Genomic DNA, 461,373 nt, shown 5'->3' on the forward strand with positions numbered 1-461,373 from the left:
TTAGGTTTTGGCAAAAACCGACACAAGTTTACTTGTGAGATGGTATATATTTATATATAACAATGCGAATGTTAACTTAATTGATAACACCAGCGTCCCCATCGTCTAGAGGCCTAGGACACCGCCCTTTCACGGCGGTAACAGGGGTTCGAATCCCCTTGGGGACGCCAATTTTTTAAAAAATAAGTTGTACCGTTAGGTATATAAAAGTTCTTAGTGCCGGGTGTATATCACCAGACACAGAAAACCAAAACATTGTTTCGCAATCGTTTTCTGCGTCCCCATCGTCTAGAGGCCTAGGACACCGCCCTTTCACGGCGGTAACAGGGGTTCGAATCCCCTTGGGGACGCCAACTTATTTTAGATAACTTAAGTGATTAAGTTCTAGTGCCAGGAGTTTACTCCGGACACAGAAAAGAGTTTAAAGGATATGTTTTTAATATTTACTGCTAGCGCAGAATATAAAAATATATTTGGTAAGACTGTTCTGCGTCCCCATCGTCTAGAGGCCTAGGACACCGCCCTTTCACGGCGGTAACAGGGGTTCGAATCCCCTTGGGGACGCCACTTACTTTATCAACTTTTTAATCTTAGGTCTTAACCAGTTTACTGGTGAAGAACGCTATAAACTTTTAATTTTTATTTATAAAAATTAAAAACTTGAAACCAAGTTTCATAATCGTTTTCAGCGTCCCCATCGTCTAGAGGCCTAGGACACCGCCCTTTCACGGCGGTAACAGGGGTTCGAATCCCCTTGGGGACGCCACTTTCTAAGTGACAAAAAAGCCGACGCAAGTCGGCTTTTTTGTGTCTGAAATTTACCATTCCATATATCCGAAAGCCTGATTAAATCTTCAACATCTGTACAAATGTACTAAGCTCTATAAATATATTTCATCACAGAGTGATAATTAATGACTAAAGAAGTTGCTCAATGCCAGTGTGGTCAGCTACAAATCGTGTGTGCTAATAACTATTTAATGCACGGTCAATGTAGTTGCGAAGATTGTCAAAGAAGAACGGGTACACCAACAAGTTTTCATTTGTACTATAAAGCTAAAGACGTAGAGATTAAGGGCGAGTTTAAAACGTTTACTCGAAAAGCTGAAGAGGGCAGAGAAATAGAATTTATCTTTTGTCCTGAGTGTGGAGGTTCGCTAGCGTTTGATATTCCCTGGGCTGATGATGTTTATGGTGAAAAAATGACTGGCATACCTTTAGGTAATTTTACCAATCCTAAAATTGCAGCTCCTGATGTTTCTGTTTGGAATTGCTACCTGCCAACATGGTTTCCCAATGTGGTGACTGAAACTAGGCGAATGGCTGAACAGCCTAAAACTATTGATGATATCAAGCTCGTGCTTAGATCGTTAGGTAAGCTATGAGTTGTAATTGTTTGATGCGTATTTATGATGCCAGATTTACTTATTTCAAAGTGAGTAGGGCACACATTAGATGCGTAGCATAATTAAATTATGAGTTTAGCTATTTAGCTGTTTACTTTTTCAACAAGGGCCTGTATATTTGCCGAGTTATTTATTCTCCTCTCGTTTATTTAACCTATTATCGAAAAGATAATACGTGTTTGTCTTTCCCTTTCACAGTTAGTCATCACCACAGCGTAAGCTTATTTATTGTTGGTTTAAGCAAATTATTTGGATCTTAAGATCTATAATTTTGCTACCTTGTGTTGTTTTAATTTTAAAAAAATTGATATAAAAATCTAGTTCTAACGATAATAAAGCTTTTTCTTATATGTGCATTTATGCACGGTTTAAAGAGGTTTATTATGTCTTATACATATAAAGGAAAGGTGTATTCAATTACAGCACCTGTAGAGCGAATTTCTGTTAACAAACTCAACGTAGTTGTTAAAGATAAAAATGGTTCACAGTTGTTTGAATTTACTGATCTTAACGAATCTAAAAGTTTTCTTGAGTCTATTTATCAAGCTTAATCTTTTAGTGTAAAAATAGGTGGGTATTTGTATTGTTTTACAGGTACCCATCCAGTTTTAACTATTGGTTTCATCTCACAAAAAATTAATGTAATCACTCTTAGATATACTTAATTAATGAGTCTACTAACATTTTTTTATTAACTGGTTTTGCTAATAAATCTTTCATTCCCACATCAATACACTCTGATTTGTCAGCTGAACTTGCATTCGCTGTTAGGGCAATGATTGGCGTGTTTTTATAATTACCGAGTTTTTTGATTTGTTTAGTCGCTTCTATGCCATCCATAATTGGCATGCGCATATCCATAAAAATAAGATCAAACTGTTGCTGTTCGCATTGATGTAGGGCATCTAGTCCATCTTTAGCGTAAAAGTGCTCAACACCTAAAGCGTCTAAATGGAATTTTGGTACAGTGATATTCATTGGTAAATCATCAACTAATAAGACTTTTTTACCTATTAGTGCTGAAACATCGTCGGTATTTGCATTATTTGTTACTTGCGTAAGCCCTTTATTAAGCTTAACAACAAAGCTAAAAGTGCTACCTATGCCAGGTTCACTATTAACTTCAATAACACCATCCATAGCTTTGATTAGCTCTTTACTTATATTTAAACCTAGACCACAACCTTTAATTTGTTCATTTTGTTGATTCGGCTCTTGATAAAAAGAGGTGAAGATAGTGTCTAAATTTTCTTTGGCAATACCAATACCTGTATCTTTAACTTTACCACTTAAATATATGCAATCGTCTTGTACATGACACCTTATGATAACTTGAATACTGCCTTGGTTAGTGTATTTACAAGAGTTATTGATTAGGTTGATAAAGATTTGCATTAAGCGAGTTTCATCACCTATGACGTTTATGTTTTGCAAATTCTCACAAATAAATTCTAATTTAACTGGTTTATTTAACACAAAAGGCTTAGCTATCGATTTAACTTTCTCTACTGATTCTTGTAAGCAGAATGGCTTCTGTTCAAGTCGCATGGTTGAGGTTGTTAGCTTGGATATATCGAGAATGTCGTTAACAATATTAGATAAATGTTCAGATGCTTGCTGAATGTTGTTTAGATAATTACTTAATTCACTGGGAAGTTCGGCAGAGTCAAACTTTTGTTGAGTTATTTCAGATAAGCCTACAATTGAATTTAATGGGGTTCTGATCTCGTGGCTTACTTTGGCTAAGTATTCATTTTTTAATTTAGCTTGAAACTGTAATTCTTGTTCTAATAATTTTTGCTTAGTTATATCTGTTGCTAAACAAATGACGCCTATAATATTGTTATTTGTGTCAAACAGCGGCGTTTTCGTGGTTAGGTAATAAAACTGTTCACCAAAGTTAGAGGGAATTAATTCTTCATAACGTAAGCTAATACCCGTTTCCAAAACTTGCCTGTCTTTAGATACTATTTTTTCGATGGTATCATTATCGTTAAATATTTCTTTATCCGTTCTACCAATAACATCGGCAATTTTACATCCAACCGCTTGTTCATAGTAACTGTTAACAAAGATGTGACGACCTGCGGTGTCTTTAACTAAAATAACGGCATCGATTTCATTAACAATTTGATTTAATAAGCCATGTTGAACACCTTGAATATCATGTTCGTTAATGAAGTTTTGAATATATAAACTTATTTCGGATGGGACCACGGGAAATCTCAGCTAATAAAAGACAGCCAAATATAACAATTTTTTGTTTGTAACTCTATTTTTAAAAGCAATATATTTGGTTAAAAGTGCAATTATTTAACGAGCAATTATCCTCTTTATTTTATCAAAACATCGAGAGTCGACTTCATTTCACTAGCGATAATTGGCTGTGCATCTTTAGTTGGATGTATACCATCGCCTTGCATTAAATCTGGGTTAATGGCAACGCTGGCAATAAAAAAGGGCAATAAGGCAACATTCTTTTCCTTTGCCACACTGCTAAAAACATCACTGAACATTTTATTATATCTTGGACCATAATTTGGCGGGATCTGTATTTCAGCTAATAAAACTTGGATATTTTTAGTTTGTGCCAAGTCAATAATTTGTAACAAGTTATTTTTAATTAGCTTAGGAGAAAATCCTCTTAAGCCATCATTACCGCCAAGTTCGATAAGTAAATAATCAATTTTATTTTTATCTAAAATTCCCGGAAGTCTAGCTAAACCGCCACCTGTAGTCTCGCCGCTAATGCTAGCATTGATGATGTGATAGCCTGATTTATCTTGTTTAAGTTGGTTATTTAATAACATAACCCAGCCGTCTTTTTCTTGCATTCCATAGCTAGCACTTAAACTATCTCCTAAAAGGAGAATAGAGTTTTGAGCCAAACTCTGGTTTACTAACGTATTAGTAACTATAAGAATTAAACACAGAAGAAATCTTTTTATCATGAATACATCACCTGAAATAATTTTAGACTGCCAAAAGCTCACAAAAACTGTCGTCACGGGTAGTGGTAAGTCTGGAGCAAAACCTCTTACTATCCTTCAACCAATTGACTTACAAGTCAAGTCTGGCGAAAGTGTTGCGATAATCGGAGCGTCAGGATCAGGTAAAACTACCTTATTGTCAATTTTAGCCGGACTGGATTTACCAAGCTCTGGTGAAATATACCTTAAGCAAAAACCAATGCATACCTTTGATGAAGAACAACGCAGTAAAGTAAGGGCTGATCATGTTGGTTTTATCTTTCAGTCATTCTTATTAATAAGCAGTCTTACAGCACTTGAAAACGTTATGCTTCCTGCTGAACTGGCAAATGATGATAATGCCAAAGAGCAAGCGCTTGAAATGCTGGCTAAAGTTGGTTTAGGCGATAGGGTCGATCATTTCCCTAGCCAGCTTTCTGGTGGTGAGCAACAGCGAGTTGCTATTGCTCGAGCATTTGTGTCTAAACCAGATATTTTATTTGCCGATGAGCCTACGGGCAATCTAGATAGTAAAACAGGTGAGTATATCAGCAGTTTATTATTTGATTTAAACCAACAGCAGGGGACAACATTGGTACTGGTTACCCATGATCAAAAGCTAGCTCTGCGTTGTCAGCGCCAGTTAACTATGGATTCTGGTCGTTTTATTGAGCAGCAAATAATGGCTGAGGTAAGCTAACTATGCCTATGTGGATCAAACAATCATTACGATTATTCCGCCATGAGCTTAAACGTGGCGAACTCACTATTATTTGTTTTGCGATTATTTTAGCCGTGGCTACTGTTTTTTCGTTATCTGGTTTTTCCCAACAAATTAAGTCTGCATTAGTCAATGAAAGTAATAGTTTTATAGCTTCAGATAGAGTACTGCAGTCCTCTCGTCCCGCCAATGAAAGCATTTTAATTAAAGCCCAAGAGCAAAATTTACAAAGTGTGCAGATGCTATTGTTTTCTTCAATGGCGTTCGCCCAAGACGAAATGCAGTTAGTTAATGTTAAAGCTGTAGAGCAAGGTTACCCACTTCGTGGCGAGCTCTTAATTGAATCTGATAATGGCCCGGTAGCATTGAGCGCACCAAGCAAAGGCAGTATTTGGGTTGATAAATCTTTACTAACTAAACTTAGTGTTGAAATAGGCGATAGTGTTGAATTAGGCGCTGCAAATCTAAAAATAGCAGGTGTAATTAATAAAGAGCCGGATGCGTCGTTTAGCGTTTTTACGCAAGGGCCAAGAGTATTTTTAAATTTTGCTGATATTGAACAAACTAAAGTTGTCCAACCTGGTAGCAGGCTTACTTATCGTTACCTATTTGCCGGTGAAAAAGCTGATGTTGACAGTTTTGATGACTGGCTTACACCGCAAGTTGAAGAGAATCAGCGCTGGTATGATATTAAAAGCCAGCAGTCGCCACTTGCTAGTGCGCTTAAGCGCGCAGAAAGCTTTTTATCATTAGCTAGTATGTTGGGTATTCTTCTTGCTGCTGTTGCTGTATCTGTTGCAAGTAAACGCTATGGTCAGCGTCATCAGCCTATGGTTACTGTATTTAAAGCGATGGGCGCAAATAAAAATTACATCCGTAACCTGTATTTATTGCATTGGAGCAGTTTGTCTGCCTTTTCAATCATCATTGGTTTATGTGTAGGTTTTATTATGCAGTACTACGCTTTGCAATATATGGCTAGTTATTTGCCAACGTCTACACAAGCTTCGTATTGGTATCCACTTACCGTTGCCATAACAACAGGACTATTATGTGCATGTGCGTTTGCTTATGCACCATTAAAAGAGTTAGTTGCAACTCCGGTGTTATCTGTCATTAGGGGCTTTAATGGTTTTACTTCAATCGCCCGTTGGCAGTCAGTAGTACCTGCGATAAGTGCTGTATTTGTATTATTACTGTTGTTTTCGAAAAATATAATCTTATCGTTAGTTTTACTGTTAAGCACAGCTGTAATTGTGGCAGTACTGGTTCTATTTGGCCGTGTATTAATCTCTCTAGGTAGAAAGATAGGCTCAGGAGCAGGGCAGTCATTGCACTTAGCTATTGCCAATTTAAAACGCCGCGCAAAACAAAACAATGTGCAATTAGTCAGTTTTACTATCGCTATCATGCTCTTATTACTTATGCTTGTTGTGCGTACTGATTTAATTGACGAATGGCAGGCGCAACTACCCGAAAACACCCCAAATCAATTTTTAGTAAATATTAATCAATCACAAGTACCTAAGGTTGAAGAGTTCTTACAAGCCAATGAACTTAGCGCTAGTCAGCTGTTTCCTATTATTAGAGGAAGATTAACCGCAATTAATGATGAAAAATTATTAAAAAAAGCCAGTAAAGAGCAAGATGATAACAGCGATAACGGTAGGCAAGGGCTTGGCCGTGAGCTAAATATGACCTGGCAACAAGAGCTGCCAGCTGAAAATGTCGTTATTGAAGGTCAGTGGTTTAGTGAAACAGATAATACTCCTGCGGTTTCTATTGAATCAAAATTAGCCGAGCGATTAAATGTGGCTGTTGGTGATGAACTGTCATTTCAAATAGGAAGTGAAAAAATTCGTATTCCGGTAACAAGTATCAGAGAAGTTAACTGGAGAAGTATGCAGCCTAATTTCTATATGATTTTTAGTGCTGGCGTATTAGCCGACTTCCCTGTTACTTATATTGCATCGATGCATGTGCCAAGTGTTAACAAGCAAGATTTCCAACAATTTTTATCATCGTATCCAACCATTAGTGTTATTGATGTTGAAGCAATGATTTCACAATTACGTACCGTGATTGAACAAGTATCTATCGCGATAGAGTTTATTTTATTACTTGTGGTGATTGCAGGATCGCTTGTCCTTGTTGCACAAGTGCAAGCCAGTATGGAAGAGCGTGAGCGTGAGCTAGCTATTTTACGAACCTTGGGAGCTAAAGGTAGTCTTTTACGTAATTCAACTCTGTTAGAGTTTGTTGTACTTGGCGCTATATCAGGATTATTAGCCAGCGTGGCAATGGAAGTGGCAGTATTTTTCATTCAATTGAATGTTTTTGAGATGGCTACTTCATTCCACGGATTTTACTGGTTTGTTGGTATAAGTGTTGGCGCACTGTTTGTTGGTAGTGTTGGCTTTATGTCGTGCTGGCGTTTATTAAAGCTATCGAGCCTAACGTTAATTCGAAGAACGCTTTAATGTGTTGATTTAATTAGGATCTAATGTAATAACTGAAAAAAGCCTGAATATTCAGGCTTTTTTATTATCTAAAATTTTAACCTTAAAAGTATCTTTAAGTATTCAAACGTTTTGACTTTACCTGTTTAACAACTGGTTTAAAGCGGCATAACCAAAAGACAAAGCAAAGGCTTAATAGTGAAAAGTTGCCGCTGCCACCACCACTTGAATTATCTTCCTCACTATCAGGTTGTGTAGGAGTTTCAGACTCTTCAGGAGTTTCAGACTCTTCAGGAGTTTCAGACTCTTCAGGAGTTTCAGATTCTTCAGGAGTTTCAGGATCTTGGGGAGTTACCGGATTTTCGGGAGTCTCAGGGTCTGTTTTAACATAGTTATTATTGTCTAGGCGCAATGTCAGCTGAGCTTCAAATAAGGAAGATGGCTCTGCTAGCTCCCCATTTAATTCATTTGCCCCATAAGTACCTTCTGTCATCGTAATACTTTTGCCATGTAAGCCAATAAAGTAGGGCATAGCAAAAGTATTGCCATTGCGATCATTAATAGGCCAAAAATTGTAACTATTTGGACCTCCCTCTAATAAAAAATTCCAAAATACATAATATTTACCATGATGAGGATAGCTCTCATGGGGGCCTCCACTGCCATATAATTGTCCACGTGTAACACCATCCATTAATGTTGCGTAAGGGCTACCTGAATGGCTATCTATTCGTTGTTCAGGAAACATTTTATGGCGTAAATATACAGTTCCTGCTGCTGAATAACCCACACCCGGCCCATGGTGATGTCCGGCTGTATCTTCAGAGTCTTTAACTAACACACCATAAGAACGCCTAGTATGGATAGACATGTGACCCTTTTTTCCGGATAACAATATGTTTTCTAACGTTAATGCCGATGAGCCATCGATATAAATACCTTGATTCCAATCTTTAAATTCACAATTACGGATCCAGCCATTAGCAACATTATCTAAGCGAAGCGCGTTCCAGGCATAATCATGAATGTCATTTTTGTGGTGTTCAAATACTTCTGGATAGCTATCCCAATTACCTTTAAACAAGATATCTTCAATACCAACATTGGTTAACATGTTATAACTACGAACTTTTATTGGCTCACTGCCAAGAGTTAAATTTATATGTAAAGGTTCTCGTAAGGTAACTAGGTTACCATTTATAGCCGCAACAATATGAAGCTCTCTTAACCTAAATCCATCGGTAAATAATCTTGTCCATGCAGGATCTAACTGTTGAGGAGCATAATATGTTTGAGCAAATTCAGAACTGTCTGTTCGTATAATAATCCGTTGCCCCACAGTAAGGTTTGAAGCGTCAGCTACTTCGATTTCGTAGCTTTCACGGCTAGCGTCTTTGACTACGGTGGTTAAGGTAGTTTCACCTAAGTCACTAGGCTTTATTTCAAACATGTACCGGCCGTTATTCACTTTCATTTTATCGGCAAATATTTCCGTTTGGTCAACCCCGTTGCCTTTTAATAAAATATTACTACCTTGGATAGTTATAATTTCGCCGACAATTTCATTAGGACTTATCATAAAACGTCCAGAGGGGAAGAAAACTACACCACCACCAGCATCTTCGGCAGCATTTATTGCCAATTGTATCGGCACATCATCATACAAACCATCATTAGCTACGGCGCCATAATCTTCTACATTAAAGACCGTCCAGTCACTTGTGTCAGGGAGATCACTTTCAGAGTAATCATAACCAGCATAAGAAAAGTCAGGTAAAGTAGGCTCAGAATTATTAAGTTTAGCGTTTTTAAATTGTTGCCATAAAATAGACTCATCTGCCCAAACTCGAGGTGATGTAAGAGTCGTTATCATAAGAAAAAATGCAAAAAATAACTGCGTGGCTAAATTGCTTTTGAATCGAATGTATAAATTATTATTAAGCATAAAGCCCCTGACCGAGTGATATTTGAATAAGTTTTAACTAGTGAAATGTTATTAGCGCTAAAAACTTACATTTATTTAGCACTCAATATAAAGCATTAAACACTATTAAATCCACCCGTATTATCTTTAATGAAGAAATGTTAAATAAAATGTTTAACTTTTGAATTGGGATTATTTGTTAAGTAAATTTACTAAGGCGATATTCAGTTCCGGGTAAGTAAACTTAAAATCTTGTTCGAGTAAGTTTTTAGGTATAACTCTTTGGCCAAACAATAATAAATCAGACATCTCGCCAAGCAGTAAGCGCAAAGCAAAGGCTGGCATAGTTGCTATATTTGGTCGTCTTAGTGTACTTGCTAAAGTTTTACTGAATTCTCTATTCGTAACAGGTACTGGAGCCGTTAGGTTGTAGTGACCTTGGCAAGAGCTCTGGGTTAATAAAAACTCAATGGCTGCAACCATATCGTCAATATGGATCCATGACATGTACTGATTACCATGAGATAACCGACCACCTAATCCAAATTTATATGCTGGCAGCATTTTTTTTAATGCCCCTTGATCTTTATCTAATACGATACCCGTGCGCATAATACACACTCGTGTTTTTTCTTGAGCTAAACTTGCTTTTTCCTCCCAAACTTTACATATTTTATGACTGAATTCTGGGTAAAAGTCGTCGAAGGATTCATCTATTTTTTCGCTACCTTGTCGGCCGTAATAGCCTATAGCTGAACCGGAAATAAAGGCATTTGGCGGCGTGGATGAATCATTAATTAATTTACTTAAAGTAGAGGTTATTTTCCAACGGCTTTGACATATGGCTCGCTTTTGCTCTAGGTTCCAACGCTTATTGACAATAGGCTCACCTGCTAAATTAATGACCGCATCGTATTTATTAACATCCTTAAGCTGTTTTAGATCTGTTAACCAAGATAGGTTGCTCTTATCTTCAAAATAACAGCCTAAATCCACTGGTTGACGGCTTAATATGTCAAAGTGATATTTGTGTTGATACTTATTGATAAAAGCCGAGCCAATTAGCCCTGTGCCACCAGTGATGAGAATGTTCATAGCAAGTTATAAATTATGTTCTCGAGTAAAGTTATTAAAAGTAGATGCTGTATTAATAATAGTCTCTTGTCATTGTGCTGCAACTTTAAAATCAAACGGTCGTAACTCAGTCAGTAAATGAAATAAGTTATAAACTGTATATATTTTTGTTATGGTAGGTTATTAACTAATAAAAACCTTTATTAAGAGATATTTCATGGAGTTATCTAAACCTAATAGCCCAGTATCTAAGACTCTATTTACCTTAGCTGCCTTAGTTATTATTATGGCGGGCATAAAAACGGCTAGTAGTATTTTGATCCCTTTTTTACTGTCTATTTTTATTGCCATTATTTGTAACCCTTTAATTAATAAAGCAGAACAATACCGGGTTCCCAAAAGTATCGCTGTGGTTCTTGTTATTGCTATTTTTGTGGGCATTGGACTCACTATTGCAGGCTTACTCGGTAATTCGCTTAATGAACTTTCTGCATTAATGCCTGAATATAGAGAGCAATTAACGTTGAAGTTTGCAGGTGTGATTGACAAATTAGCCAGTGTAAATATCCATATATCGAAAGATATTTTAATGGAATACCTAGATCCTGCTGCTGCAATGGGTTTTGCTGCTGATATGCTTTCCGGGTTTGGCGGTATCATGGCTAATTTATTTTTTATCATTTTAACTGTGGTATTTATGCTGTTTGAAGCCTCAAGTTTACCAGCCAAGCTGCATATGGCGATGAAAGACCCGCAAATGAAAATGCGCAAAGTTGATAAGTTTTTAGCGTCAGTTAACCAGTACTTAGCAATAAAAACTATGGTGAGTATTGCCACCGGTTGTTTGGTTAGTTTGATGTTATGGATGATAGGACTAGACTTTTTTATCCTGTGGGGCGTATTAGCATTTTTATTAAATTATATTCCTAATATAGGTTCAATTATTGCTGCAGTACCGGCCGTTTTATTAGCATTAGTTCAGCTCGACCCAACAGCAGCTTTATTGATCGGCGCAGGTTATATGATAATAAATACCATCATGGGTAACGCTGTTGAGCCAAGATACCTAGGCCGAGGTTTAGGTTTATCAACCTTAGTGGTTTTTCTATCATTAATTTTTTGGGGCTGGTTGTTAGGCACCGCTGGTATGCTTTTGTCGGTGCCACTGACAATGATCATAAAGATTGCTTTTGAAACATCACAAGATGGTAAGTGGATCTCGATAATGTTGTCAGATGAAGCAGAGCAAGAAATTAAAGAAATTCAAACCGAGCTAAAATAAGTCAGTGATTATTAAAGGCCGTTTCTATCTAAGCTTATTGCTACCATGCTTTTTGCTGAGCCTTGCTGCTCAGTCCAAGGATGAAAGTAAATGGCCTAACTCTGCTAAAAAAGCAATTAGCTTATCTTACGATGATGCACTCAACTCGCAATTAGATAATGCAATTCCTGCATTAAATCGCTATGGCTTTAAAGCGTCATTTTATTTGGAGCTAAGTTCAGCAACAATATCTACTCGTTTAGACGAATGGCGCAGTGTTGCAGCCGCTGGCCATGAGCTTGGTAATCACAGTATTTTTCACAATTGTAGAGCCTCTAAACCTAATCGAAATTGGGTACAAAAACACCGAGATCTAGACCAGCGTAGCATTGCATCGATTGTTGAGGAAATTAACCTTGCCAATGCTTACTTATTTGCAATTGATGGTAAAGTGCAGCGTACGTATACGCCGCCTTGTTTTGATACGTTAATCAATGGCGAAAGTTATATTCCCCACATAGAAGGTTTATTTGTTGCTATTAAAGGCATATCTAACGGCGCAAAGCCGGCATTTAGTGACGTTATTAGCGGTAATGTTAAGACAGCAGATGAGTTAATTAAAAACATTGAAAATTTTCCAGAGCATTTAGACGTTATCAATGTGCTATTTCATGGTGTTGGTGGTGACCATCTTAGTATAAGTGTTGAGGAGCATAATAAATTTTTACAATATTTAAATGCTCACCAAGCTGATTATTGGGTAGACTCATACATTAATATTATGACTTGGAACAAAGCCAAGCAATAGCCGGAGCTGAAGATGCTGCCACTTTCAATTTTAATTTTGATCAATTTATTAAGTATGTTGCTTTGCTATTTTATTGCAAAACTTAAAGGTGCAAAGCTAATTAAGTGGGTTGTTTGGGGAGCGTTATTAGGGCCGTTAGCTATTCCATTTGCATTATTTGCCAAGAAGGAAGTAGGTACCCAATCATTAAAAAATAACTGAGTACCCATTATTTATTGTGGAAAAACTTTCTTATACGGCTTAACCGTAACTGATTTATAAACTCCAGCTGTAACATATGGGTCGGCATCCGCCCAAGTTTGAGCCTGTTCTAAGCTATCAAATTCAAGTATTAATAACGAGCCAGTAAAACCTGCACTGCCAGGGTCTTCGCTATCAATAGCAGGGCATGGACCGCCAACAATTAAACGACCTTGAGTCTGTAACTCCTTTAAGCGAGCAAGGTGTTGCTCACGTACAGATAGCCTTAACTCTAAAGAGTTATCAATATCTTCACTGTATATTACGTATAACATGCTGTAGCGCCTTATTTATCATTTTCTATAGTTTTAACGTTATCTTCTTCGTCTTTGGGAATGTATTTATAAATCGACATAATTGAGACTATGGTAAATAAGAAAGTTAAACCGGTTAAACCGAACACTTTAAAATTAACCCAAGTTTCTTGATCAAAATTAAAAGCAATATAAAGGTTTAATAGTGCACAGGTAAAGAAGAAAGCGACCCAAGCTAAATTAAATTTAGTCCAAACCTTTTCTGGTAGTGGTAGCTGCTCACCCATTAAGTTTTGTAGTAGGTTTTTATCAAAAACGTATTTACTTACCAGTAAGGCTATACCAAAAAGGCCGTTAATGATGGTTACTTTCCACTTTAAAAAAGCATCGTTATTAAAGAATATGGTTAATCCACCAAATACAGCAATTAAACCAAAGAAAATCCAGTGACGGTTCAGGATTGGTTTACCAGTCGCTTTCATTACAATCAAGTGTAATGCCGAAGTCGCGATTAATGCGCCTGTAGCAATAAAAACATCGAACATTTTATAAAATATGAAAAATACCACCAGAGGGATATATTCGAAAAAAGCGACCATTAATGGCTCCAAAATTGTAAGTAATTTAATTTGTTAGTGATATGCATCACTAGCGGGTTAATAATATTCTACCTAAAGGCTATGAGGCATACTAGTGTTGTAATGTAAGCAACTATTTATTTAGGGTAAATTGTTTTATCAATGCGACCATTTTTAGTCGATTGTACCTTTAACGAGTTAGTTATATCTTTCCATGCCCTAACTTTTCCGCCAATATTAATACGTTTAAATTCGCCTTCTACGTTTGCTGCTTGGACAAATTTGGCTAAACGTTGATAACTATCACTGTGGCTAACATCTATGGTTAACAGGTCATCTTCTCTGCCTTGAAAATAGTGCTCAATGTGCTGTTGATGCTTGTTATAACACTGCTCTAAAAAATCATCATTATTTATATTTTCTAAGGTAAATGGGGCGAAGGTTTCACTAAAACAACGCTTAATATGCGGATTAAAACCGCCATCACCGCGGGTAACGTTGGTGTGCATACGTTGTAATAATTGTTTAATTGATGGCACCCATAGCTCTAAATCACGTTGTAAATAAATAAATTTAGAGCCGGGGTAAAGCTTATCGAGTAATTGATAGTCATTGTATGCTGGTGTGTCAGCAATAACTTCTGCATCAGCTAAACACTCAACGGTATAGCAGGTATGAGCTACTTTATAGCCCATACCTAGCATAGCAACGCAAATGCTTGTTGTTGCCGTTCTAGGTAAGCCTATGATGAAAATTTTGGAGTTTGTCATAATATCTTGAGTTTTGATAAATTGCGCCCAGGGTCACTGGGCGTTAAAATGCGGCGCCATTAAATATGAGCAAGTTTGACTAAGCGTTATAACCAAATGGATCGGAGATACTATGTGCAGGCTCGGTAAACCATTTAGGACCATCTTTAGTCATATAAAAATGATCTTCATGGCGAATACCAAATTCACCCGGTATACAAATCATTGGCTCATTTGAAAAACACATACCAACAGCAAGTGGGGTTTTATCATTTAACACTAAATATGGCCACTCATGGATATCTAAACCTATACCATGACCAGTTCTGTGAGGTAGACCCGGTATAGAGTAGTTCTCGCCTAAACCAACTGTAGGCAAGTAATCTCGTACCGCTTGGTCGGCAACCGAACAAGGTTGGCCTAATTGAGCTGCTTCAAAGGCTAATCGTTGAGCTTGTTTTTCATAATTCCAAATTTGAGTCTGACGCTCACTAGCTTCGCCAAAAACATAAGTACGGGTTATATCTGAATTATATCCTTGTACCTTACAACCGGTATCAATAAGGACAATATCATTCATCGCTAAAGGATTAGGGTTAGCAACACCATGTGGGTAGGCAGAATCTTCACCAAATAAAACAATGCAAAAGTAAGAGCCGGCAGGCGCACCAACGGCTTTATGGGCATTGTTAATAAACTCTTCTACTTCTTTAGTGGTTATACCTTCATATAAAATACGTGCAGCAGCTTTATGAACTTGTAAAGTCATGTCTTTAGCACGTTGTAATAGGGCAATCTCATTATCTGACTTTTGCATGCGGCAACCGGCAGTAACAACTTTTGCATCAACCAAATCAAACTCAGGTGCCACTTGTTTAATACCATTAGCAATAAAAAATGCAGTAGATTCATCAATGGCAACTTTACCCGAAGTGATACCTTTTGCTGATAAAGCATCAACAAAAGTTTGATAAGGATTAACATGCTCATGCCAGCTATTAACCTTGCCATTAATAACCATGAATTGCTCAAGCGTACTTATTTCAAAATGAGGGGCAATGTATTCAACCTCGCCAACTGCAGGAATGATAGCGCCAACCATACGCTCGGATGCATACCAGCGAGTACCGGTAAAATAATAAAGGTTAGTACCGGCATTAACGTAAGTAGCGACGATATCATTAGCTTGCATTATTGCTTGAGCTTTCTCTATACGCTGCTTGTACTCAACTGCATCGATAGGTTTTATATCCAATGCCATATTACTTAATTTCGCTAGTTCAAGCTCTGCGCTTGAGCCACCAATACCATTGTTTGTCATAATTATACTTCGCTTTAAAAATTTGCATCGAGTGTACTAAGTTTCTGGTGATTTTTCAGTAGTTATTGAGTGCGAGTAAATAATTTATTTATCACACAAACACGTTATCAACAAAAATCATGGATAAAACCTACAAAGTTGTTATTTTATAAGTACAGGTAATATAAAAATAACAATTAATAACGGAGGGGTTATGGCATTACAGCCAATTTATGTATGGTCCAAAAAAATAAGAATATTCCATTGGTTAAATGTGATTTCGATTTTAACTTTGATAATTTTGGGTTTGTTTATTTTAAATGCAAAAACGTTTGGCGTAAGTACAGATGGTAAAGTTTTATTGAAAACAATACACACCATAGTTGGTTATGTGTTTTTTACTAACTTAGTTATCCGTATCGTGTTTGGCTTTATTGGCAAAGGCTATGAGCGTTGGGGAAAAACTTTAGCGTTTAATAAAGGCTTTATCGAGGATTTAAAAAGTCACAGTAACGAGCCATTTAAAGCGAGCAAAGGTCATAACCCATTTGGTAAGTTAATGATCACCGCCTTGTACTTGTTTATGCTGATACAAGGGGTAACTGGGCTAGTTATTGCCGGTACTGATATTTATTACCCGCCATTTGGTCAACATTTTGCCACGTCTATTGCCCAAGATAAAAGCAAAGTTGCGTTAATTAAACCTTATTCAAAAGAAAACGTGGATCAAAATGCGTATAAAGCGATGAGGGAATTGCGCACCCCATTTATTAAAACTCACGTATTTAGCTTTTACGTAATCACCGTATTATTAATTTTGCATATTCTGGCAGTAGTAATCATGGAACTAAAAACCAGAAACTCAATCATTTCAGCCATGTTTTCTGGCTACAAGCACCTACCAAAAGAATAACATCAAGGTGTCAGAGTTGCTCGCAAACAATCAAGGTGTCTGACACCTTGATTGTTTGTAAAGGTTAAGCTCTTTTGGCGGCTTCTATTTCGCGGCGAAGATCGCGGGCTAGGGGAGTAATATCGGCTTTTAATTGCTTTGCAAAACCTAAAGCAAAGTAAACTTCAGCCATTAAGAATAAAGGCCCAATTAAAAACTTACTTAAATCTTCAACAAACGCAGGTTTTGCTTTTTCAAAGTTATGACCAATAAATTGGATTATCCAGCCAACCACAAAAATCGCAATTGCAATTGAGCCAGAGTGCTCAAGTGGAGTAACTAAGCTTGCTAAATATAGATTTGGAATGATGTAAAGCACCATACCAAGCGCTAAACGCCAATGTAGAATGAAATAATATATAAGAGCGATGGAGTAGAATATCTCAGCTGCTGTTAGCACGAATATGCCGCTATCGAGATGAATATCAAACTGAAGTAAGTTAAGTAAAATAGTTAACGAAAAAACAATTAAAGGTATTCCGACAAAATGAGTTTGTATATTTTTTTTATTAAAATGCACGCTTTTATATTCAGATAGCTGTTCAACTATATTTTTCATGGCAGACCTTTATATTATTTTGTTATTTTTACGCTGAACTAAGGCTAGTAATAATGGCAAGGTTTGTAGGGCTTGTAAAGATAGCTGGCCACTGAGTTAATGGTAGCTATTAGATAAATAAAGCGGAGTATTAATAATCAGCTCCGCTTTATTTAAATACTAATGTTTAGCCAAAATGATTAAACACTATTTTATTGCCATCAAAGTCGCGGAAATATGCGCCGTAGAATACATCAGGAATGCGTTGACCGGGTGCGCCATCACAAGTTGCACCTAATTCGATAGCTTTATTATACATTGCTTCACATTGCTCCTTAGAGCCTGGTGCGAAAGCTAGCATATTACCATTGCCACAGTGTTGTTCGTCTTCGTTATACGGGATACAGATGGCAAGCATTGGCTCTTGCATGCTTTTACCAATAAAGATAATACGCTCCATTTTTATTAATGTTTTAGCCCCCATAGGCGCTAGTAATTCATTATAAAACGCTTCAGATTTTTCTAAGTCGGTTACACCAATAGTTGCGTAGCTAAGCATGTTAATTCCTGTTTTTATGATTAAAGTTTTTGATAGATAAAGCGTAGTCTATAAATTTAACAACCTGTAATGTAAATACAGGACTGTTAAGACCTCGCATGCGCTAGATTAAGTGAAATTTATTGTATTTAACATCATTAAAAAGACAAAAACTAAAATAGTCTATTTTTGTGCGCTTCCATAGTATAGACTCCCTGCAGAATTAGACATTCAAACACTGTCGCTTAACTCGCAACAGCCCTTATTCTTTGCATATGACATAATTAAATGAACAATAAAATAATCGCGACACACAATGGTAATTTTCATGCTGATGATGTTTTCAGTATTGCTGCTCTAAAACATATTTTTCCTTCAGTTACACTTGTTCGTACTCGTGATTTAGATGTTATTAGTAAGGCTGATATTGTGGTTGATGTCGGTGGTGAATATGACTGTGATACCGATCGATTCGATCATCATCAACGTGGCGGTGCTGGTGCGCGTGAAAATGGCATTCCTTATTCATCATTTGGTTTGATTTGGAAAAAGTATGGTTTACAAATCTGTGATGGCAATCAAGAAGTCGCTGATTCTGTTGATGCAAACTTGGTATCAACCATTGATGCTGTAGATTGCGGCTATGTTCAAGGCGTTGCCCAAGGTATTAGCCTTAGCCAAACTATTTCAATGTTTAACCCGACTTGGCAAGAAAGTAGTCATTTTGATACGTGCTTTGACGAAGCAGTTGAGTTTGCTGCTCGTATATTAAGTCGTTTTATTGCTTCAGCTGATGGTGGTATTAGCGCCAAAGATATTGTTGCTAAAGCAATTGATAATGCCGAGGACCCAAGAGTTATCGTGTTAGAAAAATATACACCATGGAAAACAACGGTTCATAAATTATCCGAAGAAGCTTTATTTGTACTTTATCCATCACCGTCAGGCCAATGGCGCATTCAAACGGTTCCGGTGGAGCTAGGCTCGTTTGAAGATAGAAAACCACTACCAAAACAATGGGCTGGTTTATCAGATAAAGCTTTACAAGAGGTAACCGGTATAGATGACGCGATGTTTTGTCACAATGGTTTATTTATTGCTGGCGCAGAGTCATTTGAGAGCACAATGAAAATGGCAGCAATGGCTTTACAAAGCTAAGATATTTTTATCAGTTAAACCAATTTAAAAGGCCTGAGGTTAGATAACTTCAGGCCTAGTTTAAACATGGTTCATTTATCGGCTAATTTTAAACGGCTAAAATGAATAACTCACTTGAGCAATAACCGCTTCAACTTCCTCATACAATTCTACATCTTGCAATACACCAGGAGCTTCAAAGCCGGCATTTTTTGGTGTTTGTTTGTATAGCTCTAAACGAAATGACAATTCAGAACCTCTTTTTAACGGCATGCCATATTTAATCCCTAAGGTAATTGCATCCATTTCGCCTATACGATAATCAGCACTTGCAAACTGTGGTAACGCTTCACCTTCGAGTAAAAAGGGACGATAAAACTCCGCCGCTTCCTGCATATAATAACGCACGTGCGGCTCGATATAATTATCACCTAGCGGAATAAAGTAGCGAATATCAAATGTATTGGAATTAATTTCCCAATCGTCCCACATATATCTATAGGAAAAATCAATAACGCTGCCGGCAAGGTTATATTTAGTCTGCCAATAAACGCTTTGCTTAGTACGCTCATCTGGTCGATTTTCATATAATTGATTAATGCTGTAACCATCTAATCCAACCACAGAAATCACCTTAAATGGGTCAGTCATATAGCCCTGTGCTTGCGAGATTGAATAGTTTAATTGCATGATCATTTTACGATTGATTACTTGCGTTAAACCAAATAACAGATCGGTAGTATCTTTGGAGTCATCATTGCTGATCTTATCTTTTTCACCTGTTGGTGGCACAATCATTTCGCTAAAAGGGGTATTAATACCTCCCTCTGGTTCAATAAGGTCATGGGAGTAAGAGAAGCCTGCAGATACAGTGGTATTTTTTCGATCGAAAAAACGTGAAATACTGCCATTAAAACCTAACGACAAGTAATCGTATTCTTTAGATAAATGTACACCTGCGCTACTTACATAATCAGTACTTAACGGTTGTGTCCATTGTGCGTTTAACTGCACGCGAGTATCTTTAAAGGTATCATCTAACGGCGTTTCATTAGGCGAAATACTATAACTGCCTTTACCTGAAGGACGTGAAAAGGTTTGCGCAACGGGTTGTGCTACAGCGCCTGTAGCTGAAGCACCTGTTAATGCATCAATAGTAAACTTTAGATTTAAAAAATGTTCATCTTTAAATTCTTTAGTGCCAGAGATAATGCCTTCTGTAGCCGTGACGCGGTCGTTTTCTGCGTAATACATTAATGCAGTATCAAACTTCCAATCATTATCTTCATCGGCCTTTGCTTGTGTGCCAAGTAAAGAGCAGGTAGCTGCTGTTAGGGCCGATTTTAGATTAACGTTTTTGTTTAATTGCATCCGCAGCCTCCACCAGCAAAACTGCGACCACCACTTGAGGCTTCTTTACTAAAATAGATATGATCATCTAATGAAGCATCAATAGGCGAAGAGGTTAATTTCATCTCTTTTTTAGCTAATAAGTCTCGCTCCCATGGCTCCACTCCTAGACTTGAGCAACCTGAGGCAATTATTACACTGGTGGCAATAATTGATAATTTGAAATTAGTTAGCATAGCTTTCCTCGTTTATTATTTTTATCCCAATTAAGAGGCATAAATTTATTCGCTTTAATGTTTTATCGCGATCACTTCATTATCTTGTAACCCTGATATGATTTGTATCATTTCGCCGTACACTTTACCTGTTCGAATATAGCGTCGCTGCAATTGCTCACCATCAACTACCCATACGGTATCTAATTGGCCGAAGCTTTGTATATAGTTCTTCGGTATAAGAATTTGCTTTTGTAATCCATTTTGTATATTAATACGTGCAAACATTCCAGGTAAAATTGATTCATTAAAATCTATATCCGCTTTAATCACAAAGCTACGGGCATTAGGGTCTGCTGCCGGTACTATTTCAGTTATCTTTGCATTTAATTCTAATTCAATAGAGTCGATGTTTATACGTACATCTTCGCTTAATTGTAACTTAACAGCCAAACTCTCACGAACATTTGCCTCAATACGAAGAGATGAAGGATTGTATAGTGATAACACAGGAGTACCTGGACTGCTTATATCACCTGGCTCTGCATTACGTTCAACGATTTTTCCTGAAATTGGCGCTCGAATATCAGTATAGGTAAGAGCAGTTTCAGCTTCTTTTAAATATTGTTTGGCCGCATTTAGCTCTGCGCTTAATTTGCTGTAGCTTGCTACGGCTTTATCTAATTCGCTAGTCGAAATTAATCCTTTAGTTTGCAGCTCTTTACTTCGATCTAAAGTTTTTTTAGCCTCTTCACGAGAAGCTGTCACTGAACTGATCTGTGCCTGAGCTTGTGCTTCTCTTGCTTTGAATTCGCTATTTTCAAGCGAAATTAACAAGTCACCGGTATTTACAGAGTCACCAGCTCGAACATAAATTTTTTCAATACGAGATAATATTCTACTTGAAATAAGTGTGGTTTCCCGAGCTTTCACCCCCGCAGGTAATGACTCAATAACATCGACAGATTTACTTTTAATGGTGAAAGGCTTGTTAATATTTTCATCTACCAACACACGAGTGATTGGCTGAATCTTCTGATCAAACATACCCGCCATATAAGCAATAGCAATTAGTAATATAGCGATAGCCGTTGAAGGCAAAATAAATTTTTTCATTGTAAATTTACTCTTAGTTAAAAGTTTAGTGTTGTGAGTACTAATTTTTAGTCTGCAACACTTTCAGTTCAGATATTTCACTACCTTGATTATTTACCGGCTTTTCATTGTTATCGGTAAATATTAAAAAGTAGACCATAGGTACAACAAATAAAGAAAATAGCGTTGATGATATAATTCCGAAGATTATGGCAAGGGCTAGGCCATTAAATACAGGGTCTAAGGTGATAATTAAGTTACCAAGTAAAGTAGTTCCAGCCGTTAATAAAACTGGTCTCATACGAACACTACCGGCGCTAAGTAGTGCCTCTTTGATAGTCGCACCTCGTTCTCTTGCTAAGGTTATGAACTCAACCAAAATTAAAGAATTACGTACTACAATGCCAGCTAGAGCTATCATGCCTATCATGGCTGTTGCAGTAAATAATACCGGCTCTGGCGCTCCTGCAATTTCGCGCTCACCAAATAAGTTCATTAGCCAAAATCCAGGCATTATGCCGATTATCGTCAAAGGAATAGATGACATGATTATTAGTGCTAAGGCTGTGCTAGTCGTTTGCCACTTAAGTACAATAAAAATACCTGTTAATGCAAAAGCAAAAGCAATACCCATATCACGAAATACATCAATTGTAATTTTCCACTCACCTTCACCAGAGAAGACCATATTGGTTCCTTCTGGTAAGGACCAACCAATACCTGAACCTGAACTCAAATAAGTTCTTTGGGTAAAGTGGCTCGCATTTCGATTTGGTTTATTTTGATCACTAGACATGTCAGCAATCACTTCTGCTGGTGTCCGCCCAGATAATTCAGCTGTCACATAAATGACCGGCGCTAAATCTTTATGAAGAATTGGCTGAGAAGTACTTCGTGTTTGCCATTTACCTAACTCAGCTAAACTAACTAAATTTTGTGGTGCTTGTTCTAAACCAACCCCTGAGTCTAATTGGGCTATGCCATTGCGCCCTTTAACTTGCATAGAGAGTAATGTGTTTAAATCGTTACGTTGCTCATAAGCAAGTCTGACTTCAATAGGAACAGGTTTTGCCTCATTTTGTTGTTGATAAATACCTACTGTTTTACCTGAAACAGCAACAGCTAATGCCGTATTTGCATCTAAAGTAGAGATACCTGATAGTGCCGCTTTTTGTTTATCGATAATAAATCGTTGTACCTCTTGTTTAGCCACTAAGCTACTATCTACTTCCACAACATGAGCTTCTTGTTTAAAGCGTTGCATAACTTGTTGAGCAGCCTGATTATGGGTTTCTTGACTAACAAAGGGGGTTGCATAAACTTCTGCAACTAAAGTACTCAAAACTGGCGGTCCAGGCGGTACTTCAACAACTTTAATGACGATATCATTTGTGCCTAAATGTAGAGGCTCTAATAATTTTCTTAATCTAAGCACAACCCCATGAGACTGGTGCTGGCGTAATGACTTATCAACTAATGTTAAGCGTAAGTCGGCTAAACGAGGACCTTTGCGTTGATAATAGCCTCTAACTAAACCATTAAAGTCAATAGGAGATGGCTCGCCTACATAACTCGCTATAGCGCTAATTTCAGGTAACTGTTTGCTGATTTGAATAACTTTTTTCGCCATAGCAGCTGTTTGTTGTAGGCTTGCTGACTCTGGCATATCAATCAATACTTGGATTTCATTTTTATTATCAAAAGGTAATAACTTCAATGGCACAATACGTAAAATAGGCAAGGCCGCAGAAGCTATAAACAAGGCCAAAACTATCCATAGGCCCTTTTTTGAACGAGCTTTGTTAGTGATTAAAGGTGATAACCATTTACTATAAAGGCTTGTTTTGTTATCTAGTTCAGTAGTAGCTGGTTCGTTAATTTTATTAGGCTTTAAAATTTTAGATGCAAGCCATGGTGTGACTAAGAAAGCAACTAGGGTTGAAGAGATAACACTTAACGGCACATTAAACGCCATTGGTGCCATATATGGGCCCATCATCCCTGTGATAAAAGCTAGAGGGATAAAAGCTAATACTATAGTTAACGTCGACATGAGAAGTGCAGGGCGTATTTCACTTATTGCATTCACTATTTTATCTTTAGTATTACCGCCTTTTTGCTTGATAAAACGCTCTATATTATCAATGCCTGTGATGGGGTCATCAACTAATAAACCAAGGGATAAAATTAAAGCAAATAAAGTCACTCGGTTAATTGTATAGCCAAAAACTAAATCTAAAAATAACGTTAAGCCATAACAAACCGGAATCGCTAAGCCAACGACTATGGCAGGGCGCCAACCCAAAAATACACCAATAAATACCACGACAGTAAAAACGGCAAAAGCAAGCGAAGAGGTTAAGTTATTAACTTTCTCATTAGCTGTCTGACCATAATCACGCAACACTTCATAGTGAATTTCTTTAGGTAAAAAACTTTGCTTTAACTCTGCCATTTTAGCTAAAACAGCATTTGAGACCGAAACAGCATTACTACCACGTTGCTTAGCAACACTGAGTGTAACAAGAGGGTATTGCTCTGCATTTAAATTATTACTTTTATTTGCAAACTCTAACCATTGGTAGTTATCTACTTCACTAGCGCCATCGTAAATATTTGCTACATCTTTTAAATAGATGGCTTTACCATTAACAATATTGACCACTAAATTTTTTAATTGTGCTATTGAAGTTAACACATCGCCAGATTCAATCAGTACCGAGCCTCGAGCAAGAGCAATACTCTGGTGTTGAATTAATTCGTTAGATAACGCAATGGCGTCAATGACATCTTTACTGTCAGTTTTTCGCGCAGCAAGCGCTTGTAAATCTAGCTCAATCGCGAGTGTTCGAGCTCGGCCACCAACAACTTTAACTTCACTAGTATTATCAATACTTTGTAATAGAGTAGAGATTTCTTGAGCAACTCTTCTTAGCTCATAATCGTTATAAAGCTTGCTGTCTGTGCTATACAAGCCAAGCATAACAATTGGCACATCGTCTACTTCAATCGGTTTTACCAACCAATTACTGACTACTGCAGGAATACTATTTTGATTCGAATAAAGCTTGTTATAGGTATTTAATATCGCTAATTCTCGGTCCTGTCCGACAAAAAATCGAAGCGTAACTTGCAGTTTTCCATCAAGAGAGGTGGAGTAGATATGTTCGACACCTGATATTTGTGTCAGTAGTTTTTCAAGAGGCACGGTTACTTGTCGTTCTACTTGTTTGGCGGTTAAGTTTGGTACCTCGACCATAACATCCACCATAGGGACTACAATTTGCGGCTCCTCTTCTCTAGGGGTGGCATTAAGTGCCAAGATACCTAGCATAATAGAGACAATAAAAATAAATAGTGGAATGCCACCCTTTAATGATCGTGCGACTATGGCATCAATAAAATTTAATTTCATCATTTGTTCTCAAATTTATTTTATTAAATGCTTTTAAAAGCATAGGTAAAGGTTATTTATTAAGCACTACAAAACATGCGATAAAGCTGTTGTAAAATAAGCTTTGCGTCATCATCGGCTAAAGAGTAATAAATTGTTTGCGCATCCCGTCGTGTAGCCACCATGTTTGCTTTTCGTAGTGCCGATAAATGTTGTGATAGGGCTGATTGAGCAAGCGGGATGGTTGAGTTTAATTCGCTTACTGAACACTCTCCTTCAACTAAATTACATAAAATCATTAGCCGATTTTTATTAGCAAGCAGTTTTAAATAAGCTTCCGCCTTTTCAGCATTGGCTAGAAGCTGATTCATGTCTAAGTTGGCAATAAGACTCATTGAAATTCTCTATGGTTAAATTTACATCAATGCAAGCAGTATAACTTATCATATTAGATTTTACTAATATTAGTTGTTGCTAATATAGTAAAATCTAATATATACTTCAGCTATTAACAATTTCCTTAATTATTCATTGCCTTTTTAGTGGTTAACTTGAATGAATAATTGAGTTCATCATAGAGTTATTTTTGGAGTAAATGAGTAATGTTAAAAGCTATCCCTGATTTAATTAAAGAAGCGTCTCAAAATGTTAGACGTATTCCAGCAAATCAAGCAAGAGAAGAAATCCTTGAGAATAACGGTTTGTTGATTGATGTGCGTGAGCCACAAGAATTTGCCACAAGCGCCGCCGATGGGGCAATTAATTTGCCTAGAGGAGTGTTAGAAATGCGTTTAGTTGAACTAGAAAAAGATGCAAAACGTCCAATCTACTTACATTGTGCTACCGCAGGGCGTGCTACCTTAGCAGCAGAGCAATTAGCTAGAGTAGGCTATGAAAATGTTACTTGTATTAGCTGTAAGTTTGAAGTGATCAGGGCTGAGTTTTAATTCAAAATCAACAGAGACTAAGCAAGTGTAAAGTGCATTATACCAAGTCCATTAATTAACCGCTCATTTTTAATGGTTAAAATGAATAACTACTGCGTTATAAAATTTATAAGTAGAATAACTACTTACTAAATTTTATGCCTTGTATTTATCCCTTTTTCCTCATGAAAAAGTAGATCTCTTAATTAATGGAATTGGTATTATTCCAACTTGCTTAGCATCAGTTTAAATCTTACTACAAGCGTTTTGATAACGTAAATGCGCCTCTAATATCGCCCTTGCTAAAACCTACGGCTTGATCATTTGGGTATTGTTGATTTATGTGTTGGAGCACGTTTTTATCTATATTTTTACCATGGCAGGCTAAGCATATTTCAGCCGTGCCAATAGCTTGCATAAAACGATAATCAGTTGTGGTTAATTGCTCCTGTGTTAGCTGCTTAAAAGACTCACCATTAGCCTTTCTGTCTGCCAATTTAACTAATGTTTCTTGTTCCCACTGGTCGGCAATATTATCTTCATTTCTAACTTTTAAGCTTGTTCTAGCTACTTGCCAACCATCGATAGATAGAGAATTAGCAATTAACGGGGCTTGTATTTTACAAACATCAATTGCAGAAGTTAATCCGCCTGCTTTAATTGCTTGTTGTAATTGGCCTTTGAGCTGACCTGCAAAAATTTTTATTTTATTTTGTGCCTCTTGCCTATATTCAGATATGGGCTCTAAGCTCGATTCATGTTGACTATTATTTTCGCCATAAGCGACGCTTGTAAACACAGATAGCACAACTAAGCCGATAGCAGCGTTATATTGCAATTGATTATTCATAACTAAACCTAATACCAGTGTATTTGTATAAATCAAATAAGGGTATTAATACTATAGATCAGCTAATGAAATTTTAAAGCGTTAATGGTGGCTAGAATTTACTCGCTGGTAATATCTATGTCTGTGGTAGGGATTGAGCAGCAAGGTAGGATCTCACCGTCTCTGATAAACGCTAGGGGTTCACCATTGATGTATTCTACTTCACCTTTATTTAAAGTTACTCGGCATGCACCACAAAAGCCATCGCGGCAATGATAGTGTAATTCGATGTCATTTGATTCTAAGAATTCTAAGGTGGTTTTAAAAATAAGGTTGTCGAAATCTTTTTCAACAACCTTACCATCTACAGTGATTTTTTTGCTCATTGAAGCGCTAATCAATTATTAAAGATCGAAATCTTCAAAGTCAGCACTATCAACAGAGCTATCAGTTTGTCCAACAAGATAAGATGAAATCTCAGTTTCTTGTGGTGCAACTTGTACGTTATCACTTGAAAGATATGAGTTAATCCAAGGTAGTGGGTTACTCTTAATATTGAATTGAGGCTCGTAACCAATCGCAGTTAAACGTTGGTTTGATAGATACTCAATGTATTGCTTTAAAATTTCAGCATTCAAACCAATCATTGAACCATCTTTGAATAAGTAATCAGCCCATTCTTTTTCTTGCTCGATTACATCTAAAAATAACTCTAAGCCTTCTTGATGTAACTCTTGTGAGATCTCTTGCATTTCAGGATCGTCTTTGCCGGTAGCCCACAAGTTTAAGATATGCTGAGTTGCCGTTAAGTGTACAGATTCGTCACGGGCAATTAGCTTGATAATTTTTGAATTACCTTCTAATAATTCACGCTCGGCAAATGCAAATGAACAAGCAAATGATACATAGAAACGGATAGCTTCAAGGGCATTAGTCGAACATACTGAGCGGTACAATGCTTTCTTGATTTCACGTGTTGTAACAACAACTTCTTCACCATCAATAGTGTAAGTACCTTCACCTTGCGATTGGAAAAGTTGGGTAAGTAAAATTACTCTATCGAAATATTTACTGATTGCACTGGCGCGTTTTAAGATGTTGTCGTTAATCACGATATCATCAAATACTTCACTCGGGTCGGTAAATAAATTACGTAAAATATGAGTATATGAACGCGAGTGAATCGTCTCGTAAAAGCCCCATGTTTCAATCCAAGTTTCAAGCTCAGGAATAGATACAAGCGGTAATAAACAAACGTTTACACTACGCGCGGCAATTGAATCAAGTAATGTTTGATACTTAAGGTTGGAAATGAAAATATGCTTTTCACTGTTAGTAAGTGACTGCCAGTCAGCTCTATCTTTAGAAATATCAACTTCTTCTGGACGCCAGAAAAATGATAATTGTTTCTCAATTAACTTTTCAAAAATAGGGTGTTTTTGCTGATCAAAACGCGATACGTTTACGGTTTGGCCCATAAACATAGGTTCTAATAGTGGATCATTTTTAGTTTGATTAAACGTTGAATACGACATGTTTACTCCCGAAAAATACCTGGCCTATGTCGTGCGCTATTGGTATTTCCATTTTATTATCATGCGAAAACCGCAGGGCGATAATCGCATCTGCGGTTTAATAGAGTTAGCTACTCTTAAATTTTACATGCACCGCCGGCGCAATCATCTTCCATACCTGCTTGGTCATCACCTGAACCATCACGAGTATTGTGGTAGTACATGGTTTTAACACCTAGCTTGTAGGCTAATAAAAGGTCTTTTAAAATTTGTTTGATTGGTACTTTACCATTAGCAAATTTAGAAGGATCATAATTGGTATTGGCGGAAATTGTTTGGTCAACAAACTTTTGCATAATACCAACAAGCTCTAAGTAACCTGTGTTATCAGGAATATTCCATAACAATTCATAGTTATGTTTTAGCTTTTCGTACTCAGGTACTACTTGTTTTAAAATACCATCTTTACTTGCTTTAATGCTGATTAAGCCACGTGGCGGCTCGATACCATTGGTTGCATTTGAAATTTGTGATGATGTTTCTGAAGGCATTAACGCTGAAACCGTAGAGTTACGAACGCCGTGCTCTTTAATACTAGCGCGTAAGCCTTCCCAGTCTAGGTGCAAGCTTTCAGAACAAATTTTATCGATTTCTTTTTTGTAAGTATCGATAGGTAAAATGCCTTGTGCTAAACGAGTTTCGTTAAACTTAGGACAAGCTCCTTGCTCTTTAGCTAAATTATTTGACGCTTTAAGTAGGTAATACTGAATTGCTTCAAATGTTCTGTGAGTAAGGTTGTTAGCACTACCATTTGAGTAGTACACGCCATTTTTAGCAAGGTAGTATGCGTAGTTAATAACACCTATACCTAAAGTACGACGTCCCATAGTAGCACTTAATGCCGCCGCTACAGGGTAGTCTTGATAATCAAGTAAGTTATCAAGGGCACGTACAGCTAAATCAGCTAAACCTTCAAGTTCATCAAGACTGTCAATTTTACCTAAGTTGAATGCTGATAATGTACAAAGAGCGATTTCGCCATTTTCGTCATTAATATCATTCATTGGTTTGGTTGGCAGGGCGATTTCTAAACATAAGTTAGATTGACGAACTGGTGCAACTTCAGGGTTGAATGGGCTGTGCGTATTACAGTGATCAACGTTTTGTAAATAAATACGACCAGTACTTGAACGCTCTTGGGCAAATAAAGTAAATAACTCAATTGCTTTAATGCGTTTTTTACGAATCGAATCATCATTTTCGTATTTAACGTATAACTCTTCAAATAACTCTTGGTTTTCAAAGAATGCGTCGTATAAACCTGGCACATCTGATGGGCTAAATAAGGTAATGTATTCGCCTTTGATTAAACGTTGATACATTACTTTGTTAAATTGTACGCCGTAATCTAAATGGCGAACACGGTTTTCTTCAACACCACGGTTATTTTTAAGTACCAGTAAGCTTTCTACTTCTAAATGCCAAAGTGGGTAGAATAGGGTAGCAGCACCGCCGCGAACACCACCTTGTGAACAGCTTTTTACCGCTGTTTGAAAGTGCTTATAAAAAGGAATACAACCAGTATGGAATGCTTCACCGTTACGAATTGAGCTACCTAAAGCACGAATTCGACCGGCATTAATACCAATACCAGCTCGTTGTGATACGTATTTTACGATAGCACTTGTTGTGGCATTGATAGAATCTAGAGAGTCACCCGCTTCAATTAACACACACGATGAGAATTGACGAGTTGGCGTACGTACACCGGCCATAATTGGTGTAGGTAATGAAATTTTAAAGGTCGAGATGGCATCATAAAAACCTTTAATATAATCTAAACGTGTTTCAACAGGGTATTTAGCAAATAAACAAGCGGCAACTAAAACATATAAAAATTGCGCACTTTCGTAAATTTCGCCTGTTACTCGGTTTTGTACCAAGTATTTACCTTCTAGCTGTTTAACAGCAGCATAGCTGAAGTCTTTGTCGCGATTATGGTCAATAAACGCGTCCATAGCAGCAAATTCTTCTGCTGTATAATCTTCAACTAAATGCTTATCGTATTTACCGGCAGCAACTAACTTAGTTACGTGATCGTAAAGTGCTGGTGGCTCATATTTACCGTAAGCTTTTTTACGTAAATGGAAAATCGCTAAACGAGCTGACAAGTATTGATAATCAGGAGTTTCTTCTGAAATTAAATCTGCCGCTGCTTTGATGATGGTTTCATGAATATCTTCAGTCTTTATACCGTCATAAAATTGGATATGAGATTTGATTTCTACTTGAGAAACAGAAACTGAATCTAAGCCTTCGGCAGCCCAGTCAATTACTTTATGGATTTTATCGAGATCGATAGGTTCTTTTTCGCCATCGCGCTTGGTGACAAAGAGATTGTTATTCATGAATGACCTGTTTTATGTATTTATTATTATGTTTTAGTTATTTTTTATACAAGGTGTAAGTAATACTGCCCGCATCCTTGCTGTTTATTGCTGGTAACTCGTCGACCTGATTGAGTTACTTTCCCGCTAAATAATGCCGTAGTGTTATTGTTCAAGTTATGCACTACATCTAGGGGTTTTGTTTGTTACTAATCACAAGATAATGAGGTTTAGCTTTTAATGCAACCCCTAAATCTTGATAAAATATAGCTGTTTTTTTACTTGCATAAACTAGGTTAGTAACAACTAACTTAGTAACGCTTTAAGCTCTTAATTTAAATCAGATGCAAGATCTTTTTTTTACTAAAAAAATATTTTTAGATATTGTTAAATTCTTTTAGACGATAAAATTCCATTTATATTCTTTATTGTCATAAGAGAGATAAAATCAAGTATAATCAAAGGTTTATGTTTGTGGTTTAATAAGTGTGCAGTTTGCTCGTTATTTATACCAATGAAAATTTTGGCTGACTAGAATTTTACTCGTTTATTCACTCAGCTAGCTGTAATAACTGCATTGGCTGGTCAATAATATGATCTGCTTGCCAACTGTTACCTTCATTTGGATATTTTAAATAGCCCCAATTGGCAACTACCGTTTTCATTTCACAAGCATTACCAGCGATGATATCTCGCTCGGCATCACCGAGATAGTAAATATCCTCACAGGCAACACCAAGTTCATTGCTAGCAAGTAACATAGGTGCAGGGTGAGGCTTTCTTTGCGGCAAAGTGTCACCACTTATATTTGACTTAGAAAGCTCAAGCTCGGCAAAACACTTTAATAAAGGTGTCGTTAAAAACTCAGGCTTATTAGTGACAATGCCCCAAGGAATGCTTTGCTCATCTAAATAGGCGAGTAACTCTTTAATGCCAGGGAATAGCTGTGTATGGGCGGCAATATTAGCTAAGTAATAATCTAGAAATTCTTGGCGTAGCACTTCTTTATCAAAATTTTGCAATTGCTCTTTAAAGCCTAAATCAAGTAAAGGATAAACCCCATCAGAAGCCACTAATCGGTATTCATCATAGCTCACTTTGGCAAAGCCATATTTATCCATAAGATAATTTAAACTTGCGCCAAGATCCTTAGCTGTATCGAGTAAAGTGCCATCTAGATCAAATAACACCCCCTTAATGTTAGGCATACTCAGTCTTAAGCTTCTTGGTTAAGTGGTTTACGACACGCAAGGATGTAGTTTACATCTAGGCCTGCTGCAAGCTTATGATTTTCAGTTATAGGATTATAGTGAATACCAGTGGCATCAAAACATTTTAAACCTGAATCTTCAGCCCAGCTTATTAACTGCGATGGCCTAATGAATTTGTCCCAATCATGGGTACCATCTGGCACTAGTTTAAGCACTTTTTCAGCCGCTAATATCGCAAATAAGTATGATTTAGTGGTTTTATTTAACGTTGAAAAGAATACGTAACCACCAGGTTTTACCATATCAGCGCAAGCTTTAATGATAGAAGCCGGATCAGGCACATGCTCGAGCATTTCCATACAAGTAACTACATCAAAAACTTGTTGATTTTGCTCTGCCTTAGACTCTGCAGTAATTTTTTCGTAAGTAACATCAACACCAGCTTCTAACGCATGCAACTTAGCTACGTTTAAAGGCTCTGTGCCCATATCAATGCCAGTAACATTAGCGCCTAAACGGGCTAAGCTTTCAGCAAGAATACCGCCACCACAGCCAACATCGATGATTTTTTTATCAAATAGGTCACCGACATGAGAAGAAATAAAATTACGGCGCAGAGGGTTAATTTGATGTAAAGGTTTAAAATCGCCATGTAAGTCCCACCATTGACTGGCTACTTTTTCAAACTTGGCAATTTCATCAGGATTAACGTTTAACTGTTCAGACATAAGGAGGGTCTTTAAAAATTTATATTATGAATTAGATTCTAATATAAAGCAGAGTATAAAAACAAAGATCAATTTATTGAATTTATACTTAATTTAAAAATAATACGTCTATTGATGTTTTTTTAAACGAATGAGTTGCAGCTAAAGCTTAAGCTTTCTTAGCAACATTTTGTTCGCTAACTCGATCACCAATTTTATTAAGAACGTTTATTTCACCATCGCATACAGCAATGATTGATTTATTCTTTTTAAACTCGTCACTAATGATCACACGGCCATTTTCTCTTTGCGGAAAATGCTCAACAGAATGATTTAATTCAAGCGAAGCGATATCGTAATATAAAATGGATACTTTTCTTAAAGTAACTTTAGTCATGTATACAGCCCATTGTTTAGTTTTTGCAGGTCAATGAGCTAAATATTTAGTCCATCAATCCTTACTACAAGAAAAGCATTTATACTGAAGAATCTTTGTGCTGTAAACATTTTATTAACATATGTGCTTAATTATTCAATTTTTATTCAGGAAATCAGCTACAACTCTACTATTTTTTGTGCTTGTCAAAAAAAAGTTAAAAACCCCTGTATTCGACACGTAAATTCCTTTATAAATAGTGATAACAAAAATTACTTTTGTGCTGTTACAAAAATAGAAATGTTTTTAATAGGCGCGGGGTAATAAAGCAGTGCAGTTTGTTAATTATCTATGTTAAGATTCTGCCTCGATAATAATAATTTTTGAGCATTTTTGCTGACATTTAGGGAAAGCATCGTTATATGACCGATATGGCTAAAGAAATCGTTCCTGTCAATATTGAAGACGAACTAAAGAATTCCTATCTTGATTACGCTATGAGCGTAATTGTTGGGCGTGCATTGCCTGACGTTCGAGATGGTTTGAAACCAGTGCATCGTCGAGTTCTGTATGCAATGCATGCACTTGGCAATGATTGGAATAAGGGCTACAAAAAATCAGCTCGTGTTGTTGGTGACGTAATTGGTAAGTATCACCCTCATGGTGACACAGCTGTATACGACACTATTGTTCGCATGGCTCAGCCATTCTCCTTACGCTACATGCTTGTTGACGGCCAAGGTAACTTTGGTTCTGTTGATGGCGACTCAGCTGCGGCAATGCGTTACACCGAAATTAGAATGCAAAAAATATCGCATTCAATATTAGCCGATCTTGAAAAAGAAACGGTTGATTTTGTTCCTAACTATGATGGTCAGGAATTTATGCCGGCAGTTATGCCTACACGTATCCCGAACTTATTAGTAAATGGTTCATCGGGTATTGCTGTTGGTATGGCAACTAATATCCCACCACATAACTTAACTGAAGTAATTAATGGCTGTATCGCGCTTATTGATAATAGCGACATTACTATTGAAGAGTTATTTGAGTTTATTCCTGCTCCAGATTTTCCAACCGCAGGTATCATCAGTGGTGTAGCTGGTATTCAAGAAGCTTACAGAACGGGTCGTGGTAAATTAATGATCCGTGCTCGCGCCGAGATTGAAGTGCATGAAACAACAGGTAAAGAAACTATTGTTGTGCATGAATTACCATATCAAGTAAACAAAGCACGCTTGATTGAAAAAATGGCCGAGCTCGTTAAAGAAAAACGTATTGAAGGTATTTCGGCCCTACGTGATGAGTCTGATAAAGACGGTATGCGTATGGTTATTGAGATCAAACGTGGCGAAGTAGGTGAAGTTGTTTTAAATAACTTATATAAACTTACGCAAATGCAAGTATCGTTTGGTATTAATATGGTTGCAATCGATGGCGGTCAACCGCGATTATTCAACCTAAAAGAAATGCTTGAAGCTTTTGTACTTCACCGCCGTGAAGTAGTTACTCGCCGTACTATCTTTGAATTACGCAAAGCTCGTGAACGTGCGCACATCCTAGAAGGTTTAGCTGTTGCATTATCTAATATCGATCCGATCATTGCTGCAATTAAAGCATCACCAACAGCTGCCGAAGCTAAAGAGAAGTTAACTTCTCAAGGTTGGGCTCTTGGTAATGTTGCAGACATGCTTGAAAGATCAGGTGTTGATGCCGCTCGTCCTGATTGGTTAGAAGACCAATACGGCTACCGCGATGGTTTATATTACTTAACAACACAGCAAGCGCAGGCGATTCTTGATTTACGCTTACAAAAACTTACTGGCTTAGAACATGAAAAAATTCTAAGTGAGTACAAAGAGTTATTAGAAATCATTGCTGAATTAATGCATATTCTTGCTAGCCCTGTACGTTTAATGGAAGTTATTCGTGAAGAGTTAGAAGTAATTCGTGATGAATTTGGTGATGAACGTCGCAGTGAAATTTCATTAGCGTCGCATGATTTATCAATGGAAGACTTAATTACCGAAGAAGACGTTGTTGTTACGCTTTCTCATGAAGGTTACGTTAAGTACCAACCATTATCAGAATACGATGCTCAGCGCCGTGGTGGTAAAGGTAAAGCTGCAACTAAGATGAAAGAAGAAGACTTCATCGAACGTTTATTAGTAGCTAATACTCACGATACTATTTTATGTTTCTCAGATCGTGGTCGTATGTACTGGCTGAAGGTATTCCAATTACCTCTAGCAACTCGTACTGCTCGTGGTCGCCCAATAGTAAACATTTTACCATTAGAAGCTGATGAGCGTATCACTGCTATTTTACCAGTACGTGAATACGAAGAAGATAAATTCATCCTGATGGCTACAGCATCTGGTACAGTTAAGAAAACGCCATTAACGGCTTATTCTCGTCCTCGTGCAAATGGTATTATCGCGCTTAACTTACGTGACGATGATACCTTGATCGGTGTTGATATTACCGACGGTACCAATGACATCATGTTATTCTCTGATGAAGGTAAAGTTGTTCGCTTTAACGAGAAAGCTCGTGATAGCGAAACTGGTGAAATTAAAATAGACCCAGAAACAGGTGAGCAAATTGAAGCACTTCGTGCAATCGGTCGTACCGGTACTGGTGTTCGCGGTATTAAGTTAGAGGGCGATCAAAAAGTTGTTTCTCTTATTGTGCCAAAAACTGACGGTCCAATCTTAACGGTAACTGAAAACGGTTACGGTAAGCGTACCGACTTAGGTGAGTACCCAGCGAAGAGCCGTGCAACTAAAGGTGTTGTATCAATTAAAGTAAGCGAACGTAACGGTAAAGTTGTGGGCGCGGTACAAGTTGAAGAAGCCGATGAGATTATGCTTATTACAGACAACGGTACATTAGTACGCACCCGAGTTAACGAAGTAAGTATCATAGGTCGTAATACCCAAGGTGTACGTATTATTCGTACCGCAGAAGATGAGTTGGTTGTTGGTTTACAACGTATCGATGAAATCGAAGAAGATGAAAGTGCTATTGAAGGTGAAGTAGAGCAAACTACTGATGCCCAAGCAACTAGCGACGAAGCTGATGCGTCAGAAGCTCCAGCGGCAGATGCCGAAGGTGAAACTGAAGCAGAATAATAGTCTTCATACCCGCTATTTAATAACGGGTATAGCTATCATCTAAAAAATGGGCGGTCTTTACCGCTCATTTTTATTTTAAGCAGTTAAGTTAATCCATTAACCTAGCTTAACTGCTTAAAATAAAATAATTAAAGCAGTGAATGGAATAGTCATGACAAACATTTATAATTTTTGCGCAGGTCCTGCGATGCTGCCAACTAAGGTGATGCATCAGGCTCAAAGTGAGTTTATCAACTGGAATAACACGGGTTGTTCAGTAATGGAGTTAAGCCATCGTGGTAGTGAGTTTATGCAACTTGCTAGTCAAGCTGAGGCAGATCTGAGAGATTTACTTAATATACCTGACAACTATAAGGTGTTGTTTTGTCATGGTGGTGGTCGTGGTCAGTTTTCAGCTGTGCCATTAAACCTTCTACCACAAGGTAAAAGTGCTGATTACATCGTAACAGGTTCATGGTCAAAAAGTGCCGTTGCAGAAGCTAAAAAATTCGGTGATATTCGTGTTATTGATGCGGTAATGGAAAAAGACGGCATAAAAACCACATTACCAAGTGAGCATTGGCGTATAAATAAAGATGCTGCTTACGTGCATTATTGCCCGAATGAAACGGTTGATGGTATTGAAATCTTTGATATCCCAAATACTGGTGATGTGCCATTAGTTGCGGATATGTCATCAACTATCCTGTCGCGTCCTATCGATGTATCTAAGTTCGGCCTTATTTATGCTGGTGCGCAGAAAAATATTGGCCCGTCAGGCTTAACCATAGTTATTGTTCGCGATGACTTAATTGGTAAGCAGCAAATCGGCACACCGGTTATTTTAGACTATAAAGTAACGGCAGATAATGACTCTATGTTTAACACTCCGCCAACGTATGCATGGTATTTAGCTAGCTTAGTTTTTAAATGGTTAAAAGAGCTTGGCGGTTTAGATGTGATGGCACAAGTCAATAACGATAAAGCGCAATATTTATATAACTATATCGATCAAAGTGATTTTTACGAGAATAGAATTGCGCCACAAAACCGCAGCTTAATGAACGTACCGTTTTATCTTGTTGATGATGCATTAAATACCGAGTTTTTAGAACAAGCAAAAGAGCAAGGTTTATTAGCGCTTAAAGGCCATCGTATGGTCGGCGGTATGCGAGCTAGCATATACAATGCGATGCCATATGAAGGCGTAGTAGCCTTGGTTGATTTTATGAAAGAATTTGAGAAGAGGGCAAGATAAGTGGAGCAGTTAACGTTAAATCCAATAGGTAAAATAAATGGTGAAGTTTTTTTACCTGGTTCAAAAAGCTTATCAAATCGCGCATTATTAATTGCCGCATTAGCTAATGGTGTTACCAAGATCACTAACCTTTTAGTAAGTGATGACATTAACCATATGCTTAATGCGTTAAAAACACTTGGTATTAAATATACCTTAAGTGAATGTGGCACTGAGTGTGTAGTTGTTGGTAATAATGGCTTTTTCTCTACTAAAGAGCCATTAGAGCTTTTCCTTGGTAATGCTGGTACCGCGATGCGCCCACTGTGCGCTGCACTTGCTGCAAGTGAAGGTGAGTTTGTGCTAACAGGTGAGCCGAGAATGAAAGAGCGACCTATTGGTCACTTAGGTGATGCACTAGTTCAACTTGGCGCAGATATTGAGTACCTTGAAAACAAAGACTATCCACCAATTAAGTTAAAAGGTAAGTCGTTAACGGGGAGTTCGGTAACAATTGATGGTTCAATTTCAAGTCAATTTTTAACGGCAATCTTAATGATTGCACCTTTATTAGCAACCGACACCAATATAAATATCGAAGGCGAATTAGTTTCTAAGCCTTATATCGATATTACCCTAGACATAATGCAAAGGTTTGGGGTGAGTGTACAAAACAATGATTATAAATCTTTCACAGTTAAAGGTGGTCAATCATATCAAGCACTAGATAAATATATGGTTGAAGGTGATGCTTCTTCTGCATCATATTTCTTAGCCGCTGGTGCGATTAAAGGTGGCAAAATTACCGTGCATGGTGTTGGCAAATTAAGCGTACAAGGTGATAAACACTTTGCTGATGTACTTGAAAACATGGGCGCGGAAGTCTCTTGGCAAGATGAGTCGATCACGGTTATAGGTAAACCATTAACCGCAGTTGATATGGATATGAACCATATTCCAGATGCAGCAATGACTATTGCTACTACAGCACTTTTCGCGACAGGCACAACCTCTATCAGAAATATTTATAATTGGCGCGTTAAAGAAACGGACCGATTAAATGCGATGGCGACAGAGCTTCGTAAAGTAGGTGCAGAGGTAATTGAAGGTAATGACTATATTACTATTACGCCTCCGGCAGTACTTAAACACGCTGAAATTGATACTTATGATGATCACCGAGTTGCTATGTGTTTTTCTCTGGTTGCTCTAAGTGATACCGCAGTTACGATTAATGACCCTAAATGTACTGCAAAAACATTCCCTGATTATTTTGATAAATTAGCACAAGTATCTGCTTAATATCTGCTTAGACCAGTTTGATTAATTCCTTTTTGTTTTAACAGTGAATTTAATCAAATTGGTACTAAAATATTATTTGCGCGATTTTATTAAATAAATGCCGTATAATCTCGCCGAATTTCTATTTAGGAGAAATATATATGCCGACAAGCATTCCTGTTATTACCATTGATGGGCCTAGCGGCGCAGGGAAAGGAACTGTTGCTAGGATAGTAGCAGAGCAACTAGGTTGGAACTTACTTGATAGTGGTGCTATTTACCGAGTTTTAGCGGTTGCAGTAGAACATCACGGTATTGATATCGAGTCTGAAGATGCGATTATTCCATTAGCATCTCATTTAGATGTTGAGTTTAAGTCTGTTAATAACACTTCAAGAGTTATGCTTGAAGGGGAAGATGTTACCGATGTTATCCGTACTGAAAACATTGGTATCATGGCATCAAAAGTAGCTGCATTTCCACGAGTTCGTGAAGCATTATTACGCCGTCAACGTGCGTTTAAAGAAACGCCTGGCTTGCTTGCCGATGGCCGTGATATGGGCACTGTTGTTTTTCCTGATGCACCCGTAAAAATATTTTTAACGGCAAGCGCTGAGGAAAGGGCGCAAAGGCGTATGAATCAGTTGCAACAGAAGGGTATTGATGTTAATATCGGGCGCCTTTTGGATGACATACGTCAAAGAGATGAGCGCGATCAAAACCGCGAGGTTGCTCCGCTTGTACCTGCCGAAGGGGCTTTAATCGTTGATTCTACCGAATTAACTGTTAACAAAGTGGTAGAAAAAATTCTATTGTTTGCTAACGAAAAACTTACTTAAGTTTTTGATTAATAAATAAAACCTAATTTAATTTTAGGGCTTACTGCACGGAAGCACGAAGCCAATTTAACTTACCCATGACACATGAAGTGGATTGGACTAATAACTGAGTTTATATACAAGTTATGATGGAAAATTTTGCACAGCTTTTTGAAGAAAGCTTAAAAGAAATCGAAACACGTCCTGGTTCTATTATCAAAGGTACTGTTGTTGCTGTTAACAAAGACAACGTAATCGTTGATGCTGGCCTTAAGTCAGAGTCTGTTATCTCAATTGACCAATTCAAAAACACTTCTGGTGAAGTTGAAGTTGCAGTTGGTGATGAAATTGACGTTGCTCTAGATGCAACTGATGATGGTTTCGGTGAAACTATTCTTTCTCGTGAAAAAGCGAAGCGTTTTGAAGCTTGGCAATTCCTTGAAAAAGCATACGAAGAAAAAGAAACTGTTATCGGTGTTATCAACGGTAAAGTTAAAGGCGGCTTCACAGTTGAAGTTAGCAACATTCGTGCTTTCTTACCAGGTTCATTAGTAGATGTTCGTCCAGTACGTGACACTGCTCACCTTGAAGGTAAAGATTTAGAATTCAAAGTTATTAAGCTTGATCAAAAGCGTAATAACGTAGTTGTATCTCGTCGTGCTGTTATCGAATCAGAAAGCAGTGTTGAACGTGATGAACTTCTTGAGTCTCTACAAGAAGGTCAAGAAGTTAAAGGTATCGTTAAGAACCTTACAGATTACGGTGCGTTCGTTGACCTTGGCGGTATCGATGGTTTATTACACATCACTGATATGGCTTGGAAACGTGTTAAGCACCCAAGTGAGATCGTTAACGTTGGTGATGAAATCCCAGTTAAAGTTCTTAAGTTCGACCGTGAGCGTACTCGTGTATCTCTAGGTATGAAGCAATTAGGCGAAGATCCATGGGCAGCTATTGCTAAGCGTTACCCTGAAGGTGCTAAACTTTCTGGTCGCGTAACTAACTTAACTGACTACGGTTGTTTCGTTGAAATCCAAGAAGGCGTTGAAGGTTTAGTTCACGTTTCTGAAATGGATTGGACTAACAAAAACATCCACCCATCTAAAGTTGTTAACTTAGGTGATGAAGTTGAAGTTATGGTTCTTGAAATTGACGAAGAACGTCGTCGTATTTCTCTAGGTCTTAAACAATGTATTCCTAACCCTTGGGAAGAGTTTGCTAAAAACTTCAACAAAGGCGACAAAGTATCAGGTAAGATCAAGTCAATCACTGACTTCGGTATCTTCATTGGTCTTGACGGCGGAATCGACGGTCTTGTTCACCTTTCTGATATTTCTTGGAATGGTGGCGAAGAGTCAGTACGTGAATACAAGAAAGGTGATGAAATTTCAGCTGTTGTATTACAAGTTGACCCAGAGCGCGAGCGTATTTCATTAGGCGTTAAGCAAACTGAAGACGATCCGTTCAACATGTACTTAAGCGACAACAAGAAAGGTGCCGTAGTTACTGGTACTGTTATCGAAGTTGATGCTAAAGGTGCTAAAGTTGAATTAGCAGAAAGCGTTGAAGGTTACCTACGTGTAGCTGACATCTCTACAGATCGTATTGAAGATGCTTCTACTGTTCTTAAAGCTGGTGATAGCGTTGAAGCTAAGTTTGTTGGTGTTGATCGTAAGAACCGCACTATCAGCTTATCAATCAAAGCGAAAGACCAAGCAGAAGAACGTTCAGCAATGGAAAACTTAAACCAAGTTGAAGATACTGGTTTAAGCGCTATGGCTGAAGCATTCAAAAACGCTAAAAACTAAGAAATTCTTAACTATTAAGTAGTTAAATTGTAATTTTTTACGTTTTATATTAAAAGCCGCTAACACTAGCGGCTTTTTTGTGCTTAAATTATAGTAATGTCCATAATCCTTGAAACAATGCCAATAGTATTAATGAGTTGCGCAGCTAAAACTCATTATCAAGTAGTTAATACTAGCGCGGCATTTTCAATAAAATAAGTTAATAGCGGAGTTCACATGACTAAATCAGAACTGATTGAAAAACTAATCGATAAACTCGACCATTTATCTGCCAAAGATGTAGAGTTGGCAATAAAAGAAATTTTAGAAATGATGTCTAGTACTTTAGAGCAAGGTGAGCGCATCGAAATCCGTGGTTTTGGTAGTTTCTCTCTGCATTACCGTGCTCCTCGAGTAGGACGTAACCCTAAAACAGGTGAGTCAGTTGAGTTAAACGGTAAATATGTACCTCATTTTAAGCCGGGTAAAGAGTTACGTGAAAGAGTTAATCTTTCTCTCGCTTAATCCGCTTGTAAATCAAGGTGTCAGAGTCGTTGAAATATCAAGTACTCTGACACCTTGATTGCAGTAATTTAATATAATCGAGTTTTAAATTTGAAATTATATTTATCTATCGTTGTTTTATTCATTTTTCTCGCCATCGCTTTCGTATTTGGTACTCAAAATGAGCAAATAATCGAATTAAACTATATCATTGCAAGAAGTGAACTACCGATCGCACAAGCGGTAAGTATTTTTACTTTTATTGGCTTTGTCATTGGTGTATTAACCATGACGTTAGTTATGCTCACTCGTAAAATTAAACGTAGTAAATCGAGTGATTCTGCAAAAAACACCACATCAATAAAGAACTAAGCAAAAATTATGTTTGAGTTGCTGTTTTTATTGCTCCCCGTCGCCGTTGGTTATGGATGGTTTATGGGGCGTAATAGCGTTAAACAAAAAAAACAACATGCTAAAGACTCTCTTTCGATAAAATACTCTACTGGCTTAAACTATCTATTGTCTAATCAACAAGATAAAGCAATGGATTATCTTTTAGAAGCGCTTGAAGTTGAAGATGACACTGTTGAAGCACACTTTGCTATGGCTAACCTTTTTCGTCGAAGAGGGGAGCTAGATAGAGCTTTAAAAGTACATGAGTACCTTGTGCGTCAACCAATGCTTTCTGATAAAGAAAAACAACAGGCGGTATTTGAGTTAGGACGTGACTTTTATACTGCGGGTTTGTATGACCGTGCTGAGAAAATGTTTGCCAAGCTGCTTAAATCAGCTATGTATGGTAATAAATCTTTGACTTATTTATTGCATATTTACCAGTCTACAAAAGATTGGGATCAAGGTGTTACGTTAGAGAAGTCGGTCATTAAAAGTAATGATAAAAAGCTACGTCATGTGCTTGCCAACTTCTACTGTGAACTTGCAAGTATTGCGATAGCCAAAGATGAATACATCAAAGAGTTAGAATTATTGCAAAAAGCATTAGAGCTTGACCCTAAATCAAGTAGGGCTAATTTGCTGATGGCACAAGTTTTTGAAAATAGTGAGCAATTTAATAACGCTTGTCGTTGTTATAAAGAAATATTTTTGCAAGATCAGGAGTTTTTTCCTGACGTTATTGATAAAATGCAAAGCTGTTATCAGCGTAGCGATCATAATGATGAGTTTTATCCATTTATTAAACAAGTTTATGATAAATCAGGAAGTACTTCAGCACTGATAAAATATTTAGATTTTGTTATTGAAACACAGTCTAAAAAGAAAGCAGAAGAGTATTTGTTGTCTGCATTAAATCGCCGACCAACGATCAAAGGCTTTAAGCACTTTATTAAAATGCAGCTTAATGAGCAGGATTCAGATGCCAGCTCGCAAAGTCTTGATGTTATTAAAGAGTTGGTCGCCGCTTATTTAAATATAAAACCGCGCTATAGTTGCCGCAACTGTGGCTTTAATAGTACGGTCCACTATTGGTCTTGTCCCTCTTGTCATGATTGGGAGCAGTTAAAGCCAGTACGTGGCCTTGAAGGAGAGTAAATTTATGGCTGATGCCAAAGTAGTAGTTGCCCTTGATTTTGCTAAGCAAGCCGATGCATTTTCATTTGTTGATAAAATCCAGCCTCAAGATTGTAAATTAAAAGTCGGCAAAGAAATGTTTACTCATTTTGGCCCTGAGTTTGTTACTAGCTTAGTTAACCGTGGTTTTGATGTATTCCTTGATCTTAAGTTTCATGATATTCCAAACACTGTAGCAAAAGCTGTTTCTGCCGCTGCCGATCTTGGTGTATGGATGGTTAATGTGCATGCAAGTGGCGGCTCTAAAATGATGAGCCAAGCCAAGCTTGCTCTAGATAGTTACGGTAAGGATGCACCTTTGCTAATTGCCGTAACAGTCTTAACAAGTATGAGCCAAGAAGACTTAATTGAATTAGGTATCAATGCTACACCAGAGCAGCAAGTAATGAACTTAGCAAAGCTTACTAAGCAATCGGGTTTAGATGGCGTTGTTTGTTCCGCGCAAGAAGCTGCAATGCTTAAATCAACGCTAGGGCAAGACTTTAAACTAGTTACTCCTGGTATTCGTCCTGTGGGTGCTGCGGTTGATGATCAAAAGCGTATCATGACACCGCCACAAGCAATTGATCTTGGTGTTGATTATTTAGTTATTGGACGCCCAATTACTAAATCAGATAATCCTCATCAAGTACTACAAGATATAAATCGTTCGATTATCGTTTAAGCGTTTAGTTATCTATTCTTTATTGCAGCCGTTTAATGAAAGTTAAACGGCTTTTTTGATTTTTGCCTAGTAGCTTTATCTTTTTGACAAATATAAATGCTGTTCTAATATTAGTGCTACCAAGCTTATTAAGTCTTCTTTTATTTTATTAAAACTAGACAATTCAATTAGTAGGTTTGGTATTACCACATGGGGTGGTAATACCAATTGATTAGATATTTATTTCACTTGGTATAACTTAAATTAAAAGGAATTAATTATGAAATCCATTCATAGATCACTATTACTATTGTCTTTATTATCTTCACCTTTACTAACCGCAACTACAGTGAACGCTAATGAAGATACAAGCGTAGTAGCAAATGTTAGCCAGAATAAAGTTAATGTTAATAAAGCCGGAGTAGAGCAACTTAGTAGCTTAAAAGGCTTAGGTGAAAAGAAAGCTCAAGCTATTGTGCAATATCGAGATACATATGGCCCATTTAAAAGCATTGAAGAATTAAAGAATGTTAAAGGTATAGGCGTTAAGTTTATTGAGAAAAACTCTGCTTACTTAGTGTTGTAATTAAAAATTTAACATTACGCATAAAAAAGCCAGTCATATGACTGGCTTTTGTTTTTAGCTTGTTTTACTGCAAATTACAGTTAAAACTTAAGCTCCTGGTTTAGTTGGACCAGCTGAACTCTTATTGCTTGCCGAAGCTGATGTTGCAGCTTTGTTTGAGCGTACTACTTGAGCTCTATCTGCATTAGATAGTGCAGCAGTTGGTAATGACTCATTAGAAGAGGTAAATGCTTTTGGCTTAGTCATAGGCGCATGGGCTTTACCTTTCATTGCAATGGCTTTTACTTTAGCTACTGCTTTTGGTTTAGCAACCTTTGCTTTTGGCTCAGCTTTAACTTCTTCAGTTTTCGCTTCTTCAACTTTAGCTGGCTCAGCTTTAACTTCTTCAGTTTTCGCTTCTTCAACTTTAGCTGGCTCAGCTTTAACTTCTTCAGTTTTCGCTTCTGCAACTTTAGTTGGCTCAGCAGTAACTTCTTCAGTTTTCACTTCTTCAACTTTAGCTGGCTGTGCAGCAACTTCTTCAGTTTTCGCTTCTTCATCTTTAGCTGGCTCAGCTTTAACTTCTTCAGTTTTCGCTTCTTCAACTTTAGCTGGCTCAGCTTTAACTTCTTCAGTTTTCGCTTCTTCAACTTTAGCTGGCTCAGCAACTTCTTCAGTTTTAGCTGGCTCAGTAACTTCTTCAGTATTCACTTCTGCAACTTTAGCTGGCTCAGTAACTTCTTCAGTATTCACTTCTGCAACTTTAGCTGGCTTAGCCGCTACTTCTTCAGCTTTTACTTCTGCCGTTGTCTCTGGCTCTGGTAAATCTAAAGTCGTTTGAACTTCAACAACTTCTTCTTTACTGCTTGGGTAACGAGTAACAACAGGATCATCAGTACTTACTACTTCATTAGTAGTCGTTTCGGTTTGATCTTTTCTACGACGTTGGCCATGTGAACGTAAGTGACGTGGTGAACGACGATTTCTTGGACGTTGCTCGCCGTTATCAGTCTTAGCTTCGTTTGTTGCAACTTCTACTTGAGGAGCTGCTTCAACAGACGTGTCCGTTGGAGTTTCAACTGCTTTAGCTGCTGAATTATTTTGCACTTTATTGTCATTACCTCTAACCTTTTTACGAGTATTTCGGCGCTGACGACGTTCTGCAACTTTTTCTTCTTTAGGCGTATCCGCATCGCTTGCTTTCGGCTGCTGCTTTTTAGGCTGCTGTTTTTTAGCTTGCGCTGGTTTATTTTCAGTTGCCTTATTCGACTTCTCATTCTTATTCGACTGATTGCGATTTTGGTTGCGATCATTCGGCTTGTCAGAATTACGGTCTTGGCCCTTACCACGACGCTGTTGATTACGTGGCTTACGGTTACGTTGATTACGTCTATCTTGATTCTTGCGGTTATTATTTGATTTTTTCTCAACAGGAGCTGGTTGCTCTTCTGTTGTGAATAAAGATTTAAAGAAGGCAATAACACCTGCAATGAAACCTTTAGATTCAGTTTTAGTCGCTGTCGATGCTTGAGCTTGCTTAGCTTGAGCTGGCACAGGTTTTGGAGCAGACATGCCTTGTAGTACTGGCTCATCGCGCTTAACGGCTTCTTTTTGGAACTTAGGCATTACAGCTTCTTCTTGTGCTGTGGTGGTTAATTCCATTTCGTAGCTAGCTGTTGCTGTAGATTCATCATCACGCACACGAATTACTTCGTATTGTGGAGTGTCCATATCACGGTTAGCTAAAATTAATACTTTAACGTTATGGCTCTTTTCAATATGACCAACAGCATTACGTTTTTCATTAAGTAAGTAAGTGGCAACAGGTACTGGTACTTGCGCGTGAACTTGATTAGTTTTATCTTTAATCGCTTCCTCTTCCATCAATCGTAAAATTGATAAAGCTAGAGATTCAACGCCACGAACATGGCCAGTACCACTACAACGTGGACACACACTTTGGCTGGTTTCACCAATAGAAGGGCGAAGACGTTGACGTGACATTTCTAGTAAACCAAAACGTGATATACGACCTAATTGGATACGGGCTCTATCAGGGCGAACTGCGTCACGCATACGGTTTTCAACTTCGCGTTGATGGCGAACAGGTGTCATATCGATAAAGTCGATAACAACTAAACCACCTAAATCGCGAAGACGTAATTGACGAGCAATCTCTTCTGCAGCTTCTAGGTTAGTATTAAACGCTGTCTCTTCAATATCACCACCTTTTGTCGCTCGGGCAGAGTTAATATCGATAGACGTTAATGCTTCAGTTGGATCGATTACGATTGAACCACCTGATGGTAAACGAACTTCACGTTGGAAAGCGGATTCAATTTGAGATTCAATTTGGTAATGGGTAAATAGAGGTACTTCACCTTTATATAATTTAACTTTATTAATAAAGTCAGGGCGTACTAATTGAATGTGTTGTTTTACGCTGTCAAAAATCTTCGGACGATCAATAACAATCTCACCAATGTCGCGACGTAAGTAATCACGAATAGCACGTAAAATTACGTTACTTTCTTGATGAATTAAAAACGGAGCAGGGCGTGACTCTGCTGCTTCAGAGATTGCAGCGTAGTGTTGTAATAGAACGTTTAAATCCCATTCTAACTCTTCATAAGCTTTACCAACACCAGCAGTGCGGACGATTAACCCCATGCCTTTTGGTAAGTTAAGTTTGCTTAAAGAATTCTTAAGGTCGGTACGCTCTTCACCTTCGATTCGGCGAGAAATACCACCAGCACGAGGGTTGTTTGGCATTAATACTAAGTAACTACCAGCAAGACTGATAAACGTTGTAAGTGCCGCACCTTTTTGGCCACGCTCTTCTTTATCAATTTGAACGATTACTTCTTGGCCTTCGCGCAATACTTCTTTAATGCTAGGACGACCTTGAAAGCTATAACCTTGTGGGAAATAACTACGAGCAACTTCTTTCATAGGTAAGAAACCGTGACGATCAGCACCGTAATCGACAAAAGCAGCTTCTAAAGATGGTTCTACGCGGGTAATAGTACCTTTGTAAATGTTTGATTTTTTTTGTTCATGGCCAGGGCTTTCGATATCTAAATCGTAAAGGTTTTGACCGTCAACAAGCGCTACGCGGAATTCTTCCGATTGTGTAGCATTGATTAACATGCGTTTCATATTGTCTGTGACTCATTGGTTAAGTCACAACACTTTTACTAAGTGCAAAAGCAATCTTTGCAATGCCTTGATTGGATGTATATTTGGATCCAAAAATCAACGCATACAGAGGGTTGGCAGCCTCACGGATGTCAACTCCCAAAATAAGGGGCCTGTTAAAGTATCTGATTGTTTTTAATTAAACCAATACGATTATTTAGATCTTGATAGTTGTTAACCATCGCCAAGAATATTTATATTTTCGTATTCGTTTTTTTAAACTTTTCACTCAGCAATTGTGCTGTGCTTTTCTTTCATTGTTTGTTCTTTTTCGCTGGATTATCTGTTTATGCTGTCAACACTAGTAAGTTACATACTCTAGTGTAAGCAATAGGCAATTCATTCAATGTATCGTGCTAGCTAGTAGCTGATAATTTGTACATTGAAGTTGCCGCAGTAAACCTCTTACGTCTCTACAAGAACATCGTTTATTTCGTTATTGGAAATTTTCATCAATAACGAGCTGCATTATCCCACTAATTAATAGGATAAGGCAATAAATATACTGAGGTTTATTGTACTTTTCTAGCTGATTTTAGTCTTATTTGCTTAATTCTTATGATAAACTTGCGCTTATGAAACCAGAAAATACAAAAGTCGCTAGCAATAGCGCTGAAAATACCGATAACAGCGAAGAGCGTCCTAAAGTTAGATTTATCACAATTGATGAAGAAACAGACGGCCAACGTATAGATAACTTTTTGATGAAAACCCTGAAAGGGGTACCAAAAAGTATGATTTATCGTTTACTGCGCAAAGGCGAAATTCGAGTGAATAAAAAGCGTATTAAACCCGAATTCAAACTCAGTAATGAAGATATTATTCGAGTTGCGCCAATTCGAGTTTCTGAAGAAGCCGCGCCGGTATCAACCAAATTAAATATTGTTGCTAACCTTGAACAGCATATTTTATTTGAAGATGAATGCATGATGGTGATTAATAAACCAACTGGCATGGCTGTTCATGGCGGTAGTGGTTTAAGCTTTGGCTTAATTGAAGCGTTACGTGCGCTGCGTCCACAAGCTAAAATGCTTGAGTTAGTACATCGTTTAGACCGAGACACTTCAGGCTGTTTAATGGTGGCTAAAAAGCGTTCCGCTCTGCGTAACTTGCATGAACAACTGCGCAATAAAACCGTACAAAAGTTTTATCATGCTTTAGTTAAAGGTCATTGGAACCCTAAGATGAAACGGGTAACTGAAGGCTTACGTAAAAACGATCTTAAATCGGGCGAGCGTGTTGTTGTTGTCGATAATGTAAACGGTAAAGAGTCGGAAACACGCTTTATTGTATTAAAACACTATGAAGGCTGTAGCTTAGTAAGAGCATTTCCTGTTACTGGGCGCACGCATCAAATTCGTGTTCATTGCCAGGTATCCGGCCATCCAATTGCATGTGATAGTAAGTATGGCTCTGAGGAGTTCACCGCAGCAATCAATAAACAAGGTTGCAAGCGTTTATTCTTACATGCAGCAAGTATTGAGTTTACTCACCCGCGCAGTGAACAAAGAGTGAAGTTTGAAGCGCCATACGATGCCGCGCTAACCAATATTTTGAAGAAACAAACGGTAAAAACCTACTAAAAATCAAGAGGGTCAGATCAACTTGATATTATTTTATTAATATCAAGGTGTCTGACACCTTGATATTTAATTTTTTTGGTTTGCTAATACATCAAAACCTTCATTTTTTAATAATTGATGCAAACGAATTAATGGCAAACCAATTAATGTATTTGGATCTTCACCTTTCAGGCTTTCAAATAAACAAATCCCTAAACCTTCACTTTTAAAGCTACCAGCGCAGTTAAATGGCTGCTCGGCGTTAACATACGCTTGAATTTCATCTAAAGTCAGTTCGCGGAAAGTTACGTAAAAAGGTTCAACAATCACTTGGCTGTTTTTGGTTTCGGCGTTTAATAAGCAAAGACCAGTTAAGAAAGTAACTGTTTTACCGCTAAAAGAGCTTAGTTGTTGCACTGCATTGTCAAAATTACCAGGTTTGCCAAGTACATTGCCGTCGCAAAGCGCAACTTGATCTGAACCAATAATAAGGCCAGAAGAAAACTCATCACTTACTTTTTCAGCTTTTTGTAAGGCTAATCGAGCAACAAGTTGCTCTGGTGTTTCATTTTCTAGTGCTGATTCATCAATATTAGGTTTTGCACAGGTAAATGGTATGTTGAATTTTTCTAATAATTCTTTGCGAAAAGGAGAGGTTGAACCCAAAATTAATTGTGTCATGTGATAAAGTACTCTTTAATTTGGCTAAATTGTTTGCTGCTTAAGTTTAACTAAATTTTTTTAGTGATAACAATAAATTCAATAATTTGCGTAAAATGAGCTGATAAATGTTCATAAATAAAGCAGTTGTGTTAAAATTTGTATCTAAATTAGGATTTACAATTAAATTGATGAATTTTCTTTTGACACAGGGCGCTACACCATTTAATATGCGCGCCATATGAAGAATCTTAAGCTTCCATTAACAATAGACCCAAGACGAAGTGCGCAACGTCGCCTTTTGTGTGAGGGCTATTTTGAATTAATTGGATTAGATAGATTGCTTGCTATTTCTGAAAAGGCTAGCGAGCATGTAAATGTAAAAATGAATTTTGATGTTGATGAACAAGGTTTGATTGTTATCAGCGGTAACGCATCAACCAAAGTATCATTAACATGTCAGCGTTGTAATGAACTGTACGAAGAAAAACTTGAAGTTGAGTTTTGTTTTAGTCCAGTGAAAAATGAAGAGGGTGCACAGCACTTACCTTCAGATTATGATGCTGTAGAATTAGATGAAAATGGTGAAGTAAATCTACGTGATTTAGTGGAAGACGAGTTAATCCTTGCTGTTCCATTGATACCAAAGCATAAACTTGAAGACTGTTCTGCTGATGCAGATACAACTTGGGGTAAACTGCCGGAAGTCGTAGAAAAACCGAATCCATTTGATATGTTAAAACAACTCAAGTAACTTGTGATTTTAGGAGTAGGGTAATGGCCGTACAAAAAAGTAAAAAGTCTCGTTCAAGACGCGGCATGCGTCGTTCGCACGATGCAATCACTACAGAAAACTTATCTGTAGATCCAGTTTCAGGCGAATCTCATCGTCGTCACCATGTAACAGCTGATGGCTTTTACAAAGGTGTCAAAGTTATCGCTAAATAAGCGACCTAACTTTGGATAGTCTAACGGTAGCGTTAGATGTTATGGGGGGCGATTCTGGCCCCCTTATAACAATTCCCTCTGCAATTTTGGCAATCGAAAATTTGCCAAAGCTTCGTCTCATCCTTTGTGGCGATGAAAGCGTTATTTCTGCGCAACTCAAATTACAAAACTTTCACCAACACCCTCGAATTACTATATTACATTGTAGTGAATCTGTGGCTATGGATGAAAAACCTAGTGTAGCCTTAAGAACTAAAAAAGATTCATCAATGAGGCGCTGCCTTGATTTAGTCAAATCTGGTGAAGCGCAAGCATGTGTGAGTGCGGGTAATACCGGTGCTTTATTTGCTACAGCCCATTACGTTTTAAAAATGATCCCCGGCATTGAGCGTCCAGCTCTGGTGTCACAATTACCTATCACTAATAGTAGCTCTCATGCATTTATGCTTGATTTGGGCGCTAATGTATTTTGTGACTCAAGTGTGTTATTTCAATTTGCTATTATGGGCTCGGTTATGGCTGAGCAAGTCGACGGCATCGATAATCCACGAGTGGCACTGCTTAATATGGGCGAAGAAGACATTAAAGGCAGTGACCACATAAAGCAAACCGCTAATTTATTAAAAGACTGTTCAGCGATTAATTATGTTGGCTTTGTTGAAGGTAATGATATTTTCTCTGGTAAAGCCGATGTTATTGTTTGCGATGGTTTTGTTGGTAACGTTGCTTTAAAAACTTGTGAAGGGGTGGCCAAGTTGGTGATGGCCAAAGTAATGAAAATTATAAATGAGAGTAAATTTACCCGAATTTTAGGTGTTTTGCTCAATCCTACCTTAAAAAAAATCGTAAAACGCCTGAACCCCGACCAGTATAATGGCGCAAGTCTGATAGGATTACGCGGTATTGTTGTGAAGAGTCATGGCAATGCCACTAGCTCAGCTTTTTATAACGCGATTCTAGAAGCCGTGAAAGAAGTTGAAAGACAAGTTCCGGATAAAATAAAAGACAAATTGGAACTGGGTTTAGTTAAAAGGTCTTAAGACAAAATATGAATTCAAAAATTATAGGCACGGGCAGTTATTTTCCTGAGCAAGTCAGAACAAATGCTGATCTTGAAAAAATGATGGATACCACTGATGAGTGGATAACTGAGCGTACCGGTATAAAAGAGCGTCGCATATCTGCAGAACATGAAAATGTAGCTTATATGGGTGCTAAAGCTGCTGAAAAAGCAATAGAAATGGCAGGTATTGATAAATCAACTATCGATATGATCGTTATGGGTACAACCAGCTCTCATGTCGATTTACCTAGTGCAGCTTGTCATTTACAAAAATATTTAAATATTCCTACTATTCCTGCTTTTGATATTGCAGCGGCTTGTTCTGGCTTTATTTTCAGTTTGAGTGTCGCTGATCAGTTTATTAAATCAGGTATGGCGAAGCGAATTTTAGTTATAGGCGCTGATACTCTTTCTCATATGTGTGATCCAAGCGATCGCGGTACGTTTATCTTATTTGGTGATGCTGCAGGTGCTGTTGTTTTAGAAGCCAGCTCCGAGCCAGGCATTATATCTACACATATTCACTCAGATGGTGAATATGGCGCATTACTTGGTGCTAATTCTCCAAAGCGTGGTGATTTACTAACTGAAGAAAAAGCCTACATATATATGAAAGGTAATGAAGTATTTAAGTTTGCGGTAACTCGTTTAAGTGAGATTGTGACCGAAACTCTTGAGCACAATAAAATGGACAAATCTGAAATCGATTGGTTAGTTCCTCATCAAGCAAACCTTCGCATTATTGCTGCAGCAGCGAAAAAGCTTTCATTACCTATGGATCAAGTCGTTGTAACCCTTGATAAACATGGTAATACATCAGCTGCTACTATTCCTACTGCACTTGATATTGCCGTTCGCGATGGACGCATTAAACGCGGTCAAACAATTCTTATGGAAGCCTTTGGTAGTGGTTTTACCTGGGGTAGTGCATTAGTTAAATTTTAACTAATTACGCAATCTAGCAAGTTAATAAATTAAAAATATATATTTAGGTAATAAACAATGAATAACAATTTAGCCTTTGTATTTCCTGGCCAAGGCTCACAAGCTGTTGGTATGTTAGCTGATTTAGCTGACAATGCGGTAGTAATCGAAACTTTTACTGAAGCTTCTTCAGCCTTAGGTTACGATCTTTGGGATTTAATCCAAAACGACGCAGATGGAAAATTAAACCAAACTAATTACACTCAACCTGCATTGCTTACAGCAAGTGTTGCAGTATGGCGTGCATGGCAAGAAAAGGGTGGTAACACGCCATCTGTACTTGCTGGTCACTCGCTTGGTGAATATTCGGCATTAGTATGTGCCGGAGTATTAAGTTTAAGTGACGGTGTAAAGCTTGTTGAGAAGCGCGGCGAATATATGCAACAAGCTGTACCTGCAGGTGTAGGTGCAATGTATGCGATTATTGGTTTAGCCGATGATGCTATCATTAATGCATGTAGTGAAGCAGCCCAAGGCGAAGTAGTTTCTGCCGTTAACTTTAACTCTCCAGGACAAGTAGTAATTGCTGGTAATAAAGCAGCAGTAGAACGCGCTGGCGCATTATGTAAAGAAGCGGGTGCTAAACGCGCATTACCTTTACCTGTAAGTGTACCGTCACACTGTGCATTAATGCAGCCTGCTGCCGATAAACTAGCACAAGATTTAAACTCTATTACGTTTAACGCTCCGTCTATCCCGGTAATCAACAATGTTGATGTTGCATTAGCAACGAGTGGCGAAGAAATCAAAGATGCATTAATTCGTCAACTTTATAGTCCTGTTCGTTGGACAGAAACAATTGAAAAAATGGCTGACATGTCTGTTGAAACATTAGTTGAAGCAGGGCCTGGTAAAGTACTTTCAGGTTTGGTCAAGCGCATTAATAAACAACTTAACTGTGTGTCGGTAAATACAGCCGATTCACTTAACTCAGCTTTAGAGCTATAAGAAAGGGAATCAAATGTCTCAATTATTTTCATTAGAAGGCAAAGTTGCTTTAGTTACTGGCGCAAGCCGTGGTATTGGTAAAGCGATTGCCGAGCAGTTAGTGAGTCAAGGTGCTACAGTTATCGGCACAGCTACTTCACAAAATGGCGCTGATAACATCAGTGCATACTTAGGCGAAAACGGTAAAGGTTTTGAATTAAACGTTACTAATAACGACTCTATTTCAGCTTTATTTGATGCGATCAAAACTGATTTTGGTGGCGTAGATATCTTAGTTAACAATGCTGGTATTACCCGTGATAACTTAATGATGCGTATGAAAGATGACGAATGGGATGATATTATTGATACCAACCTTACGTCTTTATTCAAGATCACTAAAGCGGTAATGCGTCCTATGATGAAAAAGCGCGATGGTCGCATCATCAATATAGGTTCAGTTGTTGGTTCTATGGGTAACGCAGGTCAAGTTAACTACGCAACGGCTAAAGCTGGCTTATTAGGTTTTACCAAATCATTAGCTAAAGAAGTTGCATCTCGTGGTATTACGGTTAATGCCATCGCACCAGGTTTCATTGATACCGATATGACCAAAGAGCTAACTGATGAGCAAAAAGAAGGTATTTTCTCACAAGTACCAGCGAATCGTTTAGGCCAACCAGAAGAAATTGCTAGCACAGTAGGCTTTTTAGCTTCAGCTGCTGCTGCCTACATTAACGGTGAGACAATTCACGTTAATGGCGGTATGTACATGGTTTAATTATTGATTGTTGCAAATATTAAATTACAATATAATCAAAGTTAAATCATAGATAATTAATTACTTGTCAGGTTTGACCAGTGCAAAAAATTATATAATTACTTGCATGGCGACAAGATGACGAATAAACTACACACAATTTTATAAATTGCTAAAAATTAGTAAAGGAAAAAAAATGAGTACTATCGAAGAACGCGTAAAAAAAATCATTGTTGAACAACTAGGTGTTAAAGAAGAAGAAGCTAAAAACGAAGCATCTTTTGTTGATGATTTAGGTGCCGATTCTCTAGACACAGTTGAATTAGTAATGGCTCTTGAAGAAGAGTTCGATACTGAAATCCCTGATGAAGAAGCTGAAAAAATCACTACTGTTCAATCAGCTATTGATTACGTTACAGCAAACGGCTAATTATTAGTTGTTCAAAATAGGCGGTCTTTACCGCCTATTTTTGTTTTTAGAGTTTAACAATTTCAATCTACCAGCATTAATACTTTTTACTGATTGGTATCCATACATGTATAAGCTGCAATCTTATACAATAAGCAGATATTAATTCTAGCAATCATATAAGTATCACTACTGGTTTTAAATGCGGAGACATTGATAGTCATGCGTAGAGTAGTAGTTACTGGCTTAGGCATGCTAAGCCCACTTGGAAATGACCCTCAAAGTACATGGAATGCCTTACTTGCAGGTAAAAGTGGTATAAGTCCAATCACTCACCTAGATACCACAAATTTTACTACAACGTTTGCTGGTACCATCAAAGATTTTGATCCTGAAAATTTTGGCATTGCCAAAAAAGAAACTCGTAAAATGGATTTGTTTATCCAATACGGTTTAGCTGCAGGTAATCAAGCCATTGCCGACTCTGGTCTTGAAGTAACAGAAGAAAATGCTGATCGAATTGGTGTGGCCATAGGCTCAGGAATTGGTGGTTTAACCTTGATTGAAGAAGGTCATAAAAAAACATTAGATACCAGTGTACGTAAATTATCACCATTCTTTTGTCCTTCTACCATCTTGAATATGATTTCAGGTCATTTATCAATTATGCATGGCTTAAAAGGACCTAATATTGCAATCGTTACAGCCTGTACTACAGGTGTACACAATATTGGCCAAGCTGCTCGTATGATAGCTTACGGTGACGCCGATGCTATGGTTGCAGGTGGTGCTGAAAAAGCATCTACCGTGTTAGGTATGGGCGGTTTTATGTCAGCTCGTGCTTTATCAACACGAAACGATGCGCCGCAGCAAGCTTCTCGTCCTTGGGATAAAGACCGTGATGGTTTTGTGCTAAGTGATGGTGCTGGTGTTGTTGTATTAGAAGAGTATGAACATGCTAAAGCTCGTGGTGCAAAAATTTATGCTGAATTAAGTGGTTTTGGTATGAGTGGCGATGCTCACCATATTACTTCACCACCAGCAAATGGCTCTGGCGGTGCAAAAGCAATGGCCAACGCCATAAAAGATGCCGGTATTAGAGAAGATAAAGTTGGTTATATCAATGCCCACGGTACATCTACCCCAGCGGGTGATATTGCGGAAACTAACGGTGCAAAATCTATCTTTGGTGATCATGCTTATAAACTAATGATGGGGTCAACTAAATCTATGACCGGACACATGTTAGGTGCAGCTGGCTCTGCAGAAGCTATTTTCACTATTTTAGCATTACAAAACCAAGAAGTGCCTCCGACAATCAACTTAGATAACCCTGGTGAAGGCTGTGACTTAGACTATGTTGCAGATCAAGCTCGTCAAGCACAATTAGAATACGCCCTATGTAATTCTTTTGGTTTTGGCGGAACAAATGGTTCTTTATTGTTCAAAAAGATTTAAACAGCAACAATTGTTTAAATAGCTCTTGCCTATAGTTTTAAAAGCCTTAATACTACAACAGTATTAAGGCTTTTTATTAGCTTTGTTTAAATAATAAAAAGTATTGGCTAGCATAAAACAACGAATAATAATTAATACTCATAATGCTTTATCACTCAGTTAATTTTACAACCACAGAGCAGCTTTCTATCCGTGATAGAGGCTTAGCCTTTGGCGATGGTATTTTTACCACAGCGCAAATCGTTGCGGGTCAAGTGCAGCATTTAGGGCAGCATATTAAGCGGTTACAACAGGGTTGTCTGCGTTTAGGTATCGAAGAGGTTAATTGGGCTAGTGTTGAAGCTGAATTAAATAAAGCGGCGAATTCTGTCGCTTTAAGCCTAAACAAAGCCACACTAAAAGTAATCATTACTGCCGGTAATAGCTCGCGTGGTTATTCTCGAGTGGGCATTAAACAAGCCAATATAATTGTTACCGTATCAGCGTTTCCAGAGCATTATATTGATTGGCAAAATAAAGGTATCAGCTTAGGAGTTAGTTCAGTTAAACTTGGCCATAACCCTGTGCTTGCAGGACTAAAGCACTTAAATCGCTTAGAGCAAGTTTTAGTGCGCAATGAACTCGACACTCTTGATGTCGATGAAGTCGTTGTTACGGATATCGCGGATAATATTATTGAATGTAATACAGCTAATATTTTTTGGCTCAAAGATGATATTTGGTACACACCATCATTATCGATGGCTGGGGTAAGTGGCATCATCCGTGAGCAAGTAATAAATGTGCTTGCCCAAGATGGTCATCAGGTCGCTGTTGTTGATGCGAAAGTGGACGTGTTAAAACAAAGTGACGCCATATTTATTTGTAACTCTTTACTTACTATTGCTCCGGTAAAAGAGTTTGTCGGTAAAGCGTTTTCTATGGAGCCAATAAAAGCAATTCAAAAACGAATGCAAAAGGAATTTGAATAATGGTACGTGCATTACTTGTTTTAATTTTTTTAGCTGGACTTGCCGCCGGTGGTGGTTGGGCACACATAAATAATAAAGTGGAGCAAACGCTACCTATTGCTCAGAGTTTCTATACGATTAAATCCGGTACCTCTTTTAGCCATCTTATTAATGATTTTAAGCGTAACGGTTGGATTGATAGCTCAGTTGAATATAAAATTTACGGTAAGTTAAACCCCGAGCAGACAAAGTTAAAAGCGGGCACATATCAGTTAACTGCAGATATGAATTTTATTGCTTTGTTAGCTTTATTTAATGCTGGGGTTGAGCATCAATTTAAAATTACATTTGTTGAAGGCAGCACCTTTAAAGAATGGTTAGTGCAACTTGCCGAAACGGATAACATCAAAAATACCCTAGCAGATAAATCAGCAAAGCAAATCTTAGCTCTATTAAACAGTGAATATACTCATCCAGAAGGGATATTTTTTCCTGATACCTATAAATTTACAGCAGGGACTAGCGACCTTGATATTTTGCGCCAGGCTCATAAACGCATGGTTAAAGAGTTAGAACAAGTTTGGCAGGAAAGAGATAAAGGCTTGCCGTATAAATCATCTTATGATGTGTTAATTATGGCCTCGCTTATTGAAAAAGAAACCGGGCAGGTGTTTGAACAGCCTATGATAGCGTCTGTTTTTATCAACCGTTTAGCAAAGAAAATGCGCTTGCAAACTGACCCTACTATTATTTACGGCTTAGGCGACAGATACACTGGCGATATAACTTACGCCAATATTCGAGAGAAAACCGCATACAATACCTATCAAATTAACGGCATGCCACCAACGCCAATTGCGATGCCTGGTTTATCAGCACTTAAAGCGAGCGTGCATCCAGATAAGACCTCGTTGTTATACTTTGTCAGTAAAGGTAATGGTGAACACCATTTCTCAAAGACCTTACGCGAGCATAACAATGCGGTAAACAAATACATCAGAGGAAAATAACAGATTATGTCAGCAGGTAAGTTTATTGTTATCGAAGGTATTGAAGGGGCAGGTAAGTCTTCAGCAATTGCAGTAATAGAACAATATCTACAACAGCAAAACATTTCTTTTGATAAAACTCGAGAGCCAGGAGGCACACCTCTAGCTGAAAAGTTACGAACTTTAGTTAAAGAGCCTTGTGATGAGCAAATCACTCCAGAATGTGAATTGTTTTTAATGTACGCTAGTCGCAGCCAGTTATTACATAATAAGATTTTACCAACCTTAGCTAGCGGCAAATGGGTTATTGGCGATCGCCATGATTTATCTTCTCGTGCTTATCAGGGCGGCGGCCGCGAATTTAATAATGACGTTATTGATAGCATTGCTAATATCACTTTAAATGGCTTTAAACCGCATCTCACATTATATCTAGATATTGAACCTGAGCTAGGTTTAGGCAGGGCGCAAGCTCGAGGTGAATTAGATCGTATTGAACAGGAAAAAATTGAATTTTTCCATAAAGTAAGAAATAAGTACCTTGAATTAGCTAACCAAGATGAAACTATTTTTATCATCGATGCAAGCCAGCCAATGGATAAAGTTCATCAAGACATACGTGCAGTATTAGGAGAGCAAATTGGCGCATCTGATCAGTAGTAAGTCATGGTTAGACAACAATAAAGTTGATTTAAACGCTAAGATCAATCAAAGTGTCTTGCCCCATGCTTTGCTTCTTAAAGGCTATGCTTTAGCTGGACAAGATGAATTAGCCGTTTGGTTAGCCAATAAGTTATTATGCACAGACAAAAGCGAATTTGATGCTTGTGGACGCTGTAAATCTTGTTTATTGCTAGCATCAAAATCACATCCAGATATTCAAATAATAGACAATGGTGATAAAACTATTGGCGTTGATTTAGTGCGTCAAGCTAGCCAGTTCTTTCAAAAAACAGCGCAACTTGGCCAGAATAAAGTGGTGATCATAAAGTCTAGCGAATACATGACCGAAGCTGCCGCTAATGCTTTACTTAAAACATTAGAAGAGCCAACCCAAAATAGCTTTTTATTACTAACTTGTAATGATGCCGACTTATTATTACCAACAATTATTAGCCGCTGCTCGCAAATACAAATTCAACCACCTGTAGGGCAGGAGCTCGCTGATTTAGTTGATGATAAATCAATCTTGCATGACTTTAGTAATATTAATCAGTTTGCTGAACTAACTGATGACTTTACTAAACAAGCTTATCTTGAATTTAATCAACAGTTAATTTTATGGCTGCAAAACTTTGCTGATTACTCGCAATTAATGACGCTATTCAATAACAACAATCAAAGCTTGCGTTGGTTGGTGGACTGTTTTCATCAGCTTATTAGAATGCAATCAGGTTGGGCAGATGCACTGTCGAGCCATCCGGCAAAATTATTGCAAGATAAATACACAACAGAGCAACTTTGGCAGTGTTTGCATTTAGCTATGCAAGCCAACAAGCAAATAAAATTGCTTACCCAAGCAAATAAAAACTTTACAATTGAAGCATTATTGGTTGATATTGAACAACAGTTACAAAAATAACAAAATCACCTCCATCTATATTTAGAGTGAAGTAAATAATAATAAAGGAATTACCGTGTTTAATAAGGTATTAGAGTTTAAAAATGATCGTGAGTTGTATATGGCCTATATGCCGTTTTTAAAACAAGGAGGCTTGTTTGTTAAAACTCAAGAGCAACATGAATTAGGCGATAAATTTAACTTAGAAGTATTTCTTCCTGGCAGTTTAGAAGCTGCAATTATTGAAGGCTCTGTGTGCTGGATCACTCCCCATGGTGCTCAAAATGGTACTGAAGCCGGTGTTGGTATTTCATTTAACAAAGATGAAACTAATTTACGTAGTCAAATTGAATCAGCACTAGGGCGTTTACTTAACTCTAAAGAGCCAACATACACTATGTAGTCATGCAAAAATTTAATAAACATTGAACAGGGTCGCTTTTGCGGCCCTTTTATTGAATCAATATTAATAGCACTGTTATAATCCTTGCCAATTCATTTTTTAACCCTATCGGGAGCTTTCCTTGTATATTGATTCACATTGCCATTTAGACCGTCTAGATTTAACCGAGTTTGATAACAACTTAGATAATGTTGTTGATGCGGCAACCGCAGCTGGCGTGCAACAAATGTTGTGTGTGTCAGTAACGCTTAAAGACTTTGCCTCTATGGCCGATAAAACGCTCAAGTATTCAAATGTGCAACTGTCTTGTGGTGTACACCCTCTCAATCAAGAAGATGAAGTGGATCAAAACCAATTATTGCAGTTAGCTGATAACCCAAGAGTCGTTGCCGTTGGTGAAACAGGCTTAGACTATTTTTATGCCCCTGAAACGCAAGAGGTGCAACGCGATGCTTTTCGTAAGCATATTCGCGTAGCAAAGCAATTAAATAAACCGATCATTATCCATACTCGCGATGCGCAAGAAGATACCTTAAACATAATGCGAGAGGAGGGTGCAGAGCAAGTCGGTGGCGTACTTCACTGCTTTACTGAATCTTGGGAAATGGCCGAGCAAGCAATTGCTATGGGCTTCTATATATCATTTTCAGGGATTGTTACGTTTAAAAATGCAGCCGCACTTCGTCATGTCGCTTTCCAAGTGCCAGAAGACAAGTTTCTTATTGAGACAGACTCACCTTATTTAGCCCCAGTGCCGCATAGAGGTAAACAAAACCAACCTGCGTTTGTTAGTGAAGTTGCTAAAGTATTAGCCGAAGTTCGTGGCCAAAGCGTTGAAGAAATCGCTCGTTTAAGTACCGAAAATTACCAAAGATTATTTAACTGATATCAAGGTGTCAGAGTTGTTGAAAATCAAGAGGGTCAGATCAACTTGAAACTTTCAAGTTGATCTGACCCTCTTGATTTTCATGCAAAAACGCAGTCATCCCGCAGCGCTTTTGTCCGGATCTCCTGCAGTGTACTGTGAGTTTAAAAATATAGAATATTAACCTAACCTACGTAAAAACGCCGTCATCCCGTAATGCTTTTAGACGGGACCTCCTGCAGCGTACTGTGAGTTTTCGGCATACCCCACATCAAGTTTTACAAATTTATCGCCATCCATGGCCAAATTTGCATACCTACATCCTGTAGGCAAAAAAAAGGCCCAAAACTATGTGCTTTGGGCTCAGGGGAATGGCTCAAATGGTATGAGCCTGCGCTAATAAATTTAAGGAGAAACTCAACAAAGTTTTTGCCTTGAATTAATAATTGTAGTGTATATCTGTACAAAATCTAGTCAATTGCAAAATTATTTTATTTGTGTTTTAAATCATTGATTTAGGTTGTTGATGTGTTTTTATGTGCATAGCTTCTATACAGTCGTTGCACATTTTATAAACAGGTTTGTGCACAGGTGTGAAACTCAGTATTTAATATTAACCCTTTGAAAACTTTGTGCTACTGTAGACTGATTAAAATAATAAATATAATTACCTGTTAACTATGCTTAATATCATCTGGCTTTCTTTCTTTGTTATTGCGTTTATTGCCGCCATGTTTCAATGGTTGTATTTAGGTAATTCCGCCATTTTTGAAGAAATTTTAAATAGCATCATTGCTATGTCAAAAGTAACGGTTGAAATAGCGATAGGCCTAATTGGTATTTTAAGCTTCTGGCTTGGCATGATGAAAATAGCGGAAAGAGGTGGTGTTGTTGCTTGGATCGCTAAAGCTATATCGCCATTATTTTCTCGTTTAATGCCACAAATTCCAGCCAACCATCCCGCTTTTGGTTCGATAACGATGAATTTGTCGGCGAACTTTTTAGGCTTAGATAATGCTGCAACACCGCTTGGCTTAAAAGCGATGAAAGATTTACAAGAAATAAACCCCAAAAAAGATACTGCCAGTAATGCGCAGATTTTATTTCTAGTTCTTAATACCTCTTCAGTAACTTTATTTCCTATTAGTGTTTTTGTTTATCGTGCTCAGCAAGGTGCTGCAGTACCAACAGATGTATTTATTCCTATTTTATTAGCTACCTTTGCCTCAACGTTAGCGGGCCTTATTAGTGTTGCATTTTTTCAAAAGATCAAAATATATAAAGGCATAATCTTATTATATCTAAGTGCAGCTATGGCTTTAGTTGCTGCACTTGTTGTGTACTTAACACAGTTAACGGCTGAACAACTATCGAGCCAATCTTCATTGATGGGTAACTTTTTAATTATATCGACGTTGATCTCGTTTTTACTTATTGCTCACTTTAAAAAACTAATGGTGTATGACTGTTTTATTGAAGGGGCAAAAGAGGGCTTTGAGGTAAGTGTCAAGCTTATTCCTTACCTTCTTGCCATGCTTTGTGCCATAGGCGTATTTAGAGCGAGTGGAGCACTAGATTTAATTGTCGACAGTATCCGTTCATTAGTTATAGTAATTGGTGGTGATACACGTTTTGTTGATGCTCTGCCTACTGCTTTTATGAAACCATTAAGCGGCTCAGGTTCGAGAGCTATGATGGTTGAAACCATGAACACCTTTGGCGCAGACTCATTTGCAGGGCGCTTGTCTTCAATAATTCAGGGCTCAACAGAAACAACTTTCTATGTGCTTGCTGTTTATTTCGGCAGCGTCGGTATCCGTTATTCTCGTCATGCCATAACTTGTGGTCTAATTGCTGATATCAGTGGTATTACCGCTGGTATTGCCGTTTGCTACTGGTTCTTTGCTTAACACATCTATTGCAACTCCATTGATTTTTTGCTTATCGATCAGCTAATTAATGGGGTGGTATAGCTTCATTTCTAACAATTTACTTACCATATTCACTGCTTTTTAAAATTCAAACGCTTGTATGTCGGACAATTTGAGTAATAAAGTGTAATTAAATTGCAACAAACGCTCATACTTTGGTCTAATTGTCGACAATCTTTGCTTTTAGTTGTTGACTTGAGTTCAAATCAGGGTATTATTTTTACCATGTTTAAGATTGTCGACAATTTATTGGCAGCATCTTAGCCATAAATAAAGTTTTTGATGCAATTAATTACAATGATAAATCGGAATTTATGAACTCACTTAATCCAGCAAGACAAGCACCAGTAACAACTGCTGATAAGATATTTGAAACCATGCAACATGAAATTGTTGAAGGCGAGATATTAGCCGGCAGCAAGATAAGTGAGCCAGAGCTTGCCAAAAAGTATCAAGTGAGTCGTTCAACTCTTCGAGAAGCATTAAATCGTTTAGAGAAATGCCACCTTATTGAACGCAAAGCTAATGTTGGCTCTCGTGTTGTCGAGTGTACAGTAACCGGTTTACTTGAAATTTATATTGTACGCGAAGCTTTAGAAGGCATGGCTTGTCGTTTAGCGGCAACGGCAATGGCTGATGATGAAATTGCCGAATTACAATCAATTCTTGCTGACCACGGTCAAGACAAAAAACTCCAAGACGGTGTTGCATATTACCAAGAAGAAGGTGACTTAGATTTTCATTATCGAGTTATCCAAGGTAGTAACAACCAACAACTTATAAATATTCTTTGTGGTGAACTTTATCACTTGGTGCGCATGTATCGATGCCAATTTGGCATGAACAGTCCACGCGCAACTCGTGCTTATGATGAACACAAAGCGATCTTACATGCGATTGCTGACCGCGATGGTGAATTAGCAGAAATGCTGATGCGCCGACATATAGCAGCATCTCGTAAAAATATAGAAAGAAAATTAGAACAGGAAAAACTATAAATGACTACTCAACTATCACCAGGTGCTAAATTTCGTTTAGCTCTTCAAAATAACAAGCCGCTACAGGTTGTTGGTACTATCAATGCTTATGCTGCAATGATGGCCGAGCAAATTGGTCATCAAGCTATCTACCTTTCAGGTGGTGGTGTGGCTAATGCTTCTTACGGTTTACCTGATTTAGGTATGACATCACTTAATGATGTTATCGCCGATGTACAACGTATTACAGCAGCAAGCAGTTTACCTTTATTAGTTGATATTGATACCGGTTGGGGTGGTGCATTTAACATTGCTAAAACGATTCGTGATATGGAAAAAGCTGGCGCAGCTGCTGTTCATATTGAAGACCAAGTAGCGCAAAAGCGTTGTGGTCACCGTCCGAATAAAGAAATCGTTTCAACAGAAGAAATGGTCGATCGTATTAAAGCCGCAGTAGATGCTCGTACTGATAAAGACTTCTTTATTATGGCTCGTACCGATGCATTTGCTCAAGAAGGTTTAGAAGCAGCGCTAGAACGTGCAAAAGCATATGTTGCCGCAGGTGCTGATGGTATTTTTGCTGAAGCGGTTAAAACAGAAGAACACTACCGTGCATTTACCGAAGCTCTTGACGTACCTGTTTTAGCAAACATCACTGAGTTTGGCCAAACTGAACTTTGGAATAAGAAAGAATTAGGTGAGTGGGGCTGCGCTATGGTGCTTTACCCATTATCAGCATTTCGCGCAATGAACAAAGCCGCTGAATCTGTATACCGCACATTACTTAACGATGGCGACCAAAAGGCTGAAATCGACAATATGCAAACTCGCATGGATCTTTACGATTACCTTGGTTACCACGAGTACGAGCAAAAGCTAGATGCGCTTTTCTCTGAAGGTAAAAATAAATAAAACTTTTTTAAATTACTAAATAAAAATTATATAGATTATTAGGAAGAAATTATGACTGAGAAAAAAATTGGCGGTGCAGGCTTACGTGGTCAAAGTGCAGGTGAAACAAAATTATGTACGGTTGGGCAATCAGGCTCTGGTTTAACGTATTGTGGTTACGATGTTGCAGACTTAGCAGCTAACTCAACGTTTGAAGAAGTTGCATACCTTTTATTTAATGGTGAATTACCAAACCAAGCTGAGCTTGATGCGTACAAAGCTGAAATTAAAGCGATGCGTGATTTACCACAAGCACTTAAAGAAGTGCTAGAGCGTATCCCTGCAGATGCTCACCCAATGGATGTTATGCGCACCGGTGCATCTTTCTTAGGTAACTTAGAGCCAGAGAATGATTTCTCTGAGCAACGTGTTGCGGCTAACCGTTTACTTGCAGCATTCCCTGCAATTATGACTTACTGGTACCGTTACAGCCATGAAGGCGTAAAAATTGATTGTGTAACCGACGAAGACTCACTAGGTGGTCATTTCCTTCGCTTATTAACGGGTAAGGAAGCATCAGAGCAACACAAACGTGTTATGGATGTATCACTTATTCTTTACGCAGAGCATGAGTTCAATGCATCTACCTTTACTGCTCGTGTTTGTGCATCAACTTTATCTGATATGTATTCTTGTATTACTGGTGCAATTGGTACTTTACGTGGTCCATTACATGGTGGTGCCAATGAAGCTGCTATGGATATGATTGAAAAATTCACTTCGCCAGAAGATGCAAAAGAAAAAATGGCTGGTATGTTAGAGCGTAAAGAAAAAATCATGGGCTTTGGTCATGCGGTATACCGTACCTCAGATCCTCGTAACGTGGTAATTAAAGCTTGGTCTGAAAAATTAGCACAAGAAAATGGTGACACGTCACTTTACGACATCTCTGTAGCTTGTGAAGAGTTTATGTGGGATACCAAGAAGTTATTCTGTAATGCTGATTTCTTCCATGCGTCTACTTATAACTACATGGGCATTCCTACTAAATTGTTTACGCCTATTTTTGTTTGTTCGCGTTTAACTGGTTGGGCTGCGCACGTTATGGAGCAACGCTCTAATAACCGTATTATTCGCCCAAGTGCCGACTACACAGGCGTAGAACCACGTACCGTCGGCCCAATATCAGAAAGATAGGTTAGTTGATATGGCTTGTTCTTTGGCTCTATTTCTGCGCTTAAAAATGATTACATATGCTTATATGCGCACATTTTTAATCTTGAAATAGAACCAAATTACGGCGCCTATTAGTACTGAATTAAATACACTATAAATGAATTGGTTAAAGACTAATTAGCTGATTCTTTTGAACATTATTCTTTGGATAACGTTATGAACTATGAATACCGCAAACCTTTGCCGGGACAAAATATAGATTTTTTTGATACGCGTGCTGCTATTGAAGATATCGAGCCTGGATCGTATGCAAAGCTGCCTTACACATCACGTGTACTTGCTGAGCAACTTGTACGAAAATGTGCACCAAGCGACTTAACTGATTCGTTAAAACAAATCATTCATTCGAAACAAGATTTGGATTTTCCTTGGTATCCTGCTCGTGTTGTTTGTCATGATATTTTAGGACAAACGGCATTAGTTGACCTTGCCGGTCTTCGCGATGCTATTGCTGATCAAGGTGGCGACCCTGCTAAAGTTAACCCGGTTGTACCAACGCAACTTATCGTTGATCACTCTCTTGCAGTAGAAGCGCCAGGTTTTGACTCACAAGCGTTCGAGAAAAACCGTGAGATTGAAGACCGTCGTAACGAGCACCGTTTTCACTTTATCGAATGGACCAAAACAGCATTTAAAAACGTTGATGTAATTCCTGCTGGTAACGGCATCATGCACCAAATTAACTTAGAGAAAATGTCTCCAGTTATTCAGGCGCGTGACGGTGTTGCGTACCCTGATACTTGTGTTGGTACCGACTCACACACGCCACACGTTGATGCTTTAGGTGTTATCGCTATCGGTGTTGGAGGCTTAGAAGCTGAAACGGTAATGTTAGGCCGTCCTTCTATGATGCGCTTGCCAGATATTATTGGTGTAAAACTTGTGGGCAAACGTAAGCCAGGTATAACAGCAACCGATATGGTTCTTGCTATTACTGAATTTTTACGTAATGAAAAAGTTGTATCAAGCTACTTAGAGTTCTTCGGTGAAGGCACCAAAGACTTAACTATTGGCGATCGCGCAACTATCTCAAATATGACACCAGAGTACGGTGCATCTGCAGGTATGTTCTATATTGATCAACAAACCATCGATTATTTAAAACTTACTGGTCGTGAACCAGAGCAAGTTGAGCTGGTTGAAACTTACGCAAAACACACTGGACTTTGGGCTGACGATTTAGAACAAGCTCAATACCCGCGTGTACTTGAGTTTGATTTATCAACGGTAACACGCAATTTAGCAGGTCCATCAAACCCTCATCGCCGCTTACCAACATCTGATTTAGCATCGAAACAAATTGCCAAAGATTTAGACGCATGTAAGGCGCAAGAAGCTAATGGTGAAATGCCTGATGGCGCGGTAATTATCGCAGCTATTACTTCATGTACAAATACCTCTAACCCTCGTAACGTTGTCGCTGCTGGCTTAATTGCTAAACGCGCGAATGAACTTGGCTTAGTACGTAAACCTTGGGTTAAGTCTTCATTTGCCCCAGGTTCAAAGGTGGCAAAACTTTATCTTGAAGAGTCTGGTTTATTACCTGAAATGGAAAAGCTAGGTTTTGGTATTGTTGGCTACGCATGTACAACATGTAACGGCATGTCGGGCGCATTAGACCCGAAAATTCAACAAGAAATTATTGACCGTGATTTATACTCTACCGCGGTTTTATCGGGTAACCGTAACTTTGATGGTCGTATTCATCCGCATGCTAAACAAGCATTCTTAGCGTCGCCACCATTAGTGGTAGCTTATGCACTTGCTGGTACTATCCGCTTTGATATTGAAAAAGATGTATTAGGACAAGACCAAAGCGGTAATGATATTACCTTAAAAGATATCTGGCCAAGTGATGCAGAGATCGATGCCATTGTTGAATCTAGCGTTAAGCCAGAGCAATTTAAGAAAATATACACACCAATGTTCGATTTAGGTGCGTTTGAGCCAGCAGAAAGCCCGCTTTATGCTTGGGATGAAACCAGTACTTATATTCGTCGACCTCCTTATTGGGAAGGTGCATTAGCAGGCGAGCGCACCATGAAAGGTATGCGCCCATTAGCGGTACTTGGTGATAACATCACCACTGATCATTTATCACCTTCAAATGCGATTCAATTAAACAGTGCTGCAGGTGCTTACCTTGATAAAATGGGGTTACCTGAAGCTGACTTTAACTCATACGCAACGCACCGCGGCGACCACTTAACGGCGCAACGTGCAACGTTTGCTAACCCTAAGTTATTTAACGAAATGTGTAGAGACGAAAACGGTGAAGTTAAACAAGGCTCACTTGCTCGTATTGAACCAGAAGGTGTTGAGTCGCGTATGTGGGAAGCGATTGAAACTTATATGGATCGCAAACAACCACTGATCATCATCGCAGGTGCTGATTACGGTCAAGGTTCATCACGTGACTGGGCCGCTAAAGGTGTTCGTTTAGCCGGTGTTGAAGTGATTGTATCTGAAGGTTTTGAGCGTATTCACCGTACAAACTTAGTTGGTATGGGTGTATTACCATTAGAGTTTGTTAATGGCGAAACTCGCCATACTTACAACATTGATGGCAGTGAAACTTACGATGTGGTTGGCACAACTGCTCCTGGCGCGGCAATGACGGTAGTGATGACTCGCAAAAATGGCGAAGTAGTGGAAATTCCAGTGAAGTGTCGCTTAGATACCGCTGAAGAAGTTTCTGTTTACGGCGCTGGTGGGGTACTACAAAAGTTTGCCCAAGACTTCTTGGAGTCTAATGCCTAAACGTTTATTTTTAATGATAGCTGCGTTGAACGTGCTCATGTGTAAGTACACATTGCGCACGACCGCCTTGCTCTCAATTAAAACTAATTCGTTTACTCATCAAACTCGAGTTTAATTATTAGCAGTAAATAGCGTCTATTTACTGCTTTTTAAATTCTGTTTTAATAAATAAAAATAGGAGAGAGCAATGGCTCACGTTCCTCAAGTAAAGATCCCTGCGACTTACATTCGTGGTGGTACATCTAAAGGTGTATTTTTTAACTTAACCGACTTACCAGAGCGTTGTCAGGTACCGGGTGAAGCACGTGACAATATGCTGTTGCGCGTTATTGGTTCACCCGATCCATACGGTAAGCAAACCGATGGTATGGGCGGGGCAACATCAAGTACCTCTAAAACGGTTATTTTAGCTAAATCAGAGCAAGCTGATCACGACGTTGATTACTTATTTGGTCAAGTTGCCATTGATAAAGCCTTTGTTGATTGGTCTGGTAACTGCGGTAATTTAACTGCGGCGGTTGGGTCATTCGCTATTATGTCAGGGTTAGTTGATCCTGCGCGAGTACCTGAAAATGGTGTTTGTACCGTGCGAATTTGGCAAAAGAATATTTCGAAAACCATCATTGCACAAGTGCCAATGACAAACGGTGAAGTGCAAGAAACAGGTAGCTTTGAACTTGACGGTGTTACTTTCCCTGCGGCAGAAGTACCGGTAGAATTTATTGCTCCGGTAGACCCAAGTGAGGCAATGTTTCCAACCGGAAATGTGGTTGATGAATTAGAAGTTCCTGGAATTGGTACGTTTAAGGCAAGTATGATCACAGCAGGTATTCCGACTATTTTCTTAAATGCGGAAGATATTGGTTACACCGGCACCGAATTACAAGAAGCCATTAATGGTGATGATGCAGCGCTCACTCGATTTGAAACCATTCGCGCTCATGGCGCAATAAAAATGGGTCTTATTAACGATGTCAGCGAAGCCGCAGCACGTCAACACACACCAAAAGTAGCTTTTGTTACGGGTGCTAAAGACTATACTACTTCAAGTGGTAAAGACGTTGCAGCTAACGATATAGACCTTCATGTTCGTGCATTATCTATGGGTAAACTGCATCATGCAATGATGGGCACCGCTGCTGTCGCTATCGGCACTGCCGCGGCTATTCCAGGTACCTTAGTTAATTTAGCCGCAGGCGGCGGAGAGCGTAATTCAGTTGTTTTTGGTCATCCATCTGGCACACTTAAAGTTGGCGCAGAAGCTGAAGAAGTTAACGGTAATTGGACGGTAAAAAAGGCAATTATGAGCCGCAGCGCCCGCGTTCTTATGGAAGGTTGGGTTCGTATCCCTGGTGATTGTTTCTAAGCAGTTACTTTTTCTACTTCTAAAGCCATGCTCAGCATGGCTTTTTTATTTTAATTTTATCTACACAAATTAATGCGTAACTATTTGATTGGGTTATACTAAAATTATAATTTTACATTGATGTTGTTTAGATGAAGATAATTTTACATTGATGTTGTTTAGATGAAGATAATTTTTACTTTGATTTTGGCATTACTGCCTGTAACTAGTTATGCTGCCAACCTATTAATACCTGCCGAATTTAGTGTGCTAAGAGTTAATGGTGAAGAATTTTCTTCTTCATTTATCCAAACCGATACCAAGCTTGAGCTTAACACTGGCCAAAATGTCGTTGTACTTAAATATGCTGAGATCTTTGAAGATGATTTTGATGATTCTCATCAAACCATTAAATCAGAGGCTTTTATCTTATTGTTTTCTGTTGCTAACCAACAAGATTTAAAATTTTCTTATACTAAACCCAAAGATAAAGAACAGGCGAAAGCATTTAGCAAAAAGCCTATTGTCAACATACACACGAAAAGTGGCAGTAAACTAGCCCTAATTAATCAGTCATTATCAACTTATAATGATCAGGTAATGCAAGAAACCATTTCACGCAGACAAGAAGTGGTGAAGCAAAGCTTAGAAGTGGATGATCAAACAACATTTACTAAAACCGGTCCAGATAATCTAGCTATGTTAAAGTATTGGTGGGCGCAGGCTTCAGATAGCGAGAAAAAAGAGTTTTTAAAGCAGCTGAAACTTTCCCAATAGTCGCAACAATTTTAAACGCTTTAAGCTCGCTTTTTGTGGCAAAATAGCAAGACTCGATCAGTTAATAATCAAATTAAGTTATTATTTAACTAATTTTAAGCAATTATTTTTTAAATATGTTGAGTAATGCTTTAATTAACCTGCGTTACAAGGTATGTTATGCGCTTTTTAATAGCATGATCAATTTAATGAATAAAAACGAATTTTATCAAAGCCTTTTAGGGCAAGTAAAAGCGATAATTAGTGATGAATCTGATGTTATTGCTAATATGGCAAATATCAGTGCTATCTTGTTTAATGCATATGATGATGTTAATTGGGCGGGATTTTATCGCATGCTTGATGGCGAACTTGTTTTAGGGCCGTTTCAAGGACAAGTTGCTTGTATTCGTATACCTGTTGGACGTGGTGTTTGTGGTACAGCTGTTAGTACCAGGCAAACGCAATTAGTTGCCGATGTGCATCAATTTACAGGTCATATTGCCTGTGATGCATTGAGTAACTCTGAAATTGTAATACCAGTATTTGCTGATAATGAAGTGATTGCGGTGCTTGATATTGATAGCGTTACCTATAATCGTTTCGATGATGAAGACAAGAAAGGCTTAGAAGCTATTGTTGAGGTTTTACAACAGCAAATAAACAACAAATAAGTAAGAGCATAAATAATGAAAGAGTTTGTTATAATACATGACTTTATAGTCTCTGAAGAAGTTGTTGGCGATTGGGAAGGCGCAGAAGAGACCGTCGCAGAAAATTTAAATGAATTTTATCATACCATCTATCAATTAGCTGAAGATGATATTGACTCAGAAGAGTTAACAATTTTGTTAAACTTAGTCTGGGACCACTGGATAGGTAATGACCACCTAGCCGAAATAGAACATGATGAGATATACGATTGGAGCCGACACCTGTTGGAAAACCGTGATCAATATCTTGAACAAGACAATTAATTAATTAAAGTAAATATTATGGAAACTGAAACTAAACGTATCACCAGTAAAGAAGTTATCGCTCACTTGGTCGAGAAATTCCCAGCCTGTTTTACCCTAGAAGGTGCTGTAAAACCTTTAAAAATAGGTATTTTTCAAGAGTTAGCTGAAGCTTTAGCTGAAGACGAAAAAGTGAGTAAAACTCAATTGCGTCAAGCGTTGCGTCACTATACGTCAAGCTGGAGATACTTAAAATCAATCAAAGCTGGTAGCCATCGCATTAACTTAGCTGGTGAAGATGCAGAATTGATTGACGAAGAGCAAGCGAACTTTGCAGCGAAAACGTTAAAAGAAAGCCAAGAAAAATTTGCTAACAAAAAAACGCAAGACAAAAAAGAAAATAAAGACTATAAAGGAACTAAAGCAGGTGAAAAGGGCTCTACTTTAACAAGTAAGCCAAAAGTTAAAGCCAAACCAGCTAAAGTTAAAAAAGCCCCAGCTAAAGTTAAATTAAACAAAGTAGAAGCTGGCAGCTTAACTGCAGGAATGCAGGTTATGGTACAAGTTGGTAATTCACCATTAGACGCTACTATCACGGAAGTAGCGGGTAAAGATGTTAGCGTTCAATTAGCTTCGGGTATGGTTGTTAAGACTCAAGCCGATAAAATCTTTACCAAATAAATAATTTGGAGTAGTTATATGCAGAAAATATGTCGATTAGCCCTAGCGGTTACTTTCACTTTATCGTCAATGTCAGCAACAGCTGAACAAACGAAAATTAGCGAACAAGATTTACCTAATTTAATGCAGCAAATGCAGCATAAAACGGCCAGTAAACGTATTTCTGCAACTTACTCTCGACAGCACTATAAGAAATTTTCATTAGATGACCAATTGTCATCGTCTATCTTTGACTTGTACTTGAAACAGCTTGATTACTCTCATCAAGTATTTTTAGCGCAAGACGTCGAAGAACTTGAAAAATACCGCTCAAGCTTTGATGAGATGATCATCACAGGTAAATTAGCACCGGCATTTGATATTTATAACTTAAATGTTAAACGCCGCTTTCAACGTTATCAGTATGCATTAAAGCTTCTAGAAAAAGAGTTCGATTTCGATAAGAAAGAAGAATATATCTTTGATAGAGAAGATGCTCCGTTTGCACAAACCGAAGCAGAGCTTGATGAATTATGGCGCAAAAAAGTTAAATATGACGCGCTTAATTTAAAACTTGCTGGTAAAGACTGGCCTGAAATCCAAAAACTTTTAACTAAGCGCTATAACTATGCGATTAAACGCTTAAGCCAAGGTGAAAGTGAAGATGTATTCCAAGTTGTTATGAATGCATTCTCACGTACTGTTGAACCTCATACTTCTTATTTATCACCTCGTAATGCTGAGCGTTTCCAAATGGAGATGAACTTATCACTTGAGGGCATTGGCGCCGTACTTCGTATCGATGATGACTTCACCGTAATTCAAAGTGTGGTTAAAGGTGGTCCTGCGGATAAATCTAAAAAGATCAAAGCCAAAGATAAAATTATTGGTGTAGCCCAAGACGATGAAGAGTTCGTTGATGTTGTTGGCTGGCGTTTAGATGACGTAGTTGATCTGATCAAAGGGCCAAAAGGCACGAAAGTACGTCTACAAGTTGAAAAGGGCGAAGATGATCCGACGATTGAAGTGGTAGAAATTGTACGCGATACCATTAAATTAGAAGACCGTCAGGCAAAATCGGAAGTATATAAAGAAAAGCTTAACGAAGGCGAAGATGAGTCTACTGCTAGAAACATTGGTGTTATTACCATACCAAGTTTTTACAACAAGTTATCTCGCGATGTTGCCAAAGAGATCGCTAGCTTAAAAGAGCAAAACGTTAAAGCGATTATTGTTGATTTACGTGGTAATGGCGGTGGTTCATTAGTGGAAGCAACGTTATTAACCGGTTTATTTATTGATAAAGGCCCGGTAGTACAGGTACGAGATGGTGCTAACCGAGTTGAGGTTAATAAAGATACCGACGGCTTAACCTATTACGATGGTCCACTCACGGTTATGGTTGATCGATACAGCGCTTCAGCATCTGAAATCTTTGCAGCCGCATTACAAGATTATGGTCGTGCGATTATTGTTGGTGAGAGTACCTTCGGTAAAGGTACTGTACAGCAACACCGTGGTTTAGCACGCGTTTACGACTTATACGAAGAGCCAATTGGTAGTATTCAATTTACTATCGCTAAGTTCTACCGTATTAATGGTGGTAGTACACAGCATAAAGGTGTTACGCCAGATATTTTATTCCCAAGCGCAATTGATCCGAAAGAGTGGGGCGAAAGCCAAGAAGAGAATGCTCTGCCGTGGGATAAGATTAATAAAGCGTCTTACACACCACTTCGTGATTTTACTGCTGACATCACTTACTTAGATTCAATGCATCAAGAGCGCATCAAGCATAATGATGAATTTGCTTACTTGGCTGAAGATATTGCTAAATATCAAGAAAATAAAGACAAGAAGTCGGTTTCATTAAATTATGTTGAACGTAAAACAGAACGAGAAAATAACAAAGCAAAACGTTTAGCTCGTGCTAATTTACGCTTACAAGCGCAAAATAAACCTGTGGTAAAATCTGTTGATGATATTCCAGAAGAGTTAGCTGAGCTTGATCCATTCTTAGATGAAACGGCTAATATCACCCTAGATTTGGTTGAATTAGACAAGTTAGCGAAAAAATAATCTTAATTATTTTTAAATAAAAAACCGCCAAATGGCGGTTTTTTAATTTTTATTAATTGCTTGTTAAGTCTAAGTTGCAAGCTGTTTTAAAGTGTTACAGCCTAGATTAACTATTCGTTATTTGTGCATAAATCAAGATATACTAAATTTGAAGTTAAATAGTGCAATACATTTGCATTAATAAATCATAGAATTGATAACAATTTATTTACAACGCAATCTAAATATTTCTTTGCCCTAGTTAACTAGCCGCAAATTAATATTTAAATACAATAGGTACAATAGAAGTTATGTCAAATAACAGTACAATTAAAAATCCAAGCTTTATCGATGCAATGATCCCATTGTTGGTAATGATCACCATGCTAACTGCAGCGGTGTTATATTTTGGTGATAACTCATCGTATGGACCAAACCAAATTGCTTTATTAATGGCAACCGGTGTTGCTCTTATTATTGGTTTTAAAAATGGCCATAATTGGATCAGCATGGAAAAAGCCATTGTTAATGGTATTTCTATTTCATTAGGCGCTATTCTTATACTGCTTGCCGTTGGTTCTTTAATTGGTACTTGGTTGCTTGCTGGTACAGTGCCAACCATGATTTATTTTGGTCTACAAATACTCGACCCACAGTGGTTTTATCCTGCCGCTTGTATTATTTGTGGTTTAGTTTCAATGTCAATTGGTAGCTCGTGGACCACTGCTGCAACTATTGGTGTTGCGTTAATTGCTGTTGCTACAGGCCTAGGTTTATCACCTGAAATTACTGCTGGTGCCGTTATCTCAGGTGCTTATTTTGGTGATAAAATTTCACCATTATCAGAAACAACCAACTTAGCACCGGCTGTTGCAGGCTCTGAATTGTTCGAGCATATCCGTTACATGCTATGGACTACAATTCCTTCAATTGCTACTGCGTTAGTTATTTTTGTATTTCTTGGTTTAACCGAAGATGTTTCAGACAGCAGTGCCAATGTACTTCGTATAAATGAGCTGTTAGAGCAACATTTTAGTATCAGTGTATTTAACCTTATTCCTTTGGTTGTTTTATTAACTTTAGCCATTAAGAAAGTACCTGCCTTTATCTCTATCGCAATCGGCGCTATTGGTGGCGCTGTTTGGGCGATTATATTTCAGCAAGATTTTATCATGAGCTTGGCAGGTGAAGGGGTAGATACTCTTACGGCAAATATAACTATTGTATGGACGGCCTTTTTTGATGGCGTATCACTTGATAGTGGTAACGAAAAACTTGATAGTTTAATTAGCCGTGGCGGCATGTCGAGTATGTTAAATACGGTTTGGCTTATTATCTGTGCCTTAACCTTTGGCGCTGTGCTAGAGCATTTAGGCATGTTACGTAAGATCATGGATGTTATCTTAAGTAAAGTACACTCAACAGGTGGTTTGATTGCAAGTACGGTATCAACTTGTATTGGTACTAACGCAGTTACTGCCGATCAATACATGGCAATCGTTATGCCTGGTCGCATGTATAAAGAAGAATTCGAACGTCGAGGTTTAGATCCGGTTGTGCTAAGTCGTACACTTGAAGACTCAGGTACACTTACATCACCACTTATGCCTTGGAATACTTGTGGTGCTTACATGTACTCAGTACTTGCAGTTAATCCACTAGATTATATTTTCTATTGTTTCTTTAATTTAATTAACCCTGTACTTGCCGTAGTGTATGGTTTTATTGGCTTTAAAATTAAAAAGCTTGTTAAAAGTAACTAATCAGCAAGTTGTGAACAATAAAATGAAAAAGCCAATCAATTGATTGGCTTTTTTGTTTGAAATCTAAAGTGATTCAATTTAATCTGCAGATATATATTTTTATTATGATGCAAGCTAAATGACTGACTTTACTCCCCGCTATTTAAAAGATTACCAAACACCTGACTACACCATAACTACTGTTGATTTAACTTTCGATTTAGATGAAACGGCAACCTTAGTGACCAATGTGATGAAGATTACTCGCCAAGGTAAACACAATAAGCCATTAAAGCTTGATGGTGAGCATTTAAAGCTTATTAGTATTGCCATTGACGGCAAAGAATTAAGTAAAGAGCAGTACCAAGTTAACGAGCAATCATTAGTTATCGATAATGTATATGCTGACTTTGAATTAACCTTAGTTACCGAGATCTCACCATCAACAAATACTGCACTTGAAGGTTTATATAAATCAGGTGATGCGTATTGTACCCAGTGTGAAGCAGAGGGATTTCGCCGTATAAGTTACTTTTTAGACCGACCAGATGTAATGGCTGTGTACACCACAACGGTTATAGCCGATAAACAGCAGTTCCCTTACTTATTGGCCAATGGTAATAATATTGCGCAAGCAGAGCTTGAGCATGGTAAGCATAGCGTAACTTGGCACGACCCATTTCCAAAACCTTGTTATTTGTTTGCCTTAGTTGCAGGCGACTTTGATGTGTTAGCTGACCATTACATTACCAAATCAGGACGTAAAGTTGGCCTCGAATTTTTTGTTGATAAAGGTAATTTGTACAAAACTACCCATGCAATGGAGTCATTGAAAAAATCAATGGCGTGGGATGAAGAGCAGTTTAACCTTGAATACGATTTAGATATTTACATGGTGGTTGCCGTTGATTTCTTTAATATGGGGGCGATGGAAAATAAAGGCTTAAACGTATTTAACTCTAAATTTGTATTAGCCGATGACTTAGATGCCACCGATGATGACTTTTTTAACGTTGAAGCGGTGATTGCCCATGAATACTTCCATAACTGGACTGGTAATCGTGTTACTTGTCGTGACTGGTTCCAGTTAAGTTTAAAAGAAGGCTTAACCGTTTTTCGTGATCAACAGTTTAGTGCCGACATGACATCGCAAGCGGTAACTCGCATTAAAAACGTACGTTTGCTTCGCTCACAACAATTTTCTGAAGATGCAGGGCCAATGGCGCATCCAATTCGACCAGAAAAAGTAATTGAGATGAATAATTTCTACACCATGACCGTGTACGAAAAGGGGGCAGAGGTTATTCGCATGCTCCATACTTTACTAGGTGAGCAAGGTTTTAAAGCAGGTATCGCACTATACTTTGAACGTTTTGACGGACAAGCGGTAACATGTGATGACTTTGTCCAAGCATTAAGTGACGCCACTGCAACCGATTTAAGCCAGTTTAAATTATGGTACAGCCAATCAGGTACGCCGCAGTTAATCGTTACAGATTCATTTGATGCAAGCAATGGAGAATACCACTTAACTATTAAGCAAACGCACCCAGAAACACATGATAAACAGGTTAAACAAAATTTACACATACCTGTGAACATTGAGCTAATCGATAAAGATACAGCACAATCTTGCCAACAAAGTTTATTACAATTAACCCAAGCTGAGCAAACATGGACCTTTAAAGGTTTAAATCAAAAGCCTGTACCTGCACTGTTAGGAAACTTTAGTGCGCCGGTTAAGTTAAGCTATGATTACAATGAGCAAGAATTGTTAAGCTTAATGATGGGCGCAAAAGATGAGTTTATTCGCTGGGATGCCGGCCAGACACTGTTTGCTCTTACCATTAAAGCATTAGTAAGTGATTTAAATACAGATATTAGCCCGCACATCCTTACTGCTATAAAATCAGTTTTAACAAGTGACTCTGATAATGCTTTTAAAGCGGAGCAGTTATCACTACCAAGCTTTGATCAAATGAGTGATGCTATTTTCGAGGTAGAGCCGGGCGTATTAGTTGCAGCGATTAGCAAGTTAAAAGTGTTTATTGCGCAAAACTTACATGCTCAACTAAGCACTAGCTATGATGCCTGCGTAAACGCATCTTTTGCTAAAGATGGTAAAGCAATTGGTGATAGGGCACTTAAAAACGTTTGTTTAGATTATTTAGCAAGTGTAAGCGAGGGTGACAAAGTTGAGCAGGTAAACTCTGCTAATGAACGGGTGCTTACTCAGTATAATTTAGCGAATAACATGACAGATCAAATTGCAGCGTTAAAATCAGCCGCTGTAAATGATTTAGCCTGTTTTGAAGACATCATGCAAAGGTTTGAGCAACAATGGCAAGATAATACCTTAGTGATGGATAAATGGTTCGCGGTAAATGCACTTCATAATAATTCGGCTGTAATTGATCGTGTTACAGCACTATTAAATCACGATAAATTTAGCCTTGAAAATCCAAATAGGGCACGCGCATTAATTGCGTCTTTTGCGTTTCATAATGCAAAATATTTCCATCAAAAAGATGGCCGAGGATATCAATTCTTAGCAGAGCAAATTGGTAAACTTAATAGTATTAATCCGCAAGTTGCTTCTCGAATTTTAACGCCTCTTATTCAATTCAAGGCATTTTCATCTGAGCATCAAGCAATGATGTTAACGCAATTAAATAAGCTAAATAGTCTCGATAATTTAGCTCGAGATCTGCAAGAGAAGCTTACGGCAGCACTGTCATAAATGTTTACCTAATGTAAAATAAGCTTTAATAAAATGCCAAAACCAAAGTTTTGGCATTTTTTTTTAATTTTTTTTCAAAATATTTTACCTTGGTTAGAGTTAATACTTTAAACGTGGTCGGACCATTGCTTTGGTTACATAAAAATACACCTTGAACACACACCGTACACAACATGCAGGCTAGTAGACTTGTTCAGGTTTTAAACGCTTGTTTCAAACGCAGTGTTATTATTTTGTTGAAAAAGCATGCAAGTCGTTAAATTCATACTGATTAATCGAAGTTGCAAGCTATTGCCTAGTAGCTAAAATGATGTAATTATTGTTTAAGTAATAAATTATTAAAAAATAATAAACACTAATAATTAGCACTGAATAAAACGATATAGTTTAAATTATTTCTGGGGAAAGAAAAATGAAGCCACGTTCAATGGTAAGTTTTTGTAAAAAGCCAATCGCTAAAAGTATAGCTGCTGGTTTGTTAACATTAGCAGCGTCACAAGCACATGCTGTTAACTTTGATTTAGGCGATTTTCAGGTAAGTTTTGATTCTACCTTTTCATACGGTGAAGCTTACCGTGTTGAAGATAGAAATTGGAATGACCTAGTAGGTAAATCAAATAACCTTAATAACAACATTGATTGGGTAAATAATCCTCTCAATGGGTTTGACGTTTGGAAAATGCCTGGTGGTTACTCAACCAATGGTGATTTAGGTAATTTAAATTACGACTCTGGCGAAGCCTTTTCAAAAATGTTTAAAGGTAACCACGAGCTTGATATTACCTACTCTAACGATTTAGGTGATTTTGGTGTATTTGTACGTGGTATGTACTTTTACGATTTTGAAATGATGGACAACGACCGCCCATACGTTAACCCGTTAACAGGCAAAACAACTGATCCATGTGATGATGAAGATGCTAAAGACGAGATCTGTCGCGATATTCGTTTATTAGATGCTTTTGCTTACGCCGATTTTTATGTTGGTGACACGCCAGTAAGTATCCGAGTTGGTGATCAAGTGATCAGTTGGGGTGAAAGTACCTTGATTGCTCACGGTATCAGTGAATTAAACCCGGTTGATATTGCCCGTTTACGTGCGCCTGGTTCAGAATTAAAAGAAGCGTTTATTCCATTTGGTGCTGTTTGGACATCGGTTGGTGTTACTGAAAACTTCAACATTGAAGCGTTTTATCAGTACCGCTGGGAAAAGTCAGTATTACCAGCACCTGGTAGTTACTTCTCAACTAATGATTTTGCCGGCTCAGGTGGTTATGCCAATAACATCCAGTTAGGGTTTGGTGGCGCTCCAGATTTAAATCTTGAGCAATTATTAGTACAATTAAATGCATTTAGAGATGGTTATATTGCTAATCCACCGACCGATTTACCTAGTTTTGGTGCTTACGCTGGGCAATACGCAGGTATTGCAGGGCAAGCAACTCTAACGGATAAAAATGAAGATGCTGAAATACATCCTGATGACGGTGGTCAATACGGTTTACGTTTTGCTTATTTCTTCCCTGAGTTTAATGATACAGAACTAAGCTTGTACTACATGAATTATCATTCTCGTCGTCCAGTTATTTCTGGTAAAACAGCCGACTTTGGTATTGAGAGCCTTACAGCGGACTTACAATTTATTGCTGAGTCTGGTGGCATGCATGAAAGTAACATTTTAAGCTTAGGCGCTTTCGCGCAAGCAGTATTTACTTACCCTGAAGATATTAATTTATACGGATTAAGTTTTAACACCACTGTTGGTTTAACTTCTGTTGCTGGTGAAATTAGTTACCGTCAAGATGAACCTCTACAAATTGATGACGTTGAGTTATTATTTGCCGCCGTTGCTGACCAATCAGGAAGCTTGCCATATACAATCTCTCAAATGGGTGAAATAGCATCTGGTGAAGTGGCGAAAGGTTTTATTGAATCTGATACAATCCAAGCACAAGTTACCTTAACTCATTTATTTGGTCCTACGTTTGGCGCTGGTCAAATGACTGGTTTAATTGAATTTGGTGGTATCGATATTCGCGATATGCCTGATGAAGACGTATTACGTTTAAACGGCCCAGGTGGCGCACGCTCTGGTTCAACCGATCCAATAATGGCATTAGTGCAGGGCGGTACAGAAACCAACCCATTCCCAACAGCGTTTGCTTGGGGTTACCGCGCATTAGTTAAATTAGATTACAACGATGTGTTTTGGGGCGTGAACATGGCTCCACGTGTTGTTTTCTCTCATGACGTTGATGGTATTACACCAGATCCGTTATTCATGTTTGTTGAAGAGAAGAAGTCTATTTCACTTGGTCTAGGATTTGATTATCAAAGTACTTGGTCAGCTGACTTTAGCTACAACTCATTCTTTGATGGTGTGGGTACTACAAACCGCACAGAAGATCGCGACTTCGTATCTTTCAATATTAAATACTCAATCTAAGGTTAAGATAAATGAAAAATATAACAGCTATTTCCTTAGCAATTACAATGGCGCTTTCTTCAGTTAGTGCTTCTGCTAAAGTGGCTCCTGAAGAAGCTGCTAAACTTGGTAAAGAATTAACGCCAATGGGCGCTGAAGCCGCAGCTAACGCTGATGGCTCAATTCCAGCATGGACTGGTGGTATTACAACACCACCAGCAGGCTATAAATCAGGTGACCATCATCCTGATCCATACCCAGAAGATAAAATTCAGTACACAGTTACTGCTGCAAATTACGAGCAATACAAAGATCTATTAAGCTTAGGTCAACAAAAATTGTTCCAGACGTATCCAGAAACCTTCAAAATGAATGTTTACCAAACACGTCGTAGTGCCTCTTACCCGCAGCATGTTTACGATGAGACTAAAGCGAATGCTACTCGCAGTGAGTTAATTCGTGAAGGTAATGGTATTAAAGCTGCGCAAGTAGGCGTGCCTTTTCCAATTCCACAAAATGGTTTAGAAGCTATTTGGAATCACAGTTTACGTTACCGTGGTGAAAGCATTGTTCGTCAAGGTGGACAAGCTGCTCCTACAGCATCAGGTAGTTTTACTTACATCGGCTTTGATGAAGGTTTAATTATTCCTTACGGTGTTAAAGGTGCTAAATCTGAAGATTTAGAAAAATCAAATATCCTATTTAAATTTAAGCAGCAAGTTTCTGAGCCTGCACGTTTAGCCGGTACTGCATTATTAGTACACGAAACGATGGATCAGGTTAAAACGCCACGCCAAGCTTGGACTTATAACACCGGTCAACGTCGTGTTCGGCGCGCGCCAAACGTTGCATATGATGCACCGGGTACAGCGTCTGATGGCTTACGTACAACAGATGATTTCGATATGTTTAACGGCGCTCCAGATCGTTACACTTGGGAATTAAAAGGCAAGCAAGAGCTACTAATACCTTACAACGATTACCGCCTGCACAGTGATAAAGTTAAATACGATGAGATCTTAAAAGCAGGGCACATTAACCCTGATCTTGTTCGCTACGAAAAACACCGTGTATGGGTTGTTGAAGCTAAACTTAAAGAAGGTACAAGCCATGTTTATAAAAAACGTACCTTCTACATTGATGAAGATAGCTGGCAAGTATCGATTGCTGATATGTACGACAATCGTGATGAATTATATCGTGTAGCTGTTGCTCATGGTCTTAACTATTACGAATTACCGGCACAATGGTCTACACTTGAAGTGTATCATGACTTCCAATCGCGTCGTTACATTGCAATTGGTTTAGATAATGAGCATAACATGTACGACTTTGCGCCGAAGCATAGAGACCGAGACTTTACTTCGTCAGCATTGCGTCGCTCAGGCCGCAGATAAGCCTAAACTTACGTTAATAACGGTTGGCTTTGCCAACCGTTTTTATTTTACATAGTTGAAATATAACAAAAATATAACAACAGCAATTTCAGTCTTTTTAGAATTGCTAATACCAATTTGATTAATTAAGCGTTCTATTCATTAATCAAATTGATATAAAACACACCTGAATTCAGGTTAACTAAATAACATAGAGTATTTTGGACGTTTATGAGTCAAATTTTCAAAACCCTTTTCTTACTGAGCATCTTACCATTTGCCAGTTATGCTGATATCCAGCCAAAACCCGCCGAAATTCAGCCCTTAGCTGCCAATACTTTAATGCTCGATATTGTCAAAGTAAGTCCTGATACCATTATTGCGGTAGGCGATCGCGGTCATATATTAAAATCTAATGATGGCGAAAATTGGCAACAACAAGCCGTGCCAAGCAATGCTACTTTAACAAAAGTGTTTTTTTATAACGAATCATTAGGTTGGGCTGTCGGCCATGATTCCGTTATTTTACATACTAAAGATGGCGGAGCTACTTGGACATTACAAAACTTTCAACCTGAAAAAGAACGCCCATTTTTTGATGTATTATTTATTACCGAAAACCACGGCATAGCAATTGGTGCGTATGGATTATTTTATCGAACTCGTGATGGCGGTATCACTTGGGCTGAGGAACATCATTTAGAACTACTTAATGAAGATGACCGTTTATATCTTGAAGATACCAAAGCCGAAGATGAAGAGCTTTATTTAGAAGAAATAGCTAGTATTTTACCGCACTTTAATCGTGTAGCTGTTGCTGGTGATAAGCTTTACCTTGCTGGTGAGCTTGGCACTATAGCAAGTAGTAATGATCAAGGCGTAACTTGGCAGTTACTTGATGAAATATATATGGGCTCTTTCTTCGATATTAATCAAATTTCAACTTCTCAATTATTAGTCGTTGGCCTGCGTGGCAATATGTTTATCAGTAATGATGATGGCAGTACCTGGCAAGAAATAAGCAATGACACCACGGCACTACTAAATGATATTGTTGTTGGTGATAGCGGCAAGGTGTTTGTGTTAGGTAATTCCGGCGTTATTTTAGCAAGTAGCGATGGCAAAACGTTCCAAATATCAACCCAAAGTGACGGTAAAGCATTACTTGCTGGCGTTTGGTTTAACAATAAACTTATTGTCGCCTCTGAAGTAGGCGTTAAAGCAGTGGATATTCAATAATGGCAATTCAAAAATTCTTCTCTCATATTGAACGTAATATATTCCGTTTCCGCTTTAGCGTATTAGGTGTATTTTTATTTATTACCGGTTATTTATTAGCACAAGCTATCAATATCAACCTTGATGCTTCCTTTGAAAAAAATATCCCTTTGCAACACAGCTATATGAAAACTTATTTGAAACATCAAAATGATTTTGGTGGCGCAAATAATATTCTTATTTCGGTGTGTAACCGCGATGGTGACATTTTTAATGAAACCTTTTTTAATTCATTAAAAGGGGTGCATGACCAGTTATTCTTTATTCCAGGCGTTAACCGTATATTAGTTAATTCATTGTTTTCGCCTTCAACTCGCTTTGTTGAAGTAGTTGAAGATGGTTTTGCCGGAGGCCCGGTTATTCCAGCTGATTTCAGACCAGATGCAAATGGGTTAGCAATCGTTAAAGCGAACATTGAAAAGGCCGGTATTGTTGGCAGTATCGTTTCCGATGATTATTCGTGTGCCATGGTGAAAAGCTCATTGATGGAGATTGACCCTGACACTGGTGAAAAGCTTGATACTTTAAAACTCGCTAAGCAATTAGAAGATGAAATTCGCGGAACGTTTGAGAACGATGAAATCAGTATTCATATTATCGGTTTCTCAAAAATGGTTGGCGATATTGCAAACGGTGCTAAAGGTGTAGTTACGTTCTTTGCTATTGCCATTGTGATCACTGCCATAATGGTTTACCTATTCTGTAACTCGATAACCTTAACCTTATTACCTATTTTATGTTCTCTTATTGCCGTTGTATGGCAAATGGGCTTGTTAACTCAACTTGGCTTTGGCCTTGACCCTATGTCGATATTGGTACCGTTTTTGGTGTTTGCTATTGGGGTGAGTCATGGCGTGCAGATGATCAATGCAATATCGAAAGAAGTAGCAAAAGGTAACAATCCTAAACAAGCGGCACAGCTTAGCTTTAGACGTTTATTAGTACCAGGTGGTATTGCATTATTATCTGACACTATCGGCTTTATGACGTTACTAGCGATTGATATAGGTATTATTCGCGAGTTAGCTATCACGGCTTCATTAGGTGTAGGTTTAATTATTTTTACTAACTTAATTTTATTACCTATTTTAGTGTCGTTTGTGCGCTTTGACCAAGCAGAGCAAAAGCAAATTGTTGAACATGCCGATCACAAGCTGTTTAACCGCTTATTGTGGCGTAAAGCTGCATTTGTTACCTCGCCAAAAGCTGCAGGTGTTATTTTAGCTTGTACCGCAGCATTATTTGCCTGGGGTATGGTGCAAAGTGAAAACCTTAAGATAGGTGAGCTTCATGCTGGTGCGCCATCATTGCATGAAGATTCACGTTATAACCAAGATACCTTCTTAATTACTGACAAATACGCAATCAGTGTAGATTATATGTCGGTGGTGGTTGAAACGTACCAAGACTCGTGTATTTACCATGAAGTACTCGATACTATCGATACGATGCAATGGCGCCTAGAAAACATTGAAGGGGTTCAGTCAGCGGTTTCTTTAGCGACTATTGCTAAGAAAGTTAACTCAGGGTTTAACGAAGGTAATAAGCGCTGGCAAATACTGTCTCGTAATCAACCAAGCTTAGTACAATCTATTTCACGAGTTCCAACGACAAGTGGTTTATTAAATGCTGACTGTAGCGCCATGCCAATCATTTTATTTATGGAAGATCATAAAGCTGAAACCATAGATAGAGTTGTCGCGGCAGTGAAGAAAAACGCGGCAGAGCTTGGTAATGATCAAGTTCAGTTTAAGCTAGCTTCTGGCCCGGTAGGGGTTATGGCGGCAACTAACGAAGCAGTTGCTGAAGCACAATTACCTATGATGGTTTATGTTTACGGCGCTGTAATTGCGTTATGTTTACTTAGTTTTCGTTCAATACGAGCAACAACCGTGGTAGTGGTGCCATTATTTGTGGTGTCGACACTAGCGCAAGCCTTGATGACATTTTTAGATATTGGCCTAACGGTTTCAACACTTCCTGTTATTGCCTTAGGTGTTGGTATTGGCGTTGATTACGGTATTTATATTTTATCGACCATGTCACAGTGCTTAAAGCAAGGGCAAACTATGTCGCAAGCTTATCTGTCTGCTCTTAAAGAGCGTGGTAGTGCGGTATTGATCACCGGTGTAACCTTAGCTATCGGTGTTTCAACTTGGTTCTTCTCTGATTTGAAATTCCAAGTTGATATGGGCATATTGTTAACCTTTATGTTCTTAGTGAACATGTTAGCTGCAATAATTATTTTACCAGCACTGTCGACATTTTTATGGCGAGAGAAAAAGTAGCGTTTAAATTTTTAACGGCAAGTCGCTATAAATTGCAATTGTTAATGTGGGGTGAAAAAAAATATTTTATCGCTCCATTCAAAAAATTGCATAAATAATCATTAAAATGGCCGAAAGGCCATTTTCTATTTACACCTATTGAATAAACACTTACAAAACGGTAACACTCCTGAAATAATTGGTATTTTTACTCTAATAAAGTACTCGCAATGTGCAAAAATTCTTAATAGAATCCGCTCCATAGACTATTCTAAAGCTATCATTTGCATAAAAATTTGAAATGTTAATTGAAAGTTTCGGAATTTGGTTACATTTCGCCTTAAACCAGAGGGTACACATATGGCGTCATTAGATAATAAATCTTCTGTACTACTTAAAAATGTTGTAAAGCTTATTCAAGAAAAAGTGCCAAGCGATACTGCACCTTTGTTAGAACAATTCACCAGCTTACTTTACAGTAATATATCCAACGACGACCTTGCCGGTCGTAATGATAGCGACGTTTATGGCGCTACCTTGAGTCTTTGGAAAGCATTAAATGCGCAAAAAGAAGACCAAGCATTTATCCGCGTATTAAACCCGGAAGTATCTAAACACGGTTGGAAATCTAGCCATACCGTTATAGAAGTAATTATCAAAGATATGCCATTCTTAGTTGATTCAACACGCATTGCGTTAAATCGTCTTGGCTTATCTCCACATTTAATTTTAAATTGCCCATTAAACATTGTCCGTGGTTACAATGGTTTAGTTGAAAACTTAGGGCCTGCACGTGAGCCGTTAAAAGACAGCTTATGTGAAACTATCTTCTTTATTGAAATTGACCGCTTAAGCAAGCAATCACAAATTGATGACTTAACCACAGAGCTGCATTCTGTGTTTAAAGATGTATCGCTTACGGTTTCTGACTGGAAACCAATGTGCGATCAGTTTCAGCAGTCGATTAAAAATTTAGAAAAAGCTAAAAAGCACGTTGAAGCAAATGACTTTACTGAAACCAAAGAATTTTTAACTTGGATTGCAGATAACAACTTTACCTTTATGGGCTACCGCTCATACACAGTAGAGCAATTAAAAGGCGATGTAGCATTAGCCGCTGATGTTGATACCAGCTTAGGTTTATTAAAAAACTCTACCGGTACGTCGCAGCGCTTAATGTCAACTTACTCACAATCTGCTCGCGATTTAGCTTTAGGTAATAATTTACTTATCTTAACTAAAACTAACTCTAAATCACGCGTACACCGCCCAGCACACCTTGATTACATTGGTATTAAGCGTTTTGATGCTAAAGGTAAAATTATTGGCGAAGACCGCTTTGTCGGTTTATACGGCAGTGCGTTTTACAATAACAGCGCGCTTAATGTGCCATTAATTAAAAACAAAGTGCAGCGTGTTTGCGATAACTCTGGATACGCTAATGGCTCACATGCTTATAAAACTCTGATTAATATTTTAGAAACGTTCCCACGTGATGAAATATTACAATCAACTGATGAAGAGTTAGTTGAAACGGTTAAGGGCGTTTTGCAAATGCAAGAACGCGATGTAACAGGGTTATTTGTTCGCCGCGACGCATTTAATCGTTTCTTCTCGTGCATGGTGTACGTGCCAAGAGACAGATACAACACGCAATTACGTATCGATACGCAAGAAGTATTACAACAAGCGTTTGGCAGCACTGAAGAGGTTGAATTTAATACCTTCTTCTCTGAGTCTGTACAAGCACGTACTCATTACATAGTTCGAGTTAACTCAACCAAAGCAGATATTGATGTGAAAGAAATTGAACATAACTTAAACCAAGCTGCGCGCAGCTGGGATGACAAATTCGCCGACGCCTTAAAAGTTAATAAAGGTGAAGTATTAGGTAAAGCGTTAAGTCAAAAATACGCAAGCTGGCCACAATCTTATAAAGATGAGGTATTACCTGGTACTGCAATTGTTGATGTTGAAAAACTTGAAAAAATCACTGCACAAAACCCATTAGAGATGTTATTTTATCAGCCGCTTGAAGAAAAATCTGACAGCCGTTTTGTAAAACTAAAACTTTTCCACAAAGGTGAGCCTCTACATTTATCTGATGTATTACCTATGTTAGAAAACTTTGGTTTACGTGTTATTGGCGAAAGTCCATACATGGTACGTGATGCCGATGGCCAGATGAACTGGATCTTAGACTTCTCAATGTTATTAACCAGCAACAAAGCATTTAACTTAGAGTTAGTTCAAAACTTATTCCAAGATGCTTTTGCACGAGTTTGGCATGGCGATTTAGAAGACGATGGCTTTAACCGTTTAATTATTGGCGCTGACCTTGGTGGTCGCGAAGTATCTATTCTTAGAGCATACGCTAAATACCAGCAACAGATCGGTAGTACCTTCTCACAAAGTTACATTGAATCAACGTTTACTAGTTACCCTAACTTTGCAGAGTTATTAATTGAGTTATTTGAGCTTAAATTTAAGCCTGGCTCAAAAAATAATGCCAAAGCAATTGCTAAAATCACCGATACTATCGAGCATTCTTTAGATAACGTATCTAGCCTTGATGACGACAGAATCATTCGTCGCTACGTTGAGCTGATCAATGCAACAGTTCGAACAAACTACTTCCAAAAGAACGAGCAAGGTAATGATAAGTCTTACATCTCATTTAAGATGCTACCTGAGCTTATTACTGAAATGCCGCAGCCGTTGCCTAAGTACGAAATTTTCGTTTACTCTCCGCAACTTGAAGGTGTGCATTTACGTGGTGGTAAAGTAGCTCGTGGTGGCTTGCGTTGGTCTGATCGCCGTGAAGATTTCCGTACCGAAGTACTTGGTTTAGTTAAAGCACAACAAGTTAAAAATACGGTAATTGTTCCGGTTGGCGCAAAAGGTGGTTTTTACTGTAAACAACTTCCTGTTGGCGGCTCTCGTAACGACATTTTTGAAGCAGGGCGTGAGTGTTACAAAACCTTTATTCGCGCGTTATTAGATATTACCGATAACATCGTTGGTGGAGAAGTTGTTCATCCTAAAGATGTAGTTCGTTTAGATGAAGACGATACTTACTTAGTTGTTGCGGCCGATAAAGGCACGGCAACATTCTCAGATACTGCTAACGGCATTGCCGATGATTACGGTTTCTGGTTAGGTGATGCCTTTGCTTCTGGTGGTAGTGTTGGTTACGACCACAAGAAAATGGGGATTACAGCGAAAGGTGGTTGGGAGTCAGTTAAACGTCACTTCCGCGAAATTGGCATTAACTGTCAAACTACCGACTTTACTTGTGTGGCAGTAGGGGACATGGCTGGTGATGTATTTGGTAACGGTATGTTGTTATCAAAACATATTTGTTTGCAAGTGGCATTCAACCATATGCATATCTTTATTGACCCAACGCCTAACTCTAAAACGAGTTACCCAGAGCGTGAACGATTATTTAACTTACCTGGTTCAAGTTGGGAAGATTACAACACCGATTTAATTTCTGAAGGTGGTGGTATTTTCTCTCGTGCAGCGAAATCAATTAAGTTAACGCCGCAAATTAAGAAAATGTTGAACACTAAAAAGGCATCTATGTCGCCAAATGAATTAATTCAAGCGGCACTTATGATGCAAGTTGATCTATTCTGGAACGGCGGTATTGGTACTTACATTAAAGGCTCAAATGAAAGTCATTTAGAAGTAGGTGACCGTGCAAACGATGTATTACGTGTTAATGGTAATCAAGTTCAAGCGAAAATTATTGGTGAAGGCGGTAACTTAGGCTGTACCCAACTTGGCCGTATCGAGTACACCGCTAATGGCGGTCGTATGAATACTGATTTCGTTGATAACGTTGGTGGCGTAGATTGTTCAGATAAAGAAGTAAACATCAAAATCTTACTTAACACCTTAGTTGCTGGTGGTGATTTAACCGTTAAGCAACGTAACCAGCTACTGTACGATATGACCGATGAAGTAGAAGAGATTGTACTTGATGACTGTTACCGTCAAACGCACTCAATTTCAATTTCAGAGTCACGCGGTGCGGGTAAATTAAAAGAGCAACTACGCTTTATTCACCGTTTAGAACGTGAAGGTAAGCTAAATCGTGAATTGGAATTTATTCCAAACGATGAAGAAATTGCCGAGCGTATGGCCAACAACAAAGGCTTAACTCGACCTGAAATCTCAGTACTTGTTGCTTATGGCAAAATGGTATTAAAAGAAGACTTAGTACTTGATGAAATTACTAACGATAGCTATTTAGGTAAGTTATTAAGCAAAGCGTTCCCTGTTAAATTGCAAGAATTGTACGCTGAGCAAATGGAGCAACATCCTCTTAAAGCAGAGATCATTGCTACCAGTTTAGCTAATAACCTGTGTAACTACATGGGCGCTAACTTTGTTTATCGCATGCAAGAAGAAACCGGCGCTTCAATTGCTGAAATCGTAAAAAGCTTCGCCATAAGTGCTGAAATATTCGAGTTAGAGTCAATCTGGACTAGCATTGAAAAGCTTGATAATAAAATTTCTGCACAAGTGCAAACCGGTATGTTGCACGAAATGCGTCGTACTATTCGCCGTGCAACTCGTTGGTTCTTACGTCATCGCAATAAGTCGTTATCTATTGAGCAATCAATTGATTTCTACCGCCCAGCGTTTAAGGTATTAACCACGAAACTTGATAGCTTTATTATTAAGCAAGAGTCACGTGCGCTAGAAGATGTAGAAGCTAAGTTACTTGCTGAAAAGGTACCTGCGAAAATTGCTAAACGTATTTCGCAATTATCAACCTTGTTCTCAACAATGGATATTGCTCAAGTTGCTTGTCAAGATAGCCGCTCAATTGAATTAGTTGCGCAGTTATACTTCTCTGTAGGCGCGAAACTTGATTTACACTGGTTCTTAGATCAAATCACTAAACAACCAGTGCAAAACCATTGGCAGGCACTGGCACGTGCTTCGTTTAGAGAAGAGCTTGATTGGCAGCAACGTTCACTTACGTCTGTAATTTTACGAGCTTACCCTGACAGTACTGATTTAGAGCAAATGTTTAATGATTGGAAAGAGCAATGCACTCAACCAATTGAACGTTGGCAGCAAATTTTAGCTGACTTTAGAACAACTAAAACTCATGAGTTTGCTAAGTTCTCAGTAGCCTTGCGTGAATTAATGATGTTGTCACATTTTAATGACTAAATTGTAAATCAAATTAGGTGATTTACGCCGGTTAAATCTACAGCAGTTATTTTTCAGGCAACGCTTATTTTTGTTTTATTTTAATGATAAACTCCCCGCCATTGGGGAGTTTTTTTTGCCCGTAACTTTTTAATTCCATTTAAGTAGCCAGGATCAATATGCTTTATTCAATTGCTCGTAACCTTTTATTCAAACTAAGTGCTGAACAAGCACATGATATTACAATCAACATGCTAAAACTTCCTGCATCTGTTGCAATAAAAGGCTTGTATGGTTCACAAGTTAAAGACAAGCCAGTTGAAGTAATGGGCATAACCTTTCCAAACCCAGTTGGTTTAGCTGCCGGTTTAGATAAAAATGGTGAATGTATCAATGGTTTTTCAGCAATGGGCTTTGGCTTTGTTGAAGTTGGCACGGTTACGCCTCGTCCGCAACCGGGCAACCCAAAACCACGAATCTTCCGTTTGCCACAAGCAGAAGCAATAATTAACCGTATGGGTTTTAATAACCACGGTGTTGATTATTTAGTAAACCAAGTTAAAAAAGCTAAATTCAAAGGCGTACTTGGTATTAACATTGGTAAGAACAAAGACACCTCTGAAGAAAATGCTAAAGATGATTACACTCACTGTATGCGTAAAGTTTATGAACACGCTTCTTACATTGCGGTAAACATTTCATCGCCAAACACTCCCGGTTTACGTGCGCTTCAATACGGTGACGCACTAAACGAGCTTTTAAGTGCATTAAAGGCAGAGCAAAAGGCATTAGCTGAAAAACACGGTAAATACGTACCATTAGCAGTTAAAATCGCTCCAGATTCAACTGAAGAAGAAATTAATGGTATCGCTCAATGTTTATTAGACAATGAAATTGATGCGGTAATCGCGACTAATACTACGTTAAGCCGCGAAGGCGTTGAAAGTTTAGATCACGGCGCTGAAATGGGCGGTTTAAGTGGCTTACCAGTACAAGATAAAAGCACCGCGGTGATTAAATTATTATCAGCAGCGCTACAAGGTAAAATGCCTATTATCGGTGTTGGGGGTATCAACAGTGCAGAATCAGCTAAAGAAAAGCTAGATGCAGGCGCTAGCTTAGTACAAGTTTACACCGGCTTTATTTACGAAGGCCCTAAACTAATTAAAAATATCGTCGATAGCATCTAATCCTATCAACACAAAATAATTATCAAGGTGTCAGACACCTTGATATTTATTTAATCAAAATGACTTATGTCAAACCTGTATGTTTTTTAACCCGTACGGGTGATTTTTCTCCAATAAGTGAGTTGTTAAATTATTGTTAACTTAATTTAGCGCCAAAGGACTGGATTGGAGGAAACAATGCGAAACATTATCAAAGTAATTATCATTCTTAGTATATCAACTACTAGTTTAGGTGTATCTGCTGCCAATATATTTGGACCTGACACTATTACCAACTTATAGAAATAAGAGGAGCAGTTAAATTTGAACGGCTCCTCTTATTTTCATATTCTGTAATCTTAGTTACAAAGCGGTAACACTTTCAAGCTAGATGCAATCTATACTGCTGCTAAAGTCGAATTTAATTAGCTAGCACATGTATTCAAAAAACTTATCAAACACCAATAAATCAACTCAGAACAAGCAAAGCTTCGTGTTGCAATCAATAGCTATACTATTAAAGATTAGTGTAATTGCTATTCCATTAGTCGTTAAATCTATACTTGATATCATCAGAACTAAAATTACTGGTAAATCTCAAATCCACCATAAAACCAATATTTATCGTAAACCAAAACATTAAGTATAAATCGACCTGTTCAAGAAAAATCAAGTTGATCTGACCCTCTTGATTTTTCTTGAATCAAGAGGGTCAGATCAACTTGAACCGCCCGTTATCTTGCGTTTATTTATTAAAAGACGGATCTGGTGTGCCCTTAAAACAACTTAATACATAAGGGTAAGTGTCGGTAATATAATACCCATACACACCGTTGACTGTCATACCATTACATTCATCAAGATCGCCTAAGCCTGCAATATATTCATTGTCATCCCTAAATGTGCCATCGTACTCGCCTCCTGGACTACCGTCGGTTGCAGGACGAGAGCCATCAATAATACGATAACTTGATACTGCTTTTCTTATTTCGCCACTGCCATCACTGCTAGCATCAAAGTAGGGGCCAAATATTGGGTAACCATCAGCAGCAAAACCAACTACAGGTGAGGCACTGCCGTTATTTTCTGCATGATAAAATGCGTTTGGCGTGCCATGATAATGATAAGTGCCATCTGGCTGTGAATGAGCATTATGACTGTCTACTCTAAAACCTGCAGACGGTGACATAGGATCAAAACGCCAAGGCTGATTTATATCGTTACAACCAACCTTACCATTACCAACTCCATAACACCCCGCGGCTAATATATCGACTTTAACGCCATTAAGTAGAATGGCGTTATCCGTTAGCAAACTAAGGGCCGTTATACTATTTGCATGAGTTGGATTGGTGGTTATTTCAAAGCGATCATTTTGCGCAGAAACATCATTTGGAAATGCCTCATCACCATCATTAAAATCATGATTTGGAATGGCATTGGTGGTGAAGATGCATTTATCTCCAGCAAGAGTAATAGTTAAATCGCCAGAAAATAGCGCTGAGTTATTAACATCCATTACATTCGAGCTGTAGCTTTCTACATAGGCACTGCAATTATTATTGCGATTGGTAAATATTTGGTTGGTGATATCAATTGCCGATCCTTGCTGCTCGCCACGAATGATGAGCGCTTGCTCGCTTAATTCAATCACTACTGCGGTATAATCAACCGTTGTTAATAATAAATTAGTCTCTTCGCTCACATCAGTACTTATGTCGTAGAGCTCACGTACACCCGATTCATATTCGAGTAATTTATAGGTATCATTTCTAATTGACCAACCGCTAATACCATCATAGTCAAACTCAGAATAATTATATGCACGGCCATCGGTATTATCATTGCTCAATAGTTGTTTAAAACTTGAACTGTCATAAAGTTTAGCCACTTGACTGCCGGCAAGTTGCGCTATGGTAGTGAATAAATCAGTACTATTAACTAATGTTTTTTCTCTCTCGCCACCACGCTCAACCCCTTTACCAGATATAACCAAAGGTACACGGATACCTCCTTCATAAAGAGTAAATTTACTGTGGCTTTGCGCATAAACAGAAGTGTCGATAACTCCTCTAGGAGTACCATTATCACCAATAAATATTATAATGGTGTTGTCATAAACTGTAGAGTGAAATGAATTTAATAAACGACCAATTTCACTATCCATCGCTTCAATAGCCGCTAAGTAGTATTCGCGCTTATTATTGTTTATATCATTATCTTCGCCGGTTAAATCTGCTCTAGAGTGAAGTTCTTCTGGAGGTAAGTGAAATGGAGCGTGGGGTGCTGAGTAGGCAACCCAAGCAAGCCAAGGCGAAGTTTGCTGGCTAGTCCAGTCAATTACTAAGTCGGTTATTTTGCTTGTGTGATATTGGTTAACTTCACTGGTTTCACCATTTTGTGTTAATTGCCATTGATAGTAATCGGCCACATTCGATAAATTGCCAGCGTAATGATCAATGCCACTATCGAAAGGGTGGTTAGGATCTGGGTTACCACCAGCTAAATGCCATTTGCCAAACACCGCCATTTGGTAATTACTGGTAAGTGGATCTGATTTTAAATATTTAGGTAAGGTTTGTAATGATGTATCAAGGGTTGCCGGAATAAAGCTTACGCCACTGTTAACGCCATGCATGCCTGTTAAAATACTTGCCCTTGTTGTGGTGCAACCTGGTGTCGCCCAGGCATTATCGAACACAATACCTTGCTCAGCTAAATAATTAAGGTTTGGTGTGTTAGGTTGGTCGGTTGAATAAGGATATTGAGCAGAGGCATCAAGACCTTGATCGTCAGAGATGATTAATAAAATATTTGGCTGTATTACTTCACCGTCATTGCCATCGTCAGCTGTTGTATCATCGCTAACATCGGGCTGAGCAGTAATATTTTCTATTTCAGCCGGTGAGTCGCTACTTGCTCCGCCGCAACTAATTAAAAACACTATCGATAATAAACAAACAACCACTTTCATAGATACCACCTTTTCCAACCTAATTAAGTTTGTCTATTTAGCTTACGCAAAAAAATAACAAATTAATCATTTTAGAAAGTAAATATTATGTAAAGCATTATAGGTGACTGATAAATAATCGGTTGTTAGTTAGATGTTGATATGTAAAGGGAAGGTTTATGGCTTACTTCCTTAATGTTGAGTGGTCTAACCAGAGTCACACCTAGGTTACAAATTGATGCATTATACGGCCTAGTTGTAACTGTTTGTTGTTGGAACTTTGCTAGGATCTGCGCAATTAGAACTTTTGTACAACTTACTTGCTAAAAGTAGACAAAAGTAAACCGTTTAATAATGAGAAACTATGCAAAACACTACAACAAAACCATTAAACAAATCTCTTCTAGTATTATCGTTAACCTTAACTTCTGGCCAAAGCATGGCGGCTGGTTTTCAACTAAACAGTCAATCGGCTACTGGATTGGGGCGTGCCTTTGCTGGTGATGCGGTTATCGCTGACAATGCTTCAATTATTGCTCGCAACGCTGCTGGCATGGCGTTATTTGACTCATCTGAATTTTCAATGGGACTAACAGCAATAGATACTGAAATAAACATTGAAGATATTTACTTTAATTTAGGTGATGATTCAGGCCGTGGTGCAGTTGACGATCAAACGAACTCTTCAACAAGTTTTGTACCGAATATCTATTACGTTAAACGTATCGACGATAAATGGGCGATTGGATTTGCTGAGTACACTAGTTTTGGTACTTACCATGAATTTGAAAATGACTTTGGTAGCGAAATTGCAGGTGCGAGTGTATTTGGCGGCCATACTGAAATTAAAAGTGTTAATTTATCTGCCAGCGTGTCGTATCGAGTGAATGAGCATTGGAGTGTTGGTGGTGGTATTGACCTAATTGTTGGTCAAGGTATTTTAGAGCGTGATTTAGTGGTTGATACCCAAGTTGGCAGAAGAGATAGACCGATTTCTGCTGATGTTTCAGTACTTGATGTAGATGCTACTGCTTATGGCTTTGGCTATAACTTAGGTGCTGTTTATGAGGTTAATGATGATCATCGTTTTGGTTTAGCTTATCGTTATAGTCCTGATCTTGATGCTGATGGCGATATGTCATATTTAGGTGCTAATTTAAACAGCGAAGAGCTAATTTTACCTTTACCAGACACCTTAATTTTCTCTGGTTTTCACCAACTAACGACTAAATTTGCAATGCATTACAGTGTGCAATGGACACAATGGAGTGAGTTCGACAAATTAGAAATTACAGGTGATTCATTTAGTAAAACCTACAACTGGGAAGATAGCATGCACTATGCACTAGGTGCTACTTACGATATTAACCAAACTTGGACTGTGCGAGGCGGGGTAATGCTTGATGAAGCGGCGCAGCAAACCACAACAACCATTTCAGTGCCAGATTCTGACCGAGAGTGGTATTCAGCTGGTTTTACTTACCGTACTTTGGAGCAATCAAGTATCGATTTTGGATTTACCTATGTTAAAGGTGAAGCGCTTGATGCAAGTGAATCATTAGTTACTGGTGCGCCACGTGCTATGACAGCAACTTCAGAAGCTAACGCGATGATTTATTCAATCCAGTACAGTCGTTCATTTTAATTAAACAAATGACTTAATTGATGTATATATGAAAGGTGCTTCGGCACCTTTTTTTATGGCTTAGAAAACATAAATCTGCACCTTTATTTACTGGTGTTACAAAGGCGATACACTCGGATACAAATAATTACGTATTATGCCTCTAGAAAGTAATGATCAAAGAGTTTTAAGAGGACGAAAGTATGTTCAGTTTATTAAATTTAGCCAAAACAATATTAGTTAACATCACAGTATTATCAATTGAGCTACTCATTATATTTTTCGAAGCAATTACCTACATATTTACACCGGTTGCAAGTTTAATGTGCCGCACATCTAAAAAAATTAAATATAAAGCTTAAAGCAACAAGTTGGCACATAACAAAGTCACTGTCTTTTCAATAAGCAAAAAAAACCTCCGCATGCGGAGGTTAAATAAAGAAATTAATAATAAACCGGGGAGAGAATTATCTTCTTAACTGTATGTTATGACGATGAAACTTTCTTTAAGTTCAAATTATTTTTTAATTTTTCTAAATAAAGTTAAAACAGCTAATTGCAGCAGTATAAATAGTGATGTTGAACCACCGCCAGAAGATTTTTCTTCTACCTCTGGTACTGGTGGAGTAGCTTGCTCTTGCTCTTGCTCTTGCTCTTTTTCTTCACTTTCATTTTTGTCTGCATCTAATGGATAAACATCTACGTCATCATTAATGCCATCACCATCGGTATCCTTATTTAAAGCATTTAAGCCCAGAGCAAATTCATCATCATTAATTAAGTTATCACCATCAGTATCAATACTGCCGTCAACAATTTCTACATCAAAAGTAACGTAATCGGTTGCGCCTTTGCTATCAACTACTCGTACATAAATTTCATCGGTTGTGCCAATACTCTCACTGGTCGCATTAAATTCAAGATGGCCTGCGCCGTTAATGCTTGCCCAACTTGGGTTAACCCCTGTTAATGAAAATGTCAGGGTGTCAGATGTGTTTTGATCATTAACATAACGATTCATATTAAATGAATGAGATAAACTATTACTTGCTGCTTCATCTATACGAGTTGCAGTGAATTTAGGGGTGTAGTTTATGCTGCCATCTTTTGGATCTAAGCTGCTATTGATATTTTCAATTGTCACTAACGCATACGCAGGTATATCTAAGGTTGCACCCATTGTTGATGAAGTATAAGTAACATCACTGTCATCGGTTATAAAAGTATAAAAGTTAGCCGCGTTAATAACGGTAACTATTGCACCTTGAGCGCCAAAGCTAGCGGCATTAATCGTTTGTACTTGTCCAGACAAGTTAGCAATAACTGCATTAGAGCTGTTGCTATCACTAAACATTAAACCAGATAGGGCAGAATAAGGAGCGATGTTTTCTGGGCTAATAACACTTGCTTGTGGGAATGATAAAGTCGACATAATCTCTTTATCTCTAGACATCGCACTAATTGCTTTTACAGCGTGTCCTTCAGCCGTTAATGCACCTACCGTAGTGGTTAAATCTTGGCCAACATCAATGGCAACATTTGCGTAAGTACTGGTACTGCCGTGGGCTAAATCAATAAACTGTTGCTCGGTAGCCATGGTGGCATTAGGCTGAGATAATAATTTTTTATATAAAGTAAAATCAGCTAACGCTTCAACCCAAGTACCTTTTACGGCATGCGGGTAATAACGCATACCAAACTCAGTAAACCATATGTCTTTATCCTCTGGATACCAAAGGTTAGGGTGCGCTAAATAACCGTCATAGGTTGCTTCTGCCAAGCCTAAAATATACTTAACAGCATCAGCATTATCGGTGAAGTGATCTCGTTGTGCTTGCTGCTCACTTGCCGTTAATGTTGCATAGTCAAACCCTGCATACATAAATTCCTTAGTTACGGCATCCTTAGGTGAAATATCGGCATACACATGAATTGTAAATGCATCATAATCTATTAACGCCGCATCGACATCGTCATTCCATTTAGATTTGCGAGTTGTTTCATCATTATTGGGAGAGCGAGTCATTGGCACGGCAAATACGGCATCGGGAAATTCAGCTTTTAATGCGGCAATCCAAGTGTTCATCTCTAGGCCGTAGTCAGTGCCTGTTGCGAACTCATCAGAGTAATCTAAGCCACCTGGAGTGCCAAAATAAAACTCATTGCCAAGTTCAATATACTTAACTTCAACGCCTTTATCGCGAGCTTTTTTTAGTGCAGCTAATGTGTCGGCTAAGGTTTCATTATAAACATTTAGCATCCAAACGGTTTTGCCGTCGGTAGCATCGGTAGCCACTTTAGTATGCTCTGGTAAATATTGTCTGGTGTCTACTAGATGTGCGTATTGTTTTTGCACCCCTAATGTCCAGTCAAACTTATTACCAAGGGAGCCACCAGGGTAGCGTAGTAAATTAAAGTTAGTATTGGTTAAAGTATTTATCGAAAGATCATCATACCAAGGTTGGTGGTGAGGTAAGTGTTGTCTTGTAACGGTATTAGCACCAATCATAGTTGGCGGTACTTGGCTGATAGTGCCAATATCAACCGAAATGTCGGCAGCGCTTGCTGATGTACTTATGGCATTTAAACTTGCAAATGCAATAGCAGTTGCAATACGACTTAATTTTGCCTGATCTAGGAACATCTATTTAACCTTTTATGATAGTTATGTGTATATAAATGACACTTTTGATATCGATGTCAATAATATAAACTAGTCGTGACAAAATAACTATTTTTTTATGAGTTCAGTGGTTTTTGAGCTAGGTATTTTGTCAGCTAAAGAGTAAATAAAAATGCCATCAATAAATGATGGCATAATTAAGGTTGGCGGGTTGTATTAAGCGAATCTAACGATCAAAATCTTCACTGCTATGGCGCTCGGGTAATTGCTCATCTTCATCACCCCAATTTCTATTGACCATACGGCCGCGGATCACAGCTTCGCGCTCGTTAATTTCATTGGTCCATCGACTTAGGTTTTTATACTCGTGTACTTGTAAAAACTCTGCTGCTTCATACATTTTGTTTAGCATTAATGCACCATACCAAGGCCAAATTGCAATATCGGCTATAGTGTATTGATCGCCGCACATATAACGGTTATTCGCTAAGTGTTTGTCGAGTACATCAAGCTGGCGCTTAACCTCCATGGCAAAGCGATTGATAGGGTATTCAAACTTTTCAGGAGCGTAGGCATAAAAATGACCAAAGCCACCACCTAAATAAGGGCCACTGCCCATTTGCCAAAATAGCCATGACAAACATTGCGCACGGCCTGCGCTATCTTTTGGGATGAAAGCATCAAACTTTTCAGCTAAGTGTAATAACATCGCGCCTGATTCAAATATGCATATACTTTTATCGCCAGAGTTATCAACTAAAGCCGGTATTTTTGAATTAGGATTAACGCCTACAAAACCACTGCTAAATTGATCGCCTTCTGAAATATCAATTAAAAATGCATCGTATTCGGCATCGACAATGCCTAGTGCTAAAAGCTCTTCAAATAATATGGTTACTTTTACGCCGTTTGGGGTTGCGAGTGAATACAGTTGAAAAGGGTGTTTACCTTTAGGTAGCTCTTTGTCGTGAGTCGCTCCAGAAATAGGGCGGTTAATATGGGCAAATTTACCACCATTGGCGCTATCCCATTGCCATACTTTAGGGGGAGTGTAAGTGCTATCGCTCATTTATAGATCCTATTTATATTTTAATTTTTTACAGTGATTAACATTAAGTATAGGTATTACTCTAGCTTATTTATTTTTTTTAAACCGTAAAATAAGCCGACAAAATTGCTATTTGTCTGTAACATAAGTAAAAACCTATTAAGTAGACCGAGCCCATGGATAAAAATTTGCAACAAGCGTATTTAAATAGCGATTACATCATTGATGATGAACTCGGCTTTTGGCAAATTAATATTGGCGATACCGATAGAACACTCAGCCGTTACTTACATACCTTTGATGTTCCTACTGCAGCATTTATCACGGCAGAAAATCCAAAAAGTAAACGCCTAAGTGATAAAGAAAACAAAAAGCGTGGGCAACAACTTCTTAGCCAAGTACAAAAGTTAAAACTAACTTGTCATCAAGGCTACAGTATTGGCGCTAAAGCAGATTGGCCAAAAGAAAATAGTTTATTAATAACCAATATCACTAAGCAACAAGCGAATAGTTTAGCTCAGCAATTTAATCAAAATGCCTATGTATGGTTAGATGAAACTGGCGCAGTTAAGTTAATTGAGCTTGCTTAATCTAACTTACTAACCTAAGCCATCGTTAACCACTTAACTTAAATCTTTGTTGCTGAAGGTAAACCGGTAAATACGCTGTTATTCATCCAAACAGAGACATTGCTGGTGAGTGCTTTATAACCGACAATTGATAAGGCTTGCTGTTTAATTGCCTGTTTATATGTAATTTCACCCATCCAGATCTCGACCATGGTTTTAACCTTTGTGGTAAAATAGACATCCACGTCTTTGCCAGGGTCTTTAACACATAAATCTACATCATTATTATTTACCACTATCCACCAATGTGAATATTGACTGACATCGGTAAAATTAAACTTAATTATGGTGCTACTGCCAGGAAGTTTGTTAGGCACAATTGAGCGTTTTAAATACAGCATTAATAGCTCAACATCGTAATCTTTATCGGTTAGATTATTGCGCGCCCAGATCATGCCCCAGTCGCCGAGTGATTTAATGATAGGCAATAGCTGTTGGCAAGCATCGGTAGGGTAATATTCATAACCACGCTGGCCCTGAATACGTTTTTTAATTAATAAGCCATGCAACTCCAAACTACGTAAACGTTTAGACAACAAAGTAGGGGAAAGGTGACTTAAGCCGCGTTGTAATTCATTAAAACGGCAACCGCCTATTAATAATTCACGAATAATAAGCAAGGTCCATTTTTCACCTAAGATTTCATTGGCTTTGGCTATGGGGCAAAATTGTCCGTATTCCATCATGGCACCTATAGAATCAGTTATAATCTCAATTATAGTAACTAACTACAGTTTTTGTAGTTAGTTACTACAGCTTTTACAGTCTCATTGCTAATGCTTAACCCCTATAGTGAAAAGGTAAACAAGCAATAACCATTAATAGCTAAAGTGAGGAAGTGATGAAATTATTAAACCCAGTAACGCAACAGCAGCTAAGTAAAGACAGTGCCGCAGTATTTACGCAAACTAAACAGGCATTAGGTTTTGTACCAAATTTATACCGATATATCGCCTTGTCCGATGACATCTTTAAGCAATTTAGCCAAATGAATAATGCCTTTGCTAATTCAAGTTTTAGTGCACTCGAGCGTGAGTTAATCCAATTAACTACATCAAAAGTGAACCAATGTAATTACTGTCTTGCCGGGCATGTGTACTTTTCTAAACAGCAAAATTTAAACCCAGATTTAATAAAAAGTATTTTGTCTACTGATAAATTAGAAGATAGAAAACTAGACGCATTAAATTGCCTGTGCAGAGCTTTAGTTAAGGAGCGTGGTAGCATAAGCGAAGAGTTAATCTCTAACTTTTTAGAGCAAGGATACAACCAAGCTCAGTTTATTGAATTGATCATGGGGATTTGTTTAAAAACCTTCACTAACTTACTTAGTAAAAGTGCAGAGATTGATATTGACCAAGAGTTTTTATACCAATTCCATTAATTAAGAGATCTACTTTTTCATGAGGAAAAAGGGATAAATACAAGGCATAAAATTTAGTAAGTAGTTATTCTACTTATAAATTTTATAACGCAGTAGTTATTCATTTTAACCATTAAAAATGAGCGGTTAATTAATGGACTTGGTATTAAGCCTTGATAAACAAGCCGTTGCTTAATTCCTATTGGATAAAAAAAACAGCGCCAAATGGCGCTGTTTTTAATTGCTAGCAAATATTATTACTAATTATTAACCGTAATATTTAGCGTTACTTGAACAGCAGGGTTAACACCATCAGAAACGGATACCACAAAGCTGTGATTGCCAATATCTTTTTTACGTGGGGTGCCTGTTAATTGCCCTGAACTACTTACCGTCAACCAACTAGAACCACTAACCTTAGTAAAGGTTAAAGTATCGCCGTCGGCATCAGTCACTAGTCCTGCCAGCGATTGGTTATAGCTTTGGTTTTTACTCGCATCAGCTGTGCTAATAGGATCGCTATTCCAAACCGGCGCGCTATTAACCGGCGCTAATACTTCAATGCTCATGTTAGCTTGTACCGCCGGGTTAATGCCGTCAGATACACTGATCACAAAGTTATTAACCCCAACATCGCTGATACTTGGCGTACCTTCAAACTTAGCTGTCGTTGTATTGGTAATACTTAACCATGCGGGTCCAGATATTAACGTATATGTTAAAGGATCGCCTTCAGCATCCGTTACTCGCCAGTTAACCCAAGTGGTATAAAGGGTATCTGGGGTAGCATCAGCCTGACTAAAGTCAGTATCGTTCCAAGTTGGCGCTGAGTTAGGTAGGGCATTAACATTTACATCAAGTACGGTTTCAACATTTAAGTTAATACCGTCATTAACTGCTACCACAAAGCTATTTAAACCAACATCTGCAGAGCTTGGCGTACCGGTAACTTGACCATTGTTTGCAACATTAAGCCAAGCAGGGCCAGATACTTTACTAAAACTTAAGGCGTCATTTTCGTTATCGGCAGCGAATGCGCTGATCGAACTAGAATAAAGCGATGAGTCAGTCGCATCAGCTGCAGTAATAGGATTTGCTGACCAAGTTGGCGCGTCATTATTAGCAACTAAAATAGCAACGTTATCAATATTAACGTAATCACCTGAGCCAGAGGCTAAGCTTTCAAAACGTATCTGCATATCATTAGTAAATACGATGTCTTGATTTGTTAAGTTTAAACGTTGATCTAAGTTCCACTCTAAGTCATTAAAGTCAGTATCAAGGTAGCTAGCAACTGTTTGCCAATTAGTACCACCATCATTACTCACTTTTACTGCAAAGCCTTCACCAGCTTCCATACTACCAGCCATATAACTGAATTTAATACGAAGTAATTGGTAGCTAGTTAAATCAAGAGAGTTAACTAACCAGCTTGATGATTCATCACCTAAGCCTGAGCGAATGCGTAAACTTTTTTCACCTAAAGCTAAAGTAGGGGTATTTAATACGTCTGCGCCGCCATCAACCCAGTTACCAAAGCCGTTATCAAAGTCATCAAATAACACTTCAGTGTAGCCAGGATCCTGATTGCTTGATAAAGCCGGATCTAAAGGATACTCGTCAATATCATCATTAACACCGTCACCATCGGTATCAACATTTAATGCATTTAAACCTTGGGCGAACTCATCATTGTTGGTTAAATTGTCACCATCGGTATCAAGGCTACCATCAACAATTTCTACATCAAAAGTAACGTAGTCGGTTGCGCCGTGGCCATCATCAACTCGTACAAATACTTCATGAGTAGTGCCAATAGTTTGACCGCTCGCATTAAACTCAAGTAAACCTGAGCCATTAATGCTTACCCAGCTTGGGTTAACACCCGTTAGGCTGAAACTTAAACTATCGTTGGTATTTTGATCAACCACATGACGACTAACATCAAAGGCATGCGATAAGCTGTCAGATGCAGCTTCTGCAATTCGAGCATCAGTAAATTTAGGCGTGTAATTTACGCTACCATCTTGTGGATCTAAGCTAGTGTTAATGTTTTCGATGGTAACAATAGAGTAAGGCGGTATATCTAAGGTCGCACCCATTGTTGATGAAGTATATGTTACGTCACTATTATCGGTGATGAAGGTGTAGTAATTTGCTGCACTAATTACCGTAACATCAGCACCTGCTGGGCCAAAGCTTGCTGTATCTATACTTTGAACTGTTCCTGATACGTTAGCAATAACTGCATTTGAGCTATTGCTATCACTAAACATTAAACCAGATAGTGCAGAATAGGGCGCTATGGTTGCAGGCGTAATAACACTTGCTTGCGGGAAGGTCAGTGTTGACATCAGCTCTTTGTCGCGAGCCATTGCACTTATTGCTTTAATCGCATGACCTTCTGCCGTTAATGCACCTACGGTTGTTGTTAAATCTTGGCCAACATCAATGGCAACGTTAGCGTAAGTACTTGTACTGCCATGAGCTAAATCAATAAACTGCTGCTCGGTAGCCATGGTAGCATTAGGTTGTGATAGTAATTTCTTATATAAAGTAAAATCGGCCAATGCTTCAACCCAAGTACCTTTTACCGCATGCGGGTAATAACGCATACCAAATTCAGTAAACCAAATATCTTTGCCACTTGGATACCAAAGGTTAGGGTGCGCTAGAAAACCATCATAAGTTGCTTCAGCTAAACCAAGAATATATTTGACGGCATCAGGATTGCCGGTGAAATGGTCACGTTGAGCTTGTTGCTCACTTGGTGTTAACGTTTCATAGTCAAATCCAGCATACATAGGTATCTTAGTTACTGAATCTTTAGGTGAAATGTCAGCATACACATGAATAGTAAAAGCATCGTAATCTGTTAACGCTGCATCAACATCGGCATTCCATTTAGACTTACGAGTTTCAGGATCGTTATTTGGCGCGCGAGTCATTGGTACGGCAAAAACTGTATCTGGGAATTCAGCTTTTAAAGCGCTAATCCAAGTATTCATTTCTTGGCCGTAATCTGTACCAGTTGGAAAGCGAGTTGTATATTCTAAGCCATCGATATTAAGAAAATAAAACTCATTACCTAACTCAATGTATTTAATTTCAGCGCCTTTATCGCGGGCTATTTTAAGTGCATCAATCGTGGCGGTTAAGGTTTCATCATAAACGTTTAACATCCAAAGAGTTTTACCATCGGTAGCATCGGTAGCTACTTTAGTATGCTCTGGTAAATATTGTCTGGTTTCTGCTAGGTGTGCATATTCTTTTTGCACCCCTAAAGTCCAATCAAACTTATTACCTAAAGAGCCACCAGGGTAGCGCAGTACGCTGAAATTTGTATCGGTAATGGTATTTATTGAAAGACTATCATACCAAGGTTGATGGTGAGGTAGGTGTTGACGAGTAACAGTATTAGCACCAATCATAGTTGGTGGAACCTGACTTATAGCACCAACATTAACCGTTTGTGCTGCAATTGCTGAGCTACTAATTGACCATCCATAGCATAAGGTGGCAAGCATTATTGCTTTACTACACTTATTCTTATCCCAATTCAAATAGTTCATAGGGTTACCTTATTGTAATTATTGTTTTTATATCGATACCCCCTCAATCTTATGTTGAGTTTTAAGATATCGATGTCATTACTATAGCTTTATTGGTGTAAATAGGAAGTAAATATTTCAAATTGGTTAATATTTACTCTGTAACTGGCTGTTTATAAAGCTTTAGTTTTAAATGATGAATCATGGCTGTATCGAAGATAACGTTGTCTAAGATGCATCCATTTTGGTAAATATTAAAAAGTGTTGCTAAGGTGTAACAGAGCAGGTTTTTATAGGGTGGTGAAGGTAAAATAGTAACTCTATAAAAAATCAACTTAGGTAATTAAAAATGAATGGTTTAGCAAAATTAATCAAAAAACCTTTCTATTTCGAAGTACAAGCAATCGATATAAATAACAATGTTGTTACGTCGTATTTTTGTCATGCGTTAACTAAATCAATAGCCTGTAATAAAGCGCTTACTGTTTTAACTTCAAAGTACGGCATGTTGACTCCTTTTAAATTTAAAGCCAAAAGAGCTTAATTTTATTCAATTAGAGCCAAATATTCGCTATCTTTAATTATCAGTAACTTAAAATGTATTTCTCACAGAGAAAAGCGTGACAGTAGATATACATAACAACCTTCTACACTAACTTAAAAGAAGAACATAATGCTTATATTTTTTATTTGTTTAACAATACTGTTTCTTGGTTTTAAATTTTATAGTCCATTCGTTGAAAAACAGGCAAAGCTAGACCCTAACATAAAAACCCCACAGCAACGTTTAGCCGAAGGTGTCGATTATGTGCCAATCCATCCTGTTAAAGCCTATCTAATTCAATTTTTAAATATTGCCGGTGTTGGTCCTATATTTGGTCCTATCTTAGGCGCTATTTATGGGCCTGTAGCTTTAGTGTGGATTGTACTTGGTAATGTGCTTGGCGGTGCAGTGCATGACTTCTTCTCAGGCGTAATGAGTATAAAAGAAGATGGTAAAAGCTTGCCAGAGATCGCTGGTAAGTACTTTAACTTGGTCTTTAAAGGTTTAATGCTGCTATTTACGGCAATGTTATTATTTTTTGTTGGTGTTGTATTTATTATGAGCCCAGCAGGCTTATTAAGTAACTTAAGCTTTTTTGAAGGCACCATCTTTGCGGGTAACACCTTTTGGGTATTAGTTATTTTAGGTTACTATTTCTTAGCGACATTATTACCAATCGATAAAATCATCACTAAATTTTATCCACTCTTTGGCCTATTAATGATCGTAATGACCGTGTCTATGGCTATTGCATTACTGTTTAATGCACCGCACTTACCTGAGTTAACTGACTTCTTTGGTTACTTTACACATAATCATTTTGAACATGAATTTCTGCAGCCAAACCCTGATGGCGCGCCAATTTGGCCATTATTATTCTTAACCATTACTTGTGGTGCTATAAGTGGTTTTCATTCAACCCAAGCGCCAATTATGGCTCGTTGTTTAACCAACGAAAAATACGTACGTCCTGTATATTACGGTGCAATGATCTCTGAAGGTATTGTAGGTTGTGTTTGGGCTTTAGCTGGTATTGCTGCATTTCCTGGTGGTTACCCTGAACTGCAAGCCGTACTCGCACAAGGCGGCCCAGGGCTTATTGTTAACCAAATAGCAACGAGCTACTTAGGCGTGTTTGGCGGCATTATGGCAATTATTGCTGTAGCAATATTTCCAATCACATCAGGTGATACTGCGTTTCGCTCTTTGCGATTAACCATAGTCGATGCGTTTAGCATTCCGCAATGTATGCGTAACCGAATTTTATTAGCATTGCCAATTTTAACGATTGCTTACTTTATGACAAAGGTAGATTTTAGCCTAATTTGGAGATACTTCGCTTTCTCTAATATGCTACTTTCAACCAGTGTATTGTGGCTAGCGACTAAGTACTTATTTGACCGTGGCACCTTCCACTGGATTGTAAGTATTCCAGCAGTAATCGCAACCGGGATAACGGTATCGTTTATCCTAACAGCAGCTATTGGCGCGAATTTACCATTAGATTACGCACCAATGATAGGTGCTATAACTGCAGCAATTGCGATGATATTTGTGGTTAGCGCACACAGTAAAAACAAAACAGCAATAGCTTAGTTAAAAGCTTATAGCTATACCCAACGAATAAAACAGCTTGTGAAAACCTAACAAAGGTTATCCAAGCTGTTTTTTTATATCCATCTATCAAGAAAGTAATGATGTTAGCCAGTATCTTTCCTTTGATATACAAACTCCTAGTCTCAACACCAAGCACATTGTATTAACACCAAAGGCATAGTTCCAACACCAAACTCATCGATTGGCGGCCTAACTCGTCGTTCCCGTGTAGACGGGAATCCATTCTTGTATTTCTTCATCACCAAGAACCGTACTGTCACTCCAACACCTAACTCGTCATCTTGAACTTGATTCAGGATCTAATCTTTAAAAAAAGAGCAAAAAAAAGCCCGACTAAGGAGTCGGGCAAAAAATATAGCATTTCAGGGAGGAAAACTATGAAAGTTAACTGTGTTTAATATTAAACCTTTTCAAAAATAATGCCGTTAACCAAATGTAAAACACTGCAATAGTTTGTTGTAATAAATAAGTTAATATCTTTTCTTATGCATGTTAGGCTTTAACCATAAACCCAAAGCACCAGATCTTATGCTCGAACATATCTTTCTATTTATCATCAGCTTAATTGCTAATACTTTATCTTCACTTGCTGGCGGCGGAGCAGGGCTATTACAACTTCCTGCGTTAATCTTCTTAGGCCTGCCTTTTGGTGTAGCTTTAGTTACTCATAAAATTGCTGCGGTTGCATTAGGAGTAGGGGCATCGATAAAGCATTTAAAAAACGGCAGTTTTAAATGGCAACTGGTAACCATTATGACAGCAGGTGCTTTACCTGGAGTTGTTTTAGGGGCAAATATAATACTTACATTGCCTGAAAATATCGCCATGCTCTGCCTTGGGGTTTTAACTATTGGTCTTGGCGTCTACTCAATTTTAAAACCAAACTTAGGCATGACCGATGGCTTAAAAAACCTAAACTTAAAAGGTTATATCATTGGTGGATTAGGATTGTTTTTATTAGGCATACTCAATGGCTCATTAACATCAGGTACAGGCTTGTTTGTTACTATCTGGCTTATCCATTGGTTTGGCATGAACTACGCGAGAGCCGTTTCATATACTTTAGTTATGGTGGGCATTTTATGGAATGGCAGTGGGGCGATAGCCCTAGCATTACAAGAAAGTATAAAATGGGATTGGTTACCAGCATTAATACTTGGCGCACTTATTGGCGGCTACATCGGTGCCCACTTAGCAATTGCTAAAGGCAATATACTGGTTAAAAGAACCTTTGAAATAATGACCATACTCACAGGTATAGCTCTTTTATACAAAGCATTCTAAAGTACAGCGAATACAACTATGTTGAATTATAGCTCGCCTTAGCGCCATATCTCGTCGTTCCAACACCTAATTCGTCGTTCCCGTGAAGAGGGGAATCCATAAGTTAAAGCTCTCACTTCGTCGTTCCCGTGTAGACGGGAATCCATCATGCTGCTTATTAGTTCCAATGAACCGTGCCGGGTGTTCGTCATCCTGAACTTGATTCAGGATCTCATCTTTAAAAAAGAGCAAAAAAAAGCCCGACTAAGGAGTCGGGCAAAAAATATAGCATTTCAGGGGGGAAAACTATGAAAGTTAACTGTGTTTAATATTAAACCTTTCTAGAAAATATACCGTTAACCAAATGTAAAACAGTGCAAAAGAGTGTCGTTAAAAACTTGTTAATTAAAGCTTGTTCACTAATAAATAAAACCTTGCCAAAGCCACAAGGGCATTGCAGCGAATATCTTCACATACCTACTTACACTTTCTTTAACCTCTATACTTGTTTAAATACGCTGTTATCGTATGATTAATTAAACAAAGCCTTAGTATTTACCAAGTTATAGGAAGATATCTTTGCATCGCGTTATAACCTTATTCATCATTTTAGTGCTATCAGGTTGTGCCAATTCAGACTGGCGTACAGCAAGCAGAGAGCCTGCAAGTATAGCAGCATTACCAAATGAAGACGACAGAGCCATTATTGAAGTTTACGCCGCCGATGCATTTAGCTGGCGTGGTTGGTTTGCGGTACATCCTTGGGTAGCAATCAAAGATCAAAATGCCAATAAATACACGGTTTATGAAGTAGTCGGATGGCAAGTAGATCGTGGCTATTCTGCTATACGAGAATACACAACTAAAACGCCAGACCGATACTGGTATGGATCAAAACCTGAATTATTATTGTCTATTAAAGGCGATAGGGCATATGAGTTAATACCTAAAATTAAACAAGCAGTACAAACCTATCCATGGGCAAATGAATACAGCGTATTTCCCGGCCCCAACAGCAACACCTTTGTCGCCTGGATTGCAAAACAAGTACCCGAGTTAGAATTAGACTTACCTTTTAGAGCAATAGGTAGTGGTTATGCCGACAACAGTGAATAAAGGCGAGATTCTATTATTTAATCCCTGCACTTCGTCTTTCCATAACTATTGTCGTTTACCTAATATTGTTGTTCCCAAACTTTCGCTTCCCTAGACTTTATTCGTCGTTCCCCAACGATTGTTGTTCCCCAACTTTCGCCGCCCCAGACTTTATTCGTCGTTCCCGTGTAGACGGGAATCCATCACTTTGTTTGTTTATACCCATGAACCGTGCTCGTCATCCTGAACTTGATTCAGGATCTCATCTCTTAAAAAAAGACAAAAAAAAGCCCGACTAAGAAGTCGGGCAAAAAATATAGCATTTCAGGGAGGAAAACTATGAAAGTTAACTGTGTTTAATATTAAACCTTTCTAAAAATAATACCGTTAACCAAATGTAAAACACTGCAAAGGTTTGTTGTTAACTCGGTGTTAAGGCTTAAGCTAATTATTAACATAACTGTGTATAGCAATACCTATACGGATCCCAACTAACATAGATACCATAGTCAAAATACTTGCTAAGGACATAGTAGGTAAAAATACTAATAACTGAGTATCATTGCCGCCAAGGGCTATAGCTGCTCCTAGCCTCATAAAAGTTCCTGCAGAAAGGTGTATTGCAATTCCCTTAATATCAACACTTTCATACTGAAAACGCTTAGTTCTCCAAGCTGCTATAAACATACCTGAAATAAGTGATAAAAATAAAATATACCGTTCAATAGAGGGGAAACTAGTTTGTTCATTTTTTATTAAAGCATCACTAATATGATGCAATAAACTACTTGGAGTCCAATGGCGCTCATACAGAAACAAAAAGCTGGCGATTAAACCAATAGCCAGCATTGAAAACCATAACTTTTTTCTTTCCTTATTGCCTGCTAAAGCCCAAATAACGATAACAACTGATAGTACAGCTAAAGCAATATTTATTATTTTGCTATCATAGCTACTTTTAATTAATTCTATATTTGGTGACCATAAAGCCAAAAGAAACCAACCAAATAACCAACCAGTCATTGTGGCAAACATTTTAACATCACCACGAGATAATTTACTTAATGTTGATACGCCACACCCTTGATTTAGCGCACTACCAATGCCAAAAATTACGCCACCTAAAGCAAACCATAAGTTGGCAGCAAAAGAGGGGGCTTGCATTGGAGACGATAAAAAATTAGCAAAATAAAATGCGACCCAAGAAAGGGAGCCACTTAGCAAGATTGCCATTAAAAATTCGTACTTACCCTCTATGCTTTCTTTTACACCACGTATTAAACACAATCCTGTTGTTTGTGCTAAATAGCCTAAAGTAAAAATACAAACCAATGCTAAAGCTAATACCATTTTAGAGCCTATTCAATAGTTAACATGTTCTAAAGTAAAGCAAATTTTTCTGCGTTTTGCTTTTTATCTTATTTATATAAAGAGGGAGCAACTAGGAAGTGAATAAATAGGGGGCAATAAAGTCTAGGAACATCTTAAATATCAACTTTGCGAAAATCTAATCGTTTCTGTATTAATGGAAATCCATCTTCAGTCTTACCTAAAGACCAAAAAAGGAGTAAAAAAAAGCCCGACTAAGGAGTCGGGCAAAAAAATATAGCATTTCAGGGAGGAAAACTATGAAAGTTAACTGTGTTTAATATTAAACCTTTCTAGAAAAAATACCGTTAACCAAATGTAAAACACTGCAATACTTTGTTGTAAGTAAAATGTTAACGGCGTTTGTATCAATTGCTTATCCCAGAATAACAGTTAAACCAACAGTTACAGTCTATTTTGTTAATAACAAATTAAAACAATGACAATTGAACTGTTTTGCTACTATTAGGTCATTAAATAAACGCCAGTAAACTATAGATAATTTATGTCACAACACGATGATTATGAACAATACGATGAAGAGTACCATGATCATTTTGATGAGTACGATTATCACGAACAGGGGGTAGAAGAAGAATCTTCAATACTACCTTGGTTAGCCTTTGGTTTATTACTCAGTAGCCGTTCAAATAACAATGACAAAGATCCGTTAACTACATTCTTGTTTTTTATGTTTCTGCCAATCACGTTTCCATTTTTAATCATGAAAGAAATGGCTGTTATGGCATTGAAGATAGTTGCCTTTTTGTTAAAAGGAATATTTAAATCGTTTGAATGGGTATTCCAATCGATGGTTGTTGATGATCTTAAAACCAATGTAAAAGCCAAACAAATTTCAAAGCTAAATAAAACAAATAGTGATGCTAACCATCTTGTTATTAAGGGGCATCAAGCAAATAACTATGTTGCTAAGAAATATACACAAGTAGATAAATCTACAAATTCCAAAATAGTCAAAAACAAAACTTTAAAGCAAAACAGCAAATATAATAAATCTATAGAAGAAGTTGAGAGTGAAATAAATAGGCTTGAACAATATAAAAAGCAGCTAAAGCAACAAGCGGTAAATCGAATTAAGTCTAGAGATCTAAATAAAGCTGACCGTGGCCATTATTATGAAAATAATGATCAGAATGCTAAACAAAATGCATCAAAATTAGCCGAACAAGCAACAATCAAATACATTTAATATACTTATTATTAAGTATAAATATAAGAAGCCCTATGACAGCCAATTACAAAGCATTAAAGCAACGCCAAAGAAACGAGCGCGAAAACTACTCAGACAACTTAGGTTTAAGAGTACATCGCGCATTAAGCTGGTTAGACAAAGCAGAGCAAGTAGATGACTTAGACTCTAAGTTTATCTTTCACTGGATAGCCTTTAATGCCGCCTATGCGTTTGAAATTGACGACCACCAACGTTTTACTGAGCAAGAAACCTTTCGCAACTTCATCAACCGCTTATGCACGTTAGATAATAACAAACAGCTTGATAACCTAGTATGGAATGAGTTTTCAACCAGCATTCGAGTATTGCTACAAAACCAATTTGTATTCCAACCGTTTTGGGATTATCAAAATCAAAAAATTGATGAAACAATCTGGAAAGAACAATTCCAATCAGCTAACTCTATTGCCACCAAAGCCATAGGCCACAAGAACACCGAAGTTACGCTAAGCGTGATATTCGCAAGATTATACACCCTAAGAAACCAAACTATGCACGGCGGCGCAACATGGAATAGTGGAGTTAATCGCGCCCAAATGCGCGACGCAGTTACCTTCCTTTCTAAGTTTGTACCTATCATGATAGAAATTATGATGGATAGCCCGAATGAGATCTGGGGTGAGGCGACTTATCCTGTAGTTCTCTAATGAAATAAAGTTTGTTACAGTAATGGAGCTAAAAATTTAAATCAGAAAATAATTCACTTAAATCAACATCATTTGATTCTTTTACTATTTCGTTAAAAATTAGTCGCTGGACTTTTGTCAAATGCGGTGTATGCATGGAGTTTTTAAACTCATTAAATAAGCGCTCTACTTTTTCAAGTCTCACATTAGACAATTTAAAAAAGCCACCTCTTAAAACCATTGAGTTAGGAAACTTTTGTAAAATATCCTTTAATAAGCATTCGGTAATAGGACTTTTTATCTGACTAATTTTTTCTAAAATAAACTGTTCAGTTTTAGGGCCTGTTACTAAGTAGCATTCAATTATTTCTATAATATCAATAAGCTCTTCTTGTGTTAATTGAGAGCCGATTATTCCATACACTCCTTTATCAAGTCGGTATATGTTTTGATTTTTTTTAATTGATTTATAGATAGTTTGCTCATGCATATCGTTGTTTAGTGAATCAACAATACTTGATAAAGCAATCCCGCCTTTATCTGACTTACGTATTAGTTCTTCAATTTTAACAGAGGCCGACTTATGATTCTTATTGCTTTCTAAGGCTCCGTGTTTAGGTTCTGTAAGGGTGATATTTAATTCACTTGCGATTTTTTCTAACGCCTTTTGCCTAACAAAAAATCCTTTGCTTTTGTAGAATGTGTAAGGATCTATTTTAGATAGCTCCTCTTTTGTAAAGCCCTCAATTACAGAACCAACTAAAACCTTTCCCTTTGCCGTTTTATGCTCGATAATATCTAAAGTACAATTTTTCAAATTTGAGAATTTTTTGAAGTCAATGGTTTCTGCACTTTCCAGTAAGTCAGCAATTGTTATATCAAAATTCTTAATGTACTTAGTTCTGATGAAAAATCCATCAGTTTTAGGGAAAGTATAAGGATCAACTTTAAGAGCTAACTCCTTAGTTTTAATAGGTAATATATATCCCTTAAGTACTTTTCCTTTTACTGTTGTATATTCTGTTTCGCTATAATTTTTTATTAAATCTTGTTCTTGTTTTAAATTATCAGTCATATCCATATTATCCATTGACAACTCACTACTAATATTTTGACACACTTTAATTGGTACGTTGAACGATTGTGCAATCAAATTATATATAGATTTTGAAAAATTGCTATCGGACTGAAGTTTTTGAAATACATCCTGAGTTAAACCAGCAGAAGGGTTCTGTTTATTAAAGTGCTGAATTGAAACATCACCGGATTTATTTTCTAGTTTTTTTAAATTGTCTGCGCTTTCTACTTCCCATATATAATCGTTTCGTAAACGCCAGAACGGATAATGGATATTAGTTAAACCTAAAGAAAATTTGCTATTGATTTCACTTATTAAGTTATTCCATTCATAAAAAGATTTTAATCTTCCTTGGCCTGCGCTGGCATCAGCAATTGCTTTCAATAATAAAATTGGTTTTAGCAAGATAAAACTGCCATTTATCTTTTTGCAGTTTATTTTTGAAAATAAAGTATAAATATCAGATAGTGAATTAGCCATAATAAAACTAGTCAAAAAGTTATGGTTTTAATTTTACAACGAAATTAAATATGGTTCTGAAAACAATTGTAAGTAATTTGTAATTGCTTGGTTGACTTTTTATAGGGGGTGTTAATACTGAATATCTTTTACTGGAGCATTATGTTTAATTTTAAATTTAGCTTCAAAAATGAAATACCAATGTATTGAATGTTTAAATAAACAACCTATAATTATTCTCAAATTACTTTATTTGTTAATGATATGAAACCAAAAGAGATTTTAGCTTCTGCTACGCGGGAAACTCAGCTGTTAGTGGGAGAAATTTTAAAAATAGAAAAAAGCTATAAGCATTATCAAAATACTATTGAATCCAAAGAAAAAGAAATTGCTGAAAAAATAAAGGCCGTTATTGAAGGAAAGGTTAAGTAATGAAACTTCGAAGTCTATCTTTATCTAATTTCAGGCAGTTTCATGGTTCAAATGTAATTAACTTTTCGCTCAGCGAAAGCCAAAAAATTACAGTTGTTCATGGTGAGAATGGTTCAGGAAAAACAACAATCCTTAATTCTTTTAAGTGGTGTTTTTATGGTCACGTTGATTTTGATACTGGTGCTGAAAATCTACTGAATGAAGAAGCTATTAGTAATGCTGTTGAAGGGGAAGAGATTGAATTAATGAGCAATGTGAAGTTTGTTCATGAAGGATTAGATTATTCCATAATAAGACGAAAAATATTTGAAAAACAAAAAGGAAATAAAGTTACTCCACTAGGAAGTGAGCTAGTGGAATTATCTTGGATAGAAAAAGAAACGGGAGTCATAAAGTTTTCATCAAACCCTAATACACACATAAATCAAATCTTGCCTGAATCACTACACAGTTATTTTTTCTTTAATGGAGAAAGAATTGAAAAACTCGCTAACAACACTGGCTCTAAAGATATTAGACACGCCATTAAGTCAATAATGGGGTTGGAAATAATTGAAAGGGCTTCGAATCATTTAAATAATTATGTGTGTAAAGATTTTAAGAAAAAGTTGAAAGGAACTTCTGGTAGAGCATTAGCAAAAGAATTAGAAAAAGAGAATCGACTTAATTTAAAGATTGTAGAATTAAACGAGAAACGAGAGAAGTTAATTAAAGAAAGAGAGTTTTACGATTCAAAAATAAAACAGTTAGAGGAAAATCTAGCTGAAGTTAAAGAAGCTGCACAACTACAAATAAAGAGGAATGAAATCACTGAAAGACTGGATAAAATGGTTGAAGAGTTTGACGAATTAAATGTTAGAAAATCTAGGTTGATTTCAGGAAAAGGTTTTTTTGCTTTTTTCAAACCAAGTGCAGATAAAGTGTCTGTTATTCTAAATGAAAAAAGGGAAAAAGGAGAGCTGCCTTATAAAATTAAAGGCCAGTTAATAGAGGATCTTCTTGATACTGGAAGGTGTATTTGTGGTAATTCAGTTTTACCAGGCACTTCTGGAGAGATGACGCTACAGCAGTACAAGAATAAATCGACGAGTAAGTCTTTAGAGGATGCTTTTATAAAAGTATCAGGAGCGTTAAATTTTATTGATGAAAGTGCTAGTGATCTTCAAGCTCAATTGACAGACTATATAAAAAGAGAGAAGTATCTAAAACAAACAAGAAAAGAGCTTCTAGGTGAATTAGATGCCATATCTAAAAACGTAGGTAATATTGAAACAGCGAAAAAACTAGAGTTGGAAAGAACTAAGTTATTAGATCAAAGGGAAGAAACCTCTGAAAATATTGGCGAGTTAAAATCAAAACTAAAAAATTACACCTCAGAATTAAAAGAAGTTGAGAAAGAGAGGAAGAAACTAACTGAAGACGAGCAAAAGCAAAGTGTGCAAGCTCGTAGGTTAAAAGTTGCCGAGGAATGCCAGCGAGTCTTTGATAAATTATTAGAGGTTCTTTCTGAAACTATTAGAAATAAGCTGTCAACAAAAATTGATGAAACATTTAGAGGGATTATCCGAAAACCATATTGGGCTGAAATTGATGAGGACTACGCGCTTCAAATCTATAAAGAAATTCCGAAAGTAGGTAAACAATTAGTTGTTGAAAAATCCACAGGTGAAAGCCAAATAACAAGTTTGAGTTTTATTGCCTGTATAGCTAACTTAGCTAAAGAAAATTTACAAAACGAAAGTGACTTAGTTCAAGGAGGAATATTTCCAATAGTCATGGATTCTCCTTTTGGTGCTTTAGATACTGAGTACCGCCAATTAATAGCCAAAAATATTCCAGCGTTAGCTGAGCAAGTTGTATTGTTTGTATCTTCATCACAGTGGAACGGGCCTGTGGAAAAAGAATCAAAAAACATTGTAGGTATTCATAATTATCTTAAATATTCTAAACCTATTAGTGAAAATGGAAAAGTTAAAGTTTTTGAGCGCACAGTTATTGAGGAAGTAAGTAATGATGGATAGAGTCAAAAGACCTGCAAACTTTGAACATGTATTTAAGTGCCTTAAGGATGAAGAAAATATTTTTTCTTCGTATAAAGATATATTGATATTTGCTGCATGTTTAGCTAAAAGCCGAAATAGCAAGCCATTACAATTCTCAAAATCCTCTGAACCTATTCCATTGCATGTATTCAACTCAGAATATGACCAGGTAGTAATTTATACAATTGCTATGGCACACTTTAAAACAGATCAAGGTATTAAGCTTTTATCTGATGATAATATAAATGAACGAATTAAAATTTTTGAAGAATATGCTGCAGCTGGGTTATCTATAATAGACCAAGAAATCTTGAAAAGTGGAAACAAAAATATTGACTGCTTGTCTGATTTTATACTATTAGAGAGAAATCCTGATATGCTGTTAGACCAGTTAGATAAAATATAAAAATAAGAAAGGAAGCTTAATGGCTAATCAAGAAAAGTTAGATGATTTTTTTAGAGAAATAAAAAGTTCTTTAAGAGATAGTGACGGTGTTAAGGTAGTTAACTATTACGACTTTATTCATCATATCCCTATGTATGAAGGCTCCAAGTTAACGAAAACCGATGTTCAAATTTTAAACCAATCTTTAAGTAACAACGATTTGGCAAGTTATCCAAAATTTAATAGCAATATTATAAATAAAGATATGGCCGGTAGTTGTTCTATTACAGATAAGCCAGTTAATTTGAATTCAGAATCGGAAAACTTCAAATTCGCCTCGTTAATTGCAAAAACATCAGTTTTAATGGCAAAAATAGATAGTGTTGTAGATGTTAATGAGTCAGACAAAATAAAAGAGTTAATAAAAGAAATTAATTTTATTTCAACTCAAGAAAAGAAATATATTACCGCACAATCAATGTACTTTCTTGAACATACCCCCAAACGAGAGGTTGTATTTTCAAAGTTTGAAACACTGTCAAAATCTGAACAAGAAAAAGTTGTAGAGGCTGCGCAATATGTAGCAATAGCCGATGGTGAGGTTGATATTAATGAAGTAACATTTTTACAAGATTTATACCGTGCATTTGATTGGAATGTTAGGACTGCTAAGGTTGATATGAAAAAATTAGCAAAAAAATATCATTTAGATTCAAACTTGCATACACCAAAATCTGACGTTTCGGATCCTATTGAAAATACTGAAGTTGACGAGGTTTTACTTGATGATTTATTTTTAGATTTTGAAGATTATTAAGAATGTCATTTAATAAAATAGATTTCCCGTATTGTATTTCTACTTCGGAAAGTAATCCTGTCGATAGCTTATTTGATCCATTGTTAAGCAGTGCTTCTACATATGATGTAGCAGTAGGGTACTTTACTTCTGGTTGGTTAAAAGACACTGCTGAAGGAATGGCTAAGTTTGCGTTAAATGGCGGAAAGAGTCGATGGGTTATTTCACCAGAGTTAAATGCTGAAGATGCTAAAGTAATTATCTCGGAGCCCATCCAATCTTATAATGTTATAGATCAAAATGAGCGAAGTGTTATGGAAATGATACTTTCACTTAAAGAAAACACTAGAGAAGAACTTTGTTCTCTTATTGCTGCTGGAATATTGAATTTTAAAATTGCCGTACCTAAAAAGGGGAATGGATTATTCCATGCAAAAATAGCCCTAGCTAAAGATAATGAAGGAAATGAAATAGCATATAGCGGCTCTTATAATCATACTAGTGCAGCCAAATCTAATTGGGAAAGAATTGATATTTTTTCATCTCCTAACGATACACCTAGAATTGAGAATATTAGAGACTCATTTAATCTTTTATGGTCCAATCAAGATCCTATTTTTGACGTATTTATACCTAGCAAAAACTTAATCAATGAAATAGAAAGGTATAAAGGTGAAAATTATAGCTCCTATCTTTCAGCTAGTTCTGATTCAGACATTTCTGAAATTAAATTAAGGCCATATCAAGAGGAAGCAATTCGAAAGTGGGGGGAGCACAACGGGAGAGGAACTTTCGTTATGGCTACAGGCTCAGGTAAAACAATTACAGCATTAGCAACAATTCAAAAATTACAAAAAAAGATAGTAATTGATAACAAAAAGCCTTTATTTACTTTAATCATATTGCCCTTAAAGCACTTATTAGATCAATGGCATACCGAAGCATTAGGTTTTGGGTTCAATGCAATCAAATGTTATGAAAATAGTTCTGAGTGGTCAAATAAGTTAGCTCAGAAAATAGGTATTCAAACAATTCAAAAATCCGGACATGTTATTGCTATGGTTACTAATAGTACCTTCGCTAAAGATAACTTCCAAAAAGAAATAACAAAAATAAAATCTAATTTTATGATTGTGGCTGATGAAGCGCATAACTTAGGATCAGATGTTTACATAAACTCACTTCCAAGCAATGCGCAATTTAGATTAGCTCTGTCAGCAACTCCGGATCGCCACAACGACTCAAAGGGGACTAGTAAGCTATTTGATTATTTTGGAAAACCAGTAATTGAGTTTTCGTTGGAAGATGCAATTAGTGCTGGTTATTTATGCCCCTACGAGTATCACCCTCATTTGTGTTTGTTATCAGAAGCAGAATATGCTGAATACCTATACTTAGTTGAGCTAATAAATATAGAGAAACCGAAAAGCAAAATTAAAGGTGAGAAAACAAAAGAACATAATCGACTTTTGGGTAAGCGAACTGATTTAATTGCTGGAGTAGAAAGTAAACTAGAGTTGCTTGAGGAGCTGTTAAGCGAACAAAAATCAAATGGTGAAGTCAAACACACTCTAGTTTATTGTGGTATGCGTCGAGGTGAAGATAACGAGAGGCACATTGAAAGGACAGTTAAATTGGTCGGTAAGCAAGGAATTAAAACTCGAAAATTTACTGCTGAAGAATCTTTAGATGAGCGTAAAGAGATTTTAGACTTGTTTTCAACCGGTGAATTGGAGGCTATTGCAGCAATTAAATGTTTAGATGAAGGAGTAGATGTACCTGCTACACGAGTAGCATACATTTTAGCAAGTACAACTAATCCTAGAGAATATATACAGAGAAGGGGGCGAGTGTTAAGAAAATCACAAGGTAAAGATAAAGCTATTATTCATGATTTTTTAGTTGCTCCGCCGTCAAGCCAATATAGAGAAGACGATATGATTGAGAAAGAATTAGAAAGGGCATTTGAATTTTCAAATCTAGCTATTAATAGAAATGAGTCTAATGAAAAATTAATTGAGTTAGCCAAAGATAACGGAGTTGATAAATGGCTTTAACACCTAAACAAATAATTTCTGAAAGCCTAAATGTATCAGAGCAAAGAATACTTAATGCAGTATTGAGTATCGAAAAACGAAAGTTACATGTAAAAGAAATTAAGGCGAACTCGCGAGATGAGCGAGAAATTTTAGATTCTATCATGAAAATTGTAGATAAGGAGTTGCCAAGTGATTCTTAGCTCAATAACTATCAGTAACTTCAGGCAGTTTTTTGGTGAAGTGGTTATAAATTTCTCACAAGAAAAGAATAAAAACGTGACGGTTATTCATGGCGCCAATGGAAGTGGCAAAACATCCTTGTTGAATGCTTTTAAATGGTGCTTTTATGACGAAACCGATTTTGATACTGGTAATGAAAAAATATTAAATGAAGCCGCGATACAAGAAAAAAGTGACGGTGAATTATTGGATATAAAAATAGCTATCCGATTTAAACATGAAGATCGATACTATGAAGCTGTGAGGAAACAAGAATATCAAAAAACGAGTGGCATTCTTGCTAAGAAAATAGGAAAGTCACAATTTCATCTAGACGTAAGAACAGTCGATGGTGAAACTATTCGTTCTAAAACTCCTTCGGTAGAAATTAGTAATATTTTACCCGAAAATTTGCAGCCTTATTTCTTTTTTAATGGCGAAAGAATTGAAAAGCTAGCTGGCGTAAAACAAGGTGTACAAATTAGAGAAGCGATAAGAAAGTTAATGGGGTTAGAACTTGTTGATCGAGCTATTGTTCATGTTGATAAAGTGAAAACTAAGTACCGCAACCTTAAGAAAGGGGAAGTATCTGAAGACCATAAGCTTCTTTTGGAGCAGATTCAGGGACTAGAAGAGGACAAAGAAAATTATCGTTTAGCTATGGATAATGCCAAAAAAGAAGTTGAGAGCTTTGGGGTGGAACGAAAAGCTGCTGAAAGAGAGTTGCAGCAGTTTGAAAAATCTAGGGAGCTTCAGGCTGAAAGAGAGGGGTTAGAAGAGTTAATTGAAGAGCGTCAGGTTGAAATTAAAGAAGCTATTAATAAACAAAAAAGGCTTATTGATGAATCAGCTTATATTTCAATGTCTGCAGATTTAGTTAAGAAAAGTAAGACGCTTATTGATGAGAAAAGAAAAATAGGAATATTACCCTATGGAATTAAGGAGCAGTTTATTGATGATCGAATTAACCTTAAATCTTGTATTTGTGGAACTGAAATTATAGAAGGTAGTGTCCAATATAAAAAACTTATGGAGGTTCGGGAAAATGCAGGCTCGGATGAAATAGAGTCGATATACACAAATGTTTCAGCTTTACTTAATAGCTACGAATCTACAAGCACACAATTTATTCGAGACTATGAAGACGAAACTGCACGCTTGTCTCGTTTAAATGAGCAAAAAGAAGGATATATAAATGAAATCGATGAAATTAATTCGAAGATAACTTCTTTAGACGATAATGAAATATTAAGACTTGAGAATATAAGAAAAGATAGAAAAGAGAAAGAGGATTTAGCCCAACAAGAACTTGGGGTTGCTAAAAGTAACTTTGATGAGACAGCTAAGCTCTTAAAAGAAAAGGGGGAGCTAGAAGAAAGACTCGGAGATGAAAAGCTTAAGCAAAATATCGCTAATGTAAGAATGAATAGCTCAGAGAAAATTTCAAATACGCTTGTTACTTTAAGGGATTTTTTAACGGATAAAGTTCGAAAGGATTTATCTAAAAGAGTAGATAATACTTTTCAATCGATAATACGGAAACCAGTAAAGGCAATTATTGATGAAGACTTTATGCTTCAAGTAAAAAAAACAACTGCTGAAGGTGAAGAGTACATTGTTAGTGAGCAATCTACAGGGGAACGCCAAGTAACTAGTTTAAGCTTTATATCAAGTATTATCTATTTAGCCCGAGATCAACATGAAAAAGAAAGCACTTTCTTCAAAGGTGGCTTATTTCCTTTAGTAATGGATTCACCCTTTGGTGCATTAGATGATGACTATAGAGAAAAGGTTGCTAGCAGTGTTTCAGAGTTAGCTGAGCAAGTAATTATTTTTGTTTCAAATTCACAATGGTCAGGCAAAGTAAAGCAAGCTTGTGAAAATAAAGTTGGTAAATCATATAAGTTAGTTTATCACGCACCACAAGACATGGAAGTTAAAGAAAGCTCTTATGTTCAAAGATCAAAAAATGGATTTGAGTTTTCTACATTGGAGGAAGTTTAAATGAAGCATTACAGAGTTAGACGACCAAAAGATTATTCTGAGATGATGATACTGTTAAAAGATGAAATGTTCTCAACTTTAAAATCGGTATTATTATTTTCGGCTGCGATTGGTTTTAAAAAGGGGGAACGATTATCTTTTGAAGATACTGCTGAACCAATTCAGCTAAACCTCTTTAATGATGTTAGTGAAATACCTTTTATATTTTCAATGGCTCTAGCTGAATATGATGATGTCAGTTATTTGAAATTAGAAAAGTTTAAAGAAATGATTAATGTCTTTGAAGAGTATGCCGCTGGCGGATTGAAATATTTAGATGAAACTATCGATAAAAATAATATAAAAGAATCAATTGAAGTTTTATTGCATGAGCCTATTGAAGGTGAAGATTTAATAGACGACATAACTGATGGTTTTTTTGATTAGAGAAAGTTCTTAAGTTTGAGTTATAAAAGAACTAACTAGGAGAGCTTGAATTGGATAAAGAAGAAGTAATAGCATACAAAAAGATGGTAGAAAAGGCTAAGAATGATGCTGAAGTTGTAACGTTACGTGAATGGTACGACTCCACTAAAAGTCATCATCAGGAAATTATAGATTATATGAATTCGTTTAAACAACTTGGCCGCCTTGGTAAAGAATTACATAATCGTGGTGTTAATAGAGTAACTGAAAGGGTTGGTGACAATATTCGCACGCATGTTGAAGCTACATATAGCAGAGGATTATTAGATATCGTCGCGCCGCTATGCGCTCTAGCATGTATGACTTATAAGAAAAATAAAACTTAACGAGAATGACGGAAATGAAAGTAGGCGTTTATTTAAAATTAAATTAAATAGACGCCTACTATTTCTAACGCTAAGTTAAATAGCGTCGGCAAACTCACTTAAAGAAGAGTAGTTTCTAATTCCTGCAATTCCATTTTCAACATGAGCTGCCCAAGCTTTTTCATAAGATTTTTCATCAAAGTCAGGGTAGGTAAATAATAATGTATTCTCGATAAGCGAGCCTAAATCACCACACCAAGTATGTTTGTCTAGTACTAAATTACCGTCTAAATTGTGGTTTATTTTATATCTAAAACCTGACTCAATAGATCTAAAGAATGCAATTCGAGATGCAACATTTGGAGTAATGCCGGTATTTGCTTTCAATCGTTTTAGGTTGTCTTCAGTTAGTTTATTTAACCTCATGCGAGCTGGTAACATTAGCTTGCCTCCTGTAATTCTGGATTCCAAAAATAACCTTCTTTAACTGAAGATGTTCTTGATTGTTGGTCAAAATTAATTTCAAAAGCGTGTGAGATATTAGGTAGTAAATCATTTAAGAATGCTTCATCTACTTCTGTGTCCGTTGAAAGGACTATTACTTGTTCACTTGCTTCTGGGAAGTAGTGGTTCACTAGGTTTTCTCTATGGTGCGAATCAAGTCGCCCAAGAGGAGTATCTACTACTACAGGTAGCATTTTCCCTGAAAGCTTGCCAAGTGCTTCCAAAATAGATATTGCAAATATTTGCTTCTCACCTGCAGACATAGATTTTCTTTTGATTTCATGTCCTTCATTATCAATTAAAGTAACATCGAATGTTTCAGGATCTATATTTGCGGTTAATTTAATATCACCTTTTCGGGCTAGCTTTCTATAAGATTCTTCAAATAATTCTTGAAGCTGCTTTAGCCTTAGATTGGTTAATTGCACGTTGAAATTCGTTAATACTTCTTTTGTAGCATCTATTCTTAATATGGCACTTTCCATAACTTTATTAATTTTTTGCGACGCGTATAATTTTTCTAATCGCTTAGCAACGTCCAAAGTCTCGGTTATATAATTTTTAACTACTTGAAGTAAATAAATATATTCTTTTCCTGCCGCAGAGCGTTCTTTATCCAACTGTCTAAGGTCTTGATAAAGCTCAGCCACTTCTTTTTCTTTGGGCGCTCTTTCTATACTTAAAGCTAAATTATCTCTTTTGTATTCTAAGTCTTTTAGTTCGCTTAGCAAGGAGCCAACATTTCTCGATGAGTTTACTGCTAAGTTATTAACCTGAGTATCGATCAAACTAGATTCTCTGTGTGCTAAATCTAACTTTATTTGCGATTTCTTCTCGTCTAAATTAGAAGGGATAGATTCGTTAAATATATCAATAATTGCGTCTCTAGAGCCTGGAGCTTTTAAGTCAAGTTTTTCTTCAAAAGAAGGTAAAAAGGCATTTAGTTGCTCGAAAAAGGCTAACTCATTTTTAATTTGTCTTTCCGCATTTATTTGCTTGAGTAATGTAGCCATGGATTTTTTCGCCAAAGAAACTGCAAAAGCACCATCAAATTCATTGAGTATTTGGCTTTCCTTTTGCTTAATATTTGCCTGGATCTGCGTAGCAGCTTCATTATCGGTTTCTTTATTTTTTTCGTATTGGTCATCTAAAGAAGCTATTTTTTGCTCAACTTGGCTAATTTTAAAGTCGATAGAATCAATTTTATTTTTACAAATATCGATTTTCTCTCGAGTTTCAAATGTACTCTTTTTAAGTAATGCTTTTGAGTCTTCTAAAGATTGAATCTTATCTCTTTCAACTTGACCCGCTTTATCAATTATTTCTTGACGCTTATAGATATCTAAATCTTCGGATAATCTAGCGACAAGATCTAGACCGAGTAACTTGCGTACAGCTTCTTTCAAATAACTACCAGTATTGTCTTCCGCCAGTTCTGCAATTTTTTCACCATCGAAAAAAAATAAATCCTCAACACCAGTTGGTACAAGGTCCCTTAGAAAGTTTTCCTTGTCATCTTCTTTTATATTACTTACTAACTCGCCATTTTCAGATAGAGTTAAAGTAGGTTTATTATGCTTAGACCATGAACGAGAAATTTTATAAAGGTTATGCTTTCCTTGGTGTGTATGCGTGAACTCTAAACTAACTTCAGCACAAGTGTCCTCATTTTCTCTTAAGACATTTCTATTGATTTCTTCGATCAAATAGTTATGATACTCAGTGTTGAATACAGCTTTACTTAAGGCTCTTTTACCAAGGAGTGATAAACGTATACCGGTTAAAATACTTGTTTTACCTGCACCATTTAAGCCTCCAAATAAAACGATAGGCTTCGATATCAGTCCATCTCGACGTAAGCCTAGATCAATATTATGCTCGCCTTCAAATGCTCTGAAATTATTTAGCGTTAAAGTTTTAAAGATCATCTTTGATTCTCCGCAGTTAAAAGTATTTCAATATCTTTTAACTCGTCTTCTAATTGGGAAACCTCGTCACTTTGTTTCATCTGGTTTTGTCGCATTTCTAGGTTCTCTTTGATGATTTCCTCAGCTGATTCCCAATCCTGGTTTAATATTCGCCCGATTCTTTTATATATCCCTGTACGACGTTTTAAGCCACTTGAGTCAACTTCAAGGTCTATTAGTTTTTTTACCATAGCGGCTGACACTGAAAACTCAGGAGCTAATTCGTTTAGTAGGTTAGATTCTTCCTGTGAAAACTGATTAGTATCATCGATTGTCCAATCTAAATCATACCCATATATGTCGCTGAATATTTTAGGTAAAGAATCGTTCCAATCTGGCTCGTTTGGATCATTTAACCATTCATGTCTTATCGCGTGCAGCTCCGGTATTGTGATAAGCTCAACATCCTTATGAGTCGAGTTTATTTTCTTCTGTATTCTAAGTAGCAATGCTAACGCTCGTTTACGATAACTTAAGAAATATGGACCAGTAGTATAGTCATCAGTTAATACTCTTTGTCCGTCCTCTTTCATTGTTTTGAATGCTAATCTACCGTCTCTTCTTAAATGGTTTCGGTAGTGCTTTTTCTTTTCAGGTATGGTCGTTCTTGCAAGCATATTCCGAAATTTCAGTAATGGCTTCATCCAATCTTCACCATTTCCAATCAAACTTTCCATTGCTCTATCTTTTGTGACAACGGTACAAGTCCAACATCCAAAACGGCTATTACCACACGAAGGAGTAGTTTCATCGATAACCATTGGGCATTCGCCTTGTCCTGAAGAATCTTTATATAGGTTCCACAAAACTAAATTTTTCCCGCCCCATGGAGCGTCCCATTCAAGGTCGTATTTATCGACCCATTTATTTTTCTTACCGTATGGTGTTTCTTCGGAAACTAAATGGCAGCCTCGAAGTATTCGCCAGACATCATCTACATGCCAGGTGTCTATTGGAGTGTAGATAAAAGCATTTGAAAGTGATGTATGCTTAGCTAAGTGGGAGCCTTCAATTTTATGTTTTTTGATTACTTGGGCTCGAGACGCGCTTTCATCAGATCTAGAGCCAAGGACAACAATAACTTCATCATGTTGGCTTACTTTATCTTTAATAAATGTACTTACAGGGTCAATTTTCATGCGCTCAGTACACCAACGGAAACTCCGTGTTGGGGCAGGGTATCCTTTACCTAGCAAGTTAGACCAAAATGTTTCTTTTGTTTTAGGTGTTACTTTATGAGCGGTAATTGGTAGCCCGTCTCTTTCTGCACCTGTTTGAATAGCTTTTAAAGAATTATTGACGTGGTCTACGACAACTGGAGTTTCTACTAATGTGTCGGATGCTACAACGTATATCGGCTTCGAGCGTTCTTCTTTATCTAGCCCTAAAAGAGCAATATAAACTAATACCATTACAGCTGAAGAGTCTTTGCCGCCACTATATCCAATAACCCAAGGTCTATTATCGGCTAAATATGCTCTTTGTGTTTCTGCAACAAAATCACTTAAGTGTGATCCTGCGAATGTTTCTTCATTGATGAAATCCAATAAATCTTCATCAATATCATTTGTTTTCGTTAAGGTCATTTGCTTAGTAACTCTTCTTCTTTAATTAATTCTTCTTCAGAGATGGATAAACCGATTTGTCTTTTAATTTCTACTGCTGTAAGAAATATATTCGAAACTGCTTTTGATAGCCGGCCATGTTGCATTGCTCGGTTAGACCAAGCCACGTTAGACTTTCTCCAATCTAAATGCGCTATTTTATCTAATAACAATTCTTGATAAGAACCTTCTAGTTTTAGGATTTCTTTTCCAACTTTCGCAATAGCTTGTAAGCCAATTCCGTGAGCGGTAATAAATTCTTTTCGAAATTCGGCAGCAGATAAATCTTTTGCTTGGACTAACTGCCACTCTGGCATATAGCTATAAAGCTTATTCCAAAAGCTTAATGCTCTTTGTTGTTCTTCTTCGTTAAAACCATCTTTTGTGCCTTTTCCGAACAATGCTCTAGATGCTTGTTTTATACCGCTTAAAGTAAATATTTTATTGCTTCTAATTGAAATGGTGGAACGTTCAAATTCAGTTAACCCAATAAATGGTTTTGCTTCCATAGCTAAAAATCTAGCTAATTCTGATGCTTGATCCCTATGATCATATAAAGTTCCTAGTGATGTGCTAGGACGAATGGCATATTTGTTAAGGTCTGCAAACATTTGTTGGCTTCTTTTTAAGCCTTCATCGACAAAAAATAGCACAGCGATATTATCTTGTGCTAATTCTGGATTTTCTTTTATCGCTTCTTCTATTGCTGCTCGTCTATGTTGACCATCATTAATTAATATTTCAGCATCCAGTGGAACTTTAAGGGTGCCTATACTAGTTGACCCATCGAATTCATTAAAAACAACGTCGCTACCAACAGAAGCGGTTAGAGCTGAGAACACGTAATTTTTTGGGTTTTCTAGTAAATAACGAGCCATTTCCGGAATACGACCTTTGTTAAGTGTTCGTTGAGCCCTTAACTCCACAGGTAATTCTTCTTCGTCATACATAAATATCTTAGGTATAATTCTTAAAGGGCAAGTCGCAATAAAAAACGGTTTACCGGCTTGTATCCCTCTAACAGCTGGAAATGAGTAATAGTAATCGTTATCCTGAATGCTCATATGTTGTATGTTAATTATTAAGTGGTGTACGTAATAATATCACGTAATTTTGATATTGAAAGGTCTTTATAAGTTTAATTTTAAAATTTAATGGAAGACATTGAAAAATTTATAGAATTAATTTTTTATAATTTTTATAACTTAAGGAGTGTAGTAACTGTAAAGGGAGCTTTAGCTGAAATAATTGCCCTGAGTAATCACAATTACTAGAGCCATTCTCTAATATTTTAAATTTCATTACTAGGTTTTTATGAAACTTTTTTTGTATTTTAAAATGGTTAAAAGAATCATCTATAAGCAGGTGTTTATCGAAAAAAACAGGCCTTTTAAATTCATCTATATAATCAAAATAATCTATATCTTGTTCAGCCATTTTTACTTTAATTCGTTCAACTAACAGAGGTAATGGCTTACCATCAAAGTCATCATAGCCCATGAATGAAACTTTGCCTGATGTTATGTGAATCTTGATTAGGTCTATGTCGTCTAGTTCGCCAAATATTTGTGTCGCAGCTCCTACATATATTCTTAAAATTGGCGGGAGCATTTCTGCAAATTTTTTATGAAGTATGAGTGAATGGCCATCATTTAATAAACTTGCTGGTAATGTTTTATTAGCTAATATGCATTCATCTTCTATTAATTGCGTATCAGATATACTAAAGAGCATTTCTTTGGCTTGGTTTTGAGCAACTTTGTAAGTATCAAAGAATGCTTTAATATCTCTTTTTAATGTGTCTGATAGGTGCGTATAAGCCTTGCGCTGTCCAAATAAGGATAGTGCGAAGTAAACAAGTAAATCTTCTTTTCTCATGGTTTCAGCTACAGTCATTTCTGAAGGTTCAAACCATTGTTCAACTAACCTAAATGCTTTCTTAGTTGAGCCTATAACTTCTTTTAATTCATTCGATCTTTCAAACTCTTCTGTAGCAGGTAATCTTCCATAGAATAAGCAGGCATTCCAAAACTCTGTAAATAATTCTTCATGTTGAGTAAATAGTATTCTGGCTTGTACTTCATCTGTTGGCTCAGGTGTTGTGAGTTGTTTCCATTTATAGGTTCTTTTATGTCTATTTTGCAGAAATATTTGTTCTTGTTCTTTATCTCTAAATATATAAAAAATTCCAGGTGAAATTGCTATAGCGTTTTCATCAAGTGTATTTTCTATATATGTTTTCAACTCAGCTTGTGTGAAGTATTTTTGAAATGTATTTCTAGAGGTAATTACCCCATCTTTATAAGGTGTAAACTGGCTAATGTATGATTCATTAGCCAACATGGCTGATACAACTAAGATTTTATTGGTTAATTCCCAAGCACCTAATAAAGCCTCAATGCGTTCATCTTTATCTTCTATTACATTAATAACAAAACCAATATTAACAATATCAGATTGTACTTTATCAACATCGGGTCTGTGGTTTGGATCCCAACCTAAAGCATCAATTCCATGGGCCTCTAATTCTCTTAAATCATCGCCACGTCCACAACCGTAATCAAATATAGAGTAATCGCCAGATAGAAAACCATGCTTAGCTATGCTCTTTATTGGCGCTGAAAGTTCATGCCGTACTAAAGCTGTTTTATGTCTATCAATTACCTTTTCATTTTTGTTAGTGGTAACAGCGGAAGATCTAAATAATCTACCATCTACAAGTTCATAACCGTGCTTTTCAATTAAACGCTCCCATGAATTTTTAAAACCGATCATTCTCGTATTTTCATATAACCCAATTGCTTCACCTTCTTGAGTGATTAATGAGAATTCCTCATGGTATTTATGAGAAGTAGGGATCATGGTTTCTTTACGATGTAATATGGGAGGGTTATCTTGTGTATCGTACTTTGCAATGCGATGAGAGAGTTTAACTAAATCAATGGTTACACTCTGATGAAGTGCGGGGTATGAGTTCTCAAAAAATGTAGGATAGTTAAGTAAAGATATGCGGAAATCATTTTTAAATAACTTTACTAGATTCCAATCATTGTCTTCAATTTTTAAGGCGTTAGCTACGACTTTAATAAACTTTATTAATAAAGGAGGAGCTTCATTAAAGTAGTCTTTATGAAAGTAGATAGCATCAGGTAAGACTTTGCCGATTGATGTTTGCTTAACTAACTTTTTATATTGTTCTGCATTCATTTATTATTGATTTCATTAGATTAATAGCATCGTTACCATAAGCTTTTTTACCAGGTATTCTTCGGCCATTTTTACTAGTACCTATAACTTGTAAATGTTTTGATGGCTCTACATTAAAACTTACATGAATAGGGCGATTATTTCCATAATAATAGAGCTTGTCAAAAGGAAGGTGATTGCAGATATAGAGTGCAATTTTGTCCATTTTATCTTTGTATTGCTCTATAAAAAAATCACATGCAGCTCCATCACGTTTAGTTATTCTATTATTTTTTAAATTTAAATCATGGCATGCGTGTTGATCTATTGATGGTGATGTACCCGCTGGAGAATTTTTTTGAATAAATCTAGTTAGCTCTGCGGATGTATATCCATAAGTTATGTTTACTTTTCCAAATTCAGATTCTAATGGTTTAATTATCTTATCAGTTAGTTGGATCAACTGGAGAATAGTTGACTCACTTTTAGGTGTGTTATCTATGCCCGAACCATGCTTCGCATGGTGCCAGTTTATTATTTGTGGATGGATTGATTTAATCATTCAGGGAGTTCTCTTCAACAAGGTAGTAATATGCGTTACCTATTTTTTTGAATTTTATTTTACCTGAGACTCTTAGATGCATTAATTGGCACGAAGTTATTTTCAGGGCCTTCATCACTTCTTTACTTGTTAACCAGTTATCTTTGAGCAAAATTTATACCTTGACGTTGCTTATAGTGACTATTTTTAATGGTTTGTTTTACAATCGCCTTACAATTATAAACTCTTTTTTACTTTTCTATAGCTGAGATATAAACAAGTAAAAATTATAATATTCATCATCTCTAATCTAGTTACATTTCATTTAATTGTTTAATGCTATAAGTAATTTTGAACTATAAGAAGCGGCTTACAAATTCTTTGATAATTACAGTTCTTACATTAGAAATTACACTTTAAGCTAGTACTTCAGAGTTTTAAAGTTCGTTTTAAACTTATTTTAAGTTAGTCAGTTAACGCAATAAAGGAACAAGAATGTTTTCAAAGTCATTTAATAAAACATCAAATTTTGTCAAAGAAACATCAGGTGAAGTTTTTGAAAAAATAAAAGTATTTGATGAAAAAACTGGTGCGTCTGATAAAGCAACTAAGATTCTCAATTCACTTTCTTCAAAAGTTAAAAAAAATAGCTTTGATGCAGGGGGGAATGCGAAGAAGGGCGAGCTGACGGACGATATAAATGAAACTGTTTTTATACCTGTAAATAATAAAGTTCAAAAATATGGGATAAGTGACATGTTATCAACTGCCAAAAATAACGTTGTTTATGGGTATGGGGTCGTTAGAGGATGCATAAAAAATTACAATGAACCTAAGGATGCAAAAGAATTATTAGTTAATACCCGAGAAGAGCTTATATATATAAATTCATGCATTTTACAAGTTAGCAAAAAAGACTCTGAGCAATTAGCTTCTAACTTTGGTAAAGCTATTTCAGCCAAAGTAGCTGGTATAGCAAGTGCTGGTGGATTATTTGCATTGGTAAGTTCATTTGGCAGTGCGAGCACAGGTACTGCTATTGCAGGATTATCGGGAGCTGCGGCTAACAGTGCAACTCTGGCATGGATTGGCTCTTTAGTTGGCGGTGGTATGGCTGCAGGCGCGGTTGTAACTAGTGGTGTCGGCTTGTTGGTAGGTGCTGTTGCGTATAGTGCTTTGAGTAGTGAACCGAGAGATATTGAAAAGCTCTCTGATGAAGAACGTAAAATTATAGAGAGTTCAGCTTTACTCATTGCCGCTATCGATGAAGTATTATTAAATAACCCTGTGCAGTTAAGTTTGACGGAAGCAAAAGTATTACTAAATGACGTCATTAATCCGTTAAATGAGCAACTTAAAAATCATAAAAACATGATTATGGAAGAATTGAATGAAACTAATAAGATTCGTTTTCAAGAGCATGCATTAACTGATTTTCAAGGTAATGTTGTAAATGGATTTAAATATTATATTAAAAATACTCCGTACAAAATGAGCCCAGTTTTTGCAATATCTGGTGTTGTTTTTGCTTTGTTGAGTAGTCAAGAAATAGAAGGTACGCCAGAAAATTTAATTGCAATTGAAGCACTTAAACGCATGAATAATGAGTGGAGTGATTACACTCATTCTGAGTTAGGTGCGGCCTTGTCGAGTTATTCATTAGAAAGCTTAAAAGGTGTCGCTAACAATGCTAAAGGCATATATCACGAGTTACTATATGTTGACGAATTTAACCGTCAGAATGTTGACCAACAAGCTCGATTATTTGAAAAAACAAATGAACCAGGTGCTGATATTCAAATATATTCTGTAGATACCGGCGAAATAATACAAGAAGCCCAGTTGAAAGCCTTGCAAGACAGCAGTGGTATTTATCAACATTTTGATAAATACCCAGATATTGAGGTGATTGCAACGAATGAAATTGCCAGCTTATTTGATAATGTTGAAGCATCTGGCTTAACAAATGAAGAATTAATTGCAGATATGAATTCGGTTATTTCTAAACTTTCATCCGATACTCCTTTAGATGCTGCAACTGATACCGCGGCGTTTTCTTTATTGTTCTCTGCAGGGAAGGAGGCTATAGAGGTATTAAGAGGTCAGAAGGAACTAGGTGATGCAGGAAAAGAAACTGCGCTAAATGTATCTGTAGCAGCAAGTAGTACTTTATTGGCAAGCTATCTGTTTTCGTGATTTTTATAAATTGAACATATGAAGTTATGTTTTATTATTAAGCTTATCAGCTTAAGCTGATAGTTCAGAGACAAGGTTCAACTTAGCGAACTATATAGCCAAATAAAAGGGTAACCGTATGTGCGAAATAAACAATACATTAACTTTGTGTACCTGTGATGATGAAGTTGATACGTCTCAACCCCATTGGATTTTGAGAAGGTGTGATCCTAATCAGCCTGAAAATAATGCGATTTCAATGGGAAAGCTTAAATTTCCTAAATTTGATAGCAACCTAGTAAATAGCTTGTGTCGGGAGCTAGCTAGCCGTAATTGTTTTGATTTTGACTACAAGCCTTTTGAAGGTGATACGCTAGCCTTCAATACTTTAGATACTAGAATAGTATTGAAATTTACATCAGGTGGTTGGGGTTATGATATGCCTTCATTTGAAAGACCTAAGCTCTATACTAAAGCTAGTGGTTATATTAATAATATTTAGAGAATATCTATAGGATCAGCTTTCACATTAATAATAGACTCTACATGCTTCTATTAAGAATATTAACAAAACATTCACAACAAAGTGTTGCAGTGTTTTACATTTGGTTAACGGCATTATTTCTAGAAAGGTTTAATATTAAACACAGTTAACTTTCATAGTTTTCCTCCCTGAAATGCTATATTTTTTGCCCGACTTCTTAGTCGGGCTTTTTTTTGTCTGAACTTCAGGTGGCACGATTGGTTACCATGGCATGACGTTATATATTCCAGAAGAAATGTACTAATTACAAAAAAGCCAGAATATAAATTCTGGCTTTGTGTTATCTGTGGCTTAGCTTGTTTAAGAATTATCTTCTAGCGTTTGTTTTGTTGCTTCTGCATCTGGTAGTAATACGCTAGCTTTAAGTCTGCTTTTTAAACGAATTAGTTTAAATGCAAAGTAGCTGAACAATAGGGTATTAAAAATTAAACCAAAGTAACCTAACCAAGATAAACCATTAATTTGAGTGTTAGTTTTTTCAATTGATAAAACGTTAGGGAAGATTGATAAAATATTTGAGCGGAAACCGTAGTATTTAACAACAGCTGTTGAATCTTGTACGTTTTGAGCTTCAGCTTGTGTGTCGGCGCTGTCAAACTTAAAGTAAACCCAGTTATCTTCGTTGCGTAGTACAAAAGATTTATCTATTTGTGTGGTGTAAATGTAATACGTGTCAACGTAGGCATGGGCGTTACTCTCATCTACTTGTGAGCGCTTAGCTTCGGTACCTGTTATTTCTACTGTTTTATATGATGGGGCGTAAATAAATATTACGGTGCTAGTAACAATAAATAGAACCAGTAGTAATGAGTATACAAATTTAAACTTGTCGGCAATAAAAAGAGTTAGGCTGTTTTTTAAATTAAATCGAGATTTTGAAGCTTGCATTTGCTTTGCCCTTATCGCTAGGTGTTTAGTAACTGTATTTGCGGTTTAATATTATTTAAACAACGTGTTATAAATTATACGGTTTTAAGTAACTTAAAAGTGTTTTAAATTGTACCTTGTAGATTGAAAGCTATGAGTTTAATAAGCATTTAAGCTAACTTAGCGAGCAAATATGAGAAGTTCATTGTTGCTATGGATTCAGTATTCTTCTTCATCTTCACACTCATCACCAAAAATTTCATTTAAAACAAAAATACCTGCCAGCATTGGGAATAGGGTAAAGACCTTCATCATGATGTAAAAGGGTAGCCAAATAGGAAACGTTAAAAACAAGAATAAATAAGCATGTATTTTAAGTATTGTTGAAAAGATAAGGTTCATCGTTTTTTTAGTTATCGTTAGGTTTGTGTAGTTGTTTATATTTTATGCTGTATTGATTGTGTATGTTGTTTCTATTTGTAAGTTAAGATCATCGTTAACAAAACATTCACAACAAACCTTTGCAGTGTTTTACATTTGGTTAACGGTATTTTTTCTAGAAAGGTTTAATATTAAACACAGTTAACTTTCATAGTTTTCCTCCCTGAAATGCTATATTTTTTGCCCGACTCCTTAGTCGGGCTTTTTTTTGTCTTTTTTTTAAAGATGGGATCCTGAATCAAGTTCAGGATGACATGCACTTTTTGGGTGACTAGAGCGGTGAAGGAGGGAGTTATGAATAAATGGCATGATGGATTCCCGCCTGCGCGGGAACGACGGTGTGATAAAGGAAATGTGAATTAGGGCTTTACAAATAACTACAGCATTTGATTCACTATTTATTTACAATGCTTCTGTTGGCGACACTTTAGGTCGCTGTTTTTTTGTGTAGTACATTAATTGTTTAGTGGTCGTTAATGATTCAAAAGTCTTTTGCTGTTTTCATGCTTGTTTTGTGCGTGCTGTTTTCTGTTGAAAGTAGTGCGGCTAATGTAGTTAAAAAATCTTCCTCGGGCATTTGTCATGATCAACAAAGCTCTTATTACTCGCGCACCAAAAACTTTACTCCTTATAATAGTGTTCAAGCTTGTTTAGATTCTGGTGGCCGTTTATCTAAAGGTGCTATTACGCCTAAGGTATCAGGTCCTAGTGGCTCTGTTGCTGGTTTGCCATATAAGCGCAGTTACTTTGGTCATGGTTGGGATGATGCTGACGGTGATTGTCAAAACTCTCGTATGGAAGCATTAATTTCTCAGTCTGTTGGCCCCGTTCATTTTAAAGACTCTCGTAAATGTCAGGTGCGCTCGGGTAAGTGGATTTCACCTTTTACAGGGGCTGTTATTTATGATGCCTCAAGTATTGATATAGACCACGTTGTACCGCTTAAGTGGGCTTGGTTACATGGCGCTAATACGTGGACTGATGCTAAGCGTTTAGCTTTTGCTAATGATGGCGCTAACTTATGGAGTGTCGAAGCAAGCTTAAATCGCTCTAAAGGGGCAAAAGGAATTATTGATTGGTTACCGCCAACTAATCAATGCCAATACATAGCTCGCTTTATACGAGTAATGAAAACTTATAAGTTAACGGTAAATGATGGTGAGCTTGAGGAAATGAATGCAATTAAGGCGAGTTACTGCTCTTAAGCTTTTATTTTTATATTCGCAGTTTTAGTTAAAACACTTCGCCATGGTTATTATTGGCACAAGCTTTACACAGTAAATTATCAAACATGTGATTGCTTAGGTTTAACTCGTTACATTCGCTGCACGTTAAAAAATACTCTTCGTTTTTAATGATATCTTCTATTGCTTGATTGATAGCTTGCTCGTTACTGTCTTTTGGTAGGGTAGTGATCAGCTTTATGCTTTCTTGTGGCGTGAAAGGCTCAGGCCACGAAATATCTTTTAAATATATATTGGTGTGGTGTTCATCAATTTCTATTTTGAAGTAACGATCGACAAAGGTATTTTTACTCATAGTTAGCTATTAATTAAATATACAGATTTAAGTTTAGTATAGTGCTTAGTGTCATATTTATAAGTTTTACTAAGATAAAATTGCGTATAGCTATTAGCTACACTATAATTTGTGTAGTTATTAGATATACGAGGTTTTTATGGCTAAGACATCACCAATAAATATGAGGGTGGAACCATTGCAGCATGAGTTACTCACGCAAGCCGCTGCCGCACTCAATATGGATAGAACAACCTTCATTCTTGATGTTTCTTGTAAAGAAGCTAGAAACGTTCTTCTTGAACAACGCTTATTTAGTTTAGATGATGATAAATTTGATGCTTTTGAACAGGCTTTAAATGAACCTGTTGCCAACTATAAACTTGAGAAATTAATGCAAAGTAAAGCGCCATGGGAAGAATAAGCGAACCTTTGTCGTTAAATTCTTCGTTTGATTTAACCGAGTTCGATTGTGGTGAAGAGTCCTTAAATTACTTTTTAAAAAAGAAAAGTATGAAAAACCAAATCTCGGGTGCAAGTAAAACCTATGTTTGTACTGTTGATGGCAAGGTTGTGGCTTATTATTCTTTAGCCTTCGGTTGCGTAGAAAGAAAGCTCCCGCCAGGTAATATAAAAAGAAATATGCCCGAAAATATTCCTGTCATTATATTGGGAAGGTTAGCTGTTGATAAACAATTTGCTCAATCAGGTTTAGGAAGTCAGTTACTGCGCAATGCGATATTACGCAGTTTGAATGTATCACGAACTATTGGCGTTAAAGCTATATTAGTTCACGCCTTATCACAGCAAGCAAAATCCTTTTATAGTCAGTATGGTTTTATTACCGCACCATTTAACGAAAACATGTTGCTTTATTCTTTAGATAATCTTAAAAAATCGCTTAAATAAGGTTTATTTAATAGTAATGTAAGGCCATAGGCATTAACCGTATTTACGCATAGCATCAATTGCTAAGCCCATACCAACACTGCCAAACTTATCGCCATTAATAATTTCGGTGTGCGGGAATAAAGATTCAATGCTTTGTTTAACCATTGGGATTGCAGTGGTACCGCCAGTCATAAATACTTTGGTTATATCGCTGCGCTTTAAGCCTGCTTCTTCAATGGTAGCAATGGCTTGCTGTTGAATTTTATCTACTTCGTTATCTACCGCGTCATGTAATTGATTGATGCTTAGGTCGATGCTTAAATCTTTTTCAAGATAGTCTAAATCAATCGCCGTTTTTTGCATGTTGGTTAAATCAATCTTGGCTTGCTCAACATCAATTGCTAATAAATGACCTTCGCGGCGATTAATCAGTTTTAATAAGCGGTCGATAAGATTTTTGTTTGCAACACGAAAGGCAAGATCGTTTAACGATCCTATGGTGTTCTTTTCATATAAATGATGGATTTTGTGCCAGGTTGCTAAGTCGTGATAATAGCTAGATGGCATAAACATTTCTGTTGATTCGGTATAAGTGTCGGTTGAAACCGATTTACGAATACTAAAGTTTTTTTCAAAGTTTGCGGTTTGCGCTCTTGGCTTAAACTTACTTTTGTAACCTAAGTGCGGCATAACCGTTTCAAGGCTTAGCTTGCGATCAAAGTCGGTACCGCCAATATGAATACCACCATTAGCTAAAATGTCGTCTTTGCGATCATAACGCTCACTACGCTCTGGTGAAATTCGTACCACTGAGAAATCTGATGTACCACCACCAATATCAACAATTAAGGCGATTTCTTCTTTATCGACACTTTGCTCGTAATCAAGGGCTGCGGCTATTGGCTCGTATTGAAATTGCACCTCAGCAAAGCCAGCGCGAATAGCGGCTGATTCAAGAGTGTCTTGCGCTAATAAGTCGGCTTCTTTGTCGCCATCAACAAAGTGTACTGGGCGGCCAAGTACAACTTGCTCAAACGCTTGGTTTGCACTGCGTTCGGCAGTTGCTTTTAAGTGGCTTAAAAAGCTGGTGAGTATATCGGCAAAGGGTACGAGTTGTGATTTGATTTGGGTTTTTTCATCCATAAGAGATGTACCCAATACGCTTTTTAACGAGCGCATAATACGGCCAAATTCACCATCGATGTATTCGTTTAATGCGGCGCGGCCTAAAAAGGTACGGTTTTCTTCAAAGTGAAAAAATATGGCGCTAGGTATAGTTACCTTGCCGTCTTCAAGCGGGATTAAAATAGCTTTATTGTTTTGGTCGATAGTGCCAAAGGTAGAGTTAGAGGTACCAAAATCAAGTCCGCAAAAAGTGTTCACAAAAGATCCTTATAAAAGCAAAAGCGCAGTAAGTTACGATGAGTGCTGTATTTTACACGCAAGTGGGCAAATTACTTAATTAAATTGTAGTTATTGACTTAGCTTTGTGAAAATATTTGTTATGATCTGGTTTTGATATCGGTGTGGTTGTAATAAAAGGATGCAATATGCGAGTTAAAGGGACATTAACTAAATGGCTAGATGATAAAGGCTTTGGTTTTATCACGCCACTTGCTGGCGGCAGGGAAGTCTTTGTCCACATTAATAGCTTTGTATCAAAAGGGCAAAGGCCTGAGCAAGGCTGTGTGTTAACTTATGAATTGGTTAAAGATAAACAAGGGCGTTTAAATGCCGGTAAGGTTACTCATCAAGGCGAGCGTTTAAATCAAAAGCCAAACCTTGCTGCTGGTAAATCAAAAAATTCCTCAGCCAACAAATATAAAGGCTCAAATTCATTCATCACTTTTACCTTACTGTTCAGCATTGTATTTATTATTGCCTTATTTGCGTTAGTGATATTTACGCCGTTGTCATTTCACTTTTTTACTGGTTATTTAATCCTAAGCCTACTCACCTTTATATTTTATGGTGTTGATAAACGTGCGGCGCAAAAGGGCAGTTGGCGCATATCTGAAAAGCAACTGCATTTGCTGGCGTTAATTGGTGGCTGGCCTGGGGCTGTATTTGCTCAGCAAACGCTGCGCCATAAATCGAAAAAGTTATCTTTCAGGATTGAGCTGTGGCTGGCGATATTAATTAATGTGGCGGTGTTTGTGTGGTTTTTTGTACCAGGGGCGCAAGCATTGATCAAGCAAGTGGTTGCAATGTTTGTATAAACTGGCTTAATCAAGCTCTGTAAGATAAAACATAAGCTCTTTAAAGCTTAAGTGAGTTAATTGCTAAAGCATAACGCTTTAGCACTTAGTTTTAAGGAGTTAGCGTATTTTTATAAAATACGCCGTTAATCGTCGTCTATTTCATCAGCTTCAATCTCAACCTCGACGACAATATATTGATCGTCTTCAATTCGTGCTTCTACCTCGATGAACATGCCTTGAGTTATTTTGTCGAAGAACTCTTGCTTAGTAACGTATACATCATATATTTCATATTCAGTATTATCATTTACGATAAAGTCTATACCAAATAGGGTAAAGCCATTATCGCTTATGTTACTTACTTGGCCTTCAAATTCACTCACTGCTTGCGAAGAGTCATCTTCATCATCTTTACTGATCTTACTGGCAACATAATCACCATCGGTATTGATATAGCCTTTTATCTCTACAAAATCACCAATACCTAATGAACTGTCATTAAAAGTGTGTGAGTCATTTTCGGAGTCATCATCAAAGCGGGTGAATTCATTGTACATAAATGTTACGCCTAGCACCGTGATAGTTCTAAGAGTGGTATTTATGTCTTCCACTAAACCTTGTGCTTTAACCTCCACTTGATTGACTATATAAATTTTGCTGGCAACAAGCTGGTTATTACTATTGTATTCCCCTTTAATTTTGACATTTAAATCATTGGCTAGGTTATCTAAACTGCCATATTCTACTCTAGTACTATCACTAATAATTACTTGCACATCACCTATCATAAAGCTGTAGTCGTTTTGTAAATTAGCTATAAGGCCATTGAGGTAGTGATATGTGTGGTTATGCTCGTCTTCAGGCTTAAAACTATAAAGTTTGACTGTATCTACATCAAAAACACCATCGACTAAATTGGCTAAGATGCCTTTAACTTTTACAAACTGCCCATTACTCAGCTCGTTTACGCTAAAATTGTCAAACTCAGCATCTTGATAGTCGATAATCAAATCACCTAAGGTGAATTGCATCTCGGTTAAATTAATATTACTAACTTTGCCTTTTATACTTATGTTATCAACGGCTGATTTTTGTTCTATGCGGGTGGCAAGTAAATTTCCATTTTCTAAAAAGTGGCCATTAACTTCAACGTAATCATCGGGCATAAGAGAACTTGCTAAAGTATCGTCAAAATGGGTTAAATCGTTAAAGACTATAACTTGGCCGTGGACAGTTAAGGTCATTAGGTTGAGATCGATTGATTCAATGAAGCCTTTAATTTCAGGGCTGTAATGGATAGTGTGGGCAGTACCCGAGATAGAGTCGCTATTTAGTTCACCATAGAGTTTAACCAACATACCTACCGATAAATCACTCTCAGATAATGTGTTATCGTCGTCATCAAAAATATTGCTATCGCTAGTATCATATTTAACCCCGTTAACATAAATACTACCAAAGCCAGTGATCTCACCTTCGGTTAATGTATTTAAGTCTTTGATTTGCTGTTCGGTTAAATTAACTTCAGGGGTACTACTACCAGATGACCCGCCACATGAAAGAACCAAGCAAGTTATTGATAGCGCGAGTGCGGATTTAAATATATTAGAGTTAAACATTGTAAACTCCTTCTAAAATTGGTGTTCGCTAGTAATTAAATAATAGCTGAAAAGCTTGATATATCTAGGTTAAAGAATAGATATGTTTTGCAGAAATAGAACTAAGGATTAAAAATTAAAGAATTGAAGGGCTTAGGTTTTTACTAGAAGGTTTAAGGTACAGTGGTTGTTTTTGACAACCACTGTATTGTTAAATTGTAATTAGTTATTGGCAATAAAATCTAGTACCACTTCGTGGTGGTCTTTAGTTTTAAACTTATTAAAAACGTGTTCAATATTGCCATCTAAACCAATTAAAAAGCTTAAACGGTGAATGCCATCGTATTCACGGCCCATAAATTTCTTTAATCCCCATACGCCAAAGTCATCAGCAACTTTATGGTCTACATCAGAAAGCAGAGTAAAGTTTAACTCGTCGCGAACACAAAACTTGTCTAAACGTTTTACTTCATCAGGGCTAATGCCAAATACTACTGTGTTTAGCTTTTCTAACTCCGCTTTGCTGTCGCGTAAGTTTTGCGCTTGTACGGTACAACCTGGGGTCATTGCTTTTGGGTAGAAATAAACTAATACACGTTTTTTGCCAATGTAATCGCTTAACGATACAGGGTTATTGGCTTGATCAGGTAAGGTAAAAGCAGGGGCTTTATCGCCAACTTGTAATGTGTTCATGGAAATCCTTTATTTTGATTCTTGTTGATGAGAGGTAAAGCTTAAGGTAACCGCTAATTTATCACATAACTTTTGTAGTTCATTATGTAACTGTTGTTTGTTTACTTGCTTAGTTAAGTTAATTAGTAACTCAGTTGCAACTGTGTTGGTTTTATCATCGGTAATTGATTTTAACGATGATAGGTCAATATTGCGTTTAGCGAAGAACTCGGTCACGGTTTTTAACATGCCAGGAGTGTCAGTGCCAGAAATATTAACGTGCACGTACTCGTCTACTATGTCAGTAATCGTACTGGTTGAACGTTTACTTATTGTTAAAAGCTCAAGAGAGTAGGCAAGTATAGGCAAACGTGTTTCAATTTGATTAATCGCCGATTTTTTACCGTTAAGCAACATGATTAAGGTGAACTCACTACCTAATATAGCCATGCGGCTGTCGACTATGTTACAACCAAAATCAGTGGCGAGTTTAGTTATTTCACTAACAATACCTGTACGATTTTTGCCAATTGCGGTAAATACTAAAGAATGCGTCATGTAGTTGAATTTAATTCATTAACTTTAAATTAACCAATATTGTAAAGGTAAACGCATTACAATTGTAGCCCTTGATAGATATTGCACTCTTTTAAAGGTAAAAACTTGTGTTTACAAAATCATACAAGTACCATAAACCGCAATATTGCACCGCAATTAAGAATACAAAAATATTACTCTCCTTCGGGAACTAAATCGGGTAATATTTATCAAAACAATTTGTTGTGTTGCAAGTACTGAATACAGTACCAAATTATAATAAATACTAATCAATAAACGAATTGGTATAAATCATCACTATGTTTACTGCTAACTGCAGAAACAGGCTTTTTCCTCAGGAGTTTTAATGGAACGCCGTACTTTTTATTTTTCTTTACTGACTTTATCCCTTGCGGCTTGTAGTAATGTAGAAACTCGTAAACAAGCAAATGGTAATTTTGATTACGTAAATGCCAAACCTGAGTCTAAATTTGTTGTTCCAGAAAACCTTCATCAGCCAGAAGATAAGCCAGATTATCTTATTCCTGAATTAGAAAATTCAGATGGCCCAGTTGGCATTAAGGTAGATGTGCGAGCGCCTGCGTTAGTACTTCCGCTTGCTGCTGGTAGTCGAGTAGATGAATTTGATAAAACCGCAGCAGTTTGGTTTGACAAAGTAGATGACGACAGAGATCTTCGTGAAACTGTTATTAAAGTAATTACCGATTATTTAGCTACTGAAGACGTTGGCTTTGTGAGTGCAGATGAAGCCAACAATACTTGGGAGTCAGAATGGTTCCACGTTGAAGAAGAAAGCGGTTACTTATTTTGGAAAAATATCGATTTAACTGAAAGCTGGCGCTTTAAGTATTCACTAGTAACTAAACCACACGGTCGCAGTGTTGGTTTAAATGTTGAGCTTGTTGAATACATGCACACATCAGATAAAGGCTCTAAAACCTTAATCGACCCAATTGAAAAACAGCGTGTTGAAATGGGTATGATCAATGCCATCACTGCGCAGTTAGATTACCAGTACCGTTTATATAACAAAGAAGATCGTTTAGCTCGAGCTACCATGGAAATAGTTACCCTTGGTCAATCAGCTAATAACAAACCTGCTTATATTATCGATTACCCTGTTGATGAGCTTTGGAATTACCTACCTGGTTTCTTTGATAGCTACAACTTTAAAATATCTGACTTAAACGAAGATAAGTTTATTTACGAAGTAGAGTATGAGCGCATCGACCCAAGCTTATGGGATATGATTTGGGGTGATGAATTACCTGTTGTTGAAATTGAAAGTGGCGTTTACGAATTCCATTTAACAGAGCTAGATGGCAAAACTGCGCTTGAGATTTACAACGATGAAGGTGAAATTTTATCGGATCAAGTGCTTATTCAAAACTTTGAAATATTAGAGCCGGCACTATCGTTCCGCTTCTAAACTAAATATCAAGGTGTCAGACACCTTGATAAGAACATAGAAAAGGGGCTGTTCAATTTGAACAGCCCCTTTTTAATTTGTGTTTAAGAGCTTCAAGGTGTCTGACACCTTGATGTGTTATTTGCTTTTGTTTTTTCTTTCTTGTTTAAGTTGTGCTTGTTTTTCACCGGCTCTTGGTAGTGTTTCTTGTAGATCGTTTAAACTTTTACGTCTAAGCGGTTGTGTGCTGCGTTGCAACATAGATAAGTTACCGACAATAGCGGCAATAACACAAACGATAATAACAACGATAACCCAAGTTTCCATTAGGCTGCTCCTACATTGGTAACGTATTGACAATAAATAGTATCTAGCATGGTTAAAACCTGCTCTTTGCCAACCATATCGCTATTTTGAATGCATTGCGCTAATACTTCTTGGCTGTATTGCTCGCTAAACATACTAGCTAGTGGTTGATAAGATAAATGCCAAGGCTCGGCTGCAACCCCCCCGCGGTATTTATCGTATGGGCGGTAAAAACCAAACTGCTGCATATTATCGTCAAGCCACTCAGTTAATGGTGCAAGTGGGCCATTAGCTTCATATTCCCACGCTTCAAGCGCTAGGCTTTTACCCTTCATCAAAGATTTTGAATATACATCGATATCCGTGCCCCAGTGATGACGACTAGCGCCAGGTAGGGCAGAGTATAATAAAATACTGTTTATTTTATCTGCAACGGCTAACTTGCTTAGGTCAACGACTTCATTGTTAATATCAAGTACATTGGCACTACCTTGCATTTTACGATCAAAAATAAGCTGCTGACGGGCAAAGGATCGAAAACCACTGGCTATGTCTATGCTAATGCCATCTTCTAAAGCTGCTTGTTGCATCTTTTCAAATGGCGCAACCAATAGGTTATGAATACCTATATGTTCATTAACATAAGTAATGTGTTGTTCGGTTTGCCCAGTTAACTCGGCAGTATTGATGAACATCTCTTTCATTAAGTAAGTAGCTTCTTCAATGTTAAGTAGTACATGTCAACTAAGTTTTCTAAATCTTCACAGCGCACGCTTTCATTTACTTTATGAATGGTGGCATTCGTTGGCCCTAATTCAACAACTTGCGCACCAGTTGGGGCAATAAAGCGCCCATCAGATGTACCACCAGCCGTTGAAGGTTTACATTTAACGCCGTTGGTTTCTTCAATTGCATCAAGTATTGAATTAAGTAACTTACCTTCGCCAGTAATAAATGGCTTACCGTTAAAGGTCCATTTGATTTCATAGTCAAGATTATACTTAGTTAAGATAGCATTAACTCTGTCCATGATAACCTGGTCGTTAATTTCAGTACTGTAACGTAAGTTAAAAATAGCGTGTAACTCACCAGGTACCACGTTAGTAGCACCGGTGCCAGAGTTTATATTAGATAACTGAAAACTTGTAGGCGGGAAATACTCATTACCGTGATCCCAAACTTCTTGGCTTAACTCAGCAAGTGCCGGAGCGGCAAGGTGTATTGGGTTCTTAACCATTTCTGGATAAGCGACATGGCCTTGTACACCATGAATGATCAAATCACCTGTAATTGAACCTCGGCGTCCATTTTTAACAATATCGCCAACCACATCGGTACTTGATGGTTCACCAACAATACACCAATCAATTTTTTCATTACGTGCTTCTAAGGTATCAATAACGCGAGTAGTACCATTAATAAATGGGCCTTCTTCATCACTGGTGATTAAGTATGCAATTGAACCTTTGTGATCAGGGTAGTCTTTGACAAACTTCTCTGTAGCAACCACCATAGCCGCTAAAGAGCCTTTCATATCGGCAGCGCCACGACCATATAACCAACCATCAATAATGGTTGGTTCAAAAGGGTGAGTGTTCCATTTACTTTCAGGACCAGATGGTACTACGTCGGTATGGCCGGCAAAACAAAATACAGGATGCTCTGTGCCGCGGCGAGACCATAAGTTTAACGTGTCTTCAAACTCCATCTCTTCATTGTTAAAACCAACGGCCGCTAAGCGGTTACCCATTAATTCTTGGCAGCCTTCATCTAGTGGGGTTACTGATTTACGCGCCATTAAATCTTTAGCTAACGCAATTACTTCGCTGTCATTACTCATGATTAAATACCTGCTGATATTGCGCCGGTTTAAAGCCTAAGTGCAGCTCGTCATTGTTCACTAACAATGGGCGTTTTAATAGAGTAGGTTGCTCTAACACAACTTTTATCGCAGTTTCACCAGTTAAATTAAGTTTAACGTCATCGCTTAAGCTACGGTAGGTAGTACTGCGTTTGTTGATTAACTGCTCCCAGGTAGAGCGCTGAGCTAAACTAACGAGTAAAGCTTCGTCTAAGCCATCTTTGCGTAGATCGTGAAACTGGTATGGGATATTTGCTTGGTCGAGCCAAACTCTTGCTTTTTTAACGGTATCGCAATTATGAATACCATAAATGATGGTCATATTAATTCTCGTATTTAATTTGTTATTTTTTATTTATATCGTTTTATTTCAATGTGGGCTTTAAGACTTTGCTTCGTCTAAAACTATATAATCATTGGCGGTTAACGCTTTAATTGAAGCGTCAACGGTATCTTTTTTAACTAATATATAGTCGGTATCAAATGTTGATATGGCAAATATACTGATTTTTTGCTCAGCCAGTACCGAAGATATATTTGATAAAATACCGGTTAAAGTAAAATCTAATGGTCCAAGGACTTCAAGTGCACACCAGTCTTTTTCTACCTCTAAACTGTCGAGCTTGATCTCTTGTGGAACAACTATAGATAACTCGTCCAAAGTTTTACCAATAAAAAACACCTTAGCGGCGAATACTTGCTCTGGCACTGGTGTTTGTGGAGTAAAGCTGTGAATGTCAAAAATCAGATCTAATACTTGTAAAGTTTGTTTTGCCATTTTAGTTTTGTTTATGCTGCAAAGAGTGCTAACACTATAGCAAACACGCTTTTTATTTGGTATCGAAAATAGTAAGTAGGTGAGTATTTGCGCTCTGATCAAATAGCGAAAAATAATGATTTATTTATCACTCTTAATTAAATCTGCTAAAAACCAAGAATATTTGCAATTAACTTCGCTTTAACTTGCATACTTAATTATGACAAATTAATTCTTTTATCCACAATAGTTGTGGGTAAAAGTGTGCATAACAATTTATATGTATAAAATGGTATTGTTTTATAAGGTTTTTATGTGTTAGTGCTTTTTTTGAACATCAATCGCTAATGGCTAAAAAATGTGCATATGTTTATTTTGCTAGTTAAGCTAAATAACACAGCTAAATCATTATTTATTAACTTAAAGATTATAAAATTTACTTATATTAGTTATATAAAGATGATCTTTTAAAGGGTTAACTGCGTATTTAAATTGAACATGTCACACAAATTGTTACTTTATAAAGTGAGTTATCACAAAAAAAGTCATAATTTGTGTTATCTTTAATGCATCAAAAATTTAAAGTTTAATCATGAACCTTTCAATCAAACAACAGCTTAAACAAGGCAAAGAATACATCGACCTTTGGCCGCTCAGGCCAGAGCTGAGTAACTATTTTAGTGAATACCAAGCTATTGTAGCGAGTCGGTTTGTGCTAAAACATTGCCCGTACTTAGCGCTTGTTGCGTTTATACTGCCGCTGTTTGCTTTTGGGGTAGATAAACTTACGGTTGCTTTGTTTTATGGCGTGTGTATTGCATCTATGCCAGTGCAGGCTTTGTTCTTTATGGCCAAAAAATCAAGAGAGCCTTTGCCACCAGCTTTAGCTCGTTGGTATAGAGAAGGGGTTGAAAAGATCAAAATTCAAACTCTTGAGCTGGAAGAAAAATTCAGTACTCAAAAGCCTACCTTTAACGACTTAGCAAAACTACTTAATTACTCTTATTTGCAGAGATAAAGAGTTAGTTGCTGCAATTTAGTCTAGTTGCTTATCTCTTCAGTCGGTTTATTTTCTGCTTTCTTATAAATGCGAATTAAGAAGTCAGCTTGGCATTTAAATTGTGGTTGTTGTTTAAGCTTTGTAAATAAACTTTCACTGGTTTTAAATGCAAAAGGCGTCATAGCAAGTAGATCGAGTGCTTGCTCGTGCGTGCTAAAACACATTTCATACGATAAGTTCTCTTCGTTAATTAACTCAAAGCCATCAAGTTGCTGCTTATCAACATTATGAGGCTTAGGCGTTTGATATATTAACTCTTTTAATTGCCATAAATGCTTGGCTGCCGGGGTAACTGTTACTAAGTAACCTTGTGAGTTGAGTAGGCGAGAAAACTCTTCAGTTTTAATTGGTGCGTAAATAGAAAATAACCAGTCAACGGCGCCATCAGTAAATGGCAGTTTAGCAATAGAGCCAACACTAAAGTGACAGTCTTTATATTTTTTAGCCGCAATACGTACGGCATTTTTGGCTATGTCGATGCCGTACACTGAATTAGTTGCTGTTTTGTGGGCATGAGTATAATAACCTTCACCACAACCAGCATCTACAACCATCGGCTTGTTGCTTAACTCGGTGTATAAACTAACTAAACGCTCACGCAATGGCAAATAGTAATCGGCCTCTAAAAAGCGTCTACGAGCATTAACCATGTCTTTGTTATCACCAGGATCCTTTGAATGCTTGTGCTGCACCGGTAATAAGTTTACATAACCTTCTTTGGCTTGATCAAAGCTATGATTATTACTGCAGCGAAAGCTTTTTTGGTTAAGCTCAAGGGCTTGATCGCAAATAGGGCAGTGATAATCATTTGGTTGTGGGCTAATGCTCATAGTCTTTCTACTTTATTTAAATGTTGACCAAATAGGTGCATGGTCAGATGGCTTTTCAATGCCGCGCAATTCGTAATCAATGTCCGATTCAATACATTTATCACTGAGTTCATTCGTTGCTAATACAACGTCAATACGCAGACCACGATTATCAGGGAAGCCTTTTGAACGGTAATCAAACCAAGAGTAACGTTCGCCGCGAGTAGGGTGTAGCTCTCTAAACGTATCTTTAAAGCCCCAATCCATTAACGTTTTTAACCACTGACGCTCTTCTGGTTGGAAGCTACACTTACCGGTTTTTAACCAGCGTTTAGCATTAGGCTCACCAATACCTATATCTAAATCTACAGGAGAAATATTAATATCGCCCATTACTACGATGTTTTCGCTCGGCTGATGGTGCTCATTTAAATAAGTCATTAAATCTTTATAAAACTGGCGCTTATAAGGGTATTTAGTTTCATGGTTAATGTTATCACCTTGTGGGAAGTAACCATTTAAAACAGTAATTTCTTCGCCGCTGTCATTGGTTGTGGTTACCATGATCATACGTTTTTGCGCTTCATCATCGTCGGTTGGAAAACCTTTTTGCACGTTAACCGGCTCTTTCTTACATAACATAGCAACACCGTAATGTGCTTTTTGGCCATGGTAATAAACGTGATAACCCATAGCCTCTACATCTGCTACTGGGAATGCTTCATCATGAACTTTAATTTCTTGTAGGCCGATAATATCCGGTTGGTGTTTGTCTATTATCGCTTGTAATTGGTGTAGGCGGGCACGTAGGCCGTTAATGTTAAAGGAGATTATTTTCATTTTTTAATATCATTATCTTATCAAAGTAGGCATATGCTAGCAGACTTGGCTACGGGGTTGAATTCAATTTTTATTTAGCTATTAAAAACCGCGTAAATGCTAGTTTTTTGAGCAAATTACAAATTTTATCTGAATTATTTTCAAAATTAATTAACCTTTTATAAATCAATTAACTAAAATGTAACCATGAGTGAAATTTAACCAATGTTTTGCTGATATCAGAGATTTTTCCTTAGTTTTGTAATTAGATTGTAAACCGGGGTGTTGATTTGTTATCGAAAAATGTTAATTTTATGTTTGTTTTTGCTCGTAACTCGTTGTATTGTAAGGTTTAGTTTTGTAAATTTGGTGTTAAGCCTAATGTAAAATAACATTATTATCTGTGAGATAAATTTGTTATAACTGTAGGCAGATGTACGAAACATAACGTTTCATACTAAATTCTACTTAAACTTACAGTAACTTACATATAACAATAAATGTGAAGTTAAATGTTAATTGATGATGGAGCGATACTTAATGTCAGACAATAAACCAAACCTTAAAAAAATTCTTTTAGTTGAAGATGATCGTCAGCTTTCAGATCTAATTAAGGATTTTCTTGTTAGCGAAGGCTTTCATGTTAAACAAGAGTTTAGAGGGGACACTGTAGCTAAAACTGTAGAGAACTTCTCTCCAGATCTAATCGTATTAGATGTAATGCTACCAGGCAAAGATGGATTTACCGTATGTCGTGACTTACGCCCATCGTTTAGTAACCCTATTTTAATGCTTACAGCAAAAAGCACTGACTTTGACCAAGTACTTGGTTTAGAAATTGGTGCAGATGACTACGTAGCTAAGCCAGTTGAACCACGTGTTTTATTAGCACGTATCAACGCGCTATTACGACGTGGCCAGTTACCTAAAGGTGGTAATGAGAAATCAGAAATCACTTGTGGTAGCTTACAAATCAACCGTAACTCGCGCCAAGTTATTTTAGGCGGCGAAAACATTGAATTAACAAGCCAAGAGTTTGACCTTTTATGGTTACTTGCAACTCGTGCTGGTGAAGTTCAAAACCGTGATTATATCTACAAAGCAGTAGTAGGTCGTGAATACGACGGTATGGACCGTAGTGTTGACGTACGTATCTCTCGTTTACGTAAAAAACTTCACGATTCTAACGAAACACCATTTAGAATTAAAACAATATGGGGACAAGGTTACTTATTCGTACCAGATGCTTGGGAATAAGTAATGAAATTGGGTCGCTCCTTTTTTAGCCTGTATTTTTTAATTGTTTGTTGTTTTGGTACTTTAAGTTGGTTGTTAGACGAATTTTGGAGTATGCATGTTGAACAAGACGTTGAATCTTATACAGGCTATAAAACAGTCCTTAAAGCCCTAGACGAAAAGCTACAAGTTGATGAGCCAGTTGAAAACTGGCCAAATCGAATAGCTATTGCTAAAGAGCGTTTTGACTTACCCATTATTTTGGTTACAACCGAAGAAGCAAAAACATTAGTTCCTGCTTTAGAGTTTGTTAATCATGACAATGTTACGGTGTTTTATGATGATAACCACATCACTATATTTCACCAGATGGAAAATGTTGATCAGGTTTTAGTTCTTGGTCCTGTCCCGTCGCCAACTCGGCCAAGGACAGAAGCGCTTATTCGAGTCATTGTACTTGTACTACTAGGTTTTGTTATTTTCTTTTGGGTTTGGCCTATATCGAAAGATTTAGACAAGCTTGATAAAACGGCAAAAGCTTTTGGTCAAGGGGATTTCAAAGCAACCGTTAAAGGTGGTACATCTGCTTTAGTTCAGCCGATGATAAATACCTTTAATATGATGTCAGGGCGCATCGATAGCCTAATACAAGCACATAAAGAATTAACCAACGCAGTATCACACGAGTTAAGAACGCCATTAGCTCGCAGTAAGTTTGCTTTACAAGTATTGCGCGGGGCAAAAGATGATGAAACTCGTGATAAGTACATCGATAAAATAGCGACAGATGTTGAAGAGTTAGAGTCATTAGTAAATGAGTTATTAGTTTACGCAGCGTTTGAAAGTGATCAGCCAAAAATTACTTACAGTCATGGTGATGTTCGTAAATTGGTTGAGTATCAAGTAGAGAATTTCTCAAGTGAAGACATTCAAATTAGCTTTGAGTGTGACACAAATGAAGTTATCGCCGATTTTGATGGTCACTTTTTAAATAGAGCATTAAGTAACTTAATGACCAATGCCATTAAATATGGCAATAATGAAATCAAAGTGTCGTTGTCTATTGATGAGTATCATTGTTCTATTTGTGTAGAAGATAATGGCCCCGGTGTTGATAATCATTTTAAAGAGATTATATTTGACGCTTTTTCACGTTTCGATAAGAGTCGAGGAAAAGATACCGGCGGCTTTGGCTTAGGACTGGCAATTGTAAATAAAATAATGCAATGGCATAACGGTTCGGCAAAAGTTGAAGACAGTGTTTTAGGTGGTGCTAAATTCACCTTAACCTGGCCAAAACAACACATCACTGGTTAATATATTTAAGTGTTTAAAAAAGCTTATTAGAGTTTCTCTAGTAAGCTTTTTTTTTTGCCCCACACGACGTGGGGTATGCCGAAACACCATGGACGGTTTTAGATTTGTAGTTGGTGCTAATTGATTCGCCAGTTATAAATTAACGGGTAATTCCTTCGGAGATAACGTCCGAATAAATTACGGGGGTTCCGTCGGAGATAACGTCCGAATAAATTCGGACCTGCGGTGGATAGGTTCGAATTTCGGTTGAGGAAATTCGGATAAACGGTTGGTGCGAAATTTTTCGCACGTTAATAATTCATTCGCACGTTATAAGCAGCAACGCTTGTATTTACGGGCACTGCCGCACGGGCAAGGCGAGTTACGTGTAACCGTTTTTATGCATTCATGACTAATTATATCGCCATCTAAATAGCTCCATTGACCTTCTTCTTGAATAAATCTAGAGCGTTCATGCATTTGCCAAACTTCATCAGCAACTAGGTAGTCTGCGATAAATTCTACGTGATCATATTGGCCATTTTTCTCGAGTTTTTTACTGCTTGGAGTTAATATTTTTAACGCCAACCACTTAGTTTGCTGTGCCCATTCTTTGATCTCATTTAAAGCATTATCAACTTGTTTTGAAAGTGCGTAAGTGGCCAAAATATATTCTGCGTCTTTCACTGCATAGGCACTATATCGAGATCGCATTAACTGCTCAGGTGTTTGTGGGATAGCCGTTTTATTTATAAATGGCTGGCAACAATTTTTAAACTCTTGTTTTGAACCACAAGGACAAGATTGGATACTATTAGTTTTAGTTGTTTGTTTTGAGCTCACGAAATACTTACCGCTAATTTTGATTAATGCAGATTATAACAAGGGATGATCAATAGGGGAATTTAAGGCTAGGTTGCAATAGGTAAAAAGAAAATGGCAAAGATAAGTCATACTCAATGTATAGGTTTAAATAATACAGGTGGAACAGCACTGGAGATGCATTGTTTATTTAAACGTTTATCTTTGCCTAAAGCTTGTCGTTAAATATTGATTAATGTAATTGTGGTTTTTGTTTATTTACTACGATGCATTGAGTATTGCCTCGTTTGGCACAAATTCTTAAAGAGCGTAATTGTTGTGCTGAAAATTTTGACTCACAAAGTACAACGGTAGAGCAATTACCTTTTAATAATGTACGCTGGATATTCTCAAAAGAGATTGATTTATTCTGGCCATTTACTCTAAGTAATTTGCTGGTATCAATATTTTTTGCCAGTTCAAGTAAGTCACTTTCTTCGCTATCAACACATAAAATCCAGCGCTTATCTTGCTGCTTTGATTGGCAAACTTTTACTAATTTATCAGCAAAAAAAGTATTCGAATTATTACTCTCTACACTTAACCAGTTATTAATAGCACTGTGTGAAGTGGCTTGGTTTGTGTTTAAGTTATTGTTATTTAAGTTAAATAAGTTGTTCATTTGTACTCTCCAGTGAATATGTTTGACTACTGTATAAAACAACAGTACATGTAAATTTAATGTAATGCAAGTTTTTACTGTTATTTTATACAGTGTTGTTTTTGCCATGTTTTATCGCGTTAATATAAATTGGTTTTTATTTATTAGGAGCTAGTACGGATAAGGTATTTAAGTTAATGTTTGTGCAATAAAAAAATAGTGATTTAATTTAACTTATCGGTGAAAAGTAAAGATGAAAACTGGTGCAGGATTAGGCTCTACTGATGCGAATATAATTGTTTATATTCAAAATAGGCCGCCACTTGAACAATACCTTAGCTTAGATATTGTTAAACCTATGGCCCAAGAAGAAGTTGCAGATATTGCTCGGTTAACTGGCAATCATTGGCGCAAGATATTTAATGTATTTGCTAAATTGCTGTTTGAATTAAAACCTAAAGGTTTTAGTCGCTGGCAAGATTTACGCGATCAGTATTTATTACAACAGGGTTGTAATGAAGCATTAATGTTTAGTGAGCCCACTGCTTTTGTCGTTGATGAAAATTCAGCTACAAGCCCAGAACAAGATAAAAACGTTATTTCTATTATTATGGGTAAAACTTATGCTCAACAATTATTGAGTAAACAAGCAGATATTGCGCTGCACTGGTTAAATGAAGACTTTGCGGTGAGTAAATATCATCGCTTGATCGTTTGCCCATACTTTGATTATCGCCAGCTTTCTAATATTAAAATTTCAAAATTAGTAACCATTATTCAATCATTATCAAAAAATTAGTATAAGCATTACGTATATACATGTAGCTGAACATATTCTTTTTGTTCAAATTAGGTAAATTTATTGTCATAAAACAATATTTTAATTTATTTACCTTCTATAATTTATGTCTAATACCAAGCTCAATAATAAAAACTTATAACCAAGTTCAATAAGAAAAGTGTATCTCTATGTCCCAACAAACTGTGTTAGTAATTAACTGTGGTAGTTCATCTCTTAAATTTTCTTTAATAAACCCAACTAATGGCGAAGTTAGTATTTCTGGTATTGCTGAGCGCTTAGCAAGCCCAGAAGCATTTATTAAAATATCGTTTAATAATGAAAAGTCTGTAATTGCTTTAAGTGCGCCTTTTGACCATCAAATTGCCTTGCAATATTTGGTCGAATTTTTAAATAAACATGATTTAACCAAACAAGTTTCGGCTATTGGCCACCGCGTTGTACATGGTGGTGAATCGTATTCGCAGCCAACATTAATAAATAGTGATGTTAAAAATAGCATTGCCAGCCTTGCGCAACTTGCACCATTGCATAACCCGGTTAACTTAATTGGTATTGAAGCTGCCGAGCAAGCCTTTCCTGAACTTAAGCAAGTTGCTGTATTTGATACCGCATTTCATCAAAGCATGCCTGAAAAAGCATTTATTTATGGTATCCCTTATCAACTATACAAAGAGCAGGGTATACGCAAGTACGGTTTCCATGGCACGAGCCACTATTTTGTTGCTACACAAGCGGCTAAAGCGTTAGACAAGCCATTAGCTGAATTTAGTGGTATTACCGCACACCTTGGTAATGGTTGTAGTATTTGTGCCATAGATAATGGCGAAAGTGTCGACACAAGTATGGGGTTAACTCCATTAGCAGGGGTTGTGATGGGGACTCGCAGTGGTGACATTGACCCAAGTATTATTTTCCATCTAATAAACCAGCTAGGTTATAGCGCCGACGAAGTTGATACATTACTGAATAAGCAAAGTGGTTTGTTAGGTATATCGCAAATGAGTAACGATTGCCGCACCATTGAAGATGCAATTATTAATGACAATAACGTGCAAGCTAATTTAACCATGGATATCTTTTGTTATCGTATCGCTAAAACCATAGCCTCTTATATGGCTGCTATTAGTCATTTTGATGCGTTAGTGTTTACCGGCGGCATAGGTGAAAATTCTGATTTGATCCGCGAGCGTGTAGGGCGCTCTTTAGCATTACTCAATATTAAAATTGATGCTGATAAAAATAGCGCAGTGCGTTTTGGTAAAGCTGGCAGTATTCATGAGCAAGGCTCACAGGCATGTTTAGTTATTCCAACCAATGAAGAATTGGTTATAGCTATGCAAACACAACAACTTATTGAACAAGGAGAGTAATATGAGTAAACGTATTATGTTAGTACCGGTTGGCTTTGGTGTGGGTCTTACCTCGGTTGCTTTTGGTTTATTTCACAAACTACAGCAGTTAGGGATTAACGTTGGCCACTTTAAGCCAATAAGTCAGCCATCGCGTAATGTTATGTCTAATGATCAAAACTCTCCGGCCGAATTTAGTCAATTTAACGAAACGTCATTACCAATTAGCTACGTAGAGCAAAAAGTTGGTGATGGTGACTTAGACGTGATACTTGAAGAAATCGTCGGTAACTTACAAAAGTTTGACCAAGAAGTGGTCATTATTGAAGGTTTAATAGAAACTACTAGGCAATCGTATGCGGCAAAAATAAATGCAGAAGTAGCCTCTGCGCTATCGGCAGATATTGTATTTGTTGCCACCCCAGATAGAGACTCACCTGAGCAATTTGAAGACCGAATTGAAGTAAGTGCAAGCAACTTTGGCGGTTTAAAAAACAAACGCTTAAAAGGTTGTATCATTAATAAGATGAACTCACCGGATAAAGACGAGTTCGGCTTATTGCCAAGAGATACCGAGTTTAATACTGACTTTGACTTACAACCTTGGCTTGATTTAAACATCTTTAAAAAACCGCACTTTGATTTAATTGGTACCATTAACTGGGATATCGATTTAGTTGCCCCTAGGGTTGCCGAAATAAGAAACTATCTTGATGCCACAGTATTACACTCAGGTGATATGGAGCATCGCCGTATTCGTAGTGTTAGTTTTTGTGCTCGAAGTGTTGGTAACTTGATGAGCCATTTAGTACCAGGGCGTTTAATTGTTACACCAGGTGATAGAACCGATATTATCGTTGCTACTTGTTTGTCAGCACTTAACGGTACCAAAGTAGGTGCTTTACTGCTTACTAATGGCTTTGTACCAAATGAGAGTGTGATGGAGCTTTGTCAGCAAGCGTTTGAGTCGGGTTTACCTGTGTTGTCTGTGCCGTGGGATACATGGCGTACATCAAGACATTTGATGAATTACAACCCTGAAGTGCCTGAAGAAGACGTACAGCGCCAAGACCGGATAAAACAACACGTAGCTGATAACATTAACTCAGCTTGGGTTGAGCGCTTATTGGGTACTAAAGTTACCGGTCAATTGCTTTCTCCGCCAGCCTTTAGACATAAACTTACTGACTTGGCCAAAGCTGCCAATAAGTTGGTAGTACTGCCAGAAGGTAATGACATACGCACCATTAAAGCTGCAGCGATTTGTGCCGAGCGCAATATTGCCCGTTGTCAGTTATTAGGTAATAAAGAAGAAATCTTACGTATTGCCGAGCAACAAGGTATTACCTTGCCAAGTAATGTGATGATCACTGAGCCGGAAAATATTATTGAAAACTACGTTAACCCGTTAATGGAGCTAAGAAAACATAAAGGTTTAACTGATATTGTCGCGCGCGAGCAATTACAAGATAACGTGATGCTTGGCACCATGATGTTAAAACTAGGCCAAGTTGATGGCTTAGTTTCTGGCGCAGTTAATACCACCGCCAATACCATACGCCCAGCGTTACAGTTAATTAAAACCGCACCGGGTAACTCATTAGTATCATCGGTATTCTTTATGCTATTACCTGATCAAGTATTAGTCTACGGTGATTGTGCAATTAACCCTGAGCCAAATGCGGAGCAATTAGCCGATATTGCCATTCAGTCTGCCGATTCTGCGAAAGCATTTGGTATTGAGCCAAAAGTTGCGATGATCAGCTACTCAACCGGTACATCGGGCTCGGGTGAAGAAGTTGCTAAAGTTGCTTTAGCAACTAAATTAGCACAAGAAAAGCGTCCAGATTTAATTATCGATGGTCCGTTGCAATACGATGCGGCTATTATGGAAAACGTTGCTAAGAAGAAAGCGCCTAACAGCCCGGTTGCAGGTAAAGCAACGGTCTTTGTATTCCCAGATCTCAATACGGGTAATACAACGTATAAAGCGGTGCAGCGCTCTGCCGATCTAGTGAGTATTGGTCCTATGTTGCAAGGTTTGAATAAACCAGTAAATGATTTATCTAGAGGGGCTTTGGTTGACGATATTATTTACACCATAGCGCTTACTGCTATTCAAGCAACGCAATAGTAATATCTTGCTATATACAACTCGAGGCTCGCTTAATTGTGATTCCTCGAGTTAATTTTATGATGAGTTAGAAAGTATAAAGAAGCTCAAACCGCTTAAACCTAGCAATTGGTTTTTATCTCCTTAATATCTGAACTCCTTATATGATCCTTTTCGATTCAAGCTTAGTTAAATAAACCGCAATTGATTTTGACGTTGGGGTAAATGATCTATCGCCAAAGCTATCTAATGGTACTAATGGATTTGTTTCTGGATAATAAGCCGCTAAATTATCTCTTGGTATATCGTAAAAGCGGATCTTAAAATCATCTACGCTGCGAGTTTCGCCATCTTTCCAAATAGAAGTGATTGCAACTAAGTCATCTTCTTTAAGTTTTAATCGTTTGGCATCAGCAGGGTTAATAAATACCACTTTACGCTCGCCAATAACGCCTCTGTACCTGTCGTTCATACCATAAATGGTGGTGTTAAATTGATCGTGTGAGCGCATTGATTGCAGGGTAAATAACTTTTGTTGTTTTTCTTGCTCAAAGCTTGCCATATCGATATCAATAACTGAACTTGGTAGTTTTGATGCGGTAAACTGGGCCTTATTTGAATTGGTTTTCCAAATATAGTTAGCCGCGCTATTGCCTAAATAAAATCCACCAGGGCTTTTAAGTTTTTCAGAGAAACCTTTAAAATCAGGAATTATATGTTCGATCATCGTTCTGATTTTTTGATAATCATTTGCTAATTCAAGCCAATCAATATTTTCTGAGCCTAACGTTGCATGGGCAATATTGGCGACAATGTTAGTTTCAGAGCGGAGCAGGGCTGAAGCAGGTTCAACCTTGCCATGAGAGGCATGTACCATAGAGAAGGTATCTTCAACGGTGACAAACTGCTCACCGCTTAATTGTCGGTCAATCTCGGTGCGACCTAAGCAAGGTAAAATAATGGCGTCTTCACCAATTTGTAGGTGACTACGATTAAGCTTTGTTGATATTTGCACATTTAATTTTGTGTTTTTTAATGCTTGATAAGTTTGCTTAGTATCTGGCGCTGCGGCAGCAATATTGCCACCTAAACAAATTAACACTTTACTTTGTTTTTCGAGCAAAGCACTAAGCGCATGGTAAACGTTATGGCCATTTTCTAATGGCATTTCAATGTTAAGGTGTTTTGCTTGCGACGCTAAAAACTCTGCTGGCGGCTTTTCATTGATGCCCATGGTGCGATTACCTTGCACATTTGAATGGCCTCGCACAGGGCAAAGACCAGCGCCACTAACGCCAATATTGCCTTTAAGTAGTTGTAAGTTAACAAACTCTTGAATAGTAATAACCGAATGCTTGTGTTGAGTGATACCCATTGCCCAAGTTAATATCACTTTATCTGAGCTTAAAAACACCTCTGCCGCTTGCTCAATTTCAAATTGGCTAAGGCCTGATTGGTTTACTATTTGTTGCCAACTGGTTTGCTCAACTTGTGCTACATAGTCATCAAAGTTATGACAATGCTCATTAATAAAATCTAAATTAAGCACTGGAGTTAAGGCGTTGTCGATACAATGTTGCTCTTTAGCCATAATGTATTTAACCATGCCTCTTACTACGGCCATATCTCCACCTAGCAAAGGAGTATAATAAGCATGGCTTATTTCTGTGGCACTTGGGGTTAGTAATTCAATTGGGTTTTGCGGACTGGCAAAGCGCTCAAGAGCAACTTCTTTTAAGTTATTAAAGGTAACAATTTTACAGCCTTTGCGAGCAGCACTGCGCAAAGCATTCATCATGCGTGGGTGGTTTGTTCCTGGGTTTTGCCCAAACACTAATATGGCATCGGCTTGGTCAAAATCGTCAAGTACAACCGTACCTTTACCAATACCAATCGATTCCTTTAACGCAACGCCACTAGCTTCATGGCACATATTTGAACAATCAGGAAAATTGTTGGTACCAAAGCTGCGACCGAATAATTGATATAAGAATGACGCCTCGTTACTGGCTCGCCCTGATGTATAAAATTCAGCTTGGTTTGGACTTTCTAAAGCATTTAAATGCCTAGCAATACATGCATAGGCATCATCCCACGATATCTCTTGGTAATGATCGGTGCTGGCGTTATAACGCACAGGCTGTGTTAATCGACCTTGGTATTCAAGCCAATAATCACTTTGTTTTTGTAATTGGCTAACGCTGTACTCTGTAAAAAACTTGGCATCAACTTTTTTAGATGTTGACTCCCAGGCAATCGCTTTAGCGCCGTTTTCGCAAAAGTGCAAAAAGCCTTCTTTCTTATCACCCCAAGCACAACCCGGACAATCAAAACCTTTATCTTTATTCGCAACTAATAAGTTTTTAAGATTGGTTTTAGGTTGTTCGCTTTTAATTATATGTTTAAGCGTAGAGGTGAGTGATGAAATGCCTCCTGCTTTAGCTGGTTTACTAAAGTTACTGAACGTTGGTTTTTGTTTATCTACCACAACAAAAGGCCTTAATAATAAATAGGGGCGTCATGTTTACGCACATGAACTAAGTTTAAATGATTTGTTTGAGCAATGTTTACCGCTAACTGACTTGGAGAGGCCAAACAAATTAAGTGCGAAATATTGGCAATGATGGCTTTGTGCACTAACTCAACGCTACATCGACTGGTTACGAGTAGCGCATATTGATTTGCAGTTAATTCTTTATTCACTAAATAACCAATGGTTTTATCAACCGCGTTATGGCGGCCAATATCTTCAGAGCAATAGATAATTTCACCATTAAGGGTGATTAAAGCCGCTGCGTGCATTGCGCCAGAAGCTTTCGCTTGCACTTGCCAATTATTTAATTGTTTTACTGCTTGTGTAAGGACTGGTTGCTCAATTATTGGCGTAGGAATTAAAGGAGCTAATTTAGGTAAAGCCTGGGCAACCGCTTCTACGCCACAGATGCCACAACTGCTGTTACTCTTTATACTACGTTTTTGGCTAGTAAGTTGCTGTGCAATACGATTGGCCACAGTAACATCAATTAATGCGGTACAGTTGTTGGCGTCTGTTTCAATTTTAATATCATGAATATCGTAACGGTACTTAATGACTTGTTCATTGTGTAAAAAGCCAATAACAAAATGCTCAAGATCGTACGGACTTGCCATCATTACCGCATATTTAATTGAGTTGATAGTAATAGCTATTGCGTACTCTTCAACTAATTTATTAGCAAAGCTTGGCTTGTTGTTTTGCACCAAATAGTCTGTGGAGTTGGCGTTGTTTGTCAAAAGTTGTATCTGCTAAGAGAGTAGGACACGTGCGGCTAATATACCATAAACAGTTAAATATAGTGTAGATAGAATTTAACTAAGTTGTTAGCTCAATGCTTGTTTTTATAGACTTTTTACTATATTGTTAGCTAGTTTTTTAATGATATGGATAATTATTATGACAGGTACAATTTCACAAGAAAAACAACAACTTTTTGCCGCTGCCATAACTAATGGTGACGTAATTGTACGCACTCCATCATCTGCTGATACGCAAGAAAACCCTGCCACGCCTTCTTATTCTAATCAAGAAGCGTTAATTAACGGTATCTGGATGATCCGCAATGGTATTTCTTTGTCTGAAGCATCACAATTATTCAATCAATGTTCATTAGCCACCGTATGGGGCTTTAAAAAAGTTGCTACCGACTTTAATAATTGGAATATTGAACAAGAGCCTTCAGACTTAACTTTAAGTGAGTTAAATGAAGAGTTAGCCAACAAAAATGACTTTATTAAACAGCTTGAAAAGCAACTTAAAAACCTTATGGCTATTCTAGCTTCTGCCAAAGAGCAAGACCCCGCACTAATGAACCGTGTTACTTTGCAATACATTAATGACAGTCGCCGTGAAACGGTAGATACCGCAAAAGAAGAAGCACGCCTTAAAGCTGAAAAAGAAGCTGAAGAGCAAGCGCTGTTAGTTAAGCAGATGCTTAACTTTTAGCCTCATCTCATACCTTGTGTTTATCCCTTTTTTCTCATAAAAGCTAGTTCACTTAGCTAAACAAATCTTCATTACAGTCTTTAACGATGCTAATAAGTTTATTGGCATCGATGCTACTTTTGCTATACCTTAATTATATAATTTGTTGTAAATATCAGATTCAATTAAAAAATAATAATTTTGGAGTTAGTATGGAAAACAATAATATCCCTGAAGAAGCGTTTGATTGGTACGATTCTTATGCGCATGGTGGCATGGATCGCCGTACGTTCATGAAAAAACTAACTGGTTTAGTGGCGCTAGGTTATTCTATGTCAGTGTTAACTTCTGCTTTATTACCTAACTATGCCTTAGCAGAGCAAGTGTCATTTAACGATCCTGAAATTAAAGCAAGTTATCAAAATTTTCCTTCAGCACTTGGCCATGGTGAAGGGCGAGGCTATTTAGTTGTCCCAAACGACGCTACTAAAAAATTACCTGTTGTGTTAGTTATCCATGAAAATAGAGGCTTAAACCCATACGTTAAAGATGTTGCCCGCCGTTTAGCAAAAGCTGGTTTTATTGCGTTTGCGCCCGACGCATTACAGCCATTAGGTGGTTATCCCGGTAACGATGATGAAGGCAGGGCAATGCAAAAAACACTGGATCGTGAAAAGATTCAACATGACTTTGTTGCTGCAGCTAAGTTTATAAAATCGCACAAACTATCAAATGGCAAACTTGGCGCTGTTGGTTTTTGTTTTGGTGGTTATATGGTTAATTACCTAGCGGCCATTGATAGCAACCTTATAGATGCCGGCGTACCATTTTATGGTACACCAGCGGCAAAAGCGCTGAGAAAAAATATTAAAGCACCACTGATGGTGCAACTAGGCGAGCTAGATAAACGCGTTAATGCAACTTGGCCTGAATATGAAGCGGACTTAAAAGCAGCTAATGTTGATTACGTTATGCATTCATATACTGGCGCTAAACACGGTTTTCATAATGACTCAACCGGGCGTTTTGACAAGGAAAACGCCGAATTAGCATGGACAAGAACAATCGATTTCTTTAAAGCAAAACTTGCTTAACTTGATAGTGAGCTAAGATAAGAAATATGCTTTTATAGCTATAAAGGCTAGTCAGGTTTAACTGTGAACTTGATAAATGATGAAGCAGGAATGGTGCTCGCTGCTGGACTCGAACCAGCGACACCTTGCATGTCATGCAAGTACTCTAACCAACTGAGCTAAGCGAGCTTATTTGTGAAACTGTTGTATGGACAACGTCGCTATAGTAACTAGCTGTTTTTATTGATGCAAGCGGTTTTACGCATACAGTTATAAATAGTTAACTGTTTGTACAAAAGTTAAACGATGTCGCTGGTTTTTTTGTTAAAGCACAGGCTCTGAAGCTTTAGGTAATATTCCAGCTTTGGCGCGTCTTTGAATCACTTTCAAACGCCATGCTAAGAAAATAGCTGCAGTAGTTAAACCTGAAATAAAGCCAATCCAGAAACCAGCCGCACCTAATCTTGGTACTATCCAATCGGTAATACCTAGAATTACGCCTAAAGACAAACCAACTAACCAATAGGATACAAAGGTAATATATAAAATAGATTTTGTATCTTTATAACCCCTTAACGCACCCGCAGAGATAACTTGGATAAAGTCTGAAAACTGGAATAGGGCGGCTAAAAACATTAACTGTGCTGCTAAGTTAATTACGCTTTGATCGTTTGTATAAATAAGGGCTATTTGCTCTCTAAATACTATGGTTATAGTTGCTGTACATATTGCGATGATAAAGCCTAATATCATTGAATTAGTACAAATATCTTTTGCTTGTTGTTGATTATCTTCACCCACAGCAAAGCCCACTTTGATGGTAACTGCCATGGCAATTGATAGCGGGATCATAAATAACATCCCGGAAAAGTTTATCGCGATTTGATGACTAGCAACAATTTCAGAGCCTAAAGGCGCAAGAATTATGGCCACCACCGAAAACAAAGATACTTCAAATAATAAAGACAGCGCGATAGGTACGCCGAGTTTGAGTATGGTTGTTATTTCGTTAAAGTCTGGCCATGACAGGCCTTTGAATAAGTTAATATGTGCTAGTTTTTTTGACCAATACACATAAGCCAACATACCAAGAAACATTGCCCAGTAGACAATCGCGGTTGCAATACCACAGCCGGCACCGCCAAGCTCTGGTGCGCCAAACTCGCCATAAATAAAAATATAGTTTGCTGGGATATTAATGATTAAACCTATGATCGAGATAACCATAGTTGGTTTAGTAAAACTTAGCCCTTCAGTATAATTGCGCAGCACTATATATAAACAATAGCCCGGGCCACCCCAAACAATGTAACCAAGGTAGTCAAACATTAACTCTTTTAATTTAGGTTCAAGCGCTAGCTTAGGCTCTAGATAAGGCGTTATTGCATAAAAGACAATAATTATTAGCAAGGACAGTATTAATGCAATCCAAGCGGTTTGTACGGTTGATTTGGCTATCGCATTAAAACGCTTTGAGCCAGCATACTGTGACACTATTGCTGAAAGTGCCATAACAACGCCATAAATGGTTAGTATTATTGGCAACCAAATACTACTTGCGACAGCAACTGCTGCCATGTCGGTTGCACTTACACGTCCTGCCATAACCGTATCGGCGAAACTCATTAAATTTTGAATGAGTTGGGCTATTAAAATTGGGTAGGCCAATTTCATTAAATCTTTGGTGTCTGTGAAAAATTTATCTAGAGTCATTAGCGCAAAGATCGGATAATAGGGTTAACGCATAAAATGCAATTAAGTTTAGTTATTTAGAGAATGATATATGTTTACAGGAATTGTGCAATCAACAGGCGAAGTTAAATCCATAATAAGTGGAGATAATTTTAAACACTTTGTTATAAAGGTACCTTTAGAATTAATTGCAAATTTAACTATTGGCGCAAGTGTAGCTAATAATGGTGTTTGTTTAACTGCGGTTAAATTTGAAGCGTTAGATGAAGAGTTTGCGCAAATAGAATTTGATGTGATAGATGAAACGCTACGCTTAACTAACTTAAACGAAATTGAAGTTGGCTCACAAATAAATATAGAGCGCTCGTTAAAAGCTGGAGATGAAATAGGTGGCCATATGGTTAGCGGTCATATTCATACTATGGCGACATTAGTAGAGCGAGTTGACTCTGCGGATAATTGCAAATTAACTTTTAGTATAGATAGTGCTTGGCACAAGTATATTTTTGCCAAAGGCTTTATTGGTGTTAACGGTGCGAGCTTAACCTTAGGAAATGTTGTTGCTGATGAGCAAGGTGAAACTATCTTTGATCTACACTTAATTCCTGAAACATTAGAGCGTACTAACTTAGGCGAACTAGAAGTTGGCAAGCCAGTTAATATAGAAATAGATCAACAAACTATCACTATAGTAGATAGCATTGCTAGGATCATGAAAGATAGAAGCTTATAGCCTATCTTAAAACACTTACTTTAAAATACTTGCTCGTCGTCAGCGTCAATCATTAATTGTATTTTCTGATTGTACTCATCGATGTGCATCGTCATGTGGATATCATTACAGCATGACGGGCAAGATTCATAATAATTCTGATCCCCTTGCGTTGTATCTAACGTGATATGTAAATGATGAGCACAGTGAGGGCACTGAATGGTTTTACGGCTTATATCATGGGGCATGGTAACCTCCGCTTTTTATTAAGTTCGCTATTAATACCAAGTCCATTAATTAACCGCTCATTTTTAATGGTTAAAATGAATAACTACTGCGTTATAAAATTTATAAGTAGAATAACTACTTACTAAATTTTATGCCTTGTAATTATCCCTTTTCCCTCATGAAAAAGTAGATCACTTAATCAATGGAATTGGTATAACTTGACGTTGAGAGTACATGCTTTAATTATGATCGATATTATCTAGATTGCAGGTAATAAACCTGACTTTTTGTAAGGTTTTTACTGTTTATTTGCTTGCAAAAATCTTGAATTATACTAGCGAAAAACGGCTGTTTTATCGTGTTGTTTTGTAAGTTATTGATAAACCTAAAAGCTTATATGATATGAGTTTCATTTCACAAATTAGCATGTTTTTATTTAATTATTGGATTGTTAATTTTCTAAAGTTACATACTGTTCTTAGATATAAAAATGGTAGTTAAGTATTCATCTCTTTAATAAGAAAATAATAAAATACTTTTAAATCAATAAGTAGTCTTTACATTAGATAAGTATATGATAACTTTATAATGCGTTTTGAAATGGAATTCAAAAGGAGTTCCGCGCAAATATGGATATACACTTTTGATGAAAAAGAATAATAAATTAAAGCTTCTTACTCCAATTGCATCAGCATTGCTTTTAGTTGCATGTGGTGGAAGTTCAAGTTCCGGGCCAGAAGTAAATACTGCACCAGTGCTCAATATTGAAAATCTAAATGCTGTAGAGAGCCAAATAGTATCCCTTAAAGCCAATGCAACTGATGATAGTAGTGGACTATCATATGCGTGGTCAGTACCAACTGTCGAAGGCTTAGAGTTATTAGAAACCAATACTGACACTTTGTTGTTTAAAGCGCCATCAGTAACAGAAGACAAGCTAGATATTAACGTTTCACTTACAGTGACCGATTCTGGCGGTTTAAGTGCAACTGAAAGTGCTATTATCACCATAAATAATGATATCCCTGTTGTATCTATCTCAGGTCCAGAAAATACATTTGAAAAAGAAACCGTTTCACTAGATTTTGAAATTTCAGGAGCTAATGAAATATTAAACTTTGAATGGGCTTTTGAAGGGGTAAATGTAAATCTCCAAGAGAAATCAATAAACTCTAAGAATATCCAAAATGTAAATAGAGCGTCTACTGAAATTGGTTCTAGTTATAAAGTTGTTGGTGGTAGTACTGATATTGATATTCTAAGTATAGCGAAACCAACTAACCTTATTGCTACATTAACAGCAACAGATATGGATGGTGATGTTGCTACATATTCAAAAACAATATTAGTTAATAATATTTTTGAAGAAGTTACTTTAACAGGTTTAGTAACAGATGCCCCCATAGCTAATGCTGATGTAACTATTTTTATAGGAATGAGAGAAGTAAAAGTTAAAGCTGATAGCAATGGGCAATATATTGCATACCTTGAAGTTGATGATGATGAAATGACATCATTAGTTAAGATTGCTGGTACAGGCGTCGGTGAACAAGGAGGTACCGAACTTGTTTCTCTAATTGGTTCGGTAGGAGAACTTATTGAAGCATCTAAAGAAGGTAACGAATTCTTATCTGATAATAATTTTGAACTTAATGTTACAAACATCACTACTGCGGAATATGCGTTAATTTTGGATGCGAATAAAGGCGTAGAACCAACAACAAGTGAAGACTTTAACAAACTATCTGCTGAGGTTGATCCTAGTGAAGTAATCAAGTTAGCGACTTTTATAAAAATCGCGATAGACTTTCCTGAGAGTGAATTGCCAGAAGGCATAGAAAGTACATTAGATTTAGTTACAAGTGCAGACGCACTCAATGAGTTTAAACAAGATTTTCCTGAAGATTCTGATATTTATACTGATGCTCTTGCAGAAATAATAGCCGACCCAATGTTAATAAAACCACAAGAGATAGCTGTTCCAAATATTCTATATACTTCAGCTATCCCAAGCAATTTTAATGCGGAATCATCTCAAACTTGGCTATTCAATGATGGCACCGGTGCTTATAATAATAAAACCTTTACTTATACAGTTGATGGGAATGTTATAAGTGGTCAATTTAGTGAAAATGAAGCAACTCTTAGTTATAGAATCGTAAACACTGCTGATGGCACTTTTGAAGTAGAACAAAGAACGAATTTCAACTCTTTTGAAATGATATTACTTTCAAAAAGTGACAATATTATAACTTACATGTACGAGATAACTTCTACTAAATCTCACCTTCAAGAAGATGTAGATAATTATGGGATTGAAGCTGAAATAGTATCTACTTGGTATGAGATTGAAACTGCAATAACTCAGGAAGAAATTGACAATTTCCCTGATATGAACGGAAAAACGGCTGTGCTTCCTATAGCTGAGTATTATAAGAAAATTTACCATGAAGGGTATAGTTATTATCCATCTTCAAAACTAGTTAATGATGATAAATTTGTGTTCTATTCTAATGGTACGGGGAGGTTAGATTACCTTGATGTTGAATTTACATGGCTTATTGAGGGGACGTCATTAAATATTAACTATGAAGAAGACGTTAATGGTTTTGTTAACGCTAGTTATACTCTATTTGATAAAGAAGGTTTATTAGATAAAGTTTACTTCAATTATTCAACATCTTTAGGTGAGTTTGGTTCAAAGTATCACGGCACAACTGGCGATGCTAAAATATTTGAAACAAACAAACCTCTTGAGTGGGCGAGTAATGACATTGCTGGCATCTATATTTATCCTCATAGTGAGCAAACTAGGTTAGACTTTTTTTGGTTTGAATTAGATGAGAATGGAAATGCTAATACTTTATCTACCAGTGATGATAACTTAGATGGCTTGATAACCAGAGATGAAGTTTATTTCCAATATGGTACATGGAGAATAGAGGATGGTAAGCTTAAAATAACACGACTACGTTCTATAAATGGCTACAACCCAGACATTGAACAAAGAACAGAGAATGAAGAATATAAGATATACCATGAAAGAACCTGGGATCTAATAAACAAACAAGGTAATAATTTTACGATCATGAATACTCACAATTTCATGTGGGGCAATTTATATCAAGACGAATATACTAGCCCTAATCAAGAAGATGTGTATATTGACTACAGGGTTATGCAAAAGATTGATATCGCACCAGTTGAAATACATAAAGAACTATCTAGTAAATCTCTAGGCAGTAAAAAATTCGATATAAGTAAACAAACTGTTATTACCAATCAATATAGTAAAGATGTTAACTTAAAATAGTACTACAAATAATTTACATATTGACCATAGAAGGATCTGATGAAATACAGGTCCTTTTTTATTCAAATGGTTTGAGTTTTTGTAAATTATACAAACTGGTTTTTAATGAACTAAGGCCGTAACTATTTGCAAGCCAAATAGGTAGCTTACCAGCAGGGTCAAAATTGCTTATATAGCTAATTGTTAAACCTTGTGTTTCATTAAAACTCGCTTGCCAAGTCACATTAACATCTTTAACTCTAACAAAGCCTTTACTCACCGGGCGGTAGCCATTCATGTCTTTAATTTGAATATGTAATTTACTCGCGGTTTTTTCAATAATGACTGATTGAGTTATCATTTCGCGTGGGTAGACAGGCCCAAAACCCTCAAAATGGGTAAGTACTATAAAGGTGGTTGGATTAATTGATTCAAGCAAGGTAACTTTTTCTACGCGATCTAACCAAGTAGGTGCAACTTTTACGTCGGTTAATAAATGATAAAACTCATCAATAGTGGCATTGATGCGCACACTGGCTTTTAATGTGTATAAACCTGATTTGTTAAAGGTCTGATAACTGATTTTTAAATCTTTATCTTGGTGATAAACCTGCCATTTGGCTTGGGTTATTTGAGAAAACAGTGATAAACAGATGAAAACTGAAAATTTGATAAAAAAACTAGGCAATTAAATAACATCCGTTTCGTGTGAATATTGCAAATTAGTGGGAAATCCCCTATATTGCACCAATCCATTTTGTATTGACTGCAATTAGGCAAGTATAATACAAACTTTTAGCACCTATAAGGTGTTTTTTTAATTTAAAATACAAGTGACATTACGTATGTGTCACCACTGTTGAGGAAATAACGTGCCAGTAATTACTCTCCCAGACGGAAGTCAACGCTCATTCGAACAATCTGTTTCTGTAATGCAAGTAGCATTGGACATAGGTCCAGGTCTTGCTAAAGCAACTATCGCCGGTCGTATTAACGGTCAATTAGTTGATGCTTGTGAATTAATCCATGATGATGCGAAATTACAACTTATCACCAGTAAAGATGATGAAGGTTTAGAAATCATTCGTCACTCTTGTGCGCATTTATTAGGGCACGCAATAAAACAATTATACCCAACGGTAAAAATGGCGATTGGTCCAACAATCGACAATGGTTTTTACTATGACATCGATTTAGATGAAAAACTAAATGATGAAGACTTGGTTAAGCTTGAAAAGCGTATGACTGAGCTTGCTCGTACTGGCTACGAAGTAGTGAAGAAAACAGGTACTTGGCAAGATGCGTACGACGCATTTACAGAGCGCGGTGAAACTTACAAGTTAGAAATTCTTGATGAAAACATTGATAAGTCAGATACACCTGCACTTTATCATCACCAAGAATACATTGATATGTGTCGTGGTCCTCACGTACCAAGCATGCGTCATTGTCATCACTTTAAACTAATGAATGTTGCTGGTGCTTACTGGCGTGGTAACTCAGACAACAAAATGCTGCAACGTATCTACGGCACAGCATGGGCTGATAAAAAGCAACTTAAAGCTTATATCCAACGCTTAGCAGAAGCTGAAAAGCGTGATCACCGTAAAATTGGTAAAACATTAGATTTATTCCACTGGCAAGAAGAAGCGCCAGGCATGGTGTTTTGGCACAATGACGGTTGGACGATTTACACTGAATTAGAAAAGTTTGTTCGTGAAAAACTGCACGAATACGACTACGACGAAGTTAAAGCACCAATGATGATGGATCGCACCTTGTGGGAAAAATCAGGCCATTGGGGTAAGTACAAAGACGCAATGTTTACTACTGAGTCGGAAAAACGTGAATACGCGATTAAACCGATGAACTGTCCAGGTCACGTACAAATTTTTAACCAAGGGTTAAAATCTTACCGTGATTTACCACTGCGTATTGCTGAGTTTGGTTGTTGTCACCGTAACGAACCATCTGGTTCATTACACGGCTTAATGCGTGTACGTGGCTTTACCCAAGATGATGCTCATATTTTCTGTACTGAAGATCAAGTACAAGCGGAAGTGACTAAGTGTATCGAAATGGTATACGACGTATACGGCTCATTTGGCTTTGAAGATATCGTAGTTAAATTATCGACTCGTCCTGAAAACCGTATTGGTAGCGACGATGTTTGGGATAAAGCTGAAGCTGGTTTAGCTAAAGCACTTAGCGACAGCAACATTAAATTTGAGTATTTACCAGGTGAAGGGGCGTTTTACGGTCCTAAAATTGAATTTACTTTAATGGATTGTTTAGGTCGTGCGTGGCAATGTGGTACAGTACAACTAGATTTTGCTTTACCAGAGCGTTTAGGCGCAACTTATGTTGGTGAAGACAACGAACGTTACACGCCAGTAATGATCCACAGAGCGATTTTAGGTTCATTAGAACGTTTTATCGGCATTTTGATTGAAGAATATACTGGTAAGTTCCCAACATGGTTATCGCCAATTCAAGTTTCGGTGATGAATATTACCGATAAACATAGCGAATATTGTAGCCAAGTTGTAAAAAAACTGAAAGAAAACGGATTTAGAGCCAAAGCAGACTTGCGTAATGAGAAAATAGGCTTTAAAATCCGCGAGCATACTTTGAAACGTGTTCCTTATTTACTTGTAGTAGGTGATCAGGAAATGGAATCAGGCGAAATTGCCGTTCGTACACGTTCAGGTGAAGATTTAGGAAAATTGTCGGTGGATGACTTTATCGCTAAACTAAGCGAAGAAGTAAAAACACGGGCATAATTAGGGCGATGTGCCCATTAAGTTCTCTAGGAGGAACAGGCTATTAAAGGTGGTCAAAGAGGCGGTCAAAAAGAACCGCAACACAAACTGAATGAGCTAATTACAGCTGAAGAAATTCGTTTAATTGGTCTAGAAGGCGATGCATTAGGTATTGTTTCATTAAATGAAGCCCTTGATGCTGCTGAAAAAGCTGGTGTTGATTTAGTAGAAATCAGCCCAACAGCCAAACCACCAGTTTGTCGAGTAATGGACTACGGTAAGTTTTTATACGAGAAATCGAAAGAACTTAAAGAACAAAAGAAGAAGCAAAAACAGATTCAGGTTAAAGAAATTAAATTTCGACCTGGAACTGATGAAGGCGATTATCAGGTCAAACTACGCAACCTGAGACGCTTTTTAGAAGGTGGCGATAAGGCTAAGGTTACATTACGTTTCCGCGGCCGTGAAATGGCCCATCAAGAGCTAGGTATCGATTTACTGAACCGTGTTAAAGCGGATTTGGAAGACTTAGCAACATGTGAATCTTTCCCTCGTAGAGTGGAAGGACGTCAGATGGTGATGGTGCTTGCCCCAATCAAAAGATAACTTTTGGTCGTTAAAGTAAATCAACCTTTCTGTAAACAATAGGTTGGTTTCACCACTATTATCTTTTTTAACCGGTAGCAGAGGCATACAAGTAAATTTTTAAAATTTCGCCCCATGTTACTTAATATTTGGCATAAAACAATGCGGAGTTATCCCATGCCTAAAATGAAAAGCAATAAAGGTGCTGCAAAGCGCTTTAAGAAAACCGCTTCTGGTGGTTTTAAATGTAAACAAGCCGGTCTACGTCACATCTTAACTAAGAGACGTACCAAAGTTAAGCGTCACTTACGTGCAAAAAGTATGGTTGCTAAGTCTGATATTAAATCAGTTGTAGCAATGTTACCTTACGCTTAATTACAGGAGATATAGACAATGGCTAGAGTAAAACGCGGTGTTCAAGCACGCGCACGTCACAAAAAAGTTTTAAAACAAGCGAAAGGTTATTACGGAGCACGTTCACGTGTTTATCGTGTTGCTTTCCAAGCTGTAACCAAAGCAGGTCAATACGCTTACCGCGACCGTCGTCAACGTAAACGTCAATTCCGTCAACTTTGGATTGCTCGTATTAACGCTGCATCACGTCAAAATGGTTTATCTTACAGCCGTTTCATTAATGGCCTTAAATTGGCTTCTATTGAAATCGATCGTAAGATCCTTGCTGACATCGCAGTATACGATAAAGCAGCTTTCACTGTATTAGTAGAAAAAGCGCAAGCTGCTCTATAATATAGTTAAAGACTTTTGAAAAGGACGCCTCGGCGTCCTTTTCTCTTTCTAATAAAAGAAAAATAATATATAAGTATCAACAACAGATTACCTAAGTAAATTTATAATTTTGAGAAGCTAGAAGCTAGAAGCTAGAAGCTAGAAGCTAGAAGCTAGAAGCTAGAAGCTAGACAAAGTTTATTTAGGTAATCTCTCTAGAGCAAAGCATATTTTGCCTTGCTTCTTTATGATTTTTGAAACTCACCTCCGGTTTAACTGATTAATCAGTATAACAAAAAGGCCGGTAATACAACTGATAAAATATTTCGGGAATGAAATCATGACAATTGCTAACAAAGTATTAGCTGTTAACAACGATTTACCAATTCGTACAGACAAGCCTGTGCACAGCGGCAAGGTTCGCAGTGTTTACTGGCTAACAGAAGACGACAGTCGTCGTTTAATTAAAGAGAAGGGCTATGACGTAGCCGAAGACTCACCATTAGCGATTATGGTTATCTCAGATCGTATCTCAGCGTTTGATTGTATTTGGCATGGTGAGGGAGGAATGCGTGGCGTCCCTGGTAAAGGTGCCGCTCTTAATGCCATTTCTAATCACTGGTTTAAATTATTTAAAGAGAATGGTTTAGCCGACAGTCATATTTTAGATATTCCTCATCCATTTGTTTGGATTGTACAAAAAGCTAAGCCAGTAATGATTGAAGCGATTTGTCGTCAATACATAACTGGTTCAATGTGGCGCTCGTATGAAAAAGGCGAACGTGAATTCTGTGGTATTAAGTTACCAGAAGGATTAGCTAAAGACAGTAAATTACCTGAGCTATTACAAACACCTTCAACAAAAGGTATTTTAGAAGGCATTCCAGGCGTACCAGCACAAGACGATGTAAACATTACTCGTAAGAATATTGAAGACAACTTTGCTGCGTTTAATTTTAAATCGGCTAGTGATATTGCTGTTTATGAAAAATTATTAAAACAAGGTTTTGATTTAATTAGTGGTGAGCTTGCTAACATTGAACAAATCTTTATCGATACTAAATTTGAATTTGGTTACGTTACTGACGCTGCCGGTAATGACAAGCTTATTTATATGGACGAAGTAGGCACGCCAGATTCGTCACGTATTTGGGATGCTAACGAATACGCTAAAGGCAAAGTCGTTGAAAACTCTAAAGAGGGATTCCGTCAGTTACTACTTAATCATTTCCCTGATCCTGATATTTTATTAAATAAAGATCGTATGGATGAGCGTGAAGCGTTAGCTCGTGATAATGAATTACCTGAGTCGGTATTAATGGCGGTATCTGATACTTACACAGGTATTGCTGAAAAGATCACAGGTGAAAAGATTGTTATTTCTGATGATCCGAAAGCTGAAATCATTGAAATTTTACGTAATGAGTACAAGTTAATCGATTAATATTGGTTAGCTAATCAGGTTACTTGTAAACAAAAACAGGAAGCTATGCTTCCTGTTTTTTTTGAGACTTAGGTATGTAATATACTTTTTAGCTAGAAGCTAAAGATCCCGTATCAAGTACGGGATGACGAAGTGGCGCTTTCTGTTATAGATCCCGTATCAAGTACGGGACGACGAAGTGGCGCTTTCTGTTATAGATCCCGTATCAAGTACGGGACGACGAAAGGGCGATTTCTGCTATAGATCCCGTATCAAGTACGGGATGACGAAGTGGTGCTTTCTGCTATAGATCCCGTATCAAGTAAGGGATGACGAAGTGGCGCTTTCTGCTATAGATCCCGTATCAAGTACGGGACGACGAAGGGGCGTTTATCGCTTTCTAACTACAGCTATATTTTCTATATCGAGGTTACGTTTACAGATAACTTCAGCATTTGTCCGGGTTGTAAGTACTTTTTACGACTTAGTTTATTCCAGCGTTCAATATCACTTATGCTTACTTTAAACTTGTTGGCAATACGGTCGAGTGAATCACCACTGCGTACTTTGTAATTAATATTACGCATTACTGAAGAGCCAGAAGCAGACGTTGATGCCGTTGTTGCAGAGCCAGTCCAAATTGTTAGTTTTTGTCCTAAACGCAACATATCTTTTGGTGCAAAACCATTCCATTTAGCAATTTGACCGCTAGTTACTTTATATTTTTGCCCTATATCCCATAAAGTATCGCCACTTTTTACAGTGTGCGTTATTTTATTGCCACTACCTTTTTTGGCTATCTTAGTTTTGCGTACTTGCTCGTAAGACTTATATTTATCTAACGATTGCGCAGCGGTTGGGATAAGAAGGTATTTACCAGCTCTAATATTGTTATTAGCTAGGTTGTTCGCTTCTTTAATAACGGTGATCGTTGTATTAAAACGATTCGCGATAGCACCTAAGTTATCGCCATTTTTAATCTTATAACGTTGCCAAGACAATCTATCGTCTTTACTTAGTTTGGCTAAACCAGCTTTAAATGCTTCAACTTTATTATTTGGAATAAGTAAAGAGTGCGGGCCATTAGGGGCCGTTGCCCAGCGGTTAAAACCAGGGTTTAACGCATGTAACTGATTTATTGTTAAACCTGCTAAATCTGCAGCTAGGGCTAAATCAAGTTGGCTACCAATATCAACTTGGCTAACAACAGGCTTATTATCTATGGCGTATAAGGTTAAGTTAAAGTCGTCAGGACGTTTAACTAAATCGGCCAGTGCTAATAACTTAGGTACGTAATCTCGAGTTTCTTTTGGTAACTTTAAATTCCAAAAGTCTGTTGGTTTACCTTTACGGGCATTGTCTCTTACTGCACGAGAAACACGGCCTTCGCCAGAGTTATAAGCAGCAAGAGCTAATAACCAATCGCCATCAAAACGTTTGTGTAAGTAGCGTAAGAACTTCATTGCGGCTTGTGTTGAAGCGGCTACGTCACGACGTCCGTCGTACCACCAGTCTTGTTTTAAGCCAAACTGTTTACCGGTACCAGATAAAAACTGCCACATACCAGATGCGCTACCGTGTGAGTAAGCAAACGGGTCGTAAGCACTTTCAACAATAGGTAAAAGCACTAACTCCATTGGCATATCGTGTTTTTCAATCTCTTCAACAATGTAATAGATAAATGGCTCAGAGCGTTTTGCCACGCGGTCCATATAAGAGTCGTGTTTGGCATACCAATTGCGCTGAGCGATAACTTTACTATTTTGCGGGATGTCAAAGTGTAGTTGACCACGAATTCTATCCCATAAATTATCAGATATTACCGCACTGTCTTTATCGCTTAATTGGATGTCTACATCATCTTTTGGGTGAATTACTTTAGCAGACTCGTCTGCAAGTAAGGCTTGGTAAATATCGACGTTGTTGGCAAGTGATGGATCATTTGCGGTTGAGTAATCATCGAGATCGTCATTGTTGGCCAATTGCATATTTTGACAACCGACAAGGAAAGTTAACGATAATGGGAATAGGATTTTTTTCATGAATGCTCTTTATTCAATGACGCGAAAAATTGAACGCTGCGTCTAAATGACTTTATGACCAAGGTTAAAAGTTATCTTTTAGGCTACGAATTATAGCAAAAACTTTTACATCGGTTTCTAATAATTGTGTTGATTGCTGCTCAGCAACCTGTTTAATGCTACTACAATGGCTTCTTAAAAAAGGATTTATTTGCTTTTCTAAGCCAATAGTAGAAGGGATTGTGGCTATATCTTTAGCTCTTAAATCGACTACTTTTTCATAGTAACTTTGTAGTTGACTGTTTTTAGGCTCAATAGTTCGGGCAAAATGTAAATTAGCTAATGTATATTCATGTGCGCAGTACACTTTAGTGTGCTCTGGTAAATTCGACAATTTAGTAAGCGAGTTAAGCATTTGCGCAGCAGTACCTTCAAATAAACGGCCACATCCGCCAGAGAATAATGTATCACCACAAAATAAAACATCATCTTTGTCTGTTGAGTTATTTAAACAAGCGCAGTAATACGCTATATGACCAGAAGTATGGCCTGGTAGGTCAATAACTGAAAAGCTAAGTGCACTATCAAATAAGCTAATAACATCGTCTTGTACAAGCTTTTGGTCAAGTAATTTGATGTTTTCAGTTGCGGGGCCATAAATGGTAATTGCTGAGCCGTTAGCTTTAGCAAACTCAAGCAATTGAGCTAAACCGCCTACATGATCGCTGTGGTGATGGGTTATTAAAATGTCGGTTAAATGCAGGTTATTTTGCTCGATAAAATCGATACAAACATTGGCATCGCCAGGATCTACTAACACACAATGTGAGTTACTTGTATTGATGATGCACCAGATAAAATTATCTGAAAATGCGTGTATTGCTTTTATCTCGAACATATTACTTTAAATGACCACTTAACTATTTCTTTGAGTATAACTGTTATAGCAAGGTTTTTAAATTTAGTTATGCAACTTTATCACTTATGCTTATGCTGTTTACTCATAAGCGCTTGCTAAGTTATATAGTGAAATTAATATTACTTAGTTATATAGTGGATGTACCTAAAGATTTATATTGATGTCGATTAATTTGATGAAACCCGCGTTAGCCTTTAATAAACCGCAAGAGCCTTTGCATTGGCAAGATATGCCAAATGGGGAATTAATCGCGCAGCACATTGAAGACAATCTTAACCTTTGGTGGCCAAGGATCTTTGGTTATCACTTACTTAAACTTGGTTCATTAAGTGCTGCAATCGATTGCTCGCTCGCTATGATCAAGCATCAAGTTATGGTGAATGACCGTAAAGGCTTTGCCGATGTTATCGCCGATATTGATGATTTACCTTTTACTCAACACAGTGTTGACGCTTGTTTGCTTAGTCACAGTTTAGAATTTGCCATCGACCCTCATCATGTATTACGAGAAGCGGATAGGGTATTGATACCTAATGGTCATATGGTGATCACCGGTTTTAACCCCATTAGTTTTGCTGGGCTAAATAAAATAATTCCATTTCGCCGACAAGAAACGCCATGGCATGGCCGATTTTTTACTCCAATGCGAGTTAAAGATTGGTTGAATTTACTTGGTTATGAAATATTAGAAGACAAACGTATATTACATCGCAGCTTACATTCGCCGATAAAATCTAACGGTTGGTTATCTAATCAGTGGCAACGCTTTGCCAATAATTATTTATCATCATTTGGCTCTGTCTATATTATTGTAGCTAAAAAACGGGTGCATCCATTAACGCCAATCAGACCAAAATGGAAGTTAAGGCCAAACTTTAAACCGGTCAATGTATCGTCGATGCAAGGCAATAACCATTCTTCTTCAATTAAAAAAACAACCTAAGGGTTATTAACTTTAATGTCATCTCCACTATTCTTAGCCATTGATTTTGGTAGCCAATCGCTGCGAGTCTGCTTAATTGATGATAAAGGCAATATAGTGCTAAAAGAGGTGGTGAGTAACTTTCATTATCTCAATCCCAAGCCAGGTTTTGTTGAACAAGAATGCCAGTGGTTTTTGCAGCAACTGCTGATTGCCTGTAAAAATTTAAGCGCTAAGGCTGTTAATAACCATATTTGCCTATCACGTATATCTGCCTTAGGCATAACCACAATGCGTAATACCTTGTTTAATCTCGATGAAAACGGTCAAGGTTTGTGCAGAGCGATTGTTTGGAACGATCAACGTTTGGCAAAACAATTACCAAAGCTCGCTTGGTATTGGCGCTTACTTTTTAATATTGGCAATGTATTTATGCCAATTAAAGATGAAGTTACTAAGATGCAAGCAAGTGCTTTCATCAATCATACTCATGAACACCAGTTAGAGTTGTGGCAAAAAACGCGACATTTATTACTACTTTCCGGTTACTTACAGCAGCAACTTACCGGAAAATACGTAGACAGCACAGCTAATATTATCGGCTATTTGCCATTTAACTTTAAACAGCTCCGTTGGTTTGGTAAATATGCATGGCAATATCAAGCATTAGCGGTTAAATCACAGTGGTTACCGCAGTTAGTTAGTCCAGGGGAAGCTATCGGTAGTATCCAACCTAAAGCAAGTAAAGAACTAGGGTTAGAGCAAAATATCGATGTAGTTGCTTGTGCCTCTGATAAAGCTTGTGAGGTGTTAGGAGCAGGTTGTTACCAAGATGGGCAAGTACACATAAGTTTAGGCAGCGCGGTAACTGTCACCCGAGTATCGAATAAGTTTGTTCGCCCCAAAGCTTTTTATCCGGCGTACCCTAGTACTATTAACGGTCAGTATTTAACAGAGTTTATGTTGCCGCAAGGTTTATTGTTATTAACAACGTTTATTGATCGCAATAAAAACGCGTTTAGCTTTTTACTTAAAGATAAGGTAGTCGGCCAAAATCTTGAACAATTGATTGAAATATATATTAAAGCGAATAAACTTAGCGCCAATGGGCAAGTGTTCGACTTTAACAAGGTTAGTCATGGTGAAGCGATTGAGCAAGGCTTCTTACACCCAGAAAATAGCGATGTATTTAGCCAATATATCGCGTTAGTAGAAGCAATTATTGACGGCATTTATCACTCTTTAAAGCTAAGCCAACAACGATTTAACTCGCCAGTTGAGCAAATTGTTGTTACCGGTGGTGGAGCAAATTCGTCATGGTTATTGCAAAAGTTAGCTAATAAATTAAAAATGCAGTTACACAAGCCTCAAACTGAGCAAGCTGGTTGTTTGGGTGTCGCGATAACTTTAGCTGTGAATAAAGGCTTATACTTAAATTATCAACAAGCAGTGAAACATATGTGTCGACTTGATACTGTCTATACACCAGCTTAATCTTATATAACACGATAAAAATAGAAGAAAGATATGCAAAGAAAACAATTTCAGCAGTTACTCAATGACGTACTTAAACCTGATCGTATTAAAGACTATTGTCCAAACGGTTTACAAGTGCAGGGCAGTGATGTTGTTGAAAAAATTGTGACTGGTGTTACTGCCAGCCAAGAATTAATTGATGTGGCTATTGCAAAAGGCGCCGATACTTTATTAGTTCATCACGGTTACTTTTGGAAAAATGAAGCATACAACATCACAGGCATAAAACATAAACGCATTAAATCTTTGCTAGTAAATGACATTAACTTATTTGCTTATCATTTACCGCTCGATATTCATGAAACCCTTGGTAATAACGCCCAATTAGCTAAGCTACTAAATATAAAAGTAACAGGCCCGTTAGAGTTAGATAATCCTGTATCGGTTAGCTTGCAAGGTGAACTGGCTCATGCAACAAGCGCGCAAGACTTTCAAAAGCAGATCTCAACAGCACTGAACCGTGAAGCTATGCACATTAGTGCTCCATCAAATAAAAAAATAAAAACTCTAGCTTGGTGTACAGGCGGTGGTCAGGGCTATATTGAACTTGCCGCCGAGCTTGGTATTGACGCTTTTATTACCGGTGAAGTGTCTGAGCAAACAACACATATTGCCAGAGAAATGGATATTCACTTCTTTGCTGCTGGCCATCATGCAACTGAGCGTTATGGCGCGAAAGCGTTGGCTGAATTTTTAGCACAAGAGCATGGCTTTGATGCTGAATTTATCGATATTGACAATCCAGTTTAATTCCCACACAAGTACCCGCACTGGTACACCAGTATAACTTAGCTCCTCTAATCCTTGGTTAACACTTTTTTACAGGTGTTAACTAAGTGTTGCATTTCTTTTCTTGAAAGTTAAATTTCTTTTGCTATTCTTATTTAAAACATAGAGTTAATTGATTTTTATAGGAATATCAAAGATGAGTAATGCGCAAACAAAATATAGTTTGTTAAGCAAATCCTTTCATTGGGTCTCTGCCATTGCGGTTATATTTTTATTCGCACTAGGTTATTGGATGGTTGAACTTACCTACTATAGTAGTTGGTATAAAACTGCCCCTCATATACATAAGAGTATCGGTATTTTACTTTTCATTGTTACCGTACTTCGTCTCATTTATAAAGTTAAACAGCCAAGTGTAGAGCCAATTTCAACACATAGCTCAACCATTAAGCTTATTTCTAAACTTACTCATATTGGGCTCTATCTATTGATGATCGTTATTATGTTCAGCGGCTATTTAATCTCAACTGCTGATGATAGAGGTATTGAAGTATTTAATTTATTCACTGTGCCGTCTATGGGGGAGTTATTCCCTAATCAAGAAGATACTGCAGGCTTAATCCATGAGTATTTAGCTTATACCATAATAGGACTTGTTGTCTTGCATGCTGCGGGCGCTTTAAAGCACCACTTTATTGATAAAGACGACACGTTAAAAAGAATGTTAAACAAGTAAAACTGACTAACATATTGTTCAACAACATTAGTAAACCAAAGTAATAAAAGTAAAACATAAGGATACATAAAATGAAAAAATCTTTAATAAGTGCATTAATTATTGGTTCAGCAATGGTTTTACCAGCACAAGCAGCCGACTACGTTATTGATGATAAAGGCGCACATGCCGCTATCAACTTTAAAGTAAATCATATGGGCTTTAGCTATGTAACTGGTCGTTTTAATAAATTTACAGGTACGTTTACCTTAGATGAAAAAAACGCTAGTAACTCAAAAGTTTCGGTAACAGTTGATACTACGTCTATTGATACTAACCATGCAGAGCGTGACAAGCACGTTCGCAGTGGTGACTTTTTAGAAGCAAGTAAATTTAACAAAGCTACATTTGTTAGTACAAGCGTAAAAGATAAAGGTAACGGCAAGCTAGCTATTACTGGTGATTTAACTTTACACGGCATTAAAAAATCAATCGTTATTGATGCCGTAAAAATTGGTGAAGGTAAAGATCCATGGGGTGGTTACCGCGCTGGTTTCGCAGGCTCTACATCAATTAGCATGAAAGACTTTGGTCTTGCTGATGTGATGGACTTTGGCGATATCACTTTTGATCTTCATGTTGAAGGTATAAAGCAGTAATTTAATTGCCGCAGTTTAAATAAGAAGGAGTCCTCAGGACTCCTTTTTTGTATCTTATTTTCCCAGCTATGAAATAGGCATCAGTTTAACTTTTAAAGTCTCATAAAGTCTTAGCCCAAGTAGCTTAGCAGCCTTTATATTTAAAAAATAAAAACTTTAGCTTTTTAACCATTGCCAAATTAAGCCTAAAGTTTCATACCAAGCGGTTTCACTCTTGTTTAAATCTGTTGCTCTCGGAAAATAGTCTCGCCAGCTGCTATCTTGGTTATCGTTTTTAACAAAAAATCCGGTAGGAGCAGGAATAGGCTCTGTACCAGCTTTGATAAAGTAATTCATTGAACGTGGCATATGGTTGGCGTTGGTGATCAATACAAATTTACTATCTTTAACTATTGGTCCTATAAGTGTTGCTTCATCTTCGGTATCAAGAGGCCTAGATTCAGTAATGATTCTATTAGCGTTTATACCTAGCTCAACAGCTGCCTGTTTAACTTTATCTGCATTAGAGCTGACATCATAAATGGCAGCGCCAGAAGTGATTATTTTCGCTTCTGGGTGTAAAAGGGCAATACGAACGCCTTCCGTCAGTCGCTGTAATGAACATATTTTAAGCTCTTGTGTTGCACTAAGCTTGCTATCAGTTGTATGGCCACAGCCTAAAATGACAATGTAATCTAAACGCTGTTGTTTTTTATAAACCGGGTAAGTTTGCTCATAGTTAACAATCAATAAGTTAGATACAGGCATAAAAGATAAAAGCAAAAGTAAGCTGGTGGTGATGGTTAACATCCATTTAGCTAGGCTGGGCTTTTTATTAAATAAAACTATAACTATCACTAAGCTCATTAACAGTAACGGCATTGGCATTAATAACTGACCAATAATTTTCTTTAATGTGAATAGCTCCATAGGGTAAATTCCATTGCGTAAAAGGTAAGTAACTTATGCTGAAACTATATAGTAGTCCTCGCATTCTTCCAAAAACAATTTAGAAATCTTAGCTTAAATGAATAAAAGTTAAGGGATAATGAATAAATAGTTAAAAACATTGATTTATTTAAGTAATAACTATTGATTTTAATATTCCAATAAGGTCTAATAGCAACGTTATCGCATTAGAGCCTTTGTTCTATTTTAGACGATACACCAGAAGAGGTTGCATTAGCCAGGTAGATAATTTGAGGACCACATCCTTTGATAATTATTAATGGGGACTAGTGCCGAGGACAACGACTTGTGTGGAAGAGTCTTGTTCGGTCAGATAGGCTGAATCCTAATGACTGTCACCGAAACGGTGGAGAGCTTCTGGCTGAAAAAGTAAAGATTTCTATTATCCTTTCCAATCAGTCATGCTCTTCCTTATGTATTATGTTGCTATGAAGCAATTTAGGGAGAATATCCAATGTTAAACGTCGCTAAATTTGGTGGAACCAGTGTTGCAGATTATGAAGCAATGCTACGCTGTGCCAACATCATTAAAAGTCAGCCACAAACCAAATTAGTTGCAGTATCGGCCAGTGCGGGCGTTACTAATCACTTAGTTACTTTGTCTACAAAAGTTTTATCTGCGCAAGAGCAAAGTGAGATCATCGAAAGCATTCGACAAATTCAGTACAACATCACAAAACATTTAGACTGTGAAGCCGAGCTAAACACCATTGTTGATGGCATTTTATCTCAGTTAACTGAACTAGCCACACAGCAAAATACTTTACAAACAGCAAAAACAGGCGATGCTATATTAGCTTGTGGTGAGCAAATGAGTTCACAAATATTTGCGCGTGTACTGCAAACGATTGATGTTAATGGTTTATGTTTTGATGTGCGCAGAGTAATGAAAACTAACAGCTTATACGGTAAAGCTGTGGTTGATTTAGAGCAATTGTCTAGTCAGTGTCAAACCGAGCTTTTACCTTTATTAGAAGAGCACGTGGTTGTTACCCAAGGCTTTATTGGCCAAGATGGCTTAGGTTGTACCACAACTCTTGGCCGTGGTGGCTCAGATTACTCAGCAGCATTACTTGCAGAGGCAACTAACGCAAGTGGCTTAGCCATTTGGACTGATGTGGTTGGTATATTTACTACCGACCCTCGTATTGCGAGTTCAGCACGCGCAATACCGGAAATTAGCTTTGGTGAAGCCGCTGAGATGGCAACGTTTGGCGCAAAAATATTACACCCGGCAACCTTAATCCCCGCAATGCGCAGTGATATTCCGGTATTTGTTGGCTCATCTCGAGAGCCAGAAGCGGGCGGTACGCAAATTATGCAACAAGTTAAGTCAAAGCCAACGTATCGTGCAATAGCGCTGCGCCGCGAGCAAACCTTAGTAACGGTTAAAAGCCCGGCGATGTTACATGCCAGTGGTTTCTTAGCACAAGTATTCACTATACTTGCCAAACATGAGCTAAGTGTTGATTTAATTACCACCTCTGAAATTTCAGTTGCATTAACCTTTGATAATCCAACCGGGTCAACACAAGCTGTTATTACCCAAAATGTAGTTGAAGAGCTAGAGCAGCTTTGTGAAGTAACGGTTGAACATGGTTTAAACTTAGTAGCCGTTGTCGGTAATAAACTCAATGCAACAACAGGTTTAGGTAGTAATATCTTTGATAATATCTCGGATGTTAATATTCGTATGATTTGTCATGGCGCGAGTTCAAATAACTTATGTTTCTTAGTTGATGAAAAAGACGGTGACAAAGTAGTAGAAACACTACACGACAAACTGTTTATATAAAAACAAGATTTTATATACCACAACCTTAGAAATATTAAAGGCCACATCAACTGATGTGGCCTTTGTACTTTAAAATCTTGTGCTTTATAAAATATGCAAACTTTACATCATTTTGTACTACAGTAATTTTTCGATATCTGCGGCGATCTTTTCTGGTTTATCAATACTGGCGTAGCGTTTAATTACTTTACCTTCACGATTAACTAAAAACTTGGTGAAATTCCATTTTATTTTTTTACTGCCCAAAATGCCTTTCGCTTGCTCGGTTAAATAATCAAACAGGGGCTCGGCATGCTCGCCATTAACATCGACTTTAGCAAATAAATCAAAACTGATATTAAAGTTTAAATCACAAAAGCCTTTTATTTCTTCATTACTGGCTTTTTCTTGTTGGCCAAATTGATTGCAAGGAAAGGCTAACACCGCAAATCCTTGCTCTTTATATTGCTTATAAATATCTTCTAAACCAGCGTATTGCGGGGTAAAACCACAGGCACTCGCAGTATTAACAATCAATAACACTTTGTTTTGATAATTAAGTAAAGGTACTGACTCGCCTTTGTTATTGGTGACGGTAAAGTCATATAAGTTACTCATAAAGATCCTTTTGCAATCTATTGTTAGTTATTTTTTTTACGCCTTTATTACGATAGACTAACAGCAATTTTGTATAAACACATTAATAGGATTAAAAATGACAAAGGTTGCGTTCATCGGTCTTGGTGTTATGGGTTACCCAATGGCAGGGCATTTAGTTAAAGCAGGCTTTGATGTTTGTGTATATAACCGTACAACGGCAAAAGCAGAGCAGTGGGCAAATGAATTTTCAGGTACCTTTGCCACCACACCGAAACAAGCATCAGATAATGCTGATATTGTTTTTGCCTGTGTTGGTAACGATGACGATGTAAGGCAAGTGAGCTTTGGTGAAGACGGCATTTTTGCAGGCCTTGAAACTGGCGCTATTTATGTTGATCATACAACTGCATCGGCGGAGCTTGCCAGAGAGCTAAATGACTTTGCAGTTAAACAAGGTAATCATTTTATTGACGCACCGGTGAGTGGCGGTCAAGCTGGCGCTGAAAATGGCCTATTAACGGTAATGTGTGGCGGCGATGAAACAACGTTTGCTAAAGTTCAGCCGGTAATGGCGGCATACGCTAAATTTAGTCAATTAATGGGCGCATCAGGTTATGGTCAAATAGCTAAAATGGCTAATCAAATTTGTATTGCTGGCGTAGTACAAGGGTTAAGCGAAGCATTTAACTTTGCCCAACGCTCAGGCCTTGATGCCGATAAACTGGTTGAAACCATCTCTAAAGGCGCTGCAGGCTCGTGGCAAATGGAAAATCGCTATAAAACTATGTTTGCTGGCGAGTACGATTTTGGTTTTGCGGTAGATTGGATGCGTAAAGATTTAGCTATAGCGTTTGCTGAAGCACAAAAAGTAGATGCAAAACTACCTATGACTGAAATGGTCGATGGTTTTTATGAGCAAGTACAACAAAATGGTGGCAACCGCTGGGATACCTCAAGTTTGATCTCACTGTTAAAAGATTAATTAAGCAAGCTAAACGTTTGAAACGTCGAACTAACTCTTATAATTAAAAAGGTTTAGGTGTAAAAATGTTCAAAAAAATACTACTTGTTGTACTACTCCCTGCAATTGTTAGTTGTGGAAATAGTAGCAATGGTGATAGCAATAACGACAATACTAACCAAGATGGTACAACGACAACACTAGACAGTGATGGCGACGGCGTTGCTGATACTGCTGATGCATTTCCAAATGATGCCACAGAAACGTTAGATACTGATAGCGACGGTGTTGGCGATAATGCTGATGCATTTCCAAATGATGCTAGCGAAACGTTAGACACTGATGGCGATGGTGTTGGCGATAATGCCGATGCATTTCCAAATGATGCTACAGAAACGCTAGATACAGATGGCGATGGTGTTGGCGATAATAGCGATGTATTTCCAAAAGATGCCACAGAAACGTTAGACAGCGATGGTGATGGCATTGGCGATAACGCAGATAGCTCTCCTAATGATAGTACCGCGTTTAATAAACCTACAACCTATGATGCCGTTGCGGTAAGTATTACCGATCTTATTACAAAACTTTTGGCAGCGTCGCCTGGCGATGTTATTGCATTGGCAAATGGTACCTATAACAATGTAAACCTTAATATAAACACCGATGACGTTACTGTTGTGGCCGAAACAAGTGGCTCTGTATTTATTGAAGGGGCATCATTTGTCAACCTTAGGGGTGACAATATAGTATTTGAAGGCTTTACCTTTCAAAATGGCCAGCCTGCTGACAGAGATGGCGCTATCATTATTAGTGGCAATCATAATCGCGTCACCAACTGTAAAATTGACAGTTTCAATGACAACGACCCTAATAATTCTTATAAATGGGTTTCTTTAGATAACGATGCTACTTTTGGCCAAGTTGACCATTGTACCTTTACTGGAAAAAACACCGAAGGTTCTCTTTTAGTGGTGTGGCGAGATAATGATAGTAGGCAAGATCATCATATTTATCGCAATATTTTTTCAGATTATCAGTATAGATCCGAAGACGATATCAATAATGACAGTAATGGCTGGGAAGCTATTCGTATTGGTACTAGCTCTCAGTCACAATCGTCTTCATATACCATTGTTGAGTCTAATTATTTTCATGATATTAATGGTGAGATAGAAATTATTTCAAATAAGTCAGGACATAATATCTATCGCTTTAATACGTTTGAGTCGAGTGAAGGTTTATTAACATTACGCCATGGTAATAATTGTACTGTCGATAGTAATTATTTTCTTATTGATAATAATAGAGGCGGTGGTGTGCGAGTGATAGGAGAAGGGCATACCATCAGTAATAATTATATTGAAGGTGCAAACTCAACAAGTAGCGCTCGAGGAGGGATCACATTAAGCTCTAGCGAGACTAATCCTGCGTTAAGTGGCTATTGGCCCGTGCGCAATGTTACCTTATTAAACAATACCATTATTAATTCTAAACAGAGCTTACATTTCGGTGCAAGCAGCAAAGAAAATGCGCCTTCAGATGTAACCATTAGCAATAATTTAATTCGTAATAATATTGATAACAATGGCGATTATGACTTTATTCGAGTTAGCGAAAACAACAATGGTGTACCATTAAATATTATTAATCCAACGTATGTTAATAACTATTTTTATGGTTCATCTAACCTTGGTTTACCGACAGTACCAACAGGTATTAACCTAAGCGAAGTTGCGTTAACTCAAAACGCTAATGGACAATATTTTGCGCAAGATGCCACATTAAACGTTGGCGCACCAGAGCTGAAAAAACTCGACTTTGATAGTGAAGTGGGAAGTAATTTTTAGGCAAGGGTTTTGATTGTAAAAAACTAAGCCTAGCTTTGCTAGGCTTAGTATATTTAACTAAAAGCTTTATTACTGAACAAAGAAGTCAGCTTGAGCTGTTTGTTTTTCAACAACTTCAGTTTCAATGATTTGGCTAAACTCTAATACATCAGCCATTTCAGAATCATCTTGAGAACATGTTAAACCAAGAGTGTATTCACCAGTGTTAACAAAACCAATTTCATAGCTGCCGTCCATTTGAACTTCAGCAATAACTTCAGCAGAAGCTAAAGGCTCAACACCTTCACCTTGGTAAGCACCAGTTTCAGGATGGTAGTACATGTCACCTAAGTTATTTTCATTAAGTTCAACGCCTTCGTATAAGTATACGAAAGTTGAACCTTCACAAAGTAGTGCTTCTTGAACAGTACCGGCAATATGACCAGCTTCGTTGTTATCAATTAAACGAACGCCGTTTGGTTTTAATGTGTAAGTATCTTTACCCACAGGGTTAGTCATTGACTTACGTAAGTCGAACTCTAAAGTAAAGTTTGCACTGCCACCTTGTGTTACCGTGAATTTAGAGAACTTTAATTCTTCTGAAGGTACTTCAATTAATATTTTCTCATCAACCATATCACCATCTTCATCGGTCATAACGTATGAACCACTGCCATTTGGCACAGCAACACGCATCGCGTATTCACCGACTTCAATTTCAATACCTTCTGAAATTTGAATAGATTGAGAGCCTTGCGCTGCTAATAAATTAACCGCAAGAGTATTAGGGATAGGCATTTCATCTTCATCTAAACACTCATATAAACTAGCTGTGTCTTCTTTTAAAGTTAAAAGAGTCTCATCACCACCTTTCTTTAAAGTAATTTCACTAAAACATACAACTACTTCAGATGCATTATCAACAGGAGCATCTGAAACGCTTAAATTGAATTCAGTGGTGTTAGATGATTTATCATCATCATCACAACCCATAAGAAGAACTGGTGCAGAAAGTAAAATTGCTAATGTAGTTTTTTTGAAATTCATGAAGATTCCTAAATAAGACGTAAAATATAAGATAAGTTTTTATGGCGAAGATATTAGCAGAGATGTAAATTTAATGTAGCTACTTTTTGTAGAAAAAGTGTTATCAAATAGACGCAATCATAGCCATAGATAACACTTTGATAAAAAAGCTGTTTATTAATTAGCCTTGCACATACTCATACAAAGCTTTTAACACAGCCATTTTGCTTTTGTCTTCTTCATACATATGCGCAAAGTTTTCAATTTCCATCATATACATGTCATAACTCAAGCCATGCTCGCCACTTTGTAGCTTATTTTGCGTATATTGCTGCCACTTATGTTGCTCTTCACTAGTAAGAGTATGCGGGTAATTACGCGCTCTATAACGAAACAGTAAGGTATCAAGCCTAGGATCGGTAAACGCAAAAGGATGCGAGCCTAATTTTTCTGGATGCATAGTGTGGATCATGTCCATCTTTTGTTTATCGGCATGACTAAAGAACCCGCCGGTGTACAGCGCATGCTCAGCATCAACGTCAGTTTTTTCATACTCACTATTAAATACAGCACTAAGCTTTTCTTTTAATGCACTTGCTTGGCTTTTTACTAACTTAAAATTAGCTAAACAGTATTCACGGTCGATATTTATTAACTTTGCGCGCTCAGGTGTTAATACTTTTGCAGGGGCTACAATAGGGCACTTGTTGATATGCACAAGCTTAACCGGTACTGGCAGTTTGCCTTCCGCTTTTAAATCATCGTGACGAGTGTACATGCGCTCTTTTATTTCATCGGCTTCAAGCTCAAGTAGTGGTGAAATATCAGATGATAAGTCAATCGAGATAATCGCATTTTTATTAGTAGGGTGCTCATCAATTGGCATATACCAGCTGGTGTTGCGCTGATCTGGTGTAATTTTACTCGATGTATGAATAAACGGCGTCATTTCCCATACATTAATGTGCTTTAATACTTCTTTTTTATTGCGCAAGTTAAACACAAAGTTATAAAGCTTTGGCTGTTTTTCTTTGATCAGCTTAGCAAGAGCAATAGTGGCGTACACATCACTCATAGCATCATGCGCTGCTTCATGGCTAATACCATTAGCCGCCGTAAGTAATTCTAAACGAAAGCTAACACGACCTTCATCATTAACTGGCCAATTAATACCTTCAGGGCTTAGTGCATGACACAAACGCGCCATATCAATAATATCCCAGCGACTATTACCGTTTTGCCATTCACGCGCATAGGCATCGTAAAAGTTACGATAAAACAGGTAACGAGACACCTCATCATCAAAACGAATGGAGTTATAACCAGCCACACAGGTATTTGGCACAGTAAACAGCTTTTGAATACGAGCTGCAAACTCTGCCTCTGAAATGCCATCACGCTGCGCTTTTTGCGGCGTAATACCGGTAACCATACAAGCACCAGGATTAGGTAAGTAATCTGAAGGCGGCTTACAGTAAAACATCTCAGGCTCACCAATAATGTTTAAATCTAGATCGGTTCGAATACCCGCAAATTGTGAAGGCTTATCAAGCTTAGGGGATACTCCCCAAGTTTCATAATCGTGCCAGAAGATGGTGGGTTGGTGGGCATTGTTATTATTCATTATATTCTTATAAAGCAATTATTGTTTCAGGCTACATTTAAAAGATAACTCTATCATAGAGTTTTAACAAAATCAGTAGAAGTGTAGGCCACTATGGGCATCTATTACTTAGTGCTCTCAAATAAACTTTAGACAAGCTAAGAAAGTAAAAACCAGTTTATTTAAACTGGCTTTCGAATATTGTTTTGCCTATGTAAAAGGCAATAACTATTACTTGTTATGCTCGACAATATCATCAACAATTAGTTTTTCTTGTTCAAGCGTTTCTGCATCAGGTTTCGTGTTAGGTAATAACAAGTTTAATGCTATGGCTACTACACCACATAGGCTTACACCTTGCAGGTTGAAATCACCGTTACCGATCGACATTCCGCCAATACCAAATACTAGTGTGGTTGAAACAATTACCAGGTTTCTTTGCTCGGCTAAATCAACTTTAGCTTTCACCAGAATATTCATGCCTACACCAGCGATTGAGCCAAATAATAGGATCATAATACCACCCATAACAGGTGACGGTATGGTTTGTAATGCAATACCAAATTTAGCAACAAACGCTAATACAATGGCAAAGAATGCCGCCCAAAGCATGATCACTGGGTTAAACATTTTAGTTAGCATTACCGCACCAGTTACTTCTGAGTAAGTTGTATTTGGTGGACCGCCGAATAATGATGCGGCAGAAGTTGCTAGGCCGTCACCAAGTAGTGTGCGATGTAAGCCTGGCTTTTTAAGATAGTCTTTGCCTGTTACGTTACTGATAGCCAAAATATCACCTACATGCTCTACTGCAGGCGCTATGGCAACGGGTAACATAAATAAAATAGCTGCTAGGTTGAATTCAGGCGCAGTGAAGTTTGGTACAGCAAACCAACTAGCTTGGCTTACCGTTTGGGTGTCGATCATTCCCATAAATGCGGCCGTAATATAGCCAACGATAACACCAGCTAATATTGGAATTAAACGGAAAATACCGCTACCTAGTGCCGAAACTAACAGAGTGGTAATTAATGCCGACATAGAAACGATCAGCGCATCAGTGTATGAGAACAACTCAACTGCGCCATCCCCAGTTTTTCCGATTGCCATATTAACGGCTAAAGGCGCTAGTGCTAAGCCAATAACCATAATGATTGGGCCAGTTACAACTGGAGGCATTATTTTATGTAAGAAGCCTGAACCACGAACAGCAACTACGGCAGCTAAAACCATATACAGAAGGCCAGCTGCAAACAATGAACCCATAGCTGCCGCCATACCCCAAGTTTGAACTGAGTAAGTAATTGGTGCGATAAAAGCAAACGAAGACGCTAAAAAGATAGGTACTTGTCTTTTAGTGACTAAATGGAAAAGTAGGGTACCAATACCGGCAGTAAATAAAGCAACGCTAGGATCTAGCCCGGTGATAAGTGGCATTAAAACAAGGGCGCCAAATGCCACAAAGAGCATTTGTAAACCGGCTAAAACTGTTTTGCCATTGGTTAATATAGATTGATTCAAAATATATCCTTTATATTTTATAAGTGTCGAATTGACTCTAGATAGTGCCGAAGATTTTATCGCCAGCATCTCCCAACCCTGGAATGATGTAACCTTTTTCGTTTAAATGGCTATCTATAGCGGCTGTATATAACTTAACATCAGGATGCTCTTCTTTCATTTTGGCTATGCCTTCAGGTGCTGCAACTAATACAAGGGCGCGAATGTCTTTACAGCCTGCTTTTTTTAGGATGTCGATTGTAGCATTCATTGAACCACCAGTGGCCAACATAGGATCAATAACTAGGGCAATTCGTTGTTCGATGTTTGTAGTTAGCTTTTCAAAATAAGACACAGGTTCAAGCGTTTCTTCGTCGCGATATAGGCCAACAACACTGATTTTGGCACTTGGCACAAGTTCTAATACACCGTCTAACATACCAATGCCAGCTCTAAGAATTGGCACTACCGTAATTTTTTTGCCTTTAATGCGTTGACCTGTGATCTCGCCATCCCAACCTTGCATTTGAAACTCTTCAAGTTCTAAATCTTTGGTTGCTTCATAGGTGATTAAGCTACCAACTTCCGCCGATAATTGACGAAAGTCCTTAGTACTCATATTTGCTTTACGCATTAAACTTATTTTGTGTTTTACCAGAGGGTGGTTTAGCTCATGTACAGACATAACTTTGATTCTTCGGTTGTTAAAAATTACAGTAATTTTACCTTAAAATTTTAGTTTTGATCTGATTATTTTATGCTGCTTGAACCAAATCATGTTTATTTAACAAAACAATAGTAGTTAGATCTCTTATTTCATACTGCCTATTTATACGCACTTAATGTAGGGAAATTTATTTTATTATTTCAAATCTACTTAGGTTTGATCCTTAATGAATAGATCACTAGTAATCGTTTCCTTACTACCATTTTTTCTAAAATAACCATTTTATAAGTAACTTTATCAACTTCTATGGTGATTATATTTGAGTATAAATCTCTATTTAAGTCACTATTTTGACTCAAAACGTGACTTCGCAGTCATATTTTAAAAGCGCCAATTAGCTATCAGTGAAAATAATTAACATTGTTTTTATATGACGTTGAAATCCTTGTGTGGTAGTTTTTGTGCGGGTTAGATAAGTATTTTTGTTTTTTGTTTAAAATTATATATTAAATAAAGTTACAATAAATTAACTTTTGCTGTTGACAATAATAATGATTTCGAAGTACTTTTTATTGAGTAGGTTTTTATCTACTAAATAAAATCATAAAAAGAATTTAAATAAACAGGGTGATTCACAGCAGTAATGTTGATGGAGAAGAAAATGAAAAATAATAAATTTCAAAATCTGATTTCTAAAAAATCAGTAATAGCACTTGCAGTAGCAAATGTTTTTACCGCGCAAGCTGTTTTTGCAGAAGAAGCTCCATCTGCGGAAGATAGCAATATTGAAACCATTACAGTAACGTCAGCAAAACGTACTCAAAATATTCAAGAAGTACCAATTGCAGTAACATCGGTTTCTGGTGATGAACTTGGTGATATGCAAATTACCGATATCCTATCTTTAGAAAAAGCTATTCCTGGTTTAACCGTTTCTAGTTTTGGCAATAACCCTCGCGCTGTTATGCGTGGTGCAGGTGCTGCGGGTACAACAGATATTGCTGTTCCAATTTATCACAACAACATGTATTTACCTTCTTCAGGTCAAGCATTGGCGGGATACCTTGATGTTGAACGTGTAGAAGCTCTGCGTGGTCCTCAAGGTACATTATTCGGTCGTAATACCTTTGGTGGTCTAATTAATGTTATCACTAAAAAACCTGAGTTAGATGAATTTGACTTTGGTGCTGCGGTTACCGGTGGTGATTACGATCTACAAAAAGTAGAAGGCTTTGTTAATATTCCTCTAGGGGATAAAGTTGCTGTTCGTATAACTGCAGCTGATGAACAACGTGACCCATACGTAGAAAATGTTAATAATCCAAATGGTGGATTAAAAGACTCTGATTACTCTTATGCACGTGCACAAGTTTTATTCCAAATTACCGATGACTTATCTGTGAATTTAGGCACATCTTATTGGAAAGATACAGGTAATGGTAACTTAAACTGGGCATATAAATCGCTTGGTATTCCTCTTGATAAAGACGACCCAACAAAAATTAATCCAATCGATGGTTTCTTAGATCCTCGTATGGGTGTTTATTCTGGTTGTGCTGATGGCGATAGAGCTGGTGGGCGTTCTCAGGCAGGTAATATTTGTAATGGTGATGAGTTTGCCGATATCGTAAATGGTGATTTTAAAATTGATTATGATTACACCCCAGATCGTGAACTAGAAGACACGGCTATTTTTGTTAATGTAAGTTGGGATGTTGCTAACCATAATATTAATTTAAATGCGGCTGCATTTGAGTATGAATCTCGTAATATTATGGATGCTGAATATTCAGGAAACCCGGCATGGATAGATGGAACTTATGGCACACGTAATTCTCATCAAGCCGATTTAACTATTACTTCTACTCATGACAGTAAATTACAATATACACTTGGTGCTTACTTATTTGATGATACTGATTCTGATAACAAATCAGCATACATTTTTGGTAGTTTAGAAGAGTCTTGGTATGCATATGCTGGCGCTACTCCTGAAACACCATCGTGGGCTTACTGGAACACTGAAGGTTTTGGTGGTACTAAATCTACTGCGCTTTATGGTCAAGCAACGTATTCTTTAACCGATAAATTAAACCTTACAGCTGGCTTACGTTTTACAGAAGATGAGCGTGAATGGACTTCGTCTAACGGTTTACCTTGGGATGCAAGTTTGCGTTTAGGGCCAGAACTGCCAACGTTTGATTATACAGGTAAAGAAAAAGAATACGGTAAAGATGACCATACCGATTACTTACTTGGTGCTGATTATCAACTAACTGAAGACGTGATGATTTATGGTACTTTCTCAACCGCTTACATCGCAGGTGCGGTTGATAATGCCACTCATAAATTCTTAGACCCGCAAGAGAATGAAGCGTTTGAATTAGGTGTTAAGTCAACTTTACTTGATGGCTCATTACGTTTAAATGGTGCTTTCTATACTGGTACTCATGAAGGCTTAACAACTACTGCCTTTATTGAACAAGGTGACGGGGTTGCGGTAGCTACGCAAATTCCTGGTGGCTCCATTGATGCCCAAGGTCTTGAAGTTGAAGGTTACTGGGATGTTACTGAAAACTTAGTTGTAGATTTCGGTATTTCTTATGATATGTCAGAATACGACGAGTTTAATGTTGCTACTGGTAACTTAGTTTGGAATGGCGAACAACCAATCGGTACCGATGAAGTTGATGCAAACGGCAACGGTGTATTTGTTATGGATGGTAAAGATACCCCTTATACGCCAGATGTTACTGTTGGCTTAGGCATTTCATACACCTTTGATTTAGGCGATATGGGTACGGTTGTGCCACATGTATTTAGTTACTATAACAGTGGTTATGAAACTAACCGAGCGCCAGTTTTCTTTGGTGAGCAAGACGCTTACACTAAGTTTGATGTAGCTGTTAAATGGCAATCAGCAGGTGGCGACTGGACAGCGAAGTTCTGGATGAATAACGCGACTGATGAATTAATCACAACTTACACTGAAATATTATCGCGTGCTCGTGTTGCACAAGACTATGCTTCACCTAGAACATGGGGCGTAAGAGTTGGTTACAACTTCTAATAAAAACGTTTAGAAAATATAAGCCTGCAACTTTGCAGGCTTTTTTCGTATATAAACAAGTGAGTTCGTAGATAACTCGCAGCAATTATTTTAGTATCTAACAAAAACAGTAAAACTAACGATGGAGCGCAAAGTTTGACGCCAGATGTAATTCGTTTATTGGAGCAAGGCTTTGCTTTGCAACAGCAAGGTAACTTGCAGGGTGCAGAAACACTTTATTTAAAAGTACTAAAACAGGATAAAAATAATCAATTTGCACTTAATTTATTAGGTGTTGTTTGTATAAATAAAAATGATAACTTGCAAGCAGAGAGCTATTTACAGCGCGCCTTACAAGTTAACGATAAAGATCCTGAAACCTACAGCAATTTAGGACTTGTCTATAAAGAGCAAAAACGCTTCCCGCAAGCACTACAAATGTTCGAGCGCTCTTTACAATTAAACCCTAAACAACCGCAAACGTTAAATAATTTAGGTAATGTTTTGGCAAGTATCAATCAACATGACAAAGCGGTCTATTGCTTTGATAGTGCATTAAAGATTGATAATCGTTATCTCGATTGCATTAATAATTTAACGCAATCATTAAAAGCGTTGAGCCAGTTTGATAAAGCCATTCAGGTGAGCGAATATGCGTTAAAAATTGATCCCAAGCGCAGTGACTCATTAAATAATTTAGGCGAAATTTATAATGCACTTACCGAATATAAAATGGCGAAAAGTGCGTTTGAAAGAGCGATTGCTATTGACGGAAATATAGTTGCTAAGATCAACCTTTCAACGTCTTTAAAGCAGTTAGGACTTGAGTCACAAGCCTTGGCCTTGCTTAATGAGGTTATTGCCATTGAAGAAAATAATAGTGAAGCATTAAATCATTTAGGGGTTTTGCATGAACAACTAGGAAACTTTGATTTAGCGGCAAAGCACTTTCGTTTATCCATAAAGCACACCCCAAATCATGCAAGTTCCTTTTATCAGCTTTCCAAGTTAAAGCAACAACGACTTAGCGCAGTGGAAATAACAAAACTCAAGCAATTAATTGCTGATGACAGCCAAATCGATTTGTTTAAATTTTCTTATTATCTGGCGTTAGCTTGTGAGTTTGATAAAGCAAAAGATTATCAACAAGCAATTACATACTTTATTAAAGGTAAGGCGTTAAAAGCCAAGACTAATCCGTTTGATGCAAGTAAGAATAAAGATTATTTAGCAAGTAATAAAACTGTCTTTAGTCAGTTAAATAACAGCGGCCAACAAGCCGAATCAACAAGAACAGCAAAGCAACCAGTACCGATTTTTATTGTTGGAATGCCGCGCTCAGGCACCACGCTAACGGAACAAATATTAGCGTCACATAACGACATTGTAGGGACAGGGGAGTTAGGTTTTATTAATGATATTGCTAAACAAGCAGTAAAATTAACTAATACACCTTACCCGCAATGTATAAACAAGCTTAATGCCAAGCAGCTTAATGAATTGCGAGAGTTATACTTAGCAAAAGTGACTGAACGATTCGACGTTGAGCATTATTTTGTTGATAAAAACCCGCTTAATTATAATTCGCTTGGCTTTATTGCGTTGGTGTTTCCAGAGGCTAAATTTATCTATTGTAAACGTGATGCCATGGATAATTGTATTTCAATTTTTAAATTGCCTTTTGATGATAACCAAACCTATTCACATGATTTAACTGCGCTAGGTGAGCATTATTTACACCATCTAGAATTAATGAATTATTGGCAGCAAGTATTTCTAAATCGAATATTAACGGTTAATTACGAAGAAACGGTGGCAGATGTTGAGTCGCAAATTAAGCGTGTTATGGCCTTTATCGGTTTAGATTATCAAGAGTCTATGCTTAATTTTTATCAAAATAAACGCATTGTAATGACGCCAAGTGCAGAGCAAGTTAGGCAACCAATATATGCCTCAAGTGTCGGCTCTTGGCAACGTTATGGCGACGCATTAACGCCATTAATTAGCGCATTAAACTATTCACCAAAATAATATGTAAAAGGTAAGATTTGTATGTCTAAAATAAAAACTACACATGTTGGCTCATTACCGCGCTCACAAAAGGTTGTCGATCTGATCTTTGCTAAAGAAAACGAGCAAGAATTTGTGCAAGCTGATTTTGATGCTGCCATGAGTGAACATGTAAACCATTGTGTTAACAAGCAGTTAGAAGCAGGAATTGATATAGTTTCTGATGGTGAAACGTCTAAAATTTCTTATGCTACTTACGTAAAAGACAGATATAGCGGTTTTAGTGGTGACAGTGAACGCAATGCACCAAATGATTTAAAGCTATTTCCTGAGTTTTTAGAGCGATTAGCTAAATCAGGGGGAACACCACAATACAAAAGGCCAATGTGTACAGGTGAAGTAAAAGTCTTTGATCAAAGTGATTTACACAAAGACATTAAAAACCTAACCAATTCAGTTGCTGCTAATAATGCAAGTCAGGGTTTTATGAACGCGGCATCTCCTGGTGTTATCGCGCTATTTTTACAAAATCAATATTACCCAACAAGAGAAAAGTATCTAGAAGTACTTGCCGAGGTAATGCGTGAAGAATACCGCGCCATAGTTGATGCTGGCCTGCATTTACAATTAGATTGTCCCGATCTCGCGCTGTCTCGTCATATGTTATTTAATGATTTAACCGATGATGAGTTTATTAAAGTCGCTAATCTTCACGTAGAAGCGCTTAACTATGCTTTAGAAGGGATTGACCCAAACAAACTGCGTGTCCATATATGTTGGGGTAACTATGAGGGGCCGCACGTATGTGATATTGAAATGAAGAAGATGTTCAATACGTTAATGTCGGTTAATGCATCGCAATTATTGTTTGAAACGTCAAACCCAAGACACGCCCATGAATGGACTGTTTTCGCTGATCGAAAGCGTGATATTCCTGATGATAAGATCCTTGTTCCTGGTGTAATTGACAGTACGACAAACTTTGTCGAACACCCTGAACTTGTTGCTCAGCGTATTGGCAATTTTACCAATATAGTAGGGCGTGAACGTGTTATTGCAGGCTCTGATTGTGGCTTTGGTACGTTTGCTGGCTTTGGCTCTGTGGCGCCAGATATCGCTTACGCTAAATTAAAGTCTTTGTCCGAAGGTGCTAGTTTAGTTTAGAAGTGCAGAGTTAAAACTTAGATGGACTTTAAAAATGGGGACTAATTGTCCCCATTGCTGTTTTTATAACTCATAAAAATTGCTAGCTGTTTGATGAGCTAAGAATTGTTGTTGTTCAACGGGATAGCTTTGCAACAAGCTTTGCCAATGGTTAATTAATTCTGAGTAACTCATATAAAGCTTATCGACCGGGAAGTTAGAGCCAAGCATACAACGCTTAGCGCCAAATATTTCTATTGCCTTATGTGCATATTGTTCAAATTTATTGGCAATAAAAGCATGATTAAACATGGCAAAACCAGAAATCTTCATATGACAATTTGGTAAGATGGCAAAGCATGACATTGCTTTACACCATAGTTCAAAGCCACTGTCTGATTGATCCCAAGGGGATGCTAGATGGCATATAACCACCTTTAAATCTGGTAGCATTTTTAATACATTAAATACGTGTTCGTAATGCTCTTCGGTAAGCTGTAAGTCAAAGCTTAATCCATGTTTTTGTAATAACTGCAACGAATTAAACCATTTATCACGATTAAACGCCGGCATGGTTTTATTTTCTTCAGGGCTTTTGCCAATGATATGGCGAACCCCTTGCGTTACTCCATACTGCTTGTGTGCGAGTATTTGCTGCTCAACATCATCAGCTAACATATCTATTTCAACAACTACTTTAGCCGGAAATACGCCATTTGACTGGTCATGGCATTGTTGTAGCCATTTCGTTTCAGTTAGCCTAAGTTCAGGGCTAATACCTACTTGCACATGAACACTTTGGCTGATCTGGTTGTTATGATCGCGGCAATAATCACTAACTAAGTAATTTTTTCTAATAGGGTCTGGCTGACCAAAAAAACGCACTTCGCCTTTAGCTGCAAGCCAAGGGTAGTGATGTTGCTCAATATCCCATAGGTGATGATGAGCATCGATTAATTTGCTGGTATTACCTTGTTTAACAAGCACTTGTTTAACAGCCATTTGATAGTTTTATTAAAGACTCATTTAAGTTGAATCTTTTCATCGCTGCATGCCAGTCAATCACGATCTCTTCGTTCAGGATCAAAGAGTTTTCAATCGTGATAAATGTTTGAATAGGGAGTTTAATTCGATGGATAGTACCAGCTTCGTTAATATCGGCATCGATTTGCCAACAAATTGCGATTTTATCAGCATTGTCTTTATCAACCGTAACACGTTCTAATTGGCTGTAACTACGATTTAGTGATTGCCCTAATGATAAAATAAATCGAGTTAGCTCTGACGTATTATTCTTAGTGCTGTGGGTTGGTAAGTTTATGTTCGCATCTTCACTATAGATTACTTTTATTAAAGGAAAGTTATGACTTTGCCAAATTGACCACCACGAATCTATTAGCTTTTTATTACTTGCTAAGTTAGCTAAATCACTAGGATTTGCATGATAACTTTGCGGGTGTAATTGATGATCAAACTGAGTAATAACAAGTGGATCAGCAGTAGGGAGTGTGTTCACTAGCTCTTCATCTTCAAGCTGTAAATATTCTGCATAACTTGAGCTATCTAGAGTACAAGTTACACGCTTAATAAACTCTTGTTTGTGCTCAAAGTTAAATGCAACGCGTACCACTTTATCGTTATTATTTTTAAACAGGCACAGAAGTGCTGAAAATTGCCCGTCATCTATTTGCTCGCTTGCTATTAATTCGCTAAAGCCAAACTCGTTCAAGTTTTGCATCCATAACCGTGAAATTTGTGAACTGCCATAAGCGGTAAAGTTATGTTGTTGCCAAGAGCTAGAGTGCAGTAATTTAGCTTGTAAACCGGCAATGTCACCTTGTGTATATAAGTTAATTAAGGCATTAAACATCAAGTTTACCTCCTAAATGTGCAAACGATTGTTGTTGTGTTCGTAGTAAATTTGCCATTAACGCTATTTCATCAAATACGGTTATTTCTTTGGCAATTTTGCCTTTGTGAACTTTGAGATGAGTTGCACCTAATACAAAAAATTTATCACCTCTTGTGTGCTCAAGCTCAGTTATTTGAGGAGAATGCGTGCCTGCAAGTGCCCAGCGCACGGCAATATCACAAGTGTGTTCATCAAAATAGGTAATACCTATATGATCAAAGGTTAACTTACAGTCAGGACATTGGGCTAACCATTGAATAATTGTGCCGCTAATTTGTGCTACGCCTAACGCATTTCGCCCACCTGGCCATTGTAAGCTTGCATTAAGGTGGTAGTAATCAACCAATTTAGAGAACTGTTTTTGGTTGAAAATAGTTTGCTGCCAAGATTGAGCAAACTGTTTGGCGTTAAACTCATCTAAATTTGTATATTCATCACCTTTAGCAACATCTTTACGGTGGTCATGATTTATTACGCGCTCGTATTCACTTGCATACCATTTAGTGAAAGTGGGGTGCACGGCATTGTTTGCAACTTTTTTAGCAGCATCAATAGGTTTAATACCTAATTGTTTTACTAAAAATGAATTATCTCGCACTAGCCATTCTTCTATAATTCTATTTTCTTTACATACACAATCGGCAATTGTTGTGACTCGGCCTGTTTTATTGGTTGCAGGGCCAAATTCTGAGTCACCACTGTTAGTCATAATTGATGTGATTAAATGTGAAGAATAGTAAGTATCATCGCCTTCATCATTCCAAATGACATTTTCACCGATGAGCGATCTATCAGGAAATGCTGCAATTGTTTTTAACGTATTTTGGACAACAAGATCAACAGATTCTGAATATGCACCTAATGTATAAACCGGGCAAATTTCACCATAGTAGTCGAAACAAAGGCCAACATTTTTTTGCTCCCAGATACGGTGGGTAATGCGAATGATATAATCAGTGATATCAATGAACTCATCATCAAACCCTTTTAATGATTGCGTTCTAGCTGTATCTGGTGCAAGTAATTTGTCTAATGGTTGCCAATAAACTTGGGTCACATCTTTTTTTAAGCTGGGCATATGAGGTTGTCCTTTATGTCCTTTGTTTTATTTATTATTAATCTTAACGATTTGTAATAGTTATATTATTTGTGTTCTTTTGCCGGTTTGAATGTTTTTGTGCATTTGCGCAAACACATCAATACCCATTTGCATCATCATATCGATGATATCAATGGCAACCCAATTCTCTCGTAGTAGGTCGCCTTCGCGGCGCCAAAAGTCCATAACTCTTGGGTAAACTCGTTTATTCGTTGCTTTTAAACCAAGCCAATTATCACCAGTATGTGAACCGTACATATGCGGCCAACCGCCGGTAGCTACGTAGTTGTTATGTCCGGTAAAGCATAAAGTGCCATCGATGCCTCTATCTGGAAAACCAATTAAAAATGGGGCTTGATGATGTTGCTGAAAGCCAAACACACCTCGGGTCGTTCCTATACCGCCAGGACCGTACCAAATAAAATCGGGGTGCCAATGCTTCAGTAAATCCATACTTGCTAAATCGACACCGTCAAAACGGCCAAGCTCAGCATGCATTTCTTTGACTAATTCAATTGATGATTTTGTATAAGCAAGATCTTTTGGATCAGAGCATAAACCATCCATTGTTGTAGGCGGCATGACTAATCCATCATGACCTAAACTCGCTCTGATGGGATTAACGCCTGCTTGGTTCATGGCATCGATAAAATCAATTAAGGTGTAACAACGCACAACCTTTGAATCTTTTATCTCGGCTAATTCCATGTAACGTAAAAATAATGAGCGTTTGGTTGCCGGTATACCGTGTAAGTCATTGCTAAAGGTGCCAGTAAAGTAACCGGTAGAGCTTACCCAGGTTTCACCTTGATATTGATCTTCAAATGAAATAAAAGGTTTGCGTTCAATATCTGGCATAGCCTGTTTTAGCAGAGCAAAGTAACCTTGCTGCACTTCATCAATACCAAGCAGATCATTGATAGGGTGCGAGCCATGCCATTGGCAATCTTGGCTTAGTACATCTTTAATGGAACTTGGCTCAGAAAAAATTTGTTGATAAGAGTGCTCTAATGCATTTAATTTCATCTATAAACCTCTTAAGCAACTAAGTGTTCAAATAATACTAAAGACAAAATACTTACCACGAAGAAGGCAAATAACAGATAGTTAATTGAATCAATTTTACCTGGTACTAAATACCAACCATTTTCTTTCATTGGTTTGTTTTCGTTAATAAAAGAGCGTAACTGGCCTTTAATTGTGTATTCTGACCATTCTTTCTGGAAACCATCTAGTGCGATGCTGGCAATGATACTTACAGTAACGCTTATCGTTACGCCAACTACAGCATACCAAGGCCACGCTAACTCTGTTGCTAGTGCAACATAGGTAACGGTTGCAAATGCTGCAACTGTACCAACTAATAAACCACGCTCAGTTGTGTGTTTTGAAAAGAATCCTAAAGCGAACATACCTAGCTGAGCACCAACAAAGAAAGAGCCAACTTTGGTTAATATTTCTAAGATAGAGCCCGCTGCATGTAAGTGATACATGATTGCTGGAACGATTATGATCAAGGCCCAAAGTAAGGTAAATACACGAGTCGCATTTAAGTAATGGGCATCGCTTTTATCTTTGGCAAAATATTTTTGGTAAAAATCTAACGTTGATATTGTCGATAATGAGTTTAAGGCAGAATCTAAACTCGACATTGAAGCAGCCATAACTGCGGCGGCAATTATACCCATTAATCCTGGCAAGCCATAGTCAGCAGCGAAGGTTAAAATAATTGTGTTCGGATTTTCGAATTCACGGCCATCGTAATAGCCGTAAAATAATACGCCCATAACAATGAAAAATAAGTAGATGAAGAATGCTAAGAAACCCATTAATAAGTAAGATTTTTTGGCATCACCGATATTTTTTGCGGCAAGTGTACGTTGCACCATCATTTGGTTCGTACCATAAACGGTAATATGGTAAACCGTCATCGCTAATACACCAGACCATACGGTAGTGGTTTTAAAGAAATCAAATGAGTAATTAAGCGGGTCGAGTTTACCCATATCCTTAAGCTTACTTAAAGTATCGTCAAAGTTACTTGGCATTTCGGTAATAAGCGCGTACATGATGATACCGGCACCAATAAATAAAATTGCAGATTGGATAACATCTGTCCAAATTACAGCGGTTATACCACCTAACATGGTGTAAATAAGCGCAATTATGGTAACGATAAATATTGCTGAAATAACATCTATGCCAATGATAAAGCTAAGCACTAACGATGTAGCATAGAGTACAGCAGCCGAGCTCATTGTTTGTGAAATCATCCAAATAGTAGACACTAAAGCGCGAGCTTTTTTACCAAAACGTTTTTCTTGGTATTCGTAAATAGACGCAACGCCGGCATTATAAAAGAATGGGAAGAACAAACAGACTACGGCAATAATAACTAAAGGGTAGTTTAAATGAATCGCGATAGCGCCCATACCTTCTTCATAGGCCCATGCTGGTGCTCCTAAAAAGGTTAGGGCACTTACATAAGTTGCTATAACAGAAATACCAATAGCCCACCATGGTGTGGTTTTGTTTCCTAAAAAGAAGTCGTCTGAAGAGGTGATTTTTTTACTTAGTACATAACCTAAGAGTAGGTTAGCAATAATGTAAACAATCAATATGCTCCAGTTTAATGCGCCGAATTCACTCATTTATAGATCCTTTTCCCGACTCAATGTTACTTTGCTTTATATTAATGAAATAAGCAGACATTGTTTGGTCTTTATAATTATTATTGAAGTTGTTTGACTTCGAAGTCACTACAACATAGCATTAAAAAATAATATTTTAAAGTATGGTGGTTATAATTTATTTTATGAGAAGGTTAAGTGCATGAAAAATAGCCATTTACAATGCGTTTGCGGCCATGTTTTATTGTTGAAGTTGGCGATGTTATTGTTGCTCTTTTGCGATCAAAGCTATGCAAAAGATGCAATCGAAGAACAAGCGATACAATTGCAAAGCTTAGTTGCATTGGTCAATGACAAGCCAAAATTTTTTTATAAGGTTACTGAGATTAAAGATGAGCAAATAAAAGCACAGAAATGTATAAAGAATTCGTTGATCGAGTTTAACTCCGATCAATTAAGACAATATGCATTAATGCAAGTCCAGTGTAAGCTTTACTTAGATGCTAAGAAAAATTTAGGTGCTCAGATAAAAGCCGATACAAGTGAACAAGTTAATCTAAAAAATCTGCCAACGATTATATTTTTACACGGTTTTCATCCGCATCCTTATAATTATGGACGCATAAAAGATGGTACAACTTACCGCCCCGGTGACTATTACAGGAAAGTAACTCGTGCCTTTACAGAGCAAGGTTTTATCGTCTTAACCCCTGATTATAGAGGGCACAATGACTCACAAGGGCAAAGTTACACAACTAAGAGTAATGCTTGGCTCTATTATTTAAGAGATAGTATTAATTTTATTAAACAGGTTCGAGTAAGCGGAATTTATAACAATGACAATCTATTTATTGTTGGTCATTCAATGGGCGCAAGTATTGGGCTCTTAACTAGCTTACTCTTGAGTGACGAAATAAAATCATACTCGTTATGGGCAGCGGGAAACGTAAATAATAATAAGGTTTTTACCCAACTCGTTGATAAAGCTCTTGGCGAACTTGATAAAAGCTCAGGCAGTTTAGTTAATTTACATCATGCGCAGGGAGACAAAAGTACCGCTTTTGAAAACTCATCCTCTGCGGCAAAAATATTAAAGGAAATCGGTCGTTTAGCGAATTTTTATCAATATAAAAGTAATGACCACTTATTTGAACAACAAGAATTTATAAATGCTGTTGAACGTGATTCACAGTACTTTAAATCCCTGTTTGGGCAATCGTACTTAAACAGCAAAGCAGAACAAGCAACAAGGAATAATAATGAGCAATAACGCTGCAAATAAACAATTGGTACTTTCATACTATCAGGCATTAGAGCAATCTAATCAAAATACCGTTGGCGATGTAGTTAAGCAGTACACTCGCGATGATTACCATTTTTATGGAGTACACCCATTTAATGAAATACATGGCAGTGAAGCGGTAACTAAGGTGTTTTGGCAACCATTTATGCAGGCTTTTAAAAACATTCAACGACGCCAAGATGTATTTATGGCAGGAAAATGTGCTGATGGCTCTGAATGGGTAACGAGTATGGGCCATTTTATGGCGCTTTTCGATGATGATTGGTTAGGTATTCCGCGTTCAAAAAAACTTGTTATGATCCGTTATGCTGACTTTAACTGTGTTGAAGACGGTAAAATAACTCGCACAGGCTTTTTCTGTGACATTATTAATGTGATGAACCAAGTTGGCATTAACCCTTTAACAATAGAAACAGGGCACTCTTTCACGTATCCCGGGCCTAGAACTCATGATGGCGTTATGCTTGATGAAAAAGATCCTGCAGAAGCTGAAAAAACCATGTCTATTTTAAATCAAATGATTGATGATTTATCACAATTAAATGAAACGGCTAATGATAATTATCCGCCAGAAATTTTAGCTCGTACCTGGTCAGAAAATATGGTTTGGTATGGTCCTGCAGGTATTGGTGCAAGTTATACAATTCCTCGTTATCAAAAACAGCATTCTTACCCGTTTAGACAAGGTTTAACCGATAAAGTCTTTAATGGCCATATTTGTCGTTATGCTGAAGGTGATTACGCTTGTTTCTTTGGTTGGCCTAATTTGAGTAATACAGCCAGCGGTGGCTTTTTAGGTTTGCCAGGAGGAAAACGGGCTGATATGCGAGTAGTGGATGTATATCGACGCCAAGGGGATAAACTTGAAGAAAACTGGGTCATCATTGACATACCTTATTGGTTAAAACAACAAGGTCTAGATATTTTAGAAAGAACTAAGAGTATTGTTAACCCTGATTAATGCATATCTTTGATGTGGGTAAGAAAATCCAAGGTTTAAACGCAAAATGCCAGTTAACTTAACTGGCATTTCGCTAAACTAGGGTTTTTAATGGCTTGTTAGCCGTTATATTTAGCCTTGTTAAACTCACGCATTCTGGCGAGAACATCGACTTTTAATTGGCTATATATGTGTAGCAAGTCAACCAATACCCAATTCTCTCTTATTAAGCCGTTTTCGCAACGCCAAAAATCCAAGCTGCGCATGGTTATTTTTTGATTTCCTGGTGCAATGCCTAACCAGCCGCTGCCGCTTACTGTCATATGCATGCCAGGCCAAGCCGTAAAAGCAACGTAGTTTTCATCAGCAAATAAATAGCCTTTGTTTGCATCACCAACTCTGTCTGGCAAACCATTTAAAAATGGTATTTGATGCCAATTCCTAAAGCCTTTAATACCACGGCCGGTGCCAATACCTGCAGGGCCATACCAACTGCATTTTGGATGCCAATATTTTTCGAGTTCCATCCCCGCAACGCCTTGCGTTGCAAAGTTACCTAAGCTATCACACATGTCATTAACTAACCTCATGCTTGCACTCGCTTGCTCAAGGTTATAAACGCTATTAACGATACCATCTTGTGTCGCGGGGCCAGGTACATGCCACTCTCTACCTAAACTAGGTACCATTGGCCAAGCATTCGCTTGCATCATTAACTCAGGAATGTCCCATAAAGCTTGCATCTCGACAATCTTGTTATTTTCTATTCGATAAAACTCATGAAAGCGAATTGATACTTGATGGCCTGTTGGCGGAATATCTAACCAAGGTTTTTCAAAAGACCCAGTGTAATAACCACAACATCCTACCCAGTTACTTTGTTGTAATGACGGTCCTGATATAACAATAGTATCGCGACGTTCAAGATCTGGTATTGCGTTGTTTAGGGTTTTAAATACATCTTCATATAAACTTTCAGGGCCGCTAAGAGTTTCAAAAGGGTGAAATAACTGAATTAAGGCATCAGCAGAAAACAGCTCTTTAATTGTGCTCTTAACATTGTCTTTTTCGTAGTTATATAGAGCATTTCTTAGTTTTAAAATCAAAGATTTATTGCTTTTTGGGGTACTTGTTAAGGTTTGCATTTTATTTTAATCTTTTTGTATTTTATTGATTATTAAAGAGTTTAGCGTTACGCGTTACCATTTCTTTAAAGCCTGACTTACTTCCTTTGGGTGAAAACCATGGCTTGTCGCTAATACTTAAACTGTGGGTGTTACCAATGTATTCAAAGCTGCTTGCATTGCCGCCAACGGCGTTAATTTTACTCACTAAACGCTTATTCCAAATCGATGGTGAATAGTAATCTCGGTCAGAATGATGCAGGGCTAGCGGTTCGGTTAAATACTCTGGAAAATTAAAACCGCCAATGTTTTGGTACTGCTCATATACTTGGGGATCATTTACAAATTCAACTTTACCTTCGGTATCGATACTCACTGAATAATTCACATCATTGAAAGCTGTGACGTGTTCATTTAAGGTGTTATACATAATATTAAAGCGTTTTGTTAAGCTTGCCTTAACTGACTCTTCAGCCCAGTTATCTTTCTGCCAACTCCAATCATTATTACTGTTATCTGGAGTTCCTATCCAATCTGGTGGGTAAGCAAATCTAAAGTTTGGATTAATTTCGCCATTTTTACCAATAGCGCTTGCTGTCCAAGTTCCATCTCCAGATAAAAATGCTTCTGTAGTATTACCCATAGGGCCATATAACAATGCTTGCTCTAACGGTGGTAAGAAACAACCGGCCCAAATTGCTCCAGCATTAAATGGCGTTTCAATGGTTGAACCTTCACCGGATACTGCTAGAGCAGTTAATGCCACATCGCCACCTTGAGAATGACCTGTAATATTAATCTTGGATTTATTGATTTTGATTTGCTCTTGCTGCAAATTCACATCTTGCCAGTTGATTTGCTCAAGAGAAGGAATGCCTGCTAATAAGTTGAGTGCATCAATGGTATAAAACATGGGGGATAAATAAGTTGGATTATCCCAACGCTCCATATATTCGATACCTTGCGCGGGAATGCCATTTACGGTGCCATGGCCACGAAGCCCAGGTGTTAACACGACAAAGCCTTGTTTAACGTAACTGTCTATTACATCGGCATAATTTGTGTTTGCTTGATAGTTAAAATCATAACTTGGTGCGTTTTTAATGCCAATCCAACCATGAATGAACATCACCACGGGATAGCCTTGTTCGGGCATTGGGCTATTTGGTACATCGATTCGTGTATAAACACTCAATTGATCTGAAGGGTAGCTGGCAAGGTAACTATGATATTGAGTATTAGTATCAAAGTAGTGTTTGGTGTATTCATTGTCGGTCGTTGTATTGTTTAACAGCTTTTCAATGGTTATTTCGGAAGAGTAATGACGAGATCTTAAACTTTCAACGCTTAACTCATTTAACGAAGACAATGTTAAATTTGAGCCGGCAATATTAGCTTCTTTACTTGGCGAGCAAGCACTTAGTGTTAGCGTTGCAACCGTAATACAACTGGCTAGTTTACAAAACTTCACTTTATTATTCATTATCAAATGCTGCTCTTAATGTGTTAGCCCCGGATAATAAAAAGTTATGATCACTGCCGAGTAAAAATAACGACACGCCAAGTTTTTTCCATTGCGGTAATTCAGCTAAGTTGCCAACAAACATGCCACAGGCCTTGTTGTGCGTGTTACATGCATTAACTATGGTTTCTACAGCTGCAACAACACTCGGGTGACTTGGATTCGTTTGCCCCAACGAAATGGTTAAATCAATACGACCGATAAATATACAATCAATATCGTCGATTTGGCATATTTGGTCTATTTCATCCAGTGCCACAAGGTCTTCTATTTGAGCGATCACACAGGTTTGATTAACGCTTTTTTCAAGTGTTTTCGGTATACCTGCCGTTGTATATTGAGCAAACCTTGTCGAACCTGCAAATCCTCGGCCGCCGTCGCCAAAGAAACATTTTTTACATATTTCTATCGCTTGCTTGGCTGTTTTTATATGCGGTAAAACAACGCCATCTGCGCCAATATCGAGCGCATTAAGTAAAGTCGAATCGTTGGCGTCAGGTACTCTAATAACCACAGGTTTATTATTGGCTTTAGCGGCCAATACACATTGGTCAAGATCACTTCGGTCAAATGGAGCATGCTCAGCATCTAAACATAAAAGATCTAAATTAGATAACGCAAGCACTTCGGTATTATGATAGTGCGTGGTTTTAATAAATGTGCCTAATAAAGGCTGCTGGTTTCTAATTTTTTGTTTTAGTAGCACGTGTACACTCCAGTTGTTTATTATGTTGAACCGCTTTGTTTAAGCCAAGTTAAAATGCTTTTGCTGGTTTTTTCGGTTTGCTCTAATGTTGGAAAGTGACCGCATTGTGTAAGTAATATTAGCTCACTATTAGCGCAGGCATTATGCATTTTTTGTTGCTCTTGCACCTGACAAAGTTTGTCATTCTCGCCGGCAATAATTAATACAGGTTGCTTAAAGGTTTGTAGTAAATGTAATGAATCAGTGCGGGTCGAAAGTGCCGGTAGCTGGCTTTCAAAGCAGTTGAATCCCAGCTCTTGCGCCATAGCTAAAATTAATTGTTGATGCTGTAAATTTTCTTTATATAAATATAAAGGTTTAAAGTCGTGCTTAATAACATCATCAAGGCCATCTTGTTTTGCCTTGCTAATATGTTGTTGGCGGATCTCATTTTTGCCGGGTAAGTCGGCAAAACTGTTCGAACTCATTAATATAAGCTTTGAAATCAACTCAGGATATTGTTTGGCAAGGGCTAGGGCGACAATACCACCCATTGAAAAACCTAGAAAAATCCCTGGAGACGTTGCTTGCTTCTTACATAACGAGACCATATCGTTAATTGATTTTTCAGTTGTAAACTGAATTACTTTACTGGTGAAACCGGCATTTGTTAATGCAGATCTTAGGTGGGTAAACATAATGCCGGTACACATAGTACCTGGCAATATATATACAATTTTTGAGTCCACGTTATCTCGTTCTAGGTTTTACCGACTGTCCTTCAATAAACGTACCTGATAAAACTCTAGATTCAGGTGAAGAATCTGGGTTTTCTATTCGTTCAAGTAGCATATCTACAGCGGCTTTGGTTAATTGCTCTAACGGTTGTTTTACCGTCGTTATTTGATAATTAAACAAACTTGCAGCTAGAACACCATCAAAACCAACGACAGATAAATCTTCTGGAGTCGATAAATTAAGGTTTTCTCGAGCTTCATCGATAACACCTATCGCCATAATATCGTTAGCCGCAATTACCGCATCTGGTAGTGGGTTATCTTTTGCCCATTGAGAAAAAGAATGCCGTGCATCATGGTAGTTATAGTCACCGTAAATAACTGGTACATCAGCTATACCATAATATTTTAATTTATCTATTGCTACCTCGCGGCGCTCATTGGCAACATCAGAGTCTTCTGGGCCTGATAAAATTAAAAATGATTTATGCTTGGTTTCAATAAGTTTATCTACAAGTTGTTTTATGCCTTTATCATGATTACAACAAACGCTGTTTGCATTAGCTTCTGGTGCATGCCGGTTGTATAGCACAACCGGTACATTATGATTGGCAAATTGTTCTAAATTGGTATGGTCAAAATGTGCAGCAAGAGCGATAACGCCATCGACTTGGAATGTCCAAATCTGCTCCATCACATCATCTAAACCAGCAGAGTCGTCGAGAGTAAAAAGTAATACTTTTTTATTTTTCTCTGACAGGTTTTTATTAAGTTGTGACAATACTTCAGGATAATTCTCATTAGCCCTTGAAGATATTATTACAGCTACCATGCCAGATTGTTGAGTGATTAACATACGAGCAATTGCATTTGGACGATAGCCCATCGCATTTGCCGTTTTTAATACTTTCTCTCTTGTCTTCTTTGATACACTAAATCCAGGTCGAAAAACCCTTGAAACAGCCGATTGTGATACGCCTGCTTCACGTGCTACATCATAAGAAGTGACTCTTTTTTGTTTAACCAATTACTTTTTCCCGTAACGTCTTACACGGATATCTGCTTGCTCTTTATGTCCTGCAAAACCTTCAACAGCACATAAACGAGAACAATATTGACCGACCATCAATGATGCTTCTTCCGTAACTTTTTGGTAAGTACATGTTTTTATGAACTTTCCAACCCATAGACCACCAGTATAGCGTGCTGCTTTACGAGTTGGAAGAGTGTGGTTTGTACCAATACATTTATCACCATAGGAAACGTTTGTTTCAGGACCTAAAAATAGTGCCCCGAAGTTTTGCATGTTGTCTTTAAAATACTGTGGATCTTCAGTCATTACTTGCACGTGTTCAAATGCCAAGTTATTAGCAACTTCAACCATTTCATCAACGGTGTCACATACAATAACTTCACCAAAGTCACGCCAAGCTTGGCCTGCGACTTCACCTGTTGGTAAAATAGTTAGCTGACGCTCTACTTCAGCCATAGTGTCTTTTGCTAGTTGTTCACTGGTGGTTAATAACACTGCTGGTGAAGTAGGGCCATGCTCTGCCTGACCAAGTAAGTCAGCGGCACATAGTTCACCATCTACAGTTTCATCAGCAATTACTAATGTTTCAGTAGGGCCGGCAAATAAATCAATACCGACACGTCCGAATAATTGACGCTTAGCTTCAGCAACAAATGCATTACCTGGTCCAACTATCATATCAACTGGTGCGATTGAGTCTGTACCAATTGCCATTGAAGCAATTGCTTGTACGCCGCCAAAACAATAAATTTCATCGGCACCAGCCATATCCATAGCGACAACAATAGCCGGAGAAGGACGACCGTCAAAAGGTGGCGCTGCAGCGATAACTCGTTTTACACCAGCAACTTTAGCTGTTAGAACACTCATGTGTGCTGAAGCAACTAATGGGTATTTACCACCTGGAACGTAACAACCAACACTTTCCATCGGAATATGTTTATGACCTAAAATAACACCAGGAAGTGTTTCTACTTCAACGTTCTTCATCGAATCTAATTGAATTTGAGCAAAGTTTCTTACTTGTGTTTGAGCCCAGCGGATATCTTCAATGACGCTATCTTCTAATTCTTCATAGCAAGCAGCAATCTCTTCTTTAGAAAGTAAAAATGACTTTGGAGTCCAGTTATCGAATTTCTCAGAGTAGGTTCTTACCGCATCATCACCATTAGCTTCAATATCTTTTAGAATATCTTCAACAATATTTCTTACGTTTTGGTTTTGTTCTTCTTTTTCTTGAACTGAAGGACCTTTTTTTAAATAGCGAACCATTTTTTATCTCCTGTAATTATCGAAAATAAGATTGTTTTCTATCAATCTTATTATTATTTTTATCTTGCACTTGCGGTCATACTAATTAATAATGACTTCGAATGCAAAAATTATTTTAAAGAAAAGTTAACAGGCTATTTTATGGGTTATCAAACAAATTTATTCGACAATAAAACGGTTTTAATTACTGGTGCAGGTAAAGGTATTGGCAGGGCATGCGCATTAATGGCTGCCAATTGCGGAGCTAAGGTGATAGCTGTAGCACGTACTAAAACTGATTTAGAGAGTTTGTCGTCAGAGCATGGCAATATTGAAGGTTGGGCTCTTGATATTAATAGCGATGAGTTTTTAAATCGATTAAAAGGATTACCTGTTCTGCATGGTTTAATTAACAATGCGGGTACCAACAGGGTTGCTCCTATGAGTGAACAAACTAATGAAAGTATTGATGCTGTTATCGATTTAAATATTCGCAGTATTTATAAAATCACTCAAGCTGCGTTAACGCCACTTAAAGCCGCAAAAGGCGCTTCAATAGTAAATATGTCTTCACAAATGGGCTTTGTTGGTTCACCTGGTAGGACGCTTTACTGTATGAGTAAACATGCTGTAGAGGGCCTAACTAAATCATTAGCGGTAGAGTTGGCGCAAGAAAAGCTTCGTGTTAACAGTGTTGCTCCAACATTTGTCGAAACGCCAATGACAAAACCTATGCTTGAGAAGCCAGAGTTTAAAGATTTTGTTTATTCAATGATCCCAATGAAAGAGCTTGCCAACGTTGAAGATGTTGCCAATGCCTGCATATTTTTGCTGAGTGATTTATCTCGTATGGTCACCGGTACAAGTTTAAAAGTAGACGGCGGCTGGACCGCACAATAACTAAGTATAAGAAGAATAAAGGAATTAAACGTGAGTATAGAAAACAGACTAGTACGTTATAAAGATTTAAAACCATGTACAAACGCATTTATTGATACTCGTTCGCCTGGTAGTGATAAGAAAGAAAACTTTACTGTTATAGGCCCTGGTGTTGCTGAAAATCCAGACCAACATGTACATATTTCAATCCCACATGGTTTTAATATTGGTGGGGCGAGACAGCCAGCGGGTTGTTTAAACTCGCAACACAGTCATCTTACAGAAGAAGTATTTGTTATTCATTTTGGTGACTGGGATTTTATTTCTGGTGTTAATGCCGATGATGGACGCATTCGTCTGCACAAAGGTGACATTATTTCAATTCCTATGGATATATTCCGTGGTTTTGAAAATGTCGGTCAAGGACTTGGGTATTTGCATGCTGTATTAGGTAGTGATGATCCTGGCAGAGTGACATGGGCACCATCAGTGTTTGAAATGGCAAAAGAATATGGTTTGGTTCTATTAGAAGATGGCTCGTTAGTTGATACTACCTTAGGTGAAACAATTCCTGATGGCGCGAAAGTAATGCCTGTAACATCTAAAGAGGAAATTGCTAAACATCGAGTTGTTGGCAGCGAAGCAATGAACGATATTATTATTCGAACTAAGGACTTTCCTTGGTCAACAGATACCGTACTTAGCAAATATGCTGGAGTAGAGGAAGCTGGCCTTGTTGGACCTTCTAATGAAATAGAAGGTATCGTTGCAAGCAAGCTTAACTGGAACCATGGTTTTGTTGTAAGAGCATTAAAATTGCAAGCAGGAGCTCAAATACCACAGCACACAAGAAGTGAAGAGGAAGTGATTTTTGTACATCAAGGGACGTTAGATATTATTGTTGATGATCAAGCTGTAACACTTAGTGAAGGGGATAATTTCACCACTCCAATAGATAGTGTAAGACAGTTTAACAATAATAGTGAAGCTGAAGTTATTGTATATATAACCCGTCGTGGCGACCATCCTCAGGCGCCTGTTTTTATTTAAGGTTTAATTAAATAAAGACCAACATCAGATGTAAATTTGATGTTGGTTTAATGCTTTTACTGCAACATATTTAATTAGATTCAGAAATAGCCTTGATATGTTCAGGTCCCATTCTGCAACAACCACCTATTATACTTGCTCCTGCATTTATCCAAGCTTTAGCAGCCTCAGCGCATTCTTGTGGATCTGCAGTGCCGTGCCATGTTTTGGTGTCAGAATGAAAATGTTCCCCTGAATTTGGGTAAACAATAATATATTTTTTAGTTGTTGTACTTAATGAGTCTATCAGGGCAGGTAAATACTGAGGTGCAGTACAGTTAATGCCTAGAGCAATAATGTTAGGGTTGTTTTCTAATAACTTCACCGATTCAGATAATAAACTGCCATCACTAATGTGCTGCTCGTTTTTGCACGAGAAACAAAGCCATGCAGGTTTGTCTTGAACGCTAATTAATTGATTTAATACCTTGGCTTCTTGCTGGCTTGGTATGGTTTCACAAGCTAATAAATCGGCACTTGTAGCAGACAAAATATCAAGCCGCTGCTGATGAAATTCTTTTAGTTGATGATCTGTAAGGCCATACTTTCCAGTATATTCAGAGCCATCGGCTAAATAGGCACCATAAGGTCCAACACTTGCCGCTACTAATGGTTTAAAAAACGTTGGATTTTGCTTATGGAAAATATCAACGGCTGCTCTTGCTAATTCAACTGAGTCTTTAATTGCCTCAATTGCTTGACCTTGTGATAAACCTAAAGAAGTAAAACCATCGATAGAGGCTTGATAACTGGCGCTAATAATGCACTTGGCCCCAGCATTTAAGTAGGCTAAATGTGCATCTATGATCGCCTGAGGATCTTCTAAAATAAGTTTAGCCGACCAAAGTATGTGGTTTAGGTTATGTCCTTGAGCTTCAAGCTCCGTAGCTAAACCGCCATCAATAATGAATGGAAAATGATTAAGCTGTGGCAATTTTGTTTTCATAGTGTCTCAATATTAAATGCATAGGGCTATTTGTGTATTGCATTGATAAATTTTATTCCGTGCCTTGGCTGTAACTTTTACATTGTTTAAGTAAGTTTTTGAACTCGTTACTTGAGCGGTCGAAGCTGTCTTCAGGTAAATACAGATGATAACCATAGGCTTTCATTAATTGCTCGCTTCTATATAACCAAGCGGCGATAGGGCCTTTGTATACTTTACCTTGCAGGTTATAAGGCTCAAATTTAATTATTGCATCTTGCGGTTTAATTTCATTGGTGCTCACCGCAAGTTGAATTAACTCTTTTTGCTCGTGTAGCAAACGGTTTGCAAGTCGTGGTGATACGCTAGCTGCGATGGTTTCAATATTATTTAGCTTAATGCCTATAAAAGCGAGCTCAATTAATTGCCCTTGAATGCTCGCCTTAACGCTACCTATACGAACAATGTCTTGCCACTTTATATGCCATTTACCGCTGCGATGATAAAAGCTTAATTGCCCAGGTGTTAGCTTATAGCTATAGCTTGGTTCAAATTTCTTTAACACACCAATAAGTAACACCACAAAACTGGCAAACATAATTATGGTGAGCTGAATTTTAAAGTCATCCCAGAGCCAGTAATTAAGGGTAAAACTTAACGCTAGTAACATAATCCCTAGCACAATTAAAAATAAGCTATGGCGTTTGCACTTTGGTTTTATTTTCAATATTTTTTTATCCAAAATTGTTGCCTAATGAGTTGTTAACTTGATTTTTAATGTTTTTTTAGCATAGTTAGTGCTAGAGCTTTTGCTAATTAAGGATAATTATGACTCAAGATGAGCTATTTAGTAAATTTAATAAAGTCGATAGCAAAACCATAGCTGTGATTAGTTATTTATCAATAATCGGTTGGATTATTGCCTTGTTGTTACACGGCAAAAATCCTTCAAAACTCGCTGTATTCCATTTACGCCAGAGTTTAGGGTTTATTCTTACTTGGGTGTTATTAACTTTTATTCCATTAATAGGGTGGATTCTAGCCTTACCAGTATTGGCTTTATGGTGTATTGGCATATATAACGCTTTTGAAGAAAAAATGCTGCCAGTGCCTTTTCTAGGCGATTTTTATCAACACAGTTTTAACAGTTTGATTGAATAAACGTCAGTTAAACTTAGCGACTAAAAATACCTTGTTTTACGTCTAGTTAAACGCCTTTCTTTATGCTTAAATCAAAGTAATAAAAATACAATACCAATGCCATTAATTTTCTGCATTCTCAATTGAAAACATAATTAATGGCACTGGTATCACAGCTTTGGATTTGCTTTGATTTATATTTACCCCGCTAATCGCATGGAAGACTTGCTTACTTTATTTGCTAAAGTTCAGCAAACCTCTACATTACCTGTGCTTGAGCAAGAGACGGTATTGGTACAAAACCCAGGGATGCAGCATTGGCTTAATATGCAGCAAGCTGAGATTATGGGCATTAGTATGAACGCTAAATTTGTACTGCCGGCGCAATTTCTTTGGCAACAGCTACGTACCCTTTGCGGCGAAGCAGTGCCAGAACAATCTCCATATTCCCGTGAAGTACTATCATGGCGAATCGATAAGCTTTTACAGAGTGAGCAGGTCCGCACTAATCATGATTGCCTGCAAGCGACAAATTACTGGTGCAAAAACGGTAATAGCGATGCACTAAAGCGCTTTCAACTTGCGGTGCAATTAGCCGATTTATACGAGCAATATTTAATTTACCGTCCAACGTGGATAGATGCTTGGGCAAAAGGTGCTAGCGTATCTGAATTTGACCACCACGCCAGTGAACAAGGTAAATGGCAAGGGTATATTTGGTACTTATTACAACAAGAGTCGGCTTATAATCCGCTTGAGCTATTTAAAATAGCCCAAGATAATATCGAATCTAATAAACATTTACTGCCCAAACGAGTGTCTATTTTTGGCATCAATGCGCTTGCTCCTATGTGGATTGATTTCTTAACCTCTTTATCCGAAGTAATTGATGTTCACTTTTATCATTTAAACCCATGCTATGAGTATTGGGGCGATATAAAAACCGATAAAGTTAAAGCAAAACAGGGTTATTTAAGTCAAATTGATAAGTGGCCAGAAGATGCGGTTGAAGATGATAGCGCCAATCCTTTATTGGCTAATTTAGGCCAACAAGGCCGCGAGTTTCTGTCATTGCTTCATAATGCACCTAATATTGAAATACCTATTTTTGATGAGTTGTTTGACGAACAAGCACTTAATGATGACTTATCAGTAAAACCTAGTGTGCTTAAGCAAGTACAAAAAGATATCTTAACCTTAGCGGATAAAAGGACTGCGCCAACACCATTTATTGATAACAGCATCATCATTACTTCAGCACATAGTGCATTAAGAGAAGTACAAGGTTTGCATGATTACCTATTGCACCAATTTAATAATGACTCCTCACTAACTCCTAAAGACGTATTAGTGATGTGTCCACAAATAGAGCAATATGCGCCTTATATAGATTCTGTTTTTGTGCGTGGCTGGGAAAATATTGGCGAATCGATACCGCCATTACCATGCTCTATCGCTGATAGGGTGTCTAAAGACTCTGAGCCATTAGTTGCTGCCTTTAGTGAGTTGTTATCATTACCGGATAGCCGTTTTAGTGTCAGTCAAATTCTTGGCTTTTTACGCTTATTGCCACTGCAAATGCGCTTTGGTTTAACCGAAGCTGATATTGAATTGATCAGCGATTGGCTAGATAAAGCTAACATTCATTGGGGCATAGACAGTGAGCATAAAAATAAAGTACTTGCTAGCAATGATTCAAATCAGCAATTTACGTGGCAACAAGGCTTAGATCGTTTATTACATGGTTTTGCTTACGGCGATGAACACAGCATAGTTAATGATGATCTTATGCTACCTTGGGTTGAAGGCAGTAATGCAATTGTCCTTGGCAAGTTGCTATTGCTTTGTGAACAACTTAAAACCATGAATGTTAGTTTTAACACAGCCAAAACCGCAACACAGTGGCAAGAGACTCTGCAAAAGTTTATTGAACAGTTGTTTTTAGATAATGATGGCGATAATGGTTTATTGATCATTAATCAGGCGATTGAGTCTTTAGCACTTTATTGTAGCCAAGCCGGTTACAGTGGCGAGATAGATCTTGCGGTTGTGCGCGAGTATTTAAACAGTCATTTTTCTCAGCCTGATCCTGGCCGGCAGTTTATGATTGGCCAAATTACTTTTTGCTCGATGTTACCTATGCGCTCAATTCCTTTTAAAGTGTTGGCGGTACTTGGTTTAAATGATGGTGAGTTCCCAAGGCAAAGACAGCCTTTAGGTTTTGATCTTATGTCGATGACTAAGTTACAAGCAGGGGATAGATCACGTCGCGGTGATGACCGTTATTTGTTTTTAGAAGCGTTAATTTCAGCGCGCGATAATCTTTATTTAAGTTATCAAGGCAATGATATTCGTAATAACAATGAACGTCAGCCTTCTATTGTGCTGCGCGAGTTAATGGATTACTTAACTAATGCTTATCAGTGGGACTTTACGCGCGAGAATAAAAACTCGCAACTTAGGCAGTTACCATTACAAGTATTTTCTAGTGATAATTTTACCAAAGACACTGCTTATCAAAGCTTTGATCAAAAGTGGCTTGATTTAGGTTTGCTAGCAGCAGAGTTAAATCCTGAGCAAGCAAAATTAAACGAGTTAGAAATACCCGCTGAGCAGTCACTTAATATCTCTTTAGACCAGCTTAATCGCTTTTTAACAAACCCTGCGCAAGTATTTGCTCAGCAACGTTTAAAACTATTCTTTAACAAAGAAGATGAACAACTAACCGATGTTGAACCTTTTACCTTTAATTATCTAGATAAGTACTTATTTCAGCAGCAGATATTTGAACATGAAGTTGGCTGTAAAAATACAAACAGCACTACGCTTGAGGCGATAAATCAGCAGGCGTTATTATCGGGTGATTTCCCCGATAATCCAGTATTTGCCGATACCTTAGCAACCTGGCAGGCAAGTATGGCTGATTTTTCTGCTGCGGTTATTAATCAAAAGGCGAGCTATTTAACTCAATTGAATCTAACTGCGCAAGAGATAGAGGTCTTAGAGCAAGATCTTAGTAAGAATTATCAGTTAACCGTCGAGCTCGCAGCGAATAACGAAACGGCTGAAACTCAGCCTTGGTTAATTGAGGATAACCTGAGTTTATATACAAATAAGCAACACATTATGCAATTTAGTCAGCGTAATGCCAGCGTTAAGGCTAAAGATTTAACCGGCTTATACCTTAAGCATCTTCTGGTTTGTAGCCTTTACCCGCAAAGTGAAGTAAGCAGTATTGGCTTTTTTATTAAAGAAGCAAGTAGTAAAACAGTTGCTAAGTTACAAACGGTAAGTTTTGGCTTTATCGAAGATGCACAAACAAAACTAAACACTATTTTAGCCCATTATCAAAGCAACTTACTTGCCCCTAAATTGCTCAATAGTGATATTGCCAAAACACTACTGTGGAAATTTAGTCGTGGAGCAGGCATGTATATTGATGATGATATAAGTCAGAGTGAGTTTGAGCAGATGTGGCGCAGTGATGACTACAATGCTGGGATAAACAGCGATCCTTACCTTAGTTACTTTTGGCCTGATTGCCCACAAATATCCGAATATCAAGCGGATATAAGAGAGCTTTATCAGGGGCTTTTCAAAAATTTGAGTATGAATGAGCAAGAGCTGTCGGCTTTATTAGATGTAATAGCTGCTACAAGGCACTCTGAGGAGCCTAGTCATGAGTCTTAATAATATCTCTAATAACGCAGATAGCGCTAAAGAGCAGCCCGCTAAGCCTTTACAAGCACAGCTATTGCCCCTTTACGGTAAACATTTAATAGAAGCGAGTGCTGGTACGGGGAAAACTTACAATATTACTCGTATTTATTTACGCATGTTGTTAGAGCGTAAAATTAGTACTGAAAATATTTTAGTGATGACATTCACTAAAGCCGCTACTGAGGAGATCAGAGGCCGCATTGATGAGTTTTTAAGAAATACTCTGGCTAATTGGAGTGAACTCACGAAAAATGAAAACGATGAATTCTTTTATTTACTTGGCCAAAAGGTAACAGCAACAGAAGCTAAAGTACTGATCAAAAGTGCATTACTTAATTTAGATGAAGCCGCTATTTATACCATTCATGGCTTTTGTAAAAGAGTGCTTTCACAACAAGCGTTTGCTTCAGGTATGAATTTTAATGCGAAAATGGAAGCAGACGACAATGAAATTGTTGAGCAAGCAACGCAAGATTATTATCGCTTATTAGCGCAAAGCGAAGATGTTGATCGCTATAAAATGTTTGTAGAGTATTGGCCAACACCCGATGATTTTATCTCTAAATTTAAAAGCTTACTCTATGATGAGCACTTACCGAACATCACCAATGAACAAAGTCTAATTCGATCTTTTGCGGCACTTGCTACTAAGGCTAAACAAGATATTTTAAGTGCAGAAGCATTAATTTATAGTGAGTTAATTGATAATAAAAAAGGTAAGACAAGGGAGACTCGCGTTGCTGAATTTGAACAACTGATGATTGATTTAACCGAGCTGTCTTTAGCTAACTTTAGTGTTGAACAACTCGAGCAATCTAGCTTTGATTTTAAGTTTATTAACGGCCCTCGTTATAAAACGTCTGCAGATAAAGACAAGCTTAAAGTTTCGTTTGCAGCTTGTGAACAATTAGCTAAAAAACTCAAAGGTATCGGTAACGCGTTACCAAAAATAGCAAGTTATGAACTTGTTGTCGAGGCCGTAAAAGCTATAAAAAACAAAGTATTTGAGCAAAAGTCGTTATTGAGCATGTTAAACTTTGATGATTTGATCTCAAACCTTGAACGGGCGTTAATAAACGAGCAAAAAAGCGATGATAAGCCACTTACTAATGCTTTAATTGAGCAATATCCTATTGCCCTAATTGATGAGTTTCAAGATACTGACCAAAAACAATTTAGTATTTTACGCCAGCTTTATTTTAGCTCTGAACAAGGGCTAAATGATGAACATAAAAATACCGCTTTGTATTTAATTGGCGATCCAAAACAAGCTATTTATGGCTTTCGCGGTGGAGATATTTTTACCTATTTAAGCGCCGGTAAAAAAGTAGATCAACAATGGATGATGGATACCAACTGGCGCTCTGCTAGTAATATGATAGCGGGTTACAATCAGCTGTTTTACGGACAAGCAACTGCCCAGCATTCAGAGCTAGAAAATCAAATAAGCGATGTTGATGTATTTGGTTTTGGTATTAACTATTTACCAGTTAAACCGTCACCTGTGGCAGATAAAGAGCAACTGGTAGAACAAAGTAGTGAGCACAACTTTAAAGCTCTACAGTTTATTGATTTTAACGCGCCTGATGATTATCTACACCATGGATACATTAAAAACGATTATCGAGCAGCAATCGCCGATTGGATTGCTGGCGAAATTAGTCGTTTACTAACAAGTACTCAATTAGTTAACGCTGATAGCGCTAACTTAGTTAAAGCCGGTGATATTGCTATTTTAGTACGTGATGGCCGTGAAGCCGATGTAATAAAAACAGGGCTAAATAAGCTTGGTTTAGCTAGCGTTTATAAGTCACAAAAGTCAAAATTATTTGCCAGTGATATCGCCAAAGACTTTGTTGTAGTCCTTAATGCCATTATTAACGCTGAAGATGACAGAGCATTTATAACTGCACTTGCCGGCCCTTATTTTGCTTTTAACAGTGAACGTTTATTTAAAGTGCAAAATGATGAACGCGAATGGGAAGATTTACGTAACCAGTTTAACCAATTAGGGCTAACTTGGTTTAAACGTGGTTTTATGGCAATGGCGCTTAATCTGTTGCATAACCATTACCCTGGTGCACTTAAAGATAATGAAAGAAAGTTAACCAATATCATTCATCTGTTTGAAGTATTACAAACTACTAGCCAGCGTTTAAAACAACCGCAAGAGCTGTTAGCGTATTTAGTTGAACAATGTCAAAACCCGGCGCAAAGTGAGGCTGAGCTGCGTTTAGAAAGTGATGCTGATCTTATTCAAATTATTACTCAACATGGCTCTAAAGGTCTTGAATACCCTATAGTGTTTGTACCTTTTGCCACTAGCCATAAAAACCCAGTTAAATTTGCCAAGGTTGATAAAGAAGTGCTGCGCTATCACGATGATGAAGGCGAGCTGAAAGTACATTTAGGTGAAAATGATGATGGTCGAGCTCGCATGGCAAGTGAAGGCTATGCTGAAGACATACGTTTATTGTATGTAGCTATCACTCGAGCGAAACATAGATGTTATTTAGCTTGTTATAAATCGCAAGATTATCACTTATCTCCTCTAGGGCAAACCCTCAAGATGCCAGTTAAAGGTGACTTTACTCAAGCTCTACAGCCGTTAATTGACGCTGCACCCAGTGCCATTGCCGTACACACTCTACAAGGCGATGAATTTACTGGCATAGCGTATGTAGCTAAGCAAAGTGAAGAAGAGCATAGTTGCGCTGATTTTAAAGGCAAAATTGAACGCGACTGGTGGTTAAGCTCTTTCTCGGCTTTAACTCGCAATATTATTCATGGTGGTAAAACAGAGCGAGATAGGGATATCGATTTAGTTAATTTGGCAGCGCCACTTAAAAAAGATGTAATACGTTTTGCCTTTGAAAAGGGCGCTCGCACCGGTAATTTATTACATGATATTTTTGAGAGAATTGATTTTACTAATCCTAATTGGCAACAACATGCCATGGTTAATTTAACTAAGTTTGGCTCGTTACCAGAAAATTTTAGCTCTGAAGATGTCTTTGCTTGGTTAAATGATACCTTGCAGGCTCCTTTGAATAACCAAGGCCTAGCATTAAACACACTTAGTCAAAGTGCAACGCTACGAGAAGCTGAATTTTACTTTCCTATGGAGCATGTTGATGTTGTACGCTTGAAAAAGGTTTTACAACAATTTAGGCAATCGCTTTGTCAGCAAGGGCTGTTAAGTAAGGCTCAGTTAGCGCAAGTTAATCATGATTTACCTGCTTTTGGGCACTTAAAAGGTATGATGCATGGCTTTATCGATTTGATCTTTGTTGATAGTGGCAAATACTTTGTCAGTGACTATAAATCTAGCCATTTAGGTGATGATTTTGCTAATTATAGCCCGGAGTCTTTAGCTGAGCATGTAGTCGCTAATTTTTATGACTTACAATTTCTGATTTATTCATTGGCATTGCACCGCTATTTGCAAACTCGAATTGATGATTATGCTATAGAGAGCCACTTTGGTGGTGTTTATTATTTATATTTACGTGGCATGACATCAAATAATCAAGGTGTTAATAATGCAAATGAAGCCCGTTATTATGGGGTTTTCTACCAAAGCTTAACCAAGGATATACTCGAGCAGCTTGATGCTATTTTCTCTGGCGTAACAACCTCAAATAGCTTTGATGCTGCTGGAGCTAATAATGAGTAATTTAGATAATATGTTGGTTTATAAAAACTTCAACGATGCACAGCAAGCACTATCAGGTATTGAAGCAATTGATTATTATTTGGCGCAATCTGTTATAAAACAATGCCCTGTACGGCTAAATGAAAAAGATACCTGTGTTTTATTTCATCTTGTTTTAGCACTAAGCGAAAGTCAGCGTAATGGCCATAGTTGTTTAGATCTTGCCGTAATTGCTAATAATACGCTATGGCAAGAAGAGGATAGCGACATTAACCAAGGTAGGGCATTAGCATCTGCTAGTGAAAACTTAAAGCTTGCATCAGGGTTCCTTTTTCCTGATTTAACCTGTTTATTAGAATTATTAACGTCTTATTTTGCTGATGTTAACAGTGAGCAAGCTATGATTGTTTTAGAGTTTGAACACTTGTATCTGCGTCGCTATTGGTTGTTTGAACAGCAACTCGCTTGTTTTATCAATGATAAAATAAAGCAAGTAAATCGTGCTGACATAGCCAAAACAAACGAGATTATCAACCATTTATTTGGCAACCTTGATGCAAACATTGATTGGCAGTTGATTAGTGTGGCTAATGCATTAAATAAAAACTTTGCCATTATTGCTGGCGGCCCTGGTACTGGTAAAACCTATACCGTAACTAAACTCTTAGCTGGGTTGTTAATGCAACAGCCAACGGCCAATATTGCTATGGTGGCGCCAACAGGTAAGGCTTCTCAGCGCTTAACTGAGTCAATTGTAGCTGCAGTAAACTCGTTTAAAGACAATGGCGATATAAATCCAGATATTTTAGATTTGATCCCAAGTACGGCCTCAACCATACATAGATTGCTTGGGGTTATAAAAAATAGCCCGAACTTTAGACATGATCAACACAATAAACTGAACTGCGATGTGTTACTTATTGATGAAGTATCAATGGTTGATTTACCAATGATGACTCGTATCTTTAGAGCACTACCTACACACGCTAAGGTCATATTGTTAGGCGATGCTGACCAATTGCCATCGGTTGCTACCGGTAGTGTTTTAGCAGACCTTGCTCCTTGGCCAACAACGCAATACAGCCTAGCTAATAAAAGTTTTATTGAACAAGTTAGCAGTCAGCAATTACCTGATTTTGAGCAAGCCCTTAGTGTTGATTATTTAACTTACCTAACCTTTAGTAGACGTTTCTCTGGCGAGGGAGGTATTGGTAAAATTGCTAAGTTAGTCATTGCAGGTGAGGCTGAGCAGTCTTGGCAGCTTTTAAATGAGCAAGGCAACCAAGAGCTAAGCTTCGTTGATAACAAAACATTAGATGATTATGTAAAACAACTTACCAATGATTATTATGCGCCTATATTTGAGGCAAATTCGGTTGCTACAGCATTTGACGTCTTAGAAAATTTCCGTATTCTTGCGCCTAGCCGCGAAGGTGAATACGGTTTAGAAAATTTAAACAACTTAGTTGAACAGCAACTAGCCAAACAAAATTGCATTTCGGCTAATAGTGAACTTTATCACGGCAAGCCTATCATGATCAGCCAGAATCATTATGGTGTTGGCTTGTTTAACGGCGATATTGGTTTGCTGTTTAAAGATGACACAGGTCGCTTAATGGCTTACTTTGCTGATGGTGATTCATATCGAGCACTATCTATTGCGCGTTTACCTAGCTTTGAAACGGTTTACGCGATGACAATTCATAAAACCCAAGGCTCAGAGTTTAATAATGTCGCTTTAATACTACCCAATACAGGTAATAATCGTTTATTATCTCGCGAGCTTATATATACCGGTATTACCAGAGCAAAAAGCCATCTACAAATATTTACTGGTAAAGATGTGTGGTACAACGGTGTTAAAACCAAAGTCTCAAGGGCATCAGGTTTAACAAAACGATTATTTAACTCATTAAAATAGTCGAATTTTAAGGTTAGTTTTAATGTTCTATCAGTTATTAGGAAAAAAATGAAATTACAACAAATCGACAAAGCTCGTTATCGTAAGCATTTTAATGTGGTTATCGTCGCTTTTATTGCAAGCTTTATGGTTTTAGCCGTACTTTTAGGGCAATTGTTTATTAGCTTATTTAGCTCACCGGAAGCAGATAACTTTTGGTTTAATTTTTCAGGTGTAGGTGTCGCTTTTATTATTGTACTTTCATTAGTAAACCACTTTAAAAATCATATCTTTATGAGTGAGGTGTTATACGTATGGGAGTTAAAGAAACAAATTAATTATATTCACCGCAAACTGGCAAAAGTAAAAAAAATAGCCTTTGATCAGCAAGATGTAAATGCGCTAATAATTTTGAGTTTTTACTATCAAGCATGTAGTCAACTTTATCATTTAGATGATAACACCATCACTGTTTCATCATTAAATATTGAAAAGCAAAAGCTCGAGGAGCTTATCAATAAATATAATCTTACAATTAATGTTGATCTTTATGAGCAAGCTTTAATTCAAGCTATTTAGATTAACTAATTGAAACTGTAGGTATTATTAATTTTTTCACTAAAAAAGTTAATAATACCTTTCATTACTTTGCCCACTTTCAATGGCGTTCGCCCAAAAATTCACTAAACTTATTTAGTAATCAAAAAATGATTTTCAGCATCCATAATAATAACAATCGTTCATAGCGGCCTTATTTTAGCCTTATTGAAATAAGCTCGTTTGCTCTTAAGAAACGCTAAAGGAATTCTTGTGCTAGAGCCTGACGTAAAATTTACCCTAGAAGATTGGCATATTTATCCAGATAAATCTTCTATTGAACGCGATGACCTTGTTACCCACCTTGAGCCTAAGATCATGGAGGTATTAGTATATCTGATCACTAATGCCAATCGCGTAGTCAGTAGAGAGGAATTAACCGAAAAAGTCTGGCAAACACGCTTTGCTTCAGATGAAGTGATCACTCGAGCCATTTCTGTTTTAAGAAAAAAACTTTGTGATACCGGGCGAGTTCATAAATTTATTAAAACCATCCCCAAGCACGGTTATATCCTTGAGTATGACAATATTGAAGTAATAACTAACGAGCCTTTAACTGAAGCAAACGCTGTTAATAATGACAATGTAGGTGTGGTTAATAAGCTAAACAAGTTCATTAATCCAATTGCCGCTATTGTTATCGCTTTGCTAGCAATACTCGCTTTATTAGTGGTTCTCGGTTTTCAGTTTGTTGATGATAGGCCTGTTGTAGCAAAATCTATCAATTTAAAAATTGATAGGTTTGAGGCGTTCGATAACTTACCTTCAAGTGCAATGGTGGCAAGAGTTTTAGCTGAGCAATTGATAACCACATTGAGTAATTCTGACGCAACTAATATTAACCTTAACGAAACTAATACAGAGCAAAACGATGAAAATAGTGCTGATTTTGTTTTAGGCGGCGGAGTTAAAGAGATTGAAAACGAATATAAAGTAAATTTACATTTTATCAATACATCTAATGGTAATGTACTTTGGAGTCAATCGTTTGCTGGGCCAAAAGGTGAATGGCATCAATTAGTTGACAATATTTGTAGTACCATAGATTACTTTATGACAGTTGCATATAAAGATAACCTAAATCTGAGCAACCTTTCATTAAAAAGCTTACAAGCGGCTTTATTAGTACATCAGGCGAAAGAGCTAAGATATATAGGATCAAAAAATAACATCAACCTTGCCATAAATATGCTCGAGAATGCATCGGTTATTTACCCCAAAGAGTTTAATGTAGTAGCGGAGCTTGTGTTAAGTTATTTATTAGTTGATGGTATTCACCCGCGTGGTTTAAATCATGAAAATAAAGCCATTATTAATAATCTGCTGGATAAATTGAAATTATTAAAGCAAGAGAATCTTGTGTATTTAAGCGTAGATACAATTATTAATTGGCAAAATAATGTTATTAGCCTTGAGCAAGCAATAGCAGAAATAGAAGATTTAGATGTTATTAATAGCACTAACCCTGAAGTTTTAACTTTACTTGCTGATTTGTATTTTTTTAAAGGCGAAATGGGCTCTGCCAATAAATTATATAACTTAGCACTTAATTTAAAACCTAATTATCAGCGAGCAACACTACAACTAGCTAAGCTACACAGTGCGCAAAATAGAAACAAGCAAGCAATTAATCTGATCCAGTCATACATTAATAATTACTCCCAAGATATTGAACTGTATCAACTTCTTATTGAGTTACAAATGGGAATAGGTGCATTTACTAAAACAATTAATATCGTTAATACTATTACTGATGAAGAAATTAAAAGTCAGCTGCAAGATCAGGTTGCTGATAGCTATTATTTTTTAAACTTGCCACAAAAATCAATTGAGTTACATCAAGCCAAAGAAATCACTGCAAACCTTAGTTTAACCTATAAAAAACAATGTGAGCTTTTAATGTTACAAGGCTTATATGAACAAGCTAATACGGCATGTAAACAAGCGCAGCGTGATATTGATAGCCAGTTTATCTATGCGCGTAATTTGCTTTTGCAAGGGGATTACATGCAAGCAAAAGATTATTATAAAAACTTACTTGAAAACATTAATCCAAACTTTAATTTAATTAATAATAAATATTATATAAATGAAAAGGTAGATTATATTTGGCTGCTAGCGCTTACTGGTGAAGACAAAAAAGCAATGGCTTTGGCAGGGTCATTACCTGAGTATTTCGCCGATAATAATCGCTTAGGTTATTTAGGCTATGGTATTAGTGATGTGATCGTATCTTTAGCGTTAGGAGATAAAGAGTTAGCTTCTGAGCAGCTTTCCCTTGCCTTAAATGATGGCTGGTTACATTGGTATAATGATGTCTATACTGGTCCGCATCCAGCTATTAAACAGCTCGAAAACAACCCTTTATTTGAGCAATGGGTTAATCACATTGACCATTCTCTAAATTTGCAACGTGCCGCTCTTAACGTTAAATAAGTTGGTGATCCTATCTCTATCCTTTGCTCCTCATAAAAAGCAGGTACTTAGTTAATGCTATAGCTAATATTATCAATAGCAGGCAATGAATTGTTGCTCTGATCTATTTATATGGTTGTCCCTTACAGCAGGCTTTGGTTAAACTATACAGGCTTAGATTCAATTAAGTTAGCTCAAATTGTATTTTAGCCTTTAATCAAAGCTAAGGTGAATTATCAATCCTATTAAGTTTCTGCTTATTGACTCCATTTATAAAAATCAAAAAGGCTACCTAGTGGCAATGATATATTTAACAATGATATTGGATAAGAGTGGGGTTATTATATAAATCGCACTTTAAAGCCTAAAAGGCATCATTAGGAGTCTATACAATCATTAAATGCCTTCACATAATTAATGATAATGGTATTACTTCGCATAAATAAAAAAATCACCATCTCAATGATGGTGATTTTTATTTAATTTAGTTTTTAATGATTAGAAGTTAACAAAGATTTTTTCATTGTTTAATGCAACATCTTCAATACTTACACCACCTAAACTATCATTTAATTTATCAGATGTTTTGTATGCACCGTTATTTGCTGCAAAATCTGCAATATTCTCTCCGTTACAAACAACTTTTAATGCCACTGTTTTAGTTTTTAAGCGGTAGCTATCAACCGTTTTGTTAAAACGAATTGTGTTATTAGATTTAGCTGCAACACAAACATCGATTAAAGCATTTTCCATATAACTTGACATTGCTGCCTCTGCTGATGCTGTATTAATTGAACCTAACATTAAAGCTGTAGTTGCTGTAGTTACTAGTAATTTATAAGTATTCATAATTTATCTTCCTATATATGTGTCTAATTAATTTGTTTGTTTAAATTTTTTTATTTGTTATTGCTGCTGGAACACATTAATTAAAGCTTTATTTGTTCTTTAAAACCTGATGAAAACATGATGAATAGCTATTTAATATCTATATGAATTGTTAAGAATCAATCATTTATGTGCTAAGTTGTGTGGAGTGTGTGGAAATGTGTAGATTTTTCTTAAAAAAATAGAAAGAATTTATCTTTAAAGGCAAATATCACTAAATAAATATTTTTAACCTTGTATTTAAATTCATTATTTCTGCATAAGTACTTGCATTGCTTTTAGCTATAACCAGTGAATTTATTTTTCTTTATACATTTAGAGTTAATTTAATGTTGGGAGTACGAGATTGTTATAAGCAGCTAAAAACTTATGAAAACAAAATTCTTTTGTAACTTATTGGTATTAATCCATTATTTACTTTTGTTTTTTTTTATTTGCGCTAATCTTTAAGTAAATACACATGCAAGATAACAATGACTACTAATTTTTGGGGATAATGATATGCAATCACTGCAAGTAAAAGATTATATGAATGCCCATCCTGTTACGTTTAAAGCGGATATGGCAATTGAAGAAGCATCTTCTTTACTTATTAATTCTGGACAATTAGGTGGTCCAGTAACTGATGAACAAGGAGTGTTAGTTGGCTTTCTATCTGAGTCAGATATCTTAGCAAAAATGCTAGAGACAGGTTATTACAGTGAGCACGTAAGTTCTGTGGACCAATTAATGAGAACTGATGTACTTACCATGAAACCATATACTAGTATTGTCGAGCTCGCTCAAACCATGTTGCAGGCAAAACCTAAGGTATATCCAGTTGTTGGTGATGACGGTTCATTACTTGGCACTATTAGTCGTAATAATGTACTCAAGGCTATTGATTGCTCGATCAAGCAGAGTTTTCATGTAACTACTAAAACCGGATAAAATATTTTAGTAAAATTTATCAATCTAAATAAAAGACAGCATCAGTTGTCTTTTTGTTTTCTAAGCACTAAAAATTAATTGTTCTCTATATTTAATGTTATAAGCAGAGCTGTTAAAATCGATTTTCATTTATAAACGTCTTTTGAGCACATTTTGTCTAGCAATTCTAACGATATCCAATCTTTATATGATCCTCTATTTCAACAACTTAGAAAAGTTAGGCGCTGCGATCATTTTTTATTAAAAAAACGCTTACACAACAGTAAAAAAATCAATCATAGTGATAAACAATTAGCCGCTGTTGCCAGTATTGCAAAAGCGATTGAGTTATCCATAGCAAAAAAACAGCAACTCATTAATGCCATTCCAAGTATTAGCTATCCCGAGCAGTTACCCGTTAGTCAAAGTGCTGAGCACATAAAAGCAACCATTAAAGCTAATCAAGTAGTTATCATTGCTGGTGAAACTGGCTCAGGTAAAACAACACAAATCCCAAAACTTTGTTTAGAATTAGGGCGGGGCGTTGAAGGCTTTATTGGTCATACTCAACCTAGACGAATTGCAGCACGGACAGTAGCGACAAGGATCGCAGAGGAATTAAATAGCAAATTAGGTGAGTTAGTTGGTTACAAGGTACGCTTTACCGATCAAGTAAGTGACAATACTTACATCAAGTTAATGACCGATGGTATTTTATTAGCCGAAATGCAAAAAGACCGTCTGTTGCGTCAATACGATACAATTATTATTGATGAAGCTCATGAGCGCAGCCTGAATATTGATTTTATTTTAGGTTATTTAAAGCAAGTATTAGCTAAACGTCCTGACTTAAAAGTTATCATTACCTCAGCAACGATCGATCCAGAGAAGTTCTCTAAACACTTTAACAATGCGCCAATTATCGAAGTCTCTGGTCGAACTTATCCTGTTGAGATCCAATACCAGCCTTTATCTGACATTGATGGTGACTATGTTAACGGTATTATTTCGGCCATTGAGCAACTAGATAACTTACCACTTGGCGATATATTAGTATTTTTAAATGGTGAACGCGAAATTCGCGATGTAGCGCAGGCGTTAGACAAAGAAAACTTTCGTGATACGCAAGTGTTACCATTATTTTCAAGATTAACGGTTGCTGAGCAAAACAAGATTTTTGCCCCGCATCGTGGGCGTAATATTGTGCTTGCAACTAACGTTGCTGAAACATCGCTTACTGTGCCTGGAATACGCTATGTAATTGACCCAGGTACAGCCCGTATCTCAAGGTACAGCTATCGTACTAAGGTACAAAGATTACCTATAGAGCCTATATCCCAAGCAAGTGCTAATCAGCGTTCAGGTCGTTGTGGCCGTGTTGCTGCTGGTGTGTGTATTCGTTTATATAGTGAGGAAGATTTTTTATCTAGACCAGAATTTACTGATCCAGAGATCATGCGTACCAATTTAGCGACAGTAATTTTGCAAATGTTGTCTCTTGGCTTAGGGGAGATCAATAAATTCCCATTTGTACAAGCACCTGACAATCGTAATATTACCGACGGTATGCGCTTATTAGAAGAAATAGCCGCAATAAAATCGGCAAAAACGGACTTACCTAAGCTTACTCAGACGGGACGTAATATAGCTCGTTTTCCTATTGATCCGCGTTTAGCCAAAATGCTTATTAGTGCCGAGCAAAATGGTTGCGCTCAGCAAGTGGCTATCATTGTTGCTGCATTGAGTATTCAAGATCCGCGTGAGCGACCAATGGAAAAACAACAAGCTGCGGATCAAAGCCATAATCGCTTTAAAAATAAAGATTCTGACTACATTAGCCTATTAAACTTATGGCTTTATATAAAACAAAAACAAAAAGAACTAAGCAGTAATCAGTTTAGGCAAATGTGTAAGAAAGAATACCTCTCGTATTTAAGAATTCGTGAGTGGCAAGATATATTCAATCAACTTAAGCAGACGTTTATTGAAAATAAATGGAGCTGGCCAGATTTTGATATGTCATTTACTGTTGCAGTAAACACTGATGATAAGCCTAGTTCAGATAAACCTAAAGACGACGGAAAATACGATCACTTACATCAATCTATTTTATCGGGACTGTTAAGTCATATAGGTAATTTAGATGAAAACCGAGAATATAAAGGGGCTAGGGGAAGTAAGTTTTACATCTTCCCTGGCTCTGGTTTAGCCAAGAAGTCTCCTAAATGGTTAATGGCCACAGAGTTAGTGGAAACAAGCCGCTTATTTGCGCGTATGTGCGCCAAAATTGATGTTAATTGGATTGAAGAGCTTAGCGAGCATTTGCTGAAGCGTAATTATTCCGAGCCCCATTGGGAGAAAAAGCGTGGTGCGGTTGCTGCCTTTGAACAAGTTAGCCTTTACGGTTTAGTCATCGTTGCTAAAAGGGCGGTTAACTTTTCAAAAATAGACCCTGTTGCTTGTCGAGAAATATTTATTCGCGAGGCACTGGTTCACGGCGATAGTAATATTAACGAAAAGTTTTTACAGCAAAATAATAACTTAGTTGCGCAGATAGAAGATTTAGAAGATAAAGCCAGACGTAAAGACTTTCTGGTTGAAGAGGATGACTTAGTACAATTTTATTTAGATAAACTTCCAGGAACGGTGGTTTGTCAGGCAAGCTTTTTAAGCTGGTGGAAGAAAGCGAAGAAGCAAAGCCCTGAGCTTTTAAACTTCTCAAAAGAGCAGTTACTTAAACAAGATCAAAAGCTTAGCGCCAAAGATTACCCGGTTACATGGCAGCAAGATAAATTGACACTACCATTAACTTACAACTTTGCCCCAGGTGATGTTGATGATGGTATTAGCGTTAATATTCCTGTGGGTATCCTAAATCAAATTAATGAGCAAGGTTTTGATTGGTTAATTCCGGCATTAAGGTTAGAGCTAATAACAGCGTTAATAAGAAGTTTACCTAAACAGCTTCGTAAAAACTTTGTCCCTGCGCCTAATTATGCTCAGGCTTGTTTTGATACGATTGATGCAAGTACTGGCAGTATTACTGATGCCATGGCAAAACAACTTTTACGTATGACAGGGGTTCGTTTACCTCAAGATTGCTTTGATTGGTCAAGTTTACCTGAACATTTAAAAATGAATTTTAAAGTGATTAACCATAAAGGTAAGTTACTTAAACAGGGCCGAGTTCTAAGTTTATTAAAGGACGAGCTACAAGGTAAAGTTAAGGAGTCGATTAAGCAGGTTGCTGATAAAGGTATTGAGCGAGAGCATATTAAAGAATGGGATTTTAAAGCCATTCCAAAATCTTATGAAAAGAAAGCGGCTAATATAACAATTCAAGCGTTTCCTGCGTTGGTCGATCATAAAAAAGATGTTGCCATTGAACTATTCGAGCATCAAAGCCAAGCTGAGCAAGCAATGCTTAGGGGGGTAACTCGAATGGTACTGCTTAATATTCCATCACCAATAAAGTATCTTGAAACCAAGTTACCGAATAAAGCCAAGTTAGGCTTATATTTTAATCCATTTGGTAAAATCAGTGATTTACTTGATGATTGTATTGAAGGTTGTGCTCAGCAATTAATTAAAGACAGTGGTGAGCTACCTTACGATAAAGCTGGATTTGATAAAGCTCGTGATTTAATTCGAGCTGAAATTGCTGATAAGGTGTTAGCGAGTGCATTAAAGCTAGAGCAAATATTATCACTGCGCCACGACATAGCCAAAAAAATGAAAGGCAGTATTGGCCTTAATGTCATTCAAGCCCATGGCGATATTAAACAGCAATTAGACGCTTTGGTGTTTAAAGGTTTTGTTAGCGCAAGTGGTGTAGATAAACTTGATCATATCCTCAGGTATTTAAAAGCGGTGTTGCGCCGTATGGAAAAACTGCCGATAGATCCTAATCAAGACAGATTAAAATTAATTGATGTCGAAAAAGCCACTGATCTATATAAAGCGTTGCTTAATCAACAGCCTAAGAATCAACCTATAAGCGGGGAAGTGCTTGATATTCGCTGGATGTTGGAAGAGTTTAGGGTGTCTTTATTTGCGCAAAATATAGGCACATCAGCGCCTATTTCGTTAAAACGCATTAAAAATGCTATCGCCGCAATAGAGTCGTAGTCTAGTTGTTATTTATCTGATTTAATTGACATAACTCAGCTTAGTCCCTATAAATATATATGCTTATTAGTGATAAAAAGTTATGTTATACCAATTCCATTAATTAAGAGCTCTACTTTTTCATGAGGAAAAAGGGATAAATACAAGGCATAAAATTTAGTAAGTAGTTATTCTACTTATAAATTTTATAACGCAGTAGTTATTCATTTTAACCATTAAAAATGAGCGGTTAATTAATTGACTTGGTATTAAATGCTAATAGCCATAGATTAATATTCATTTAGAGGTACCTATGCAAGACTTTAAGCAAGGGTTTGATGAAGGAAGAGCGTGCTTTCGCACCATGGTCAATCAAGAGTTAACCATTACGCTGATTGACGATGAAAATAATTTAGAAGTCTCGGCTAATTGCCGTGATATAAGTGAAACAGGGGTTGCTTTAGAAATTAGTCACCCGGTAGACGTTGGTACACTGATTAAAATACACCTTGATTGTGACGATCAAATATCTGTGCCGCTAATGCATTGTCGCGGTAAGGTACAGCGCTGTGAAGTTGAAAGCGATGAGTTATATTTACTTGCCGTTGAAATCCTTGATTGCAAATAGTACTAATGGCAATTTAGCACAGATTATAAATAAAAAAGGCAAACCTAAGTAATTAGTCGTTTGCCTTTATTGTTTCTGCTTGCGTCTTTAAGTTTACTACTCTAATCCATTTGGCAGATCAGACCTTTTAGGTAATATCCTTCCGGGTAATTTAGTGAAATAGGGTGGTCTGCCGCTTGTTGTAAACGCTCAACTATTCGGCCTTCACGTCTTGCGTCTAACGCCGCATCGGCAACCACTTTTTGAAATAATCCTGCTTCCATTAAACCTGAGCAAGAAAACGTAAATAACATGCCGTTTTTATTAAGTAACTGCATGGCAAGCATATTAATATCTTTGTAACCACGGCAAGCTCCGTTTAATTGCGCTTTAGATTCGGCAAATTTTGGTGGATCAAGAATGATCATATCAAAGGTTTTACCTTCTTCACGGTATTGTCTTAATAACTTAAATACATCTTGCTTAACAAAGTTAACGTTACAGTCTTCTAGTCCATTAAGAGCTAGATTTTCTTTAGCTAAATCAAGGGCCGTTTGTGATACATCGACATTGGTTACTTCGCGGGCACCGGCTTTAGCGCAATGCAATGAAAATGTTCCGGTATAAGAGAAACAGTTTAAAATGGTTTTGTCTTTTGCATAACGTCCTGCTGCTAAACGAGAATCTCGTTGATCTAAATAAAAACCTGTTTTATGGCCTTTATCAACATCAACTTTAATTTTAACGCCATGCTCAGTGATTGTTACTTCGGTAGACTCTTTTTCATTAGCTATCCAGCCTTTACTTAAGCCTAAACCTTCTTTTTTACGTACATCAACATCAGAGCGTTCATATATAGAATATTGAGGATAAAGCTCTTGTAAAGCACGGAAAATAGCATGGCGATGAAAATCTGCCCCAGCACTTAATAGCTGGCAACTGATAATATCGTCATAAATATCTATGGTTACACCAGGTAAATTATCCGACTCACCAGCAATTAAGCGGTAGCCTGTTAAGCCACCATCGGCTATTGGTTTCATTCTAAGTGCTTGTGCGGCAACAATTCGATTTTTAAAAAACTCGTCATCGACTGCCTCTTTTTCATTAAAAGTCCAAACTCTTGCCCTTATTTGTGAATTAGGTGAGTAAGAACCTTTTGCAATCCAATTTCCTTTACTATCATATATATCTATAGTTTCTCCGCTTAATGGATTACCAATTACTTTGTTTACCGCTTTGGAAAAAATCCAAGGGTGACGACGTAGCAGAGATTTTTCTCGACTTGGGTTTAGCACTATTCTAGCGGACATACTATTATTTCTATTGAGAATGAAAAAGTGCACTGATTGTACGCGTTGCGGACAGTAGATTCAATCAGGCGACAATAACAAAGGATTAGATATGAAAGTTTGCTATATCGCAAAGGTAACCGGTACAGTGCAAGGTGTTTATTTTAGAGCTTCTGCACAAAATCAGGCCATAGATCTCAGCCTAAGTGGCTATGCACACAATCAAGATGATGGTAGTGTAGAGGTTATGGTTTGTGGTGATAACGATAACGTTCAACAAATGCTGAAATGGTTAGAGCAAGGGCCGGAAGAAGCTGACGTTGAAGCCGTGGAAATAACACCTACAAATCCTAAAGACATCAATCATTTTTCTATTGGTTAATAAAATACCAATAGAAATCATACTTATCTCAATTGGTAGAAGTAAACAATTTTTAGGAACCCACGTGCAGTTTATTGATATTAATGATTCACAGCAGTTATTTGTGAATGAAACTATTATGCCTGAAGTTAAAGTTGGGCAGTGCTTAATTAAAATCCATGCTATTGGTGTAAATCGTGCCGATTTATTGCAAAGAGCAGGAAAATACCCACCACCGCCAGGCGAATCGCCTATTCTAGGTCTTGAAGTTTGTGGCGAGCTTGTTGAAATAGGTGAAGGTGTTAGTAATTGGAGCGTTGGCGATAAGGTTTTAGGTTTAGTTGCTGGTGGCGGTTACGCCGAGTATGCAACGATTAATAGCGAACATTTAATTAAGTTACCCGATCACTTAAATTACCAACAAGGCGCTGCAATAGCTGAGGTTTTTCTTACAGCATTTCAAAGCTTATTCACCATAGCCAATTTACAACCTAATGAAAACGTACTCATCCATGCCGGGGCAAGTGGTGTGGGCAGTGCGGCGATTCAACTAGCAAAAGCAATTGGTTGTAATGTTACGGTGACGGTAAGTAATGATGCAAAAGCACAAGCCTGTAGTGAGTTTGGCGCAGATAATATCATTATTTATACCGAGCAAGACTTTGTTACCTGGAAGAAAGAGAATTTCAAACAAGGCTTTGATGTTATCTTAGATGTAGTTGGTGGCGATTATTTAAATAAAAACATCGACGTTGCAGGTTTAGATTGCCGCATTATCATGCTCGCTATGTTAGGCGGAAGGTTTAGTGAGCCTGTTGATTTTGCTAAGCTTTTAGGCAAGAGAATCAACTTACATGCCTCAACATTAAGAAATCGATCTGATGATTACAAAGCCAAGCTAGTTAACGACTTTGTAAGCAAGTTTTTATCTGACTTCGATACAGGTAAATTAAAACCTGTAATTGAACAAGTTATTCCTTGGCTAGAAGCCGATAAAGCACATAGTTTAATGGCTGCCAATAAAAATATTGGTAAGTATATTTTAACTATCGCTTAAGTTAGTACTGTAATCTTTTTAATCTTATTGAAAGTCAAAGGTTTTAAAGCCTTTGACTTTATATTGAGATGTTTTCAGATAAGTAAGGAGAGGGGATTATTCGGCCACTTTTTTAAAGCGTTGCATGGTTTTACCATCGCGCTCAATTATTTCAGTAAACATACTTAGAGGTCTTACCCAGATCCCTCTATCACCATATAAAGGCTGATATACCACCATATCCTGCTCTGTTTCACTATCCTTAGCTAGATGTAATACTTGATAAAAGTTTCCTTTAAAATGCTGGTATCGGCCTAGTTCAATTGTCATATTTATCCTGCTATTTTCAATTTATCTATAGCGAGCTATTGATAAATAGCTCAGTGTCCATATATATAAATTATCTTAAAATATGAGTATACCAAGCCATGAGTAGTAAAAAAGTAGAGATAACTGAAAAAGATAAAATAAATTTTTCTTATAATGTTATTGCTACACTGATTGCCGTCTTAGGCGAAGAGGTATCTGCACAAACAATTTTTGAATACTTATCAAACTTTGATAAGTTTCAGGCATTAGCTATTTCATCAAGCAGTGCAAACTTACAAATTATCGCAGAGCATGGGAAAAGTTATTTCGAAGAAATGATTGTAATACCTACGCCAAACACATAAAACTATCAATTATAGCGGAAATCAAATGAACCCAATTATCCAAACTTTAAAAGAATTAAATATTAGCGACGAAAAAATTAGTGAGTTGTTTCAAGCATTAACCGAAAATCCTATGATGGCTATGGCTGTTATTCAAGGCTTAGGAATTGCTCCTGAAAAGTTACAAGAGCTTATGATGACAATTATGACTAACCCTGACTTGATCAAAGAAGCTGTGGATGAGCTTGGCTTAGATTTTTCTAAAGTAGAAGAGGCTAAGAGTAAGTTAGGTAAGTAATTCGTTTATTTTGTTAAAGTCTAAATTTAACTAGGTTTAGACTTTAACTTTAAAGCCGTGCCTAAGGCTTTAATCCTCCGCACTGCCAGCACAATTCAAATTCAGCATCTATTTTTTCATTACAAGTCTTACAATACCAAGGCTCTGCGTTGGTAATGGCAGATTGTTGTAATTTCAGTTCAGCAATAAGATTTGACGCTTGCTGAGCTTTATTTTCTTCAACCCATAATTGTGGCCAACATTCAAAGCTTGGGACTTCACCAGCTAAAGATGTTAGTGATTCATTTTTTAAGACCGTAACAACACCTGAACTTTCTAAATAATTTTTTAGATGATGTACATTGATAATTGATTCATGACAGTATATTTTTATCATAATTTGAGCTTCACTAATTTTTATATATTATTAACTATATACTTTAGTATCTAAAAGGAAATCATATGTTCGACTTTTCAATGCCTTTGTGGACTATTATAGCCATCTATTCCTTAGTATCTGCGGGCTTATTAATTAGCAAAAAAGTAGCTGCGAGCAATAAAGTTGGCTATTCGGTTTTAGGCAATGTTGTTATAACTGTGGGAGCAGGCCATAATTTATTAGGTTTTAACCCTGTTATCGGTTTGATATTTATTGCGGTTGGTTTTTATTTAAATTACGCAGAAAAGAATAATTTAGAAAAGTCTTAGGCTATTTTATTTATAGCAAATAAAAAGGGTTACTTAGTTAAAGTAACCCTTTGTTTTTATATTGAATAATTTTACTTGATTGGATATACGTATTTTAACCATGCCATCATACGTAACAAGATCCTTCGTACTAAAGATACATGTAAAATATCATGCTCAGCGTTGATAACCACCGCTTGGCCCTGCACGCCAAGTGGTAGATTATGTTCATTTAAGTCTTCATCTAATTCGATTACCCCGATAACGAATCCATGTCTCATTATGTTATTTGCTGACATCAATGAACCAACCGCTTGTACTTGTCCTTCAGACATTGCCGGCATAACACTCACTAACTTTCCGGTAAAAACTTGTCCTGGTAAAGCATCAAAAATTACTTCAGCACTTGAACCAACCTCTAACCTTTTAACCGAATTTTGAAAGAATAAACCAGCAATTCTTCTCTTCTCTGTCGGTATAAAAGTCATCACTGGTGCAAGAGGTAGGGCTGTTGCACGTGTTCCCGGCCTGATGGCAATATGTGACGCCATGCCATCAACAGGTGCTTTGATAAAAGTTCGATCATAATCTAATTGAGCTTTTTCTTTAGCGGCAAGTAGTTGCGCAACTTTTGTATTTTCACCCTGAATTTTTGATTCGGTTATTAATTTAATGCGTCGTTGTTCTGACTTTGCTGCATCTAATGTTGCCTCTGCAGATAAGTAGAAGTTGTATTTGTTTTCTATTTCTTGTTGAGAAAATGGTGAATTTTCGCCTGCACTATCATTTGCTTCTTTAACGCGGTCATAACTTGCTTTACTGCGGTTGCGCTCAGACTCAGCCTTTTTTACTTTTGCATTAGCAGCAAGTAAAGATTCATCTTTTTGCAGTACATTATTTTGCTCATCAGCTAAAGCAGCTTCTGCTTGCTTTAAAGCGATACGTTGTTGGCTATTTTCTAAAGTAAATAAAATAGTACCTTGTTTGACCTTAACATTAGGCTCAACATCTACTGTTGCTACAGTTCCGCTTACTTGTGGCACAATCGGTATAGTAATGAAATAGTCTTTAGCATATTTAGCGTAAGGGTGGTTGTAATTCATTAGCAACATAATGGCGGATAATATTGCAACACCACCAAGTACGGCAGTTGGTACTGTCCACTTGTTCAGCGGTAAATTGAATACTTTAAAAACACAGATACAAATAGCGGTATAGGTGAGTATGATCAGTAAGTCCATCTTAGCTCTCCTTATTTAATTGTTGCTTAATTGTATTTAACTCAGCTTTTAAAGAGTCAACTTCATTGGTTAGTTTATCTATTTCACCCTTTGACGAATTATTCAGCTTGCCGTTTTCGTCATATTTTAAATTTGCCCATATCCAAAGAAATGGCCAAATAGCTCCTACGGTAAATAAACTTATCCAGCCACCAACATGTATGGCTTGTTTTTGCGGGTGATTGTTCTTTACTGCCATTTCATAGGGAATTTCATGGACAACAATAATTCCGTAAAATACAACAAGGAGAACAAAAAAAACTAAAAATAGTGCGAAATATTCAAGCATACGACAACCTTTAACTAAATAATGAATGAACTAACATCATATTTAGTTATAGTATGTTCTTGTTAAATATACTAATTTTATTTTTTATAAAACCCTATGTGAACTTACATAGTTCACATATAAAAATGACAACAATTTGTTTAACAATTACAATGGCAGATAAAAAAAGGCGCTAATAATGGTTATTAGCGCCTTAGTATTATTTATATTAACAGCTCTTTATCAGAATAAACGATTTAAACCATTTAGTGCTGCCACTCGGAAAGCTTCAGCCATAGTAGGGTAGTTAAATGTTGTTTCCACGAAATAATCAATGGTGTTACCGCCATTTTTCTGTTGCATAATTGCTTGACCGATATGGATAATTTCAGCGGCATTTTCACCAAAACAATGAATACCTAAGATTTCTTTGGTTTCACGATGGAATAATATTTTAAGAGAGCCAACTAAACTATTCGCAATTTGAGCGCGCGCTAAATGTTTAAATTGTGCACGGCCAACTTCATAAGGTATTTTAGCCTCAGTAAGTTCTAATTCGGTTTTACCTACAGAGCTGATCTCTGGAATGGTATAAATTCCGGTTGGGATATCAGCAATTAGTTTACCTACGCTGCCATTATTAATAATGGCACTTGCAGCAATTCGGCCTTGATCGTAGGCAGCACTTGCAAGACTTGGGTAACCAATAACGTCACCAACCGCGTAAATATTTTCAACTTCAGTTTGATAAGCGCCGTTTACTTTAATTTGGCCACGGCCATCTGCAGATAACCCCGCTGCAGCTAAATTAAGCTCTGCCGTATTACCAGTACGTCCGTTAGCAAACAGTAAACAATCGGCTTTCACTTTTTTACCTGAGTCTAAATGCACTATTACTGCATTATCGGTAGTTTCAACACGCTCTATTTGCTCACCGTGACGGATAACTACGCCGTTATTCCATAAGTGATAACTTAAAGAGTCTGACATTTCATCATCAAGGAAAGACAATAAACGGTCGCGGGTGTTAATCAAATCGACCTTAACATCAAGGCCTCTAAAGATAGAAGCGTACTCACTACCAATAACACCAGCGCCATAAATAATTATTTGTCTAGGATCGTGCTTTAATGAAAGAATGCTGTCAGAGTCGTAAACACGAGGGTGACTAAAATCAACATTGTCAGGATGGTAAGGGCGTGAGCCTGTAGCAATAATAATGCTATTAGCACTAATTACTTCAATTGAACCATCATCTAAAGTGATTTTTACATGGTGCGCATCAACAAACTCAGCTTGGCCATGAAAGTTAGTTACTCTGTTACGGTTATAAAAACCTGAACGTAAACGTACTTGTTTATCGATTACAGATGAAGCGTGGCCAAGGATATCTGGGAAAGTTAAATGCTTTGGCTTTTCAATATTTGCAAATAAAGGATTTGAGTTATATTGAATCAATTGACTTACTGATTGGCGCAAAGCTTTAGAAGGAATAGTGCCCCAGTGAGTACAACCACCGCCAACTTTTTTATAGCGCTCGATAACAGCTACTGATTGATCAAGCTTAGACAGCTTCATCGCTGCACCTTCGCCGCCAGGGCCTGTACCAATTATAATTGCATCAAAATCATAGGAAGCGTTTTGTGTGTCAGATTTTTGTTGTTTGTTAGCCAATGTAAATGCCTTTAACCATGGGGGTAATAAAAAGTAAATTGATTATATCGTAACTAACGTACTTTTATAAATAAAAACAATAAAGAATTAGTCGTAGATCTTATATTTTAATTCTACAAACAAAAAAATGCCTTGTGGTCTTTTTATTCGAACTTCACTTTAAAGGAATAATCGGTTGCGGGAGCCAGATTTGAACTGACGACCTTCGGGTTATGAGCCCTTAGTACAATATATTTATTAAACGCTAGAAACGAAAAAAGACCTTGCGGTCTTTTTTTTCGTGCTTCACTTTAATAAGAATTGGTTGCGGGAGCCAGATTTGAACTGACGACCTTCGGGTTATGAGCCCGACGAGCTACCAGGCTGCTCCATCCCGCGTCCGAATGAACTACTTAAAGTAGAAAGCCTATAACAATTTAAATTCCGTTATAAAAGAATAACTTATTTATACTTAAGTTAGAAGTTGGTTGCGGGAGCCTCTATTTTGAAAAGAGGGAACTGACGACCAAGGTCGAACACTCCGAACCTGTTATTTATATTTAAATTCTTATAACTAAGAATTGGTTGCGGGAGCCAGATTTGAACTGACGACCTTCGGGTTATGAGCCCGACGAGCTACCAGGCTGCTCCATCCCGCGTCCGAATGGTTTAAGATAATCTTAAACAAGCCTCATTGGTTTTTATTCTCAATGAAAGAATTTATCACAGGTTAATTCTTTTTCAAGGTGTCTGACACCTTGATATTGTTCCGATTAAGGAAGAATTGGTTGCGGGAGCCAGATTTGAACTGACGACCTTCGGGTTATGAGCCCGACGAGCTACCAGGCTGCTCCATCCCGCGCCTGTAATATGTTTGAATTCAGCTAATTCTTTTTCAAGGTGTCTGACACCTTGATATTGTTCCGATTAAGGAAGAATTGGTTGCGGGAGCCAGATTTGAACTGACGACCTTCGGGTTATGAGCCCGACGAGCTACCAGGCTGCTCCATCCCGCGCCTGAATTCGATGCGTACTATAAGGATTGCCTTGCTAGAATGCAAGCTTATTTTATTAAAAATGCAATAAACATTTGGTATGTGTTCAATATGTAAACAGTCGTTTTTTTTGTGTACTTATTTTGTGTGATTTTTAGCGCTATAACTAATAAAGTTAAGATTATTTATCAGTTATTTAACGCCATACTAAGACAAACGCTCGGGCATTGTTTATAATCTGCCACAATATGACCCGTAACTAACGAGTGTTCGGGATTTTAGTGGAACTAAATATGAATCAATTTATCGCGTTAACCTCTTTTGGTATTGAATCTTTGCTTGCTGACGAGTTACGTCTGCTTGGCGCTGAAGATATTATGCAAAAACCAGAAGGGATTTATTTTTCTGCAGAGTTAGCTACTGCTTATGAAATTTGTTTAAAAACAAGACTAGCTAGTAGGGTACTTATCCGTGTGGGTGACGGTAAGTCATCTAAAGATAAAGAAGAACTATATAGTGCAGCGAAAGCAATAGATTGGACAGAACATTTTAATTCAGATGATTTCTTTGCTATCGACTTTGTTGGTAAAAACGAAAACATACGTGATTCACAATTTGGTGGCTTAACAGTTAAAGACGCTGTTGTTGATTGTTTCAGAGACGCCGGACTTGATAGGCCTTCAGTTGAGAAGTATCAGCCAGATATTCGTATTCAAGCACGATTGGTTCGTAACCAAATTCATTTCTTTGTTGATTTCTCTGGTCGTAGTTTATTCCAGCGAGGTTACCGTGAAGGTACAGGTGCTGCGCCTATTAAAGAAAACTTAGCAGCAGCATTAATCACTCGTTCGGGTTGGTTAGCTGATACAAGTAAGCCTCTTATCGATCCTATGTGTGGCTCGGGTACTTTATTACTAGAAGCTGTCGGTATGGCTGCAGGTGTTTGCGCTAATGTTGAAAGAGAGTCGTGGGGTTTTACACGCTGGAAGTTTCATGATGCCGTGTTATGGAATGAAATCTTTGAGAAAGCGAAAGCCGAATCAGAGCAAGCTCTTGCACAATGTAAAGTAAAAGTGTTTGGTTATGATATGGATGGCCGTGTATTACGTAACGCTAAAGATAATGCGCGTAATGCTGGTATTAGCCATTTAATGGAATTTAAGCAAGGCCGTGCTGAAGAGTTAAAAAATCAATTTAGTGAGCCAGGGCATATTATCTTTAACCCTCCTTATGGTGAACGAATTGGTTCTTTACCTGAATTAGTCGCTACCTTTACTGAGCTTGGTAAAGTGTTTAAGAAAGAGTTTGTTAATTGGCAAGTAAGCTTAATCACTTCAAATATAGAATTATTAGCTCTGCTTAAGCTTTCGAGTCATAAACGCTATAAGTTTAAAAATGGCCCATTAGATTGTCAGTTTGCTTTATATGATGTTAATGAGAAACAAATTGAGCGTACGCCAGTAGAAGCTGATTTTACTGGTCAAAACTCTGATTTTGCTAACAGGTTAAAGAAAAATCTAAAAGGTATGAAATCATGGTTGAAGCAAAATAACGTTAGTTGTTACCGTGTTTATGATGCTGATATTCCAGAGTTTAACGTTGCGATTGATAAATATAATGATCATATTGTTATCCATGAATATGCCGCGCCAAAAGATGTTGACGAGTTAAAAGCTGCTCAACGTTTACAAGAGGTGATCTTTTGGGCGCCACGTGTAATGGATATTGCTCCAGATAAAGTAGCGCTAAAAGTACGAGCTAAACAAAAAGGTAAAACTCAGTATCAACAACTGAGTAAAACCAATAAAGCCTTAACTGTGCATGAGTACGATGCTTTATTTAAAGTTAATCTTTGGGATTACCTTGATACCGGTTTGTTTTTAGATCACCGTAAAACCCGTAAGATTGTTGCTAAAAAGTCGCAAGGTAAATCTTTATTGAACCTATTTGCTTACACCGGCTCTGTATCTGTACAAGCTGCACTAGCTGGCGCAGAGAAAGTAACAACGGTTGATATGTCGAATACTTACTTAGAGTGGGCAAAAGATAATTTTGAGCTTAACAAGTTACGTGGCCATAAATACGAGTTTATTCAAGCTGACTGCTTAAAGTGGCTTAGCGACAATAAAACTACCTATGATGTTGTGTTTATAGATCCTCCTACGTTTTCAAACTCAAAGCGCATGGATGAAAGTTTTGATGTGCAACGTGATCACTTAGCGCTAATTAAATCAGGTATGAAATCTGTAAGTGTTGGTGGAGAATTAGTGTTCACTAATAACAAGCGTAATTTTAAAATGGACTTTGACGGTTTAAATTTAGTTGGGTTAAAAGCTGAATGTTTAACTGAAGTGACTCGTGATTTTGATTTTAAACGTAACAAGCACATTCATAACAGCTGGGTTATAACACGTTTATAATTGCTTAGAGCTTAATTAAACAAGTTTAAATAATGATAGAACAACAAATTTCATATAATCTTTATGGCACCGAAGGGTGCCATTTATGCGAATTAGCATTAGAGCTGTGTAAACAGGCTGAAATCGGCACACAATGTAGCTATATAGATATCATTGACTCACCAACACTGGTAGAGTTATACCGCATCAGCATTCCCGTTTTAGAACGCTTAGATAATAATCAAACATTATTTTGGCCGTTCGACTTACAACAACTACAAGAGTTTATTTGTGGAACTAATTAGAATTACTAACGCAGAGCTTGCGTTTGGCGAAGATAAAATACTCGCTAATACAGAATTTAGAATAAAAACTGGCGAGCGTGTATGTCTTGTTGGTCGTAATGGCGCAGGTAAGTCGTCATTAATGAAAATTATTAATGGTATGCAAACCTTAGACGATGGTCAGATGGTGTTTTCAAATAACATCCGAGTAGCAATGCTAGCTCAAGATCCGCCTAAATCAGAAGATACTAGTATATTTGATTATGTTGCACTTGGATTAGAGAAAACGGGTGAATTAATTCGTCAGTACCATCAAGCGCTAAATCTTGTGGTAGAAGATCCTTCTGAGCAAAACTTAGAAAAGATGTCACGTATTCAAGAGCAACTTGATCAAAACAATGCTTGGGATGACGAGCAACGTATTGAACAAGTCTTAAGTAAATTACATTTAACTGCCGATCAAAGTATTTCTGAGTTATCCGGTGGTTGGTTAAGAAAGGTAGCCTTAGCTCAAGCTTTGGTTACAAACCCAGATGTACTGCTGCTTGATGAGCCTACGAACCACTTAGATATCGACAGCGTGTTGTGGCTCGAGAATTTCCTTAAAAATTATAAAGGTACAATTGTATTTATCAGTCATGATAGGGCGTTTATACGCTCGGTATCAACTCGTATTGTTGATTTAGACCGAGGTAAGTTAACGAGTTATCCTGGTGATTATGACGTTTACTTACAACAAAAAGAGCACGATTTACAAGTTGAAGCACAACAGAATGAGTTGTTTGATAAAAAGCTTGCTGAAGAAGAAGTGTGGATCCGACAAGGTGTTAAAGCGCGTCGTACTCGCAACGAAGGCCGTGTTAGAGCGCTAGAAAAACTTAGAAATGAACGTAAAGCACGCCGTGATGTTAAAAAACAAGACAACATGGTGCTTACTCAAGGCGATCGCTCAGGTAAGTTAGTATTTGAATGTGAAAATTTAAATATGACTTTTAATGATAAAAGTATCATTAACAACCTTGATTTGCTTATTACTCGTGGTGATAGAGTCGCCTTAATTGGTGGCAATGGTGTTGGTAAATCAACGTTATTAAAGTTAATCACTGGCCAATACCAACAAACTTCAGGAAAAATGCGCCAAGGTGTTAATTTAGAAATTGCTTATTTTGATCAACATCGAGCTCAACTTGACGTTAATATGACAGTTCAAGATGCCGTGTCTGAAGGCAAACAAGAAGTTATGGTCAACGGCAAGCAGCGTCATGTACTTGGTTACTTACAAGATTTCTTATTTAGTCCTAAACGCGCACGCACACCAGTTCGTGCACTATCTGGTGGAGAGCGCAATCGTTTATTACTTGCCAAGCTATTTTTAAAACCGAGTAATTTACTTATTCTCGATGAGCCAACAAATGATTTGGACATTGAAACATTAGAGTTACTCGAAATGGTGGTTGCAAATTACCCTGGCACTGTTTTATTAGTGAGTCATGACCGTGATTTTGTAAATAATTGTGTTAATAGCTGTCTTTATTTCGATGGAAGTGGTGAAATAGGACAAATTGTTGGCGGTTATAGTGACGTACAAGATTATTTGTTATATAAAGCTGAACTAAATAAGAAGTTTGACGTCAAACCGAAAGTTAAAGAAAAAACAGTAGTAGCTACGAAAGTAAAGAACAAGCTTTCTTATAAAGAGCAAATGGAACTAGATTCATTGCCTGAAAAAGTAGCTGAACTAGAAACTCTGATTACTGAAACACAAGATAAAATAAATTCAGCTGATTTTTTTGAACAACCAGAAGATGAAACCAAAGCTGTGTTGGTTAAATTAGAAAAATTAGAAGCTGAACTCGAAGTTGCCTTTGATAGATGGCAAGAATTAGAAGAATTTCAAGAGAAAAGTAGTTAATGAAAACCTTGATTAAATCCGTTTTAACACTAAGCATTTCCACCGCTTTATTCGCTCAATCAGCATCAGCTGCAACTTATGACATCATCGATTTAGGTGTTGTTGATAGTGTTAAACATACCTATGGTATAGATGCTAATACACTTGGACAAACTGTTGTTTCAGCACAAACATCATATAATTTTCCGGTACAATTTGATCTTTTAGATGAAGATGATTTTGATGATATTGTTCGCTATGCAGATAATTATCATGAGCAAGTATTTGAACTTAACGATATTGAAGACGAAGATGCTTTAAGGGCAGGTAATCCAACAGCTAATGACTTATCTTGGACTATTAGTTGGTTAAGAGGTAAATCTGATACTCGTTATCAAAAAATCTCTGACACTTTTGTTTTCGTCAATGATGCTGGCGTATCTTCAACGCAGTTATCTATTTTCGATACGGTTATTCCCGGTACGAGTGAGTTAAGTCGTACAACGGTTGAAGTTCCTAAAGGCATTACCGAAGATGGGTGGGTATTTGGTAGCTCGTCATCTCCTTACTTACCGCTTGAACCTTATGATGAACGCAAGAATGATGATGATGTAGTTCATTGGATCACACATGGTACCGATGGCGACCCATACACTGGATTCACCAGTCGAGGATTTATTAAATTATCTCCTGAGTCGGAAACAATTGAAGCTACTCCGCTGATGGCTGAGTGGGGTGGTTTGTCTGCTGTAAATGATATCAATATTAATAAGGTAGCCGTAGGCACTAGTAGTGTGGCGTTAAACCCTGAAGTTGAAGAATCGATGCTAGATGACAACGACAATGGTTGTAATGATCCCGATTATGTTGGTGAAGGTCGTTATTATCCTAGAGAAGTATGTATTTTCCGCTATAAATCGCGCCTATACTTTTCAAATGCTGTTAAGTGGACTATCAGTGCTGATGGCACCAGTGTTGAAGTTGAAGATTTAGGTACAGGTATTACTAACCCTAACGAAGAAGATGAGCGAGCTTTCACCAGTAGTGCTACTAGTATCAATGATAATGGAATAATTGTTGGTTACTCTCATTTTTGGTGGGATTACGATGAAACACCAAATAGAAATGAAAGAGTAGGTAGCTTTGCTGCAGTTTTTAAAGATGGTGAAGTAATCGATTTTACCGATCGTGATACATATTTTGAATCACGAGCTTATGATATTGCTAACACTGGCATGTTTACCGGTTACATGTATAGATATGTCAATGGTAAACCAAGAACTAAGTTCTTTTATGCAGATGCTAATGCCGAAACTATTGAACCTATTTTCCCTGAAGATTTCTTCAAAGGCTCATCAAGTATTGGTTATGCTATAAATAATAGCGGCTTTATTGTTGGTGAAGGTGAAATAGAAACATTCGTTGATAGCTCTGCAACTAAACGTCGTCGCCATGGCTTTTTATATGATATTAAACTTGATAAATTCTATGACGTAAATTCATTTTTATCATGTGAGCAGCAAGCCCAATTTGATATAGTTGAAGCTCGAGGCATAAACGATGATGGAGTTATACTTGCAACAGCCTTTGCTAAACAAGAACGTTTAGATTCAAAAGGCGAGCCTCTAGTTCTTGAGGGAACTAGTTCAAATGAAGAAGATGTTTTAAGAGCCGTTTACTTAACACCGGATACGCCGCTAGTTAGTGGTGAAGAGATTGTTGTTAATGATTGTGCTGAACTAGAAGAGAAAACAGAACGTCAAGGCGCGAGCTTTGGTTACCTATCATTATTTGCTTTAATGTTATTAGGCTTTAGACGTAAGCGCTAATAATACCAACTAATTTTAGGTAAACAAAAAGGGAAGCTTATAGCTTCCCTTTTTTATTGGATTAAAAGTTTAAATTAAAACTTAGAAGTATCTGTAAATAATCCAACTTTTAAATCTGTTGCTGTGTAAATTACTTTACCATCAACTGAAACAGTACCGTCTGCTATACCCATAAACAATTTACGTTTAATTACGCGCTTAAAGTCAATTTGGTAAGTTACTTTTTTGCTTGTTGGTAAGATTTGGCCGGTAAATTTAACTTCACCTACACCTAAAGCACGACCAAAACCTGGGCCACCTGACCATGCTAGGTAAAAACCTAATAGCTGCCACATTGCATCAAGACCTAAACAACCTGGCATAACCGGATCACCTTTGAAGTGACAATCAAAGAACCATAGATCAGGGTTAATATCTAATTCAGCAGTTATTTCACCTTTACCAAATAAACCACCTTCTTCAGTGATGTTAATAATTCGGTCCATCATTAGCATATTATCAACAGGTAGTTTTGAGTTACCTTCGCCAAATAATTCACCTGTACCGGCCTGGATCAAACCAGCTTTATCGTATGAGTTTTTTTGTTCCATGAGTCTTCTTACTTATATTGTAATAAAAATGGATGTGGGTTGCCTGCAACCAACATCCATATAAAAAATAATAGGAGTGCACTTTAGCGTACACTTGTACACTAAACAATAGCGTTTACGAATATATTTGTCTGGACCGATGAGTCAAGTAGGTATTTTGGGGCTATATAGTACATAAATAAAGCGAACACTTGTTCGCAATAAGCATTTGTTAAAAATAGATTGCAATTATTTTGGTTATGCGTAACCATTTAAGGGTGATTTAATCATTAAAGGAGTTACCTATGGAGAAAAAAGCAGCTCTAACCAATGCCGAAAAGCAAAAACGTTTTAGAGAGCGCCAAAAGAACGTTGGTAAAAAAGAAGTCAGAGGTTACCTAAGTTCTGAGGCAATCGCTTGTTATGAAAAAATAAACGAGCAAACTGACTGGACTGATAGCACTATTTTATCTAACGCGGTACGAATTACTTACGCGGCATATAAAAATGGACAAATTGGTTTGTTAAATAATTGGCTGACTAAAAATAAACTTTAATTGCTAATTAATTTCAATAAAGCAAAGAATAGTTAATATCACAATATTTATATATGTGTTATTTTTGCAACATATAAAGCGACAGGGGAAATATTTTGATCAAAGTATTATTAGTGGATGATCATGATTTAGTTAGAACAGGGATCCGCAGGCTTCTTGAAGATGCGAAAGGTATTAATGTTATTGCTGAAGCCGCAACAGGAGAAGAGGCTGTACAGTATTGTCGCAGTAATGAACCCGATGTTGTGTTGATGGATATGAATATGCCAGGTATTGGTGGTTTAGAAGCGACTAAAAAAATTCTTCGCTATTGCCCTGATATAAAGGTGTTGTTTTTAACTGTTCATATGGAAGCTCCTATTCCTACAAAAGTTATGCAAATTGGCGCTGCCGGTTTTTTAACTAAGTCAACTGCACCACAGGAAATGATTCAAGCAATTAAAGCGGTTAATAGTGGCCAACGTTACATTACCCCAGATATAGCCCAGCAGATGGCTTTAAGTCAGTTTCAAACACAAGAAGAAAGCCCGCTAACCAACCTTTCTGAACGAGAGTTGCAGATCATGATGATGATCACACGCGGTGAAAAGGTTGTTGATATCTCAAATCAACTCAACCTAAGTAGTAAAACCATTAATAGTTATCGCTATCGTATGTTTACTAAGCTCAATGTAAGTAATGATGTAGAGCTTACGCATTTAGCAATACGCTATGGCATGCACAACGTTGAACCTATTTAGTAGGTAATATCGAATTAATGACTAGTGAAATTGAACTTTTTGATCATAAGGCTTTTCTTGCCAGCGTTACTCCGCAAAGTGGTGTTTATCGCATGTATGATGACCAACAAACGGTTATCTACGTTGGTAAAGCCAAAGACCTAAAGAAGCGACTAGCTAGTTATTTTAGAAAAGATGTTGGCAGTGTTAAAACCAGAGCATTAGTTAATCGTATTCGAGCTATTGATGTTACGGTAACTCACACCGAGGGTGAAGCTCTTATCCTTGAAAATAACTTCATTAAAAAATACCAGCCTAAATATAATGTTTTATTGCGGGATGATAAATCTTATCCGTACCTACTTATAACCGATCATAAGCACCCTAAGCTTGCATCTCATCGTGGTGGAAAACGAGTTAAAGGTGAATATTTTGGACCTTTTCCAACGGCGGGTGCTGTATGGGAAAGTTTAAGGTTGATGCAAAAGTTATTTCCTATTAGGCAATGTGATGATAGCTATTACCGAGCTAGGACTCGTCCATGTCTACAATATCAATTAAATCGATGTTCAGCTCCTTGCGTAGAAAAAATTTCTGATGAAGATTATGCCCAGCAAGTAAATTTAGCCAGATTGTTTTTACAAGGTAAAAATGAGGTGGTTATTGACCAACTCGTTTCACGTATGGAGCAGGCAAGCATGGGATTAGAGTTTGAAGCTGCCGCGAAGTATCGTGATCAAATTGCTACACTAAGAAAAGTTCAGCAGCAACAGTTTGTCTCGGGTGTAACAGCAGAACTTGATATTATTGGTTTTTATCGTCTTAAAAACCAAGCATGTTTACATATATTATTTGTACGAGAACGCAAGATCTTAGGAAGCAAAAGCTTTTTCCCAACGATACCAAGCGACACATCTGATGAAGAAATTATCAGTGCCTTTATTGCCCAGCATTACCTTGGGGAAGGGGTTGATCAAAAAAACATAGCCAAAGAAATAGTTATTCCAACCAAGATCCCTTTACAACAAGAGTTAATGGCGTTATTAACTAAACAAGTTGAAAGAGACGTTAAAATAAATTCTAATGTGCGCAGTGAACGCGCTCAATATTTAAAACTGGCTCAAACTAACGCCAAAAATGCCTTAGATGTAAAAAATAGTCATAAGGAATCAATACAAGCTCGTTTTAGTGAACTTAATAAAGTGTTCGAGTTAAGCCAACCAATACAACGTATTGAATGTTTTGATATTAGCCATACTATGGGGCAACAAACTGTTGCATCTTGTGTTGTGTTTAATAATGAAGGGCCATTAAAAAGTGACTATCGTCGTTATAACGTCCATGGAATTACCCCTGGTGATGATTACGCCGCTATGTCATTTGCACTCAATAAACGCTATAGCAAGGTAAAAGACGAAGAAAAGTTACCCGATATTGTTTTTATTGATGGTGGGAAAGGCCAGCTTGCCCGAGCAGAAGAATTCTTTAATCAATTAGATTTACCTAAAACACCTTTATTAATTGGTGTTGCAAAAGGAGAGTCTCGTAAGCCCGGTTTAGAAACCCTTATTATGGGCGGCTCACATCAACTTATTTCTTTACCCGCAATTTCACCTGCTTTGCATTTAGTACAACACATTAGAGATGAGTCACATCGGTTTGCGATTGTTGGGCATCGAGCGAAGAGGGCGAAAGTAGCAAAGAAATCTACTCTAGAAGAAATACCAGGTATTGGCGCTAAAAAGCGTCAAGCATTACTAAAATACCTGGGAGGATTGCAAGAAGTTAAAAAAGCCAACCTTGATGAATTAATGAAAGTTCCGGGTATAAGTAAAGAGCTAGCAAAAAATATTTTTAATACACTGCATGACAACTGACTTTCATCATGTACAATAAACTCAATAACAAAAAGTTAATAGTAGAGCTATGTGGACAATACCTAATCAAATCACCTTATTTCGGATTTTATTAATCCCTGTTTTTGTCGTTGTATTTTATATGCATGACATTTTTCCTGATACTTTTTCTAAAAATTGGTCTAACTTTGGAGCATTTGCGGTTTTTTGGTTAGCTTCTGTAAGTGATGCGGTTGATGGCTATTTAGCTAGAAAGTTAAAACAATCAAGTAAATTTGGTGCTTTCATCGACCCTGTTGCTGATAAATTAATGGTTACCATGGCTTTAGTGCTTATCGTATCTGAATATCAAAGCCTTTGGGTTACCGTTCCTGCGCTTATTATGATTGCCCGTGAAATTGTTATTTCTGCATTAAGAGAGTTTATGGCTGATCTTGGTAAAAGAGATAACGTGGCAGTATCAGATTTAGGAAAATGGAAAACGGCGGCGCAAATGTTGGCATTGATGGGCCTTATTTGGCATCCAAATTATCCAATTCCATTATTTTTCTTCGAATTACCACAAGAAATAATTAATTATGCTGCTTGGGGCTTTTATTTTTTCGCCACAATTTTCGCTTTTGTATCAATGTTTCAATATCTTAAAGCGTCGTGGCCTGAACTATCGGGTAAATCTTAACCAAGTTTTAACCCTTGTATGTTAAAAATTCAACACTTTAGCTGTTTTTTGAGCAGTCAGAAAAAAAATGAGATTAAAGTGTTGACTCATCAATAGAACGATGTAAAATGCGTTCTCGTTGACAGGGAGTCAGCAATTGAAAGCGGCTGTAGCTCAGTTGGTAGAGCATCACGTTGCCAACGTGAATGTCACGAGTTCGAGTCTCGTTAGCCGCTCCAATTTTTCTAAGGAAGTACATCACCAACTAGTTGATGAAAATTGGCGGGTTGGCAGAGTGGCTATGCAGCGGATTGCAAATCCGTGGACCTCGGTTCGACTCCGGGACCCGCCTCCACTTTGCCCGGGTGGTGGAATTGGTAGACACACGGGATTTAAAATCCCGCGTCTTAACGGACGTGCCGGTTCAAGTCCGGCCCCGGGTACCATTTCATCAATTATGTTGAATGTGCGAAGAGGTTATATTTAAATTACGCGGCTGTAGCTCAGCTGGTAGAGCATCACGTTGCCAACGTGAATGTCACGAGTTCGAGTCTCGTCAGCCGCTCCAATTTAAATAAAACAAACAATAGATAATGCGAAGCGGCTGTAGCTCAGCTGGTAGAGCATCACGTTGCCAACGTGAATGTCACGAGTTCGAGTCTCGTCAGCCGCTCCAATCTATACAAAATTTTGCTACTTAGTCATGTAGAAATGACAGGCATTATCCTAAATAGGAATACAATGCCCGGGTGGTGGAATTGGTAGACACACGGGATTTAAAATCCCGCGTCTTAACGGACGTGCCGGTTCAAGTCCGGCCCCGGGTACCATTTCTACGATGTATTAAGTAACTTGCTCTATACGAAGCGGCTGTAGCTCAGCTGGTAGAGCATCACGTTGCCAACGTGAATGTCACGAGTTCGAGTCTCGTCAGCCGCTCCAATCTTTTCTTTATTACTTCAAGTTATTAAGAATAAGTAGGGAACCAATCTCTACTATAAAAAATGCTTCCCCATACTTTTTAAGTATTATGCCCGGGTGGTGGAATTGGTAGACACACGGGATTTAAAATCCCGCGTCTTAACGGACGTGCCGGTTCAAGTCCGGCCCCGGGTACCATTTACTCATTTCAGATTCAAAGTCCCAAAGATTTTAAAGCAAAAAACAGCGTCACTCTTATAACCTCGATTCATCGGTTTAATCTGTATTTTCAATTATCTGTGCGCTTGATGAGATCCCGTGCAAAAGCACCACGGGAAGACGGCTTATTTTCTCTATCATGCGAACCGGTGATTTTGCTATTTTAGTTTTTAAGCTCGTAGTTAAACTTTCAACAACTCTGACACCTTGAAGTGTGGTTCTCATATCAAGGTGTCAGACACCTTGATATTGGCTATAGGTCTTTGTTTTGGTCAAACTGTAGCTCACAAAGTCTTTGGTACAATGCTGAGCTTGCTATTAAAGATTCATGATCGCCAATATCTACGATTGAGCCATTATCCATAACTACAATTAAATCAGCGTGCATTACCGTTGATAATCGATGAGCAATGATAAGAGTTGTTCTATCTAGCATTAAGTCTTTTAAGGCTAATTGCACGTGGTGCTCACTTTCGGCATCTAAAGCACTAGTTGCCTCGTCCAAAAGCAGCACAGCTGGGTCTTTTAATATGGCTCTAGCAAGTGCAATGCGCTGTTTTTGACCTCCTGATAACCTAACGCCTTGTTCACCCAGAAAGCTGTCATAACCTTCAGGAAGCTGTTCAATAAACTCATGGGCATGTGCGCGCTTTGCGGCGTTAATCACCTCTGTATCAGTTGCTTCTGGCTTACCATACTTGATGTTATGCCACACATTTGAGCTAAATAAGATCGGATTTTGCGGCACGGTGCCGATGGTTTTACGTAGCTCAGATAATTTTAACTGTTTAATGTCTGCGTTATTAAATAATATATTGCCTTGTTGAGGATCGTAAAAGCGTTGTAATAATTCAAAAAGAGTTGTTTTACCTGCGCCTGATGGGCCAACAATGGCGACAACTTTGCCGGCAGGTATCAATAAGTCTATATTGTTTAGTGCTGATATTTCCGGTCTTGATGGGTAATTAAAACTTAGATTTTTTATCGTAATACTATTTTCACCAGTGTTAGATAATGTAAGGGGGGAAGTCGTTTCTACTATCTCAGTTTCTACCGATAATAATTCAAGTAAACGTGTTGCCGAGCCTGCTGCTCTTTGTAATTCACCATAAACTTCTGCGATGGTGCCAACGGACATAGCCAACATTATGGCATAAAAAACAAATGCGCCAAGATCGCCAGCGCTCATACTGCCACTGAGTACATCACGCCCACCAGACCAGAGCATCATGCTTATTGCTGAAAAGGCTAAGAATATTACTGAGGCAATTAGCATAGAGCGTTGTCTGATACGGCGTTTAGCTATATTGAATGCTATCTCTACTTCTTTGGCAAAAGCTTGTTTTTCTTTATCTTCATGAGTAAAGCTTTGCACTACTTTAATATTTTGAATAATTTCGCCGGCATAAGTGCCTATATCGGCAATTGAATCTTGGGATTTTGATGCAAGATTCCTTACTTTTTTGCCGTGAAATTTCATTGGTATAAGGGCAAGTGGCACACCAAGTAAAATGTACATAGTTAGGTTGATATTAGTGATAAGTAGCATAATTAATGCGCCAATCAACATTAGCAGACTTCTTAATGCCATAGAAAATGACGAGCCAATGATTGATTGTAGTAATGTGGTATCAGTGGTTAGTCTAGACATTAACTCGCCACTTCTATTTTCTTCAAAGTAGCTAGGATGGAGAGTGATTAATCGATTAAATACTGTTTTTCTGATATCAGCACTGACTCTTTCACCAAGCCAAGACATAAGATAAAAACGACAAAATGTGCCGATAGCTAATAATGCAATTAAACCAACCAAGAAAAATATTGAAGACTGTAATTCACTCATAGAACCAGCAACAAAGCCTTTATCAATAACGTACTTAACGCCTTGACCAATAGACAAACTGACTAATGAAGTCAGTAAAAGCGCAAATAACGCGTAAAATACCATGAGTTTGTATGGTTTTATAAAAGCCAAAATAGGCAGTAAACTTTTAAATGCTTTTTGTTGTTTTGCTGGGGCTGATGTATTCAAATGAGTCTCAAAATTATTTATATAAAGGAGAAGATATAAACGTAATAAATCTATTCTTTAATCTACTCTATTTTTACTATACTTAATAATAGTTTACGAAAATATAAAGCATTTAAATCAAAAAGGTTTTAATTCTTAATTTTGTACGTATGATTAGTCATATAGATAATTAATGAGGCATACGCCAATGAAAAATAACTTACTTATAAGTGTCCTTCTACTCGTTTTAAGCGGTTGTGCAACCACATACGATCCTGCTGTCGATTACAATCCAGAATATAATTTTGATGCGCTACAAACTTATGCGATCGTAGATGCGTTTTCTGTTGATGATAGCCAAAGTAAGCCGTTAAACCGTAATTTGAGTGACCTAGATAACGATAGGGTGCTTAAGTCGTTAAATACTACTTTAGCCAGTAAAGGCATGACTCCTGCACCAGCAGAGCAAGCTGATATGCTAGTGAAGTACCTTTTAGTTACTCAAGATAAAACAAAGATCAGAACCTATAACAGCGGTATCTACAACTGTTGGCGCTGTCGAGGTTTGCATTACCCAATGCATGCACCCGTTACTCAAGTAGATGTTAAACAATACGTTGAAGGTACTTTGATTATCGATATTGTTGACCCTGCCATAAACAAGTCAGTATGGCGTTCGGTAGTTAGTAAAGCAGTAAAAGGTAAGGTACCCGTTGAAGAGCGCCAAGCCAAGGTACAAGAGTTAATTGATGCAATGATGGCATCATTTAAAGCCCCGCTTGTTGTTGAAGAATAAATAGAAGAGCTGAGAAGAATATAATATGACTGAAGAAACAATATTTTCAAAAATAATTAGACAAGAAATCCCGACGCCATTGTTATATCAAGATGATCTGGTTACAGCCTTTAGAGATATTTCTCCGCAAGCGCCATGTCATATCTTAGTTATTCCTAATAAATTAATTGCTACAGTAAACGATGTAACTGAAGATGATGAACTTACTTTAGGCAGAATGATTACCGTAGCCAAAAAATTAGCTAAAGAAGAGGGCATAAGTGACGATGGTTATCGTTTGATCATGAATTGCAATGACCACGGAGGGCAAGAGGTATACCATATTCATATGCATCTTGTTGGCGGCCATAAGTTAGGCCCTATGCTTAAACGCTAATCAAAACCCGCAACAAAATTTACAAAAACCAAGCCATTGCTTGGTTTTTTTATATCTAATAATAAAAAATTTAATAACAAGTATTTACAATCTATTAAATATTGGTAATATTCGCGTCGAGCCAGGGGGTGTACTTATAAACCTTTAAGTACTGAGATGCAAAGCTTAACAGCCGCAAACCCTTTGAACCTGAACCGGATAATACCGGCGTAGGGATGGTAATACTTTTAAACTCTATTGTTTATTAGTGTCTGAATATGATTAACCCAATATAGTGGTTAATCGATTCTAAATTTCCTTCTTTGTGCCGGATCTCCATTATAAAAATATAAATGAGATCTGTAATGAATTTTCAAAAATCTATCGTTTTAACCGCTATTTCCTTAGCACTTTCATCTAATTACTCACTTGCCCAAGATAATGACAACGATAATGTTACTGTTGATCAAAGTGATGTAGAAGTTATTGAAGTTGTTGGTGACTTTCGCTCAACTAACTTACAAAAAACGGCATCATCTTTAACGGTTATGGGCAGTGATGACATTGCTTTGCGTAATGCTCAAAACCTCGAAGAAATAACGTTTGCCACACCTAACGTTAATTTTTCAAGTGGATCGAGCCGTGCCCGCTATTACCAAATACGTGGTATAGGTGAGCGTAGTCAATTTAAAGAGCCGATTAACCCATCAGTTGGCGTTATTATTGATGAGGTTGATTTTAGTGGCATTGGTAGCGCAGCGTCATTATTTGATGCTAAACAAGTTGAAATCTTCCGTGGCCCGCAAGGAACAAAATTTGGCGCAAGTGCTATGGCTGGTGTGATAAATATCACCACCAATGATCCGAGCGATGAGTTTGAAGGTGCAGTTAAAGCAACTGCCGGTAATTATAACACCACATCTTTAGGTTTAATGTTATCTGGGCCTGCAACAGATGACTTAGGTTACCGCTTTGCTATTGAGCAATTTAATAGCGATGGTTTTATGGAAAACCAATATTTAGATAAAGAAGATACCAATGATAAAAACGAGTTAACTGTTCGCACCAAATTGCAGTATAACGCAAGTGATGATTTAACCATTGATTTGGCACTTTTTTACCTAGATTTTGACAATGGCTATGATGCATTTTCGTTGGATAACAATCGTAATACTTTATCTGATCAACCAGGTAAAGATACTCAAGAAACATTAGCTACTAGCGTTAAAGCAACTTACACCGGTTTAACCGCTGCAGATTTAATTACTATTGTTAGCTATGCTGATTCTGATCTCGTTTATGGTTATGACGAAGATTGGAGTAATAATGAATTATGTTTAAACACAGATTGCCCATATGGAGATTATTCTTCTACCGATTATTATTTTCGCGATAAGTCGTCATTAACAAGTGATGTTCGTTTTGTTTCAAAAGCAGGTGAAGAAATCTTTAATGGTTCAACTGCTTGGGTTGCAGGTATTTATTATAAGTCTGAAACGGAAGATTTATTACGTGAGTACACCTACGCCGCAGGTGATTATTTATCAGAATTTGAAGCTAATACTGTTGCCGGTTATGTACAGCTAGACACCTTTTTATCTGATGATGTTACCTTAACAACGGGTGTTCGTGTTGAAAACCGTGAAGCTGATTACAACAATAGTGAAGGCAATGAATTTGAGCCATCAGATACTATGGTTGGCGGCAAGCTTGTTTTAGCGTATCAGGTAACCAATGACTCATTAGTATATACATCAATAAATCGTGGCTTTAAAGCTGGAGGTGTTAACTCTAGTGGTACATTATCAGTAGAGAATAGAGAATTTGATCCTGAATACGTAATGAACTACGAATTAGGGTTAAAACAGACTTACTTAGATGGCGATGCATATGCCAGGTTTGCCGTTTTTTATATGGACCGTACTGACATGCAAGTAAGCACATATTCTACTAATCGTCGTCCTGATGGTAGCGAAGAGTTTATTAGTTATTTAGATAACGCAGCAGAAGGAACTAACCAAGGTATTGAAATTGACGCAGCATGGCAGTTAACAAATTCACTTGAATTATACGCTGCTCTTGGAATTTTAGACTCTGAGTATCAAGAGTTTATTAATGGTAATGGCGAAGATTTATCTGGTAGAGAGCAAGCTCACGCGCCCAAGTATCAATACAATGTTGGCGTTAACTTTTACGCAACAGATAACCTTTTGTTCAATGTAAATGTTGATGGTAAAGATGAATATTACTTCTCTGATAGCCATGATGAAAAATCTGATGCTATCGATTTAATCAATGCATCTGTAACGTATTTGCAAGACAACTGGCAAGTTAAACTGTGGGGACGTAATATAAGCGATGAAGATTATCAAACTCGTGGTTTTTATTTCGGTAATGATCCTCGCGATGGTTATACAGCCAAAGGATATTATCAAATGGGCGCTCCAGCAGAGTTTGGCGTTACCTTAGACTATCAGTTCTAATCGAGAGAAATAACAAGCGAGCAAGGTAGCTGCTCGCTTAATTAATAGAGAAATACATGCAAATATCAATAGAAATTAGTTTATACCCGTTAGCAGAAGAAAAATTTAAAGCAGAAATTTGGTCTTTTATACGTCCCCTTCGAGCACAAGAAGGCTTAAAAGTTGTAACCAATGGCATGAGTACTCAGGTATTTGGTGAATATGACTTAGCTGTTGCAACTGTGATGCGAGAAATTAAGCAAGTACATGAAACACTCGGCAGCGCCGTGTTTGTATGTAAGTTTATTAGTGGCGATCGCTCAGAGCCAGAAGCAGAGATATAAATACTACTATGCAAGCTACTATAGATTACTTTTTAAACTTACCATTTTGGGAATTATTGGCGGTGTTTTTATCCATTGCCTATGTAGTCTTAGTGGCAAAGAACAACCGCTGGTGTTGGCCTGCAGCTTTTATCAGTACATTAATATTTACTATTATTTTTTATGATGTGTCGTTATTAATGGAAAGCTTGCTTAATGTGTATTACATGGCAATGGCTATTTATGGCTGGTATCGTTGGCAAAATTCTAAAGTTCTTACTGCAGATAACCAGCTACCAATCATTACTTGGCCGTTGCTTAAACACATTAAGCTAGTAGGCTCTTTAACTGTATTAAGCTTAGGGCTTGGCTTTATTATGGATAACTATACGGCCGCTGACTTTGCTTATCTCGATACATTTACTACAGTATTTGCTGTTGCTACCACTTATTTAGTGACCATAAAATTATATGAAAATTGGTTGTATTGGATTGTTATCAATAGCTTGTCAGTATTTTTATATTTACAAAAAGGTTTAGAGCCAACAGCATTGTTAGCTGGCTTTAATGTCATCATGTGTATCGTTGGCTTAATAAACTGGTACAGGATTTATAAACAACAACCTAGCTTATGTAAAAGTGAACAAACGATTACGCAAGGGATAGGGTAAGCGTATTGACGGTTATTGAACAATTACATGCGATAGATGTACTACAACCAATTTCGTCATGGCAGGAAATAAATACAGGTTTAAGCCATCATTGTTTTAAAGTGGTAAGCAAGGCTCAAACTTTTTTCGTTAAAATTTACAATAAGCCAAATCTTAGCTCATTCGACACACAAATTTCGGTAGAAAAATTAGCAAGCGCACAGAGCATTGGCCCGAAAGTAATTTCTTATTGTCCGCATGGCCATTATTGTGTTTATCAATACTTAGATGGCGTTATCTTAGATGACGTTTCTATAACGATTGAAGCTAAACATAAGCATTTAATTGATTTATTAAGTGCATGTCATTCATTACCTAAGTCTGCCCAGGCACTAGATATAAGTTTAAGTGTTGATAACTTACTTGCTAAAGTCGATTTACCTTATGCGGCTAAAAACAATATAAGTGATAGCGTTTCTGATATTTTAAAAAGTATCAATGTATCAGCAAATGAGCTCGTACTTTGTCATGGCGATATTAATTACACTAATGTGATGGTTGTTGATAACATCTTAAAACTTATTGATTGGGAGTACTGCTGCTTAGCAGAGTGTGAGTACGACATAGCTATGGCGTTAACCATTAACAATATTGCAGAAAGTAATTATCCAGAGTTTGTTGCCCTTTATAATGATAAATCCAAACATGCACAAGCTAGCCTAAAAAAAGTAGTTAGCTATGCCAAGCTTTGTAACTTGCTCAATAGTTTATGGTATGTAGCCAACCACAAAACGAGTAATCCCACCTTAAATAAGCAATATTTTCAGGCTAAAGCATTTATTCATACCTTTGCCTAAACCTGCCTAAATAAAGTACAAGAGTAGAAGGTAACGCTCTAATTTGAGATAAAAGGTGTATTCTCTAAGCTCAATAACAGTGCCATAAGCTTGGGTTAAGGCCATACTAAATAACAGATATATTACAACTTATTAATATTCAGAGTTTATTTTGAAGTGGCAAGAATTTATAGAAAACAGAAATCGACTATTTTGGCTCCTGCATATTGGCGGCTGGGTTGGTTTTGCCTTAGTTAATTATTTTGGGTCATTAATTCATGATCTAAGGTCATTGTTTACTTGGATGATTATTTTAAGCGCTTACGCAGGTGCTTTATTATCTTTACCGCTTAGATATGTTTATCAAAGGGCGTGGAATTTACCACCACTTAAGCTTGCTCTTGTCGTTATTCTTTCTTCTTACTCAGCAGGCCTGTTATGGCAAGTAGTAAAGAACGTTACTCATTGGGAAATATACAAGCACGGTTTTAGACCCGACTTCTGGCTATATTACGCCCAGAACAGCGTATGGTCGTTTTCGATCATGCTTAGTTGGAGCGGTTTATATTTTGGCGTTAAATACTATCAAATGCTTCAGCAAGAGCGTCAAAAAGTATTGTTTGCCAATAATTTAGCAAACCAAGCTCAGTTAAAAATGTTGCGTTATCAGCTTAATCCTCACTTTTTATTTAATACCCTTAATGCCATATCAACGTTAATTTTAATTAACGAGAGCAAAACAGCTAATGGCATGGTTACTCGATTAAGTGAATTTTTAAGATATTCACTTGATATGGACCCAATGAAAAAGGTTACTCTGACACAAGAATTAACCGCATTAAAACTTTACTTAGATATTGAAAAAGTTAGGTTTGAAGAAAAACTAAGCTTGAGTTATCAGGTTCAAAACAAATGCAATAACGCTCTAGTACCAAGCATGATTTTGCAACCTATTGTTGAAAATGCAATTAAACACGCCATTGCAACCCAACAATCTGGCGGTAGTATTGATGTTAAAATTTCACGCTTTGCTAATGATCTGCAACTTGAAGTGAGTGACAATGGACCAGGAGCGACAATTGTCGATGGCAACCTATCTCGAGAAAATGGTGTTGGGCTGGCAAACACACGTGAAAGGTTAGCAACACTTTATGGTGAAAATTATTCTCTTGTAGCTAGTGACAATATTCCATCAGGCGTTAAAATAAGTATTAGGATCCCATTTCAACTTGATGAATAATAATGAATTCTACGCTTAGTACAATAATTGTTGATGATGAAGCACTTGCCCGTAAAGGCTTACAGGTCAGGCTAACTGATTTTGACGATATCAACGTTGTAGCAACATGCTCAAATGGTAGCGAGGCAATCGCTAGCATTTCTCAATTACAACCTGATTTAGTCTTTCTTGATATACAAATGCCTGGCTTAAACGGCTTTCAAGTTGTAGAAGAGTTAAGTTCCTTAGGCTGCAATATGCCGCAAATTGTTTTTGTTACAGCATTTGATCAATATGCGATCAAAGCATTCGATATTCATGCCATCGATTATTTGTTAAAACCCGTTGATAGTGCAAGGCTAGGCTTAGCAATAGAAAAAGTTAAGCACTATAAAGAACATGCAAAAGATTCATTACATAAAGAAAAATTAGTTAAATTAGTCAGTGAAGTTACTGGTAATGATACTACTGATATCTTAGAACAACTTGCCAATAATACGCCGGTTTCAATGAGCAGCTATTCTGATGTTTTAGCCATTAAAGACGTTGGCGAAACAAGTCTTGTGCCGACCAAAGATATTTTGTGTATAGATGCTGCAGGTGATTATATGTGTGTACATACAAGTTCTGGTACGCACATACTCAGAAAAACAATGAAGGAATTAGAAGAAGCTTTAGATCCTAAATTGTTTTTACGTATTCATCGCTCGAGTATTGTTAATAAAACATACATAGATAAATTTGGTAACCACGCTAATGGCGAATACTATATTATTTTAACTAATGATAAAGAATTAAAGGTTAGTCGTAGTTATAAAGACAAAGTTAAGCAAGCAATTTTAGGTTAGGGCAGTTATATTGCCCATACACCTTAAATTTTATTTAATTGCGCAAGCTCGGCAATATCTAAAATTGAGTTTTGCGCTTTAAGTAAAGCTGCGTTAACTTGTTTCTTATGCTTTATTGCTGTTTCAATAGCAACTTCACACATCTGATTAGAAGACTCACCGATCATTATCATGTTTTTGCCTGCTCTAATTGCTTCTATTGCTGCCACTCCGAGTTTTGTTGCTAAGATCCTATCTTTAGCGACCGGATCGCCACCTCGTTGAATATAACCTAAAACACATGGGGTACACTTAATGTTTGCGTATGATTGCAAGTCTGAACATAACTTTTCGACACCCTCTGGCCAAAGGTTTTCGGCGGCAACTATCAGATAACTTGATTGCCCGCGTTCAACTTTACATTGCTTTATATGGTTGGCAATATTTTGCAATTCTAAACCAGGATTTTTAAAACTTTCAAATGTTAACACTTGCTCTGCAGCACAAGCTATACCAACATTTAATGCTAAAAAACCACTATGACGCCCCATAACTTCAACCACAAAAACTCTATCGAAAGCTTCGGCGGTATCGCGTATTTTATCTATGGCATCAATTGCAGTATTAACCGCGGTGGCAAAGCCTATCGTGCTATCAGTGCCGTCAATATCGTTATCAATAGTACCGGGCAGGCCGATGAGTTGACCTTGGTAAAATGACTTTAATGCAAGCATGCCATTAAATGAGCCATCACCACCAATCACGACAAGTGCGCTAACATCTAATTTATGTAAATTTTCTGCCGCTTGCTTTTGACCCTCTTCGGTCATAAATTTCGGGCTACGGGCACTTTTTAATATAGTGCCACCGCAATGAATGATGTTACGTACACTAGACTCGTTGAGTTGACAAAAATCAGCTTCAATTAGGCCATTAAAACCGTAGTTAAAGCCAATCACTTCCATTTTGTAGTGAAGGGCTGCTAAGACTAAGCTTCTGATTGCCGCATTCATCCCAGGAGCATCACCACCACTGGTTAAAATTGCAATTTTATTGTTATTTTTTAACATACCAATACATTCCTTTTTATCTATTAAAATAATAGCTTAGATTGGTATAAGCATACGATAAATATTTACACAGACAAGAGAAAAATAAAAAAGGCCAGCACATGGCTGACCTTTTAAAAGAGTGAGTAAATAATTTTACTGAACAGTTAAGATTTTAACTGTGTTTGAAGCACCAACTGTTTCCATAGTGTCACCGTGAGTAAAGATAACTTTGTCACCACTTACAAGGTTTGACTCAGTTTGTTCACTAATTGCTGCTAAGACTGCTTTATTTAACTCTGCATCACTTGTTTGAGTCGAGTCAAAATGAACTGGGTAAACACCACGGTAGATAGCAGATTTACTTAAAGTTTTAACATGTCTAGATAAAGAGAAGATCGGTAAACCAGAAGTAATACGCGACATGATTTTTGCTGTCATACCTGATTCAGTTAAAGATACAATCGCTTTAACACCTTTAAGGTGGTTAGCTGCATACATAGCTGAAAGGGCAACAGTTTCAGATACACCATCAAACATTATATCTAAACGGTGTTTAGAAATATTCACTGAACGTTGTTTCTCTGCACCAATACATACAGAAGCCATGGCTTTTACTGTTTCTACTGGGTATTTACCAGCAGCGGTTTCAGCACTTAGCATTACCGCATCAGTACCATCAAGAACAGCGTTGGCAACATCCATTACTTCAGCACGAGTTGGCATAGGATGAGTGATCATTGTTTCCATCATTTGCGTCGCGGTAATAACTACACGGTTTAACTGACGAGAACGAGCAATAATATGCTTTTGTTTACCAACTAAAGCCGCATCACCAATCTCAACACCTAAGTCACCACGAGCAACCATAACAACATCAGAGGCTAAAATAATTTCATCTAATACTTCGTTATCATTTACAGCTTCTGCACGCTCAATTTTTGACACAAGACGTGCATTACAACCAGCTTCTTGAGCTAATAAACGTGCTTCACGCATATCGGCAGCATCTCTTGGGAAAGAAACGGCTAAGAAGTCTGCATCTAATTCAGCTGCTAAAATGATATCTTTTTTATCTTTTTCAGTTAAAGCTGCAGCTGATAAACCACCACCTTGGCGGTTAATACCTTTGTTATTCGATAAAGGTCCACCAACGCTTGTTGTAGTGTAAACTTTAGAGCCTTCAACTTTATCAACAATAAGTTGTACACGGCCATCATCTAATAATAAAACATCACCTTTACTTACATCGTTAGGTAGTTCTTTATAATCAATACCAACACTTTCTTGGTTACCAGAATTTGTGTCTTGCTCAGCATCTAAGATGAAAGAATCACCAATAGCTAAATTAATTGGACCATCTTTAAATTTAGATACACGGATTTTAGGACCTTGTAAGTCACCTAAAACGGCTACGTAAGTATTTAATTCTTTGGCAATCGCACGCACATTTTCTGCACGAGTGATGTGATCTTGTGGAACTCCATGAGAGAAGTTTAAGCGTACAACGTTAACGCCAGCTTTAATTACTTCGCGTAATACATTGATATCATCAGTAGCTGGACCTAATGTCGCTACTATTTTCGTTCTTCTTGGCATCTTAAGGGTAACCTTATTTAACTATTAAATTATTTATTTAACTATTTATTTTAATTTGAGAATTATTCTCTGCGCTCAAATCGTGAGCTACGTAAACTGTCTTTAACCTTCTTCAGGTTATCTCTGAATTTTGAACCGCGACGTAATGTAAAACCGGTTGCTAAAATATCAATCAATGTTAGCTGGGCAATACGTGATGCCATAGGCATATAAAGGTCAGTATCTTCGGCAACAGTTGGTGATAAAACAATATTACATTCTTTAGCAAGCGGGGTGCCTGCATCTGTTATACCAATAACAATGGCATCATTTTCACGTGCAATATGAGCAACTTCTACAAGAGGTTTAGTTCGGCCGGTATGTGAAATAACAACAACAACATCGCCTTGAGAGCTATTGATACTGCTCATGCGTTGCATTAAAATGTCGTCAAAATATATAACAGGCACATTAAATCTAAAAAATTTATTTTGTGCATCATGAGCAACAACGGCTGAAGCTCCTAATCCAAAAAATGAAATCTTATTTGCTTGAGTTAGAACATCAACAGCGCGGTTGATCAAACCTGTGTCTAAACTTTTACGAGCCATTTCAAGGTTGGCAAGTGTCGAATCAAATATCTTAGTAGTGTACTCTTCCGCTGAGTCGTTTTCGTCAACGTGACGGTTAACGTAAGGAGTACCATTAGCTAAACTTTGTGCTAAATGCAGTTTAAAGTCAGGGTAGCCTTTAGTATCTAATCGTCTACAAAACCTATTAACTGTAGGTTCACTTATATTAGCCTGCTTAGCCAAAGACGCTATACTTGCGTGTATTACTGTTGCAGGAGAGGCAAGGATCACTTCGGCAACCTTACGCTCTGACTTACTGAAAGAATCAAATTCGTTGGAGATTTTTTCTAATATGTTCATTAACAGACCTCATGTTGAATTGCTGTTACTGTAAATTATTTTTATGAAATAAAACAGCTTTTATGTAAATTTATTTCACATTTGTTGACAAATATTAACCGAATTTCAGAAAGTTTGAAACATTTTAACGGATAAAATGCCTGATATCTAAGCAATCCCACGGTATAAAGGCGTTACCCAATTGTAATTTAATTACAATTAGTACTTTACCTGAAACCGTTATCAGTTTAAATTAGTATGAAATGTAATTTATTTTCATTGTTTTGAGAGAGCAAGTGTATGTCTGTACAAACTCCAGAAAGAGCAGAACAAATTGTATTATTTGGTGCTGCAGGTGATTTATCTAAGCGAAAGTTATTCGCTGCTTTATATCAGCTAGAATGCGAAAACCTATTAACGCAAACAACCAGAATCATTGGTGTTGCACGTAATGAGTTTACCGATGAAGAATTTAAAGCCTTTGTTGTTGAAAACTTAACTACCTTTGTTAAAACCGGTCTAGAAGATTCTGCCGTAGAACGTTTTGTTGCAAGATTTGAATATCTAAAACTTGAGTTAAGTGATAAGGAAAGCTTTAAGAGCTTAGCTGATTCATTAAACCCAGATGTAATGACGCTACACTACTTGGCTACGCCTCCATCTATATATGGTTTAATTACTGAAGGCTTAAATGCTCATGGTCTTGATAATGCGAACGCTCGTGTTGTTATGGAAAAGCCTATCGGTTACGACTTAGACTCATCAAAAGTTATTAATAATAAGGTAAGTCGCTTCTTTGAAGAGTCGCAAATTTACCGTATTGATCACTATTTAGGTAAAGAGACAGTATTGAACTTGATCTCTTTACGATTTGCTAACTCGTTATTTAGTACTAACTGGGATCACAGTAGTATTGACCATGTACAAATTACCGTAGCAGAAAGTGTCGGTATTGAAGGTCGTTGGGGTTTCTATGACCAAACAGGCCAAATGCGTGACATGGTGCAAAACCACCTTCTACAAATTCTATCTTATCTTGCGATGGAGCCGCCTACAGATTTATCTGCAGAAAATATCCGTGACGAGAAGTTAAAAGTATTAAAAGCACTTCGTCCTATTGATAAAACCAATATTCATGAAAAGACTGTTCGCGGTCAGTACGGCAAAGGTCATTTAAATGGCTCTCCTGTACCTGGTTACCTTGAAGAAGAAGGTGCTAACACCGAAAGTAGAACAGAGACGTTTGTGGCTATTAAAGCTGAAATTGATAACTGGCGCTGGGCAGGCGTACCATTCTATTTAAGAACTGGTAAGCGTATGCCATGTAAGCACTCTGAAGTTGTTATTAACTTTAAGCATCAACCACATAACATTTTCAGTGAAAGTTATGCGCAATTACCAGCGAACAAACTAACCATACGTTTACAGCCTGATGAAGGCGTTGAATTAACTGTGATGAACAAAGTTCCGGGTATCAACTCTAAACTTGAGATTCGTGAAACAAAACTAGATTTAAGTTTTTCTGATTTTAACGAAAATGAGCGTGTTATTGACGCCTATGAACGTTTAATTTTAAGTGCCATTATTGGTAACCAATCATTATTTATTCGCCGAGATGAAGTTGAAGCCGCATGGACATGGGCTGATAGCATCATTGGTGCATGGAATTCATCTAATGAGCCACCTAAGACATATGCTGCCGGTTCATGGGGACCTGTATCATCAATCTCTTTAATTGCTCGCGACGACAGAAACTGGGACGAATAATGCATAATTTAAATACATTTGAAAGTCGTGAACAGCTTGACCAAGAGTTCGCGACTAAAGTTGCAGAGCAACTAGCACAAGCAATTGCTAATAAAGGCCGTGCAAGTATTGCCTTTTCGGGTGGTAGTACGCCTAAAGGTTTCTTCAATGCTTTATCTCAAAAAGATATTGATTGGAGTAAAGTAACGGTTACATTAGCTGATGATCGTTGGGTTGATGTTAATAATAACGACAGTAACGATAAGCTAATTAGAGAAAACTTGTTAATTAATAAAGCAAGTAGCGCCCAATTGTTCTCATTAAAGCAAGAAGGTACGTTTGATCAAGAATACCTTACGTCGCTAACTAAACAGGCTAACAACACTGTACTACCTTTAGATATAGTTATCTTAGGTATGGGGGAAGATGGTCATACGGCATCAATTTTCCCATGTAGCGAACAAGTTCATCAAGGGCTAAGTACGACTTCTGAACCAGCGTTAATGAAAACAATCCCAACAACAGCTCCATACGAGCGTATTACATTTAATTTTAATGCGCTAATCGGCTGTTCTCATCTTTATTTACACATCGTAGGTCAATCAAAGCAAGATGTATTAAACCAAGCTCTTGCTAATGATAATGCTGTTGAAATGCCAATTCGTGCATTCTTACATAACAGCGAAAAAACTTGCGAAATTATCTGGGCGGAATAAATATCATGTCAAAAACTAAAATGAATGCAAATGTTGTTGCTATTACACAGCGTATTATTGAACGTAGTAAAGCAACAAGAGCAAGTTACCTTGCTAAAATCGATGCAGCGAAATCATCTAAAGTTCACCGCTCAAGCTTATCATGTGGCAATTTAGCCCATGGTTTTGCTGCTTGTGGTAAAGAAGATAAAGCAATATTAAAGCAATTAAATCACAGTGATGTTGCCATAGTTTCAGCTTATAACGATATGTTATCTGCTCATCAACCTTACGAAACATACCCTGGAATTATCAAAGAAGCGATACGTGAAACTGGTGGTGTTGCACAGTTTGCGGGTGGTGTACCTGCAATGTGTGACGGTGTTACACAAGGCCAGCCTGGTATGGATTTAAGTTTAATGAGCCGTGACGTTATTGCAATGTCATCTGCTGTTGCTTTATCGCATAACATGTTTGACGGTACCTTAATGCTAGGTATCTGTGACAAAATCGTTCCTGGTTTACTTATTGCAGCAATGACTTTTGGTCATTTACCTACAGTATTTGTTCCTGCAGGTCCTATGCCTTCAGGTATTCCAAATAAAGAAAAAGCTCGTGTTCGTCAACAATTTGCCAAAGGCGAAGTAGGGGAAGATGAGTTACTTGAAGCTGAGTCTGCTTCATACCACAGCCCTGGTACTTGTACTTTCTTTGGTACAGCTAACTCAAACCAGTTAGTGGTTGAAGTTATGGGCTTACATCTACCGGGTGCTTCATTTGTTGCTCCAAATACGCAATTACGTGAAGAGTTAACCAAAGCAGCGGCTCGTCAAGTTACTCGTTTAACTCAACAGTCTGGTAACTACGTACCAGTTGGTAAGATGATTGATGAAAAATCAATTGTAAACTCTATTGTTGCATTACTTGCAACGGGTGGTTCAACTAACTTAACTATGCATATCATCGCATACGCTCGTGCTGCAGGTATTATTATTAACTGGGACGACTTTGCTGATCTTTCTGATGCTGTGCCATTAATTACACGAATTTACCCTAACGGTTTTGCTGATATCAACCAATTCCAAGAAGCCGGTGGTATGGCGTTATTATTCCGTGAATTACTTGATGCTGGTTTATTACATGAAGACGTAGACACGATTTGTGGTCGCGGTTTAGAGCGATACACACAAGTACCAACATTAAAAGACGGTAAACTTGTTTGGGTTGATGGCGCAACAGAATCAGGCGATACAGATATTATTGCTGCTCCTGGTAAGCCATTTAAACAAGATGGTGGCTTAAAACTACTTAAAGGTAACTTAGGTCGCTCTGTTCTTAAAACTTCATCACTACGTCCTGGCCAAGAAGTAATTAAAGCTCCAGCGGTTGTATTTGAAGATCAACACGAATTAGATGCTGCATTCCAATCAGGTTCACTTGATAAAGATTTTGTTGCTGTTGTTCGCTTCCAAGGTCCAAAAGCTCGTGGTATGCCTGAGTGTCATAAATTAACTCCTCCATTAGGTGTACTGCAAGATAAAGGCTTTAATGTTGCCCTTATTACTGACGGACGTATGTCAGGTGCGTCAGGTAAAGTTCCTGCAGCTATCCATTTAGTTCCAGAAGCACTAGACGGTGGATTAATCGCAAAAGTACAAACTGGCGATATGATTTTAGTTGATGGTATTTCAGGCGAATTAACATTAATGGTTGATGAAGCTGAATTAGCTGCTCGTCCATTAGCAAAATTTGCTGCACAACACGAACACCAAGGTATGGGCCGTGAAATCTTTGGTTTCATGCGTAACAACCTTAGTGGCGCTGAATTAGGCGCATGTTCATTATTTTCTGAGGACATTTAATCAATGAGTTCATCTGTAATTAATATTGTTGCTGATATTGGTGGTACTAACTTACGTGTTGGTATAGTTCAACCTGATGGCAGCGTTGCTAACTTAGAGCTTTTTCAATGTGAAGAATACTCAAGTTTAAAAAGTGTTTTAGATTTATATTTAACAAATCAGAACATCGATACTTCGGTAACTAAAACTAATGCTTGCTTAGCCATAGCGTGTCCTGTTGATCAAGATTTGATCAGCATGACAAACTTACCTTGGAGTTTTTCTAAGTCAGAGCTTAAAGCCGATCTTAAGTTAAATCATTTGTACATGATCAATGACTACACGGCAATTGCATGGTCGATTAATAGTTTATCTGATGATCAAAAAGTAAAAATTGGTGGTGGTGAATCTATACCGCACACGCCAATGGCAATTTGTGGTCCTGGTACTGGTTTAGGTGTTGCCAATGTTATTTGGGGACACGACCAATGGATAAGCGTTGGTGGTGAAGGGGGGCATGCAGACTTTGCTCCTGTTGATGATACTGAAATTGAAATCTTAAAGTTTCTACAAACAAAATACCCAAGAGTGTCGTACGAGCAAGTGTTATCAGGCTTAGGTATTGAACAAATTTATCAAGCATTATGTTCGATTAAAAATGTACCTGCCCAAGATTATCAAGCAAAAGATATATCTGGCAAAGCGTTAGATAACAGCTGTGAAATTTGTTTAGAAGCATTACAACAATTTTGTAAGATCTTAGGTAGTTTTGCAGGTAACTTAGCGTTAACTACATCCGCTTTTGGTGGTGTGTATATTGCCGGTGGCATTGTCCCAAGGTTCATTGAATTCTTCGAAAACAGTGACTTTAGAGCACGATTTATCGCAAAAAACCGTTTTACAGAATTTAATTCAAAAATTCCAACTTACGTAATTACTGAAGCACAACCCGGCATATTAGGTGCAAGTGCTTATTTAATTCAACAAAATAATAATGAGGCACTATGTCGTTAAGTAACAATTGGCAAATTCAGCCAGCAGAGCTATTTGCAATGGGACCTGTTGTTCCTGTCCTAGTCATTGAAAACGTTGAAGATGCCGTGCCAATTGCACAAGCATTAATCGCTGGTGGCATTAAAGTATTAGAAGTAACATTGCGTACCGCTAATGCTTTAGATGTTATCAAAGAAATCGCATCTAAAGTACCTGAAGCTATGGTTGGTTCTGGCACAGTAACTAACCCAGAAACTTTACAACAGTCAATTGATGCAGGAGCAAAGTTTGCCCTTAGCCCAGGTATGACTACAGAGCTACTTGCTGCTGCACAAAAATCTTCTATTCCATTAATTCCAGGTATTTCTTCAATATCTGAACTTATGGAAGGAATTGACGCTGGTTTTGACCACTTTAAGTTTTTCCCGGCAGAAGCTGCTGGTGGCGCTAAAACAATTAAATCTGTTTCTGGTCCATTCCCACACGTTCGTTTTTGCCCAACTGGTGGTATTAACGTTGGTAACATGGGTAATTACTTAAGCCTAAGCAACGTAAGCTGTATTGGTGGTTCATGGTTAGTTCCAGACGATGTTGTTAAAAAGAAAGACTGGGCTACAATTACAGAAATTACTAAAAAAGCTGTAGCTGCTGCCACGCAAGGCAAGTAGTAGCCACAAAGTAAATGCAAAACAAAAAGCCATCACGTTATCTAATAACCTGATGGCTTTTTTCTTTTAAGTACTCTAATCCCTAAAATTAACTCACTAAACAAATATAGCAATTATCATTAATGCCACCTTTCAAAAAAAAGTAAGGAATATTTCTTTGTTTCAACATCTGGAAATAAATTAATTCTTTGTATATCAACAAAATACAAGTTAAAGTATTGTTAATAAAAATAAAAGGTGGCAACTATAATTCGTGAAAGTACGGATTTATTCCATCTAATAAGCTGTTATACAACTATGGACAGTCTAGAGTATGCCCAACCCCTTTATTCCTGAATCTTTCGAACCGCCTAAGCTTTTTGACAGTGAATGCTTTCATTTTAGAGTTCTTGAAGAGGCAGTTGCAGAATTAGATTTTGAAGCTGTGATGTCTAGCCAAAAAAGACTACAAGGGATATTTGGCCCAGAGTTCGACTGGCCTAAAACTGATATGACTCTCGAGGAAAATAAAAAAAGTTTGAAGGTTCACAAACAAGAATTTGAAACACGAGAAGCATTTGCTTATTCAGTATTTACCAATTCTAAAGAAAAATGCCTAGGTTCTGTTTACATAGATCCAAGCCAATCACAGAACTATGATTGTGAAGTATATCTTTGGGTTAGGGATGATAGCATCACTTTGGATAAGGCACTTTACCAAACAGTCTTGAGTTGGCTTCAAAATGAGTGGCCGTTTTCTAAAATTGCATTCCCTGGTAGGTGTATCTCATGGGAAGATTGGGCAAATGAGTTAAAAGTTGTATAACAAGGCAATTAAATCGGACAAATAACAGTTGGCTTTTGTTCGTGCCTCACAAATTATAGCCAACTAACATTTGCCGTTTATTGCGGCGTTAGTTACCCAGGGAAGACATGCGCAATTTTTATAGAATGTTATTAGCTATAGAATTTGGATTAGTATTTTTAGTCCCAATTTGGTTTCTCGGATTTGGTATTTTATTAGGGACGCCATTGGCTATTTATTCTATGTTTCAAGGTGATTTCAGCTTAACCCATTACCCCTTTATGACAATAGGTGGGTTGTTTGGAATATGGGGTATATCTCAACTGTTGGCAAAACAACTATCCCCTGATATTAATATTGCACCACCAAGAAGACTATGTTTCTACTTAATATCTGGGTGTTTAGCAATTATACCTTTTGGAATAATTACCTTTGAAGATATTAATCTTTTTTCAACAGTATTGTGGTTGTCACCTTATATTGTTACGTTACATCTAGTTTATTTAAATAAATCAAATATATGGGTTAACTAACAAGTTACTCAATAGGCCAAATAACAGTTTGCTGCGCTTCGCGCATTGTAGCAAACGTATAATTTGCCCCTTAGCAAAGCGTTAGGCATCTATCGAACAAGGAGTTCATTTTGACCAAAAGACCACCAAGTGTCATTGCTACCATAGTTACGTTTTCTTTGTTGTTTCTTATTGGTGTAATCCCAACAATTACTAGCCTTATCAATGGCAGTGCGGATTTTAATTGGCTATTTGTTCCATCTTTCTTTCTAGTTGGTCTAGTTGGGGTGGTAATGCGAAAAAATTGGGCAAGAATATACAGTTCAATAATTATTCTAATTTTCGCATTTGGTGGTGCAATTACGATGTACCCAAAAGGTTCAGATGCATTTACTATCGATAAAGTTGTCTTAATGCTTTTAGTTTTCGGGTTATTAAGTTGGTTATTTGTTTCTTTAGCTTTTGGTAAAGCATCAAAAGCACACTTTAAAAACAGTGAAAGCGAAGCCTAACAAGCGCATAAAGCAACGGGACACGCAACGTTTGGCTCGGTTCCGCTTCGCTTCACGATTTTAGCCAAACATTACTTAGCCCCTTATGCGGGCGTTATACAACTAAGGAAAGTCATGCGTTATATTTTTACCCTTTTAATCCTATTAATTTCGATTAGTGCCTTTTCCGGACAATACGCAAAAGAAGCGAACGATAACCCATTTTTAAATGGCGAGTTAAACCCGAAATACGAAGGTGAACTTACAGCGTTATCAGGAGATATTGTAGAAATAATTGATGGTCATAAAGGTAAAAAACTATATAAATTAAATCTAAATATTGCAGGACTAAAGCATATTTGGGTAACTAGTTTTGCTCCATTTGCTGAAGGTGAAATTACAATAAATAGTAAGCTTATATTCAGAGGCTATATCGCTACGTCAGACGGTCTTGACTCAACAGGTAAACTCAAGTTAAAAATTGAGAGCGAAACGTTACTACTAGCATTAAAGGCAGACTCAGTTAAATAGTTGTATAACAAGCACTTCAACAGGACAAATAAAGCTTGGCTCCTGTCGCTGCGCTCCATATTATAGCCAAGCTAATTATTTGCCCATTAAGTGGCGTTATACATCATGCGAGGTAGGGTTGAATCAAACTGTTTTTAGACTATTAATAGGTATTTATTTAGTAGTATCGATTGGAAAATCCATTGCTAATCAGCAGTATTTATTTTGGTTACAAGCTCCCGAAATAATTAACGCTTGGAATGCACATAATACATTTATTCTCGATTTAAGAAATTTACCTCTAATTGTAAACCTAATTCAGGTGCCCCTAAATTTGTTTTTGTTTCTATATGGTGCTTTAGGTATGGCTTTCTATTGGAGATATGCGAGAGAAGTGTTCTTACTATCAAGTTTGCCTCTCTCATTTGTTTATATTTTTATGGTTACTTCACATTTATCACATGCAGGTACAGTAGCTATCGATGCTTTTGAATGGTTTCTGACAGGAGGCATTGTTTCATTAGCTTATTTTTCTAATGTTAGCGAAAATTTTAAGCGGAAAAGGGTAATTGTAAATGATGTATAACAAGGCGCTCAACATGACAAATAACACTGTCACAGTTTTAGCAAAAGACGCAAAAAGCAGCGCCATTATTATTTGCACGTTAGCTTAGCGTTAGGTATACAGGGAAAGTTTGGTGCATAAATCAATATATACAGTCGTAGGTGCATCCAGTGTTTGGATGTTTTTCATTTACCTCGCTTATATTTCACTTTATATTCAATCTCCTCTCACTGAATTACTTATCGATTCTGATGTATTTCCAGTAGAATACAGTGTTTACTCTATTGCATATTTAACCGACTGCTTGAGCGTGTTAACTTTCGTTTTAGTTATGCTTTATAGCTTGAGTTTTATTTGCAAAACTAGTGTTCAAAGCATTGCTGTATATTTTGTTTTGGGTTTTGTTCTCGGTTCTGTCATTTTTCCATATGAATTAACTATTACTGTTTCGGCTGTTATTCAAATTATTACAGCAATTTTAGTTGGGGTTTATTTTTACAAGGCTTCAGCAAAGTATACCTAACAAACTAATTAGTACGGACAAAAAATAGTTGGCTGTTTTCGTTCCTCAACATTTTAGCCAACAATTTTTAGCCGCTTAACGAGGCGTTATCCGTATTCTCTAAACTTGCAATTCACATTAAAAAGGTATACTTTTTATACTATGTATGTTTTTGAATATGATCCAAATAAGAGTCAAATCAATCTCGGTAAGCATGGAATCGATTTTGAGGAAGCTAAGTTATTGTGGAATGATCCTGAGTTAGTAGAGATCCCCGTTAATACAAGTGATGAAGCTCGCTTTGTAATAATCGCATTCCATAATGGTAAACACTGGTCTGCTGTTATAACTTATCGAGATACTAATATCCGAATAATTTCAGTTAGGCGTTCTAGAACAAATGAGGTGAAATTTTATGAAAGCTTCTGATTTTGATAAAGAGTTTGACGAAGGCAACGATATTTTAGCCAATCTAGACTTGTCCCAAGCTAAACGAACTACGCAAACAACCAAAAGAGTTAATGTAGACTTCCCAGAGTGGATGATTGACTCTCTTGATCGTGAAGCAAATCGTGTAGGAGTAACAAGGCAGTCAATTATAAAAGTTTGGCTAGCTGAGCGTATTGAGAGCCTTAATAGTCATCATATTAAACATGGCTAACAAGTTACTTAAAGGACAAATACCACTGTCACCGTTTTTGCAAAAAACACAAAAAGCTGTGCCAGTATCATTCGCCTCTTAGTAAGGCGTTATTCATATAGGGAGTCTCGTTACAAATGGAAGATGTATTTGAAGGAATAGGAAAGGGTATAGGCCGAGCAATCGGTTATATTTTAGTTGATGTACTTTTCAACACTGTATGTTATTACATCGGCTGGCCTATTTGTAAATTATTAACTTTTGGTAAATATCCTCAACCTGTTAATTATGATTATTTGCATACGTTGAATAGGCAGGGGTTATGGTGCAGCTTCGTAGGTTTTGTCGTTGTTATATTACCCGTTATGTTCGTATTAGATGTATCTTTGTAATATATGTATCAAGTTACTCAAAAGGACAAATACCAATGTCACAGTTTTTGCAAAAAACACAGAAAGCAGTGCCAGTATGATTAGCCTCTTAGTAAGGCGTTAACATTTAGTAGATTTATCATGAATATGAAAATCATTATCGTTCTATTTTTTTTCACCACAATGGCTTTTAATGCCGAGGGAGTGGCCGATAATGAATACAAAAATTATAGAGTTTTCAATCCTGATATCGCTGATGAGCACCCTGTAGAGTTTTTTAGAAGGTACGCGATATTGATCCAGACGTATGATGAAAAGGTTATTGGACTATATTCCGATAGTGCTCAAATATTGGTAAATATGAAACACACTCACGGTTTAGAGAAATTTGGAGAGTTATCGGGTGAGGAGTGGAAAAAATTAGCAAAGTCGGCAATATGGATGTCAAAAAACACTGGCGACAAAATTACGTACTCAAATCTAAATATTATAAAAATAGATGATGGATTTAGAATTAGTGCAGATCGTTACTCAGTAAAAGCCTGTTATACAGATTCAAGTTTTTATCAGATTGTGAAATTTAATAAAGAAGGTAAATTAAAAATAATGAAAGAGTATTTTGAAGTCATCCCTAAGTCGAAATGCTAACAAGTCATTAAAGTATGGCAAAAACAGTTGTTTTTGTTCATGCTACACAAGTATAACCAACTATTTTTGCCTCTTATTGAGGCGTTATAAACCAAGGAAGGACAAGTGGAAAATTTAAGCAATGGTATGTTATTGATATTTGGATTATTCGTATTAAGTATTCTTATAGAATTCTTTCTAATGTATAAAAATCAAGTCGCCAAAGGGTGGGCTCAAACCCAAGGTAAATTAATAAGCTCTGACGTAGGTATTACGCATGGTGGGACTTCAGGTCTAGCTGCTAAAGTTAACTATCAATATACTGTTAATGGTAAAGAATTCAAATCGACCCAAATTGCATATGCGACATTAGGGAGCCTGTTTGCAATATTCAAAAGTTTCTACATTAAAGCGGATAAGCTAACCGTTTTCTATAATCCTATAAAACCTGAAGTAGCAGTAATAGTTCCTGGAATAAGGTTATTTCATATTTTAGATATTTGTATCGTAATAGGGATAATGTTTTACCTATTTGGTGATTTTGTTTTATAACAACTTAATTAATTGGACAAATAAGGCTGTCATGATCTTAGCAAATAACGCAATAATACATGCTAGCATAATTCGCCTCTTATTAAGGCGTTGGTTACCAAGGAAGAAACCAGCCATTCATGAAAATGAAGCATTACGCCCAACCTAATGATCATCTAACCGGTTTTAGGTTTGATAATTTTTTATTGGAAATTTTTGCTGGAATAATTTGTTCCGTTTTTGCTGTTGCAGGCTATAAAGCAGGAATATTGTTACTGTTCATACCAACTGGCTTAGTTGCATTAATATGTATTGTTTTGGTCATTCATACTATTTATTCATTTGTACGTAAGTGGATTAAGGTACAAATTAAAAATAGGGTTGATAGTAAGTAACCTTTCGAGGCACACATGCAGGACAAATAAAGCTTGGCTTTTGTCACTGCGTGCCAGATTTTAGCCAAGCATTATTTGCCTTTTATTGAGGTGTTAGCATTACTACGGAGTTCTACAAATAATGAAGAGTATAATTTTACTTATATCACTTACCGTTTCTTTTAATATTTTTGCTGCTGATTATCAGCAAGAAATTAATAAATTTTTTGAGTTATATAAAAAAGATAAGATAGATGAGGCAGTTGATTCTATTTATAGTACTAATGAATATGTTTCTGCAATTCCAGATCAAATTAAAAATGTTAAAACACAGCTTAATGCGCTTAAAGGGATGGTTGGTCAAGTGCATCATATTGGCCAATTAGATACATTTTTGGTAGGTGAGTCTTTTGTATATGTTACATACTTGGTTACATACGATAGGCAGCCTGTACGTTACGAATTTCAATTTTTCAAAGTAAAAGATGGCTGGAGAATTTATTCATTCTCATTTGATGACGATTTATCTGAAATACAGAGTCAAGCAAGAAAGGCTGCTTGGTCTGCTAAAAAGTAATGCTATCAAGTCGTTAAAGCAGGATATATAACAGTTTGCTTTTGCTCCTGCGTCGCTTATTTTAGCCAACTACAATTAACCCCTTAACAGGGCGTTATAACTAAAGGGATTTAAATGAGTACATCTTCGAAAACAGTAGAGTATATGGATTGCACTTTTTGTCGCAAAGGGAAAATACCAGTGTATCAAACAGATAAAGGTTTCTTTACAGACAAAGCTATATGCAATCTTTGTCATTCAAAACCAGGTGGTGGGCCAAGTAAGAAGTCTTCATTTATAGATACGCTTTTTAGTTTGTTCAAGTAATAGATATCAGGCGTTCAAATAGACAATTAATGCTTTGACGGCTTTTGCAAAAGTTGTAAAACCGCAAGCCAAGAATATTTGCGCATTAGCTGGGTGTTTAGTTTAAAGGATAAATTATGCGAAAGTTATACATTGGCGGCCTTATTTTGCTAGGCATAATATTTATTGGATTTGAACAAATTATTATAGGCGGCTTGCTAGTTATTGGTTCGGTTTCTTTTGTTTTGTTTAAACAAATGTTTTTTACTAAACATAAGCCCCCCCTAACTATAGGAGTACTAGAGGCCCTAGCGGTGGTGGAGCATTTTAAACATACAAGATGTTTAAAGCGGGACTTCTAAAGTTTAGCTTGGTTCCGCTTCGCCTCTACACAATTTAGCTAAGTATTATCGGCCTCTTAATTAGGCGTTATATGTATAGAAGAGTGCATGAATGTATAGAAATTTGTTAAAGATAGTCGTAGTCCTATTTTTCCTTTCAGGTTGTGCTGAAAGAGTTATAAGTATTACTGACAAAGAGGGGAAAGTTGTAGGAGGTTGTAATGCTGGTTTTGATTGGCATTTTTATGGCCTGCAAGACTCTATTGATTATATGCTCTATGAATGTGCTAAAGATTCAATAGGTAAAGGTTTCACAATATCAGATGAAAGGCTTCTTACCCTTGATTTTACGTTACCACAACCTCCAAAAGGGAAGTCGTGGAATAAAAAATTAGCGATGCATCAGTTCCATAAGGAAAACATCACCGAAAGAGAGCTCGGTTATATTCTTGCCGCTATAGAATACGAATATCAGAAGGTTGTTTGGCCAGCAGAAGATGATTTAAATGACGATAAAATCACTCAAGTTGAATTTAATAAAATAATCAAAGATGCAAAATTTAAATGGCTTGGCGAATAAAACACATAACAAGCCATTACAGTAAAGGAACTGCTAACAACTTGCTCAGTTCCGCTGCGTTACACTACTTTAGTAAGCTATTATCAGCCCCTAAATAGGGCGTTTGATATTTCGGAGATTTAAATGAATACAGATGTAGAAAGTGAAATTCAAGGACAATTAGTTTTATCTAAAATGAAAAGGCAAGACGCACTTCTTAAGATAATCGAAGGATGAGTTTTTCTAAACTAGATATATTTAATTTTCTTTTAGCTATGGCTATTCTCTTTTACGTTATTGAAAATAACTCTGAAGTTTTTAAAATAATAATGCCTATTCTACTTCTTATGGGAGCAGCTATGAGGCATATAGGCTCTCGCATTAAAGCTTTAGCTGCCCTAGTGAAGCTAAATGAAATTCCTAATGAATCACTAAAGCAGGACAAATAAAATTTGTTTTGTCACTGTATACCAATAATTTAGTCAACTTAAACTTGCCCTTTAATGAGGCATTATTTGTTCAGGAGGTCCTATGGCTTATCTATCCTTAGGCTCTCAGTGAACGTTACATTATTTAAGATATGGAGATCAACTCTTGAAAATTTTTAAAATCTTGCTTGTTTCTTTAAGCCTTATTTCTTGTGATACAACAAAAACGAAAGAATTGCCATTGACCGTTTCAACAGACAATATCAATTTTAGTAATGAAAAGTTTCAATTAAGTATTACGAAACCAGAGAGTTGGTATGCTCAAAATGTAAAAGAGCTAATCGCTATGCAACAGCTTGGCAGCGACATTATTAGTGGTGATGATGAAAATTTTAAAGCCATTACTGAGGCTGCTTTGAAAACATCGCTTCCTTTGTTTGGTTTTCATGAATTCAAACCAGGCACACCTACAAGTACTAACTCATCTTTAATGGGAATTGCGGAGAATATTTCAGTATTACCGGGAATTAAAAAAGGGTGTGACTACCTTTATCATGCCAAGAAAGCTATGGATCAAAGTCAAATAAAAATGGATTATGAAGAAGATTGCCACATTAAAGTAATTAATGGCGTGGATATATCTTACTTTAATAGTCAATTAGAGGTTGGTGATAATATCGTAAATCAAAGGTATATGGCATGCATATCAGGTGATTATGCTATAGCGATAGTTTCTACTATTGTAAATAAAGTCGATACATTAGAGTTAGATAGCATTTTGAGCACACTGAAAGTACAGTGCAAAGAGTAATATTTAAAGAGAGTTAAGCAGGACTAATAACAACTAACTTAGCGTTAGGTACAAAGAAGGGGGTTTATGTCATTAGGTATGAGTGCTGCGTGGACAAAAATGCAGCCTAAGAAGAAACGTTGTAAGAGGTGTGGTCTTTATTACACCAAAACACTTTCGCAATGCGATCATTGTTCACAATTTGATGATAGCCAATTAGTTACATTTAAAAAGCAACATCAGGAAACTTTAAAGGGAAATTCTGCTTTAGGTAAAACTATGTTTTTATGTGCTGTAATTATAGGTTTATTCCTTATTGCGAGTTTTTGATAGTTATTTACCATCTTCTTTATTGTAGTTTGCATAAAAAAATACCCCGCAAGTGCGAGGTATTTCTTATTGAGCTATGTATTAAGCGAACTTAGCTAACTTGTTTTAGTACTGCTGCGTCGTATGCAAAAATATGCTCAGCTAAATCTAAAACTTTGTTTGAGTAACCCATTTCGTTGTCATACCAAGAAACAAGTTTTACAAACTTATCTGTCATTGCAATACCCGCTGCTGCGTCAAAAACACTAGTACATGCTTCACCGATAAAGTCATTAGATACTACAGCTTCGTCTGTGTAGTCTAAAATACCTTTCATTTCGCCTTGTGCAGCTTCTTTTACTTTTGCACAGATTTGCTCGTAAGTTGCTGCTGTTTTTAAGTTAACTGTTAAATCTACAACTGATACGTTAGCAGTAGGAACGCGGAACGCCATACCAGTTAGTTTGCCATTTAATTCAGGAATAACTTTACCAACGGCTTTAGCTGCACCTGTAGAAGATGGAATAATGTTTTGGCTAGCACCACGACCACCACGCCAGTCTTTAGCACTTGGGCTATCAACAGTTTTTTGAGTTGAAGTAGTTGCGTGAACTGTTGTCATTAAGCCACTTTCAATACCAAAGTTATCGTTAATTACTTTAGCTAAAGGTGCTAGACAGTTTGTAGTACAAGAAGCATTAGAAACAATTGCCTGGCCTTTGTATTCATCAAAGTTTACACCTGCAACAAACATAGGCGTTGCATCTTTAGATGGGGCAGACATGATTACTTTCTTAGCGCCAGCATCAATATGTTTTTGTGCAGTTTCTTCCGTTAAAAATAAACCAGTAGACTCAACTACAATCTCAGCGCCAACTTCGTCCCACTTTAAATCTGCAGGATTACGTTCAGCTGAAACTCTAACTTTCTTACCGTTTACAACTAAGTAACCATCAGATACTTCAACCGTACCGTTAAAGCGACCGTGTGTTGAGTCAAATTTTAACATGTAAGCCATATAATCAATGTCGATAAGATCATTAATTGCAACAACCTCTAAGTTATCACGCTCCATTGCTGCGCGAAAAACTAGGCGTCCTATACGACCAAAACCATTAATTGCAATCTTTTTCATGTCTAAACCTTTTGAGAAATTATGTATAAAAATATAATGTAGTAAAATTACAACATTTTACATTTTAATCAAGCTTTTTCTTACTTTTTCTGTTCTTTTATTAGATTTGCTAACTATTTTTTTATAAAGTTACATAAAAGATAAGTTTTGTGGCAGAATACGCGCCATAAAATTATGCATATCAAAAAATACGCCTTAAAACAGCCCCTGTGTTGTAGGTGAAAACGGAAATTTATACATGTCTGAAAACTTAAATAAATGCGATATCGGCTTTGTTGGCCTTGGTGTGATGGGTAAAAATTTAGTATTAAACCTTGCCGATAATGGCTATAAAATCGCTGCATTTGATCTTGACTTAGAAAAAGTATCTGCTGTTATTGAACAAGATAAAAATGAAACTAATAATGGCGAACCACGTGTTGTTGGTTGTTCTTCATATACTGAATTACTTGCGCAATTAAAAGCGCCACATTTAATTGTTCTTTCTGTGCCTGCAGGTGACATTGTTGATCAAGTATGTCAGAACCTTATTGGTGCTGGTATTCAACGTGATGATATTGTTATCGATACAGGTAATAGTCTTTGGACGGATACTGTTGAACGTGAAGCTAAGTATAAAGATGATTTCTTATTTTTCTCATCAGCTGTTTCAGGTGGTGAAGTAGGCGCGCGTTTCGGCCCAGCTTTAATGCCTAGTGGTTCACCTTATGCCTGGACACGAGTTAAGCCTATCTGGAGTGCTATTGCGGCAAAAGTTGATGCTGCAACAGGTAAGCCACTAGAAAGATCACAGCCTGGTCAAGTTATTGAAAATGGTGACCCGTGTGCCGACTATATTGGTCCTGCAGGTGCTGGTCATTACGTAAAAATGGTTCATAACGGTATTGAATATGCTGACATGCAGCTTATCTGTGAAGCTTACCACGTACTTCGTGAAGGTTTACAATTAGGTTGTGATGAAATAGCTAATATTTTTGAAGGTTGGAACCAAGGCGTTCTTGATAGCTACTTAATGGAAATTTCTGTTGAAGTATTACGCCATAAAGATGTGGAAACACAAACACACTTAGTTGATTTAATACTCGATAAAGCAGGCCAAAAGGGTACTGGTTTATGGACAGCCGTTAGTTCATTAGAAGTAGGGTGTCCGTCACCAACTATTTCTCAAGCAGTTTATGCTCGCTCTATCTCTTCTTTTAAAGAATTAAGAAAACATACTTCTACTGTGTTATCTGCGCCAGAATTTACACCTCTTTGTGAAAGTGAGAAAGAATTGTTTATTGAACAATTACATGATGCTTTATATTGTTCAAAGATTTGTACTTATGCGCAAGGCTTCCAATTAATGAAATTGGCTTCTGTTGAGCATAACTGGCAATTAAATTTTGCTTCTATTGCTAAAATTTGGCGTGCTGGTTGTATTATTCGAGCTGCCTTTTTACAGTCAATTACAGATGCGTTTGAGCGCGAGCAACAGCTTGATAACCTGTTAGTTGATAGTTTCTTTAGTGAACAATTAAGTAGCTACCAACAAAACTGGCGTAAAGCTGTTGCGCAATGTACTTTAATGGGTATTCCTATTGGAGCAATCTCAGCTTCATTAAGCTATTATGATTCTATGCGCTGTGCCACATTACCTGCTAACCTATTACAAGGTCAGCGAGATTACTTTGGTGCCCATACGTTTGAGCGAATTGATCAGCCAGCAGGTCATAAATTCCATGTTGAATGGACATCAGCGGATAGACCAATAATCAAGCTCTAAAACTTTAGCTAACGGGAGATTAATATGAGCCAAGATAATGATGACAAATACAAAAAGCTGTTATCTGAAGATGCTTATAAAGTCTGTCGTTTAGCTGCAACAGAAGCACCGTTTACCGGTATTTATAACGAACATTGGGAGCAAGGTACATATACCTGCGCTTGTTGCCAGTGTTCTTTGTTTTTAAGTGAGGCTAAATTTGAATCTGGCTGTGGTTGGCCAAGTTTTAATGCCGCAATCAAAGATACAATTGAATACCTGCCCGATCACTCTTTGGCAATGTCTCGTACTGAAATTCGCTGTAACAACTGTCAGTCTCACCTTGGCCATGTTTTTGATGACGGCCCAGCACCAACCTTTAAACGCTATTGTGTCAATTCTTTAAGCTTAAATTTTAAAGAAAACAACTAGCACAAAAGTAACTTTACTTCTCTTTTTTTATTCTGCCTGTATCTCCTTTCAGGCAATGCTCATTTCAGCTGTAAATTTTCTAATACTAAAGAATGATGTTTTTTTGATTTTATGTTTTGTAAGCTGTGGAGAATTATTACAAGTTGAATTACAATACCGTTGATTAGGACAATCAAGCTAATTATTTACCTACTAACTCTATGAATAATTAGATTTTTCATAACTCATAAATTACATAAAGGTTTACGAAATGACTTCTCATAATGAAGAGATTTATCAAAAAAGCTGGCAAGAACGTCAAGATATAGCAGAACGAATGCAACCAATCATAGGTCAATTGTACCGTAACTTTGGTGTTGAAATTTCTGTATATGGTCGTCCTTTAGTTAATGCTTCAGCCATTGATATCATTAAAGCACATAAATCAGTTGGTATTCATGAAGATACTAAACTTCGTTTACGTGAGAGTTTTCCTTTCGTTGAAGCATTAAGCAAAATGGACTTAAAGCCTTCAAACATTGATGTTGGTAAACTTGCTTACCGTTATTTATTTTTAGGTGAAGCAAATGGCTTAACCATCGAGCAATACTTACAAAAAGAAATAGCCCCATTAAAAGAACAAGACAATGTTGAGGGTCCGCAAGATGTTGTTCTTTATGGTTTTGGTCGTATAGGTCGAATTTTAGCGCGTTTATTAATTGAACGTACCGGACCAATGTCTAACTTAAGCTTGCGTGCAATTGTTATTCGTCCTGGTAAAGACGGTGATCTTGAAAAGCGTGCCTCTTTATTACGTCGTGACTCAATTCACGGTGCATTCAATGGTAGTATCACCGTTGATGAAGAAGCTTGCGCGATTAAAGCAAATGGCGCTTACATCAAAGTAATTTACGCCAAATCTCCAAGTGATATCGACTACACGCAATACGGTATTAATAACGCGTTAGTTGTAGATAACACAGGTATTTGGACTGATGAAGAAAGCCTAGGTCAACATTTACAATCTAAAGGTGTTGCTAAAGTATTATTAACAGCGCCAGCTAAAGGTGAAATCAAAAACGTTGTATATGGTGTAAACCACAACGATATCTTACCAGAAGATAAAATTATTTCTGCTGCAAGTTGTACAACAAACGCTATTACACCGGTGTTAAAAGCATTAAACGATGAGTACGGTATTAAAAACGGTCATGTTGAAACCGTACATTCATACACCAACGATCAAAACCTAATTGATAACTATCATAAGTCAGATCGTCGTGGTCGTAGTGCACCATTAAACATGGTTATTACTTCAACAGGTGCTGCAAAAGCTGTTGCAAAAGCGTTGCCTGAATTGAAAGGTTTATTAACGGGTAACGCAATCCGCGTTCCTACGCCAAATGTTTCAATGGCAATAATGAATCTTAACCTGAAGAAATCGACAGATCGTGATGAGTTAAACAACTATTTACGTGGCGTTGCATTACAATCAGATTTACGTGAGCAGGTTGACTACACAGCATCAACTGAAATCGTTTCTTGTGACTTAGTTGGCTCTCGATTTGCGGGTGTTGTTGACTCACAAGCGACTATTGCCGATGAAGACCGCGCCGTATTATACGTGTGGTACGACAATGAATTTGGCTACAGCTGCCAAGTTGTTAAAGTAATGCATAAAATGGCTGGTGTTAACTTATTGAGCTTACCTAAAGGTTAATAAATACCAAGCTTTACTATGCTTACCCTATAAAAGTCAGTAACCATGTTACTGACTTTTTTGTTTATCGATTTGTAAGATTGCTTGTTATTAAATCGGCTAACTCCGGTCTATATAATTATGTAGTGCAACAGTAGGTAGTTCAGTTGAAAAGTTTTTTGATACAAGTAATTGTGGTGGTGTTGATTTTTAATAGTGTATCAATGCTGAAAGAGTCCAGTATGCTGTCTTCTTGGCAAGCAGAAGAAGCGCCTGTGTTTTTGTTACCCGATCTTCAAAATAACCCGGTTGAATTAACTCACTCAAATAAGAAAACCGTTGTTTATTTTTTTGCGCCTTGGTGCTCTGTTTGTCGTGTAAGTATTTCTAATTTAGAAATGCTTTATAAATACCAACCAGACATAGAGATTAAAGCCGTTGCGCTCGACTATAGCAACAAAGCTGAAGTTGATGAATTTGCTAAAAATTTAGATTTAACTTTTCCTATCTTGCTCGGCAATAGCAATGTTAAACAAGCTTTTAAAGTAACGGCTTATCCGAGCTATTACGTTATCGATGAGCAAGGCACTGTTGAACATCGCTCGCTAGGATACTCAACAGCTCTGGGTTTATACCTACGTAGTCTGTAGAATTTTACGGTTTGTGTTTAGTCAGCAAAGCTTTACAGTTTACAAACATTTTCGAGAGTAAAAACTTCTGATCAGCAGGCTCATTGTGTACACTTAAGCTAATTTTATTAGCTAAGTAAGAAGACACTATGCAAATTAGTTCAAATTTCGACAGCGGTAATATCCGTGTCATCTCTGCAACATCAAGCAATGATATCCAACTTGAAATTAAACATGATAATGAATCTGATTTTTATCAGTGGTTTCATTTTAAGTTACACAATACCGAACGTGGTGAGCACACGTTAAATATTACCAATGCAGGTAAATCAGCTTATGTTGAAGGCTGGGTAGATTATCAAGCTGTCGCCTCATATGACCGTATTACTTGGTTTAGAGTGCCTACTTCATTTGATGGCGACACCTTAACGATTAAGGTAACACCAGAATGTGACTCTATGTACTTTGCCTACTTTGTACCTTATAGCTATGAACGTCATCAAGATTTGATCCATATGGCACAACTTGATGCCGATTGTCAGCTAGAAGTACTAGGCCAAACACTTGATGGCCGTGATATGTCACTTTTACGTATTGGCGAGCCTGCAGAAGGTAAAGCAAATATCTGGTTAACGGCTCGTCAGCACCCTGGTGAAACTATGGCTGAATGGTTTATGGAAGGTTTTATTGAGCGCTTACTTGACGAAGATGATGGCTTAGCCCGTAACTTAATCGATAATGCCGTATTCTATCTTGTACCTAATATGAACCCTGACGGGAGTGTAAGAGGCCACCTTCGTACTAACGCAGCTGGTGTTAATTTAAACCGTGAATGGCAATCGCCATCATTAGAAAAAAGCCCAGAAGTGTATTTAGTACGAGAAAAAATGCAACAGGTTGGTGTGGATCTACATTTAGACATCCACGGCGATGAAGCACTGCCGGTTAATTTTGTTGCAGGTTGTGAAGGTATTCCTTCATATGATGCTCGACATAAAGCATTAGAAGATAAGTTTAAAGATATCTTACTTGCTATTACTCCTGAATTCCAAGATACCCGCGGTTACGATAAAGATGAGCCAGGTAAAGCTAATTTAACGGTTGGCTCGTCATGGGTTGGTGAAGAGTTTAAGTGTTTAGCTTTTACTGTGGAGATGCCATTTAAGGATAATGACTTATTACCTGACCCAATTGTTGGTTGGAATGATGCTCGAAGCAGTATTCTTGGTCGTGATACTTTAACGGCGATCTATCATGTATTAGATGACTTAAGATAAGTTTTATCGTACATTGTTGAATAACTACAACAAGCTACATTAATAACGGGCCGTAAGGTCCTTTATTTTATTTATATTTATTAATGCACTTGTTGTTTATATTTTCCACCACATTAAATTTTTCAGTTGTGGTGTACTTTTAAAATTATAATAAAAATTGAGGTTTATTTTGATAGAAACTATTGATTATCTAAATAGTATTATTTGGAGTTCGTGGCTTATTTATCTGTGTTTAGGTGCAGGTGTTTTCTTTTCGATAATGACTCGTTTTGCGCAAGTAAGACACTTTCGTGAAATGGTTCGCTTACTACTTTCAGGGAAAAGCTCTGACTCTGGTATTTCATCTTTCCAAGCTTTAGCTGTATCTTTATCTGGCCGTGTTGGTACAGGTAATATCGCTGGTGTTGCTGCAGCTATCGGCTTTGGTGGTCCAGGTGCGGTTTTTTGGATGTGGGTTGTGGCATTTTTTGGCGCGGCAACGGCATACATTGAGTCAACCAATGCTCAAATTTATAAAGAAGTAGACGACGAAGGTACTTACCGTGGTGGTCCAGCTTACTATATAGAAAAGGCTCTTGGTCAGAAATGGTACGCATGGATTTTTGCATTATCAACCATCCTTGCTTGTGGTTTATTACTACCGGTTGTGCAATCAAATGGTATTGGTGATGCCTTTGTTAATGTATTTGGTGCGGGTGCATCAGTAGATTCATTCTTAGGTGAATTATCTATGACCAAGGTATACGCCGCAGTTGGTATTGTACTATTACTTGGTTTTATTATTTTTGGTGGGGTAAAACGTATTGCCCACTTTACACAAGTTGTTGTGCCATTTATGGCGCTTGCTTACATCATTATTGCTTGTAGCATGATTGCTCTTCATATCGATATGCTACCTTCAATATTTATGTCAATCATTAGCGACGCTTTTACTCCTATGGCTGGCTTTGGTGCGGCAATTGGTTGGGGTGTTAAACGTGGTGTTTACTCTAATGAAGCAGGTCAGGGTACAGGTCCTCATGCGGCTGCTGCGGCAGAAGTTGATCACCCAGCACAACAAGGTTTAGTACAAGCATTCTCTGTTTATATTGATACTTTATTTGTTTGTTCTGCAACTGCATTTATGATCTTAATCACTAACTCATACAATGTTATGCCTGAAGGTTCATCTACTTTTGTTGTCCAAAACTTAGCTGCTGATGTGGTTATTAATGGCCCTGCATTTACTCAGATTGCCGTGGACAGTGTATTAGCTGGATTTGGTAAACCATTTATTGCTATTGCATTATTCTTCTTCGCATTTACTACGGTATTAGCGTACTACTTTATTGCTGAAAATAATGTTACTTACATCAACAAAACCATTAAAATTCCAGCGTTAAGATTCTTGTTAAAAGTTGCTATTATGGCCGCGGTATTCTACGGCACTGTAGCTCAACCAAGCTCGGCTTGGGGTCTTGGTGATATTGGTGTTGGCTTAATGGCTTGGTTAAATATTATTGCCATAATCCTAATTTTTGCTACTGCAAAACCAGCAATCAAAGCGCTTCGTGATTACGAACGTCAACAGAAAGACGGTGTGAGTAAATACACCTTTGATCCTGAAAAATTAGGCATTAAAAACGCTGATTTATGGAAAGATAAACTTTAATTTACGATTAATGAAAAAAAAATTGTAAAAACCTAAAAAAACACCCGCAGGGTGTTTTTTTTTCGGGTAAAATCAGCAATAAATTTTAATACCAGTTCTCTTAATTAATTGGTCTACTTTTTCATTTTAACCATTAAAAATGATCAGTTAGTTATGAGGATTGGTATAATTCCCAAATAAGAGGTGTTTATGGCGCTAATAAATTGCCCAAATTGTTCAACTCGAATTTCATCAAAAGCCGCGGTTTGTAGTAAATGTTCAACCGTATTAGGTGAGATGAGCGAGGAACAACGTCTTAATTTAAAACAAATAACTATCATCGAAAAGTCAGCCAAGTTGATGAACGAATCAATGATCGCTATGTTATTGTTTTGTGGTGGCTTTGGTTTTATGTTTTGGGGTGAACCGGCGCCAGATTCATGGCAATATAGCATCTCTGTCGGGACATCTGTACTTGGCTTTTGTTGGTATATTATTAACCGTGTGCGCCTTATTTTATTAAAGAAGAAGTAAACGTATGAATTTATTAGCTGCTGTAGAAAATATGACATTTGAAATGTACGAACGTTTAAAGTTCGCTGCAGAAACAGGTAAATGGCCAGAAGGTGTTGAAGTTGAACAAGCGCAAAGAGAGTCTGCTTTGCAATTATCAATGGCATATCAGGCAAGACACCTTAATAGTGACGACAATATGACTATCGGCCCTGATGGTGAAATCGTCCACAAAAGTAAATCAGAACTAAAAAAACAATTTAAACAAGCATCAGTAGATAGTTTAAATGACAACACTAATAACAACGCAGAAGACATTGCTAGGTTCACCAATTTATGATTTTAACTAAGTTTTTTAAGCCAAAATGGCAACACCAAGATGCGCCTGTACGCATCACCGCTTTAAACTCTTTGTCGCTCGATAATAGTGAGCACATTGCCATATTAGAAAACTTAGTTGCCAATGATGAAAGTGAACTCGTTCGTCGCGCAGCGCTTATTAAACTTAACCAATACAAGTTTTGGCTTAAGGCAAGTAAAGATAATTCAAAATCTGCAATAAAAGCATTTGCTCGAGCTAAAGTGCAAGAACAAATTCTTGTTCAGGGCACAGGCAAACTTGAGCTTCAAGTTAAAAAAGACTTTTTAGAGCAATGTGATAAAACAGCTTTTCTTGAGCAATGGCTATTAGTTGAGCAAGAGCACAGCTTAGTTGAAATGCTGCTTGAGAAAGTAAATAAACCACATCTACTTATACAGTTTTTTATTAACTGCAATAATGAAGCACTACAGTTAACTTTATTATCAAGATTTGACACTGTAGAGCAACTTGAAAAACTCGCTAAAAAAATAACCAATACCGCTGTAGCTAGTGAGATAAACGCTAAACTTGACAGATTAAACCAAGCTATCGAAAAGCCAATCAAATTAAAGAAACAATGCCAGTTAGTGTTGTCTAAATTACTTGCCTTAAAAGATCTTAATGATTATGTCGATATGCGCGACCGTAAAGTAGCTCTAGAACAAGAATGGCAGCAATTAGTTGCAGATATTGATTGTTTAACCGCTAGCGATAAAACAGAGTTATTAGCTAAATATGATGCTATCACTAAGCAATTGACTAAAAATTTCGCTGTACAAGAAGAAGCTTATCAACACCAACAATTTATTCTTGAACAGGCTCAAAAAAAGCAACAGCAGCTTAATAACCTTAATGAAAAAGTTACTTTAATTTCTAAGCAAATTACCCAAGCTGTGTTTGAAAATATTAGTATTGATGAAGCTAAGTTAGAAGCAGAGTTAGTTGCTGTAAAGCAAGAAACTCAGTCATCGGATATTAGTAACCTAGATCAACAAAAACTCTTTGAGCAGTTAGATAAGTTAGCAAAAAAACTAAAACAACTACCACACGTCGCCCAATGTGTTAGTGATGCAACGTCTTTAATTTCTAAATTATCTACCTTAGCCTTACCAACGAATATTGAAGAATTAAACCTACGTAAACCAGTCTTTGATGACTGGTTAGGGCAGTGGCAGCGTATTGATAACTTAGTTGATGACATTCTACCCGAATCGATAGTTTCAGCCAGAAAAGAACTTGAATCGACATGGCAACAAGCTTTAAAACCATTAGTTAAAGAGCAAGAGAGTTCTTTTAATCTAGTTGGTAAAAAAATATCTGAATTAAAGCGTTTAATTAATTTTGGTAAATATAAGTCTGCGTTTGGCTTACATAAAAAATTAACTTTTATGATCGAGTCATTATCTGCTAAACAGCAAGAGCGTTTACAAAAAGATTTTGCTGTAGTTTCGGATAAAATTAATGAGTTACATGAACTTGAGTCGTTTATCGTTACCCCTAAAAAGCAGCAAGCATTAGATGATATTTTAAAGCTAATTAATGCTCCTTTGGAAAATCCTCTTGAGCAAGCCAAAGAAGTTAAACGCTTTCGCAAGCACTGGAATAATTTAGGCCGCGCTGATGAATCAATGGAAGCTGACTTAAACAACAAATTCAACGAATTAATTGAATTAGCTTTCGCTCCATGTCGTGCATTTTATGGCGAGCAAGCCAAGATAAGAGAAACTAACCTTCGCGCCAAACAAGACGTTATTGCGAAACTACAAGCGCTTAACACAGAACTTAATAATTCTGAGGTCAACTATAAACAAATAGATACTCGCTTACATAAACTTATTCTCGAGTGGCGCGATATTGGTGAGGTTGATAGAGAGCAACAACAAGTTATTAGTAAACAGTTTTCAGCATTAGTTGACCCGGTTCGTAGTGCGGTAACTGCTTATCATGAAGATAATGCCAGTGCGAAAACTCAATTAATCAACAAAGCTAAGTTAGAATTAGAAAACGAAGATGTATTTAGTGCCATTAATAATTTAAAAAATCTTCAAAAACAATGGACTACAATCGAGTACGCTGGTAAAAACAAAGAAAACCAGTTATGGCAGGCATTTCGAAAAATTAATGATCAAGTCTTTAGTCGTCGTGATGCGGTTAAAGAGACAGAGCAAAAACAAAGACAAGAACAATCGGCCCAGCTTGAGCAAGAATGTAACGATGTCTTAGCTAAGTTTTCTGCTGCGGGTAATATCGCTGATTTAACTGCAAGTAAACAAGAGCTGAACACATTTGCTGATAAATTATCTAAGCAAACACCTGTGCATAAAGGTTTAGTTAATAAAGTTAAACGTGGTATTGATGATTTAAACACGAAATTAAAAACACTAGAAAATGACAAGAAAAAAGCACATTTTTTGAATTTATTTAGTGTTATAGAAAATATCGTTTCAGGTAAGTTAGCTAATGATGAACTTGCCAATGATGAACAGTTTTTACAATTAAATAAGCATTGGCAAAAAGTTGTAAGTAAAAACTGCAATGTTGAAGCTGATTTAACGAAGCAAGCAGTACTTACACTTGAGCTAGAAATATTAGCCGACGTTGAAACGCCAAAAGCATTGTTAGCTGAGCGCATGCAAGTACAAGTAAGTATGTTAGCAGATAAGCTTAAATCGGGAGAGGCTGTTTCACTTAACTCTAAATTGGAAGAGTGGATAAACAGTGGTTTACAATCAAACGAGCTACAAGCTTTTGTAACCCGTATTAAACCAATTTTTATAGGCTGATCAGTTATCCATTTCAGCATAATAAAAGCGAGTATACTTAATGGTATACTCGCTTTTTAGTTTGTTCATTAATGGTTATAACGTTAGCTCGCCACGTAAATTTTGACCCATTTGAATTCTTATTTCTTCTGCGCTGAAACCTTTACTCAATAGGTAATGTAACTTAGTTAGAGCTGCTTCTAATGTCATATCTAAGCCACTTGTCACATTACATTTGCTTAAAGCATCGCCGGTAGCATAACCACCCATGTTTACTTTGCCCTTAACACACTGGGTACAATTGACAATAATGATGCCTCGATCGGTTGCATCCTTAAGCAACGCAAGTAACTCTGGATTTTGCGGAGCATTACCAACACCGTAACTGAGGACTATTAACGCTTTAACAGGTTGTTGGATCACATTGGCAATGAGTTTTGTTGAGATACCTGGATATAAATGGACAACCCCAATTGGCTGCTCAGTAATATTACTTACCGTTAAACTATCTTCATGACTAGTGGCAATAGCGCCGGCTAAAACCTTAATATTTATACCCGCTTCAAGTAGTGGTGGCATGTTTGGCGAGTCAAACGCATTAAAACCATCAGCATAGGCCTTAATGCAACGGTTACCACGATAAAGGTTGTTATTAAAAAATAACGACACTTCATTAATAGGGTAATTGGCAGCAATATATAACGCATTAAGTAAGTTTTCTTGACCGTCAGAGCGCAGTTGAGCAAGGGGGATTTGAGAGCCGGTAACAATAACCGGTTTGGTTAAGTCTTCAAGCATAAAAGACAGCGCAGAGCTGGTATAAGCCATAGTGTCTGTGCCATGTAACACAACAAAGGCATCATAGTATTGATAGTTAGCTTTTATATCATCCGCAATTAATTGCCAATCAGCAGGCGTCATATTTGATGAATCAATAAGAGGAGAGTACTCATTGATAGTAAATAATGGCATTTCTTGGCGATGAAAGTCAGGCATCTTTGCTACTGACTCGGTTAAATGTCCTTTAACCGGGACAAAACCATTGTCACTAGCTTTCATACCGATAGTACCGCCGGTATAAGCAATGTATATATTTTTTCTCATACTATGTTCAACTCAAAATCAAGAGGGTCAGATCAACTTGAAACTCATTACTGTTTAACGATTAGTTTACGCAAATAAAAAAGCCCCAGAAAACTGGGGCTATAATAACAACTTACTCTGTAGAGTTTAACTGTTAAGTGATTTAATTAATCTCACAAGTTAAACAGACTGAGTAGATCCCGCGAGGATCATTTAATTGGTTGATTTTTTCATACTCATTAACTAAATCAGCAATCATTTGTTGTAGAGCAGGGTTGTAGGCCGTACTTTGATTTAATGTATCTGCTGGTATGAATGCTTTTGCTTGGTCTAATAAATTACGCAAAAATAGATCTTTAGCTGAAACTTCTTGCTCAATTAACAAGGTGTCATACATCTTTAATCCGGCGCGATCAGCTGCAGCAGCGATTGCATCATCTAAACCACCTAATTTATCAACTAAGCCAATCTCTTGTCCTTTTGCACCGGTCCATACTCGACCCTGAGCTATTTTATCGACATCTTCAGGCGACATATTACGATTTTCGGCAACAAGAGTGATAAAGTTCTTATAACCTCTATTAATGCTTGCTTGAATAATGTGGCCGATATCTTCATTAAGAGGACGCGTAACACCTAATCCAGCTAGATCAGTAGTACCAACACCATCAGTATGAATGCCTAATTTATCCAGTGCTTTTTCAAATGTCATAAACATACCAAAAATACCGATAGAGCCAGTAATCGTATTTGGTGATGCCCAAATCTCATTTGCCGAAGCAGAAATCCAGTATCCACCAGATGCCGCATATTGGCCCATAGAGGCAATAACAGGCTTGCCTGCCGCTTTAATTAGTTCAACTTCTTGACGAATTATCTCTGACGCATAAGCACTACCGCCTGGGCTATCCACACGTAAAACTACTGCTTTTACTTTATCATTTAATCGAGCCTTTCTAAGAAGTAGTGCGGTACTGTCACCGCCAACGGTACCAGGTTTTTGATGACCATTTAAAATAGCGCCTTTAGCAACAATAACCGCTACTTTATCTGTTAAAGGATTTACCATAGGGTATGGATTTTTTGTTGCTTTTACATAATCTTTAAAGTGAATTTGATTGTAATGAGAGCCTTTTTCCGCTTTACCCACTTTTGAAATCATATCCAGGCGGATATCTTCACGAGTACGTAACTCATCAATTAGGCCTGCTGCTTTTGCGTATTGGCCAAAGCTACCGTCGGCAAGTTTAATTTTTTCTAACAAACCAGCAGCGGTTTCATCAAAATCATCGGTGGTAAGGTTTCTTGCTTGTGCTATGTCATATTTATAACTATTCCATAAAGAAGATAACCACGCTCGGTTTGCTTCTTTAGCTGGCTCAGACATATCATCACGAATATAAGGTTCGATTGCAGATTTATAAGTACCGACTTTAAATATGTGTTGGGTGATATTTAGTTTATCTAGCGCGGCTTTATAGTAAGTTCTGTAGCGTCCATAACCTTCTAAAATAACAGCACCTTCAGGGTTTAACCAAACTTTATCGGCATGCGCTGCTAGATAGTATTGGTCTTGAGTGAAATAATCACCATAGGCAATCACTTCTTTACCGCTTTCTTTAAACTCATTAATAGATGCAGCAATTTCTTGTAAATGAGTTAAGCCTGCACGACGCAGGTTTTGTGGGTAAATAACCAATGTAGAGATACGTTTGTCATCTTTTGCTGTAGCCAATACTTCTTTGATATCAGCCAGTAATATTTCAGGATTTTCTTCTTCTTTACCTAATGCTTCAGACATAAGGGCATCTGCAGGATCAACTTGTTTTTTCTGCTCTACGATGTCGCCTTTAAGATCTAAAATTAACGCTGTATTGCTAGGAACTACAATTTTATCTGAGTCATCAAAAATTGCGCCAAACACAGCAAATAGAATGACAAAGAAGATTAAATTTAGAATTAACTTTCTTGTAGTGTTGATGAGCATCCATAACTTTTTGAAAACTCTTTTAATAATGCTTGGTTTTTCAGACATATATCCTCACGTCTTAATGTTATTAATATCATAATCATACAATGGTATTGCAAAAAGATCTTTCATATAAGGCTTATTTTAATGAATAGTTACAATTAAATTATTTTTAACATTAGATAAGTTGATGAAATTAAATATGAACTACAATGTTCTTATAAGTATGGTTAAATTCTATAAGGATGGTGATGAATATTATTTCATTATTTAATAAAACAATTGCTAAGTTACTTAAAGGTGATGCAATACCAGCTATTTTATTAAGGCTTTATTTAGCTCCTGTGTTTATTATTGCTGGCTATAATAAGATGCAATTTTCTAATCATGACCTAAATTTTATCGAACAACTTTTCGCAGATCCAAGCATTGTCGCCTGGTTTGGTAATAGTGAATGGGGCTTAGGTATGCCTTTTCCTGAGTTACTTGCAAACTTAGCTGCATGGACAGAGTTTTTTGGTGGTTGGTTACTTTTGGTTGGTTTAGCAACTCGCTTAATTAGTATTCCATTGATGTTTACCATGATAATAGCTGCAACCTCTGTTCATTTGGATAACGGTTGGTATGCGTTAACACCGACAAACTCAGATACAAGTTCGGCTAAAGTATTTTCATGGTTAGGTTTTGAAAGTGCAGATGCAAGCCTAGAAAATAGTGATAAAGCGGCGGTAAGAATTTCGAAAATTAAAGATATTATTGATGAAAATGGCAGCCCTGATTGGTTATACGAAACTGGCAACGTAGTTTTACTCAATAACGGCATTGAGTTTGCCGCAACATATTTTATTATGTTGATGGCATTATTTTTTATTGGAGCAGGGCGTTTTGTCAGTATTGACTATTGGTTATTTAAAAGTGATCCACAACAAGCCTCTAACCGTATAGAAGAATAGTATTGTACATACTTGTTTAATATTTTGAATTAGTTCCCTTGATCCCAACCTATGTTGGGATTTTTTTATTGGTAAATCCTACTTCTGCTTGTGCTTTTATGGTATTTTCTTTTAACTCAATTACGCAGCACATTTTACAAAATCAGTTATGACCCCAATCCAATTCTTAATAAATCGTCAATCTTGTTCCGCTTTATCTGCACCAGGTCCAAATGATGAACAGCTAAACGCTATATTAAATGCAGCAATGGCATCTCCAGATCATGCAGGTCTTGCTCCTTATCATTTTCACGTTATTAGTGGTGATGGTTTAGATAAATTGTCCGCGGTTTACCAAAAAGCGATTAAAGCCACTACTGACAATGAGCTTAAAATAGAAAAGTCTAAAAAAATGGCATATCGAGCACCAATGACTATTGTTGTTTCAACTAAATTTCAGCAACATCCTAAAGTACCTGTACAAGAACAATTAATGACCGCAGGTTGTGCGACCCACGCAATGCAAATGGCTTGTGTGGCATTAGGTTTTGGCGCTATTTGGCGAAGCGGTGATTTAGCTTATAGTGATATTGTTAAGCAAGAGCTTGGTATTAAACTTGATGACGAGATTGTCGGCTTTTTATATATAGGTACAGCAACAAAAGACTGTACACAAAAAGTAAGAAAAACGGCTGAGCCATTCACAACCTATTGGCGATAAACGTATAGATCAAATGCTTATGATTTAGTTATTTAGATTATTATTCTGTTGGTTTTAAAGTTGATAAATTAGCCTTAATAAACTTTATAACAAATAGGTGTTCTATGTCACAGCTTGACAATGTAAGTGTAATTAAAAAAGTAAATTCATATTTTGATGGTAACGTTACCAGTCGCTCTATTATTTTAGCTAATGGCGAACAGTGTTCTCTTGGTGTTATGTTACCTGGTGAATATGAGTTTTCTACCGCAGATAAAGAAATAATGGATATTCAGTCAGGCAAACTGCAAGTGTTATTAGCAGACAGTGAAGAGTGGATTGATATTGAAGGGGAATACTCTTTTGAAGTACCGGCAAATTCTAGTTTTAAATTAAATGTTGAACAGCTTACAGATTACTGTTGCAGTTATATAAAATAGACTAAAATTAATCCTAAAAAAAACGCTACTTAAAGGTAGCGTTTTTTTGTTTGAATTCTAAATATTATTAGAAAGCAGCATTGTTTGGTGTACGTGGGAATGGAATAACGTCACGAACGTTGCCCATACCTGTTGCGTATGCAACTAAACGTTCAAAGCCTAAACCAAAACCGGCATGAGGTACTGTACCGTAGCGACGTAAGTCACGGTACCAAGAGTAATCTTCTTGATTTAAGCCCATTTCTTCTAAACGTTGATCTAACACATCTAAACGTTCTTCACGCTGAGCACCGCCGATGATTTCACCAATACCTGGCGCAAGTACGTCCATAGCCGCAACTGTTTTACCGTCATCATTTAAACGCATGTAGAATGCTTTAATGTCTTTCGGGTAGTTCATTAATACTAATGGACCTTTAACGTATTCTTCAGCTAAGTAACGTTCGTGTTCAGAGTTTAAATCTACACCCCATTCAACTTTGTTTTCAAACTTCTTGCCACTCTTTAATAGAATGTCGATTGCGTCGGTGTAATCCATACGCACAAAGTCAGAATTAACCACTGAATTTAAACGGTCGATAACAGTTTTATCAACACGTTGTTGGAAGAATGCCATATCATCAGCACGCTCTTCTAACACGGCTTTAAACACGTAACGTAACATGTCTTCTGCAAGTGTTGCGGCATCAGATAAATCAGCAAATGCGATTTCTGGTTCCATCATCCAAAACTCAGCTAAATGACGAGTAGTGTTTGAGTTTTCCGCGCGGAAAGTAGGACCAAATGTGTAAACTTTTGACATAGCACAAGCTAAAGTTTCAGCATTTAACTGACCAGATACGGTTAAGAATGTTTCTTTACCGAAGAAGTCTTGTTTGTAATCAACAGCGCCTTTATCATCTAAAGGCAAGTTTTCTAAATCTAATGTGCTTACGCGGAACATTTCGCCAGCACCTTCAGTGTCACTACCTGTGATAAGAGGCGTACTGATCCAGTTGTAACCTTGTTCATGCATAAAGCGGTGAATCGCCTGTGCTAAACAGTTACGAACACGAGTTACGGCGCCGCCGATATTTGTACGGTTACGAAGGTGAGCGTGTTCACGTAAGAATTCGAGACTGTGGCGTTTTGCTGCCATAGGGTAAGTATCTGGGTCTTCAACAAATCCTAGTACTTCAACTTTCGTTGCTTGAATTTCGAAAGACTGACCTTTACCTTGTGATTCAACTAAAGTACCTGTTACGGCAACAGAGGCACCCGTAGTTACTTTTAAAACTTCGTCATTATAATTTTCAAGATCGCTAGGTACAACTGCTTGAATAGGATCAAAACATGAACCATCGTGAATTGCTAAAAATGAAATTCCTGCTTTAGAATCTCGACGCGTTCTTATCCAACCCTTAACTGTTACTGTTTCTTGCACAGCAAATTTACCAGCTAGGACATCAGTAATTGGAGCAACTGACATTAGTGACCTCGTTTATTATAAAAAATGTATGGTTTGATCTTCATCGATCATGACAGGCTATTTTACCTACAGAGGAAATAGACTCAAGTAATTCTTAGCGTTAAAGTCGTTAATATTCATAATAATTACGACTTTATACGTATATTGTACAAAAATTGCCAAATTCAAGGGCTTATCAATGGCATCACGCACAATTAGTTTTTATTAAAAACCTGTTCACAGGCAATAACGTTGGCCATTACAGAGGTTAATTTGGTTAATTCATCCGCTTTAATAACAAAAGGCGGCATTATATAAATTAACTTACCAAAAGGTCTGATCCAAACACCATTTTCCACAAACATTTTCTGAATAAATGCCATGTTTACTGGATACTTGGCCTCGATAACACCTATAGCCCCTAAAACACGGACATCAGCAACGTTTTCATGGCTATTTAAAGGTAACAACTCAGCCTTTAATTGTGTTTCAATATTACTGACTTGCTCACACCAATTGTTATCAATTAATAGTTTTAAGCTTGCATTAGCAGCGGCACAGGCAAGCGGGTTGCCCATAAACGTTGGACCATGCATAAATACGCCAGCTTCACCTTTACTGATAGTTTCGGCCACATCTGTTGTACATAATGTAGCTGCAAGTGTCATGTAACCGCCGGTAAGTGCCTTACCTAAGCATAGGATGTCAGGCGTTATATTGGCATGTTCACATGCGAATAATTTTCCGGTACGGCCAAATCCGGTGGCAATTTCATCAGCAATTAGTAGTACGTCATATTGATCACATAATTCTCTACAGGCTTTAAGGTATTTGCTATGGTAAAAGCGCATGCCACCAGCGCCTTGCACTATCGGCTCTAGGATAAGTGCGGCGATGTTTTGATGATTTTGCTCAAACTGAGATTTTAAACTCACTAAGTCGTTTTCATCAAACGTTTGTCCAAAGCTAACTTGCGGGGCATCGGCAAAGTAGTTTTCGGTCATAAAACCACTAAACAATTGGTGCATGCCATTAACTGGATCACAAACAGACATAGCGCCTAATGTATCACCGTGATAACCATTTTTAATGGTTAATAAGCGAGTCTTTTCGGTTTTACCTTTACTGTGTTGATATTGCAGCGCCATCTTTATAGCAACTTCAACCGCAACCGAGCCACTATCTGCAAGGAACACTTTATCTAGCCCTGAAGGCGTAAGTTCAACTAAGGTTTTACATAGGTTTATCGCTGGCTCGTGAGTTAAGCCGCCAAACATCACATGACTAAAGGTATCGACTTGTTGCTTTATTGCATTATTTAAAACCGGGTTATTATAACCATGAACAACTGACCACCAAGAAGACATACCATCAATAACTTTTTCACCACTTGCAAGTTGTAAATGTACGCCTTTGGCTGATTCAACCATAAAGGAAGGTAGTGGGTTAGTCATAGATGTATAAGGGTGCCAAATATGATCTTGGTCATATTGCAATAACTCTGTACAATTATTAATCATTAGTTAACTATTCTTTTTGTGTTACGTTGACAGCAATGTTGATGTCGCTAGACTAACCGTTAATTTAATATGATGCAATACAGCAACTCTATTGGTTTACAGCGAAAAGCTAAAGCCGATATTTAATTAGGTAATACTTTGCTATGACTACTCCAACAACTATAAAAACTAATTTTCCAGTACGTAATGACTGGACTGTAGCGCAAGTACAAGCGTTATTCGATTTGCCATTTAATGATTTAATGTTTCAGGCACAAACCGCTCATCGTGAAAACTTTAATCCGAATGAAGTACAAGTGAGTACGTTACTTTCAATTAAGACTGGTGCTTGTCCAGAAGACTGTAAGTACTGCTCTCAAAGCGCAAGATATAACACTGACATTGAAAAAGAAAAATTAATGGAAGTTGAAAATGTATTAGAAGCAGCCAAGAAAGCTAAGGCTCAAGGTTCAACCCGTTTTTGTATGGGCGCAGGTTGGAGAAACCCTAAAGCCAGAGATATGCCGCATATCGTTAAAATGGTTGAAGGTGTACGTGAAATGGGTTTAGAAACTTGTATGACACTTGGTATGCTTGATGAAGAGCAAGCCAATACATTGCAAGAAGCTGGTCTTGACTATTACAATCACAATTTAGATACATCGCCAGAGCATTACAATCAAATTATCACTACTCGCACTTATCAAGATCGTTTAGACACATTATCTAATGTACGAAATGCCGGTATGAAGGTATGTAGCGGCGGAATTATGGGCCTTGGTGAAAGTAGTACTGATCGGGCATCATTATTAGTGCAACTTGCTAACCTTGATAAGCAGCCTGAAAGTGTTCCGATGAATATGCTGGTAAAAATTGATGGTACACCGTTAGAAAATGTTGAAGATCTTGAGCATTTTGATTTTATTCGTTGTATTGCTGTAGCTCGTATTATGATGCCTAAATCACATGTACGTTTATCAGCTGGTCGTGACGCAATGAACGAGCAAATGCAAGCAATGTGCTTTTTAGCCGGTGCAAACTCAATATTTTACGGTTGTAAGCTACTTACTACTGACAACCCAGAAGCTGATTCAGACATGATGCTATTTAAAAAGCTAGGCATTAATACCGAACGTTTAAATGCAGTATCTGAGCAACAACAGCAAATTGAAGCTAATTCATTACGTACAGCCATAGTAAATAATGAAAACAAAGACTTATTTTACGACGCAAGTGCTAGTTAGTAGCTCTTGCTTAGTGCAACGCAGATAAAATAATGTCTTTTAACTTTATTCGTGAGCAATTAGCGCAGCAAAAGTCCGATAATCTTGATCGTAATCGTGTTGTGCTAAGCCATTCTACTGGGCGTTTGTTATCGTTTGATGGTATTGAATATATAAACTTTTCATCAAATGATTACTTAGGCCTAGCAGATCATAGCGACATAAAAACAGCTTATATTAAAGGCATCGAGAAGTACGGCACTAGTGCTTGTTCATCTTCATTAATTACCGGCTATACCAAAGCCCATAAGCAATTAGAAGAAAACTTAGCACAATGGTTAAACGCAGAGCGCTGTTTGTTATTTGCAAGTGGGTTTAGTGCAAATTGTGGCGTGTTGCATACTTTAGGTGCGCAAGCTTCTGTGGGTTTTTACTTAGATAAATTGTCACACGCATCACTAATCGATGGGGCTTTTAATTCAAAAGCAAAATCTAAACGCTTTCGGCACAATGATGTAACTCATTTAGATAAGCTTCTAACGACCAGCTCAACAGACAGTAACTTAGTAGTTACTGAAGGCGTGTATAGTATGGATGGTGATTGCGCTCCTTTAACTCAAATAAAGGCAACGTGCGATGCAAATGATAGTTGGCTGTATATTGATGATGCCCATGGTATTGGTGTTTTAGGAAGTGATGGCAGTGGTACAGCTTCTGAGCAAAATTTAAATACTGATAGCAATGTGATTCAAATGGCTACCTTTGGTAAAGCTATTGCAACTAATGGGGCAGTAGTTGCTGGTAATGAAGAGTTAATTGAATATTTTATTAATCGTAACCGCGAATACATTTACACAACAGCTATATCTCCAGCGTTAGCATTAGCAACAAATGCTAGTGTTGAGATTTGTAAAACTGAGCATTGGCGCCGTGAAAAAATTCAAAAATTAACTGCCTTGTTTAAATCCAAACTAGATAGTTCTATTGAAGTAACACCAACAGAGTCATCTATTATCGGCGTTATTGTTGGTAGTGAAATAAATACCCTATATTGCGCTCAAAAATTAAAAGATTTAGGTTTTTGGTTAACGGCAATTAGGCCACCAACGGTTGAAAATGGTAAATCAAGGTTACGCGTAACTATAACAGCAAGTCATAATGATAATGATATCAGCATGTTAGCTGAATCTATCAATGAGGTCATAGGCAAATGCCTACAGAACAATTAAAAGTAAAAATAGCCGATACTTTTGGCGCTGCATCTGAATCTTATGATGTTTCGGCACGCTTGCAACGTCAAAGTGGCAATATAATACTGTCTTATTTACAGCAAAATACAGCTAAAACTAAAAATCCAATTGTTGTTGATTTAGGAACAGGCACGGGTTATTTTGCCGACATTTTAAAGTCCGATCACCAAAATATTATTGGCTTAGATTTATCTAAATCTATGTTGCAATACGCGAGTAATAATCGTAATAAAGATATAAATTGGCTGGCTGCAGATATCCATCAACTGCCATTTGCTGATAACAGCATCGACATCATTTATTCTAATTTAGTTATTCAATGGTGCGATCCATTACATAAAGCGTTCGCAGAAATTGAAAGGGTACTTAAGCCAGGTGGTACTTTTGTATTTACTACTTTACTCGATGGTACGCTGTCTGAGCTGAAGAAAAGCTGGGCTAATGTAAATGATGATCAACACGTTATCGATTTTAAGCAATTAGTCGATGTGGAAAACGATATCAAAACAACTAATTTCAATATTGAGATCCTTAAGCAGCAGCCTATAGTCCTTGACTATATTAGTGTTAAGCACTTAGCTAATGAATTAAAAAGTCTAGGAGCAAGTCATTTACCTAACAAAGTAAATAAAGGCTTATCTGGCAAGGGCAGTTGGCAGAAAATGACCAAGGCTTACCAACAATTCCAATCAGATTCTGGTTGTTATCCGGCAACTTACCAACTTTGTACCGGTAAATTAGTTAAACACAAATTATAATTACAGTAGTATTGTTATGAAAAATTATTTTATTACCGCAACCGATACAGATGCTGGTAAAACTTTAGTTGCAGCTAGCCTTACTGGCGCATTGGTTAAACAAGGTAAAAAAGTCGCGGTTTATAAACCTATTTCTGCAGGCTGTGAGAATGTCGATGGCAAACTTGTCAACGGAGACGCATTAGAATTGCAGCAACAGGCTAATAGTAAGCAAAGTATCGAACAAATAAATCCAATAGCATTTGAAGAGCCAATCGCGCCACATATTGCAGCCCTAACTAAAAATGCTGTTATTACTTGTGATTTGATTAATTCTGGCTTTTCGGCAATAACAGAAAACAGTGCAGATATTACCATTACTGAAGGCGCGGGTGGTTGGCGTTTACCTTTGGGCAATGGTGAGTATTTATCAGATTTTGTAAAACAACAAAAGCTTGATGTTATTTTGGTTGTACATATGAAGCTTGGCTGTTTAAACCATGCCGTTCTTACTTATCAATCGATCATCAATGATGGTTTAAATGTTGTAGCGTGGGTTGCTAACTTTCCTGAACAGATGCCATATCTTCAACAGAATATTGATTACCTCAAAAGTGAAATAGAAGCGCCACTGATCGCACAAATTGATAGAGTTGAGTCACCACAACAAGCAATGGCTAAATTTGATTTATCAAACTTATCGAATTAATTAGTTGGCGTAGGCGTGGGTTTCGCAAAAATCCCTTTATCTTTTTTAGTTAGAATCACTCCATCGATTACCATAGTCCATTTTTCATCCACATAGGTAGGTGGGCTATTAATTGCAAAAGTAAATAGATAGCCTGACACAAATTCTTTATCGGTAAATTCAGTTATAGGCATGTTTATTTTTGAGTTACCGCCATCATCAGACCTAGCATAATTAAACGTTCCACTAGGCCAAATGGTCATTGAAACAAACACTCTACCTTCGCGGGCGCTTTCCCAAAAGCCAATATAATTTTGCTTGTCTGCTGGTAAGTTTGTCGCACATCCTGTTATACAAAAAGTGATCAACAGTATTAAAACTTTAGAATCCATCCTGATCTAATTGCCTCTTTTTTTTATTTTAAAACTTAATATAGTACTGTAATAGAATAAGTTCAAGCAACTAAGTGCTTAGTTAGATAAGGATAACTTGTTCTATTAATGGCTGTTTTTAAGGAGGTTTTTGCTGAGTATTGGAAAAGTAGGCTGTTATAAACGTTTAATAACAGCCGTTATAATTATAGTAAATAACTTAAGTCTGTTTCGGCATTAACTATCTGTTTATCTTGGTTTGAAAATAAATAGCCTACATCAGGGCCAATTAAACTAAGTTTATTATTACTTAGTTTTAACGCTGTACCTTCAACAATACCAACGATATAAGTCTCAGGGTTCAGTACCATAAACTCACTTAGTCGCTGTTCGCGCGTTTCTCCGTTAAAACCTGGAGGGTTATAATCTGTGTAGTGGGGGTTCAATTGCACAGGTATTAAATTTAACGCATCGAAACTAGGTGGCTGAATAATCGGCATGTCATTAGTCGTTCTTATCGTCATGCCGGCAATGTTCGAACCTGCACTCCATCCTATATAAGGTGTACCTGAGTTTACTTTTTCTTGAATCGCTGGAATAAGATTGTTTTGGTAAAGCTCATTTAATAAATTGAAGGTATTTCCGCCCCCGACTAAAATTGCTTTTGCATTGTTTATTGCTGCAACTGGATCAGCAAAGCTATGAATACCTTTTACCGAAACGTTAATATCGGTAAGTGCATCTGCTACTTTGTCGGTGTAGTCATCATTTGACATTGTTACGCCTGCAAAAGGGATAAAAATAACTTCATCAATTGTATTTAGATGATCGCTGATCATGGCTTTTGCATGGTCTAAATAAGCAGTGTCACCAACACGAGAGCTGCTTAATAGTAATAAGTTCTTATTCATTTATATTCTTCTTTTACTTCTATAAAAAGTTAACCGCCCAATTATACCAATAGTTAATTAGTGATGTTCTACTGTTTTGCTTTTATTTAACTCATTAATAGCAGCTAAAGCTAAAAATCCCGAGCGTGTTTTATGGTTGGCATCTATTGCTACCGCGTCATCAATTTTCTTTATTAACAGCTCTGGTAGGGTAACGTTTATTTTATGACTCTTGCCAAGAAAAGGGGTTATATCTAAATCAACAACAGCCCAAACACCACCTCTATATTCCATTTTTGAAACATGAGTTTCAAAGGTTGAAGCACTTGGAATATCTTCACCGTATTCGGCTAATAATGACAGGTGTGATTCTATAACCGCAATGATCTCATTTAAAGCATCATCCATAGATTTTGCTCTGCATGTACAACCTGGAAGATCAGGTACTGTTACTTTGTAATCGCTCGATTCAGGGTTAAATAATAAAACAATAGGGAAGCGCATAATGGTTCTCAAAGATAATTAAATCAAAATTTAGATAACTCTAGCAACCCTACAATATAAAATCAACTAGACTCTGGTAACTCTATGCGAAATAACTCAACACACCCCAATAACTCCAAGCTATACCTACTAGTGAACTCTGGTAACTCTATAGTGATTGGTGTGAATACTTACCTACCTTATAGTTATCTACAGTAAGGCAATTTAATTTTAGAGCTTATAAACATTGAGTTTCAGCAATTAGAATTATGACGTTATACAGAATTTATCCACAAATAAAATGTCAATCACCTAGTTGGGGTTATTAGATTCCTTTGCTGATATTTTAGACATTATAAATAAAGTGAAATATGGTTTGTTTTTAGAAATATATTAGCGAAATTAAAATATGATTAATGTTGGGATTTGTTAAATTTAAAGGAAGAATTGTTTTGATTTTCAAATTAAATATCAGGGTGTTTTTACGTGTGTTTTTTTTAATTTTTGAGGATGCCAATCTTATTACTAATTAAGATGATTTTTAAACAAATGAAGCAAGTATCTGGGTGGATATAGCTACAAATATAATGTGGAAAATATGATGGCATTTTGAATAGCTAAGTTAGGTACCTAAATATTTTTCATGACATGAATTAAACATCGATTAGTTTAAAATTAATACGTTTTATATCAAGCTCATTTAATACTAAAGTTAGCTAACGGTGTTAGAAGGGAATGTAAATTTTGTTATCGCTATAGATTTGTAATGGAAGTAGTTAAAGGAAGTAAAATAGTTCATAGAAGCTATTTCAGTAAAGTTTAAATGGTCGGGATGACAAGATTCGAACTTGTGACCTCACGCCCCCCAGGCGCACGCGCTACCAAGCTGCGCTACACCCCGACACGGGTTTCCAAAAGAGGAGTTGATATTGTTAAAGATATTGCTTGCTAATGCAACGAATTAATAAGCCTAAAAGCTTGATTGCCTATTAATTCGTCGTGTTAGAGGAAGGTTATTTAGTTTGCGTAGAGTTATTTTTACTAAATTTGTTGATGTATTGAACGCCATCTATCATTAGAGGGAAGTTTGAACTTTCCGAAATTAACGTTTCTAAGTGTATTGAATAGCTTTCGAAATTACCTTGCTGGTCGATAAATACTGTTTTGTCTTTTTTAAAGACCATTAAACCAGAGTCCATAGTATTGGCTATTATTCTATCATCACGTAAACGGTACAGGTTTTTACCACTACTGTAACTGCCATAAGTTAAATCACATTTAAGCCAGTCTCTCATTAGCGTTGGTTGTATATCCATAGGACTTGATAGCTGAGTTACTTTTTCAGCATCTCTTTGTGGCCATATAAGTAATGATGGCTTGTTTTGGAAGCTGCTCTCTTTGCTTAGATTACCTATTGAACTAATGAAGATAATGTCTTTAGTTTGCTTTTGCTGTTGAGCAAGTAATAGGGCATTCACAAATAACTCATACTGATAGTCTGATTTACCGCTGAAGTAAAATACTTGCAAGCCTGGTGCATAACCATTAAGTTTATCGGCAAATACAAATTCAGAGATATCTTTGTGTTGTTGAGTATCACTAAATAAACGCTCAATATTACCTGGTACTGAATTAATTTCTTTATCACCGATAAAGCTAACCAATGAGCTTTCCATTTCAAGTGTATTTAATTGCTGTAATAACACCGGAGCTTTATCTTGATTATATATTCCATGCTTATAGATAGTCGGCAAGGAATAAAACAAATTAAACCATGCGTTTTTATTAACCGCACTATCCATATGATTAAAAAATTGAGTTGGTTTTACTTGCGAACGAGCCTTAAATTGTTTTATTTGGTTATTGCTAAGAGTTTTCTCATTAAGTACTAATATTACCGATTGCTTTGGCTTTTCTTGTGATTGACATTGATCGGTAACTTCTAAATAGCTAGGTACTTCTAAATTAAAACTAATAGGGCTATTTTTACGTTGTTCATAGTCATCACGATTAAATAAGCCATATTTTGTTAAAAGCGTTTTAGCTGTTGCAGGGTAAGAGTATGGCAAAACTGTGTCTTGACGTAATACGTTATATTCGAGTTTTGCATCCGCCCATACATGTATAAAGTGGCTTACAAAGAAAGATGCGATTAATCCAAATACAAAAAAACGGGGAAAACGTCTGTTTTTTAGCTCGCGTAAATGGCGCCAAGCATAATTACTTACCACTAATTCATAAATTAATATCGCAACAAAAGAAAATATGGCAACCCCAGAAAATGACATACTGTTATTGCGCATTTGTTCTTTAAGCAAGTTTACTATTTGACTAGTGGATGAAATATTAAGGTGATAGCCTAACTGCGAGTAGGTAAAGCCATCAAGTACAAGTAATGTTAGGGCTGCAGTGAAAATAACTGAAGCTGCACCTCGTATAAAATTGGTCCTTGGAAATAACAGTGTTAAAGGGAAAACAGTAAGGACAAAGCAAATAAAGGTAAGAAAAGCCATGTGACTAAACCAGTTAGTCAGCATATAAATTTTACCTATAACACCTTCAGGAACGCCTTCGGCATCTAAAAATATAATAGCGATTAAAATTGCCGCTATTATATTGAAAAAAGTAAACCAATGACCCCAGCTGATCAGATGTAATAAACGCTTACTATAAGAACTATTTTCGTTACTAACCATTATTTATTATCGCAAATATGTTATTTTGTTTTTATTGAACGCTGTAAAGCGCTTGCAAATGAATTCGAGATAGCTTCTCTTTGGCTTTCTGGAACTTGATTATTTATAATGGTGGAAATTGTATTTCCTAAGCACATAAGTGCTAAATCTGTAGACGCTTCTTCATTAACAAGTATATCAAGTAAATCTTGGATGATTTTTTCTACACGTTCGTTAGAATATTTTGAGACAATAGGCATTATTTTATTAAAAGATCCTGTAAGTAGGTTAACGATTATCATTAACCGATTATGAATTATCCGCCAGTTTATCAAATGCTTGCGCAATATAAAACTGAACATTAATTACTATTATAACCCTTATCCACAATAAATAAGAAAATCTGACAAATTATTATGAGTTTAATTATACACAACATAGATCTGCACTACCTTTCAAAAGCAGAAAATGACCCAACGGTAACACTTAAAGCAAGTGCTGGACCTATTGAAGTTACACCTAAAATGGAAGGGTTTGTTGAGTCTTTGCATAACATCTATAACAGTAAAGCAAGCAAAGCCTTTGGTGGTTTTAAAACAGAGCCTATGGATGGTTTTGAAAAACCTTTTGATCATTTGCTAGAAGATTATTTACAAAATGAAGCTGACTTCATTCCTTTTTCAAACCAAGCAAGCATGCGCTTAAAAACTGAATTAGAAAAATATGAGTTAGCAGAAACGGGTTATTTAGTTACTTGTCATTATGAAATGCTTGGTGGTAAATACCTTATAGTGGCGTTACTACCAATCACAGAGCATTACTTTGTTGATGGTGAATTAAATATTTCAGCCGACCAACATATAGACACTTCTAAGGTTCAATTAGCTGCTCGTATCGATTTATTTGCTTATCGAGATAACAAAGAAGCAGGCCGCTACATCTCATTTATAAAAGGGCGTGCAGGTAGAAAAGTTTCAGATTTTTTCTTAGATTTTTTAAATTGTGAAGAAGGCGTTAATCCAAAACAGCAGTCGGAAGTTTTAGTTCAAGCGGTAGAAGACTTTGTCAGTGTTAATCAACTTAACGCCGATGAAAAACAAACAACCCGTAAAGAGTTATTATCTTACTGTAAAGAGCAGCAACAAACGGGCAAAGAAGTTGACTTAAAGGAGCTATCACAAGCAATTCCGCATGAGGAAAATGGTGAAGAATTCTTTAACTTCTGTAAAGCAAATGATTATGAAATAGAAGAGTCATTCCCTCATGATCAAACGGTAATTAATAAAGTGACTAAGTATTCTGGATACGGTGCTGGTATAAGTGTCAGTTTTGAGCGTTCGCACTTTGGCACAGATGTTACTTATAACCCGGTAAAAGGTTCTTTAACAATACATAAAGTGCCACCAAATTTGAAAGACCAATTAATGAAACTTCTTGCAAGTGAAGAAACAGAAGATTAATTGCAGATTATTCAACTAATAGCGAGTGTAATTCTTGCCTTGTAGACTAGCTACAGGTAGGATCTCGTTATATTTTACGCAGACAAAATTTACAGGTTCAGTTTCATTATAAAGCGATTAGCTAACTAAGATATTGAACCCAAAAAAAGGCAAATTATGACAACTTTAACTATTACTCGCCCAGATGACTGGCATGTACATTTACGTGACGGTGATTTATTAAAAGATACCGTGAATGATATTGGCCGATATTTTGGCCGCGCCATCATTATGCCAAACCTTGTTCCTCCAGTAATGAATGCCGAGCAAGCACAGGCTTACCATGATCGAATTCAAGCGGTTAATACTCATAAGCAATTTCAGCCTTTAATGGTGTTATACCTTACAGACAACACAACGGTTGAAGATATTAAGCAAGCTAAAGCTTCTGGTATAGTGTACGCTGCAAAACTTTACCCTGCAGGTGCTACAACTAATTCAGACTCTGGCGTAACAGATATAAATAATATCTACCCAGTATTAGAAGCAATGCAGGAAGCAGGCTTACCATTACTTTTACATGGTGAAGTAACAGACAACGACATTGACATTTTTGATCGTGAAAGAGTTTATATCGATAGAATTTTAACGCCTGTAGTTAAAGATTTTCCTAAGTTACGCATAGTACTAGAGCATATTACTACTAAAGATGCGGTTGACTTTGTTATGAGTGCAGGTGAAAACGTTGCAGCTACAATTACAGCTCATCACTTATTATTTAACCGTAACCATATGTTAGTTGGCGGTATTCGTCCGCATTACTTCTGTTTACCTATTTTAAAGCGTAACACTCATCAAGAAGCCTTGATTAAAGCTGCTACTAGCGGTAATTCAAAGTTTTTCTTAGGTACTGATTCTGCGCCACATATTAAAGGCAATAAAGAAAATGCTTGTGGTTGTGCTGGTTCATATACAGCGCATGCTGCAATTGAGTTATATGCCGAAGTATTTGAACAAGAAAATGCTTTAGATAAGCTTGAAGCTTTTGCCAGTCATAATGGCCCTGACTTTTACCAATTACCACGCCATGAAGATACAATCACGCTTAGCAAAGAAAGCTGGGATGTACCTGAAACCATGCCTTTAGGTAACGATGTCGTTGTTCCTATTCGCGCAGGCGAGCAAATTTTATGGAAAGTTAAATAGGACTTATCATGAAAAGCATGCAATTGTTTGTAAATGATTTAACCGTTATTGATTTCTCCTACCTTTGTAGTGACAGGGGAGTCGTTGGTGAAAGTTGGATTGTTGATGTATTGCTTTCTGGCGATTTAAATGCTGAAAGTATGGTTCTTGATTTTGGTATTGTTAAAAAGCAAATCAAAGCCATTATTGATGAAGCTGTAGATCATAAATTAGTTTTACCTATGCAAAACCCTGATTTAAAAGTGACTGAATCACATCGTGATAACCATCTTTTTGTCGATTTTGACATTACAGACAATGAATTGTATTTACATTCTCCGGCGCAAGCATTTGCTCAGATAGATACTGATAAAATCACTGAAGAATCAGTTACGCGTTACCTTGAAGTTGTTATAAAACAACAGCTTCCGGAGAACGTGCAAGGGCTAACATTAAACTTAAGACCAGAGAAAATTGAGGGTAGTTACTACCATTACACTCATGGTTTAAAGAAACATGATGGTAATTGTCAAAGAATAGCGCATGGTCATCGCTCTACTATAAACATTTTTGAAAATGATATTCGCAGTGTTGAGCTTGAACAAAAGTGGTGTAAACGATGGCAGGATATTTATCTTGCCAGCGATGTTGATAGTATTAAATTAGAACAAGTTGAGCTTTCAATTCAGGCGAAATCTAAATTGCAGCCCGATCACCAATTCTTTTCTTACTACGCTCCTCAAGGTCGATTTGATATAGCAGTACGTAACAAAAGATTAGAAGTGGTTGATTGTGATTCAACGGTAGAATTACTAGCAGATTATATTGCTAGGCAGTTAAAACAAGAAAATTTAAATAACACTTACAAAGTTGTTGCTTTTGAAGGTGTTGGTAAAGGAGCTATAGCGAGTGTTTAAAAGAAATAGCATAAAAACTATATTAGCAGCGGTATCATTATTTGCAGTAGCTAATGTTAGTTATGCCAAGGTTGCTTTTCAACTTGAAGGTGATGTAACTCAAGGTAGCTTGCTTGTTGGTAAAACGAGCCCGACTAGTCAGGTGTTTTATGACGAAACGCCACTTAAACTTTCTCGCCATGGTTATTTCACTTTTGGTTTTTCACGTGATGATGTAGAAACGCATAAGCTTTATATTAAAGCTAAAAATGGTGAAGACTTAACACAATACTTAACGCCTAAAAAGCGTGAATATAATATTCAAAAAGTAGAAGGCATTGATAAAAAAATCATGCAACCAAGTGAGGAAGCTCTTAAACGTATTGCTCAAGACTCAATACAAATAAGGGCTGCAAGGGCGGTTGCATCTGATAATATCGATTTCGCTCATGGCTTCAAAGCCCCAGCAAAAGGTCGTATTACCGGAGTTTACGGTAGCCAGAGATTTTATAATGGTGTTCCTAAAAATCCTCATTTTGGATTAGATTATGCTGGACCTACAGGAACATTAGTTAAAGCACCAGCTGCAGGTATCGTTACTTTATGGGTACCTGATATGTTTTATTCTGGAGGTACACTGATCATTGATCATGGCCATGGAGTTACTTCAACATTTTTGCACTTAAGTGGCTCAAAAGTTAAAGTTGGCGATCATGTTAAGCAAGGTCAAAATGTTGCCATGATAGGTTCGACAGGGCGTTCAACTGGCCCGCATTTAGATTGGCGTATTAACTGGCATGATGTTCGTTTAGATCCCGCTCTTGCTTTAAAATTACCAAATTTCCATACCTACAAAAAGAAATAAAAACAATGAGTTACGATGATTTCTGTTAAGGTATTATCGTAACTCGTTAATTTTTATCTACTTTCAATTATACGTTTCTTACCTGACTTAGCTCGCTCTAAGTGATCAGATTGAACGTAAACTCTATCTGTTGTGCCCATGCTTGCGTGACCAAGTTCGTCTGCCATGTGTTTTAATGGCCTTGAATCTATGTCCATCGAAGCTCCAGTATGTCTTAGCCAGTGAGTTGTTGCTTCTTTTAATGTTTGCGCTTCATCTTTAAAACCTTCACGCACCATTTGTTCATAAGAATAATCAAACGCTTGTTGCACAATGCGGCGAAGTTGCCTAGATGTCATGCCTCCAGAGCCTTTTAGTTTATGAATTAATGGATCTGTTTCACTAGATAATGGATAACCTGACAATCCTCGACTTGCTCGATAGCGAATTAAGTAGCTAACATAAGAGTCGGGCACTGATACATCCCGTTGTTTAGAGCCTTTACCAAAGACTTTAAACCAATAGTTTTTATCCTTATCTTGCCAAAAATGTCCCATAACTGGCGACCAATTTGTACGCTCTGAAAGTTCGGATATACGAAGATACAAGGTTTTTAAGCTGGCAATAAGGAACAATGTACGTTCATGATCAGGATTTTCATTTGCCATTTTTACACTTGATTCAAGTATATAGTCCCATTGTAGAGACGATAAACGACGAACTTCAGTAAAAGAACTGTCTTTAATTAAATACGGGCAATCCTTTTTAACTGATGAAATTGCATTTCCAAATGCATAATCCTCAGTAACTAAGTAGTCGTAGTATACATTTAACACTGAAAACGTAGCTTTTAATGTATCTTGAGAACATTGATAGTTAAGCTTTTTTTGTTTGTAATCTATGTCATCAAGACGTTGAGCTTTAGGGACTTTAACCGTGAACGGTCGCCATTGATCATTAACAGCTCGAATACCATTTTTATTTTCAAACCGGGCGCAGACATTACTTGAAATCCAGTTATGTGGAGGCTTATGTATAAAATCTATGTAGCTTTCTAAATCTCGGCGTTTAAGTTGGACAACAGATTTGTTGGCAATGAGCCAAGACCAGAGTAAAAACTTTTCAGTTTCGCCACGAAATAAATTATAAGTTGCTTCATTGCGACGTCCTTTAGACTGCAAGAACTCCTTAGTAAATTTATAATCTTGCTTTGCATCAGCAACAGTTTTACAAATGTTTTCGACAAAGATTTCAACGTTGGGGTTGTCATCTGTGAATAATTGATTTTTACCAAGTTGTAAAAAGTATCGGTGAGAATCAAATAAAGGTTCGGCATTAAATTGATCGGACATATAAACTTACCAGGTTATTATTTTTATTGAGTTTTCTAGCTATCTAAGGATTAAACCATGATAACCGCCCCAAACCATAATGTCTACTAATTAACATTAACGGACATTTTAGTAAGTAGGATATCCCCTCGATTATCTATACTTAGCTATTGCTTATTAGTTTTCAGATTATTACTTAATTCATAACTTAAAATATAAAATGATGTTTAGCTTTCATTTCACAGCAATAAAACGCGCTGCTACGTAAAATTATTAGTATATTGCCCCGTAAACATAAATTTATTTCACGTAGCAGCGCCTATTATTTATACTTAACAAGCTGAATGTATTGATTTTATTGGGCTATCGAGATTTTTCATTAATTTTAAATGAAGTGTGTTTTACCTATTTTTAATAAAAAAATAAAAAGCCCATTAGATTTGACCTTAATGAGCTTTGTTTGGAATTGTTTTAGTTAAAATCTATTTAGTTAACTTTGGAGACCATTTTAACCAGTCGTCTTTAGCTTCATTATTTAATTTTATTTTGGCGCCGTTGTATAACGACTCAGCATTTTCAGTTTGTGTAGCAAAAGCAATACCACCAGCTAAGATTGTTTCTAATGATTCGGTATTTACTTTCATTCCTGAGAAAAGACCTGCGTCAACTTTAAATCCACTCACATTATAAAATTTACTTGAGCTATTTACTAAATGTTTGAATTGCTCTTCAATATTTATATATATTAAAACGCCATCGGCATCAGTGTTTAAACTCGAGCCTAAAACTTTACCAACTTTTATCTGACGGTAATAAATTGGACTCTCAGGCTGCAAACTACCGCGGCTTGTATTTGTTAATGTTAAATTTAATCCACTAGGTAATGTGGTTTTGGCAGGTTCAAACGTTAAACCGATAAAGTCTTGTTTATCATTGCCACTACCAGGTTTAACTCCTAAATAATTACCTGTGAAAAATGCTTTCGTATTTGCAACTCTAGCTGGGCTTACGTGTGGTTTTACATGCCAGAATTGAGTCGTTTCTTTGGCTAAATTTATATAATCTTTATTCAAACTTACCGTTAAAAAGGTTTTGGTAAGCTCAGGATTAAGTTTAACAGTCTTTACATGACCAACGATATGGCTATTAAATTGAACAGTAGCATTTTCATTGATATCAATAACTTGGTTGAAAGTGATATTGATATCTTTACCTGTTTCAAGCATGTCTTGATAACTTTCATGCAAGGTAAAAGTAGTTAATTCATCTACTGGTTTGTATAAATTTGCCCTGTGATTATCTAGAGCAATACCGCCACGAATGATACTTTGCATGCTTTCTGTTTGTACCGTCATACCAGTCATATCAGCATCGACTTTAAAGCCACTGGCTAGATAAAAACTTGAACCGTCAGCAATTAAGTAGCGAAATTGCTCTTCGATAGTAACAAATACATCAATGCTTAATTTATCGTCACTAAAATCGATAGATTCAATTTCACCGATATACATTTTCTTAAACGTTATTGGTGAACCAACATCAATAGAGCCGGCATGCTTGGCATTTAATCTAAGTTGTAAACCTTCATCTTCAGCTATTTTTCTTGGTGCTTTCCTTAGCAGCTCAAACGATGATTTTGCAGCGCCCTTGCCTTGTTTTACTTGTAAAAAAGCACCAGTAATCAGTGCATTAAAACCAGCTACATAACCACTTGAAAGCTTAGGTTCAACAATCCAAACTTTACTTGTTTCTTTGAAAACTCCTTTAAAATCAGCTTGATACCCAACCGTAACAATCGCTGATTTTAAATCTGAAGAAGGCTTTACGTCACGAACTAAACCTATTTGTTTATCACCTAATAATAACTTTGTGATTCCTGGAATAATGTCAAATTTATCATCTGCAATAATAGTGATAGTCTCAGTATTTAAAGCATCTTCCAAGTTACTATTTAATGGGAATGTGTGGCCATTTTTAACATTTCCACCATTTTCAAAATCAATAGTTTGGAAAGCTAAGCCCCCTGCCAACATAGCTTGCATCGGTGCTGTTTTAATTGAAAATGTTTGTAAGATTGAACCTGACATTTCTATGCCACCTTGCTCATAAAATACACTGGTTGAATTGACTAAATCCATGTACTCCGGTTCAATAAAAATATGTACATTAAAGCGACGCTTATCTTCTGTAAGCTGGTGATCCTGCACGCTACCAACTTGTAGGTTTTTATAAAATATAGGCGCTCCAAATGATAACGAATCTACACTATCAGCAACAATATTTAGGTGGAGGCCTGGTTGATCAAATTTAATTGCTGGTGCTGTCGGTAGTACATCAAACTCTCTTGCTGGGGCACCACCGCCAAGCCTAAATGAAATGTATGAACCACTTAATAATCTATCTACATTAGATATTCCTGATAAACTAATACTTGGTTTAACAAGCCAAAATTCCATTTCTGAAAGTAGGTATGGCTCTAATCTTGGATCAAAGCTTACATCAGCTGTTACCCCGCCTCGTTCTTTGTCGTAAACGAAGTCTTCAACTAAGCCAACTTCAACACCTTCAAAGATCACTTTAGTTATACCAGCTCTGATGCCACTATCTTTAGGGAAATGCATTTTTACATTGATACCTGCCCGCGCTTCATCAAAACCTTCAAACAAAGGATACTCGGTGAAGTTTTGAACTTTTGTTGTGGTATCACCAAGCTCGGGAGTATAAAAGGCGATACCACCGCCAACTATAGAAGCAAAAGATTGCGTTCGAACTTTAAAACCAGATAAATCTCCAGTTAATTCAACACCACTAGCATTCCAAAAACGGGTATTTAATTTAATTAAATCTTTGTACTCTTCTTCGATTAATAGCTTAATCTCAATATGGCCTTTATCTTCTGAGAAATCATAGGCATAAACTTCACCGACAACGATTTGTTTATAATAAATATTAGTACCGTGGGTAACAGAGCCTAGCTCTTTTGCATGCAATGTAAGGTGTAAACCTGGAGAATCTTCAGCTTTCGGTGGTGGCTTTTTTAAAGAAACAAAGTTTCGAACGTTTTGCTTGCCAAGCTCTGGTAGCATTTCAAAATAGTTACCGGTAATCACGGTATCTAATCCTGATACGCCAGAAAGGCTAATTTCAGGTTTTACTAGCCAGATCAGACTGTTTTCAGTTAAATATTTATCGGTATTGCGATTCATTTCAACCGTTACATCGACAAAGTTAAGGTCGTCAGTAAAATCTAAATCGGTTACCACACCCAATGGGAAACCCTTATAGCGAACTTCAGTTTTACCTATGGTAATGCCATCGGCACTATCAACTCTAATAGTAATGTCGATACCGGAATCATTAAAAGCTTGAAATAGTAGCCACAGGCCAATTAATGCAGCTATAACTGGCAATAACCAAATCGAAGAGATTGGCGACTTTTTCTCAACTAATGCCTGTTGGACTGGCATATCATTATTATTATCTTGGTTCATCAACAGGATCCTTGTCCCAAAGTAAGCGTGGATCAAAACTATCAGCAGCAAAAATGGTTAAGATCACCATTACCCCAAAAGCGGTAGCTCCTGGGCCTGCAACAATTTCAACTATTGAGCCGATTTCAACCAGCGCAACAAGTAAAGCAACAACAAATACATCGAGCATTGACCAACGGCCAAAAAACTCAACAAAGCGATATAACTTGGTTCTTTTTTGTTTACTCAAATTGCCTTTCTTTTTTAAAGAATAAAGCAAAACATATAGACCAACAATTTTAGCTAAAGGTATGACAAAGCTTGCAATAAATACAATTGCAGCAATAGGATACATACCAAATTTCAGTAATAAAATAATGCCTGATAAGATGGTATCTGGTTGGCCCTTACCAAAATATAAGATGGTCATTATTGGAAACGCATTTGCAGGTATAAAAGCAATAGTCGAACAAATAGTCCATGCCCAACAGCGTTGTAGTGAATTGTGAAATCTTTGCTCAAGTTTTTCTTCACAGCGAGGACAATAACTATCCCCTTCTTCATTTACTTTAGAGACTAGATGGCATACTGAACACAAAGCTAAACCTTTATCTTTTGCCGTGATGACATCCATATTTTCATCAACCATTGTCTATCTTATCCCATATAAGAGGTTTATCTAGTGTCACTTTTAACGCAATAACACAAAGCATTAAGGCTGCAAAACACAACAAGCCGATGTTTAAAGATAAATCGGCCATACCGTTAAGCTTAAAGATAGAAACTAAGATCCCCACCATAAAAACTTCTAACATCTCCCAAGAATCAACTTTATGATAAAAAAGTAATAATTGTTTATACCAAGAGTCTTTTTGATAATTCAACTTAAGGCCAAGACAAATTATAAAAGCGGCCATTAACTTAATAAAAGGTGTAAAAATACAAAATATAAAGACTAAAGATGCAACTAGGAAAAGTTCACTTTGCCATAATGCGATCATTCCGGAGAACAAACTGGCCGAACTTTCTAACGATAGTATTTTCATCGACATTAACGGATAAAAAGTTGCCGGTAAAAATAGTAATAAACCAGATGCACTTATAGCGACTGTTCGGTTAATAGAATTTACTTTACGATGAAGGATATGGTGATGACAACGAGGACACGAAGCTACATGTCCAGATGGAATATCTTCTATTTGGATTAGATAATCGCATTCATTACAAGCAAATACTGTTTGCTGCACGTATATATCCCTAGAAATAAGTATTTTTATTATAACTTTATTGTGAAAAAAAAATTCTGTTTAGGCAAGGTTTATCTGCATTTCTTTAAATATTTAAATCATAAAAGTTAATATATTAATAACTGCGCTTTAAACTTATTTTTATTTGATGTAACTTAGTTGTAAATGGTTTAGTGGTTGTTTTTTGAACTATTTAGTGATTTCAGTTACATATAGATTCCAAGATCCTGATTTATTTGTAAAAATATGTAATTTGTAACTGATTTTCTTGCATCATTGTTATTTACAACTAATAATGAATGTACAAACATTTTTTACAATAACAATTAACTTGCAGTCAACAGCTGTTATTTGTCTTAAAGGAAATAAAATATGAAAAAACTATTAGCGACCTCATTACTTTTAGCTTCAGGTTCTGCATTTGCTGGCTCTGGTGCACTTTCTGGTGTAGACGCAGCAGCTGATGCATCACCATCAAAAGAAGAACAAGTTCAAGCAAAGAAAGATGATTGGACTTCTGGTTTCCACGGAATGGTTGGTTTAGCAGCTATTAACATGCCCACATGGGCTGGTGTTGATGACCAAGAAACTATTGGCGCACCATTAATTAACGTTCACTGGAAAGATACCGTATATTTTGAGTACAACAAGATCGGTGGTTGGTTATTTAAAAATGACGATAAAACATTCCGTGTTGGTTTAGTAGCTCGTTCTCGCCAAGGTTGTGATAAAGGCGATTGTAACATTCCAGGTTATGAAGTAGATGCATACGGTGTTGCCGGTGTTCGTGCAAAATGGCGTAACGGTCGATTCAGTATTGATGCATCTATTTTAGGTGCTTCAGAAGAAGATAGTGGCGGCGAAGCAGAATTCATCGCTAAATATACTTTCTTAGCTAACAAGCAAATGACTTTAACTGCAATGGCTAAATTAGAAATGCTATCTGAAGATGCTGTAGATTACTTATACTACGCAGATTCTGATGCTAACATCGATGCCGCAACTAATGTATCATTAGGTGTTATCGGTACTTATAACTTAAGTGCTGACTGGACTATGATTGGTGCAGTATTAGCGACAAGCTACGGCGATGACATTTCAGATGCACCTGGTGTAACTGAAGATTCTGGTACTACAGCGTTAATTGGTGCTACTTACCGTTTCTAATTAGATAAATTATTATCTATTAACTAAAGGTCTCATATGAGGCCTTTTTTATTGCCTAGTTATTTTGCAAATATTAACTTTAGAAGGTAATCAACTCTCTTCTGTAACATGAATTGATGATCGGGTTTTATAACTATGCCCTACTTTATATTTTAATCGTAATACCATTTAAATAAATGCTACTCAATGACCAGAAAACTAATGAGATTGGTATAAAGGCCGCAGCATTATTTCATGGCTATGAAAAAAGGAGCTGTAATAGCTCCTTTGATAAATATTTAGATAGATTTAGATTAAAATAATAAATCGTGAATATTTTTTAAGTCGGATTTGCCTGCAATGATTTCATCAGGTGTCAATCCAGATAATTCATGAGGGAACACTAACCACTCATCTGAGTCATGAACATAATAATCTGGTACTATATCTACCTTATTATTTTTTGGTTTATACCAAGGACATGCAACACGAATATCTTTAGGTAAGTTTAAACGCATTTGCTCAGAAATCTGTTCAATAAGAGCTTTAACACTTCGACCAGAATCAAAAACGTCATCTACAATTAATAAACCGTCATCAGCATTCGCATTTTCAATAAGATAGTGTAAACCATGAACTTTAATTTCTTTAGATTGCTGGTTAATACCGTAATAAGAAGATGTACGTACAGCAATATGATCCGTTTCTACTTTTTTATAATCAAAATATTCTTGTACTGCGATACCGATAGGTGCTCCACCACGCCAAATGCCAATAATAAATTGTGGTCTGAAACCATCTTCGTAAACTTGTGCCGCTACACGAAAAGAATCTTCAAGTAGCTCTTGAGCTGTGATGAATTTTTTATCCATTGATATATCCCAGTTATGATTACTGTTATATTCCCAAATGTGGGAATAACATTTTTAAGTAATAAAAATGTTATTATAACTTAATTTGTTATTTATTCGTATTAATTAGCGGTTACATTTAGTTAAAATTCGTTATCTATTATTGTTACTATAGATTTAATTGATGCAAATACATTCTGATAAAATTTTAAATTTATCTTTTCAAAACTATCCTCAGGTTTATGATAATACTTGTGATTATCACCCGTAATAAATAAATACGGTATGCCAACTTTGGCAAACTCATAATGATCACTTGCTCTAGTTAAATCTATTCGTCCTTTAATAATACTATTGCGATCATTGTTTAAATACCTTTTTTGTTTAAGTTCGACATTATCTTTTATTCGATGATACTTTTGCAAAACTTGCTTTAATATTTGATTTGAAGATGTTTTATTTACGTATAAATATTTTTGCTTATAGCCATGAGCAATCATGTCTAAATTTAGGTTAAGCAAAACTTGGCTAGGGTTAATAATCCCCGATTTTAACAAAGCCCTACTACCAGCTAAATCATCTTCTTCTGCATCTATTGCTACAAAGATTATTGAATGCTTAGTCTGCTTATTATTAAAGTATTGCTGCAAACCTAATAAGACAGCAGTACCAGATGCATTGTCATCTGCCCCTAAATATACATTACTACCTTTTTTACCTAAATGATCATAATGTGCAGTAATAACAATAAATTTATCAGGGGTAATATTGCCTATTTTTTTAAATAGTAAATTAGTTCCTTCTTTAGTTTTGAATTGCTTTTTATAAGTAAATGAATGGAAGATAGTGCTCGTTGGACCTTTACTATTTGAGTTAAATACACTTGTTATATATTGCTGTGCTTTTTTGTGGCCTGTTGAACCAGGCTTTCTGCCGTCAAAAGATAAAGAAGATAAGCGTTCAAGGGATTTTTCAACTGAGATAAATGTTGTCGATGAATTAGCATTAACACTTTGACTACTTAATAAAATAACAAGTAATAAAATAGTCACTATTTGGTTTAACAAATTTAAAGCCTTGTAAGTAAGTTAAGCTTATTACTATATTTCTCTTCAATATCCTTAAACGGAGCTCTTTGTTTAGCCTTAACTAGAAAAGATTCAGACTTTTTAAACTTTCCTAGTTTGTAATATGCTTTAGCTAAACCGAAATAAAACTCGTGCTCGAGAGGATTCATTTGTTTAGCTTTATTATAGTGAACAATTGATTGCTCATAGTCGCCACGATAAAACGACTCTTCACCTAAGAGAGCGTGATAAAACGGGTTATGTAAACGAACTTTATTTAAGTAATTGTAAATATCATAAGCTTGATTATTATTGTCGATAGTTTGATATAAAATAGCTAAATTATTCCAAGCATTATGATTTTTGCTATTTAAACTAATCGCATATTTATAACTCGATTCGGCAAGTTGGAACTCTCCAATATTTTTATACAATAAACCAAGATTAGCCCACGCAGAACTATATTGCGGGTCAATGAGAGTTGATTTTTTGAAATAGGCATAGGCCAAATCAAACTCCTTATTAACAATAGCATTCGCTCCCCTATTGTTGTAAAACATAGCGACAACTCTTTCTTTTGAAATGATCTTTTTATTGAAATAATGACGCGTACTATAGGGATCAAAATCAATAATCAAATCATTTTTACCCCATATAACTCGAAACGGCGACTTACTATCTCCAGTTATTTTCATATTTACATGACCGGTAAGCATATTGTAAGAGCCTTCTCTTACCCAATATTCTGGTATTTCAATTTGTTGAAATTTAACGGTTAATCCAGCCTCATTGGCAAGAGTGTAAGCGAGTATGGTTAATGATAAACAGTTTGCTGTATTTTGATGATATGCCTGTATAGCTGTTAAATTTGCCCCTTTATTATATTGTAAAGCCCCTGCAGACTGATTGAAGAGTTTTGTTAGGAGGGTTTTAGAACGAGCGTAAGGATCTTTAATACGATTAAGCTTACCATGAACAAACTTAGTCATCTCTTCATCTAATGCAAAAATATCATCAGGTTCAACTAATTCGTATTGTTGATGAGTTATAAAAAACTGGTCTGCTCTTAAGTCGTCAGGTTGGTAATTTTCTTCAGCAATTACAGGTGGTAGCGCGGTGTTGCTGCAACTAAAGCATAAGCAACTTACAAATATTAATATAAATATCTTACATCTATACATACATGCCTCAATCAACCAAGCTTATATATAAATATAACCAATAATTAAGATTTATGTGTAATTTAGTATAAATGAAATATAAATTTACAAAATAACAGATGAAGTTATGTGGTTTTTACAAGGATGTATTGAAAACCTGGAGATAGTAACAAGACAGAAAGCAAAAAGCCTGCTAGTAAGCAGGCTTTTTTGTATATGTCGGTTAGATAGAGATTTGAACTCTAGCATCAGGTTTAGCGCTACAAACCCATTTAATAATTTACATATAATCTGATAGCAAAAAGCCCGCTAGATAGCGGGCTTTTTAGAATATGGCGGTGAGATAGAGATTTGAACTCTAGATGGGCTACAAACCCATGCCGGTTTTCAAGACCGGTGCTTTCGACCACTCAGCCATCTCACCAATGACGCGAATTTTAAAGACTACAGCAGCAGTTGTAAAGCCCTAAAGCTAAGTTTTTATCATATTTTAATAAAAAAATGTTTGTTTGTTTAAAAAACAGACAAAAGCACAAATAACTAAAAATATTAATCGACAATAATGCGCTTTGTTCTTAAAGGCATGCGTGTTAATGCTTCATATCCTATAGTACTAGCATGTTCAGCTACTTCATTAACAGGTAAACTATTGCCCCACAAAGTAACCTCATCACCGATTTTAACATCAAAAATATCAGTAACATCAATGGTGATCATATCCATCGATACCCTACCAGCAAGTGGCGCTACTGAGCCATTAACTAAAGTAGGCGTACCATTTTTAGCTATTCTTGGATAACCATCGCCATAACCAATAGCTACGGTAGCGATTTTACTGTCTCTTTTCGCTGTCCAGTTACCACCATAGCCAACCTGCTCTCCTGATTTCACCTCACGTAAAGAAATTATTTCTGAAAGTAAGGTCATAACTGGCTTAAGCATATCGCCATTGCTGGTATTTCGATCTAAAGGAGAATTACCATACAACATAAAGCCAGGTCGATTCCAATCACAATGAGCTTGTGGCCAAGCAAGAATACCAGCTGAGTTAGCCATGCTAGTTACAATGTCCTCACCTAAATTTAAACTAGCCTTTAAAGATTGTTTTATATCAGTAAATAAGTTTATTTGCTTTTTCGTACTTGGACTATCAGATTCATCAGCACTAGCAAAATGGGTAGTGAGAACAATAGCTTTATCGACATTGTTGCTCGAATGCAACTGTTGATAAAAACTTTCAACCTCTGCAGGCTGCACACCTAAGCGATGCATTCCAGTATCAACTTTTAGCCAAACCTTTAATGAATTACTACATTGCGCAGTTAAGATCCAATCAAGTTGCTGTTGATTCTCCACCATAGTCCAAAAATTCATTTTGTCTGCTATGGCAACTTCTTCTTGTGAAAAGAAACCTTCAAGCAACAAGATAGGCTTATTTATACCGGCTACTCTTAATTCAAGTGCTTCTTCGATACAAGCAACGCCGAAAGCTTGAACGTCTTGCTCGAGGATCTGGGCAACGACAACGGCACCATGTCCGTAAGCATTGGCTTTAATTATTGCTACATTATTAGAGTTAGGAGCTAATTGTTGCGCCACTTTAAAGTTGTGGCGCAGTGCGCTTTTGCTAATAAGTGCTTTTGCTGGTCTAGCCATTAGTAATTGTATTTACCAGCACTGTATAGAGCTTGTGCTTTTAACCACACATCCCCTATTTTACCATCACCAACAGGTTTGCCATTAAATTCGACAACAGGGGCAACTTCTTTACTTGAACTTGTTACCCAAATTTCATCCGCATTTTCAACTTCATCCATAGTAACAACACGCTCTTCGACTTTTAAACTTCCATCTTTAGCAAGAATATCTAATAAAATAAGTCGAGTAATACCTGGTAAAATTTGATTATCTAAAGGAGGCGTTGCAATAACACCATCTTTAACTATGTATGCGTTACAAGCACTCGCTTCGGTTAGTTCATTATTAGCGTTAAATAATAATGTTTCATTACAACCTTCGGCAAAGCCATGTTGGAAATGCATAACGTTACCAAGTAGAGCTGTAGATTTTATGTGGCAGCGTTTCCAACGTAAATCTTCAGTTGAGTTAACTTTATAAGTCTTAGCGATTGCTTTATCAGCAACATTTGCCGGCGGGATCTCAAAAGCAAAAGCATAAACTGTTGGTGCTACGTTGTCAGGGTAAGCATGAAAACGTTTGCTATCGGTACCACGACTTACATGTAAATAAATACCTAAATTACCGCCACCGTTCTTTTCGATGAGAGTGTTTACTACTTGCGCCCATTTAGCATGGTCCCAATCTAGTTTTATACCAATTAAGTCCATACCTTCTTGCATACGGTCGATGTGAGGGCCAAAACCAACTAATTTTGTATCGTATGAAGGAATAACTTCGTAAATACCATCACCAAACAAGAAACCTCTGTCCATAGGTGATATTTTTGCTTCTTCCATTGGCATAAAAGCGTCATTTAAAAATACAATGCTCATAATGTTCTCTTAAAAATTTTATATAAATTGGGTTAATTTTCTTAAATCATGGATTAGCTCATGTCCGGCACTAACGGGTAAGCTATCTTCGGTTAATGTGTTTTCGCGAGTAACGCCGTCAACACTGCCTCTTTCGGATATATACTTCAAAATAGCTAAAGAATCGACTTGGGCTAACAAATCTTTTTCAGTCCATAGCCCTAAAAAGGCGATAATGCCATAGGCAGCCCAATTAGATACATCTGCAATGAGTAATTCATCACACTCAGTATAAGCTGGTGTAATGTTTAAATTACTTATCGCTTCTTTAATATTACCCATACCAATTTCATTACCACCATCACCGATAGCAATAGTAGGACATGTTGCCTCGATTAAAAAGTAATCAAAACAAGCACAACGTGCGCTAATATCTTCGCCGCGCATATTAAAGTAACCACCTTGCTCAGATAGGCCAGGACGTTCAATAGATATTACAGCTTCTGGTTTTAATAAGTTTAATGTATCAATAGCTTCTTGCTTGGCATTTGATAAATCGCCAACATTAAGTTTATGAACTCTATATTCATCTTTTATTGCTGATGCAAATGGGTCACCACAAACTAATATAGGGTAAGCGCCTATGGCCTCTAAGGCATTATACAATGCAATAGCCCCAACTGGTCCATCTGTTTCAAATGTATCATCAACAGGAAAACCCGTACCGATTAAAACCGTTCCAGAAACTGCAAATAATTTTTGTGCCGCACGCAAATAATACCCTGTATTAAGTGCACCTTGGACATCTTTCATGCCTCTTGGATTACGAGCCACCATTAAATCTTCAATTGTTTTACTAAGCTCAAGCTCAGCTATGTTGTTTTCTGTCACTTTATACTCGCTAACTTAATAATTTTTCAATAGGTTCAATTGCATTTAACTCAATATTAGCTTGCTCTAAATGAAGTAAATTGTGGGCATCTTCTATTGTTATTTGTTCGAATAAGATCTTAGCTCCTTGCCCACATTGTGCGAGTTTAGCTAAATCAAGAGAAAATACAGAACCAATTTTGGGATAACCACCAATGGTTTGACGATCATTCATTAACACTATAGGTTGGCCATTTGCAGGAACTTGAATTGCCCCTAAACAGATACCTTCAGATAAGATACCATCAACGTTTGGCTTAATTACCGGCCCTTCTAGTCTATAGCCCATACGATCAAAGCTTTCTGAAACTGTATACTCACTGGAGAAAAACTGGTGCTTTTGAACTTGGCTAAACGCGTCTTGCTGATAACCTAAAATGACTCGTAATTTAACCACACTATCATAGCTAGGGATTTGCGATGCTTTAAAGTGAGGAATCTGTTTTTGTGGAGTACAGCTAAGCAGTTGACCTTGTTCTATTTTAGTGCCGTTAATGCCACCAATACCTTCACGAGTAACGGTACTTGTACTACCAAACGTAGGCTCAATATTAAAACCGCCTTTAACCGCTATATATACTCTTAAACCTGAAGTTGCAAAACCAAATGAAATAAGATCGCCTTGCTTAATAGCAATACATTGCCATTGTGGCATTTTTTCGCCATTGACGGTGAAATCTATAACGGCCCCTGTAACACAGATTGTCGTATTAACTTGGCTTGTTAACTCTAAGCCGCCTACCGTTAACTCGATAGCACTGTCATTTAAATTATTTTGCAGTAATTTATTCGCCATTTTAAATGCATGAGGATCTAGCGGACCACCAGTGGTTAAGCCGATATTATGTTGCCCATATCTACCTAAATCTTGGATCAGGCTAAGCATGCCTGGTTTTTCAACCACCATACCTATATTGCTAGAGGCTTTAGCTATGTTGCTCATAACTCACCTCCTAATGCTAAATATTGCTCACGATCTATGGCTTTAAATTTTACAATATCGCCAACTTCTACTGGCATAGTTGGATTTGCTTTAGGGTCAAACATTGCAATAGGACAAGAGCCTATAAGATTCCATCCACCAGGTGATTCTGCAGGATAAATGGCTGTTTGCCTGTCGGCTATGGCAACGGCACCTTTTGGAACTTTTAATCTTGGTGATGATAATCTAGGTGCAGCAATACGCTCATCCACTTCACCTAAATAGGCGAAACCTGGGGCAAATCCTATTGCATAAACAAGGTATTCACCCTGCTGGTGTATATCAATTACTTCATCAGTTGTTAAATTAGCTCGTTTAGCTAGATCAACTAAATCCGCGCCAGATTCAGCAGAATAATAGACAGGTAAAGTAACAACTTTACCTGAGTTTTCATTAGCATCAGATAAATTTGATAGAGAGGAATTGATAATATGTCTAACATGGAAGCCATCAGTTTGCATTGGATTGTATATAACAAGCAAAGATGCATAAGATGGTACTAAATCAATTAGTACACTACCCAAAGACTCTTTTAAAAGTACACATGCTTGTTGTACCTGCAAAGAGACATTTTTTGACGCTTGTTCAGCAAAGTAAATGATAAAGGAGTTTTCACCAGCAACAGAAACTTTCATTATGAAATAAGGTCCCTAATTGCTTCAATTGCATTAATACCTTCAATATTATCACCATGAACGCATAATGAATCCGCATGAATGGCTAAAGTATTACCACTAACGGTAGTAACAGTGCCCTGCTCTTTAAGTTGTAAGACTTGTGCAAGCATTTTATCTTTAGAGTGTACAGCTCCTGGTTTAGTTCTTGCTAGTAACTTGCCATCATCGTCATAGCATCTGTCAGCAAAGGCTTCAAACCAAAGTTTAATGTTAAATTCATTAGCCTCAGCAAGATGTATATTGTGTGCAGGGGTTGCTTGTAGCATTAAAACTAAAGGCTCAGGGAAACTGGCAATAGCTTGCATAATCGCTTTACGCACTTCAATATTTGCCATCATGTCATTGTATAACGCGCCATGAGGCTTAACATACTCAAGAGTTAAACCTTGAGCTTTAGCCATACCGCTCATTGCAGACATTTGGTAATGCATAAAAGCAATTATTTCTGCACTCGAACAATTCATTGAACGACGGCCAAAACCTACCAAGTCTGGGTATCCTGGGTGAGCACCAACAGTAACATTGTGTTGTTTTGCTAGTGCTAAGGTTTTCTGCATAACTAAAGGGTCACCAGCATGGAAACCACACGCTATATTTGCTTGGTCAATATGAGGCATAACAGCTGCATCTAGACCCATGGTCCAAGAGCCATAACTTTCGCCTAAATCGCAATTTAATTGTAAAGACATATCTATCACTTTAATTTAATACTAATTTTTGACTACATCACTGCTAATTTACTATTTGGTAAATCAGTAACTAACATACAACCCGGACTGTGTGTTATACAAAATGGTGGTTTTGCTTGCTCTAAAGCCACTTGCGGCGTTACCCCACAAGCCCAAAAAACAGGTTGCTCACCATCTTTTATTGTTACTGCATCACCATAGTCTGTAATGTTTATATCATCAATACCAATCATTTTAGGGTCGCCAAAATGGATTGGAGCGCCATGAACCGAAGGAAAACGGGTACATATTTGAATTGCTCGAATTGCATCGCTTGGGTTAAATGGACGCATACTAACAACCATATTGCCTTTAAAAGGCCCTGCTGGTTTACATGCAATATTAGTACGGTACATAGGTACGTTGACATTCTCGGTAACATTACGAACTTCAAGGCCGTCAGCGATTAAGCTTTCTTCAAATGAAAATGAGCAACCAAGGGCGAAGGTAACTAAATCATCACGCCAGTAATGTGTAATATCTGAAACTTCTTCTGATAATTTACCGTCTTTAAATATGCGATAACTTGGAATATCAGTTCTTAAATCAAGATCAGCTGCTATCTCACCTAGCCCATAGTCACCAGGGTTTTCTGATACTGCAATAAGAGGACATGGTTTCTGGTTTAGCTGACAAAATTTCAAAAAATCAGCCGCCCATTCCTTTGGTAGCATAACTAAATTACATTGAACAAAGCCTTGGCAAAAACCGGAAGTATTGCCTGAATGCTCGCCTGTTCGGATCTTATGCCTTAATTGTAAAGGACTTAGGTTAGTAGTCATTTTATGCTCTATTATTTTTATATAAACTCTTAAATCAAAACTAAGAGTGGAATTAATTGCCGCTATTGTAAATTAAATATTCAAAGCTAGAAACAAAATAATTTGCGCGTTTAAGCAGTTAAACATACATATCTATTGTTCACAATATTAATCATAAGCGTAATTTATATCAAACACTATTAATACTAATTTTACAGATATAATTAAAATAATAGAAATCTATTTTTTATCATTTTTTGTTTGAAACATGCTCTAACGCCTATTCTATGTGCTAATCATGACAAATTATAAAATATAAATTGCCTGTGGAGCTTTATTAATGATTAGCCAAGTAAGTAAATCTAATCACTAAATATATATTGCAGATAACGTCACTGGTTAAATGAAGAGATTGTGCAGAATATTAGCCTGATGAAATAAAACGCTAATTAGCAAGTAGGAAAACAAATAAGATAAATTATAGGCATAAAAAAAGTCGCTATAAAGCGACTTTTTACTTCAACATTTAAATTCTGTTGATTAAGAATTCACAGCATCTTTTAATGCTTTACCAGCTTTAAAGCTAGGAACTTTAGCTGCTTTGATTTGGATCTCAGCACCAGTTTGTGGGTTACGGCCAGTACGAGCTGCACGGTCGCTAACTTTGTAAGTACCAAAACCAACTAGTGAAACTTCACCACCGCTAGCTAATTCTGCAGTAACTGTAGAAATTAGGCTATCTAGAGCACGACCAGCAGAAGCTTTAGAAAGATCAGCGCCTTCAGCGATTTTATTAATTAATTCACTTTTGTTCATTGTATATGTCCCTTAAATTTATTTATTTTATTAAGTTGTTTTTATTGTCGAAATCCATACTAAGAAAGAAATACAGTGGGATCAAGAAAAAAATCACACTTTTTGTGTTTTTTTATAAGAAAAGTGCGAAAACCGCATAAAAACTGGCTTTACAGGTGTTTTTCAATGATAAAAATTGATTTTTAACTAGGCCATGTTCAATTAACCGAACACTTGAGTGATGTTTTTTTAAACAGTTAACTTGCTTAATTTATGATTTTGCGGTTCTATTCATCCCAAAAGTTATGTGGTTTTTACAGGGATGTATCAAAAACCTGGAGATAGTAACAAGACAGAAAGTAAAAAGCCTGCTAGTTAAGCAGGCTTTTTAGGATATGGCGGTGAGATAGAGATTTGAACTCTAGATGGGCTACAAACCCATGCCGGTTTTCAAGACCGGTGCTTTCGACCACTCAGCCATCTCACCAATGAGGCGCATAATAAAGATTAGAATTAGTCTTGTAAAGTATTATTTGAAGAATAAAAACTGTTTGTTTCAAAATCACTCAAATCGTTGATTTTATCAGCTTAAATTGAGCTAGATAATCTTTGAATAGCAACAATTAAACTTATTTAACGCTCTAATATTTTACTTAATGGTCATATATTCTTAAGTTAATAACTCAACTTAGATATTGAGTTTTTTCAAAATAGATACCCTTTAGTGAATCAGTTGCTTACTTTTCGATCCATTAATTACAATTTCATCAGTAAAAATGTTATACCCTTATATGCAACTATTTGAAATACCTAATTTTTTGATTAAAGCTTCATGTAATTGTGATTATTTAATTAAATAATTTCACTACTTCATCTTAATCGCATTATTTATAGTTTTATTAACTATAGTTAATAACAATACAAATTAATTTAGGGGAATACTTTGACAACAACCGTCAATAGTCAGTTAAATAAAAAAGTTTTTTTAAGCGCCTCATCAGTCATTATTGCCCTTCTACTTTATACTTCCCTGTTACCTAAACAGGCACAGTCTTTTTTTAATGTTATACAAGCGAGCATTATTGACAACGGAAGTTGGTTTTATGTACTGACCGTTGCATTTATATTTTTCTTTGTTATTTTTCTTGGCATCTCACGCTATGGTGACATTAGATTAGGTCCTGATCATTCAACTCCTGATTACTCCCTCTCTAGTTGGCTTTCTATGCTTTTCGCTGCAGGTATGGGCATTGGCCTAATGTTTTTCGGTGTAGCTGAGCCCCTGATGCATTATTTATCACCTCCGACAGCAGAAACAGGTTCGGTTGCCGCGGTTCAGGAAGCAATGAAAATGACCTTCTTTCATTGGGGCCTACACGCTTGGGCAATCTATGCAATCGTTGCACTTGTTTTAGCGTATTTTAGTTACCGCCATAACTTACCACTTACCCTACGTTCGGCATTGTACCCATTGATTGGTGATAAAATTTATCAATGGCCTGGTCATTTAGTTGATATTTTTGCTGTCGTTAGTACTGTCTTTGGTATTGCTACTTCGCTTGGTTTAGGTGCATCACAAGTTAATGCAGGCTTTGGTTATTTATTTGGTTTTGATATTTCAACCACAAACCAAATAATTATCATGTGTCTAATAACGTCTCTTGCCGTTGTATCCGTTGGTACAGGCTTAGATAAAGGCATTAAAAAGCTCTCTGAAACGAATATGGTCTTGGCTATTATATTGTTGCTGCTTATTTTTGTACTTGGGCCAACGGTATTTTTACTTAAAGCCTACTTACAAAATGTTGGTGTTTATTTAACTGATATTGTCCATAACACTTTCAACCTATTCGCTTATAAAAAATCTAATTGGATTGGTGGTTGGACTATATTTTATTGGGGCTGGTGGTTAGCTTGGGCACCTTTTGTAGGCATATTTATCGCAAGGATCTCTCGCGGTCGTACAATAAGAGAGTTCATTTTAGGTGTTATGTTACTACCTACAATATTTACTTTATTGTGGATGACAATATTTGGTAATAGTGCAATCGATTTAGTTCATAGCCAAGGCATAACGTCGTTAGGAGAAATGGTAAGTAAAGATTCATCTGTTGCTTTATTTGTCTTTTTAGAAAACTTTCCGCTAAGCACAATACTTTCTTTTATTAGTGTCTTAATGATAGTGATATTTTTCGTTACCTCATGTGACTCAGGTGCCATGGTGGTAGATATGCTTTGTTCACATGGTAAAAATGACACCCCTTTATGGCAACGTGTTTATTGGGCGATAGGAATATTTATAGTTGCCGCAATATTGCTGTTAGTCGGAGGGTTAAATGCACTGCAAACAATGACTATTGCAAGTGCCCTTCCATTTGCCATTGTATTAATTATCGCTATTATTGGTTTAATTAAAGCGTTAAGAATTGAAGTGGTTAAGCAAGACAGTCAGCTAGTAACATCGGTACCACACTCAACTAGTGATTATAACAGTTGGCAAATGCGTTTAAAAAACGTCGTCGACTTTCCAAATAAAACTAATGTTAATAAATTCATTAACCAAACTGTTCGCCCCGCTTTTACCCAAGTGTCTAAAGAATTAGAAAATAATGACATTAATGTCGAGCTAACCGATGACAAAGGAATGTGTCTTATTATTAGGCACGGAGAACAACAAGAGTTTGTTTATCGGGTATTTCCTTGCAAATACTCACAACCAGACTTTGTTAATGAAGACGACGATGATGAACAGAGTTACTACCGCGCAGAAGTTCATTTAGGTGAAGGCGGTCAAGATTATGACATTATGGGTTGGTCTGAATCTGCGGTGATTAATAACATTATCGATCAATACCACAAACATCTACACTTCTTACATTTACTGCGTTAATACTCTTGGTAATTAAGTATACAAGCCTGCTAGTTAAGCAAGCCGATTACCTAACGTAGTTCTAATTAAAGGCATCAGATTATTTTAATCTGATGCCTTTTGCTTTCTTTGTGTTTACATTCTCTTAATAATCATTAGAGTATTAGTTAGTAAAGCGGAAAACTTCCGCTAAGAGCGAACTATAGTCATTCACACCTTTTATATTCATAGATTATACTTATAAATTACGTACTTGCTGTCTACGAATATTGGGCGAAATATACATCCCAAATACTTCAACTACAGAATACCCAGAGATTTTATAATATGAAGACTAACAAAAAAGAACTAGCGGAAATTTTGGGGATATTTGCGGTCGTTGCCTCACTGGTCTTTGTAGGCATGCAGCTTCACCTAGATCGCAAAGTAGCCTTGGCGGAACAATACTTTAATCGCGCTGAATCGGTGAAGGAAGATTACAGGACGGCACTACTTAGTCCAGAATACTTCCGAGCCGTAGAGGAGGAGTGGACGTTAACTGGAAGGACATCTTATTCTGATAAAGAGTGGGAGGAACTTAAGAAAGTAAGGGAGGGAGCTCTGAATATAAAGAGTGTTGAGGCCATGGTTCTGATTAATCGACTGCAAATAGTTGGCTATGACAATCTCTACTTCCAATACAAACAAGGATTACTAACCGAAGCATCCTGGAATGGCCTTAGATTGAGCTTGAAATCGAGCATGAGCGGAAGTGAGATGGTCCGCGATATTTTCCAAATGCACGCTAGATCGACAATCCAACCAGTTGTTGAAGAAATTTTGAAAGAAATTGAGGCAGAGCAGTAATCAACGGAACATAACAAATTTATCAAGTCGCTGTATGTCTGCTGGGGCGCCTTACGCAACCCTTATAAAGGAGTTATGTATTACGAGGCATCCAGTAGATGAGGCTAATCGGAAGTCTGATAGCAAAAAGCCTGCTAAATAAGCAGGCTTTTTTAGAATATGGCGGTGAGATAGAGATTTGAACTCTAGATGGGCTACAAACCCATGCCGGTTTTCAAGACCGGTGCTTTCGACCACTCAGCCATCTCACCAATGCCGCGAATATTAAAGAGTCATAATCGACTTGTAAAGTATTAATTTAAATATATAGTTTGTTTGATAGTTATTTAATCAGTTAGATTAATCTTTCAGCATATTTTAAACATTAGTTACATTTGGAGCGTAAAATGTCGAAGTGTCGTTGCCCTTGGCTCGATGAAACCAAACCCGATTATGTTCAATATCACGATACTGAATGGGGTGTTCCGGTTAAAGATGATCGAACCATGTTTGAGTATTTAACTCTAGAATCGGCACAAGCTGGATTAAGTTGGTATACCGTATTAAAAAAACGTGAAAATTACCGGAATTTATTTGCTAATTTTGATGTTGAGAAAGTAGCTAAATTTTCTGATGAAAAAATTGAAGAGTTATTATTAAATCCTGGAATTATTCGTAATCGCCTTAAGGTTAAAGCCGCGGTAACAAACGCAAAACGTTTCATAGAAGTTCAAAAAGAGTTTGGCAGTTTTTGTAATTACATATGGGGATTTGTAGATCATAAACCTATCGTAAATAATTTTTCAACATTAGATGATTACCCTTCATCCACAGAAATATCAGATAAATTGAGTAAAGACCTAAAAAAAAGAGGCTTTAAATTTGTTGGTTCAACTATAATTTATGCCCATATGCAGGCATGCGGCATGGTAAATGATCACAGCAATAGTTGCTTTCGTAAAAATGAAATTACTTATGATTAATTCAATTACTTTGGCATTAATTGCACCCTGTGTCATAATATGTCGAGTTTTTGTTTACCAAAGGCTTTGTTTAAGTTATAAATACTTTTAGTGGGTTGTTTCAATAAAGAATTTTTTAGTTTTTTATTGAATTATTTTTAAATAACCCCATCTAACAAATAGTAATCAAATTTTCAGAGGAAATTTTATGCAATCTCAAATGGGATTTAATACAGCGAGTCAACGCTCTGCTATCGAAATAAATAAGGTATTACGTAATACCTACATGCTTTTAAGTATGACCTTAGCATTTAGTGCAGTAACAGCTGGTATCTCAATGGCTATGGGTCTATCTCACATTGCAGCTCTTGTAATGACTTTAGCCGCATTTGGTTTATTATTTGTTGTTCATAAGCAAGCAGATAAAGCCAATGGTATTTATTGGATCTTCGCATTCACTGGTTTAATGGGTGCTTCATTAGGTCCAATGCTTAATGCTTACGCTTCAATGCCAGGTGGTGGCGCGTTAATAATGCAAGCTCTAGGCGGTACAGCATTAATTTTCTTCGCATTATCAGCTTACGCTTTAACATCTAAGAAAGACTTCTCATTTATGGGCGGCTTCTTAATGGTTGGTTTAATTGTTGCTGTTATTGCATCAATCGCTAATATCTTTTTAGGTATCCCTGCTCTTTCTTTAGCAGTAAGTGCTGCAATTATCATGGTGATGTCAGGTTTAATCTTATTTGATACAAGCCGCATTATCCACGGTGGTGAAACTAACTACATTCGTGCAACAGTTTCTTTATACTTAAATATTTATAATATTTTCGTACACTTACTACACTTATTAGCAGCATTATCTGGTAATGATGATTAATAAATCGTAAAAAATACTTTATACTAAGGCTCCTTATTGGAGCCTTTTTTATATAAAACCAATTTACTCAAATTGCTATAAATAACTGGGATAAGCTTTGACTACTTTTGCCTTAATTGTATCAACACCACCTACAGATAATAAAACTCATACCGCATTAAAGTTTGCGCAAACTTTGATTGCACAAGAACATGTTATTACCGGTGTGTTTTTTTATCATGATGGTGTGATGAACGCGAATCAATTGGTACAAACACCAAGTGACGAATTAAATTTAATGGTTGCCTGGCAAGAGTTTAACCAACAAACAAATACCCCACTACATTTGTGTATTACAGCAGGCGAACGTCGCGGGCTAACTGACAGTAATGATGACCAATACAATCATAATATTGCCCCTAACTTTACAATTTCAGGCTTAGGCGAACTCGTGGTATTAACAAGTCAAGCGGATAAGGTAGTACAGCTATGAGTACACATCAGGTTAAGCACTACGCCATAGTCAATACAACGGCTAGTTTCGACTCTCTTAAAGGTAAAGAGTCGCTTGATGCCGCCCTTATCTTAGCAAGTTATGAAATGCCTGTTTCATTGTTTTTTATTGGCGACGGCGTTTATCAAACACTTACCAGCCAAAATGCAGAAACGATAAAGGCAAAAGATTATATAGCTACATTTAAGGCTTTAGGCTTTTACGATATTGACGATATCTACGTTTGTAGTGAATCTCTACAAAAGCGAGGTATTAAAGAGGTTAACGTATTAACTGAAGGCCAATGCTGCTCTAATGAACGGCTTAAGGCTAAGTTAAAACAATGCGATATAGTGTTAACGTTTTAGGATAAATATGTGCACCCTACATTTAATTAGAACATCGGCTTTTGCCGATAACAAACTACAACAGTGTATCGCTTTATTAGAAGAGAGTGATCAGATAGTGTTAATTGATGATGGAGTTTACAACGTAAACCATAATTTAATTGATTCAGTGAGTAACTCTATTTCGGCGTTGTCTGAACATATCCAGGCACGAGGGTTAAGCTCAAACAATATTAAGCAGATGAGTTATACCGATTTGGTAAAGGCGACAGAAAAAGCAGGAAAAGTTATCACATGGCAATAAATTTTAATGGCAATGAGATAGCCACAGATAAACAAGGTTATTTATTAAATGTTGATGATTGGAGTAAAGACCTTGCTTTAGTTATCGCAGAAAGTGAATCGTTAAATCTATCGGAAGATCACTGGCAAGTGGTTAATTTTGTGCGTAGCTTTTATCTAGAATACAAAACCTCGCCGGCAATAAGAGCATTAACTAAAGCGCTTAAAGCCGAATATGGAGAGGAAAAAGCAAGCAGTCGATACCTATATAGATTATTCCCTAAAGGCCCAGCTAAACAAGCAACTAAAATTGCTGGTTTACCTAAGCCCGCCCGCTGCATCTAGTTACGCGTTACCACAAAAATATAGGTTTAAGCAGTTTGATTTAGCCTTGTAGCGTACATTTCAATTGGCTTGCTTAATAAATTAGGTAGTTGTTCTAGCTCAACGCGATCGAGTAAGTTTTTCACAGCAAGCCCTAAGTCAACGTCTCCTTCTATCAATAGCTTTCGTCTAAAAAACAAAGTATCCGGGTCAATCGTTTGCGATGCAAGTAATGCAAAAGAGTTAAATTCGCCGCTTATGGTTACTTGCGAAATACTTTGCTCACTTTTAACTATAATTCGTTCATCAATAACAGTGAAAAACCAGCTTTTATTTAAATCTGTAACTTTTATTTCTAATATTTGCTCTTCTAAAAAATCTAACTCACCGTCTTCTAATGACTCTTTTAAAACATTATTAATGGCAAACTCTATTGCTTTAGATTGAATTTTATTAGGGACTATTTGGCTTGATAAATGAGCAAATCTTGGAAGAATTTCACAAACTATTTTAGGCAAAAGCATTTAAGATCTCGTTAGTTACAATTTATTATTGAATAAAAACAAAGTAGCAAATTCAATTATTAGATAACTTAATTCAAATCAAAATTATTGAAAATTTATCAATTAATATACCTCTAATAATAATATTTGAGACTCTTTATGGAACTTCTTTGCCCTGCAGGTAGCTTACCTGCTGTAAAAGCCGCACTAGAAAACGGTGCTGATGCCATATTCATTGGTATGAATAACGAAACTAATGCTCGTCACTTTACCGGCCTTAATTTTAACGATAAACGTATAAAACAAGCCGCAGATCTTATTCAACAAAAAAACAAAGACCTACATATAGCCATCAACACTTTTGCTCAACCTAATCAGTTTTCATCTTGGCAATACGCAGTTGACAAAGCAGTTGATATTGGTGCGAAAGCTCTGATCATAGCTGATATGGCGGTACTTGATTATGCCAGTGAAAAATACCCTAATGCTGAAATCCATTTATCAGTACAAGCATCTGCAACCAATAAAGCTGCAATAGATTTTTATCGAAATAATTTTAATATCAGTAGAGTCGTGCTACCACGAGTCTTATCTCTGCACCAAGTAAAGCAGTTATCACGTCAAACTGATATTGAACTTGAAGTATTCGCTTTTGGTAGTTTATGTATCATGGCTGAAGGGCGTTGTTATTTATCTTCGTATTTAACCGGTGAAAGCCCAAATACTGTTGGCGCCTGCTCGCCAGCAAAATTTGTTCAATGGCAGCAAACTGATAAAGGTTTAGAGTCGCGTTTAAATAATATCGTCATAGATCGTTATAAAGACGGTGAAAACGCTGGTTACCCTACTCTATGTAAGGGCAAGTTTAAAGTAGAAGACAATCTTTATCATGCACTTGAAGAGCCAACAAGTTTAAATACCATCGATATTATTCCTGAATTAGCAAAAGCCAATATTGCTTCAGTAAAGATAGAAGGTAGACAGCGAAGTCCGGCCTATGTTGCCACTGTAACTAGACTTTGGCGCAAAGCTATTGACAGCTATTACAACGACCCTGAAAACTTTCAAGCGGACCCTGCTTGGATGCAAGAGCTTGGCAATATTTCTGAAGGCTCGCAAACAACGTTAGGTGCTTATCACCGAGATTGGCAATAAGGAATTATTATGAAATTTTCATTAGGCGCAAATCAATATTATTGGCCAGCAAAGCAAACTCAAGAATTTTATCAACAAGCGGCGAACTCTAATGCTGATATTATTTATTTAGGAGAGACGGTATGCTCTAAACGCAGAGAGCTGCGACTAAAAGATTGGCTTGAGTTAGCTAAACAACTGGCTAGTTCAAATAAGCAAATCGTTTTATCAACTATGGCATTACTTGAAGCTCCGTCGGAAGTCAGCTTACTTAAGAAGTATTGCGACAACGGCGATTTTATTATTGAAGCTAATGATGTTGGTGCTATTGAATATTGTCGTCAAAATAAAGTTGAATTTGTCTGCGGGCAAGCGATCAACGCATATAACAGCCCAACATTGAAACGACTCATTGCAATGGGTATGCAGCGCTGGGTTACTCCTGTTGAACTTGGTAGAGACTGGATAAAAAATATTTTATCCGAAATGGATGAATTAAATTTACGAGATAAGTTTGAAGTAGAAACTCAGGCGTACGGTCATTTACCTTTAGCTTATTCTGCTCGTTGTTTTACCGCAAGAAGCGAAAACAGAAGTAAAAATGATTGCGAACTATGTTGTATAAAGTATCCAAGTGGTCGTATTGCAAATTCACAAGACCAACAAGAGCTATTTGTACTAAACGGTATTCAGACCATGTCCGGTTTTTGCTACAACCTAATTAATGATGTTTCAGGCATGCAAGATGTTGTAGATATTATTCGTATAAGCCCACAGGCAGAAGACACTTTTGCGATTTTAGATGACTTTATTGCACAACATAAGTCACCTACATACAAAAAATTAGCTAACAACCATTCAAATGGCTATTGGCATAAAATTGCCGGTATGCAAACCATATAACCCCTACTTTTATCAACAAGACCAATCTATCGATTAACTGGATTGGTCTTGATTTTAAAAGCAATTGCTTAAATATCATCGTTTATTTATTCATAAGTAATACTTTTTTGTAAACATCATGTATATTTATCCTTATACATTTGTAAAAGGATAACTCATGGCTAAGACAATAAATATTAACGGTGTAGAGCACCCTATCGATGTTGATGAAAACATGCCTCTACTTTGGTTCTTACGAGACCGATTAGAGTTTATAGGAACAAAGTTTGGTTGTGGTAGTGGCCTTTGCGGCGCTTGTACCGTTCATGTCGATGGCCAAGCTACGCGTTCATGTATTATTCCTATTAGCGCCTTAGCAGGAAAATCTATCACTACCATAGAGGGGTTATCAGCAGATGGTGACCATCCTCTACAAAAAGCTTGGCTTGAGCATAATGTCCCTCAATGTGGTTACTGCCAAGCTGGACAAATTATGAATGCAGCAAGTTTCCTTGCCACAAATGACAAACCAACTGATGAAGATATCGATAATGCGATGCAAGGCAATATTTGTCGTTGCGGAACTTATCAACGCATTAAAAAAGCCATAAAATCTGTGGCCTATGATTTAGCTAAGGAGGTGTAAGATGAATGAACATGTATTACACGCCTTAAATGAATGGAAAGCGAGCCAAAAGCAAGATGATACTATTCCTACCCCGATAGATACTTCAATGTCACGTCGTGGCTTTTTAAAAACCATGTCAATTGCATCTGGTGGCTTAGCACTAGGCTTTACCATACCTGCTTGCTCAACAACTGAAACAAAGAAACAAGCTAGCGCTGAGGTTAAATTTAATCCTAGCGGATTTATTCACTTAAGTGAAAATGGCGATTTACTGCTTTATTGTGGACGCTGCGAAATGGGTCAAGGCATAAGTACTGCTTTACCTTCTGCTGTAGCCGATGAAATGGAAGCAGATTGGCAGCGCGTTACAGTAAAACAAGCTGATGGTAATAAAGAGTTGTACGGACCACAAAATACGGGTGGCTCTGCAAGTATCAGAAAAATGTACCAACCTATGCGAGAAGCTGGTGCTGCGGCGAAAGAGATGTTAATTATAGCTGGCGCTAAGGTTTTTAAAACAGACGTTGAAAATTGTTACGCTGAAAATCACTTTGTTATTAATAAACTTAATAATCAAAAATTGGGTTTCGGTGAATTAGCATCCCTTGCTGCAAACTCACCTGTCCCTGAAAAACCAACGCTTAAAACTAAAGATCAGTTTAAATATATTGGTAAGGCTTTAGATAGGCACGACCAAGGACTAGTAGTTGAAGGTAAACGTACTTATGGTGTTGATACTAAACTACCAGGAATGAAGTACGCTGCGATTAGCCATTGCCCTGTACTTGGTGGCACACTAAAAAGCGTTGATAAAGATGCTGTGTTACAAATGCAAGGTGTTATTGACGTTGTCGAAATAACGCCAATAAAGCACCCTTTTAGTTCACTTGGAGGTGTTGCAGTAGTTGCAGATAACTCATGGATCGCCCAAAGAGCACTTGCGCAGTTAAAGATTGAATGGGATTTAGGTCCGAATAAAGTTTATAACACTAAAGAATACAAAGCGCAGTTGGTTAAAAATGTAGAGAAACCTGCTGAGTTAGTCACAGAACGCGGTGATGTAGCGAAAGCATTCAGTAATTCTGCTGCCAAGGTAAGTGCAACTTACACCGGAGGGCATTTATGCCATGCACCAATGGAGCCAAATGCCAGTGTGGTGTGGGTACAAAATGACAGTTGTGAAGTATGGGCTTCAACTCAAAGTCCAGAGGATATCCAAACAGTACTGGCTCAGTATTTAGGCCGTGAAGCTAAAGATATTACCGTTCATGTAATGATGGCTGGTGGTGCTTTTGGTCGTAAGTTTAAATGTGATTACGTTCATGAAGCCGCAGTTATCTCTAAACAGATCAATGCTCCAGTACAACTTATTTGGTCGCGTGAAGAAGATATGCGCACGGGTTACTACCATTCAATAAATGCTCAACATATTGAAGCATCTCTTGATGAGCAAGGAAATATAACCGGTTGGTTACATCGAGCTGCGTTCCCTTCTATAGTTTCTCTATTTCAGCAAGGATTAGATAGAGCACCTGCAAATGCATTAGGGCAAATAGACAATCACCCTTTTGCTTTTAACAACTTTAGAAGTGAAACCGGTTACGCTCCAGCTCATACACGTATTGGCTGGTATCGAGCTGTTTATGCAATTTTTTATGGTTTTGCCTTTGGCACATTTGCTGATGAGCTAGCCTATAAAGCAGGCAAAGATCCGGTAACATTTTTAAATGATGTGTACGATAACAGCACACCGATTAAAAACAAACGTAAACATGCAGAGCAAGTACAACGCTCAAAAGCGGTATTAGCCCTAGCGGCTAAACACTCCGGCATAGGTAAAGAATTACCTAAAGGCGAAGGTATAGGTATTGCCGTGCATTACAGTTTTAATAGTTATGTGGCAATGGCAGTACATGTGAAAGTTGATGGCGATAACATAAAAGTACTTAACGTTGATTGTGCTATTGATTGTGGTCAAGTACTTAATACAGATGGTGCTACTGCGCAAATGGAAGGCGCCGTGGTTATGGGTATGTCTTTGTCACTTTATACTGAAATATCGTTTAAAGATGGCGCTGTGGTCAATTCAAACTTCCATGACTACCCTGTTATGCGTACTTCAGATATGCCAAATGTACGAGTACATATTGTTGACTCTGATGAAAAGCCAACAGGACTTGGTGAGCCAGGTGTTGCACCTTTTGCTCCAGCATTGAGTAATGCAATTTTTGCCGCATCAGGTACTCGTTATCGTGATTTACCAATTAAGCCTTTAACAGTGTAACAAAGGCTAAAATCAGCTCATAAAAAAAGGCGCTTATGCGCCTTTTTATTTAACAAACAATAAGTTATTAACCTATTTGAGTTATGCCCCCCATGTAAGGTTTTAACACTTCTGGGATAGCGATAGTGCCATCAGCTTGTTGATAGTTCTCTAAAATAGCCACTAACGTACGGCCAACGGCTAAGCCTGAACCATTTAGCGTGTGCACTAATTCAGTTTTATTATCGCTGTTTCTGTAGCGAGCTTGCATACGACGTGCTTGGAAATCGCCCATATTTGAACAAGATGAGATCTCACGGTAAGTGCCTTGCGCCGGTAACCACACTTCAATATCGAACGTCTTAGTTGCACTAAAGCCAATATCACCAGTACAAAGATTTACTGTACGGTATGGTAACTCTAAAAGCTCTAACACTTTTTCAGCACACTTAGTTAAGCCTTCAAGTGCTGCAAATGAATCTTCCGGTTTAACAATTTGTACTAATTCAACTTTATCAAATTGATGTTGACGAATTAAGCCGCGAATATCACGACCTGATGAACCAGCTTCACTACGGAAACAAGAAGACAGAGCCGTCATTTTAATTGGCAGTTCAGCTTCATCGATAATTTCATCACGCACTAAGTTAGTCAGTGGTACTTCTGCTGTTGGGATCAATGAGAATTTTTTATTACCTAAATCGGTGTGGAATAAGTCTTCACCAAACTTTGGCAATTGACCTGTACCGAATAATGAATCGTGGTTTACTAATAAAGGCACGTTCATTTCTTGGTAACCATGCTGCTCAGTATGTAAATCAAGCATAAACTGACCAAGAGCACGATTTAAACGAGCAATTTGGCCACGCATCACAACAAAGCGAGTACCAGATAATTTAGCACCACTTTCAAAATCTAAACCTTTATCAAGTGCTGTTGCTAAATCAACGTGATCTTTTACTTCAAAGTCGAATTCTTTTGGCGTACCCCAGCGACGTATTTCAACGTTATCATCTTCAGATAAACCATGCGGAACTGATTCATGAGGTAAGTTAGGAATAGCAGAAACGATAGCATCAATTTTTGCTAATAAAGTTGCTAACTCTTCTTTGGCTAAATCTAACTTAGCACCAAGTTGACCAACTTCAGCAAGTAAAGGCTGAATATCTTCACCACGAGCTTTTGCTTGGCCAATGGATTTTGAGCGTGTATTACGCTGGCTTTGTAGTTCTTGGGTGCGAACCTGCAACTCTTTACGCTCTTCTTCTAAGGCGTTAATTGTGGCTGTATCTAAAGTAAATCCGCGTTTAGCTAATTGAGCTGCAACTGCGTCTAAATCTGATCTAAGTAGTTTTGAATCAAGCATGTTTTGTCACTTGTGGTTTTATACCTAACGGTATTGTAAAAATTAATTATTTATTTGTTACTAAAAACATTCCTAAACCTGCTGCTAATACACACAGCAACACATTTAAAAGAACATTTATTAATGCTTTCATTATTTCTCCATGTTGCAATAACAACAAAGTATCTAACGAAAACGTTGAAAACGTTGTAAAAGCGCCCAAAAAGCCTATACCTATAAGCGTTCGGTATAAAACTACTTCAATTGAGCCCTGTTCGATAAGGCCATATAATACACCCATTATCAATGAGCCGGAAATATTAACGATCAAAGTAGCAAAAGGGAAACCTTTTCCTAAAAAATTGAAAACTATTTGCATTATAAAGAAACGCAAACAAGCTCCACATGCCCCACCAATAGCTATAAACAAGTACATTTGTAAGGTATTAATAGGTTTTTCTCCCAGCCCTGCTATCTAAACTAGCTAAATAATCCATTTTCTCTTTAAGTTTTTTCTCTAAGCCTCTATCGGTTGGCTGATAAAAAGACATGCCATCGATATATTCAGGTAAATAACTTTGACCTGCAGCATAAGCTCCTTCTTCATCATGAGCGTAACGATACTCCTTGCCGTGTCCCATTTCTTGGGTAAGCTTTGATGTCGCATTACGCAGATGAATGGGTACTTCTAAATGGCCAGTATCTTTTGCTAACGCTCGAGCAGCTTTAAACGCAGTATAAACCGCATTTGATTTTGGTGCTAATGCAAGATAAACAGCAGCTTGTGCTATTGCACGCTCACCTTCTGCAGGACCTACTCGATGATAAGTATCCCATGCATTAATCGCCAACTGAATAGCTCTTGGGTCGGCATTACCAATATCTTCACTAGCAATAGCTAATAACCTGCGTCCAACGTAAAGCGGATCGCCTCCACCTTCTAATATTCTTGCGTACCAATACAAAGCTGCATCAGGATTAGAACCACGTACCGATTTATGAAAAGCACTAATTAAATCATAAAAGTGATCGCCACCTTTATCGTACAAAGCTTGTTTTTCACCAGCAACTAAATTAACCACTTCTAGTGTTATATTTACCGTTTGCTCAATTTCTGCGCTGATATCAACACAGTTTTCTAATAAGTTTAATAAACGCCTAGCATCGCCGTTGGCAAGAGCTAATAAAGAATCTTTCGCTTTCGGCTCAATTTCAATGGTAAGAGAGCCATAACCAAGCTCTTTATCATTAAGAGCTCGATGTAGTACTTGCTCTAATTCTTCATCAGAAAACTTCTGCAGTAAATATACCCTAGCTCGAGACAACAAGGCTTGATTTAGTTCAAATGCCGGGTTTTCTGTCGTTGCGCCAATAAAGGTGATCGTACCATCTTCGATAAACGGCAAAAAAGCATCTTGTTGGGATTTATTAAAGCGGTGTACCTCATCAACAAACAATATAGTGCGACGACCTTTGACTTGCTCATTTAACTTGGCTTTATCAATCGCAGCGCGAATTTCTTTAACGCCAGAGGTAACAGCTGAAATACGTTCAAAATCGGCTTCGGCATATTTAGCAATGAGCTCGGCAAGTGTCGTTTTACCAGTACCTGGTGGTCCCCAGAATATTAAGGAGTGACATAAGCCTTGTTCGATAGCGACTTTTAACGGCTTACCTGCACTAAGTAAATGCTGTTGGCCAATATAATCTTCTAGTGTTTGTGGTCTAAGCCTTGCTGCTAATGGGGCAAAAGCAAGAGTTTTAGCGTTACTGTTACCACTAGGCTGTTCATCGTCAAAATCTAGCGTGAATGTTTGATTATCTTTGGTCATCAAAATCTACATTAGCAGGTAAACTAAACTTAAAAATATCAGAGCTCGGTGATGGCTCAGTGATCATATTTGATAATTTAAAGTGGCTTAACTGACCGGTAGCATCGACAATGGTAAACATTGCAAGTTGATTGCCATCAAATACTAAATTTAGACTTTTTACTTGTGCTTCAATATCTAATGACTTAATGCTGTATTCATTCATCGATTGCTGACTTACTTGGTAGTCTTGCCATGTATCTGCAGAAGTGTCACTTAACAATAAAATTGGCGTATTTACTACCGCATTACTTACATTAAACGCTGATACTTGCTCTACAAATGGGTTGTAAAACCACAAGGTCGTGCCATCACTAACAACAAGAGTTTCATCAGGCTCTATAGTTTCCCAATAAATAAGGTTTGGACGTTTAACCACAAGCTTACCGTTTGATGACTGTAAAGCATTGCCTTCTGCATCGATAACGTCTTGCTGAAAATTAGCACTAAACCCATTAAACGTTTCTAACTTAGCTTTAAGGGCGTGTTTAATTTGAGCTTCTTTTTCTGCTCTGAAATTGGCTTGTGCAACCTCTGTTTCTGTTAGGGTTGTTGTCTGTGTATCTTGTGCAAAAGCAGAAGAAATACTTAATGCCAGTACGCTTACTGGCAAAATAAATTTTAAAGCCATGGTGTTTTTCTCACTTAATCTTTTACTGGTGGTGGCGCTAAAACTTCGCGATTACCATTGTGACCTGGACTACTTACTACACCAGATGCTTCCATTTGTTCAATAATACGTGCTGCGCGATTATAACCTATACGGAACTTACGTTGTACACCTGAAATCGACGCCCTTCTTGATTCCGTTACAAATGCTAATGCTTCATCGTATAGCACATCCATTTCTTGGTCTTCAGACTCAGCTACTTCTCCTGGTAATAACGTATCTTCAGTACCTGCCCCAGAGAGAATTTCTTCAATATATCTTGGTTTACCACGTGCCTTCCAATCATTAACTACGGCATGGACTTCATGGTCATCAACAAATGCACCTTGAGCCCGAAGAGGAACACTTGTACCTTGAGGTAAAAATAGCATGTCACCATTACCAAGTAGTTGCTCGGCACCTTGTTGATCAAGAATAGTTCTAGAATCAATTCTTGATTGCACAGTTAACGCCATACGCGTTGGTATATTTGCCTTAATTAAACCTGTGATAACATCAACCGATGGTCTTTGCGTTGCTAAGATCAAGTGAATACCCGCGGCACGTGCTTTTTGTGCGATACGAGCAATTAACTCTTCAACTTTTTTACCAACAATCATGATCATATCGGCAAACTCATCAACCACCACAACTATACTTGGCAAACGCTCTAGCTGCGGCGCACTTTCTAACATGCTATCGCCTGGTTTCCATAAAGGATCAACAATTGGATTACCCTCTGCAATTGCCGCAGATATTTTCTGGTTAAAGCCGGTTAAATTACGAACGCCAAGTGCTGACATTAATTTGTAACGACGTTCCATTTCACCAACACACCAACGCAGTGCGTTAGCGGCATCTTTCATATCGGTAACTACTTCAGAAAGTAAATGTGGAATGCCTTCATATACAGATAATTCCAACATCTTTGGATCTATCATGATAAAGCGAACTTCATCAGGAGTAGACTTATAAAGCATACTCACAATCATCACATTTACTACCACAGACTTACCTGAGCCGGTGGTACCAGCAACTAGTAAGTGCGGCATTTTCGCTAAATCAGCAACGATTGGGTCGCCGGCAATATCTTTACCAAGTACCATAGTTAATGCCGATTTTGAGCTAGTAAACACATCACTCTCGATAACTTCACTAAGCTTAACCATTTCGCGATGTTTATTTGGTATTTCTAAACCTATTACCGACTTACCAGGAATAACCTCAACCACACGTACACTTGCCGCGGATAGTGCACGAGCTAAATCTTTAGATAAGTTAGTAATTTTACTGACTTTGACGCCTGGCGCTAAGTCAATTTCAAAACGAGTAATAACAGGACCTGGGAAAACATCAACAACTTCAGCAATCACGCCGTAGTCTAAAAGTTTGGCTTCAACTAAACGGCTTACTTGGTCTAGTTCTTCTTGTGATATTGGATTTTTAGTTCTGTTAGGTTTGTCCAATAAATCGATTGTTGGCATACCTTTGTAGCGCTCAAACGGACTTTCTTCAACTACCGCAGGTTTAGTGGCCGTTTCAGCATTAGAGCTTTGTTTATCAAAGTTTGCCTGTTCATTAATATCATCATCTGCAACATCAACTTTTTCAACATCAGAAAATACAACATCGAGCTCTTGCTCACTAATGTCGTCATTGATGCTAAATTCGATATCATCGTCAATTAAATCATCAATTGCGACAAAACCATCATCTTCAATTACTGGTTCCGCCTTCGTAACACCTTGTTGGCTGCTCTCATGACGTTCAATACTGCCAAATAACTTTTCGGCTAAATCATCATCACTATCATCGATAGCTACAGCCTCAACCGACTTAGATAATTTATCTGTACTCGTTTTCGCTTTAGTGTGAGATTTTTCATCAACACTATTAACATCTTCGTCAGTTTCGCTCTCTTGTTGTGTTGGTGTTGGCGATGAAGAAAACTTGTCTTTTATAACCGGGATTGAATCTCTCAAGTACAGCGCCGATGTAATGGCTTTTTCACCAATAAAGTCAATCATGGTTAACCATGACACACCGGTAACTAACACAAAGCCAGAACAAGTAAGTAGTAAAAATAATAAGCTACAGCCAGGGAAGTTTAAATAAGGCAATAAAGATAATGATATATAGTCACCAACTACGCCCCCTGCGGAGAATTCATAGACATCATCAAAATTCATACTGGCGATTGATGTTATGCCAATAATAAACATCACGAAACCAATAAACTTTAAGCCAAGGGTAAAGAAATCAACTTCAAGTAAAACATGGATTTTTTGAAACACTAACCAACCAAGGGCTGCAAAAATAAATGGTAAAAAGTAAGCAATACTACCAAAAGCGAAAAAGAAGATATCAGATAAGTAAGCGCCAATAGCCCCTCCTGAATTATTAACGCTAGTATGATACGCAGTTTGCGACCAACCTGGATCGGCAGGGTCGAAGCTTAAAAGAGATATAATCAAATAGATGGAGAAGATACTGGTAAATATAAGCCCAGCTTCGAGTAAACGCTGAGTGCCAGTTAATTTTGTTGATTCAGAAGTAGACAAAGTAGAATCCATAAAAATTGAGATTATTATTAATATTATAAGTAACCAAAATAACAGAAATTAAGCTCGGTTAAAATATCAAAACGTAGTTAATAGTAACTGTATTATCGAATTAAGCATTTAAAGCGGCTTAATTGAGCAAAAACACTGAAATTTGAATTAAAAATGGCCATAAAACTAAATTATTGGCAATTTATTTCCGGTTTTCACCTCTTCCATAACCACATAGGTTCTACTTTCGCTTACCGATGGTAAAGTAAGTAATGTATCGCCGAGTAAGTTTCGATAAGCTTGCATGTCTGAAACCCGAGTTTTCAACAGAAAATCAAAGTTACCAGAAACCAGATGACACTCTTGTATTACACCAACATCCATAACCGCTTTAGAAAATTCTTCAAATACATCGGGCGCAGTCCTTGTAAGAGTTATTTCTACAAAGACGAGTAATGCTGCATCAAGATATTTAGGGTTCAAGTTAGCGCTATATCCCGTTATAACATGGTCTTGCTCTAGTTTCTTCACCCTTTCTAAACACGGTGTTGGACTTAATCCAACACGCTTAGAAAGTTCGACATTCGATATTCGACCATCGTTTTGTAGCTCTTTTAGAATGTTTCTATCGATCCGATCAAAAGTTTTACTCATCACCTTAACCTTTTAGAGTTTTTATCTGCAAATAATTAAAATAGCAATATATCAATCTACTTATTACAAAAATACGATACGTTATTCTGCATATATCTCTATATACTAGCAACATATAAAAACAAAATATTTGCAACAGTTAACACATATAGAGAAAACATTATGATTATTGGCGTACCTAAAGAAATTAAAAACCATGAATACCGCGTTGGAATGGTGCCTGCGAGTGTTCGTGAATTAATTAATCACGGCCACAAAGTATTGGTAGAAACTAATGCAGCAAACGGCATTGGCTTTACCGATGAAGATTATATTGCTGCTGGTGCAGAAGTTTTAGCAAGTGCTAGTGATGTTTTTGCGCAAGCTGAAATGATTGTAAAAGTTAAAGAGCCACAAGCAGTTGAACGTGCAATGCTTCGTGAAGGTCAGATCCTATTTACTTATCTACATTTAGCCCCTGATTTAGCTCAAACAGAAGATTTAATTAAATCGAAAGCTATTTGTATTGCCTATGAAACAGTAACTGATAGTAATGGCGGTTTACCACTATTAGCGCCAATGTCAGAAGTAGCGGGACGCATGTCGATTCAAGCAGGTGCACAGGCTCTTGAAAAATCAAATGCTGGTCGTGGTATGTTACTTGGCGGCGTACCTGGTGTTGAACCTGCTAAAGTAGTTATCATTGGCGGTGGTATGGTTGGTAACAATGCCGCTCAAATGGCTATCGGTATGGGCGCTGAAGTAGTTATTTTAGATCGTAACATTAACGTACTACGTCGTTTAGACGCGCAATTTGGCAATAAAGTTAAAGCCATTTACTCAACAGCAGATGCACTTGAAAAACATGTACTTGAAGCTGACCTTGTTATTGGTGGTGTATTAATTCCAGGTGCAGCCGCACCTAAATTAGTTACCGCTGAGCATATTAAAAATATGAAGCCTGGTTCTGCAATTGTTGATGTAGCAATTGACCAAGGTGGTTGTATTGCCACTTCACGCGCGACAACACATGCAGAGCCAACATTTATTGTTGATGATGTTGTTCACTACTGTGTTGCGAATATGCCAGGTGCTGTGCCACGTACCTCTACATTTGCTCTAAATAACGCAACCTTACCTTTCATTATTAATTTAGCAAATAAAGGTTATAAACAAGCATTACTTTCTGATCAACATTTCTTAAATGGCTTAAATGTGATCAACGGTAAAGTAACCGTACGTGATGTTGCACAAAACCTTGGCTTTGATTACGTTGAACCAAGAGTAGCGTTAGGCTAAAAAGTTAAGCCTAAATAAAGCTTAAAGTACTACTTAGTTTACAAAAACAGAGTTTTTATAAAACGCAGCTAAAAATAGCTGCGTTTTTTTGTTGTTGTCCTTGTTTTTTTTACATAGAATCCCAATCAATATTAAAACAAATTTAAAGCGCTATCGCGTTTCATCAAACACTTGGAGTTTTTCATGAGTGATGTAAGACATTGCCCTCTTCTTATCCTTGGCTCAGGACCTGCTGGTTATACAGCTGCTGTTTACGCCGCACGAGCTAACTTAAAGCCAGTTATGATCACTGGTATGCAACAAGGTGGTCAATTAACTACCACTACTGAAGTTGAAAACTGGCCAGGTGATGCAGATGACCTTACTGGCCCTGCATTAATGGATCGTATGCAAAAACATGCTGAAAAGTTTGAAACTGAAATCATCTTTGATCATATTGACGAAGTTGATTTTTCAACAAAACCTTATCGTTTAAAAGGTAGCTCAGGTGAATATACTTGTGACGCTTTAATCATTTGTACTGGTGCATCGGCTCAATACCTAGGTTTAGAATCTGAAACCGCATTTATGGGTAAAGGTATTTCTGCTTGTGCCACTTGTGATGGATTCTTCTACCGTAACCAGAAAGTTGCTGTAGTTGGTGGTGGTAACACCGCTGTTGAAGAGGCACTTTACTTAGCTAATATTGCTTCAGAAGTTCACTTAATTCACCGTCGTGACACATTCCGTAGTGAAAAAATATTAACTAAACGCTTAATGGACAAAGTTGAAAACGGCAATATCGTTTTACATACCGACCGTACCTTAGATGAAGTGTTAGGTGATAACATGGGTGTTACAGGTTTACGCTTAAAAGATACTAATTCAGATAAAACCGAAGAAATCGATGTAACCGGTTGTTTTATTGCTATTGGCCATAAACCTAATACTGATATTTTCGCTGGTCAGTTAGATATGAAAGATGGTTACTTAACCATTAATAGTGGTACTGAAGGTGGTGCAACACAAACTAGTGTTGAAGGTGTTTTTGCTGCAGGTGATGTTGCCGATCATATTTATCGTCAAGCAATTACTTCTGCTGGTGCTGGCTGTATGGCTGCTCTTGATGCAGAGCGCTATTTAGACGCACTTTAAACTAATCGTTAGCTAATACGTTTATATGAAACAGATCCTTAATTTGCTCGCAGATGAGGATCTGTCCTTCCCCAACCCACATACTGCTTTAACCGAGCCTAATGGTCTATTAGCTGTTGGCGGCGACTTAAAAATTCAACGTTTAATCAATGCTTATACACAAGGCATATTCCCTTGGTTTTCAGAAGATGATCCCTATCTGTGGTGGTCTCCTGATCCGCGAGCAATCATCAACGTTGATGAAATTAAAATAAATCGCACGTTAAAAAAGTTTTTAAAAAAATCTCCTTATACTGTCAGTGTTAATAAAGCATTTTCACAAGTGATTGCTTTGTGTGCAGATGCTCCGTTTCGAAATGACGACACTTGGATTTTAGATGACATGCTTATTGCCTATAATGAGTTACATCAGGCGGGTTTTGCCCATTCAATTGAAGTCTGGGAAAATAATCAATTAGTTGGTGGCTTATATGGGGTAGCAATCAATGGCTTATTCAGTGGTGAATCGATGTTTTATCTTAAAGATAACGCATCTAAAGTTGCCTTAGTTGCCTTGTGTGATTTACTCAAGCAACAAGGGATAAGTTTTATCGATTGCCAATTACAAAACCCATTTTTACAAGCTATGGGCGCTATAGAGATCCCTCGCTCAGTGTTTTTAAATCGTAAGGAAACTGAGTTAGCAATCCAAATTCCACCACAGTTTTGGCAAGCAAGGATGTTATCCAATAATGAATGATGAAAATTTGTATTTTAAATTCGGCCTCACTAAAGCATTCGATTGTAATTATTTGGCCAAGCAGAAAGAGCGTTTAATTGTTATCACCAATAGTGAGCTTTTAAATGATGAAAACTATCAACGACTGCTTGCTTCTGGGTTTAGGCGTAGTGGCGATCAAGTATATAAACCGCACTGTGAATTTTGCAACGCCTGTGAATCCATCAGGATCCCAGTGCAAGAGTTTAAACCTTCAAGAAGCCAAAAAAGAATTATTGCCAACAACAAAGACTTAGCAATTGCACTTAGTAATGAGGCAAAACCCGAATACTTTGATTTATACAAGCGTTATATCGACACTGTACATCAAGACGGTAGTATGTATCCTGCAAACAAAGAGCAATACCAAGGGTTTATCTTTAGCAGTAAGATTTCGCAGTTGTTTATAGAAGTTTATTTAGAGGACACTTTAGTCTCTGTTGCCGTTTGTGACAGTTTGCCCAATGCCCTATCCGCTTTATATACATTTTACGACCCGACACTAGCTAAGCGCTCTTTGGGTAAATTTTCGATTATTAAACAGATAGAAATAAGCCAGCTGTTAAATAAAGATACTTTGTATTTGGGTTATCAAATTGATGAATGCGATAAAATGAACTACAAAAAACAATATAAACCACACCAAAGACTAAAAAATGATTTGTGGGTAACGACAAATAAATAACATTTCAAGCGTAATTCTCTTTACAAATAGCTTATATTTCGGCATTATCTCGGCAGAATTTTATAAAATATCAATTTGTTTATTACAAGATTGTATTTTTTAATATAACTTTTTAAAGCTATGTTAATAAATTCAATGAGTTAAACAAGTTGTTATCACACTTATTTAGAGGTTTAACGCCCAATGGCGAAAGAAGAAAATATTGAAATGCAAGGTACAGTATTAGATACATTACCTAATACTATGTTTCGTGTTGAATTAGAAAACGGACACGTTGTAACAGCACACATCTCTGGCAAAATGCGTAAAAACTACATTCGTATTTTAACAGGTGACAAAGTAACTGTTGAATTAACACCTTACGACTTATCTAAAGGTCGCATTATTTTCCGTGCTCGATAAGATAAAGATTAAGATGATCGGGTAACAATACCCTTTTATTTGATAAGAATTAAAAAACCTCGCATAGCGAGGTTTTTTTATAGCTGCTAAAAAAAATATTAATGCTCTTTCACCAATATTGATTGTTTAAAGTCTTTATTTTGCCAAAGAACAAAAAATGGAATTACCGCAAGCATTAAAATACTGATCTGTAGAACTTCGCTTATTGGTACTAACTGTATTAAGCCAACAATGGCCGCTGAGCCACTCATTTGCATAAAGCCTAATAAAGCTGACGCTGTCCCTGCTCTTTTAGCAAAAGGCTCCAATGCTTGACCTGCACATGTCCCCATTAATAATGAAAACCCTATTGAACTGAATATTATTGGCAACATAAAGTTTATAGCCGTTGCCTGATACTGTAATGCTAGCATTAAAATTCCAGCAAAGATTAATATCAATAAACCACTTGTGATCAAAATGTTGGCTCCAAGACGCTCTAATAATTTTGGCGCAACTATACAAGCAGTGATATTAAACACCGCATTTAAACTAAACCAAAAGATGAACTCCTCTGTGCTTAGCCCCAACTTAACCATGAGCCAACTAGGAGAGCTGGTAACGTACGCGATAATAACCGCCATAGATAACATTATTAAAGCAGAGTGATAGATAAACTGAGGTGTGCGCAGAATACTTAAATAAATTTTAAACGGGATCTTTGTAACTGCAACACTACTATCACCAGCATGGCTTTCTTTTAAAAAGCTAAGAATTAACAAACCTGCCAATACGCCGTAGATTGCCATAAACTGAAAGTTACTGTGCCAACCAAATTGATGAGTTAACCAACCGCCAAGTATTGGTGCAAGCGCGGGTATACAACATATAACACCATTTAAATAGCTATACATGGCACCGCTTTCAATCGCATTGTACTTATCACGAACAATAGCAAAAGCTGAAACAACAATAGCACACGTGCCAAAGCCTTGAATAAAGCGAGAGCTAAGGTGAGAAATAATATCATTAGCATAAACACAAGCCATAGAGGCTAAGATATACAACACTATACCCACAAGTGCTATTGGCTTACGCCCAAATCTATCTGTTAAAGGGCCGGTAAATAATTGACCTAAGCCCATACTAAACATAAATACCGTAATGCTGAGCTGCATATCGACAAGGGATACACTAAGATCTTTAGCCATGATAGGTAAAGCAGGAAGAAATATATCAATCGCTAAAGGGCTAAATACAACCATTAGCATCAACATAGGTAACATTTGTTTTTTTGTCATGAAAATTCTATTAAAGAGTCGATGAGATAATTATACCTGTTATATCAATTTGAAATAGAATAATTTTGTAAAATAACAATCTACTGGTTAATAACGTATAATGCGCTTTGTTAAACAGCTCCCCTTATATTAACTATAGCCTAGGCGATCCCTTTGAATAAAAACCACAAGAAGCAACCAATAACTAAACAGTTGCATCAAAGAAACTTACATAACAAAGGTTATGATTTTGCTAAGCTAATTAAAAGCTTTCCAAAACTTGCAAAGTTCACTAAGGCGAATGCTTATGGCAATACTTCTATAGATTATTCAAAGCCTGAAGCGGTTAAGACACTCAATGCTGCCTTGTTATATACATACTATGACATTAGTAACTGGTCTCTACCTGAAGGAGCTTTATGCCCTCCTATCCCTGGCCGTGTTGACTATATTCATTATATTGCTGATTTAGTGAAGGCAAAGAATAAGACGATCCGATTATTGGATATAGGTACAGGTGCAAGCGGTATTTACCCAATATTAGCTTGCCAGATTTATAACTGGGACTGTGTTGCTAGTGATATTAACTTAGATTCAATTGAAAACGTGCAATCGATAATCAGCGCTAATCCAAACATGAAAGGCAGCTTAACATTAAAGCATCAGTTAGACCAAAATAAGATATTTACTGGCATTATTAGCAAAGATGAGATTTTTGATGTTAGTGTTTGTAACCCTCCGTTTCATGCCTCATTAAATGATGCAATGAAAGGTAGTATGCGTAAAGTAAATAATTTGGCGCGCAGCCGCGGTGAAAAAGTTAATATTAGTGATAACGCAAAAACCACACTCAACTTTGGCGGACAAGGGGCTGAGCTATGGTGCAAAGGTGGTGAACAACTGTTTCTTAAGAAAATGATCAATGAAAGTAAGTTATTTGCAACGCAATGCCGTTGGTTTACTAGCTTAGTATCTAAAATTGAAAATATAAAACCGGCAAAAAAACAGTTACTAAAACTTGGCGCGATAGATGTTAAAGAAATTGAGATGCAACAAGGGAATAAAACCACTCGCATACTGGCTTGGACATTTATAAGTAATCAATTATACCAATCACATAATTAATGGAAATGGTATAAAAAAGGCTTCAAAGCATGAGCTAGAAGCCTTTAAAAGAGATAACTTTAGATATTATTGAGACACTAGCTCAGCTTTCTTTTCGTAAGATAATACCAAACAATCTTTTTTGTTATTAGCATCAACTTTAGCAACACCACCTTGCATTAGCTCACCAAATAATAGCTCATTAGCTAATGGTTTTTTCAGTTGCTCTTGAATTAGCCTTGCCATTGGACGAGCGCCCATAGCTTTATCATAACCATGTTTAGCTAACCATTTTCTTGCTTTAGTAGAAACCTCAAGCGAAACACCTTTAGTGTCAAGTTGTGCTTGAAGTTCAACAATAAACTTATCCACGACTTGCTCAATAATTTGACTACCTAAACTATTAAACCAAACAATTGAATCTAAGCGATTTCTAAATTCAGGTGAGAATGTACGATTAATTTCACTCATTGCATCATGGCTATGGTCTTGTTGTTGGAAACCAATTGATTTGCGCGTAGTCTCGTGCACACCGGCGTTAGTGGTAAGTACTAAGATAACGTTCCTAAAATCAGCCTTTCTGCCGTTATTATCAGTAAGTGTGCCGTGATCCATTACTTGTAATAAAATATTGAATATATCGCTATGCGCTTTTTCAATCTCATCAAGCAATACTACTGAGTGCGGATGTTTAATTACAGCATCGGTAAGTAATCCACCTTGTTCATATCCAACATAACCAGGAGGTGCACCAATTAAACGGCTTACCGCATGTTTTTCCATGTATTCGGACATATCAAATCGCTGTAACTCAACACCTAACTGCTTGGCTAGTTGTTGCGTTACCTCGGTTTTACCAACACCTGTAGGACCTGAGAATAAGAATGAACCAATTGGTTTTTCTTCATGGCCAAGGCCAGCTCGACTAAGTCTGATTGTAGCGGTTAAGCTGTCAATCGCTTGGTCTTGTCCAAAGACAACCATTTTAAGGTTACGATCGATATTCATTAGGCTGTCTTTTTCAGTAGACGATACTGATTTTTCAGGAATACGTGCGATATTAGCCACAACGGTTTCAATTTCACCAATATTAATCACTTTCTTGCGCTTAGATGGTGCTACTAATTGCTGCTTAGCTCCGGCTTCATCGATAACATCAATGGCTTTGTCGGGTAAAAATCTATCATTAATGTATTTAGCTGACAGCTCTGCGGCTGCATGCAAAGCTTTATTTGTGTATTTAACATTGTGATGAGTTTCGTAACGCTCTTTAAGGCCATGTAAGATCTTAGTCGTTTCATCAATACTAGGCTCTTGTACATCAATCTTTTGGAAACGGCGAGCAAGAGCACGGTCTTTTTCAAAAATAGTTTTAAACTCTTGAAACGTGGTTGACCCCATACAGCGCAGCTTACCTGATGAAAGCAGAGGTTTTATTAGGTTTGACGCATCCATCATGCCACCAGATGCAGCACCTGCGCCAATAATAGTATGGATCTCATCAATAAATAAGATAGCGTGTTGATCTTTTTCTAACTCTTTTAATAGACTCTTGAATCGTTTTTCAAAATCGCCTCGATACTTTGTGCCAGCAAGTAAAGCGCCAAGATCTAATGAGTAAATAGTCGCATCAGCTAAAACTTCAGGTGCTTTCTTCTCAACGATTAGTTTCGCTAGCCCTTCTGCAAGTGCGGTTTTACCAACACCAGCTTCACCAACAAATAAAGGGTTATTTTTACGACGACGACTCAGTACTTGTATAGCACGGTTAAGTTCAAGTGTTCGACCTATCATAGGGTCAATTTCACCTTTTTGCGCTAAAGCATTTAAGTTATCAGCGTAAGTATCAAGGCTAGTTTGGGCTTCAGCTACTTCGGGCGCTTCTTCCAAACTAGGTGCGTCATCACTACCCGCTGGAGATTTTGAGATCCCGTGCGAAATAAAGTTAACAATATCTAAGCGAGTAATATCTGATTTTTTAAGAAGATAAGCGGCTTGTGATTCTTGTTCACTGAAAATAGCAACTAACACATTGGCGCCATTAACCTCTGTTTTGCCAGAAGATTGCACATGAAATACAGCGCGTTGTAAAACTCGTTGGAAACCTAAGGTTGGCTGAGTTTCTTTATCAGCATCTTCAGATGGGATCATCGGCGTGGTCTCACCAATAAAGTTTAATAATTCAATTTTTAGTTTAGATAAGTCACCGCCACATGCATTTATAGCATCAAGCGCTTCTGGGTTTTCAAGCAGTGCGAGTAATAAGTGCTCAACCGTCATAAATTCATGGCGAGAGTCTTTAGCTTGACGGAAAGCTAAATTTAAGGAAATTTCTAAATCTTTATTTAACATAAACACTCCTGGAGATTAAAACTGCTTTGATTAAAAAATTAACCATTACCTCGAACTTTTTATACTTGTTCCATAGTACACATTAAAGGATGTTGATTCTCTTGAGCAAAACGAATTACCTGATCAACTTTTGTTTCAGCGACATCAGCGGTATAAACTCCGCAACTCGCCTTTCCTTTATAATGTATTGTTAGCATAGTTTCTGTTGCATTATCACTATCCATATGAAAAATATTGCATAAAACTTCAATTACAAAGTCCATTGGCGTGTAATCGTCGTTTAAAAGTACAACTTTATACATTGAAGGCCGTTTTATTTTGGCCCTAGCATCCTGCTCAACTTGATTTTCACTATCAATCACGTCTTTTATATTACCCATACTTAAAATATAGCCTCATTTTTGCTTGGAGAGAAAACTTTTTTGTAATTTTTTTGTAAAAAAAACCAACGATTTAACTTGACTATTCAGAGAAATTATCTAAATTTTAAAAGTGATTAAAATTTAATCACAGATGTGACTCTATTTTATCAAAATTAGCGTCACATAAGAATAAAGAAGTTAATTCTTTAGTAAAAGTAACAATAATAAGTATAAATACCGATTCAAAAGAAGGATTTAGAAGTATGGCAAACGGTACAGTAAAATGGTTTAACAATGCGAAGGGCTTCGGTTTTATCCGTCCAGAAGACGGTGGTGATGATATTTTCGCTCACTACTCAACAATTCAGATGGAAGGTTATCGCACATTAAAAGCCGGTCAAGCGGTTGATTATGAATTAAACGACGGACCTAAAGGTCAAAATGCTGCAAGTATAAAACCTACAGATATTGAATAATACTCGGTATTATTTGGGTGTAACAAAATAACTGTTTATTTTGTTACACTGATCTGCCCTTCACTCTCTACAAAATTTTTCAAAGCTTAACTCTCTTAATATTTCTAAACCAGTTCTCTTATATAAGTGTTCTATTTTTGCATGTTAACCATTAAAAATAATCCCTTGGTTATAGGGATTTGTATAAAGCCAAACACAATTAACAAATCAATTATTTTGCCAATAAAAAAGCCACATGCATAAGCATGTGGCTTTTACATAAATGTTTTAACTAATTAAAATTAAGCAGATAACGCTGCTAAAATTGTATTTAGTGTTGCACTTGGACGCATTGCTTTACCAGCTAATTCATCTGAAGGTTGGTAGTAACCACCAATTTCATTAGCAACGCCTTGCGCTGAGTTTAACTCATCAACGATTTTAGCTTCGTTTTCTGTTAAACCTGCTGCGATTTCAGTAAATTTAGCTTTTAACTCAGCATCAGTTGTTTGTGCAGCTAATTCTTGAGCCCAGTAAAGCGCTAAATAGAAATGAGAGCCACGGTTATCAATTTGACCTACACGACGAGCTGGAGATTTATTCTCTGCTAAGAATGTCGCTGTAGCGGCATCTAGTGTATCAGCAAGTACTTGAGCTTTAGGGTTATTTGCAAAACCGCTTAAGTGTTCAAGTGAAGCCGCTAACGCTAAGAACTCACCTAAAGAATCCCAACGTAAGTAGTTTTCTTTTTCAAACTGTTGTACGTGCTTAGGAGCTGAACCACCTGCACCAGTCTCAAATAAACCACCGCCGTTCATTAAAGGAACAACTGAAAGCATTTTAGCTGAAGTACCAAGTTCTAAAATTGGGAATAAATCAGTTAGGTAATCACGTAATACGTTACCTGTTACTGAAATAGTGTCCTTACCTTCTTTAATACGCTCTAATGAGAAACGAGTCGCTTCAACCATAGGCATGATATGGATTTCTAAACCGTCAGTATCATGGTTTGGTAAGTAAGCTTCAACTTTCTTAATAATTTGAGAGTCATGTGCACGGTTTGGATCTAACCAGAATACTGCTGGGCTACCTGTTGCGCGAGCACGGTTAACAGCTAATTTAACCCAATCTTGGATTGGTGCATCTTTAACTTGACACATTCTCCAGATATCGCCAGTTTCTACTTCGTGCTCCATTAGTACTGAACCTGACGCGTCAACTACGCGCACAGTACCGTTTGCTGCGATTTCAAACGTTTTGTCGTGTGAACCGTATTCTTCAGCTTTTTGCGCCATAAGACCAACGTTTGGCACACTACCCATAGTTTTAGGGTCAAATGCACCATGTTTCTTACAGAAATCAATTGTTTCTTGGTAAACACCGGCGTAACAACGATCTGGAATTACTGCAACAGTATCTTGTAATGCGTCGTTTTTATTCCACATTTGACCAGAAGAGCGGATCATTGCAGGCATAGAAGCATCGATAATAACGTCTGAAGGTACGTGTAAGTTAGTAATACCTTTATCAGAGTTAACCATAGCTAGGTCTGGGCTGTTTGCGTAAACATCGGCGAATGCAGCATTGATTTCTGCTTGCTTGTCTGCAGGAAGGTTAGCGATTTTAGCGTAAACATCACCAATACCGTTTTTAGTATCAACACCAAGCTCTTCAAATAAATCAGCATATTTAGCAAATACATCAGCGTAGAATACTTGTACACAGTGACCAAAGATAATTGGGTCAGAAACCTTCATCATGGTTGCTTTCATGTGTAATGAGAATAAAATCCCCTGCTCTTTAGCACAAGCAATTTGCTCTGCTAAGAAAGTACGTAGCTTGCTTACTGATAAACGAGAAGAATCGATTACTTCACCATCTAAAAGAGCTAAACCTTGTTTAAGAACAGTTACGTTACCAGCTGCGTCTGTGTGCTCGATATTAACAGTAGTTGCTTTATCAATAGTTACTGATTGCTCGCTACCGTAGAAATCGCCTTCAGTCATGCTTGCAACATGAGATTTAGAATCGCTTGACCAAACGCCCATTGAATGAGGATTGTTACGTGCGTATTGCTTAACAGAACCAGGAGCGCGACGATCAGAGTTACCTTCACGTAATACTGGGTTAACAGCACTACCTAATACTTTTGCGTATAGTGCTTTAATTTTTGCTTCTTCTTCTGTTTTTGCTTCTTCAGGAAAGTCAGGTAAAGCATAACCGTGTGCTTGTAATTCTTTAATACATGCTTGTAATTGCGGAATAGAAGCACTTACATTTGGTAGCTTAATAATGTTAGCTTCTGGAGTTTTAGCTAAATCGCCAAGTTCACTTAACGCATCAGAAATACGTTGTTCTGCAGGCAAATACTCAGATAAGTTAGCGATAATACGACCAGCAAGGGAAATATCTTTTTTCTCAATGTCGATATTTGCTGGCGCTGTGAATGCTTGCACGATTGGTAAAAAAGAATGGGTAGCTAAAGCTGGTGCTTCATCTGTTATTGTATAGATAATTTTAGATGTCATATCAAATCCTGTTTCTGCATATTGTTCTCTTCATTAACTTACTTAATGAATGAGATTATTTTCTAACTACAGCAATGTGCAATAGTTAACTTTATTAGGTAGTTATAAACTTTTAATGTTTATTTTATTTAGAACAAATAGTCTAATCGGGCGGTAGTATATCAGCAGTTAATTGATTAAAATAGAGCGTAACAGCACTCTTTATACTAACTTTATTTATACTCATTATATATTTGATGAATATATAGTGTTTTCTAAGTGAATATTTAAAATATTGGAAATCATATTGCGATCTCGTCAAGCATTACCTGCTAAGCAAAAATTAAACAAAACTCGGTCATCTAGCAGCTATAGACGGCAAAAACCGGTAAAACAGAAAGTTAAACACGATACCGGACCAACTAAAATTGTACTGTTTAACAAACCGTTTGATGTATTAACGCAATTTACCGATGACCAAAACCGTAAAACATTAAAAGACTATATAGATATTGAAAATGTCTACGCCGCGGGGCGATTAGATAAAGATTCTGAAGGCCTACTTTTACTTACCAACGATGGTAAATTAATTCATCAACTAGCAAATCCAGCCAATGGCAAACAAAAAGTCTATTGGGTGCAAGTAGAAGGCGAACCTTCTCCAGAATCAATTAAGCAATTAACTAATGGTGTAGAATTAAAAGATGGTTTAACAAAGCCAGCCAAGGTCAAGATAATAAACGAGCCTGATATTTGGCAAAGAACGCCTCCAATTAGAGAGCGTAAAAATATCCCTACCACTTGGCTTGAGATCACTATAAGCGAAGGTAAAAACAGGCAAATACGAAGAATGACAGCCCATATTGGTCATCCAACATTACGTTTAATTCGTTATGCTATTGGAAAATACAATTTAGGCGACTTAATGTCAGGCTCGTACAAACTATTAGAATAAAAGCTTGTAAAACAATTAGATATACAGAGCAAAATATAGTTACGCGTAACCAAAAAACAATAGAAAAGAGAGTTCCTGTGTCAGAACAGTTTAAACCTAACGCAACAGTTGCAGCAATTATTCATCATCAAGGCAAGTTTTTAATCGTTGAAGAAATTGATGACGGCAACGTAGTTTACAATCAGCCAGCTGGTCATATTGAGGCAGATGAAAATATTATAAATGCACTCAAAAGAGAAGTTAAAGAAGAGACTGGTTTAGCAGTAGATCCTGAGTGTTTAAGTGGCATTTATTATCATTATCGAGCGGAGTTAAATCTTTATTATTTGCGCTTTTGTTTTGTCTGTGAACTCGACAACTGGGCTGAGACTTCACCTAGTGATGCAGATATTATTCAAGCAGTCTGGTTAACAGAGCAAGAACTAAAGGCTAAAGGTAAACAAATTAGAAGCCCGTTAGTGCTTGAATGTATTGATGATTATCTCGCAGGAAAACGCTATCCCCTATCCATTTTACACAGTAATATTTAAAGCGACTTATTCAGACTAACTTATACAATAAAAGTAACTGTTTTTAACCTTTTAGGGATGATTTAAACATCTAAATCATGCTACAATTTGCGCCATTTTATAGCCGAGCTAACTTTGTAACTTAATTTACAAGCTAAGCCTTAACCAAATATATACTGGGAAATACAAGTTCTTGAGTGCTGAAACATTAAATACGACTACCGAAACTAATGGTAATGAGAAGTTAAAAGTCATCGTTGGCATGTCCGGCGGTGTTGATTCATCTGTATCTGCTTACTTGCTTAAACAGCAAGGTTATCAAGTAGAAGGCCTGTTTATGAAAAACTGGGAAGAAGATGATGATGACGAGTATTGTGCTGCAATTGATGATTTACGTGACGCTCAAGACGTATGTGACAAATTAGGTATTGAACTTCATACTATCAACTTTGCTACCGAATACTGGGATAACGTATTTGAATATTTCTTAGAAGAATATAAAGCCGGTCGTACTCCCAACCCTGATATTATGTGTAATAAAGAAATCAAATTTAAAGCATTTCTAGAGTTTGCATGTGAAGATATGGGCGCAGATTACATTGCTACCGGACACTACGTACAACGTCGCTTTAACGAAGAAACTCAGCAATTTGAAATGTTACGTGGCTTAGATAGCAATAAAGATCAAAGCTACTTTCTTTATACCTTGAGTGACAAGCAAGTTGGCCAAACACTTTTCCCTGTTGGTAATATTGAAAAACCTGAAGTTCGAGCTATTGCCGAGCGTGAAGGTTTAATTACCCATAATAAGAAAGATTCTACTGGTATCTGCTTTATTGGCGAACGTAAATTCAAAGATTTCCTAGGACGTTACCTCCCTGCCCAACCAGGCATTATTGAAACAGCTGAAGGCGTTGAGGTTGGTAAACATGATGGCTTAATGTATCACACACTTGGTCAACGCAAAGGTTTGCATATTGGCGGCTTAAAAGACGCTGGTGAAGCGCCTTGGTATGTAGTTGATAAAGATATGAAGCGTAATGTTTTAATTGTTGGCCAAGGTAGCGACCATCCGAGATTATTCTCGAAAGGGCTAATTGCCGATCAATTACATTGGGTTAATAGAAAACCAATAGCTATTGATGAATCCATGTCTTGTACCGTTAAAACTCGCTATCGCCAACAAGATGTTGCTTGTACTGTTAAACGAATCGACGAAGAAAACTATCAAGTAATTTTTGATCAACAACAAAGCTCGGTAACTCCAGGGCAATCGGTTGTTTTCTACCAAAACGAAGTATGTCTTGGTGGCGGTATCATTGATACTTTGATCAGGTAGTTAAGGAACACCATTGTCTACAACAAATAACGACATCATTGAACAGAGCATTGCCTTTGCTGCAATTTGTCAATCTGCAGTCATGGTGCAAGGCATTGCCAGAAAAAATCAACTAGACGACGATTTATTCACGTTAATGCTAAACAGCATAATTAATATGACACCAAGTAACACGTTGAATGTTTACGGTGACGAACTGGTTAATCTACAAGATGGGTTAACCATGATGTTTACTCAAATTGGTGATAGCAGTGCCAAAAAAGATCCTGAACTAACACGCTATATCGTTAGTTTAATGAACTTAGAGCGACGCTTAAAAGGCAATGCAAAAGCCTTAGCTTTGTTAGAGAAAAAAATTGATGATTGCCAAAGACAGCTTGCTCATTTCGCTATCGATAGCGACCAAATGACCAGTAATCTAGCCAGCATTTATACAGACGTTATTAGTCCTCTTGGCGCAAAAATACAAATTGCCGGAGAGCCAAACATATTAAAACAAGTAGGCAATCAAAATCGGATCAGGGCGCTACTACTAGCCGGTATTAGAGCCACAGTTTTATGGCGACAAGTCGGTGGCAAACGCCGTACTATTTTATTTAAACGACGCAGTTTTGTTACTGCGGCAAAAGATTTATTAAAACAAATTTAATTAGCATTTTATTTATTAAACATTTTGGGAACACTTATGGAACTTTCTAGTATTAGTGCAATTTCACCAGTTGATGGTCGTTACGGTAGCAAAGTCGCTGCTCTTCGCCCTATTTTCAGTGAATTTGGTTTGATCAAATACCGCGTAACGGTTGAAGTACGTTGGTTACAAAAATTAGCTGCAACTGCAGAAATAGCCGAAGTACCTGCACTTTCTGAACAGGCCAATGCATTTTTAGATTCAATTGTAGATAACTTTTCTGAAGAAGACGCTTTACGTGTTAAAACAATAGAAGCAACAACTAACCACGACGTTAAAGCAGTTGAATACTTATTAAAAGAAAAAGTTGCTGACAACGCTGAGTTAAACGCGGTGTCAGAATTCATCCACTTTGCTTGTACTTCAGAAGATATTAATAACTTATCTCACGCTCTAATGTTAAAAGAGTGTCGTGAATTAGTGCTATTACCAGTATTAGACGAAATTTTAGCTGAGATCAAAAACTTAGCAATTGAATACAAAGCAATGCCTATGTTGTGTCGTACTCACGGCCAACCAGCTAGCCCAAGTACTATGGGTAAAGAAATGGCTAACGTTTATATTCGCCTTAAGCGTCAGCGTGACCAAATCGCTAATGTTGAATTCTTAGGTAAAATCAATGGCGCTGTTGGTAATTATAATGCCCACCTGTCTGCTTACCCAGAAGTAAACTGGCATGAGTTTTCAGAAACGTTCGTAACATCACTAGGTATTACTTGGAATTCGTTCACAACTCAAATTGAACCACACGATTACATTGCTGAATTATTTGATGCAATCGCACGCTTCAATACTATCTTAATCGATTTCGACCGTGATATTTGGGGTTACATTGCTCTTGGTCACTTCAAACAAAAAACTATTGCTGGTGAGATCGGCTCTTCAACAATGCCTCACAAAGTTAACCCAATTGATTTTGAAAATTCAGAAGGTAACTTAGGTATTGCTAATGCCCTATTTGCTCATTTAGCGAAAAAATTACCAGTTTCTCGCTGGCAGCGTGACCTAACAGATTCAACAGTATTACGTAATTTAGGTGTTGGCTTCGCTCACTCTTTAATTTCTTACCAGTCAACTTTAAAAGGCATTTGTAAGTTACAAGTTAACGAGCAAGCATTATTAGATGAGTTAGATAAAAACTGGGAAGTTCTTGCTGAGCCAGTACAAACGGTTATGCGTCGTTACGGTATCGAAAAACCATACGAAAAACTTAAAGAATTAACTCGTGGTAAACGTGTTGATGGCGACTCTATGCGTGCCTTCATTGACAAGCTAGAAATGCCTGAGCATGCCAAAGATGAGTTAAAAGCAATGACACCAGCTAGCTACATTGGCCGTGCAATTGCATTTATTGATGAAATTTAATTAATCAATAAAACCCAAACCATCACAAAACAAAAGGCGCACTAGCGCCTTTTTTTACTAAAATAATATCATTTCAAACAATAGTTAAGTTATCCATGAAAATACACTTTAAAGATTTAACAAACGAGCAATTCTTAAAACATTACTGGCAAAAACAACCTCTTCTCATTAAAGGTGCATTTAAACAGTTTGTAGATCCTATTGAAGCAGATGAACTGGCAGGCTTGGCTATGGAAGATTTTATTGAATCTCGCATTGTTAGCAAATCAAATACCGCATGGGATGTTAAGCACGGTCCATTTGAAGACTTTTCAGAGTTTGGTGAATCAGATTGGACTTTATTAGTTCAAGCGGTAAATCACTGGTTTAAAGGTGTAGATGATTTAATTGAGCCATTTCGTTTTATTCCAAACTGGCGTATAGATGATGTTATGGTAAGTTTTTCCACTCCTGGTGGCGGCGTTGGTCCACACTTAGATCAATACGACGTATTTATTATTCAAGGCAGCGGAAAACGCCGATGGCGCGTAGGCGCTCCTGATGCAAGTTTAGAACAATTACTACCACATGAAGATTTAAAGCAAGTTTCAGAATTTACTAGTATTATTGATGAAATTACTGAGCCTGGTGATTTATTATATATACCGCCAAATCATCCACACGATGGAATCGCCATTGATAACTCTATCAACTACTCTATTGGTTTCTTAGCTCCTAGCAGCCAAGAGTTACTATCAGGCCTTGCCGATTATAATTTAGATAATAATTTAAATGCTGAACGAATTGATGATAGCTTAAGACAAGCTACAGATACGCCAGAACAATTAAGCTCAGTTGACTTAGATTTATTAACCAATACCTTAAAGAAAAGCTTATCCGATCCCGATGTAATTAGTGACTTTTTAGGCAAATACTTAACCACAGTTCATCACACATTGAACCTTTTAATACCTGTAGAGCCATTAACAATAGATTTTATTAAAGAAATTTTATCAGATGGCGAACAACTTAATCCGGTACTTGGATTAAAATGTATATTACATAGTTCACAGCATAACTCTGACTCATTAGATAATAAAAACAATCGTTTATTTGTTAATGGAGAAGTATTTGAAGTCGCCAATGAATCTATTCTTTTTGCCAAGTTGCTCGCGAGTAAGCAAACTCTTAGTATTAATGAGCTAAAAACTCATTTGAATTGTTTGAAAAATCAGCAACTGTTAACTAATGTTATAAATAAGGGGCTATGGAGTTTTGAGTGATCATAACTTTACAGTGTTTGTTTATAGGTAAATCAATTCCGCTAATTTACATTTATTTGTAATGCATGAAGTGGAGTTTGTAAAAAGATTGGTCACGTAGATATGCCGTATCGAGTAAATGTGGTGAACTGGCAACAAGCTAAGTCACAACTAAAATCTGTCAGAGAAAAAGTATTTGTCTGTGAAAGACGTATTCCTTATGAAGTAGAATTTGATCGAAATGATCGACGAGCGCATCATGTGCTTGTTGTTGATGAAGACTCAAAAGAACCTGTTGCAACGGGTAGAATAACCAACCAAGGTGAATTATCGCGAATTTGCGTAGTAATATCTAAGCGCAAATCGCCTATTGGCAAGCAAGTGATCGACACCCTACTCGATATCGCCCGTAAAAATAATTTAAAAGAAGTATATATCAACAGCTCGCTAGATGCTGTTGATTACTTTTTAAAGCATAATTTTAGAACACAAGGCTCCGTTTTTATGGAAGCAGGACTACCACGACAGCGCATGGTATGTCCTTTACAAAAAATCGACTTTAAACGCTTTTACTTATCGCATTAGCAATACTTAGGTTAATAACACTTATTTCCACAACTTTTCGTCGTTACATAAGTGATGCAAGCCTTCAGCTCTTTTCACTAATAATTGTGCAAACTTAACTTGGGTTTCATCACCTCTGGAAGATTGCATAATATTTTCCGCTTGTAGCTGCCACTTCATAGAGAAATGTCTTAACGCTTCTTGGGCTGTTGCTGCGGCTTTAACAGGGATATGATCACATGGTACTTCACCGCTAATCACCCACAAAGTTCCATCGGCTAAAGTATTTAGTTTCCATACCGATACTATTGGTAATAAATAACGGCTATCTTCTGCCGTTACTGAATTAGTTACTATGCCTTTGTCAGCTAAATATTTAGTTGCTTTCAAGTATAAGTTTCTAATTAACTGTTGGCTTTCTTCTTCAGTTAACTCTTTAACGTCTCTTGGTTGATTTTCTTGTGTCATTTGGATCTCAATACATCTAATAAATTTCTTAACTGCATACTCGCTGAAAATAAGCATAATAACAAGCCTAAAATATCGATTAATCAACATAGAAAGTGTATTCATATCTTAACGAATGACTTTTAAACAAATTTATCTTAAACCTAGTCAGCATGTGCTTTAAATGATATTGTTCTGCCACTTTTTCATAGCTGTCTATTATCATTAAAAAGATAGCATTTAAATAAATAGTCTTAGCAGCAAATCTGACTAAGCTAAATAATTATAATTTTAAATTTGGAGAACAGTGTGGCTGTTTTTGATCAAGTAGATTTTGATAATCACGAACAAGTTGTTTACTGCAGCGATGAGCAATCTGGCTTAAAGGCTATTATTGCCGTTCACAATACTAACCTAGGCCCAAGTGCTGGTGGTTGTCGTTTCTGGGATTACGAAAATGACGAGCTTGCCCTTAAGGATGTACTTAGATTATCTAAAGGAATGACTTACAAAAATGCGATGGCTGGTTTAAAGCTAGGTGGTGGTAAAGCCGTAATAATTGGTAATCCTAAAAAGTTAAAATCCGAAGAATTATTTAGAGCTTTTGGCCGTGCAGTAAATAATTTAAATGGCCGTTATTATACAGCTGAAGACGTAAACATCACGACTGCTGACATGGGCATAGTTAATCAAGAAACAGACTATGTTTCCGGCTTAGAAGGACAAAGCGGTAACCCGGGTCCATTTACTGCACTAGGTACCTTTTTAGGTATAAAAGCTGCCGTTAAATTTAAATTAGGTAAAGATGACTTAACGGGTATTAGAGTTGCCGTGCAAGGTTTAGGTAGTGTTGGTTATTCGCTATGTGAACAACTACATGCTGCAGGTGCACAATTAGTTGTCACAGATATAAATGAACAAGCATTAACTAAAGCAAAAAACGAGCTTAATGCAACCGTTGTTGGTTTAGATGAAATTTACAGTCAAGACGTAGATGTATTCTCTCCTTGTGCTCTTGGTGCCAGTATAAATGATGAAACCATCAAACAATTAAAAGCGGTTATAATTGCAGGCTGTGCAAACAACCAACTAGCACATGGTTATCATGATCAAGCATTATTTGATGCAGGGATTTTATATGCACCAGATTACGTGATAAATGCCGGAGGCATCATCAATGTTGCGCTAGAGATTTACCCTGAAGAATATTGCTCGGATGAAGCTACTCGTTTAGTACAAAACATCTACGGCACATTAATGAATGTATTTGAAAAAGCTGAGGCAGATAAACACCCTACTGGTCGTGTCGCCGATGAAATGGCCCGCGCCATTATAGCCAAAGGTTAACATCAAGGTGTCAGACACCTTGATTGTTCAACAACTCTGACACCTTGAAAAAAAGCCGCGAATGCGGCTTTTTTTAAATCGGTTTTACGTGCTGCAATAACACTTGAACTGGGTGTTTAAGTTGGCGCTTGCCTAAACGTTTTACTTGGCTTCGACATGAAAAGCCCGTCGCCATTTGATACGCACTGTCCCCTGCATCTACTGGTTTTTGCCAACTTAGCTGATATAGGCCAGTACTTGCTTCTTGGTTTTGGCTTTCATGGCCAAAGGTACCAGCCATACCACAACAACCAACACTTTGAGCGCTCACACGCAAACCAAAATGTTCAAATATTTTTTGCCATTGACTTTCGCTCGAAGGTAGTGCGGTTTTCTCAGTACAATGACTAAATAGTTGATAAATAGGAATGTACTTTGGCTCACCTGCTGGTATTTGTGTTATTAAATCAATTAGCCATTCATGGCTTAATTGCACACTAAACTCACCTCGACTATCACCTAACACTTGTTTGTATTCATCACGATAACAAAGCACTAATGATGCATCCATGCCTATCATAGGTATATTCAATGCACTTACTCGATTTAAAAATTCAGCTGTTGAAGAGGCCGTTTTAGCAAACTTAGCTAAAAAGCCTTTTACATGCTGCGCCTTACCATTTGGCTTAAATGGCAGTAAAACCGGTTGTTTACCTAAATTAGCGGCAAGTTTCATCATGTCTGCAACTACGGTTGCATCATAATAAGAAGTAAACGGGTCTTGTACGATCAAAACGTAATTTTCGCGCTCTTGCGTTGATAAACTCTGAAGCTTTTCTAGATCAAACTTAACATAGCTTTCTGTTTGTATTTGCTGCTTAAGTGACGGTGAAGATAATAATGGAGTATCAACATAGCCTAAACCATGTTTGGCAAACATTTTAAATAAAGGATTATCAATGGCAAAATTAAACACAGTAGGCATTTTTGCCATTACCGGTGCTAAATTTTCAACTTGAGCTACGAAATGATCTTTAACAGGTCGTAAGTAACGAGAATAATAAACATTAATGAATCGTGCTCTAAAATCTGGGACATCAACTTTAACAGGACACTGACTCGCACAAGCTTTACAAGCTAAACAGCCGCTCATTGCATCCATTACTTCATTTGAGTAGTCGTAACTGCCTACTTTAGTTTTTACCGTGTTGACCGTTTTCAGTACTAAGGATTTAGCAGATATAGTTGAGCTAGTGGTTTCAAGCTGTGTAAAGTCGACACCTTTATCTGTTAATAATCTTAGCCATTCTCGCATAAGTCCTGCTCTACCTTTTGGAGAGTGACGACGATCTCGAGTAATTTTACTCGATGGACACATCGGGCTTTTACTATCAAAATTAAAACAAAGACCATTACCATTACAGTTCATTACTGAAGGGAAATCTTCTCTAATTTGTACAGGAATTTGACGATCAAATGCACCGCGTTTTTTGGCATCAACCGAAACTAGTTGCTCGCTAGAGTCTATTGGCGTACAAATTTTACCCGGATTCATTTTATTTAAAGGATCGAATGCGGTTTTAATTTTTCGTAGCTCTAAAAATAGTTCTTCACCAAAAAATGTTGGGCTATATTCACTGCGATAACCTTTACCGTGCTCACCCCACATTAAACCGCCATATTTAGCCGTTAATGCCACAACCTTATCAGATATTTGTCTTAAGATTACTTCTTGCTCTGGATCGCACATATCAAGTGCTGGACGAACATGTAATACGCCAGCATCCACATGACCGAACATGCCATAATCAAGTTTGTAGCTATCAAGTAGGTCTCTAAACTCCATAATAAAATCTGCAAGATTTTCTGGAGGTACGGCAGTATCTTCAGCAAAAGCTAAAGGCTTTGCATTACCTTTAGTATTACCTAATAAACCAACAGCTTTTTTACGCATACCGTAGAGTTTGTTTATACTGCTTAAATCATAGGTTAGCTGATAACCAATGACGCCTTCATCATTGGCAATTACCTTATCTAATATAGCGGTTAAGTCATTAACCTTTTGTTCGACTTCACTTTTTTCAAAGCCAGTAAATTCGGCAATATTGAGACCGTCCATTGTTTTGTTATCTACATCAGTAATAAGATCCTTTACTGAATGCCAAACGATATCTTGTTTTGCTAAATTAAGAACTCTCGAGTCAATGGTTTCTACTGAAAGAGCTTTAGCGTCAATAAGCTTTGGAGAATGCCTTAATGCAGATTCGAAACTGTCGTATTTAATATTTACTAAGGCTCTTACTTTTGGAATTGGCGTAATATTTAACTTTGCTTCAGCAACGACTGCTAAACTGCCTTCAGAGCCTGTGATCACACGCCCTAAGTCAAAGTTTTTTAGATCAGATGAAAATACATTTTCTAAATCATAGCCTGTAAGAAAGCGATTTAAGCGAGGAAACTTCTCTAATATCTTATCCCTATTATCAAGACAAGATTGCAGAGTTGCTTTATATAGCGCCCCTACACTACCTTCTTGCTCTGCGAGTAAATGTGCTTGCGCGATATCAACCGCTTGCGTGGAAAACTCCTCTCCATCGGCAAGTACGCAGCGCAAACCTAACACGTGATCTGAGGTTTTACCATAAACTAACGAGCCTTGACCGGATGCGTCTGTATTTATCATACCGCCGATGGTGGCACGATTACTTGTTGATAGGTCGGGAGAAAAGAAATAACCAAAAGGTTTTAAGTATTCATTAAGTTGGTCTTTAACAACACCTGCTTGTACTCGAACCCAACTCTCTTCTATGTTAATTTCGATAATTTCGCGCATGTGTTTAGATAAATCAATAACAATGCCTGGTGTGAGTGACTGGCCATTGGTACCGGTACCACCACCTCGCGCACTAAATTTGATTTCGGCAAACTCAGGCTTACTCGCTAAACTAGTGATGAGTTTAATATCTTCAACTGTCTTAGGATGTAAAACAGCTTGCGGTAACTGTTGATAAACACTGTTGTCAGTGGCAACAGCAAGCCTGTCGCCATATTGACAAGCAACGTCACCTGAATAGTTTAGCTTTTTTAAGGCTTTAATATACTGCTGGTAAACAGGCGAAATAACATCGGTAAAATCAAGACGAGGAAGCATATAACTCTTATTACTAACTAATTTAAGATTAATAACCTATGATGCTAAAAAAATGTTAGTAACACAATTCATTTTGCTTATAGTTGATAAGTTTTTGCTATTTAGAGCAGTGCAATATCTATTAACAAACTTATTTGTCAATAAGATCAAAAAAACCGGCAAAAAATGCCGGTTTTCAATGTTCAAAATAAATAATTTATTACTTATTTTGCTCAGCTAAATATAACCAAGTATCTAAAACTGAATCAGGGTTAAGTGAAACAGAGTCAATTCCTTGTTCAACTAACCATGCAGCAAAGTCTTTATGATCTGAAGGACCTTGGCCACAAATACCTACGTATTTGCCACGTGCTTTACAAGCTTTAATAGCCATTGAAAGCAACGCTTTGATTGCAGGGTTACGCTCATCAAATAAATGCGCGATTAAGCCTGAATCACGGTCTAAGCCAAGAGTTAACTGAGTTAAGTCGTTTGAGCCAATAGAGAAACCATCGAAGTGATCTAAGAATTGGTCAGCAAGTAATGCATTTGATGGTAATTCACACATCATAATAACGCGTAAACCATTTTCACCACGAACTAAACCGTTTTCAGCTAATATAGCAATAACTTGCTCTGCCTCTTCTAGTGTACGTACGAATGGGATCATGATTTCAACGTTGGTCATACCCATATCATTGCGCACACGTTTAATCGCTTCACATTCCATAGCGAAACATTCACGGAAGTTTTCAGAAATATAACGAGAGGCACCACGGTAACCTATCATTGGGTTTTCTTCTTCTGGCTCGTAAATGTCACCACCAACTAAGTTTGCGTATTCGTTTGATTTAAAATCAGACATACGAACGATTACTTTTTCAGGTGCAAATGAACAAGCTAATGTTGAAATACCTTCAGTAAGTTTAGCGATGTAGAACTCTTTAGGTGACTCATAACCAGCAATAATATCGTCAATTTCAGCACGTAAATCTGCTGACTCATTTGCGTAGTTAAGTAATGCTTTAGGGTGAACGCCAATCATTTTATTGATAACGAATTCAACACGAGCTAAACCAATACCTGAATGAGGTAAACGCGCGAAAGAGAATGCTCGGTCTGGGTTACCAACGTTCATCATGACCTTCATTGGGATTGCAGGCATGTTGTCAATTTCAGAGGTTGTTACGCTGTAGTCTAACTGACCTTCATAAATGTAACCTGTGTCACCTTCTGCACAAGATACTGTTACGTCGGTGCCATCAGCAATTTTAGAGGTAGCATCGCCACAACCAACAACAGCAGGAATACCCATTTCACGTGCAATGATTGCAGCATGACAAGTACGGCCACCACGATTAGTAACAATCGCAGAAGCGCGTTTCATGATAGGCTCCCAATCAGGGTCAGTCATATCAGTAACTAAAACGTCACCTGGTAAAATCTTATCCATTTCATCAATAGAGTTAAGTACTTTTACTGTACCTTTACCAATTTTTTGACCGATTGAACGACCTTCACAAATTACATTTGATTTATCTTGTAACTGGAATTGTTCTAATACGTTTGCGCTTTCACGGCTGCGTACTGTTTCTGGACGTGCTTGTACAATGTAAAGCTTACCGTCTAAACCGTCTTTCGCCCACTCAATATCCATAGGACGCTTGTAGTGTTGCTCGATAATTACAGCCTGTCTTGAAAGTTCTTCAACTTCGGCATCTGTAATTGAGAATGTGTTTGATTGTGCTTCTTCAACATCAACGATTTCAACTTGCTTACCATGCTCTGGATTGTCAGCGTAAATCATCTTAATTGCTTTTGAGCCAATGTTACGGCGAACTACAGCGGGCTTATTATCAGCTAATGTTGGTTTATGTACGTAAAACTCATCTGGGTTTACTGCACCTTGAACAACCATTTCACCTAAACCAAAGCTTGAAGTGATAAATACTACGTCTTCAAAACCAGACTCAGTATCAATTGTAAACATAACACCAGAAGATGAAATGTCACTACGCACCATACGTTGGATACCAGCAGATAAGGCAACACCACGGTGGTCGTAACCAGAGTGAACTCGGTACGAAATAGCACGGTCATTAAATAATGAAGCAAATACATGTTTGATTGCAATCATTACTGAATCAAAACCACGTACATTAAGGAAAGTTTCTTGTTGGCCTGCAAATGATGCATCAGGCATATCTTCAGCAGTAGCAGATGAACGAACAGCAAATGAAGCATCTTCAGTGAACTCGCCAGCTAGTTGAGCGTAAGCTTGTTCAATATCTTTTTGCATGTCAGGTAGGAAAGGAGTTTCAACAATCCAATTTCTGATTGTTTCGCCGCACTCTGTAAGAGCCGCTAAATTATCCACATCAAGAGTATCTAATAAGGCATAAATTTTATCATTTAAGCCTGATTGTTCAAGGAATTCGTTAAAGGCAAAAGAGGTAGTAGCAAAACCTCCTGGAACTTGTACACCTAAATTTTCTAGGTTACTAATCATCTCACCAAGTGATGCGTTCTTACCGCCAACGCGATCTACATCACCCATTCCCAAATCTTGATACCAAAGTACATTTTCTTGCACGTGACTCTCCAAGCGAGTTAATAAATTGTAATGTTGAGGTTAAAGCCTCGAAATTCATCGACATTCTACACTGCAAATTGATAAACTAAAACTCCTATTGAAAGTTTTTACATGAGAGAACAAAATGCGCACAGCTTTTTACATTTCCGATGGAACAGCCATCACATCAGAAGTTTTTGGTCACGCCCTTTTATCACTTTTTCAAGTAGAATTTGAACACGTTACTATCCCTTTTGTAGAAACCATAGAAAAAGCAAATGAGGTAGTACAACAAATCAATAGAGCACATAAAAGCTCAGGCGAAAAACCTTTTGTTTTTCATACCTTTGTAAATCCAGAAATCCGTGAAACCATAGATAATAGTCAAGGCGTAATTTATAATTTTTTAGAGCATTTTGTACAACCTGTAGAGCAAGAATTAGGCATTAAAGCCAAGCCTAAAACCCACAGAACTCATTCCATTCATGAGAACAGTTATGACTTTAGAATTGATGCAGTTAACTTCGCTTTAGCTAACGATGATGGTACAAAAGTAACGAATTATGAACACGCAGACGTAATTTTAGTTGGTGTTTCTCGTTCAGGTAAAACCCCTACCGCTTTATACCTTGCTTTGCAATATGGTGTTAAAGCTGCAAACTACCCTTTTACCGATGATGACATGGATGAATTAGCTCTTCCTGACTTCCTTAAAAAACATAAAAAGAAAATATTTGGCTTAAGCATAGCGCCAGACAGATTACATGAGATCAGGGATGGTCGTATGGCCAATTCAAAATACTCTTCGGCAAGACAGTGCCGTATGGAAATTCGAGAAGTTGAAAAGCTATATAAAAAAGAGAAAATCCCTTTCTTAAACACAACAAAGCTATCCGTTGAAGAGATTTCAGCCAAAATTCTCTCTGAAACTGGTCTACAGCGTTATAAATACTAAGTTATAGCGATAAATTTGTTCCATTAACTACCGTTTTTAGCTATGTTAGCGCGGTAGTTAATTTTTAGGATAATATTTTACATGACCATTCAAACTGATGGCTTTCGTACCTCACTAATCGATCATTTAATATCGCCAGCACAACTTGCCCGAGATATACCCTTATCGGATAAAAATGCTGACTTTATAATGCAATCAAGACAAGTTATTGAAAACATTATTAGTGGTAAAGATAAACGCTTGTTAGTTGTTATTGGTCCATGTTCAATTCATGATCCTGAAGCTGCATTAGATTATGCGCGCAAACTAAAAGTTATTAGAGAGCAATATAAAGATTCTCTAGAAATTGTGATGCGTGTTTATTTTGAAAAACCACGTACAACTGTTGGTTGGAAAGGACTGATCAGCGACCCTGATTTAGATAAGTCTTTTAATGTTGAAAAAGGCCTACACTTAGCCCGCAATTTATTAATGCAAATTAATGAAATGGGCATTCCTGCAGCAACAGAGTTCTTAGATATGGTTACTGGCCAATATATCTCAGACTTAATTAGTTGGGGAGCAATTGGCGCTCGCACCACTGAATCACAAGTTCACCGCGAATTAGCATCGGCATTATCTTGCCCAGTTGGCTTTAAAAATGGTACCGACGGTAACGTTAAAATCGCTATCGATGCAATTCAAGCATCAAGCGTACCGCACGTTTTATACTCTCCAGATAAAAGCGGTCAAATGTGTATCTACCAAACATCTGGTAACCCATTTGCGCATTTGATCTTACGCGGTGGTAAATTACCTAATTATTCAAAACAAGATATTGATAGTGCATGTGAGCAATTAAGCAAAGCCAAATACACGCCAAGTGTTATGGTAGATTGTAGCCACGGTAATAGTGAAAAAGATCACAACAAACAAATCAATGTTGCGCAAGAGCTAGCAAGTCAAATTAAGGCAGGTTCAACTGGCGTATTTGGCGTTATGATTGAAAGCTTTTTAGTTGCAGGTAATCAGAAAGTGATCCCTGGCCAAGAGTTAACCTACGGCCAAAGTATCACTGACGCTTGTGTAGACTTAGAGCAAAGTAATGAAATCCTCGAGACCTTAGCTTCTGCAGTTAAAAGCAAATAACGTATTTATGACTATATAAGAGCAATCTATCTGATTGCTCTTTATTTAAAGCCTTAACTCATCAAGTAAGCCATCGCTGGCATCTTCAATTAAATCTAAGACCAACTCAAAGCCCCTACTTCCTCCGTAATAAGGATCAGGTACTTCTGTTTCAGAGAACTTATTTCCGTATTCTAAAAACAATTTAACTTTGTGCTTGTATTCCTCAGGCGCAAGAGCCAATAAATTGTTTAAATTATCGTTATCCATTGCTAAAACTAACGAAAACTTCTCAAAATCTTCCACACAAACCTTACGAGCTTTAATGCCTTTAAAGTCATAACCTCGTGCAACTCCAGCCTGTTGTGAACGAGGATCTGGTTTTTCACCTTTATGCGACCCAATAGTACCAGCTGAATCAATTAACACATCGACGCCTTGCTGTTTTGCTTTCGCTCTAAATACAGCTTCTGCAGATGGCGAACGACATATGTTGCCCATACAGACGAATAGAACACTTACAGGTTTCAAAAAGCTCTCCTTTAAAATTCACAATAAAGATTAACATACAATTCAACAACTTAAATATTATCGATTATTTAAATAAATCGTGATAACGTAATATTTCTAACAATAATAAGTATACTCAAAATTATATTATGCACACGATAAAACACCTAATTAAACCAAGTTTACTGTTACTTTTCTGTTCTTATTCTTCTCTTTCAACTGCTGCCAATATCTCACCTAACGACGATAGTATCTTTTATACTGGCCGTGTTTCTGCTGATCATAGATTTGCATGGACAGGCTCTGGCTTTAACCTTGGTGTAAATCAAGGAAGTGTTGCAGCATCTTTTACGGTAAATAAAGAAAGTGCCATAACAGTTTTAGTTGATGATGTAGAAACCGTGCATGTTTTAAAAAAAGGTACTCATACCTATAACTTAACGAAAGATCTTCCTCAAGGTCAGCATTCGATTTCTGTATTTAAGCGCAGCGAAGCGCAAAAAGGTACGATAAAGTTTAATGGTTTAACCATTGACGACGATGCTAATGTTTTTGCATTAGCACAACCTGAAAAGAAATTTATGGCTATTGGTGACTCAATTACTTGTGGCTATGGCAACGAAGCTAAAACCATTAAAGAAGGCAATACCATTGCCAATCAAAATGGTTATATGTCTTATGCCGCAATTACTGCACGAGAATTAAATGCCCAGTTAATGATCACTTGTTGGTCGGGTCGTGGTTTATATCGTAATCGCCATTTAAAAAATGATCGCGATGGTGTTATGCCTGAGTTGTTTAACTACGTGTTACCTGTTGAGCAAGAAGAAAACTGGCAACCCGCAAGTTATGTACCTGATTGGATTTTAATTAACCTGGGTACTAATGATTTAGCCCATGCCGATAAAAAAGGTGCTTTGAGCAAAGATAACTATCTCAGTGCTTATAAGAAATTTAGCGACAAGCTTATTAAGCTTTATCCAAATGCAAAATTGATATTTGCCATTGGGCCAATGAAAAATGCACCTATTAATCAATGGCTAACCGAGTTTAGTCAAAATTATCAACAAGCAAGCTTTGTTGAGTTTGCGCCGTTTGCCAGTGAAGATGAAAAAGGAGGGCATTTCCACCCTAGTGTATTAAAAGATAAAAAAATGGCTAACACCTTAGTTGAGCACATCTTAAAGCATTAATTTTAACTTTTAATTTGTTTATTGCTAAGTGTGCTGTTATTTAAACTACACTTAGCAATTACATCATTTACTGTATTACTTACACAATAAGACTTAAATGGGATACTGGCTTTGAATATACCTGCATTACCGAATAATCATGCGTTGGCCATGTTAGTTATTACTGTTATCGCCTTATATTTTTTCAGACGAGAAGACATACCATTACAGACCTCTTCCTTAGCCGTAATAGCTTTATTGGGGTTGATATTTACTGTATTCCCTTTTAGTACGGCAGGTGAGCATTTAGAACCCTCTTCGTTATTTTTTGGCTTTGGTCATGAGGCACTTGTTACTGTTTGTGCTCTTATGATTATTGGCCAAGCATTAGTTAGAACCGGCGCGTTAGAGCCCATAGGGAGAAACTTAGCTAAGCTTTGGAAAATAAGCCCTATGCTTTCACTTTTAATAACGCTTTTAGTTGCTGGTATTTTAAGTGCTTTCGTTAACAACACCCCTATTGTGGTTTTATTCTTACCTATCCTTATTAGTGTCTCTATTCGAACTAAAACAGACTCTTCGCCAATGCTACTTCCTATGGGGTTAGCCACATTAGTAGGCGGTATGACCACAACCATAGGTACTTCAACAAATTTATTAGTGGTAAGTGTTGCTAGTGATATGGGGGTAAGAAAATTTGGCATGTTTGATTTTGCTATGCCGGCTCTTATCGCAGCAGGCATCGCCGTTATTTATTTATGGTTAGTTGCTCCACGTTTGCTGCCAAAGAGGACACCTTCTTTACCTGATACATCACCACGATTGTTTAGTGCTTATTTAAATATTGCAGATGATAGTTTATCTGTGGGCAGAACCGTTGCCGAAATAAGAAAGCTTACCGACAACCAAATGTCGATTGAATTTATTCAACGTAGTCCAGATTACCGCAACGTTATGCCCTTACCTGATACCATCATTAAAGCCGGCGATCGATTACAAGTTAAAGACTTACCCGATCAATTAAAAGAATATGAAACGGTATTAAATGCCACCCTTTATGCTGGTAAACATATTGTCGATGAAAATCATCCGTTAGTTGCTGATAAACAAACCTTAGCAGAAATCGTGGTAATACAAGCTTCTGGCTTACATGGTAAAACCTTAAAAGAAGTCAGTTTCAAGCAGCGTTTTGGCGTGTCAGTTTTAGCTTTACACCGAGAAGGTAAAGCTATGGATATCGGTAGAAACAGTATTAGTAATGTCCGCATAGAAACTGGCGATGTGTTATTAGTACAAGGTGATGATGAACAAGTTGCGGTATTAAAAGCTGCTCGTGGCTTACTTATTATTGATGGCGCGGCCGACTTACCCCATTCAAAGAAAGCTCCATTAGCATTGGCAATTTTAATTGCAGTAGTTACTGTTGCGGCAATCGGTATTTTACCTATTGCGATGAGCTCTATTTGCGGTGTTTTAGCCTTACTGGCCACTAAGTGTATTAATTGGGATGACGCATCATCGGCGCTAAGTAGTCAGGTTATTATGATTGTTGCCGCGTCACTTGCTTTAGGTGCTGCCTTGATGAAAACCGGTGGTGCTGAATACATGGCACAAATGTTTGTGGCTATGGCGTTTAGTTTGCCGCCATCTGGCGTACTAGCAGCGTTAATGCTTTTATTAGCCGTATTAACCAATATTGTATCTAACAATGCTGCAGCCGTTATAGGCACTCCTATTGCTATCTCAGTTGCGCAGCAGTTAAACGCTCCTGTTGAGCCCTTTATTCTAGCTGTTTTATTCGGAGCAAATTTGAGTTACGCAACACCAATGGCTTATAAAACTAACTTACTAGTAATGAATGCTGGCGGTTATAAATTCTCAGACTTTATGCGAGTTGGTATTCCGTTAATTATTATTATGTGGCTTACTCTATCGACACTGCTCAGTATAATGTACTTATAATGAAAATTACTCAGATACAAAAAAGGCTCATTGATTAAATGAGCCTTTTGTTTTTTATTACAATGTATTTAGTTTTTACGAGCTAACTTAGCTAATTTTTTATCTAAAATTTGTTCAAATTCATAAGGATAAAATAACTGGCCCGAAAGTTCTTTAGTTGGAAAGATAATTAAAGACAACTCATCTTCTTCCATACCTGGTAGCCATTTATCTTTAAGCTCATCAAAACTTAATTTTAACGGCTGACAATGTTCCCACTCATCAGTTGCCCAAAGCGCTGCCATTTCATTACTTGGCCAAAATGGCACGTAATCATTGTCTTCTTCAGTAAGCATAACTGCGCCATGCTCATCTGTTAAAATCCAAGTTTCGCGTTCACTCATCAAACTTTGCATGAATAACTCATAGCGTTGTTCATCAGATAAATTGATACTATTTTTATCTATTAAGGTCATTTATATCCCCTACATAGTCTTTCTAAATTAAACTAATGTTTAGCTGTTGATGCGTTGCTGTGAAGCTTTAGCTAAACGAGCAAGTAATTCTTCGGTGTCATCCCAACCAATACAAGCATCGGTAACACTTTGACCATAAGTTAGCTCTTGCCCTTCGACTAAATCTTGACGCCCTTCAACTAAGTGGCTTTCAACCATAACGCCAAAAATTGATTGATTACCGTCATTCATTTGCTGACATACATCATCACAAACAAGCATTTGGTTTTCGAACTTTTTACTTGAGTTCGCATGGCTAAAATCAACCATGATTTTTTCAGGTAATTTACTTGCAGCTAATTGCTCAGTAATGGCATTAACATGCTCTGCTTGGTAATTTGGAGCTTTACCACCACGCAGAATGATATGACAATCTGGGTTACCTTTAGTTTCAACAATCGCAGAGTTACCAAGCTTAGTTACCGATAAAAAGTGGTGTGGCGCTGCAGCTGCACCGATAGCATCTATGGCAACTTTAATTGTGCCGTCTGTGCCATTTTTAAAGCCAACCGGGCAAGACAAACCTGATGCTAACTCGCGGTGTACTTGTGATTCTGTTGTACGCGCACCAATAGCACCCCAACACATAAGATCAGCCATATATTGTGGTGTGATCATATCTAAATATTCACCCGCGGTAGGTAAGCCCATTTCATTTAATTCTAACAGTAATTTACGGCCCATGCGCAAACCATCATTAATATGGAAGCTACCATCTAAGTAAGGGTCGTTAATTAAGCCTTTCCAACCAACAGTAGTTCTTGGCTTTTCAAAATAAACACGCATAACAATTTCTAAACTGTCTTTATATTTAGCGCGTAATTTATTTAACTTTTGGCCGTATTCTAACGCAGCTTTAGGGTCATGAATTGAACATGGGCCAATAACTACAAGTAAGCGTTGGTCTTTATTATTAAGAATGTTGCTGATTGATTGACGACCTTCAAAAACACTTTTTGCTACATTATCGGTTGAACGATAGCGCTCTAGTAGTGCAACAGGAGGTAAAAGTTCTTTGATTTGGTTTATACGGACATCATCAGTTTGGTACAGCATACTATTCTCATTCTTATAAAGTGTTAATTATTCTGTTTTGCAGAAGCTTATCTTCAATCTAACAGTGTTTTCTATTCAATCCAATGATAAAATGCAGTAATTGCTCTAAAAACATAAAATTTTACGATTAATACAATTGAAAACAACAATCGCGTTGTTTTTAATCTATATTTAAGCCTAATAATATAACAGTCTGTGGATACAACTATGATAGCTAAGCACTTACCTCTAATAGATTTACATCGTCACTTAGATGGTAATATTCGAGCTAAAACTATTTGGCAACTAGCACAACAAAACTCTATCCCCTTACCCGTTGAACATTTTTCAGATTTTATCAAACACGTTCAAATTACCGATAAAGCCAATGATCTTATGGAGTTTTTATCTAAACTCGATTGGGGCGTTAATGTATTAAAAACATTAGATGATTGTAAGCGTGTTGCCTATGAAAACGTTGAAGACTTAACTTTAGCAGGTATCGACTATGCTGAATTACGCTTTTCTCCGCATTATATGGCAATGGCGCATAATTTAAATACGGCAGATGTAGTCGCAGCAGTTGCAGAAGGTGTTAGCCAAGGCTGTAAAGACTTTAACGTTAAAGCTAATTTAATTGGTATTTTAAGTCGTACCTTCGGACTTGAAACATGCCAACAAGAACTAGATGCCCTATTGGCCCATAAAGACCAATTAGTTGCTATCGATTTAGCTGGAGATGAATACAATTTTCCAGCAGAGTTATTTACTCAGCAATTTAAACAGGTTGAGCAAGCCAATTTGCAAGTTACGATTCATGCTGGTGAAGCTGCCGGGCCGATGAGTGTTTGGAACGCGATTAACCATTTAAAAGCAACGCGTATAGGTCATGGCGTTAAAAGTATTGAAGATCCAAAACTAATGGATTATTTAGCTCAAAATAATATCACTTTAGAATCTTGCTTAACCTCAAATTATCAAACTGGTACAATTGCGAGCATTGAGCAACACCCTATTCGTCAATTTTTAGAACGCGGGGTGAATGTTTGTTTAAACACAGACGATCCTGCTGTCGAAGGAATTGAGTTAAAGCACGAATTTAACATAGCAAAAGACATTGTTGGTTTAAACGACAAGCAACTTGAACAATTACAAATAAATGCTTTAAATGCTGCATTTATTTCAACATCAGAAAGACAAATGTTACTGGCTGCAAAGAGCTAAGTGCAATCTAACGTTTATTATTAATAAGGTAAAATTAAATGGCAACTCCACACATTGAAGCAAAAGTTGGTGACATCGCAGAAACAGTATTAATGCCTGGTGATCCACTTCGCGCTAAATTTATCGCTGAAACATTTTTACAAGATGCAGTATGCGTAAACCAAGTGCGCGGCATGCTTGGTTATACTGGTACTTATAAAGGCAAGCGTCTAACGGTAATGGGTTCAGGCATGGGCGTTCCATCTATCTCAATTTACGCAACCGAACTTTATAAAGACTACGGCGTTGAAAACATCATTCGCATCGGTAGTTGTGGTTCAGTATCACCAAACGTTAATGTTATGGATGTGATAATCGGCATGGGTGCAAGTACAGACTCTGCTGTTAACCGTGCTCGTTTTAATAACCATGATTTTGCAGCTATTGCTGATTACGGTTTATTAAAGAATGCTGCTGATGCTGCAGCTAATCTTGGTAAAAAAGTAAAAGTTGGTAATATCTTTACTGCCGATTTATTCTACACTCCACTACCACAAGTTTTTGACTTAATTGAAAAACATGGGATTTTAGGCGTTGAAATGGAAGCTGCTGGTTTATACGGTGTAGCGGCTGAATATGGTAAAAAAGCATTAGCTATTTTAACCGTTAGTGATCATATCCGTACCGGTGAAAGCTTATCTTCAGAGCTTCGTCAAACGTCATTTAAAGACATGATGGAAATCGCTCTAGAGTCTACTTTACTACAATAATAGTAAGTTAGTTTGAGTTAGTAGCTTAAGCTTTATAACTCAAGATACAAAAAAGGTTGTCTAAATAGACAACCTTTTTTCATGCTTAAATTTAAGTAGCTTAGAAGAAGCTAACTTTAAATTCAGCTCCAACAAAACGCTCTTCATTAACAATTGCTGTATTGTTAGTAAAGTCGACAGCGCCAATCGCTTGTTGCTCGTCAGTCATATTACGAACAAAAACTGACACATCGTAAGATTGTGCATCAGTTTCCCAAGCATAACCAGTACGAGCACCACCTTCTAATAATGCATCACCAGTAAATTCAGTTGATTCATATAAGAAGAAGCTAATTTCGTCACGGTAAGCCCAATCAGTGTAAACATAGAATTCACCATCAGCAATCTCACGAGAGTAACGGGCTGTAAATGTATAAGTCCACTCTGGTGCATGAGGCAAGCTGTTGCCATCAACAATCGCTTGACCGTTACCATTGATTGGATCTGTTACAGTACATTGTGCACACACAGGTACAGATAATGAAGAATCATTCAGTTCGGTGTTGTTATAGCTTGTACCAAACGTAACAGCCAAGTTATCAGTAAGCATAAACTCTGAATCTAACTCGAAACCGTAACCAACCGTTTCATCTGCATTTAATAGGCGTGCTGTATTGCTATCACCACCAACAGAAGTTAATTGTTGATCTTCCATAGTGTAATAAAATACTGATGCATTAACACGACCACTACCATCTAAGATGTCAGATTTAACACCGGTTTCAAATGATAAAATAGTTTCTGAATCAGCAACAGAAATACCATCATCCCATGCAAATAATGAACGACCCTGAATACTTGGAGCACGGAATGTATCAGCAACACGAGCGTAAAGGTTAACATCGTCAGTTAATTTATGATTTACACTAATGTCCCAGCTAACGTGAGAGTCTGAAACGCTTTCTTCACCGCCAACGTTATCAGGTTGACCTAAGAAACCTAAAGGAGACATAGTTCTTAAGTTTGAGTAGTCTTTATCATCATCTGAGTAACGAATACCAAAAGTAGCTGAAGTTAGTTCGGTAAAGTCGTAATCAAATGAACCAAATACAGCCCAAGCAGTAGTTTCTTGTTCTTGTATTACATAACCCGTTTCAGCACCAGAGCCAAATACTGTTTCATAAGCGTAACTTTCAATGGTTAGATCTTCACTAAAGTAAAACACACCAACTTGATAGTTAAAGTCGCCATCAAGATTACTGGTTAATCGTAATTCTTGGGTAATTTGCTCGTGATCTGGAATTGCATCTGAAGTTTCAGAGTCAATTGTAATTAAACCTGGTCCCATAGGCATGCCACAACAATCTACAGCCCATCCAGCACCATAACCGCCGTCTACATCAGCGCGAGAAAACAGCTCTGCACTTTCATAACCAGTAATAGAGGTAAGCGTATAGTTACCTAATTCGAAATCAAGAGTTAGGCTAGCACCTTCAGTTTCAACTTGTTGTGTTGCACGAGCTGCAGAGTCATGCCATACAATATCTCTACCGTTCCAACCGTCGCCACCAAGTTCGTTTGAGTTAGGTTTAAACGCATTAGCATAAAATGTTACTGGTTCACCATCTAAATCACGCATATGGTAGTTAAACAAGGCATTAAAATCGTCACCTTCGTATAAAAACTGTAGACGCATCGCTTGGTCAGTATAACCACCTAAAACGTCGTCTTGTTCAAAACCAGGTGCTTTATTATCGATGTAGTTACCACGGTCTTGATTTAATACTGAGATACGCGCAGAAAGATTATCAGTTAATCCTCCACCGATTGCAGCACGTACGTCAGATGTCTCTTTGCTACCATATGAAACAGAAACAAATGCATCAAAATCTTGAGAAGGACGAACAGAATCAAACTTTACCAAGCCTGCAGGTGTATTGCGTCCAAATAATGTACCTTGTGGACCACCTAGTGCTTCAACACGAGCAACATCAAAAACAGGAAAACCTTTCAAGATAGGATTTTCTTGAACAACATTATCGACAACAAGAGAAACAGGCTGTGATGCATTTAAGTCGAAATCACTATTACCTAAACCACGCATATAAAAACGTGGGAATGTACGTCCAAATGATGACTCAACAGAAAGACTTGGAATACGACCGTTTAAAAAACGTATATCCATAGCCCCTGCGCTTATAGCTTGTAACTTTTCACCTTGAAGTGCCGTTACTGAGATAGGAACTTCTTGTGCGTTCTCTACACGTTTACGTGCAGTTACTTCGATCACTTCTAGTTTGCCCGATTCAGCTTCTTGCTCTTGTGCAGCAAAAGATTGTGTTGAAAATGAGGCGATTACAGACAATAAAGCGCCATTGATGCTCAAGCTAAGAGCATTCTTCTTGAAGGTTTGCATGGTTTCTCCCTGAGCCTATTCAGTTTTATCTTTAACTGATATAAGCAGAAACATTAATAATTGATTTAATTTTTTAAGTAAGTAAATACAACAAAATTTACGGGGAGAATTATATAGGAATAAAAGATGTAATGAAATGTAATTAACCCGATTAATTTTGTAATCGGGTATTTTACAAATTATTAACTTTCTAGTGAGTTAGTAACAAATCGAATGATTTTCCGTGCTCTAATGCAGGAAGTTTAAAAATATTTGCAAGTGTAGCCCCTATGTCAGCGAAGCTATTTCGTTGACCTAAATTAATCGCTGGCATGCCTTTTTTATAAAACATAACAGGGATATATTCACGTGTATGATCATTGCCGTGCCAAGTAGGATCGCAGCCGTGATCGGCGGTAATAACTAAATAATCATTATCTGTTAGTACGTTAAGAACCTCTGGTAATCTTTGATCTAAATATTCGAGGGCTTCACCATAACCAACAGGGTCACGACGATGGCCATAATCTTGGTCAAAGTTAACTAAATTAGTAAACACTAATGATTGCGTTGGTTGCTCTTGCATTTGTTTAATACTGCAATCAATTAACGCTTCAAGACCTGTTGCTTTGTATTTTTCAGATATTCCTTGGTGAGCAAAGATATCGGCAATCTTACCTACGCTGATTACTTTTCCACCATTAGTGTAAAGATTATCTAACAAAGTTGGCGCTGGCGGTAAAACAGAATAATCTCTTCGATTACCCGTTCGTTCAAAATCAGCACTAGATGTTCCAACAAATGGTCGAGCTATTACTCGGCCAATATTTAAATCTAGCTCAGTTAATAATTCTCGAACCTGCTCGCAATAGTTAAGTAAGTTATCTAAACCAAAACTTTCTTCATGGGCTGCTATTTGAAACACGCTATCTGCCGAGGTATAGCAAATTGGCAATCCGGTTTTCATATGCTCTTCACCAAGAGAGGCAATAATTGTTGTACCAGAGGCATGACAATTACCTAAACAACCTTGAATACCTGTTTTATCATAAATTTTTTGTAGTAGGTCTTCAGGGAACGAGTTTTCTTTATCATTAAAATATCCCCAGTCAAACAATACTGGGACACCCATCATTTCCCAGTGACCACTTGGTGTATCTTTACCACTACTTAGCTCTGCAGCAAAGCCATAAGCGCCAGATATAGCAGAGCCACCGCTTGCATTAACTTTGCGTTTCCCCGCCTCTTCTGCTGCATCTAATAAACCTAATTTGGCTAAATTAGGTAAATGCAGTTGTCGTTTCTTTTGCTTAGCAAACTCATCGGCCAAATTGGCAAAGGTATTTGCCCCTACATCGCCAAACTTTTCAGCATCAGGAGCTGCACCTAATCCAAAACTATCAACCACTAATATTAACGCACGAGACATGTTGTAACCTTTTCGTTTTAAATTGCTCTATGACAAGTGTAACAATAGAGTATGTAACTTCATTATATATGGTTGTAATAAATTGTTAAAATTTAAAATAACACTAGTTTTTAACTGAAAATAAGTAATAATATTGGTACGAGAAAATTTATTTTAAGAAATATTTTGCCTAAAGATAAACTCACAGTAATCTGTATTGTTGGTGCTTCAGCATCAGGAAAGTCACTATTTGCCCATACTATTTACAACGAATTAGTTGATGAATTGGGTAAAGATTCAATGACTATAATAAAAGAAGATTCTTATTATCGTTGTCAAAATCATCTCCCTTTCGAAGAACGAACTAAAACCAATTACGATCACCCTAAAGCGTTTGAGCATGAATTACTTGCTGAGCACTTACAGATGCTAAGCTCAGGTCAAAGTATCAACGTTCCTATTTATAGTTATACCGATCACACTCGCACCAATGAAGTCGAAATTATCAACCCTGCTAAGGTTATCTTAGTTGAAGGTATTCTATTACTGAGTGACAAACATCTGCGTAAGCAATTTGATATCAATATTTTTATGGATACGCCATTAGATATTTGTTTAATTAGACGTATAAAACGCGATCTTGAAGAACGCGGCAGAGACTTAGACTCAGTCACCGACCAATATCAAAAAACAGTTCGCCCAATGTATTATCAATACATTGAGCCATCTCGAAGCCATGCAGACATAGTGATCACTAAAGGTGGTCGTAACCGCATGGCATTAGAACTAATCAAAGCAAAAGTTCGCGAACTGGCGAACTCTTAACCCTTAACTTTTATATTTAACATCCACACAGGTGAATTGATGGACTTTAACACTGTACGCGGCATCATCGGCATATTTTTGCTTTTAGGTATCGCTTATTTAGCAAGCTCACATAAGAAAAACATTAACTGGCGTACCGTAGGTGGTGCATTTGCCATTCAAGTATTCTTTGGTGCTTTAGTGCTTTACATTCCATTTGGTAAAGAAGCATTAATCGCTATTTCTAATGGCGTATCAAGTGTTATTGGTTACGCTAGTGCCGGTATCAATTTCTTATTTGGTGGTTTAGGTACTGACGCAATGTTCGGTAACGGTGTCGGCTTTGTTTTTGCTGTACGTGTATTACCTGTTATTGTTTTCTTCTCTTCGCTAATAGCTGTTTTATACTATGTTGGCATTATGGATAAAGTAGTTAAGTTTTTAGGTGGTGGTTTAGCTAAACTTTTAGGCACATCTCATCCAGAATCTTTATCAGCAACCGCTAATATTTTTGTTGGTCAAACCGAAGCACCTCTTGTTGTTCGCCCTTTCCTACCAACTATGACTCGCTCTGAATTATTTGCTGTAATGGTTGGTGGCTTAGCATCTGTAGCAGGTGCCGTACTGGCTGGTTACGCGGGTTTAGGCGTTGAACTTAAATACCTTATTGCCGCAAGTTTCATGGCAGCTCCTGGTGGTTTATTAATGGCGAAATTTATTTTACCAGAAACAGAAACACCTAAGAATGAGCTTGAAGAAGTACCTGATGAAGGTAAAGAAAAAGAATGTGTTAACGTTATTGATGCTGCAGCAGATGGCGCTGGTAAAGGTATGATGCTTGCGCTTAATGTTGGTGCGATGTTAATGGCTTTCGTTGCGTTAATTGCTTTATTAAACGGTTTAATTGGTTGGTTAGGCTCTTTAGTTGGTATCGACGGTCTGTCATTACAAGTTATCTTAGGTTATATCTTCCAACCTGTTGCTTACATGTTAGGTGTTCCTTGGGAAGAAGCGTTCCGTGCTGGTAGCTTCTTAGGCCAAAAGGTTATTGTTAACGAATTTGTTGCCTATGTTGATTTTATCAACTTTAAAGATCAATTAAGTGTTGGTACACAAGCAATCGTTACCTTTGCTTTATGTGGTTTTGCTAACTTAGCATCAATTGCTATTTTACTTGGTGGTATTGGCTCTATGGCCCCTAACCGCCGCCACGATATTGCTCAATTAGGTATGAAAGCCGTATTTGCAGCTACATTAGCTAACTTAATGAGTGCCGCTATTGCTGGTGTGTTTATCTCTTTAGGATAAACATCAAATTAGATTCTAAAACCCGGCTTTTGCCGGGTTTTCTTTAACAAAGTTTATATTTTAAATATTATTTACGAGATTTATTATGACTATCGAAAATGCTCAAGCTATTGCCAAACAAGCAATTAGCTATATGGACTTAACGACTCTTAACGATAACGACACTGACGCCATTGTTGCAGATTTAGCCAACAAAGCTTCTTCTGCTGGTGGCAAAACTGCGGCTATTTGTATCTACCCTCGTTTTATTCCCGCGGCGAAAAAAATATTAAAAGACTCTGGTATTTTAATTGCGACAGTAACTAACTTCCCTCATGGCAATGATGATGTTGAAATTGCCGTAGCAGAAACTAAAGCAGCCGTAGCTTATGGCGCAGATGAAGTTGATGTTGTTTTTCCTTACCGCGCGTTAATGGCAGGTAATGAAATGGTTGGTTTCGATTTAGTAAGTGCATGTAAAGCAGTATGTCCAAGCAATGTTAAGCTAAAAGTGATTATTGAATCTGGTGAGCTTAAAACAGAGCAACTGATCAAACTAGCAAGTGCAATTAGCATTAATGCCGGTGCTGACTTTATTAAAACTTCTACTGGTAAAGTTGCGGTAAACGCAACACCAGAGTCAGCTAAGTTTATGCTTGAAGTGATCAGCGAATTAAAACCTGATGTGGGTTTTAAAGCTGCTGGCGGCGTACGTACCGTTGAAGATGCGGCTATTTACTTGGATTTAGCTAAAAATATCTTAGGTAGCGAGTGGATATCAGCAGATACATTTAGATTTGGTGCGAGTGGCTTATTAGACAACTTACTCGCCACTCTGGGCCATGGCTCTGAAAATAACACGGCAAGTTACTAAGTAAAGGTTAAATCATGTCACAACTTTATTTTTATTATTCGGCAATGAATGCTGGTAAGTCAACTTCATTATTACAGTCTTCTTATAATTATATTGAACGTGGCATGAATACCAAAATATTCACCGCACAACTCGATAATCGTTTTGGCGTTGGTAAGGTAACTTCTAGGATAGGTATCGATTCAGATGCTCTATTATTTAATGACGAAACAGATTTATTTGCACAAGTTAAGTCATTTATACAAGAAGAAGCTCTACATTGTATTTTAATCGATGAAGCGCAATTTCTTACAAGAGCACAGGTTATGCAGCTCACTGAAATTGTCGACAAGCTCAATATCCCAGTACTTGCTTACGGGATCCGAACTGACTTCCTTGGCGAAACATTCAGTGGCAGTGCACATCTGCTGGCTTGGGCTGATAAACTGATTGAATTAAAAACCGTATGTCATTGTGGTCGTAAAGCTGGTTTTATTGTGCGCTATGACACTGATGGCAAGCCTGTTATAAGTGGTTCACAAATACAAATAGGTGGTAATGAAAGTTATCAATCTCTGTGTCGTAAGCACTTTAAAGATTTAGTTTGGGATCAACAAACCTAAACAAATAAAGCTTATTTAAAAACACTATTAAATAATGTTGAAATGCGTGATATTCTCTGCTGAATATTACGCATTTTTTTTGAGATCTCTATGAAACTTTCGATAAAGTTATCTGTACTAGCTTTAAGCATTACCCCTTTTTTATCCGCATGTGATGGCGATGGCTCTTCACAATCAAGCACGACAACAGCAACGCCTAAAAATATAATTATGGTTGTCGCTGATGGCATGGGGCCTAGCTATCCGGCAGCATTTCGCAATTACAATGATGATCCTAAAACGCCTCTTATCGAACAAACTATATTTGATAAAACTTTAGTGGGTTCATCAAGTACCTACCCGGCTTCTGAATTTGCGGTTGAAAAAGATGAGCAAGGTAATGTAATTAATGTGGCAGAGGAATTAAGTAATTCATACGTTACCGATTCAGCAGCAAGTGCTACAGCCTTAGCTACAGGTATTAAAACATATAACGGAGCTATTGGTGTTGACCCACAAAAACAACCTTTAGATACAGTTCTAGAGTGGGCAAAATCATTAAACAAGAAAACTGGCATTGCCGTGACGTCTCAAATTGTGCATGCAACCCCAGCTTCGTACATTGCCAAGAATGAAAGCCGAAGAAATTACGACGCTATTGCCAATGATTATTTTGATTTAAAAATTAATGGCCAATTTAAAGCGGACGTTATGCTAGGTGGTGGTACTAAGTTTTTTATCAGAGAAGATCGTAACCTCAAAGACGAGTTTGTTGCCTCAGGTTATCAATACATTGATTCATTAACTCAGCTAAATACACTTGAACCAGGTAAACCAGTACTAGGCTTATTTGCTGAGGTAAGTATGCCGGTTGTATTAGATAGTGCAGATAAAACTCATTTAGCAAGCATGACAAAAGCCGCAGTAAAACAATTAGAAAACGATAATGGTTTCTTTTTACTAGTAGAAGCAAGTCAAGTTGACTGGGGTGGACACAGTAATGACATTGCTTACTCTATGGGTGAAATGGCCGATTTAGCTGCAACCATGAACTATTTGTACCAATACGTTGAAAATAATCCTGATACTTTAGTTGTGCTAACTGCCGACCATAATACTGGTGGTTTCTCAATCGGTCATAATGGTATTTATAACTGGCAGCCAGAGTATTTAAAACATTTTAAGGCCTCCCCTCGCACTATTGCACAACAACTTGCTAGTGAAAAAATAACAATAGCTGAGGTGTCTGAATTACTTGGCTTTGAAATTAGCCAAGATGAGATCCAGCAACTTGTCGATGTAAGTCAGATGACTGAAACTAATGAGAAAGGCAATGCCTTAACGAAAGGTTACTATAAAGCTATTACAGGCATTATAGACAATAAAACTGCGAGTGGTTGGACAAGCTCAGGACATACCGGTGTTGATGTCCCTGTATATGCTTTTGGTCAAGGCTATCAAGAATTCTCAGGCTTCCAAGATAATACAGATATAGCTAAAAAATTATTTAAACTTATGGGTAAATAATCTTCTGCTTTAGACAAAAAGGCCTTATATCTTCTTGATATAAGGCCTTTTTATTCTCAATAGCTAAATAAAAAGCTATTCACAATTAAATTAGTTAATGAACTTGCTATTAAGTATTCTTTAACCAGATGTCTGCGTTAATCTGCTTTTTACGCTTTTTACGCTTTTTCTTACCCGTTCCTTCAGGTTTAGCCATTGGTTTAGCAGGCGCTAAAATTGAATCAGGGCTAATTTCATCGGCTTCAAAACCTGCTACTTGTTCACGCTCAAGTCTAATTTTGTTTTTCTTCTCAATAATTTTGAAATGATGATAATCTTCATGGTCTATAAGCGACAAAGCCAAACCGACTTCCCCTGCTCGACCACTGCGGCCAATACGATGCATGTAATCAGATGGACTTCTTGGTAAATCAAAATTTATAACTACAGGTAACTTTTCTATATCAAGGCCACGCGCTGCAATATCGGTAGCAATGAGAACTTCTATTTCACCTGATTTAAACTGGGCAAGTACACGACTACGAGCGCCTTGACCTTTATCGCCGTGGAAAACCTCTGCTGCAATACCACGTTTAGATAGTTTGTCTGCTAAGTGATTACAGCTATTTTTGGCATTAACAAAAATAAGCACCTGCCGCCATTGGTGTTGCTGGATCAAATGCGCTAATAAGGCTGTTTTCTGGCCTTTATTAACGGTGAATACTCGCTGTACTAGCGTACTGGCATCACTACTTTGCAATTGGATCTCAACAGGCTTATGCAATAATTCTTTAGTTAAGCTCTGTACTTGCTCTGGAAAGGTCGCGGAGAATAATAAGGTTTGTTTCTTGTTTGGTAATAAAGCCAGTAACTTACTTAACTCTTCAGTAAAGCCTAAACTTAACATACGATCCGCTTCATCAAGCACTAAGGTCTTAACTCTATCAAGTTTAATAGCATTGCTTGCAATCAAATCAAGTAATCGGCCTGGTGTTGCAACCAAGATATCGGTACCACCACGTAATGCCAACATTTGAGTGTTAGCTGACACACCACCAAAAACAGCAACAGTTTTAACTGCACCATTTAAGTGGGCAGCATAAGATTTAATACTATCTGCAACTTGTTTTGCTAACTCACGAGTCGGCACTAGCACAAGCCCTGTGGCATAATTACCTTTATTTGCCTTACTACTTTCTGATTTGCCGGTGTGCTTTTGCTCAACTATATGCTGCAACATAGGTAATGCAAAACTAGCTGTTTTACCAGAGCCAGTATTTGCCCCGGCAATCAAGTCTGTGCCTGTAAAAACGTTTGGGATCACCTGCGTTTGAATTGGTGTTGGGCTGTGGTATTGCAACTCTGCCAGTCTAGCCAACAAAGGTGAGATAAGGCCAAGTTGTTCAAAATTGGCTGATGCTGTAACTGCTGTCATTAAGGTATTGACCTAATAGCTAAATTTATATTTAACTATTTTAGCGTATTTATTAACGCTTAAGTTAGAAAAATATCAGCTAAGCAAATATTCATGTTATTTATACGAAAAAAGCCAACATAGTAGCTATGCTGGCTTGTATTAGATTTATTTTATATGACGTTAATCTCGTTATTTAGTAATCGCTTTTGGCTTTTTAGGTAAAGAGAATTTTAAAATAATATAGCCTAAAACGCCTGAAACAACCGACCCAACAATTATGCCAAGACGTTCATCAAATACTTTACTTAAATCATCAGCGTTAAATGTAAGCGAGCCAATAAATAAACTCATGGTAAAACCAATACCACAAAGCGCAGCAGTACCATATAAGGTACCCCACGACATCCCTTGTGGTAATTTAGTAAAGTTCATTTTTATTGCCAACCAACAGAAACCAAATACGCCAAGCTGTTTACCAATAATTAAACCTAACGCAATACCAATAGGCACGCTGTGCATTACGTCGGCAAAGCCAACATCAGTTAAATTTAAACCTGCATTAGCAAAAGCGAAAACTGGTAGAACAAAAAAGGCTACTACTGAATGTAAATCATGCTCTAAGCTCTTTAACGGTGAATAACTAGGATCGTTAGCATCTTTCATTGGAATAAATAATGCAACTAATACCCCTGAAAGCGTTGCATGAACGCCTGACTTAAGCATGGCTGTCCACATAATGATACCTATCATCATATACAAGCTTCGTGCTCCCACTTTGTTGCGATTGAGCGTATAAAGAATAGGTAAACAACAAGCAACAATAATAAGCCCGGTAATTGAAATATCATCAGTATAAAATGCTGCAATAATAATAATTGCACCAATATCGTCAAAAATAGCGAGTGAAGTTAAGAAGATTTTCACTGAAGTAGGAACTCGCGAGCCAAGTAGCATCAACACACCTAGCGCAAACGCGATATCTGTTGCAGCCGGAATAGCCCAGCCTTTAACCGCAGCGGGATCGTCATAGTTAAAGTATAAGTAGACCAAGGCAGGAATTAGCATACCACCAAGAGCACCAACCCCTGGCAATATAATATTACGTTTATCAGCTAATTCGCCTTCTAATAGTTCGCGTTTTAATTCGAGTCCGACTAAAAAGAAGAATACTGCCATCAAGCCATCATTAATCCATAGTAGTAATGGTTTAGCGATTTCTAATTGGCCAACCTTTACCTCTACAGGGGTATCTAGAAAAATTGAATAATAAAAATTAAGGCCAGTATTGGCACAGATCATAGCCAAAAGTGCAGCCATTATTAAAATAATGCCACTGGCTGTTTCAAGTTTAAAAAAACTGATAATGAAATTTTCTTGCGGTTTATTCATGGTTCTCCAAAATAATAGTTATAAATATGATTAGATTTTTAAGAAAAGGATTTAACGGGTTGTACCAAATAAATTCAGTCTGCGCGGATAATTAATCAAATAGGCTTAAGATAATAGCAAGTCATGTACTAAAGTAAATAATTAGTCACATTTAAACGTGATTAGTTCATTAAAAAATTTAAGATAACAAAAAACAACAAGTTTACAATATACCTATCATCTAAAAGTCTTTACTATACGAACGTTTTGCCATTAAGGATCGGCAATACGACATATCGATACACATAAAAGTCAAATGTGAATATGCCGTGACTCCAAGGAACTGAGTAGATTTTAAATCACTTAATTACTTGTAGGAATAAATATGTTTGCAGATATTATCGGAATGATGGGTACAGTATTAGTTGTATTAGCGTTTTTCTTAATTCAAATGAATAAGATTGACCCAAAGAGTTTGAATTACAATTTACTTAACTTAATAGGCGCCATTTTACTGTTAATTAGCTTGTGTATTAACTTCAATTTAGCCAGTTTTGTAATAGAAATCTTTTGGATAATTGCATCTATCGTAGGCTTGTTTAATTACTTTAAAAAACCAGCCCCTTTAGCTCAGCAATAATTAACAAATCACTAACTTTGCGGTTACGCGTTACCTTGAATTCAATCCACTAATACAATAAATTCAAAAGGATACGCGCCAACCCAGCTTAAATTAGTTTTATACTAATTCAAGATTAAATTGATACTCTGCTTGTCCATTTTCAGTTGATTTAAACTTTCCATAGCCTGCAGCGTTAACAAAATCAGCTGTAGCAGAGCCAGCAACTAATACAAAATTACTACTTGCAACGCCCTGCTCAAACTTACCATCGTGCTTAACAATAAATTGACCTTGCTTATCATTTATAGTTAAAGAAATAGACTCGAAACCGGTAAACACCGCCTCAGTTTTTGATTGATAACACATAACATATTCAATGCTACTGCTACCAACTAAGTCACCAGAAAACTGTTGTACAACTTTGGCTAAACTGATTTTTTTATCCGCACTATCTTCTGCAGAGTTATCAGAAGAAACGTTAGTCTCATCCCATGAGGTTATTTGAGATGTAGCGTTAAATTGTTGTGCCATAATTCACCTTTCAAGTTTATAAAATAAATAGCCAGTTGTTAGAGCAATGCATTTAAGCGGGCAAAGCCTTGTTCTAAGTCTGCAATCAAATCATCAACATCTTCCAAACCAATATGTAATCTGATCAATGTTTCATCATGCGGCCATTTTGTAGCTGTTCGCATATTTTTTAATCCAGACACAGCTAAGATTAAACTTTCATACCCGCCCCATGAAAAACCCATTTTAAAATGATGCATGCCATCAAGTAATGCTGTTACCGCTTGTTGGTTTGATTTATTTAATACAAATGAAAATAAACCATTACCTCCTTCAAAATCTCGTTTAAATACTTCGTGGCCTGGACACGACTCTAACCCGGGGTGTAGGACTGTTTTTACTTCAGGTCTTTGTGCAAGCCACTTAGCAACTGTTAAAGATGCTTTTTGATGCTGCTTTAAACGCACGCCTAAAGTTCGAATGCCGCGCATAGCCAAATAAATATCGTCAGGTGAAGCACACTGACCAAGTAAATACGAATTTTCTCGTAAAATAGGCCAAGCCTTTTCATTTGCTGTAGCTGTACCTAGCATACAGTCTGAATGCCCTACTATGTACTTGGTTGCAGCTTGTACTGAAACGTCTACACCATGTTCAAATGGCTGAAAATGGATAGGAGAAGCCCATGTATTGTCTAATATCACGGTTATATCTTGAGCTTGATTATGGGCAACTTCACATATTCCAGGAACATCTTGTACTTCCATGGTTAAGGAGCCAGGAGATTCAAGGAAAATGACTTTAGTGTTGTCTTGAATTAAAGACTGAATGCCTTTACCTATTAGTGGGTCATAGAAAGTAACTTCAACACCAAAGTTAGCTAAAGTTTTAGTACAAAAATCGCGTGTAGGCTCGTAAGCTGTATCAACCATTAATAAATGATCGCCAGCTTTAACAAACGCAAGGATTGCGCTAGTTATTGCAGCAGTACCACATGGATAAACATAACAACCAGCACCGCCCTCAAGTTCATTCATTGCATCAGCAAAGGCAAAGGTAGTTTTTGTGCCTCTGCGCCCATAAAACATTTCTTGCTTGGTTTTATTAGCCGTTGCCTTTTTCATTTGTGCTACCGAGTCAAAGACAATAGTTGATGCTCGATATACAGGTGGGTTTACAATACCATCAGTCCATTTTGAACTGCGCCCAGCATTCACTATTTTGCTATCTTTTTTCATTTTTGTACTCTTTTTGTCTCGGTTTTTAATTTGGCTATCTAGCCATCTAAATAAGTTATACCTTGTCTTGTCAAAAAATACACTAATTTTTTATTAATCATTTAGTTGAAGCTATAAAAAATAGTTATATCAACTGCAGTATTTAGAATAGAAGCATTTGATCATCACATATTTCATCAAAGCGCTTACCAATGAATGGCAATATGCCATCAGCCACAGCGCCAAGTTGCCGGTCGATATAAAGTTGATAGTCTATCGGGGCTGTTAAATACTCTATGGTTTGCGGCCCATTCACGGTCATAACGTACTCAATCCAGCCCTTGTTTTGATAACGAAGAGGCTTACCTGCTTTTTTGTTTTTATCGTCGGCAAAACGCGCGGCTTGCACATGCGGCGGTACATTTTTTGTGTATTCAACTAACTTGCGCCTTAAACGTTTTCTATAGACTAATAAATTATCAAATTTACCCGCGAATGTATCGGCCACCATATCTAATACGTATTGCTCGACAGGCTCTTGATTAAAGACTTTCATGTATAAGGTTTTTTGAAATACTTTAGCTAGCTCAGTCCAATCAGTGCGTACGCTTTCCAACCCTTTAAATATTAATTTTTGTTTATCGCCACGCCCTACTAAACCGGCATAACGCTTTTTTGTGCCTACGTCTTGGCCGCGAATAGTAGGCATTAAAAATTGATTAAAATGTGTTTCAAATTCAATTTCTAAATGACTATCAAGTGCGTACTTGTCTTTCAGCTCTTTATCCCAGCGTTGATTGATGTAATTCATCATCTCTTTACCAATGTCTTGGCATTCTTGGTCAGATTTGTCAGCGCCAACGCTAACAAAAATGGAATCGGTATCACCATAAATCACGCTATAGCCTTGATCTTCTATCCAGTCTTTTGTGGTATTAAGCAATTGATGAGAACGTTTGGTTATTGAACCGGACAGCCTTGGATCAAAAAATCGGCAACCAGTTGAGCCTAAGATGCCATAAAAAGAATTCATTATAATTTTTATCGCCTGCGATAAGGGGGCATTACGCTGTAATTTGGCTTTATCTCGCTCTGCCCATAATTCATTAATTATCTTAGGTAAGAAGTGTTTATCTCGAGAAAAGTAAGCGCCATCAAAACCGGGAATTGGTAACATCGCAGCTATAGGCGGTTGTTCGTCACTAGCTTGCAGCTCATACTCTTTAAGGCCTTCAATCATGCCCATAGGATCAATATTAAAGGTACGTATAATACTCGGGTACAGGCTTTTAAAATCAAGTACTAATACGTTTTTATATAAACCCGGTTTTGAGTCCATAACAAATCCGCCGGGAGAGACTAAGTCACTTACACCATCACCCATATTAGGGGCCACATAGCCACTACGGTGAAGTTTAGGTAGATATAAATTAGTAAATGCGGCAACACTGCCACCTACTCTATCAAGCTCTAATCCCGTTAAGGTTGAGCGTAATATGGCAAAATCTAGTAGCTGCGTTTTTTCAAATATTAACCAAACTAACCGACAATCTTCTAAGTTATACTTAGCAAGTGCTTGTTTGTCATAGTTAAACTTTCTAACTATTTCAGCCATTCTATTATCGACATCTTCGATGACTTTACCCATGCCGAGTAATTCTTGAGCAACATTTTCAAGTGAAAAACTAGCAAAGTTGTAGGTAGCCGATTTTAACAAATCGATGCCATCAAGTACTACACGTCCTGGGATCAATATAAAGTTTTGTTCAGGGCTCAGTTTGTTTTGACGCCAATAAGGGCTTGTACCATCACGGCCTATAGCAAATTTAATGTTGTTAATATCACAACGTTTTTGTAGTAGTTTAAAGTCAAAATTAATGACGTTCCAACCAATAATAATATCGGGGTCGATTTCAATTACATAAGCAATAAACTTAAGCAATAAATCAGTTTCATCGTCGACCCATTCAATATAATCATCAGCGTTTTGTTCAGCAGAGCCAATCATAAACACTTTACTTGATGTATCTGAATAACAGCCAATTGAAAACAATTCGCCATCCATAGCACATTCAATATCAATAGATAACATAGATAAAGTAGGATGGTATTGGCTGGATTTACATTTTACGCTATGCAAATGTTGGTAGTTATAGTTTTGTTGTTGATAACCAACATATTCCATAGAGCCGGTAATAAAGCGCTCCATTAAAAAGCGATCTTCAGGGCGAATATCATCTTCATAGCATTTTATATGTTGTGATTTAAGTATATCGCGTGCTTTGTAAAACAGACTTAGCTTCACAAAATAGAATGCTGAAACTTGTTTTTGCTTAAATGTTTTAAGCTCTAATACTTTAACTTTGTGGGGAATATTGTTGTTTTCTAAAATTTCTTTAGCTTGTTCAGCTACAGCCGTTTCTACAAAAAATATCGCTTTTTCGCCATCGACAGTCAGTTTTACTGCGCCATTATTACCTTTTACCCAATAGCTTAATTGCAAGCCTTTACCGGTATCTTGTACCTGACGGGTAAGTAAAAAACCTTTTTGTAACGAATTTGACATTTTCGTTCGATAAACTCAAAAAAACTGTTAGTATATACAGTATAGTAAACTACAAGCTTGTTCATGGAAACAGAAAAATATGTTGGGTGCAAAAACCAAGGAAATAATTCGTAATGCTTACCGACGGATCGGTGAAAATCTACCTAACTTTGTGCCGCGCAAAGAACAAGCTTATCTAATAGCCGAAATAGCAAAAACCTTATCTGGTGAATATTCAAAAGAGCGTAAGCAAATTGTTATTGAGGCTGGCACAGGTACTGGTAAGTCGCTAGCTTATTGTATGGGAGCCATCCCGCTTGCAATGAGTAAACAAAAAAAAGTGGTTATTTCCACGGCAACCGTTGCCTTACAAGAGCAATTATATTTAAAAGACTTACCATTTTTATTATCTAAGTCAGGACTCGATTTCCAATATTGTTTAGTTAAAGGCAGGCAACGCTATGTTTGTAAACAACGTTTAGCGTTAGCTTGCCATAGTGATGATGAACAAGCCCTACTTTGGCAAGAAAAGCCGAAAGCGTCTGATATAAAACTATTAAAAACCTTAAATGAGAAACTACAGTCAGGCAAGTGGCAAGGTGATAGAGACTCTTGGCCTAAGCCAATTCCTAATCATGTTTGGCAACACATTCAATCGGATAAACACAGCTGTTTAAAGCATTTAAGCGACCATACTCATTGCCCGTTTCACAAATCTCGTGAAACCATGGACGTGGCTGATGTTCTTATTGTAAACCATAGCCTTTTATTAGCGGATATAGAGCTAGGCGGAGGCGTTATTTTATCAGATCCTGATGAGAGCATTTACATTATTGATGAGGCCCATCACTTACCTGACATTGCTCGCGATCACTCTTCTGCAATGGCTACCGTAAAAGGAGCCATTGATTGGCTTGGCAAAATATCTGGTACTGCTGATAAAGTAAGTAATTTGTGTAAAAGCCAACGAGCCATTTCGCCGGCTTTAAAGTTAGCGGATTATAGCCAAGAGATCATCGCTGATTTACAAAAGGTAAATAGCTTTATTGACGCCAACCAAAATGCATTCTTTAGTGAAGATAAACAATATCGTTTTGAAAATGGCATTATTGATAAAAATTTAAAAAATTTAGCCGAAGATATCCAGTCTGCCACTAAAAAGGCATTAGCTGAAATAAACAAACTTTATAATTTACTCATGGAAGAAGTTAAAGATGGTTCAGTGCAAATGTATCAAGCTGAGCCTTTATTAGCTGAGTCAGGCTTTGAAATTCAACGCCTTGAAAACCTCGAAAAGATTTGGTTTATGTACGCTAAGGCTGATAACGAAAAAGCAGCGCCGCTTGCCAGGTGGATAGAAAAAACCTCTGGTAAACGTGACGATTACTTAGTGTGCGCCTCACCAATAGAAGTTGGCTTTATGCTTGAAGATCATCTTTGGAGCAAATGTGAAGGTGCCGTATTATGTTCCGCGACTTTATGCGCGTTAAACTCTTTTGATCATTTTCGTAAACAAGCCGGCTTAGGCGCAAATGATGGTACTCAATACGCTAAATTAAACTCACCGTTTAATTATCAAGAAAACGCCGTGTTACATATTCCTAAAATGGATTTTGAGCCTAACGTTAGTGATAAGTTTACCGATGAGCTAATTAAAAAATTACCTAAACTACTCAAAAAACAGCAAGCAAATTTAGTCTTGTTTTCGTCTTACTGGCAAATGGAAACTGTTGCTGAGAAGTTAAGAGATACGAGTAAGTTAGAAATAATGGTACAAGGTGAGCACTCGCGCCAGCATATTCTTGAACAACATAAGAAATTATGTGACCAAGATAAAACCAGTATAATTTTTGGCAGTCAGAGTTTTTCTGAAGGGTTAGATTTACCTGGTAAATATTTAACTAACTTGATCATCACCAAATTACCATTTTCAGTACCAACCTCACCAGTCGATCAGGCACAAGCTGAATACATTAAACTAAAAGGCGGCAATCCTTTTATGTTGTTATCAGTACCTGATGCGTCTAAAAAATTAATTCAATCCTGTGGCCGTCTATTAAGAAACGAAAAAGATACCGGTATGATCACAATTTTAGATAGGCGTCTAGTGTCGAAACGCTACGGTAAAAACTTAATTGATTCCTTGCCACCGTTTGCTCGAAATATTGAATATTAACTTTACTAAGAGTTGCGTTGATTACCTTTAGCAACTCTTTTAACAGTAATAAGCCTATTCAATACCAATATATTTATGTACTTGGATAGACAAACGCCAGTTGTTTTCAATACAGGTATCAATAGCTAGCTGTGTTGCACGCTCTTTCTGGCTAATTGGTTGTAAATATACTGGTGTATCAACTATTTTGTGTTGTCCTAAGAGTTGTTTTAAGTCATCAACATGCTGCTCTGTTGCAATTGGGTGTTTAATTTCATTCGCACGCTGCATTGCTGATGAAAGAATTTCATAGCCGCCACGCATATTTACTTTTGGTGATACAGTTACCCAACATTTATCTGTAGTTATAATTTCAAACGTACCCGATGTTTCTATTTGCGTTGAGTAGCCATTACTTTCAAACATCTCACATAAAGGCGTAAGGTCAACCATACAAGGTTCGCCACCAGTGATAACTATATGTTTGGCTTTAAAACCCTTTTCCTTAATAATTTGTAAAATATGGTCACAGCTTAAATTAGTCCATTCGTCTGTTTCTGCACTTTTTTCAAGCACAACATCAGCACTGACTTCACTGTCTAAATTAATTTCCCATGTATGTTTAGTATCACACCATGAACATCCTACAGGGCAGCCTTGTAGACGTAAGAAGATTGATGGCTGGCCGGTAAACGAACCTTCGCCCTGGATAGTTTCGAATAATTCATTAATTTTATAGTGACTCATAGTAAATAATCTTTGGATCCGCAGCTAATTCAAGTAAAATTGATAATAATTAACAGTATACCTTAAGAGTGCATAAAAATGACTGAAAATATTGCTGAAAAAGTTGTGGTAATTTATTCCGGTGGCATGGATTCATTCACCGTTCTTAACAGAGCCGTAAAAGATGGTAAGCAAGTGTATGCACTTTCTTTTGATTACGGGCAAAAGCACGTAAAAGAATTAGAGTTTGCTGCAAATGTATGTAAAGAATTAAACATACCTCATAAAATCGTCGACATTAGTGCCATTAATCAGCTTATTGGTGGTTCGTCTTTAACCGACGATATTGATATCCCTGAAGGCCACTACGAAGAAGAAAGCATGAAATCAACAGTGGTGCCTAACCGCAATATGATTTTACTTTCTATGGCTGTTGGTTATGCAGTGTCAGTTAATGCGAATCAAGTCTACTATGGCGCACATTCTGGCGATCATGCCATATACCCAGATTGTCGTCCTGAGTTTGTTAAAAAAATGAATGATGTTTGCCAAATTGCTAACTATGAACCCGTTGATATTTACAGTCCGTATTTGAAAGACTCTAAAATTGATATTTTAACTGATGGCATCAAAATGGGTTTAGACTACAGTAAAAGCTGGACTTGTTATAATGGGCGAGAAAAAGCTTGTGGTAAATGTGGCGCTTGCCAAGAGCGTTTAGAAGCCTTTGAGAAAAACGGTATTACCGATCCTCTACCTTATGAATAGCTTCTAGCTAAATTCTAATGCGTAAAACCAAAAGACCAGATTTAATATCTGGTCTTTTTATATAATGCTCAATATGTCAGTTAAAACATTTCTTCGCTCATCTGCATTAAGCTTTTAGGATCTTCCATCATAGTTTTAGCAAGCGCCTTGGTACGCGGTAAAATACGCTCAAAATAAAACTCAGCAGTTTTTACTTTACCTTTATAGAAGTCTTTGTCACCCTCGCCTAATGTAAGCTTTTCATTAGCCGCTTGTGCTTGCATTGCCCAAAAGTATGCCATAGTGATATAACCTGAATACATTAAGTAGTCAGTTGAGGCTGAGCCAACCATATCGCGATCTTTTTTACCTTTAAGCATTAAACGAATGGTGTATTGTTGCCACTGTGCAACGACTTTCGCTAATGGCCATACAAACTTATGCATACGCATTTTTTGATCGTCACCAGAAACGACTGAGTGATCCTTACAAAACACTAATATTTCTTTGGCAAATGAGTTCATTTCTTTTGCTCTGTTTAATAAAACTTTACGTCCTAATAAATCAAGAGCTTGTATACCTGTAGTACCTTCATAAAGTGTCGAAATACGAGCATCACGATACGTTTGCTCCATGCCCCACTCTTTAATATAACCATGGCCGCCAAACACTTGCATGCCATTTGAAGCTGACTCTAAACCAACTTCAGTTAAGAATGCTTTTAAGATTGGAGTTAAGAAACCAAGACGACCATCGGCTTTAGCTTTTAATTCTTCATCGGTAGATTGCTCTGTATCATCAACTAATTTAGCCACGTAATAAGCCATAGCACGACCACCTTCAGCAAATGCTTTCTGGGTAAGTAATAAACGGCGAACATCTGGGTGAACAATAATAGGATCTGCAACCTTATCCGGTGCTTTCACGCCAGATAATGAACGCATTGATAAACGCTCTTTAGCGTATTCAAGTGAGTTTTGATAAGACAGTTCAGAAGCACAAACACCTTGTAGTGCAGTACCTAAGCGCGCGGTATTCATAAAGGTAAACATATAAGATAAGCCTTTATTTTCTTTACCGATTAAATAGCCTTTGGCGTTATCAAAATTTAATACCGCAGTAGCAGAGGCTTTTATGCCCATTTTGTCTTCGATAGAGCCGCATACAACGTTATTGCTATCGCCTAAACTACCATCTTCGTTAACTTGTATTTTAGGTACGATAAATAAAGAAATACCGCGAGTGCCTTCTGGCGCATTAGGTAATCTTGCCAGTACGATATGAACAATATTTTCAGTTAAATCATGCTCACCAGCAGAAATGAATATCTTACTACCTGTGATGTTAAATGAACCATCTTCATTTGGCTCTGCTTTGGTTCTTATTTGGCCAAGGTCAGTACCACACTGTGCTTCAGTTAAACACATGGTTCCAGTCCAAGTACCTTCGGTTAGCTTGGTTAGGTACGTTTGCTTTTGCTCTTCACTACCATGCTCAAGTAAGGTATTCATTGCCCCATGGCTTAATCCAGGATACATACCAAATGACCAGTTAGCAGTACCTATTAATTCAGATTTCATCAAACCAAGCGATTGCGGTAAACCTTGACCGCCATAAGTTGTAGGATGAGCAAGAGCCTGCCAGCCACCATCAACGTATTGTTGATATGCCTCTTTAAAGCCAGTTGGCGTAGTTACAGTGCCGTTATCAAATTTACAGCCTTCTTTATCACCCACTTGGTTTAATGGTAAAAGCTCATTTTCACAATATTTTGCACATTCGGCTAAGATTGCTTCAACCATATCTGGTGATGCATCTTCATAACTAGGGTATTTTTCGTAATGCTCTTTATAGCCTAAAACATCATAAGTGATGAATTCGATGTCTTTTAAAGGGGCGATGTACTTTGGCATGTCTAACCTTGATTTAATAAATGTAAAACTTGGGTTACAAACTATAACAATTTAACTGGTCTGACAAGTTAAATTAAAAATATTTTTAATTACCTTTGGGCAAGACATAAAAAAAGCTGCGAAAGCAGCTTTTATTTAAGTAAAGTTGTGTCAAATAACCCAATCAGCAGATAAAAAGTTGATTTTACATAATAGTTAAATGGTTATTTTTTAGCATCGAGTGCTTGTTGAATTTCTGCGATTTCTTCTTTACTGAATGTGCCTTTTGCTAAAATATGTTTAATAGCAGAAACATAGCCATCTTGTTTACTATCAGATTTAATAATAAATTTATGCTTTTCAGCGCCTTTGTTTGTTGTTTGCCCTTCACTCTTCTCTATTGCAACAACCATTACTTTTTCTTGCTTGCCGTCATCTGAAACCCATTTAAATTCTTTAACTTCTTTATCATCAGGCAGCTTCAATACAACATCATCACTGTCATGATGTAATTCATTAAGCCCTGTTAATGAATCTAATATAAGCTTTTGATCTTCCTCTGGTAGTTCTGCTATTGCTTGAGCAAGCTTGTCTTTATCGTGTAAAGCATCTGCTGGAAGCGTGAGCTTGAGTTCTTTATTGTTACTTTCAATATTAACTTGGGCAGTGTTAGCGTTTAATTTAATGACTCTAACTTCTTGCTCATGCTCTATTTCTTGAGCATTAACATAATTACAAGTTAATGCTAACAATGAAGCAGAGCAAAGTGATAAACAGCTTTTTTTAATTGGCGAGTGCTTTTTAATCATATTCATTTTTATTCCACTTTTAATTATTTTTTCTTTGATAAAAATATATTATCTTTTTCAAGATAATATATTTTATAACATAGCTTTCATTTTTTAGATATTGAATATGTTTAACACCTAAACTAATTTCTTATCATAGTTACAGTACTGTTTGCGATGGCATTCCTAACAACCTGTTTAAAATCATTATTGCAATAGAACTCTTATTATTGCTATGAAGCACAAGGCAAGATAAATCTTATAGAAGCTAAGAATTAAAAAGGCCAAAGATTCTCATCTTTGGCCTTTGGCTTAGTTTATTTTAAAATAATAATTATTTTTTACGGCGTTTGAATAAGCCTAATAAACCTAATGAGAATAAAGCTATTCCAGTAGAACCACCCGAACCGTTACTTGATTCTTCTTCAGGAGTTTCAACTGTTGGTGTTTCAGTTTCAGGCTCTTCGGCTTGTGGTGCTTCATAGGCTTCAATCATAACCTGAGTACTCACTGGTAAGCTAGATTTACTACCATTTGACACTACAAGTTCAAATGCAACTGCATCAGAGTCCATAAGTGTAGGAGCTTCGAAGCTTACTTCCGTACCCGAGCCATTTAGCATTACGCTTGGTCCTGATACCTGTTTCCACTGATAAGTTAACTCAGGATTTTCAACAACAGCATCTGTCACTGTAGCTGTTAATGTAACAGTTTCAGCAGTTTCTGCCATTGCAGATGACGAGCTAACCTCCGCAACAGGTCTGCCGTAGAAAAATACTGCATCTGTTGCTGTTAACTCATTGCTGTCGCTTGAGCTTACTGAAGCGTCCACTACCGGAGTTGCATCGATTAAACCCTCAACCATTGAAGCATCAAGAATAATATTGAACGCTATCGCATCAGCTCCATCTTCTTGAGTATGAGACCAAGTTAAGCTTTGATTAGTCGTTTTATAGCTAAAGCCTTCACTTGCCATTTGCATTTTAGCGCCAGCAACCACTTTATCTAATAAAACAAGATCAACAATAACACCGTCGCCTAACGCCATGTCAAAGTCATAATCACGACTTTCACCGGTCTTATTAGCTGCAACTCTAACTGCAAAAGTAATTTTATCACCATTTACAATCGGCTCACTAACAGAAACATCATCCTGACCACGAGTCATATTTACACGTACAGCACCGATATTTTGGTTTAGCTCAGGAGAAGTACCTAACCAGAATACACCGTGGTAAATATCACCTTCTTCCATTACCTGATCCCATTCAACGCGAGTAGGAACTTCTGCACGTGGTGCAGCCATATCTGGTACTGAAACTGTCATAGAATCATCATCATAAGCTACATTAGAAATGGCTAGTTTAACATTATCCATGATTGGAGCTTCTGCACATACTTTACCTTCTTCGGCTTCTTCACCTTCAGCACAAACCATTTCGTTTTCAGCTAAAGTTTCAGGACCTTCAGCCCAGTTATGCACTAGCACCCAGTAGGTATCTTGTATTGGACTAACAAGATCAACAACTTCTGTAGCAATCTCAGTTGCACTCATGTAGCGAATAAGATTCATTTCTACATGTGACAACTTACCATCTAAGTTAGAATCGATACCAATAAAGATATCAAGATCTGGTGATGATGTTTCTAATACTTCAACAACCAAGCGGTTTGTATCTGCTTGAACATTTAAAGGGAATACTTTAATTGTTTTATTGTCTTCAATATCATGATGGAAAATTTGACCATTAGTTGCATCACGCTGCAATTCAAAGTCATATACTTGAGCTTTTGCTATACCAGATTTAGTTAATTGCATTTCATCAGTACCGATAGTAACGATGCCCGCTACAGGTGCAGAGTCATTAGTTCTCTTCACTGTAACGTCAACTGACTCAGGTGCAATACCTGCAATAAAGTTAACTGTTACTGGTAGTGTTTGAACTGGGATTGACTCATCACTTGGCGTTAAAATAACTCGACCATTAACCCATTCATCTTCTAAACCTTGCAGTGCTTCAGCAGTAAAGTTTAAAGCAAGCTCTTCACCTTCATTAAGAGTAAAGCTTTCTTGATCTGATGTTAATGAAAATCCTTCATTGTAATATTCAAAGCTAACTGTCCAAGAAGCAGATTTAGTCGCTTTAAAAGTACGAGACCAAACACACTCAATCAAACACTCACCTTTTGATAAACTAGGCATATTCATTTGATGAGGTTGACCATGCCACCCTGGGATCATTTCTGTCATACCGTATTCTTCAGCATACGGGTTAGCAGCCTCATAACCTGCTCTTGTTTCATTTAAAACTAGACCAGCTTCTATAGCTAAGTTAACTCGAGCGCTACCAGAACCAGTTCTATGTATATCAGCTCGGTTCATTTCACCATCAAAGTCATCGTCTTCTTTAACGTCTGTGAAAGCAGTCATCATTAATGCAGATTGTGCTTCAGCAGCAGTCCAAGTAGGACGAGCAGCTTTCATTAATAAGTACATACCTGCAATATGTGGTGTAGCCATTGAAGTACCACTCATGAAACGCCAATCTGTATCAACTTGCTCATATGGAGCGCGTGAAGTACTGTGCATATCTTTACCGATACCACCTGCTAAAATATCAACACCTGGCGCGCCGACATCAGGAACAAGGTAGTCACCTGTATAGTAATCAGGACCACGTGAAGTAAAGTCTGCAGTAATATCAGCTTTATCATCATTTAAAACTAACTCTGAATCTGTAAAGCTAACTTGGTGTCCTTCACCTTCTGCTAACCATGTAAGTAGTGCTTCACCATCCGCTTTATTAAGATGAACTGTAGGCAATACATGCGGGTCATTTGCAACGTTATCATATTCATCTTCTGAGTTAATGAATATCATACCTGCGGCTTTTGCGTATAATGCAGAGTCACCTTTAGACAGTCTAGTTAATGGTGCACCATCAGAATCGACACCGCCACGTCGACAAATAACTACTTTGCCTTCAACGTCTGCTCTTGCGATAGAATATTTAGAACAGTAACCAATACCACCTGCAGATTCTGCATAAGAATCAGACTCAATGTCTCCAGCGTATACAATATCTGTAGGAGTCAAAACACCCGATGTAGCACCTTTACCAATCAAGTCACCTAAGTCAGAATTACCACCAACAAAAGTAGCAACCTTCTCTTCGGTAAAATCTCGAGAATGACTAAGAGCGGCAACAGATGTAACCCATGGAGAGTTTCCTGGAGAACCAATAGTTTTAGCGCCATTTCGACCTGAATTACCTACTGCAACAGCAGTATGAATACCAGCTTCACGTGCTGACAAAAATGCTAGTGCATCAGCTGTGAACCAAGGAGAAGTTGCGCCACCACCTACAGAGTAGTTTAATACGTCAACATTATTAGCAATAGCATGTTCTATTGATTCAATAGCTAAACTATCTAAACAACCATATAAATTACAAGTTTTATAAGAAACAATATTGGCATGAGGTGCAACACCACTAATAGAAACATCAATTTCAGAATGGTAATACTTGTGCTTGTAAACACTTGTCATGCTTGGATAAGTCGTTGGATATTGAACGTTATGTACAACGTTACCAGCGATAGTAGAAGCTACATGTGTTCCGTGACCGTGATCATCTTGACCTTTGTTAAAACGGTAGTCATTGGTTCGAACACCTGATATGAATCTAGCACCATTAAAAGAGACAACACCAACTAGTTTATCGTTACACCAAAATGGTTCATCAACACAGTCACCAAAATAAACCCCTTCACCGTAAGGGTTAGTATGATCATAACCGTCCCCGCCTACATCGGCAAATGATGGGTGAAAATCCATCGTGTCGAATTTTGCAATACCCTGATACGTATAGACTTTTTTAAGGTAAGAGCCGATACCAGTATCCATTACACCAACAACTAACCCTTCACCTTTTGAGCCTTCAACATCTGGATTATCCCAGATAGCAGGAGCTCCAACGTGTTGCGGACCAACATCAGTTAATAATTGCTTCATTTCATTTTTTTGAACAGCAAGAACACCTGGTAATTTACGAAGGGCAAGCGCTTCATTTGGTTGTAAATCAACTAACAAACCATTTAATGCAACTTTGTAACGACTTTTAAGCTCAACATTACGCCCTAAAACTTGATTGATTTTAGATGACGCTTGATTTTGTTTAAGTGATAAATAATCACCGTAAACGACAGAAGCTGAACTTTTTAAGTTTAGTTTACCTTCTTCGTTACCATTTACACCGTTTGATGCGGCAACATTAGTCGCTTTAAATCCTTTGATTCCACCTTGGTATAAAGCTACAGGCTCATCTTCTAATAAAACAAAGTAACTATTCTTTAGTTTAGCCTTATTAGCCTTATCAATAGCATTTTGCTCTGCCTGTGGTATTACAATACTTGGAATATCGTCTGGATATACTTCCGCTATAGCACTTAATGCCATAACACTCATTGGCAACGCCAATACAATTTTATTTAATTTAAATTTCAAAATAAATTCCTCTTTGAAAGGCCTTAGCCTTTCAATAAAATGTTGTTATTTTCGCGCGTTACGTGAGAATAATGCGAAACTAGCTAAAATGATAAAGAACAAGTTTGTTGAGCCACCTGTACTAGATGAATCATCAGCTTCTGGGGAGTCTGATACTGGTGAAGCTACAGGAGCTACTACAGGAGCTGTAGTTTCTGAGTTTTTATCACTTGCAGGGTTAGCCGCAACATCAAAACTTACCGATGCAGATACAGTATTTACACCATCATTTGCAGTAACAGTTGCTTGATATTCACCAACTTGATCTAAAGTACCAGCAATAACACCTGCTCTTGAGATAGTTAAACCTTGTGGCAAGTTATTACTTGAAAATGTAATACCATCACCTTCGGTATCAGAAAATGAGCTATTAATAGCTAAATTAACTGTATCACCTTGGATACCTTGTACCTTTGGAAGTGAGTTAACAACCACAGGCGCAACATCATTTTGGTTATTTACATTTACAACAACATCAATAACGGGTGTATCACGGTTTTCATAATCAACATGAATTTTTAAGGTGTACGATTTCGTTTCTTCATAGTTAAGAACCGCTGCATTATTTACAGTAATAACACCATCAGTTGACACACTAAAAGGCGTACCAGGTAAAGCATTAACTAAAAACACTTCGCCAAGACGGTCAGATGAAATAAAGAAAGATTGACTTCTGAAGTCTAATTGACCAATAACGCTTCCATTTTCGGCATTTTCATAAACAAAGAACGCTTGACCAGTGGATACTGATGCATCAACAGAGTGAGTTGCACCTGAAAAATCAGTGTTTTCGTTACCGATTTCAAAAATCATTACACCAGGAGGACAATCATTATGAGTAGTCCAATTACCTGCAGAAACTACGTTAGGATTACATTGTAGTGAAGCACCACTAGATACTCGAGCTGAAGCACCAGGAGCGAGTTCAACACTGCTACCCCAATTCAATTCCGCTTCATCATCTTCAGGTAATAAAGCAACGCCTGAAGTAAAGGCCAAGAAATTTACTGCTTTTTCTATACAATTATCTGGATTCCAACTCTTAGGCTGACAATTACTATCCCACCAATTTGGGTAACCATCTTGACCTGTATGATCAATAATTTCTTCCCAATAATTACCGTTAAGTACTGGGTTATAACGGATCATTGGACCTTGAATGCTAGCTTGAGCGTCCCTATCCGAGGCAAATATCCAACCTAAATTTTGATTGAAATCGTCAACACTTTGGTAATCATCATGGTACAAATCATCAATACATATTTTAGCTACGGCTGTATCATCACCAACAGAAACATCCGCGCCTAATTTAGAATATTTAACACGTTTGCTTGGGTTCCACCATTCATACTCTAGGTTAAAGTCTAGATACTTAGTTTGTGGTTTACCTGTATCGTCTAGAATAATTTCAAGGTACCCGATCTTTTCCATTTCAGTAGCATTTTGATCTAAACCAAATGGGTCATCATTGTATTTATCAGATACAGTTTCGTTATATATAGTCATATAAGAGAAAACATGACCTGCTTTATCAAAATGTTCAGCCATCGGTACGTCAAATTTATCAAACATTTGAACTGCAATTGATAATTTATAACCAGATTCACACATAGCTTCTGGAGTAATACTCGCGCCCATATTTTTATAAAGGTTACCTTGGCCTATTGCTTTGCTAGGTGCAGGTACAGAATTAGAGTGCATTAACGGCATTGTATAAAGTAGTTTGGTAACATTAGTATCGTTTGTCACATCAACTATTTCACTTTCAACCCAACCACCAGAGTTACTGACTTTTTCCATAAAAAGTGGAGCATCATAAGGTAATCGTGTAGATGTATGAGGATTACTTTTTGTTAATGAGGCTTTATTTTTAGGTAATACTTGCCAAGGCATTTTTAATTGTGCAGAAGTTTCATCGGTATTATTGAATACTAAATATCCACTTAAAGAAGTTTTAATCCAATTATCAATAGTGAAATCTTCAGTTGAAACTAATGGAAGCTCTGAAATTTTCTCAGCATCAACATTCATAGTTACGGTAAATACTACCGAGCGGTTAGCTGGAATATTAATAATTTCAGGGTATATAAAGTTAATAGCTGCATTATTTGCTTTATTACCTTCTATAACGCTACTTACCTTATAGGTTTGTACTTCGTCAGTTAAGTTTTTAATCGTTACATCACGTGAAACAGAAGTATTAGTTGTCGCTTCAACAAAGCCAAATGCAAGACCCGGTTGGTAACTTGACGTTTCCCATACAACAGACTTCGCAGTTATAGCTGTTTTTCCATCAACTAAACCCGAACCTAAAAATGGTACTTCAGCAACATTAGTAATTTCTCGTTCTACCACTTCACTGTAAGTAGTTGAACCTACAATACCTTCAGATGAAGCAGTGTTAGCAACTAATGCTTTAGCTTCGATTGGGCTTAATTGTGGATATTGAGCTAAGATCCTAGCGGCAGTACCTGCAGCATACGCAGCTGCATAACTTGTATGTGGTATTACTATAGCTTCTTCATCGCCGGTACCAACAACAGCACCAACAAAGTTCTCACCAGGCCCTACAACTTCTGGTTTTAATGCATGCTCACCACGGTTTGGTCCAGCAGGAGTAAATTCAGATAGTGTTATACCATCATTTGCAACACTCACTGATCCAACTGTTAAGGCTTCAGGAACTGCAGCACGCCATGCTAAATTAAAGTAAGAGTTGTAGTATGTTTTACCAGCACCCACTACTAACAATGAGCCAGTTGCACTTAAACGACGAACAAGCCCTATATCTCGAGTTGCTCCTGAACCAGCGCCATCATTTTCAACATAAAATGCTGAATTGCCGTAAGAGTTCATTACGATAACATCTGGTCTATCGCTAATATCGCCATCTTGGTTAGGATCAACAATAACATCTAATACAGGGTAAAAGTATGCATTTGACCAATCGTATGTTTTATAAAAAAGAATTTTAGCATCTGGTGCTTCAGCAAGAACTTGTGCAGCAACAGCTGTACCTGAAGCCAAGGCCCCAGATTCAACGTTTACGTCGTCAGTCGCTTCAATCGGGTTATAATCAATTGTATGGTAACCTTCGCCATTAGCAGAAAAGTCTAAACCACCAATAACGGTATCAGTTGGGAATCCATCCCAAGCATTAGAGCGGTTTGCCCAAGCTTTTTCATAAGCTTCAACAGTACCTTTACCACCTAATGATTTATGAGTGTAATCGATACCATTTCCAATAATAGCAACAGTAACGGCATCACCTGGATCTTTAATTGTTAAAAATGGAAATCTAGAAAATTCATCAGCTTCGGTATAGCTTGGCTGTTCATTTAAAATTTCTGCAGAGACTACATTTACATTAGACTTAATTTGCTCAGCAGCGGCATGAGTCATTTGCACGTAAAGAGCATTCTCGGTTAAACGTGCTTTTTTGGTTAGCACGGCACTAGCATCTAAACTGCGAATAATATTAAGGATTGTATTCTGTTGTTTTTCGATGACAGCAACAACAGAACTTCTGTCGTTACCCAAAGATGAGTATTTGGCATCTAATGCACTTTTCTCTGATAAACGTAATAAATATACGCCATTAATTTCATCTTTTACATTGAATGCATTATTGACATCTTTGTTATTACTTACTTGATTTATTGTACTGTGTTCAGTCGATAGCTTATTAATTGCTATTTCTACATCGCTGGCATTGGCATTAAATGCTAAGACAGATGAAACGACTAAAGCGACAGTCGATGATTTAAAAATCATTGTTACCCTCTACTTACTTAACTTTCTTTTCAAAGAATCCAAAATCGACGCTTGATTATTTTTATATAATAATTAGATGATTATTAAATAAATCGATAATTATTTAATCGCCTGAAAATTGGGGTTGCGTCACTATTAAATAAAAACCAACCCCATTACAATACTCGCAAAAACAATTTGCTTTCAATTAACTTCAATTCAGTTACAATTAACTTCAATTAACTTCAATTCCCTTTTAAAACAAAAGCTTAAAAATTAAAAATATCGACAAACATCAACAAAAAAAACATCTTTTATTTGCACATCTGACCAACAAAGTCTAATAAATGGACAAATCAAAAATATTAAAAGTAGTATTAAGAAATTTTAGGCAGGTTAACAAATTAGCTTGTATGTATAGTGTAAGAAATATAAAGGGGTTTATTAATGCAATTACAGTAAATATTGCAAGGGAGACCGTGGGTTAAATGTAGTTAACCCATAACTTATTAAACTTGTATTGGCACAAGTTTAATAAGTATATATTAGACTATTGACCAGGCGGTTATATAGCCGATTAGGAAAAACGAGTACCGTTATTTAGAAATTACTTTGACCGAATAAATGTCTGCATCATTCTGATTATTTAAAGTGATTATGTAGGAGTCGATATCGACCGGCGAAAGTGACAGATACCTTTTAATCGTATTAGCAGGATATAAATGAATAATTTCTGTTGTTCCATCTATTGTGTGCTTTTTTACCATGTCTTTAATTTCATTACGGCTAATATAGAAAATTGCATTATCTTGCCAAAAATAAGAGCCAAAATCTTTTGGTAAAAGATCATCAATAATTTTTATCGATTTATTAGTTTTTGGATCAATTTGCCAAATACCATGTTCTAAATTTCTACTCGCATATAACAGTCCATCGCCGCCTTCAACCACAGATATTTCATTTGAATAAGTGACCTGTCTAACCTTTCGGCTTTCAATATCTATGTTAAAAATCCCTGAACGTCCATCGCGAGTAGCGATGAAGTACACCGATTTACCATCAAAAGACCAGCGAGGATTTTTAGGTTCAAGATCAGATAATGGTATATGAGTTAATGTCTTATTGGCAAAATCACCAAGGTATAGTTGATAGTTTTTACTGTAAGGTGTTAGTCCTGCAACTATATATTGATTATTAATTGGGGACCAGCTAGGCATATAGTACTGGCCTGAACCTTTTGTCAGGTTAATACTCTCAGAATCAGTTTTTACCCATACATCCCAGTTTCCAGCACGATTTGAAAGAAAAATTATGTGTTCATTAATCGGTGAATAACTACCGAACATGTCTCTCGATGATGAAGAAACCGTTGATATAACTTCATTATGCTCAATACTTTTACGAATGATATATTCTTGAGTTGAATATCTTGTGAAAAACAACTGCCCTGTAGCTTCGTTCATTGAAATATTTGCAGGTTTAGCTATTTTGTTTACATCAAGCCATTGCTGACTTTCTACATTATATTTATATATTCTATGCTCGGCGGACTTTAAATAACTGGTATATATCTCATTTCTATCATGATCCCATTCAAGACCAATGATGGAGATTTGATTATCTAAAATAATTGATTCGGCACCTTTTTCATCAATCACAATTAATTGAGCAATTTGATAGTCTTCACGTATTAAAGCTATTTGCTTACTATTTTTAGAATATACAACAGCAACATCACGCTCATTTTGCTTAGGAAAACTTAGTTGCTTTATATTTTTCGTTGTTAAGTTATATTCAAAAGTAGCTACGGAGTCATTCACCATTTTAGTATAAGCAATATGATCGCCATCTGGTGCCCAGTTAATCGCTATTCGGTTGGCATTATATATACATCCAGAATCGATAAGCTCATCCTGATTAGTAACTAAATGCTTTACTCTTATTTCACAATCGCCATCTTCTTCATAACGTATATAAGCAATGGAATTGTCGTTAGGTGACCAAGTTGGCGATGCTTCTTCAAACGATGATGTCGAAAGAAGTCTTAAAGGCACGTCATCTTGGACTAAGTCTTTAATAAACAACTGACCTTTCTTTTTATCTTGCACCCAACGAAAAGCTAGGTAGTTTCCATCATGAGAAACAGCAGGATGCGTTTCTAGTCCTTGATAATTTGTTTGCTTTAAAGGTTCAGGGTTATCAATAAAGTTTGTTTGGTGTTGATTTGGCTGATTGATAAAAACATACAAGCCAATGAAAAACATAACGAAAATACACACAAACATTAAAGACTTAAGCATTACGTTTAAGTTGAATTTTGACTCAGCTGTACGAACATTTTCATCTACTGTATTTATTGGTTGTGATGTCTCAACCATTATGTAACCGACTTTTCTTACGGTCGTAAAAATCTCACTGGGCTCAGCGCCTAAATCTGTAAATGTTTTACGTAAATGCCAAATAGTGTTAGGAAAGCCCCTCTTACCAACACCTTCATTGCCGTCCCAGATTTTTTCAATAGCGGTTTCAATAAGAACTGTTTGGTTTTCACTGATTATAAATAATTTTAATAGTTCGAAAACTTTTACAGGGAGCTTTATTGATACCTCATTATTTGCGACAGTCAGAGCCTTGCAATCAATCTTAAAGCGACCAATTTGGTAATATTGATAAGGCAGGTCAATCATTTAAAAAAAGCTCTCATTTATTGGACAACAATTCAAACATTTACTGAGTGTTAAATTCTAAGCAACATAATAATATTACTCATTACTACAAACAAATACATTACCACTTTAAATTTAAATAAATAACTATAATTGAAGATTTAGCCCTATTTAACTGTAAAAAAATCCATACAGAAACATACCGCTAACATACTAGCTACTTTATACATACAAATTGCTAGATTCTGTTTAAGATACTGTTATTCTTTTCATATTATTTTATTCGATTTTTGATGTTTTTGAACTAGAATTAAAGTACCTAGTTTTATTTATTACGAGGTTTTTATGGGTTCTATTTGGGATCATCACGCCAAGCATTTAGGTGATTTAGTCAATGCAAATGAGGAGTTAAAGGCTCATTTATATTTAGAGCAGTTAATGTTATTCCCGGTTAATATTCAGGATAAGATAATTAACGAGGTATCTAGTTTACCTAAATGCGACAACGAAAAAATAGCTGAAATTATCAGCTACTATTCGTTTAACGCTTAGTTTTATAAGCTAAGTTTTCAACTGCAACTCTCGTAATTTAGAAATTTCATCTCTGGCAGCTGCTGCCTTTTCAAATTCTAAATTACGAGCGTGATCAAACATTTCATTTTCTAGCTTAGATATTTTATTATCAATTTCTGCGGTAGTAAGAATATGGCCATCTTTACTAGATTCAGCAACTTTAAGGCTGCTAGTAGATGTGCTACCACCAACTCCCATGATATCGCCTACTTTCTTCACTAAACCTTTAGGTGTAATACCATTATCGACATTAAATTGATGCTGTTTAGCTCTGCGACTTATCGTGACATCAATTGCTTTTTTCATTGATTTGGTAATATTCGCCGCATAAAGAATGGCTTTACCATCTAAATTACGAGCCGCACGGCCAATGGTTTGTATTAGTGAGCGTTCCGAGCGTAAAAAGCCTTCTTTATCGGCATCTAATATTGCAACGAGTGAAACTTCAGGTAAATCTAAACCTTCTCGCAATAAGTTAATACCTATCAATACATCAAAAACACCTAAGCGTAAGTCTCTAATGATTTCCATACGCTCGACTGTATCGATATCAGAATGTAAGTAACGTGTCTTAATGTTATGTTCGGTTAAATACTCTGATAAATCTTCAGCCATACGTTTTGTTAAGGTTGTAGCTAAAACACGTTCGCCTTTAACAACACGTTTATTAATTTCAGACAGTAAGTCATCAACCTGGGTTTCTACCGGTCGGACTTCTATTTCTGGATCAAGTAAGCCTGTTGGCCTTACAACCTGCTCAGCTACTTCATCACCCGATTTTTCTAGTTCATATTGACTAGGTGTTGCTGATACATAAATAGTTTGCGGTGCTAGTGATGCAAACTCATCAAACTTCATTGGTCGATTATCTAAGGCAGACGGTAATCTAAAGCCATATTCAACTAAGTTTTCTTTGCGTGACCTATCGCCTTTGTACATAGCCCCAATTTGCGGAACGGTAACATGGGATTCATCAATAATTAATAAGCCATCATCAGGAAGGTAATCAAATAACGTTGGTGGAGCTTCGCCTGGCTCACGTCCAGAAAGATAACGAGAGTAGTTCTCTACACCTGAACAATATCCAAGCTCGGTCATCATTTCTATATCAAACTGAGTTCTTTGCACTATTCGCTGTTCTTCAACTAGGCGGTTATTATCTTTTAATTGCGCTGAGCGCTCTTTAAGCTCAACCTTAATTTTTTCAACAGCAGCAAGTATCTTTTCACGCGGAGTCGCATAGTGTGTTTTAGGATAGATGGTTACTCGCGGTAGTACGTTCTCTACTTGACCTGTTAACGGGTCAAAATGACTAATACGCTCTATTTCTTCATCGAACAATTCAACTCGAACAGCTATTCGATCTGATTCAGCGGGGAAAATATCAATCACATCTCCGCGTACACGATAAGTCGCGCGAGCAAAAGCAACATCATTACGGGTATACTGAAGCTCGGCTAAGCGCCTTAAAATATCGCGTTGGTTAATGATATCGCCCACAGACATGTGCAACATCATTTTTAGATAAGAGTCTGGATCACCCAAACCATAAATAGCAGACACCGACGCGATAATGATCACATCTCTGCGTTCCATCAAGCCTTTAGTGGCAGATAAACGCATTTGTTCAATATGTTCATTTACCGACGCATCTTTTTCTATAAAAGTATCGGTTGTTGGCACGTAAGCTTCAGGCTGATAATAATCATAATAAGAGACGAAATATTCAACGGCATTGTTAGGAAAAAACTCTTTCATCTCCCCATACAATTGAGCTGCTAAAGTTTTGTTTGGCGCCAAGATCATTGTCGGTCTTTGCGATGACTCAATAACATTTGCAATAGTAAAGGTTTTACCCGATCCAGTAACACCTAATAATGTTTGGTGAGCAAGTCCACAGTCTAAGCCTTCAAGCAGTTGCTTAATAGCTGTTGGTTGATCGCCACTTGGTTTGTAATCAGAAACTATTTCGAATTTTTTACTCATACTATTTACTTACAACATTAAGTGTTTCAGGTGTATCAAACTGCTTGGTGAATAATCGATAAGACAATAGTGCCATTAATAAATTACCAATTAAAGCGCCAATAAAAAAGCCTAAAAGCCCATATAACTCACTACCGATGTAAGCTAAAGGCACATAAAAAACAAACAGGCGAATAATACTCAACATAAGAGCCACCATAGGTTTATGTAAAGCATTAAAAGAAGAATTGGTTAATATAATAATACCTTGTAAGCCATAGCCCAAAGGTAAAATCCACATGAATAAAGTGATGATATCGGCAACGCTTTCTTCTTTAGCAAATATACTTGCAATAAATGGGGCGCTGGCAACTAGCAATAAATAAACACCAACTTGCCATAATAAAACGAACTTAATCGAAACTTTAAAGCCCTCTTCTACTCGCTCAAGTTTATTAGCCCCTAAGTTTTGACTGATAAATGGTGGCAATGTCATAGATAACGCCAATACAACCAAACAAGCAATCGACTCAATACGCGAACCCACACCAAATCCAGCAACAGCTGATTCGCCATAGGTAGCGGCAATAGCTGTCATTATAGCTGCCGCAATTGGGGTTAACATATTCGCGCCGGCAGCAGGTAAACCAATATTTAAAATTTTAATTGTCGATGTACGAATTACTTCCCACTCTGGTAATTTCAAGTGAATAAGTTTACGTTTAAAGCCTAGTATATAAAATATTAAAGCAAGACCAAAAGCCCATGAAATCAGTGTTGCAATTGCAGCGCCTTGAATGCCAAGAGCAGGAATAGGTCCAAAACCAAAGATAAAAACAGGATCTAATATTGCATTAATCAAACCAGCAAAGCCCATAACAAAACTTGGTGTGCGAGTATCTCCAGAAGCTCTTAAAACGGCATTACCAATCATAGGCCCAATTAAACCGATACTTCCGAGGAACCACAGATCCATATAATCATGAATAAGAGGCAATAAGTGCTTTTTTGCACCTAATAAAGAAAAGATAAAATCAGAAGCAAGCAAACCAATAATAGATAAACATCCAACGATGATTGCAGTAATAATTAAAGCAACAGTCGCCACATTACGCGCATCATCATTACAGCCCTTACCTAAAGACTTAGCTATTACAGCGGAAGTGCCTATACCTAGACCAATTGATAAGCTTATCACTGTAAATGTAATTGGAAATGTAAAACTAATTGCAGCTAAAGGTTGGGTACCTAATAAACTGACGAAAAACGTATCGACAAGATTAAAGGCCATTAATAAAATCATGCCATAGGTCATAGGTATGGTCATTTTTTTAAGAACTGGTCCAACAGGATCATTGATTAGATCGGGTTTTATCTGTTTAGAGAGTCGTGACATTAAGTTTCGTTACAATGAAAAAATTATTTTTGATACGTCATTGTAAAATATACCTCGCAGACTAGCTATTTATATATCTAAAATTTAATAAATTATTAAATGTGCTAATAATTTTGTAAAAGTAACAATTATTGGATAATAAAAAATTCAATACACAGGAAGGCTAGCTAAAAAGCAATCGAACACAAAACAAACAAGATGTTCATAAAAACCACAAAAATTACATAACCAACTGATTTAAAAGAAATATAATTTAAAGTTAAAATTTCTTGTTTTTAGTAATATCTAATAGAATCATAGCTGTACAGTTGGTTAACACTTTAACTAACAAAGTTATCCACAAAAACAGTGGATAACTTAGCTAATATCGTAAACATAAAATATTATTAGTTCCGGTTAAAATCTCAACTTTTTGTATGCAAAACAGCCAAACAATCACAAAGGTCGAAATTTTCTTATTTTTAGTATTGACAGCATGCATTCAGATATATAATATTCCGCCCCGTTAGCAAGGCGCTAACTTTTATTCCTCAATAGCTCAGTTGGTAGAGCAACGGACTGTTAATCCGTTTGTCCCTGGTTCAAGTCCAGGTTGAGGAGCCAAATTAAAGATAATGGTTTATTTAAGTTAAACGGTTATCGATTTTATAAAGTTTAAATCTCGTTATAGCAACGGACTGACTATTATAAAATCAGCGTTCCTCCCTAGTTAAGTCCAGGTTGAGGAGCCAAATTAAAGATAATTGTTTATTTAAGTTAAACGGTTATCGATTTTATAAAGTTTAAATCTCGTTATAGCAACGGACTGACTATTATAAAATCAGCGTTCCTCCCTAGTTAAGTCCAGGTTGAGGAGCCAAATTAAAGATAATGGTTTATTTAAGTTAAACGGTTATCGATTTTATAAAGTTTAAATCTCGTTAAAGCAACGGACTGACAATATAAAATCAAAAAGAACAATTCCTCAATAGCTCAGTTGGTAGAGCAACGGACTGTTAATCCGTTTGTCCCTGGTTCAAGTCCAGGTTGAGGAGCCATATTAAAGATAATGGTTTATTCAAGTCAATAAGCGGTTATTATAAAGAACAATTCCTCAATAGCTCAGTTGGTAGAGCAACGGACTGTTAATCCGTTTGTCCCTGGTTCAAGTCCAGGTTGAGGAGCCACATTAGAAAGGCCTGCATTTATGTAGGCCTTTTTTCTTTCCTAAACATACTTTTTAAAATACCCCGTCAATCCACCATGCTTTTGGGTAGAACCTCCTAATCCTTACTGTGAATTTAGTATTTCTCAAAGCAACGGACTGACTATTATAAAATCAGCGTTTGTCCCTGATTCAAGTCCAGGTTGAGGAGCCACATTAGAAAGGCCTGCATTTATGTAGGCCTTTTTTCTTTCCTAAACATACTTTTTAAAATACCCCGTCATTCCACCATGCTTTTGGGTGGAACCTCCTAATCCTTACTGTGAATTTAGTATTTCTCAAAGCAACGGACTGACTATTATAAAATCAGCGTTTGTCCCTGGTTCAAGTCCAGGTTGAGGAGCCATATTAGAAGACCTGCATTTATGCAGGTCTTTTTTCTTTCTCCCCTGTTCTAACTCCAGTTCAACATTACCTTCTATTTTGTTTATGTTAGAAAACTTTAAAAATTCTTAATTTATTTCTAAAAAATAATAAGTATCAAGGAATACTTAATTAATAGTTTCTTTGCTTTATGGCCTTAACTGACTTAGTGTTTTATTAAATACATACTAGAGATGCCAATTATTATTCATGTTATTACGTAAAATCACTCATCATCTAAAAGAACAAAACTGGTTTGCTGCATGGCTTGACTTATTAATAGTTATTTTGGGGATATTAATCGGTTTACAAGTTAATAGTTGGAATGAAACTCGCAAAGAAAAGGCGCTTGAGACTATTTACTTGAAAAGGTTTGTTACAGAATTAAAAGTAGATTTACAGGTATTTGACGATTCAAAGGTTAGAAATCAATACAGGATTGAAGGTGTTGATGCACTCATAGATGCTATAGAGAATGGATTTGAAACTAACCGTGATGACTTAATTCACCTATTAAAGTATATAAAAAGAATAGAAATTATTATTAAAGCTAATACTGGTACTGCTACATGGAATGAAATAGTAAGTACAGGTCGCCTTGATCTGATACAAGATCAAAAACTAAAAGCGTCAATATCAAATCACTATCAAATCGCAGACCGAGTTCGACGCGAAAATTTAATGTTTAACTCTACAGAGTTGCGACTTGACCAAATTCTTGATCGATGGTTTACATTAAAGCAGACCCTGTACTTTGCTAATTTGCAATACGATAAGCTGTCCTCTGAAGATATCACTGAAATACTAAATAAAGCATTTTCCGATAAAGAATTTTTAACCGTGCTATCTTCTTTTGCTAGAAAGCTTTATCTCGCTAATAGAATAATGTCTCGAAATGAGGTAAAAACCCAAAACTTAATTAATCATTTAGAAAAAACACTCCAGGAAAAAGAAAAACGTTAAATACATTTATTCGTTTACTGTCTATGTTTAGAGCAAATTTACCATTAACCACTCGAAAAGTTTAGATCTCAGAACGATATCTTAATGGTTGGAATTCTTTACCAGCAAATGAAGTCGGAGCTTCATTTAACAAGTTAATATAATATCTGGCAGGCCGACTTTGGCACTTTATAGTACTTGTGTTTCCACTAGCTTTAAGTTAATTAATAGGTAAAATAGCGCTCTTATTTTTAAAGGCTCGAGCATTTATGGATCTTACCGCGTTAGCAATTTTTATCCCTACTTTCTTTTTTGTGAGTATTACACCAGGTTTATGTATGACCTTAGCATTAACTTTAGGTATGACTATTGGTGTCAGACGTACCATGTGGATGATGTTTGGTGAAGTATTAGGTGTAGCCTTAGTTGCTGTTTCTGCAGTTTTAGGTGTTGCAGCCTTAATGTTAAAATTTCCGCAGATATTTGCCATATTAAAAATTATTGGCGCTCTCTATTTAGCTTATGTTGGTATTCAGATGTGGCTTTCTAAAGGGAAAATGGCCATAACAAAGAATCAGGAAACCACTCAGTCAGTTTCTAGAAAAAGCTTGTTTTCTCAAGGATTTATTACAGCGATAGCCAATCCTAAGGGCTGGGCATTTATGATTTCCCTACTCCCGCCATTTATTAATGCGAGCTTAGCTATAACGCCGCAGCTATTTTTATTGGTTAGCATCATAATGATCTCTGAATTTATCTGCATGATGATATACGCAACAGGTGGTAAAACACTGGGTAAATTAATTGCTAAGTCGGAAAATGTACGATTGATGAATCGAATTTCAGGTACATTAATGATTGGTGTCAGTATTTGGTTAGCCGTAACTTAATAAGTATATGGTTAAACAAGGAATTTAGCGTTGTATTCTTTATCTTTCACTTTCAAAATAAAACTGAATTAAGCGCGCTTCACCTTCAATTTCTAGCGCAATATTCATTATCCAAACCATAGTATCTTCAGTACAAGCACCAATCATAGTTTGAGCAGTAACTGTAATAGGTAAATTTGTAGCGGATATGTCACTTGGATTAAAAAATAATGGTATTTTACCCATAAACATATCTTTACCTTCTAACCAGGCAGAAGTGATTTTTACAGGTTTTAGTGACTTTATCTGTAATTCAAAATCAATTTCAGATTCAGCTTTAACAACTTTAGGCTCAGTTGATAACTTTATTTCTAAATCAGCGCTTACTTTCGTGCACTCTGATTGTTGAAAATCACAAAGATTTGCATTTTTGACAGAGAAATTAGATTCACTTAAGTAAAAGTTGCTCGCTACTAGCAAAATGGTGGCAATAACGAGGGTTAAAATAGTGATTTGTTTTTTCATCGATATATACTTAAGTCTATGTTTGTGCCTGATAAATAACCTATTTCGTACAAATAAATTACAAATTAATACAATTTCTTGATCCAAGTCATATTTTTACACAACTTTGGGTGACATAACACCTTCTAACCTTTATTATTCACTTCGAAAATTGGCATATCTTTAAAGTGCTTGTTTTTTGAACTATAACTAATGCATACAAATTTTTTTAACGTTCCGACGTAAAAATAATAAAAGTATAAAACGCATCAATTCAATAATTATAAATGTGGAACCTTCAATATGAGTCAAAGCAATCTGACAGAAATGGATTACAACTATAAAGTTGTGCGCCAATTTACTGTAATGACTGTAATTTGGGGCATTGTAGGTACGTTAGTAGGTGTTATTATTGCCGCTCAGTTAATCTGGCCAGCATTAAACTTTGATACACCTTGGCTAACATACTCGCGATTACGTCCTTTACACACCAATGCGGTAATTTTCGCTTTTGGTACTAGTGCACTATTTGCAACTTCTTACTATGTTGTTCAACGAACATGTAAAGCAACACTGTTTGGTGGCAAATTAGTTCCTTTCACCTTTTGGGGCTGGCAAGCTGTTATCGTTTTAGCGGCGATCACTCTTCCTATGGGATTAACTTCTTCAAAAGAATACGCCGAATTAGAATGGCCGATTGATATCTTAATCGCTGTTGTATGGGTTTCGTATGCGATAGTATTCTTTGGTACTCTTATCAAAAGAAAGACATCTCATATCTACGTTGCTAACTGGTTCTTTGGTGGTTTCATTTTAACTGTTGCTGTTCTTCACATTGGTAACTCAATGGTTATTCCATTAACTTGGAGTAAATCATACTCTATCTACCCTGGTGCTATCGATGCGATGATGCAGTGGTGGTATGGACATAATGCCGTAGGTTTCCTACTTACTGCTGGTTTCCTAGGTATGATGTACTACTTTGTTCCTAAGCAAGCTGAACGTCCGGTTTACTCTTACCGTTTATCAATAGTTCACTTCTGGGCATTAGTTTCTTTATACATTTGGGCGGGTCCTCACCACCTTCACTACACAGCACTTCCTGATTGGACGCAAAGTGTTGGTATGGTAATGTCTATCGTATTATTCCTTCCTTCATGGGGTGGTATGATCAACGGTATTATGACGTTATCTGGTGCATGGCATAAACTTCGTCACGATCCTATTCTACGATTCTTAATTGTTTCATTATCTTTCTACGGTATGTCTACGTTCGAAGGTCCAATGATGGCGATTAAATCAGTAAACGCTTTATCACACTACACTGACTGGACTGTTGGTCACGTACACTCTGGCGCTCTAGGTTGGGTTGCTATGGTTTCAATTGGTGCTATGTACCACTTAATTCCAGTACTGTTTAACCAAGGTCGTATGTACAGCGTTAAACTTATTAATGTTCACTTCTGGTTACACACAACAGGTATCGTTTTATACATTGTTGCTATGTGGATCTCTGGTGTAATGCAAGGTTTAATGTGGAGAGCTGTAAATACAGACGGTACGTTAACTTACTCTTTCGTTGAGAGCTTACAAGCTTCATACCCATTCTACTTCATCCGTTTTGTTGGTGGCGTACTTGTGGTAGCTGGTTTCGTTCTTATGGCGTATAACATGTTCAAAACTATCGGTGCAAAAGACCATAGTTTAGAAAAACAAGAGCAGGCGGCGTAATATAATGTCTAATAACAAACAAAACAAACATGAAAAACTTGAAAAACACGTAGGTTGGTTTGCTGTTGCAACAATCGCGGCCATGAGTATTGGTGGTTTGGTTGAGATAACACCTTTGTTTTTCCAAAAAGCAACTACAACTCCGGTTGATAATTTGCGCCCATATACTGCACTAGAAATGGAAGGTCGTGATATCTACATTCGTGAAGGTTGTAACAACTGTCACTCACAAATGATCCGTCCTCTTCGTGCTGAAACTGAGCGTTACGGTCACTACTCTGTAGCTGGTGAGTCAGTTTGGGAACACCCTCATTTATGGGGTTCTAAGCGTACTGGTCCTGATTTAGCACGTGTTGGCGGTCGTTACTCAGATGATTGGCACTATGCACATATGATAGATCCACGTTCAGTTGTACCAGAGTCGAACATGCCTTCGTACTCTTGGTTAGCTGATACACCAGTATCAAATGAATTATCGGCTCGTAAAATGGAGTTATTTAACAGCTTAACTAAAAATCGCAGTCATAAAGATTCGGAAGGTAACCCTATCCCACTTTATTCTGCTGATGATATAGCTAACGCTGGTAAAGAGTTCGCGACTACGAAAAGTATTACTGGTAAGGACGGTTTACAAGAAATTGACGCCCTTATCGCTTATTTACAATCACTTGGTCACGCGTTGAAATAATTATGGATTACGGCACTTTACGAGGTATTTTCACTGTTCTTATCTTTGTACTTTTTATCATAATTGTACTTTGGGCTTACAGTAAAAATCGCAAGTCAAAATTTGACAAAATTGCTAACTCTATATTTGATGAAAACGACGACAAAGAAGTAAAAAACAAACAGGAGACTAATAATAATGTCTAGCTTCTGGAGTATATGGATTACCGTTTTAACTTTAGCAACTCTATTTGGTTGTTGGCTTCTACTACGCATGTGTTTAAAGAACTTTGCAGGCGTAGCTGAAGGCGAACCAATGGACCACGAGTTTGATGGTATCCAAGAATTAAACAACCCACTACCTAAATGGTGGAGTACATTCTTCTTAGTAACAATTATTTGGGGCTTTGGCTACTTAGCTTTATACCCAGGTTTAGGTAACTTTGAAGGTTTACTAAAATGGAAAAGTTCAAACCAAGGTGTAACATCAATCGCTGAATCTGAAGCATCAGCAATTGCAGCAAAAGAAGCTGGTATGCTTGTACAATACGATCGCGAAGTGACTCAAGCGAGCGAAAAGTACGGTCCTATCTTTGCTGAATTTGCTAAGCAAGATGTTGAAACTTTAAGTACTAACGAAGACGCGCTAAAAATTGGTCAACGTTTGTTCTTACAAAACTGTTCTCAATGTCACGGTTCTGATGCTAAAGGCACAACCGGCTTCCCTAACCTTACCGATAACGATTGGTTATATGGTGGTGACGGTGCTGCGATTGAAGCGTCAATCTTAGACGGTCGTAAAGCTAACGGTATGATTGCATGGGAAACTATGCTTGGTGGTGAAGAAGGTGTTAAAGAAGTTACAGCTTATGTACTTAGCTTAAACCCTGACCGTGCTGCTAAAGTAGATGCTGATTTAGCCGCAAAAGGTGAAGCTAAATTTGCTATGTGTGCAGCGTGTCACGGTGCAGACGGTAAAGGTAGTGTTGCTATGGGCATCCCTCTAGGTGCGCCTAACCTTACAGATAATGTTTGGTTATACGGTGGTTCTGAGCGTCGAGTTCAAGAGTCTATCGCTAATGGTCGTGCTGGTGTAATGCCTGCTTGGAAACACATTTTAGGTGAAGATAAAGTACGCGTAATAAGCGCATACGTTTATAGCTTATCAAACCAAAAATAGTTTCTATTTGAAATTAAAAACCCTGTGTAGCTCAGCTATACAGGGTTTTATTTTACCTTAAACAACCGCTTAAATTTCTATGGCATTAATTATTTAAATGAGTATTTAATCCCATATTAATTCTAATACCAATCAGTTAATTAAATTGGTATCTATTGTTTTCTCTCGAATAAAGATAAAATAATACGACTAATCAAAACGAGTAAAATTTATGACTACACCCTGGTACAAAGAGCCTTGGACTTATTTAGTTTTTGGTCTGCCGTTAATTTCAATTTGCGTCGGCACCTCAGTGTTTTTTATTGCTAATGAAAACGCTGACACAGTTGTTGTTGATGATTACTATAAAGTTGGCAAAAGTATCAACCAAGATATCCGCAAATATAAAATGGCCGAAAAAATGGGCGTTGCTTTTGATATGCAAATCACAAAAAATGAAATTGTATTAAAGCCTACAGGTATCGATAAAAACTTCCCTATGCTTAATGTTGATTTTTACCATTCAACAATAAACACTCGTGATTTCAGTTTAAAGCTTACCCCAGATGGTAACGGTTGGTATCGCCAATCTTTCGATAACGACATAACAGGAAAGTGGAAAGTAACCCTTTCACCATTTGACCATAAGTGGAAAATGCAAACTACCCTAGCCTTGCCACAAAACCAATTTAAAGAGTTTGAATCTCAGCATTAATATGAATCAAGACTGTTTTCACTGTGGGGAAGATGTCCCTAACGGCCTCAATTTATTTGTAACTATTGGCAATAAGCAACAAGAAATGTGTTGCTATGGTTGTCAAGCTGTAGCACAAGCCATTGTTGAAAATGGTCTAGAAGACTATTATCGATTTCGTACCGAAAAAAACAACAAAGTCGATGCCAGCATTCCAGAAGGTTTACTCAATACTCAATTTATTGACGATGAAAACCTGCAAAATGAATTTACTTTCGATGTTGATAACTGCAAAGAAACCATACTTTCAATTGATGGTATGTCTTGTGCTGCTTGTGCATGGCTTATTGAAAAGCAACTCAGCCAACAAAGTAGCATTGTCGAGATAAAAGTTAACGCCACAACTCAACGAGCCACCGTAAAATGGGATAATACCTCAATAAAGTTGAGTGAAATCCTAAATAAAATCGGCAAGATTGGCTATCAGGCTATGCCGTTTAAAGCAAACTTAGCCGAGCAAAGCAATATAAAGCAGAAGAAAGCCTTTATTAGACGTTTAGGTGTTTCTGGCATACTTACCATGCAAGTTATGATGATTGCCTTTGGTTTATATTTTGGTGCTTTTAGTGATTTAGCCAGTCATAACCTTACTTATCTACGTGGCACCAGCTTTGTTTTAACCTTACCAATAGTTACCTTTGGTGCTTTTCCTTTTTATACAGGCGCCATTGCAGCGCTCAGAGCTAAACGCTTATCAATGGATGTACCGGTAAGTATTGCCATTATACTGGCCTTTAGTGCAAGTGCTTGGGCAACCTTTAATCAATCCGGTGAAGTATATTTTGAATCGGTAGCCATGTTTACCTTCTTATTACTTATTGGTAAGTTTTTAGAGTTTAGAGCGCGGTCTCGTGCTGCAGAAGTATCTTCTAACTTATTAAAGTTAATGCCATTAACAGCAACTATCTTAGTAGATGATAGTGAACAAATTATTAGCGCTAAACAGTTAGAAGTCGGTAACTTAGTTATTATTAAGCCAGGTGAAACTATTCCTGGTGATGGCGTTATTGTGCAAGGTAGCTCAAGTGTTAATGAGTCTATGCTTACTGGTGAGCATGCTCCGGTAAGTAAAACCATAGGCGCAACGGTTTATGCCGGTACAGTCAATAGTGACGGTAATTTAACCATAACCATTAATAAATCTAATTCGGACAGTTTTTTAACCAACCTCATTCGTCTTAGTGAAAATGCGCAGGCTCATAAACCTGCTATTGCCAAATTGTCAGATAAAATTGCGCAATACTTTGTCGCTTTAATCTTGTTAACGTCAATTGCTACTGCTGTATATTGGAGTATTAACGCCCCTGAAGAAGCGTTTTGGATTACTTTATCGGTATTGGTTGCTACCTGCCCATGTGCCTTATCTTTAGCTACTCCAACGGCTCTTACATGCGGCACAATAAAGCTTAATAAAAGTGGCATTATGATCAAGTCAGGTCATGTGTTAGAAACGGTGCCGAAAGTAGACTGTTTTGCGTTTGATAAAACCGGAACCCTAACCAATGGAGAGTTTAGTCTTACGTTAATAGAACGGATGCCAGACTGTGTATTTGACAAAGACACCCTGTTAGCAATTGCATCGGCACTTGAGACGCACTCCGAGCACCCTATCGCAAAAGCATTTGCACAATACCGAGAGCATGATATTAACTTAACCAATATCGAAGTTATCCCTGGTTGTGGTGTGCAAGGGATCTACCATGATCAATTAGTAAAAATTGGTAAATATTCATGGTTAGCTGAACATGGCGCGCTGCCTGAAAAATACAACGATGCGCAATGCATACTGACTATTGATGATAAATTTGATAGTGCTTTTTATCTATCTGACACATTAAGAACAGATACAGTACAAGTATTAAACCACATACAATCGGCACATAAAGAAAGCTTGTTAATTAGTGGTGACAACCAAGCCGGTGTTGAGAGTTTTATTGAACAAGCACAATTAAGTGAATATCATCACACTTGTAGTGCTAGTGATAAATTAAATATTATTGAATCAAAGCAAAAGCAAGGTAAAACAGTTGCTATGGTTGGTGACGGTGTAAACGACTCACCTGTATTTGCCGCAGCGCACGTTGCAATTGCTATGGGTAGCGGTACTGAAATAGCAAAAAGTGGCGCCGATGTTATTTTATTAAACAATAAACTCTCAAGTTTATTGCAGTTAATAACAACTTCAAATAAAACATCACGAATTATCAAACAAAATTTTGCTTGGGCATTTGGTTATAATGCCATTGTATTACCTTTAGCCGTATGTGGCTTTATTACGCCATATCTGGCAGTATTAGGCATGTCTGCTAGCTCTATTATCGTAGTAACAAATTCTCTACGATTATTAAAATAATCTAAGGTCTATTTTGTGAGTGTAATTTATATTCTGATCCCTATCGCCATTGTGTTTACCTCGGTTGCTATCTACCTATTTTTTTGGGCAGTAAAGACTGAACAATTTGACGACTTAGAAAAACAAGGCATGAGTATTTTGTTTGATGATGAAGCCAAAAGCCCAACCACTGATGCTCAAGCGTCAGAGCAACAGGCTAAACAAAATAGCGATCAATCAAGTAATATAGAGCAGCAACAAAACAAATCGGCCGACTGAGTTAAAAAACATGATGAACATCGACTTTATCTCTGCTTTTTTAATTGGTGTTGCAGGTGCAGGTCACTGCGTAGCTATGTGCGGAGGCATCACTTCAATGCTCACCGCTAATATAAACTCTCCTCAAAAATCTAACTTACCTTTAATTTTAAGCTATAACTTTGGTCGTATACTTTCCTACACAATAGCAGGTGCTATTGCTGGTTTAACTGGATCTCTGGCAGCCCAATCAATAGGCGTACATATAAGCTGGCTTAGGTTAATTGCCGCTATTTTCTTAATACTGCTGGGTTTATATATAGGTAAATGGGCATTTATACTTAACCGAATCGAAGGTATTGGGCAATATTTATGGCGCTACCTACAACCACTAAGCAAACGATTTATTCCAGTAAAGAATCCGACACAAGCCCTGTTATTAGGTGCTGTATGGGGCTGGCTACCATGTGGTTTAGTTTATTCTACACTCACATGGAGTATGGCAAGCGCAACTTGGTACAATGGCGCATTAATCATGTTTGCGTTTGGTTTAGGCACTTTACCCGCCTTGCTAACCTTAGCTTCAGGCTTTAGCTTTATTACTAATTTATTAAAGTCACAAAACACACGAAATGTTACAGCTGTGTTACTAATTTCTTACGGTTTATACTCTTTGGTCATTGCTCTTAAACTAATCTTTTAGTAACATTGATCTGAATCAAATAACGGATCAGCCAGTAGTAATTATATGCCTCAACCTATCGCGTACAGTAATAATATTAAGTGTCAAAATTGTAGTATCAGTGAACTGTGTCTGCCTTTTAGCTTAAATGAGTCCGAGTTGAACTTACTTGATGATATTATTCAACGTAAAAAGCCGATCCAAAAAAATACGCAAATATTCCAGGCCGGCGAACAATTGCATACTCTTTATGCAATCCGCTCAGGCACGTTTAAAACCTTTATAATTTCAGAGCAAGGTGAAGAGCAAATAACTGGTTTTCATTTAGCTGGAGATTTACTTGGCTTTGACGCCTTAGGCAAAAAAGAGCATCCTAGCTTTGCCAAAGCCCTTGAAACATCAATGGTTTGTGAGATCCCTTTTGAGGTTCTTGACGCCCTTTCAAGTAAAATACCTAAACTAAAAGCCCAAATAATGAACTTAATGAGTAATGAATTACACTGCAACAGTGAAATGTTATTACTTCTTAATCGTAAAAATGCAGAATCTAAATTAGCAACTTTCTTGGCAAGTTATGGTAGGCGCCTTGGTGCTAGACACCTTTCTTCAGTGCAGTTTAATTTACCAATGACGCGCAGTGAAATAGGTAACTACATTGGTTTAACCATTGAAACAATTTCACGCTTAATGACACGTTTTCAAAAAGATGGTTTGATTAAAGTTGAGAACAAATACATCACCATTTTGGACAAAGACGCGCTTTATAAACTAGCCGGTTTAAACCAATAACCACACATATTAATATTTTGATTTGAATCAATAGGTTAACATTATTTTGTTAACTTATTTGTAACAATAGCCATAAATGATTAAGCTTAGTAAGTAAGTTTTGCAATTGAATTGGTGAAATCATGGAAAGTTATCAAAATATTTTAGTCGTAATAGATCCTACCTCGGTCGAACAAAAAGCTTTAGCGCGAGCATGTACACTCGCTAATCGAACGGGTGCAAAGATCACCGCTTTTTTATCTATTTTTGATTTTTCCTATGAAATGACTACTATGCTGAGCGGCGAAGAGCGCGAGTCTATGCGAGCGACCGTTGTTAATGACCGTAAAGCATGGTTAAACGACCTCATTGAAGACTATGATCGCGAAATTGAATCTAAAGTTGTTTGGCATAACCGCCCTTTTGAAGCAATTTTACAAGAAGTAAAAGATAATAACTTTGACATAATCATCAAAAGCACCCATGAACACCCTACTCTTCAGTCTGTTATTTTTACTCCTACCGATTGGCATTTAATCCGAAAATCTTGGATTCCTTTACTCTTAGTTAAAGAACATCAATGGCCAGAAAACGGCCACATTTTAGCCGCTGTAAATGTCGGTAGTGAAGAAGAAGAACACTTATCACTAAACGATAAAATAAGTGAAGAAGCCATTAATCTTAGTAACTTAATTAAAGCAGATACGCATTTTGTTAACTCTTATCCTGGAACGCCAATTAATATAGCAATAGAAATTCCAGAGTTTGATGCTAATGAATATAACGAAACCATGAAAAATCATCACTTTGATGTTATGAAAGAACATGCGAAAAAATTCAACATTGCCGATGAGTTTTTACATGTCGAAGAAGGACTACCAGAAGATGTTATCGAATCGGTGGCTAAGCGTATCGATGCAGAGCTAGTCATTTTAGGAACAGTAGGACGTACAGGACTTTCAGCTGTTTTAATTGGTAATACCGCTGAGCATGTTATTGACCGGTTAAATTGTGATTTATTAGCTTTAAAACCAGACGGTTATCAATCACCTTTCTTAAAGTAGTGATTCACACCAATTAAGCGCTATATTGCTTTACAAATTAGCGCTTTTCCATATCCGATTGCTTGGGTATAATGCCGCTTTTTCAATCACGAGTAAAAGCAATGTCTACAGTGTCACCAGAAGTAAAAGCTGCTAATTTAAAACTGTCTAAACTAGAGAAACGTTTACGTCATAACGTTGGTAAAGCTATCAGCGATTACAACATGATTGAAGATGGTGACAAAATTATGGTGTGCTTATCTGGCGGTGCCGATAGCTACACTATGCTAGACATCTTATTAAAACTTCGTCGTAGTGCACCTATCCATTTTGATATTGTTGCTGTTAACTTAGATCAAAAACAACCTGGTTTTCCTGAACATGTATTACCTAACTACTTAAACGAGTTAGGTATTGAGTATCATATTATTGAAGAAGATACTTATTCTATTGTTATGGATAAGATCCCTGAAGGCAAAACTACTTGCAGCCTTTGTTCAAGATTGCGCAGAGGTATCTTATACAGCACAGCAAAGAAACTAAACGCAACTAAAATAGCTCTTGGTCATCACCGCGATGACATGATTGAAACCTTGTTACTGAACATGTTTTTTAATGGCAAAACTAAAACCATGCCAGCTAAATTAGTCAGTGATAATGGCGAACACGTAGTTATTCGCCCACTTGCCTACTGTAAAGAAGTAGATATCAAACAGTATTCAGGCATTAAAGAATTCCCTATTATTCCGTGTAATTTATGCGGAAGCCAACCAAATTTACAACGCCAAAACGTAAAACAAATGCTTAGTGATTGGGACAAACATTACCCAGGTAGAGCAGAATCAATATTTACCGCTATGCAAAATGTTGTTCCTTCTCATTTATGCGACCACCAATTATTTAACTTTAAAGAAGTTGACTTAAATTCAGGGGTAATTAATGGCGGAGACATAGCTTTTGATAAAGAAGATATCTCTGATCAGTTTTCACAAGCTAAATCTATCAATGTAAATGATTTCGATTTGGTTAATATTGTTGAAATTAAGTAACAAAACCTTTTTTAAATCATTACAGCGCAAGTTTTAAATACAAACTAATATCATTTTGTAACAAAATTACGTAAAATAGTTTTGTATTTTGTATTTATGTTCAAAAGTTTTTCGTAGCCAATAACAATAATCTATTGCATGGCGATTAAGCTTTTGTACACGATAAAAAATTTATTAACACAATTTTAGGGTTCAACTAATGTTTGAAAAACTATTTAAACTTTCACAGCATAACACTTCTGTGAGACAAGAAATCATTGCTGGTTTCACCACCTTCTTAACTATGGCTTACATCATTTTTGTAAACCCTAGCATGCTAGCGATGACAGGTATGGATGCTGGCGCAGTATTTGTAGCAACTTGTTTAGCAGCAGCTATTGGTTGTTTAATTATGGGCTTATACGCTAACTACCCTATCGCTTTAGCACCGGGGATGGGCTTAAATGCATTCTTCACATTTACTGTTGTAATGGAACTAGGTTATACCTGGAACGTTGCTTTAGGTGGTGTATTTATCTCTGGTGTAGTGTTTACTTTATTAAGTGTATTTAAAGTAAGAGAATGGATCATCAACTCTATTCCTCATGCGCTACGTTTTGGTATTGCAGCCGGTATCGGTATGTTTTTAGCACTAATTGCATTAAAAAGCTCAGGCTTTATCGTTGGCAGCCAAGCAACATTAGTTACTATGGGTGACATCACAGCTTTTGAACCTCTAATGGCTGCACTTGGTTTATTCTTAATTGTTGGTTTAGTAAGTTTAAACATTAACGGTGCGGTAATGATTTCAATTTTAATCGTTACAGTTCTAGGTTTAATCTTCGGTGACGTTGCATACAGTGGTATCGTATCTATGCCGCCTTCATTAGCACCAACATTTGCTCAGCTTGATATTGCAGGGGCATTTGAAGTTGGTATGCTGAGTGTAATATTCGCATTCTTATTTGTTGATTTATTCGATACTTCAGGAACTCTTATTGCTGTTGCTCAACGTGGTAAATTACTTGATTCAGATGGTAACCTTCCTCGTCTTAAGAAAGCTTTATTAGCTGACTCTACAGCAACAATTGCAGGTTCAATGTTAGGTACTTCAACAACAACATCTTACGTTGAAAGTACTGCTGGTGTTAGTGCTGGTGGTCGTACAGGTTTAACAGCTGTAACTGTAGCAGTATTGTTCTTAGCAGCATTATTTTTCTCACCTCTTGCAGGTATGATCCCAGCCTACGCAACTGCTGGCGCATTATTCTTCGTAGGTGTATTAATGGTAGCAGGTTTAGTTAATGTTAAGTGGGACGACCTAATGGACGCAGTTCCAGTTGTTGTTATCTTAGTAACTATGCCATTAACCTTCTCAATTGCAGATGGTATTGCTCTAGGCTTTATCTCTTACGCAGCTGTACGTATATTTAGTGGCCGTTTCTCTGAAATTAGCCCTAGCGTTTTATTCCTAGCTGCTCTATTTACCGCTAAATTTGCTTTCATGTAAACCACAGCAAATATAAAAACAATTGGGCAGGTAATTAACATCTGCCCTTTTCATATAAAAATATAAAAACTTAAATTAATCTCATTATTTTTCAGGGAAAATTATGAACACAACTCTTAAAAAACTTTCATCAGTTATCTTAGCTGGTGCGTCACTTATGTCGTTTAACGCTCAAGCAGAAATGTTTTGGTCAGATAACTCATTATCTTTATTAAAGAATCAAGGTAACTACGAAGTTGCAACTAATGATGACATCACAGTTATTACAGTTGAGCACGCATCAGGACATAACTGGGGCGATCTTTTCTTCTTCGCTGACCGTTTAGACTACAAAGAAGATTCACAAAGTGTAGCGGCTAACGAGACTTATTCTGAATTATCTCCACGTTTAAGCTTAAGCTATGCAACAGGTAGCAAAATGGAATTCGGTATTATTTCAGATGTATTTATTGCTACTACATGGGAACATTCAACGTTTGAATCAGATCCTATTATTTTACCTGACGGTTTTATGATTGATATCGACAACCGCTTTGACAACTACCTAGTTGGTGTTGGCGTTGACTTAAAACTTCCTGGTTTTGCTTTTTTTAACGTTAACCTATACCAAGCTAACAACGAACAAACAGATAACGACAACCAATTAACGGCTGTTTGGGGTTACCCTTTTAGCATAGGTAATGCCGACTTTATGTTTGACGGTTTTATTGATTGGTCATCAGCTGAAGAAACACATGCAGCAGACTTCCACTTCAACCCGCAACTTAGAATGGACATTGGTAAATATTTTGGCGTACCAAAGAAATTTGAAGCAGGTATAGAATACTCTTACTGGCACAACAAGTTCGGTATTAAAGGTTTAGATGATGAATCTGTGATTAGCTGGATGGTTAAAATCCACCTTTAATCCAAAGTTAAAACAAATAAAAACACCGCTAATTAGCGGTGTTTTTTTATGCCGACTAAAACTGAGTGATTAGTCTTTTTCAATCCAAGGAGAGATCACTTCAGGTGCTTGGCTAAAACTTAAGGCTATTTCATCTGACTTTTGTTCAGTATCAATCCTTAAGTTACACTTAGTTAACTGGCAACTTAACCCTTGTTTTAATTCATCATTAATAAAGCTAATATTTGACTCGTTAGCTTGGCTTATATGTAATCCGCTTACGTTTGGCATCATAAACCATAAGAACGAACCAAAGCTGTCTACAAGCTCTTGCATTTGCTCTGTAAGCAAAGCTAACTCATTAAAAGTATAAGACGTTTTTGTTTTGTCTTTGGCTTGAATTTGCATTTGTAAGGTACAGTTTTGCATTTCATTTTTTTGCTCTACTCGCAAAAAAGCAAACTTATCGTACATTTCTTCAGAATGTGGCACTAATAACTGCCAATCATCCGCAATTTCTATATTTGTTGGGGTTAAATCACGCCCTAACATCGTTGCTTTATTTAATTCGCAGCGAGCTCTAGAGTGATAATCCACTAAATAGAAACCCATACTAATTTGATCAAGGTTTTCATCTTTAATTTTATCTAAACGCTGATAAAAGCCTTTATATTCAATATCGATAGCAAAGCAATTAGCACTTAACGTGGCTAAACTTGCTGCTAATAATAATTTTTTCATGTTAAATCTTCTCTATATTTTCGCTTAAGCTTTTATGTATTTATGGTTATGGCGCATCATATTATTTAGTTCAACAATATATGTCATACCGCGCTCAGAGTAAGGTAGTAAACCAGTTGCTAAAATACTTGGCTCAAGGGGTAAATCATTATCTCTTAATTGTTTTCTAATTTGTCGAAAGAGTCGATATGCTCGATGACTATTAATATTTTTAAAATAATAGCTCACCATACTATCAATACCTTCAAAAGCCGCTACTTCGTGGTTTAAGCCAGTATCCCTTCCTTGTGGCACTAAACCACAGCCCTTTTTAAAGCACCATAAACCAAAGAAATTAAGCCCTATACGAGCAAAACGTGAAGTGCCCCACGCAGATTCATTTGCCGCTTGGACTAATACTAACTCTCTGGGGATTTCATCAACTTTGTTTAATAAACGGGCTAGTTTATCTTTACTAGAAAGCTCACTATCAATTGAGTAACTGCGAGCAATCAGCTGTAACCAATCTAATTCGTCTCCGCTAAGGGGAATAGTTTGTAGCACGTTATTTTCTAACGCCAGTAGCTTACCTCTTAAAGCTCGCAACCTACGATTTTCTTTATCGATCGCCGGCTTTAAAAAATCAAAAAACAACTGTTTTTTGCGTTTAGTGTCGCTAATTTTTGCAAAGTCAGGTAAATCAACATCGTGCAGTGGTTGCTCGACAACAACTTCTTTTACCTTAGCAACCTCTTTGGTTTTGATAATTACCTCAGAAGTAGTAGTAACTGACTCTTTTTCATACATAAAAGGGGCAAGTGCCATCATAAAAATGGCGATTAGCAATAAACCTCTAATTGTGTTTTTCATATGTGCTTAATCCTTTAAGCGGAAAAGAATGTATCTGGCTTTCCATCTGCTGATTTACTAACAACTTGCATTCTAACACCGAAAATCTCTCGGTATAAAACACCTTTAATATTGTAATAAAGTGGCGCAAGCCAAACCATACAACCAATAAAAATAGCCATTGAAAAAACGGGTTCTATACCTGCTAAACCCGGTAATAAGGTGGCAAATAATATGGCCAATAACATTGCATAAATTTGTAAAAGTTTAAATATTTGAAAGCGAGTCGCTTTTAAAGATAAAACGATTGCTGCAATGGGCGTCATGCCCTTCTCTACGATTAGAGGGACAGTAAGAGAGAGTGCCACAGACAAGTAGATGCCAGGAATAAAAAACAAGCTAAAACCAATCGAAGTTATACTGGTAACAATAAGAGCTGTAATGGCAATTAGCGCACTGCGCTTTAAAAAGCTAAATACATAGCTGGTTTTAGTTTTTATGCCCACCGCATGAGAGATCCCCATCATTTCAATGCCGGCAATAAAAGGCCATAAAATAACGGTAGCAACAAGGTTAATAATCATTTGTTTTTCAGGATTTGCAAGGACTTCTTCCATACCGCCAAGATAATCACTAGCAACTAAAGAAAATGCCATGCCAATCATTACAATAAAAATCAAACCACTGATTATTGGTTGTTTATTTACTTTAGTTAAATTCCAACCCTCTTTAAATATCTCGCCTACGTTTAGCTTGTAGTCACCTTGCAGGGCTTTTTCAGGGTTAGACCCTACTTCAATAAATTTTTTATTATCCACAAAAATACTTCTTTTAGATTTATTTATAGCGATTATTATAAAGCATCATAGTCTATAACTCACCTGCAATTATAAAATATGCTTACCTTACATACTATTTAGGAGAATATTGATTGCCAAAGCAATTAATACGATGCCCATAATTTTATCGACAACATGGCCCTTACTGAGCAATTTAACTCGAATATGTTCAATAGTTAGAACGTAGGATAAAAAGCTAAACCATGCTGCAGTTGCAATTGCCATATATAATCCGTAGATACTTTGTACTAGCACTGGCGTTTGCTCAGAAATAACCAGAGAAAATAAGGACACAAAGAATAGAGTTGCTTTGACGTTAAGGCCATTGACCAAAAAGCCGGTCATAAAAGCCTTACTGTTGGTTTGCTCTAAAACGCTTGCTTTATTTTCAACTTTCAACTGTTCATGAGGTTTAGCTAATACTCCTTGAACGCCTATATAAAATAAATATGCGGCGGCAATATAGGTTAAAACATTAAAGAGTATAGGGTCACTTGCGATTAATAGACCGATCCCAATAAGAGAGTAAGTTACATGCAGTAAAATACCACTGCCAATACCCAAGCTAGAGTAAATCGCTTTTCTGCGCCCTTGCGTTAAACTTTGCTTTACAATAACAGCAAAGTCAGGTCCTGGGCTTGCTACAGCCAAAAAGTGAACAACAGCAATGACTAGAAATTCACGATAATACAAGGCTAATGAGTTGATAAAATCCATTACTCTATGACCTAAGCGATACTAAAAATTGCTGAAAGAATTCAATACCTTTATGGTCACATACTTCAATGTTTTTATCTGGGATCCCTTCAGGATCTGGGTGAGCTTTAATAGCTTTAGCTAAAGAGTCTTCCCTAAGCAAGTGTAAGATAGGAAATGGTGATCGGTTGGTATAATTAGATACGTCATCTTCAGCAACATCGGCAAAATAGTAATCTGGATGAAATGTTGCTATTTGATAAATGCCCTCATAGCCTTGGTCAATCAATAGTTGTTCGCCCATTGCAACTAAGTCTAAATAATCATCGAAAAAGCTGAATTCTTCCGGAAATATAATCAAGGATGTTGAAATTTCAGGATGCTTAGTTAAATGCTCACATTCTTGAATTAGTCCGTGTAAAGCAGACTCGATATCAACATTTCTTAATACCGGATAAGCAATAGTACGATTAACAAATTCTTTTTTTGCAAACGGACAAAAATTCAAGCCTATAATGATTTCATCTAACCATTGTTTGCACTGGTCTATAACGCGCTCATCGGTAAACATAGCAACCTAACATTAGTATATTCTATAATTTATATAAGAGTAGTTTACCTTATGCCCGGTAAATTCATACTAAAAAGTTAACTAATAGGCCTTTATTAAATCGAAATAGGTGTAAACTAATTAGCCTACACCTATAGAGTTTTCGCAAGAGTTTGCTCTATTAATGCCTTTGTTCAAGTAACCGGTTTAAATCATCCATAGGCAGGGGCTTAGAGAATAAATATCCTTGTCCATATTGCGCAGACAGTTCTTTAAGCAAAGTTGCTTGTTTATTAGTTTCAACACCCTCAACTATCACATCTATACCTAGCTTGGAAGCCATAGCAATCATGGCTTCACACATAATAGTATCAGAATTAGAATCAGCCATATTTTTAATAAAAACTTTGTCAATTTTAAGGAAGTCAAAATCAAGTTTTTGTAAGTATGACAAGGATGAATACCCAGTGCCAAAATCATCGATAGCAACTTTAACCCCCAATTTTTTTATTTTGAGAAGTTGCTCATAAACGACGTCTAGATCATGTGCAAGCGCCGTTTCAGTCAATTCTATAGTTATGCAATCAGCACAAACTTTATATTTAAGAATCGTTTTTTCTATGAACTCAGCTAATTGATAATCGCGACTATATTGAAGAGCCGAGGTATTTATACTTATTTTTAGTTTTAAGTTATGTTGCTCGTGCAATAATTTTAGAGCTTTTAATGATTCATCAATAACAAACTCACCTAACTTTATTGCTAAGTTATTTTTTTCTGCTAATGGTACGAAAATGTCTGGGCCGATAGGCCCTCTTTTAGGGTGGTTCCAACGAGCTAGAGCTTCTACTTTGACTACTTGTTTGGTTTCAAAATCTACAATAGGTTGGTAGACCAGTGATAATTGTTTAGTTTTAATTGCATTTGTAAGATCCGTCGTTAATTCACATAAATCATTAGATGCCTCTAACTCAGCTTGATCATAACAGTGACAATAACCTACATTTGATTTTTTATGCTTTTGAAGAGCGCTTGCGGCAGTTTGCACTAATTTTATCTCATCACTAGCATCACTAGGATAGTTTGATGATCCCATATTAAAGCCAACACTAACCTTTACATCAGATATATTGTGTGGCTTATTTAATACTTGTTCTATCTTTTTTACTAATGCCGTATGTAATAAATTTACAGTGTTGTTTACACTCAAGATGGCAAACTCATCTCCGCTAATACGAGCGATGGTATTATGATCACCAAATGATTTTTCTAGACGCTTAGCTATTTCTTTTAAAACAGCATTGCCGTTGTTATAGCCATATTTATCATTAATATGTGAAAGATTTTTTATATCAATAAAAAATAAAGTAAATGAGTCATTAGCATTTGTTGTTTTTATCTGTTTTCTTATATGTTCTTTAAGCAGCTGTTCATTAGGCAATTTGGTCAGTACATCAAAGTTACTATTGCGCCAAAGTTTAGAGGTTAATTTATCCTTTTCGATGGCCATTGCAGCAAGGCGTGCAGACATGTTGATAAGTTTAAAATCATCTTCTACAGGTATGCTCTTCTCTGCATGATAAATTGCGAATGTGCCAAGTACCTTCTTATCACCTGAATATATAGGTTCAGACCAACACGCACCTAAATTTGCTTTAGCTGCAAGAGGTGCAAAAGGTTTCCAATATGGGTGAGTACTAATATCTTCTATAATTGTTCTTGTGCCTGTAAAAGCTGTATTACCACAGGCACCAATACCCTTGCCTATCTTTATACCATTAATCTGCTCGTTATAAAATTTAGGTAGTGATGGTGCAATGCCACCAACAAGATGTTCTTTACTATCATCTAACAATAGAATGCTACAAAGCATACCTGGGTAGTCAAGCTCAACTAATTGCACGATTTTACGTAGTGTTTCACGAAGAGCAATGCCTGACATGATCATTTCTAGTATTTGCGTACGAATAGCTTCTCTTTTTGCCATAGAAATAGTTCTACCGGCTATCAACTCCGACGTACTTTCTGATAGCGAGTCTTCTTGGCTTTCACTAAACCATTTTATACAATTTTTGCCCATTTTTTTTGCTTGGTACATAGCTTGGTCAGCTTGACGAATGATTAAGTCGGAGGAATCTTCTAATGTGGCAACTCTTGGAGTGGATATTCCAATACTAATTGACGTGCTAACCGTCTGATTTCCTATTTGCATTGGGCTGCAGGCCGTCATTAATAAACGTTCAGCTATGCTATAGTTGACTTCTGCATTTGTCTCTTCACTAATAATGATAAACTCATCACCGCCAAACCTTGCAATCATGTCTGTTGCTCTTATCTCAGATTTTAAACGATGTGAAAGTATTTTAAGAACTTCATCTCCGCCTATGTGACCAAAATTATCGTTAACCGACTTAAAATCATCGATATCAATGAAAAATAGAGTAAACATTTTATCGCAAGCGATATATTCGTCTAACTTTTGCGTTAAGGAAACACGATTGGCCAAATTAGTTAATTGATCATAATGCGCCATTCGATACAGTTCGTTGTTGTGTGATTTTTTCTCTGTAATATCAGACAAAACAGCTGCATAGTGACTAGGTTCACCTTGGTCATCATAGGCCTTAGTGATAGTGATATTCTCGAAAAATAAGCTACCATTTTTGCGTCGGTTGCAAATTTCCCCTTTCCAAATCCCTTTTGAGTGTATGGCATCCCACATTGATTTATAAAAATCACTGTCATGGACACCTGACTTAAGTATTCTTGGACTTTGACCAATAAGCTCTTCTTGACTGTAGCCAGTTATATTGGTGAATGCTGAATTTACTTCCGAGTATCTACCATCAAGATCGACAATGCATATACCGTCGGAAATGTACTGTAAGGCTTTAGATGCTCGGTGCAAGATAGTGTTCATAATTCAAAAATATGGTGTAGTATAAAATTTCGGCTATATTACCGCTACAACCTGCAACTTTACACAGTCTGTTACAGTTCAGTTACACAACTTATTCATTGCTAAGTTTACTAAACATATACAGGTAAAATATGTTTTTGACACAGGCCTCTATATCTGACTTTTTTAGTTTTTGATTCGAATTTGATCTGTGCATAAGTATATGGCCCTCAATATTAAGGACTCTTTGCAAGTAATCTTGATATAACCATTAAATTAAATTTTTCTAGGCAATTTTAGGCTCGAGCGATTCAAGTTTATCAGTTAGATTAAAGGCGATGTTTCTTGCGCAATCCAATGCATTGTCCAATTCATAAAAAGCTACAGGCTTGGCAAAATAAAAGCCTTGGAACTTATCGATACCAAGCTCCTTTAATATCCTTGCTTGCTCCTTTGTTTCAACGCCTTCAGCAACACAGGTTAAATGCAATACTTTCGCCATCATTATGATCGCTTTAACTATGTTTCTAGATTTAATGCTTTGAGTAAGACTCTCAACTTGAATTCGATCAATTTTCAATTCAGTAAAAGGGAAATTAATTAACTCAGTCAAGCCAGAATGTCCTGCACCATAGTTGTCAATTGATAATTCAATCATACATATCCGCAGTTTTGCCAAATTAGACAACACGGTTGGTGATACATGTGAGTGATTCTCGGTCATTTCAATAATTAGTTTATCTCGAGGAAATTGATGACGATCTACTATTTCAATAATTTTTTCACAGAACTCTGCTTTTAACAAACTACAATACTCAACGTTAATTGATACTGTAAGATCATGATTATCTCTTTGAGACATAAGCTTTAGGCTTCGATCTAAAATATAATAAGTGTAGTCGGTAATTAACCCAGAGTTAATCAAAGGTTCAACAAAGCGATCCGGTCCATAAATCATGCCATCAACCATGACTCGCCCTAATACTTCTACACCTTCAACAATGCTATCTTTATTTGATATTTGTGGTTGAAAATATGGTTGAAACTTACCATCAAGAAGCAATTCTTGTACGTGGAATTCAGTGAATTTTGATAAGGTACGATTAACATTTTTGTTTTGTAAACGATCAGTTTCGATGACCTTTAACGTGTTATGTAAATCTATTTGATTGATTGGTTTTTGTAGAGAAAAAGTGTCTTCAATTCCGACTAACTCAATGAGCAAACGAACTGACTCAAGGACTTCAGGATGAACTCCGCTCAGTAATATTACCCCTACAACATTTGGAAAACTCCTTAAGTTTGGGATCAAATCGACAATAGCGGCATGCTCAATATTAATGTCTGTCACAAAAATAAACGGTTCGTCTGTTACTGAAATTTCTATTAGGCATTCATCTACCGATGTAAAACTAGAAACATTAGCATTAGGATACCTTTCTAGTGCTGTAGTTAGAATTTGACTCTGCAAAACGTCGTCTTCAAGTAATAATATTTTCATGGCGTTATTCAATTGTGCTTATATTAGTCATATTGGCCTCAACAATGTAACCCGATGTAACCAACCTGTAATCGTCGCGGATTATAGACTCTAATCCCCCTTTATATGTAATGATGTTGTAACACTGGCAATCTATATTTCACGTAACAATAAGTGCCACTAGCGTTACAATTGCGTAACGATTTCACCAATTTTATAACCACTGAATTGTTTATAATTGTTGTTAGAATTTAATCCCAAAATTGATTACCTAAACACTTCAAATGATTAACAAAATACTCTTTTTAATATTATTTTTTGTAAGCCATTGCGCTATAGCTGAAGATGCGTACCGAGTCGAGCCAGGTGATACTATAAAGATAACGGTATTTGGCGAGGATGATCTTAGCAAGCAATTAATGTTAGAAAATAGTGGTGAAGTTACTTACCCTTTTCTAGGAGTATTACCTATAAAAGGATTAACCGTTTTTCAAATTGAACAATTAATCTTTAATGGTTTAAAAGGAGATTATCTTATTTATCCTCACGTATCCGTTGAGGTAGTTAAATACCGTCCCTTTTATATTAAAGGAGATGTACAAATTGAAGGCTCTTATTCATATAAACCTGGGTTAAATGTTGGTCAGGCTATGGTTATAGCCGGTGGTTCTATAACTGCTATAGAACAAAATGAATTTTATATCTTGTCAAATAATGGCGGAAATAATACTTTTGAGCCGGTAAATTTTTCGAGTAGATTGAACGCCGGTGATATTGTGATAATAGAAAATAAAAGTACTTTACAATCTTCTTCATCAAATAGCACAATAAGTGACGATTAATTTATCTTTTATGACATCAATTTGTGATAAGTCTTCCTTGCATTAGCCCCTATTATTGTCTCTTCTATCTGTATAGTAATGATTAATCTCCATTATTAAGTGGACGTTACATACTTGCATTTGCTATTACCTACATTTCCTTTACTATTAAAATGATAATAATAAATTTTTAGGTGACGATGTTTAACTTTATTCAACATACCTTCGACAGAATACTGTTTGCAGTTAACTTTATTCTAGCAATGCAGTTACCTGGTTTTATTCAACAATACAGCCAACGTATTGCTGGTCATTTAGACGAAGCTAAATATCAACTAAACAACTATCAAGTAATTGCTGACCAACATTATCAAGGCGATTTATTACTCATGGTAAATCGCTACCAAATGAATAGCGATCCTGGCATACGTTCGTCTGCTGATTTGATTATGAATTTAATTGACAGGATATCTACCCTAACAGAACAAGTAGAGCACCTTCTTAATAGCGATTACTTTTATAAAATATTCTTCTTTATAAAAGAAATTGATCTTTCTATCGCTAAAGCTACATTAGTTGATTATCAGCTAACGGTTCCTTTACACCTTAATGCCATAGTGACCGGACTTGTTTTTGCCATAGCGGCAAGTTTAATCGCCCACTTTACTGCTAATTTGTTTAGAACAAGAACTAAAACGCTTAAACTTTAAACATATTTTAAAAATAAAAGTAAAAAACTACTTAACTTCTGCCTAATTTATGTACATTATTAAGTAAGATGTTATTTACTAAGTGGAATTTACTTTGAAAAAAACTGATGTCTCAACTTACGATCACTTTCTAAAAGTAGTCGATTGCCAACAAGCCTGCCCTGCTCACACCCCTGTTCCTGAATATATCCGCCTTATTAGCGACAAAAGATACTCCGATGCTTATTTACTTAATTGGCAGTCGAATGTATTTCCCGGCGTACTTGGCAGGGTTTGCGATCGTCCTTGCGAACCTGCTTGTCGAAGAGGCAGAGTAGAAGAAGAGCCCGTTGCAATTTGCCGTTTAAAGCGAGTCACGGCTGATTTAAAAGATGATATAACATCTCGATTACCAAAAGCACCTGAGCATAAAAATGGTAAAACCGTTGCTTTAATCGGCGCAGGGCCAGCTTCTTTAACGGTAGCTCGTGATCTTTTACCACTTGGTTATGATGTAACAATCTTTGATCGTGACTTTAAAGCAGGCGGCATGATGAGAAGTCAGATCCCAGCATTTCGCTTACCCGAAGCCGTACTCGATGAAGAAATTGACTACATTTTAAATATGGGGGCTAAAACTGAATTTGGCACACCTATTACAAGCCTACATAAATTATTAAAAGATAATTACGATGCTATCTTTGTTGGTACGGGCGCACCGAAAGGGAGAGCTATAAAAATACCTGGCGTTAAAGAAGCCGATGCTCATATCGCTTTAGGTATAGATTGGCTATCAAATGTATCTTTTGGCCATAATGATAAAGCGCCTAAACGAGTGGTGGTATTAGGTGGAGGTAATACCGCAATGGATTGTTGCCGAACAGCCAAACGCTTAGGTGGAGTGGATGTAAAAGTTGTCGTGCGCTCTAGCTATGAGGCAATGAAAGCATCCCCTTGGGAAAAAAAAGATGCAGCAGCAGAAGGTATAGAAATAATAGTTAATCATACGCCGAAAGAATTTGTAATGGATAAGGGCAAATTTGTTGGTGTATCGTTTGAAGAAGTCGAGTCTATTTATGACCGCGGCGGTAACCGCGTGCTCAAACAAACTGGAAAAACACTTCTAGTTGAATGTGATTTAGTTTTGGTTGCAGTTGGTCAAGATACCAGTTTCCCTTGGATTGAACGCGATATAGGTTTAGATTTTAATGAATGGGGACAACCCGAGCTAAACGAGAAAACACTACAATCATCAATAGATAAAGTATTTTTTGGTGGTGATGCCGCATTCGGTCCTGAAAATATCATCACAGCAGTAGCTCATGGCCATAAAGCGGCTATTTCAATCGATTTATTTTGCCAAGGTATTAACCCTGAGCAAAGAACTGATAGTGACTTTGCTTTAGTTAGTCAAAAAATGGGCATGCATGAGTGGAGTTATCAAAATATAACTGACCATGAAGTTCGCCATGCCGTGCCGCACATCAGTTGGGACAAGGCCGTCAAAGAATTAGCAACCGAAGTTGAATTAGGGTTTGATGACCAACTTGCCTTACAAGAAGCTAAACGTTGTTTAAATTGTGATGTGCATACTGTTTTTACTGAGAGTACCTGTATTGAATGTTCGGCCTGTGACGATATATGCCCGGTGGATTGTATTAATTTTATTGAAGATATACCGGATAACACTCGCCCTCCTCAAGAGTTACTCAAGGGTAAATTACACTTAGATAAAGCAACCGACGAGCAAGATTATTTAATTTCGGATAAATTAAAAACAGGCAATATTATGGTTAAAGATGAGGATATGTGCCTACATTGCGGATTATGTGCAGAGCGTTGCCCTACAGGCGCTTGGGACATGCAAAAACTAACCTTAACCAACGTAGAGGCCACTATCAAATGATCACACCAACAACAAACGACTTAGTGATTCGTTTTGCCAATACCAATGGTACAGGCTCTGCTAGCGCCAATAATATGTTTGCCAAAGCGATTATGCGTATGGGAGTACCAGTAAGCGCCAAAAACATATTTCCATCAAATATCCAAGGCGCGCCAACTTGGTATGAAGTAAGAATAAATGAAGATAACTTTTTAGGGCGCAGAGGTGGTAAGGCCGATATTATCGTTGCGATGAACGCGCAAAGCTTTAACGCTGATATTTTGGATGTAGATAAAGGAGGTTTCTTACTTTATGACTCATCTAAGCAATTACCTGAGCATTTAATTAAAGACGATGTAAATTTTTTAGGCATTCCAATATCAGCCATATGTTTAAAGGAATATCAAAATCCAAGACAGCGTCAGCTATTTAAAAACGTTATATACGTTGGTGCCCTAGCCGCTTTACTAGATATAGAGTTTGACGTTTTAAAAACACTTGTTGGCGATCAATTCAAAGGCAAGCAAAAGCTTATAACCCCAAACATTTACGCTCTCGAGTTAGGTTATCAATACGCGATTAATCATTTTAGCTGTCCATTACCAGTAAAAGTAGAGCGTCGCGACTTAATTGGTAATCAAATAATGGTTGATGGTAATACCGCATGTGGTTTAGGCGCTGTTTATGGTGGCGCTACTGTTGTCGGTTGGTACCCAATTACCCCATCAACTTCAGTAATTGAAAAATTCGCCAGTTATTGTGAACGTTTAAGGATTGATCCCGCCTCTGGTAAAAAGAACTTTGCCATTGTGCAAGCTGAAGATGAATTAGCAGCAATAGGGATGGCTATAGGCGCAGGCTGGAATGGAGCCCGAGGTTTTACCGCAACAAGTGGCCCTGGTATATCATTAATGTCTGAGTTTTTAGGCTTAGCCTACTTTGCTGAAATTCCAGTAGTATTAATGAATATTCAACGTGCTGGCCCCTCAACTGGTATGCCAACACGCACGCAACAATCAGATATACTTGCTTGTGCATACGCATCACATGGTGATACCAAACATATTTTATTATTCCCTGACACACCAAGTGAGTGTTTTGAGTTAAGCGCCCTAGCCTTTGATTTAGCCGATCGAATTCAAACCCCTGTGATAATTATGAGTGACCTCGATTTAGGCATGAACGAACATTTATCAAAGCCATTTATCTGGAATGATAAGCAAAAATATGACCACGGTAAGATCCTATCCATGCGTGAGCTTGATGAAGTAGAACACTTTGGACGTTATCAAGATATAGATGGTGATGGTATTTGTTATCGAACTGTCGCAGGTACCCACCCTAAAAAAGGTGCATTTTTTACCCGTGGCACATCAAGAAATCGCAACGCGGTTTATTCAGAAAAATCTGAGGATTACGTCGATAATATGCAGCGCTTAGAACACAAATTTGCAACTGCAGCCAAGCTTGTACCAAAAGCTGAAATATCTAGTGGCATTAAAAATGCAAAAATAGGTTTAGTTTATTACGGTACTAGCGCGCAAGCTATGTCTGAAACTAAACACTTATTACAAGAGCAAGGCATTCCAGTTGATCTTATGCGCATACGGGCATTCCCATTTGACAGTGAAGTGAAAAAATTTATCACTGAGCATGAACAAATATTTTTAATTGAACAAAACCGCGATGCGCAAATGCGCACTCTACTCTGTACTGAGTTAGAGCTTTCACCTGATCATATTCAATCAGTTTTATGTTTTGATGGTTTAGCGCTAACGGCTAAGCAAGTGGTTGAAGATATTAATAACGTTTTAGTTAAACAATCGCCTGAACAAGAGGTAGGTTAATATGAGCTTTGCAAAATCAAAATTTCACCACAAAAACCTACCTGTTAACGATTTAGGCTTAACCTATCGTGATTACGAAGGTGCTATTTCAACTTTATGTGCTGGTTGTGGCCATGATTCTATTTCTGCCGCTATAGTGCGAGCTTGTGCTGAGCTTTCAATCGAGCCACATAAAATTGCTAAAATGTCAGGCATAGGGTGTTCTTCAAAAGCACCAAATTATTTTTTAAACAACTCCCATGGATTTAATACAGTCCACGGCCGGATGCCATCAGTAACAACTGGCGCCAACCTAGCCAATAAAGACTTAACCTATCTTGCTATGTCGGGAGATGGAGATAGTGCTTCAATTGGCCTTGGTCAATTTGCTCATGTGGTGCGCAGACAATTGAATATGGTTTACATGGTCGCTAATAACGGTGTATACGGATTAACGAAAGGCCAACTAGCCGCAACTTCAGATAGAGGAGTTAAAAATAAGACCGGTGACACCAGCTTGTTTAATGACATCGACCTTTGCGTAATGGCTCTACAATTAGGCGCATCCTTTGTTGCTCGTTGCTTCTCAGGAGATAAAAACCAGCTCATTCCTATTATAAAAGCCGCAATCGCACATCAAGGTTTTGCCTTTATCGATATTATTTCTCCTTGTGTGACATTTAATAATCATCCTGGCTCAACGCGTTCATATGACTATGTACAAGAGCATGTCACTACTGGTGCAGTAACAGATTTTGTACCTATTAAGGAAGAAATTAACCACGAAGTTCCTGAAGGTAAATTTGAGGACGTTTGTTTGCATGATGGTTCCATCATGCGCATACATAAGTTAGATGCAGATTACGACACTACAGACCGCTTTAAGGCCTTGCAAGATGTCGAACGACACAAAGCAAAAGGAGAGATTCTCACTGGCTTATTACATCTTGATCCAACAGCTCAGCACTATCATGAGTTAAACAATACAACGGATACGCCATTAAGCCAGCTCAAACAAGAACTGCTGTGCCCTGGCGAACGTGTACTATCAACAATAAACGACAGTTTCCGTTAACTATAAATATCAAGGTGTCAGAGTCATTGAACTCTGACACCTTGATTTTTGGGTATAAAAAAGGCTGCATATGCAGCCTTTTTATTTAATATCGTTGCCATTTATATAGTAACAATTAGCCCTTGTTAGACTCTTCAACTCGGCTCTTTAATTTTTGACCCGGTCTAAAAGTAACAACCTTCCTTGCAGAAATTGGAATATCTTCACCCGTTTTAGGGTTTCGTCCAGGTCGTTCGTTTTTGGTTCGTAAGTCAAAATTACCAAAACCTGATAATTTAACCTGATCACCTGCTTCCAAACTACTTCTGATTTCTTCGAAGAATTCTTCAACCATCAATTTGGCATCACGTTTACTTAAACCTAATTGTTCGTATAAATGTTCTGATACTTCTGCTTTGGTTAGCGCCATGTTATTAATCTCTCAAAGATGCGTCTAGCTCATTCTTTAAGGCATCGATCACTGTATTCATAACATCAGAGATATCTTTTTCTTCAAGAGTTCTCTCGTTATCTTGCAGAGTTAACGCAATTGCTAAGCTCTTAAATCCAGGTTCGATACCCTTTCCTTGGTATACATCAAACAATTCTAGGCCAACTAAATGATTTGTGCCAACCTTTTCAATGAGTTGTAGCACTTTTTTTGCATTTATTTGATCTTTAACAACAACTGCGATGTCTCGGCGAGTAGCCTGAAACTTAGAAATATTGCCCGCTACAGGGATTTTTTGCTCTAAAATTTCGCTTTGTAAAAGTTCGAAAACAAATGTTTTACCATTAAGGCCAAGTTTACGTTCTAGCTCAGGATGAATAGCTCCAACATAACCCACTAAAGTTTCACCACGGTAAATCGCCGCAGTTTGACCAGGATGTAATGCAGGAATGTCGGCTGGTCTAAATTCATAAGCATCTGAATTTGCGGTTAATGCTAGTAATGTTTCAACATCACCTTTAGCATCAAAGAAATCAACCGCTTGTTTTTCAATCTGCCAATGTTCGCCATTGCGAAGGCCAGTGATAACACCGCCAAACATTGCTTGTTGACTAACACC

General features: G+C 37.1%; 404 protein-coding genes, 24 tRNA genes and 2 riboswitches (1 of these 430 cut by a window edge). Of the genes, 260 read left to right on the plus strand and 168 right to left on the minus strand.

What is annotated here, in order from left to right:
• Nucleotides 1-94: 94 nt before the first annotated feature.
• From FNN08_RS03450 to FNN08_RS16300, 6 genes are all read left to right on the plus strand, one after another.
• Nucleotides 95-170, plus strand: a tRNA-Glu gene (locus tag FNN08_RS03450).
• 107 nt (nt 171-277) lie between these two features.
• Nucleotides 278-353, plus strand: a tRNA-Glu gene (locus tag FNN08_RS03455).
• 138 nt (nt 354-491) lie between these two features.
• A tRNA-Glu gene (locus FNN08_RS03460) sits at nt 492-567 on the plus strand.
• A 123-nt stretch (nt 568-690) separates the two neighbouring features.
• Nucleotides 691-766 (plus strand) — tRNA-Glu (locus FNN08_RS03465).
• 148 nt (nt 767-914) lie between these two features.
• Complete coding sequence (locus FNN08_RS03470; protein ID WP_143583357.1) at nt 915-1,385, plus strand: GFA family protein; 471 nt, start codon at nt 915-917, stop codon at nt 1,383-1,385.
• Between the two features lie 404 nt (nt 1,386-1,789).
• Nucleotides 1,790-1,957 carry a hypothetical protein gene (locus tag FNN08_RS16300; RefSeq protein ID WP_185962557.1) on the plus strand — a complete coding sequence of 56 codons (168 nt, stop codon included), beginning with the start codon at nt 1,790-1,792 and terminating at the stop codon, nt 1,955-1,957.
• 100 nt (nt 1,958-2,057) lie between these two features.
• Here the strand turns inward: FNN08_RS16300 and FNN08_RS03475 are convergent, their stop codons facing one another.
• Nucleotides 2,058-3,623: an ATP-binding protein gene (locus tag FNN08_RS03475; RefSeq protein ID WP_143583358.1), complete on the minus strand. Its 1,566-nt coding sequence runs from the start codon at nt 3,621-3,623 to the stop codon at nt 2,058-2,060.
• Between the two features lie 116 nt (nt 3,624-3,739).
• Nucleotides 3,740-4,357, minus strand: coding sequence for an arylesterase (locus FNN08_RS03480; protein ID WP_143583359.1), 618 nt, complete (start codon nt 4,355-4,357; stop codon nt 3,740-3,742).
• Between FNN08_RS03480 and FNN08_RS03485 the strand changes: the two genes are divergently transcribed.
• Nucleotides 4,356-5,075, plus strand: coding sequence for an ABC transporter ATP-binding protein (locus FNN08_RS03485; RefSeq protein WP_143583360.1), 720 nt, complete (start codon nt 4,356-4,358; stop codon nt 5,073-5,075). The two genes, FNN08_RS03480 and FNN08_RS03485, sit on opposite strands and share 2 nt — an antisense overlap.
• 2 nt (nt 5,076-5,077) lie before the next feature.
• Nucleotides 5,078-7,576, plus strand: a complete 2,499-nt coding sequence (locus FNN08_RS03490; protein WP_143583361.1) for an ABC transporter permease — start codon at nt 5,078-5,080, stop codon at nt 7,574-7,576.
• Nucleotides 7,577-7,670: 94 nt separating this feature from the next.
• Here FNN08_RS03490 and FNN08_RS03495 read toward each other — a convergent pair whose 3' ends face one another.
• Nucleotides 7,671-9,500: a DUF4955 domain-containing protein gene (locus tag FNN08_RS03495; RefSeq protein WP_143583362.1), complete on the minus strand. Its 1,830-nt coding sequence runs from the start codon at nt 9,498-9,500 to the stop codon at nt 7,671-7,673.
• A 171-nt stretch (nt 9,501-9,671) separates the two neighbouring features.
• Nucleotides 9,672-10,574, minus strand: coding sequence for a TIGR01777 family oxidoreductase (locus tag FNN08_RS03500; protein WP_143583363.1), 903 nt, complete (start codon nt 10,572-10,574; stop codon nt 9,672-9,674).
• A gap of 196 nt (nt 10,575-10,770) precedes the next feature.
• On the opposite strand from FNN08_RS03500, the gene FNN08_RS03505 reads away from it, so the two are divergent.
• From FNN08_RS03505 to FNN08_RS03515, 3 genes are read left to right on the plus strand one after another with little or no spacing between them, the layout of a single operon-like run.
• Nucleotides 10,771-11,835: an AI-2E family transporter gene (locus tag FNN08_RS03505; RefSeq protein ID WP_143583364.1), complete on the plus strand. Its 1,065-nt coding sequence runs from the start codon at nt 10,771-10,773 to the stop codon at nt 11,833-11,835.
• Between the two features lie 4 nt (nt 11,836-11,839).
• The gene (locus FNN08_RS03510; protein ID WP_143583365.1) at nt 11,840-12,622 is read left to right on the plus strand and encodes a polysaccharide deacetylase family protein; all 783 of its coding nucleotides are present in this window, start codon (nt 11,840-11,842) and stop codon (nt 12,620-12,622) included.
• A gap of 12 nt (nt 12,623-12,634) precedes the next feature.
• The gene (locus FNN08_RS03515; RefSeq protein WP_143583366.1) at nt 12,635-12,823 is read left to right on the plus strand and encodes a hypothetical protein; all 189 of its coding nucleotides are present in this window, start codon (nt 12,635-12,637) and stop codon (nt 12,821-12,823) included.
• An 11-nt stretch (nt 12,824-12,834) separates the two neighbouring features.
• On the opposite strand, the gene FNN08_RS03520 is transcribed toward FNN08_RS03515, so the two are convergent.
• The 4 genes from FNN08_RS03520 to FNN08_RS03535 form a co-directional block, all read right to left on the minus strand.
• Complete coding sequence (locus FNN08_RS03520) at nt 12,835-13,137, minus strand: YciI family protein (RefSeq protein ID WP_143583367.1); 303 nt, start codon at nt 13,135-13,137, stop codon at nt 12,835-12,837.
• Between the two features lie 11 nt (nt 13,138-13,148).
• Entirely contained in the window at nt 13,149-13,715 is a 567-nt protein-coding gene (locus FNN08_RS03525; protein ID WP_143583368.1) for a septation protein A, read from the minus strand.
• A gap of 116 nt (nt 13,716-13,831) precedes the next feature.
• Entirely contained in the window at nt 13,832-14,464 is a 633-nt protein-coding gene (locus FNN08_RS03530) for a sulfotransferase (protein WP_143583369.1), read from the minus strand.
• A 79-nt stretch (nt 14,465-14,543) separates the two neighbouring features.
• A complete protein-coding gene (locus FNN08_RS03535; RefSeq protein ID WP_143583370.1) occupies nt 14,544-15,764 on the minus strand; it encodes a M24 family metallopeptidase in 1,221 nt (406 codons plus the stop codon).
• A gap of 193 nt (nt 15,765-15,957) precedes the next feature.
• Here FNN08_RS03535 and FNN08_RS03540 point away from each other — a divergent pair, with 193 nt between their 5' ends.
• Nucleotides 15,958-16,656, plus strand: coding sequence for a cytochrome b/b6 domain-containing protein (locus tag FNN08_RS03540; RefSeq protein ID WP_143583371.1), 699 nt, complete (start codon nt 15,958-15,960; stop codon nt 16,654-16,656).
• Nucleotides 16,657-16,720: 64 nt separating this feature from the next.
• Here the strand turns inward: FNN08_RS03540 and FNN08_RS03545 are convergent, their stop codons facing one another.
• Entirely contained in the window at nt 16,721-17,254 is a 534-nt protein-coding gene (locus FNN08_RS03545; RefSeq protein WP_143583372.1) for a DUF962 domain-containing protein, read from the minus strand.
• 166 nt (nt 17,255-17,420) lie between these two features.
• Nucleotides 17,421-17,792, minus strand: a complete 372-nt coding sequence (locus FNN08_RS03550) for a VOC family protein (RefSeq protein ID WP_143583373.1) — start codon at nt 17,790-17,792, stop codon at nt 17,421-17,423.
• A gap of 267 nt (nt 17,793-18,059) precedes the next feature.
• Between FNN08_RS03550 and FNN08_RS03555 the strand changes: the two genes are divergently transcribed.
• Nucleotides 18,060-18,929, plus strand: a complete 870-nt coding sequence (locus FNN08_RS03555; protein WP_143583374.1) for an MYG1 family protein — start codon at nt 18,060-18,062, stop codon at nt 18,927-18,929.
• A 96-nt stretch (nt 18,930-19,025) separates the two neighbouring features.
• On the opposite strand, the gene FNN08_RS03560 is transcribed toward FNN08_RS03555, so the two are convergent.
• From FNN08_RS03560 to FNN08_RS03580, 5 genes are read right to left on the minus strand one after another with little or no spacing between them, the layout of a single operon-like run.
• Complete coding sequence (locus FNN08_RS03560) at nt 19,026-20,279, minus strand: DUF3570 domain-containing protein (protein ID WP_143583375.1); 1,254 nt, start codon at nt 20,277-20,279, stop codon at nt 19,026-19,028.
• The gene (locus tag FNN08_RS03565) at nt 20,270-20,494 is read right to left on the minus strand and encodes a DUF4266 domain-containing protein (RefSeq protein WP_143583376.1); all 225 of its coding nucleotides are present in this window, start codon (nt 20,492-20,494) and stop codon (nt 20,270-20,272) included. The genes FNN08_RS03560 and FNN08_RS03565 overlap by 10 nt, the downstream gene beginning before the upstream one ends.
• A 54-nt stretch (nt 20,495-20,548) precedes the next feature.
• Nucleotides 20,549-21,589 (minus strand): efflux RND transporter periplasmic adaptor subunit, encoded by a 1,041-nt coding sequence (locus FNN08_RS03570; RefSeq protein ID WP_143583377.1) that lies wholly within the window; start codon nt 21,587-21,589, stop codon nt 20,549-20,551.
• A 40-nt stretch (nt 21,590-21,629) separates the two neighbouring features.
• Nucleotides 21,630-24,983, minus strand: a complete 3,354-nt coding sequence (locus FNN08_RS03575; protein ID WP_143584546.1) for an efflux RND transporter permease subunit — start codon at nt 24,981-24,983, stop codon at nt 21,630-21,632.
• 59 nt (nt 24,984-25,042) lie between these two features.
• Nucleotides 25,043-25,357 carry an ArsR/SmtB family transcription factor gene (locus FNN08_RS03580; RefSeq protein WP_143583378.1) on the minus strand — a complete coding sequence of 105 codons (315 nt, stop codon included), beginning with the start codon at nt 25,355-25,357 and terminating at the stop codon, nt 25,043-25,045.
• Nucleotides 25,358-25,564: 207 nt separating this feature from the next.
• Here FNN08_RS03580 and FNN08_RS03585 point away from each other — a divergent pair, with 207 nt between their 5' ends.
• Entirely contained in the window at nt 25,565-25,909 is a 345-nt protein-coding gene (locus FNN08_RS03585) for a rhodanese-like domain-containing protein (protein ID WP_143583379.1), read from the plus strand.
• Between the two features lie 235 nt (nt 25,910-26,144).
• Here the strand turns inward: FNN08_RS03585 and FNN08_RS03590 are convergent, their stop codons facing one another.
• The 7 genes from FNN08_RS03590 to FNN08_RS03620 all read right to left on the minus strand — a co-directional run bounded on the left by FNN08_RS03590 (nt 26,145) and on the right by FNN08_RS03620 (nt 32,933).
• The gene (locus FNN08_RS03590; protein ID WP_143583380.1) at nt 26,145-26,738 is read right to left on the minus strand and encodes a DUF3365 domain-containing protein; all 594 of its coding nucleotides are present in this window, start codon (nt 26,736-26,738) and stop codon (nt 26,145-26,147) included.
• A 98-nt stretch (nt 26,739-26,836) separates the two neighbouring features.
• The gene (gene yfaE, locus FNN08_RS03595) at nt 26,837-27,103 is read right to left on the minus strand and encodes a class I ribonucleotide reductase maintenance protein YfaE (protein WP_143583381.1); all 267 of its coding nucleotides are present in this window, start codon (nt 27,101-27,103) and stop codon (nt 26,837-26,839) included.
• Between the two features lie 18 nt (nt 27,104-27,121).
• The gene (gene nrdB, locus FNN08_RS03600) at nt 27,122-28,252 is read right to left on the minus strand and encodes a class Ia ribonucleoside-diphosphate reductase subunit beta (RefSeq protein WP_143583382.1); all 1,131 of its coding nucleotides are present in this window, start codon (nt 28,250-28,252) and stop codon (nt 27,122-27,124) included.
• A 116-nt stretch (nt 28,253-28,368) separates the two neighbouring features.
• Nucleotides 28,369-30,639, minus strand: a complete 2,271-nt coding sequence (gene nrdA / locus FNN08_RS03605; RefSeq protein ID WP_143583383.1) for a class 1a ribonucleoside-diphosphate reductase subunit alpha — start codon at nt 30,637-30,639, stop codon at nt 28,369-28,371.
• A gap of 530 nt (nt 30,640-31,169) precedes the next feature.
• Entirely contained in the window at nt 31,170-31,826 is a 657-nt protein-coding gene (locus FNN08_RS03610; RefSeq protein WP_143583384.1) for an HAD family hydrolase, read from the minus strand.
• An 8-nt stretch (nt 31,827-31,834) separates the two neighbouring features.
• A complete protein-coding gene (gene ubiG, locus FNN08_RS03615) occupies nt 31,835-32,557 on the minus strand; it encodes a bifunctional 2-polyprenyl-6-hydroxyphenol methylase/3-demethylubiquinol 3-O-methyltransferase UbiG (protein ID WP_143583385.1) in 723 nt (240 codons plus the stop codon).
• 148 nt (nt 32,558-32,705) lie between these two features.
• Nucleotides 32,706-32,933, minus strand: coding sequence for a TIGR02922 family protein (locus FNN08_RS03620; RefSeq protein WP_143583386.1), 228 nt, complete (start codon nt 32,931-32,933; stop codon nt 32,706-32,708).
• A 401-nt stretch (nt 32,934-33,334) separates the two neighbouring features.
• Here FNN08_RS03620 and gyrA point away from each other — a divergent pair, with 401 nt between their 5' ends.
• The 10 genes from gyrA to FNN08_RS03670 all read left to right on the plus strand — a co-directional run bounded on the left by gyrA (nt 33,335) and on the right by FNN08_RS03670 (nt 44,474).
• Nucleotides 33,335-36,046, plus strand: coding sequence for a DNA topoisomerase (ATP-hydrolyzing) subunit A (gyrA, locus tag FNN08_RS03625; RefSeq protein ID WP_143583387.1), 2,712 nt, complete (start codon nt 33,335-33,337; stop codon nt 36,044-36,046).
• 154 nt (nt 36,047-36,200) lie between these two features.
• Nucleotides 36,201-37,286: a 3-phosphoserine/phosphohydroxythreonine transaminase gene (serC, locus tag FNN08_RS03630; protein ID WP_143583388.1), complete on the plus strand. Its 1,086-nt coding sequence runs from the start codon at nt 36,201-36,203 to the stop codon at nt 37,284-37,286.
• A complete protein-coding gene (aroA, locus tag FNN08_RS03635; protein ID WP_143583389.1) occupies nt 37,287-38,567 on the plus strand; it encodes a 3-phosphoshikimate 1-carboxyvinyltransferase in 1,281 nt (426 codons plus the stop codon). It begins immediately after the preceding gene.
• A gap of 140 nt (nt 38,568-38,707) precedes the next feature.
• Complete coding sequence (cmk, locus tag FNN08_RS03640) at nt 38,708-39,385, plus strand: (d)CMP kinase (protein ID WP_143583390.1); 678 nt, start codon at nt 38,708-38,710, stop codon at nt 39,383-39,385.
• 125 nt (nt 39,386-39,510) lie between these two features.
• Entirely contained in the window at nt 39,511-41,172 is a 1,662-nt protein-coding gene (gene rpsA, locus FNN08_RS03645; RefSeq protein WP_143583391.1) for a 30S ribosomal protein S1, read from the plus strand.
• Between the two features lie 216 nt (nt 41,173-41,388).
• The gene (gene ihfB, locus FNN08_RS03650; protein WP_143583392.1) at nt 41,389-41,676 is read left to right on the plus strand and encodes an integration host factor subunit beta; all 288 of its coding nucleotides are present in this window, start codon (nt 41,389-41,391) and stop codon (nt 41,674-41,676) included.
• Between the two features lie 90 nt (nt 41,677-41,766).
• Entirely contained in the window at nt 41,767-42,027 is a 261-nt protein-coding gene (locus tag FNN08_RS03655) for a lipopolysaccharide assembly protein LapA domain-containing protein (RefSeq protein ID WP_143583393.1), read from the plus strand.
• Nucleotides 42,028-42,036: 9 nt separating this feature from the next.
• The gene (lapB, locus tag FNN08_RS03660; protein WP_143583394.1) at nt 42,037-43,206 is read left to right on the plus strand and encodes a lipopolysaccharide assembly protein LapB; all 1,170 of its coding nucleotides are present in this window, start codon (nt 42,037-42,039) and stop codon (nt 43,204-43,206) included.
• 4 nt (nt 43,207-43,210) lie between these two features.
• Nucleotides 43,211-43,909 carry an orotidine-5'-phosphate decarboxylase gene (gene pyrF / locus FNN08_RS03665; RefSeq protein WP_143583395.1) on the plus strand — a complete coding sequence of 233 codons (699 nt, stop codon included), beginning with the start codon at nt 43,211-43,213 and terminating at the stop codon, nt 43,907-43,909.
• A 259-nt stretch (nt 43,910-44,168) separates the two neighbouring features.
• Nucleotides 44,169-44,474: a ComEA family DNA-binding protein gene (locus FNN08_RS03670; RefSeq protein WP_143583396.1), complete on the plus strand. Its 306-nt coding sequence runs from the start codon at nt 44,169-44,171 to the stop codon at nt 44,472-44,474.
• An 87-nt stretch (nt 44,475-44,561) separates the two neighbouring features.
• Here FNN08_RS03670 and rne read toward each other — a convergent pair whose 3' ends face one another.
• Nucleotides 44,562-47,612, minus strand: coding sequence for a ribonuclease E (rne, locus tag FNN08_RS03675; RefSeq protein WP_143583397.1), 3,051 nt, complete (start codon nt 47,610-47,612; stop codon nt 44,562-44,564).
• Between the two features lie 614 nt (nt 47,613-48,226).
• Between rne and rluC the strand changes: the two genes are divergently transcribed.
• On the plus strand, nt 48,227-49,234 hold the full coding sequence (gene rluC, locus FNN08_RS03680) for a 23S rRNA pseudouridine(955/2504/2580) synthase RluC (protein WP_143583398.1): 1,008 nt from the start codon (nt 48,227-48,229) through the stop codon (nt 49,232-49,234).
• A gap of 66 nt (nt 49,235-49,300) precedes the next feature.
• On the opposite strand, the gene FNN08_RS03685 is transcribed toward rluC, so the two are convergent.
• Complete coding sequence (locus tag FNN08_RS03685; protein WP_143583399.1) at nt 49,301-49,894, minus strand: Maf family protein; 594 nt, start codon at nt 49,892-49,894, stop codon at nt 49,301-49,303.
• A 220-nt stretch (nt 49,895-50,114) separates the two neighbouring features.
• On the opposite strand from FNN08_RS03685, the gene yceD reads away from it, so the two are divergent.
• From yceD to pyrD, 33 genes are all read left to right on the plus strand, one after another.
• The gene (gene yceD / locus FNN08_RS03690) at nt 50,115-50,627 is read left to right on the plus strand and encodes a 23S rRNA accumulation protein YceD (RefSeq protein ID WP_143583400.1); all 513 of its coding nucleotides are present in this window, start codon (nt 50,115-50,117) and stop codon (nt 50,625-50,627) included.
• Nucleotides 50,628-50,650: 23 nt separating this feature from the next.
• Nucleotides 50,651-50,821, plus strand: a complete 171-nt coding sequence (gene rpmF, locus FNN08_RS03695; protein ID WP_143583401.1) for a 50S ribosomal protein L32 — start codon at nt 50,651-50,653, stop codon at nt 50,819-50,821.
• A 41-nt stretch (nt 50,822-50,862) separates the two neighbouring features.
• Complete coding sequence (plsX, locus tag FNN08_RS03700; protein ID WP_409574599.1) at nt 50,863-51,861, plus strand: phosphate acyltransferase PlsX; 999 nt, start codon at nt 50,863-50,865, stop codon at nt 51,859-51,861.
• Between the two features lie 8 nt (nt 51,862-51,869).
• On the plus strand, nt 51,870-52,829 hold the full coding sequence (locus tag FNN08_RS03705) for a beta-ketoacyl-ACP synthase III (RefSeq protein WP_143583403.1): 960 nt from the start codon (nt 51,870-51,872) through the stop codon (nt 52,827-52,829).
• A 57-nt stretch (nt 52,830-52,886) separates the two neighbouring features.
• Entirely contained in the window at nt 52,887-53,816 is a 930-nt protein-coding gene (gene fabD / locus FNN08_RS03710; RefSeq protein WP_143583404.1) for an ACP S-malonyltransferase, read from the plus strand.
• A gap of 13 nt (nt 53,817-53,829) precedes the next feature.
• The gene (gene fabG / locus FNN08_RS03715; RefSeq protein WP_143583405.1) at nt 53,830-54,576 is read left to right on the plus strand and encodes a 3-oxoacyl-ACP reductase FabG; all 747 of its coding nucleotides are present in this window, start codon (nt 53,830-53,832) and stop codon (nt 54,574-54,576) included.
• 175 nt (nt 54,577-54,751) lie between these two features.
• Nucleotides 54,752-54,985: an acyl carrier protein gene (gene acpP / locus FNN08_RS03720; protein WP_143583406.1), complete on the plus strand. Its 234-nt coding sequence runs from the start codon at nt 54,752-54,754 to the stop codon at nt 54,983-54,985.
• A gap of 195 nt (nt 54,986-55,180) precedes the next feature.
• Nucleotides 55,181-56,422, plus strand: coding sequence for a beta-ketoacyl-ACP synthase II (fabF, locus tag FNN08_RS03725; protein ID WP_143584549.1), 1,242 nt, complete (start codon nt 55,181-55,183; stop codon nt 56,420-56,422).
• Nucleotides 56,423-56,565: 143 nt separating this feature from the next.
• Complete coding sequence (pabC, locus tag FNN08_RS03730; RefSeq protein WP_143583407.1) at nt 56,566-57,393, plus strand: aminodeoxychorismate lyase; 828 nt, start codon at nt 56,566-56,568, stop codon at nt 57,391-57,393.
• On the plus strand, nt 57,393-58,382 hold the full coding sequence (gene mltG / locus FNN08_RS03735) for an endolytic transglycosylase MltG (RefSeq protein ID WP_143583408.1): 990 nt from the start codon (nt 57,393-57,395) through the stop codon (nt 58,380-58,382). The genes pabC and mltG overlap by 1 nt, the downstream gene beginning before the upstream one ends.
• A gap of 6 nt (nt 58,383-58,388) precedes the next feature.
• The gene (gene tmk, locus FNN08_RS03740; protein WP_143583409.1) at nt 58,389-59,021 is read left to right on the plus strand and encodes a dTMP kinase; all 633 of its coding nucleotides are present in this window, start codon (nt 58,389-58,391) and stop codon (nt 59,019-59,021) included.
• Entirely contained in the window at nt 59,002-59,943 is a 942-nt protein-coding gene (locus FNN08_RS03745; protein WP_143583410.1) for a DNA polymerase III subunit delta', read from the plus strand. Before tmk ends, FNN08_RS03745 begins: the two co-directional genes overlap by 20 nt.
• Before the next feature lie 55 nt (nt 59,944-59,998).
• The gene (locus FNN08_RS03750; RefSeq protein WP_260679264.1) at nt 59,999-60,325 is read left to right on the plus strand and encodes a PilZ domain-containing protein; all 327 of its coding nucleotides are present in this window, start codon (nt 59,999-60,001) and stop codon (nt 60,323-60,325) included.
• Nucleotides 60,326-60,446: 121 nt separating this feature from the next.
• Nucleotides 60,447-61,211 carry a TatD family hydrolase gene (locus FNN08_RS03755; RefSeq protein ID WP_143583411.1) on the plus strand — a complete coding sequence of 255 codons (765 nt, stop codon included), beginning with the start codon at nt 60,447-60,449 and terminating at the stop codon, nt 61,209-61,211.
• A gap of 659 nt (nt 61,212-61,870) precedes the next feature.
• A complete protein-coding gene (locus FNN08_RS03760; protein WP_143583412.1) occupies nt 61,871-63,100 on the plus strand; it encodes a nucleoside recognition domain-containing protein in 1,230 nt (409 codons plus the stop codon).
• A gap of 335 nt (nt 63,101-63,435) precedes the next feature.
• Nucleotides 63,436-64,119 carry a GntR family transcriptional regulator gene (locus tag FNN08_RS03765; RefSeq protein ID WP_143583413.1) on the plus strand — a complete coding sequence of 228 codons (684 nt, stop codon included), beginning with the start codon at nt 63,436-63,438 and terminating at the stop codon, nt 64,117-64,119.
• Nucleotides 64,120-65,010, plus strand: a complete 891-nt coding sequence (gene prpB / locus FNN08_RS03770; RefSeq protein ID WP_143583414.1) for a methylisocitrate lyase — start codon at nt 64,120-64,122, stop codon at nt 65,008-65,010.
• Between the two features lie 51 nt (nt 65,011-65,061).
• Nucleotides 65,062-66,186 carry a 2-methylcitrate synthase gene (gene prpC, locus FNN08_RS03775; protein WP_143583415.1) on the plus strand — a complete coding sequence of 375 codons (1,125 nt, stop codon included), beginning with the start codon at nt 65,062-65,064 and terminating at the stop codon, nt 66,184-66,186.
• A gap of 195 nt (nt 66,187-66,381) precedes the next feature.
• Nucleotides 66,382-68,985 (plus strand): Fe/S-dependent 2-methylisocitrate dehydratase AcnD, encoded by a 2,604-nt coding sequence (gene acnD / locus FNN08_RS03780; RefSeq protein WP_143583416.1) that lies wholly within the window; start codon nt 66,382-66,384, stop codon nt 68,983-68,985.
• Between the two features lie 187 nt (nt 68,986-69,172).
• Nucleotides 69,173-70,351, plus strand: coding sequence for a 2-methylaconitate cis-trans isomerase PrpF (prpF, locus tag FNN08_RS03785; RefSeq protein ID WP_143583417.1), 1,179 nt, complete (start codon nt 69,173-69,175; stop codon nt 70,349-70,351).
• Between the two features lie 162 nt (nt 70,352-70,513).
• Complete coding sequence (locus FNN08_RS03790) at nt 70,514-71,107, plus strand: DUF2057 domain-containing protein (protein WP_143583418.1); 594 nt, start codon at nt 70,514-70,516, stop codon at nt 71,105-71,107.
• A gap of 188 nt (nt 71,108-71,295) precedes the next feature.
• Nucleotides 71,296-71,760, plus strand: a complete 465-nt coding sequence (locus FNN08_RS03795; protein ID WP_143583419.1) for a GAF domain-containing protein — start codon at nt 71,296-71,298, stop codon at nt 71,758-71,760.
• Nucleotides 71,761-71,775: 15 nt separating this feature from the next.
• Nucleotides 71,776-72,063, plus strand: coding sequence for a hypothetical protein (locus FNN08_RS03800; RefSeq protein ID WP_143583420.1), 288 nt, complete (start codon nt 71,776-71,778; stop codon nt 72,061-72,063).
• 18 nt (nt 72,064-72,081) lie between these two features.
• The gene (proQ, locus tag FNN08_RS03805; protein ID WP_143583421.1) at nt 72,082-72,723 is read left to right on the plus strand and encodes an RNA chaperone ProQ; all 642 of its coding nucleotides are present in this window, start codon (nt 72,082-72,084) and stop codon (nt 72,721-72,723) included.
• An 18-nt stretch (nt 72,724-72,741) separates the two neighbouring features.
• Nucleotides 72,742-74,781, plus strand: a complete 2,040-nt coding sequence (gene prc / locus FNN08_RS03810) for a carboxy terminal-processing peptidase (RefSeq protein ID WP_143583422.1) — start codon at nt 72,742-72,744, stop codon at nt 74,779-74,781.
• Nucleotides 74,782-75,071: 290 nt separating this feature from the next.
• Nucleotides 75,072-76,523 carry a Na+/H+ antiporter NhaC gene (gene nhaC, locus FNN08_RS03815; RefSeq protein ID WP_143583423.1) on the plus strand — a complete coding sequence of 484 codons (1,452 nt, stop codon included), beginning with the start codon at nt 75,072-75,074 and terminating at the stop codon, nt 76,521-76,523.
• Between the two features lie 118 nt (nt 76,524-76,641).
• The gene (gene pepN, locus FNN08_RS03820; RefSeq protein ID WP_143583424.1) at nt 76,642-79,242 is read left to right on the plus strand and encodes an aminopeptidase N; all 2,601 of its coding nucleotides are present in this window, start codon (nt 76,642-76,644) and stop codon (nt 79,240-79,242) included.
• 412 nt (nt 79,243-79,654) lie between these two features.
• Entirely contained in the window at nt 79,655-81,688 is a 2,034-nt protein-coding gene (locus tag FNN08_RS03825; RefSeq protein ID WP_143583425.1) for a DUF1302 domain-containing protein, read from the plus strand.
• A gap of 11 nt (nt 81,689-81,699) precedes the next feature.
• Nucleotides 81,700-83,064: a DUF1329 domain-containing protein gene (locus FNN08_RS03830; RefSeq protein ID WP_143583426.1), complete on the plus strand. Its 1,365-nt coding sequence runs from the start codon at nt 81,700-81,702 to the stop codon at nt 83,062-83,064.
• A 210-nt stretch (nt 83,065-83,274) separates the two neighbouring features.
• Nucleotides 83,275-84,282, plus strand: a complete 1,008-nt coding sequence (locus tag FNN08_RS03835; RefSeq protein ID WP_260679265.1) for a WD40/YVTN/BNR-like repeat-containing protein — start codon at nt 83,275-83,277, stop codon at nt 84,280-84,282.
• Nucleotides 84,282-86,609 (plus strand): efflux RND transporter permease subunit, encoded by a 2,328-nt coding sequence (locus FNN08_RS03840; RefSeq protein ID WP_143583427.1) that lies wholly within the window; start codon nt 84,282-84,284, stop codon nt 86,607-86,609. Before FNN08_RS03835 ends, FNN08_RS03840 begins: the two co-directional genes overlap by 1 nt.
• A gap of 339 nt (nt 86,610-86,948) precedes the next feature.
• Nucleotides 86,949-91,781 (plus strand): NAD-glutamate dehydrogenase, encoded by a 4,833-nt coding sequence (locus FNN08_RS03845; protein WP_143583428.1) that lies wholly within the window; start codon nt 86,949-86,951, stop codon nt 91,779-91,781.
• 158 nt (nt 91,782-91,939) lie between these two features.
• Nucleotides 91,940-92,950 carry a quinone-dependent dihydroorotate dehydrogenase gene (gene pyrD, locus FNN08_RS03850; protein ID WP_143583429.1) on the plus strand — a complete coding sequence of 337 codons (1,011 nt, stop codon included), beginning with the start codon at nt 91,940-91,942 and terminating at the stop codon, nt 92,948-92,950.
• A gap of 724 nt (nt 92,951-93,674) precedes the next feature.
• Here the strand turns inward: pyrD and FNN08_RS03855 are convergent.
• Nucleotides 93,675-95,903, minus strand: a complete 2,229-nt coding sequence (locus FNN08_RS03855; RefSeq protein ID WP_143583430.1) for a YHYH protein — start codon at nt 95,901-95,903, stop codon at nt 93,675-93,677.
• A gap of 343 nt (nt 95,904-96,246) precedes the next feature.
• On the opposite strand from FNN08_RS03855, the gene FNN08_RS03860 reads away from it, so the two are divergent.
• Nucleotides 96,247-97,527 (plus strand): outer membrane protein transport protein, encoded by a 1,281-nt coding sequence (locus tag FNN08_RS03860; protein WP_143583431.1) that lies wholly within the window; start codon nt 96,247-96,249, stop codon nt 97,525-97,527.
• 496 nt (nt 97,528-98,023) lie between these two features.
• Here FNN08_RS03860 and FNN08_RS03865 read toward each other — a convergent pair whose 3' ends face one another.
• Together FNN08_RS03865 and yghU are read right to left on the minus strand one after the other, a co-directional pair.
• The gene (locus FNN08_RS03865; protein WP_143583432.1) at nt 98,024-100,150 is read right to left on the minus strand and encodes a hypothetical protein; all 2,127 of its coding nucleotides are present in this window, start codon (nt 100,148-100,150) and stop codon (nt 98,024-98,026) included.
• A gap of 205 nt (nt 100,151-100,355) precedes the next feature.
• Nucleotides 100,356-101,198 (minus strand): glutathione-dependent disulfide-bond oxidoreductase, encoded by an 843-nt coding sequence (gene yghU / locus FNN08_RS03870; protein WP_143583433.1) that lies wholly within the window; start codon nt 101,196-101,198, stop codon nt 100,356-100,358.
• Between the two features lie 155 nt (nt 101,199-101,353).
• Between yghU and FNN08_RS03875 the strand changes: the two genes are divergently transcribed.
• Nucleotides 101,354-101,767, plus strand: coding sequence for a DUF3293 domain-containing protein (locus FNN08_RS03875; RefSeq protein WP_143583434.1), 414 nt, complete (start codon nt 101,354-101,356; stop codon nt 101,765-101,767).
• Nucleotides 101,768-101,805: 38 nt separating this feature from the next.
• On the opposite strand, the gene FNN08_RS03880 is transcribed toward FNN08_RS03875, so the two are convergent.
• Nucleotides 101,806-102,489, minus strand: coding sequence for a winged helix-turn-helix transcriptional regulator (locus FNN08_RS03880; protein ID WP_143583435.1), 684 nt, complete (start codon nt 102,487-102,489; stop codon nt 101,806-101,808).
• 158 nt (nt 102,490-102,647) lie between these two features.
• On the opposite strand from FNN08_RS03880, the gene FNN08_RS03885 reads away from it, so the two are divergent.
• On the plus strand, nt 102,648-103,190 hold the full coding sequence (locus FNN08_RS03885; protein ID WP_260679293.1) for a carboxymuconolactone decarboxylase family protein: 543 nt from the start codon (nt 102,648-102,650) through the stop codon (nt 103,188-103,190).
• 239 nt (nt 103,191-103,429) lie between these two features.
• On the opposite strand, the gene FNN08_RS03890 is transcribed toward FNN08_RS03885, so the two are convergent.
• Nucleotides 103,430-106,741, minus strand: a complete 3,312-nt coding sequence (locus FNN08_RS03890) for a putative Ig domain-containing protein (protein ID WP_143583437.1) — start codon at nt 106,739-106,741, stop codon at nt 103,430-103,432.
• A 328-nt stretch (nt 106,742-107,069) separates the two neighbouring features.
• Here FNN08_RS03890 and FNN08_RS03895 point away from each other — a divergent pair, with 328 nt between their 5' ends.
• From FNN08_RS03895 to FNN08_RS03910, 4 genes are all read left to right on the plus strand, one after another.
• Entirely contained in the window at nt 107,070-107,264 is a 195-nt protein-coding gene (locus tag FNN08_RS03895; RefSeq protein ID WP_143583438.1) for a hypothetical protein, read from the plus strand.
• Nucleotides 107,265-107,393: 129 nt separating this feature from the next.
• Nucleotides 107,394-108,860 (plus strand): carbon starvation protein A, encoded by a 1,467-nt coding sequence (locus tag FNN08_RS03900; protein ID WP_143583439.1) that lies wholly within the window; start codon nt 107,394-107,396, stop codon nt 108,858-108,860.
• A 549-nt stretch (nt 108,861-109,409) separates the two neighbouring features.
• Nucleotides 109,410-110,165: a sulfite exporter TauE/SafE family protein gene (locus tag FNN08_RS03905; protein WP_143583440.1), complete on the plus strand. Its 756-nt coding sequence runs from the start codon at nt 109,410-109,412 to the stop codon at nt 110,163-110,165.
• A gap of 558 nt (nt 110,166-110,723) precedes the next feature.
• A complete protein-coding gene (locus FNN08_RS03910) occupies nt 110,724-111,260 on the plus strand; it encodes a DUF3750 domain-containing protein (RefSeq protein ID WP_143583441.1) in 537 nt (178 codons plus the stop codon).
• A gap of 423 nt (nt 111,261-111,683) precedes the next feature.
• On the opposite strand, the gene FNN08_RS03915 is transcribed toward FNN08_RS03910, so the two are convergent.
• Nucleotides 111,684-112,589, minus strand: a complete 906-nt coding sequence (locus FNN08_RS03915; protein ID WP_143583442.1) for a YeeE/YedE thiosulfate transporter family protein — start codon at nt 112,587-112,589, stop codon at nt 111,684-111,686.
• Nucleotides 112,590-113,112: 523 nt separating this feature from the next.
• Here FNN08_RS03915 and FNN08_RS03920 point away from each other — a divergent pair.
• Nucleotides 113,113-113,817, plus strand: coding sequence for a hypothetical protein (locus tag FNN08_RS03920; RefSeq protein ID WP_143583443.1), 705 nt, complete (start codon nt 113,113-113,115; stop codon nt 113,815-113,817).
• Between the two features lie 35 nt (nt 113,818-113,852).
• Nucleotides 113,853-114,506, plus strand: coding sequence for a HEPN domain-containing protein (locus FNN08_RS03925; protein WP_143583444.1), 654 nt, complete (start codon nt 113,853-113,855; stop codon nt 114,504-114,506).
• A gap of 28 nt (nt 114,507-114,534) precedes the next feature.
• Here FNN08_RS03925 and FNN08_RS03930 read toward each other — a convergent pair whose 3' ends face one another.
• Nucleotides 114,535-116,043, minus strand: coding sequence for a hypothetical protein (locus FNN08_RS03930; protein ID WP_143583445.1), 1,509 nt, complete (start codon nt 116,041-116,043; stop codon nt 114,535-114,537).
• Nucleotides 116,044-116,286: 243 nt separating this feature from the next.
• Between FNN08_RS03930 and FNN08_RS16305 the strand changes: the two genes are divergently transcribed.
• Genes FNN08_RS16305 through FNN08_RS03970 form a run of 9 tightly spaced genes read left to right on the plus strand, consistent with a single transcriptional unit; the run spans nt 116,287 to nt 124,730 of the window.
• Nucleotides 116,287-116,454 (plus strand): hypothetical protein, encoded by a 168-nt coding sequence (locus FNN08_RS16305; protein WP_185962558.1) that lies wholly within the window; start codon nt 116,287-116,289, stop codon nt 116,452-116,454.
• Nucleotides 116,454-118,475 (plus strand): AAA family ATPase, encoded by a 2,022-nt coding sequence (locus FNN08_RS03935; RefSeq protein ID WP_143583446.1) that lies wholly within the window; start codon nt 116,454-116,456, stop codon nt 118,473-118,475. Before FNN08_RS16305 ends, FNN08_RS03935 begins: the two co-directional genes overlap by 1 nt.
• Complete coding sequence (locus tag FNN08_RS03940) at nt 118,465-118,902, plus strand: DNA phosphorothioation-associated protein 4 (RefSeq protein ID WP_143583447.1); 438 nt, start codon at nt 118,465-118,467, stop codon at nt 118,900-118,902. The genes FNN08_RS03935 and FNN08_RS03940 overlap by 11 nt, the downstream gene beginning before the upstream one ends.
• A 19-nt stretch (nt 118,903-118,921) precedes the next feature.
• Nucleotides 118,922-119,698 carry a TerB family tellurite resistance protein gene (locus FNN08_RS03945; RefSeq protein WP_143583448.1) on the plus strand — a complete coding sequence of 259 codons (777 nt, stop codon included), beginning with the start codon at nt 118,922-118,924 and terminating at the stop codon, nt 119,696-119,698.
• A gap of 2 nt (nt 119,699-119,700) precedes the next feature.
• Nucleotides 119,701-121,734 carry a DEAD/DEAH box helicase family protein gene (locus FNN08_RS03950; protein ID WP_143583449.1) on the plus strand — a complete coding sequence of 678 codons (2,034 nt, stop codon included), beginning with the start codon at nt 119,701-119,703 and terminating at the stop codon, nt 121,732-121,734.
• Nucleotides 121,725-121,916 (plus strand): hypothetical protein, encoded by a 192-nt coding sequence (locus tag FNN08_RS03955; RefSeq protein WP_143583450.1) that lies wholly within the window; start codon nt 121,725-121,727, stop codon nt 121,914-121,916. Before FNN08_RS03950 ends, FNN08_RS03955 begins: the two co-directional genes overlap by 10 nt.
• A complete protein-coding gene (locus tag FNN08_RS03960) occupies nt 121,906-123,939 on the plus strand; it encodes an AAA family ATPase (RefSeq protein ID WP_185962559.1) in 2,034 nt (677 codons plus the stop codon). The genes FNN08_RS03955 and FNN08_RS03960 overlap by 11 nt, the downstream gene beginning before the upstream one ends.
• Entirely contained in the window at nt 123,940-124,365 is a 426-nt protein-coding gene (locus FNN08_RS03965) for a DNA phosphorothioation-associated protein 4 (protein WP_143583452.1), read from the plus strand.
• Nucleotides 124,366-124,415: 50 nt separating this feature from the next.
• Nucleotides 124,416-124,730: a hypothetical protein gene (locus FNN08_RS03970; protein ID WP_221931764.1), complete on the plus strand. Its 315-nt coding sequence runs from the start codon at nt 124,416-124,418 to the stop codon at nt 124,728-124,730.
• A 75-nt stretch (nt 124,731-124,805) separates the two neighbouring features.
• On the opposite strand, the gene dndE is transcribed toward FNN08_RS03970, so the two are convergent.
• The 6 genes from dndE to FNN08_RS04000 form a co-directional block, all read right to left on the minus strand.
• A complete protein-coding gene (gene dndE / locus FNN08_RS03975) occupies nt 124,806-125,150 on the minus strand; it encodes a DNA sulfur modification protein DndE (RefSeq protein WP_143583453.1) in 345 nt (114 codons plus the stop codon).
• Nucleotides 125,150-127,141: a DNA sulfur modification protein DndD gene (gene dndD, locus FNN08_RS03980; RefSeq protein WP_143583454.1), complete on the minus strand. Its 1,992-nt coding sequence runs from the start codon at nt 127,139-127,141 to the stop codon at nt 125,150-125,152. Before dndD ends, dndE begins: the two co-directional genes overlap by 1 nt.
• Nucleotides 127,138-128,766, minus strand: coding sequence for a DNA phosphorothioation system sulfurtransferase DndC (locus FNN08_RS03985; protein ID WP_143583455.1), 1,629 nt, complete (start codon nt 128,764-128,766; stop codon nt 127,138-127,140). Before FNN08_RS03985 ends, dndD begins: the two co-directional genes overlap by 4 nt.
• Entirely contained in the window at nt 128,763-129,848 is a 1,086-nt protein-coding gene (dndB, locus tag FNN08_RS03990; protein WP_143583456.1) for a DNA sulfur modification protein DndB, read from the minus strand. The genes FNN08_RS03985 and dndB overlap by 4 nt, the downstream gene beginning before the upstream one ends.
• 109 nt (nt 129,849-129,957) lie before the next feature.
• Complete coding sequence (locus FNN08_RS03995; RefSeq protein ID WP_143583457.1) at nt 129,958-131,991, minus strand: DNA phosphorothioation-associated putative methyltransferase; 2,034 nt, start codon at nt 131,989-131,991, stop codon at nt 129,958-129,960.
• The gene (locus FNN08_RS04000; protein ID WP_143583458.1) at nt 131,972-132,532 is read right to left on the minus strand and encodes a hypothetical protein; all 561 of its coding nucleotides are present in this window, start codon (nt 132,530-132,532) and stop codon (nt 131,972-131,974) included. Before FNN08_RS04000 ends, FNN08_RS03995 begins: the two co-directional genes overlap by 20 nt.
• Nucleotides 132,533-133,006: 474 nt before the next feature.
• On the opposite strand from FNN08_RS04000, the gene FNN08_RS04010 reads away from it, so the two are divergent.
• The gene (locus tag FNN08_RS04010) at nt 133,007-134,707 is read left to right on the plus strand and encodes a glycine zipper family protein (RefSeq protein WP_143583460.1); all 1,701 of its coding nucleotides are present in this window, start codon (nt 133,007-133,009) and stop codon (nt 134,705-134,707) included.
• A 118-nt stretch (nt 134,708-134,825) separates the two neighbouring features.
• Nucleotides 134,826-135,188 carry a hypothetical protein gene (locus tag FNN08_RS04015; RefSeq protein ID WP_143583461.1) on the plus strand — a complete coding sequence of 121 codons (363 nt, stop codon included), beginning with the start codon at nt 134,826-134,828 and terminating at the stop codon, nt 135,186-135,188.
• Between the two features lie 342 nt (nt 135,189-135,530).
• Here the strand turns inward: FNN08_RS04015 and FNN08_RS04020 are convergent, their stop codons facing one another.
• Both FNN08_RS04020 and FNN08_RS04025 read right to left on the minus strand, forming a co-directional pair.
• Nucleotides 135,531-136,118, minus strand: coding sequence for a DUF1523 family protein (locus FNN08_RS04020; RefSeq protein ID WP_143583462.1), 588 nt, complete (start codon nt 136,116-136,118; stop codon nt 135,531-135,533).
• 198 nt (nt 136,119-136,316) lie between these two features.
• The gene (locus tag FNN08_RS04025) at nt 136,317-136,499 is read right to left on the minus strand and encodes a hypothetical protein (protein ID WP_143583463.1); all 183 of its coding nucleotides are present in this window, start codon (nt 136,497-136,499) and stop codon (nt 136,317-136,319) included.
• Nucleotides 136,500-137,014: 515 nt separating this feature from the next.
• Between FNN08_RS04025 and FNN08_RS04030 the strand changes: the two genes are divergently transcribed.
• A complete protein-coding gene (locus FNN08_RS04030; protein ID WP_143583464.1) occupies nt 137,015-137,743 on the plus strand; it encodes an HNH endonuclease family protein in 729 nt (242 codons plus the stop codon).
• Nucleotides 137,744-137,771: 28 nt separating this feature from the next.
• Here FNN08_RS04030 and FNN08_RS04035 read toward each other — a convergent pair whose 3' ends face one another.
• Complete coding sequence (locus FNN08_RS04035) at nt 137,772-138,077, minus strand: hypothetical protein (protein ID WP_143583465.1); 306 nt, start codon at nt 138,075-138,077, stop codon at nt 137,772-137,774.
• A 139-nt stretch (nt 138,078-138,216) separates the two neighbouring features.
• Here FNN08_RS04035 and FNN08_RS04040 point away from each other — a divergent pair, with 139 nt between their 5' ends.
• Both FNN08_RS04040 and FNN08_RS04045 read left to right on the plus strand, forming a co-directional pair.
• Complete coding sequence (locus FNN08_RS04040) at nt 138,217-138,480, plus strand: DUF1778 domain-containing protein (RefSeq protein ID WP_143583466.1); 264 nt, start codon at nt 138,217-138,219, stop codon at nt 138,478-138,480.
• The gene (locus FNN08_RS04045; protein ID WP_143583467.1) at nt 138,468-138,965 is read left to right on the plus strand and encodes a GNAT family N-acetyltransferase; all 498 of its coding nucleotides are present in this window, start codon (nt 138,468-138,470) and stop codon (nt 138,963-138,965) included. Before FNN08_RS04040 ends, FNN08_RS04045 begins: the two co-directional genes overlap by 13 nt.
• Nucleotides 138,966-138,998: 33 nt before the next feature.
• On the opposite strand, the gene FNN08_RS04050 is transcribed toward FNN08_RS04045, so the two are convergent.
• The gene (locus FNN08_RS04050) at nt 138,999-140,330 is read right to left on the minus strand and encodes an Hsp70 family protein (RefSeq protein ID WP_143583468.1); all 1,332 of its coding nucleotides are present in this window, start codon (nt 140,328-140,330) and stop codon (nt 138,999-139,001) included.
• 167 nt (nt 140,331-140,497) lie between these two features.
• Here FNN08_RS04050 and FNN08_RS04055 point away from each other — a divergent pair, with 167 nt between their 5' ends.
• Nucleotides 140,498-141,166, plus strand: coding sequence for a DUF1294 domain-containing protein (locus FNN08_RS04055; RefSeq protein ID WP_143583469.1), 669 nt, complete (start codon nt 140,498-140,500; stop codon nt 141,164-141,166).
• Nucleotides 141,167-141,291: 125 nt separating this feature from the next.
• Here FNN08_RS04055 and FNN08_RS04060 read toward each other — a convergent pair whose 3' ends face one another.
• From FNN08_RS04060 to FNN08_RS04070, 3 genes are all read right to left on the minus strand, one after another.
• The gene (locus tag FNN08_RS04060; protein ID WP_143583470.1) at nt 141,292-142,767 is read right to left on the minus strand and encodes a DUF5666 domain-containing protein; all 1,476 of its coding nucleotides are present in this window, start codon (nt 142,765-142,767) and stop codon (nt 141,292-141,294) included.
• A 201-nt stretch (nt 142,768-142,968) separates the two neighbouring features.
• Complete coding sequence (gene bcp / locus FNN08_RS04065; protein WP_143583471.1) at nt 142,969-143,439, minus strand: thioredoxin-dependent thiol peroxidase; 471 nt, start codon at nt 143,437-143,439, stop codon at nt 142,969-142,971.
• 9 nt (nt 143,440-143,448) lie between these two features.
• Complete coding sequence (locus FNN08_RS04070) at nt 143,449-143,976, minus strand: glycine cleavage system protein R (protein WP_143583472.1); 528 nt, start codon at nt 143,974-143,976, stop codon at nt 143,449-143,451.
• Between the two features lie 346 nt (nt 143,977-144,322).
• Here FNN08_RS04070 and bamC point away from each other — a divergent pair, with 346 nt between their 5' ends.
• A complete protein-coding gene (gene bamC / locus FNN08_RS04075) occupies nt 144,323-145,405 on the plus strand; it encodes an outer membrane protein assembly factor BamC (protein ID WP_143583473.1) in 1,083 nt (360 codons plus the stop codon).
• A 117-nt stretch (nt 145,406-145,522) separates the two neighbouring features.
• On the opposite strand, the gene FNN08_RS04080 is transcribed toward bamC, so the two are convergent.
• From FNN08_RS04080 to FNN08_RS04100, 5 genes are read right to left on the minus strand one after another with little or no spacing between them, the layout of a single operon-like run.
• A complete protein-coding gene (locus FNN08_RS04080) occupies nt 145,523-145,711 on the minus strand; it encodes a hypothetical protein (RefSeq protein ID WP_143583474.1) in 189 nt (62 codons plus the stop codon).
• On the minus strand, nt 145,711-146,394 hold the full coding sequence (locus FNN08_RS04085; protein ID WP_143583475.1) for a M15 family metallopeptidase: 684 nt from the start codon (nt 146,392-146,394) through the stop codon (nt 145,711-145,713). Before FNN08_RS04085 ends, FNN08_RS04080 begins: the two co-directional genes overlap by 1 nt.
• Nucleotides 146,394-147,530 (minus strand): succinyl-diaminopimelate desuccinylase, encoded by a 1,137-nt coding sequence (gene dapE, locus FNN08_RS04090; RefSeq protein WP_143583476.1) that lies wholly within the window; start codon nt 147,528-147,530, stop codon nt 146,394-146,396. Before dapE ends, FNN08_RS04085 begins: the two co-directional genes overlap by 1 nt.
• Nucleotides 147,523-147,873 carry an ArsC family reductase gene (locus tag FNN08_RS04095; protein ID WP_143583477.1) on the minus strand — a complete coding sequence of 117 codons (351 nt, stop codon included), beginning with the start codon at nt 147,871-147,873 and terminating at the stop codon, nt 147,523-147,525. Before FNN08_RS04095 ends, dapE begins: the two co-directional genes overlap by 8 nt.
• A gap of 60 nt (nt 147,874-147,933) precedes the next feature.
• Entirely contained in the window at nt 147,934-148,329 is a 396-nt protein-coding gene (locus tag FNN08_RS04100) for an ACT domain-containing protein (protein WP_143583478.1), read from the minus strand.
• Nucleotides 148,330-148,900: 571 nt separating this feature from the next.
• Between FNN08_RS04100 and yfbV the strand changes: the two genes are divergently transcribed.
• Nucleotides 148,901-149,326, plus strand: coding sequence for a terminus macrodomain insulation protein YfbV (yfbV, locus tag FNN08_RS04105; protein WP_143583479.1), 426 nt, complete (start codon nt 148,901-148,903; stop codon nt 149,324-149,326).
• Nucleotides 149,327-149,349: 23 nt separating this feature from the next.
• Here the strand turns inward: yfbV and rlmA are convergent, their stop codons facing one another.
• Complete coding sequence (gene rlmA, locus FNN08_RS04110) at nt 149,350-150,198, minus strand: 23S rRNA (guanine(745)-N(1))-methyltransferase (RefSeq protein ID WP_143583480.1); 849 nt, start codon at nt 150,196-150,198, stop codon at nt 149,350-149,352.
• 12 nt (nt 150,199-150,210) lie between these two features.
• Entirely contained in the window at nt 150,211-151,017 is an 807-nt protein-coding gene (xthA, locus tag FNN08_RS04115) for an exodeoxyribonuclease III (protein WP_143583481.1), read from the minus strand.
• 519 nt (nt 151,018-151,536) lie between these two features.
• Between xthA and FNN08_RS04120 the strand changes: the two genes are divergently transcribed.
• Nucleotides 151,537-152,253, plus strand: a complete 717-nt coding sequence (locus FNN08_RS04120) for a winged helix-turn-helix domain-containing protein (protein ID WP_143583482.1) — start codon at nt 151,537-151,539, stop codon at nt 152,251-152,253.
• A gap of 3 nt (nt 152,254-152,256) precedes the next feature.
• Nucleotides 152,257-153,549 (plus strand): ATP-binding protein, encoded by a 1,293-nt coding sequence (locus FNN08_RS04125; RefSeq protein ID WP_143583483.1) that lies wholly within the window; start codon nt 152,257-152,259, stop codon nt 153,547-153,549.
• A 309-nt stretch (nt 153,550-153,858) separates the two neighbouring features.
• Here FNN08_RS04125 and FNN08_RS04130 read toward each other — a convergent pair whose 3' ends face one another.
• Nucleotides 153,859-154,371, minus strand: coding sequence for a YchJ family protein (locus FNN08_RS04130; protein WP_185962560.1), 513 nt, complete (start codon nt 154,369-154,371; stop codon nt 153,859-153,861).
• 211 nt (nt 154,372-154,582) lie between these two features.
• Complete coding sequence (locus tag FNN08_RS04135) at nt 154,583-155,011, minus strand: hypothetical protein (protein ID WP_143583485.1); 429 nt, start codon at nt 155,009-155,011, stop codon at nt 154,583-154,585.
• Between the two features lie 232 nt (nt 155,012-155,243).
• Between FNN08_RS04135 and FNN08_RS04140 the strand changes: the two genes are divergently transcribed.
• The 3 genes from FNN08_RS04140 to pta all read left to right on the plus strand — a co-directional run bounded on the left by FNN08_RS04140 (nt 155,244) and on the right by pta (nt 159,275).
• Nucleotides 155,244-155,789, plus strand: a complete 546-nt coding sequence (locus FNN08_RS04140) for a DUF6942 family protein (RefSeq protein WP_143583486.1) — start codon at nt 155,244-155,246, stop codon at nt 155,787-155,789.
• Nucleotides 155,790-155,959: 170 nt separating this feature from the next.
• The gene (locus tag FNN08_RS04145; RefSeq protein ID WP_143583487.1) at nt 155,960-157,162 is read left to right on the plus strand and encodes an acetate kinase; all 1,203 of its coding nucleotides are present in this window, start codon (nt 155,960-155,962) and stop codon (nt 157,160-157,162) included.
• A 1-nt stretch (nt 157,163) separates the two neighbouring features.
• Nucleotides 157,164-159,275, plus strand: coding sequence for a phosphate acetyltransferase (gene pta / locus FNN08_RS04150; protein ID WP_143583488.1), 2,112 nt, complete (start codon nt 157,164-157,166; stop codon nt 159,273-159,275).
• 139 nt (nt 159,276-159,414) lie between these two features.
• Here the strand turns inward: pta and FNN08_RS04155 are convergent, their stop codons facing one another.
• Nucleotides 159,415-161,742: an FdhF/YdeP family oxidoreductase gene (locus tag FNN08_RS04155; protein WP_143583489.1), complete on the minus strand. Its 2,328-nt coding sequence runs from the start codon at nt 161,740-161,742 to the stop codon at nt 159,415-159,417.
• 11 nt (nt 161,743-161,753) lie between these two features.
• Entirely contained in the window at nt 161,754-162,527 is a 774-nt protein-coding gene (gene fdhD / locus FNN08_RS04160) for a formate dehydrogenase accessory sulfurtransferase FdhD (RefSeq protein WP_185962561.1), read from the minus strand.
• 160 nt (nt 162,528-162,687) lie between these two features.
• On the opposite strand from fdhD, the gene FNN08_RS04165 reads away from it, so the two are divergent.
• Nucleotides 162,688-163,236, plus strand: coding sequence for a hypothetical protein (locus FNN08_RS04165; RefSeq protein ID WP_143583491.1), 549 nt, complete (start codon nt 162,688-162,690; stop codon nt 163,234-163,236).
• 191 nt (nt 163,237-163,427) lie between these two features.
• Nucleotides 163,428-164,309 carry a dienelactone hydrolase family protein gene (locus FNN08_RS04170; protein WP_143583492.1) on the plus strand — a complete coding sequence of 294 codons (882 nt, stop codon included), beginning with the start codon at nt 163,428-163,430 and terminating at the stop codon, nt 164,307-164,309.
• Between the two features lie 91 nt (nt 164,310-164,400).
• Here FNN08_RS04170 and FNN08_RS04175 read toward each other — a convergent pair.
• Together FNN08_RS04175 and FNN08_RS04180 are read right to left on the minus strand one after the other, a co-directional pair.
• Nucleotides 164,401-164,477: transfer RNA gene (locus FNN08_RS04175), tRNA-Val, on the minus strand.
• Between the two features lie 135 nt (nt 164,478-164,612).
• Nucleotides 164,613-166,001: an MATE family efflux transporter gene (locus tag FNN08_RS04180; protein WP_143583493.1), complete on the minus strand. Its 1,389-nt coding sequence runs from the start codon at nt 165,999-166,001 to the stop codon at nt 164,613-164,615.
• Between the two features lie 70 nt (nt 166,002-166,071).
• Between FNN08_RS04180 and FNN08_RS04185 the strand changes: the two genes are divergently transcribed.
• Nucleotides 166,072-166,713, plus strand: a complete 642-nt coding sequence (locus FNN08_RS04185) for a riboflavin synthase subunit alpha (RefSeq protein ID WP_143583494.1) — start codon at nt 166,072-166,074, stop codon at nt 166,711-166,713.
• A 20-nt stretch (nt 166,714-166,733) separates the two neighbouring features.
• Here FNN08_RS04185 and FNN08_RS04190 read toward each other — a convergent pair whose 3' ends face one another.
• On the minus strand, nt 166,734-166,940 hold the full coding sequence (locus tag FNN08_RS04190; protein WP_143583495.1) for a CPXCG motif-containing cysteine-rich protein: 207 nt from the start codon (nt 166,938-166,940) through the stop codon (nt 166,734-166,736).
• Nucleotides 166,941-167,566: 626 nt separating this feature from the next.
• On the opposite strand from FNN08_RS04190, the gene FNN08_RS04195 reads away from it, so the two are divergent.
• Complete coding sequence (locus FNN08_RS04195) at nt 167,567-170,233, plus strand: hypothetical protein (RefSeq protein WP_143583496.1); 2,667 nt, start codon at nt 167,567-167,569, stop codon at nt 170,231-170,233.
• A gap of 58 nt (nt 170,234-170,291) precedes the next feature.
• Here the strand turns inward: FNN08_RS04195 and FNN08_RS04200 are convergent, their stop codons facing one another.
• Nucleotides 170,292-170,900 (minus strand): START domain-containing protein, encoded by a 609-nt coding sequence (locus FNN08_RS04200; protein ID WP_143583497.1) that lies wholly within the window; start codon nt 170,898-170,900, stop codon nt 170,292-170,294.
• A gap of 184 nt (nt 170,901-171,084) precedes the next feature.
• On the opposite strand from FNN08_RS04200, the gene thrS reads away from it, so the two are divergent.
• From thrS to FNN08_RS04225, 5 genes are all read left to right on the plus strand, one after another.
• On the plus strand, nt 171,085-172,995 hold the full coding sequence (gene thrS, locus FNN08_RS04205) for a threonine--tRNA ligase (RefSeq protein WP_143583498.1): 1,911 nt from the start codon (nt 171,085-171,087) through the stop codon (nt 172,993-172,995).
• A 42-nt stretch (nt 172,996-173,037) separates the two neighbouring features.
• On the plus strand, nt 173,038-173,580 hold the full coding sequence (gene infC / locus FNN08_RS04210; protein ID WP_143583499.1) for a translation initiation factor IF-3: 543 nt from the start codon (nt 173,038-173,040) through the stop codon (nt 173,578-173,580).
• 156 nt (nt 173,581-173,736) lie between these two features.
• On the plus strand, nt 173,737-173,934 hold the full coding sequence (gene rpmI, locus FNN08_RS04215; protein WP_135437245.1) for a 50S ribosomal protein L35: 198 nt from the start codon (nt 173,737-173,739) through the stop codon (nt 173,932-173,934).
• An 18-nt stretch (nt 173,935-173,952) separates the two neighbouring features.
• On the plus strand, nt 173,953-174,306 hold the full coding sequence (gene rplT / locus FNN08_RS04220; RefSeq protein ID WP_143583500.1) for a 50S ribosomal protein L20: 354 nt from the start codon (nt 173,953-173,955) through the stop codon (nt 174,304-174,306).
• Between the two features lie 319 nt (nt 174,307-174,625).
• Entirely contained in the window at nt 174,626-175,729 is a 1,104-nt protein-coding gene (locus FNN08_RS04225) for a phosphoribosylaminoimidazolesuccinocarboxamide synthase (RefSeq protein ID WP_143583501.1), read from the plus strand.
• Between the two features lie 398 nt (nt 175,730-176,127).
• Here FNN08_RS04225 and FNN08_RS04230 read toward each other — a convergent pair whose 3' ends face one another.
• Both FNN08_RS04230 and gloB read right to left on the minus strand, forming a co-directional pair.
• Nucleotides 176,128-177,750 (minus strand): LysM peptidoglycan-binding domain-containing protein, encoded by a 1,623-nt coding sequence (locus tag FNN08_RS04230; protein WP_143583502.1) that lies wholly within the window; start codon nt 177,748-177,750, stop codon nt 176,128-176,130.
• A 64-nt stretch (nt 177,751-177,814) separates the two neighbouring features.
• A complete protein-coding gene (gene gloB, locus FNN08_RS04235) occupies nt 177,815-178,627 on the minus strand; it encodes a hydroxyacylglutathione hydrolase (protein WP_143583503.1) in 813 nt (270 codons plus the stop codon).
• 196 nt (nt 178,628-178,823) lie between these two features.
• On the opposite strand from gloB, the gene FNN08_RS04240 reads away from it, so the two are divergent.
• The 5 genes from FNN08_RS04240 to FNN08_RS04260 all read left to right on the plus strand — a co-directional run bounded on the left by FNN08_RS04240 (nt 178,824) and on the right by FNN08_RS04260 (nt 183,209).
• On the plus strand, nt 178,824-179,591 hold the full coding sequence (locus FNN08_RS04240; RefSeq protein ID WP_143584560.1) for a class I SAM-dependent methyltransferase: 768 nt from the start codon (nt 178,824-178,826) through the stop codon (nt 179,589-179,591).
• A gap of 15 nt (nt 179,592-179,606) precedes the next feature.
• On the plus strand, nt 179,607-181,064 hold the full coding sequence (locus tag FNN08_RS04245; RefSeq protein WP_143583504.1) for an FGGY family carbohydrate kinase: 1,458 nt from the start codon (nt 179,607-179,609) through the stop codon (nt 181,062-181,064).
• Nucleotides 181,065-181,097: 33 nt separating this feature from the next.
• Nucleotides 181,098-181,856, plus strand: coding sequence for a Nif3-like dinuclear metal center hexameric protein (locus FNN08_RS04250; RefSeq protein WP_143583505.1), 759 nt, complete (start codon nt 181,098-181,100; stop codon nt 181,854-181,856).
• Between the two features lie 175 nt (nt 181,857-182,031).
• Nucleotides 182,032-182,571, plus strand: a complete 540-nt coding sequence (locus FNN08_RS04255) for a cytochrome b (RefSeq protein ID WP_143583506.1) — start codon at nt 182,032-182,034, stop codon at nt 182,569-182,571.
• A 71-nt stretch (nt 182,572-182,642) separates the two neighbouring features.
• On the plus strand, nt 182,643-183,209 hold the full coding sequence (locus FNN08_RS04260; RefSeq protein WP_143583507.1) for a YceI family protein: 567 nt from the start codon (nt 182,643-182,645) through the stop codon (nt 183,207-183,209).
• A gap of 156 nt (nt 183,210-183,365) precedes the next feature.
• On the opposite strand, the gene elyC is transcribed toward FNN08_RS04260, so the two are convergent.
• Nucleotides 183,366-184,118 (minus strand): envelope biogenesis factor ElyC, encoded by a 753-nt coding sequence (elyC, locus tag FNN08_RS04265; RefSeq protein WP_143583508.1) that lies wholly within the window; start codon nt 184,116-184,118, stop codon nt 183,366-183,368.
• 233 nt (nt 184,119-184,351) lie between these two features.
• Nucleotides 184,352-184,522, plus strand: a riboswitch (Lysine riboswitch).
• Between the two features lie 89 nt (nt 184,523-184,611).
• On the opposite strand from elyC, the gene lysC reads away from it, so the two are divergent.
• Nucleotides 184,612-185,952, plus strand: coding sequence for a lysine-sensitive aspartokinase 3 (lysC, locus tag FNN08_RS04270; RefSeq protein WP_143583509.1), 1,341 nt, complete (start codon nt 184,612-184,614; stop codon nt 185,950-185,952).
• A gap of 117 nt (nt 185,953-186,069) precedes the next feature.
• Here lysC and FNN08_RS04275 read toward each other — a convergent pair whose 3' ends face one another.
• Nucleotides 186,070-186,549, minus strand: a complete 480-nt coding sequence (locus FNN08_RS04275; RefSeq protein ID WP_143583510.1) for a glutathione peroxidase — start codon at nt 186,547-186,549, stop codon at nt 186,070-186,072.
• Nucleotides 186,550-186,646: 97 nt separating this feature from the next.
• Here FNN08_RS04275 and FNN08_RS04280 point away from each other — a divergent pair, with 97 nt between their 5' ends.
• Both FNN08_RS04280 and FNN08_RS16310 read left to right on the plus strand, forming a co-directional pair.
• Nucleotides 186,647-187,513, plus strand: a complete 867-nt coding sequence (locus tag FNN08_RS04280; protein ID WP_143583511.1) for an NAD(P)-dependent oxidoreductase — start codon at nt 186,647-186,649, stop codon at nt 187,511-187,513.
• Nucleotides 187,514-187,578: 65 nt separating this feature from the next.
• On the plus strand, nt 187,579-189,342 hold the full coding sequence (locus FNN08_RS16310) for a polysaccharide lyase 6 family protein (RefSeq protein ID WP_185962562.1): 1,764 nt from the start codon (nt 187,579-187,581) through the stop codon (nt 189,340-189,342).
• Between the two features lie 69 nt (nt 189,343-189,411).
• Here FNN08_RS16310 and FNN08_RS04290 read toward each other — a convergent pair whose 3' ends face one another.
• From FNN08_RS04290 to upp, 4 genes are all read right to left on the minus strand, one after another.
• Nucleotides 189,412-190,368, minus strand: coding sequence for a DUF4382 domain-containing protein (locus FNN08_RS04290; RefSeq protein WP_143583512.1), 957 nt, complete (start codon nt 190,366-190,368; stop codon nt 189,412-189,414).
• 160 nt (nt 190,369-190,528) lie between these two features.
• On the minus strand, nt 190,529-191,971 hold the full coding sequence (sbcB, locus tag FNN08_RS04295) for an exodeoxyribonuclease I (protein WP_143583513.1): 1,443 nt from the start codon (nt 191,969-191,971) through the stop codon (nt 190,529-190,531).
• A gap of 210 nt (nt 191,972-192,181) precedes the next feature.
• Nucleotides 192,182-193,471 carry a uracil-xanthine permease family protein gene (locus FNN08_RS04300; protein WP_409574594.1) on the minus strand — a complete coding sequence of 430 codons (1,290 nt, stop codon included), beginning with the start codon at nt 193,469-193,471 and terminating at the stop codon, nt 192,182-192,184.
• 37 nt (nt 193,472-193,508) lie between these two features.
• Nucleotides 193,509-194,135: a uracil phosphoribosyltransferase gene (gene upp / locus FNN08_RS04305; protein ID WP_143583515.1), complete on the minus strand. Its 627-nt coding sequence runs from the start codon at nt 194,133-194,135 to the stop codon at nt 193,509-193,511.
• A gap of 643 nt (nt 194,136-194,778) precedes the next feature.
• Here upp and FNN08_RS04310 point away from each other — a divergent pair.
• The 3 genes from FNN08_RS04310 (at nt 194,779) to FNN08_RS04320 (ending at nt 200,340) form a co-directional block, all read left to right on the plus strand.
• A complete protein-coding gene (locus FNN08_RS04310) occupies nt 194,779-197,187 on the plus strand; it encodes a TonB-dependent receptor (RefSeq protein WP_143583516.1) in 2,409 nt (802 codons plus the stop codon).
• Between the two features lie 135 nt (nt 197,188-197,322).
• A complete protein-coding gene (locus FNN08_RS04315) occupies nt 197,323-199,197 on the plus strand; it encodes a tetratricopeptide repeat-containing sulfotransferase family protein (RefSeq protein WP_143583517.1) in 1,875 nt (624 codons plus the stop codon).
• 21 nt (nt 199,198-199,218) lie between these two features.
• On the plus strand, nt 199,219-200,340 hold the full coding sequence (locus tag FNN08_RS04320) for a cobalamin-independent methionine synthase II family protein (RefSeq protein WP_143583518.1): 1,122 nt from the start codon (nt 199,219-199,221) through the stop codon (nt 200,338-200,340).
• A gap of 63 nt (nt 200,341-200,403) precedes the next feature.
• Here the strand turns inward: FNN08_RS04320 and FNN08_RS04325 are convergent, their stop codons facing one another.
• From FNN08_RS04325 to FNN08_RS04345, 5 genes are read right to left on the minus strand one after another with little or no spacing between them, the layout of a single operon-like run.
• A complete protein-coding gene (locus tag FNN08_RS04325; RefSeq protein ID WP_143583519.1) occupies nt 200,404-201,321 on the minus strand; it encodes an amidohydrolase family protein in 918 nt (305 codons plus the stop codon).
• A complete protein-coding gene (locus FNN08_RS04330; RefSeq protein ID WP_143583520.1) occupies nt 201,311-202,189 on the minus strand; it encodes a hypothetical protein in 879 nt (292 codons plus the stop codon). Before FNN08_RS04330 ends, FNN08_RS04325 begins: the two co-directional genes overlap by 11 nt.
• Nucleotides 202,182-203,309: a nuclear transport factor 2 family protein gene (locus tag FNN08_RS04335; protein ID WP_143583521.1), complete on the minus strand. Its 1,128-nt coding sequence runs from the start codon at nt 203,307-203,309 to the stop codon at nt 202,182-202,184. The genes FNN08_RS04330 and FNN08_RS04335 overlap by 8 nt, the downstream gene beginning before the upstream one ends.
• Before the next feature lie 60 nt (nt 203,310-203,369).
• The gene (locus FNN08_RS04340; protein WP_143583522.1) at nt 203,370-204,356 is read right to left on the minus strand and encodes an ester cyclase; all 987 of its coding nucleotides are present in this window, start codon (nt 204,354-204,356) and stop codon (nt 203,370-203,372) included.
• A gap of 11 nt (nt 204,357-204,367) precedes the next feature.
• Nucleotides 204,368-205,981, minus strand: a complete 1,614-nt coding sequence (locus FNN08_RS04345) for a sodium:solute symporter (protein WP_143583523.1) — start codon at nt 205,979-205,981, stop codon at nt 204,368-204,370.
• 181 nt (nt 205,982-206,162) lie between these two features.
• Here FNN08_RS04345 and FNN08_RS04350 point away from each other — a divergent pair, with 181 nt between their 5' ends.
• Nucleotides 206,163-207,230 carry an alpha/beta hydrolase family protein gene (locus FNN08_RS04350; protein ID WP_143583524.1) on the plus strand — a complete coding sequence of 356 codons (1,068 nt, stop codon included), beginning with the start codon at nt 206,163-206,165 and terminating at the stop codon, nt 207,228-207,230.
• Nucleotides 207,220-208,224 (plus strand): nuclear transport factor 2 family protein, encoded by a 1,005-nt coding sequence (locus FNN08_RS04355; RefSeq protein WP_143583525.1) that lies wholly within the window; start codon nt 207,220-207,222, stop codon nt 208,222-208,224. Before FNN08_RS04350 ends, FNN08_RS04355 begins: the two co-directional genes overlap by 11 nt.
• 98 nt (nt 208,225-208,322) lie before the next feature.
• Here the strand turns inward: FNN08_RS04355 and FNN08_RS04360 are convergent, their stop codons facing one another.
• The 6 genes from FNN08_RS04360 to hisD are packed head-to-tail and all read right to left on the minus strand — an operon-like array spanning nt 208,323 to nt 214,576.
• Nucleotides 208,323-209,348, minus strand: coding sequence for an ester cyclase (locus FNN08_RS04360; protein ID WP_143583526.1), 1,026 nt, complete (start codon nt 209,346-209,348; stop codon nt 208,323-208,325).
• Nucleotides 209,349-209,370: 22 nt separating this feature from the next.
• Nucleotides 209,371-210,810 carry an alpha/beta hydrolase gene (locus tag FNN08_RS04365; protein WP_143583527.1) on the minus strand — a complete coding sequence of 480 codons (1,440 nt, stop codon included), beginning with the start codon at nt 210,808-210,810 and terminating at the stop codon, nt 209,371-209,373.
• Nucleotides 210,803-211,555, minus strand: coding sequence for an HpcH/HpaI aldolase family protein (locus FNN08_RS04370; protein WP_143583528.1), 753 nt, complete (start codon nt 211,553-211,555; stop codon nt 210,803-210,805). Before FNN08_RS04370 ends, FNN08_RS04365 begins: the two co-directional genes overlap by 8 nt.
• A 20-nt stretch (nt 211,556-211,575) precedes the next feature.
• A complete protein-coding gene (locus tag FNN08_RS04375; RefSeq protein ID WP_143583529.1) occupies nt 211,576-212,283 on the minus strand; it encodes an alpha/beta fold hydrolase in 708 nt (235 codons plus the stop codon).
• Nucleotide 212,284: 1 nt separating this feature from the next.
• Nucleotides 212,285-213,298, minus strand: coding sequence for a LacI family DNA-binding transcriptional regulator (locus tag FNN08_RS04380; protein WP_143583530.1), 1,014 nt, complete (start codon nt 213,296-213,298; stop codon nt 212,285-212,287).
• Nucleotides 213,299-214,576, minus strand: coding sequence for a histidinol dehydrogenase (gene hisD, locus FNN08_RS04385; RefSeq protein ID WP_143583531.1), 1,278 nt, complete (start codon nt 214,574-214,576; stop codon nt 213,299-213,301).
• Nucleotides 214,577-214,717: 141 nt separating this feature from the next.
• Between hisD and FNN08_RS04390 the strand changes: the two genes are divergently transcribed.
• Both FNN08_RS04390 and FNN08_RS04395 read left to right on the plus strand, forming a co-directional pair.
• A complete protein-coding gene (locus FNN08_RS04390; RefSeq protein WP_143583532.1) occupies nt 214,718-215,455 on the plus strand; it encodes an SDR family NAD(P)-dependent oxidoreductase in 738 nt (245 codons plus the stop codon).
• Nucleotides 215,456-215,485: 30 nt separating this feature from the next.
• On the plus strand, nt 215,486-216,484 hold the full coding sequence (locus tag FNN08_RS04395; RefSeq protein WP_143583533.1) for a cupin domain-containing protein: 999 nt from the start codon (nt 215,486-215,488) through the stop codon (nt 216,482-216,484).
• Between the two features lie 70 nt (nt 216,485-216,554).
• On the opposite strand, the gene mmuM is transcribed toward FNN08_RS04395, so the two are convergent.
• Together mmuM and FNN08_RS04405 are read right to left on the minus strand one after the other, a co-directional pair.
• The gene (gene mmuM / locus FNN08_RS04400) at nt 216,555-217,469 is read right to left on the minus strand and encodes a homocysteine S-methyltransferase (protein ID WP_143583534.1); all 915 of its coding nucleotides are present in this window, start codon (nt 217,467-217,469) and stop codon (nt 216,555-216,557) included.
• A 52-nt stretch (nt 217,470-217,521) separates the two neighbouring features.
• Nucleotides 217,522-218,118, minus strand: a complete 597-nt coding sequence (locus tag FNN08_RS04405) for a DUF2982 domain-containing protein (protein ID WP_143584563.1) — start codon at nt 218,116-218,118, stop codon at nt 217,522-217,524.
• Between the two features lie 158 nt (nt 218,119-218,276).
• Between FNN08_RS04405 and FNN08_RS04410 the strand changes: the two genes are divergently transcribed.
• The 6 genes from FNN08_RS04410 to FNN08_RS04435 all read left to right on the plus strand — a co-directional run bounded on the left by FNN08_RS04410 (nt 218,277) and on the right by FNN08_RS04435 (nt 230,896).
• A complete protein-coding gene (locus FNN08_RS04410) occupies nt 218,277-218,609 on the plus strand; it encodes a DUF4870 domain-containing protein (RefSeq protein ID WP_143583535.1) in 333 nt (110 codons plus the stop codon).
• 168 nt (nt 218,610-218,777) lie between these two features.
• Nucleotides 218,778-222,278 (plus strand): exodeoxyribonuclease V subunit gamma, encoded by a 3,501-nt coding sequence (recC, locus tag FNN08_RS04415; RefSeq protein ID WP_143583536.1) that lies wholly within the window; start codon nt 218,778-218,780, stop codon nt 222,276-222,278.
• Nucleotides 222,268-225,984 (plus strand): exodeoxyribonuclease V subunit beta, encoded by a 3,717-nt coding sequence (recB, locus tag FNN08_RS04420; RefSeq protein ID WP_143583537.1) that lies wholly within the window; start codon nt 222,268-222,270, stop codon nt 225,982-225,984. Before recC ends, recB begins: the two co-directional genes overlap by 11 nt.
• Nucleotides 225,977-227,884 carry an exodeoxyribonuclease V subunit alpha gene (recD, locus tag FNN08_RS04425; protein ID WP_143583538.1) on the plus strand — a complete coding sequence of 636 codons (1,908 nt, stop codon included), beginning with the start codon at nt 225,977-225,979 and terminating at the stop codon, nt 227,882-227,884. The genes recB and recD overlap by 8 nt, the downstream gene beginning before the upstream one ends.
• A 48-nt stretch (nt 227,885-227,932) precedes the next feature.
• Nucleotides 227,933-228,442 (plus strand): DUF3087 family protein, encoded by a 510-nt coding sequence (locus FNN08_RS04430; protein WP_143583539.1) that lies wholly within the window; start codon nt 227,933-227,935, stop codon nt 228,440-228,442.
• 231 nt (nt 228,443-228,673) lie between these two features.
• Complete coding sequence (locus tag FNN08_RS04435; protein ID WP_143583540.1) at nt 228,674-230,896, plus strand: winged helix-turn-helix domain-containing protein; 2,223 nt, start codon at nt 228,674-228,676, stop codon at nt 230,894-230,896.
• A gap of 477 nt (nt 230,897-231,373) precedes the next feature.
• On the opposite strand, the gene FNN08_RS04440 is transcribed toward FNN08_RS04435, so the two are convergent.
• Nucleotides 231,374-231,724, minus strand: coding sequence for a DUF3718 domain-containing protein (locus tag FNN08_RS04440; protein WP_143583541.1), 351 nt, complete (start codon nt 231,722-231,724; stop codon nt 231,374-231,376).
• A 540-nt stretch (nt 231,725-232,264) separates the two neighbouring features.
• Here FNN08_RS04440 and FNN08_RS04445 point away from each other — a divergent pair.
• The 3 genes from FNN08_RS04445 (at nt 232,265) to FNN08_RS04455 (ending at nt 237,407) form a co-directional block, all read left to right on the plus strand.
• Nucleotides 232,265-232,693, plus strand: a complete 429-nt coding sequence (locus FNN08_RS04445; RefSeq protein ID WP_143583542.1) for a CBS domain-containing protein — start codon at nt 232,265-232,267, stop codon at nt 232,691-232,693.
• Nucleotides 232,694-232,846: 153 nt separating this feature from the next.
• Nucleotides 232,847-236,800: an ATP-dependent RNA helicase HrpA gene (gene hrpA / locus FNN08_RS04450; RefSeq protein WP_260679266.1), complete on the plus strand. Its 3,954-nt coding sequence runs from the start codon at nt 232,847-232,849 to the stop codon at nt 236,798-236,800.
• Between the two features lie 292 nt (nt 236,801-237,092).
• Complete coding sequence (locus FNN08_RS04455) at nt 237,093-237,407, plus strand: PilZ domain-containing protein (protein WP_143583543.1); 315 nt, start codon at nt 237,093-237,095, stop codon at nt 237,405-237,407.
• Nucleotides 237,408-237,508: 101 nt separating this feature from the next.
• Here FNN08_RS04455 and FNN08_RS04460 read toward each other — a convergent pair whose 3' ends face one another.
• Nucleotides 237,509-238,699 carry a class I SAM-dependent rRNA methyltransferase gene (locus FNN08_RS04460; RefSeq protein ID WP_143583544.1) on the minus strand — a complete coding sequence of 397 codons (1,191 nt, stop codon included), beginning with the start codon at nt 238,697-238,699 and terminating at the stop codon, nt 237,509-237,511.
• A gap of 91 nt (nt 238,700-238,790) precedes the next feature.
• On the opposite strand from FNN08_RS04460, the gene FNN08_RS04465 reads away from it, so the two are divergent.
• Nucleotides 238,791-239,060, plus strand: coding sequence for an acylphosphatase (locus tag FNN08_RS04465; protein WP_143583545.1), 270 nt, complete (start codon nt 238,791-238,793; stop codon nt 239,058-239,060).
• 64 nt (nt 239,061-239,124) lie between these two features.
• Nucleotides 239,125-240,096, plus strand: a complete 972-nt coding sequence (locus FNN08_RS04470; RefSeq protein WP_185962563.1) for an NAD(P)H-quinone oxidoreductase — start codon at nt 239,125-239,127, stop codon at nt 240,094-240,096.
• A gap of 96 nt (nt 240,097-240,192) precedes the next feature.
• Here FNN08_RS04470 and FNN08_RS04475 read toward each other — a convergent pair whose 3' ends face one another.
• Entirely contained in the window at nt 240,193-240,405 is a 213-nt protein-coding gene (locus FNN08_RS04475) for a DUF1653 domain-containing protein (RefSeq protein ID WP_143583547.1), read from the minus strand.
• A gap of 98 nt (nt 240,406-240,503) precedes the next feature.
• Between FNN08_RS04475 and FNN08_RS04480 the strand changes: the two genes are divergently transcribed.
• Both FNN08_RS04480 and FNN08_RS04485 read left to right on the plus strand, forming a co-directional pair.
• Nucleotides 240,504-240,749 carry a hypothetical protein gene (locus FNN08_RS04480; RefSeq protein WP_143583548.1) on the plus strand — a complete coding sequence of 82 codons (246 nt, stop codon included), beginning with the start codon at nt 240,504-240,506 and terminating at the stop codon, nt 240,747-240,749.
• A 25-nt stretch (nt 240,750-240,774) separates the two neighbouring features.
• Nucleotides 240,775-241,026 (plus strand): DUF2999 family protein, encoded by a 252-nt coding sequence (locus tag FNN08_RS04485; RefSeq protein ID WP_143583549.1) that lies wholly within the window; start codon nt 240,775-240,777, stop codon nt 241,024-241,026.
• Nucleotides 241,027-241,087: 61 nt separating this feature from the next.
• Here the strand turns inward: FNN08_RS04485 and FNN08_RS04490 are convergent, their stop codons facing one another.
• A complete protein-coding gene (locus FNN08_RS04490) occupies nt 241,088-241,402 on the minus strand; it encodes a DUF2007 domain-containing protein (RefSeq protein ID WP_143583550.1) in 315 nt (104 codons plus the stop codon).
• 65 nt (nt 241,403-241,467) lie between these two features.
• On the opposite strand from FNN08_RS04490, the gene FNN08_RS04495 reads away from it, so the two are divergent.
• A complete protein-coding gene (locus tag FNN08_RS04495; protein WP_143583551.1) occupies nt 241,468-241,713 on the plus strand; it encodes a hypothetical protein in 246 nt (81 codons plus the stop codon).
• Nucleotides 241,714-241,784: 71 nt separating this feature from the next.
• Here the strand turns inward: FNN08_RS04495 and FNN08_RS04500 are convergent, their stop codons facing one another.
• The 7 genes from FNN08_RS04500 to FNN08_RS04530 form a co-directional block, all read right to left on the minus strand.
• Nucleotides 241,785-242,933, minus strand: coding sequence for an HlyD family secretion protein (locus FNN08_RS04500; protein ID WP_143583552.1), 1,149 nt, complete (start codon nt 242,931-242,933; stop codon nt 241,785-241,787).
• A gap of 1 nt (nt 242,934) precedes the next feature.
• Nucleotides 242,935-243,261 carry a DUF3302 domain-containing protein gene (locus FNN08_RS04505; protein ID WP_143583553.1) on the minus strand — a complete coding sequence of 109 codons (327 nt, stop codon included), beginning with the start codon at nt 243,259-243,261 and terminating at the stop codon, nt 242,935-242,937.
• Nucleotides 243,262-243,483: 222 nt separating this feature from the next.
• Nucleotides 243,484-244,914 carry a Si-specific NAD(P)(+) transhydrogenase gene (gene sthA / locus FNN08_RS04510; protein WP_143583554.1) on the minus strand — a complete coding sequence of 477 codons (1,431 nt, stop codon included), beginning with the start codon at nt 244,912-244,914 and terminating at the stop codon, nt 243,484-243,486.
• Between the two features lie 301 nt (nt 244,915-245,215).
• Nucleotides 245,216-245,292, minus strand: a tRNA-Met gene (locus FNN08_RS04515).
• A 183-nt stretch (nt 245,293-245,475) separates the two neighbouring features.
• Nucleotides 245,476-245,552, minus strand: a tRNA-Met gene (locus FNN08_RS04520).
• A gap of 126 nt (nt 245,553-245,678) precedes the next feature.
• Nucleotides 245,679-245,755, minus strand: a tRNA-Met gene (locus FNN08_RS04525).
• Nucleotides 245,756-245,832: 77 nt separating this feature from the next.
• Nucleotides 245,833-245,909: transfer RNA gene (locus tag FNN08_RS04530), tRNA-Met, on the minus strand.
• 272 nt (nt 245,910-246,181) lie between these two features.
• Here FNN08_RS04530 and rlmKL point away from each other — a divergent pair.
• From rlmKL to FNN08_RS04550, 4 genes are read left to right on the plus strand one after another with little or no spacing between them, the layout of a single operon-like run.
• A complete protein-coding gene (gene rlmKL, locus FNN08_RS04535) occupies nt 246,182-248,308 on the plus strand; it encodes a bifunctional 23S rRNA (guanine(2069)-N(7))-methyltransferase RlmK/23S rRNA (guanine(2445)-N(2))-methyltransferase RlmL (protein WP_221931765.1) in 2,127 nt (708 codons plus the stop codon).
• A 32-nt stretch (nt 248,309-248,340) separates the two neighbouring features.
• A complete protein-coding gene (locus FNN08_RS04540; protein ID WP_143583556.1) occupies nt 248,341-248,592 on the plus strand; it encodes a glutaredoxin family protein in 252 nt (83 codons plus the stop codon).
• A complete protein-coding gene (locus FNN08_RS04545; RefSeq protein ID WP_143583557.1) occupies nt 248,579-250,483 on the plus strand; it encodes an ABC transporter ATP-binding protein in 1,905 nt (634 codons plus the stop codon). Before FNN08_RS04540 ends, FNN08_RS04545 begins: the two co-directional genes overlap by 14 nt.
• The gene (locus FNN08_RS04550) at nt 250,483-252,291 is read left to right on the plus strand and encodes a DUF3466 family protein (protein WP_143583558.1); all 1,809 of its coding nucleotides are present in this window, start codon (nt 250,483-250,485) and stop codon (nt 252,289-252,291) included. Before FNN08_RS04545 ends, FNN08_RS04550 begins: the two co-directional genes overlap by 1 nt.
• 74 nt (nt 252,292-252,365) lie before the next feature.
• Here FNN08_RS04550 and fabA read toward each other — a convergent pair whose 3' ends face one another.
• Complete coding sequence (gene fabA / locus FNN08_RS04555; RefSeq protein ID WP_143583559.1) at nt 252,366-252,881, minus strand: bifunctional 3-hydroxydecanoyl-ACP dehydratase/trans-2-decenoyl-ACP isomerase; 516 nt, start codon at nt 252,879-252,881, stop codon at nt 252,366-252,368.
• Nucleotides 252,882-253,165: 284 nt separating this feature from the next.
• On the opposite strand from fabA, the gene FNN08_RS04560 reads away from it, so the two are divergent.
• The 12 genes from FNN08_RS04560 to FNN08_RS04615 all read left to right on the plus strand — a co-directional run bounded on the left by FNN08_RS04560 (nt 253,166) and on the right by FNN08_RS04615 (nt 257,769).
• The gene (locus tag FNN08_RS04560) at nt 253,166-253,417 is read left to right on the plus strand and encodes a hypothetical protein (RefSeq protein WP_143583560.1); all 252 of its coding nucleotides are present in this window, start codon (nt 253,166-253,168) and stop codon (nt 253,415-253,417) included.
• Between the two features lie 95 nt (nt 253,418-253,512).
• Entirely contained in the window at nt 253,513-254,157 is a 645-nt protein-coding gene (uvrY, locus tag FNN08_RS04565; protein ID WP_143583561.1) for a UvrY/SirA/GacA family response regulator transcription factor, read from the plus strand.
• A gap of 17 nt (nt 254,158-254,174) precedes the next feature.
• Nucleotides 254,175-256,013, plus strand: coding sequence for an excinuclease ABC subunit UvrC (gene uvrC, locus FNN08_RS04570; protein WP_143583562.1), 1,839 nt, complete (start codon nt 254,175-254,177; stop codon nt 256,011-256,013).
• 49 nt (nt 256,014-256,062) lie between these two features.
• Nucleotides 256,063-256,671 carry a CDP-diacylglycerol--glycerol-3-phosphate 3-phosphatidyltransferase gene (pgsA, locus tag FNN08_RS04575; RefSeq protein WP_143583563.1) on the plus strand — a complete coding sequence of 203 codons (609 nt, stop codon included), beginning with the start codon at nt 256,063-256,065 and terminating at the stop codon, nt 256,669-256,671.
• Nucleotides 256,672-256,813: 142 nt separating this feature from the next.
• Nucleotides 256,814-256,889 (plus strand) — tRNA-Gly (locus FNN08_RS04580).
• A gap of 42 nt (nt 256,890-256,931) precedes the next feature.
• Nucleotides 256,932-257,005 (plus strand) — tRNA-Cys (locus FNN08_RS04585).
• A 4-nt stretch (nt 257,006-257,009) separates the two neighbouring features.
• A tRNA-Leu gene (locus tag FNN08_RS04590) sits at nt 257,010-257,096 on the plus strand.
• 46 nt (nt 257,097-257,142) lie between these two features.
• Nucleotides 257,143-257,218: transfer RNA gene (locus FNN08_RS04595), tRNA-Gly, on the plus strand.
• 32 nt (nt 257,219-257,250) lie between these two features.
• Nucleotides 257,251-257,326, plus strand: a tRNA-Gly gene (locus FNN08_RS04600).
• A gap of 67 nt (nt 257,327-257,393) precedes the next feature.
• Nucleotides 257,394-257,480 (plus strand) — tRNA-Leu (locus FNN08_RS04605).
• A gap of 36 nt (nt 257,481-257,516) precedes the next feature.
• Nucleotides 257,517-257,592, plus strand: a tRNA-Gly gene (locus FNN08_RS04610).
• 90 nt (nt 257,593-257,682) lie between these two features.
• A tRNA-Leu gene (locus tag FNN08_RS04615) sits at nt 257,683-257,769 on the plus strand.
• Between the two features lie 78 nt (nt 257,770-257,847).
• Here FNN08_RS04615 and FNN08_RS16315 read toward each other — a convergent pair.
• Both FNN08_RS16315 and FNN08_RS04620 read right to left on the minus strand, forming a co-directional pair.
• Complete coding sequence (locus FNN08_RS16315) at nt 257,848-258,015, minus strand: hypothetical protein (protein WP_185962564.1); 168 nt, start codon at nt 258,013-258,015, stop codon at nt 257,848-257,850.
• Nucleotides 258,016-258,043: 28 nt separating this feature from the next.
• A complete protein-coding gene (locus tag FNN08_RS04620) occupies nt 258,044-259,822 on the minus strand; it encodes an ABC transporter transmembrane domain-containing protein (RefSeq protein ID WP_143583564.1) in 1,779 nt (592 codons plus the stop codon).
• A gap of 187 nt (nt 259,823-260,009) precedes the next feature.
• Here FNN08_RS04620 and FNN08_RS04625 point away from each other — a divergent pair, with 187 nt between their 5' ends.
• The 8 genes from FNN08_RS04625 (at nt 260,010) to FNN08_RS04660 (ending at nt 267,290) form a co-directional block, all read left to right on the plus strand.
• Nucleotides 260,010-260,597: a DUF4136 domain-containing protein gene (locus FNN08_RS04625; protein ID WP_185962565.1), complete on the plus strand. Its 588-nt coding sequence runs from the start codon at nt 260,010-260,012 to the stop codon at nt 260,595-260,597.
• A 25-nt stretch (nt 260,598-260,622) separates the two neighbouring features.
• Nucleotides 260,623-260,973, plus strand: a complete 351-nt coding sequence (gene hinT / locus FNN08_RS04630; protein ID WP_143583566.1) for a purine nucleoside phosphoramidase — start codon at nt 260,623-260,625, stop codon at nt 260,971-260,973.
• Between the two features lie 114 nt (nt 260,974-261,087).
• A riboswitch (TPP riboswitch) is annotated at nt 261,088-261,206 on the plus strand.
• A 111-nt stretch (nt 261,207-261,317) separates the two neighbouring features.
• The gene (locus FNN08_RS04635; RefSeq protein ID WP_143583567.1) at nt 261,318-263,435 is read left to right on the plus strand and encodes a TonB-dependent receptor; all 2,118 of its coding nucleotides are present in this window, start codon (nt 261,318-261,320) and stop codon (nt 263,433-263,435) included.
• 56 nt (nt 263,436-263,491) lie between these two features.
• Nucleotides 263,492-263,758, plus strand: coding sequence for a hypothetical protein (locus tag FNN08_RS04640; RefSeq protein WP_143583568.1), 267 nt, complete (start codon nt 263,492-263,494; stop codon nt 263,756-263,758).
• Between the two features lie 8 nt (nt 263,759-263,766).
• Complete coding sequence (pnuC, locus tag FNN08_RS04645; RefSeq protein ID WP_143583569.1) at nt 263,767-264,408, plus strand: nicotinamide riboside transporter PnuC; 642 nt, start codon at nt 263,767-263,769, stop codon at nt 264,406-264,408.
• 5 nt (nt 264,409-264,413) lie between these two features.
• A complete protein-coding gene (locus tag FNN08_RS04650; RefSeq protein ID WP_143583570.1) occupies nt 264,414-265,244 on the plus strand; it encodes a phosphotransferase in 831 nt (276 codons plus the stop codon).
• A 151-nt stretch (nt 265,245-265,395) separates the two neighbouring features.
• Nucleotides 265,396-266,463, plus strand: coding sequence for a sensor histidine kinase (locus tag FNN08_RS04655; protein ID WP_143583571.1), 1,068 nt, complete (start codon nt 265,396-265,398; stop codon nt 266,461-266,463).
• Nucleotides 266,464-266,465: 2 nt separating this feature from the next.
• Nucleotides 266,466-267,290 carry a LytR/AlgR family response regulator transcription factor gene (locus FNN08_RS04660; protein ID WP_143583572.1) on the plus strand — a complete coding sequence of 275 codons (825 nt, stop codon included), beginning with the start codon at nt 266,466-266,468 and terminating at the stop codon, nt 267,288-267,290.
• 23 nt (nt 267,291-267,313) lie between these two features.
• Here FNN08_RS04660 and FNN08_RS04665 read toward each other — a convergent pair whose 3' ends face one another.
• From FNN08_RS04665 to FNN08_RS04675, 3 genes are all read right to left on the minus strand, one after another.
• Nucleotides 267,314-268,339, minus strand: coding sequence for an ATP-dependent 6-phosphofructokinase (locus tag FNN08_RS04665; RefSeq protein ID WP_143583573.1), 1,026 nt, complete (start codon nt 268,337-268,339; stop codon nt 267,314-267,316).
• 135 nt (nt 268,340-268,474) lie between these two features.
• Nucleotides 268,475-269,917 carry a pyruvate kinase gene (gene pyk, locus FNN08_RS04670; protein WP_143583574.1) on the minus strand — a complete coding sequence of 481 codons (1,443 nt, stop codon included), beginning with the start codon at nt 269,915-269,917 and terminating at the stop codon, nt 268,475-268,477.
• Between the two features lie 62 nt (nt 269,918-269,979).
• Nucleotides 269,980-270,828 (minus strand): MurR/RpiR family transcriptional regulator, encoded by an 849-nt coding sequence (locus FNN08_RS04675; protein ID WP_143583575.1) that lies wholly within the window; start codon nt 270,826-270,828, stop codon nt 269,980-269,982.
• A 279-nt stretch (nt 270,829-271,107) separates the two neighbouring features.
• On the opposite strand from FNN08_RS04675, the gene zwf reads away from it, so the two are divergent.
• The 23 genes from zwf (at nt 271,108) to FNN08_RS04790 (ending at nt 285,967) form a co-directional block, all read left to right on the plus strand.
• Nucleotides 271,108-272,574 carry a glucose-6-phosphate dehydrogenase gene (gene zwf / locus FNN08_RS04680; RefSeq protein WP_143583576.1) on the plus strand — a complete coding sequence of 489 codons (1,467 nt, stop codon included), beginning with the start codon at nt 271,108-271,110 and terminating at the stop codon, nt 272,572-272,574.
• Complete coding sequence (pgl, locus tag FNN08_RS04685; protein ID WP_143583577.1) at nt 272,574-273,269, plus strand: 6-phosphogluconolactonase; 696 nt, start codon at nt 272,574-272,576, stop codon at nt 273,267-273,269. The genes zwf and pgl overlap by 1 nt, the downstream gene beginning before the upstream one ends.
• A 20-nt stretch (nt 273,270-273,289) precedes the next feature.
• Nucleotides 273,290-275,110 carry a phosphogluconate dehydratase gene (gene edd / locus FNN08_RS04690; RefSeq protein ID WP_143584568.1) on the plus strand — a complete coding sequence of 607 codons (1,821 nt, stop codon included), beginning with the start codon at nt 273,290-273,292 and terminating at the stop codon, nt 275,108-275,110.
• Between the two features lie 3 nt (nt 275,111-275,113).
• Nucleotides 275,114-276,103 carry a glucokinase gene (locus FNN08_RS04695; protein ID WP_143583578.1) on the plus strand — a complete coding sequence of 330 codons (990 nt, stop codon included), beginning with the start codon at nt 275,114-275,116 and terminating at the stop codon, nt 276,101-276,103.
• The gene (locus tag FNN08_RS04700) at nt 276,094-276,750 is read left to right on the plus strand and encodes a bifunctional 4-hydroxy-2-oxoglutarate aldolase/2-dehydro-3-deoxy-phosphogluconate aldolase (RefSeq protein WP_143583579.1); all 657 of its coding nucleotides are present in this window, start codon (nt 276,094-276,096) and stop codon (nt 276,748-276,750) included. Before FNN08_RS04695 ends, FNN08_RS04700 begins: the two co-directional genes overlap by 10 nt.
• Nucleotides 276,751-277,063: 313 nt before the next feature.
• Nucleotides 277,064-277,555, plus strand: coding sequence for a hypothetical protein (locus tag FNN08_RS04705; RefSeq protein ID WP_143583580.1), 492 nt, complete (start codon nt 277,064-277,066; stop codon nt 277,553-277,555).
• Between the two features lie 107 nt (nt 277,556-277,662).
• Nucleotides 277,663-278,067, plus strand: coding sequence for a hypothetical protein (locus FNN08_RS04710; RefSeq protein WP_143583581.1), 405 nt, complete (start codon nt 277,663-277,665; stop codon nt 278,065-278,067).
• Nucleotides 278,068-278,177: 110 nt separating this feature from the next.
• Complete coding sequence (locus tag FNN08_RS04715) at nt 278,178-278,558, plus strand: hypothetical protein (RefSeq protein ID WP_143583582.1); 381 nt, start codon at nt 278,178-278,180, stop codon at nt 278,556-278,558.
• Nucleotides 278,559-278,672: 114 nt separating this feature from the next.
• Nucleotides 278,673-279,068 carry a hypothetical protein gene (locus FNN08_RS04720; protein WP_143583583.1) on the plus strand — a complete coding sequence of 132 codons (396 nt, stop codon included), beginning with the start codon at nt 278,673-278,675 and terminating at the stop codon, nt 279,066-279,068.
• A 118-nt stretch (nt 279,069-279,186) separates the two neighbouring features.
• Nucleotides 279,187-279,633: a hypothetical protein gene (locus FNN08_RS04725; RefSeq protein WP_143583584.1), complete on the plus strand. Its 447-nt coding sequence runs from the start codon at nt 279,187-279,189 to the stop codon at nt 279,631-279,633.
• Between the two features lie 112 nt (nt 279,634-279,745).
• Entirely contained in the window at nt 279,746-280,135 is a 390-nt protein-coding gene (locus FNN08_RS04730; RefSeq protein ID WP_143583585.1) for a hypothetical protein, read from the plus strand.
• 141 nt (nt 280,136-280,276) lie between these two features.
• Entirely contained in the window at nt 280,277-280,543 is a 267-nt protein-coding gene (locus FNN08_RS04735) for a BrnT family toxin (RefSeq protein WP_143583586.1), read from the plus strand.
• Entirely contained in the window at nt 280,530-280,775 is a 246-nt protein-coding gene (brnA, locus tag FNN08_RS04740; protein ID WP_143583587.1) for a type II toxin-antitoxin system BrnA family antitoxin, read from the plus strand. Before FNN08_RS04735 ends, brnA begins: the two co-directional genes overlap by 14 nt.
• A gap of 116 nt (nt 280,776-280,891) precedes the next feature.
• On the plus strand, nt 280,892-281,146 hold the full coding sequence (locus tag FNN08_RS04745; protein ID WP_143583588.1) for a hypothetical protein: 255 nt from the start codon (nt 280,892-280,894) through the stop codon (nt 281,144-281,146).
• 120 nt (nt 281,147-281,266) lie between these two features.
• Nucleotides 281,267-281,773: a hypothetical protein gene (locus tag FNN08_RS04750; RefSeq protein ID WP_143583589.1), complete on the plus strand. Its 507-nt coding sequence runs from the start codon at nt 281,267-281,269 to the stop codon at nt 281,771-281,773.
• Between the two features lie 105 nt (nt 281,774-281,878).
• Nucleotides 281,879-282,304, plus strand: coding sequence for a DUF3592 domain-containing protein (locus FNN08_RS04755; protein ID WP_143583590.1), 426 nt, complete (start codon nt 281,879-281,881; stop codon nt 282,302-282,304).
• Between the two features lie 119 nt (nt 282,305-282,423).
• Entirely contained in the window at nt 282,424-282,678 is a 255-nt protein-coding gene (locus tag FNN08_RS04760) for a hypothetical protein (RefSeq protein ID WP_143583591.1), read from the plus strand.
• Between the two features lie 121 nt (nt 282,679-282,799).
• On the plus strand, nt 282,800-283,234 hold the full coding sequence (locus FNN08_RS04765; RefSeq protein WP_143583592.1) for a hypothetical protein: 435 nt from the start codon (nt 282,800-282,802) through the stop codon (nt 283,232-283,234).
• A gap of 422 nt (nt 283,235-283,656) precedes the next feature.
• On the plus strand, nt 283,657-283,881 hold the full coding sequence (locus FNN08_RS04770) for a hypothetical protein (RefSeq protein WP_143583593.1): 225 nt from the start codon (nt 283,657-283,659) through the stop codon (nt 283,879-283,881).
• Nucleotides 283,882-283,972: 91 nt separating this feature from the next.
• Complete coding sequence (locus tag FNN08_RS04775; protein WP_143583594.1) at nt 283,973-284,440, plus strand: hypothetical protein; 468 nt, start codon at nt 283,973-283,975, stop codon at nt 284,438-284,440.
• A gap of 212 nt (nt 284,441-284,652) precedes the next feature.
• Nucleotides 284,653-284,868, plus strand: coding sequence for a hypothetical protein (locus FNN08_RS04780; protein ID WP_143583595.1), 216 nt, complete (start codon nt 284,653-284,655; stop codon nt 284,866-284,868).
• Between the two features lie 145 nt (nt 284,869-285,013).
• Nucleotides 285,014-285,658 (plus strand): hypothetical protein, encoded by a 645-nt coding sequence (locus tag FNN08_RS04785; RefSeq protein ID WP_143583596.1) that lies wholly within the window; start codon nt 285,014-285,016, stop codon nt 285,656-285,658.
• Nucleotides 285,659-285,724: 66 nt separating this feature from the next.
• On the plus strand, nt 285,725-285,967 hold the full coding sequence (locus FNN08_RS04790) for a hypothetical protein (RefSeq protein WP_143583597.1): 243 nt from the start codon (nt 285,725-285,727) through the stop codon (nt 285,965-285,967).
• Between the two features lie 91 nt (nt 285,968-286,058).
• Here FNN08_RS04790 and gap read toward each other — a convergent pair whose 3' ends face one another.
• A complete protein-coding gene (gene gap / locus FNN08_RS04795; protein ID WP_143583598.1) occupies nt 286,059-287,081 on the minus strand; it encodes a type I glyceraldehyde-3-phosphate dehydrogenase in 1,023 nt (340 codons plus the stop codon).
• 238 nt (nt 287,082-287,319) lie between these two features.
• Here gap and gndA point away from each other — a divergent pair, with 238 nt between their 5' ends.
• The 9 genes from gndA to FNN08_RS04840 all read left to right on the plus strand — a co-directional run bounded on the left by gndA (nt 287,320) and on the right by FNN08_RS04840 (nt 298,128).
• Nucleotides 287,320-288,846, plus strand: a complete 1,527-nt coding sequence (gene gndA, locus FNN08_RS04800; RefSeq protein ID WP_143583599.1) for an NADP-dependent phosphogluconate dehydrogenase — start codon at nt 287,320-287,322, stop codon at nt 288,844-288,846.
• Between the two features lie 24 nt (nt 288,847-288,870).
• Complete coding sequence (gene msrB, locus FNN08_RS04805; protein WP_143583600.1) at nt 288,871-289,257, plus strand: peptide-methionine (R)-S-oxide reductase MsrB; 387 nt, start codon at nt 288,871-288,873, stop codon at nt 289,255-289,257.
• A gap of 250 nt (nt 289,258-289,507) precedes the next feature.
• Nucleotides 289,508-290,956: a glyceraldehyde-3-phosphate dehydrogenase gene (locus FNN08_RS04810; protein ID WP_143583601.1), complete on the plus strand. Its 1,449-nt coding sequence runs from the start codon at nt 289,508-289,510 to the stop codon at nt 290,954-290,956.
• A 203-nt stretch (nt 290,957-291,159) separates the two neighbouring features.
• Nucleotides 291,160-291,585: a TlpA family protein disulfide reductase gene (locus FNN08_RS04815; RefSeq protein WP_143583602.1), complete on the plus strand. Its 426-nt coding sequence runs from the start codon at nt 291,160-291,162 to the stop codon at nt 291,583-291,585.
• A gap of 128 nt (nt 291,586-291,713) precedes the next feature.
• Entirely contained in the window at nt 291,714-292,841 is a 1,128-nt protein-coding gene (locus FNN08_RS04820) for a carboxypeptidase family protein (protein ID WP_143583603.1), read from the plus strand.
• A 169-nt stretch (nt 292,842-293,010) separates the two neighbouring features.
• Nucleotides 293,011-294,492, plus strand: coding sequence for an alanine/glycine:cation symporter family protein (locus FNN08_RS04825; RefSeq protein ID WP_143583604.1), 1,482 nt, complete (start codon nt 293,011-293,013; stop codon nt 294,490-294,492).
• Between the two features lie 189 nt (nt 294,493-294,681).
• Nucleotides 294,682-295,005, plus strand: a complete 324-nt coding sequence (locus tag FNN08_RS04830) for a hypothetical protein (RefSeq protein ID WP_143583605.1) — start codon at nt 294,682-294,684, stop codon at nt 295,003-295,005.
• A 4-nt stretch (nt 295,006-295,009) separates the two neighbouring features.
• Nucleotides 295,010-295,324 carry a YeaC family protein gene (locus tag FNN08_RS04835; RefSeq protein ID WP_143583606.1) on the plus strand — a complete coding sequence of 105 codons (315 nt, stop codon included), beginning with the start codon at nt 295,010-295,012 and terminating at the stop codon, nt 295,322-295,324.
• Nucleotides 295,321-298,128, plus strand: coding sequence for a DUF349 domain-containing protein (locus FNN08_RS04840; protein ID WP_143583607.1), 2,808 nt, complete (start codon nt 295,321-295,323; stop codon nt 298,126-298,128). Before FNN08_RS04835 ends, FNN08_RS04840 begins: the two co-directional genes overlap by 4 nt.
• Nucleotides 298,129-298,203: 75 nt before the next feature.
• Here FNN08_RS04840 and ansA read toward each other — a convergent pair whose 3' ends face one another.
• On the minus strand, nt 298,204-299,211 hold the full coding sequence (ansA, locus tag FNN08_RS04845; RefSeq protein ID WP_143583608.1) for an asparaginase: 1,008 nt from the start codon (nt 299,209-299,211) through the stop codon (nt 298,204-298,206).
• Nucleotides 299,212-299,353: 142 nt separating this feature from the next.
• Nucleotides 299,354-301,225 carry a signal peptide peptidase SppA gene (gene sppA / locus FNN08_RS04850; protein WP_143583609.1) on the minus strand — a complete coding sequence of 624 codons (1,872 nt, stop codon included), beginning with the start codon at nt 301,223-301,225 and terminating at the stop codon, nt 299,354-299,356.
• 185 nt (nt 301,226-301,410) lie between these two features.
• On the opposite strand from sppA, the gene FNN08_RS04855 reads away from it, so the two are divergent.
• From FNN08_RS04855 to FNN08_RS04865, 3 genes are all read left to right on the plus strand, one after another.
• Entirely contained in the window at nt 301,411-302,112 is a 702-nt protein-coding gene (locus FNN08_RS04855; protein ID WP_143583610.1) for a DoxX family protein, read from the plus strand.
• A gap of 148 nt (nt 302,113-302,260) precedes the next feature.
• Complete coding sequence (locus FNN08_RS04860) at nt 302,261-302,812, plus strand: NAD(P)H nitroreductase (RefSeq protein ID WP_143583611.1); 552 nt, start codon at nt 302,261-302,263, stop codon at nt 302,810-302,812.
• A gap of 104 nt (nt 302,813-302,916) precedes the next feature.
• On the plus strand, nt 302,917-303,231 hold the full coding sequence (locus FNN08_RS04865) for a pyrimidine/purine nucleoside phosphorylase (RefSeq protein WP_143583612.1): 315 nt from the start codon (nt 302,917-302,919) through the stop codon (nt 303,229-303,231).
• 67 nt (nt 303,232-303,298) lie between these two features.
• Here the strand turns inward: FNN08_RS04865 and asnS are convergent, their stop codons facing one another.
• Together asnS and bioA are read right to left on the minus strand one after the other, a co-directional pair.
• Complete coding sequence (asnS, locus tag FNN08_RS04870) at nt 303,299-304,699, minus strand: asparagine--tRNA ligase (RefSeq protein WP_143583613.1); 1,401 nt, start codon at nt 304,697-304,699, stop codon at nt 303,299-303,301.
• Between the two features lie 194 nt (nt 304,700-304,893).
• Nucleotides 304,894-306,198 (minus strand): adenosylmethionine--8-amino-7-oxononanoate transaminase, encoded by a 1,305-nt coding sequence (bioA, locus tag FNN08_RS04875; protein ID WP_143583614.1) that lies wholly within the window; start codon nt 306,196-306,198, stop codon nt 304,894-304,896.
• Nucleotides 306,199-306,341: 143 nt separating this feature from the next.
• On the opposite strand from bioA, the gene bioB reads away from it, so the two are divergent.
• The 4 genes from bioB to bioD are packed head-to-tail and all read left to right on the plus strand — an operon-like array spanning nt 306,342 to nt 310,096.
• Nucleotides 306,342-307,421, plus strand: coding sequence for a biotin synthase BioB (gene bioB / locus FNN08_RS04880; RefSeq protein WP_143583615.1), 1,080 nt, complete (start codon nt 306,342-306,344; stop codon nt 307,419-307,421).
• Between the two features lie 32 nt (nt 307,422-307,453).
• Nucleotides 307,454-308,629: an aminotransferase class I/II-fold pyridoxal phosphate-dependent enzyme gene (locus tag FNN08_RS04885; protein WP_143583616.1), complete on the plus strand. Its 1,176-nt coding sequence runs from the start codon at nt 307,454-307,456 to the stop codon at nt 308,627-308,629.
• Nucleotides 308,611-309,408: a malonyl-ACP O-methyltransferase BioC gene (gene bioC, locus FNN08_RS04890; RefSeq protein WP_143583617.1), complete on the plus strand. Its 798-nt coding sequence runs from the start codon at nt 308,611-308,613 to the stop codon at nt 309,406-309,408. The genes FNN08_RS04885 and bioC overlap by 19 nt, the downstream gene beginning before the upstream one ends.
• Nucleotides 309,409-309,424: 16 nt before the next feature.
• On the plus strand, nt 309,425-310,096 hold the full coding sequence (bioD, locus tag FNN08_RS04895; RefSeq protein WP_143583618.1) for a dethiobiotin synthase: 672 nt from the start codon (nt 309,425-309,427) through the stop codon (nt 310,094-310,096).
• On the opposite strand, the gene FNN08_RS04900 is transcribed toward bioD, so the two are convergent.
• The 6 genes from FNN08_RS04900 to FNN08_RS04925 form a co-directional block, all read right to left on the minus strand.
• The gene (locus FNN08_RS04900) at nt 310,093-310,467 is read right to left on the minus strand and encodes a hypothetical protein (RefSeq protein WP_143583619.1); all 375 of its coding nucleotides are present in this window, start codon (nt 310,465-310,467) and stop codon (nt 310,093-310,095) included. The two genes, bioD and FNN08_RS04900, sit on opposite strands and share 4 nt — an antisense overlap.
• 185 nt (nt 310,468-310,652) lie before the next feature.
• Entirely contained in the window at nt 310,653-311,357 is a 705-nt protein-coding gene (gene pepE, locus FNN08_RS04905; protein WP_143583620.1) for a dipeptidase PepE, read from the minus strand.
• 57 nt (nt 311,358-311,414) lie between these two features.
• Nucleotides 311,415-311,840 carry a type II toxin-antitoxin system HicB family antitoxin gene (locus FNN08_RS04910; RefSeq protein WP_143583621.1) on the minus strand — a complete coding sequence of 142 codons (426 nt, stop codon included), beginning with the start codon at nt 311,838-311,840 and terminating at the stop codon, nt 311,415-311,417.
• 803 nt (nt 311,841-312,643) lie between these two features.
• Nucleotides 312,644-312,720 (minus strand) — tRNA-Pro (locus FNN08_RS04915).
• A 112-nt stretch (nt 312,721-312,832) separates the two neighbouring features.
• Entirely contained in the window at nt 312,833-314,515 is a 1,683-nt protein-coding gene (locus FNN08_RS04920) for a DUF3413 domain-containing protein (protein WP_143583622.1), read from the minus strand.
• A gap of 20 nt (nt 314,516-314,535) precedes the next feature.
• Nucleotides 314,536-314,754: a DUF1414 domain-containing protein gene (locus tag FNN08_RS04925; protein WP_143583623.1), complete on the minus strand. Its 219-nt coding sequence runs from the start codon at nt 314,752-314,754 to the stop codon at nt 314,536-314,538.
• 156 nt (nt 314,755-314,910) lie between these two features.
• Here FNN08_RS04925 and yejK point away from each other — a divergent pair, with 156 nt between their 5' ends.
• The 4 genes from yejK to FNN08_RS04945 all read left to right on the plus strand — a co-directional run bounded on the left by yejK (nt 314,911) and on the right by FNN08_RS04945 (nt 318,879).
• Entirely contained in the window at nt 314,911-315,954 is a 1,044-nt protein-coding gene (gene yejK, locus FNN08_RS04930) for a nucleoid-associated protein YejK (RefSeq protein WP_143583624.1), read from the plus strand.
• 156 nt (nt 315,955-316,110) lie between these two features.
• Nucleotides 316,111-317,139, plus strand: a complete 1,029-nt coding sequence (pyrC, locus tag FNN08_RS04935; protein ID WP_143583625.1) for a dihydroorotase — start codon at nt 316,111-316,113, stop codon at nt 317,137-317,139.
• Between the two features lie 17 nt (nt 317,140-317,156).
• On the plus strand, nt 317,157-318,035 hold the full coding sequence (locus tag FNN08_RS04940) for a 6-carboxytetrahydropterin synthase (protein ID WP_143584571.1): 879 nt from the start codon (nt 317,157-317,159) through the stop codon (nt 318,033-318,035).
• Nucleotides 318,028-318,879: a M23 family metallopeptidase gene (locus FNN08_RS04945; protein ID WP_221931766.1), complete on the plus strand. Its 852-nt coding sequence runs from the start codon at nt 318,028-318,030 to the stop codon at nt 318,877-318,879. The genes FNN08_RS04940 and FNN08_RS04945 overlap by 8 nt, the downstream gene beginning before the upstream one ends.
• 53 nt (nt 318,880-318,932) lie before the next feature.
• Here FNN08_RS04945 and FNN08_RS04950 read toward each other — a convergent pair whose 3' ends face one another.
• The 4 genes from FNN08_RS04950 to FNN08_RS04965 all read right to left on the minus strand — a co-directional run bounded on the left by FNN08_RS04950 (nt 318,933) and on the right by FNN08_RS04965 (nt 324,906).
• Entirely contained in the window at nt 318,933-320,210 is a 1,278-nt protein-coding gene (locus FNN08_RS04950) for a tyrosine-type recombinase/integrase (RefSeq protein ID WP_143583626.1), read from the minus strand.
• A gap of 461 nt (nt 320,211-320,671) precedes the next feature.
• Nucleotides 320,672-323,680 (minus strand): PqiB family protein, encoded by a 3,009-nt coding sequence (locus FNN08_RS04955; protein ID WP_143583627.1) that lies wholly within the window; start codon nt 323,678-323,680, stop codon nt 320,672-320,674.
• The gene (locus FNN08_RS04960) at nt 323,667-324,308 is read right to left on the minus strand and encodes a paraquat-inducible protein A (protein ID WP_221931767.1); all 642 of its coding nucleotides are present in this window, start codon (nt 324,306-324,308) and stop codon (nt 323,667-323,669) included. Before FNN08_RS04960 ends, FNN08_RS04955 begins: the two co-directional genes overlap by 14 nt.
• Entirely contained in the window at nt 324,301-324,906 is a 606-nt protein-coding gene (locus tag FNN08_RS04965) for a paraquat-inducible protein A (protein ID WP_185962566.1), read from the minus strand. The genes FNN08_RS04960 and FNN08_RS04965 overlap by 8 nt, the downstream gene beginning before the upstream one ends.
• Before the next feature lie 372 nt (nt 324,907-325,278).
• Here FNN08_RS04965 and FNN08_RS04970 point away from each other — a divergent pair, with 372 nt between their 5' ends.
• Complete coding sequence (locus FNN08_RS04970) at nt 325,279-326,073, plus strand: MipA/OmpV family protein (protein WP_143583629.1); 795 nt, start codon at nt 325,279-325,281, stop codon at nt 326,071-326,073.
• A gap of 293 nt (nt 326,074-326,366) precedes the next feature.
• Here the strand turns inward: FNN08_RS04970 and FNN08_RS04975 are convergent, their stop codons facing one another.
• The 13 genes from FNN08_RS04975 to FNN08_RS05035 form a co-directional block, all read right to left on the minus strand.
• A complete protein-coding gene (locus tag FNN08_RS04975) occupies nt 326,367-326,924 on the minus strand; it encodes a phosphoribosyltransferase (protein ID WP_143583630.1) in 558 nt (185 codons plus the stop codon).
• Between the two features lie 122 nt (nt 326,925-327,046).
• On the minus strand, nt 327,047-327,955 hold the full coding sequence (locus FNN08_RS04980) for a M28 family peptidase (protein ID WP_185962567.1): 909 nt from the start codon (nt 327,953-327,955) through the stop codon (nt 327,047-327,049).
• 17 nt (nt 327,956-327,972) lie between these two features.
• On the minus strand, nt 327,973-329,151 hold the full coding sequence (locus FNN08_RS04985; protein WP_143583632.1) for a tetratricopeptide repeat protein: 1,179 nt from the start codon (nt 329,149-329,151) through the stop codon (nt 327,973-327,975).
• A 312-nt stretch (nt 329,152-329,463) separates the two neighbouring features.
• Nucleotides 329,464-329,554, minus strand: a tRNA-Ser gene (locus FNN08_RS04990).
• A gap of 125 nt (nt 329,555-329,679) precedes the next feature.
• Nucleotides 329,680-330,786 (minus strand): alanine racemase, encoded by a 1,107-nt coding sequence (gene alr / locus FNN08_RS04995; RefSeq protein WP_143583633.1) that lies wholly within the window; start codon nt 330,784-330,786, stop codon nt 329,680-329,682.
• A complete protein-coding gene (locus FNN08_RS05000; RefSeq protein ID WP_143583634.1) occupies nt 330,786-331,643 on the minus strand; it encodes an aminotransferase class IV in 858 nt (285 codons plus the stop codon). The genes alr and FNN08_RS05000 overlap by 1 nt, the downstream gene beginning before the upstream one ends.
• Before the next feature lie 18 nt (nt 331,644-331,661).
• Nucleotides 331,662-332,513, minus strand: a complete 852-nt coding sequence (locus tag FNN08_RS05005) for a DUF4392 domain-containing protein (protein WP_260679267.1) — start codon at nt 332,511-332,513, stop codon at nt 331,662-331,664.
• 10 nt (nt 332,514-332,523) lie between these two features.
• Nucleotides 332,524-333,495 (minus strand): biotin-dependent carboxyltransferase family protein, encoded by a 972-nt coding sequence (locus tag FNN08_RS05010; protein ID WP_221931768.1) that lies wholly within the window; start codon nt 333,493-333,495, stop codon nt 332,524-332,526.
• On the minus strand, nt 333,492-334,169 hold the full coding sequence (pxpB, locus tag FNN08_RS05015; protein ID WP_143583635.1) for a 5-oxoprolinase subunit PxpB: 678 nt from the start codon (nt 334,167-334,169) through the stop codon (nt 333,492-333,494). Before pxpB ends, FNN08_RS05010 begins: the two co-directional genes overlap by 4 nt.
• Nucleotides 334,169-334,900 carry a 5-oxoprolinase subunit PxpA gene (locus FNN08_RS05020; protein WP_143583636.1) on the minus strand — a complete coding sequence of 244 codons (732 nt, stop codon included), beginning with the start codon at nt 334,898-334,900 and terminating at the stop codon, nt 334,169-334,171. Before FNN08_RS05020 ends, pxpB begins: the two co-directional genes overlap by 1 nt.
• A 32-nt stretch (nt 334,901-334,932) precedes the next feature.
• Nucleotides 334,933-335,721, minus strand: coding sequence for a putative hydro-lyase (locus FNN08_RS05025; RefSeq protein WP_143583637.1), 789 nt, complete (start codon nt 335,719-335,721; stop codon nt 334,933-334,935).
• Between the two features lie 519 nt (nt 335,722-336,240).
• A complete protein-coding gene (locus tag FNN08_RS05030; protein ID WP_143583638.1) occupies nt 336,241-336,516 on the minus strand; it encodes an HU family DNA-binding protein in 276 nt (91 codons plus the stop codon).
• Between the two features lie 375 nt (nt 336,517-336,891).
• Nucleotides 336,892-336,982: transfer RNA gene (locus FNN08_RS05035), tRNA-Ser, on the minus strand.
• A 456-nt stretch (nt 336,983-337,438) separates the two neighbouring features.
• On the opposite strand from FNN08_RS05035, the gene FNN08_RS05040 reads away from it, so the two are divergent.
• Both FNN08_RS05040 and FNN08_RS05045 read left to right on the plus strand, forming a co-directional pair.
• Nucleotides 337,439-339,385 carry a BCCT family transporter gene (locus FNN08_RS05040; RefSeq protein ID WP_143583639.1) on the plus strand — a complete coding sequence of 649 codons (1,947 nt, stop codon included), beginning with the start codon at nt 337,439-337,441 and terminating at the stop codon, nt 339,383-339,385.
• 306 nt (nt 339,386-339,691) lie between these two features.
• Nucleotides 339,692-340,210, plus strand: a complete 519-nt coding sequence (locus FNN08_RS05045; RefSeq protein WP_143583640.1) for a hypothetical protein — start codon at nt 339,692-339,694, stop codon at nt 340,208-340,210.
• Between the two features lie 160 nt (nt 340,211-340,370).
• Here the strand turns inward: FNN08_RS05045 and FNN08_RS05050 are convergent.
• Nucleotides 340,371-340,461, minus strand: a tRNA-Ser gene (locus tag FNN08_RS05050).
• A gap of 135 nt (nt 340,462-340,596) precedes the next feature.
• Here FNN08_RS05050 and FNN08_RS05055 point away from each other — a divergent pair.
• The 6 genes from FNN08_RS05055 (at nt 340,597) to FNN08_RS05080 (ending at nt 343,477) form a co-directional block, all read left to right on the plus strand.
• On the plus strand, nt 340,597-341,172 hold the full coding sequence (locus tag FNN08_RS05055; protein ID WP_143583641.1) for a DNA-3-methyladenine glycosylase I: 576 nt from the start codon (nt 340,597-340,599) through the stop codon (nt 341,170-341,172).
• Between the two features lie 187 nt (nt 341,173-341,359).
• On the plus strand, nt 341,360-342,031 hold the full coding sequence (locus tag FNN08_RS05060) for a Bax inhibitor-1/YccA family protein (RefSeq protein WP_143583642.1): 672 nt from the start codon (nt 341,360-341,362) through the stop codon (nt 342,029-342,031).
• 97 nt (nt 342,032-342,128) lie between these two features.
• Entirely contained in the window at nt 342,129-342,503 is a 375-nt protein-coding gene (gene tusD / locus FNN08_RS05065) for a sulfurtransferase complex subunit TusD (RefSeq protein WP_143583643.1), read from the plus strand.
• The gene (gene tusC / locus FNN08_RS05070; protein WP_143583644.1) at nt 342,500-342,871 is read left to right on the plus strand and encodes a sulfurtransferase complex subunit TusC; all 372 of its coding nucleotides are present in this window, start codon (nt 342,500-342,502) and stop codon (nt 342,869-342,871) included. Before tusD ends, tusC begins: the two co-directional genes overlap by 4 nt.
• 7 nt (nt 342,872-342,878) lie before the next feature.
• Nucleotides 342,879-343,154 carry a sulfurtransferase complex subunit TusB gene (gene tusB / locus FNN08_RS05075; protein ID WP_143583645.1) on the plus strand — a complete coding sequence of 92 codons (276 nt, stop codon included), beginning with the start codon at nt 342,879-342,881 and terminating at the stop codon, nt 343,152-343,154.
• Nucleotides 343,145-343,477: a TusE/DsrC/DsvC family sulfur relay protein gene (locus tag FNN08_RS05080; protein ID WP_143583646.1), complete on the plus strand. Its 333-nt coding sequence runs from the start codon at nt 343,145-343,147 to the stop codon at nt 343,475-343,477. The genes tusB and FNN08_RS05080 overlap by 10 nt, the downstream gene beginning before the upstream one ends.
• 26 nt (nt 343,478-343,503) lie before the next feature.
• Here FNN08_RS05080 and FNN08_RS05085 read toward each other — a convergent pair whose 3' ends face one another.
• The gene (locus tag FNN08_RS05085) at nt 343,504-343,980 is read right to left on the minus strand and encodes an SCP2 domain-containing protein (protein WP_143583647.1); all 477 of its coding nucleotides are present in this window, start codon (nt 343,978-343,980) and stop codon (nt 343,504-343,506) included.
• 138 nt (nt 343,981-344,118) lie between these two features.
• Between FNN08_RS05085 and FNN08_RS05090 the strand changes: the two genes are divergently transcribed.
• From FNN08_RS05090 to FNN08_RS05105, 4 genes are all read left to right on the plus strand, one after another.
• Nucleotides 344,119-345,114 carry a peptidase U32 family protein gene (locus tag FNN08_RS05090; protein ID WP_143583648.1) on the plus strand — a complete coding sequence of 332 codons (996 nt, stop codon included), beginning with the start codon at nt 344,119-344,121 and terminating at the stop codon, nt 345,112-345,114.
• A gap of 9 nt (nt 345,115-345,123) precedes the next feature.
• Nucleotides 345,124-345,996, plus strand: coding sequence for a U32 family peptidase (locus FNN08_RS05095; protein WP_143583649.1), 873 nt, complete (start codon nt 345,124-345,126; stop codon nt 345,994-345,996).
• Between the two features lie 157 nt (nt 345,997-346,153).
• Nucleotides 346,154-346,621, plus strand: a complete 468-nt coding sequence (locus tag FNN08_RS05100) for a (2Fe-2S)-binding protein (RefSeq protein WP_143583650.1) — start codon at nt 346,154-346,156, stop codon at nt 346,619-346,621.
• A 1-nt stretch (nt 346,622) separates the two neighbouring features.
• The gene (locus tag FNN08_RS05105; RefSeq protein ID WP_143583651.1) at nt 346,623-348,887 is read left to right on the plus strand and encodes a xanthine dehydrogenase family protein molybdopterin-binding subunit; all 2,265 of its coding nucleotides are present in this window, start codon (nt 346,623-346,625) and stop codon (nt 348,885-348,887) included.
• A 67-nt stretch (nt 348,888-348,954) separates the two neighbouring features.
• On the opposite strand, the gene serS is transcribed toward FNN08_RS05105, so the two are convergent.
• From serS to lrp, 6 genes are all read right to left on the minus strand, one after another.
• Nucleotides 348,955-350,232, minus strand: coding sequence for a serine--tRNA ligase (serS, locus tag FNN08_RS05110; protein ID WP_143583652.1), 1,278 nt, complete (start codon nt 350,230-350,232; stop codon nt 348,955-348,957).
• Nucleotides 350,233-350,278: 46 nt separating this feature from the next.
• Nucleotides 350,279-350,647, minus strand: coding sequence for a fluoride efflux transporter CrcB (gene crcB, locus FNN08_RS05115; RefSeq protein ID WP_185962568.1), 369 nt, complete (start codon nt 350,645-350,647; stop codon nt 350,279-350,281).
• Nucleotides 350,648-350,657: 10 nt separating this feature from the next.
• A complete protein-coding gene (locus FNN08_RS05120; protein WP_143583654.1) occupies nt 350,658-352,043 on the minus strand; it encodes a replication-associated recombination protein A in 1,386 nt (461 codons plus the stop codon).
• On the minus strand, nt 352,030-352,713 hold the full coding sequence (gene lolA / locus FNN08_RS05125) for an outer membrane lipoprotein chaperone LolA (RefSeq protein ID WP_143583655.1): 684 nt from the start codon (nt 352,711-352,713) through the stop codon (nt 352,030-352,032). Before lolA ends, FNN08_RS05120 begins: the two co-directional genes overlap by 14 nt.
• 14 nt (nt 352,714-352,727) lie before the next feature.
• Nucleotides 352,728-355,292 (minus strand): DNA translocase FtsK 4TM domain-containing protein, encoded by a 2,565-nt coding sequence (locus FNN08_RS05130; protein ID WP_409574595.1) that lies wholly within the window; start codon nt 355,290-355,292, stop codon nt 352,728-352,730.
• 177 nt (nt 355,293-355,469) lie between these two features.
• Nucleotides 355,470-355,937, minus strand: a complete 468-nt coding sequence (gene lrp / locus FNN08_RS05135) for a leucine-responsive transcriptional regulator Lrp (protein ID WP_143583657.1) — start codon at nt 355,935-355,937, stop codon at nt 355,470-355,472.
• A 162-nt stretch (nt 355,938-356,099) separates the two neighbouring features.
• On the opposite strand from lrp, the gene ald reads away from it, so the two are divergent.
• From ald to infA, 5 genes are all read left to right on the plus strand, one after another.
• Entirely contained in the window at nt 356,100-357,215 is a 1,116-nt protein-coding gene (gene ald / locus FNN08_RS05140) for an alanine dehydrogenase (RefSeq protein WP_143583658.1), read from the plus strand.
• A gap of 183 nt (nt 357,216-357,398) precedes the next feature.
• Nucleotides 357,399-358,349, plus strand: a complete 951-nt coding sequence (trxB, locus tag FNN08_RS05145; protein ID WP_143583659.1) for a thioredoxin-disulfide reductase — start codon at nt 357,399-357,401, stop codon at nt 358,347-358,349.
• A 25-nt stretch (nt 358,350-358,374) separates the two neighbouring features.
• On the plus strand, nt 358,375-359,088 hold the full coding sequence (gene aat / locus FNN08_RS05150) for a leucyl/phenylalanyl-tRNA--protein transferase (protein ID WP_143583660.1): 714 nt from the start codon (nt 358,375-358,377) through the stop codon (nt 359,086-359,088).
• The gene (locus FNN08_RS05155) at nt 359,081-359,791 is read left to right on the plus strand and encodes an arginyltransferase (protein WP_143583661.1); all 711 of its coding nucleotides are present in this window, start codon (nt 359,081-359,083) and stop codon (nt 359,789-359,791) included. The genes aat and FNN08_RS05155 overlap by 8 nt, the downstream gene beginning before the upstream one ends.
• A gap of 183 nt (nt 359,792-359,974) precedes the next feature.
• Nucleotides 359,975-360,193, plus strand: a complete 219-nt coding sequence (infA, locus tag FNN08_RS05160; RefSeq protein ID WP_011043571.1) for a translation initiation factor IF-1 — start codon at nt 359,975-359,977, stop codon at nt 360,191-360,193.
• A gap of 98 nt (nt 360,194-360,291) precedes the next feature.
• On the opposite strand, the gene FNN08_RS05165 is transcribed toward infA, so the two are convergent.
• The gene (locus FNN08_RS05165; RefSeq protein ID WP_143583662.1) at nt 360,292-361,473 is read right to left on the minus strand and encodes a multidrug effflux MFS transporter; all 1,182 of its coding nucleotides are present in this window, start codon (nt 361,471-361,473) and stop codon (nt 360,292-360,294) included.
• 153 nt (nt 361,474-361,626) lie between these two features.
• Here FNN08_RS05165 and rlmF point away from each other — a divergent pair, with 153 nt between their 5' ends.
• Nucleotides 361,627-362,577 (plus strand): 23S rRNA (adenine(1618)-N(6))-methyltransferase RlmF, encoded by a 951-nt coding sequence (gene rlmF / locus FNN08_RS05170; protein WP_143583663.1) that lies wholly within the window; start codon nt 361,627-361,629, stop codon nt 362,575-362,577.
• Between the two features lie 66 nt (nt 362,578-362,643).
• Here the strand turns inward: rlmF and clpA are convergent, their stop codons facing one another.
• Both clpA and clpS read right to left on the minus strand, forming a co-directional pair.
• Complete coding sequence (gene clpA, locus FNN08_RS05175; RefSeq protein WP_143583664.1) at nt 362,644-364,908, minus strand: ATP-dependent Clp protease ATP-binding subunit ClpA; 2,265 nt, start codon at nt 364,906-364,908, stop codon at nt 362,644-362,646.
• A gap of 59 nt (nt 364,909-364,967) precedes the next feature.
• Nucleotides 364,968-365,288, minus strand: a complete 321-nt coding sequence (clpS, locus tag FNN08_RS05180) for an ATP-dependent Clp protease adapter ClpS (RefSeq protein WP_143583665.1) — start codon at nt 365,286-365,288, stop codon at nt 364,968-364,970.
• 245 nt (nt 365,289-365,533) lie between these two features.
• Between clpS and cspD the strand changes: the two genes are divergently transcribed.
• Nucleotides 365,534-365,746, plus strand: a complete 213-nt coding sequence (gene cspD, locus FNN08_RS05185) for a cold shock domain-containing protein CspD (RefSeq protein ID WP_143583666.1) — start codon at nt 365,534-365,536, stop codon at nt 365,744-365,746.
• A gap of 281 nt (nt 365,747-366,027) precedes the next feature.
• Here the strand turns inward: cspD and FNN08_RS05190 are convergent, their stop codons facing one another.
• Entirely contained in the window at nt 366,028-368,253 is a 2,226-nt protein-coding gene (locus FNN08_RS05190; protein WP_143583667.1) for an NADP-dependent isocitrate dehydrogenase, read from the minus strand.
• 286 nt (nt 368,254-368,539) lie between these two features.
• Between FNN08_RS05190 and FNN08_RS05195 the strand changes: the two genes are divergently transcribed.
• From FNN08_RS05195 to FNN08_RS05225, 7 genes are all read left to right on the plus strand, one after another.
• Nucleotides 368,540-369,187, plus strand: coding sequence for a pseudouridine synthase (locus FNN08_RS05195; RefSeq protein ID WP_260679268.1), 648 nt, complete (start codon nt 368,540-368,542; stop codon nt 369,185-369,187).
• A gap of 77 nt (nt 369,188-369,264) precedes the next feature.
• On the plus strand, nt 369,265-369,717 hold the full coding sequence (locus FNN08_RS05200) for an NUDIX hydrolase (protein ID WP_143583669.1): 453 nt from the start codon (nt 369,265-369,267) through the stop codon (nt 369,715-369,717).
• Nucleotides 369,718-369,889: 172 nt separating this feature from the next.
• Nucleotides 369,890-371,035 carry a tRNA 2-thiouridine(34) synthase MnmA gene (gene mnmA / locus FNN08_RS05205; RefSeq protein ID WP_143583670.1) on the plus strand — a complete coding sequence of 382 codons (1,146 nt, stop codon included), beginning with the start codon at nt 369,890-369,892 and terminating at the stop codon, nt 371,033-371,035.
• Nucleotides 371,036-371,048: 13 nt separating this feature from the next.
• A complete protein-coding gene (hflD, locus tag FNN08_RS05210; protein WP_260679269.1) occupies nt 371,049-371,684 on the plus strand; it encodes a high frequency lysogenization protein HflD in 636 nt (211 codons plus the stop codon).
• A gap of 36 nt (nt 371,685-371,720) precedes the next feature.
• Entirely contained in the window at nt 371,721-373,088 is a 1,368-nt protein-coding gene (purB, locus tag FNN08_RS05215; RefSeq protein ID WP_143583671.1) for an adenylosuccinate lyase, read from the plus strand.
• 95 nt (nt 373,089-373,183) lie between these two features.
• The gene (locus tag FNN08_RS05220) at nt 373,184-374,350 is read left to right on the plus strand and encodes a cupin domain-containing protein (protein WP_143583672.1); all 1,167 of its coding nucleotides are present in this window, start codon (nt 373,184-373,186) and stop codon (nt 374,348-374,350) included.
• A gap of 102 nt (nt 374,351-374,452) precedes the next feature.
• The gene (locus tag FNN08_RS05225) at nt 374,453-374,914 is read left to right on the plus strand and encodes a GNAT family N-acetyltransferase (RefSeq protein ID WP_143583673.1); all 462 of its coding nucleotides are present in this window, start codon (nt 374,453-374,455) and stop codon (nt 374,912-374,914) included.
• Nucleotides 374,915-374,935: 21 nt separating this feature from the next.
• Here FNN08_RS05225 and FNN08_RS05230 read toward each other — a convergent pair whose 3' ends face one another.
• The gene (locus FNN08_RS05230; RefSeq protein WP_143583674.1) at nt 374,936-375,361 is read right to left on the minus strand and encodes a DUF4826 family protein; all 426 of its coding nucleotides are present in this window, start codon (nt 375,359-375,361) and stop codon (nt 374,936-374,938) included.
• A 288-nt stretch (nt 375,362-375,649) separates the two neighbouring features.
• Between FNN08_RS05230 and FNN08_RS05235 the strand changes: the two genes are divergently transcribed.
• Nucleotides 375,650-376,687 carry a Glu/Leu/Phe/Val family dehydrogenase gene (locus FNN08_RS05235; protein ID WP_143583675.1) on the plus strand — a complete coding sequence of 346 codons (1,038 nt, stop codon included), beginning with the start codon at nt 375,650-375,652 and terminating at the stop codon, nt 376,685-376,687.
• Between the two features lie 73 nt (nt 376,688-376,760).
• Here the strand turns inward: FNN08_RS05235 and FNN08_RS05240 are convergent, their stop codons facing one another.
• Together FNN08_RS05240 and ppsA are read right to left on the minus strand one after the other, a co-directional pair.
• Entirely contained in the window at nt 376,761-379,817 is a 3,057-nt protein-coding gene (locus tag FNN08_RS05240; protein WP_143583676.1) for an FAD-binding and (Fe-S)-binding domain-containing protein, read from the minus strand.
• Between the two features lie 199 nt (nt 379,818-380,016).
• Nucleotides 380,017-382,389, minus strand: a complete 2,373-nt coding sequence (gene ppsA / locus FNN08_RS05245; RefSeq protein WP_143583677.1) for a phosphoenolpyruvate synthase — start codon at nt 382,387-382,389, stop codon at nt 380,017-380,019.
• Between the two features lie 124 nt (nt 382,390-382,513).
• On the opposite strand from ppsA, the gene FNN08_RS05250 reads away from it, so the two are divergent.
• Nucleotides 382,514-383,323 (plus strand): pyruvate, water dikinase regulatory protein, encoded by an 810-nt coding sequence (locus FNN08_RS05250; RefSeq protein WP_143583678.1) that lies wholly within the window; start codon nt 382,514-382,516, stop codon nt 383,321-383,323.
• An 81-nt stretch (nt 383,324-383,404) separates the two neighbouring features.
• Entirely contained in the window at nt 383,405-384,451 is a 1,047-nt protein-coding gene (locus FNN08_RS05255) for a 3-deoxy-7-phosphoheptulonate synthase (RefSeq protein WP_143583679.1), read from the plus strand.
• 45 nt (nt 384,452-384,496) lie between these two features.
• Here the strand turns inward: FNN08_RS05255 and FNN08_RS05260 are convergent, their stop codons facing one another.
• Nucleotides 384,497-384,961 carry a low molecular weight protein-tyrosine-phosphatase gene (locus FNN08_RS05260; protein WP_260679270.1) on the minus strand — a complete coding sequence of 155 codons (465 nt, stop codon included), beginning with the start codon at nt 384,959-384,961 and terminating at the stop codon, nt 384,497-384,499.
• A gap of 128 nt (nt 384,962-385,089) precedes the next feature.
• Here FNN08_RS05260 and FNN08_RS05265 point away from each other — a divergent pair, with 128 nt between their 5' ends.
• On the plus strand, nt 385,090-386,133 hold the full coding sequence (locus FNN08_RS05265) for an SGNH/GDSL hydrolase family protein (protein WP_143583680.1): 1,044 nt from the start codon (nt 385,090-385,092) through the stop codon (nt 386,131-386,133).
• Between the two features lie 111 nt (nt 386,134-386,244).
• Entirely contained in the window at nt 386,245-388,074 is a 1,830-nt protein-coding gene (locus FNN08_RS05270; RefSeq protein ID WP_143583681.1) for an SLC13 family permease, read from the plus strand.
• A 68-nt stretch (nt 388,075-388,142) separates the two neighbouring features.
• On the opposite strand, the gene FNN08_RS05275 is transcribed toward FNN08_RS05270, so the two are convergent.
• Nucleotides 388,143-388,529, minus strand: coding sequence for a DUF2750 domain-containing protein (locus FNN08_RS05275; protein WP_143583682.1), 387 nt, complete (start codon nt 388,527-388,529; stop codon nt 388,143-388,145).
• A gap of 39 nt (nt 388,530-388,568) precedes the next feature.
• Nucleotides 388,569-389,624 (minus strand): 3-deoxy-7-phosphoheptulonate synthase AroG, encoded by a 1,056-nt coding sequence (gene aroG, locus FNN08_RS05280; protein ID WP_143583683.1) that lies wholly within the window; start codon nt 389,622-389,624, stop codon nt 388,569-388,571.
• A 207-nt stretch (nt 389,625-389,831) separates the two neighbouring features.
• On the opposite strand from aroG, the gene add reads away from it, so the two are divergent.
• Together add and deoD are read left to right on the plus strand one after the other, a co-directional pair.
• Nucleotides 389,832-390,827 carry an adenosine deaminase gene (gene add / locus FNN08_RS05285; protein WP_143583684.1) on the plus strand — a complete coding sequence of 332 codons (996 nt, stop codon included), beginning with the start codon at nt 389,832-389,834 and terminating at the stop codon, nt 390,825-390,827.
• Nucleotides 390,828-390,865: 38 nt separating this feature from the next.
• Nucleotides 390,866-391,576 carry a purine-nucleoside phosphorylase gene (gene deoD, locus FNN08_RS05290; RefSeq protein ID WP_143583685.1) on the plus strand — a complete coding sequence of 237 codons (711 nt, stop codon included), beginning with the start codon at nt 390,866-390,868 and terminating at the stop codon, nt 391,574-391,576.
• Between the two features lie 100 nt (nt 391,577-391,676).
• Here the strand turns inward: deoD and FNN08_RS05295 are convergent, their stop codons facing one another.
• On the minus strand, nt 391,677-393,971 hold the full coding sequence (locus FNN08_RS05295; protein WP_143583686.1) for a TonB-dependent receptor: 2,295 nt from the start codon (nt 393,969-393,971) through the stop codon (nt 391,677-391,679).
• A gap of 190 nt (nt 393,972-394,161) precedes the next feature.
• The gene (locus tag FNN08_RS05300; RefSeq protein WP_143583687.1) at nt 394,162-395,379 is read right to left on the minus strand and encodes a phosphopentomutase; all 1,218 of its coding nucleotides are present in this window, start codon (nt 395,377-395,379) and stop codon (nt 394,162-394,164) included.
• Nucleotides 395,380-395,544: 165 nt separating this feature from the next.
• Between FNN08_RS05300 and udk the strand changes: the two genes are divergently transcribed.
• From udk to FNN08_RS05325, 5 genes are all read left to right on the plus strand, one after another.
• Entirely contained in the window at nt 395,545-396,183 is a 639-nt protein-coding gene (udk, locus tag FNN08_RS05305; RefSeq protein ID WP_143583688.1) for a uridine kinase, read from the plus strand.
• Between the two features lie 39 nt (nt 396,184-396,222).
• Complete coding sequence (locus tag FNN08_RS05310) at nt 396,223-397,470, plus strand: NupC/NupG family nucleoside CNT transporter (protein ID WP_143583689.1); 1,248 nt, start codon at nt 396,223-396,225, stop codon at nt 397,468-397,470.
• 91 nt (nt 397,471-397,561) lie between these two features.
• Entirely contained in the window at nt 397,562-398,323 is a 762-nt protein-coding gene (deoC, locus tag FNN08_RS05315) for a deoxyribose-phosphate aldolase (RefSeq protein WP_409574600.1), read from the plus strand.
• A gap of 14 nt (nt 398,324-398,337) precedes the next feature.
• Nucleotides 398,338-398,925 carry a thymidine kinase gene (locus FNN08_RS05320; protein ID WP_143583691.1) on the plus strand — a complete coding sequence of 196 codons (588 nt, stop codon included), beginning with the start codon at nt 398,338-398,340 and terminating at the stop codon, nt 398,923-398,925.
• 90 nt (nt 398,926-399,015) lie between these two features.
• A complete protein-coding gene (locus FNN08_RS05325) occupies nt 399,016-400,431 on the plus strand; it encodes an alkaline phosphatase (protein WP_143583692.1) in 1,416 nt (471 codons plus the stop codon).
• Nucleotides 400,432-400,540: 109 nt separating this feature from the next.
• Here the strand turns inward: FNN08_RS05325 and FNN08_RS05330 are convergent, their stop codons facing one another.
• Together FNN08_RS05330 and nhaA are read right to left on the minus strand one after the other, a co-directional pair.
• Nucleotides 400,541-401,845: a DEAD/DEAH box helicase gene (locus FNN08_RS05330; protein ID WP_143583693.1), complete on the minus strand. Its 1,305-nt coding sequence runs from the start codon at nt 401,843-401,845 to the stop codon at nt 400,541-400,543.
• Nucleotides 401,846-402,016: 171 nt separating this feature from the next.
• Nucleotides 402,017-403,216, minus strand: coding sequence for a Na+/H+ antiporter NhaA (gene nhaA / locus FNN08_RS05335; protein WP_143583694.1), 1,200 nt, complete (start codon nt 403,214-403,216; stop codon nt 402,017-402,019).
• A 364-nt stretch (nt 403,217-403,580) separates the two neighbouring features.
• Here nhaA and FNN08_RS05340 point away from each other — a divergent pair, with 364 nt between their 5' ends.
• Complete coding sequence (locus tag FNN08_RS05340; RefSeq protein WP_143583695.1) at nt 403,581-403,835, plus strand: CBU_0592 family membrane protein; 255 nt, start codon at nt 403,581-403,583, stop codon at nt 403,833-403,835.
• A 99-nt stretch (nt 403,836-403,934) separates the two neighbouring features.
• On the opposite strand, the gene FNN08_RS05345 is transcribed toward FNN08_RS05340, so the two are convergent.
• The 3 genes from FNN08_RS05345 to FNN08_RS05355 all read right to left on the minus strand — a co-directional run bounded on the left by FNN08_RS05345 (nt 403,935) and on the right by FNN08_RS05355 (nt 408,110).
• Nucleotides 403,935-404,348, minus strand: coding sequence for a DUF3224 domain-containing protein (locus tag FNN08_RS05345; protein ID WP_143583696.1), 414 nt, complete (start codon nt 404,346-404,348; stop codon nt 403,935-403,937).
• Nucleotides 404,349-404,386: 38 nt separating this feature from the next.
• Complete coding sequence (locus FNN08_RS05350) at nt 404,387-405,565, minus strand: cystathionine beta-lyase (RefSeq protein ID WP_143583697.1); 1,179 nt, start codon at nt 405,563-405,565, stop codon at nt 404,387-404,389.
• A gap of 142 nt (nt 405,566-405,707) precedes the next feature.
• Nucleotides 405,708-408,110: a DNA polymerase II gene (locus FNN08_RS05355; RefSeq protein ID WP_143583698.1), complete on the minus strand. Its 2,403-nt coding sequence runs from the start codon at nt 408,108-408,110 to the stop codon at nt 405,708-405,710.
• 79 nt (nt 408,111-408,189) lie between these two features.
• Between FNN08_RS05355 and dinG the strand changes: the two genes are divergently transcribed.
• A complete protein-coding gene (gene dinG, locus FNN08_RS05360; protein WP_143583699.1) occupies nt 408,190-410,265 on the plus strand; it encodes an ATP-dependent DNA helicase DinG in 2,076 nt (691 codons plus the stop codon).
• A gap of 54 nt (nt 410,266-410,319) precedes the next feature.
• Here the strand turns inward: dinG and queE are convergent, their stop codons facing one another.
• Complete coding sequence (queE, locus tag FNN08_RS05365; protein WP_143583700.1) at nt 410,320-410,991, minus strand: 7-carboxy-7-deazaguanine synthase QueE; 672 nt, start codon at nt 410,989-410,991, stop codon at nt 410,320-410,322.
• Nucleotides 410,992-411,081: 90 nt separating this feature from the next.
• On the opposite strand from queE, the gene queC reads away from it, so the two are divergent.
• Nucleotides 411,082-411,738 carry a 7-cyano-7-deazaguanine synthase QueC gene (queC, locus tag FNN08_RS05370; protein ID WP_143584603.1) on the plus strand — a complete coding sequence of 219 codons (657 nt, stop codon included), beginning with the start codon at nt 411,082-411,084 and terminating at the stop codon, nt 411,736-411,738.
• An 80-nt stretch (nt 411,739-411,818) separates the two neighbouring features.
• On the opposite strand, the gene FNN08_RS05375 is transcribed toward queC, so the two are convergent.
• The 5 genes from FNN08_RS05375 to FNN08_RS05395 all read right to left on the minus strand — a co-directional run bounded on the left by FNN08_RS05375 (nt 411,819) and on the right by FNN08_RS05395 (nt 425,383).
• A complete protein-coding gene (locus FNN08_RS05375; RefSeq protein ID WP_143583701.1) occupies nt 411,819-413,630 on the minus strand; it encodes an acyl-CoA dehydrogenase C-terminal domain-containing protein in 1,812 nt (603 codons plus the stop codon).
• A gap of 203 nt (nt 413,631-413,833) precedes the next feature.
• Nucleotides 413,834-414,424, minus strand: coding sequence for a hypothetical protein (locus tag FNN08_RS05380; protein WP_143583702.1), 591 nt, complete (start codon nt 414,422-414,424; stop codon nt 413,834-413,836).
• 307 nt (nt 414,425-414,731) lie between these two features.
• On the minus strand, nt 414,732-418,904 hold the full coding sequence (locus FNN08_RS05385; RefSeq protein WP_143583703.1) for a S8 family serine peptidase: 4,173 nt from the start codon (nt 418,902-418,904) through the stop codon (nt 414,732-414,734).
• Between the two features lie 45 nt (nt 418,905-418,949).
• Nucleotides 418,950-422,717: a S8 family serine peptidase gene (locus tag FNN08_RS05390; RefSeq protein ID WP_143583704.1), complete on the minus strand. Its 3,768-nt coding sequence runs from the start codon at nt 422,715-422,717 to the stop codon at nt 418,950-418,952.
• Between the two features lie 575 nt (nt 422,718-423,292).
• Nucleotides 423,293-425,383, minus strand: a complete 2,091-nt coding sequence (locus FNN08_RS05395) for a winged helix-turn-helix domain-containing protein (protein WP_143583705.1) — start codon at nt 425,381-425,383, stop codon at nt 423,293-423,295.
• Nucleotides 425,384-425,707: 324 nt separating this feature from the next.
• Between FNN08_RS05395 and FNN08_RS05400 the strand changes: the two genes are divergently transcribed.
• Nucleotides 425,708-425,914, plus strand: coding sequence for a hypothetical protein (locus FNN08_RS05400; protein ID WP_143583706.1), 207 nt, complete (start codon nt 425,708-425,710; stop codon nt 425,912-425,914).
• A 9-nt stretch (nt 425,915-425,923) separates the two neighbouring features.
• On the opposite strand, the gene uvrB is transcribed toward FNN08_RS05400, so the two are convergent.
• The gene (gene uvrB / locus FNN08_RS05405) at nt 425,924-427,921 is read right to left on the minus strand and encodes an excinuclease ABC subunit UvrB (protein WP_143583707.1); all 1,998 of its coding nucleotides are present in this window, start codon (nt 427,919-427,921) and stop codon (nt 425,924-425,926) included.
• A 1-nt stretch (nt 427,922) separates the two neighbouring features.
• Nucleotides 427,923-429,296, minus strand: a complete 1,374-nt coding sequence (locus FNN08_RS05410; protein WP_143583708.1) for an MATE family efflux transporter — start codon at nt 429,294-429,296, stop codon at nt 427,923-427,925.
• Nucleotides 429,297-429,823: 527 nt separating this feature from the next.
• Here FNN08_RS05410 and FNN08_RS05415 point away from each other — a divergent pair.
• The 5 genes from FNN08_RS05415 (at nt 429,824) to FNN08_RS05435 (ending at nt 432,695) form a co-directional block, all read left to right on the plus strand.
• Nucleotides 429,824-429,899 (plus strand) — tRNA-Asn (locus FNN08_RS05415).
• A 358-nt stretch (nt 429,900-430,257) separates the two neighbouring features.
• Nucleotides 430,258-430,333: transfer RNA gene (locus FNN08_RS05420), tRNA-Asn, on the plus strand.
• A 53-nt stretch (nt 430,334-430,386) separates the two neighbouring features.
• Nucleotides 430,387-430,462, plus strand: a tRNA-Asn gene (locus FNN08_RS05425).
• Between the two features lie 611 nt (nt 430,463-431,073).
• Entirely contained in the window at nt 431,074-431,826 is a 753-nt protein-coding gene (locus tag FNN08_RS05430; RefSeq protein WP_143583709.1) for a DUF6090 family protein, read from the plus strand.
• A gap of 248 nt (nt 431,827-432,074) precedes the next feature.
• Entirely contained in the window at nt 432,075-432,695 is a 621-nt protein-coding gene (locus FNN08_RS05435) for a LysE family translocator (protein WP_143583710.1), read from the plus strand.
• Nucleotides 432,696-432,734: 39 nt separating this feature from the next.
• On the opposite strand, the gene FNN08_RS05440 is transcribed toward FNN08_RS05435, so the two are convergent.
• The gene (locus FNN08_RS05440) at nt 432,735-433,199 is read right to left on the minus strand and encodes a hypothetical protein (protein WP_143583711.1); all 465 of its coding nucleotides are present in this window, start codon (nt 433,197-433,199) and stop codon (nt 432,735-432,737) included.
• 282 nt (nt 433,200-433,481) lie between these two features.
• On the opposite strand from FNN08_RS05440, the gene ccoN reads away from it, so the two are divergent.
• From ccoN to FNN08_RS05505, 13 genes are all read left to right on the plus strand, one after another.
• The gene (ccoN, locus tag FNN08_RS05445; RefSeq protein ID WP_143583712.1) at nt 433,482-434,909 is read left to right on the plus strand and encodes a cytochrome-c oxidase, cbb3-type subunit I; all 1,428 of its coding nucleotides are present in this window, start codon (nt 433,482-433,484) and stop codon (nt 434,907-434,909) included.
• A gap of 4 nt (nt 434,910-434,913) precedes the next feature.
• Complete coding sequence (ccoO, locus tag FNN08_RS05450; RefSeq protein ID WP_143583713.1) at nt 434,914-435,597, plus strand: cytochrome-c oxidase, cbb3-type subunit II; 684 nt, start codon at nt 434,914-434,916, stop codon at nt 435,595-435,597.
• Between the two features lie 2 nt (nt 435,598-435,599).
• Complete coding sequence (locus tag FNN08_RS05455) at nt 435,600-435,782, plus strand: cbb3-type cytochrome oxidase subunit 3 (protein ID WP_143583714.1); 183 nt, start codon at nt 435,600-435,602, stop codon at nt 435,780-435,782.
• Complete coding sequence (ccoP, locus tag FNN08_RS05460) at nt 435,775-436,755, plus strand: cytochrome-c oxidase, cbb3-type subunit III (protein WP_143583715.1); 981 nt, start codon at nt 435,775-435,777, stop codon at nt 436,753-436,755. The genes FNN08_RS05455 and ccoP overlap by 8 nt, the downstream gene beginning before the upstream one ends.
• 211 nt (nt 436,756-436,966) lie before the next feature.
• Nucleotides 436,967-437,449 (plus strand): FixH family protein, encoded by a 483-nt coding sequence (locus FNN08_RS05465; protein WP_143583716.1) that lies wholly within the window; start codon nt 436,967-436,969, stop codon nt 437,447-437,449.
• Between the two features lies 1 nt (nt 437,450).
• Nucleotides 437,451-439,841 carry a heavy metal translocating P-type ATPase gene (locus FNN08_RS05470; protein ID WP_143583717.1) on the plus strand — a complete coding sequence of 797 codons (2,391 nt, stop codon included), beginning with the start codon at nt 437,451-437,453 and terminating at the stop codon, nt 439,839-439,841.
• 15 nt (nt 439,842-439,856) lie between these two features.
• A complete protein-coding gene (gene ccoS / locus FNN08_RS05475; protein WP_143583718.1) occupies nt 439,857-440,099 on the plus strand; it encodes a cbb3-type cytochrome oxidase assembly protein CcoS in 243 nt (80 codons plus the stop codon).
• 10 nt (nt 440,100-440,109) lie between these two features.
• Nucleotides 440,110-440,781 carry a sulfite exporter TauE/SafE family protein gene (locus FNN08_RS05480; protein ID WP_260679271.1) on the plus strand — a complete coding sequence of 224 codons (672 nt, stop codon included), beginning with the start codon at nt 440,110-440,112 and terminating at the stop codon, nt 440,779-440,781.
• A gap of 45 nt (nt 440,782-440,826) precedes the next feature.
• Complete coding sequence (gene fnr / locus FNN08_RS05485; protein ID WP_143583719.1) at nt 440,827-441,549, plus strand: fumarate/nitrate reduction transcriptional regulator Fnr; 723 nt, start codon at nt 440,827-440,829, stop codon at nt 441,547-441,549.
• Nucleotides 441,550-441,671: 122 nt separating this feature from the next.
• The gene (gene uspE, locus FNN08_RS05490; RefSeq protein WP_143583720.1) at nt 441,672-442,592 is read left to right on the plus strand and encodes a universal stress protein UspE; all 921 of its coding nucleotides are present in this window, start codon (nt 441,672-441,674) and stop codon (nt 442,590-442,592) included.
• A 101-nt stretch (nt 442,593-442,693) separates the two neighbouring features.
• The gene (gene ttcA, locus FNN08_RS05495; protein ID WP_143583721.1) at nt 442,694-443,620 is read left to right on the plus strand and encodes a tRNA 2-thiocytidine(32) synthetase TtcA; all 927 of its coding nucleotides are present in this window, start codon (nt 442,694-442,696) and stop codon (nt 443,618-443,620) included.
• Nucleotides 443,621-443,819: 199 nt separating this feature from the next.
• Nucleotides 443,820-445,109 carry an NCS2 family permease gene (locus FNN08_RS05500; protein ID WP_143583722.1) on the plus strand — a complete coding sequence of 430 codons (1,290 nt, stop codon included), beginning with the start codon at nt 443,820-443,822 and terminating at the stop codon, nt 445,107-445,109.
• Between the two features lie 103 nt (nt 445,110-445,212).
• A complete protein-coding gene (locus FNN08_RS05505) occupies nt 445,213-446,016 on the plus strand; it encodes an outer membrane protein OmpK (protein WP_143583723.1) in 804 nt (267 codons plus the stop codon).
• Nucleotides 446,017-446,085: 69 nt separating this feature from the next.
• On the opposite strand, the gene FNN08_RS05510 is transcribed toward FNN08_RS05505, so the two are convergent.
• The 7 genes from FNN08_RS05510 to FNN08_RS05540 form a co-directional block, all read right to left on the minus strand.
• Nucleotides 446,086-446,736, minus strand: a complete 651-nt coding sequence (locus FNN08_RS05510; protein ID WP_143583724.1) for a DUF2987 domain-containing protein — start codon at nt 446,734-446,736, stop codon at nt 446,086-446,088.
• Between the two features lie 24 nt (nt 446,737-446,760).
• Nucleotides 446,761-447,585 carry a glucosaminidase domain-containing protein gene (locus FNN08_RS05515; RefSeq protein ID WP_143583725.1) on the minus strand — a complete coding sequence of 275 codons (825 nt, stop codon included), beginning with the start codon at nt 447,583-447,585 and terminating at the stop codon, nt 446,761-446,763.
• Nucleotides 447,586-447,599: 14 nt separating this feature from the next.
• Nucleotides 447,600-448,382 carry a hypothetical protein gene (locus FNN08_RS05520; RefSeq protein WP_143583726.1) on the minus strand — a complete coding sequence of 261 codons (783 nt, stop codon included), beginning with the start codon at nt 448,380-448,382 and terminating at the stop codon, nt 447,600-447,602.
• An 87-nt stretch (nt 448,383-448,469) separates the two neighbouring features.
• Nucleotides 448,470-449,120 carry a LysE family translocator gene (locus FNN08_RS05525; RefSeq protein ID WP_185962569.1) on the minus strand — a complete coding sequence of 217 codons (651 nt, stop codon included), beginning with the start codon at nt 449,118-449,120 and terminating at the stop codon, nt 448,470-448,472.
• Between the two features lie 4 nt (nt 449,121-449,124).
• Nucleotides 449,125-449,670, minus strand: a complete 546-nt coding sequence (locus FNN08_RS05530) for a DUF1415 domain-containing protein (protein WP_143583727.1) — start codon at nt 449,668-449,670, stop codon at nt 449,125-449,127.
• 160 nt (nt 449,671-449,830) lie between these two features.
• A complete protein-coding gene (locus FNN08_RS05535) occupies nt 449,831-452,569 on the minus strand; it encodes a diguanylate cyclase domain-containing protein (protein ID WP_143583728.1) in 2,739 nt (912 codons plus the stop codon).
• Nucleotides 452,570-452,834: 265 nt separating this feature from the next.
• Entirely contained in the window at nt 452,835-454,049 is a 1,215-nt protein-coding gene (locus FNN08_RS05540) for an EAL domain-containing protein (protein ID WP_143583729.1), read from the minus strand.
• Nucleotides 454,050-454,312: 263 nt separating this feature from the next.
• Between FNN08_RS05540 and FNN08_RS05545 the strand changes: the two genes are divergently transcribed.
• From FNN08_RS05545 to FNN08_RS05565, 5 genes are all read left to right on the plus strand, one after another.
• Nucleotides 454,313-454,870 carry a polysaccharide biosynthesis/export family protein gene (locus FNN08_RS05545; protein WP_143583730.1) on the plus strand — a complete coding sequence of 186 codons (558 nt, stop codon included), beginning with the start codon at nt 454,313-454,315 and terminating at the stop codon, nt 454,868-454,870.
• Nucleotides 454,871-455,049: 179 nt separating this feature from the next.
• Nucleotides 455,050-455,559, plus strand: coding sequence for a DUF2937 family protein (locus FNN08_RS05550; RefSeq protein ID WP_143583731.1), 510 nt, complete (start codon nt 455,050-455,052; stop codon nt 455,557-455,559).
• 94 nt (nt 455,560-455,653) lie between these two features.
• Nucleotides 455,654-457,444: an FAD-dependent oxidoreductase gene (locus tag FNN08_RS05555; protein ID WP_143583732.1), complete on the plus strand. Its 1,791-nt coding sequence runs from the start codon at nt 455,654-455,656 to the stop codon at nt 457,442-457,444.
• Entirely contained in the window at nt 457,441-459,270 is a 1,830-nt protein-coding gene (locus FNN08_RS05560; protein WP_221931769.1) for a 2-oxoacid:acceptor oxidoreductase subunit alpha, read from the plus strand. The genes FNN08_RS05555 and FNN08_RS05560 overlap by 4 nt, the downstream gene beginning before the upstream one ends.
• 1 nt (nt 459,271) lies before the next feature.
• Entirely contained in the window at nt 459,272-460,324 is a 1,053-nt protein-coding gene (locus FNN08_RS05565) for a 2-oxoacid:ferredoxin oxidoreductase subunit beta (protein WP_143583734.1), read from the plus strand.
• A gap of 115 nt (nt 460,325-460,439) precedes the next feature.
• Here the strand turns inward: FNN08_RS05565 and FNN08_RS05570 are convergent, their stop codons facing one another.
• Nucleotides 460,440-460,733, minus strand: a complete 294-nt coding sequence (locus tag FNN08_RS05570; protein WP_143583735.1) for an integration host factor subunit alpha — start codon at nt 460,731-460,733, stop codon at nt 460,440-460,442.
• A 4-nt stretch (nt 460,734-460,737) separates the two neighbouring features.
• Nucleotides 460,738-461,373, minus strand: partial view of a phenylalanine--tRNA ligase subunit beta gene (pheT, locus tag FNN08_RS05575; protein WP_143583736.1) — the end only. 1,749 nt of this gene lie beyond the right edge of the window; the window shows 636 of its 2,385 coding nt (coding positions 1,750-2,385); the start codon falls outside the window, past its right edge; its stop codon occupies nt 460,738-460,740.

The organism is Thalassomonas sp. M1454, assembly GCF_007097525.1.
Taxonomy (GTDB): domain Bacteria; phylum Pseudomonadota; class Gammaproteobacteria; order Enterobacterales; family Alteromonadaceae; genus Thalassotalea_A.

What these genes read in the sequence shown, in the direction of transcription:
- purB (WP_143583671.1), top strand. Translation starts at nt 371,721, where the DNA reads ATGGAACTTTCTAGTATTAGTGCAATTTCACCAGTTGATGGTCGTTAC.
- FNN08_RS04240 (WP_143584560.1), top strand. Translation starts at nt 178,824, where the DNA reads ATGAAACCCGCGTTAGCCTTTAATAAACCGCAAGAGCCTTTGCATTGG.
- FNN08_RS04085 (WP_143583475.1), bottom strand. Translation starts at nt 146,394, where the DNA reads ATGAAAGAGATGTTCATCAATACTGCCGAGTTAACTGGGCAAACCGAA.
- FNN08_RS03590 (WP_143583380.1), bottom strand. Translation starts at nt 26,738, where the DNA reads ATGAATAATCAATTGCAATATAACGCTGCTATCGGCTTAGTTGTGCTA.
- rluC (WP_143583398.1), top strand. Translation starts at nt 48,227, where the DNA reads ATGAAACCAGAAAATACAAAAGTCGCTAGCAATAGCGCTGAAAATACC.
- fnr (WP_143583719.1), top strand. Translation starts at nt 440,827, where the DNA reads ATGCCTCAACCTATCGCGTACAGTAATAATATTAAGTGTCAAAATTGT.
- ccoO (WP_143583713.1), top strand. Translation starts at nt 434,914, where the DNA reads ATGTCTAATAACAAACAAAACAAACATGAAAAACTTGAAAAACACGTA.
- FNN08_RS04330 (WP_143583520.1), bottom strand. Translation starts at nt 202,189, where the DNA reads ATGTTTAATGCCTTAATTAACTTATATACACAAGGTGACATTGCCGGT.
- FNN08_RS05550 (WP_143583731.1), top strand. Translation starts at nt 455,050, where the DNA reads ATGTTTAACTTTATTCAACATACCTTCGACAGAATACTGTTTGCAGTT.
- proQ (WP_143583421.1), top strand. Translation starts at nt 72,082, where the DNA reads ATGGAAACTGAAACTAAACGTATCACCAGTAAAGAAGTTATCGCTCAC.
- FNN08_RS05030 (WP_143583638.1), bottom strand. Translation starts at nt 336,516, where the DNA reads ATGAACAAAAGTGAATTAATTAATAAAATCGCTGAAGGCGCTGATCTT.
- FNN08_RS04925 (WP_143583623.1), bottom strand. Translation starts at nt 314,754, where the DNA reads ATGCCTATTGTCTCAAAATATTCTAACGAACGTGTAGAAAAAATCATC.
- acpP (WP_143583406.1), top strand. Translation starts at nt 54,752, where the DNA reads ATGAGTACTATCGAAGAACGCGTAAAAAAAATCATTGTTGAACAACTA.
- FNN08_RS03825 (WP_143583425.1), top strand. Translation starts at nt 79,655, where the DNA reads ATGAAGCCACGTTCAATGGTAAGTTTTTGTAAAAAGCCAATCGCTAAA.
- FNN08_RS04625 (WP_185962565.1), top strand. Translation starts at nt 260,010, where the DNA reads ATGAAAAATAACTTACTTATAAGTGTCCTTCTACTCGTTTTAAGCGGT.
- FNN08_RS05310 (WP_143583689.1), top strand. Translation starts at nt 396,223, where the DNA reads ATGGACTTTAACACTGTACGCGGCATCATCGGCATATTTTTGCTTTTA.
- rlmKL (WP_221931765.1), top strand. Translation starts at nt 246,182, where the DNA reads ATGAATCAATTTATCGCGTTAACCTCTTTTGGTATTGAATCTTTGCTT.
- FNN08_RS03835 (WP_260679265.1), top strand. Translation starts at nt 83,275, where the DNA reads ATGAGTCAAATTTTCAAAACCCTTTTCTTACTGAGCATCTTACCATTT.
- lapB (WP_143583394.1), top strand. Translation starts at nt 42,037, where the DNA reads ATGTTTGAGTTGCTGTTTTTATTGCTCCCCGTCGCCGTTGGTTATGGA.
- FNN08_RS03585 (WP_143583379.1), top strand. Translation starts at nt 25,565, where the DNA reads ATGTTAAAAGCTATCCCTGATTTAATTAAAGAAGCGTCTCAAAATGTT.
- FNN08_RS04485 (WP_143583549.1), top strand. Translation starts at nt 240,775, where the DNA reads ATGAACCCAATTATCCAAACTTTAAAAGAATTAAATATTAGCGACGAA.
- FNN08_RS04275 (WP_143583510.1), bottom strand. Translation starts at nt 186,549, where the DNA reads ATGAGTAACTTATATGACTTTACCGTCACCAATAACAAAGGCGAGTCA.
- rlmA (WP_143583480.1), bottom strand. Translation starts at nt 150,198, where the DNA reads ATGAGCATTAGCCCACAACCAAATGATTATCACTGCCCTATTTGCGAT.
- tusB (WP_143583645.1), top strand. Translation starts at nt 342,879, where the DNA reads ATGTGCACCCTACATTTAATTAGAACATCGGCTTTTGCCGATAACAAA.
- FNN08_RS04830 (WP_143583605.1), top strand. Translation starts at nt 294,682, where the DNA reads ATGGCGCTAATAAATTGCCCAAATTGTTCAACTCGAATTTCATCAAAA.
- FNN08_RS04290 (WP_143583512.1), bottom strand. Translation starts at nt 190,368, where the DNA reads ATGAATTTCAAAAAAACTACATTAGCAATTTTACTTTCTGCACCAGTT.
- add (WP_143583684.1), top strand. Translation starts at nt 389,832, where the DNA reads ATGATAGCTAAGCACTTACCTCTAATAGATTTACATCGTCACTTAGAT.
- FNN08_RS03480 (WP_143583359.1), bottom strand. Translation starts at nt 4,357, where the DNA reads ATGATAAAAAGATTTCTTCTGTGTTTAATTCTTATAGTTACTAATACG.
- uspE (WP_143583720.1), top strand. Translation starts at nt 441,672, where the DNA reads ATGGAAAGTTATCAAAATATTTTAGTCGTAATAGATCCTACCTCGGTC.
- asnS (WP_143583613.1), bottom strand. Translation starts at nt 304,699, where the DNA reads ATGTCAGTTGCTCCAATTACTGATGTCCTAGCTGGTAAATTTGCTGTG.
- FNN08_RS04840 (WP_143583607.1), top strand. Translation starts at nt 295,321, where the DNA reads ATGATTTTAACTAAGTTTTTTAAGCCAAAATGGCAACACCAAGATGCG.
- ccoN (WP_143583712.1), top strand. Translation starts at nt 433,482, where the DNA reads ATGAGTCAAAGCAATCTGACAGAAATGGATTACAACTATAAAGTTGTG.
- FNN08_RS04735 (WP_143583586.1), top strand. Translation starts at nt 280,277, where the DNA reads ATGTATGTTTTTGAATATGATCCAAATAAGAGTCAAATCAATCTCGGT.
- bamC (WP_143583473.1), top strand. Translation starts at nt 144,323, where the DNA reads ATGGAACGCCGTACTTTTTATTTTTCTTTACTGACTTTATCCCTTGCG.
- fabD (WP_143583404.1), top strand. Translation starts at nt 52,887, where the DNA reads ATGAATAACAATTTAGCCTTTGTATTTCCTGGCCAAGGCTCACAAGCT.
- FNN08_RS03925 (WP_143583444.1), top strand. Translation starts at nt 113,853, where the DNA reads ATGACAGCCAATTACAAAGCATTAAAGCAACGCCAAAGAAACGAGCGC.
- tmk (WP_143583409.1), top strand. Translation starts at nt 58,389, where the DNA reads ATGTCAGCAGGTAAGTTTATTGTTATCGAAGGTATTGAAGGGGCAGGT.
- FNN08_RS04780 (WP_143583595.1), top strand. Translation starts at nt 284,653, where the DNA reads ATGAGTTTTTCTAAACTAGATATATTTAATTTTCTTTTAGCTATGGCT.
- prpB (WP_143583414.1), top strand. Translation starts at nt 64,120, where the DNA reads ATGACTACTCAACTATCACCAGGTGCTAAATTTCGTTTAGCTCTTCAA.
- FNN08_RS04030 (WP_143583464.1), top strand. Translation starts at nt 137,015, where the DNA reads ATGATTCAAAAGTCTTTTGCTGTTTTCATGCTTGTTTTGTGCGTGCTG.
- FNN08_RS03545 (WP_143583372.1), bottom strand. Translation starts at nt 17,254, where the DNA reads ATGAAAAATATAGTTGAACAGCTATCTGAATATAAAAGCGTGCATTTT.
- dndE (WP_143583453.1), bottom strand. Translation starts at nt 125,150, where the DNA reads ATGTTACCAGCTCGCATGAGGTTAAATAAACTAACTGAAGACAACCTA.
- FNN08_RS04460 (WP_143583544.1), bottom strand. Translation starts at nt 238,699, where the DNA reads ATGTCCGCTAGAATAGTGCTAAACCCAAGTCGAGAAAAATCTCTGCTA.
- elyC (WP_143583508.1), bottom strand. Translation starts at nt 184,118, where the DNA reads ATGGAGCTATTCACATTAAAGAAAATTATTGGTCAGTTATTAATGCCA.
- FNN08_RS04970 (WP_143583629.1), top strand. Translation starts at nt 325,279, where the DNA reads ATGAAAAAACTATTAGCGACCTCATTACTTTTAGCTTCAGGTTCTGCA.
- FNN08_RS04445 (WP_143583542.1), top strand. Translation starts at nt 232,265, where the DNA reads ATGCAATCACTGCAAGTAAAAGATTATATGAATGCCCATCCTGTTACG.
- FNN08_RS04745 (WP_143583588.1), top strand. Translation starts at nt 280,892, where the DNA reads ATGGAAGATGTATTTGAAGGAATAGGAAAGGGTATAGGCCGAGCAATC.
- FNN08_RS04355 (WP_143583525.1), top strand. Translation starts at nt 207,220, where the DNA reads ATGAGCAATAACGCTGCAAATAAACAATTGGTACTTTCATACTATCAG.
- FNN08_RS04260 (WP_143583507.1), top strand. Translation starts at nt 182,643, where the DNA reads ATGAAAAAATCTTTAATAAGTGCATTAATTATTGGTTCAGCAATGGTT.
- FNN08_RS05375 (WP_143583701.1), bottom strand. Translation starts at nt 413,630, where the DNA reads ATGCCAAAGTACATCGCCCCTTTAAAAGACATCGAATTCATCACTTAT.
- FNN08_RS16315 (WP_185962564.1), bottom strand. Translation starts at nt 258,015, where the DNA reads ATGAGAACCACACTTCAAGGTGTCAGAGTTGTTGAAAGTTTAACTACG.
- FNN08_RS05240 (WP_143583676.1), bottom strand. Translation starts at nt 379,817, where the DNA reads ATGCTTCCTCGTCTTGATTTTACCGATGTTATTTCGCCTGTTTACCAG.
- FNN08_RS04775 (WP_143583594.1), top strand. Translation starts at nt 283,973, where the DNA reads ATGTATAGAAATTTGTTAAAGATAGTCGTAGTCCTATTTTTCCTTTCA.
- upp (WP_143583515.1), bottom strand. Translation starts at nt 194,135, where the DNA reads ATGTCTGTACATGAGCTAAACCACCCTCTGGTAAAACACAAAATAAGT.
- FNN08_RS05455 (WP_143583714.1), top strand. Translation starts at nt 435,600, where the DNA reads ATGGATTACGGCACTTTACGAGGTATTTTCACTGTTCTTATCTTTGTA.
- FNN08_RS04920 (WP_143583622.1), bottom strand. Translation starts at nt 314,515, where the DNA reads ATGGTTAGTAACGAAAATAGTTCTTATAGTAAGCGTTTATTACATCTG.
- FNN08_RS03555 (WP_143583374.1), top strand. Translation starts at nt 18,060, where the DNA reads ATGAACAATAAAATAATCGCGACACACAATGGTAATTTTCATGCTGAT.
- FNN08_RS05535 (WP_143583728.1), bottom strand. Translation starts at nt 452,569, where the DNA reads ATGAACACTATCTTGCACCGAGCATCTAAAGCCTTACAGTACATTTCC.
- FNN08_RS03905 (WP_143583440.1), top strand. Translation starts at nt 109,410, where the DNA reads ATGCTCGAACATATCTTTCTATTTATCATCAGCTTAATTGCTAATACT.
- FNN08_RS05505 (WP_143583723.1), top strand. Translation starts at nt 445,213, where the DNA reads ATGAACACAACTCTTAAAAAACTTTCATCAGTTATCTTAGCTGGTGCG.
- FNN08_RS04100 (WP_143583478.1), bottom strand. Translation starts at nt 148,329, where the DNA reads ATGGCAAAACAAACTTTACAAGTATTAGATCTGATTTTTGACATTCAC.
- FNN08_RS04855 (WP_143583610.1), top strand. Translation starts at nt 301,411, where the DNA reads ATGAATATTATTTCATTATTTAATAAAACAATTGCTAAGTTACTTAAA.
- FNN08_RS05380 (WP_143583702.1), bottom strand. Translation starts at nt 414,424, where the DNA reads ATGAATATGATTAAAAAGCACTCGCCAATTAAAAAAAGCTGTTTATCA.
- FNN08_RS05410 (WP_143583708.1), bottom strand. Translation starts at nt 429,296, where the DNA reads ATGTCACGACTCTCTAAACAGATAAAACCCGATCTAATCAATGATCCT.
- pyrC (WP_143583625.1), top strand. Translation starts at nt 316,111, where the DNA reads ATGACAACTTTAACTATTACTCGCCCAGATGACTGGCATGTACATTTA.
- clpA (WP_143583664.1), bottom strand. Translation starts at nt 364,908, where the DNA reads ATGTTAAATAAAGATTTAGAAATTTCCTTAAATTTAGCTTTCCGTCAA.
- msrB (WP_143583600.1), top strand. Translation starts at nt 288,871, where the DNA reads ATGAGCCAAGATAATGATGACAAATACAAAAAGCTGTTATCTGAAGAT.
- tusC (WP_143583644.1), top strand. Translation starts at nt 342,500, where the DNA reads ATGAGTACACATCAGGTTAAGCACTACGCCATAGTCAATACAACGGCT.
- FNN08_RS04190 (WP_143583495.1), bottom strand. Translation starts at nt 166,940, where the DNA reads ATGCCCCATGATATAAGCCGTAAAACCATTCAGTGCCCTCACTGTGCT.
- rne (WP_143583397.1), bottom strand. Translation starts at nt 47,612, where the DNA reads ATGAAACGCATGTTAATCAATGCTACACAATCGGAAGAATTCCGCGTA.
- FNN08_RS04170 (WP_143583492.1), top strand. Translation starts at nt 163,428, where the DNA reads ATGGAAAACAATAATATCCCTGAAGAAGCGTTTGATTGGTACGATTCT.
- sppA (WP_143583609.1), bottom strand. Translation starts at nt 301,225, where the DNA reads ATGTCTGAAAAACCAAGCATTATTAAAAGAGTTTTCAAAAAGTTATGG.
- clpS (WP_143583665.1), bottom strand. Translation starts at nt 365,288, where the DNA reads ATGGGTAATATAAAAGACGTGATTGATAGTGAAAATCAAGTTGAGCAG.
- FNN08_RS05515 (WP_143583725.1), bottom strand. Translation starts at nt 447,585, where the DNA reads ATGAAAAACACAATTAGAGGTTTATTGCTAATCGCCATTTTTATGATG.
- fabG (WP_143583405.1), top strand. Translation starts at nt 53,830, where the DNA reads ATGTCTCAATTATTTTCATTAGAAGGCAAAGTTGCTTTAGTTACTGGC.
- FNN08_RS05320 (WP_143583691.1), top strand. Translation starts at nt 398,338, where the DNA reads ATGTCACAACTTTATTTTTATTATTCGGCAATGAATGCTGGTAAGTCA.
- FNN08_RS03890 (WP_143583437.1), bottom strand. Translation starts at nt 106,741, where the DNA reads ATGAACTATTTGAATTGGGATAAGAATAAGTGTAGTAAAGCAATAATG.
- FNN08_RS03490 (WP_143583361.1), top strand. Translation starts at nt 5,078, where the DNA reads ATGCCTATGTGGATCAAACAATCATTACGATTATTCCGCCATGAGCTT.
- acnD (WP_143583416.1), top strand. Translation starts at nt 66,382, where the DNA reads ATGAACTATGAATACCGCAAACCTTTGCCGGGACAAAATATAGATTTT.
- nhaC (WP_143583423.1), top strand. Translation starts at nt 75,072, where the DNA reads ATGTCAAATAACAGTACAATTAAAAATCCAAGCTTTATCGATGCAATG.
- FNN08_RS05340 (WP_143583695.1), top strand. Translation starts at nt 403,581, where the DNA reads ATGTTTGCAGATATTATCGGAATGATGGGTACAGTATTAGTTGTATTA.
- nrdA (WP_143583383.1), bottom strand. Translation starts at nt 30,639, where the DNA reads ATGAATAACAATCTCTTTGTCACCAAGCGCGATGGCGAAAAAGAACCT.
- aroG (WP_143583683.1), bottom strand. Translation starts at nt 389,624, where the DNA reads ATGCTGTACCAAACTGATGATGTCCGTATAAACCAAATCAAAGAACTT.
- FNN08_RS04095 (WP_143583477.1), bottom strand. Translation starts at nt 147,873, where the DNA reads ATGACCATCATTTATGGTATTCATAATTGCGATACCGTTAAAAAAGCA.
- FNN08_RS05055 (WP_143583641.1), top strand. Translation starts at nt 340,597, where the DNA reads ATGTCGAAGTGTCGTTGCCCTTGGCTCGATGAAACCAAACCCGATTAT.
- FNN08_RS05190 (WP_143583667.1), bottom strand. Translation starts at nt 368,253, where the DNA reads ATGACATCTAAAATTATCTATACAATAACAGATGAAGCACCAGCTTTA.
- FNN08_RS05430 (WP_143583709.1), top strand. Translation starts at nt 431,074, where the DNA reads ATGTTATTACGTAAAATCACTCATCATCTAAAAGAACAAAACTGGTTT.
- pxpB (WP_143583635.1), bottom strand. Translation starts at nt 334,169, where the DNA reads ATGAAAGTTTCTGTTGCTGGTGAAAACTCCTTTATCATTTACTTTGCT.
- FNN08_RS04320 (WP_143583518.1), top strand. Translation starts at nt 199,219, where the DNA reads ATGTCTAAAATAAAAACTACACATGTTGGCTCATTACCGCGCTCACAA.
- FNN08_RS03765 (WP_143583413.1), top strand. Translation starts at nt 63,436, where the DNA reads ATGAACTCACTTAATCCAGCAAGACAAGCACCAGTAACAACTGCTGAT.
- pyrF (WP_143583395.1), top strand. Translation starts at nt 43,211, where the DNA reads ATGGCTGATGCCAAAGTAGTAGTTGCCCTTGATTTTGCTAAGCAAGCC.
- FNN08_RS04310 (WP_143583516.1), top strand. Translation starts at nt 194,779, where the DNA reads ATGAAAAATAATAAATTTCAAAATCTGATTTCTAAAAAATCAGTAATA.
- FNN08_RS04390 (WP_143583532.1), top strand. Translation starts at nt 214,718, where the DNA reads ATGGGTTATCAAACAAATTTATTCGACAATAAAACGGTTTTAATTACT.
- FNN08_RS04070 (WP_143583472.1), bottom strand. Translation starts at nt 143,976, where the DNA reads ATGACGCATTCTTTAGTATTTACCGCAATTGGCAAAAATCGTACAGGT.
- FNN08_RS03875 (WP_143583434.1), top strand. Translation starts at nt 101,354, where the DNA reads ATGGATAAAAATTTGCAACAAGCGTATTTAAATAGCGATTACATCATT.
- xthA (WP_143583481.1), bottom strand. Translation starts at nt 151,017, where the DNA reads ATGAAAATAATCTCCTTTAACATTAACGGCCTACGTGCCCGCCTACAC.
- FNN08_RS05500 (WP_143583722.1), top strand. Translation starts at nt 443,820, where the DNA reads ATGTTTGAAAAACTATTTAAACTTTCACAGCATAACACTTCTGTGAGA.
- FNN08_RS05510 (WP_143583724.1), bottom strand. Translation starts at nt 446,736, where the DNA reads ATGAAAAAATTATTATTAGCAGCAAGTTTAGCCACGTTAAGTGCTAAT.
- lolA (WP_143583655.1), bottom strand. Translation starts at nt 352,713, where the DNA reads ATGGCTTTAAAATTTATTTTGCCAGTAAGCGTACTGGCATTAAGTATT.
- ccoP (WP_143583715.1), top strand. Translation starts at nt 435,775, where the DNA reads ATGTCTAGCTTCTGGAGTATATGGATTACCGTTTTAACTTTAGCAACT.
- sbcB (WP_143583513.1), bottom strand. Translation starts at nt 191,971, where the DNA reads ATGAATAATAACAATGCCCACCAACCCACCATCTTCTGGCACGATTAT.
- FNN08_RS04145 (WP_143583487.1), top strand. Translation starts at nt 155,960, where the DNA reads ATGTCCCAACAAACTGTGTTAGTAATTAACTGTGGTAGTTCATCTCTT.
- mmuM (WP_143583534.1), bottom strand. Translation starts at nt 217,469, where the DNA reads ATGAAAACAAAATTGCCACAGCTTAATCATTTTCCATTCATTATTGAT.
- FNN08_RS04405 (WP_143584563.1), bottom strand. Translation starts at nt 218,118, where the DNA reads ATGTTACTAGCGTTAAGTTTTACCCTTAATTACTGGCTCTGGGATGAC.
- FNN08_RS03880 (WP_143583435.1), bottom strand. Translation starts at nt 102,489, where the DNA reads ATGGAATACGGACAATTTTGCCCCATAGCCAAAGCCAATGAAATCTTA.
- FNN08_RS03500 (WP_143583363.1), bottom strand. Translation starts at nt 10,574, where the DNA reads ATGAACATTCTCATCACTGGTGGCACAGGGCTAATTGGCTCGGCTTTT.
- FNN08_RS03840 (WP_143583427.1), top strand. Translation starts at nt 84,282, where the DNA reads ATGGCAATTCAAAAATTCTTCTCTCATATTGAACGTAATATATTCCGT.
- lysC (WP_143583509.1), top strand. Translation starts at nt 184,612, where the DNA reads ATGTTAAACGTCGCTAAATTTGGTGGAACCAGTGTTGCAGATTATGAA.
- FNN08_RS05165 (WP_143583662.1), bottom strand. Translation starts at nt 361,473, where the DNA reads ATGACAAAAAAACAAATGTTACCTATGTTGATGCTAATGGTTGTATTT.
- prc (WP_143583422.1), top strand. Translation starts at nt 72,742, where the DNA reads ATGCAGAAAATATGTCGATTAGCCCTAGCGGTTACTTTCACTTTATCG.
- FNN08_RS04490 (WP_143583550.1), bottom strand. Translation starts at nt 241,402, where the DNA reads ATGATAAAAATATACTGTCATGAATCAATTATCAATGTACATCATCTA.
- FNN08_RS04180 (WP_143583493.1), bottom strand. Translation starts at nt 166,001, where the DNA reads ATGACTCTAGATAAATTTTTCACAGACACCAAAGATTTAATGAAATTG.
- FNN08_RS04495 (WP_143583551.1), top strand. Translation starts at nt 241,468, where the DNA reads ATGTTCGACTTTTCAATGCCTTTGTGGACTATTATAGCCATCTATTCC.
- trxB (WP_143583659.1), top strand. Translation starts at nt 357,399, where the DNA reads ATGAGTGATGTAAGACATTGCCCTCTTCTTATCCTTGGCTCAGGACCT.
- dndD (WP_143583454.1), bottom strand. Translation starts at nt 127,141, where the DNA reads ATGATCTTTAAAACTTTAACGCTAAATAATTTCAGAGCATTTGAAGGC.
- uvrC (WP_143583562.1), top strand. Translation starts at nt 254,175, where the DNA reads ATGACTAGTGAAATTGAACTTTTTGATCATAAGGCTTTTCTTGCCAGC.
- bioC (WP_143583617.1), top strand. Translation starts at nt 308,611, where the DNA reads ATGCCTACAGAACAATTAAAAGTAAAAATAGCCGATACTTTTGGCGCT.
- gyrA (WP_143583387.1), top strand. Translation starts at nt 33,335, where the DNA reads ATGACCGATATGGCTAAAGAAATCGTTCCTGTCAATATTGAAGACGAA.
- FNN08_RS03760 (WP_143583412.1), top strand. Translation starts at nt 61,871, where the DNA reads ATGCTTAATATCATCTGGCTTTCTTTCTTTGTTATTGCGTTTATTGCC.
- FNN08_RS04230 (WP_143583502.1), bottom strand. Translation starts at nt 177,750, where the DNA reads ATGAAAAAAATCCTATTCCCATTATCGTTAACTTTCCTTGTCGGTTGT.
- FNN08_RS04940 (WP_143584571.1), top strand. Translation starts at nt 317,157, where the DNA reads ATGCAATTGTTTGTAAATGATTTAACCGTTATTGATTTCTCCTACCTT.
- FNN08_RS04765 (WP_143583592.1), top strand. Translation starts at nt 282,800, where the DNA reads ATGAAGAGTATAATTTTACTTATATCACTTACCGTTTCTTTTAATATT.
- yfbV (WP_143583479.1), top strand. Translation starts at nt 148,901, where the DNA reads ATGAACCTTTCAATCAAACAACAGCTTAAACAAGGCAAAGAATACATC.
- gloB (WP_143583503.1), bottom strand. Translation starts at nt 178,627, where the DNA reads ATGTTCGAGATAAAAGCAATACACGCATTTTCAGATAATTTTATCTGG.
- FNN08_RS03620 (WP_143583386.1), bottom strand. Translation starts at nt 32,933, where the DNA reads ATGACTAAAGTTACTTTAAGAAAAGTATCCATTTTATATTACGATATC.
- FNN08_RS04975 (WP_143583630.1), bottom strand. Translation starts at nt 326,924, where the DNA reads ATGGATAAAAAATTCATCACAGCTCAAGAGCTACTTGAAGATTCTTTT.
- FNN08_RS05390 (WP_143583704.1), bottom strand. Translation starts at nt 422,717, where the DNA reads ATGATTTTTAAATCATCGACTGTCGCTTTAGTCGTTTCATCTGTCTTA.
- FNN08_RS05325 (WP_143583692.1), top strand. Translation starts at nt 399,016, where the DNA reads ATGAAACTTTCGATAAAGTTATCTGTACTAGCTTTAAGCATTACCCCT.
- FNN08_RS05085 (WP_143583647.1), bottom strand. Translation starts at nt 343,980, where the DNA reads ATGCTTTTGCCTAAAATAGTTTGTGAAATTCTTCCAAGATTTGCTCAT.
- FNN08_RS03845 (WP_143583428.1), top strand. Translation starts at nt 86,949, where the DNA reads ATGGCGTCATTAGATAATAAATCTTCTGTACTACTTAAAAATGTTGTA.
- FNN08_RS04820 (WP_143583603.1), top strand. Translation starts at nt 291,714, where the DNA reads ATGCAAATTAGTTCAAATTTCGACAGCGGTAATATCCGTGTCATCTCT.
- FNN08_RS05300 (WP_143583687.1), bottom strand. Translation starts at nt 395,379, where the DNA reads ATGTCTCGTGCGTTAATATTAGTGGTTGATAGTTTTGGATTAGGTGCA.
- hisD (WP_143583531.1), bottom strand. Translation starts at nt 214,576, where the DNA reads ATGGTTCGCTATTTAAAAAAAGGTCCTTCAGTTCAAGAAAAAGAAGAA.
- FNN08_RS04255 (WP_143583506.1), top strand. Translation starts at nt 182,032, where the DNA reads ATGAGTAATGCGCAAACAAAATATAGTTTGTTAAGCAAATCCTTTCAT.
- FNN08_RS03520 (WP_143583367.1), bottom strand. Translation starts at nt 13,137, where the DNA reads ATGTTATACGTAATATACAGTGAAGATATTGATAACTCTTTAGAGTTA.
- plsX (WP_409574599.1), top strand. Translation starts at nt 50,863, where the DNA reads ATGGGGGGCGATTCTGGCCCCCTTATAACAATTCCCTCTGCAATTTTG.
- FNN08_RS04055 (WP_143583469.1), top strand. Translation starts at nt 140,498, where the DNA reads ATGCGAGTTAAAGGGACATTAACTAAATGGCTAGATGATAAAGGCTTT.
- FNN08_RS16310 (WP_185962562.1), top strand. Translation starts at nt 187,579, where the DNA reads ATGTTCAAAAAAATACTACTTGTTGTACTACTCCCTGCAATTGTTAGT.
- FNN08_RS03485 (WP_143583360.1), top strand. Translation starts at nt 4,356, where the DNA reads ATGAATACATCACCTGAAATAATTTTAGACTGCCAAAAGCTCACAAAA.
- FNN08_RS05090 (WP_143583648.1), top strand. Translation starts at nt 344,119, where the DNA reads ATGGAACTTCTTTGCCCTGCAGGTAGCTTACCTGCTGTAAAAGCCGCA.
- FNN08_RS04080 (WP_143583474.1), bottom strand. Translation starts at nt 145,711, where the DNA reads ATGGAAACTTGGGTTATCGTTGTTATTATCGTTTGTGTTATTGCCGCT.
- FNN08_RS05525 (WP_185962569.1), bottom strand. Translation starts at nt 449,120, where the DNA reads ATGGATTTTATCAACTCATTAGCCTTGTATTATCGTGAATTTCTAGTC.
- FNN08_RS03515 (WP_143583366.1), top strand. Translation starts at nt 12,635, where the DNA reads ATGCTGCCACTTTCAATTTTAATTTTGATCAATTTATTAAGTATGTTG.
- FNN08_RS04860 (WP_143583611.1), top strand. Translation starts at nt 302,261, where the DNA reads ATGACCCCAATCCAATTCTTAATAAATCGTCAATCTTGTTCCGCTTTA.
- FNN08_RS05120 (WP_143583654.1), bottom strand. Translation starts at nt 352,043, where the DNA reads ATGACCAAAGATAATCAAACATTCACGCTAGATTTTGACGATGAACAG.
- FNN08_RS03985 (WP_143583455.1), bottom strand. Translation starts at nt 128,766, where the DNA reads ATGACCTTAACGAAAACAAATGATATTGATGAAGATTTATTGGATTTC.
- FNN08_RS03570 (WP_143583377.1), bottom strand. Translation starts at nt 21,589, where the DNA reads ATGAAAAAATTTATTTTGCCTTCAACGGCTATCGCTATATTACTAATT.
- FNN08_RS04165 (WP_143583491.1), top strand. Translation starts at nt 162,688, where the DNA reads ATGACAGGTACAATTTCACAAGAAAAACAACAACTTTTTGCCGCTGCC.
- FNN08_RS03885 (WP_260679293.1), top strand. Translation starts at nt 102,648, where the DNA reads ATGAAATTATTAAACCCAGTAACGCAACAGCAGCTAAGTAAAGACAGT.
- FNN08_RS05010 (WP_221931768.1), bottom strand. Translation starts at nt 333,495, where the DNA reads ATGAGCAACATAGCTAAAGCCTCTAGCAATATAGGTATGGTGGTTGAA.
- FNN08_RS04195 (WP_143583496.1), top strand. Translation starts at nt 167,567, where the DNA reads ATGAAAAAGAATAATAAATTAAAGCTTCTTACTCCAATTGCATCAGCA.
- pepN (WP_143583424.1), top strand. Translation starts at nt 76,642, where the DNA reads ATGACTGACTTTACTCCCCGCTATTTAAAAGATTACCAAACACCTGAC.
- FNN08_RS04060 (WP_143583470.1), bottom strand. Translation starts at nt 142,767, where the DNA reads ATGTTTAACTCTAATATATTTAAATCCGCACTCGCGCTATCAATAACT.
- FNN08_RS04280 (WP_143583511.1), top strand. Translation starts at nt 186,647, where the DNA reads ATGACAAAGGTTGCGTTCATCGGTCTTGGTGTTATGGGTTACCCAATG.
- FNN08_RS04475 (WP_143583547.1), bottom strand. Translation starts at nt 240,405, where the DNA reads ATGACAATTGAACTAGGCCGATACCAGCATTTTAAAGGAAACTTTTAT.
- FNN08_RS05545 (WP_143583730.1), top strand. Translation starts at nt 454,313, where the DNA reads ATGATTAACAAAATACTCTTTTTAATATTATTTTTTGTAAGCCATTGC.
- FNN08_RS04040 (WP_143583466.1), top strand. Translation starts at nt 138,217, where the DNA reads ATGGCTAAGACATCACCAATAAATATGAGGGTGGAACCATTGCAGCAT.
- FNN08_RS03950 (WP_143583449.1), top strand. Translation starts at nt 119,701, where the DNA reads ATGTCATTTAATAAAATAGATTTCCCGTATTGTATTTCTACTTCGGAA.
- FNN08_RS03705 (WP_143583403.1), top strand. Translation starts at nt 51,870, where the DNA reads ATGAATTCAAAAATTATAGGCACGGGCAGTTATTTTCCTGAGCAAGTC.
- FNN08_RS05080 (WP_143583646.1), top strand. Translation starts at nt 343,145, where the DNA reads ATGGCAATAAATTTTAATGGCAATGAGATAGCCACAGATAAACAAGGT.
- FNN08_RS04010 (WP_143583460.1), top strand. Translation starts at nt 133,007, where the DNA reads ATGTTTTCAAAGTCATTTAATAAAACATCAAATTTTGTCAAAGAAACA.
- FNN08_RS03965 (WP_143583452.1), top strand. Translation starts at nt 123,940, where the DNA reads ATGAAGCATTACAGAGTTAGACGACCAAAAGATTATTCTGAGATGATG.
- lrp (WP_143583657.1), bottom strand. Translation starts at nt 355,937, where the DNA reads ATGAGTAAAACTTTTGATCGGATCGATAGAAACATTCTAAAAGAGCTA.
- FNN08_RS04865 (WP_143583612.1), top strand. Translation starts at nt 302,917, where the DNA reads ATGTCACAGCTTGACAATGTAAGTGTAATTAAAAAAGTAAATTCATAT.
- FNN08_RS04020 (WP_143583462.1), bottom strand. Translation starts at nt 136,118, where the DNA reads ATGCAAGCTTCAAAATCTCGATTTAATTTAAAAAACAGCCTAACTCTT.
- FNN08_RS04665 (WP_143583573.1), bottom strand. Translation starts at nt 268,339, where the DNA reads ATGTTAAAAAATAACAATAAAATTGCAATTTTAACCAGTGGTGGTGAT.
- FNN08_RS03505 (WP_143583364.1), top strand. Translation starts at nt 10,771, where the DNA reads ATGGAGTTATCTAAACCTAATAGCCCAGTATCTAAGACTCTATTTACC.
- fabA (WP_143583559.1), bottom strand. Translation starts at nt 252,881, where the DNA reads ATGGAACAAAAAAACTCATACGATAAAGCTGGTTTGATCCAGGCCGGT.
- FNN08_RS04810 (WP_143583601.1), top strand. Translation starts at nt 289,508, where the DNA reads ATGACTTCTCATAATGAAGAGATTTATCAAAAAAGCTGGCAAGAACGT.
- ubiG (WP_143583385.1), bottom strand. Translation starts at nt 32,557, where the DNA reads ATGTCTGAACAGTTAAACGTTAATCCTGATGAAATTGCCAAGTTTGAA.
- mltG (WP_143583408.1), top strand. Translation starts at nt 57,393, where the DNA reads ATGGTACGTGCATTACTTGTTTTAATTTTTTTAGCTGGACTTGCCGCC.
- FNN08_RS04250 (WP_143583505.1), top strand. Translation starts at nt 181,098, where the DNA reads ATGCAAAGAAAACAATTTCAGCAGTTACTCAATGACGTACTTAAACCT.
- FNN08_RS05530 (WP_143583727.1), bottom strand. Translation starts at nt 449,670, where the DNA reads ATGTTTACCGATGAGCGCGTTATAGACCAGTGCAAACAATGGTTAGAT.
- FNN08_RS05440 (WP_143583711.1), bottom strand. Translation starts at nt 433,199, where the DNA reads ATGAAAAAACAAATCACTATTTTAACCCTCGTTATTGCCACCATTTTG.
- FNN08_RS03935 (WP_143583446.1), top strand. Translation starts at nt 116,454, where the DNA reads ATGAAACTTCGAAGTCTATCTTTATCTAATTTCAGGCAGTTTCATGGT.
- FNN08_RS05465 (WP_143583716.1), top strand. Translation starts at nt 436,967, where the DNA reads ATGACTACACCCTGGTACAAAGAGCCTTGGACTTATTTAGTTTTTGGT.
- FNN08_RS03610 (WP_143583384.1), bottom strand. Translation starts at nt 31,826, where the DNA reads ATGCCTAACATTAAGGGGGTGTTATTTGATCTAGATGGCACTTTACTC.
- ihfB (WP_143583392.1), top strand. Translation starts at nt 41,389, where the DNA reads ATGACTAAATCAGAACTGATTGAAAAACTAATCGATAAACTCGACCAT.
- FNN08_RS04045 (WP_143583467.1), top strand. Translation starts at nt 138,468, where the DNA reads ATGGGAAGAATAAGCGAACCTTTGTCGTTAAATTCTTCGTTTGATTTA.
- FNN08_RS04750 (WP_143583589.1), top strand. Translation starts at nt 281,267, where the DNA reads ATGAATATGAAAATCATTATCGTTCTATTTTTTTTCACCACAATGGCT.
- FNN08_RS04135 (WP_143583485.1), bottom strand. Translation starts at nt 155,011, where the DNA reads ATGAACAACTTATTTAACTTAAATAACAATAACTTAAACACAAACCAA.
- FNN08_RS05470 (WP_143583717.1), top strand. Translation starts at nt 437,451, where the DNA reads ATGAATCAAGACTGTTTTCACTGTGGGGAAGATGTCCCTAACGGCCTC.
- FNN08_RS04345 (WP_143583523.1), bottom strand. Translation starts at nt 205,981, where the DNA reads ATGAGTGAATTCGGCGCATTAAACTGGAGCATATTGATTGTTTACATT.
- FNN08_RS03865 (WP_143583432.1), bottom strand. Translation starts at nt 100,150, where the DNA reads ATGTTCCTAGATCAGGCAAAATTAAGTCGTATTGCAACTGCTATTGCA.
- bcp (WP_143583471.1), bottom strand. Translation starts at nt 143,439, where the DNA reads ATGAACACATTACAAGTTGGCGATAAAGCCCCTGCTTTTACCTTACCT.
- FNN08_RS04700 (WP_143583579.1), top strand. Translation starts at nt 276,094, where the DNA reads ATGTCGTTAAGTAACAATTGGCAAATTCAGCCAGCAGAGCTATTTGCA.
- ansA (WP_143583608.1), bottom strand. Translation starts at nt 299,211, where the DNA reads ATGAGAAAAAATATATACATTGCTTATACCGGCGGTACTATCGGTATG.
- FNN08_RS04640 (WP_143583568.1), top strand. Translation starts at nt 263,492, where the DNA reads ATGCAAATATCAATAGAAATTAGTTTATACCCGTTAGCAGAAGAAAAA.
- FNN08_RS03470 (WP_143583357.1), top strand. Translation starts at nt 915, where the DNA reads ATGACTAAAGAAGTTGCTCAATGCCAGTGTGGTCAGCTACAAATCGTG.
- cspD (WP_143583666.1), top strand. Translation starts at nt 365,534, where the DNA reads ATGGCAAACGGTACAGTAAAATGGTTTAACAATGCGAAGGGCTTCGGT.
- FNN08_RS03860 (WP_143583431.1), top strand. Translation starts at nt 96,247, where the DNA reads ATGCAAAACACTACAACAAAACCATTAAACAAATCTCTTCTAGTATTA.
- FNN08_RS04015 (WP_143583461.1), top strand. Translation starts at nt 134,826, where the DNA reads ATGTGCGAAATAAACAATACATTAACTTTGTGTACCTGTGATGATGAA.
- FNN08_RS16305 (WP_185962558.1), top strand. Translation starts at nt 116,287, where the DNA reads ATGAAACCAAAAGAGATTTTAGCTTCTGCTACGCGGGAAACTCAGCTG.
- zwf (WP_143583576.1), top strand. Translation starts at nt 271,108, where the DNA reads ATGTCTGTACAAACTCCAGAAAGAGCAGAACAAATTGTATTATTTGGT.
- FNN08_RS05540 (WP_143583729.1), bottom strand. Translation starts at nt 454,049, where the DNA reads ATGAAAATATTATTACTTGAAGACGACGTTTTGCAGAGTCAAATTCTA.
- pnuC (WP_143583569.1), top strand. Translation starts at nt 263,767, where the DNA reads ATGCAAGCTACTATAGATTACTTTTTAAACTTACCATTTTGGGAATTA.
- rplT (WP_143583500.1), top strand. Translation starts at nt 173,953, where the DNA reads ATGGCTAGAGTAAAACGCGGTGTTCAAGCACGCGCACGTCACAAAAAA.
- brnA (WP_143583587.1), top strand. Translation starts at nt 280,530, where the DNA reads ATGAAAGCTTCTGATTTTGATAAAGAGTTTGACGAAGGCAACGATATT.
- FNN08_RS04910 (WP_143583621.1), bottom strand. Translation starts at nt 311,840, where the DNA reads ATGCGCTTCCCTATTGTTTTATTATTTAACCCTGAATCGAGCGATTAC.
- FNN08_RS04635 (WP_143583567.1), top strand. Translation starts at nt 261,318, where the DNA reads ATGAATTTTCAAAAATCTATCGTTTTAACCGCTATTTCCTTAGCACTT.
- ttcA (WP_143583721.1), top strand. Translation starts at nt 442,694, where the DNA reads ATGTCTACAGTGTCACCAGAAGTAAAAGCTGCTAATTTAAAACTGTCT.
- FNN08_RS04550 (WP_143583558.1), top strand. Translation starts at nt 250,483, where the DNA reads ATGAAAACCTTGATTAAATCCGTTTTAACACTAAGCATTTCCACCGCT.
- rpmF (WP_143583401.1), top strand. Translation starts at nt 50,651, where the DNA reads ATGGCCGTACAAAAAAGTAAAAAGTCTCGTTCAAGACGCGGCATGCGT.
- FNN08_RS05265 (WP_143583680.1), top strand. Translation starts at nt 385,090, where the DNA reads ATGCACACGATAAAACACCTAATTAAACCAAGTTTACTGTTACTTTTC.
- FNN08_RS04035 (WP_143583465.1), bottom strand. Translation starts at nt 138,077, where the DNA reads ATGAGTAAAAATACCTTTGTCGATCGTTACTTCAAAATAGAAATTGAT.
- FNN08_RS03930 (WP_143583445.1), bottom strand. Translation starts at nt 116,043, where the DNA reads ATGGCTAATTCACTATCTGATATTTATACTTTATTTTCAAAAATAAAC.
- FNN08_RS04225 (WP_143583501.1), top strand. Translation starts at nt 174,626, where the DNA reads ATGACAATTGCTAACAAAGTATTAGCTGTTAACAACGATTTACCAATT.
- FNN08_RS04455 (WP_143583543.1), top strand. Translation starts at nt 237,093, where the DNA reads ATGCAAGACTTTAAGCAAGGGTTTGATGAAGGAAGAGCGTGCTTTCGC.
- FNN08_RS03790 (WP_143583418.1), top strand. Translation starts at nt 70,514, where the DNA reads ATGAAGATAATTTTTACTTTGATTTTGGCATTACTGCCTGTAACTAGT.
- FNN08_RS03955 (WP_143583450.1), top strand. Translation starts at nt 121,725, where the DNA reads ATGGCTTTAACACCTAAACAAATAATTTCTGAAAGCCTAAATGTATCA.
- FNN08_RS04120 (WP_143583482.1), top strand. Translation starts at nt 151,537, where the DNA reads ATGTCAGACAATAAACCAAACCTTAAAAAAATTCTTTTAGTTGAAGAT.
- FNN08_RS04835 (WP_143583606.1), top strand. Translation starts at nt 295,010, where the DNA reads ATGAATTTATTAGCTGCTGTAGAAAATATGACATTTGAAATGTACGAA.
- FNN08_RS04760 (WP_143583591.1), top strand. Translation starts at nt 282,424, where the DNA reads ATGAAAATGAAGCATTACGCCCAACCTAATGATCATCTAACCGGTTTT.
- FNN08_RS05570 (WP_143583735.1), bottom strand. Translation starts at nt 460,733, where the DNA reads ATGGCGCTAACCAAAGCAGAAGTATCAGAACATTTATACGAACAATTA.
- FNN08_RS04720 (WP_143583583.1), top strand. Translation starts at nt 278,673, where the DNA reads ATGCGTTATATTTTTACCCTTTTAATCCTATTAATTTCGATTAGTGCC.
- yceD (WP_143583400.1), top strand. Translation starts at nt 50,115, where the DNA reads ATGAAGAATCTTAAGCTTCCATTAACAATAGACCCAAGACGAAGTGCG.
- FNN08_RS04710 (WP_143583581.1), top strand. Translation starts at nt 277,663, where the DNA reads ATGCGCAATTTTTATAGAATGTTATTAGCTATAGAATTTGGATTAGTA.
- prpC (WP_143583415.1), top strand. Translation starts at nt 65,062, where the DNA reads ATGACTGAGAAAAAAATTGGCGGTGCAGGCTTACGTGGTCAAAGTGCA.
- FNN08_RS03945 (WP_143583448.1), top strand. Translation starts at nt 118,922, where the DNA reads ATGGCTAATCAAGAAAAGTTAGATGATTTTTTTAGAGAAATAAAAAGT.
- FNN08_RS05045 (WP_143583640.1), top strand. Translation starts at nt 339,692, where the DNA reads ATGAAGACTAACAAAAAAGAACTAGCGGAAATTTTGGGGATATTTGCG.
- recD (WP_143583538.1), top strand. Translation starts at nt 225,977, where the DNA reads ATGAGTAATTTAGATAATATGTTGGTTTATAAAAACTTCAACGATGCA.
- FNN08_RS05250 (WP_143583678.1), top strand. Translation starts at nt 382,514, where the DNA reads ATGCGCACAGCTTTTTACATTTCCGATGGAACAGCCATCACATCAGAA.
- FNN08_RS05480 (WP_260679271.1), top strand. Translation starts at nt 440,110, where the DNA reads ATGATGAACATCGACTTTATCTCTGCTTTTTTAATTGGTGTTGCAGGT.
- FNN08_RS03685 (WP_143583399.1), bottom strand. Translation starts at nt 49,894, where the DNA reads ATGACACAATTAATTTTGGGTTCAACCTCTCCTTTTCGCAAAGAATTA.
- FNN08_RS05295 (WP_143583686.1), bottom strand. Translation starts at nt 393,971, where the DNA reads ATGCAAACCTTCAAGAAGAATGCTCTTAGCTTGAGCATCAATGGCGCT.
- FNN08_RS05345 (WP_143583696.1), bottom strand. Translation starts at nt 404,348, where the DNA reads ATGGCACAACAATTTAACGCTACATCTCAAATAACCTCATGGGATGAG.
- FNN08_RS04340 (WP_143583522.1), bottom strand. Translation starts at nt 204,356, where the DNA reads ATGAAATTAAATGCATTAGAGCACTCTTATCAACAAATTTTTTCTGAG.
- FNN08_RS04505 (WP_143583553.1), bottom strand. Translation starts at nt 243,261, where the DNA reads ATGCTTGAATATTTCGCACTATTTTTAGTTTTTTTTGTTCTCCTTGTT.
- prpF (WP_143583417.1), top strand. Translation starts at nt 69,173, where the DNA reads ATGGCTCACGTTCCTCAAGTAAAGATCCCTGCGACTTACATTCGTGGT.
- yghU (WP_143583433.1), bottom strand. Translation starts at nt 101,198, where the DNA reads ATGAGCGATAGCACTTACACTCCCCCTAAAGTATGGCAATGGGATAGC.
- pgl (WP_143583577.1), top strand. Translation starts at nt 272,574, where the DNA reads ATGCATAATTTAAATACATTTGAAAGTCGTGAACAGCTTGACCAAGAG.
- FNN08_RS05225 (WP_143583673.1), top strand. Translation starts at nt 374,453, where the DNA reads ATGCCGTATCGAGTAAATGTGGTGAACTGGCAACAAGCTAAGTCACAA.
- FNN08_RS03855 (WP_143583430.1), bottom strand. Translation starts at nt 95,903, where the DNA reads ATGAAAGTGGTTGTTTGTTTATTATCGATAGTGTTTTTAATTAGTTGC.
- FNN08_RS05355 (WP_143583698.1), bottom strand. Translation starts at nt 408,110, where the DNA reads ATGTCAAATTCGTTACAAAAAGGTTTTTTACTTACCCGTCAGGTACAA.
- FNN08_RS04335 (WP_143583521.1), bottom strand. Translation starts at nt 203,309, where the DNA reads ATGCCCAGCTTAAAAAAAGATGTGACCCAAGTTTATTGGCAACCATTA.
- FNN08_RS04770 (WP_143583593.1), top strand. Translation starts at nt 283,657, where the DNA reads ATGCGAAAGTTATACATTGGCGGCCTTATTTTGCTAGGCATAATATTT.
- FNN08_RS04350 (WP_143583524.1), top strand. Translation starts at nt 206,163, where the DNA reads ATGAAAAATAGCCATTTACAATGCGTTTGCGGCCATGTTTTATTGTTG.
- serC (WP_143583388.1), top strand. Translation starts at nt 36,201, where the DNA reads ATGACAAACATTTATAATTTTTGCGCAGGTCCTGCGATGCTGCCAACT.
- nhaA (WP_143583694.1), bottom strand. Translation starts at nt 403,216, where the DNA reads ATGAATAAACCGCAAGAAAATTTCATTATCAGTTTTTTTAAACTTGAA.
- serS (WP_143583652.1), bottom strand. Translation starts at nt 350,232, where the DNA reads ATGCTTGATTCAAAACTACTTAGATCAGATTTAGACGCAGTTGCAGCT.
- dinG (WP_143583699.1), top strand. Translation starts at nt 408,190, where the DNA reads ATGTTGGGTGCAAAAACCAAGGAAATAATTCGTAATGCTTACCGACGG.
- ald (WP_143583658.1), top strand. Translation starts at nt 356,100, where the DNA reads ATGATTATTGGCGTACCTAAAGAAATTAAAAACCATGAATACCGCGTT.
- FNN08_RS03540 (WP_143583371.1), top strand. Translation starts at nt 15,958, where the DNA reads ATGGCATTACAGCCAATTTATGTATGGTCCAAAAAAATAAGAATATTC.
- edd (WP_143584568.1), top strand. Translation starts at nt 273,290, where the DNA reads ATGAATGCAAATGTTGTTGCTATTACACAGCGTATTATTGAACGTAGT.
- bioB (WP_143583615.1), top strand. Translation starts at nt 306,342, where the DNA reads ATGACTACTCCAACAACTATAAAAACTAATTTTCCAGTACGTAATGAC.
- FNN08_RS03535 (WP_143583370.1), bottom strand. Translation starts at nt 15,764, where the DNA reads ATGACAAACAATGGTATTGGTGGCTCAAGCGCAGAGCTTGAACTAGCG.
- FNN08_RS04325 (WP_143583519.1), bottom strand. Translation starts at nt 201,321, where the DNA reads ATGGCTGTTAAACAAGTGCTTGTTAAACAAGGTAATACCAGCAAATTA.
- FNN08_RS04695 (WP_143583578.1), top strand. Translation starts at nt 275,114, where the DNA reads ATGAGTTCATCTGTAATTAATATTGTTGCTGATATTGGTGGTACTAAC.
- FNN08_RS03530 (WP_143583369.1), bottom strand. Translation starts at nt 14,464, where the DNA reads ATGACAAACTCCAAAATTTTCATCATAGGCTTACCTAGAACGGCAACA.
- FNN08_RS03580 (WP_143583378.1), bottom strand. Translation starts at nt 25,357, where the DNA reads ATGAGTCTTATTGCCAACTTAGACATGAATCAGCTTCTAGCCAATGCT.
- FNN08_RS03915 (WP_143583442.1), bottom strand. Translation starts at nt 112,589, where the DNA reads ATGGTATTAGCTTTAGCATTGGTTTGTATTTTTACTTTAGGCTATTTA.
- FNN08_RS05400 (WP_143583706.1), top strand. Translation starts at nt 425,708, where the DNA reads ATGGGTTCTATTTGGGATCATCACGCCAAGCATTTAGGTGATTTAGTC.
- FNN08_RS05100 (WP_143583650.1), top strand. Translation starts at nt 346,154, where the DNA reads ATGGCTAAGACAATAAATATTAACGGTGTAGAGCACCCTATCGATGTT.
- FNN08_RS05255 (WP_143583679.1), top strand. Translation starts at nt 383,405, where the DNA reads ATGACCATTCAAACTGATGGCTTTCGTACCTCACTAATCGATCATTTA.
- pyk (WP_143583574.1), bottom strand. Translation starts at nt 269,917, where the DNA reads ATGCCAAGAAGAACGAAAATAGTAGCGACATTAGGTCCAGCTACTGAT.
- FNN08_RS04360 (WP_143583526.1), bottom strand. Translation starts at nt 209,348, where the DNA reads ATGCAAACCTTAACAAGTACCCCAAAAAGCAATAAATCTTTGATTTTA.
- FNN08_RS04950 (WP_143583626.1), bottom strand. Translation starts at nt 320,210, where the DNA reads ATGTCCGATCAATTTAATGCCGAACCTTTATTTGATTCTCACCGATAC.
- FNN08_RS03565 (WP_143583376.1), bottom strand. Translation starts at nt 20,494, where the DNA reads ATGCTAACTAATTTCAAATTATCAATTATTGCCACCAGTGTAATAATT.
- FNN08_RS04185 (WP_143583494.1), top strand. Translation starts at nt 166,072, where the DNA reads ATGTTTACAGGAATTGTGCAATCAACAGGCGAAGTTAAATCCATAATA.
- FNN08_RS04465 (WP_143583545.1), top strand. Translation starts at nt 238,791, where the DNA reads ATGAAAGTTTGCTATATCGCAAAGGTAACCGGTACAGTGCAAGGTGTT.
- FNN08_RS03940 (WP_143583447.1), top strand. Translation starts at nt 118,465, where the DNA reads ATGATGGATAGAGTCAAAAGACCTGCAAACTTTGAACATGTATTTAAG.
- FNN08_RS05395 (WP_143583705.1), bottom strand. Translation starts at nt 425,383, where the DNA reads ATGATTGACCTGCCTTATCAATATTACCAAATTGGTCGCTTTAAGATT.
- FNN08_RS04885 (WP_143583616.1), top strand. Translation starts at nt 307,454, where the DNA reads ATGTCTTTTAACTTTATTCGTGAGCAATTAGCGCAGCAAAAGTCCGAT.
- FNN08_RS03920 (WP_143583443.1), top strand. Translation starts at nt 113,113, where the DNA reads ATGTCACAACACGATGATTATGAACAATACGATGAAGAGTACCATGAT.
- FNN08_RS05435 (WP_143583710.1), top strand. Translation starts at nt 432,075, where the DNA reads ATGGATCTTACCGCGTTAGCAATTTTTATCCCTACTTTCTTTTTTGTG.
- pyrD (WP_143583429.1), top strand. Translation starts at nt 91,940, where the DNA reads ATGCTTTATTCAATTGCTCGTAACCTTTTATTCAAACTAAGTGCTGAA.
- FNN08_RS04955 (WP_143583627.1), bottom strand. Translation starts at nt 323,680, where the DNA reads ATGAACCAAGATAATAATAATGATATGCCAGTCCAACAGGCATTAGTT.
- alr (WP_143583633.1), bottom strand. Translation starts at nt 330,786, where the DNA reads ATGGCTAGACCAGCAAAAGCACTTATTAGCAAAAGCGCACTGCGCCAC.
- FNN08_RS04140 (WP_143583486.1), top strand. Translation starts at nt 155,244, where the DNA reads ATGAAAACTGGTGCAGGATTAGGCTCTACTGATGCGAATATAATTGTT.
- FNN08_RS04675 (WP_143583575.1), bottom strand. Translation starts at nt 270,828, where the DNA reads ATGAACATATTAGAAAAAATCTCCAACGAATTTGATTCTTTCAGTAAG.
- FNN08_RS03575 (WP_143584546.1), bottom strand. Translation starts at nt 24,983, where the DNA reads ATGAAATTAAATTTTATTGATGCCATAGTCGCACGATCATTAAAGGGT.
- FNN08_RS04985 (WP_143583632.1), bottom strand. Translation starts at nt 329,151, where the DNA reads ATGTATAGATGTAAGATATTTATATTAATATTTGTAAGTTGCTTATGC.
- yfaE (WP_143583381.1), bottom strand. Translation starts at nt 27,103, where the DNA reads ATGAGCAAAAAAATCACTGTAGATGGTAAGGTTGTTGAAAAAGATTTC.
- FNN08_RS03495 (WP_143583362.1), bottom strand. Translation starts at nt 9,500, where the DNA reads ATGCTTAATAATAATTTATACATTCGATTCAAAAGCAATTTAGCCACG.
- pabC (WP_143583407.1), top strand. Translation starts at nt 56,566, where the DNA reads ATGCTTTATCACTCAGTTAATTTTACAACCACAGAGCAGCTTTCTATC.
- FNN08_RS04245 (WP_143583504.1), top strand. Translation starts at nt 179,607, where the DNA reads ATGTCATCTCCACTATTCTTAGCCATTGATTTTGGTAGCCAATCGCTG.
- gap (WP_143583598.1), bottom strand. Translation starts at nt 287,081, where the DNA reads ATGAAAAAGATTGCAATTAATGGTTTTGGTCGTATAGGACGCCTAGTT.
- FNN08_RS05230 (WP_143583674.1), bottom strand. Translation starts at nt 375,361, where the DNA reads ATGACACAAGAAAATCAACCAAGAGACGTTAAAGAGTTAACTGAAGAA.
- FNN08_RS04540 (WP_143583556.1), top strand. Translation starts at nt 248,341, where the DNA reads ATGATAGAACAACAAATTTCATATAATCTTTATGGCACCGAAGGGTGC.
- FNN08_RS05155 (WP_143583661.1), top strand. Translation starts at nt 359,081, where the DNA reads ATGAATGATGAAAATTTGTATTTTAAATTCGGCCTCACTAAAGCATTC.
- FNN08_RS03800 (WP_143583420.1), top strand. Translation starts at nt 71,776, where the DNA reads ATGAAAGAGTTTGTTATAATACATGACTTTATAGTCTCTGAAGAAGTT.
- nrdB (WP_143583382.1), bottom strand. Translation starts at nt 28,252, where the DNA reads ATGTCGTATTCAACGTTTAATCAAACTAAAAATGATCCACTATTAGAA.
- pgsA (WP_143583563.1), top strand. Translation starts at nt 256,063, where the DNA reads ATGTGGACAATACCTAATCAAATCACCTTATTTCGGATTTTATTAATC.
- FNN08_RS04500 (WP_143583552.1), bottom strand. Translation starts at nt 242,933, where the DNA reads ATGGACTTACTGATCATACTCACCTATACCGCTATTTGTATCTGTGTT.
- FNN08_RS04365 (WP_143583527.1), bottom strand. Translation starts at nt 210,810, where the DNA reads ATGAATAATAAAGTGAAGTTTTGTAAACTAGCCAGTTGTATTACGGTT.
- FNN08_RS04960 (WP_221931767.1), bottom strand. Translation starts at nt 324,308, where the DNA reads ATGGTTGATGAAAATATGGATGTCATCACGGCAAAAGATAAAGGTTTA.
- FNN08_RS04480 (WP_143583548.1), top strand. Translation starts at nt 240,504, where the DNA reads ATGAGTAGTAAAAAAGTAGAGATAACTGAAAAAGATAAAATAAATTTT.
- pepE (WP_143583620.1), bottom strand. Translation starts at nt 311,357, where the DNA reads ATGAATAAGAACTTATTACTATTAAGCAGCTCTCGTGTTGGTGACACT.
- dapE (WP_143583476.1), bottom strand. Translation starts at nt 147,530, where the DNA reads ATGAGTAATGACAGCGAAGTAATTGCGTTAGCTAAAGATTTAATGGCG.
- FNN08_RS03995 (WP_143583457.1), bottom strand. Translation starts at nt 131,991, where the DNA reads ATGAATGCAGAACAATATAAAAAGTTAGTTAAGCAAACATCAATCGGC.
- FNN08_RS03670 (WP_143583396.1), top strand. Translation starts at nt 44,169, where the DNA reads ATGAAATCCATTCATAGATCACTATTACTATTGTCTTTATTATCTTCA.
- FNN08_RS04815 (WP_143583602.1), top strand. Translation starts at nt 291,160, where the DNA reads ATGCTGAAAGAGTCCAGTATGCTGTCTTCTTGGCAAGCAGAAGAAGCG.
- deoD (WP_143583685.1), top strand. Translation starts at nt 390,866, where the DNA reads ATGGCAACTCCACACATTGAAGCAAAAGTTGGTGACATCGCAGAAACA.
- FNN08_RS04000 (WP_143583458.1), bottom strand. Translation starts at nt 132,532, where the DNA reads ATGATTAAATCAATCCATCCACAAATAATAAACTGGCACCATGCGAAG.
- FNN08_RS03525 (WP_143583368.1), bottom strand. Translation starts at nt 13,715, where the DNA reads ATGGTCGCTTTTTTCGAATATATCCCTCTGGTGGTATTTTTCATATTT.
- FNN08_RS05565 (WP_143583734.1), top strand. Translation starts at nt 459,272, where the DNA reads ATGAGCTTTGCAAAATCAAAATTTCACCACAAAAACCTACCTGTTAAC.
- FNN08_RS05220 (WP_143583672.1), top strand. Translation starts at nt 373,184, where the DNA reads ATGAAAATACACTTTAAAGATTTAACAAACGAGCAATTCTTAAAACAT.
- dndB (WP_143583456.1), bottom strand. Translation starts at nt 129,848, where the DNA reads ATGAGCATTCAGGATAACGATTACTATTACTCATTTCCAGCTGTTAGA.
- FNN08_RS16300 (WP_185962557.1), top strand. Translation starts at nt 1,790, where the DNA reads ATGTCTTATACATATAAAGGAAAGGTGTATTCAATTACAGCACCTGTA.
- gndA (WP_143583599.1), top strand. Translation starts at nt 287,320, where the DNA reads ATGTCTGAAAACTTAAATAAATGCGATATCGGCTTTGTTGGCCTTGGT.
- FNN08_RS04790 (WP_143583597.1), top strand. Translation starts at nt 285,725, where the DNA reads ATGTCATTAGGTATGAGTGCTGCGTGGACAAAAATGCAGCCTAAGAAG.
- infA (WP_011043571.1), top strand. Translation starts at nt 359,975, where the DNA reads ATGGCGAAAGAAGAAAATATTGAAATGCAAGGTACAGTATTAGATACA.
- bioA (WP_143583614.1), bottom strand. Translation starts at nt 306,198, where the DNA reads ATGATTAATAATTGTACAGAGTTATTGCAATATGACCAAGATCATATT.
- FNN08_RS04430 (WP_143583539.1), top strand. Translation starts at nt 227,933, where the DNA reads ATGAAATTACAACAAATCGACAAAGCTCGTTATCGTAAGCATTTTAAT.
- FNN08_RS04125 (WP_143583483.1), top strand. Translation starts at nt 152,257, where the DNA reads ATGAAATTGGGTCGCTCCTTTTTTAGCCTGTATTTTTTAATTGTTTGT.
- FNN08_RS04560 (WP_143583560.1), top strand. Translation starts at nt 253,166, where the DNA reads ATGGAGAAAAAAGCAGCTCTAACCAATGCCGAAAAGCAAAAACGTTTT.
- rpmI (WP_135437245.1), top strand. Translation starts at nt 173,737, where the DNA reads ATGCCTAAAATGAAAAGCAATAAAGGTGCTGCAAAGCGCTTTAAGAAA.
- hinT (WP_143583566.1), top strand. Translation starts at nt 260,623, where the DNA reads ATGACTGAAGAAACAATATTTTCAAAAATAATTAGACAAGAAATCCCG.
- FNN08_RS05275 (WP_143583682.1), bottom strand. Translation starts at nt 388,529, where the DNA reads ATGACCTTAATAGATAAAAATAGTATCAATTTATCTGATGAACAACGC.
- uvrB (WP_143583707.1), bottom strand. Translation starts at nt 427,921, where the DNA reads ATGAGTAAAAAATTCGAAATAGTTTCTGATTACAAACCAAGTGGCGAT.
- recB (WP_143583537.1), top strand. Translation starts at nt 222,268, where the DNA reads ATGAGTCTTAATAATATCTCTAATAACGCAGATAGCGCTAAAGAGCAG.
- FNN08_RS04660 (WP_143583572.1), top strand. Translation starts at nt 266,466, where the DNA reads ATGAATTCTACGCTTAGTACAATAATTGTTGATGATGAAGCACTTGCC.
- FNN08_RS05020 (WP_143583636.1), bottom strand. Translation starts at nt 334,900, where the DNA reads ATGTCTTTACAATTAAATTGCGATTTAGGCGAAAGTTATGGCTCTTGG.
- crcB (WP_185962568.1), bottom strand. Translation starts at nt 350,647, where the DNA reads ATGTACTTGTTTATAGCTATTGGTGGGGCATGTGGAGCTTGTTTGCGT.
- FNN08_RS05330 (WP_143583693.1), bottom strand. Translation starts at nt 401,845, where the DNA reads ATGACAGCAGTTACAGCATCAGCCAATTTTGAACAACTTGGCCTTATC.
- FNN08_RS05560 (WP_221931769.1), top strand. Translation starts at nt 457,441, where the DNA reads ATGATCACACCAACAACAAACGACTTAGTGATTCGTTTTGCCAATACC.
- FNN08_RS05105 (WP_143583651.1), top strand. Translation starts at nt 346,623, where the DNA reads ATGAATGAACATGTATTACACGCCTTAAATGAATGGAAAGCGAGCCAA.
- FNN08_RS05350 (WP_143583697.1), bottom strand. Translation starts at nt 405,565, where the DNA reads ATGAAAAAAGATAGCAAAATAGTGAATGCTGGGCGCAGTTCAAAATGG.
- FNN08_RS03830 (WP_143583426.1), top strand. Translation starts at nt 81,700, where the DNA reads ATGAAAAATATAACAGCTATTTCCTTAGCAATTACAATGGCGCTTTCT.
- FNN08_RS04705 (WP_143583580.1), top strand. Translation starts at nt 277,064, where the DNA reads ATGCCCAACCCCTTTATTCCTGAATCTTTCGAACCGCCTAAGCTTTTT.
- FNN08_RS03900 (WP_143583439.1), top strand. Translation starts at nt 107,394, where the DNA reads ATGCTTATATTTTTTATTTGTTTAACAATACTGTTTCTTGGTTTTAAA.
- FNN08_RS04440 (WP_143583541.1), bottom strand. Translation starts at nt 231,724, where the DNA reads ATGAATACTTATAAATTACTAGTAACTACAGCAACTACAGCTTTAATG.
- FNN08_RS04900 (WP_143583619.1), bottom strand. Translation starts at nt 310,467, where the DNA reads ATGGATTCTAAAGTTTTAATACTGTTGATCACTTTTTGTATAACAGGA.
- FNN08_RS04410 (WP_143583535.1), top strand. Translation starts at nt 218,277, where the DNA reads ATGACTCAAGATGAGCTATTTAGTAAATTTAATAAAGTCGATAGCAAA.
- aat (WP_143583660.1), top strand. Translation starts at nt 358,375, where the DNA reads ATGAAACAGATCCTTAATTTGCTCGCAGATGAGGATCTGTCCTTCCCC.
- pta (WP_143583488.1), top strand. Translation starts at nt 157,164, where the DNA reads ATGAGTAAACGTATTATGTTAGTACCGGTTGGCTTTGGTGTGGGTCTT.
- bioD (WP_143583618.1), top strand. Translation starts at nt 309,425, where the DNA reads ATGAAAAATTATTTTATTACCGCAACCGATACAGATGCTGGTAAAACT.
- FNN08_RS03560 (WP_143583375.1), bottom strand. Translation starts at nt 20,279, where the DNA reads ATGCAATTAAACAAAAACGTTAATCTAAAATCGGCCCTAACAGCAGCT.
- rpsA (WP_143583391.1), top strand. Translation starts at nt 39,511, where the DNA reads ATGATGGAAAATTTTGCACAGCTTTTTGAAGAAAGCTTAAAAGAAATC.
- queE (WP_143583700.1), bottom strand. Translation starts at nt 410,991, where the DNA reads ATGAGTCACTATAAAATTAATGAATTATTCGAAACTATCCAGGGCGAA.
- FNN08_RS05025 (WP_143583637.1), bottom strand. Translation starts at nt 335,721, where the DNA reads ATGACTACTAACCTAAGTCCTTTACAATTAAGGCATAAGATCCGAACA.
- FNN08_RS04025 (WP_143583463.1), bottom strand. Translation starts at nt 136,499, where the DNA reads ATGAACCTTATCTTTTCAACAATACTTAAAATACATGCTTATTTATTC.
- FNN08_RS03895 (WP_143583438.1), top strand. Translation starts at nt 107,070, where the DNA reads ATGAATGGTTTAGCAAAATTAATCAAAAAACCTTTCTATTTCGAAGTA.
- FNN08_RS05095 (WP_143583649.1), top strand. Translation starts at nt 345,124, where the DNA reads ATGAAATTTTCATTAGGCGCAAATCAATATTATTGGCCAGCAAAGCAA.
- FNN08_RS05060 (WP_143583642.1), top strand. Translation starts at nt 341,360, where the DNA reads ATGCAATCTCAAATGGGATTTAATACAGCGAGTCAACGCTCTGCTATC.
- yejK (WP_143583624.1), top strand. Translation starts at nt 314,911, where the DNA reads ATGAGTTTAATTATACACAACATAGATCTGCACTACCTTTCAAAAGCA.
- cmk (WP_143583390.1), top strand. Translation starts at nt 38,708, where the DNA reads ATGCCGACAAGCATTCCTGTTATTACCATTGATGGGCCTAGCGGCGCA.
- FNN08_RS03795 (WP_143583419.1), top strand. Translation starts at nt 71,296, where the DNA reads ATGAATAAAAACGAATTTTATCAAAGCCTTTTAGGGCAAGTAAAAGCG.
- FNN08_RS05000 (WP_143583634.1), bottom strand. Translation starts at nt 331,643, where the DNA reads ATGAGCATTGTATTTTTAAATGACGCTTTTATGCCAATGGAAGAAGCA.
- FNN08_RS03550 (WP_143583373.1), bottom strand. Translation starts at nt 17,792, where the DNA reads ATGCTTAGCTACGCAACTATTGGTGTAACCGACTTAGAAAAATCTGAA.